This window comes from Burkholderia ubonensis, from assembly GCF_001718695.1.
Taxonomy (GTDB): Bacteria; Pseudomonadota; Gammaproteobacteria; order Burkholderiales; family Burkholderiaceae; genus Burkholderia; species Burkholderia ubonensis_B.
This window is the reverse complement of the sequence record NZ_CP013421.1, coordinates 621,572-1,082,944: the sequence shown is the minus strand read 5'-3', so window position 1 is coordinate 1,082,944 and position 461,373 is coordinate 621,572. Positions and strand designations below refer to the sequence as shown.

Sequence of the window (461,373 nt, the reverse complement as noted above, 5' to 3'; positions counted from 1 at the left end):
TGCTTCAGCGCGACGATGCCGCGCCCGCCCAACGCATCGCTGTCGTTCGGGTTGGCGTCGAGCACGGCGTCGAAACGCGCGCGCGCCGCGGCGAGGTCGCCACGATCGAGCGCCGCGAAGCCGTCGTCGATCGCGCGACCGCGCGCTTCGTTCGCCGCGCCGCGCCGATCGGGCTCGCGCGCCGCCAGATCGGGGCGCACCATGCTGTCGTAGCGCGCCTTGACCGGCGCATCGTCGGGCGCGACCTTCAGGTACGCGAGATAGCGCGCCTGGTCGGACGGCCGCGCCGCGAGCCACAGCAGCGCCTGACGCCAGCTTTGCAGCGCGTCCTTGCCGACCTTGCCGTCGCCGGCCAACTGTTCGAGCCGGTCGATGCCGTCGCGGCGCGTCGCGTCGCGATAGGTCAGATGTTGCGCATAGGCGAGCGCGTAGCGCGGATCGTCCGGGTTGTCGCGCGCGAGCCGTTCGAGGCCGCGCCGCGCATCGTTCCATCCGCTCGGCGTGGCCGCGAGCGCCTGGAAATACTCGCGCTGCAGCGCCGGCGACGACGGCACGCCCTGCAGCGCGCGCTGATACTGCCGCACGGCCTGTTCGCTCTGCCCGCTTTGCGCGAGGCGGCGCGCATCGCCCAGCTCGGCGTCCCGCGCACTCGATTCGCCCAGGCGGCTCGCGAGTTCGTCGATGCGCGCGAAGCCGGGCGCGGTGCGGCGCAGTTGCTCCAGATAGCGGCGCGCGCCGTCGAGATCGCGGCGATCGGCGAGCACCATCCCCATTCCGAACAGTGCGTCGGGCTGATTCGGATCGACGCCGAGCACCTTGTTCCACGCCTGCGCCGCGAGATCGCCGCGACCGTGCGCCTGCCAGTAGCGGCCCTGATCGACGAGCACTTTGAGCGCGTCGTTGGCGGCCTGCGCCGCATGCGGCAGCGCCAGCGCGCACACGAGGCTCGCGACACCGCCCGCGCGGGCGCCGAGCCCGCGTAACCGTCGGTCGCGCATGTCACTCCTTCAGCCGGCGCGCCGCACGCGCACGCAGCAAACGATAGAACAGCGCCGCCGCGATGAAGGCGCCCAGCACGCCGACCAGCGCGAGCAGCACCGGCCGCCCCGACATGACCCAGCGCACGTAGGTGAGCGGCGGCAGCACGCCGAGGTGATACGCGGTGTCGGTCGACGCGACCGTCACCGTGCGATCGCGAATCACCACCGTCGCGCCGCGGATCGACGCGAGCAGATCCTCGTCGAGCAGCGCCGGCCCGAGCACCGCGTCCGCATGGCCGGTCGCGCCGATCAGCGCGACCGCGCTGCGGGTCTTGCGCAACGGCGATTCGAAGCCGGCGATCACCGCGCTCGCGCCGTCCGCCACGATCGACAGGCCGGCCTGCACGCGCTCGGCGCCCGGCGAATCGGCCGCGACCGCGCGGCCGAACAGGCCGCCGAACACGCCGCCGTTGCGCTCGTCGTCGAACGGGATGCGCGCGGCCCAGCGGCTCAGCAGCGGCTGCGAGTCCGGCGCGCCGAGTATCAGCAGATCGCGCGACGCGAACGCGTCCACGCCGGCCGCGTCGGTCACCGCCACGCCGCTGACCGGATAGCCGGTCGACGCGCCCATCCGCCCCATCGCGAGCAGGTACAGGCCGTAGACGTCCGGCGACGGCTCGTTCGGCAGCACGACGGCCGTGTCCGACAGATCGGCCATGCGCGTGAACGGAAAGCCGCTGTTCGCGAACGCGGCCAGATCGGGCAGCGCGATGTAGTGCGGAAACGACGACACGTCGATCGTCGAGCCCGGGTCGATCGCGCCCGCGACGTTCTGCAGCAGCCGCCCGGTGCATTTGCCCTGATCCGGCATCTCGTAGAAGAAGTTCAGCGCCAGTTGCGCATGCGGCGTCACCAGCGGCGGCGGCACGTGCAGCGTCGCGCGCGCGGTGCCGTCGGCGACGAACGGCAGGTAGCGGCTCAGGCTCCAATTGGCCCAGTCGCGCGCCGGAATCGGCAGCGCCTTCACGAACGTATCGTCGACGCTCAGGTTGAGCGACGAGCGATCGGCGCGCAGCGTCGGCGTATAGCGATACCGCAGATCGATCGGCGCGCCGCGCGTGTTCCACGTAAACAGATCGGGCGCCATGCGCAGATCGAGCCGCACCGGGCCGGCCTGGTAGCCGGACACCGACAGCGCGCGTTCCGCCGCCAGTTCGCCGAAGCGGACCGGGCGAACCGACGACAGCCAGTTCGGCGCGTCATACGGCACGCGCGGCGCGGGCGGCTGCACACCGGTGACCGTGGCGCGCGTGCCCGCGAGCGGGCCGCGGCCGAATGCGAGCGCCAGCGCGGCCGCCTTCAGTTCGGCCGGCGTGCGTCCGAGCACCAGCAACAGCTGGCCGTGTGCGGGCGCGGGGCGGTCGGCGACCGCCAGCGTAGGCCCGTCGATGGCCGGCAGCGGGACGCCGTCCACCCGATCGTCGGTGGTCGCGAACACCACGACGTTGCCCGCTTCCGGCATGGCGCCGACACGCACCGGGAAGCGCGCGCCGCGATACGACGCGAGCGCGCCGAACCACGATGCGACGATGCCGGCCGCCTCCAGCATCTCGCGCGACGGCCGCGCGGCGAACGCGAACGGCAGCTCGAGCCGCCGCACGTCGCGCTGATCGAAGAACGGCGCGGGCAGCACGCCGAGCTCGGGCGGCTCGGGCAGCGTCGCATAGGTCAATTCCAGGCGGCTCGCGTTGCTCACCGTCGCCCACAGCGACGAACTGGCCGGATTCTCGCAGCCGTTCGTGTAATGGCCGATCAGCTGTACGTTCAGATGGTTGTACTCGGTGACGAAGCGCGGATCGATCGGCACGTCGCGTGCGACCGTCATCCCCGCCTGCGCGGTCGGCAGCGGCAGCGTCGCCGCCACTTCGCCGTTGACCAGCACCTTCAGCTGCGACAGATCCGGCAGCAATGCGGGCGAGTAGCTGTAGACGAGGTGCAGCGCCGCTGCCGTGACGACCTCGTCGCGCCGCACCGAAAACGCGACGCCGTTCTGGCCGTCCGTGCCGTGCAACTGCAACGGATCGCGCGCGCCGAGATCGGCGAACGTCAGCGCCTGACGCCGGCCGCCCGGCACCAGCGTGCCGGGCTCCGCCGTGGTCGGCAGCCGGCCGGCGCGGCGACGCTCGGCTTCGTCCTTCGGCACCGGCTCGGCGAGCAGCGGCGGCGGCGCGACGGCGGGGCCGGCCGGCACGGCCATCGACAGTGACGGCAAACGATCGGCCAGCCGCTCCGGCGGCTCGCCGGGCGACGCGGCACGATCGAACGCGCGCACCGCGCCGGGCTGCTGGGCCAGCGCAGCGGATGCCCAGAGGCCCGACGCGACGCCGCTCGCGAGCGCGCCGAACGCGAACGCGCACGTCCGCAGCTTGCGCGGCAAGTGCGTGTGCCAGCTGCCGGCCCGCGCGCGGCATGCCGCGGCCGCCCCAATCGAAACGCGCGCGTTTTCACCCGCGTCGTCGCGCGTGCCGCCGCGCCATCGCGACATCCCCGTCATGCTGTCTGCCCTCGTGTTATTTCTTCGTGATGGTGTCGGCGGCGTCGCCTTTGCCGCTGCGGCCGCCGTGGTGACCGCGGTCGCCGCGCAGGTCGCCGTACAGGCGCGCGATCACGCGCAGCAAGCCGCGTATGCCGACCGTCGCGAGATGCAGGAACGCATGCGGCGGCGAGTCCGGCCGGCGGCCGGCCGTCCAGTCGATCCATGCGTCCGCGCGCGCGAACGTCGAGCTGACCAGATCGAATTCCTGCTGCTGCGACAGGGTCTCGAAGCGGATGCCGAGCCGCCCCGGTCCCGCGTACTCGATCGTCCCCGGAAACGCGTACTCGTCGACGCCGCGAAACAGCGACACGGTCACCTGTTCGCCGTCGGGCACTCGGGCGTCCTCCGGCACCGCGACGCCGATGCCGCCTTCCGAGTAGTCGAGCGTTTCGCACGCCAGCGTGCGGCCGTTGCCGAACCGCAGCATCACCGGAATGCGCGCGGCGACGCGATGCGACTCGCGCACCTGCCGGCGCTCGTTCGCCGCGGCGACCGCGAGGCCGAGGATCAGCAGGTTGTAGGTCGTCCACGCGAGGTTGAACGCCGTCGTCTGCACCTCGCTGCCCACGCCGCGATTCAGCGCGATATGCAGCGCGCCCATCGCGAGGCCGAACGCGTTCAGGATCACCAGGCTCAGGTACGGCTTCGAGATCGCCCAGTCGAAATAGCCGCGGTCGATCCGGCCGCCCTTGGCCGTGACGTTGAACGTGCCCAGCCGCGGATTGACCAGCGCGAGCAGCGTCGGCAACGCGATGTACGACGCGAGCACGGCCTCGTAGACTTCCGCCCAGAACGAATGCCGGAACCGGCTCTGCATCCGCGAGTTCGTCAGCGTCGCGTGCACGACGTGCGGCAGCGCGTAGAGCGCGAGCATCGTCGCCGATGCGTGGATCACGTGCGCGCCGAAGAACAGGAACGACAGCGGCGCGGTGAGGAACACCAGCCGCGGGATGCCGTAGAAGAAATGCATCATCGCGTTGAGGTAGCACAGCCGCTGCCCCAGCGTGAGGCCGCGGCCGAACAGCGGATTGTCGATGCGGAAGATCTGCGTCATGCCGCGCGCCCAGCGGATGCGCTGGCCGATGTGGCCCGTCAGGCTTTCGGTCGCGAGACCGGCCGCCTGCGGGATCGCGAGATAGGCGGTCGTATAGCCGTGGCGATGCAGCTTCAGCGCCGTATGGGCGTCCTCGGTGACCGTCTCGGTCGCGATGCCGCCGATCTCCTCGACCATCGAGCGCCGCAGCAGCGCGCACGATCCGCAGAAGAACGTAGCGTTCCAGAGGTCGTTGCCGTCCTGCACCAGCCCGTAGAACAACTCGCCTTCGTTCGGCACCTTGCGGAAGATCCCGAGGTTGCGCTCGAACGGATCGGCCGAGAAGAAATGGTGGGGCGTCTGCAGCATCGACAGCTTCGGGTCGCGGATGAACCAGCCGAGGCACAGCTGCAGGAACGAGCGCGTCGGCACATGATCGCAATCGAAGATCGCGACGTACTCGCCGTGAGTCGACTTCAGCGCTTCGTTCAGGTTGCCGGCCTTCGCGTAACGGTTGTGATCGCGGATCGTCCAGTGCACGCCGACGGCTTCGCAGAAGTCCCTGAACTCCGGCCGGCGCCCGTCGTCGAGCACATGGATCGACAGCTTGTCGGCCGGATAGTCGATCGCGAGCGCCGCGTAGACCGTCGGTTTGACGACGCTGAGCGGCTCGTTGTACGTCGGGATGAACACGTCGACGCTCGGCCAGTCCGCACGCGACGCGGGCAGCGGCAACGGCTTGCGCCCCAGCGGCCATGCCGTCTGGAAGTAGCCGAGCAGCAGCACCGCGGCCGCATACACTTCGGCCGCGACGAGCAGCGCGCCCCAGGCGGCGTCGAGCGGGTGCGACCACACCAGCGTTTCGGTGAGTCGCCAGAACATGTACCGGCCGGTGGCCACGACCGACAGCGCGATCATCACGAGCGTCGCGTAGCGGCCGTTCACGCGCCGGATCGCGAGCGCACCGGCCAGGCAGCAGGTCGCGAACGCGAGCTGGCCGGCGTCGTCGAGCGGCACCGTACAGACGAAATACAGCGCCAGCGCCGCGCATGCGGCGAGCGGCGCCGTGACGAGCCAGCCGCTGCCCGGCAACCGGTCGAGCAGCCGGTCGAGCGCCGACCCGCGAGCGGCCTCGACAGCCGCGCTCATGCCACGCTCCGTGCATTCGCGCGCCGCCCGAGCGCGCGCTCGAGCCACTCGGCGCACGCGCTCAGATCGGCCGCGGCCTGCGAACGTGGGTCGTAGCGATTCACGGTCGTGCGGCACGCGAGCGATTCAGCGACGCCCTGGTCCGCGTGAATCACGCCGGCGAAGCGCGCCGCGCCGACGCTGTCGCGCAACGCGCGCAGCACGTCGCGGCCCAGCTCGCGCGACTGATCGACCTGATTGACCACGTAGCCGTCGCCGATGAAGTCGGTGCGCGTCGCCGAATAGGCGTCGAGCATGCGCCGCATCTGCGGGATCGACGCATACGACGCCGCGTCGGCGAGCAACACGGTCAGCACGAAATGCGCAGCCGTCAGTGCGGCGCGCATGTAGACCGACGAGCCGGGCGGCGTATCGACGATCACGATGTCGTCGTCGCCGAGCGCGAGCGCGGCGAGCCCGCGTGCGAGCCACGCCGGATCGCGATCGAGCATGCGCTCGAAGCGGCGCTGATCCGTTTCGCCGACCACGCCGAACGGCATCACCGCGATGCCGTCGACCACCGCGAGCGGCCACTGCCGCTCGCTCAGCGCCGCGCCGGCCAGCCCGTCGCTCATCTCGATCGGTACGCCGAAATGCAGCTTCAGCGCATTCTGCGGATCCAGATCCACCACGCACACGCGATGCCGGCGCGACGCCGCGAGCACGGCCGCGAGGTTCGCCGCCAGCGTCGTCTTGCCGACGCCGCCCTTTGCCGACGCGATCACGACGATCTTCATGAACGGCCCGTCCATACCGGCGGCGGCTTCGGCGCGTCGGCCGGCGCGTAACCGCGCAGCCGCTCGAACAGCGTCTGCAGCGGCTCGGACGAGCCGGGTGCGCGCGTGCGGTCCGCGGCCGGCGACTTGCCGACCAGTTTCTTCAGCGCGCCGGCGCTGCGATCGCGTGCGGCGGCGTCGGTTGCGGACGCTACGCGCGTGTCGGCCGTCACGGCGTCGACCTCGGGCTGCGTGTGCTCGGCAGCGATCGGCGCGGGCGTGCGAGGCGCGTCGTCCGCTTGCAATTCGACACCAGCGAGCAGCGGCCAGCGCGCGCGCGCGGCATCGGCATCCGCTTCCGCGCGCACCTCGTGATAGCGTCCGGCATCGCCGCCGAAACGCTTGAACAACGATTCGATATCCCGTGAGCTCGACATAAGCTGCCCTGTTGTCATGACGGAGAGTCCGGTCGCGCGAACCGTTCAGTGCGGCGCGCGAGCGATGCGCAACTCGATCCGTGCGTCGTCCTGCGGCACGACGTCCTGCGTCACACGCAGGCCGGCCGCGCCGACGCTGTCGAACCAGCCCTGATACGCGCCCTGCAGGAACGCCGCCGACCAGCCGAGATGGCCGGCGCCGAGCGCGCGCAACGGCGCCGCGTAATGAACGATGCGCAGAAATGCCTGCTCGTCGGACAGCTCGGCGTAGCCCCACTCCATTTCGCGCCAGCGCGCATTCAAGGCGTTCGTGAGATCGTCGGTCGACTCGCACGGGCCGAGCGGATGCGCGGCCGCGAAGCGCATGCCGACGCGCGCCATCAGTTGGCGGAGTTCGTCCTGATCGAGCTGATCGCTGAATTCGCCGGCAAGCGCCTCCAGGAACCCGCGCCATTGCGGCGACACCTGGCGCTCGAGAAGGTGCTCCAAGATTTCCTGCATGCGAGACGGCCCCGGTGAAATTGGATGATCGGTGTGCCCGCATCGTGCATGTCGTGTGCGGGCATCGTGCCAACGGCGTTTTGGAAATCGTAGCGAATCCCGCTTCGCGGATGGGCGCCAACATCTAGCCCGGAGGCGACAAACTGGCAGACGTAACGGACAACGGGCCGGCTGCGTCAGTGCGGCCGTTTCGTATGCTCGCCCGTCGCCGGGCGGCAAACACACTTCACGCGGCGCTGGGCGCGCCGCGCTGCATCGAGCGACTACGCGGGTGTCGTGTCAGGCCAGGCCCGGCGACGATTCATCGCGGAATTCGCAGAACAGCTCGCGCCGATCGGCGAGCACCTCGATCTGCTCCGGCGTCAATCCGGCGACGATCGATGCGACTTCGTCGGACATGCCCAGCTGCTGTTTCGCTACTTCGCGATCCGCATGCAGCAGGCGCTGCGCGAGCGTCAGGTATGAACGGTTGAATTCAGCGATTGCGTCGAAGACGTCGTCCTGTTCGGCCATGATCGTTCCTGTTATTGTCGGCCGGCCGTCGGATTCGGCAAGCCACGGGGCGCATATTCCCGACGCCCGGCGTTCTCGACCGGATACTGTATGTGACGCATACACCGCTGAACGGACAAAGCATAGATGTAATCCGCCAAATCGCGATGTTCTGCGACTGGCGCGATTGCCGCAATCGCCGCAATTACCGCCGGCGCGGAATGGGACCTACGGGGACGGAACCGGTGCGTCCGGCCTGGCCTGCGTCAGGCGCTCGACGAGCGCCTCGAGCTCCGCCGGCTTCAGCGCAATGATCAACGACGCAATCTCGTTCGAGATGCCGAGCTCGCGCGCAGCCACGTCGCAATCGATCTTCAGCATCTGCTGCATCAGTTCCAGGTAGGCCGGGTCCAGCGCTTCCAATGCGCGGCAAATGTCGCCTTGTTCCATCATCGCGCCCTCCCGATAACACGCCCGTGATGTCGATGGATCGGCATTCCGACGCGTCGGCAGATGCCGTTCCGGTGTGCGGATGCAAGCCGCGCTTCGACGCGGCTGCCGTCGAATGAATACCATTTCAAAATAGTTCGTTGTGCAATTCGTGATGTCGTGATCGGCCTGTCCGATTCGCCCAGGATTCAGTCGTCGTTTCAATCCGGAACGCCCCTAGGATTTGTGCAACTGCACACGCTCGACGCAATGCGATTGCGCGGTGTGCAACGTCGATTGTCTGGGCGCCCGGACGCCGCATCGGAAACCGGCGTGGTCCGCTCTTCACTCCGAAATCATGGAAATATCGCTATGTTGAAAGTGACGAAAGCCGTCTTTCCGGTCGCCGGCCTGGGCACGCGGTTCCTGCCCGCCACCAAGGCGAGCCCCAAGGAAATGTTGCCGGTCGTGGACAAGCCGTTGATCCAGTATGCCGTCGAAGAGGCGATCGAAGCGGGCATCACCGAGATGATCTTCGTGACCGGGCGCAGCAAGCGCGCGATCGAAGATCACTTCGACAAGTCGTACGAGATCGAGGCCGAACTCGAGGCACGCGGCAAGGAGAAGCTGCTGTCGCTCGTGCGCAGCATCAAGCCGAGCCATGTCGACTGCTTCTACGTTCGCCAGGCCGAAGCGCTCGGGCTCGGTCACGCCGTCCTGTGCGCGGAGAAGCTCGTCGGCGACAACCCGTTCGCCGTGATTCTCGCCGACGACCTGCTCGACGGCCCGACGCCGGTTCTGCGCCAGATGATCGACGTATTCGACCACTATCATGCGTCGGTCATCGGCGTCGAGGAGATCGCGCCGGCGGATTCGAAGTCCTATGGCGTGATCGACGGCAAGCGCTGGGAAGACGATCTCTTCAAGCTGTCGGGGATCGTCGAGAAGCCCGAACCGGCGCAGGCGCCGTCGAATTTCGGCGTCGTGGGCCGTTATGTGCTGAAGCCGAAGATCTTCAAGCATCTGCGCGGGCTCAAGCCGGGCGCGGGCGGTGAACTGCAGCTGACCGACGCGATCCAGTCGCTGCTCACCGATGAACAGGTGCTCGCGTACCGCTACGACGGCACGCGCTTCGACTGCGGCAGCAAGCTCGGCTACCTGAAGGCGACGGTCGAATTTGCGTTGCGGCATCCGGAGGTCGCGGCGGATTTCGAACGGTATCTGCTCGCGCGGATGTCAGAGCAGCTGGTCGTCTGACGCCGGTCGCGCGCCGCGGACCGCGGCGCATCGTGCGACCGATCTTTCACGCCACGTGCCGCGGACATTGCGGCGTCGCGCAGCGAGGACCGCACATGTGGACCGCCATCGGCAACCTCGGTGACGCTGCGCTGACGCTCCCGCTCGCCGCCGTGTGTTTCGCGTGGCTCACGCGCTCGTTGTACGGCTGGCGCATTGCGCTGTCGTGGGCCACGCTGCTCGCCGCGGCGATGTTGCTCGTCGGCGTCACGAAGATACTTCATGCGGGATGCGGCGTGCAGATTCGCGCGGTGCACTTCCGCGCGATCAGCGGGCATGCGCTGCTCGCTGCGGCCGTGTGGCCGATGGCATGCCTGCTGATGCTGCACGACGGCTGGAACACGCGTACATTGCGCGCGCTGTTGCCGGGGCTCGCGCTTGCCGCGACGATCGCCGTGGCGCGCGCACGCGACGACGCACATACCGCGTCCGAAGTGATGGCCGGCTGGATGCTCGGTGTGCTCGTCACCGTCGTGCTACTGAAACGATGGACGGATGCACCGATCCTGCCGCCCGTATTGCGGCCGCTCGCGGTGGTGTCGGTATGCGCCGTGGCGGCGCTTGCGTATGGACGGCATGCGGCGATTCAGGATGCGATCGACGTGTATGCGCCGGTGGTTTGTGCAAGGGGGATGTGAGCGGGGGACGTGCGCGGAGGTTGCCGGGCTCGACATGCGACCGGCGATGCGCGACGACGCTCGTGGTGCTGCACGGTCGCGGCCGACGATTGGCGGCACCGATCAACATTCTGTCGGACTCGCACGATTGGCATTACCGACAATGGGTTCATCACGCACTGCACCATTTTCTATTTTCGCTGGGAGCCGATGAAGATCCTCGTCTACGGCATCAACTATGCGCCCGAGCTGACCGGCATCGGCAAGTACACCGCCGAGATGGCGGAAACGCTCGTCGAGAAAGGCCACACCGTGCGTGTCGTGTGCGCGCCGCCCTACTATCCCGAGTGGCGCGTCGCCAGCGGTTACTCGGCGCTGCGCTACTCGACCGAAGAGCGCGGCGGCGTCGCGCTCTGGCGTGCGCCGCTGTGGGTGCCGTCGCGACCGAGCGGCATGCGCCGCATCGCGCACCTGGCGAGCTTCGCGCTGTCGAGCTTTCCGATCATGCTGCGGCAGGCGCTGTGGCGGCCCGACGTCGTCGTGTGCATCGCGCCGAGCCTGCTCAATGCACCGGCCGGCTGGCTCGTCGCGCGCCTCACCGGCGCGCATGCGTGGATTCACATCCAGGACTACGAGGTCGATGCCGCATTCAGCCTCGGGATGCTGAAGGGATCGCTGCTCAAGCGTGCGGTGCTTGTGCTCGAACGTACGCTGCTGAAGCGGTTCGACACCGTATCGACGATCTCGGGAAAGATGATCGAGCATGCGATGCGCAAGGGCATTCAGCCGCACAAGCTCGTCCATTTTGCGAACTGGGCCGACACGCATTCGATCTATCCGCTCAAGCGGCCGAGCGAATTACGGACCTCGCTGTACATCTCTCCCACCGCGACGATCGTGCTCTATTCGGGCAACATGGGTGCGAAGCAAGGGCTCGATATCCTGGCCGACGCGGCGCAACGACTCGTGATGCGAGACGACGTCGTGTTCGTGTTCTGCGGCAACGGGCCGGCGCGTGCGGAGCTTCTGATGCGCTGCGGCGGCCTGAGGAACTGCCGCTTTCTCGAGCTGCAACCGATCAGCCGGCTGAACGAGCTGCTGAATCTCGCCGACATCCATGTGCTGCCCCAGCGTGCCGACGCTGCCGATCTCGTGATGCCGTCGAAGCTGACCGGCATGTTCGCCAGCGGGCGGGCCGTGATCGCGATGGCGAGCCCCGGCACCGAGCTGCATGACGTTGTTGCGCCGCGCGGGATCGTGGTTCCGCCGGGCGATGCCGAAACGCTTGCGTCGTCGATCGACGCGCTCGCGGCGAATGCGGCCGAACGCGCCCGACTGGGGCAGGCCGGGCGCAAATTCGCCGAGGCCGTGCTTTCGCGCGACGCGGTGTTGAGCGCATTCGATGCCAAGTTGCACGCATTGCGTCCCGCGCCGTCCGACGCCGAAGTCCCCGGCGCACGGCATCCGGATTTCTGAAACTGCATTCGACTCTTCTCGATACCGCAACATGAAGATCACCATCATCGGTACCGGCTACGTAGGCCTCGTCACTGGCGCTTGCCTCGCCGAAATCGGCAACGACGTGTTTTGCGTCGACGTCGACCAACGCAAGATCGACATCCTGAACGGCGGCGGCGTACCGATTCACGAGCCGGGCCTGAAGGAGCTGATCGATCGCAATCGCGCCAGCGGCCGGCTGCAGTTCTCGACCGATATCGAAGCGAGCGTCGCGCACGGCGACATCCAGTTCATCGCCGTCGGTACGCCGCCCGACGAGGACGGTTCCGCCGATCTGCAATACGTGCTCGCCGCTGCGCGCAACATCGGGCGCTACATGACCGGCGCGAAGGTGGTGGTCGATAAGTCGACCGTGCCGGTAGGCACCGCGCTGCACGTGCGCGATGCGATCGCGACCGAGCTCACGCGGCGCGGCGTGCGCCATGAATTCTCGGTCGTGTCGAATCCGGAGTTTTTGAAGGAAGGTGCGGCCGTCGACGATTTCATGCGCCCGGACCGCATCGTGATCGGCACCGATTCCGATGAAGCTGGCGAGCGTGCGCGCGAACAGATGAAACGGCTGTATGCTCCGTTCAACCGCAATCATGAGCGGACGCGCTATATGGACGTGCGCTCGGCCGAGTTCACCAAGTATGCGGCGAACGCGATGCTCGCGACGCGCATCTCGTTCATGAACGAGCTGGCGAATCTGGCCGATCGCGTCGGCGCGGATATCGAGGCCGTGCGGCGCGGCATCGGTTCGGATCCGCGGATCGGTTACGACTTCCTGTATGCCGGGGTCGGCTACGGCGGATCGTGTTTTCCGAAGGACGTGCGTGCGCTGGTGCAGACCGCTGCCGAATACGGCCAGTCGCTGCGGATTCTGGAAGCTGTCGAAGCGGTCAACGATGCGCAGAAGAAGGTGTTGCTCGAGAAGATTTCGGAGCGATTCGGGGAAAATCTGTCGGGGCTCACGTTCGGGCTGTGGGGGCTGGCGTTCAAGCCCAATACCGACGACATGCGCGAAGCGCCGAGCCGCGATCTGATCGCCGGGCTGCTGAAGCGCGGTGCGAGCGTTCGCGCTTACGATCCGGTTGCGACGGAGGAAGCGCGGCGTGTGCTCGCTCTCGATCTTGGCGACGATCCTGGCGCACATGCAAGGCTTCGGTTCGTTGCGACGTCGGAAGAGGCTGCGGCCGGCGCCGACGCGCTGCTGATCGTCACCGAGTGGAAGGTGTTCAAGAGCCCGAATTTCGCGGCGCTGGTGGAACTGCTGAATGAGCCGGTGATCTTCGATGGGCGGAATCTTTATGAGCCGGAGGCGATGGGGGAGTTGGGGGTTGAGTATTACAGTATTGGGCGGCCGGATGTGGCGGGAGCGGAAACAGTTAGGACGCTGAGCGTAGCACGGGCATAAGCGTACAACTTCCGGATTCGGTCTATATCGAGACCTTAAGCCCGCAATTGAACCAGAACCGTTACGGAACTTACCAATAGGGCCTCGGATATAAATCAGGCACTGCGGGCATCGCGCAATGCACGTTTGCACCCCGCAATTCAGTGTTTGTAAATTTAATGAATAAGTCCCGCCATCGACCGGATCCAACCAAACAAATTCCCGTGGAGCATCGAATCATGAAGGTTAGCGTGGCAGTTTGCGGTCGCTTCCACTTTCACAATTACATTGAAAATCTAGACAGATCCGGAATTCTAGATACATTTTACTACTCCCATAAGATACGCAATTCCGCATTCTCGTTGGCGCACAGCCGTTCGATCAATATCTGGGCAAAAGAATATGCCGTCCGAGCTCATGCCAAAGTGTTGAAGGGACGGCTGAGCGATTTGCTCTACCCGTCATATCACGACCTTTGGCAACTTGGCGTGCGCCTAAACTGGCGACCGACTCAAGTACTACACGTCATGGCACACGGTACGTCACGACAAGTTGTCAAGGTCGCGAAACGCGAAGGCTCGACCGTAATCGGAGAGGTTGTCAATACCCATCCGATTTATCGTGACAGCATTCTAACCAAGGAGGAAGACAAGCGCGGGCTTCCACATGTCAACAGAATTAATCGACAACAAAAGAGATTGATGGACGAATTAGAAATGTACGATTACGTGCTGGCGCCATCAGCGATCGTACGAGAGTCCTTCATTCAGCAGGGAGTTTCGGAAAGCAAAATAAAAGTTATTCCATATGCCGCGAATGTGAAAAGATTTCACCCTCTAAATAGACATGACCAGTCAAAGGATCGCTTCGACATCTTGTGCGTTGGACAAATCAATTTGAGAAAGGGCCAACTTTACCTCCTGGAAGCCGTCAAGCAACTCAACGACAAGCGATTGCATGTCACGCTGATCGGTCAAATTGATCCACATATTGAATTTTTACTGGAGCCATATCGACATCTGTTCACGCACATTCCGCGTGTGGACAACACACAACTCAACACATACTACAATTCCGCTGATCTCTTCGTGCTGCCTTCCCTGGAGGAGGGTTTGGCGGTAGTGCTATGCGAAGCTTTGGCTACCGGACTTCCGATTGTCGCCACGCTAGAATCCGGGGCTGCGGAAATCATCGAACATAATCGTAGCGGCAAAATCATTCCGGCCGCTTCCGCCACCCAACTGGCCAATGCAATAGATGAGATGGTTAGCGCCCCCGGAAGGCTGAGGGAATTTTCTCACCAGGCACTCCTCGCCGCAACCAATACTCACAACTGGAATCAATACGTCGAAAAACTGGTCGGCGTCTACTCCGACTGTCTGGGATCGAATTAGCTAATCACGAGGCGTAGGGCTTCCGCCTCAAAATCGCGACACGTCAAATTTATGTATTATCGGCGAGTTCGTAGAGCGCTTGCGGCGCCGTGACGCCTTTTCATCAGCGTAGCGCTATGTCGGTGAATGTGAACGCGTGCTCGTGTGCTCGCGGGCAGACCGCTGAGACGCGTACAGACGATAGGATAGCCCTTGCACTTGACTCTTGAGACGTCGCAGTAGTACCAAAAACGAGTTACCGATCACTTGATTCATTCACCAAGGCGAGCGGTATATGCTGCTTCTGCTGATCGTACCATCGCCGCCACCCGGCGAACCAGAATGCGAAGCGCGATACGACAACGTGGCCGCACTATTGGTCCGCCCCAAGTTCTTTCCCTGACTGCTTTGCCCGGTGTAGCCAGCAATACTGGCGGCGGACTCCCGGGAGAGTAGCCGCTCAACCGGTGTTCGACTGTAACCTTCCGAGGGCGCAGCAGAGTGCTTTCCACCGAGCTCCTCGCCGAAATTCGCGTCATATCGCCCGTCGTAACTTTTCGGTGCACCGAGCAACGGACTAGTGGATGCCCCGGGGACGCTTATTGAGTTCCGTGCCTGGCCGTTGCTGGCCGAAGCTTTGCCATCAATGCTGCTAAAGCCGCCTGTCGCCCTACCATCAATTCCATGTGCGGTCCCGAAATGCGGAGATGTCAATGTTCCCACCGGCAGATTCCGATTTCCCCATTGTCGGCGCGTTCGTCCTTTATTCGATTCACTTTGGGCGTTAGCCGCAGTATCAGTCAATAAAAAAAACACAAGCGTCATGAAAATACATATCGCTTTCGTACGTGTGCGCATATCTTCCCCACCACTGCTATCGAATTGTCGACCCATTCTCAATAAATCAAATACCACAACCCAACCGACCACCAAGATAAATCAATATTTTTCACCTTAATGACGGCACCCCAACCAGACATCCCATAGAAAAATTCAATCACAAATCTACGCAAAAATAATCAATTTTCCTCACGCCAAAATAAATATCATCAGGTTAACAACTAACACTATACAACCACCGCCCTATACACAGCCATCATTCCTCGCTTTCCAGGCATCTCGATGAATATGTTAGTCACATAGGAAATTGAAATAAGGGTAATCAAATATAAAATCAAAATCGCAAAGAATCTAATATCAATCACGATACCCATCATCGATTCAAAAACAAGCAACAGAGGCATATGTAAAAGATACATTGAATAGGACAGCCTACCCAACATTTGCGGGATAGGCGAATTCAACAAATTAGAAATAATTCCCTTATCTCCGCTCAATAGACCGATCAACATTGCAAATGCAAGTGGAGCGACAAATGCCAGCACACCATACTGCGTTGACGTTGTGATCAAAAAGATTGAAGCCACAGCAATAGCAACCTCCGCATAGCCACTCATTCCCATCCAGGAAAATTCGCGCCACGGCTTAAAATGATATACCACAACACCTGCAAAAAAACCCGCCAAGCATCGAATCATTGCTCCTGATGAGGCCACATTATCAAGACATGCCTTTGCACCAACACCGCATCCATTTTTTACCAAATCTATATAAAATAGAAATGCATAACAAACGAGCGAAATAACCAACGAAATTAACGCACGGCGTTGATTATCCACCACAAGCCAAAACATGCCAAAGACTACGTACGCGTAAAACTCCGTACTGATACTCCAACTCGCGAAATTATATACATGAATATTTGGCAAACCGAGTCCGAAAATCATGGTGATCGTGGCCAATATTTCCGCCGCCGAGGGCAAAATCAACGCGCCAGCTGAATCAACCACATTGGCAACAATAAAATATGCAAGATAAGAAAATAGCAGGAGCGGCAATAACCGCGCGAGCCTCGAAAACATGTATTTAAAAAATTCCGCGAAACTCACTAGCCTATCGCCATAGCTAACACACATCACATAACCGCTCAATATAAAAAACAAATCAACCGATAGATACCCGGCTTTGATCAATGAAATACCGTGAAGTGCCTTGACGTGGTAAATCACAACCAAAAAGGCTGCGACTCCTCTGAGCCCCTCAAATGACTTAATCAGTGGTTTAGCCATTTTCCCGTCGCCATAATTTTCCATATATCGTCACCTTATAATTAAGGGCCACATGGAATTGATTATCTGGCCATCTATAGTAATCCGGCCCAATTTCGGCTTTACGCTCGAATCATCTGAAAAGTGGCTTCCAACCGCATTCTTCGCCACAAGGGATAACGTCCGCTTTCCGAGTGAAACTATTCTAATTTTACCAAGGCGCAACCCTGCCACCCCCCCTAGCGGAAAAAACTTTGCATCTGACCTACTCAAGCCAGATTGCCCAATCAGAAACGGGGAATGCGCGCCTCGATCCAAGAATTCAATATATCCATCGTCAATTGTCAATTCGGCGTCATGTACACGAACCGGAACTGTCGTCTGTCCCGTAATGGACAATTTCCTAATACGTACTTTCGTCGTTCCAGTGTTTCTTATTTTGTACTTGGAAGAAAGTCTTTCCGAAATAGACGAACTCGGGCCAGCGCCTGTGGCAGGAAAACCTATAGAAACCGCCGCTGAATATGCGTCCTCAGATGGTGTGTTCGTTGCGCAGTTTTTTGCTGCGAGATAATCTATTTCGGTATCCCCTCCAAATAACACACTTATCCCAGCTCGCTGAAAATCGCGTACCTCGATGTGTTTGAAGTGAACGTTAATCGACGTATCACCGACTAGCAATCCACCAAGCGAATTTGATGATCCGTTTCCTTCCAGAACAAGACTCCCCCAGTCGACATCGGAGGTTGATTCGATTGTCAGTGTGTTTTTTTTAATATCGTCCGAAATCACAGTAACACAGTCACTTGTTACTCCGTTTGACGTGCCCCATGACGCTGAGACACCGCGATCCAAGACGACTTTTTGCCACCCGCTGTCGATAGTTGCTGAGTGACAGATATATGCAGCCCCCTCTGTAGCCGTAAAGTGCAAGTTCTCCAACCGAATATTTTTTGGATAATCCTGTTGCCCATTACGGAATCGTATGACGAGATTCTCCGCATATTCAAAAATCTGACGCAAACGCTGATCGACCGTAATTGAATTTTTATCGATCGACCTGACAGTCAAAAATTGGTTTGGCGCGTCTTCGCGTGAGGGCGTACTGCTTACCGAGCGCCCATTTCGTGCCAAGCGGATAGTCTGACCGACAAGAACATCTGGGGCGTTTTTAAAGAAAATCTGATTTTCATTACAACTCACCCCTATCACCTCAGCAGTTTTCTCGCCATCGAATACCCCTGACAATATATTTATTGATGTCTGGTAGCCGAAAGGTGACGACTCACCACCCATCATATCGATAATCGAGCGACCTTTCGACGTTACGAGGACATTTGAAGGCAATATCCAAATTCTCGAAATACTAGTTGGATCAAGATGGTGACCCAAGATGTTTTCGTCTACGTCTGATCCGGTATATTTCCCAAGGATATATTTGGGGAGATTCAAACATATTACTCCGCCACCACGCTGATGAATGGCATTGGAGGCACGCTGAAATGCAGCTAACCAATCCCCCCTGTCTTTTTCCTCGTAGTAATCTTCAACAGCGACCACGCTCTTGAGTCCGACGTCAGCAGCACTCGACGGCCGCTCGTCGGCGTTCACCATGAATGGCGCCCCCACATATCCGGCGACAACAGCACCGATTTTAGCGACCGCTGCTCTTCGAGATGGACGCATGGCGTTATCAAACCATTTAGTTTCATTCCGGTTATTCGGCAAATCACGTTATATTCTAATTTTAACGGGATGAACAATCATCGCGATCAACATACCCAACCAAAAGGCTCGAGATATAACAACAGCTTGCCCTCCATCGAATAAGAGAGCCACAAACATAACCACTGCTATGCACATAGTTGGCATCATCCCTCTCTTGCGCCTAGACACATATATACCGCGAACCAACCATGCTAAGAATGGGGCAGTCAATAAAATTCCATAGTGAAAACACATGTAGAAAAACAAAGAATCTATGGTCGTCACCTCTACAACCGATTGCGAAAAATACGGATCAATGTCATTGAAAAATGAACGATACCCGAGTCCGTGAGGCAACGTTACCTTCCATGGATTCGTAAAAATAAACTTAAAATACGAAAATCGCGTCTCGTCAGAGCCTTGCATTCTCCCGTTTCCACTTACGGTGGCATCAAGAAAATTCTGAGTCTTTCCGACAGCCTGAATATAATGTGATTGGTCGCTAACAAAAAAATCTTCTACCTTTGAAACGAGACGCGGTGCGACTGGGATTGCTACAATTGCGCCCGCCGCAATAATTATCACGAGACGCAGTCGTGACCTATTCTCAAGCTGTGATGCCGTATAGGACAACAAATAAACGATTCCGCACGCGGCGGAAATCCAATATTGTCGATAAAAACTAACGGCTGCCAGAAATACAAGCAGCACGGTGGCCAATGCAGCAAGAGCCATCCGACGCGACTCACACGCGAGCACGATCGCCACCAGCATGCAAACGTATGGAGACGCGAATTTTGTTCCCAAGGAATCTCCAGTGACTTGAAAATACCAACTCAATGCACTTATTATTCCGGTAACTATCCCGAGCTGAATCAACGGCAACGAATCTCGTCGCCTAAAATCCCAGAAAATCAGAAAGCCGAGCAGGATACTAAGATTAGCCCTGTAATCGGCATATGAATATATTGCATTCCCCCCGATGAGAGACCCCAATATAAAAAGTGCAGTTATAGTTATAAATGCCGCGATTACTTCGTGTCTTTTATACCGGACAATCCTCACGACTGCGCGCGCGATGGGGTCGCGAGCAATGAGTCCCCATCCAATCGCCAAAAACAGCGCCGCTTCAAACAGGTAATTTCCGCCAACATCGAATACCTTTATCGAAAATGCAGAAAAAAGCACTAGACTATAAATCGTTGGCGAAATCCAGCTTATTACGTAGCGCACAATTCCTCGCGAAACATCAGATCGAGCAGACGCTCCTCCGATATATGTTACGTTGACAAGTTTAATTCGGCTCGATCCCGCGTTTATTTCGTTCATCGGAGTGATACCAGTGTCAGCTCAGTAACGTGGTTTTCGAAACCAATTACTTCGATATGCTCGCCGGTACGAGATAGCAGCGGCTACGAAGTGCACTTTACGGTTGTGACGATGTGCAAGCTAGAGGGGGCTAGGGATTGATCACCGTCGACGAGGGATCTAGGTGTGGGATCAGATGCCTACCATTAGAAGGCATGCCCCACCCCATCCGGTTTAGTGACGCTGCATATCTCGGCATGGTGTCCGATCATGGATGACGGCGTCCGCCTAAATCTTGGCCGGATCCGTCGCGCCCCTCGAGCATTTCACTGCATGAGATGCCGCAGTGCCTTGCGCTGGATTAATCCGACATGATTAACAACCCGACGACATTCTCAAACAACCCCATCCACTACCCACTCCGGCCGTGCCCCTTCCGCAAGCAACCAGCGATACACCGCAGCCATCCGTTCCGCGACGCTGCGCCAGATAAAGCGCTCCGCGACCATCACCCGTCCACGCTTCCCCATCTCACTTAGTTCGCACTCGTCCGCTGCGCCAAACTTCGCCAGAAACCGCTTGATATCCTCGACATCCGCTCTGATTCTAAACGCCGCCCCAGCGTCAAATCCCTCCGGCAGATTGCATGCGTCTGTCAATGCGCACGGTACACCGACCGACCATGCTTCCAGCGGAACCATCGGTAGACCCTCGCTGAACGACGGCAGAATCAACCCATGACAGGCACCATAGGTCTGCTGTTTCGCGCCGCCGAATTGCGGTCCGATGAATCGGACGCGGTAATCTGCTTCCCGCATCTCGACTACCTGGCGCAATTGATCGATATAAGCCTGGTCCCCCCAGCCGCCAACAATCAGCTCCAGGCGCGAGTCCAGCGTTCGGTCTTGCAGCATCGATTTCCATGCGAGCAAAAGATTGTCCAAACCCTTCTTTGGATGTAAACGGCCGAAATACAGCAACAGCCGTTTGCCATCAAGGTTATCGCTCCACCACGATGGCTGCGTTCGGACCTCCGTCTTAGGCATATGCACGCCATTCGGAATGATCGCGATCGGCTGTTCGAAGCCGGCTGCGCGAATGCCGCGTGCCTCCTCCAAGCTCAGCGCATGAAAGCAAGCAGCGTCCCGTAAGTGCGCGCGCTCGTAGCCGGTCAACGCAATCCATTTCTTGACCCTGGAGCGATTCAGGATCCAGCGATCCAGCATTCCATGCGGGGAGATTAGGTAAGGCTTGCCATATCTGCGCCGCCATGCGACGACATCTGCCGATGGGTGCATCCAGATACCGTGCGTATGCACGAGTTCCGCGCCGGAACTCAACAGGGCCTTGCGCATCGCGGGAGCGAAACCGATGGCTTTTGGGCCCAGAGGTTTCGAGGTGGTCAGAGGAATCGTGCCCCATTCCGCACGATCCTCCTGCGTGTGGCCGTCTTCCAGGCCGAAGACGTGTGGGGATATCCCCGCGCCCGGCAATTGCAGAACCAACCCTCTGACGGCATCGAACAAGCCGCCGGCATCGCGTGACACCGACGAGGTGACAACGGCAATGTTCGCAACGGACGTACGTTCGCCGAACGCCTCGACTGTAAGCCCCATACTCTTCAATTGGCACCTCTATATGAACAATTTTTATACGTCCGACCGCCAATTCGGAGTTCGAGTCGTCTATCTGGCGATCATTGCGGCACCCGGCGCCTTAACGGTCGACAGGGGGTTCCGACACAAACCATCCCTTCCTCGATATCGGAAAACACCGAGCTTCGCGCACCAACGACAGCGCCACGGCCGACGGTCACGCCCGGCGCGACAAATACATCCGAGGCTACCCACGCCTGTTCCTCGATTCGGATCGACCGGCCGCGAATTGCGAAGTCAACGCGAGCGGGATCGTGATCACCAGCACATAAATACGAACGCTGCGAGATAACCGCATGAGCACCGATCTCAATCGTGCCCAAACTGTATAGCACCGCATCGTCCCCGATCCAGCTGTGATCGCAAAGCGTCACTTTCCATGGATACGTCACCACGGCCGTCGGTCGGATCAGCACACCCTTCCCGACTCGCGCGCCAAATAGACGCAATAGAAATCGGCGCCAGCCATACATGAATTGCGGTGATGCCCGAAACAGGATCGCCTGGCAGAGCCACCAAAGTTGAACGATCACAATGCTGCGACCACGGAAGCCATGTGGTACAGCAAAGCGGCTCAGATCCTGATAGGCCAATCGATCGCCGAGGCCGCCGGAATCCTGTGTCTCGGTGTCATATGTCATGCTTTGATCACTCTAGCGACGATATCCGCCAGTCTCTGACCCACGCTCGGCGAGTTGAGCTGCTGATATTTGGCAAAAGCGCGTGTGGCCGTGTTGCGAACGACCTCCGGCGGTAACTTCCAGATCTCGATCAAAGCCGCTGCCAACGCATCCGCGCCGCCATCCTCAGCATAGAGAAATCCGGTCTCGAAAGGCTCCACATATTCCGGCTCGGGACCCATGTGCATCGGCAGCCGGTCGTGCACCAGAGGCGGCAGACTGAGGCCGAACATATGGACGACGCTCAAACCCGCAGCGCCGGGATAGCAGCCAATCCGGCACTTTCGGCTGATCGCGGCAATCTCACCATCATCGAAAATCCCGCCGTGCCAGACAACGTGAGCCCGCCCCGCATACCTGTCCTGCAAGCGAGCTCGTTGCTCGCCATCACCGACGACGTGCAGCACAATGCAATGCCCGCCGTGCACGAGCGCTTCGACGGCTTGGATCAGGATTTCTACGTTGCAGCCCTCACGCAATCTCCCGACGAACAACACGCCTTGCTCGGTGCCAGTTTTCTCCAATGGCGCAACCGTCCGTTCAACCATAAGCGAATTCCTCGCGACGGTAAGCTTCGAGGGCGGGCAACCAATGCGCTCGAGTGAGCGCTTCGATACCTCCGCGTAGCAGACGTACTGCGAGGAAAGTGCGACCGCCGCGCGATAACAAAGGGTACGCATCAGACCCGGTTTCTCGTAACGGTAAAGACCTTGCCCGTGAATCACCATCGGAACGCGAGTCACACGACCCACGATCAGCGCCAGCCACAACGAAACGTAAGTTACATCGCCGAAGATGAACACGGCTGCCGGCCGCTCGCGTACGATGCGCGGCACGACCTTTGTCTGGACTTTGACGCGCTTGTTGAGGAAAACATTCTTGATCGGCGTTTCGACGAATTCTTCGCATTCTGGGCGCTCGCGAGAAAAACCTCGCGACTCAACCCCTGATGAGTTCGCGAACACCTTCACGTTGAAGCGTTGCCGGAGAGCCGCGATAACCTCGATCCGATAGCGCGCAATCAACGGTTGCACGTAATAGACCGTATGCTTCAATGCAACCCCAGTCTCCCTGCCAGCGCCGTTACCGCTCGCATTCGATGTCTCGTGGTTCGTCACGGTCCCGTCCAAATGGTCAACTCGATTCACGAAACACAACTATCGACTTCGTCGAAGTGCCAGTTCTGAGATACAGCAATGGCATTGACGACGTTGCGTCCGAAAGCCTGCGGCGTATGTGCCATCGCGAACGCCCGCAACCGGTCAGATCCCCTCATTGCGGCCACGCTGTCGGCAAGGCATGACCAATTGAAGCGCACGTCGCTGGATCCGCTGACAAAATCACTCCATCGAATGCCGAGCCTGTATCGCTCCCGGTAGTGTTCAATTAGTCCGTAGCCTGCCGTCACGACGGGCACTCCAGCCTGCGCCGACTGAATCAACACACCGCTCATCCCGCTGAAGTTCTCATAGCACAACCACGCCACGTCCGCGCAGGCGAAGGCTTGCCCTTCCTCGAGATGCGTTACGAAACGATCGACAGAAACGAGCTGGTGTCTGCGCTCCGGCCGTCGTTCAAGATACTCGGCGATCATCCGCTTCGCTTCCGCATTCTGCGCGCCCATCATCAGTACACGGAAATGAGGCGGCAGATCCGGCGCGTCAAACAACCTCAACAACTTCGTGAGCCCTTTGCGAGGGCTGACCGAGCCATACAGCAAGATCACGAAGTCGCTCGGCGAAAGGCCGTGAACCAGCCGCGCCGCCGACCGCTCCGCCGGTTGCCGGATGAATGACACGTCGGGAACGTAGCGAACCTTACCGGAATGATGTTTCATCGCTCGGCCGACAAATTCGGCGAGCGGCTCGTCGATCGAGGTCAGAACGGCAAGATTTCGCGTCTTGAGCGCACGGGCGAAAAAGAACTTGTTAACCATATCCTGCTTGCCGTAAGTACCGATAATGCCGCACGCTGCATGATGAAACTTGGCGGCCAACAACATCCCGCCGAACGGTGTATCGCCAAATGGTGATCCGAGCCAGCCAATCACCTTATCGATGTTGTTGAAGAAAGGTACATATACGAAATCGATCTTCTCGTACCGGGACACGGTTCGATAGCCTGCCTGAAACGCTCGAATCCATCGGTACTGCAAGCGAAACAACTCGAACCGACTCGCCCCCCCTGGGGGCACGTCAGGCATCGTTGCAATCTTCAGCCGGTCACCGAACTCGGACAGCAGCGCTTTGTATGCGTCGTGACGCGTCGCTTCGGTGCTGGTCAACATAACAACCTTCCACCCGCGGGCGAGCGCCTCAGCCACGATCAGCCGAACGTACAACACCATGCGGTGGCCGGTCGCATCTGGTTCGACGATCATCAATGTCGCCATTCCGTTCCCCTACGCACGGTCTGTCCCGAAGTCATCGCGCATCAAGATCTGCTTGAAAAGATCGAAATACCGTTCGGCCACGCGCTTAACTGAAAATGCGCTGAGATCCCGCTCGAACCGTGGCTGATACTTAATGAATGATTCGATCGCCGCCGCGTAGCTCGCGCTATCCGACACTGGAATGCACCGTACTCCTTCAAACCGACTCAGCTTCGCAAACGCATCAATATCCGACGCCACGACCGGTACGCTGCTAGCTAGAGCCTCGATCATCGCGACGCTGTGCGCCTCGCGTAAGGACGGCATAAGATAGACGTCCGCCGCGGACAAAAGCGAAGGCACGTCCGACCGGCTGCCCAACCACAAGACATGGTGCTCAAGCTTCAGTTTTGCTATTTTTTCGACGACTTCCTGGCGATATTCATCGGTCTCCGTCAGGCCGGCGAACCAAAGCACGACATCGTGGCCGCCACTAACGAGCCGCTGGAGCGCCAGTACGCTGGAGACCTGTCCCTTCACTCGCGCAACGCGACCGACCTGCAACAGAACTATCTGCTTCTCACCGACCTTCAACGCATGACGCAGCCTGTGTCGCTCCGCCGGATTAAAACGGAAACGATCGATCTGAGTACCGTTCGGGATCGTCTCGATCCGACCCGCGCTACCGAACCGCATTCTGTAGTTATCGCGGGCGGTATCGGTCACGGTTACAACCGCCGCCGCCGCAAAACGCAACAGATACTCAGAAGCACGCAACGCGGGATTCGAATAGTCGTCGTTCGTCGCAGAGTGCAACACGCTCACTACCGGAATGGAAGCACCGGACAAACTCGCCACCGCCCGGGCGTACGCGGCCGGGATCACTGAATGCGCGACGATAATGTCCGGTTTGAATTCCCGGCATGCGCGTTTGATCAAGCGTATTCGGTCCAAACGCCCAGTCACATGTGGCGGACTCGTGTACCAGACACCCCGTTGCACAAGCGGATCGACGATTTTCTCGAAATCTGGATCGGATGGATTCAACGCGGCGATGCCCGTGACTGCGCCGCGCCCTGCGTGTGCGTCTGCCAAACTGCACGCGAGGATTTCCGCGCCGGAATACCGTGGCGTCAGAACAATATGAAGAATTCGCATGACCGAGTCTCCTCAAGCAGACAACGAAAAGCCAGCCCGCAATTTCTGCAGAGGCAAAACGATTGCGATAGCGCTCAAGAGTCCGATCGGTACGACGCGGTACGGAATCTCAGACAACAGATATCCGAGCAAAATGACCAGACCTGAAATTGGCGCTCCGATGAAAGCGAGCGGCCAAAGCTCCCGCAAGTCGCCACCCGCGTCGGCAAGCATTTCCCGAAGCATGATCAGGCAGCAGACAAAAACCGAAATGGCAGACGCAAGTGCAACGCCGATCGGGCCAAGCAAAGGTACTGCAATAGCAGATAGGCCGAGCAAGACGACAAGTTGTATCGACGTGGCAACCGTGACTCGACTCGGCCGCCCGGTTCCACGAAGATATGCATTGAGAAGACCAACAAGCACGCCCACCGCCATCAAATAGACAAAGACCCGGAAAAATGGCACCGCACCGCGCCACTGGCTGCCGAGAGACCAACGAATGATGTCTGGCGCCGTCACGCAAAGGAATGTTGCAAGCACCAGACCGATCGCGCCCAGATGGCTAAACAGGGCCAACGCATACCTTACCGCATGCTCTTTGTCTCTCCGGGCCAGCTCGGCAAAGTTCGGAAACAGGTACTGGTTAAGCGCAATGCCAAAGTCGGCCACGCCAAATTGGGCGAGGCGACTTGCCGTCTGGTATAGGCCGAGAGTCTGCACGCCAAAAGTCTTCACCGTTATGAGCCGATCAAGTTGATTGACGACCATCGTCAGCAAGCTGCTAGCCCAAACCCAACGGCCAAACCCCATAACCTCGCCAAGCGGTGCGGTGTCGAAATTCAGACGCGGCCGTGTGGAAAATACGACATGCGACGCGATAGCCTTCAGCAACTCTGCCAGCGGAAGCGCTGCAAGCACCCATACCACGTCGTGGTAGGCGAATGCCGCAACACATGACATCACGAAGTCAACGATGACGAATGTCGTCGTCAACAGGCCAACCGTGCGAAACCGCCTTTCGCGTTGAGCGATCGCAACCCGCATGCTTGCCATACACCGCGCAAACGGTACCAGCGCAACCAGTTGCAACAACGTCGTGCTCTCAGGAATACTTATCAGTCGCGCGATTGGCGCCGATGTCACGAACAAGACAACTGAAAGGATCGTGCCTCGTACAGCGTTTGCCGTCCACAATGCGTCCAGGCTTCGCTGATCCAACAACTCGCGTTGCTGGATCAGCGCATGGCTCAATCCCATTTCGGTGAGCGATTCCGCAATCGACAGAGCCATCAAGGCCGCGGCGATCAGCCCGATCGACTCTGGCCCCAACAAGCGTGCCAAAAGGAAGAACTTGAACGCCACCAGAAGGCGCGACACACCCTGTTGCGCGAACACCCAGGTCGCGCTGCTCTCGTCAAATCGCATCATCTTGGTTCGCAGTGTCTCCGCACTTAAACCCGTTCCGTCACGTGTGCTTCAGGACGCTCGAGGAAATCGCGGTAGGTCGAAGCCAGTCCCTCGTCGAGACCAATCTTCGCAGTCCATCCCAGATCGGCCAGCTTGCTGACGTCGAGCAGCTTCTGCGGCGTGCCGTCTGGCTTCGTCCCGTCGAATTCGATTCGGCCATCGAATCCCACCGCCCGCATAGCCGCGCGCGCCAATTCCTCGATCGTGACATCCGATCCGCATCCCACGTTGTACAGGCTCGCTTCGACGTCCCGCTCCAAAGCGAAGACTGTCGCGTCAGCCATGTCGTCGACGTGGAGGAACTCGCGGCGTGCGCGTCCGGTTCCCCACACCAGGAGGCTGTTCTTTCCTTCGAGATTCGCTTCGTGCGCCTTGCGTAGCAATGCTGGCAACACGTGACTATTTTTCAGGTCATAGTTGTCGTTCTGGCCGTAAAGGTTTGTCGGCATCAACGACACATACTTCGTCCCGTATTGCCGGTTGTACGACTCGCAAAGCTTGACCCCCGCGATCTTTGCAATTGCGTACGGCTCGTTGGTCTTTTCCAGCGGTCCGGTCAGCAAATACTCTTCCTTGATCGGCTGCGGACATTCACGCGGATAGATGCACGAAGACCCAAGGAATACCAAGCGCTGAATCCCGGCCCGATAAGCCGCGTGGATCACGTTGGCTTCGATCATCATGTTGACGTACAGAAAATCGGCGGGGTAAGTGTCGTTCGCCAGAATTCCGCCGACCTTGGCCGCTGCAAGCACCACGACATCGATCGCACCGTCGCGGAAGAACGTTTCCACCGCGGCCTGATCGGTCAAGTCGAGTTCCGAATGGCGACGCGTCACCACATTGCGATAACCTTTCGCCTCGAGGTTACGCACGATGGCCGAACCCACCATTCCCCGATGTCCGGCGACAAAAATTCGCGTGTCTTTGTCCATGGTGCTCACTCGTTGTATTCGAACGTCTTGAAACCGGCTAGGGTCACGAGCGCATCGCGCTTTGCAACCTGATAGTCCGCGCGCACCATTTCAGTGACCAATGACTCGAACGAAGTGGTTGGCTTCCAGCCGAGCTTCTCATGAGCTTTAGTGGGGTCGCCCAGCAGTGTCTCAACTTCAGTCGGGCGAAAATAGCGCGGGTCGACACGCACGATCACGGTGCCAGGCGCCACCTTCGCATCGGAGCCTTCCACCTTTTCGACGATACCGACCTCGCTAACCCCCTCTCCCTCGAATCGCACGGCGATACCGAGTTCAGTAGCCGCATGCTGGACAAACTCCCGTACGCTGTACTGCACGCCGGTCGCGATGACGAAGTCTTCAGGCTGCTCCTGTTGCAGCATCAACCACTGCATTTCGACGTAGTCGCGCGCATGGCCCCAGTCGCGCAATGCCGACATGTTTCCGAGGTAAAGGCAGTCCTGCAGGCCGGCTGCGATCCGCGCGATCGCGCGTGTAATCTTGCGCGTGACGAAGGTCTCACCACGTACCGGCGACTCGTGATTGAACAGAATGCCGTTGCACGCGTAGATGCCATACGCCTCGCGGTAATTGACGGTGATCCAGTACGCATACATCTTCGCGACCGCATACGGGCTGCGCGGGTAGAACGGCGTCGTCTCCTTCTGCGGAATCTCCTGCACGAGACCGTAAAGCTCCGACGTCGACGCCTGGTAAAAGCGCGTCTTTTTCTCTAGCCCGAGAATCCGGATCGCCTCCAGGATACGCAGCGCGCCGATGCCGTCCGCGTTCGCCGTGTATTCCGGCTCCTCGAACGACACGGCAACGTGACTCTGCGCCGCGAGGTTGTAAATCTCGTCAGGCTGCACACGCTGGATGATGCGCACGAGGCTCGTCGAATCGGTCAGGTCGCCGTGATGGAGCACGAAGCGCCGGTCCGACACGTGGGGATCTTGATAGAGATGATCGATCCGGTCGGTATTGAACAGCGAGGCGCGGCGCTTGATGCCATGCACCTCGTAACCCTTATTAAGCAGCAGCTCTGCGAGGTATGAGCCGTCCTGCCCCGTTACGCCGGTAATCAAAGCAACTTTACGATTCATGATTCGATGCTCCTAAATGGACGTGCCCTGTGTGTCGATTGCAAAAGCACATTCGCAATGTTGTTCACTCTGAAACGCTTTCGTATCCGTAGTAGCCGGAGTAATAGCTGCCGTAACCGAATCGATGCCGAGGTACGTCGGTCAGCAACGCCCCCTTCAGGGCTGCGCCGCCGCCGCGCAGGCGGTTCGCACATTCGATGAGTTCGGCTCGCGGGTGCTTTCCATGCCGGACGACGAGCAGCGTCGCCGCCGCATATCGGCCGATCACCGTCGAGTCGGTAACCGCAAGCACCGGCGGCGTGTCGATGATCACTAGGTCGTAGCGCCGCGATACTTCATCGAGAAGCTTCTTGAACTGGTCGCTCAGCAGTAGCTCTGCGGGATTCGGCGGCAGCGATCCCTTCGGAAGCAGGTCGACACCGGTGATGACGTCGCGCTGAATCGCCTCGTCGAGCTTGAATCCCGTGATGACGTCGGATAAGCCGGGTTGCTTGGACACGCCGAGATACGAATGAACGTTGCCGCGACGCATGTCCGCATCGATCAGCAGTACGCGCGTACCGCTGCTCGCGATAACGGCCGACAGGTTCACGGACACGAATGACTTCCCGACATCCGGCCGAGGTCCGGTAATCACGATCACGTTATTGGTGGAATCGAGCAGGCCAAACTGCAGCGCCGTTCTCAAGCTGCGAATGCCTTCGGTAGCGAGATCCTCGGTCTCGAGCGCTGCCAGCACATGCGGGCCTGGCAACCCTCGATCCATCGCCTGCTGCAGGTTGATCTGAGCCTGGCTATGAGGAATCGTGGCGTAGACCGGCAAATCGATCGCCTTCTCGATTTCGTCGCTGTGCTTCAGCCCGCCGAACAACGCGTGCTTCGCAAACGCCGTCACGGTACCGATCAGGAGCCCGAGCAACGCGGCCAGCACGATGATGAGCGGCCGTTTCGGCTTCACCGGCTCGTCGGCGGCCACTGCGAAGTCCACGACACGGACATTGCCGACCTGACCTGCCTTGACGATGCGCAGCTGCTGCGCGTTATCGAGCAGGCTGGTGTAAAGCTCCGTATTCACGCGCACGTCCCGCAACAGGCGCAATGCAGATTGCTCGGTATCCGGCAGCGTCAGCACGCGCTTGTTCAACTGCTCCTGCTGCGCATTGAGAGCCGCGATTTGCGCGGTCAGTGCCGCGACCGCCGGATGTTCGCCCGTGAAGCGTTGCGCCATCTCGACACGCTGCTGCTCGAGATCGACGAGCTTCGTCTTGCCTTCGACGATCTGCTGGAGCAGAAGACGGCTTTCCTCGGTCAGATCGACGGTGCCCTTCTGGTTGCGAAATGCGTTGTATCTGTCTTCTGACTGGTCCAGTTGCTTGCGCAACTGTGGCAATTGCTGGTCGAGGAACGCAAGCGTGTGTTCCGCCTCGGCCGATTTGCGGTCAATGTTCTGCTGGACGTACGTGGATGCGAGCGTATTGAGGATCGCCGCGGTCCGAACGCTGTCCGAGCCATCCAGAGATGCGCCGATTACACCAGATTGCTTCGTCTTTTCGGCAATGACGAGCGCGTCCTGCAGACCTTTGATGGTTGCCTGTGTCGACGCGCGGGTGAGAACGAATTCCGTGTTCGGCCGTCCGCGAAGACGCGCAACGACGAGTTCCACCCCGCCGTACTGGTCCGCCCCGCGTGCAAGCTGGCCGACGGTACCCTTCAGGACGACATCGCCTTCTGGATTGACGAGCTCGTAATGACTGTCGTCACGGGCAATGAGCTGGTACGTCGCGCCGTAGCGTTCTTTCGGCACATCGAACCGCGTGACTTCGATCTTCTCGCCGCCCCACGCGAAGCGTGTCATTCCGAACCGCGGCGGCGCCAATTTCTGGCTGCCCGCGATGCGTGCTGCCAAGGCTCCGATCACCGGAAAATAGCGCGGCTGCGCCGAGATATCGAGGTGCAATGCTTCGACCGTATGGCCGACCACGAGACGCGATCGAATCAGCTCGATCTCGGCGTCGGCGGTCTGCTTCGTATCGAAGATCGAGGCAAGCTCCCCCAACGCGTTCTGCGTAGAGTTGGCACTGTCCTCGACCTGAATCATCACGTCGGCCCGATAGGCCGGCTTCGCGACGAACGCGTATACCGTGCCGAGCAAAAGGATGAATGCGGCAATCGCGAAGATGAGTTTCCAGTTCTCTGCGACGACAGCGACATAGTCGGACAGGTGAATCTCATCACCGTCCTGCATGTCGATGATTCTCGATTTATTTACGGATTCCATAATCAATTCTTGATCCGATTCATTTTGTCGACCCAGCGCTTCATGCTCTGGTCGATTTGCGTCAGAGCCAGCTCGAATGCCGGTCGCCCGCGCCGATAGGGATCGATGACATCGATCTGTTCGAATTCGCCAAGCCGGAATACACGCCCTTTCGCGAACGGATAGCCGGCTTCGATTCTTTTGCGCTGGCTCTGCGTCATCGTGAGAATCAGGTCTGCCGATCGCATGTGTTCGAGATTCAGATCGACGGCAATGTGCTGCCCGAGGTCGATGCCGCGCTCGGCCATCAATTCGACGGCGAGTGGATCGGCACGCCGGCCCGCGAGCGCCGAACATCCCGCCGATCTGATCCGGGCCGCCGGCAATGCGCGCGCCAGCAACGCCTCCGCCATCGGGCTGCGGCAGATGTTGCCTTCACACACAACCAGGATGGTGTCGATCATTTGGTCAACACCGCGCCGGTCAGACCTGCGTTGATCGCGGGCAGCAACAGACTCAGTACGCGGCTGAAACGCACGAGCGCGTTGCCGTCCACATACACGACGTCCTTCGGCTGCAGCTCGAACTGGTTCGCTAGCACCATCGACACCGGCGAGTGAGCGTTCAGATGAAAAACCTGCGGCTTCGCTTCCGATGCACCGCGTATCACGTACAGCTGCGCGGCATCGGCACTCGCGCTATTCACGCTACCGGCCTGCGAGAGTGCATCGCTCAGCGTCAGGCGTCCGTTCCGCAACGGCAATGCCGTAATCGGCCTGTTGACTTCACCCATCACGAAGACGCCGTTATCCTCGCGAGAGACGATACGCAACAGATCCCCGTTCTTGAGCAGTATTTTGGACGGGTTGACGCTGTGGTCGAGCATCCGCGTGAGGTCGAGCCGGTATGACTTGCCGTTGCGCACGACGACCATCCGGCTTTGATCGGCCGTCGGGTTGAATCCGCCCGCTCGGTTGATCGCCTCGTTCAACGTCATCGGTACATCGTTGATGGAGACGACACCTGGTGTATGGACTTCTCCGTCGACGTAAACCTGCTTTGCACGGAACGAAGAAACGCGCACCGTGACCTGTGGTTTCACGAAAACCCGCTGCAGCGCGGCCTGGATGGCCCGTTGAGTTTGGTCGATGCGCATGCCGGCGACATGAACGCTTCCCGCATACGGCACTTGTACGTTGCCGTTGTCGTCAATGACGAAGCCTTGAGCGGGATCGGACGGCCGCGAGTTTGTCGACGTTTGCGAACCCTGTGCAACAGCAAGTTCGGGATGGTCCCAGACAGTGATCTGCAATACGTCGCCCACGCCGAGCGTGTACGGCTCCGGTTTGCCTAACAGGTCGTTGAGCTGCGATTCGCCGAGCCGCAGCGCTGCCTCACGCATCTCCCGAATCAACGCCATGTTGATATCAGTAATCGGAATCTGCAGGTTCTGCTGCGAAGTACTGTCATCGCCGCCTGTAACCGGCAATGTCGCTTGCGACGACATGCGCATGCCGGGCGCCACCGAGCATGCCGACAGTGCCGCGCTCATCGCCGCGCCGATCACGATTCGTGTGCCAAGACGGCGGATTTCCGTCGCCCTGGCCTCGCGCCGATCCAAAATACATCTCATCTCGTGTTCCCCGGTTTATGTTTAGAGATGCGACAAATCACGACTTCCACCACCGCTCAATAAGCATTCGCATTGACCAACCCCTTCGCCACCGTCGCCAACACGATCCGCATATCCAGCGCGAACGACCAGTTCCGCAGGTAATAAAGGTCGTACTCCACCCGCTTCTGCATCTTCTCGAGCCGATCGGTTTCCCCGCGATACCCGTTCACCTGTGCCCATCCGGTGATGCCGGGCTTGATCCGATAGCGATGGATGTAGCCGTCGACGACCTTCTGATACAGCCGGTCGTGCTCGATCGCGTGCGGCCGCGGCCCGACCACCGACATCTCGCCGCGCAGCACGTTGAGAAATTGCGGCAACTCGTCGAGACTAGTCTTTCTGAGGAAGCGCCCCACCCGCGTGATGCGCGAATCGGTCTTCGTCGCCTGCGTGACCACGCCGGCCTGCTCGACGTGCACGCGCATCGTCCTGAACTTGAGGATCTGGAACTCTCGTCCATCGGCCCCCTTGCGGTACTGCTTGAAGAACACCGGCCCGCGCGACGACAACTTCACCGCGATCGCGATCACGACCATCACCGGCAGCAGCCCGATCAATGCAACGGCTGCGAACAGGCGATCGAACAGTTCCTTCTTCCACATCGCGTGGCGCGGCATCGGCGATGCCACGAGATTGATCGCCGGCGCACCCATGAGGTCGACCATCTCGCCGTCGAACAGCGCGACGCTACGCACGTCGGGAATGAAACGAATGTTCACCAGGTCGTCGCCGAACGCATTGACGAACCGCAGGATCGTCGCCTCCTCCGACAAGGGCAGCACCAGCCAGATTTCCTGCACACCGGTCTCGCGCACGAACTTCGCGAACTCGTCGAGCTCCGTGAATACCGGCACTCGAGGCGAAACACCCGCGACGACCGGCTGCAGATCGAATACCGCAGCCGGGCGAAACCCGCTCGCCGGCGACTCCTCGATGTTGCGAATCACCTGCTGGCAATGCTGCGCATGCCCCACCACCGCAACACGACGCAGGTTGATGCCCGCGTGGCGGACGCTGCGCAGGAACAGATGCGTGCCGATGCGCGACGCGATCAACGCACTCCCGGTCATCGCGGTCCAGTAGACGAACCACAACCGCGAGATCACGTCCGATCGATGCAGCGAGAACATCAGCACGATGCCGCACGCCTGCACGGCGAACCACGCGAGCGAGATCTTTCCGCTCAGCCTGAGCATCGAGCGCCCACGCCACGATTCATACACGCCGAACGCCGGAAACAGCACGAGTGCAAAGGCGATCGAGAACGTCACCAGCGCGCTGTCGAAGTGCGATTCAGAAACCGTCTGATAGCGAAATTGCGACGCCAGCAACGAGCCGGCGACGATCACCGCGATATCGACGAGTCGAGCCATCATTCCTTGCAGACCGAACATTTCAATCTCCCGTCTGATGTCAACGAATACAGCCGAATCGGCGCATCACGCACGCCCATACGTGTCATCGAACCGCACGATGTCGTCTTCGCCGAGATACGATCCCGATTGCACTTCGATGAGCTCGAGCGGCAACTTGCCCGGGTTCTCGAGCCGATGCGTCACGCCCAGCGGAATGAAGGTGGACTGGTTCTCGCCGAGCATGAATTGCTCGTCGCCGCGCGTGACGAGCGCAGTCCCACTCACGACGATCCAATGTTCGGCGCGGTGATGGTGTAGCTGAAGCGACAGCCGGCCGCCGGGATGCACGACGATGCGCTTGACCTGGAAGCGTGCGCCGTGATCGATCGAGTCGTAGTAGCCCCACGGGCGCCGCACCTTGCGGTGCGCGTCGGCCTCCGGCGCCTGCTGCGCGCGAATGCGGCTCACGAGGCCCTTCACATCCTGCACACGCGAGCGATCCGCGACGAGCACGGCATCCGCCGTTTCGACGACTACCGCATTGGTCACGCCCACGCATGCGACGAGTCGCCCTTCCGAATGAACGAAGCTCGACGTCGCGCCCTCGAATACGACCTTGCCGCGACCGACGTTGCCGTCGGCGTCCTTGTCGAGCGCGTCCCAGACGCCATCCCACGAACCGAGGTCCGACCAGCCGGCTTCGAGCGGTACGACCACGCCCTCCGCCCCGACCGCCGTGGACGCCAGGCGCTCCATCACAGCATAGTCGATCGAATCCGCCGGCGACTGCAGGAAGGCTTGCTCATGCGGGCGGAAGAACGGGCCGTCGGTCTTGCCTTGCACGTACGCAGTGAGGCAGGCCGCGTGCATGTCCGGCTGCAGGGCACGCAACGTGTCGAGCCACACGCTCGCACGCACGACGAAGATCCCGCTGTTCCACCAGTACGCGCGCGACTCGACATACTGCGCGGCGAGTTCGGCAGCCGGTTTCTCGACGAATCGCTCGATGCGATGCGCGCCGCCGTCGAGCGCTTCGCCGAGCTTGATGTAGCCGAAACCGGTATCTGGACGCGTGGGCGGCACGCCCAGCGTCGCAATCGCACCGCGCCGTGCATGCTCGACCGCCAATGCGATCGCACGGTGAAACGCCGGAGTATCGGCAATGGCGTGATCGGCCGGCATCGCGACGACGATCGCGTCCTGGCCATCGGCATGCGCCACCGCGGCGGCAAGCGTCAGTGCAGGTGCCGTATCGCGCCGCGCGGGCTCGACGACGATGCTTGCGGCGAGCCCGCTCGCACGAAGCTGCTCCGCCGTGACGAAGCGGTGTTCATCGCCGCATACGACGATCGGCGCCGACACTTCGCTCTCGCCAGCTGTAAAGCCGGTCATGCGCTGAACCGTCGCCTGCAGCAGCGAGTCGGCACCCAGCACGCCGATCAGCTGTTTCGGATATTGCTCGCGCGACATGGGCCACAAGCGCGACCCCGATCCACCCGCGAGAATGACCGGCGCGACTCGAACCTTCGCCCGCACTGCGTCGCCGCGGTCGGGATCGACCGATCCCGTTTCGTCGCGTGCTGTCTCGGTGAATGCCGACATGATCTGCACTCCTATTCTCTCAGGGCAATGATTCGATTCGAAAATCCGAGAAGATGTGCGCCGTCCCGTCGCCGCGGCACATCCCGTGTTTGCTAAATCGGTCGCACGCCCCAGTTCGAGCGGGCCCGCAACCGGTATTGCGAAGGCGTCACATCCAGGTGCCGCCGGAATATCTTCGCCAGGCGATCACCGTTTCCCCACCCGCATTGCCGAGCGATCGTGCCGATCGGCATGTCGGTCTCCATCAGCAGCTGCACCGTGCGCTCCAGGCGCACCTGCAGCAGAAACTCGGACGGTGTCGTTCCGATCTCCTGCTTGAAATGCCGCAGGAAGTTCCGTTCGCTCATTGCCGCAACCCGCACCGCGTCGCTAACCGATATCGACCGATCGCAGTTCCTGCGCAACCAGTCCGCTGCCGCCCGTACCCGCTCGACGGGCACACCGTGGCGCGCGTCGTCATGCTCTGCCGCAACCAGCGCGTCGTTCAGCGCGAGCCGCGACGCGATCGCTCGCACCGCATCGCCGCCGAGATCGCGCTCGACCAGCGACAACGCTGCGCGAGCCGGCCCGTAACCGTCGTAATCGACGACGACTGCGTCGGCCCCGTGCGCACCGCTTCGCGCGGCGTCGATCAACATCCTGCCTTCGCTGATGGTCTCGACCATGCCGGCCTTCGGCACGACGACCCTCAGCCAATCGATCACCCGCGCGTCACGCGCAGCGCGCCGCGCACCTTCTCCACCTGCGACGAACACCGCGTCGAAGGTATCGGCCAACGCCGCATCGCAAGCAAACGTGCGTACGCTGACGGCCGACGACCACACGACGTTTCCACCTCGCGACGAATAGAACCGAACGTCATACAGCGGAAGCGAGGCCGCATGAGGCGCATAAATCTCATTGGCTGCCTCGAACACCTCGCATACCGCAGCCGCCGCGAGCAACGAGAATCCCTCGAATACGACAACGCCGATATCTCGACTCTTGCGCGACCGTCTCCCTCCAACATCTCCTTCCGCTTCATCTACCGAATGAGCGACATTCGTGTGCGTCATGGCGTACTCTCGAACATCCCTTCCAATCGACTTCGGTCCGGCTCGGTAATTTGACTCCGTTGCGATGCATCATACCGACGGCGCCGAGTGGCGTTTAAACGCTGGCCGATCAGAACAAACAGTCGTCGGATTAGCCTGCGGGAATTCCCTGATCGGCCAGAAATTGGCGTTTTCTGACTACCGTGTAGCAGCGAAATGAAGCACGTGTGCTGGAGAAAGATGCATGACGAGCGAGATGCGGGAATCGCCGCTTCCGAACGCGTCGAATCGAGTAGCACTGCGATGTGACGACAGCACGCGCCAACGCGCAATTCACGCACCGCTTCGCAGATTCCCCATCGATCCAGGCCATATGCGAATGCGATGCGGCTCACGGCGACGGGATGGTCCGATGCCTTCACATCGATGTGGCAAACGCATGCGATTCGACGGCAACATGCAATCGGTGTCACTCGTGCATGTGCCGCATCGATACGGCGTATTCGGCCACGCGTACGGCCGCGGCCGCAGTAGGCAGATTCCGCCAGGCAACCGAACACCGTGTTTGGTCTCGCGTGCCCGTGCTGTCGCATATGAGCGGCGTCGCGCGCACCGCTTACCGCTTCAACGAGCGTCTATGTGAGCGCTATGCCAGCGATGAGCGTCGCGACGCCGATCGGCAGCGCGAACATGGCCGAGAGCGCCATTCTCTTCAATACGCGAGCGCGCGCCACTTCACGCGAACCGCGGGCCCGCCGCGGCCGAAACTCGAGCAGCAGAATCGCACGTCCATGTCGGGCACCGGCCCACAGGCCGGATGTCGCGCTGAACACGAGGTAGACCAGAATCCACACGAAGCAGATTCTCGAGAAGATCAGGAGAGCGACGTTCATATCCGCAATGCCAAGTTATCGGTGAAGTCGCGCAGCTCAACCGATGCGCGATTCGCTGCTGCTAGCGTACATTGCGGTGCAACATGCCGCACATGACATTCTTCCCCTCGATTCCGCCATTGACGATCGCGTTTGACGTAGATGAAGGTTAGTGAGCGCGCCAGCCGTTTTTTGCGCGGTCGTGCGTGAATGCCGTGCTACGCGACGGACGCGTCGAGCGCAGCGCACGGTGCCGTCGGGTTCGGCAAGAGTGAGGTTCTGGAGATTGGCGCTTGCTGCATTGCCGCCTTCGATAGAGGCGGCACGCATCATCGCGTGGCGTCGGCGAGTCGAGCGGCGGCAAAGACATGCGCCGCACCTGCAGCTCGACCCGTGCTGAATAAAAAGACCTGCGCGCGCGACGCGCGCAGGTGAAGTTCCGAGGAGGTTCCGGGGTGAACGCGTCTCCTCGAAAGGCCAGACCAAAGACTAGCGCCGAAACGATCGTTCGGAATCGAGATGGCGGCTGCCGCCACGATCATGGCCGAATGCAATTGTGTCGATGCGCGCCGCACGCTCGACGCCAACGACATCGCGATAACACGCCGATTTGCGAGCGCCAATTGGCGGAATGCTTCGAGGTTTTGACCGACGAGCGCGATCATGCCGGGCAATGATGATGAACACCGTCGGCGACAACTCCGCGGCATTGTGGGTCTACGAAATCGGCACACCGATTCACAGACCGACGCAAACGCCATCGCGATCCGACGCCGGCACATTCCCACAAACTTCATGGAGCCTCTCCGCCATGTTGCCGCTCGATACCTTCTTGCGCATCGTCGACGCAACGCCGCTCGTTGCGATCGACCTGATCATCTCAAACGAGGACGGCGCATACCTGCTCGGCCATCGCACCAACCGTCCCGCTCAGGGATTCTGGTTCGTGCCTGGCGGACGCATTCACAAGAACGAACGCCTCGACGATGCATTTCGACGGATTGCGCGCGATGAACTCGGATGCAGCGATCTCGAGCGCGCCGACGCGGAACTGGTCGGCATCTACGATCATCTCTATGAAGACAACTTCGGCGGCGCACCGGACATCACGACACATTACGTCGTGATGGGATACAAGCTGCGCGGCAATCTGGACCTCGTGTCGCTTCCGAACGCGCAGCACACCGCGTACCGATGGGCGACTGCCGACGAAATTGCCGCCGACCGGTCGATCCATCCGAACACACAAGCCTACTTCGCGCCCGCGCCCTGAACACCGCCCCGGGCCACGCGTGCGGACATACACGAATCGGCCGGCAAGACGCCGGCCATCACACCCACTGCGAATGCGACGCTGCGTTTCAGCGGCGGAACGTGCCGTTGCGCCATTCGACGCCGTCCGCGGACGCGATCATGCGGTCCCGAGCGGCCGCGCGATACTCGGTCGGCGACATCGACAGATGCTGTCGGAACAGCTTCGCGAGACGGTCTCCGCTGCCGAGGCCAACACGGCGCGCGACCTTGTCGGCCGGCAAGTCGGTTTCGACCAGCATGCAGCAAGCCTTCTCGAGCCGCACTCGCAGCACGAACTCGGTGGGCGTCACGCCGATCTCGTTCTTGAAGCGCCGCAGAAAATTCCGCTCGCTCATCGCCGCCGCCTGAGCGGCATTGGCGATCGAGATGCGATTTGCGCTGTTCGCGCGCAGATGAAGCGCGGCAGCACGAATCAATTCGCTGGCGCGCGCCTCCTGCGCGCCGAACAACACGCTCGCGAACTTGCGGCTCGCGCCCGGCATCATGCAGGCTACGATTTCCTGCGCGATCTCGTAGCCGGCATCGCGCACGACGATCGACAACGCAGCGGCGAACATGCCCTCGTCGCCATCGCTGCTCTGCTCGGCTTCGCCCGGATTGCACACCGCCAACGACGCCTGCAGCGCGGGCGGCACGGTCTCGGGAGTCTTCTGGTTCAACCGGATCGCGCTCAGCATTTCGACGCCGGCGCCGTCCCCCTTGACCACGCGCGCACGCTGATGCGCATGATGCAGCCAGCCGATGAACGGCTCGTCGAGCCCGTTCACCCGCCCCTGCCCGCCCAGCACGAACATCGCTTGCACGCTGCTCGTATCGAGCGGTCGCGGCGCGTCGGTCCAGATCTGTACGCCCGACGACGAGCGCACGGCGCCGCCATGACTCGAGTGAAGCCGCAGTTCATAACGGTCCTCAAACGACGCATTGACACGCTCGAGCCGATTGGCGAGTTCGAATACTGCAGCCAGCCTGCCCATTTGCATAATGGAAAAACCGTCGAGCAACAGAATGATTACGCTGTCACGTCGACGACCGATAGTTTGACCCCGATCCCCGCTCACTCGCGACCCCGTTGTAATTACATTCGGCACTGTCAGCATCATCTCGGCCCTTTAACAATTTTTTGCATTTTCTGCAGCGCATCATATGCGGCAAATACGCCGCCGTTCCGTCAGTGTCCGATCTCGCCTCATTGTTGACGGAATCAATCAAGACGGCGATCCGTTACCAATTATTTGTTGGTAATCAAGAAAATCAATCACGCCGACCGCGGCGGAATTGGCCTCCCTTGATCCAGGTCATTGCCTTAATATTTTTGCAATGTATGGCGCCGCTGTATGGAATGCGTGCGTTGCGGGCGTTGTTCGTGTGCCGTTGCGGCTGCGGGGCCCAAATGGATATGGCGCGGCGGCGCCGATGGTATCGCGAGTTCACGTCATTGAAGCGGTGCTCGGCATTAGCAGCCGCAACGGATCTCACGAGCCATTCACCGGTGATCAAACGTATCTACCGGTGGTACATCGCAGGGCAATATGCCTGTCGATTTTAACGTTTGCGCAGAATGTGGAATCCCGCACAAGTGGTTCTAGAACACTTATTCGCCGGCCGTCGCATGTCGTCCTGGCAACGCTTTAATATCCAGTAACACGCCGTAATTAAAAGTGACAGCGGGAACTCGCTCTTTTTGCGGGTTGCCCGCCGTGACAAGCAGATCGTGTCCGACACGCAAGTGGGCACCGTCGCGCAGTGGTCCGGGGCCGCACACGCCCGCCGACTGCCTGCGGAATGTGTCAGGCGCGTGACAAGCAACGCGCCCTGCAACGCCACCGGACTCCGCCAGGCCCCAACGCCACCGCAGCTCGCGCCGTATGCGAACGAGACGGAACAATCCGTACCGGATCACCGATAGTTTGAACAACGGATGTTGCACGATTGCCAGCGCCACGCACATTCGATGTCGAGCGCCATACCTCACCGCGCGATTTCGGCAAATAGCCCGGATCGCTGTCGGATAAGACATGGGCCGTATCGCTCGGTGCATGCCTCGCCGAATCGGATCCGGATTCGCGCTACTCATGTCAATTCGCCAACGCGAGAGTTTCGCGATGTTGCCGAACGGTCGCTTTCTCGGCGCCTGTATTGCACACAATCACGCCGATCTTGCCTACGTGACTGCATAAATTTATTGGCACACCCGCGGGTGGCCGGAGTGCACCGTACGGCGAATCAGTTTCCATCACATGGTGACAATTCAGGCGCATAAAGAACGCGGCTTCAATCCGACAGGACACCATCAACATACTGCACGACGAGAAAGCATCGCACAACCGTTCCATAAGATTCAGCTCGAGTAGCAGTAGTAATCCCGCACAGTATTTCTGTTTATCAATCGATGCTAAAAATGGTTTGAAACTCTCGACACTCGGCGTCGGCGGTGAGCCTTGGACACCGCATGGAAAGCGAAAACGATCGATCTACCGTCACACACGAAACTAAGAATCCCATAATAATCCGCCAAATTTCACCGTCCGATCTAGACAAGACTTTGTCCGAATACACCTTATTAGATCCATTGCCTTCTCGAAAATAGATCAAATAAAACGGCGTCCAGTATCGTAATCCGCTCGATATCAATCAACAGCATCGCAAATCACCCTCGCCCCACATGTCCGGGACATACCGATCCCTGTTTCTTTTCCACGACACATCGCACCCCTGAATTTCCGCAAGAAAATATCTCGATGTACGCTGCACTGCACTATTCGAACGCAAATACGCACACAAAGCGGAGAGACCATGAAACAAGCAACTTTTCCGATCCTGACGATCGCGTCGTTGATGGTGGCCGGTGCAGCGCACGCGCAGACGAGCGTCACGCTGTACGGCACGATCGACACCTCGTTGACGTACGTGAATCACGCCGACGGCAGCAAGAATCTCTGGGCGCTCGGCAACAGCAGCGCGGGCAACCTGTCGGGTAGCCGCTGGGGTCTGAAGGGCTCGGAGGACCTCGGTGGCGGCCTCTCGGCGATCTTCCAGCTCGAGAACGGCTTCAATCCGAGCACCGGCGGTCTCGGCCAGGGCAGCCGCATGTTCGGCCGTCAGGCTTACGTCGGCGTCGCCAGCAATCAGTACGGTTCGCTCACGCTCGGCCGCCAGTACGATCCGTTGATCGATCTCGTCCAGCCGATCACCGCCGACAACTACTTCGGCAGCGCATTCGCGACCGCCGGTGACGTCGACAACTACGACAACAGCTTCCGCGTCGACAACGCGATCAAGTACACGTCGCCGGTGTTCGCCGGTCTCCAGTTCGCGGCGATGTATTCGCTGGGCGGCGTCGCGGGCAGCACCGGCTCGAAGCAGTCGTATTCGGCAGGCGTGTCGTACACCAACGGTCCGCTGAGTCTCGCCGGCGGATACTTCTACGCGGCGAACGCGAACCCGTCTGCGGGCACGCGCACGACATGGTCGAGCACGTCGGACGGCACGTTCGACGGCGCGATCAACACGGGTTATCAGAGCGCGCATTCGATCGGCATCGCGCGCGTGGCGGGCCAGTACATGTTCGGCGCATTCACGGTGGGGGCCGGCTACAGCAATTCGCAGTACCGACGCGACGGCGCCTCGGTGTTCACGAAGAACGAGCACTACAACACCGCGCAAGGATTCCTGAACTATCAGGCGTCGCCGGCGCTGCTGGTCGGCGTGGGCTACAGCTTCACGAAGTCGGGCGGCGACACCGCGGCGAACTATCACCAGGCATCGCTCGGCGCCGACTACAACCTATCGAAACGTACGGACGTCTACATGACGGCCGCGTATCAGCATGCCAGCGGCACGACCGCCGACGGAGCCGGCGGCTCGATGGCGGCAGAGGCTTCGATCGGGTCATACGGCTACAACGGCACGAAGTCCCAGACCATGGTCAATCTGGGACTCCGTCACCGGTTCTGATCGCCGTCGCGGGCAGCCGGCCGCGTCGGCGCCCGCAGTCTCACTGCGCGTGCAGCGATATCTCGACGCGCCGGTTGCGCGCGCGCCCTTCTTGCATATCGTTCGACGCGACCGGGTTCGCTGGCCCGTGCGCCGCGGCCGCGAACGCGTCGGCCTGCAGTCCATGCTCGCGCAAGTACGCCGCGACGGCGTCGGCGCGACGCTTCGACAGCGCCTGGTTGTGCGCGGCCGAGCCCGTCGAGTCGGTATAGCCGTCCACGTCCACGCGCGCGAACTGCATGTCGCGATGCTGGTTCAGCAACGCGTCGAGCGCGGCGCGTGCGGCCGGCGTCAGAACGGCCGAGTCGGTTGCGAAATAGGCGTCGCCGGTCAGCGTGACCTTCTCGGCCGGCGCCGGTGCAGTACGGCGTCGTCGAATCGACCACGCGCACGGGTTCGCTGCCGCACATGCGCGTCGGGACCTTCATGCAGGTCTTCTCGCTCGACAGGAAGCCGTGGCAATCGACACGGAACGTCTTGATGCCGTCCCGCGACTGCCGTTCATACGCGTTGAACGTAGGCCCCGACGCGTTTCACGTAAAGCTCCGTAAATGCGAGGGGCACGGCGCAGGCGGCGCGATGGCGCGGCCGCATGCGCGTGCGATGGTGTTCGGGGTGCGCAGCGGCATGTGCCGGCCGTATGTGCCGGCGCATGCCGCTGCGCCGCTTACTTCCACTGATACAGCATGCCCGCGCCGACCACGCGCTGGCTACCGGCAAAACCGCCGTTGACCGTCGCCTTCAGGTTCTCCGTGATGCGCGCCTGCACGCCGACTGCCATGGCTTTCCGGCCCTGGAACGTCGCCGTGCCGCCCCCCATCGCGAAGCTCGAATCGCGGTCCATGTGCGGAATCGACGCCATCCCGGCCGTCGCGGCGATCCCTCGCGCGGCATCGAATCGGTCTGCTGGATCGGCCGCTGCATCTGCGTGAGCTGGTTGTTCACCGTGTTCAGCGATTGCGTGAACTGGTTCGATACGGCATTCAGCTGATTCACATTCACCGCGTCGGTGCCTTGCCTACCGGCCGCGACGTTCACCACCTGCCGCGCCGAATCCGCCGAGCCGACCGCGACGACGTTCGAGCGGCCGCCGTCGTTGCTGCCCGCGCCGAGCGCCGTCGAGTCGTTGCCCGACGCCGTCGAACTGTTGCCGACCGCCGTGCTGTTCGAGCCCGACGCAACCGAGCCCGAGCAACCGGCCGACGAATTCGAAACGCTCGCCCCCGGGCGGCACGTTGCCGCCGGCCGGATTTGACGTGTAGGAGCGTGCGCGCTAGCGCTGTCGATCGCGATCAGCACGATCTTGTGCGGCGACGGCCGCAGCAGCAGTAGCCGCTGCACGATGTCGAAGAACAGGAGATCGGCGCGGCGCAGCACGCTGGACGCGCTCAGCGACACGCACACCAGCAGCACGAACGCGCCCATCACGATGCATTCGCGGATGAAGCCGGCGGGCAATTGTGCGTCGTCGCCGCGCATCAGAGGCGGCTCGTCATGCATGCGCGTGGCGCAGCGGCGGCTCACTCGCACTCGAGTCCGACCGGCGTCAGCCGGGCCGGCGACACCGGCTCGGCGGGCTGACGCAACGCCGCCGCGCCGCCGTGAGCGCCGTACGACGACACCGCTTCGAGGCGATAGCCGTGCGTATAGACGACACTGAGCCGTACGCCGTTTTCCGGGCAGCGCTCGAGCTTCTGCCGCAGCCGGTAGATGTGCGTATCGAGCGTGCGCGACTCCGGATCGAGCTCGCGGCCCCATGTGCTCATGCAGACCAGTTTGCGCGACAGCGGCTTGCCGACGTTGCTGAAGAACAGTTCGGCGAGGTCGAATTCCTTCGGCGTCGGCTTGATCGGCGCACCGCGCAGGGTGATCGCGCACTCGCGCGGGTCGAGCAGGTAGCCGCCTGCTGCGATCGCGCCGCAGCGGTCGGTAGCGCGCGCCGAGCGCATCACCAACGCGTTCACGCGGCTGGCGAGTTCGGCGACGCGAAACGGCTTCGCGATGTAGTCGTTCGCGCCCGCATCCATCGCGATGCACGATCTCGTCTTCCAGCGTCTTGCTCGTCACGAACAGCACGGCGGGCGAGGCGCCCAGCGTGCGGCGGATCCAGTACAGCACTTCGAAGCCGCTCATGCCCGGCAGCAGCTAGTCCAGGATCACGAGGTCGAACGGCTCGGCGCGCAGCAGCCGCTGCGCCTCCCGGCCGTCGGCCGCTTCGATCACCTCATGACCGAGCGGCTCCACTACCCGCGCCGCGCGCCTTCGCATGAACGGGATCATCTTCGACTATCAACACACGCATCAGCGGTCATCCTCGTCATCGGCGGACGAGCGACCTGGCCGTCGTCGCTTCGCCGCGGGCACGATATCGTATGGGATACGTATGGGATACGAACGAATCATGCGCGTACGGTGCAGAGCCAAACAGCGCGCGTCCGCGCCCACGATCATGGCGGTTCGCATTCGTCGCGCTACCTCGCGCGACCGGTAAGTACGGCGCGAATGGTCCAGCAGGCCCGACGCGGCGGTAGCGCGTGTAACGCGCGCGATTGCGCCCTACCGTGAGACATCAGATCGAGGATTGGAGGCGTGGACCGGCGCACGAGGTCGATCGACGCGAGCGCCGCACACGCAGCGCGCGCCGCGCCGGGCCTTTGCATACGCGGCCGCGAGCGCGTGACGGCGACGGTCGGCGCACGAGGACGCGCCAATTGAGGTAAGGCATGAGCATGCTTATGGGCGTTCCACGGAGCTCTCAGCATCGGGATGCTCATGGTTGCAGTGCCTTCATCGGGCTGCATGTGTTTCGGTGGTACCGGATGGAATCGGCCGCGTCGCGCAGCCGGTTTCGCGGCAAACGTTTGCGTCCGGAACACTCACGAGCAATTTTTTTCCGATCCGAACGATCCGCCGACGCTGTAGCCGTTGGCGAGCCAAAAGCCGGGCGGATTTTCGCATGAGGGTAATGGTTGTCATGTGACGACAGATGTTTGAGCGCAACAGCCATACATGCTCAGCCGGCGTGCTTCGCGGACGCCCTCGCGCCTCATTGGATCGCCGCAGCCGAAGGCGGCGATCATGCGATGGCACGCCGCCGGCCCGCGTCATCACACCGATGCGCGTGCAACGCCGGATTCCGCCGGACGACGCCATTAAGTCGCCGAACGAACGCATGCCGACCGGCGCCACGGGTTGGTTCGCGCCAGCGACGTCGCGACACCCACCGCTGAGCCGACGCACGCGCCGCGTGCTCGCGAACACCGACAGCCACGACCGGTTCGATCTGTCCCGCACATCGATCCGCCGAGTTCGCCATGTTCATTTCTTTTCATGCCGCGCGACTCACGAAACGTCGCGCGCGACCGCCGCCTGATGAACCGCGCGACCGGCGATCGACGCAAGTTCACTCACCCATTTTTCATTCCGGCATCCCACTATTTTCCGGTTTTTCCACAACATTCAGTGATTGACCGCATGACCACGACATCACATTTATAAACTGACTTTATTTAACTATTTCTGTCTTTCTGCTGTGTCAAACTCTCGTCCGGTTCCGCGTCCTTTCTTTCGTTTTCCGCGTCAGTGCGTTCGAAGGATAGGCGGCTCGCAACGGCCCTCGTGCCTACGGTCGTCGCAGCCTCGGAATCCTAGATTCTGGGAACATAAGTACGCGATGTCACATCGAGCGCCGAGCGCAACAAAGCGCCGCTTCGACCGTTGAATTTCGCGTGGAATACCAGTTGATTGGCCAAACCGGTTCCACTGCTTCGAGGCTAGTTTGCAGGCATTCCAGCCCGCAAACCTTTGCCCGAGCGGACGAAATGTTTTCCCGGCCGGACGATATTTACATTCATACAATCGCGCATCGCGACGGATGCCGAGTGTGAACGTTTTTTTACGCCCAATATATACGATGCCCGCTCACGGAGACGATAAAACGATGAATTCGATCTGCAATGCGTACGGAGTCCCGCACGACAAAATCCGCTTCAATCCATCGCTCGGGCCAATTCGATTTCCATTCGCCGGATTCGGAAATAACGACCGGCATTCAGCGGACGTAGCGGCACAGTTTTTGTTGATCCGTTCGCGATTGCTCCGCGCAGCGCCGCGCGTGCCGTGCGCTGTCAATCAAGTCCACACGGATTGCACGGAATCGTTACCGCGGCGCGCGCCGTCGACCTATAATTTTTCGCAATAATCGCGCACATAGATGCATCGAGCCAGCCCAGGCCAACCCTCTCCAACGCGCTCGCAACCATGCCATCCCGTTCGTCCAGTCCGGCGTCGCTCCGCGCCACGCCTGAGCTCGTCGGCGCACATATTCTCGTCGTCGACGACCGCCCGAACGACCTGCGGCTCCTGACCGAGATCCTGCGCTCCGCGCGGTGCCGGATCAGCGTCGCGTTCGACGGCCTGCAGGCGTATCACCGCGCCCAGGCGATCGTGCCCGACCTGATCCTGATGGACGTCCGGATGCCGCGCATGGATGGCTTCGCCGCGTGCCGGCTGCTGGCGTCGACGCCAGACACGCAGAACATCCCGGTCATCATCCTGACGGCCGCCGGCGATCTCGACGATCGCATCGCGGGCCTCGAGACGGGCGCGCTCGACTACATCGTGAAGCCGTTCGAGCCTGCCGAGGTGATCGCCCGAATCCGCAATCACCTGAAACGCGCGCGGCGCAGCCAGCCGTTCGCGCATCTGCCCGAGCTGCCCGATCACCCGGACACCGCGCTGGTGCGCGCGGCCAGCGACATCCTGCTGCGCGAACTGCGCAACCCGCCGACGCTGGACGAACTCGCACGGCAGGTCGGCACCCATGAAAAGCGGCTGACGCGCGCGTTCCGGGACACCCTCGGGCAGACCGTATTCGAATATCTGCGCGACACGCGGCTGCGCGCGGCGCAGCACTTCCTCGCCGCGACGTCGATGGGCATCGGCGACATCGCCGAGGAGATCGGCTTTTCGACGCCCGGCAACTTCGCGACGGCGTTCCGCGAACGCTTCGGCGTCACGCCGTCCGACTGGCGCCGCCAGCGCCCGACGGTCGATGCGCAGCCGCCGTCGCATGACCATGCGTAGGCGCGGCGCGTCGGCCGCGTATGCGTTCGGGCTGCTCGTGCGGCTCGTGCTGGCGCTGCTCGCCGCATACGCCGCGCCCGCGGCCGCGGCCGACGACAACCCCGCGCGGCTCGAGGCAGTGGCGTTGCTCGAGGATCCGGGCGCGGCGCTGTCGGCGAGCGAGGTCGCGAAGCGGGTGGCCGAGCGTCAACGTCGCGCTGCCGAGCCGGCGCGGCCGTCGTTCAACATCGAATTCTCGCGTTCCGCGTGGTGGGTCGGCGCAACGCTCGTGAACCGCGCGGCGACCCGCCAGCCGATGGTGCTGGCGATACGCGACGCGCGCGTCGATCGCGCCGACTTCTATGTCGAACACGGCGGCCAATGGACGCTCGCCGGCCGCTTCCCGGCCCGCGACGGCAGCCTGGGCGAACCGGTGTCGCGATATCCGGTGCTCGCCGCGACACTGGACGCCGGCGAACGGCTGCCGGTGCTGGTGCGCGTCACGTCGCGCAAGGAACTGAAGCTCGCGCCGAGCGCATTCACGCGCGACGCGTGGCATGCGTACGAGCTGCGCGCGGCGATGTGGGACTTCGGCTTTCTCGGCGGGCTGCTCGCGCTCATGTGGTGTGCGCTGCTGATCGGCTTCTTCTCGCGCAGCGGCACGTTCGCGGTGCTCGCGCTGCTGGCGCTCGGCACCGCGCTGTTCGAGGCGACCTACCGCGGCTACACCGCGCTGTACCTGTGGCCCGGTGCGTACGAATGGTCGGCGCGCGCGGAAATGGTGTCCGTGTATCTGTCGCTCGCATGCTTCATCGCGTTCATTCTGCTGATCGCCGATCGCGAAAAGACCGGCATGCCGATGCGCGCGGCGTACCTGGTGTTCCTCGCATTCGAATGCGTCGGGATGGCCGGCGCCGCGTGCGGCGATCTGCTGACGTTCACGTGGCTCAGCCTGCGGGTGAACGCGGCGCTCGCGGTGATGAACATCAGCCTCGCGCTGATCCTCGCGTTCCGCCGCACGCCGACCGCGCGCGTGATGCTGATCGCGATCTCGTTCGCTGGATTCAACATGCTGATCCGCGTGCTCGACGCGCGCGGCGCGATTCCCGGTTGGCTGCCGTGGCTCCGATCCGACATCTATCCGAACCCGGTGATCGCGATCGTCGGGCTTGCCACGCACCTGCTCGTGCTCGCCGCGTGGATCAACCACGTGGGCCGTCAGCGCACCGAAGCGCGCAAGCGCCTCGAGCACTGGCAGCTCACCGAACAGGACCGCCTGCGCGACGAGGTCGCGAAGCGCACGGTCGCCCTCAACGACGCGCTGCAGGAAGTCAAGACGCACATGCAGCAGAAGATCGAAACCCTCGGCTATGTGAGTCACGACCTTCGCGCGCCGCTGTCGACCATCCACGGCTACGCGAAGCTGCTGCTGCAAACCGCGACGCCCGGCCAGGCGCGCCTGATCCGCTCGATCGACCGCAGCATCCGCTACCAGCTCACGCTGATCGACGAATTGCTGCAGTACACGCGCGCCGAGCTGCAGCCGCTCGGCATTGCGCCGGACGCGACCGACCTGCCCGGCCTGCTCGACGACATCGGCGACTACGCGCTCGCGCTGTGTGCGCAGCAGAACAACCGCTTCGACTACCGGCCGCTGACGCCGTTGCCGCGCAAGCTGACGATCGACGGCATCCGGCTGCAGCAGGTGCTGCTCAACCTGCTGTCGAATGCGTCGAAGTTCACGCGCGACGGCACGGTCACGCTGTCGATCGGCGCGTACCGGCAAGCGGGCGCGTGGCGGCTGGTGTTCGAAGTCGCCGACACGGGCATCGGCATCGAGCTCGACCAGACGACCGACATCTTCCGCGCGTATCAGCAGGTGCAGGCCGTGAACGGCGGGACCGGCCTCGGCTTGTTCATCGCGCAGCGGATCGTCAGCGCGATGAACGGCGAGCTGGCCGTATCGAGCCAGCCGGGCGTGGGCACGTCGTTCACGTTTCAGATCGTCGCACCGGCGCTCGGGCATGCGTTGATCCCGGCGTCCGCGCTCGCGCGCACCGTGCAGCCAGCGGAACAGATCGACCTGCTCGCCGATGCGCGCGGGATGCGCTGTCCGCCCGACGATGCACTCGATGAACTGATCGTGCTGGCCGGCGAGGGCCGCCTCACCGATATCGAGGAATGGCTTGGACAGCATGCGCCCGCGCCGCGACATGCCGCGTTCGTGCATGCCGTGCGGGAGCGGCTCGACACGCTCGACCTGCAAGCGATCGAACGCCTGGCCGCAGCGCTGAAGCATACGGGCATCGTGGATGCACCGAGTGCGCCGTCGCTCGACGCGGAGCCGGATCTGGCCGGGCCGGCCTGATCGCGGTATGCGCGCAGGCCGTCGTCGGGCGGTGTGCGGTGCGAGGCCAGCGCGCCACGCATGCACCCCGCGCCGCCGCATGGCCCGCACCGCCCTCACGCTACAACCGCGGCATCGTCGACACCAGCGCCGCGTCGTCGCCCGGCGCAGCGGCCGCGGGCCGAGCGGTTTCCCGCGTCGCGCGCTTCGGATCGAGCCCCGTGCCGCCCGTGCGCCGCCGCGCCGCGTGCCGCTCGATGACCCGCTGCAGCACGCAGAACACGCACAGCAGCGCGCCGATCACGATCCGCGTCCACCACGAGCTCAGCGTGCCGTCGAACGTGATCAGCACCTGGATCGTGCCGAGGATGCCGACGCCGAACACCGAGCCGATCACGTAGCCCACGCCGCCGGTGAGCAGCGTGCCGCCGATCACGGTCGCGGCGATCGCGTCGAGCTCCATCCCCTGCGCCTGCAGCCCGTAGCCGGACAGCACGTACAGCGTGAACACCACGCCGCCGAGCGCGGAGCACAGCCCGCTCAGCGCATAGACGCCGATCTTCGTGCGCGCGACCGGCAGCCCCATCAGCAGCGCCGAGCGCTCGTTGCCGCCGATCGCATAGACGTTGCGGCCGAAACGCGTGAAATGCGCGACGTAGATCGCGACGGCCAATGTTGCGAGCGCAACCAGCGCGCCCGCGCTCAACGTGCCGCCGCCGACCGGCACGCTGATGCCCGCGATCGCATGAAACGCCGGCTCGTTGATCGTGATCGATTGCGTCGTGATCAGGAAGCACGCGCCGCGCGCGAGAAACATCCCGGCCAGCGTGACGATGAACGGCTGCAGCCGGAAGGTGTGGATCAGCGCGCCCATCGCCGCGCCGTACAACGCGCCGAACGCGAGCACGAGCGGCACGATGACCCACACGGGCCAGTGCAGCCGCTCGGCGCCGACCGCGCAGAAGATCGTCGTCAGCGCGACGACCGAGCCCACCGACAGGTCGATGCCGCCCGACACGATCACGAACGTCATCCCGATCGCGACGATCAGCAGGAACGCGTTGTCGACGAGCAGGCCGGTCAGTACCTGCATCGAGAAGAATCCCGTGTACATCACGGACCCGAAGCCGAACAGCGCGGCGAACAGCACGATCGTCACGACGATCGGCAGCGTGCGCGGATCGGCGAGCCGGCCAAGGAATCGGGTCATCGGGGCGTTGCTCCGTGGGTGGCGCGCGAACGCGCGAAAGGCAGCAGCCGCGACGCGTGGCGAACCACGAGCGCACGCGCCGCGTCGGACTGGATCAGCGTCACGACGATCACGACGACCGCCTTGACGACCAGCGTCGCCTCCGGCGGCACGCCGATCGAATAGGTCGTATAGGTGAGCGTCTGGATGATCAGCGCGCCGAGCACGGAGCCGGCGAGGCTGAAGCGGCCGCCGAGCAGCGACGTGCCGCCGAGCGTCACCGCGAGGATCGCGTCGAGTTCGAGCAGCAGCCCCGCGTTGTTGCCGTCGGCGCTGCGCACGTTCGAGCTCGCGAGGATGCCGGCGAGCGCCGACATCACGCCGGAGCACAGATACACGCCGAACACGACCGCGCCCGAGCGCAGCCCGACGAGCCGCGTCGCGACCGGGTTCACGCCGATCGCGCGAATGAACAGCCCGAGCGCCGTGCGGTTCACCAGCAGCGCGGTCGCGGCGATCGTCGCGAGCGCGATCCACACCGAACATGGCACGGTCGCGAGATAGCCGCCGCCGAGCGCGAGGTAGCCGGGCGCGCCGATCGGGATGATCTGGCCGCCCGTCAGCAGTTGCGCGACGCCGCGGCCGGCCACCATCAGGATCAGCGTCGCGATGATCGGCTGCATCCCGACGAACGCGACGAGCAGGCCGTTCCACGCGCCCGCCAGCAGCCCGACGCCGAGCGCGGCGGCCAGCGCCGCGCCGACCTGCGACGGATCGGCTTCGAGCACGATCGCCGCAGCCGCGCCGGCGATCGCGACGGTCGCGCCGACGGAAATGTCGATCCCGCGCGTCGCGATCACGAGCGTCATCCCGAGCGACACGATCACGAGCGGCGCCGCGCGGTTCAGGATGTCGACCGGCGCGCCGAACAGGTGGCCGTCGAGCAGCGCGATCGACAGGAATCCGGGACGATGCGCGACGTCGAGCGCGAACAGCAGCGCGAGCGTCAGCACCGGCCACGCAAGCGGATGACGAAACAGCGTGCGCACCCGCGTCATGACCGGCCTCCCGCGATCAGCCGGTAAACCTGCTCCTCGGACGCGTCGGCGCCGGTCAATTCCGCCACCTTGCGCCTGTCGCGCAGCACCGCGATCCGATGGCTCACGCGCACCACCTCGCCGATCTCCGACGAGATGAACAGGATCGCGAGCCCTTGCGCGCACAGTGCGAGCACGCGCTCCATGATGTCGAATTTCGCGGCGACGTCGATGCCGCGCGTCGGCTCGTCGAGGATCAGCAGCTTCGGGGCCGTCGCGAGCCAGCGCGCGAGCAGCACCTTCTGCTGGTTGCCGCCCGACAGCAGGCCGATCGGCTGCTCCGCGTCGCGCGCCTTGATGCCGAGCCGCGCGATATACGTGTCGGCGATCTCGCGCTGGCGCGCGCGCCCGATCAGCCTCCACCAGCCACGCCGCGCCTGCAGCGCGAGGACGATGTTCTCGCGGATCGACAGCGCGGCGACGATCCCCTCCTTCTTGCGGTCTTCCGGGCAGTACGCGATCCCGTGCCGGACCGCGTCGTGCGGCGAAGCCAGCCGCGTGCGCGCACCGTCGATCTCGATCGCGCCGGTATCCGTGCGCTCCGCGGCGAACGCGAGCCGCGCGGTTTCGGTGCGCCCCGAGCCGAGCAGCCCGGCGAGCCCGACGATCTCGCCGGGCCGCACGTCGAGATCGAGCGCGCTCATCATCCCGCGCCGGCCGACCCGCTGCATCGACAGGAACGGCGCGGCCGCGCCGGCGGCGGGAACGACGGCCGCCGCCCCCGCCTGCAGCGTGTCGGACATCCGTTCGCGGCCGGTCATCTTCGCGACCAGCGCGTCGACCGGCAGGTCGCGCGCCAGGTACTCGCCTTCGCGCTCGCCGTTGCGCATCACGGTGATCCGGTCGGACACCGCATAGGTCTGTTCAAGAAAGTGCGTGACGAACAGGATCGCGATGCCCGACGCCTTCAGCCGGCGCAGCACGTCGAACAGCCGCGCGACCTCGCCGTCGTCGAGGCTCGACGTCGGCTCGTCGAGAATCAGCACGCGCGCGTCGACGGACACCGCGCGTGCGATCGCGACCATCTGCTGCACGGCGATCGGATACGCGTCGAGCGAGCGCGTGACGTCGAGCGACAGGTCGAGTTCGGCGAGCGCCGCGCGCGAGCGCGCATGGATCGCTTTCCAGTCGATCGCGCCGCGCCGCATCGGCTGCCGGCCCGCGAAGATGTTCTCGGCGACCGACAGGTTCGCGCACAGGTTCACTTCCTGGTAGAGCGTCTGGATGCCGGCCGCCTCGGCTTCGCGCGGCGCGGCGAAACGCACGGGCCGGCCGCCGACGCGAATCTCGCCCGCGTCGTGCGCATGCACGCCGGTGAGCACGTTGATCAGCGTCGACTTGCCCGCGCCGTTCTGGCCCATCAGCGCGTGAATCTCGCCCGGAAACAGCCGGAAGCTCACACGCTGCAGCGCGCGAACGCCCGGAAACGCCTTGTCGATGCCGATCATCTCGACCACCGGCGGATGCGTCATGAACCCTCCCTCGAAGCGGTTGCCAATCAGTACTTGCGGGTCGGCAGCACCTGCGCCGCGACGTTCATCGGGAACACCGTCTCGTTCGTCACGATCCGCTTGGGCAGCGGCTTGCCGGCGACGACGTCCTTCACTGCGCTCATCAGTTGGGGGCCGAGCAGCGGACTGCATTCGACGTCGACGTTGATCTTGCCGGCGACCATCGCCTGGAAGCCGCCCTTCGTCGCATCGAACGACACGACGCTCACGTCCTTGCCGGGCTTGATCCCCGCTTCCTCCATCGCCTGGATCGCGCCGAGCGCCATGTCGTCGTTGTGCGCGTAGACGACGTTGATCTGCTTGCCGTAGGTCTTCGCGAACGCTTCCATCACCTGCTTGCCGCCGGCGAGCGTGAAGTCGCCGCTCTGCGACGCGATCACCTTGAATTTCGGATTGCTTTTGATCACTTCGAGCAGGCCCGCGCGGCGATCGTTGGCCGGCGCCGAGCCGACCGTGCCCTGCAGCTCGACGATGTTGACCGGGCCCGCGTCGTTCCTGTAGCGCTCTTCCAGCCAGTGCCCCGCGCGCCGCCCTTCCTCGAGGAAGTCCGAACCGATCATCGTCACGTACAGCGACGGGTCCTTCACGTCGACCGCGCGGTCGGTCAGGATCACCGGGATGTGCGCGGCCTTCGCTTCGGTCAGCACGGGCTCCCAGCCCGATTCGACGACCGGCGAGAACGCGATCACGTCGACCTTCTGCGCGATGAACGAGCGGATCGCGCGGATCTGGTTCTCCTGCTTCTGCTGCGCGTCCGAGAACTTCAGGTTGATGCTGGCGTCCTTCGCCGCGCCCTTCACCGACACGGTGTTCGCGGTGCGCCACGCGCTCTCCGCGCCGACCTGCGAGAACCCGAGCGTGATCGGCTTTTGCTGCGCGAACGCGCCCGGCGCGAGGACCGTCGCCGCGGCGACGACCGCTGCGGCCGCCAGCTTCCTGATGAATGTCATGGTCCGTCTCCGATGATGTCGTTGTATGCCGCGGCGCTGTTCTGTTTCTGCTTGGCGCGAGCGCGGTTCGGGGCCGAACCGGCCGGCGCGTGCGGCCGGCCCGGTATGCACGCCCCGGATCAGTCTAGGAGCAAGTCCGATAACCTTCCAATGAAATATTGGATTGAGGCGATATCGATATCGGCATACGTATAAACACTGATCCGCGGCGCGCGCCACCGCGAGCCGTGCCGCAGGCCGTGCAATCGGCCCTGGAGCGGCGCCGGCGACGGCGGCGCACGCAACTTGCTCCGGCGCTCGGGCTCGTTCAAGACAAGGAGAACCGCGATGCGTGCCGGACGCGAACCGGAATCGCAGCGCGCGGCCCCCGGCCGCCGCCTGCCGCGCTGCAGCATGACGAAGCGCCCGTCCCGCTCGAACGGCGGCGCGTGGGTGGACGCCGCGCTGCGCCACGTCGACGACCGGCATCCCGGCTATACGCGCCGGCGCGTGCGCAACGGCTTCGCGTATTACGGACAGGACGGCCAGCGCATCCGCGACCCCGACGAAATCGCGCGCATCAACGCGCTGGCGATTCCGCCCGCGTACACCGACGTGTGGATCTGCATGGACCGGCGCGGCCATCTGCAGGCCACGCGCCGCGACGCGCGCGGGCGCAAGCAGTACCGCTATCACCCGCTGTGGCGCGAGACGCGCGACGCGAACAAGTACGCGCGGATGGCCGCCTTCGCGGCTGCGCTGCCGCGGATCCGCGCGCGTGTCGCGCGCGACCTCGCGCTGCCGGGAATGCCGCGCGACAAGATAGTCGCGACCATCGTCCGCCTGCTCGACACCACGCTGGCGCGGATCGGCAACACCGAATACGCACGCGAGAACGCGTCGTTCGGGCTGACGACGCTGCGCAAGCGCCACGTGACGATCCGGCCCGGACAGGTGCGGCTGCGCTTCACCGGCAAGAGCGGCATCGAGCACGACGTGACGGTGGAGGACGCGCGCGTGGGCCGCATCGTGCGACGCTGCGCGGAGCTGCCGGGGCACGAGCTGTTCCAGTATGTGGACGACGACGGCGCGCGCCATTCGGTCGGCTCGTCCGACGTGAACGACTACCTGCGCGAAGCGGCGGGCGCGGAGTTCACCGCGAAGGACTACCGGACCTGGGCCGGCAGCGTGCAGGCGCTGGCGCTGCTCAGGCGCATCCCGCACGAGAGCGTCACGCAGGCGCGCAAGCAGATCGTCGAGACGGTGCGGGCCGTCGCCGGCATCCTGCGCAACACGCCGGCGGTGTGCCGGCGTTGCTACATCCATCCGGTGGTGCTCGACACGTTCGAGGCCGGCCTGCTCGACACGTTCGAGGTGACGCGCAAGCCGCGAGGGCTGCGCGCGGACGAAGCGGCGTTCGTCGCATTGCTCGAGCAGGCCGAGCGCCGCTCGGCCCGGCCGCAGAAAAAGTGACGCGGGAAGTGACGCGGGCCGTGCCGGCCCGCGGTCGGCGTTACAGCCCGAGCGAATTCGCCGTGCTGCGAAACACCAGCGGACGCTCGTCCTGCCGCTGCTCGCGGCGGGCGAACTGCACGGCCTGTTCGACCCGGCCGTGATGGGCCGATTTCGAGCACACCGGATCGGCCTCGGCCGGATCGCCCGTCAGCAGGTACGCCTGGCATCGGCAGCCGCCGTGATCGGCGTGACGCTCGTCGCAGGTGCGGCACGGCTCGCGCATCCAGCCGTCGCCGCGAAACGCGTTGAACGCGTCGCTGTCGTACCAGATCTCCTTCAACGACCGGTCGCGCACGTTCGGCAGCGCGAGCCCCGGCAGCGAGCGCGCGGCATGACACGGCAGCGCGGCGCCGTCCGGCGCGACGCCGAGGAACACCGAGCCCCAGCCGTTCATGCATGTCTTCGGGCGCTGCTCGAAATAGTCGGGCACGACGAACAGGATCCGGCAACGCTCGCCGATGCGCTCGCGATAGCGGTTGACCGTCTCCTCCGCGTCGCGCAGCTGCTCGGCGGTCGGCATCAGCTGGTCGCGGTTGAGCATCGCCCAGCCGTAGTACTGGGTGTTCGCCAGCTCCAGGTAATCGGCGCCGAGATCGAGCGCCATCTCGATGATCTGGCCCACGTGCGGCAGGTTGTAGCGATGCAGCACGCAGTTGAGCACCATCGGATAGCCATGCGCCTTGACGAGCCGCGCGACGCCGCGCTTCAGCTCGAACGTGCGCGTGCTGGTCAGGAAATCGTTCAGCTCGCGCGTCGAATCCTGCAGCGACAGCTGGATGTGGTCGAGCCCGGCGGACTTGAGCCGCTCGATGCGCGCCGCGTTCAAGCCGATGCCCGACGTGATCAGGTTCGTGTAGAAGCCGAGCCCGCGCGCATGCGCGACGAGCGTTTCGAGGTCGCCGCGCTGCAGCGGCTCGCCGCCCGAGAAGCCGATCTGCGCGGCGCCGAGCGCGCGCGCATCACTGATCACCGTGCGCCACGCATCGGTGTCGAGCTCCGGGCCGTGCGTCGCGAAGTCGACCGGGTTGTAGCAGAACGCGCAATGCAGCGGGCAGCGGTACGTGAGCTCCGCGAGCAGCCACAGCGGCGCGGACGGACGGGAAGGGTCGGGCGTCATGTCAGTCGAGCCAGCCGCGCAGCCGCGCATGATCGAGGAAGCGGTACACGTCGGCGGCGAGGTCGGACTGGCTGAACAGCTGCTCGAGTTCGCCGATGATGTCGTCCAGCTCGCGCGTGCCGTCGCAGCGCGCGAGGATCTCACCCGCGCTCGGGTTGAGCTTGACCATCCCTTCCGGATAGAGGAGCACGTAGGCATCCTGGGCCACCTCCCACTGCAGGCGGTACATGCCCCTCAGGCAGGGGCGCAGCGGCACGCCGCTGGCGGCATCGATGGCGTTCATAGGGGATAAGCCTTTTCGACCGCGTCGAGGATCGACCAGAGAATGTCCAGCTTGAATTGCAGGATGCCGAGCGCGCGCTGCTGCGCTTGCGGCGTCGTGAAATGCTGCAGCGTGACCGCGAGCCCGTGCTCGACGTCGCGCTGCGCGAGCGGCACGCGGCTGCGGAAGTAATGCAGCCCGTCCGGCTCGATCCACGGGTAATGCGACGGCCAGCCCGCGAGCCGGTCGAGATGGATCTGCGGCGCGAACATCTCCGTCAGCGACGAGCACACGGCTTCCTGCCACGGCGCGCGCCGCGCGAAATTCACGTACGCGTCGACCGCGAAGCGCACGCCGGGCAGCACGTGCTCGAGCGACCACAGCTCGGCGCGATCGAGTCCGCATGCCTCGCCGAACCGCACCCACGCCTCGATGCCGCCTTCGTTGTCGCCGTTGCCGTCGTGGTCGATCAGCCGCTGGAGCCACCGGCGCCGCGTGTCGCGGTCCGGGCAGTTCGACAGGATCGCCGCATCCTTGAGCGGGATGTTGATCTGGTAGTAGAAGCGGTTCGCGACCCAGCCGCGGATCTGCGCGGGCGAGCACGCGCCGCTGTTGAGCCGCCGGTTGAACGGATGGTGGATGTGATAGCGCGATTCGAGCGCGCGCAGCCGCGATTCGAATTCGGCCGCGGTCCAGGGCGTCGCGTGCAACGCCGTAGCGGGGATCGGTGCGTTCATCGTCATACCTGGAATTGCATGCCGTCGTGCGCGACGTCGATGCCATGCGCGCGCAGGCGCGCGTGCTCGGCGGAATGCGGGTCGAGAATCGGGTTCGTGTTGTTGATGTGCGTGAGCACCTTGCGCGTGCGCGCGGGCAGCGCGTCGAGCCAGTCGATCATGCCGGGCTGCCCGTGTTCCGCGCACTGCGCGAGATGCCCCATGTCGGCCGCGTGCTTGCTCGACAGGCCGAGATCGATCATCTCGGCGCCGGTCCAGAACGTGCCGTCCACCAGCACGAGGTCGGCATCGCGCATCGCCGCGCGCACGTCGTCGGTGACGGCCGCGAGCCCCGGCGCATAGAACGCCTGGCGGCCGGTGGCCGTGTCCTGAATCAGCAATGCGATGTTGTCGCCCGGCACGCTGGCTGCGCGATGCGGCGAATAAGGCGGCGCCTTGCTGTCGACCGGCAGCGCGGTGAAGCGAAGGCCGGGTGCGCCGGCGATCGCGAACGGCTCGCCGAGCGCGATCGTGTGCACGTCGACGCCGCAGTAATGGCCGAGCAGCGGCACGAGCGGCAACCCGGTCGACAGGTCGTCGAGCACCGGCGCGGTCGCGTAAAGCGGCAGCGGCGTCGAACGCTCGCGCAGCATCACGAGGCCCGTCACGTGGTCGATCTGGGCATCGCACAGCACGACGGCGGCAATGCCGCTGTCGCGGATCGCGCGCGCCGGCTGCAGGTCCGGATTCGCGCGCAACTGGGAAAGGAGGTCGGGCGACGCGTTGACGAGGACCCAGTCGATGCCGTCGTCGCTGACCGCGATCGACGACTGCGTGCGCGGCACCACGTCGCCGGCGCCGTTGCGCGCGCGGCGGCAGTTCGCGCAGTTGCAGTTCCATTGCGGCAGGCCGCCGCCGGCCCCCGAGCCGAGTATCTTGATCTTCATGGGCGTCTGCTCCCGAGGCTGCCCGCGCCGCGCAAGGCGACGCGGGCAGCGCATCGCGCGGCGATCAGCGGTTGGCGATGTACATCGTGATTTCGAAGCCGAAGCGCAGGTCGGTGTAAGACGGCGTCGTCCACTGCATGGTGTGTCTCCTTGTTCAGTTGATGAGTCGAAGAACCGCGCCAATCGAGCGGCCGGTTCCTCTTCAGCAAGGAGCGTGCCGGGGCGGCAGGCGCGCCGCGCGGCGGCGTGCGCGGGCGTGCGCAGGCGTGCGACAGCCGCCGCATCGTGATGACGCCGCCATTCTTACGATATGCCAACGACACTCTTTCGGAACCCGTCGGGCGACACGCTCGGGTGTGCCCGATGGGCGTTGCAGGTGTTCAATCGTTGAACACCGGTGTTGCAACCTGACACACCGGTGTGACACTCGCGGCGGCGTCAGCGCGTTTCGGGCTCCGTCGCGTCCTGGGCGGCGGCCGGCATCTTGCGGTAGATCGTGTTGCGCGACACGCCGAGCGCGCGCGCCGCCGCCGACACATTGCCGCCATGCCGCGCCAGAGCGGCGGCGATCGCGGACGCGGCGACGTCCTGCAGGCGCGCATCGCTGGCGGCTGCCGTCGCCGCCGCCGCGGCGGCCAGCGGCGCGGGCTCCGCCGCGAGTGACGCCACGTCGTGGCCGTTGGCGGCCGGTGTCGGCTCGCGCCGCACGTCGTCGAAGAAGTCGTCCGGCAGGTGCTCGCGCCGGATCTCGCCGTCGTCGTCGACCATCGCCGCCGCCGTGCGCAGCAGGTTGCCGAGCTGGCGGAAATTGCCGGGCCACGTGCAGCGCTCGAACAGCGCCATCACGTCCGGCGCGACGGTGAGCGGCGCTCGCCCGGCGCCCGCGATCGCTTCCCGCTGCAGCATCTTCTGCACGACGACCGCGAGATCCGTGCGGTCGCGCAGCGGCGGCAGGCGCACCACGAGGCCGTTCAGCCGGTAATAGAGATCCTCGCGGAAGCGGTTCTGCGCGATCATGTCGCGCAGGTCGCGGTGCGTCGCGCAGATGATCGCGATGTCGACGGCAATCGTCTTCGTCGAGCCGAGCGGATTGACGAGACGCTCCTGCAGCACGCGCAGCAGCCGCACCTGCAGCGGATACGGCATGTCGCCGATCTCGTCGAGGAACAGCGTGCCGCCGTTCGCCTGCAGCAGCTTGCCGACCGCGCCCTTGCGGCGCGCGCCGGTGAACGCGCCCTCCTCGTAGCCGAACAGCTCGGATTCGATCAGCGTCTCCGGAATCGATGCGCAGTTGACCGCGACGAACGGGCCGTCGCGCCGCGGCGAATCGTTGTGGATCGCCTGCGCGAGCAGTTCCTTGCCGGTGCCGGTCTCGCCGGTGATCAGGATCGGAATGTCCTTGCCGATCACCTTGCGCACCTTCGCGATCACCGACGCGACCTGCGGATCGCCGGTGTCGAGGTAGCCGAGCCGCGACAGGCCCGCCGGGCTTCCCGCCGCCGGCGCGGTGCACGCGCGCGCGGCCGGCGCGCCCGCGTCGTGAACGTCGGTCGGCCGGCTGCCCTCGGCCAGCGTCGCGCGCCGGAAGTGCACGCGCGCGCACACCACCGCGCCGTTGCCGAGATTCAGCATCAGGCGCTGGTCGGGGCTCGCGCGCATGCGGTCGATCAGCTGCGCGGGCGTGACGTCGAACAGCGACGACAGCGTGTGCGCGCGCAGCGCGGCGAGCGGCATCCCGAGCTGGAACTGCGCGCTGCGGTTCGCCGACAGGAAGCGGCCGTCGGCCGTGAACGCGACGATCCCCTCCATCAGCGTGCCGAGAAACTCGGGGCGGCCATGGAACGACACCTGCAGCGTCTCCTGAAACGTCGTCGTAAACAGATGATTCTCGATCATCTGCACCGACATCTTCGCGAGCGCCATCGTGTGCTGGTGATAGCTGCGGTGGTCGCCCGTCACGTCGAGCACGCCGATCGCGTCGCCGTACGGATCGAGGATCGGCACGCTCGAGCAGGTCAGGAAGCGGTTCGCGGCCAGGAAGTGCTGGTCGCCGTGGACGACCATCGGGCACAGCTCGGCGAGCGCCGTGCCGATCGCGTTGGTGCCCTGCCGGTTCTCCGCCCAGTTCGCGCCCGGGCGCAGCGCGACCTTTTCCGCGCGGCGCAGGAAGTCGTCGTCGCCGATCGAATGCAGGATCAGGCCTTCCGCGTCGGTCAGCACGATCATGCTCTGCGTGTTCACGATCTGCTCGTGCAGCGTCTCCATCACCGGCATCGCGTGCACGCACAGCACGCGGTTCTGCTCGCGCTTCAGCACGAGCGCCGCATTCGACAGCACGTCGTAGTCGGGGCGGGCCGACACCTGCAGGCCGAACGTCTCGGACCGCTCGTGGGCCTTCTGGATCGACGGCGTCGGCCAGCCGGGCACTTGCTGTGCCCGAGCGCCGGCCGTCGGATAAACGTCATCGCGCATTGTCTCCTCCGGGGATCCTTCCGGTCGATGCCGGACTCTTTGCCATCGATGCAAGCAAACATCGCGCCACAGGGCGGCCCGTTCATCGAGGTCGTGGCGTTGCGTCGGCGTCCGGCCGACATTGAAAGGAAAATGAAATCGGCATCGCGAGGCACGTCGTGCGATGCGTTTCCGGTACGGCCCAGTGATAGCGCGAAACCATGGCGCACCGCCACCCGGACGAATCCCTAGGGTCTGTTCACGCTAATAGCGGACTTGCGCTGGCCCCACGAACGAATTTTTCCAAATAGGGGAACGTGCCTTTGCGCCCGCACGGCGGCGTCGTTCGTCGTTGCAATAGCTACGGCTATTGCGCCTCCTCTCTTCTTGCCCTGCGGGCGCAAAGGCCCGTTCGCAAGCCCGCTATTAGCGTGAACAGACCCTAGGGAAATGCTGATTAATGGGCCAACTGCCGACGTTTCAGGTGAGACGACGTCGAACTTTCCGGATAACGAATCGAATCGGCGCTCATTTCGGTGCAGTTGGCTCGTAAACGAGCCTCCCTGCTCGCATTTTTCACGCGCATGACGGACTGCTCCCATGAGCCGAACGCAGCCGGTTTCGTACGATCACCAGGTTCGCCAGGGCGAACAGACTGAACAGCTGCGCCGTGTTCTTGGCCAGTCCCTTGTAGCGCACCTTGCGATAACGGAACAGGTTCTTGACGATATGAAACGGATGCTCGACCCGCGCGCGGATTTGCGCCTTGGTTCGCTCGACCGTGGTCTCCAGATCCTTCAGCGGGCCATCCTGCATCGCCTTGATCTTTCCGCGCTTGGCCGCCACACGCCATTTCACCAGCTTGCCGTTCATTTCGTCGCGTTTGTCCACGCCGATGTAGCCCGCGTCGCCGAACGCTTCCTCTTCATGCCCGTGCAGCAGGGCGTGAGCCTGCGAAACGTCCGACACGTTGGCCGCCGTGCCCACCACGCTGTGAACCAGCCCCGAATCGGCGTCGACCCCGAGATGGGCCTTCATCCCAAAGTGCCAGGCGTTTCCTTTCTTCGTCTGATGCATCTCCGGGTCGCGGCTCTTCTCGGCGTTCTTGGTCGACGACGGCGCTTCGATGATCGTCGCGTCGACCAAGGTACCTTCCTTCATCATCAGCCCGCGTTCGCACAGCGAGATACCGATCTCATCGAACAGCTTGCGCGTCAGGTCATGCTCGAGCAGCAGGCGCCGGAACTTCAGCAGCGTGGTCGCATCCGGCACATTCTCGACAGCCAGATCGATTCCCGCGAAGGCACGCATCGCGATGCTGTCGTACAGCGCGTCTTCCAGCCCTTCGTCCGACAGGCCGTACCACTGCTGCAGGAAATAGATTCGAAGCATCCGCTCCAGACCTATCGGCCGACGGCCGCGCTCACCCTTCGGATAGTACGGCTCGATCGCCGTCAGCAACCGCGGCCACGGCACGAGCTTCTCCATCTCGTCCAGGAAACGCTGACGCCGGGTCACGCGCTTCTTGCCCGCACTTTCCGCTTCCGCAAAGCTCATCTGCCGCTTCATCATCGAGGATCCGTTCCGTGAACTGCCTTCTACAACGTTCTCGGCTACGTCAGCGATGACCGCCGAGCTGGATAAATCAGTGTTTCCCTAGCTTGCGCGCGGGCGCGATTCTCGCTTCAGTGGACGCAAGCGCGCGGCGCGCCGTCGCCGCTTTTTCCCACTACCCCGACCGACATGACGCACACCTTCAAGCGCCTGCACCGCGACGCCTGCACGATCGCCTGGACCGAAGCCGGCAACCCGCTCGGCGAGCCGGTCGTCGTGCTGCACGGCGGGCCCGGCAGCGGCAGCCAGCCCGGCATCCTGCGCCTGTTCGACCTGACGCGCGTGCGCGTCGTGCTCGTCGACCAGCGCGGCGCCGGCGCGTCGTCGCCGCGCGGCGGCACGCGCCACAACAGCACGGCGCGGCTGATCGGCGATCTGGAAGCGATTCGCGAACGGCTCGGCATCGCGCGCTGGGGCGTCGTCGGCGGATCGTGGGGCGCGGCGCTCGCGCTCGCCTACTCAGGCCGGCATCCCGAGCGCGTGACCGGCGTCGTGCTGCGCGGCCTGTTCCTGACGTCGCCGCGCGAAGTGCGCGCGTTGTTCGTCGGCATGCGCGCGCACGCGCCGCGCGCGTGGCGACGCCTGATCGACGCGGCCGGCACCGCGCGCGCCGAGCGCCTGACGACCAGCTTCGCGCGACGGCTGCAGCCCGGCGCGAGCGCGGCGCGGCAACGCGCGGTCGCGCTCGCGTGGCGCGCATACGAGGACGCGATCCTGGCCGGGCGGCCGCCCCGCCGCACGCGCACGACGCAGCCGGCGCTCGAGCGCCTGATCGACAAGTACCGGGTCCAGGCGCATTACCTGCAGCACGGCTGCTGGCTCGGCGAACGCCGGCTGCTCGCACTCGCGCGACAGGCGGCCGACGCCGGCGTGCCGATTCACGCGGTGCACGGCACGCGCGACCGCGTGTGTCCGGTCGACAACGTCGCGCGCCTCGCGCGCGCGGTGCCGGCCGCGCTCGTCGAGCGCGTGCCGGCCGGCCACCTCACGCGCGACGCTGCGCTCGCGCGCGGCGTCGCCGCTGCGGTGCGCGCACTGCCGGCCGTCATGCCGGCCAATCGGCACACGGCAGCCGACGCGCCCGTTCAGTCCCACGCATAGCGCGCGCCGAGCCACGCGCCGCGCGGCGCGCCGGGCCCGACGAACTGCTCGTTGACCGGATTCAGCCCGTCGAACGAATGATTCGGGCCATTGAAGAAGTTGCGGCCGAGCGTGCCGAAGTTCGCATAGCGCTTGTCGAGCAGATTGGTGACCGACGCGAACAGTTGCAGATGCTTGGTCGCCTGCCACGTCGTGTCGAGATCGATGAGGAAATAGCCGGGAATCGTGCCGTTCGCGTCCTGGTTGTTCTCGTCGCCGCGCGCGAATACGCCGCCGCGATACGTGAGGTTGGTGCCGATGTTCCACTTCGGCGTCGCCGCGAAATCGAGCCGCAGCTTCACGGTGCTGGCCGGAATGCCCGGAATCCGGTCGCCGGAATGCACGACGATGTTGCCGCGCGCGTCGGCGCTCGAATTGCTCGCGCTGCTTTCGGTCCACGTCGAGCGGTAGCGCGCATCGACATAGCTGTAGCTCGCGCCGATCCCCACCGGCCCGAGCCGCGTGTGTCCGGCCAGCTCGACGCCTTGCCGCCGCGTGTTGCCGACGTTCTGGAAATAGCCGAGCGTGCTGGCGCCGCCGTTGCTGCTGATGAACTGGATATCGTCGGCGAGCGTGGTGCGGTAGACCGCCGCGCTCCACGTCGTCGCCTGGCCCGCGCGACCGCGCGCGCCGAACTCGAAGGTCTTCGCGATCACCGGCTTGAGCGCCGGATCGGCGAGAAAGTCGTTCGGCAGCGAACACGGCGCGGCCGGGTCCGCGCACGCGAGCTCGATCGCGGTCGGCGAGCGCATTCCCTCGTTGTAGGTCGCGTACGCGGTGAAGCCCGGCACCGGATTCCACGTGACGCCGACGGCCGGATTGAACCGCGAGAACGTATGACGCGCGGTGAGCAGCGGCTGCTGGCCGCTCACGTCCTCGATCGCGGCGCGCGACCAGTCGTAGCGGCCGGCCAGCGTCAACGCCCACTGCTGCGTGAGCGCGAGCGTGTTGTCGAAGTACACGCCGTAGTTCGCGTTGCGCGTCCGGGCGCGGGTCGTCTGCGTGAAGTCGCCGACGCCCACCGTCGCGCGCGTGTCCGTGAACGCCGCCTGCTGCGACGCCTGCTCGAAACCCGACGTCGCGAGATCGGCGGACGCGCCCATCACGAACTGCTCGTCCATGCCGGCGAGCTTGCCGAGCAGCGTCAGCTGCAGCGCCGCGCCGTAGCTGTCGGTCGTGATCGTCGAGCGGTCGTTGGTCCCTTGCACGGTGTCGACGGCGCCGCTGTCGTCGACGCTGCCGAAGTCGTCGTTCACATTGCTGCTGGTGTTCGTGTTGCGGTAGTGCCGGTAATGAACGCCGCCGCTCAACTGCACCTGATCGTTGAACGCATGATCGCCCGACAGCGTGACGTACGCGGCGCTGTTGCGATTCAGATCCGGATAGGTGTACGCCTGCGCGCGGTTGTCGAGAAACGAGCGCGGAATCGTCTGCGTGCCCTGCAGCGCGTTGTCGGCGCCGCCGGCCGAGATCGACAGCGTCGTGTCGGCATCCACGTAGCGCAGCTTGCCGAAGCCCTGCCGTACGCGGCTCGCGTTGTGATCGGCCCAACCGTTGTCGTTCGCGACGTTGCCCGTCACGTAGTAGTCGAGCGCGCTGCCGATGCGCCCGCCCTGCTCGAACTGCGCGGTCTTGCGCCCCCATGAGCCGCCGGACAGCTGCGCGGCGCCGCCGGGGCTGGTCCTGCCGTTCTTCGTCGTGATCGCGAGCGCGCCGCCGAGCGTGTTGAGCCCGTAGGTCGGGTTCGAGCCGGGAATCAGCTGCATCGTGTCGATCGCGGCCTGCGGAATCAGATCCCAGTTGACGACGTCGCCGAACGGTTCGTTCACGCGCACGCCGTCGACGAACACCGACAGCCCCTGCGGCGTGCCGACGACCGGTGACGCGGTGAAGCCGCGGTAGTTCACGTCCGCCTGGTACGGGTTGCCCTGCGCGTCGTTGATGTCGATGCTCGTCACGTTGCGCTCGAGGTAGTCGGTCAACACGCCGCGGTGCTGCCGGTCGACGTCGTCGCCACGTATCGTCTGGACGTTGGCCGGCACGCGCGACAGCGGCGTGCCGATGCCGAGCAGCGGCGTCGTGCCGACGACGACGATCGGCGCGAGCGTCTGCTCGGCGGCCGGATCCGACGGCGCGACCTGCGCGGCCGCGGGCGTCAGCCAGCCGCCGAGCATGCCGCCGACCCACAGCGTTGCGCCGGCGCGGCCGGCGGCCCGGCAGCGCTTCGCCAGTTCGGCTTCCTTCATTTACGGGTCTCCTCAGTCGTCTTGTCGTCGTGTTGTCGTGTATGGCGATACGGCAAGCGCAGGCGCCGTATCGGCGGCCGCGGTCGCGGTCTGGATCGCGTCATCGGCTGCGCGCACGCGGCGAACGCGATGCCATCCGCGTTCGGCCGATGCCCAACGCATGCGAGCGACACCGTCTCCGTCGAGCCCATTGAATCGTTCTGGAAACGGCATCCGGTTTCGCGCTGCATGAATCGCTTCGTGATCCAGATGGCAAGAAGCATGCCGAAATGCCGGTCGCCTTGCGGGTGGCCTTGTCAGCGCGAAGCCGACCCACTCACCCGCCGACGCATTGCGACACTCGGCCACGCGCGTGTTGCACTTCGTGTCACCGCCGCTGCACCTGTGTCACTTTGGATCAGCACGGCGCGAGATGCGCCGACATGCGCGGCGCGATGCCCGTCGGCGCCGGCACCGGAACTGCGCAATCGGTGAAAACCAGCGGCGCGCGACGGCTTCATCTCGTTGATCGATGCGAGCCGGCCCGCCTCGAACGCGAGCACGGCGCAGCGTGCATCGTTGTTCCGCCGCACGATGAATGCACTGTCATCTTTAGCAACACTACACGCACGGTTGTCCCCGAACGCAACAACCGTTGATCAACCGCAACCATCGGCACGCGACCGCACGGCGCGCGCGAATCGCCCGCCGCGCGTTGCGCGGCAATGCTCGCGCATCAATGGCATGCGATTTGCGTTACTGGCTGCGCACTGATCCCGGAACCCCACCCAGCCGGCCTGGCCGGATGTTGGCCGCGGTGCGACCACAATGACTCAGGAGACAACCATGAAGACACGCTCGGCTTCAGCGAGCCGACTGGCGGCGATCGGAATCGCGGCGGCGGCCGCCGTCGCGCTGCACCCCGGCCGCGTCGAAGCGGCTGCGGACTACCCGGCCGTGACCTACCAGCGGCTGACCGATGCGCAGGCCGATCCGGGCTGGCTGACCTACTACCGCACCTACAACGGCCGGTCGCACTCGCCGCTCACGCAGATCGACCCGTCGAATGCGAAGGATCTCAAGCAGGTGTGGGCCTACAAGTTCCCCGCCGACCTCAAGCAGGGCTTCGAAGCCACGCCGATCGTCAACGGCAATTACCTGTTCGTGACGACGCCGAAGGACAACGTCTACGCCTTCGATGCGAAGACGGGCAAGCAGCTATGGAAATACGAGCCGAAGCTCAGCCCGTCATCGTTCAAGACCGCATGCTGCGACGTCGTCAACCGCGGCGTCGCGCTGTACGGCAAGAACGTCTATGTCGCGATGCTGGGCGGCGAAGTCGCCGCACTCGACGCGCAAACCGGCAATCTCGTCTGGAAGAAGCGGCTGTTCGATCCGGGCCTCGGCTACTCGTTCTCGCTCGCGCCGCTCGCGCTCGACGGCGCGATCGTCGTCGGCACGTCCGGCGGCGAATACGGGATTCGCGGCTACATCATGGCCTTGAATCCGGACGACGGCTCGGAGGTCTGGAAACGCTACACGATCCCGGCTTCCGGCGAAAAAGGCGCGGAGACCTGGCCCGACGGCATGCAGTCTCACGGCGGCGGCGCCGCGTGGCTGACCGGCACCTACGACGCCGCGTCGCGCACGCTGTACTGGGGTGTCGGCAACCCCGGCCCGTGGCTCGCGGCGCTGCGCCCCGGCGACAACTTGTACTCCGACTCGCTGCTCGCGCTCGATGCGAAGAACGGCAACCTGAAGTGGCACTACCAGTACACGAACAACGACACGTGGGACTACGACGGCGTGAACGCGGCGGTCCTCGCGGACATCACGTACAAGGGCAAGGACTACGACGCGATCATCCACGCGGACCGCAACGGCTTCTTCCATGCGATCGACCGCACGACCGGCAAGCTGATCTATGCGACGCCGTTCGTGAAGGCGACGTCGGTCACCGGCTACACGGCCGACGGCAAGCCGATCCAGGACGAATCGAAGTTCCCGAAGGCCGGCACGACGATCGAAACCTGCCCGAGCTTCCTCGGCGGCAAGAACTGGTGGTCGATCTCGTACGACCAGGCGCGCAACATCGCGGTCGTGCCCGCGCTGCACGCGTGCATGAGCCTGACCGGCAAGTCGGTCAGCTACCAGGAAGGCCTGCCGTATCTCGGTGAAGGTTTCGAGATCAAGCCCGAGCCGGGCAGCCAGGGCTACGGCGAGCTGACGGCAATCGACGTGAACACGGGCAAGAAGCTGTGGAGCCACTGGACGAAGAAGCCGTGGAACGGCGGCGTCGCGACCACCGCGAGCGGCCTCGCGTTCAGCGGCTCGCTCGACGGCCGCCTGTACGCGTTCGACACGGCGACCGGCAAGGTGCTCTGGGAGAGCCCGCAGCTCGCGAGCGGCATCATTTCGCAACCCTCGGTATATGAGGTCGACGGCAAGGAATACGTCGCGGTGCTCGCCGGCTACGGCGGCGCGAACCCGATCTGGGGCGGCCCGATGGCCGACATCGCGAAGGACGTTCCGCGCGGCGGCACGCTCTACGTCTTCGCGCTGAACCGCGGCTGATCGGCGTCCGACCACCGCATGACGCCCGCGCCGACGGTGCGGGCGTCCTCCCCTTCGTTCCCATTACCCACCGAGCGTACGAACATGAACCTTCGACTTTCCCGCGTAGCCGTCGCCAGTGCGCTCGCGGCAGGCACGGCACTGACTCCCGCACTGTCCGCGGCCGCGCCTGCGGTGCGCGTCTGCTCGCTGCCGGGCACCCCCACCGCCGGGCTCGACAAAGCCGTTGCGCGCGAAGTGTTCCGCACCGCCGGCATCGCCGCGACGTTCGCCGCGCACGACGCCGCGGGCAGCGACGACGACGGCGTGTCCGCCCACGAGCTCGCCAAGATCCTCGAGCACGATTGCGACGTGATCGCCGGCTTCCCGCGCTCGGCGATCGCCGATGCGTCGGGGTCCAGAATGACGTTCTCGCAGGGCTATCTGCGCGCCGGCTACGTCAGCGTCACGCGCCGCGACGCAGCCAAGCCGGCCAACGAACGCGAAATCGTCGCGGCGACGTATGCAAGCCCCGCGCAGCTGATCGCCGCGCAGCAGACGAATGCCCGCTTCGATCTCGAGAACACGTCGGAGCAGACCGTCGACGCGGTCGCCCGCGGCCGCGCGAACCGCGCGATCGTCTGGTATCCGGCGGTCGTCGCCTATCAGGCAGCGCATCCGAAACAGGCGTTCAGCATCGGCGCGACCTCTTCTCCTTATGCGGAATGGCAGCTCACGTTCGCGTTCGCGCAACGTTCGGCCGAGCTGCAGCAGCGGATCGACGCCGCCCTCACGCAGATGAAGCAATCGGGCCGCCTCGCTGCGCTGACGCGCAAATGGGCGCTGCCCGGCAACGCGCTCGAAGCGCGCGCCACGCACGATTCGCGCGCGACGCCGCGCTTCCTCGACGGCGCGCTGGCCACGGGCGCATCGCGCGCCGGCGTGATCCGCGCCGGCGGGCGTGCGGCCGGCGGCGGCTTCATCCGCGTTTCGGACAGCACCGGCGAAGCCGCGCCGTCGTTCGACGCGGCCCAGGTCGAGCATGGCAAGGCGCTGTACGGCAGTGCGTGCGCGAAGTGTCACGGCGTCGATCTCGAGGGCAATACCGCCCCCGCGCTGAGCGGCCCGTCGTTCGCACCGCTCGCGCATTCGCATCTGACGATCGGCGGCGTGTTCGGCTACATGGCGACCAACATGCCGGCCGACCAGCCGGGCAAGATGAAGGACGACGAGTACGCCGACCTGATGGCGTTCCTGCTCGCGTCCAACGGCTATGACGCGTCGAAGGCCAAGCTGACCGCCGATATCGCCAACGCGTCGAAGGCGCCGCTCGTCGCCGGCCCGGGCGGACACAAGCAAGCCAGCCAGTAAGCGCGGCGCGCGGCCGCCACGGCACATGCCGGGCCGCGCGTCGGCAAGATTTCTTCTTCAACAGGAAACGACCGTGATGCACAACCCGAATCGCAGAACCTTCATCGTCCAGACCATCGGACTGTGCGCGGCGCTCGCCGCAACCCGCTCCGCGCTCGCCGCGCTGCCGCTCGTCGACGAAAACGACGCAACCGCGATGACGCTCGGCTACCGCGCGCGCGCGTCGAGCGTCGACGCCGCGAAGTTCCCGAAATACCAGAGCGGCCAGCGCTGCGCCAACTGCCGCTTCTACAAGAGCGAAAGCGCCGACGCCGGCACCTGCCCGATGTTCGCGGGCAAGGCGGTTGCCGCCGAAGGCTGGTGCAACGTCTATGCCAAGGGCGCGTGATGCGTTGCCGGCGCGCCCGGCGCCACGGCGCGCGCCGGTGCCGGTGCGCGCCGCCGGCCACGACGGCGACGCGCCGCCTCACGCGGCGTACCTGCACGCACTGATTTCGACGGGGCTCACACGCGGCTTCGTCACGCACGGCGACATCATCGACGCCTTGCCGGACGACGACGCCCATCAGGGCGGCGTCGACGCGACGGCTGCGATGCTGCGCGAGCTGGGCATCGCGGTGTCGGACGGCGCGCACGCCGCGGGCTGGACGCTCGACCGTTACTTCCAGCCCACGCCGAGCGCGCGTGCGTGGGCCGAAGGGGCCGGCGCGCTCGCCGCGGCCGAGCTGAGCGCACCGCGCACGACCGACCCCGTACGCCTCTACCTGCGCGAGATGGGCATGACGCCGCTGCTCACGCGCGACGAGGAGATCATCCACGCGCAACGGATCGAGCGCGGCCGCGCGGCGTCGGTCGCGGTGCTGTGCGGCGATCCGCAGGCACTCGATGCACTGGTCGCGATGCGCATCGAGATCGCCGAAGGCCGGACCGCCGCGTCCGCTTACGTGCTGTCCATCGCGGATATCTCGGACATGGCGCCCGCCGGCGGCGCCGCCAACAGCACGCATGCCGGCGATACGCCTGTCGACGCGGGCGCGAGCACGCGCGACGACGACGCTCCGTCCGACGATGGGCTCTGCCGTCAGGCCGTGCTCGCGCGACTGGCGCCGATCGACGCGCTCGCGGCCGCGATGCGCGCCGCACTGGAAACCGACGGCGCGCACGGTCTCGCCTACCGCGCCTGCGTGCGCGAAGCGGCCGCCCTGCTCGGCACGCTGCGCATGTCGATGCGCGCACTCGAGCGCATGAGCGAGCCGCTGCGCACGCACGCGCGCCGGCAGCGCACGCTGCACGGCCGGCTCGCACGCACGCTCGCCGACGCCGGCGTGCCGCACGGCGCGGCGGCCGCGTGCGTGCAGCGCGACGGCGATCATGCCGGCTGGCTCGCGGCGTGCATCGCCGCCCATCCCGAATGCGAGCCGGCGCTGACGCGCCGCGCGGCCGAACTGGTCGACGCGCGCGACGCGATCGCGCGGGCCGCCCGCACATCGCCGCTGCCGCCCGACACGATCGCGTTGCTCGATGCGCGGCTCGACACGATCGAGCGCGCGATGCAGCCGGCGCGGATGGGCCTCTTCGACGCGAACCTGCGGCTCGTCGTATCGATCGCGAAGCGCTACCCGGACCGCGGGCTGCCGTTCGCGGACCTGATCCAGGAAGGCAACATCGGGCTGTTGAAGGCGATCGACCGCTACGACCATCGGCGCGGCTTCCGCTTCTCGACCTACGCGACCTGGTGGATCAGGCAGGCGATCACGCACGCGCTCGCCGATCTCGGCCGCACGATCCGCGTGCCGACGCACACCGTCGACGCGATCAACAAACTGACACGGATCGCGCGCGAACATCGACAGCGTTCCGGCGCTGCCGCGACGCCGCACGAACTGGCCGTGCAAATGGGCGAGCCGCTCGACAAGGTGCGCGACCTGATGTCGATCGTGAAGGAACCGATGTCGGCCGACGCGCCCGTCTCGCCGGAAGGCGAGATGACCTTCGTCGACGTCGCGCCCGACGTATCGACGCCGTCGCCCGAAGACGCCGCCGGCGCCGCGCAGTTGCGCGACACGATCGCGGCGATGATCGGCCGCCTGCCGGCGCGCGAGGCGACGGTCCTGCGGCTGCGCTACGGGCTGCACGCGGACGAAGGCTGCTCGCTGCGCGACATCGGCCGACAGCTGAACCTGTCCGCCGAACGCGTGCGGCAGATCGAGGCGTCGGCGCTCGCGCGGCTGCGCGCGTCCGACGGGCTCGACGTGCTGCGCGCGTTCATCGCATAGCCCGCGCACGGACGGCGGCGCATGCGCCGCCGTCCGCCGCCATGTTGACACCTGCAACACCCGCTGCTGCATTTCGGCGCAACGGTCGCGCCGCTCACGATGCCGCGCGGCCATGCGCAGATCGTTTGCATCCCATATCGATTCCGGAACGCCGCGCGCGACGGGCATGCGTGCCGATTCGACCGGATCGCGGCGGCGCTTGGCATGCTAGTTGCGTTTTGCTATTCCAGCCACACCCAGACAAATTATGGAGAACACCTTGACCGCCCTCGTATCGATCCTTCAGGAAAGCCGAATCTTCGAACCGACGGCCGACACGCGCGCACGCGCGACCATTTCCGGCATGCCGGCCTACCGCGCGCTCGTCGCCGAGGCCGAGCAGGACTACGAGGGCTTCTGGGCGCGTCTCGCGCGCGAGAACCTGAGCTGGCACAAGCCGTTCACGAAGGTGCTCGACGAGTCCGAAGCGCCGTTCTACAAGTGGTTCGACGACGGCGAGCTCAACGCGTCGTACAACTGCCTCGACCGCCACGTCGCGGCCGGCAACGGCGAGCGCGTCGCGGTGATCTTCGAAGCCGACGACGGCGCCGTCACCCGCGTCACGTATGCCGACCTGCTCGCGCGCGTGTCGCGCTTCGCGAACGCGCTGAAGCAGCGCGGCATCGGCCGCGGCGATCGTGTCGTCATCTACATGCCGATGTCGGTCGAGGCGATCGTCGCGATGCAGGCCTGCGCGCGCATCGGCGCGACGCATTCGGTCGTGTTCGGCGGCTTCTCCGCGAAGTCGCTCAACGAACGGCTCGTCGACGTCGGCGCAAGCGCGCTCGTCACCGCCGACGAGCAGCTGCGCGGCGGCAAGACGCTGCCGCTCAAGAGCATCGCCGACGAGGCGCTCGCGATGGGCGGCTGCGACGCCGTGAAGAGCGTGATCGTCTATCGCCGCACCGGCGGCAAGATCGACTGGCATGCGGACCGCGACCTGTGGATGCACGAGCTGACGACCGCAGGCGTTGCCGATACGTGCGAGCCGGAATGGGTCGGCGCCGAGCATCCGCTGTTCATCCTGTATACGTCGGGCTCGACCGGCAAGCCCAAGGGCGTGCAGCACAGCACCGGCGGCTATCTGCTGTGGGCCGCGCTGACGATGAAGTGGGCGTTCGACTGGAAGCCCGCCGACGTGTTCTGGTGCACCGCCGACATCGGCTGGATCACCGGCCACACGTACATCACGTACGGCCCGCTCGCGTGCGGCGCGACGCAGGTCGTGTTCGAGGGCGTGCCGACCTATCCGGACGCCGGCCGCTTCTGGAAGATGATCGCGGATCACAAGGTCAGCGTGTTCTACACCGCGCCGACCGCGATCCGTTCGCTGATCAAGGCGGCCGAGGCCGACGACAAGGTCCATCCGAAGAGCTACGACCTGTCGAGCCTGCGCATCATCGGCACGGTCGGCGAGCCGATCAACCCGGAAGCGTGGATGTGGTATCACAAGCACGTCGGCCAGGCGCGCTGCCCGATCGTCGACACGTGGTGGCAGACCGAGACGGGCGGCCACATGATCTCGCCGCTGCCGGGCGCGACGCCCACCGTGCCGGGCTCGTGCACGCTGCCGCTGCCGGGCATCATGGCCGCCGTCGTCGACGAGACGGGGCAGGACGTGCCGAACGGGCAGGGCGGGATTCTGGTCGTCAAGCGCCCGTGGCCGTCGATGATCCGCACGATCTGGGGCGACCCGGAGCGTTTCAAGAAAAGCTACTACCCCGACGAGCTCGGCGGCCGGCTCTATCTCGCCGGCGACGGCACCGTGCGCGACAAGGGCACCGGCTACTTCACGATCATGGGCCGGATCGACGACGTGCTGAACGTGTCGGGCCACCGGCTCGGCACGATGGAGATCGAGTCGGCGCTGGTCGCGCACGAGCTCGTCGCGGAGGCGGCCGTGGTCGGGCGTCCGGACGAGACGACGGGCGAGGCGGTCGTCGCGTTCGTCGTGCTCAAGCGCGCGCGTCCGGAAGGCGAAGAGGCCGCGAAGCTCGCGAAGGAGCTGCGCGACTGGGTCGGCAAGCAGATCGGGCCGATCGCGAAGCCGAAGGACATCCGTTTCGGCGACAACCTGCCGAAGACGCGCTCCGGCAAGATCATGCGCCGCCTGCTGCGCTCGCTCGCGAAGGGCGAGACGATCACGCAGGACACGTCGACGCTCGAGAATCCGGCGATTCTGGAGCAGCTCGGCCTGTCGCTCTGAATGACGGGGCCGGCACCGGCCGGCCCCACCCGACCTCCGCGACGCACGCACGTTCCGGCGCCCATCCCGGCCGCGAACGCGCGACGCGCAGCCGCCACCCGGCCGCGCACCTGCGTCCCCGCGCCCCATCCCGCGTGCGCGGCCCGGGCGACGGACACCGCTGCGCGGCCGTCCGGCGCCTTTTCTGTTCGATGCATGGACGTACAACAACACTGGAGACACCCCGATGAAAAGCAGGATCGTGATCGGCTGCGCCGCGCTCGCAGGCGCGCTTGCCAGCCCCAGCGGCTTCGCCCAAAGCAGCGTGACGCTGTACGGCAACCTCGACGCCGCGTTGCTGTACACGAGCAAGACGCTCGATAGCGCCACCGGCGCAAACGCAGGCCATCAGTTCTCGATGGCCGATACCGGCATGACGCCGACGACGTTCGGGATGACCGGCACCGAGGATCTCGGCGGCGGCCTGAAGGCGAAGTTCCAGCTCGAAAGCGGCTTTGCCGTCACCAACGGCGCATTCGCGCATTCGAACGGCAACATCTTCGGTCGCCAGGCGTGGGTCGGACTCGACGGCGCGTTCGGCACGGTCAAGGCCGGCGTCCAGTATTCGCCGTTCCTGCTCGCGATCTTCGATTCGGACCCGCGCAGCTTCTCGCACTTCGGCAGCGGGCTCGTCAACTACGTCGACAACGTGCTGGTGACCGGCCTGTTCAACCCGAACGCCGTGTCGTACACGAGCCCGACGATCGCCGGCCTCACCGGCAGCGCGATGTTCGCGTTCGGCGGCAAGGCCGGCGACTTTCAGGCGGGACGCCAGTACTCCGCGAGCCTCAAGTACGAGCACGGCGGCTTCATGATCAACGCCGGCTTCTACAACGGCAACGACGGCACCAACCCGACGCCCACCGCCAGCACCGTGGCGTTCGTCGGCCGCACGATCGGCGCCGCGTACCGGTTCGGCCCCGTCACCGCGAAGGCGTCGTTCGCCAGCTACAAGGTCGCCGGGTCGTTCAGCAACAACGTGTACGGCGGCGGCCTCGACTACCAGGCGACGCCGACGGTCGACCTGAACGGTGGCGTGTGGTTCACGAGCGATCGCAACGACACGGCCAACCACTCGCTGCTCGCCGCCGTCGGCTCGACGTACAGCCTGTCGAAGGCGACCGCGTTGTATGCACAGGTCGCGATGGTCAACAACCACGGCGCGATGGACACCGGGCTCGGCATCACCAACGCGCTTTACGCGGTCAACGGCACGACCGTCGGCGCGAACGTCGGGATCCGGCACATGTTCTGATGCAGGCAACGGCGGCATCGGCAGCGCCGCCGTTCTGCATTGGCAGTCCGAATCATCTGACGTCGAAGTCGGCATGCGACCGAATGCACTGACTCCGGCGCGAACGTCGTCGCGCATCGAGGGTGCGATCCGCTCGCGCACGCGCTGCGTCCGCGCCGCATGCCCGCAAGAAGGCCCGGTATAGACCGCCCGCTTCCCGGTCCAACGCGTCGACCGACGCCGCCCGGTGTTGCGGCGCACATCGCGCGGCTGCGCGATGCGTGTCGTTTACGACCGATTTCCGGGCGCATCGCCGATAGTCCGCACGCTCCATTTCTCTACACTGGTGCACGCCAGCACACAGCCACCTGCCCCGTGTCGCGTGTCGCGCCGCGTCACGGCACCGTGGCGATCCCGAGACAACCGCCCTCGCCGCCGACGCTGCCGCGTCCGTCCCGCCGCGCTGCCGCCGGCCCGCTGCGAAGGCCCCTTCCAGGAGCGTTCATTGAGTTCACCGCACGCGCACTCCGCGAAAACCCGGTCTTCGCGCCAGGCCCTCAAGCTCGACGACATCACGATCGTGGACCGCGCCGTCCTGAAGCGCGCGGTCGGCGCGATGGCGTTCGGCAATGCGATGGAATGGTTCGACTTCGGCGTCTACAGCTACATCGCCGTCACGCTCGGCAAGGTGTTCTTCCCGTCGAGCAGCCCGTCCGCGCAGCTGCTCGCCACCTTCGGCACGTTCGCGGCCGCGTTCGTCGTGCGCCCGCTCGGCGGCATGGTGTTCGGCCCGCTCGGCGACCGCATCGGCCGCCAGCGCGTGCTCGCCGCCACCATGATCATGATGGCCGTCGGCACTTTCGCGATCGGCCTGATCCCCAGCTACGCGTCGATCGGCATCATGGCGCCCGTGCTCCTGCTCGTCGCCCGCCTCGTGCAGGGCTTCTCGACCGGCGGCGAATACGGCGGCGCCGCCACCTTCATCGCCGAGTTCTCGACCGACAAGCGCCGCGGCTTCATGGGCAGCTTCCTCGAGTTCGGCACGCTGATCGGCTATACGCTCGGCGCGGCCACCGTCGCGCTGCTGACGGCGACGCTGTCGCACGACGCGCTGCTGTCGTGGGGCTGGCGCGTGCCGTTCTTCATCGCGGGGCCGCTCGGCCTCGTCGGTCTGTACATCCGGATCAAGCTCGAGGAAACGCCCGCGTTCAAGAAGGAAGCGCTGGCGCGCGAAGCAGACGAACGCGCGCGCCCGAAGCAGTCGTTCGGCACGCTGCTCGTCGAACAGTGGCGGCCGCTGCTCCAGTGCGTCGGCCTCGTGCTGATCTTCAACGTGACCGACTACATGGCGCTGTCGTACCTGCCGAACTATCTGTCGGCCACGCTGCACTTCAACGAGACGCACGGGCTGTTCATGGTGCTGATCGTGATGCTGCTGATGATGCCGATGACGCTCTATGCCGGGCATCTGTCCGACCGCATCGGCCGCAAGCCGGTGATGATGTTCGGCTGCGTCGGCCTGCTCGTGCTGTCCGTGCCGGCGCTGATGCTGATCCGCACCGGCGGCATGCTGCAGGTGTTCGGCGGGATGCTGATCTACGGCACGCTGCTGTCGACCTTCACCGGCGTGATGCCGTCGGCGCTGCCCGCGCTGTTCCCGACGCGGATCCGCTACGGCGCGCTCGCGATCGGGTTCAACCTGTCGGTGTCGCTGTTCGGCGGCACGACGCCGCTCGTCACCGCATGGCTCGTCGATCGCACCGGCGACCTGATGATGCCGGCGTACTACCTGATGGGCGCGTCGTTCATTGGCATCGTGTCGGTGCTCGCGCTACGCGAGAGCGCGCGGCGGCCGCTGCCGGGCTCCACGCCGTGCGTGGGCAGCCGCGCCGAAGCGCAGGAGCTGATCCGCCGCGGCGCGGGCGAGATCCGCGGGCGCGAACGCAAGCTCACGCCGATCGGCGAACGCGCTTGATCATGTGACGCACGTGATGTGCCTGATGCGCGGCACATCCGTCGCGCAGTGCCAGCCGCAGCGGCGTCACGCAACGCCGCGTGCCGCTCAAGCCGCGGCGAGCTTCTGCTCGTCGAACCAGTCGAGCAGCGTGCGCGTGACGAAGGCGGGATTCTCGAGGTTCGAGATGTGGCCGGCGTCCGGCACCAGCACGTGGCGGCAGCCGATCACGCCTGCCATCTTCTCCGTCTCCGACGGCGGCCGCGCCATGTCGCCGGCGCCGCACATCAGCAGCGTGCGCGCGGCATCGAGGTCGGCGAGTGCGGCCAGCGTGTCCGGACGCCCGAAAATCAGCCGGCCGAGCGGGACGATCGACTCGCGCAGCCGGTCGGCAGGCAGGCCGGCGAGTGCGGCGCGAAATGCGCTCGCCACCGGGTCCGACAGATTCGCGTCCGGGCGGAAGAACAGCGGCACGATCGCATCGAGCAGCGGTGGCGCAATCTTGCCGGCGGCGGCGATCGCATCGAGCATCCCGAAGTAGCGCAGCCGCGTCGCGTCGGGCTCGGCTTCGAGCGACGCGTCCATCAATACGAGCGAGCGCACGCGCTGCGGTTCGCGCAACGCGAGCCGCGCGCCCCACATCCCGCCGACGCTCAGGCCGACCACCGCGCATTGCTCGATCTCGAGCGCGTCGAGCAACGCGCTCGCATGCGCGGCGAGATCGTCGAGCGTCTGCGTGCCGGCCGGCAGCGGACCCGATGCGCCATGCCCCCACAGGTCGGGCACGATCACGCGATACCGGCGCGACAGCGCGTCGATCTGCGGCGCCCACATCGCCGCGTCCCACAGATAGCTGTGTCCGAGCAGCACCGGGAAGCCGGTGCCGTGATCGTGGTAATGCAGCGTGCTGCCGTGGATGGTGCGGGTGAGCATCGGGCCTCCGGGTATGACGACGATGGGCAGCGGCGCGCAAGCGCGCGCTGATTCACTGGCGCGTTGCCAGCAACGCGGCGCCGCGCATGATCGCACAGCTCGGCGGGCGCTGCAGGCGACGTGTGTGGCGCGTCGCGGCGGCGGTGGCGCGCTCGCATGCGGCGCTGGATCCAAGGGTCGGGAATGCCGGCGTCGGGCCGCGTTCGGCCCGGCGCGCAGTCCGAACGATCACGCGGCTCGCATCGACCCGGGCACGCAGACCAGGCGCGTGTTCGCACCGGCCTGTTCGGCGAACGACGCATGCTGCAGCGTGGTCCGGCGTCGGTCACTTGCATGCACAACGCGAGGCACGCGCACGCCGCAAACCGGCCACGAAGGAAGAATCCGTTAACGTGATCGCGGCGCCGGACGATGTCGATCGTCCGGCGCCACGCGGGCCGATGCCGGTACTCAGAACACCGCGTGCCCGCTGATCAGGCTCGGCAGCCAGGTGGAGAAGAACGGCATGTACGTGACGATGTTGATCGCGCTGAAGATCGCGAGGTAATACGGCCACGCCATCTTGGTCGTCTCGCCGATCGACACGTTGCCGATCGCGCAGCCGACGAACTGCACCGAGCCGATCGGCGGATGCACGAGGCCGAGCGAGCAGTTCAGCAGCAGCATGATGCCGAACTGCACGGGCCCGACGCCGCAGGCCATCGCGATCGGCAGGAACAGCGGAGTCGTGATCAGGATGTGTGCGGCCATGTCGACGAAGGTGCCGAGGAATACCTGGATGACGTTGATGTACAGCAGCATCAGCCACGGCGCGGCGGTCGACTGCTTGAGCAGCCCTTCGATCGCATCCGGGATCTCCAGATACGACATCTGGAAGCGCAGCATGTTCGACACGGCGATCAGCAGCAGCACGACGCCCGTCGTGCGCGCCGCATGCGACAGCGCGCGCCGCAGCTTCTCGACGGTCAGCGTGCGATAGACGAGCGCGGTCAGCACGAGCGAGTACACGACCGCGATGGCCGCCGCTTCGGTCGCGGTGGCGATCCCCTTCGCGACGCACACGAGGATGATCGCGATCACCATCAGGCCGGGCACCGCGCCGACGAAGCTGCGCAGCACCGCATACCAGCCGGGGAACGCGGGCAGCGCGGACGAGCCGTCCTCGCGGCGCGGATAGCCGTGACGCACGGCCTGCCAGTACGCGGCGGCGAGCACGAAGCCCATCACCCACAGCACCGGCAGCAGCCCGGAAAACAGCAGGTCGCCGATCGACACGCCGCTCACCTGCTGGCCGTGCAGCATCCCGGTGATGCCCTGCGCGGCGAACGCGTAGATGATCATGTTGGTCGACGTCGGCATCAGCGCGCCGGCGAGCGACGCGTGGGTCGTCACGTTGACCGCGTACGCCGCGCTGTAGCCCTCGCGCTTCATCAACGGGATCACCACGCCGCCCATCGCCGACGTGTCGGCGGTCGGCGAGCCCGACACGCCGCCGAACAGCGTACAGGCGACGACGTTGGCCATCCCGAGGCCGCCGCGAAAATGGCCGACGGTCGCCTGCGCGAAGCGCAGGATCCGGTCGGCGATGCCGCCGTGCAGCATCAGTTCGCCGGAAAAGATGAAGAACGGCACCGCGAGGAACGAGAACGCGTTCATCCCCGAGATCATCGACTGCATCGCGGTGGCGATCGGCAGCCCTTCGACGAGGTAGGTCAGCACGCATGCGATGCCGAGCGCGAACGACACGGGCACGCCAAGCACGAGGAAAATCAGAAAACTGACGGACAGGATCGCGAGTTCCATGGCGTTAATGTCCCGACGAAGAACGACGGAGCGCGAGCAGGTGCTCGAGCGAGAAAAGGATGATGGTGATCGCTGCGGGAATCGTGATCAGATAGCGCACGCCTTCGGGCAACCCGATGATCGGAATGCGGTCGCCCATCGTCTCGGCCGCCATGCTGCCGCAGCCGGCGATGATCGCGATCGCGAACGCGATCAGGCACAGATGCTGGATCGCGATCACGACGGTGCGCCCCTTCGGCGGCAGGCGCTGCACGAGCGAATCGAGGCCGATGTGGCCGCCGTCGCGCACCTTCATCGCCGCGCCGAACATCGCGATGACGATCACCAGCAGCAACGCGATCGGCTCGACGAAATCGGGCGCGTTCTCGAACACGTAGCGCATCACGACCGCGTAGAACACCAGCACCGTGAGCGCCGCGAGACACAGCGACGCGATCACCGCGAGCGCGCGGAACAGCAGGTCGTTCGCGCAGTGCAGCAGCGGCGTCGCGCGCGCGCGGCACGGCGCCGCGCCGCCGCGCGCGTCGGGCGCGCCGACGGCCGCGGCGCCATTCGGTGAAGTGCGACGGGTCACTTGGTGGCCTCGATCTCGTCGACGATCTGCTTCATCTGCGGGGTCTTTTCATACTTGGCCCACAGCGGCTGCATCGCCTTCACGAACGCCGCACGATCGATCTGCGCGGCCGGCACGATCTTCGCGCCGCCCTTCGTCACCGTCTGCTGCGCAGACGCCTCGCGCGCGGTCCACAGCTTCTGGTAGTACGGCACCGAATCCGCCGCGGCCTTCTTGATCGCGGCCTGCTCCTGCGGCGACAGCGTGTCCCAGATCTTCTTCGAGAACACCAGCACTTCGGGCGTCATCGCGTGCTGCGTCTCCGAGTAGTCGGGCGCGACTTCGAAGTGCTTGGTTTCCTCGTACGACGGCAGATTGTTTTCCGCCGCATCGACGAGGCCCGTCTTCAGGCCCGTGTACACCTCGGCGAACGGCATCGGCGTGGGCGTGCCGCCCATTGCCTTGATCTCGTCGACCATCAGGTCCGACGGTTGCACGCGCACCTTCAGGCCCTTCATGTCGGCCGGCGAGCGCACCGGGCGCTTCGCGTAGATCGAGCGCGCGCCGCTCTCGTAGAACGTCAGCGCGATCATGCCCTTCGCCGCGAACGCGTCGAGGATCTTCTGGCCGGCGGGACCGTACATCGCCTTGCGGAAATGGTCGACGTCGCGGAACAAGAACGGGAACGACGGGATCAGCGACTCGGGCACGATCTCGTTGAACGAGGCGCCGTTCACGCGCGCCATGTCGATCGCGCCGATCCGCACCTGGTCGACCGTGTCCTTCTCCGAGCCGAGCGCGCTGTTGCCGAACACCTTGATCGAGTCCTTGCCGCCCGTGAGCTTCGACAGTTCGTCGCCCATGTACTTGACCGCCATGTTGGTCGGGAAGTTGTCGCCATGCACGTCCGCCGAGCGGAACACGCGCGCGTGCGCGGATACGGCGAAGCCTGCCATCAGCGCGACGGCCACGGCGGTACGGGAGCGGGTGAATCGGTGCTTCATCGTCAGTCTCCTTGCTGGTTGCTCGTTGTTCGGCGGCGCGCCGGGCGACCTCCGCCCGCTTTCGGTACACGGCCTGCGTTTAACTTAAGTCATACGTTGTATGACGTGTGGAAGCGAATGTACGTCGGTTAATCGTTTAACTCACTTGGTGCATACCCGTATAAGCGGAGTAGTCGCGGGATTTTGAGGGGATTGGGGGAAAACGTTTCTACGCCCGGCACCGGATTAGCGAAACGTTTTCCGAACGGGCAGCGGTATTGAAAGTCGGTACGGTGCTGAGCGGGATGCCGGGCAGTCGTCTTGGTTATTTCCTCGTTGTCTGATGACTGACTACTTGACGGCTTTACGTGCTCGATCTTGTCCGCACCGCGCCAGCCGAATGCGTTCGGCTACCAGTTGTAATGACGCCGCGACGCCGTATGCGTCGCGAGCCGGGGCGGATGCCTGCGCAAGCGTTGCCGATGGGCGTATCGGCGCAGCTCTCGGCGCGCGCGCCGGCCACCCGTGCCCTACTTCGTCACGGCGGGCACGCACGATGCGGCGCGGCGAGACGGCAAACACACGAGGAGGTATGCGATGCTGACGAGTCGACCGTCGGCGGGACAGCGTCAGGACGCGCCGTTGAGTCCGGGAGATGAAGGCCCGCCCGATACGCCCGGTGTCGGCGAAGATCTATGCGGCGTATGTCGCGGCACAGGGATGGTGGAAGGCCAGCCATGCACGGTATGCGGCGGCACCGGCAAGGTGTTGCAGGGAATCGGCGGCGGCTAGACGGTATCCCCCATACGCATCAGGCTGGCCGATGCGCTGCGGGAGCGCTGTGGGAGACGAGCGCGGCGCGTCCATGCCGCGTTCGCGGCCCCGCTGCGCGGACCGGCTGCGGCTGCTTCAGCGGCCTAGGCGTCGTTCGCGCAGGAACGCGTTCAGTTCGCCGCCCGCGTGCTCGATGTGGCGCTTCAGCAGCAACGCCGCAGCGCGCCCATCGCCCTTGCGGCACAGCGCGACCAGTTCCGCATGCTCGGACTCGGCCACGTCGCGCGCGGCCTCCGACAGCGACAGCTGAACGCGCGTGTAGCGATCGGTCTGCTGCAGCAGCGATGCGACGATCGCGGCCGTCTTCGGCTGCTCCGCGCGCGACAGCAGCAGTTGATGCAGCTCGGTGTTCAGTTCCCCCCAGCGACCGGACTGGCTCGCGTGCAGCACCGCGCTGTATTCGTCGAGGATCGCGTCGAGCCGCGCGAAGTCTTCCGCCGTGAGCTTCGGAATCGACTTTTTCAGCAGCACGGGCTCGAGCAGCGCGCGCAGTTCGAACAGCTCGGTGATGTCTTCGGGCGACAGCTCGGAGACGATCGCGCCCTTGTGCGGCAGGATTTTCACGAGCCCTTCGCTTTCCAGCTGCACGAGGGCTTCGCGCAGCGGGATGCGGCTGATCCCGAGCTCGGTGGCCAGCGCGTCCTGGCGAAGCTGGTAGCCGTCGACGTACTCGCCGGTCAGGATGCGACGGCGCAGTTCGTTCGCGGCGGCCTCGGCACGCGTGGCGTAGACGAGGGCGGGGCGTTTGTCGTTCATGTTGCGGTTCGGACCAGGGATGGCGGCAAGGCTTGCGCCGACGCGCCGGTGGATATTGCATATTTTCTACGATAGTAGCAGAGCGGCGGGGCGGCCAACGCGGCCGGCAGATCGGCTCGGCGAATCGCGCCGAATGCAGCTGGCGGCGGTCGCATGCCGACTGGCCGCGCGCTTACTCCATGCATCCCGGCGCGCGCGGTGAAGGTTCGCGCGGAGGCGATCCGGTACGCTCCGCGCGCCCTTCCCCGCTCATTCCAGCCCATTCCCCCGCCCATTTCCAGCACGTTCCCCTTCCCTTCCTCACGCCCTTTTTATTTTATATTGTATAAAATATCCGAACTCACTAGAATGCACTCGTCGATGGCTGACTCTCGGGCGAAACGGGAGGCACCGTTTCGGCACCGACGCGAACGAGAGGCGGCCGGCCACGGTCCGGATCGGGCGAAGCCCCACGATCCGGCGCGCACGCGTACCGCCCAGGTTGCCAGCAATGGCAGTTCACCTATCTGAATGTGAGGAAACGAGATGAGCGAGAACATTTTCACCGGCACCATTCCGGCCCTGATGACGCCGTGTACCGCCGAGCGTCAGCCGGATTTCGACGCGCTGGTGAAGAAGGGCAAGGAGCTGGTGGCGCTGGGCATGCGCGCGGTAGTGTACTGCGGCTCGATGGGCGACTGGCCGCTGCTCACCGAAGCGCAACGTCAGGAAGGCGTCGCGCGGCTGGTCGCAGCCGGCGTGCCGACCATCGTCGGCACGGGCGCGGTGAATTCGAAGGAAGCCGTCTCGCACGCCGCTCACGCGGCGAAGGTCGGCGCGCACGGGCTGATGGTGATTCCGCGCGTGCTGTCGCGCGGCGCATCGCCGGCCGCGCAGAAGGCGCACTTCTCCGCGATCCTGAAGGCCGCGCCGAACCTGCCTGCGGTGATCTACAACAGCCCGTACTACGGCTTCGCGACGCGCGCCGACCTGTTCTTCGAACTGCGCCGCGAGCATCCGAACCTGATCGGCTTCAAGGAATTCGGCGGCGCCGCAGACATGCGCTATGCGGCCGAAAACATCACGTCGCAAGACGCAAACGTCACGCTGATGGCCGGCGTCGACACGCAGGTGTTCCACGGCTTCGTCAATTGCGGTGCGGCCGGCGCGATCACCGGCATCGGCAATGCGCTGCCGCGCGAAGTGCTGCAGCTCGTCGACCTGTGCAAGAAGGCCGCGCAGGGCGACGCCGTGGCGCGCGGTCGCGCGAAGGAACTCGAAGCGGCGCTCGCCGTGCTGTCGTCGTTCGACGAAGGCTGCGACCTCGTGCTGTTCTACAAGCACCTGATGGTGCTGAACGGCGACACGGAATACACGCTGCACTTCAACGAAACCGATGCGCTGAGCGACGCGCAACGCAACTACGCTGAAGCGCAGTACACGCTGTTCCGCAACTGGTACGCGAACTGGTCGAAGACGATCGCGTAAGTCGGGCACCGCTGGTTCGGCGATCGAAGCAAGCCACGGCTCGTTCCGTGGCTTTTTCATTGGCGCGGGATGAAGCGCCGCCGCCCGTGTCAGCCGGTCGTGCGCTCGAGAAACGCCTGCATCGCCGCATTGAACCGGGCCGGGCGCTGCAGCGGCGCGAAATGGCTGACGCCCGGCAGGATCGTCAGCGTCGCGCCCGGAATCGTGCGCACGAGGTATGCCGCATGTTCGGCGCGGATGAACTCGTCGTGCTCACCCTGCACGATCGCGACCGGCACCGTGATCGCCGCAAGCTCGCACGCGCCGTAATTCGGTTGCGTGCGCATCATCTCGCTGACGGCGGCCACGAACGGCTCGAAGCCGTCCGGCGTCGCCGACAGGCGTGCGTAGTCCTTGCGGTGCCGCGCGAAGCAGCGATCGATCAACGGGCTCGGCACGAATTCCTTCGTCCCGCTCGGATCCATGTTGCACGCGAAGAAGAAGACGCCCGCCGCCCGCTGCGGCGTGCGCGCGGCCAGCACCAGCGCAACGCATGCGCCGTCGCTCCAGCCGACGAAGCGCGCGCGCTCGATGCGCAGCGCGTCGAGTACTGCGCGCACGTCGGATGCCATGCATTCGTACGAATAGGGGCGCGCGTCGCGCGTGCTGCGGCCGTGGCCGCGGCTGTCGATCAGGACCGCGCGATAGCCGGCCGCCAGCACGGCCGGCACCTGGCAGCCCCAGTTGCCGGCGTGGCCGAGGCCGCCATGCAGCAGCACGACGGGCGGCCCATCTCCGAACGACGCGTGCCAGATGCGCGCGCCGTCATGGTCGAGCCATCCTTCGGCGTCGGCCGCGGGCAGCGGCGGCCCGCCCTGCTCTTCGAAACGGACGAGATCGTCGTCGGTGAAGTGCGCGCTCATCGTGGTGCCGTCCTTGGGGAGAGACGAGCTTGCGATTCTAATGCGCGAAGCCGCGCGTCGGCGCGGCGCGCGACGCATTCAGGCCTGCGTCGACACCAGCGAGCCCGACGTCGATCCGGATGACTTCTGGATAGCCTGCGCGAGCTGCGCGATCGCCGTCGACAGCGCAGCGGAGATCGTGCTCGCTTGTGCGCCGAGCGACTGCTGCTCGGTGGCTGCGGCGGGATCGTTCTTCGCGCGCTGCGCGACGCTCGCCATTTGTTGCTGAATCTGCGCGAGCTGTTTCTGCAGGCGCTCGATCAGCTGTTTCAGTTGCTTGACCGCGGGATCCTCGGACGACGAAGACGACGACGACGCCGACGACGATGCGCTCGACGCCTGACCGCCATTGGCCGGCGCGGCGCCGGCAGCGGTCGCGCCGCCCGTCGGCGACGAGGTCCCGGCGGCCGTCGAATTGGCCGTCGGCGTGGAAGCCGCAAGCGGGGTTTGCGCGGCGGAAGAAGGCTCGATCTGCATTGTGTCGGTCCGTAGTGGGTCGGCGATTGCCGTCGATTGAACAGGCGAATACCTTGCAAGCGGATAACGGCATTCGTCGTACCAAACTTTAGCCGCGCGACGCAAAGGGGCCAGACAGACGCGCCGGGTACGCTGGTAAAATTCGAGTCCTGCCTTCCGCCGGACCGCCGCTCGATTGCGTCTCGCCGCGGCCGGCCCGCAACCGCGTATCGAAGCCCGCCGTATCGCGCGCAATCGACCGCGTCGGCCGGCGTCGCGCCCCGCGAGCGGCAGCAAGCGCTTCCACGGCACGGCGACGGTTACGCCCCCTTCATCACGTATCACGAGGAATTCACGATGGCCCGCATCGGCGCCTTCTGCCTGACGACTTGGCTCGCCGCCGCGATCCTGTATTTCGGCCAGCATTCGCTTGCGATGATCGCGCTCAGCGGCGTGGTCGTGTTCGGCGGATTCGATCTGCTGCGTCCGTAGCGGCGGCGGGAGGTCGGCGTGCGCCGAGATGCGCGTCGACCCGGCGTGACGCGCTGACCGACAGCTTCATCGCCGGACGACGCGCCGGCCCCAGCCCGTATCAGCCCGTCTCAGCCCGTCGAACGCGCGCCGCTCGAACCGGCTGCCGTGCCGCGCGGCCCGCGTGCGCGCGCAGGCGGGCGCATCGCCCGCCGCACGCTACCCCGTTCAACGCGGAAAGGTCCGCAGCGACGACGGGCCGCCCGTCAGCGCGATCCGCTCGCCCGTGTCGCGCAGCTTGCCGCCGTTGACCGCATACAGCGCCAGCTCCCGCTCGACGTTGAACTGCACGATCACGTGACGGCTGTCGGCCGTAAACACGACGCCTTGCGCGGCCTCGCCGCCGGCCGCTTCACCGGCCTTGACGGCCTGACCGTCGCGGATCGCGAACAGCAGCACCTTGCCGCGCTTGCGGCGGCCCGGATTGTCGGGCGTCAGGTTCGAGCCGTCCATCGTCTGCACCGCGATCCACTTGCCGTCCGGCGAGATCGCGACACCCTCCGGCAGCGACGGCACGCTCAGGTACTGGACCGTGCGGAACGGCGTGCGCGACACGTCGATCAGCGCAATCGTATCGGCGTCGCCCGCGAGCTTGCCGGCATAGCCCGGCAGGCCGGCGAGCCCGACGTTGCTGACCACCGCCCAGCGGCCGTCGCTCGACACGTCGATCGTATACGGCGCAACGCCGCTGCTCAGGCGCGTGCCGCTGTCGGTGACCTTGCCGTCGTCGACGTTCAGCACCGCGACGCCCTGCTCGTCGCGCAGCGCGACGAGCGCGTGCGCGCCGTCGTGCGTGAAGCTGACGCCGGCGAGCCGCTTCTTGCCGATCTTCAGGCTGCCGTCGAGCGTCACGCGCGCGCCGTCGATATGCAGCACCGACACGCCGCCGTCGACGTCCGTGACGAACGCGAGCCGGCCCGAGCGGTCGATCGCGATGCCCTGCGGATGCGCGCCGAGCTCGATGCGCGTGACGGCTGGCGGCGACGCCTTGAGATCCACGACCTGCAGGAACGTATCGAAGACGAGCCGCTTCCCGGCCTGGTCGTAGCGGGTCGGCGCGGCGACGAGCGCGACGCTCGCGTCGGGCGTGACCGCCACCGCCTGCGGCGGCCCCTGGATGCCGTTCTCGACATCGACCTGCAGCGCCACCTTCGGCGGGAACGCGCCGGCGTCGAGCAGCGTCAGCGTGTCGGTCGGCGGCGCCGCCAGATAGGTGTCGCGGCCCTCGACCCGCTGATACTTGCCGTCGTTGGCCGACACGATCCAGTCGGCCGCATGCGCGGCGACGGCGGTCGTGGCGAGCGTCAGCGCGGCGAGCAGGCGGGCGCGACGAAGGGGGAAGCGTTTCGAATGCATGGCGTTCGGTTCTCCGGTCGGTTGCGGACGCAAGGATGCGCGCGACCCAGCTGCTCGAGGGGCCGGTGCAATCGCATGATGCATGAAGGCGCGCGCCGCCGTGCACGCCGGTTGCTCACGCGCTGCGCGGCCCCGCGCCGTCCCACCGGTCGACGGCATCGAGCGGATACACGGGCCGCGCGAGCCGCTCGTAGCGGAACAGCGCGTAGTCCGACCCGGTCAGGCCGCGGCTGTCGCATTCGACGAGCGCGGCCGCGATCGGCACGAACACCGGCCGGCAATACATGCGCGACTTCAGCAGCAGAAAGCGTGCCCGGCGCGGATCGATGCCGACGCTCTCGAACACGCCGAGATCCCACGGCTCGTGCGTGCGCTCGGTCACCACCAGCGTCGCGACGCCGATATCGAGCACGGCGGCGCGGCCCATGTAGGCGCGCTGGCCCGTATAGGTCGGCCCGGTGATCACGTATTCGCCGTCGGTGATCGCGCGCACGACGCCGGTCGCGCGAAACGGCGTGCGCCGCGCGCCGCCATGCGACGGCATCCGGTTGCCGATCGGCAGCGTGACGGTCGCGCCGACGCCCGCATCGATCAGCGCGGCGACCGCGTCGGGGTCGCACAGCGGCCCGCTGACGATCCCGTCGAGCCCTTGCGCGAGCGCGGCCTCCAGCAGGTCCATCGTGTCGCACGGGCCGCCCGACATGCAGTTGTCGCCGTGATCGAGCATCAGCACCGGCCGGTCTGCGCCGCGCGCGAGCGCCGCGGCCTGCGCGACCGATTCGGCGAGCGGCGCGCTGCGATACACGAACGCGTCGCGCGCGTCCCAGATCTGCCGCGCAATGCGTTCGGCCACCGCGTCGGCCGCCGCGCGATCGCCGTCGCCGACCACGACGACGCTCACGCACGGCGCGGGGATGTCCGCGAGCGAGAAGCCCGCCAGCACCGACACCGCGAGCATCCCGTCCGCCTCGGCCGCGCGCGCGGCTTCGAGCGCGCGCCGCATCGCGCCTTCGGCGCTCGCGCTGCGCAGCGTCGACGTCAGCAGCGGCGGCTGCCGCCACGCGAGCACCGGCCGCGCACGGCCATGCAGTCGATCGAGCAGCAAACGCGCCGCGTGCTCGCCGGTTTCGTACATGTCGACGTGCGGATAGGTCTTGAAACTGACGATCACGTCCGCGTGGTCGATCATCTTCTGCGTGACGTTCGCGTGCAGGTCGAGCGCGACCGCGATCGGCGCGGCGGGCAGCACGGCGCGCACGCGCGCGAGCAGGTCGCCTTCGCCGTCCGCGCTCTGCTCGGCGACCATCGCGCCGTGCAGATCGAGCATCACCGCGTCGCAACCGGGCGCCGCGGCGACGATCGCGTCGCAGATCGCCGCATAAGCGTCGGCCGCGACCGGCCCGCTCGGGTTCGCCGCCGCCGACACCGGCGTGACGATCTGCGCGCCGGCGCGCTCGGCCGCGTCGATGAACGCGGCCATCGCCGTGCGCATCCCGCGGTTCGCGCGATACGCGTCGTCGCCCCAGTCGGGGCCGTTGCGGCCGAACGCGGCGAGCGGCGTCGGCACCGGCGAGAACGTATTCGTCTCGTGGTTCATCCGGGCGATCAGGATTTTCATCGCGCGTACCCCTCCGCGAGGCCGGCTGCGGCGAGCATCGCATGGAGCAGCACGTTGCAGCCGGCCTCGAGATCGGCAGGCGCCGCGTCCTCGATTTCGTTGTGGCTGATCCCGTCCTTGCACGGCACGAAGATCATCGCGGCGGGCGCGACACGCGCGAGATACACGGCATCGTGGCCGGCCCCGCTGATCACGTTCATCGACGACAGGCCCAGCGCATTCGCGCCCGCGCGCACCTGTTCGACGAGCGCCGCGTCGAACGGCTGAGGCGCGAAGTACACGACCTGCTCGACGTCGATCGGCATGCCGGCCGTCGCCGCGAGATCGGCACACGCCGCGCGCAGAGCCGCGTCCATCGCCGCGAGCGTCGCATCGTCGGCCGCGCGCAGATCGACCGTCAACGTCACGCGGCCCGGAATCACGTTGCGCGAATTCGGATGCACGTCGATCCAGCCGACCGTGCCGCGCCCGTGCGGCGGGTGGGCGAGCGCGATGCCGTTCACCGCGCGCACGAGATCGGCCGCCACCAGCAGCGCGTCGCGCCGCAGCGCCATCGGCGTCGGGCCGGCGTGCGCCTCCATCCCGTGCACGGTGACGTCGTACCAGCGCTGCCCGAGCGCGCCCTCCACCACGCCGATCGTCGTCGCATGCGCCTCGAGCACCGGCCCCTGTTCGATATGCGCTTCGAAGTACGCGCCGACCGGATGCGCATCGCGCACGTCCCCCGCATAGCCGGTCGCTGCGAGCGCATCGCGCACGGCGACGCCGTCGCGATCGCGTTGCGCGAGTGCATGCTCGAGCGTGAACGCACGCGCGAACACGCCGGACCCCATCATCACCGGCACGAAGCGCGAGCCTTCCTCGTTGGTCCACACCGCGACCTCGAGCGGCGCGCGCGTGCGCACGCCCGCGTCGTCGAGCGTGCGCAGCACTTCGAGGCCCGCGAGCACGCCGTAGTTGCCGTCGAACTTGCCGCCGGTCGGCTGCGTGTCGATATGGCTGCCCGTCATCACGGGCGGCAGGTCGTCGCACGCACCCGCGCGGCGCGCAAAGATGTTGCCGATCGCATCGATGCGGACCGTGCAGCCGATCTCCTTCGCCCATCCGACGAACAGGTTGCGCGCGTCTCGATCGCGCTCGGTGAGCGCGAGGCGGCACACGCCGCCGTTGGCGGTCGCGCCGATTTGCGCGAGCCGCATCAGGCTGTCCCATAGCCGCGCGCCGTCGACGCGCAGCCCGAGCGCGGCAACGCCCGGTGTCGAATCCTGAACTTGCATCGGTGGAATTCCTCGCAATGAACGGGCACGGCGCTTATGCGACGCCGACGCCCAGGTAACGATCCTTCACGTCGTGATCGGCGGTGAACGCCGCGTTGCTGCCTTCGTAGACAATCACGCCCTGTTCGATCACGAAGTGACGGTCGGCAAGCTGCGTGCACACTTCGAGGTTCTGTTCGACGAGCAGGATCGACACGCCGGCCGCCTTGATCAGCTTGAGCTGCGCGACGATCTCCTCGACGATCACCGGCGCGAGCCCTTCGACCGGTTCGTCGAGCATCAGCAGCCGCGGGTGATTCATCAGCGCGCGGCCGATCGCAAGCATTTGCTGCTCGCCGCCCGACAGCTGCGCACCGCCGTTGCGGCGGCGCTCCTTCAGCCGCGGGAAGATGCGATAGATGTCGTCGAGCTGCCACGGCGAATCGCGACGTGCGCCGAGCCGCAGGTTTTCCTCGACCGACAGCAGCCGGAAAATCCCGCGATGCTCCGGCACGAAACACACGCCGCGTGCGGCAATCCGGTGCGCGGGCTGACCGGACATCACCCGGCCCGCGAACGTCACCGTGCCGCCGCTCGGCACGACGACCCCCGCGATCGTCTTGAGCGTGGTCGATTTGCCCGCGCCGTTACGGCCGAGCAGCGTCACCGTTTCGCCGTCCCGCACGTTGAGCGAAACGCCCTGCAGTACGTGGCTCTTGCCGTAGCACGCGTGCACCGCCTTCACGTCAAGGATCATGCGCGGCCTCCAGTGATCATGTTGCCGAGATACGCGCTGCGCACGCGCGCGTCCCCGCGAATCGCCTCGGGCGTGCCTTCGACCAGCACGCGCCCCTGCTGCATCACCGTGATCGTGTCCGAGATGTCCATCACGATTCCCATGTTGTGTTCGATCAGCACGACCGTGTAATCGTCGCGCAGGCGGCGGATCAGCGTTTTCATGTCGTCGAGGTCGTCGATACCCATGCCGGACGTCGGCTCGTCGAGGAAGATCGCGCGCGGCCGCGCCGCGAGCGCCATCCCGACTTCGAGCCGGCGCTGCTGGCCGTGCGACAGCACGCCGGCCGCCGTGTCGGCGAACCGCTGCAGGCCGAGCCGATCGAGCACGTCGTCGACGACACCCTGATGTGCCCGCGCGCCAAGGGGCGGCGCCCACGGATTCAACGCGCGCCGCGACTCGACGCCTTGCGCGGCGACGCGAAGGTTCTCGCGCACGCTGAGGTTCGCAAACAGGCTCGTCACCTGGAACGAACGCGCGATACCGCGCCGCACACGCTTGTGATCGGGCTCGCGCGACACGTCGTGACCGTCGAACAGGATCGAGCCGGCGGTGATCGGCACGGTGCCGGTCAGCGTATGGAACAGCGTGGTCTTGCCTGCGCCGTTCGGGCCGATCACCGAATGAATGGTGCGCGGCATGATCCGCAGATCGACGCCGCCCAGCGCCGTGAACTTGCCGTAGCGCTTGACGACGCCGCGCGCTTCCAGAATCGCTTCGCTCATCGCTGCTCCCCGGCCGCGGCCTCGGTACGCCGGGCGCGCCGCAGCGATGCCGCGACGCGTTCGCCGACTCCCCACAAGCCGCGCTGCATGAACAGGCTCACGGCGATCAGCACGAGCCCGAGCAACAGCAGCCAGCGCGGCCATAGCGTCGACAGCCAGTCGGCGAACAGCACGTAAGCGGCCGCCCCGAGCACCGACGCGAACAGGTTGCCGGTGCCGCCGATCACCGTCATCACGAGGATCATCTCGCTCGTGTGATAGTCGATGTTCGACAGCGGCGCGATGCCCGTCATCAATGCATGCAGCGCGCCGGCGAGGCCGGTGACCGCGCCCGAGATCACGAACGCCACGAGCTTGAAGCGCCGCACGTCATAGCCGGCCGCCGCGGCGCGCGCCTCGTTGTCGCGGATCGCGAGCAGCGTGCGGCCGAACACCGAGCGCGACACGCGCAACAGCAGCCAGAACACCGCGACGAACACGACGGCGACGAAACCGTAATAGCGCCACGGCGAATCGAGCGGCACGAGCGGATGGCCGAATACCGACAACGCGGGGCGCGGAATGTCGAGCAGCCCGTTGTCGCCGCCCGTCACATCGGGCGTCGTATAGGCGACGAAGTAGAACAGCTGCCCGAACGCGAGCGTCAGCATCACGAAGTAGGTGCCGCGCTGCCGGATCGAGAACCAGCCGACCAATGCGGCCGCGGCGGCGCCGAGCGCGGCGGCCGCAACCAGCGCCGCAGTCACCGACTCGACGCCGTGCGTCAGCACCACGCCCGCCGCGTAGCTGCCGAGCCCGAAGAAGATGCCCTGGCCGAACGACAGCAGCCCCGTGTAGCCCAGCAACAGATTGCAGCCGAGCGCGGCGAGCGCGAACACCAGCACCTCGGTCGCGAGCGAGCCCGAGTCGAGCGCGAGCGGCAGCGCGCCGGCCACCGCCACCGCGAGCCAGCCTTCCGGTCGCTGCAGCGCGGCGCGCCACGGCGGCACACGCCGCGACGCCGCCGCATCCGACGGCAGCGATTTCGACGATTCGATCATGCAGCCCTCCCGAGCAAACCGTTCGGACGCAGCAGCAGCACGGCCGCCATCGCGACATAGATCATCAGGCGCGCGCCTTCGGGCCACAGCGTGCTCATCAGGCTCTGTACGATGCCGACGAGCAGCCCGCCCACCAGCGCGCCGAGAAAATTTCCCATCCCGCCGACAACGACCACGACGAACGCGACGCCGAGCGCCTCGATCCCCATGAACGGATCGACGCCGCGGATCGGCGCGGCCAGGACGCCCGCGAGTGCGGCCGTCGCCGCGCCGAGCGCGAACACGAGGCTGAACACGCGCGTCACGTTGATGCCGAGCAGCGACACCATTTCCGACGACTCGCTGCCCGCGCGCACCGTGCTGCCGAGCCGCGTGCCGTCGAGAACCCACCACAGCAGCGCGGCCAGCACTGCCGTGAAGCCGATCACGAACAGCCGGTATTTCGGATAGACGAACCCGCCCCAGATCACGACGCCGCTGAGCGCGTCGGGCGGCGGTACGTTGTCGCCAAGCGGGCCCCACGCGAGGATCGCGCACTCCTGCAGCACGAGCGCCAGGCCGACCGTCGCGAGGATGTGGAATTCGTGTTGCTGTGCATACACGTGACGCAGCACGAGCTTTTCGACGATCCATGCGAACGCGCCGACGACGAGCGGCACGACCGCGAGCGCGACCCAGAAATTCGCCGACCATTGCAGCGCCTGATAACACAGGTACGCACCGAGCAGATAAAACGCCCCGTGCGCGAAATTCACGAAGCGCAGCAGGCCGAACACGATCGACAGGCCGACCGCGAGCAGGAAGTACAGCATGCCTACGCCGATGCCGTTGACGATCTGCAGCAGATAGACGTTCATGGCTTCCGTATCGGTAAGGAGGAGGAACGGTGGTCGGCGCGCAGCCGCCGCGAACGCGGCCGGCGCGTCACGCGAGCTTGCAGCCGGTCTTGTCGACGGGCAGGAACGACTGCCCGGAGCTGACCACGTCCGCGTAGTCGTCCGCGTTCTTCATCCGGCTTTTCGGCTTGCCCTTCAGCAGGTAGTAGTTCTTCAATACCTGGTGGTCGCCCTTGCGGATTTCCTCCGGACCCGTGAGCCCGTCGTACTTCATCCCCTCCATCGCGGCGATGACCTTCTTCGGCTCCGCGGTGCCGGCCTTCACCATCGCGTCGAGCAGGATCTTCGAGCAGATGTACGAGCCCGCGAGGCTGTAGTTCGGATTGGCCTTGAACGCGGCGTTCGCGCGCTTCACGAGATCGCGGTTCAGCGGCGAATCGATGCCGTGCCAGTACTGCGCGCCGAAATACACGCCGTCGCAGATGTCGGGGCCGAGCGCCTCGAACTGCTCGAGCCCCGACGCCCATGCGAGCAGGATCGTGCAGTTGCGCTTCATCCCGAAGCTCACGGCCTGACGCAGCGTGTCCGATGACTGCGAGCCGAAGTTCAGGATCAGCAGCACGTCGGGCTGCGCGGCGGCGGCATTGGTCAGATAGCCGCTGAATTCCTTCTCGGCGAGCGAGTGATAGCTGTTGCCCACATGCTCGATGCCCTTTTCCTTGAAGATCGCCTTCGCGGCCGACAGCAGCCCGTCGCCGAACACGTATTGCGGCGTGATCGTGTACCAGCGCTTCGCTTTCGGCAGCATGCCGATCAGCGGGCGCACCGTCTGCTCGATCGCGCCGAAGGTCGGCACCGACCAGCGAAACGTCGCGTCGTTGCAGTCCTTGCCGGTGATCTCGTCGGCGCCGGCCGTCGTGATGAACACGCCGCCCGCCTTCTGCACTTCCTTGCCCATCGCCAGCGATTCGGACGACAGAATGCCGCCCGCGAAGAAGCGCACGCCCTTCTGCTGCGCGATCTCCTGCACGCGCCGCACGGCCGTCGCCGGCTTGCCCTCGGTGTCGAGCGCCGTGTATGCGAGCGGTGCGCCGAGCACCTTGCCGTATTGCCTGACGACGAGCTGCATGCCGAGATCGGCGTACTTGCCGTTCGCGGCGAACGGCCCGGACATCGGCACCGGGCAGGCGAGCTGGATGGGCGAACCCTGTGCGAACGCGGCGCGGGACGCCATGCTGCCGAGCGCACCCGGCACGGCCGACAGCGCGGCCAGTTTCAACAGTTCTCGGCGATTCAAGTTGACGCTCCTTGGTGAAGGGGACACACGCGATGCGACCGACTGCCAAACCGTGCCTGCGCGCTGCAGGATGCCCGCCGCCGGTTCATTCTGTTTATCATGATAAATAGAATGAACCGGATGCTAGAGTTGATCAAAATTGGTGTCAATCAGGCAAAATTCCGTACCTCGCGCCGGAACGGATCGTCGACGATGACGCGGCGCGCAGTCAGACAAAGGAGTCTTCAAGATGGTCATGGGCCGAGCCAGGGCGGGCGTCGCGGTCGCAATCAAGCAGCCGAAACGGGCCGATCTCGTCGCCGAGGAGATCAAGCGGCTGATCACGGAGAAGGATCTGAAGCCGGGCGATCGCCTGCCGCGCGAAGCCGAACTCCAGCAGCTCTACGCGGTGAGCAAGAGCACGATCCGCGAGGCGCTGAAGTCGCTGGAGGTGCAGGGGCTGATCAAGGTCACGACGGGGCCGTCGGGCGGCGGGATGGTCGTCGAGGTGCCGCTCGACCGCACGCTGCAGTTGCTGCAGAACTACCTGTTCTTCAAGGACGTGACGATCGACGACATTTATACGGTGCGCAAGCTGCTCGAACCCGAGCTCGCGGCCGGCGCCGTGCCGCACCTGACGGAGCGCGACTTCACGGCGCTCGAAGCGAACATCGCGTGCTGCGACGGCGCGTCGGGCGTGCACGATCGCGGCCACATGCTGCGCCAGCGGCAGGAGGACACGACGTTCCACGACATCCTCGCGGCCGCGAACCCGAACCCGTTCCTGCGCTTCAGTTGCGAGCTGATCAACGAGATGATCCGGCAGTTGATCGAGTTCCGGAACGACACACCGCTCACCGAGCACAAGCGCTTCGGCGAGGCGAACGTGTCGATCCACAAGGCGATCCTGCAGGCCGCGCGCGAGCGCGACGTCGAGCGCGTGCGTGCGCTGATGGTCGAGCACATGACCGACGCGCCGAAGCACGTGAAGCGGATGAAAGGCAAGCTGCGTGGGCGTCTGATCCTCGATTCCGAAATCCGTCGGCGGGCCGCGTCGCCCGTTGCGAGTGCGGACGCGGCCGGTTCCGACGACGACTGACCGCCACCCCTCACGCGTACCCCGTCGTGCCCTTCGTTTCCAGGTATTCGACGAGGCCGAACTCCGCATACTCGCGCCCGTTGCCCGAACGCTTGTAACCGCCGAACGGCGCGGCCGGGTTCCACGCCGGATAGTTGATGTGCACGTTGCCCACGCGCAGCCGCGCGGCGATGCGGCGCGCGCGCTCGAGGTCCTTCGTCTGCACGTACGCCGCGAGCCCGTAGACCGAATCGTTCGCGAGCGCGACCGCTTCGTCTTCGGTCCGGTAGGTCAGGATCGACAGCACCGGCCCGAAGATCTCCTCGCGTGCGATCGTCATGTCCGGCGTCACGTTCGAGAACACCGTCGGCTTCACGTAGAAGCCGTCGCCGAGCCCGTCGGGCCGCCCGAGCCCGCCGGCGACGAGCGTCGCGCCTTCGTCGATGCCGCGCTGGATCAGCTGCTGGATCCGGTCGAACTGCGTGCGGCTGACGACCGGCCCGATCTCCGTCTCAGGCGAGCGCGGATCGCCCACGACGGTGCGCGCGGCCTCCCGGCGCGCCGCCGCCTCGGCCGCGGCCAGCTGATCGACGTGCACGAACATCCGCGTCGGCGCGTTGCACGATTGCCCGCTGTTGCTGAAGCAGCTGCGCGCGCCGAGCGTCACGGCGGCGTCGATGTCCGCATCGGGCAGGATCAGGTTCGGACTCTTGCTGCCGAGTTCCTGGTGCACGCGCTTCACGGTATCGGCCGCGGCCTTCGCGACCTCGACGCCCGCACGCGTCGAGCCGGTGAACGACACCATGTCGACGTCCGGATGCCGCGACAGCGCATCGCCGACCTCGTGTCCGTAGCCGTGCACGAGGTTGAATACGCCGGGCGGCACGCCGGCTTCATCGAGGATCTCGGCGAACAGGATCGCGCTGAACGGCGCGATCTCGCTCGGCTTGAGCACCATCGTGCAGCCGGCCGCGAGCGCCGGCGCGACCTTGCACACGATCTGGTTGATCGGCCAGTTCCACGGCGTGATCAGCGCGCATACGCCGATCGGCTCGTACGACACGAGCAGCGAATCGACCTGCGTGCTGAACCGGAACGCGCGCAGCGCGCGAATCGTCTGCTCGAGGTGCGCGGTGCCGACCGCGGCCTGCGCCGCGCGCGCGAACGCGAGCGGCGCGCCCATCTCCTGGCTGATCGTGCGCGCGACTTCGTCGTAGCGCCGCTGATAGATGTCGAGCACGCGCTGCAGCAGCGCGACGCGCGCGTCGACGCTCCAGCGCGAGTAGGCATCGAACGCCTGCTTCGCCGCGCCGACCGCGCGGTCGACGTCGGCCGCACTGCCGATCGCGAGCCGTGCATACGGTCGCGCGGTCGCGGGATCGATCACGTCGATGGCGCGCGCGTCGGCCGGGTCGAGCCACTGCCCGGCGATATAGCTCTGTTCTGAGGTTCGCATCGAATGCTCCTGGGTCAGCAATAGCGGGCGCCGCCGTCAGCGCATCGCGCGCGCATAGGTGTCGGCGAGGATGTCGCGAATCTTCGCGACGAACCAGACTATCTCATCGCGCGACATCACGAGCGGCGGCGAGAACTGCACGATCGGCGTGCCTTCGTGGTCGACGCCCGCGCGGCACAGCAAGCCCGCTTCGAAGATCGCCGGCGCGAGCAGCGTCGACACGAACGCCTGCGCGCCGATGCCCGCGGCCCAGCGGCGCGCGGCCTTGTCGGTGACGAGCTCGAGCGAATAGTGGTAGCCGTCGCCGCGCACGTCGCCGACGCACGGCAGCTCGAGCAACCCGTCGAGCGTGCGGCGGAATACGGCCTGGTTGCCGCCGACGTTCTCGAGCACGCGTTCGCGCTCCATGATCGCGAGGTTCGCGAGCGCGGCCGTGCACGCGACCGGATGGCCGCCGTAGGTCGCACCGTGCAGGAACATCTGCTGCGGGCCGGCGAGCACCGTATCGACGACCGCGTCGCTCGCGATCACGCCGCCGAGCGGCACGTAGCCCGACGCGATCCCCTTCGCGAACGTGATCAGGTCCGGCTGCAGCCCGTAGCGCGTCGAGCCGAACCATTCGCCGAGACGGCCGAAGCCGCAGATCACTTCATCGGCGACGAGCAGCACGCCGTGCCGGTCGCACAGCGCGCGCAGCCCTTGCGCATAGCCGGCCGGCGGCGTCAGGCTGCCGCCCGCGTTCTGCAGCGGCTCGACGACGATCGCGGCGACGGTGTCCGGCCCTTCCTGCACGATCAGCGATTCGATCTCGTCGAGCAGATGGCGCGTGAACTGCGCTTCCGTCTCGCCGTCGGGCCGCCCGTAGCGCTTCGTGTTGCTCACGTGCCGCACGCCCGCCATCAGCGGCTCGAAATGCTTGCGGAAGTTGGTCATCCCGTTCAATGCGAGCGCGCCGAACGACGTGCCGTGATACGCGACGCGCCGCGCGATGAACTTGCGCCGCTGCGGCTCGCCGCGCGCCTGGTGATACTGGCGCACCAGCTTGATCGCCGACTCGTTCGACTCGGAGCCGCTCGAGGTGAAGAACACGCGGTTCAGGCCGTCCGGCGCGAGCGTCGCCAGCTTGTGCGCGAGCCGGATCGCCGGTTCGTGGCCGTAGCCCCAGTTGGTGGCGAACGGCAGCCGCCCCATCTGCTCGCGCATCGCGTCGCCGATTTCCGCGCCGTGGCTGTAGCCGAGCTGCACGCAATACAACCCGGCGAGCCCGTCGAAGTAGCGCTTGCCGTTGCGGTCGACGAGCCAGCAGCCTTCGCCGCGGTCGAACACCGTCAGCGCCTGGTCGCGATACGCATCGGCGTGCGTGAAGTGCATCAGCAGATGGCGCTTGCCGAGCGCCTGCAGGTCCGCTTCGAGACCGACGTCGATACCGTTCATGAGTCATTCCTCCTTCAGGGTTGCGAAACCGGCGGCGGCGAGCCGCGCGGCCGTTCAGTTCATCGACAGCGTCGGCGCCGGCCGCGTGAAGCCGCGCGTGAGCCATAGCAGCTGGCAGAGCCCGAGCGCGAGCCAGCCGAGGCCGACGTAGAAGGTCTGGCGCGACAGGCCCGACCACAGCCACACGTTCATCGCGAAGCCGAGCGCCGGCAGCACGCCGTACCCGATCCAGCCGGCGCCGCGGCGGTGTTCCGGGCGCGCCAGGTAGCTGCGCATCACGCACAGGTTCACGACCGCGAACGCGACGAGCGCGCCGAAGCTGATCATCGTCGACGCGAGATCGAGCGTGATGAACAGCGCCGACAGCGACACCGCGCCGACCGCGAGCGTCGCGCGCACCGGCGTATGCAGCCGCGCATGCAGTTGCCCGAACACGCGCTCGGGCAGCACGCGGTCGCGGCCCATCGCGAACAGCACGCGCGTCACGCTCGCCTGACCGGCCATCGCGCTCGCGAAGCAGCCGGCCACGTAGACCGCGACGAACAGCGCGGACAACGCGCCGCCGCCGATGCGCCGCATCAGTTCGAAGCTGGCCGAATCGAGATCCTTGAACGCATGCCAGTCGGGAAACACGACCTGCCCCGCATACGCGATCAGCATGAACAGCAGCCCGCTCGCGAGCGTGCATAGCAGGATCGCGAGCGGCACCGTGCGGCGCGGCTCGCGAGTTTCCTCCGACAGCGTCGATACCGCGTCGAAGCCGAGGAACGACAGGCACAGGATCGCGGAGCCGGCGAAGATCGCGTGCGCATCGCCATACGCCGGCAGCGCGAGCGCCGGCTCCAGCCCCGCGCCGGCCGCGACATGCGCCGCGGCCGCGACGAACACCGCGATGAACACGAGCTGGCTCGCGATCAGGATCAGGTTCACGCGGTTGACAAGCCGGATGCCGACGATGTTCAACCCCGTCACCAGCACGATGCTCGCGACGATCCACACGCTGGCCGGCACCGCGGGGAACAGCTGCTTCATGTAGATGCCGATCGCGAGGTAGCTGATCATCGGAATGAACAGGTAGTCCATCAGCAACGCCCAGCCGACCATGAAGCCCGCCGACGTGCCGAAGTTGTGGCTCGCGAACGTGTAGGCGGAACCGGCGCTCGGCATCAGCCGCACCATGTGGCCGTAGCTGCGCGCGGTCAGCAGCATCGCGACGAGCGTGACCGCATACGCGATCGTCAAATGTCCGTTGGTCTCGCGTGTGACGATTCCGTAAGTCGTGAATACCGTCATCGGCAGCATGTACGCGAGGCCGAAGATCACCAGCGCGAACAGGCCGAGCGCCGGGGCGCCGGGCCGGCCGGGCGGGCCCGCGTCGGTGTCGGTGTCGGCGTGCCCGTTCGCGTGCGCTCGCACGTCGTCCGTCACTGCGCTGCGCGCATGCTGCGCTGTCCCGGTGTCTTCCATGGTGTCCTCACTTGGCTGTCGTTCATGACCTCAACACACGTGTCGTCGGCAATGCGGCATCGCAGGCATTGCGCGATTCGGAAACGAGTGTGGTGCGCCAAAAACGCGACGACGAATGAGAAAAGCGGACGTATTCGGGGGATATTTCCGGACGTGCGGCAACGGCCCGTTGCGGGCCGCGCGGCGCTCTGGCGTTTCGCGGGCATTCCCGCTATCTTTTACGCGAATCCGTCGCCGCCCCCGCACCATGGACAGCCAGTCCCCTCGACATCGACGCCGCGCCGAACGCGGCCTGCGTTCGACCGCCAGCCAGGACGACATTCCCGCCACCGTGCACGCGATCGCGGTCACGCTCGACGAATGCCGCGTCCGGCATCTCGACATCGCCGCGGTGCTCGACGGCACGGGCCTCGGCGCGGCCGAAGTCGCGTCGCCGAACCTGCACGTGAATCGCGGCCAGGAGCAGCGTTGCTTCCGTAACCTGCTGCGCTGCAGTGGCCTGCCGTCGATCGGCCTCGCGATCGGCGCGCGGCTCCACGTGTCGACGCTCGGCCTCGCCGGCTACGCGATGCTGATCAGCGGCTCGGTGATGCAGGCATTCGGCTGCATGGGCCGGTTTCCGCTGTTCATGGGGCTGTATTTCGACGTGCGCGGGCACACGCATGCGGACGGGATGAGCGTGACGATCGAGCGGTACAACGGCGAACCCGACATCGAGGTGTTTCAGACCGACATGTGCCTGTCGAGCCTGCGGCTGATCGTGTCCGATCTGGTCGGCAAACCGGTATGGCCCGCGCAGCTGCATCTCGCGCGCCGCACGCCGCGCAACGCCGCGGACTACGCGCGCCACTTCCGCTGTCCGGTCGCGTTCGGCGCGGGCGAAAACCGCCTCGTGTTCACGAGCGTGGACGGCTCGGAAGCGCCGCGACTCGCGAACGAAGTCAGCTTCAATGCGCTGCATCAGCAGTGCGAAGCGCTCGAGCGGCAGTGGGCCGCATCGGTCGGCATGCGCTTCGCCGATCGCGCGAAGGCGTTGATGGCGCGCGACCTCACGCGCTTCAAGTCGATGACGTCGCTCGCGGATGCGCTGTACGTGACCGAGCGCACCTTGCGGCGTCGGCTCGACAAGGACGGCATCACGTTCCAGTCGCTGCTCGACGACGTGCGCCATCAGGAGGCGGTGCGGCTGCTCGACGAGCCGACGCTCAGCGTCGCGGCCATCGCGGAGCGGCTCGGCTACAGCGAACCGCGCAGCTTCCGGCATGCGTACCGGCGCTGGACCGGCAGCACGCCGCGCGCACGCGCGGATGCGGACGGCGACGCCTGACGCGCGGCGCGTGACCGCGTGCGGTTCAGTGCGCCGGTTCAGCGCATCATGCGACCGCGCGATGGCGCGTGCGTCATTCGAGTTCGACGCCGTTCAGTTCGGGGATCAGGAACAGCGTCGCCACCATGTCGAGCACATAGAGGCCGGCGAGCAGCGCGATGGCCGCCTGAAACGAGTAGCGCGCGGCGAGCGCGCCGACGACGAGCGGCCCGAGGCCGCCGATCGCGCGGCCCACGTTCCACAGCACGTTCTGCGCGGTCGCGCGGACTGCCGTCGGATACGCTTCGGACATCAGCGTGCCGTAGCCGCCGACCATGCCGTTCACGAACATGCCCATCAGCGCGCCGGCCCACAGCATCGTGGCCGGGTCCGTCAGCCGCGAATACGCGAACACCATCGCCACCGAGCCGACCTGGTACAGCAGGAACGTCGGCTTGCGGCCGATGCGGTCGGCCAGGTGTCCGAACACCCAAACGCCGGCCATCATCCCGAGCACGGTCGCCGCGGTCCACAGTCCGGATTTCGTCAGCGAGAAGCCGAGCTGCTTCGACAGGAAGGTCGGCATCCAGATCATGATCCCGTAGTAGCCGAAGTTCTGGACCGCGCACAGCACGACGATGCCGATGCTCGTGCGGGCCGTGCGCGCATCGGCGACGAGCATGCGGAACGCGTTGGTGCGCGGCTGCGTAGCACGCTGCACGAACGCTACGGGCTCGTGCAGCCGGTTGCGCAGCGCCCATGCGAGCAAGGCGGGCACCACGCCGATCGCGAACATGCCGCGCCAGCCGACCGTCTGCAGCAGCAGCGGCGTCAGCAGCGACGCCGCGAGCACGCCGCTCTGCCAGCCGAGCGCCACGTACGACGACACGCGAGCCCGCTTGCTGGCCGGCCACGCTTCGGCCGCGAGCGCCATGCCGATGCCGAATTCGCCGCCCAGGCCGATGCCGGCGATGGTCCGGTACGCGAGCAGATCCCAGAAGCCCTGCGCGAACGCGCACAGCCCGGTGAACACCGCAAACAGCAGGATCGTCCAGGTCAGCACGCGCACGCGGCCGTAGCGGTCGCTGAGCGCGCCGAAGATCACGCCGCCCGCGACCGCGCCGACGAGCGTCCACGTGACGAGCGCCCCCGCCTGTTGCGCGCCGAGCTGCAGCGACGCCGAAATCGCCGGCAGCATGAAGCCGAGGATCAGCAGGTCGAAACCGTCCATCGCATAGCCGATCGCGGCGCCCGCGAGCGCCTTCCACGCGTAACGCCCGGCCTGCTCGACGCGCGGCGACGCCGCGTCGCCGAGCGACGAAGGTTCAAGGTTGGCTGCCATGGTGTCCTGCCGCAAAGGTCCGGGCGACAGTCTGAGGCCGGTTCGCGCGCGCGACGGCGCGGTGACCGTGCGCGGACGGAAAGGGTCGCGGCTGCCGGCTCGCGAGAACGGAAACGGGCAACCGCGGGTAATGGAACTGAAAGACGGAACTGAAAGACGAAACTGAACGACGTCGATGCCGGCGGCGGCGCTGTCAGGCGGCACGCCGACGGCAAGGGATGAAGCATGCGAGCCGCGGCTCGCGTCGGCCGGACGGCGCCGGCGCGCGACCGGCGCCGCGCGGCGTCAGCCCTGATCGTCGCCGGGCCACCAGGTTTTGGCTTCGCGATCGACGAGCAGCGCGTCGAGGTCCTTGCCTTCGAGCCATTTCGGCCGCGGGCCGCGACCCGACCACGAGCGGCCGGTCGTCGGATCGTAGTACTTCGCAGGCGCCTTGCGTTTTCGCTGCACGATGTAGCCGAGCGCGCTCAGCACTTCCTGCTGCGTGATACCCAGCAACTGAACCTGCTCCCTGAATGCCGCGAGCGCGGCCTGCTTTTCTTTCTGCCTGGCTTCCGACAGCTTGATGTTCAGGTCCCGAAGTTGTGCTTCGAGGTCCTGCAGAGCCTGAGTCATGTATTCATCCTCTTTGGGCATGTTTTTATTCAAAGAACCTCCGATGGCCGAACCGGCCGTGAAGTTCCGCCGATCCGTATTGCGATATGTGGATCGCCAGACCGGAGCCGCAAGGTCTGCGATGTCCACCGGCGGCTATGCCATCGTCGAACGCTGCGGTCGCGGCACGCGACGCGCGGTACGCCGCGCTCGAACGCGCGACGAACGGTCGATGGCGACCTCCTCGCCACCGGTCGCCGCGCCTCGTACGGGCACGGCATGGCGCGAATGATAGCAGCGTGCATGCTCGGTGTTTGAGGACTTTTGCGCGGCGACGGCGCGGCGCGGTCCGGCGTCGAACGTCACGGCGTCGCGACATCGCGGGGCGCGACGCTCACGGCAGCGGCGGCGCGTCGGCCAATACGGCGCGCAAGCCGGCGTCGAACGGCGTCGCATGGTCGATGCCGAGCGCGCGCACACGCGACGCATCGAGGTGGCAATCGTATGGGCGCGGCGTGGCATCGGTCGGCGCATGGATCGGCGCGAGCGCCGCGCGGCGCCCCAACGCGGCCGCGAGCCGTTGGGCGATATCGTATTTCGTCATCGGCTCCTCGGCCGACCAATGACGGATGCCGGTGACCGGCGCGCCGGCCAGATGGCGCAGCGTCAGGTCGCGGATGACCTGCGCGACGTCCGGCGTGTACGTCGGATAGCGGATCGCCCACGCATCCATGCGCGCCGGCTCGGCGCCCGGCTGCGCGGCCGCGACGATCGCCGGCACGAGGCTCGTGACCGCCGACTCGCGCCAGTCGACGATCGGGCCGTACAGCAGCGGCAGCCGCAGCACACACGCGAGCGGCGACGCGGCGAGCAACGCCGCCTCGCCGTCGAGCTTCGTGCGGCCGTACACGTTCAGCGGATTCGGCGTGGCGTCTTCGCGGTACGGCGCGGCCCGGCCGTCGAACACGTAGTCGGTCGAGATGCCGAGCGTCCATGCGCCGTAGCGCGCGGCGAGCGCGCCGATGCGCGCCGGCGCGTCGACGTTGATCGCACGCGCGGCGGACGGGTCGCTTTCGCATACGTCCGGCCGACGCTCGGCCGCGCAGACGATCACGGCGGACGGCCGCCGCGCATCGAACAGCCGTTCGAGCGCGGGCTGGTCCAGAACGTCGAGACGGGCGGTGTGTTCCGGCGGCAACGCGACCCGCCGGGCGCCGGCGGTATCTGCGTTCCGGATCGTTGCGACCAGCGTCAGCGACGCTTCGCGCGACAGCGCGGCGGCAACCGCACGGCCGAGCAGGCCGGACGCGCCGATGAGAAGGATGGTCGGTTGCGACACGGTAGCCAACGATGAATGGAAACGAGGCCCACCAATCTATACGAGAACCTGCGTCGGATGGCGATTTCGCGCGCAACGCGCAACACGCGGCGGCGCACGACGAAAAAAGGCCCGGTGCGCGACTGCTCGCACGCACCGGGCCCGCCATGCGGCAGCGACTGCCGCGCCAGCTTACTTGCGGTCGAACGAATACCGCCCCGGACCGGTCAGCGCGAGCAGCAACAGGCCGCCCACGATGCTGACGTTCTTGTAGAAGTGGATCATCGCCATGTACTGATCCATCCCGTGCAGCGCCCAGTAGCGATGCCCGATGTACGCGGTGGCGACCGTATAGGCCGCGAACAGCAACGCGATCGGCCGCGTGTAGAAGCCGATTGCGATCAGCAGGCCGCCGACCAGCTCGACCGCGACCGCGATCACCGCCGACAGCTCGGGCGACGGCGCCCCGGTCGACGCCATGTAGGCGACGGTGCCCGAGAAGCCGGTCAGCTTCTGCCATCCGAACAGGATGAACAGCACCATCATCAGCACGCGGGCGGCGAGCAGCAGCCCATCCTTCTTCGATTCCAGCGACACGTAACGCATAACAATCACCTTGAATTGACGGTTCGACGCATCCGGCACCGACGGCCGCCGAAACGGCGAACGCATGGATCGGTACCGAACCCTCCTCGCGCGATCGGTGCGGGCGCCCCTGCCCGCTTCCGACGAATCCGTCCGGTGGCGCGATCTCGGCGCTGCGGAGCGGATCTCGCGAAGCACGGGTGCAGTTTACTGTCTCACCGGGAATCATCAATCCGTCAAAACAAGATTCGCCGTCACACTCCGGTGGACAATTGTCACGTGACAAACGCAGCGTGTCGGCCGCGTGGGCCGATTGCCGCATCGCTTACTGCGTCACTTACCAGGTCACATCACGTCGATCGGATAGCTGCTGTCGAGCTTGTCGTGCCACGCGCGCAGCGTTTTCGGCACGGTCTTTTTCCACGCCGGGACGTTCGTGTAGTAGCGCATCCGCACGTCGTTGTGGGCGTCGAACACGAGGAGCCCGATCCACAGATCGGTGCCGCGTCGCATTACGATCGCGGCGTTCGTCGTCGCGATGCCGCGCACCCAGTACGACGTCACTTTTGCATTCAGGCCGTCGAGGTCGCGCTCGTCGTCGCGGTTATTGATCATGTCGACGAGCGTCTGGTAATCCGCGCCGAGCAGCTTGTGCGCGATCGCGTCCTGCCGCGCGTCGTCCAGCACCTTCAACGTGACGAGATCCGCCGGCGGGCTCGCCTGCGCCTGTGACGCCGTCACGTAGTCGCCCGAATAGACGACGCCCGCGCCGGCACCGCAATCGGCGTCGCTGCCCTGCTGCGTCACGCGCACGCGCGATCCGTGACGGCTGAAGTCGAGCCGGCATCGGTCCTGCCGAAACGTGCCGGCGTCGCCGTGCAGCGCGAGATCGCCGGCCAGATCGCCGGTGTTCGCGCCGTTGTTGCCGCTCAATTCGAAGTGAAGATGCGGCGCCGTGCCGGTAATCGTCAGCACGCCGCCGAGGGACGGGTTGGCGCTGTCGCGATACCAGGTCTGCTGCCAGCGGTCGGGCGCGAGCGGCGCGCCGTTCAGGATCGCCAGGCGCTCGCGATAGCGATCGGCGATGCACGAGGCGTCGCCGCCGCAGCGATCGCGCTGCGCGAGCCATTTCAGTTGGGCGGCCTTCGGCGCGGCCGTATCGCCGCCTTTCGCGCGCGCCTTCTGCCATGCGGTCGCGAGTTGACCGTCCAGCGCGGACAGACGTGCGTCCGCGCAGATCGCGTGTTCGGTCGGCGAAGCGGCCTTCGCACAGTCGAAACCGGCCGCATGGGCGGCCATCGGCAGCGCTGTCAGCCATGCGGCCGCCGCGAGCACGTGCGGAATCGCGCGGCGCGACGCGCGGGCGGGAAGCGCTGCGCTCGCGCGCATGCCGGCGTGAGGATTCGATCGGTTCGGAAGGATCATGGCGTTGGATCGTCGCTGGAGCGCGGGACCGCTGAAACGCCGGCCCGCCGAGTTCGGGGAAAGGCGCGCGACACACGATGCGACGTGCGCAACGCGGGCCCCAGCGTAACGCGAACCGGCCGCGCCATCCAGCTGCGCTATGCAGCCGATACCGCGTGTCCGAGCCGCTCGGCGAGAAACGCGACGAAGGTACGCAGCGTGACGAACCCTTCCCGGTGCTGCGGGAACACCGCGTTCAGCGTGAGCGGCGCCGGCGCATACGCATCGAGCACCGGCACGAGCGCGCCGCTGTCGAGCGCCGCGCCGACGATGAAGTGCGGCAGCAGCGCGATGCCGAGCCCGGCGATGGCCGCGTCGCGCACGACTTCGCCATTGTTCGCGACGAGCGGCCCCTGCACGTCGAAGGTCCGCGCCGCGCCGTCGACCCGGAACTCCCAGCCGACCCGCCGTTCGCGCCCGTACAGCAGGCACGTATGGCCGGCCAGCTCCGCGGGCGACGCGGGCGTGCCCTGCCGCTCCAGATAGGCGGGGCTCGCGCACGCGATCATTTTCCATGCGCCCAGCGGACGCGCGATCAGCGTCGAATCCTCGAGCGGGCCGATGCGCAGCGCGACGTCGAAGCCTTCGCCGATCAGGTCGACGCGCCGGTCGGTCAGGTCGAGATTGAGCCGCACGGCCGGATGCGCGGCCAGGAACTCGGCGATCAGCGGCGACAGGTGCGTGATCCCGAACGACAGCGGCGCGCTGATCTTCAGCGAGCCGTGCAGCTCGGTGCTGCGCGCCACCATCGCCTGCTCGGCGTCGGCCACTTCGGCGAGGATCCGCTGCGCGCGTTCATAGAACTCGTGCCCCGATTCGGTCACGGCCAGGTTGCGCGTGTTGCGGTGAAGCAGGCGCACGCCGAGCGCCGCTTCGAGCGCCATCGTCCGCCGGCTGACGAACTGCTTCGACAGCATCAGCTGGTCGGCGGCCGCGGTGAAGCTGCCCGCATCGACCGTCGCCACAAAAATCCGGAGATCGCCCAGTTCCATATTGTCCACCTGAATGTGACAGTGATTATCTCCCATGCGATTTATTTGTCAATTCGATTGACTTAAGCTTCATCTCAACGATCGACCGAGCCCACTTCCGCGGTTCGGCGACTTTGAGGACAAGCAAAATGATTGAGATCCGAGCAGCAAACCAACGCGGCCGCGCCGAACATGGCTGGCTCAGCTCCCGTCACACGTTCTCGTTCGCGAATTACTACGATCCGCAGCAGGTCGGCTTCTCTGACCTGCTCGTGATCAACGACGACCGCGTGATGCCGGGCCACGGCTTCGGCACGCATCCGCACCGCGACATGGAGATCCTGTCGTACGTACTGGACGGTGCGCTCGAGCACAAGGACTCGATGGGCACGGGCTCGGTGATCGTGCCGGGCGACGTGCAGCTGATGAGCGCGGGCACGGGCGTGCGCCACAGCGAGTTCAACCACTCGCGCGAAGCGCAGGTGCACTTCCTGCAGATCTGGGTCGGGCCGTCGGAGAAAGGCGCGCAGCCGCGCTATCAGCAGACGAACCTGCCGGCCGAAGACAAGCGCGGCAGGCTGGTGCTGGTCGTGTCGCCGGACGGCGCCGCCGGCTCGCTGAAGATCCGGCAGGACACGCGGATCTACGCCGGCCTGTTCGACGGCGACGAACGCGCGACGCTCGCGCTGCCGCCTGACCGGTTTGCGTACGTGCACGTCGCACGCGGCAGCGTGACGGTCAACGGCGTGACGCTCGGCGAAGGCGACGGTGCGCGCGTGCGCGGCGAAGAAGCGCTGACGTTCGCGGACGGCAAGGACGCCGAGGTGCTTGTGTTCGACCTGCGTCCGGTCGAAGTGACGGCCGAATGGGCATGACGCCCGTTCGGAACATCCGGCCCCGCCGCGCGCGGGGCCTTTTCTAATCGGAGATTCGCAACATGGCCAAGGTACTCGTCCTTTACTACTCGTCCTACGGGCACGTCGAAACGATGGCGCAGCACGTCGCGGAAGGCGCGAAATCGGTGCCCGGCGTCGAGGTCACGCTCAAGCGCGTGCCGGAGACCATTCCCGTCGACCAGGCGAAGGCGATCGGCGTCAAGGTCGACCAGGCCGCGCCGGTAGCTACCGTCGACGAACTCGCGAACTACGATGCGATCATCTTCGGCACGCCGACCCGCTTCGGCAACATGGCCGGCCAGATGCGCACGTTCCTCGACCAGACGGGCGGCCTGTGGATGAAGGGCGCGCTGGTCGGCAAGATCGGCAGCGTGTTCGCGTCGACCGGCACGCAGCACGGCGGCCAGGAAACGACGATCACGTCGTTCCACACGACGCTGCTGCACCACGGGATGGTGATCGTCGGCGTGCCGTACGCCTGCAGCGGGCTCGTCGACATGAAGGAAATCACGGGCGGCACGCCGTACGGCGCCACGACGCTCGCCGGCGCGGACGGCAGCCGCCAGCCGAGCGCGAACGAACTGGACATCGCGCGCTATCAGGGCAAGCACGTCGCGCAATTGGCGGCGAAGCTCGCGGCCTAATGCTGGCGGGGGTGCGGCTGCGTGGCTGCATCGCTGCGTGGCTGCCCGCCTGTAGCACACCGTAGCTCGGAGCTCGGGGTTTGGGCTCGTCGCTTGGCGCTTGGCGCTTGGCGCTGGTAACTCGTAGCTCGTAGCTCGTAGCTCGTAGCTCGTAGCTCGAGTGTGTAGCTCGCAGCGCGTCACTTGCAGCCCGGAGTGCGTAGCTCTCACCGTATCGCTTGCAACCCGGAGGCCGGAGTGCGTAGCTCGCAGCGCGTCACCTGCAGCCCGGCGCCCAGAGGGTGCAACTCGCAGTGTGCCGCTTGCAGCCCGGAGTGCGGAGCTAGTAGCTCGCAGCTCACCGGTCATAGCCCCCGGCCCGCCGCGCGTACCGCGTCGCTCGGTAGCCCGTGCCGGTAGCGCCATAGCCCGTAGCCGCGCGCCTCCGTACGCGCCGCCCAAGCCGCATACGCAGCGCATACAATCGGGATAGGGGCGGCCAGTTGATCTGGCCGATCCCCTCCCACACCACCCGGCATGCGGGTCCGCACCGGGCGGTTCGAGCAGTTGAGGTTACGAGAGCCGAGGCACCCCAAGTCGGTCGAAGTAGGCAACAGGCATCGCTCGGTTCAGCAACAGGCGGCTGTTGTGCCACCAGCTCCGGCTGTTCGCGGCCACCTTGCGAGCGTCCGCCTCCGAGGCACCCAATGCCAACAATTCCCGATACATCGTCGTGCCACGGCGCCAGTGCTTGAGCTGCATCGCGCGCAACCTGTGCCGGATCCACTTGTCGAGTTCGCGGAACACCTTGGGCGTCTGCGCCAACTGGAAGTACGCCTTCCAACCCGGCATGTACGCCCTCAGACGCTCCGCTACCTCTGGCAAGTTTCTCCCGCCCGAGCGGCGGGTCAGTTCCCGGATGCGTTGCTTGAAGGTCTCCAGGGCCTTTCGGGCCACCGCACATTTGATCCGGCCGCCCGCGCCGCGCCACAGTCTGTAGCCCAGGAACTTGCGACCGGTCGCCGGTGCGACCGCCGTCTTCGCCTCGTTGACCTTCAGGTGGAGCCGATCGTAGAGCTTGCACAGTCCTTCCAGCACCCGTTCGCCCGACCGGCCACTGCGCACGTACACGTTGCAGTCGTCGGCATAGCGCACGAACTTGTGTCCGCGCCTCTCCAGTTCCCGGTCCACCTCGTCCAGCAGCACATTGGCCAGCAGCGGCGAGAGCGGCCCGCCTTGCGGCGTGCCCTCGTATCGCTCACTGACCACTCCGCCATCCATGATCCCGGCCACAAGGTAGAGACGAATCAGCCGCAGCACAGCCTTGTCGTCGATCCGCCTCGATAGCCGCTCCATCAGGATGTCGTGATTGACCCGATCGAAGAACTTCTCCAGATCCACATCGACCACCATCCGGTAGCCGTCCTGTACGTGTCGTTGTGCCATCAGCACCGCGTCGCGCGCTCGACGCCCCGGCCGGAAGCCGTAGCTGTGTTCGGAGAAGGTCGGATCAATGATGGGCTGCAGAACTTGCAGCAGGGCTTGCTGGATCAACCGATCCGCGACCGTTGGAATCCCCAGTTCACGCATCCCGCCATCCGGCTTCGGAATCTGGACTCGCCGCACCGGCCATGGCCGATAGCTGCCGTCCAGTAATGCTTCCCGAATCCCGGGCCAGTGCGTCTTGAGGTGTTCCGCCGTCTCGGCAATCGACTTCCCATCCACCCCGGCACCGCCACGATTGGCTTTGACGCGTTTCCACGCCATCACCAGATTCGCTCTCGCGAGCGCCTGCGATAGCAGACTGTCTCGCCCCAAGCCTCCAGTTTCGTATCGCGCCGTCCGTGCTTCATCACGCCTCGCTTCAGGCTCGGCTTCACCTCGCCATCCCGCGTTGCGCGCTACCTGCGTAGCCTTCTGATGCCCTGCACGTCCGAACGACACGTCCTTCGGCCCTCCTGCTCGTTCGGCCCTTTGCCCCCATACCAGCGGCTACTACGGCCTCTGCTGACTTCTCGCTCCGGCTCAGCACCGTCGCCCTTTCAGGCACAAGGCGAGATCTCCCCAGGTAAGAACGCACTCCTTCATCGCACAACCGCTGCATTTACGCCGCCTCGTCTTGATCACGAGAGCTTCGCGGTCTCTTGCCCGCTCGCCCTGCTCGGCAGTGCCTTCTATGCAGTTCTTGTCCATCGGCTCGCGATTTACGCTCCACGCTTCCTCCCCACACTCGGTCGCCCTCATGCAGTTGCGCTTCACTTCATTTGCCGTGATCAGCTTATGGCGGGACTTGCACCCGCAGGAGTGCGCCCATGCTGGGCGCACAAAACCAACGGCGCCGGTTTCACCGGCGCCGTCTCCTTACCTCGCTCCCCGCCCGTTACTGCCCCGATGCCGGCGCGGCCGGCACGCTCTTCGTCGCGGGCGCCTTCTCCACCGCGTTCTGCGGGTAATTGCTCTGATCGTTGGTCAGCCGGTAGCCGCTGCCCGTGCCGATCGCCTTCAGGTCCTTCGCGTGGCGCGCGCGCGCCGCCTTGCGGGCGGCCTTCTTCTGCGCCTTGTCGAGCTGCTTCTGGGTCGGCGCGGATGCCGAAGCCTGCAGCGGCGCCGACGCCGCATCCTGTGCATATGCGGCCGGCGCGGCGGTCAGCAACAGACCGAACGACGCCGTGATTGCCGCTGCCACCGAAACCACGCGAGACTTCGTCATGGCCGGAACTCCTTGTCGATTGTTGGTTGTGGGTCGAACGCCCGCGTGCGATGCCGGCGCCGATGCAACGTTAGCCGATCGCCGGAAAAATGTCCGTGCGAGTTTCTGAATTCTCCTGATAACGGCCGCGATACGTCGGCGGCCCGCACGTTGTCCATGCCGGCCCGAGGCGCTTGCCGCCGCGCCGCCGATTCGCACCGCGTCGATCACGACACGCCGCATCGCGGCCTGGCCGCCGTGCGCGCAAACCTCGCGAAAGCCGCAGCCGGCGAGCCGCCGCCGCCCAGCCTCAAATCCACCGCGACAACACCGGCAGCAGGATCGGCACGATGAACGCGGTGAGCACGCCGTTCAGCCCCATGCCGAGTCCCGCGAACGCGCCGGTTTCCTCGCCAATCTGAAACGCGCGCGCGGTGCCGATCCCGTGCGACGCGACGCCCAGCGCGAAGCCGCGCACGGCCGGCTCGTCGATGCGCAGCACGTTCAGGATCGCGCGCGCGCACACCGCACCGAAGATGCCGGTCGAAATCACCAGCACGGCGGTGAGCGACGGAATTCCGCCGATCTGCTGCGCGACGGCCATCGCGATCGGCGTGGTCGCGGATTTCGGCGCGAGCGACGCAATCGTCTGATGCGACGCGCCGAACAACGCCGCGACGCCCACCGCGGAGACGATCGCGGTCAACGAGCCGGCCAGCAGCCCGACGAGCAGCGGCAGCGCGGCGCGCCGCAGCTTCGACCACTGGCGATACAGCGGCAGCGCGAGCGCGACGGTCGCCGGGCCGAGCAGGAAATGGACGAACTGCGCGCCCTCGAAATACGTCGGATACGGCGTATGCGTGACGGTCAGCAGCCCGACGATCAGCGCGACGGCGATCAGCACCGGATTCGCGAGCGGGTTGAAGCGCGAGCGCGCATAGACGGCCTGCGCGATCAGGTAGGCGATCAGCGTGATGGTGAGGCCGAGCAGCGGCGTGGCGGCGAGATAGACCCAGATCGCGCCGAGTTTCGGGAAGGCCGTCATCGTGCCTCCCCCGCCGTGCCAGACGCGGGCCGCTGGCGCCGCAGCAACGCGCGCGTGACGAGCGCCGTGACGGCGATCGCGAGCGTCGTGCTCACCGCGAGCGCGACGACGACCGCGAGCGCATCGCCGCGCACGCGGGAAGCCGACACCATGATGCCGACGCCGGCCGGCACGAACAGCAGCGACAGATGGCGCAGCAGTTCGAACGCGGTCGGCTCGATCGCGTCGGCCACCTGCGGGCGCAGCATCACGAAGCCGAACAGCAGCAGCATGCCGATCACCGGGCCGGGCACCGGTATGCCGAACAGATAGGACACGCCTTCCCCGAGGCACTGGAAGGTCAACAAGACCGCGAACGCCTGCAGCATCAAACACTTCTCCCGAACGTGGCCGCGCCGGCGTGCCGCCGCGCGCGCGATGGGCCGGCCGCACCCGGCGCCGGCATGAACGATACGCGCGATCGTACCAACAATGAATGCGCCGCGCCCGCGCGCGGGGCCGTCACGCTGCCGGTTCGATCCGCTTCGCGATGCCGCGCCTCGCCGCACGCGTCCCGCCCACGCAAAAAAGCGGCGGGCCGAAGCCCGCCGCTGCGCCGATCGGCTTAGGCGTGTTCACGCCGGCGCGAATGCCGCTCGCCGCGTTACTTCAACCGCGCCGCGATTTCGTTGCCCATCGCCTTCATCGCGGCCTTCGTCGGCGCGTCGTTGGCGAGCGCGTTGAGCAGGCCGAAATCGTGGATCGTGCCGTCGTAACGCGTGGTCGTGGCGTCGACGCCCGCTGCGTCGAGCTTGCGGCCGTACGCTTCGCCTTCGTCACGCAGCACGTCGAACTGCGCGACCTGGATCAGCGCCGGCGGCAAGCCCTTCAGCTGCGCGACGCTCGCGCGCAGCGGCGACGCGTAGATCTCGTCGCGTTGCGCTTCGTTCTTCGTGTAGGCGTTCCAGAACCACTTCATCAACGGCCGCGTCAGGAAGTGTCCCTGCGCGTATGCGCCGTACGAGCCGGTGTTGAAGTCGTGATCGGTGACCGGCCACAACAGCCCCTGGAAACGGATCGCCGGGCCGCCCTTGTCCTTCGCCATCAGCGCGACGACCGCCGCCATGTTCCCGCCGACGCTGTTGCCGACCACCGCGAGACGGCTGCCATCGACGCCGATCTCCGCACCGTGCGCCGCGACCCATTTCGTCGCCGCATACGCCTGGTTGATCGCGACCGGGTAATGCGCTTCCGGCGACGGCGTGTAGTTGACGAACACCGCGACGGCGCCCGATTGCACGACGAGATCGCGCACGAGGCGCTCGTGGGTCGGGAAGTCGCCGAGAATCCAGCCGCCCCCGTGGAAGAACATGAACACCGGCGGCGTGCCGCTCACCTGTTGCGGCCGCACGATCGTGATCGGCACCGACAGCCCGTCCTGCTCGATCGTGCGGTTCGACACGTCGATGCCGGACAGATCGACCTTCACGCCGCTCTGCGCATCGACCAGCACCTGACGCGCCTTTTCGGGGCTGAGTGTTTCGAGGCCCGGCCCCTTCTGGCCGTTCAGCACGGCGAGGAACGCGCTCGTCGCGGTATCGGGGCGAACGGCTTGCGCGGATGCCGCGGTGGCGGCCGATGCGCCGGACCACGTGGCTGCGACGACGGCGGCGATCAACAGCGGCTTGACGATCTTCATGATGAAACTCCCTGGCTCAATCGGTATGCAACGGATGGACGGTGGACTGCGTGGTAGCGGAATCGGGTGCGATCAGACGAGCGTCAGCGTGACGTCGATGTTGCCGCGCGTCGCGTTCGAGTACGGGCAGACGATGTGCGCGCGATCGATCAACGTTTGTGCGGTTTCGCGGTCGAGGCCCGGCAGCGAGATCTTCAGTTCGACCTCGATGCCAAAGCCGTTCGGGATCGCGCCGATCCCGACGCTGCCCTCGATCGCGGCATCCGCGGGGATCGCGATCTTGTCGCGCGCCGCGACGAACTTCATCGCGCCGATGAAGCATGCGCTGTAGCCGGCCGCGAACAGCTGCTCGGGGTTCGCGCCCGCGCCGCCCGCACCGCCGAGCTCGCGCGGCGTGGTCAGCTTCAGGTCTAGGCCGCTTTCCGGCACGGTCGCACGGCCGTCGCGGCCGCCGGTGGCTTTTGCATGAGCGCGGTAGAGAACTTTTTCGATCGACATGACAGACTCCTTTTCAACGATGAGTGAGTGAACCAACTTGCAAACCGGGGCCGCGCGCCGGCGGTGTCGCCGCCGGCATTGCGTTTGTTTATCTACTCATAGATAGATAAACCAGCCCAAAAAGTGCGGATGTTTCATTCATCCGCTTCAAAAACTATCTACTACAAGATAGACAACCAGCCACAACAAAAAGCGGTGCAAACATGCCCGGCGCTCAAGCCCGGACCTTCCACACCGCCTCTACATCTTCGAGGCGCGCCCGCGTATGAAACAGCCGGCTGGCCAGCACGCTGCCCTGAAACGCCGCGAACAGCGTGCGCGCCGCCGATTCCGGCTTGCCGCTGAACTGCAGCGTGCCTTCGGCCGCGCCCTGGGTCAGCAGCTCGGCGAGCCACTTTTCGTTCGCCTTGAAGAACGCCTGCACCGCTTGCCGCACGTTGTCCGGCAACGATTCGATATCGGCCGCCAGCATGCCGCAGAGGCAGATCCGGTCGCCGTCGCCGAGCGTGCGCCCGAACAGCTTCGTGTACAGGCTCAGCTTCACGTCGGCCGGCAGCGCCGGATCGATCGTCTGGATCGCCGCGAGCACGTCGTCGCTGTAGGCCGCTACCGCTTCCAGCACGAGGTCGTCCTTCGACGGGAAGTAGTAGTGGATGCTCGACGTCTTCACGCCCACCAGATCCGACAGGTCTCGATAGCTGAAGCCGTTGTAACCACGCAGCATCATCAGCGTGATCGCATGATCGAGAATCTGTTCGCGGACGGTCGGCTTCGTTTCCATGGATCGAACTTTATCTACTCATAGATAGATAGTCAAGCACTTTTTCACGGGTGCGGCGGCGGTGCGGCGCTTCGCTTCCTTACGACCGGCCTGCAGCGTCGGCGAATCGGTGCGACACTCGCTGCCGGACGACGCGGTCGCAACGTATGACGCTCGATCGACGTCGGATCGCGTGGCCGAATCACCGGAGGAAAAAGATCGATGTTTTCGTGGTTCGAACGGCGCCTGCCGACCTTTCCTCTCGAGGACCCGGCCACCCCGCCCAAGGGGTTTTTCGCATTCGTCTGGGCGTGCACGCGCGGCGCGCGCGGCTGGGTGTTCCTGATCGCGCTGACGTCGGCCGCGCTGGCCGCGTACGAAGCGGCGCTCTTCGCGATGATGGGGCACGTGGTGGACTGGCTGTCGTCGGCGACGCCGGCCGACTTCGGCGGCCGCCACTTCGGCACGCTCGTCGGGTTCGCGGCGATCCTCGCGGCCAGCGCGCTGCTGATTGCGCTGCATACGCTCGTCAAGCACCAGGCACTGGCGATCAATTTCCCGATGCGGCTGCGCTGGCTCTTTCACCGGCTGATGCTCGACCAGAGCCTGTCGTTCTACGCGAACGAATTCGCGGGCCGCGTCACGACCAAGATCATGCAGACCGCGCTGGCGGTCCGCGATGCGCTGTTCATGACGGTGGACGTGCTCGTCGGCGTGGCCGCCTACCTGATCGGCATCCTGCTGCTGGCCGCCAGCTTCGAGTGGCGGCTGATGATTCCGTTCGCCGTCTGGGCGATCGGCTACGGCGCCGCGTGCTGGTACTTCGTGCCGCGCCTCGGCCAGGTCGGCAGCGAGCAGGCCGATGCGCGCGCGATGATGACGGGCCGCATCACCGATGCGTATTCCAACATCGCGACCGTCAAGCTGTTCGCGCACACGCGGCGCGAGGCCGACCACGCGCGACACGCGATGGAGGCGTTCAAGGCCACCGGCTATGCGCAGATGCGTCTCGTCAGCGCGTTCGAGGTCACCAATCACGTGATGACCACCGCGCTGCTGATCGGCTCGACCGGTCTCGCACTCCATCTGTGGGCGCAGGGCGAGGCGAGCGCGGGCGTGGTCGCGGCGGTGATCGCGATGGCGCTGCGGCTGTCCAGCTATTCGCACTGGGTGATGTGGGAGATGACCGAGCTGTTCGAGAACGTCGGCACGATCCAGGACGGCATCACGACGCTGACGAAGGTGCGCGCCGTCGTCGACCGGCCGGACGCGCGGCCGCTCGTCGTGCGGCGCGGCGAGATCGTGTTCGACACCGTGCGCTTCTCGCACGAGGACAACGGCAAGCCGGTGTTCGACGGCCTGACGCTCACGATCCGGCCGGGCGAGCGCATCGGCCTGATCGGCCGTTCGGGCGCGGGCAAGTCGACGCTCGTCAACCTGCTGCTGCGCTTCTACGACGTGGGCGGCGGCCGCATCCTCATCGACGGGCAGGACATCGCCCACGTGACGCAGGACAGCCTGCGCAGCGCGATCGGCATGGTCACGCAGGACACGTCGCTGCTGCACCGAACGATGCGGGAGAACATTCTCTACGGCCGCCCGGACGCGAGCGAAACAGACATGCGGAACGCGGCCGCGCGGGCCGAAGCGGCGGATTTCATCGAACGGCTGGGCGATCGCCACGGGCGCAAAGGCTACGACGTCGAGGTCGGCGAGCGCGGCGTGAAGCTGTCCGGCGGCCAGCGCCAGCGGATCGCCATCGCGCGCGTGATGCTCAAGGACGCGCCGATCCTCGTGCTCGACGAGGCGACCAGCGCGCTCGACTCCGAGGTCGAAGCCGCGATCCAGCACAGCCTCGGCAGCCTGATGGGCGGCAAGACCGTGATCGCGATCGCGCACCGCCTGTCCACCATCGCGGCAATGGACCGTCTGATCGTGCTCGACGAAGGCCGCATCGTCGAGGAGGGCACGCACCAGCAGCTGCTGCAGGCAGGCGGCATCTATGCGGCGCTGTGGGCGCATCAGAGCGGCGGGTTCCTGGGCGAAACGGCGGAAGCGCAACGCGAGACGCAGTAATGCGCAAGCGGCGCGGCGAGCGGCGGCGAGGCCGCGCCGCCGTGCGCCGTGCTATCGACGACGCAACGCGCAATAAACGCCCGCGGCGCTCGCGCCGAACACCAGATGCGCAACCAGCGTGATCGCGCCGCGCACCTGCGCGAACCACGGAAACACCGCGGTAAACGCGTACAGGTTGACGCCGTAGAGAACGAGCCCGAACACGGTGCCTGCGCACAGTGCGGCGCCGCGCGACAGATTGCGCACCAGCGCCGCGAGCATGGCTGCATACGCGAGCGACAGCGCGGCGTGTACCAGCGTCGCCACGCCCATGATCGTCGGATCGAAACCCGCGGACGATCGAAGCGCCGTGCGCCCCAACGCGATCGCCGCCGTCAGCCGCGCGTCGCGCAGCAGGTTGCGCAGGGCATCATCGCCGACAAGCGGCCAGAGCAGCAGTTCGATCACGGTCGAAGCAAGCGCCGCCGCGCATGCCGCGTACAGGATCGGGACGGGACGGAGCCGGTTCACGTGGGTCGCCTGCCATGTATGACGGCTTGCCGCGCGATCCGCGCCGCCGCCGTGCGTGTACATGCGCGTGCGCGGACTACAGAGGACGATCGCAATCGGTCCAGTACGCGAACGGATCGCGATGGCGCGGATAGTGCGAGTCGAGCCATTTCAGCAACGTCGCACGCGCGTTGTCGAGATCGGCCTTAGACGACGACGTCGTCAACTCGTGCAGCTCGACGGACTTTTCCCGGTCCATCACGTAGCAGTTCCAGTCGGGGCCGTCGAGATCCGGATCGTCGGACGCCTTCGACGCCTTGCGCCAGCCCACGCCCTTGCGCGCATCGATGTAGTAGCGCGGATGCACTTTCAGGTAAGACATCTCGCCGCCCTGCAGGCTGCTTTCCGCGCGCAGCACGTCGCGTTCGTCGACGATCTGCGTGACTTCGGGCAGCCGGCGCGCGCGCCAGCCGACCGGCAGCGTCGCCGTCGCGCGCACCGCGTCGTACGCGCCCCACGTGAGCCCCCACGCTTGCGCCATGCGCTGCATGAACGCATCCGCGCCCGGATAGCCGCGCAGCTGGATGCGCGTCGACAGCGTGACTTCGACGCGGCCGTCCGCGCCGGTGGCGTCGTCGGCTGCTTCGAACGGGTTGCCCGGGCGCGACGCGCTCGGGCGCGCGTCCGCGGGCGCCAAGCCCGAAAACAGCTGGTCCAGCGCAGCACGCGCCTTCGACGACTTGTCTGGTCTATTCATTACTCGTTCCCTTTACATTCGAGCGGCTCGAACCGCTCGATTTCCGTATTTTCGTCCATCTGTCGAATCCCGCGCTTTTTCCGCGGTCGCATTGTCGGCGATCGGCCGGCCGCGGTCGAGCGGCAACGACGCCGACGCACGCGCGGCTCGCCTATCCGAGCGCCGCGCGCATCCGCTCCATCAGCGCCAGCACCTCGGGACGCGCCTCGCCCTTCGCATGCACGAAGTAATCGCTGAGCGGCGAAGCGACCTCGTGCCGGCTGACGCGGACGAGGCCGCTACGCTCGAGATAGGCCGCGGCGAGCGGCGTGCGCGCCAGCGCCACGCCGAGCCCCGCTTCGGCCGCCGCGAGCACGAGGTTGTAATCCTCGAAGCGGCGGTCCTGCGCGCGCGGCTTGAACGCGATGCCGAGCGCGGCGAACCACGTGCGCCAGCCGGTGACGTCCGAATCGTGCAGCAGCGGCATCTCGAGCAGCGCCGCGTCGCCGCCGCGGCGGCGCAGCGTGGCGAGCTGCGCGGCGAGCCGCGGGTGCGCGACCGGATGCAGCTTCTCCGGCATGAACTCGCGCGTTTCCAGATGACGCCAGTTGCCGCGCCCGTAACGAATCGACAGATCCGCTTCGCCCGCTGCGATGTCGACGTTGCGCAACTCGATGCCGAGCTCGATGCGCAACGTGGGCGCCTCGCTCTCGAGCGCCTGCTGCCGCTCGAACAGCCAGAGCTGCGCGAAGGCGGGCACCACGCTCATCCTGACGAGCCGCGGCGCGCGCGGCAAGCGCCACTGATCGGCCGCGCCGTCGATGATCGCGAACGCCTGCTCGATCCGGCCGACGAAGCGCTGGCCGTCCGGCGTCATGCGCACGCCGCGCGCATGACGCTCGAACAACGTCATGCCGAGCCAGTTCTCGACGGCAGCCACGCGCCGGCTGATCGCGCCGTGCGTGACGCCGGACACCTCGGCCGCCGCCAGAAACGAGCCGTGACGCGCGACCGTGCAGACGGTCTCGAGGCTCGCGAGCGGCGGTCGCGAGCCCGGCTGCGGCAGCGCACCCGGCTGCGAGTGCGCCGGACGGTCGCCACGGCGGCGCGCCGAGCTGTGATCCATATTCATATCCGGATGTCGATCTGTGCGCTAGCTTAACATCTCGCGACACTGCACCATGGCCGCATGAACACGCTCTCCTCCTCTCCCCCCTCTTCGGCACGCGACGCGCGACAGCGGCTCGTCGCGGCCGGCGCGGTGGCGTTCACGATCGTCTCGTGGGCCAGCGCGTTCCCGTTCATCCGCATCGGCCTGCACGGGCTGACGCCGCTGCAGCTCGCCGCCGCGCGCTTCGCCACCGCGGCCGTGCTCGCGCTCGCATGGCTCGCGTGGCGGCGGCCGCCGAAGCCGAGCCGCGGCGACGCATTGCGCTTTCTCGCGTGCGGCCTGCTCGGCATCGCGCTCTACAACGCGCTGCTCAACACCGGCGAGCAAACCGTCTCGGCCGGCGCGGCCAGCTTCATCGTCAACACGCTGCCGATCTTCACGGCACTGCTTGCCGCGGTGTTTCTGCATGAACGCTTCAATCGCTGGGGATGGCTCGGCTCGCTGGTCAGCCTCGCCGGCATCGCGGTGATCGCGCATGGTCAGCCAGGCGGCCTCGTGCTCGGCTCCGGCAGCACGCTGATCCTCGGCGCGGCGCTGTGTTCGGCCAGCTATTTCGTGTTGCAGCGGCGGCTGATCCCCGTGTACGGCGCGCTGCCCTGCACCGCGTACACGCTGCTGGCCGGCGCGGTACTGCTTGCGCCATGGTTGCCCGGCGCGCTGGCGGCGCTCGGCGACGGTGCGTCGCACGAGACGGTGTCGGCCGTCCTCGTGCTCGGCATCTTCCCGGCGGCGCTCGGCTATGCGGCGTGGTCGTTCGCACTCGGCCATTTCGGCGCGGCGCGCGCGTCCAGCTTCCTGTATCTGACGCCGGCGGTCGCGACGGCGATGTCGATGATGCTCACCGGCGAACGGCCCGGCATCGGCACCGTGGGCGGCGGCCTGCTGGCGATCGTGGGTGTCGTCGTCGTCGCATTGCGCGGACGCGCGTAGCCGCGCGGCGACGTCGCACGCGGAGGCCGCGTCGAGTGAGCGGATCACCGCACGCTCCGGAGCCGGCTACGATTGCTGCAAAACCGACGAGCGACTCGGCAAGCAAGCGAAGCGCGCGTCGATTCGCCGGCGCCAGCGGGCTCGACCGTTAGTTGCATCGAATCGGAGGAGGCGTTGCCGCGCCGATGAATCGAAGTGTGCAGACGAATCGACCGAACAGTTGCTGACTGATTGCATCGCACTGTCCATGGCTTCGGAATCCGGCCCGTCGAATAATCAGGGCAATTGACGGCGCGACACGCGCACGCGCCGATCGCGCGACGGCCGTGCGGCCGCATCACATTTGCGCAAGCTCGGACAATTCGCCGAGACGGGCGCAAGCGCGTTCAGATATATTCAGACGAATTGCGTGTCGTCCGATGAAGTCGCATGCGCCGCGGCGGCACCACGGCGTACTCGACGATCGGCGACAGGCAAGCCGAACCCATCGCGGGTCGCGGAGACTCGCCCGGCTCGCCGGCCGCCTCACAAGGGCGTGCGCGATCGAACGGGCGGCAACAGCACTATCAATCAACGGAGATGGCAGATGGAACGAAGCACCGTCGGCATGCGCTGCAAACCCCTGGTCACCGTCGCACTGGCAGCCGCCGCATTCGCGGCCGCCTCGAGCGCGATGGCCGACCAGGTCGTGAAGATCGGCAGCGTCGAACCGCTGACGGGCGGCATTGCCCACCTCGGCAAGGACAACGAGAACGGCGCGCGTCTGGCCATCGAGGAAATCAACGCGAAGGGCCTGACGATCGGCGGGCAGAAGATCACGCTGCAGCTCGACGGCCAGGATGACGCGGCCGACCCGCGCCAGGCCACGCAGGTCGCGCAGAAGCTCGTCGACAACAAGGTCGCCGCGGTGATCGGCCACCTGAACTCGGGCACGTCGATCCCGGCGTCGAAGATCTACAGCGACGCGGGCATCCTGCAGATCTCGCCGTCGGCCACCAACCCGGCTTACACGCAGCAGGGCTTCAAGACCACCTATCGCGTCGTCGCGACCGACGCGCAGCAAGGCCCCGCGCTCGCGCGCTACGCGCACTCGAAGGGTGTCAAGAGCGTCGCGGTGGTCGACGATTCGACCGCCTACGGCCAGGGCCTCGCGAACGAGTTCGAGAAGAAGGCGAAGGCGCTCGGCCTGAAGGTCACGTCGCACGACGCGACGAACGACAAGGCGGTCGACTTCCGCGCGATCCTGACCAAGATCAAGGGCGAGAATCCGGACGCGATCATGTACGGCGGCATGGACGCGACGGGCGGCCCGTTCGCGAAGCAGGCGAAGCAGCTCGGCCTGCGCGCGAAGATCTTCTCGGGCGACGGCGTGTGCACCGAGCAGCTGTCCGACCTCGCGGGCGACGCGGCGTCGAACGTGGTCTGCTCGCAGGCCGGCGCGGCGCTCGAGAAGATGCCGGGCGGCGCGGCGTTCAGGGCGAAGTACGAGAAGCGCTTCGGCCAGGTCATCAAGTTCGATGCGCCGTTCGCGTATGACGCGGTGTACATCATCGTCGATGCGATGAAGCGCGCGAACTCGACCGATCCGGCGAAGATTCTCGCGGCGATGCCGGCGACGAAGTATGAAGGCGTGATCGGCACGACGACGTTCGACGCGAAGGGCGACCTGACGCACGGGATCATCTCGATCTACGGCTACAAGAGCGGCAAGAAGACCTTCCTCGACGAAGTGAAGATGTAATTCCCCGCGATGCCGGCGCGACGGGAACGCCACCCGTCGCGCCGGTGCCGCGCGGGCCGGTTCAGGCTTTGCGGAGATGAAGTGACATGTGTGCAATGGCGTATGCGGAATTTCAGCAGGAGTTGAAGAAGGCGCAGCTGACGGCGCGCGAATTCGCGCGGCTGATCCGGATGAACGAAAGCTCCATCACGAACTATTCGAGCAAGGGCACCGTCCCTTCGCACCTCGCGGTCATCGCGACCCTCATCGGCGCGCTCGCGGCGCACGAGATCGATTTCCGGCACGTGATCGGCAAGACGGCGATCGAGCCGAAGCGGCCGCGCGGCGGTGGGGTGTTTCCCGCTGCAGGCCGCGCCGAATCGGGGACGAAGAAACGCGACGCGTCGTGATCGGCCGGCCCGGACGGCGGCGTCGCGGCTAGCCGAGCGGTTTCGCAGTCGGGCACATCTGCTGCGGCTCCGCGTCACGCACGGCCGAGATGACCGCAGCATTCCGCGCCGCGAACGGCGCGCCGATGATTGGCATCGAAGCTCTACCGCAGTCAGCACATCGATACAGCAACGGCACGCAGCCGATCACGCCGCACGATCAGCCGTACCGGACAGCCTGCCGGCGCGCAGCGACGGTACGTCGGCAAAACCGCTGCGAATGAAGTTCGCCATTTCGTCGACCAGCGGCGTGGTTTCAGACGGCGGCAGATGCAAGGTCATCGCGAAGTCCGGCAACGAAGGCAATCCGTGTTCCGCTCGCAGCACCTGGAGATCGGCGGGCACCGTCGACGCGAGCCAGGCACTCACCGCGAGGTCCATCCGGACGGTCGCCTTCGTCGCCTCGATGTCGCCGCTCTCGAACACCGTCCGCCATGCGATCCCGTGGTGCGTCAACGCGTCGAACAATGCCGCGCGGAACACGCACGCGTCGCTGACGATCGACACCGGCAACGGCCGCTGGCGATGCGCGCCACCGTCCGCCGCGCCGGCCCATACGAGCGGCTCGCTGCGCAGGCACTCCCCTGTCGCCTCACGCGCCGGCTGCTCGATCACGGCGAGGTCGACGCGTCCATCGAGCAGCGCGACCGGCAGGTCGACCGACGCAAGATTGACGAGCACGATCTCGACATGCGGATAGCGGCGACCAAAGGCCTTGAAGATGCCGACGAGATACGTGGCGACCAGATCGGTCGGCGCGCCCACGCGCACCACGCCGCCCAACCCGGACGCGCTCATGTCGGCGCAGATGCGGTCGTTGAGCTGCACCAATTGCTCGGCCCGCTCGAGCAGGCGTTCGCCTGCGGCGGTCAGTTGCAGCCGCCCCTGCGAGCGGACGAACAGCCGCTGGCCAAAACACTCCTCGAGCCGCTTGATCTGCTGGCTGACCGCGCCCTGGGTCAGATGCAGCGCGCGTGCCGCGGCCGTCATGGTCGATCGACGCGAAACGGTGACGAAAGTGCGCAACAGGCTCGTATCGAGATTGCGGGGCATGAGGAAAGAGAGAGTATTAGCAACGCTAATGGACCGATTATAAACATTCGATATCCCGGCCCGCGAAAGGCTTTTAGAGTGGGGCTCACGTCGCCGATCGCGCTCCGAGCAAGCGGCTTCGAAATCCTTCCCGGCTCTTCATACGAGGGTATCCCGCCATGTCCGAGACGCTGTTCTCGCTGATCGTATTCGTCATCGTCGCCACCATCACGCCGGGTGGCGCGACCACGCTGGCGACCGCGTCGGGGACGCAGTTCGGGTTCCGCCGCAGCGTGCCGCTGCTCGGCGGAATCGCGCTCGGGCTCGCATCGCTCGCCGCCATTGCGGCGGCCGGTTTGGCCGGGCTGTTGCGTGCGGTGCCGGCGCTGCAACTGATCATGAAAGTGCTCGGCTCCGTGTACCTGATCTGGCTCGCATGGAAAATCGCATCGAGCGGCGCACCGAAGCAGTCGGCGAATACACCGAAAACGCCTACCGGCTTCATCGGCGGTGCGCTGCTCCTGTGGCTCAATCCGAAAGGATGGACGATGGCGCTGGGCGCGGCCGCATCGTTCGCGGCGCTGACGCCAGACCCGGTGCGCCTCGCCGCGATACTCGGCAGCGCATTCGGCCTCGCGGCGATCGTCTCGCTCGTGCTGTGGTGTACTGCCGGCGTGCTGCTCGGCCGCACGCTGCGGACCGATCGCCACTGGCGCATCGCCAACGCGGCATTGGGCGTGCTGCTCGCGTTGTCGATCGTTCCGATATGGATCGGCTGATCGCGCCGTGCTGTCGTAGCGCGCGCAAATGGCGACGCCGGAGATCGCTTCTATTCTCTCCATATCGGAGCGGACCATTGGCTACGAACCGCAGAACCGCCACCAAGACGCGAGCCATCGTCGACACGCCGCGAGCGTCGCCCGCCGTGCCCGCATCGATCCGCCCTCAACGCTCGTTGCGCACCTGATCGAGCAACGCCTGCAACGGATGCCGCAGTTGCTTCGACGACATGCGCTTCACCTGGCTGCGGCACGAGTACCCGGTCGCCAGCGCCTCGCCTCGTTCCGCGGAACCATCTACGTGCGCCGCCCACGATTGCGCATAGATCGCCTTCGACGTCGCGAGATTGCGCGCCTCGTGCCCATAGGTGCCCGACATCCCGCAGCAGCCGGCCGCCTCGACCGTCAGGCGCAGCCCGCGCCGCGCGAAGAGCTGCACCCATTGCTTGCCGCTGTCCGGTGCGTTGGTCCGCTCGGTGCAGTGCGGCAGCAGCCGAAACGCGGCGCCCGACGCGCGGCCCGTGCGGGCTTCCGGCAACGCATCGAGCAGCCACTCCTGCGGCAGCGCGACCGGCGGCACGTCGACGAGCCCGGTCACCTTCAGATATTCCTGCCGATACGTGAGCGTCATCGCCGGATCGAGGCCGACCAGCGCGACGCCCGAGCGCGCAAGCGCGGCCAGCTGCGTCGCGTTGCGGATCGCCGCCCGCTCGAACGCGCGCAGAAAGCCCTGCACGTGCAGCGCCTTGCCGTTCGGCGCGAGCGGCGCGAGCCATACCTGGAAGCCGATGCGCGCGGCCAGTTCGATCAGCGTCGCCAACTGCTCGGTGTCGAAGTAACGCGTGAACGTGTCCTGCACGATGACCACACTGCGCGCGCGCTGCGCGTCGGTCAGCGCGGCGAGCGCGTGCGGATCGGCCGGCCGCACGCACCATTGCCGCAGCGCGGCCGCGAGATCGAAGCGGCTCAGCAGCGGGCTGTCGACCATGCCGACCTGACGCTCGAGCAGCGTGCGCACCCACCCGGCCGCCATCATCCGGTTGTACAGCGCGGGCACGCGTGCGAGCCACGGCATCGTGAATTCGAGCGAGCCGATCAGATAGTCGCGCAGCGGCCGCTGATAGCGCTGGTGATACAGCTCGAGAAAGCGCGAGCGGAACTCGGGCACGTTGACCTTGACCGGGCACTGCCCCGCACACGACTTGCACGCGAGGCAGCCGGCCATCGCGTCGTACACCTCGTGCGAGAAGTCCGCTGCGCCGTTGCGCGCGGCGCGGCTGTTGCGCCAGCGCGCGACGATGCCCGTCGCCCACGGCTGCCGCACACGCGCCGCCGCGACGACGTCGACGCCCGCCTGCCCTTGCAGGCGCAACCATTCGCGCATCAGCGAGGCGCGCCCCTTCGGCGACTGCACGCGCTCGCGCGTCGCCTTCCACGACGGGCACATCGCGTCGTCCGGGTCGAAGTTGTAGCACGCACCGTTGCCGTTGCAGTGCATCGCGGTGCCGTAGCTGCGCCACACGCGCTCGTCGATCTGCCGGTCGTGGTCGCCGCGCGTCGGCACCTCGTCGATCTTCAGCAGCCGCAGCGTGCGCAGCGGCGGCGTCGCGATCTTGCCGGGGTTCAGCTGGTTGTGCGGATCGAACGCGGCCTTCAGTTGCTGCAGCGACGGATACAGCTCGCCGAAGAACGCCGGCGCGTATTCCGACCGCACGCCCTTGCCGTGCTCGCCCCATAAAAGGCCACCATGCCGCTGCGTGAGCGCGGCCACCGCATCCGACACCGGCCGCACCAGCGCCGCCTGCTTCGGGTCCTTCATGTCGAGCGCGGGGCGCACGTGCAGCACGCCGGCGTCGACGTGGCCGAACATCCCGTATTGCAGCCCGTGAGCGTCGAGCAGCGCGCGGAATTCGGCGATGTATTCGGCGAGGTTCTCCGGCGGCACCGCGGTGTCCTCGACGAACGGCTGCGGGCGCGCCTCGCCCTGCACGTTGCCGAGCAGCCCGACCGCGCGCTTGCGCATCGCGTACACGCGCTTGACCGCTTCAGCGCCGCTCGCGAGCGTATGGCCGAGCCGCGCGACGCTCGTATCGGTGCGCAGATGCTCGACGAACGCATGCACGCGCGCATCGACGTCATGGGCGTCGTCGCCGCTGAATTCGATCAGGTTGATGCCGAGCGTCGGACGCCCGTCGTCCCGCGGGAAATACTCGGCCACGCTGCTCCAGACGAAATCTTTCATCGCGAGCATCAGCACCTTCGAGTCGACCGTCTCGATCGACAGCGGCCGATGAGCGAGCAGCGCGCGCGCATCGCCCAGCGCGTCCATGAAGCTGCCATAGCGCACGTTGACCAGCACCGCATACTTCGGAATCGGCAGCACGTTCAGCTTCGCTTCGACGACGAAGCCGAGCGAGCCTTCGGCGCCGCACAGCACGCTGTTCAGATTGAAGCGGCCGTCGGCTTCGCGCAGGTGCGCGAGGTCGTAGCCGGTCAGGCAGCGATTGAGCTTGGGGAATTTCGCGTCGATCAGCGCCGCCTGTTCGTCGCGGATGCGGCGCGCGGTGCGATACACGTCGCCGACGCGGTCCTGCCGCGCGCAGCGGCGTTCGAGTTCGGCTTCGTCGACGGCGTCGCTGCGCAGCTGCTCGCCGCCGAGCAGCACGAAGTCGAGCGCGAGCACGTGGTCGCGCGTCTTGCCGTAGGTGCAGCTACCCTGCCCGCTTGCGTCGGTGTTGATCATCCCGCCGATCGTCGCGCGATTCGACGTCGACAGCTCCGGCGCGAAAAACAGCCCGTGCGGCTTCAGCGCGGCATTGAGCTGATCCTTGACGACGCCGGCCTGCACGCGCACCCAGCGCTCATCGGCGTTGATTTCGAGAATCCGGTTCAGGTTGCGCGACAGGTCGACGATCACGCCGTCGGTCAGCGACTGCCCGTTGGTGCCGGTGCCGCCGCCGCGCGCCGCCACCGCGACGCCGCGATGCTCGGGCTGCGCGAGCACGCGCGCGAGCAGCCGTACGTCGTCCGCATGCGCGGGGCTGACGACCGCCTGCGGCAGGCGCTGATAGATCGAGTTGTCGGTGGCCTGCACGGTGCGGTTCGCGTGGTCGGCGCGGATTTCGCCGGCGAAACCGGCAGCCTGCAGCGCGGCGAGGAAGTCGCGGTAACGGGCATCGAGCGGGCTGACGGGACGGGACAACGAAGCGATCGGCATGGAATGGCAGCGCAAAGTGATGGAAGCCGTTGCGCGGCCTCGTTTCAAACCATGAGTTTTGAGCAAGTTTCCACGCGCGCGGTAAATCCAGTATCTTGCGGAACTGCCCGACGAACAAACGAATTCTGCCCCGTCAACGCTTGCATAAAACTCATGAATTACCGCCGCCTGACCCCGTCGATGTCGCTGTTGCTGGTGTTCGAAGCCGCCGCACGGCACGAGAGCTACACGCGTGCCGCCGACGAGCTGTCGCTGAGCCAGAGCGCGATCAGCCGGCAGGTGCAGACGCTCGAGGCTCAGCTCGGCGTCGCGCTGTTCCGGCGCGAGGGCCGCTCGGTGAAGCTGACCGAGGTCGGGCGGCGCTACTTCGCCGAAGTGAGCGGCGCGCTCGGGCGCATCCGCGGCGCGACGCTGCAGGCGATGTCGCATCAGGCCGGCGCCGGCACGCTGCGGCTCGCGACGTTGCCGACCTTCGGTTCGAAATGGTTGCTGCCGCATCTGCACGGCTTCTACGCTGCGCATCCGGGCGTGACGGTGCATCTGCATTCGCGGATCGGCGCGATCGACTTTCACACCGACGACGTCGATGCGGCCATCACGGTCGGCACCGGCGATTGGCCGGGCCTGCACGCGCACCGGCTGTCCAACGAATTCCTGATCGCGATCGCCAGCCCGGCCGCCGCCGGGCGGCGCAACGCCAAGGCACGGGCGCCCGCCTCGGCGGCCGGTCAGACGCTGCTGGGCGTGACCAGCAATCAGCACGCGTGGGCCGAGTGGTTCGCGCATTTCGGCCTCGATCATCGCGACATGCGGGTCGGGCCGAGCTTCGAGCTGACGTCGCACCTGATCCAGGCCGTGCGGGCCGGCATCGGCATCGGCCTGGTGCCGAAGGTGCTGGTGGAAGACGAGCTGACCCGCCACGAACTCGTGCCGATCGGCGACGCGATCACGAGCCGGCGCAGCTACTATCTCGTCTATCCGCCGGAGAACGAAACGCTGCCGTCGCTGGCCGCGTTTCGCGAATGGCTGCTGAAAGCGTGCTGACCAATCATGACGACGACGACACGCTCACGCGGCGCGCGCCGGCGCGCCATTCGTTGAGGATCTGCCCGTCGAGGTAGTCGCACGGCGGGCGCGCCGGCTGCGCGCTGCGCGCGAGCCGCCATGCGGGCGTCGGCCTGCGCATGCGACCGATGCGTCGAGGCCCCCTGAGCGACGCCATTTTCGTTACATTCGTGCTACGAATGCTCCGATGCTACGTCACGCGGTGGGCGGCGCTTCATTGCCGCCGCCCACCGCGTACGATCAACCGTCCGCAGACCGCCCGGTTCGGCCGCCCTGCGCACCACCGTCAGGAACCCTCGCCAATGAAGAAGCTTGTCAACCGCCCGTCCGACGTCGTGCGCGAAATGCTGGAAGGCATCGCGCGGCAGTCACCGCATCTCGCGATCCTCGGCGACGAGCACGTGCTCGTCCGCAAGCCGCTTCCCGAACCGTCGCGGCGCGCGGTCGCGGTCCTTTCCGGCGGAGGCAGCGGCCACGAGCCCGCGCACGGCGGCTACGTCGGCGACGGGATGCTGAGCGCGGCCGTCTGCGGCGAGGTGTTCACATCGCCGTCCACCGACGCCGTGCTGGCCGCGATCCGCGCGACCGCCGGCCCGAACGGCGCGCTGCTCGTCGTCAAGAACTACACGGGCGACCGGCTCAATTTCGGGCTCGCCGCCGAGCTCGCACGCGCGGAGGGCATTCCGGTCGAGACGGTCATCGTCGCCGACGACGTATCGCTGCGCGAGCGCGTCGAGCGCGGGCAGCGGCGCGGGATCGCGGGCACCGTCCTGATCCACAAGCTCGCCGGCGCCGCCGCCGCACGCGGGCTGCCGCTCGCCCGCGTCGCCGCGATCGCGCGCGAGGCCGCGGCCGATCTCGGCACGATGGGCGTCGCGCTCGACGGCTGCACGATTCCGGGCGCCGACAAGTCGGGCTTCAGCCTCGCCGACCACGAAATCGAGCTCGGCCTCGGCATCCATGGCGAAAAAGGCGTCGAGCGCACTGCGCCGCTGCCGGCCGACGCGCTGGTCGACACGCTGCTGTCGAGCATCGTCGGCGATCTCGCCCTCGACGGCGGCGAACGGGTCGCACTGCTCGTCAACGGTCTCGGCGCCACGCCCGACATGGAGCTGGCGATCGTGCTGCGCGCCGCGTACGACAACCTGAGCCGGCGCGGCATCGCCGTCGAACGCGCATGGGCCGGCACGTTCCTGTCGGCGCTCGACATGCCCGGCTGCTCGATTTCCGTGCTGCGGCTGAACGACGAGCGTGCGGCGCTGCTCGACGCGCCGACGCAGGCGCGCGCGTGGCCGGGCGGCGGCGCAGTGAACCCGCATGTACGGATCGACGCGCCGGTCGCCAACGAGCCGCCGCCCCAGCCGCTCGATGCGGCCGCGAGCGCATGGGCCGCGCGCCTGCAGCCGGCGCTGCACGCAGTCGCGCGCACGCTGATCGACAACGAAGCGACGCTGACGGAACTCGACGCGGCGGCCGGCGACGGCGATCTCGGCGCGAGCATGCATCGGGCCGCGCAGGCGATTCTCGAGGTGCCGGACGCCGCGTACGGCACGCCGGCCGGCGCACTCGCGGCGCTGGGCGCCACGTTGCGTCGCGCGATCGCGGGCAGTTCGGGGCCGTTCTATGCGACCGCGCTGCTGCGTGCGTCGCGCCGCCTTGCCGACGCGTCGGACCCCATCGCGCCGTCCGCGCGCGACTGGGCGGCCGCGCTGCGCGGCGCAGCCGACGCGATCAGCGAACTCGGCGGTGCGCGCGCCGGCGACCGGACGATGCTCGATGCGCTCGTGCCGGCCGTCGACGCGTTCGACCGTGCGCTCGATCACGACCACGACGTCGCGAGCGCATGGGCGGCCGCCGTGCAGGCCGCCGAACACGGCGCGCGGCAAACGGCCGACATGCCGCCGCGCGCGGGACGGGCAAGCTATCTCGGCGCGCGCGCGCTCGGTACGCCGGATGGCGGCGCCGTGGCCGTCACGTACTGGCTGCGCGCGTTGCTGCCGCACGTGCGGTAGGCGGGCGTTTGCGGCCGTCGCGTGCGTGGTAAGGCTGGGCGCGGCGTGGCGCACTCGGTTCGGCATCGTTGTCGTCGGCCGGCGCGCTCGCGTGGTGCGTCGCTGGAATCGGCCGCCATGTCGCCCGGGTCGCGGGGGTGAAGCGGATGTGGCAAACGGGGGCCGCAGCAAGCGCGCGCGACGCGTGGTATGTCGTGCCGTGCTGTGCATTGTTGTGCCGCTTCGGGCCATGCCTTGCCATGCGGTGCCGCTCTGCGCCGCGGGGGGCCTCGCATCACCACCCCACCCCAGCTCCCCTCCCCGGGGAAAACCCCGATCCTCACATCGTCCTATGACATCCGGCGTCGCTAATTGGCGGGATTACTTTGATCCTCGTCGGCGCCCGTCCGGGCGCATGCTGATAGCGAGGATCCCTCATGCGATACGTGCCATCGATGACTTCCGTTTCCGCGGCCGCTTCCGTTGCGGACGACGCGGCTTCCCGCGGCGACGAGCCGCACTGTCTGCCGCGCGTCGCGATCGCGGCCGCGGCCCTCGGCAATGCGACCGAATGGTTCGACTACGGCATTTACGCGTACGGGCTCGCGTACATTTCGGCCGCGCTGTTTCCGGGCAGCACGGCCAGCGCGACGCTGTTCGCGCTCGGCACGTTCGCGATCTCGTTCCTGATCCGTCCGCTCGGCGGCCTGTTCTGGGGCCCGCTCGGCGACCGCCTCGGCCGCAAGCGCGTGCTCGCGCTGACCGTCCTGACGATGTCGGGCGCCACGCTGCTGGTCGGCGTGCTGCCGACCTACGCGAGCGCCGGCTGGCTCGCGCCGGCCGCCCTGATCGTGCTGCGCATGGTGCAGGGCTTCTCGACCGGCGGCGAATACGGCGGCGCGGCGACCTTCATCGCCGAATACGCGCCCGACGCGCGACGCGGCCTGTGCGGCAGCTTCCTCGAGTTCGCGACGCTCGCCGGGTTTTCGCTCGGCGCGCTACTGATGCTCGGCTTCGCGCTGCTGCTCGGCGACACCGCGATGCACGCCTGGGGCTGGCGCCTGCCGTTCCTCGTCGCGGCGCCGCTCGGGCTGATCGGCTTCTACCTGCGCTCGCGCCTCGAGGAAACGCCGGTGTTCCGCGAACTCGAAGAACAGGCGCAGCGGCGCGAGCAGAGCGCCGCGGCCGCCGCGCTGCCGCTCGGCCGGCTGCTGGTCCGCTATGCGAGGCCGCTGCTGCTGCTCGGCGGGCTCGTCGTCGCGCTGAACGTCGTCAACTACGTGCTGCTCGCGTACATGCCAACCTACATGCACAAGGAACTCGGCGTCAGCGAAAACCTGTCGCTGTTGATTCCGCTGCTCGGCATGCTCGCGATGATGGTGCTGCTGCCGTTCGCCGGCTGGCTGTCGGATCGCGTCGGCCGCAAGACGATGTGGTGGATCTCGCTCGTCGGGTTGTTCGTCGCGGCCGTGCCGATGTTCGCGCTGATGACGCACGGCGTGCTCGGCGCATTCGTCGGTTTCGCGGTGCTCGGCCTGCTGTACGTGCCGCAGCTCGCGACCATTTCCGCGATGTTCCCGGCGATGTTTCCGACCCACGTGCGCTATGCGGGCATGGCGATCGCGTACAACGTGTCGACGTCGCTGTTCGGCGGCACCGCGCCGATCGTCAACGACTGGCTGATCGGCAAGACCGGCAACACGATGATCCCCGCCTACTACATGATGGCCGCGTGCGCAGTCGGGCTCGTCGCGCTGTCGGCGGTGATCGAGACGCGCGGCTGCTCGCTGCGCGGCGACGCGGTGCCGGGGCAAGCGCGTTGACGCGCGACCGAGCACGCCGCGCCTCCCATAAACGGTAACCGTCGAATCGCCCGCCGCCCGGCACCGGACGGCGGGCGATCTGCGTTTCAGCTGTGGCGGAATCGGCGATGTCGTCGCCGCGCGCGCATGATCGCGCGGCCGTCCGTTTCGATCGCGCATGCGTGGCCGTCGACACCGGTTGCTTGGACAGGCTCCGAGGCGCCGGCGCTTTCGCGTGCGGCTCCGTAGGCGCCGCAACGGCCTCACGAACGGCGTGCCGCAACGGCCTCATGACCGACGACTCACCGAAGGCGCGCCACCCGCCTCATGCGCAGCGCTGCAGATCGACTCAGAACGTCGCCCAATCCGCGCCCGCGACTCGCGCCGGTGCGTTGCCGACCTTGCCGGTTTCGCGAACAGGGCGCTTCGCGCCGCGTGCCGGCGTGCGCGCAGCCGCCGCGACCGGCGCCGCCGCCGGCTGCGACCTCGACTCGACCTTGAATATCGCCACCGCCGCCTTCAGGCTGTCCGCCTGATCGGCCATCGACTGCGCCGCAGCCGTCGCCTGCTCGACCAAAGCGGCGTTCTGCTGCGTCACCTCGTCCATCTGCGTGACGGCGACGTTGACCTGCTCGATCCCCGTGCTTTGCTCGCTCGATGCGGACGCGATCTCGCCCATGATGTCGGTCACGCGTCTGACCGAGCGGACGATCTCGTCCATCGTCGTTCCGGCGTTCGACACCAGCGCCGAGCCGGCGGCGACGTGCGTCACCGATGTCTCGATCAGCTCCTTGATCTCCTTGGCCGCGACCGCGCTGCGTTGCGCCAGCGTGCGCACCTCGCCGGCGACCACCGCGAAGCCGCGCCCCTGCTCGCCCGCGCGCGCCGCTTCGACGGCCGCGTTGAGCGCCAGGATATTGGTCTGGAACGCGATCCCTTCGATGACGGAGATGATCTCGGCGACCTTCTGCGAGCTGGACGCGATGTCTTCCATCGTGCCGACCACCTGCTTCACGACGGTGCCGCCGGACGCGGCCGTCTGCGAGGCCGCGGCCGCCAGCGTGCTGCCCTGGCGCGCGTTCTCGGTGTTTTGCCGGACGGTCGACGTGAGCTGCTCCATGCTCGCCGCCGTTTCCTCCAGCGAGGCGGCCTGCTCCTCGGTGCGCTGCGACAGATCGACGTTGCCCTGCGCGACCTCCGCGGCGGCGAGCGAGATCGACTCCGCGGACACCTTGATGCCCTGCACGATCGTCGTGAGCCGCGCGCGCATCGCGTCGAGCGACGACATCAGGCTCGATGAATCGCCGTGCGCGACCGGCAGGTCGATCATCAGGTTGCCGTCGGCGATCTGCGCCGCCGCGTGTTGCGCGACGGACGGCTCGCCGCCGAGCTGACGCAGAATACTGCGCGCGATGACGATCGTCGTCGCGACGGCGACGAGCAGCGAACCGCCGACGATCGCCGCGACCAGCGCACGCACGCTCGCGTACGTCGCGGCCGCATCCTGCTTCGCCTGCTCGTTCATCTCGTCCTCGAAATTGGCGAGCTCCGTCGCCCGCGCCAGCCACACACGCTGCGGCGGCCTCGCGTTCTCCATCAGCTCCTTGGTGGCCGCCGCCGGGTCGTTGCTCAGGCCGAGCTGGGCCGCCTTGCGCAGCGCCGGCTGGGCCGCCGCCTCGTCCTGCTTGAGCGCGGCCACCAGCGTCCGCTCGCGCTCGGTGGTCGCCGGTTCGTCGGCGAACATGCGCGCGAGCTTCTGATACGCATCCGCGTAGATGTCGTCCTGCTTCTTGATGCGCTCGGCTTCCTGCGCCATCTCCTGCTGATCGGTGAGCAGCGCCAGATTCCGGACGGCGATCGCGCGATCCTGGATCGTCGCGCGAAGCCGGTTGGCGAGCTTCGCTTCGGTGTTGTTCACGCGCGCGATGGTGTCCAGCTGGCCGTGCAATTGCCACATGCCGTAAAACGCGGTCGCGGCTACGGTCACCAGCAGGATCGTCAGCAGCCCGAAACCCAGCATCAGGCGGCTGGATACTTTCATCTCTCTCATTTTGGCCCTCGGAGCAATGTCAGATTGTTGTTATTCGTTGTTTACGGCCGCGCACACGTTTGCTTAAGGAAAATTTCGGATAGCATGCGAATCGTGTGATGGGGTCGGTTGGCGAACACACGCGGACAGCGGCAGCCCGCTCCGGCTGAACCCAAAAGCAACGACGCCGTCGCACTCCCGTGCGACGGCGTCGTCTCGCGCGCAGCAGCCGCGCGTATCAGGGCCAGGGCCGCTGCGAACTCACGACACGGCGGCCAGATTGCGCTCCGCGACTTCGTCCACGGCTTCTTTCACGATACCGACGATCTCGTCGGCTTCCGCGCGCGTCATCACGAGCGGCGGCGCGAACCCGAGAATGTCGCCATGCGGCATCGCGCGTGCGATCACGCCGCGCCGCAGCGCGGCAGCCGACACCTGCGCGCCGATCTTCAGCGCCGGATCGAACGGCGTGCGCGCGTCGCGGTCGGCCATGAACTCGAGCGCGGCCAGCATCCCGACGCTGCGCACTTCGCCGACGAGCGGATGCGCACCGAACGCGTCACGCAGCTTCGCGCCGAAATACGCCCCAACCTCGGCGGCGTTGCCGACCAGATTCTCGCGCTCGAGAATCGCGAGGTTCGCCAGCGCGGCGGCCGCGCACACCGGGTGGCCCGAATACGTCCAGCCGTGCCCCATCGGCCCGTGCGCCTGCGAGCCGCGGGCGATCACGTCCCACACCTTGTCGCCGACGATCACGCCCGACAGCGGCGCATAGGCGCTGGTCAGTCCCTTCGCGACGGTGATCAGGTCCGGCTCGATGCCGAAATGCTGCGCGCCCATCTTCGAACCGAGGCGGCCGAACCCGCACACGACTTCATCGCTGATCAACAGGATGTCGTGCTGGCGCAGCACGGCCTGGATCGCGGGCCAGTAGCCGGCCGGCGGCGCGATGATGCCGCCGGTGCCCATCACCGGCTCCGCGATGAACGCGGCGATCGTGTCGGCGCCTTCACGCGCGATCAGCTTCTCGAGCTCGTCGACGCAGTACGCGACGAACTGCGCTTCGCTCATCCCCACCGGCGCGTTGCGATACCAGTGCGGACATACCGTGTGCTTCACGCGGTCGATCGGCAGATCGAAATGCTGATGGAAGCTCGGCAGCCCGGTGAGGCTGCCCGTCACGATCCCCGAGCCGTGATAGCCGCGCTCGCGCGAGATGATCTTCTTCTTGTTCGGGCGGCCGAGCACGTTGTTGTAGTACCAGACGAGCTTCACCTGCGTCTCGTTCGCGTCGGAGCCCGACATCCCGTAGTAGACCTTCTTCATCCCCACCGGCGCCCATTCGATGATGCGCGACGACAGCTCGATGATCGCGTCCGACGCGTGACCGACATACGTGTGGTAATACGCGAGCTGCTTCGCCTGCTCGTGCATCGCATCGGCCACTTCGGTGCGGCCGTAGCCGATGTTCACGCAGTAGAGCCCGGCGAAGGCGTCGATATAGCGCCGGCCCTCGTGGTCCTCGATGTGAATGCCGTGCGCGCCGCGCACGATCCTGCCCGGCAGCGCGCCGCTTTCGTGGTCGTACGCGTGCGTCGACGGATGCATGAAATGGGCGCGGTCCGCGCGCAGCAGTGCGTCGATCGATTGCTTCATGATGTGCTCCTTGAATTGGGTCGTATGGATGTCAGGCCGTCGCCGCGACGGGCAGGCCGAGATTGCCGAAGCAGAAGTACTTGGTTTCGGTGAACGGTTCGAAGCCCTCGACGCCGCCTTCGCGGCCGAGGCCCGACGCCTTCATCCCGCCGAACGGAATCGGCGCGCCGGTGAACTTCACGCCGTTGACCGACACCATCGCGAAGTCGAGCCGCCGCACGAGCCGGAAGATCGTGTCGATGCGCGTCGCGCATACGTAGGCGGCCAGCCCGTACTCGGTGTCGTTCGCGCGCGCGACGACTTCGTCGAGCGTGTCGAACGCGCACACGGCCGAGATCGGCGCGAAGTTTTCCTCGTCGTACACGCGCATGCCCGGCGCGGCGTCCGCGATCACCGTCGGCTCGTAGAACCAGCCGCCCAACGCATGCGGCCGGCCGCCCGCGACGATGCGCGCGCCGCGTGCGCGTGCGTCGTCGACGCGCGCGACGGTCGCGTCGAACGCCGCCTGATGCATCAGCGGCCCGACGTCGACGCCGGGCTCGAACGCGGGTCCTGTTTTCAACGCGCGCACGGCGCTCGCGTAGCGGCCGACGAACGCGTCGTACAGCGCACGCGCGACGAAGATCCGGTTCGCCGCGCAGCAATCCTGTCCGGACGTCTGGAACTTCGCGCCGACGGCGATCCGCACCGCGTCGTCGAGATCGGCATCGTCGGTCACGATGAACGGCGCATTGCCGCCCAGTTCGAGCGCGATCTTGCGAATGCCGGCTTTCGCCGCCGTCTCGGTGACGAGCCGGCCGACCCGCGTCGAGCCGGTGAAGCTCACCGCGCGCACGCGCGCATCGCCGACGAGCGCCTCCATCGCCATTTGCGGCTCGCCGAGCACGACGTTGAACACGCCGGCCGGGAAGCCGGCCTCGTCGGCGAGCTGCGCGAGCGCGAGCGCCGAGAACGGCGTCTCGTGCGCGGGCTTCACGATTACCGTGCAACCGACCGCGAGCGCGGCGGCCGCCTTGCGCGTGATCATCGCCGCGGGGAAATTCCACGGCGTGATCAACGCGGCGACGCCGACCGGCTCCATCACGGTGCCGAGGTGTGCGCCGTCGATATGTGTCGGGATGGTGCGGCCCGCGGCGCGTTTCGCCTCGTTCGCGAACCATTCGACGAAGCTCGCCGCGTAGCGGATCTCGCCGCGCGCTTCGGCGAGCGGCTTGCCCTGCTCGAGCGACAGCAGCGCGGCGAGATCGTCGAGATGCCGCAGGATCAGCGCGTGCCAGCGCAGCAGCGCCGCGCTGCGTGCGGCCTGCGGCGTCCAGCGCCACGTGCCGAACGCGCGCTGCGCGGCGTCGACCGCACCTACGATCTGCGCGCGCTCGAGCATCGGCACGTGACCGATCACCGACTGATCGGCGGGATTCACGACGGCGCGCGTCGCGGCACTGTCGCTGTGGATCCAGCGACCGTCGACATAGCACATCGACTTGAACAGGACCGGGTGTCCGGGCAGCATGCTGCGTCTCCTCGTTGGGTGGGTCACGAGCTTCATTCTGTCGTGCCGACGGATGCGAAATATTCGGTTTCGGCGCGCCGTTCTTGCGGTTTTTTCCGTATTGAGCTCGGTCCGCGCGAAGTTTCAATGCCAGTCCGGCGCGCCGCCCGCGTCGCACTTGACGACCTTCGTCACGATGTACGTGAAGTAGCGCTCGATGCCGAGGTCATCCATCAGCAATGCATCGATGAAGCGCTGGTAGTGATCGATGTCGCGTGCGACCACGTGCAGTACGTAGTCGACGCCGCCGCCGGTCGCATAGCACTGCGCGACTTCGGGCGCGGCGCTCACGCGCGCCTCGAAGCGCCGCATGTCGGGCGCGGTGTGACGCGACAGCGTCACCTCAACGACGATGCGGCTGCCCGAGAACGTGCCGACCCAGTCGACGTCCGCGCGATAGCCGCGTATCACGCCGCTTTCCTCGAGCTTGCGTACACGCTCCCATGCGGGCGAGATCGACAGGTTCACCGCTTCGGCGAGCCGCGATTTCGTGATGCGGCCGTCGCGTTCGAGAATGCGCAGGATCGCCAGGTCGTATCGGTCGAGCTTGATCACGTCGCGCGCGCTCCTACACGCCCACCGGGACGTTTCGCTCGACGATGTCGGCGACCACCGCGATCGTGTCGCCGGCCTGCACGAGCCCAGGGAAATGCCGGGCCGCGAGCAGCCCGCGCCGCCGCGCGACATATTCGACCGGCGCGACGCCCGTGCGGTCGATGTCGTGCACGCGCGCGAGCACGTCGCCCGCTTCGACCTCGCTGCCGAGATCGCGGCACATCTCGAGCAGCCCGCGATGCTCGCTAGTCGTGAAGCAGGAGCCGTCGGGCATGTCGAGCAGCGTGGTCGTGCGGGGGGCGGCGCGCACCGCCGCGCTTGCATCGTCGCGCTTCGCGAGCACGCCGGCATGTTCGAGAAAGCCGCGTACACCGCGCTCGGCGATCGCGACGCTCGCGGCCGTCGACGTGCCGCCGCCGCCCAGCTCGGTCGACACGAACACCTTGCCGGCCGCCTCAGCGGCCGTGTCGAACAGCCCGACGCTGTCGAGTTCGAGCATGCGCATCGAATACGGCGCGCCGAACGCGCGCATCGCGCGTTCGCAGCGGGCCTCCTGCTCGCGGTTCTCCAGCACGTGCATCGCCGCGAACGGCACGAAGTCGAGCGTGCGGCCGCCCGCGTGGATGTCGAGCACGTGGGTGGCGAGCGGCAACAGGTGACGCTGGAAGTAATCGGCGATCTTCTCGGTGACGGTGCCATCGGGCCGACCGGGGAAACTGCGATTCAGATTGCCCGCGTCGATCGGCGACGTGCGGCGGCCCGCGCGAAACGCCGGGTAGTTCATGAACGGCACGACGATCACGCGTCCGGTCACGTCGGCCGCCTTCAGCGAGCCGGCGAGCTTCGACAGCGCGACCGGTCCTTCGTATTCGTCGCCGTGATTGCCGCCGGTGAGCAGCACCGTCGGCCCGTCGCCGCGTTTCACGACGGCGATCGGAATCATGATCGCGCCCCACGCGGAATCGTCGCGCGAGTAAGGTAGTTTCAGAAAGCCATGCTGTACGCCGTCCGCATCGAAATCGACGGTCGGCGTGATCGGAGAGGCGCGCATCGCTCTACTCCTTCACGAACAGCTTGCGCGGCGTACGGCAGAACGTCTCGACGCCGGTGTCGGTGATCAGGATGCTTTCGGTGATCTCGAGCCCCCAGTCGTCGAGCCACAGTCCCGGCATGAAGTGGAACGTCATGCCGGGTTCGAGCACCGTGCGATCGCCGGGGCGCAGGCTCATCGTGCGCTCGCCCCAGTCCGGCGGATAGCTCGCGCCGATCGGATAGCCGCAGCGGCTGTCCTTCTCGATGCCCGCACGGCGCAGCACCGCGAAGAACGCGTTCGCGATGTCCTCGCACACGTTGCCGGGCTTCGCGGCGGCCAGGCCGGCCTCGATGCCTTCGATCACCGCGCGCTCGCCTTCGATGAAATGCGCGGGCGGCTTGCCGAGATAGACTGTGCGCGACAGCGGGCAGTGATAGCGGCGATAGCAGCCGGCGATCTCGAAGAACGTGCCGGCGCCGCGCGCGAACCTCGAGTCGTCCCAGGTCAGGTGCGGGGCCGCCGCGTCGGCGCCGGTCGGCAGCAGCGGCACGATGGCCGGATAGTCGCCGCCGTGGCCGTCGGCGCCGGCGATCCCGGTCGCGTAGATCTGCGCAACCAGGTCGCTCTTCTTCATGCCGGGCTCGATGGTGTCGACGATGTGCGCATGCACGCGTTCGACGATGCGTGCGGCGATGCGCATGTACTCGATCTCGCGCGGCGATTTCACCGCGCGCTGCCAGTTCACGAGCGCGGTCGCATCGACCCAGCGCGCGGTGGGCAGATGCTTCTGCAGTGACGCATGGGCCGCCGCGCTGAAGTAGTAGTTGTCGAGCTCGACGCCGATGCGCAGCGTGCTCCAGCCGCGCGCGGCGATCACCACGCTCGCCAGGTAGTCCATCGGGTGACGGTCCTGCGACTGCACGTAGTGGTCGGGGTAGCCGACGATGTTCTCGTGCGTCATGAACGCGGTGCGCTTCGCACCGTTCGCGTCCTGCGCGCGGCCGTACCAGACGGGCTCGCCTTCCATCGGCAGCAGCACGCACTGGTGCACGTAGAACGACCAGCCGTCATAGCCGGTGAGCCAGGCCATGTTGGTCGGATCGGTGACGATCAGCAGGTCGATGCCGGCCCGCTGCATCGCCGTGCGCGTCTTCGCGATGCGCGCCGCATATTCGCTGCGCTCGAACGCAAGCCGCGGCGCGGCTTCGTAGGTGTCGATGACTGCGGACATCTGTCTCCTCTCAAGTCGTGAGGTCGTTGTGGAAAATCGTGCCCGCCCGCGCCGCGCGCGCGCGTTGCAGCGCCAGTACGGCAATGGCGGTGTCCTGCGCGCCCGTTCCGGTCAGGTCGCAGATCGTGATGTCGTCGCGCTGCGTGCGGCCCTCGCGCCGCCCAGCGATCACCTCGCCGAGTTCGGGAAACACCGCATCGGCCGCGACCGCGCCCGCGGCGATCGCATGCGCGAGCTCGCCGGCGACGCGCGTCTGCTGCAGCCGGTCGCAGAAGTAGCGCGCCGCGCCGAACACCGACGGCGCAAGCTCGGTCTTGTAGTGCGCGTCGGAGCCCATCGCCGTCACGTGCAGCCCCGCATGGAGATCGGCGGCATGCACGAGCGGCTCGCGGCTGGGCGTCGTGGTGACCGCGATGTCCGCGTCGGCGAGCGCGGCATGCACCGAGCGCGCGACCGTCGCGTCGATCCCGTGCGCGGCGCGTGCGTCGTCCGCGAATCGCACCGCGCGCTCGGCATCGCGCGCCCAGACCGTCACGTGCGTGATGTCGCGCACGAGCATCAGCGCGTCGAGCTGCAGCCGCGCCTGCTCGCCCGCGCCGACGATGGCCGCGCGGCGCGCATCGGCGCGCGCGAGCCGCCGTGCGGCGACGGCGCCGGCCGCCGCGGTGCGCACGGCCGTCAGGTAGCCGTTGTCGAGCAACACGGCTTCGGTCAGGCCGGTGCGCGCGGACAGCACGAGCATCAACCCGTTCAGGCTCGGCAGCCCGAGCGACGGGTTGTCGAAGAAGCCGGGGCTGACCTTGATCGCGAAGCTGTCGAAGCGCGGCAGATAGGCGGTCTTCACGTCGACTTCGCCGTGGCGCTCGGGTAACGCCAGATTGAGGATCGGCGGCATCGCGACCGCTTCGGTCGCAAGCGACGCGAACGCGGCTTCGATCTGGTCGATCGCGGCGACGTCGAGCGGCACCAGCGTGCGCAGTTGCGCGCGATCGAGCAGCGTGACGGGAGGAATCATGTCAGTGCTCCGAGACGATACGGCGATGCACGCCCATGTCGATGTTCGCGCCGCTGACGACGACGACGATCGGGCCGTCGCAATCGCGACGCGCGATCCGCTCGTCGAGCAGCGCGGCGATGCCGACGGCGCCGGCGCCTTCGACGACCAGCCGCTCTTCGCGATATGCATGCGCGATGCCGCGCGCGATCGCCGGTTCGTCGAGCAGGACGATCTCGTCGATCAGCGCGCGCGTCATCTCGAACGTGTAGCGGTTGTGGAGGCCGATGCCGCCGCCGAGCGAATCGGCGAGCGTCGGCCGTTCGTCGACGTCGACCGGATGACCGGCCGCGATGCTCGCGTGCATCGCCGCGCCGCGCGCCATCGACACGCCGATCACCGCGAGCGACGGGCGGATCGCCTTCGCCGCGAACGCGACGCCGCTGAACAGTCCGCCGCCCGACAGCGGCACGACGAGCGTGCCCGCATCCGGCAACGCTTCGAGGATCTCGACGCCGATCGTCGCCTGCCCGGCGACGATGCGCGGGTCGTCGAACGGCGGCACGTACACGTAGCCTTCATCGCGCACGAGCTGCCGCGCGGCGGCTTGCGCGTCGTCCTGGCTGTCGCCGGCGATCACGATCCGCGCGCCGAGCGCGGCCACCGCGTCGACCTTGTTCGCCGGCACCAGCGACGACATGCACACTGTCACCTCGATACCGAACGCACGCGCCGCATGCGCGACCGCACGGCCATGATTGCCGGTCGACGCAGTGACGACGCGCGTCACGTGCTGCGCGGCCAGCTCGGCGAGCGCATTGGTCGCCCCGCGCAGCTTGAAGCTGCCGGTCGGCTGCAGCGTCTCGAGCTTCAGATGGACCGGCACGCCGAGCCGCGCCGACAGCGCGGCCGAGCCGACGAGCGGCGTGACGCACGCATGCCCGGCAATGCGTCGGCGTGCGCGATAGACGTCGGACAGCGACAGGAAGGACATGGAACGCACGCCTCATCGATATGGTGCGATCCAGTCTAATGTTCCAAATGGCGCTTTCGAATGTCCTGATACATTGTGCGGCGCGTATCGGGTATCAGGTATCAGGTATCAGGTGACGGGCGTCGGGAGCGGCCGTCGCTTCAGTGGAAGTCGTGCACGTGCGGATACTGTTCGAACACGCGCGCGATGGTCTCGAGCGCCGCGTTGCACGCGGCGTCGGTGGTCTCCGCGCCGATGCACACGCGCACCGCGTTCGGCCGCTCGGCGCCGCCGACCACGAACGGGTCGGGCGACGTCACCGCGATCTTGCGCGTGCGCAGCTCACGGACGAGCCGGTCGGCCTGCCAGTAGTCGGGCACGCGCAGCCACGCGGACAACGCGTTCGGATGCGCGCCGAGGATGTACGGGCCGAGCGCGGCCTTCACCATCTCCTGGCGCAGCGCGAGCCGTTGCCGCTGCAGTTCAACGAGCCGCCGGGCGGTGCCGTCGACGATCCAGCGGGTCGCGATCTCCGCGATCGGCGAGGTCGCCATCCAGCTGCTCACGCGCAACACGCTCTCCACGCGCAGCGCGAGCCGCCGCGGCATCGCGAGATAACCGGTGCGCAGCCCCGTCAGCACCGATTTCGTCATGCTGGTGCAGTAGAAGCCGAGCTCCGGTATGAGGCTCGCGATCGGCGTGGCCGTTCTCGCCGGCAACGGCCCGTACACGTCGTCCTCGATCACGTAGACGCCGTAGCGCGACGCGATGCGTGCGATCGACTTGCGGCGCGAGTCGGGCATTACCGACACCGTCGGATTGTTCAGCGTCGGCGTGCAGACCAGCGCGCTGATGCGTTCGCCGTCGCACATCTCCTCGAAATGCTCGGGGCGAATGCCGTGCTCGTCGATCTCGAGTCCTTTCAGCGTAAACCCGAGCACGTTCGCGGAGCCGATCACGCCGTGGTCGGTCAGGCTCTCGCACAGCACGGTGTCGCCGGGCCCGACGATCGAGGCGAGCGCGAGGAAGATGCCGTGCGCCGTCCCGTTGGTGATCAGCAGCGATTCGCGGTCGACCGCGAGGTTCAGCGACGCCAGCCACGCGGCGCCGGCCTCGCGATGCGCGTCGAGGCCGGCAATCGGGCGGAACGAGCGGATCCACGGCTGGTCGCCGGCATCGGCCAGCGCCGCGCAGACGGCGCGCCACGCGGCGTCGTGCTCGGGCGTATGGACGATCCGAGCAATCGAGAAGTCGACCAGCTCGCGTTCGGCCGTGTCGAGGATGTAGTTCGACATCGATTCGGTGACGCGCGCGGCGACGAAGCTGCCGCGGCCGACTTCGCAGCGGATCAGCCCTTGCCTTTCAAGTTCCTTGTAGGCGTTCGTGACCGTCTGCACGCTGACGCCGAGGCTTGCTGCGACGTCGCGCTGCGGCGCGAGCCGCGCGCCCGCGGCGAGCGCGCCGCTGTCGATGTCGGCGGCGATCGCCTTCACGAGCCGCTTGTATTTCGACTCGATGCCGCGCAGCGCGCCGATCGCTTCGTGCCAGCGCGCAGATACCTCGGTCCGTCCCATCTCGATGTCTCCGTCGTTGCCTGCGCATGGTCGCTCAGAAAGACACCCTCAAAATATTGTCCTAGTGCAATTGCGTGCGGTGTGATGCGGGTGTCGCGTGCCGCGCGTGACATCGCGCATGGTGCGTGCCCGGTGTCCTGCACCGCCATGGCGCACGTCGACACCAACGGTACGACCAATCGATCGGTCGGGCGATGCGGCACCGCACCACCCGCTTGTCACCGGCTCGTGAACCGCAGCTTCGTCGGTCGGCGCACCGCGGCTTTGGACAGCCGTTGCGCGGCCGATGCACAGAAGCTGCAAGACATCCGCATGACAAAAACGGTAGTTTGCTATCGAATTACTTTGCCCCTATCATCTCGTGCATGACGAATCTGCCCGATCTCCGCCTCGCCGTCAGCAGCCTGCTGGTGCTCAGCGCGCGCAAGTGGCGCCGCACCAGCGACGCGGTGCTGACCGCGTACAACGTGTCCGAGGCCTGCGCCACGCCGCTGCTGATCGCCGGGCGCCTGGGCGAAGGTGTGCGCCAGGGCACGCTGGCCGAACACGTCGGCATCGAGGGGCCGTCGCTCGTGCGGCTGCTCGACCAGCTGTGCGCGGCCGGTCTCGCGCGCCGCGACGAGGACCCGTACGATCGTCGCGCGAAAACGATCTCGCTGACGGCCGCCGGCCGCTCGGTCACCGCGAAGATGGAAGAAGACCTGCGCGTGCTGCGCGCGCAGGTGCTCAAGGGCGTGTCGCGCGCCGACCTCGAGGCGACGCTGCGCGTGCTGAATGCGTTCAACGCCGCCGACGTGCCGAACCCGGCACCGGGCGCGCCGCAATCCGCCAGTTCCGCGTCATGACCTATCCAAGCGTTCGCGACTGGCTGTTCTCGACCAAGACGTTCGCGGCGTCGATGCTGGCGCTTTATCTCGGCCTGTTCTTCCAGCTGCCGCGCCCGCACTGGGCGATGGCGAGCGTCTACATCGTGTCGAATCCGTTCGTCGGCGCGACGCGTTCCAAGGCGCTGTATCGCGCGCTCGGCACCGCGCTCGGCGCAGCCGCCGCGATCCTGTTCGTGCCGCCATTCGTCGAGACGCCGATCCTGTTCAGCATCATCGTCGCGACGTGGTGCGGCACGCTGCTCTACCTCGCGATCTCGGACCGCACCGCGCGCAGCTACGTGTTCATGCTGGCCGGTTACACGATGCCGCTCATCGCGCTGCCGACGGTGGCCGATCCGTCGACGATCTTCGACGTCGCGATCGCCCGCACCGAGGAGATCGTCCTCGGCATCGTGTGCGCGAGCGTGGTCGGCAGCACCGTGTTCCCGAACCGGCTCGCGCCGACGCTGATCGAACGCACCGATGCATGGTTCAAGGATGCCGCGTTCTACGGGCGCGAGACGTTGTCCGGGCATCTCGCGGGCAAGGCGCTGTCCGCGTGCCGCCAGCGCCTCGCCGCCACCATCACCGGCCTCGAGTTTCTGCTGAGCCAGCTGAGCTACGACCACGCGCATCCGCGCGTGCTCGAGCGCGCGCAGGCGCTCGCGGGCCGGATGCAGCTGTTCCTGCCGCTGATGTCGTCGCTGGCCGACCCGCTCGTCGCGCTGATGCGCGAACTGAAAGTGCGGCCGCCCGGGCTCGACGCGCTGCTCGCCGACGCCGCGAAGTGGTTCGATGCGCCGCTGCCGGCCGTGAAGGCCGACACCGGCGGCGAGATGGCGCACGATCCGGCCGCGGACGACCTGCGCGCGCGCATCGCGTCGCTGCAGCCGCCCGACAGCGCACTCGCGAGCTGGGACGGCGCGCTGCTGTCGAATGCGCTGTGGCGGCTGCGTCAGGTCATCGACATCTGGCAGGACTGCCGCTCGCTGCGCGCGCTGATCGCGAACGAGTCGGGCATCTGGCAGCCGCGTTTCAGGCACTGGCGGCTCGGCGGCACCGAGCGTTTCTTCGATCGCGGGATGATGCTGTTCTCGACGCTCACCGTGGCCGGCGCGATCGTGTTCGCGTGCTGGCTGTGGATCGCGTCGGGCTGGCACGACGGCGCCGGCGCGGTCACGCTGGCCGCCGTCGCATGCAGCTTCTTCGCCGCGCTCGACGAGCCCGCACCGCTCGTGTTCAAGTTCTTCCTCGCGACCGCCGCGAGCGTCGTGTTCGCGGGCCTGTACCTGTTCGCCGTGCTGCCGCACGTGCACGACTTCGCGATGCTCGTGCTGATGTTCGCCGGCCCGTTCATCCTGATCGGCACGCTGCTGCCGCGCCCGCAGTTCAACATGGTGACGATGCTCGTCGCCGTCAACACGGCGACCTTCATCAGCATCCAAAGCGCGTACGACGCCGACTTCTTCGTGTTCCTGAACAGCAACCTCGCCGGTGTCGCCGGGTTGCTGTTCGCGTATCTGTGGACGCGCGCGACGCGGCCGTTCGGCGCCGAACTCGCCGTGCGACGGCTGCTGCGCTCGGGCTGGGAGGACGTCGCGCGCTCCGCGTCGACGCAGCCGCTCGACGACCAGCGCAACCATGCGTCGCGGATGCTCGATCGCGTCACGCAATTGCTGCCGCGGCTCGGCGCGTCGGACGATCATCGTCATCCGTCGATCGAGAGCTTCCGCGACCTGCGCATCGCGCTGAACGCGCTCGACCTGCGCCGCGCGCGCCGCAGACTGTCGGGCGACGTGCCCGATGCGATCGACCGCGTGCTGGCCGGCGTCACCGATCACTACGCGCACTGCGCGGCCGCCAACGCACGGCAGCCGGCGCCGCCCGCGCTGCTCGCGTCGATCGACGATGCGCTGCGGCGCGTGGCGGGCCGCACCCGGCCGCACGCCGCGTCGGCCGGCGCGGCGGAGGCCGGCGCGACGCCTGCGGCACCGACGTCGCGCGCCGCGCACCGGCGCTTGCGCAATACGCTGCACGCGCTCGTCGGGCTGCGGCTGTCGCTGTACCCGGCCGCGGCCGCGCAGCCGCCGCAGGCCACGGCGGACGGAGCACGCGCATGATCCGGCTTTCCCACCCGTCCTTCCGAGCGCGACCATGATCGGCGAAATCGACATCTTCGGCGTATTCGTGCCGGCTCCCCTCGTGCTGATGCTGATCGCGTATCTGATCAACATCGTCGTGCGCGCGCTGCTCGAGCGCGTCGGCTTCTACCGCCTCGTCTGGCACCGTTCGATCTTCGATCTCGGCATCTACGTGTTCGTGCTTGCCGCCGTCGTGGTCGTGTCTCACCATCTCGTGGCTAGCTAATCGTGAAAAAAACCTGGTACTCGGCAGGACAGATCCTGCTCACGCTGATCGTCGTCGTCGTGGCCGCCCTCGTGTTGTGGCGCATCATCAATTACTACATGTTCTCGCCGTGGACCCGCGACGGGCACGTGCGCGCCGACGTGATCCAGGTCGCGCCGGACGTGGCCGGCCTCATCACGTCGGTGCAGGTCGCCGACAACCAGGAGGTCAAGCGCGGCCAGGTGCTGTTCGTGATCGATCAGGCGCGCTACACGCTCGCGCAACGCCTCGCCGAAGCGACCCTCGCGCAGCGCCGCGCGACGCTCGCCCAGGCGAAGCGCGAATATGCGCGCAACCTGCAACTCGGCAATCTGGTGGCGAGCGAACAGGTCGAGGAAAGCCGCACGCGCGTCGAGCAGGGCGAAGCCGCCGTCGCCGATGCGCAGGTGTCGCTCGACACCGCGAAACTGAATCTCCAGCGCACCACGATCGTGAGCCCGGTCGACGGCTATCTGAACGACCGCGCGCCGCGCACCGGCGAATACGTGGCGGCCGGCCGTGCGGTGCTGTCGGTCGTCGATCGAAACTCGTTCCGCGTGGACGGCTATTTCGAGGAAACCAAGCTGCGCGGCATCCATATCGGCGAGCCGGTCGACATCGTCGTGATGGGCGAACCGCATCCGCTGCGCGGCCACGTGCAGAGCATCGTCGCCGCGATCGAGGATCGCGACCGCACGCAGGGCGCGAACCTGCTGCCGAACGTGAACCCGGCATTCAGCTGGGTGCGGCTCGCGCAGCGCGTGCCGGTGCGCGTCGTGCTCGACGAGGTGCCGGACGATTTCCGGATGATCGCCGGCCGCACCGCGACCGTCGCGGTGCGCTCGCATGACGCGCGCCCTGACGACAAGACGCGGCCGGCATCGGCGCCCGCCGCGGCCAGCGCGACTGGAGCATCGCAATGAAGCGGCATGGGCTGCGCCTCGCGGCGGCGCTCGCGCCGCTCGCGCTCGCACTCGGCGCGTGCAAGTCGGTCGGCCCCGATTACACGCTGCCGCAGCACGCATACGTGAATGCGCCGCTCGCGAACCATGCGCTCGACGATGCGGACGGCGCGCTCGTCTCGCGCGATGCGGTGCCCGGCAACTGGTGGCAGCTGTACGACGATCCGGTGCTGAATGCGCTGGTGCAGAGCGCGCTGAAATCGAACACCGACCTGCGCGTCGCCGCAGCGAACCTCGCGCGCTCGCGCGCGGCGCTGGAGGTCGCCAACGAACAGGGCGGCTTCTCGGGCCACGCCGAAGCCGGCGTGCAACGCGCGCAGGAATCGGCCGAACAGTATCTGCTCGAGAACAAGCTGCCGGTCGTCAACGAAGGCGCGGTCGGCATCAACGTGTCGTACGAGCTCGATCTGTTCGGCAAGCTGCGGCGTGGCGTCGAGGCCGCGCACGCGGACAGCGACGCGGTGCAGGCGGCGGCCGACCTCGCGCGCATCACCGTCGTCGCGGATGTGGTGCGGGCGTACGTCGAGTCGTGCTCCGCCGGCGACGAACTCGCGATCGCGAAGCAGTCGCTCGCGCTGCAGCAGCAGCGTGTGAAGCTGTCGCAGCGGCTGCGCGACGCGGGACGCGGCAATCAGACCGACGTGACGCGCGGCGTCACGCAGGTACGCACGCTGTCGGCCGACATCCCGCGCTTCGAAGGCCGGCGCAAGATCGCTCAATACCAGCTCGCCGCCTTGCTCGCGCGAGCGCCCGCAGATCTGCCGAAGGCCGTCGCCGAATGCGAGCGGCTGCCGCAGCTGCGCCAACCGATCCCGATCGGCGACGGCGCCGCGCTGCTGCGCCGCCGTCCCGACGTTCGCGAAGCCGAGCGCCAGCTCGCGGCGGCCACGGCCCGCATCGGCGTGGCGACCGCCGCGTTGTATCCGTCGGTGAGCATCGGGTTATCCGCGGGTTCGGTCGGCGTCGCCGCCGATCTGTTCTCGTCGACCACCAACCGCTGGTCGTTCGGGCCGCTGATCAGCTGGGCGTTCCCGATCAACGGCCAGCGTGCGCGCGTGCACGAAGCCGAAGCGGCGACCGGCGGCGCGCTCGCGCACTTCGACGGCGTCGTGCTGAACGCGCTGCGCGAAACGCAGTCGAGCCTCGCGACCTATGCGGCCGACGTGCAGCGCACCGATGCGCTGCGCACGGCCTACGAATCGGCGCGAAGTTCCGCCGACGAAACGCACCGGCTCTATACGGCCGGGCGCGAGTCGTTCATTTCGGATCTGGATGCGACGCGCACGTTGACGAGCGTGCGCGCGCAGGTCGCGGCGGCTGAGGGGCAGGTTGCGGCGGATCAGGTCAGGTTGTTCCTCGCGCTCGGCGGGGGGTGGGAGGGCGATGGGGAGGTGGTGGCGGGCGTGGCGGCGGGTTCGGCACCAGCATCGGCGGCGGCTAAGTCGGCGGCATCGGCAATGGGTCGGTAAGTTTCCGTGTGGCGACAAAGCGCGACGAGCGTGTCGCGTCTACTACCGCCCCTCGGTCGCGGTTGCGTTCACGCGCAATCGCCGTTGCGGAGAAGACCGCGCCGACATCGCGCCGCACCCGCATTCCCGATAAACTCGTCTGCGGTTTTCGTCCTTCGCTCGCCGCGCGTCGCGCGGCTCACTTCCCGGAGAGTCCTCATGCGAACCAGCGCCCGTAACCAATTCCCCGGCCGGATCGACGTCGTCAAGGCCGGCGCAGTCAACGACGAAATCACGCTGCGCACGCAGGACGGGCTCGACATCGTCGCCGTCATCACGCACGGCAGCGTCGCGTCGCTGGGCCTCGCGGCGGGGACGAACGCCTTCGCGCTGGTCAAGGCGTCGTCGGTCGTCGTGATGGTCGACGTCGACAGCAGCAAGGTATCGGCCCGCAACTGCATCGCAGGCACGGTGTCGTCCGTCACGAAGGGCGCGGTCAATTCGGAAGTGGCGATCGCCGCGCCGGGCGGCGCGCAGATCGTCGCGATCGTGACCAACGACAGCGTCGAGCGTCTCGGGCTCGCCAGCGGCAAGGCCGCCACCGCGATCTTCAAGGCATCGAGCGTGATCGTCGGCGTCGCGTGATTGGCCGTTCACGCAGCTGAGCGCCGTAACGACCCGGAGCAGTTGGCGACACCCTTGGCGACACCCGTATGCGTTGGCTGCGCAAATCAGCTTGCGGGCATAGCAACAAGATCGATGTTTTGAAGACATCCGCCGCGACGTCGTCGGCGTGGCCGCCACGCGTTAGCGCCGGCATGGGCGAGCGCGCGGTAAGTGCCGCGCTCGCACCGAATAATCAGCATTGATACCGCAGGGGAACGAGGAACGACGCCCCATAAACGGTTACCTTGCCGTCCAGGCAGACGACGTCCTCGTCTTTGTCAGTGCCGATGACGGTGATGAATGTCCGGAAAATGCGCGTGACTGTGCGTGATCGGCAAGTGCACGTGCGGATGCGCATGCGGCTCGTCACCTTCGTACGGAAAGTCGTGCGTGTGCTGATGATGCGCGTCGTGACGATGCCGGTGCGTGTGCTCCAGCCGTTCGTGCGCATGCTCGTGATCGTGCCGTTCGCGCACATGCAGCCAGATGCCGAGCGCCATCAGCGCGGCGGCGATCCAGAACGCGACGGACGGCGGCTCCGGCCAGATCAGCAGCGACAGCGCGACGCCGAACAGCGGCGCAACCGAGAAATAGGCGCCCGTACGCGCCGTGCCGAGATCGCGCAGCGCGACGACGAACAGCACGAGACTGATGCCATATCCGCCGAGTCCGGTGAGCATCGCGGCGAGCGTAATCGGAACGGTCGGCAACGCGGCGCCCGTCGCGAGCGCGATGGCGATATTCACCGGGCCCGCGACGACGCCCTTCACGCATGCGATGACCATCGCGTCGTTCGCCGACACCTTGCGCGTGAGATTGTTGTCGATCGCCCAGCACAGGCAGGCGCCGACGATCAGCAGCGCGCCTGTCGGCACGCCCGCCGCACCCGGCTTCCACGACAGCAGCACGCCGCCGGCGACGATCGCCACCATGCCGAGGAACACCTGCAGGTCGACGTTCTCGCGAAATACCACCCACGCGATCACCGCAGTCAGCACGCCTTCCAGATTGAGCAATAGCGCGCTCGTGGCGGCCGGCGTACTCGCCAGGCCGAGCATCAGCAGCGCCGGCCCGGCGACGCCGCCCGCCGCGATCGCACCGGCCAGCCAGGGAAGCTCGGCACGTTGCAGCGGTGCGGCGCCATCCGTCGACGGACGGTGCCCGCGCAATGCGCGCAGGCCGATTACAACCCCGAGGCCGACACCGCTGCCGAGATAGAAAAGACCTGCGACCATGAACGGCGACATCGTACCGATCAGCGCCTTGGCGAGCGGCGTCGCAGCGCCGAACAAGATGGCGGCTGTGAGCGCGACGAGAATTGCGGAACGTCTCGGGTTCATGATGCGGATTGGCGTTGAGTGTCGCGAGTGGATATCGGTATTGTGCGCCGGGAGATCGGGCCAGCGGGCGGCGGGCGGTGCTTCAGCGAAATCGGTCTTGCGGTGCGTTTACATCGAGCGCCGGGCAGCGCGATTCGGTTGAGCTTTCGGCCGCGGGTGGTATTGCGTCGCGCGCATGATGCGTGCCGGCGCGGCGGTTCGGGCGAGACATTATGGCGGTTGCGGCGCGCGGCGACAATCGACGTAAGGCAATCGCGGCGCGGCGTGGTGATAGCGCATCGGGGCTCGCTGACGTGCTGGCCGATCGGGCGCGGCGAAGCCGATTCTGCGATATGGATTCGTGCGGAGCTACTCGGCCGGCTCTTCGTCGGAGATCTGTCGGCGTGAGTCGCGCCCAGGTGTAGCTATATCAGTAGCCCGAACTATTATTGTTTGCGGTGAATCTGTTCGTGAGGTCGCAACTTGCGATTGCGTATACGGCTTCGTATCGGATTTATATCCACTCGACGCGTTTGATGCGTTGCCTGCGTCGTCGCGTGTCTGCGTGTCTGCGTGTCTGCGTGTCTGCGTGTCTGCGTGTCTGCGTGTCTGCGTGTCTGCGTGTCTGCGTGTCTGCGTGTCTGCGTGTCTGCGTGTCTGCGTGTCTGCGCAGCGGCGCAGCGGCGCAGCGGCGCAGCGCGCGGAGCGGCGGACGGTCGGGATAGTTCGTCGATTGGGGTCGACAGCAAAGGGCGCGGCGACAAAGCGGACACCGATGACCCACGGGCCAAGCGCCGTCGACCGCCAGGCAGTTCGATGCCGGTGCGATGATGGAAATCAGGTGATGGCGGTGTGGGCAGTGCAGGTCGTACCGACGCGCTCTTGAGCGTTCGCCGGTCCGTCACACGATGCACTGCATACGCAGCGCGGACTGGATGTTGCCGCGCGCTCGCGCGGCAACACATCGGGCGTTACTCGTTCGCAGCCGTCTGCTGTTCGGCCTGCGATGCTGCGTCCGAAGGCGCATCCGTCGGTGCGTCTGCGGCCGCCGGCTGCGCTACTGCCGCGTCGACAGGCGCCTGCGCTTTCGGCTGCTGCGGTGCACCCTTCGCTGCCTGCGCCCCACCCTTGCCCGGCCGGCGCGATTTCAAGCGGCGCGCGCGCGCGGCATCGTCGTGCGTCACGCGACCGGCTTCGTTGCCTTGCAGATCGACACGCACCGCATCCTCGACCAGGCAGGACCAGTAACGGTTGCCGCGGCACCAGGTCGACATTGCGTCGCGCAGCTCGGCTTCGGTCAGCCCCACTGCCTGCGCCTGGCCGGCGAGATCCGCCCAGATGCCGACCTTCAGCGGTACCTTCGGCGCCGGATTTTTCGGGAACGCCAGCGGGAAGCGCTTCTGCAGTTTGCCGATCGCGACGACAACCGGATCGACCGGCGCCGACGGTTTCGCCGAAGCGGGCTTGGCGCCGGACGGCGCTTTGGCCGGGGCACCCGATTTGGCCCCGCGAGCCGGCCGGTTGCCCGACTTGGGCTTTGCACCGGCGTCCGGTTGCGTTGCCGGTTGCTTCGCATTCCGCTCCTGCTTGGCCTTCGCCGCGAGTTGATCCCGCAGAGCGGCAAGTTGTTCAAAACCCATAAATTCAATCCACCAGGAATATAAGGCGTGGTTCGTGCAGCCGCTCGCACATCGACATGCCGCATCGCATGCGGCTTGTTGCCGCCGATGCACGCGATTGCGGGGCCGCATCGCCATCGCCGCTGTTTCAGGCACCCGGCCACGATGCCGGAGAAGGCAGGAGTGGAAGTATACCGGTACGCGCGACGGTCGGTTCGCCGACGGGTTCATATTTGGCCGGAACCGCGGCCGCGGGGCGTCCGAATCGGCGTGCTGCGCATTATCGCTGCGTTTTCGTCGAATAACGACCGTACGTTACGTAGCGCCGCTTTACCCGCGTTTGGGGGTGCGGTGCGCAATGCGTGTAATGCGTGCGTTGTTCCGCCGCACGAAACTTGGACGCTGTCATTGGCGGCGTTGGCGTTCGCATGTCGCGTTACGGGTCATTCAACATATGGCTGTGCCATCCTTTGCATGCTGCATGTCGCGCGGTCGGTGCGTTCAGTGATTCGCGTCACACGCTGCCGTGTGGCCTTGGTTGCGTGTGCATCGATATGCAATCGCATGCCATGTGGGCGCTCGTACGATGGCGGCGACGGGAGGCGGCATCAGGTATCTCCGGTCGACGGCATGTGCCAACGACGATCGGCAGCATCTACATCGGATCCGGCAATGCAACGGAAACTGGCGGTGTGCGCCCTGTCCGCATTACATCGAGGCTGCGAATCCTTCCAATTGATAGCAACGGAGCCGCGTATTGGGAAGCGTCGTGTATGGGACTGCTTCGTATCAACGGGTTCGCATTGACATCATCGATCAAAACACGCCAAGCGCTAACCCGGCAGCAAGCGCTGCACCGGTCTCCGCGCAGCGCTCGAGATCCTCGCGGTCGATCATTTTCGGCGCCAGGATGCGCTCGGGCGTTTGCGCGTGGGTACAGACGATCAAGCCCGGCACCACACGCCTGAGACGCCAGCCGGTCGCGATGCGATCGATCTGGCGCAATGCGTTCTGCCCGTCGCTGCCGGCGCAGATCATCGTCGCGTACGGGCGCCCGTTCACGCGGTCGAGCGCCGCGTAATAGCAGCGATCGAAGAAATCCTTCATCAACCCTGACATCGCGGCGAGATTCTCCGGCGTCGCGAACAGATACGCATCGGCCGCCAGCACGTCGTCCGGGCCCGTCTCGTCCGCGCGCTGCAGCCTGACCGACACGCCGGCCTGTTCGCGCGCCGCACTCGCGGCCGCCTCGGCCATCTGCCGGGTGCCTCCGGTCATCGTGTGATAGACGATCAGCAGCGTTTTCATCTGTATTCGCTCTCTCTATTCGGTCGCGTCAGATTCAGCCGCGCTGATGGCGGGTAGCGGAGTGCGCGTGGGCCCGCATCTGCGCGTTGTCCAATTGCGGCGCGTGACTGCTGCATTGGATACCGGATTAGCCCCGCGCCGGCGCCAACGAATCCGCGTCGGCCGGACGGCCGTAGTACGTGAGAAACATGTCCGCGGCCGCTTGCGCGACCTTTTGCTGCTGCGGAACTTCGAGCGGCGGCTGTCCCATTGTCACCTGCGGCCAGAACGCGAACGCCTTCACGATGCCATGCAGTTGGTGGGCAGCAAATTCCGGATCGGGAGCGGACAGGCGACCGGCCGCGGCAGCCGCGCGAATCCATACCGTCACGTCCTCCTCGCGCTCGCCGAAACGCTCGACCATGTCGCGCGCGCGCTCCGGCGAATGAATGGCGGCGGCGATCGCAACGCGTGCCAGTGCGAGAAACGCTTCGTCGCTCAGCAGCCGCAGTTTGCGGTCAAGCAATACGAGCAACTGCTCCCGCAGCGGCACGTCTGCGCGATAAGCGGACACGCCGACGGTGCACGTCGCATCCCATAAGCGATGCAGGATCGCGGCAAACAGCGCGTCCTTGCTCGGAAAATGGTTGTAGACCGTGCGCTTCGAGACATCCGCGCGCGCCGCGATGCGGTCCATGCTGGTCGCGTCGTAGCCGGCCGCAAGAAATTCCTCGATCGCGGCATCAAGGATGGCCGCTCGCTTTCTTTCGGTCAGGCGCTCAGAGGGTGTGTTCGTATTCATGAAAGAAATTCTATACCGTTGAGTTTACTTTTCGCCCAACAGGTCTACACTGCTCGGTGTACTTTTATTGACGGGAAATCAAATATGGCGTCCCCGCTCGTTTTTCTTCATCGGGTCCTCGGTATCGCAGCCGCGAGGCGTGGCCGCGATTTGTCCGGCGGCTCGCCACAACACAATGGCGAGCGCTTCCGCAACACGACGGCAAGGCCCGCGGAGAGTTTTGGCAAGACGCTTCGCATCGCCTGGAACATGCTGTTCAACAAGCCGCGCAACACGGTGCCGACGGGCGTTTTACCAATCGATCCGCTTACTCGCGAGCAACTCGACGCAGCTCCGGATCGGAGCCTGTACCGGCTCGGTCATTCGACGCTGCTGCTCAAGCTGCGCGGCCAGTTCTGGCTGACCGATCCCGTGTTCGCCGAGCGTGCGTCCCCGTTCCGGCGCCTCGGCCCCAAGCGGTTCCATGCGCCGCCGATTGAACTCGGCGATCTACCGCCGTTGCGCGGCGTGATACTTTCCCACGATCACTATGATCACCTCGATCGCGATGCGGTGTGCGCGCTGGCGGACACCACGAGTGTCTTCGTTACGACGCTCGGCGTCGGCGATCGCCTGATCGAGTGGGGCATCGACGCGGCGAAGGTGCGCCAGCTCGACTGGTGGCAAAGCGCGGAGATCGACGGACTGGCGCTGACTGCGACGCCCGCGCAGCACTTCTCCGGTCGCAGCCTGTTCGACGGCAACAGCACGCTGTGGGCGTCGTGGGTCATCGTCGACGACGATCTGCGCGTGTTCTTCAGCGGCGACACCGGCTACTTCGACGGCTTCAGGACCATCGGCGAGCGCCTCGGGCCGTTCGACGTGACATTCGTCGAGACCGGAGCGTACGACCCGCAATGGCCATACGTGCATATGCAGCCGGAGGAGACAATCCAGGCCCATATCGATCTGCGAGGTCGTACGCTGATCCCAATTCATAACGGCACATTCGATCTCGCGATGCATTGCTGGCACGAACCGTTCGAACGTGTCACCGCGTTGTCGGTCGCCCACGGCATTCAATTGTCGACTCCAAGGATGGGCGAACGGGTGGATCTCAATGAGCCGCATCGCGGCGAACGGTGGTGGCGAGCGGTTCAGCAGACGTCGGCAGCGCCTTCCAAGAAGGCGTGGCGATGGCCATTGTGCGCAGCGCGATCGGTGAAGTAGACGCACGGGGTCGGGGCTGCGATGCGTCGATTTGTGTGGGCCCCGAGGCGTTAGCGCATCTCGCTTCTGAAGACCCATGCGAGAAAACAACCAATTGGCTTCGGCAAGGGTCCGCGGGGCTCAGCGACGCGATTGTCGATCACCCTGCCGGGAATCGTGTCGTCACGGGCCGTAGTGTCAGAGACATAGATTTGGATTCGGCAGCACCCACCTCTCGCCGATCCGAGGTGGCGCCTTTTCAACCACGAACTCTAGGTCCCGCCGTCACCGGTCGGACTAACAGTTGCGCGCCCGCACTGTGTTGTCACGTGACAACTAAGCAATACCTACCTCCGGAAACGGGCTCCGTCGCCCGATCGGAATGTATTGCAAACTACGTATTACGTTTCAAATGAAACGATTGTGGTCATATTGAAGGCACCCTGCAGAATTTCAGACCCGGTCGCGCACGCGCCCCTAATTCAAGCCGGCAATGGCGGATCTTTCCGTGAAACAACATGAAGAATGCCTAGCAAACCGTTGCGCGATAAGGGTTTCCGCTTGCGCCCATTTTTTGGAGAATTGTTTCACGGTCAGTGAGCCGGCGCGTCTAGTTGCCACATCGTCGCCGAGAATCTCCCATTAATGTGACGCGGCGAGAGGCGCTATCTGCCCCACTCCACACCTGGCTGGCGCGCGGCACGCGAGACCGCCCTGAACCCAACATCCGACAGCTTCGGCTGAGGACGTACGGCGCAATATTAGGGGCAGATCATCGCCCAGCTGTCATGGTATGCGGGGCTGTAGGTGGTTGGGCCCGTCGCCGAGCGTCACGCGCGGCCGATGTTTCTCGTGCCCCGCTCGCATATGAAGAACCGACGCGCGGTTGTCACTTAACAACCCAGTCGCCCCTCGGTCTTATCCCCGAAGCAATCAAAATCCGGCGCGCGCCGTAACGCGCTGTATTTCGGCTCCTTTGGTATCAACGCCAGCCACCGCTTGGGCGCAAGTCGTTGTCACGTGACAACCGCGTTCCGCATCCGGCCGCATTTGAGCGTCGCCCGTGGCTCTCAGCAAGCTTTAGAACCACAGCAAAGGCACGGCGCCAACGCGCTGTGCCAAAGACATCCGCGATGGTTGGTCGCCCACACCGTTGTCACGTGACAACCTTCATTAAGGGACCGGTGCTTGGGCGTCCTCGGCAGTTGAGCGTTCGCGCCATCCAACACGAAATACCGGCGCCCGAGAATCAATGAGTGCATAGAAAAGCGATTTGTCACTTCGGCAATCACAGCCCGATTTAAAATCATTCCGTCCGTGCCGCTCGAAGATCAGCTACGGTAGCTATCCAGCCGACTTGTCACGTGACAACTAAGGATGGCTCGCGCCGCGAAATAAGCCGTTTCTCTGGACTTTCCAAAAGTATTTGCATATATTGCGCAAAACTCCTTGGAGGAATTTAATGGCTTTCAAGATCGCCGTCAGCAATCAAAAGGGTGGTACTGGAAAGACGACCATCTCCGTCAACATCGCCGCCGCCTTCGAGGCGGGTGGAAACAAGGTTGCGCTCATCGACGCCGATCCCCAGGGCACATCCGTCAGATGGGTCACAAGCGGCGAGAACACACTCCCGATGACCGTTCTTTCACTCGCCCCGGCCGGTCGAGGAATCGGTGGAGAGATCAAGAAGCAGGACGCACACTTCGACGTGATTGTTGTCGACTGCCCCGGCAACCTCGAGGATCCGCGCATCGCATCGGTGCTCGAAGTCGCCGACTTCTGCCTCGTGCCGCTGTCGCCGTCGCCCGCGGATCTGTACAGCACTGTCGCCATGATTCGCATGATCGAATCCATGCGAGCGGTACGTAACCCTAGTCTTTCTTCCGCACTGATGCTCAATAGTGTCAATGGAAAAACTAAAATGCGTGAAGAAATTTTAAAAATTCTAAGGGCAGAAGAAATAGGGGAGCATCTGCTGGACAGCCAGATCGCCCAACGCGAGGTCTACCGACAGACCTTCGCGCTCGGCACCACCATCCACCATCACAATCGGTACCTGAAAGGCCTCAAGGAGGCCCGTGCGGAGATCGAGAAACTGGTCACCGAAATGGCCCAATACATCGCGTCGACGCGCGCTACCGGAACCGCTCATGGCTAAAGACACATCGAAAGAAAAGAAGGCAACGGGCAATCTCCATCTCGCAGCCGGTCTTCTGCGCGGCCTTGCGCAGGAAAACGCGGCACTGGAGACGCGGCTGCCCGAACCGTCCGTCGCGCCGCTGACCGCTGTCGCGGCGCCTGCGGTCAAAGCGGCCATGACGCTGCCCGCCAATGCTGAGGATCTTGGCGCGCCGCAAAAGGTTGCCGTGAAGGACTGCATTCCAAACCCGTTCAATCCGCGGGTGTTCTATTCGGAATCGAGCCTGCACGAGCTCGCGCTGACGTTGAAGCGGGAAGGGCAGATCGAGCCGATCAAGGTGACCCGGCTGCCGGAGTTCCCCGGCAAGCTGGTCGTGATCGACGGGCAGCGCCGGCTGCGCGCCACGAGCATCAACGGCGACGAAACCATCAACGCCACCTTCCGCTCGGATCACACGCCCGAGCAGCTCTACACGATCGCCTATCGCGCGAACCACGATCACGAGCGCCAGACGATCTTCGACGATGCAGTCGCATGGAAGCGCCTCCTCGACGAGAAGGTGTTCCCCGACCAGAACACGCTGGCGGAAAAGATCGGCAAGGACAAGGCGACCATCAGCAAGACGCTGTCGCTCAATGCCCTGTCGACCACGCTTCTCGAGCGGATGGCCGCCGCAAACGATGTGGTCGGCCTGCAGGCCGCCTATTTCCTGAAGCTGATCTTCGAGCGGCTGGGCGAACCGACCGCCGACCGTCTGCTCACCGCCGTCATGGAGCGCAAAAAGTCGGTGCGCGATCTGGAAAACTTCCTGCGTACGCAAGGCGACGGCAACAAGAAGACGGGACGCACGCGCTACAGCGTTCGTCACGATTTCGCACTCGAGTCGCGCGCGGTAGGCCAGTTGAAGACCTACCCCGACGGGCGACTCGACCTACAGCTGAAAGGAGTCGATACGTCGCACCAGGAAGCCCTGGCCGATCAGCTCAAAGCCGTGATCGACGCATACGTGGCCGAATTGGCCGTCGCGGCTCAGAAGTAAGCACTAAGAACCACGACCACGCATCTGCATCGCGACGCGTCGCCGGCTGAAGTCCGGCACGCGTCGTCTGGCAAGCAGCGAGGCTGCGCTCAATTCGTCGCGAGGCTGCTCTTCAGCAGAAACTCGAGCAGGTCGTCCGAAGTCGGTTCGCCCCAGGTATCCAGCGCCAGCCATCTGAAGAAGCTGGTTTGCGCAAGCTTGCTCGCCTTCTTCTTCGGTGACAACGTCAGATCCTTCGAACCGGTCACCGTCTCGTTGTAGCGCTCGATAAGCTTGGTCTGGTCATCGATTTCCAGCTCGCGGAAGTACGCGCCCGCCTCATCGATCTTGGCCGCGAGATACTTGTCGCGGATCTGCTCCTGCTTGCTCTGCGCCGTCTCTTTCGCCGGCGTCGCCGTCTCCGTCGCCTGGCCGTCCGACAACGTGTAGCCGTGCGTCAACGCCTTGCGGAAATACGCGCCGACATTATCGATCGGCGCCGCGTTCTTTTTCGTAGTCCGATTGAGCGTGTAGGCAATCGCGGCCTTGATGCGTTGCACGCCGTACTGGGAAATCAGCCGACGAGCCTCCGAGCGCGGGACGCCGAATTTGGCAACTTCCTCGACGAGCGCTTCGTTCTTGACGTCGCCGTCCTCCACGGTATCCGCGCTCTGCTTGCGCGTCACCTTGAACTGGACCGCCTCCACACTGCGTCCGGACTTGTGCTCGATCAGCTCGAGCGTGTGGTCCGATACTTCGTTGACCTCCTGAATGCACGGCACCAGGACCTTGCTCTTGAACAGCTTGTATTCCTTGTACGACTGCGACGCCTTGTCCTGCCCCAGGATGAGGTCGCGGAATTTCGGCAACGGGATCTTCGCGGTTATGCCGATTCCTTCGTAGCGCACCGTGTTTTCCCACAGCGCGAGCGAATGCGAGCGCCGGAACTCGCGCGCGATCCGCATATCGATGAGCGCATAGATCTCCGGATTGAGCAGTTCGCTGCGAATCTGGTCCGAGAAGCTGTACTTCAGCACCGATTGCTCGAGTTCCGCGCCGGCCAGCAGGCCCGACGCCTTCCAGACGGTCGAGCGGTCCCCGGCCAGATAGTCCCAGTTGACGACGGTGCTGATGAGCGAGTTCACCGTGTCCTTCACGTACTTCGTGTTGTTGCTGTTCAGTCCGCTTTCGTGCGAGAGCGCGGCAATCGAGATCGAAAAGCTCGTGCGGCCCGGCTCGAACGCTTCCTGCCGAAGCGCGTTCTTGATCAGCGAACTGAACATCTTGCGCTGCTGCAGACCGATCTTTCCCGACTTGGGTGCGATGTGAATCGCTTGAACCGCCTTGCGCAGCAAGTCGGGAGGCTCGGGCGTCTGGAACAGCGAGACCTGTTTGTCGGAGCCTTTGCTTGCGGGCTTTCGCGGCATCGTGGTGTCCGGATAAGGTGACCTTGTTGAGGGCGCAATTTATACCTTTTCGCGTAATCGAGCAACTGGCGATCCTCTAGTAACGCTTTCAGTATTTCTCACAATGCATTGTTTTATAAAGATAATCATCCTGTTTTGCCACGCTAAATCCGCCCCATATCCATATACCTTTCGCCGCAACGCATCCCAAAACCAGCTACCTATGCGCCAGATCAAGCGAATCCGGCACGGGTCTTGCCCAGTTCAAAGGTACCCGTTCATGGGAAACAGGCCTGCAGAAAGCTACCCGCGGACCCAAATCGTGGTGCCTTGCAGCACTGGTCCGTTACGTCCCATAAAACGCTACCTTTGCCGAACCCCATGGAAGGCTACCTATCAAGACCGGCCACCGTCGCGCTTTTCGAAGGCAGCGCAAATTCTGTGCGAAGATCGACCCATAAACGGCTACCTTCGAATGCCCCCATAGGAGGTTACCCATGGTGGCTATCGAGCCGGTGGGCGGGCACAGCCTTGTTTAAGATTCCAGGGAAATCGTCGGTGACACCAGTAGCACGCCCCATAACCGGCTACCTTAACGTCGCCCTATAAATGGCTACCTTAGAGAAAACGACCTTGCTCTCCCGTCTCAGCGGTCCCAGCAACTAGCTCCCATAACCGGCAACCAAAGAGCGTCCCCATAGACTGCTACCTGAGGGACCTCTGCGTAGAAATCCCATAACAGGCTACGCATGCCCCATATCCACAACCCAAACTTCCCACAGCACGGTACCCAATTCCCCAAATCCACAGACCTGAGACCCCAAACCCTTCTACCTTCCCTCCCATAAATGGGTACCGAACACCCACCAAACCCTTACGGAATAAGGCTGTGAGCCGGCTAAAAGTAGTTAAAGAAGTAAACGTTGCTTTCTAAAGATGTAAACACACGCGTGCCTGTGAGAAAAACCAACCCCCATAAACCGCTACCAATAGGCGCTCTCCGGCAAGGAACCGCATGAAATGTTCTCGCGTTGCCCGCGACAATGACCGGTTGCCGCCTCGTTCTACTGCGAGGCCACGCCTGACGCGGGTTTCCAAAGGGGTGAGTACACACTCACAGCGATGGAAACGTAGCAACTTATGGGACGGAATAGCGGCTTCACGGCCAAAGGTTCCCCCCTATGGGATCGTATAAGGGCTGACGATGCCGAGCGCTTTGCCGAGTATTGGGGGTGCCGAGCAGCTGAGCCTTCCCACGGCGCGCATCACTTTTGACGCGGCTGTGGAGGAAAATCGCCCGAATCGAGACTTGCGTAGTGGGTTGTGCGTCAGACGTGCCCCTTTCCTGAAAAAGTCGCCCGGAGTCATAGCCGCGCTGTCCCGCGTTTTCGGCACCCCTACCGGCCCACTATGGAAGCGCCTCCTGTGATGCTTGCCTCACGCAGCCTCACAACTTTCTACCTTTGGACTGGCCGGCACAGTGACGTTCGCCGGACCGCATGGCGGCGATCAACGGCACCATCGAGACCCGCCGCGCGTTACTGCAGAGCTCGACCGGGCGCGTCGTCCGTGCACCTTTTTCGGTACCGCAGCTGAACGGCGGTGGAATCGTGGAAGGCGGCATCTGTGGGATCCCCCAGACCATAATGGCTGTGAACAACGCGCCAGGTTGCGCTGACCCAGCACTGGGCCGCGGCTATTAAAAGCGCGACCACCGCCAGGACATGCGGGCGAGATGCCGATCGAACCTTCAAACTGTGCCGTCGACCTCGACGCCGCAGCGGCCCCGAGACGTGACGCATCCCGACGAAGCGCACAGACAGGTCACCGGATACCCTGGCGTTGGGTGACCAATCGTCCACCGCGTATGGGAGCGTCAGACGCCGCGCCGCGTACCCATCCCGGACGCACCGTGGTCGTTTATGGGGCAAATGAATGGATATAAAACGGAACGACACAGACTGACGGCGCGGCGGAGAGTCCGCTCCCACAGCCATCAACGTCAGTGACAAAGCGACACTCGAGCGGCCCCCCACATCTTGCTGTGCGTGTGACGCTATTCCCAAGGTGGCCATTAGCGAAGCACCAAAACGGAGCATCGGAACTTGAAGCGCATCGTATGGCGGAAACGCATCGGGCCGGCTACACGCTCGTCCCGACGTTGAAGCCTAAGATCGCCGACACACGCTGACGGCAACCACGATTGTGGCGTCTCCTCGACATCCCGACGAATGTCGCGACGATAGCGCCACCTTTTCCGCAACCCGGTTATGATGTTCGGGCCCTGTTCGAAATATGAAGACGACCAGGGGCAGGGGCGGTATCTCGATGTACTTCACTCCGTGACCAATCACAAAAGAGAGTTCAGTGATGCGAATCCAGATCAAAAAGCTCGCACTGGCTGCTTCGGCGGCTGCTTTCCTCCTCGGCTCGACCGCGCCGGTATTCGCGCAGACCGATGCCAGCGCACCGGCCGCATCCACCGCGTCGGATGCCAAGGCCGCGAAGCACGAGGCGCGCAAGGCTGCCCGGGCAAAACGCAAGGCCGAACGCAAGGCGGCACGCGCGAAAAACACAGCTGAGCTGAAGAAACTCGAAGACGCGGGATACAAGCCTTCAGCCAATGATCCGAATTATCCGCAGAACTTGCAGGACGCGCAGAAGAAAGCAGCCGAGGCGGCTGGCGCAAGCCAATAAGCGTGATCTGGCGACAAACCCTGCTCGAACCGGGGTTTGTCGCTCGCGCATGCACAAATGAATGCGCGTCATCCAGTCATCATATGCGTTCGTCTACAGCTGAATTGATTCGTTGTCCTTGGTGATTGAGGTGCAATGATCGTCAGGGTACGTTTCGGCCAACACCGCCATTCGCCTATTCCCAGACGGTTCACTTAGTCAGTGCATCTGACATGATCAGCTGCGCGTTTCCCACCGACTTCAGCCAACCCGTGAATGCGCGCACGGATTCATCCTTCGCACGCGCGGTCGACACGTAAGTGAAGTAGCGCCACGCCGGCAGCGCCGGCTCGCTGAATGGCTGCACCAAACGCCCTTCGGCGATATCGTCCGCGACGAGCGCGATCGGGCCCATCGCGACGCCGAGCCCGTCGAGCGCGCCCTGTAGCGTCAGGTAGAAGTGCTCGAGCGTGAGCGAATGCCGCGGAACCAGATCTGCATGGCCCGCCGCCGCGAGCCACTCGGGCCACATGCCCGGATAGGTCGCCGAATGCAGCAGCGTGAAGCCGGCAAGGTCCGCCGGTGTGCGCAGTTGGCGGCCGTCGAGCAGTTTCGGCGCGCACACCGGCAGCCGGACTTCGGAGAGGAATTCCTCGGCGACGTAACCGTCGATCGCCTGCGGGCCGCCTCGGACGATCAGATCGACCTTGTCCCGCAACTTCTCGATCGGCTCGTTCGACGTCGAAAGCCGCACCTCGATGTGCGGATGGGCGACCTGGAACGACGACAGCCTCGGCACCAGCCAGCGCAGCGAGAAGGTCGCCGGCGCGCTGACGCGTAGTACGCGCTGCTGCCCCGCGCCGAATTGCTGCGCAGTCGCGAGCGCGATCCGGTCCAACGCGGCGCCCACTTCAGCGAGATACGCGCGCCCCGCATCCGTGAGCTCGACGCGCCGATTGTGCCGGACGAATAGAGGCCGGCCGAGCCACGCCTCCAGCTGCTGGACATGCCGGCTGATCGCGCCATGCGTGACGCACAGCTCGTCGGCGGCCAGCGTGAAGCTGCCGAGTCGGGCGGCGGCTTCGAATGCGCGCAATGAATTCAACGGTGGGAGTCGCCGGGCCATTTATCCAGATCTGTGAGATTTCCTCACGCGAATTATTAGCTTTAATCGTTTGATCGCGCAAGCGGGACTACGCCACTATTGCGTTCAAGCGGCCGATGGCCGGCGTATATGTCTGGATTTATCACATGGAGGATCGGCCATGCCGAATGTCGTGGTGGTGGGCGCGCAGTGGGGCGACGAGGGCAAGGGGCGTCTGGTGGACTGGCTCGCGGGGCAGGCCGACATCGTCGCGCGGTACAACGGCGGCCACAACGCGGGACATACGTTGGTCGTCGACGGGGAGACCTACAAGCTTGCGCTGTTGCCGAGCGGGCTGGTACGCGGCAAGCCGGGCGTGATCGGCAACGGCGTCGCGCTCGACCCGCAAGCGCTGCTCGCCGAGATCGCGCGCATGGCGGAGCTCGGGGTCGCGGTGACGCCGGACAACCTGTCGATCGCCGAGAATGCCACGCTGGTCCTGCCGATTCACCGGGCCGTCGATTGTGCACAGGAGCAGTTGCGCCGCGAACCGATCGGCACGACGCTGCGCGGGATCGGCCCCGCCTATGAAGACAAGGTCGGCCGCCGCGCACTGCGCGTCGCCGATCTCGCGGAACCGGACCGGCTCGCCGACAAACTCGACGTACTGGTCGACCACCACAACGCGTGGTTTCGCGGTCTTGGGCTCGCGCCAAGCTCGCGCGACGCGATGCTGCCGATGCTCGTTGACCTCGCGCCCAAGGTGCTGCCGTTCGTGCGGCCGGTGTGGGCCGACCTCAACGACGCTCACGCGCGCGGCGAGCGCATCCTGTTCGAAGGCTCGCAAGCCGTGATGCTGGACATCGACTGGGGCACGTATCCGTTCGTGACCTCGTCGGGCACGGTCGCGTCGGCGGCGGCCGCCGGCACCGGTCTCGGCGCATCGAAGCTCGGCCATGTGCTGGGCGTGACCAAGGCCTATGCGACACGGGTCGGGGGCGGCCCGTTCCTCACCGAACTCGACAACGCGACCGGCGAGCGATTGCGCACCCGCGGGCGGGAATTCGGCGTCAATACCGGCCGGCCGCGCCGCTGCGGATGGCTCGACGCCGTCCAGCTGCGCCAGGCCGTCAAGGTGTCCGGCATCGATTCGCTGGCGCTGACCAAGCTCGACGTGCTGGACGGGTTCGAGTCGATCGCGCTGTGCGTCGGCTACGAACTCGACGGCGCCCGCATCGCTCACTTGCCCACGAGCCTCGATGCGCAGTTGCGCGTGCGGCCCATCTACGAGGAATTCGCCGGCTGGGACGGCACGGTGAAAGGCGTACGTGAGCGTGCGGCATTACCGCGTGCCGCGCAGGCTTTCATCGAGCGGGTCGAGGCGGTCGCGGGCGTGCCGGTTTCGCTGATCACGACCGGACCGGAGCGCGACGACACCATCGTGCTGAGCAATCCGTTCGACTTCGAACGCGCCTGAGTGCGACGCTGCACGGCGTACGTAAAGTGAGGGCCGCGCCGCGCCGCGCGCCCGCCTGCTTGCGCAGCCGGCACGGTTGGTCGTCGGCGTTGGCTGCCGCGCGCGAACCGCGTTCCCCGAGCGCGCCTGCTGCAAGCTGGACACGTCTGCACCGCTGCGGTACTGTTCCGCACGATTCGCGCCAGCCCGTGCCGTGCCGGAGAGGGCGCTGCTGCGACGCGATTTCAATCCCGGAGACAGGCCGATGGATACGTTACAGATGATGCGCATTTTTGTCCGCGTCGCGGAGGAAGGCAGCTTCACGAGCGCGGCCCAGCGCCTGGACATCACGACCGCCTACGCGTCGCGTTCGGTTGCGCAACTGGAAACGCATCTGCGCACGCGCCTCCTCAATCGCAGCACGCGCCGCATCGCGCTCACCGATGCGGGGCAGCGCTACCTGGATCGCTGCCAGCGGGTGCTCGCCTACATCGACGAGGCCGAGGCGGAAGCGGCGGACGCGCAGGCCAAGCCGTCGGGCCGGCTGCACGTGCACGCGACGACGAGCTTCGGCCAGGCGTACGTGGTGCCTGCAGTCGTGCGCTACCGCGAGCGCTATCCATCGGTGGCGGTCGAGCTGACGCTGTCGCAGCATGTGCCCGACATCATCGACGAAGGCTACGACGTGTCGCTGCAATTGAGCACGACGGAGCTGCCCGATTCCGGGCTCGTGTCGCAGCGGCTCGGCACCGTGCACAGCGTGCTGTGCGCGTCGCCCGCGTACCTGCGCGCACACGGTACGCCGCAGACGATCAAGGACCTCGAAGCGCATGCCTGCCTGCAGATCGTCACGCCGGTGTTTCCGCGCGACCGCTGGCATCTCGACGGCCCTGACGGCCGGGAGACCTTCGAGCTTCCGTTGCCCGATTTTCAGGTGAATGTTGCCGATGCGCTCGGCGCGGCGCTGCGCGCCGGTCTCGGCATCGGCTCGCTGCCGATGTCGACCGCGGTGCCGGCACTGCGCAGCGGCGCGCTGGTTCGCGTGCTGCCCGAATACCGGCTGCAGAAGCTGACGGTCTACACGCTGTATCCGTCGCGGCAGTACCTCGACGCGAAGATCCGGACGTTCGTCGAGTTCCTGCGGGAATGCGTGCCCGAGATGCTGGCTGCCGACGAGGCGGCGCTGCGCGGGACCTGCGTGTCGTGAGCGATATTCGGCGCTGACGTGGCGTGCTTGGTGCGCGACAGTTGCAACGGTCAGGAAGTGGCGTCGTTCGCGATGTGTTCTGCGAAGTTGATGCCCGCCATTAGAGCAGCCATCGTATAAGACGCTCTGCCGGCATCGACGCGTAGCGTCGAGCGTTGCGATTTCGGCCAGCGTACCGATGAGGTGGTGGTGGGTAATGCGAAACGGCGCGCCCGCGGTCCCGCATGCACTCCTGTAAACGGACAACGCCACGGAGTCGATCCGTGGCGTTTCGTTTTCAAGCGCAGCAGCAGCAACGCCGGTCAGCGGATCACTTGCTCCAGAGCGTGCGGCCGAGGAACGTGAGCGTCCGGTCCCATGCGATCTGCGACCATGCCGGATCGTATTGCGTACCGCCGATGCGGCCCGGACCGACCGCCGTCTCGTTTGCAAACGCATGGTGCGCGAGATAGCGATGGAATTCGATGCCGACGTTCGCGTCCGTCAGCTTCTTTTCCAGCGCGTCCACCTGATCGATCGTAAAGAACGCATCCTGCGTCGCCCAGTGGCCCATCACGGGCACCTTGATCTTCGATGCGTCGATGTAGTCGAGCGGGGGTAGGCCGTACCATGCGACGCCGGCCGCCACGTCGGCGTTCTGCAGCGCGAGCAGGGTCAGTGCGCCGCCCATGCAGAAGCCGGTGACGGCGATGCGCGCGGCGCGCGTCTTCAGGTACTGCACCGCGCCGGGAATGTCCTGCGACGCTGCGTCGCCGAAGTCGAGCGCGCTCATCAGGTGGTGCGCCTCCTCCGCCTCGACCGTCGATTTCCCGCGGTACAGGTCGGGAACGAGCGCGAAGTACCCGGCCCGGGCGAGCCGGTCGGCGACGCCGCGGATCTGGTCATTCAGGCCCCACCATTCCTGGATGACGACGACCGCGGGCGCGCCGTCGGTCTTTTCCGGCGTAGCCAGATAGCCCTGCAGTTCCTGGCCGTCCGGGCGGCGAAAGGTGATCATGGATCCGGATGCTTGAGACATGAAACCGCTCCTTTGCGAGAAATGCGATGAATGCGGCATCGGGCGGCCAGCGAGTGCAGAGTGTCCTGAGACTCGCGGTTCGGTTGCATTCGCTTCGGCCGGCACCGACCACGCGGCCATTCTATGCGCAAAAGGAGGCACGCTGCGTGACACGAAGACGGCCGGTCCGTGCGTCGCGTTGCATGCAAATAGGAGCCGCGGGAATGCAATACCCGCCCCGATGAACGGCGGCGGGGTGGCGCGCAGGCTCGACGCGTCGCGCTTATTCACCGAAGTAGATCGACTCGCGAGCGTCCTGCTTGATGGCAACGACCCGGCCGGCACGCACACCGGCACCGGCCTGAGCACCGTAACCCGTTGTGTCGTTGTTCGTCATACGGGCCTGGGCAGCTTGCAGCGCGTTCGGGTAGTGGGCGTCTGAGAGTTCGGGCTTGTATCCGGCCTGTTCGAGCTGGATCAGTTCAGCGCGGACTTGCTCGCGCGTCAGCTGGCCGGACGAATTCGACTGCGCGAGCGCGGCAGCGGATGCGGACAGCGCGGTAGCAGCGGCAACTGCGTAGATAAAGGACTTCATGGTGACCTCCGTTTTTCGTAGATTTCGCGCTTCGCTGGTTGTGTCGAGCGGTGTGATTGCATCGTAGCGAGCGAGATACCGGACGGAAATACGCGTTCCGGCGAATAATTGTTGCAACTGAGTAAACGGTCGGCGGGAGATGCCGCTTGTTAGGGGCGAAGTCGTTTGTACTAAATTGATGGCGATGCGGCATCGGACGGACGCCGGAAATTTTTTGTAGGAAAGCTAACTGTAGAGCGAAACTTGGTGGTCGTTACCTTGCGCCTTGCGGCTCACGTCCACCGTTGCACCTTCATGGATCTGCCAGATCGTTCGGATGCGCCATTGCGCCCAGCAGATCATTCACGTGAAGGCTCGATCAAGTCCGCTTCAGGCGTGTAGTCGCGGCGATCCCGTATATATCAATGCGCCGCGAGCATGCGAACACGCTGTCTTCGAGCGGGGACGTTTTCTGGACGCTTATGGGAAATCCGTCATCGGCCCGATGAGCATCTGTCTGCTCAAAGTGAAAATCGCCGGCCCTTCAACTTGGTTGCGTGAACGAATCCGACGACATGGTCGCAGTAAAGACCCAACCGACGGCCGGATTTCGACAGCGAATGACCGGCGAACCTTCGCTGCGCCCCGACCTGCGGACGTGCCAGCCCCGCACGCACCGACGTACCCATCGGAAAATTTGTCACGTGACAACCGTATGACGTTCCGCGTCACTTTATATACTGAACAATTCGACCGCCACTCCCCGGCCGGTTCCGGCCACAAATACAGCGACAGCGCCGGTAGTCAACGAACGGCACAACCTTCCCTCCCGGCTACATCCGCCCCCAGCCTCCGGCAAAACGCCTATAATGATTGGGCAAATTGCCGGAGCACACCCATGAGCACAATCGCGTTCCATCCATCGGGCATTGCCCACCCGCGCCAGGCCGAATTTACGATCCTGGAGCAGTTGCTCGCGATTCGCGTTCGCTCCGGAGCCGATCTCGCCGAGCTGGCGAGCGCGCGTGTCGACGTCGCGGTGATTGATCGACTCTCGGAGCGTGGATTGAAATCCGACGAACTCGCGTTCATCATCCCGCGTCGCACATTGAGTCATCGTCGCCAGGCGCATGAGCGCCTGTCTCCCGAAGAGTCCGACAAGGCGATCCGTCTCGCGCGGATCGTCGCGCAGGCGACCGCCACCTTCGGCGACCCGGACAAGGCGATGGCGTGGTTGCGCAGCGGGCTTCAGCGCTTCGGCGGCCGGACCTCGCTCGACATGGCAAGCACCGAGCACGGCGCGCGGCTCGTCGAAGAGGCGCTCACGCAGATCGACGAAGGGTACTTCGCTTGACGACGCTGTGGCGGATCAGCAATTACGCCGACCTGAAGGGCATCGGCGGATTGCGTGCGGGCGGCCGCTGGCATTTTGCGGGGCAGCCGGTCGTGTATCTCGCCGAGCATCCGGCGCTGGCGCTGCTCGAGACGCTCGTTCACTTCGAAATCGCCACCGTTGCGCAGTTGCCGAGCGGATACCAGCTTCTCCGCATCGAAGCGTCTGAATCGGTCGACGTTGCCGAGATTTCCGAAGGCGACGCGCCTGCAGATTGGCGTGAGAACGTCGACTGGACACGCAGCGCCGGCACCGAGTGGCTGCAGACGAAGCCGAGCGCGTTGCTGCGCGTGCCGAGCGCGGTCGTGCCGCATGCGCATAACTTCCTGCTCAATCCGCTGCATCCGGCCGCATCCGACGTGCGGATCGCGGAAGTCATGCAGTCGCCGTACGACAGGCGCATTCTGCATCTGGTCCAGACCACTCGACGCGACTAGCGTCCGCTGCGCACCGTCGTGCGTGTCGCTTCGATCACCGCTCGTGCGCGGCACGATCCGCCGCAGCGTCGGGCGCGAGGGTTCTGCCGATTCGCGTGACCGTTCTTGCGCTGCTCAGGCCGAGCAGCGCGCTGACATCGGCATGCGATCGGCCGTCGAGCAACTGGCGACGCGCATACGTATTGCGCAGTACGCGCGGCCCGAGATCGGTTGCGTGAAAGCCGATCGCTTTCAGCGCGTCGCGCACGACCATCAGCAGGAACATGTCGTTCATCGCAGCGCCGCTTCGCGGAGCAGGAAAGAGCAACGTGGAGACCGGCGCATCGACGGACATCGCGCACCACGCGCCGAGCGGCGCAACCGCAAACGGCGCGACCGGGATCGTACGCGCGGGCCTCGCATGCGTGCGCGGTACGCTGATCGACGGTGGCCGTGCGTCGAGATCGAGCGCATTGCGCGTCGCCGCACGAATTTCGGCCGACGTGATGCCGGTCCCGAGCAGCACTGCAACGATCGCGCGGTTCCGGCATGCGGTGGGCGTATCTCCAGGACGCGGCTGCACGTAGCGCTGCAGCGCCGTGTCGGCTTCGGTCGGCAGATAGCACGGTTCGGGTTCGCTGTCCGGCCATCCTGCGTTGTGCGTCGTCCGGCCGGCCGGATGGATGGTGCGTACACCGGTTTCGACGAGATGTCGGCACAGTCTGTCGATCAGCTTCGCGTAGCGCACGCGCGTCGACGTGCCGGGCGCGCAACTGCGCTCCAGTTCGCTCAAAAACGCCGCCACGTGATCGGCGCCGAACGTGGCGAGCGACACGCGATGCGCGACGAGATGGCGCAAGAACCGCTCGAACATCGCTGTGTGCTGCACGATCGATCGCGGCGCAAACGGACGACGGTCGGCTCCCCTGGCAGCCGTTTGCTGCCACGCGAGAAACGCACCGACGGGGTCGTGAGTCCAGCGATTCGTGTCCATGCCTGATTTATAGCCGTAATGCGGTGCTGCCCGCAATGTTGCCGTCGGCACGTGCGGCAGCTGCTTGCCGCGCCACTTCATACCCGTGGCGCTACACATATGTTTCGGATCACTACGTGAACGGAGAGGTTCGCTATCAGCCAACGGCATCACGTCGTAATCGCCCATGTCCCCGATTGCGGGCCGCTCGATCAGCGGCCCGCCGACATGATTGTCAAACACTGTGAGTCAATCGTCAGCATTTGCAACCGAAGTAACAGTCGCTGCAATTCGCCGGTTTTCGGCGTTGGCATCGCTACATTAGCTCCACCTGCCGCACGTCGCGGCGAGGCATGCGACAAGCCGCGACAGGCGGCCCGCAGCAACAACGTCTTTAGGGAGAATGACCATGAACAAGCTTCGTACGGTTCTGCTCGGCGCTGCGCTGACGGCAATCGCATCGGCTGCCTTCGCACAAACGGCTCAGACGGGCGCCGCGGGCTCCGCTGGCGTTGGCGCACAAGTTCAGACGCCGTTGCTCGGCGGCGGCGTGGGCGTGCAGGCGGGTGCCGGCGCGAACGCGGCGGGCTCGGGTGCGGGCGCGGGCAATCTCGTCGGCGGGGCGCTGCACGGCGTCGACAACACAGTCAGCGGCGTGGGCTCGGCCGCGGGCAACGCAGTCGGCGGCGCGACCCACGCTGTGGGATCGGCAGCCGGCTCGGCGAAGGACGCGGCAACGTCGGCCGCGCATTCGGCGAAGGCGCACGTGAAGCGCGTCGCAAGTTCCGCGAAGAGCCACGCGCAAGGTGCGGTCTCGACGGCCGGCGACGTCGCGGGCAACGCGAAGGCGAAGGCCGGCGAAGCGCTCGAAGGTGCGGCGAACCCGGTACAGGGCGGCGCATCGGTCGGATTGAAGGGCTCGGCGTCGGCGCAAGGCGGTGCGCTGTAAGCAGAACGCTTTGAGCGAACACGCGGCCCGCTTCGATTCGGGCCGCGATTGAGCAGAACCGCGAAGTCGATGGAAGCAGCCCGATCACCTATGTGACCGGGCTGCGTCATTTTGTGGAGATAGGCGCTGCCGTCAGCGCTCGCACGCGAATCTAGTCGTTCGAGTCGCTCCGCAAAAGATCCGGCTGACCATAGGCCGATCGGTTCGCCGCGGGCGGTCCGCGTCGGGATGCCGATCGCCGGCGCGCCATGCTTAAATAGCGAGGCAAGCTCGCCGCTGCGGGCAAAGCGGGTACAACGATCATCATCGTGACGCGTGACTCCGCCAGGCTTCCACACCGATCTCACCTTGCTGCATCGCGACGCACGTCGAACCCCGCGTGCGTCGCAAATGTGCGGGCAGCTTCGCCAGTCGACAGCGAAACATCGCACGACGCCATGATGCATCGCGTCTACCATGCTTCGACCAGCACGTTTGTCGAGCCGGAGCCACCACGCGCTTGCCGGCGTTCCGGGCCCCGCACATGCCGCGCGCCGGCTTTCGGGTACCATCCCGCCCGCAGGGCGACGCCCTCGCAGCGGTTGCGACGCGCATCGCCCCATCGACGGTGCGGGCTTCGTTCAGCGCGCAATCGCCGCGGCATCGCCCATCGTCATGAACCAGAGGATTCTTCGTGAAGTTCATCCATGCGGCAGACATTCACCTGGACAGCCCGCTGCACGGCCTGAGCGCCTATCCCGATGCGCCGGCCGCGCAACTGCGCAACGCGTCGCGCGACGCGCTGCGGCAGCTCGTGGATCGCGCGATCGAGGAGGAGGTGGCCTTTCTCGTCATTGCCGGCGATCTCTACGACGGCGACTGGAAGGATCACAACACCGGCATCTTCTTCGGCCAGCAGATGGGGCGTCTGCGCAAGGCGGGCATCCGTGCGTTCGTGCTGTGGGGCAACCACGACGCCGAGAGCGAGATGACGAAGAAGCTCACGCTGCCGGACAACGTCACGGTGTTCAGCCACCGCAAGCCGGAAGTCCATCGCCTGCACGAATTCAACGTGGCGCTGCACGGGCAGAGCTTCAAGGACAAGGCGGTCGTCGAGAATCTCGCGATCGGCTATCCGGAACCCGTGCCCGGCTGCTACAACATCGGCGTGCTGCATACGGCGCTCGAGGGCTACACGGCGCACGCGAGCTACGCGCCCTGCACGCTCGCGGAGCTGCACGCGAAAGGCTACGACTACTGGGCGCTCGGGCACGTCCACGAGTTCCAGCAATGGTCGGGGCCGTCGACGATCGTGTTTCCGGGGAACCTGCAGGGCCGGCACATCCGCGAGACGGGCCGGCGCGGCGCGGTGCTCGTCACGGTCGAGGGCGGCGAGACGCGCGTCGAGCGCCTGTATCTCGACGTGCTGCGCTGGGAGGCCGTCGCGGTCGATGCGGCCGATTGCGTCACGATCGCCGACCTCGCGCGGAAGATCGGCCAGTCGCTCGAAGCGCTGCTGACGGTCGACGGCCACGTGCCGCGCGCGGTGCGCGTGACGGTCACGGGCCGCACGCCCGCGCACGGGCTGTTCTTCGGGCGCGCGACGCAGCTGCGCGCGGAAGTGCTGAACCAGATCGGCATCATCGGCAACGAGCGGCTCTGGCTCGAGAAGGTCAAGGTCGCGACGTCCGCGATGGATCTGTCGCATGGCGAGACCGAGCAGCTCGAGGCGCTCGAGGACCTGAAGCAGATCCTCGCGGACGCCGCGCACGATCCGGAATTTCTCGCGCAGCTCGAACGCGACCTGAAGCCGTTCGTCGGCAAGGTGCGCAGCGAGGTGAAGGAAGAGGTGCCGCTGCTGTCGCTGGCGCGGTCCGGCGAGCTGACGGCACTGGTGCAGCAGGTCGGCCCCGCGTTGCTGGCGCGCCTGGCGCAGGGGGAGTGAACGATGCGCATCAAGCGACTCGACCTGATCAGGTACGGCAAATTCACCGACGCGGCGCTCGGCTTTCCGCGCGCGGACCACGATTTTCATGTGATCGTCGGGCCCAACGAGGCCGGCAAGTCGACGATCCGCACGGCCGTGTCGGAGCTGCTGTTCGGGATGAAGCTGCAGACGCCGCTCGATTTCCTCCACAGCACGCCGGAGCTGCGGATCGGCGGCGTGCTGGAGGGCAACGCAGGCACGCTCGCGTTTCACCGCGCACGCGGGCGCAGCTCGTTGCGCACGCCTGCCGACGACAAACTGCCCGACGATTACCTCGCGGCGATTCTCGACGGCGCGACGCGCGAATTCTTCGAGCAGATGTTCGGGCTCGATCACGGGCGGCTGGTCGAGGGCGGCAGGAGCATTCTCGACGCGTCCGACAAGCTCGGCCAGGTGCTGTTCGAATCGGCGGCGGGCGTCGGCAGTCTCGGGCCGGTGCGCGAGGAGCTGGAAGCGCGCTCGGGCGAGCTGTGGGCGCCGCGGCGCAGCGGCAGCGCGTTCGCGGTGGCCGAGATGTCCTTCAACGAAGCGGTGGGCGAACTGAAGGCGGTGCAGGTGCGCACGCGTGACTGGGTCGACCGCAAGGAGGCCCGCGAAGCCGTCGATCAGGAAATCGAACGGGCGCGCGCCGAGCAGCGCCGGCTCGAAACGCTGCGCTCGAAGCTCGAGCGCGTGCGGCGGCTCGCGCCGTATCTGAAGGAATTGACCTTCAAGGAAGCGGCGCTCGCGGAACTGGGCGCCGTCGTCGAGCTGCCGCCCAGCGCGTACGCGGACTTGCTGAAGGCGCAAGGCGATCTGGCTGCCGAGCAGAAGGTGCTCGAAGAGCGTCGCGCGGACCTGCTCGCGAAACGGCAAGCGCGCGACGCGATCGTTCCCGATGCCGACGCGCTCGCGCTCGCCGGCGACATCGAAGCGCTCGACCGCTTGCGCGGCGCCTGCATGAACCACGCGCAGGATCTGCTGCTGCTCGGCGCCGACGTCGAGCGGCATCTGTCCGCGGCAGCGGCCGCCGCGGCGCAGCTCGGCTGGCCCGCGGACGAAGCGGCGCTGCGCGCGGCGCTGCCGAAGGCGCTGTCGCTGAAGACGGTTACCAACCTGCTGCGTGAACACGGCGCACTGCATCAGGCGCTGATCGGCGCGCGCGAATCGCTCGACGAGCGCACGCGCGAACTCGCGCACGCGCAGGAACAACTGGCGCGCGTGTCCACCGTCGATGTGCCGCAGGCACTTCGCACCGCGCTTGCCGATGCGCAGGGTTTGCGCGGCAGCGCTCAGCGGGAACAGGCGCTCGAACGCGACATCGCAGCCGTCGAACGCACGCTCGCCGACGCGCTCGATGCGCTCGGCCAGTGGCGCCGGCCGGTCGATGCGCTGCGGGTGCTCGATGTGCCGTCGGCCGCGCGGCTCGGCGTGCTGCTGAACGAAGCCAGCGAGCGCGCGAGTGCGGCGGCAGCCGCGCGCGATGCACGCGACGGCGCGCGCGAAGAACTCGAACGCCTCGAACTGCAGGAGCGGCATTTCGCGGAGACGCACAAGGTCGTCACGACCGCGGACGTGCTGGCGGCGCGCGCGCGCCGCGACGGCGCGTGGGGCGACATCAAGCGCGGCACGGTCGGCCTCGACGCCGGCGCGCCGGCGGTCGACGATGCGATCCGGCTCGCGGACGAGCTCGTCGATTCCCGGCTCGGCACGACGCAGGCGGCGGCGACGCTGCAATCGCTGCGTCAGCAGGTCGAGTCGGCGCGCGCAGTGCTCGCGCGCCGGCAGGCGGCGATGGACGAGCGCGAGCGTGAGCTCGCCGCGCATCGCAGCGCGTGGGCGGAACTCGCGACGGCCGCCGGCGTGCCGGGCATGCCGCTCGCCGACATGAACGACTGGCTGGCGAAGCGCGATTCGGTTTTGGCCGCGCAGCTGGAGCTCGACCGGCAGCGCCGCGAGCTCGCGACGATCCGCGATGCGCGCACCGCGACCGAACACGCGTTGCGTGCGGCGCTGCGTGCCGTATCCCGCGCCGACGACGCCGACGGGTTGGCGGCGCTCGTCGCGATCGCCGAGACATACGTGCAGACGGCCGAAAAGACGCTCGCGCAGAAGGAGAGCCTCGAGGACCGCGTGCGCGAAGCGGACCGCGGCTGCGCGACCGCGCGCTCGCGGGCCGGCCAGGCCGAAACTGCGTATGACGCCTGGCACGCGCAATGGCTCGAGGCGCTTGCCGACGCACAGCTTTCCGCGAGCGCCGGCACGCTGGCCGCCGCGGAAGGTGCGCTCGGGCTCGCGACGACGGTGACGGTCGAGCTCGCTGCGGCCGACGCGCCGCGCAACCGGATGGCGGCGATCCGTGCAGAACTCGCTGCGCTCGAGGCCGGTGCGCGCCGGCTCGCGGGCGCGCTCGCGCCGTCATGGCTGGCGGGCGACGACTGGCTCGACGTCGCGCGCCGGTTGACCGTGCGGCTGGCGGCGGCACGGGAAACGGCACGCGCCGTCGATCGTGCCGACGAGGCGGTGACGCAGGCCGACGACAAGGTGGCAGATGCGGCCGCCGCGGTGGCCGGTGCGCAGGCGCGCGTTCAGCCGCTGCTGCAGCTGGCGGCGGTCGCAACGATCGATGCGGCGTTGCCGCTGGCCGAGCGCTCGGATCGGCAGCGCGCGCTTCGACAGGCCGTAGACGCCGCGAAGCAAGCGCTGGTGCGCGATGGCGACGGGTTGTCCCAGTCGGCGATCGAGGCGGAAGTCGAGGAGCAGGACCTCGCCGACGTGCCGGCGCTGCTCGAATCGGCGAAGCAGGCGCTGGGCGATGTCGGCAAGCGCCTGAACGAGCTTGCGCAGAAACAGGTGGTCGCGGAGCAGGCGTTCGGCGCGATCGACGGCCAGGCGAATGCGGCCGTCGCCGAGGCGAAGCGGCAGGAAGCGCTGGCCGCGATGGGCGACGCCGCCGAGCAGTATCTGGAGGCCGCGACGGCGAGCCGGCTGCTGAAGTGGGCGACGGATCGCTATCGCGACCAGAAGCAGGGGCCGATGCTCAAGCGCGCCGGGGAAATCTTCGCGGGGCTCACGCTGGGCGAGTTTGCGCGGCTGACGGTCGATACCGAGCGCACGCCGCCCGCGCTCCATGCGAAGCGGACGAAGGGCACGGCGGTCGAGGTGACCGGCATGAGCGAGGGGACGCGTGACCAGCTGTTCCTGGCGTTGCGGATCGCCGCGCTCGAACTGCAGCTGCGCAACCGGACCGCGCTGCCGTTCGTTGCGGACGACCTGTTCATCAACTTCGACGACGCGCGCGCGAAGGCGGGGCTCGAAGCGCTACGCGACCTGTCGACGCGCACGCAGGTGCTGTTCCTCACGCACCACGATCACTTGCTGCCGCTCGTGCGCGACGTGTTCGGCGTGCAGGTGAACGTGGTGGCGTTGCAGCGCGAGGCGGCCGGTGCGTGATGGCGAGCGGCGCGCTACCCGATAGGTGGGAATGGTCGTTGCGGACAGGTAGTATGTGCGGTTGCGAAATGCCGACGGCCGGCCCGCTCGTCGCGGGCCGGCCACACGAGGGAGCGACATGAACAAGCTGGTGGCAGCCATCGCTTTCGCGGCGGACAAGCATCGCAATCAGCGGCGCAAGGACGACGAAGCGTCGCCGTACATCAATCATCCGATCGCACTGGCCGACGTGCTGGCCAACGAGGCCGGCATCGAGGACGAGCGCGTGATCGTCGCGGCGGTGCTGCACGACACGGTCGAGGACACCGAGACGAACGAGCAGGAATTGCTGCGCCTGTTCGGCAAGGACATCGCGGATATCGTGATGGAAGTAACGGACGACAAGTCGCTGCCGAAGGACGAGCGCAAGCGGCTCCAGATCGAACACGCGGCGCACATCAGCCGTCGCGCGAAGCTGGTCAAGCTGGCCGACAAGATCTGCAACGTGCGCGATGTCGCGCGGCACCCGCCCGCGGACTGGCCGCTCGAACGCAGGCAGGCGTATTTCGACTGGGCCAAGGCCGTGGTCGATCGCATGCGTGGCGTGCATCCGGGGCTCGAGGCGATCTTCGACGCCGCGTATGACGCGCGGCCCGCCGAGTGATACGCGGCCATGCCGGCGGCCCGATTTCTATCCGTCGCGCGATCGCTGCCCGCGGTGGCGGGCGTCGATGTGGGCGGCAACAGGAAGCAATGCGATCTCGTGATTCTGCGCGGCGCGGCGATCGTCTACCACGCGGCGCGGATCGCACCCGAGGCGCTGCCTGCGCTGTGCATCGAGCATGACGTGGTGGCCGTCGGCGTCGACGCGCCGAGCATCTGGTGGACGGGAAGCGGTCGTCGGGCCGCCGAGCAGGCGCTCGCGCGCGAACGGATTTCATGCTTTCCGACGCCGTCGCGCGAGCAGGCCGTAGCGAGCGCGTCGGGCTTCTTCGACTGGATGTTCATCGGAGAGCGCGTTTACCGCGCGCTGGCGGATACCTATCCGTTGCTCACCGACGCGCGGTATGCGGGCGGGCGCGTGAGCTTCGAGACTTACCCGTATGCAGTTACGTGCGCGTTGCTCGGCAAGGCGATCGCCTCGGCGAAGCAGAAGCGCAACCAGCGCCGGCAATTACTGATGCAGCTTGGGGTCGACGTGACCGCACTTCGATCGGTCGACGCACGCGATGCGACGCTTTGCGCGTTGACCGCGCAATACGTGATCGATGGAAACGCGCATGCGTATGGGGATGCGGCGGGCGGCTATATCCGCGTGCCGGTGGTCGACCGGACGATCGTTCTCGATACGCTGTTGCGGGTGAGGCCCTGATCGCACGGCGCCAAGGTGAGCCTTTTCGGGAGCTGCACCGAGCGATCGCCGTTGACGGCGCGAACGGTGGCGAGCGGCCGCAAGCGCCATGTGCGCAGGCGAGTCGCCTGCCTGCCGGCCGCGGCGCTCATTCTTCGAGAATCGATTTCGGTATGTTGGACAGAGCGCAGGCGTCTGCCTGCTCGAAATACGTTTGCGCATCGTCGATCATCACGACCGCTACGTCGATCAGTTCGTCGAGGCGCTGCAGCAATGCATCGCGCCACTCCACGTCCTCGTCACGTTCGGGCGTCTTGTCCAGCTGTTCGACGATCGATTCCGCTGTTTGCAGGAAGGGGATCGCCTGCTGGTAGTTTTCGATCGAGACCATCGCAGCGTTGCGCGCACCGACGAGCCGTTCGCGATGCTCGTCCGCGAGCTCCGACTCGCCGCTGATTCGCGGCAGGACGTCAGAAATGCGTTGCAGGAGCGGCGGGACCTGTTCCTCCAGCATGGCGGCGCGCTGGTGTAGTGCTGCGTATTCGGCGCGGAGATCGGCTTCGTCGGATTGAGTGGAGCTGTCCATCGTTGGTCATTGTGCGTGGTGCGATCGCGGCATGATACTCGACGGCGAGCACGTCGTTGTTTGTGCTCCGGCCTGATGGCTGGCGTGAGTCAAATGCCGCGCGTGGTCGAATCGCGGCGTGGCCGCTGTTCGATATAGCGGCGCTGACTTTCCTCTTATCCGGCGGGTACCTCGTTCGTGCGGCGATATATATAGAGCGTGATGAGCACGACACCGGAAGCCGCTGTACGCGATAGCCCAGGAGGCTTTTTCAAAATATTTTCACAAAGGGGTTGCGTTGCGAGAGGCGGGTGCATAGAATCACGCCTCTTTCGCGCTACCGGAAACACGGTGCGGAAGAAGGGAAGCGGTGCGGTTGGGTGGCTGGAGTGGCCAGAACGCACACGAAGCTGAACCCCTCACCGTCACAACGAAGCAGTTCAAAAAGTTGTTGACGAGTGAAGAAAGACGGTTCATAATCTCGCTTCTCTGCTGCTGAAAACGCAGCGCTGCTGAGAAACGCGAAGTTCCTCGCAGAAATGCTCTTTAAAAATTAACAGCCGATAAGTGTGGGCGCTTGATGGAAGCGAGCTGATCTTCGGGTCAGAAAGCGAAAGTATCAAGAGTCTCACACTAAAGTAAGTCAGGTTTATGAAGAGATTCATATACCTGTCAGCTTTGAGTGAGCGACCGGTTCTTAACGGAACCGAAAACAGTAACAGGTTTAAACTGAAGAGTTTGATCCTGGCTCAGATTGAACGCTGGCGGCATGCCTTACACATGCAAGTCGAACGGCAGCACGGGTGCTTGCACCTGGTGGCGAGTGGCGAACGGGTGAGTAATACATCGGAACATGTCCTGTAGTGGGGGATAGCCCGGCGAAAGCCGGATTAATACCGCATACGATCTATGGATGAAAGCGGGGGACCTTCGGGCCTCGCGCTATAGGGTTGGCCGATGGCTGATTAGCTAGTTGGTGGGGTAAAGGCCTACCAAGGCGACGATCAGTAGCTGGTCTGAGAGGACGACCAGCCACACTGGGACTGAGACACGGCCCAGACTCCTACGGGAGGCAGCAGTGGGGAATTTTGGACAATGGGCGAAAGCCTGATCCAGCAATGCCGCGTGTGTGAAGAAGGCCTTCGGGTTGTAAAGCACTTTTGTCCGGAAAGAAATCCTTGGCTCTAATACAGTCGGGGGATGACGGTACCGGAAGAATAAGCACCGGCTAACTACGTGCCAGCAGCCGCGGTAATACGTAGGGTGCAAGCGTTAATCGGAATTACTGGGCGTAAAGCGTGCGCAGGCGGTTTGCTAAGACCGATGTGAAATCCCCGGGCTCAACCTGGGAACTGCATTGGTGACTGGCAGGCTAGAGTATGGCAGAGGGGGGTAGAATTCCACGTGTAGCAGTGAAATGCGTAGAGATGTGGAGGAATACCGATGGCGAAGGCAGCCCCCTGGGCCAATACTGACGCTCATGCACGAAAGCGTGGGGAGCAAACAGGATTAGATACCCTGGTAGTCCACGCCCTAAACGATGTCAACTAGTTGTTGGGGATTCATTTCCTTAGTAACGTAGCTAACGCGTGAAGTTGACCGCCTGGGGAGTACGGTCGCAAGATTAAAACTCAAAGGAATTGACGGGGACCCGCACAAGCGGTGGATGATGTGGATTAATTCGATGCAACGCGAAAAACCTTACCTACCCTTGACATGGTCGGAATCCTGAAGAGATTCGGGAGTGCTCGAAAGAGAACCGGCGCACAGGTGCTGCATGGCTGTCGTCAGCTCGTGTCGTGAGATGTTGGGTTAAGTCCCGCAACGAGCGCAACCCTTGTCCTTAGTTGCTACGCAAGAGCACTCTAAGGAGACTGCCGGTGACAAACCGGAGGAAGGTGGGGATGACGTCAAGTCCTCATGGCCCTTATGGGTAGGGCTTCACACGTCATACAATGGTCGGAACAGAGGGTCGCCAACCCGCGAGGGGGAGCTAATCCCAGAAAACCGATCGTAGTCCGGATTGCACTCTGCAACTCGAGTGCATGAAGCTGGAATCGCTAGTAATCGCGGATCAGCATGCCGCGGTGAATACGTTCCCGGGTCTTGTACACACCGCCCGTCACACCATGGGAGTGGGTTTTACCAGAAGTGGCTAGTCTAACCGCAAGGAGGACGGTCACCACGGTAGGATTCATGACTGGGGTGAAGTCGTAACAAGGTAGCCGTATCGGAAGGTGCGGCTGGATCACCTCCTTTCCAGAGCTATCTCGCGCAAGTTGAGCGCTCACGCTTATCGGCTGTAAATTAGGACAGACTCAGGGGTCTGTAGCTCAGTCGGTTAGAGCACCGTCTTGATAAGGCGGGGGTCGTTGGTTCGAATCCAACCAGACCCACCATTGTCTGGCGTGGAAACCTGGGGCGTCTCTGTATGGGGGCATAGCTCAGCTGGGAGAGCACCTGCTTTGCAAGCAGGGGGTCGTCGGTTCGATCCCGTCTGCCTCCACCAATCCTCAATGCCAAGAGTTTGCTGAAAAAAACAGCGAGCGCTTTGCATTGGCGATTGAGCCAGTCAGAGTGATGCAGGAAACTGTATCGGCTGTCGTTCTTTAACAATCTGGAAGAAGCAAGTAATTTGGATAGCGGAAGCGTCTCTGAGATGGACGTGGAAACTATCCGGGTTGTGATTGTATCGATGTATCTCAAGATGATTCGAACTTCATGTTCGGCTCAATTGGAATACGGCACAACGCGAGAACTCAACCTGTAGCGACTGTCGATGAGACAGACTCGTTATAGGGTCAAGCGAACAAGTGCATGTGGTGGATGCCTTGGCGATCACAGGCGATGAAGGACGCGGTAGCCTGCGAAAAGCTACGGGGAGCTGGCAAACAAGCTTTGATCCGTAGATGTCCGAATGGGGAAACCCACTCCGTATGGAGTATCCATGGCTGAATACATAGGCCATGCGAAGCGAACGCGGTGAACTGAAACATCTAAGTAACCGCAGGAAAAGAAATCAACCGAGATTCCCAAAGTAGTGGCGAGCGAAATGGGATGAGCCTTGCACTCTTTATTTGTATTGTTAGCCGAACGCTCTGGAAAGTGCGGCCATAGCAGGTGATAGCCCTGTAGGCGAAAACAGTATGAAAGAACTAGGTGTGCGACAAGTAGGGCGGGACACGTGAAATCCTGTCTGAAGATGGGGGGACCATCCTCCAAGGCTAAATACTCGTGATCGACCGATAGTGAACCAGTACCGTGAGGGAAAGGCGAAAAGAACCCCGGGAGGGGAGTGAAATAGATCCTGAAACCGCATGCATACAAACAGTCGGAGCCTCGTAAGGGGTGACGGCGTACCTTTTGTATAATGGGTCAGCGACTTACGTTCAGTAGCAAGCTTAACCGTATAGGGCAGGCGTAGCGAAAGCGAGTCCGAATAGGGCGTTCAGTTGCTGGGCGTAGACCCGAAACCAGGTGATCTATCCATGGCCAGGATGAAGGTGCGGTAACACGTACTGGAGGTCCGAACCCACTAACGTTGAAAAGTTAGGGGATGAGCTGTGGATAGGGGTGAAAGGCTAAACAAACCTGGAAATAGCTGGTTCTCTCCGAAAACTATTTAGGTAGTGCCTCGTGTCTCACCTTCGGGGGTAGAGCACTGTCATGGTTGGGGGGTCTATTGCAGATTACCCCGCCATAGCAAACTCCGAATACCGAAGAGTGCAATCACGGGAGACAGACATCGGGTGCTAACGTCCGGTGTCAAGAGGGAAACAACCCAGACCGCCAGCTAAGGTCCCCAAATATAGCTAAGTGGGAAACGAAGTGGGAAGGCTAAAACAGTCAGGAGGTTGGCTTAGAAGCAGCCACCCTTTAAAGAAAGCGTAATAGCTCACTGATCGAGTCGTCCTGCGCGGAAGATGTAACGGGGCTAAGCTATATACCGAAGCTGCGGATGCGAGCTTTGCTCGCATGGTAGGAGAGCGTTCCGTAAGCCTGCGAAGGTGCCTTGTAAAGGGTGCTGGAGGTATCGGAAGTGCGAATGCTGACATGAGTAGCGATAAAGGGGGTGAAAGGCCCCCTCGCCGTAAGCCCAAGGTTTCCTACGCAACGTTCATCGGCGTAGGGTGAGTCGGCCCCTAAGGCGAGGCAGAAATGCGTAGCTGATGGGAAGCAGGTCAATATTCCTGCACCATTGTTAGATGCGATGGGGGGACGGATCGCGGAAGGTTGTCCGGGTGTTGGAAGTCCCGGTCGCTGCATTGGAGAAGGCACTTAGGCAAATCCGGGTGCGTAATTCAAGGGTGTGGCGCGAGCTCCTTCGGGAGCGAAGCAATTGGAAGTGGTTCCAAGAAAAGCCTCTAAGCTTCAGTCTAACGATGACCGTACCGCAAACCGACACAGGTGGGCGAGATGAGTATTCTAAGGCGCTTGAGAGAACTCGGGAGAAGGAACTCGGCAAATTGGTACCGTAACTTCGGGATAAGGTACGCCCTTGTAGCTTGACTGGCCTGCGCCAGGAGGGTGAAGGGGTTGCAATAAACTGGTGGCTGCGACTGTTTAATAAAAACACAGCACTCTGCAAACACGAAAGTGGACGTATAGGGTGTGACGCCTGCCCGGTGCCGGAAGATTAAATGATGGGGTGCAAGCTCTTGATTGAAGTCCCGGTAAACGGCGGCCGTAACTATAACGGTCCTAAGGTAGCGAAATTCCTTGTCGGGTAAGTTCCGACCTGCACGAATGGCGTAACGATGGCCACACTGTCTCCTCCCGAGACTCAGCGAAGTTGAAGTGTTTGTGATGATGCAATCTACCCGCGGCTAGACGGAAAGACCCCATGAACCTTTACTGTAGCTTTGCATTGGACTTTGAACCGATCTGTGTAGGATAGGTGGGAGGCTATGAAACCGGAACGCTAGTTTCGGTGGAGCCGTCCTTGAAATACCACCCTGGTTTGTTTGAGGTTCTAACCTTGGCCCGTGATCCGGGTCGGGGACAGTGCATGGTAGGCAGTTTGACTGGGGCGGTCTCCTCCCAAAGCGTAACGGAGGAGTACGAAGGTACGCTAGGTACGGTCGGAAATCGTGCTGATAGTGCAATGGCATAAGCGTGCTTAACTGCGAGACCGACAAGTCGAGCAGGTGCGAAAGCAGGTCATAGTGATCCGGTGGTTCTGTATGGAAGGGCCATCGCTCAACGGATAAAAGGTACTCTGGGGATAACAGGCTGATACCGCCCAAGAGTTCATATCGACGGCGGTGTTTGGCACCTCGATGTCGGCTCATCTCATCCTGGGGCTGTAGCCGGTCCCAAGGGTATGGCTGTTCGCCATTTAAAGAGGTACGTGAGCTGGGTTTAAAACGTCGTGAGACAGTTTGGTCCCTATCTGCCGTGGGCGTTGGATATTTGAAGGGGGCTGCTCCTAGTACGAGAGGACCGGAGTGGACGAACCTCTGGTGTACCGGTTGTGACGCCAGTCGCATCGCCGGGTAGCTATGTTCGGAAGAGATAACCGCTGAAAGCATCTAAGCGGGAAACTCGCCTTAAGATGAGATATCCCTGGGGACTTGATCCCCTTGAAGGGTCGTTCGAGACCAGGACGTTGATAGGTCAGGTGTGTAAGCGCAGTAATGCGTTCAGCTAACTGATACTAATTGCCCGTAAGGCTTGATCCTATAACAAGTCTGTTTCGCGCTAAGAGAGCGCGTCGGACGGGTTGGATTCTCGTGTGTGATACACACAACCTCAATTACTGCTTCTTCCTAGATTGGTTCTGTTGGCCCAAGCCAGCAGGACAACCCTCTTTGCCTGATGACCATAGCGAGTCGGTCCCACCCCTTCCCATCCCGAACAGGACCGTGAAACGACTCTACGCCGATGATAGTGCGGATCCCCGTGTGAAAGTAGGTAATCGTCAGGCTCCCCCTAGCCAGAAACCCCCGCCCAACCGGCGGGGGTTTTTGCATTGGCGCGGCAGAAAGAGCACTCGGCCAGCTGCATCGGCTCGAGTCGGCGGGATCGAACGAACCCGGTCGGTTTGCGATAGCTCGGTGATGTGCCCAGGACCGACTCGCTAGAAGCCACGCTGCTCACCAGGTTCACGACGAGTCGGCCCATATCCCCTAATCGTTACGCTGCCGCGGAACTGCTCATCGCCGGAACGCGCGATGCATCAAGCTTGCGATATCTGCGATGCATGTCCGGCGGCCACGCGCCAACGATCTCCTACTGGGCGCCACAGCCGCGTGTAGGCGAACCTGCCGCTGAACGCCGTGCCGTCGAAATCACCGGCAAGCACGACCGTTGTCGCGGTGACGATCATCTCGCCGATTGCCTGTACCCGCATCTCCACGAGATCCAGCGTGTCCACGCGCAACAGCTTCGCGCGATGCGCGGCCAGGTCGTCGTGTTTCGAAATGATCTGCCCCGTCGGAATGGTGAAAATCAGGTCATCATCAAGCAGCGTGTCCAATGCGTCGACGTCGTTGCTCAGCATCGCCGCGCGGAGCGCGATTTCATACGGTTCAATGATTTCACGAGCTGAATTCATGTCCGGGCCTCGCATCAGCTTGAAAAGTTGGGGTTTGCTGCATCGTCCATAAGGCGCTACGGAAGCTCGGCTACGCGGCCAACGTCATTCGGCCTTTGAAAGCGTGTCATCATGGTCGGCCACACGGCGGTCGATGTGAGGTGCCGCCCCAAAAGAGAGACGCGACCGCGACATTGAATATGTCAGCTGCTTGCCGTGCTCACAGCACAGCATCGATCCGCCGCGCAGCATCACGCCACAAGAACCACCGGCGCCAATCAACAGTACACCGCCATTCCAGAATCGTTCCCAAATCCGCCGCCGGTCCCGCGCAGCGAGCGTTGACGCGCCAAACCACAATACACGCCCGCGCCGCAACCGTATCGGCTCAACCCCCTCCACGCTCCAACTGCACCGCATTGACATCGCGCCGGAAAGCCCCCGGACTCTTCCCCGTCCATTTGCGGAACGCGCGATGAAACGCGCTCGGCTCGGAGAAGCCGAGTTCGGCTGCGATCTCCGCGACACTGAGCTTATGTCCGCGCAGCAGCGCCTGTGCCAGCGCACTGCGCATCTCGTCCTTGATCGCCGCGAAGCTCTGCCCTTCGCTGCGCAAGCGCCGTCGCAGCGTCGCCGGCGGCATGTCGAGCCGCGCGGCCAGCGCGTCGAAGTTCGGCCACTCGGCGGCTGGTAACGCTTTCAGGTGCGCACGTGTCTTCGCGACCCAGCCGCTATCGTGCCGGTAACGGACCAGCAAGTTCCCCGGTGCGCCGCGCAGAAATGTCTTCAGCGATTGTGCGGAGCGGATCGTCGGCAACGACAGATACGCGGCATTGAACGCAAGCCTGCTGTCGGGGCGATCGAAATGCACCGGTACACCGAAGAATTGATGGTAGTCGCTGCGCTGGTCCGGGCTCGGGCACGCAAAATCGATGCGCCGCAACGGAATGCGCCGCCCGATCAGCCAGCACGCGAGCCCGAGCAGGATCAGCCAGAACGTGCGGTACGCGAACGCCGAATAGGGCGCGCCCGCTTGCGTGAGGACGATCTGCGCCTGACCGTCGGCAACGACGAGCTCGCCGCGCGGTTCGTCGAGCACCACCCGCAGAAACCGCAGCGCGCGCCGCAGCGCCTGCTCGAGCGTGGCCGCATGCAGGACCGCGTGACACAGCAGCGCGAAGCTGCCGCGCCGCATCGGTCGAGCCGCAAGCCCGAAGAATTCGTCGTCGATTGCGCTGGCGATAGCGAGCCACAGCCGTCCGTACTGCTGCGGCGTGACGGGTTCGCGCACTGCCGTCCGGAGTCCGGCTGCCCGCAGCACCGGCTCGGCCGGGATGCGTTGCCGGTGCAGGCATTCGAGCGCATCCTCGACGAAACCGGGCGAAATCATCTGCGGCGCCATACTCTTGATCTCCTCCGGACATGGCAAAAGCGATCACGATTCTAGATTCGCTTTGTCATTGATTGCAATGTGGCCGCTGTCTACCATCATCGACATAGCCGCGGTTCGCCGACGGTCATAACGAAACAGGAGACAAGCATGCGCAATGGAGCAACCGCCCGGGCGGCGCCGGCCTACGCCGACGCCGTTGCCGGCTTCCGTATCGAGACGGCCGCCGCGCAGCTGCACGGCGACCTCGAGCAGGGTCTGAACGCCTGCATCGAATGCTGCGACCGCCATGCCGCGGCGAACCCCGACGCCATCGCGCTCGACTGGATCGACGCCGGCGGCCGACACAGCAGCTATACGTTCGCGCAGATGCTCGCGCTGTCGGCGCGCGTCGCGAACCTGCTGGTCGAACAGGGCGTGCAGCCCGGCGACGTCGTGGCCGGCCTGCTGCCGCGCACGCCCGAACTGGTCGCGACGATCCTCGGCGTGTGGCGCGCGGGCGCGGTCTACCAGCCGCTGTTCACGGCGTTCGGGCCGAAGGCGATCGAGCACCGGCTGCGCATGAGCGACGCGAAGCTGGTCGTGACCAACGTCGCGAACCGCGGCAAGCTCGATGAGTTGGCGGATTGCCCGCGAATCGCGACCGTGCGCGAACCGGGCGAGGCGCTCCCGGCCGGCGACATCGATTTCCTCGCCGCGCTCGATGCGCAGCCCGATGCATTCGAGCCCGTGCCGCGCACCGGCACGGACCTGTTCCTGATGATGTCGACGTCGGGCACGACCGGGCTGCCGAAGGGCGTGCCGGTGCCGCTGCACGCGTTGCTCGCGTTCGGCGCGTACATGCGCGACGCGGTGGACCTGCGCGCGGACGACCGATTCTGGAACATCGCGGACCCGGGCTGGGCCTACGGGCTCTATTACGCGATCACCGGGCCGCTGCTGCTCGGCCATGCGACGACGCTGGTCGAAGGCGGCTTCTCCGTCGACGCCACCTATGACGTGATCGAGCGGCTGGGCATCACCAGCCTCGCCGGCTCGCCGACCGCGTACCGGCTGCTGATGGCGGCCGGCCCCGAAGCTGCAACGCGCGTGAAGGGCAAGCTGCGCGTCGTGAGCAGCGCGGGCGAACCGCTGAATCCGGAAGTCATCCGCTGGTTCGACGCCGAGCTTGCCGCGCCGATTCGCGATCACTACGGGCAGACCGAGCTCGGCATGGTGGTGAACAACCATCACGGCCTCGCGCACCCGGTGCATCCCGGCTCGGCCGGCGTCGCGATGCCCGGCTACCGGGTCGCGGTGCTCGACGACGCGGGCCGCGAACTCGGGCCGAACCAGCCCGGCGTGCTCGCGGTCGACATCGCGCGCTCGCCGCTGCTGTGGTTCACCGGCTACTGGCGCCAGCAGACGCCGGCCATCGCCGGCGGCTATTACCGCACCGGCGACAACGTGGAGCTGGAGCCGGACGGCAGCATCAGCTTCATCGGCCGCGCGGACGACGTGATCACGTCCGCCGGCTACCGGATCGGGCCGTTCGACGTCGAAAGCGCGCTGATCGAGCATCCGGCCGTGATGGAGGCGGCCGTGATCGGCGTGCCCGATCCGGAGCGCACCGAGATCGTCAAGGCGTACGTCGTGCTGTCGGATGGCCACGCGGGCTCGCCGGCACTGGCCGACGAACTGAGCCTGCACGTGAAGAAGCGCCTGTCGGCGCATGCGTATCCGCGCGCGGTCGAATTCGTCGACGCGTTGCCGAAGACGCCGAGCGGCAAGATCCAGCGCTTCGTGCTGCGCAAGATGGAAGCCGAAAAGGCGGCTTGACCGCCGCATATCTCACCCTGAATCGGACGACGAATGAACATCAAGGACCGTGTTTTCATGATTACGGGCGCCGGCTCCGGCCTCGGCGCGGCCGTGGCGCGCATGGTCGTCGAGCACGGCGGCAAGGCCGTGCTGCTCGACGTCAATGACGAGGCCGGCGCGCGCCTCGCACGCGAGCTCGGCGCGGCCGCGCGCTTCGTGAAGACCGACGTGACCAGCGAAGCCGACGGGCAGGCCGCGCTTGCCGCCACGCTCGACGCGTTCGGCCGGATCGACGGGCTCGTCAACTGCGCGGGCGTCGCGCCTGGCGAGAAGGTCGTCGGGCGCGACGGGCCGCACCGGCTCGCGAGCTTCGCGCGCGCGGTCTCGATCAACCTGGTCGGGACCTTCAACATGATCCGGCTGGCGGCCGACGCGATGTCGAAGCAGGACGCCGACGCGAACGGCGAGCGCGGCGTGATCGTCAACACCGCGTCGATCGCCGCGTTCGACGGGCAGATCGGGCAGGCGGCCTATGCGGCGTCGAAGGGCGGCGTGGTCGGCATGACGCTGCCGGTCGCGCGCGAGCTCGCGCGCTTCGGCATCCGCGTCGTGACGATCGCGCCGGGCATCTTCGCGACGCCGATGATGACCGGGATGCCGCAGGTCGTGCAGGACTCGCTGGGCCGGAGCGTGCCGTTTCCGTCGCGTCTCGGCCGCCCGGAGGAGTTCGCCGCGCTGGTGCGGCACATCGCCGGGAACACGATGCTGAACGGCGAAGTCATTCGACTCGACGGCGCGTTGCGGATGGCGCCGCGCTGACACTGTACTGGAGGAACTCGATCATGACGACGCAGGACCCGATCGTAATCGTCGGCACGGCACGCACCCCGATGGGCGGTTTCCAGGGCGACCTGGCCGCCGCGACGGCGAGCGAGCTGGGCGCGGTGGCGATTCGCGCGGCGCTCGAACGCGCCGGCGTGCCGGCCGGCCAGGTGGACGAGATCGTCTTCGGCTGCGTGCTGCCCGCAGGGCAGGGACAGGCGCCGGCCCGGCAGGCGGCGCTGAAGGCGGGGCTGCCGCTCGCGGCGGGCGCGACCACGGTCAACAAGATGTGCGGCTCCGGGATGAAGGCCGCGATGTTCGCGCACGACCTGCTCGTCGCCGGCTCGGCCGACGTGCTCGTCGCGGGCGGCATGGAAAGCATGACCAACGCGCCGTACCTGCTGCCGAAGGCGCGCGGCGGGATGCGCATGGGCCACGGGCAGGTGCTCGACCACATGTTCCTCGACGGCCTCGAGGACGCGTACGACAAGGGCCGCCTGATGGGCACGTTCGCCGACGAATGCGCGGCCGAGTACGCGTTTTCGCGCGACGCGCAGGACGCGTTCGCGATCGCGTCGCTCACGCGCGCGCAACGCGCGATCGCGGAAGGACGCTTCACGTCGGAGATCGCGCCGGTGACCGTGAAGGCCGGCAAGACGGAAGCCGTCGTGTCGATCGACGAGCAGCCGGGCAAGGCGAAGCTCGACAAGATCCCGACGCTCAAGCCGGCGTTCCGCGAAGGCGGCACGGTGACGGCCGCGAATTCGTCGTCGATCTCGGACGGCGCCGCGGCGCTGGTGCTGATGCGCCGGTCGGAAGCGGAAAAGCGCGGCCTGACGCCGAAGGCGGTGATCGTCGGCCATTCGACTTATGCCGACAAGCCCGCACTGTTCCCGACGGCGCCGGTCGGCGCGCTGCGCAAGCTGTCGGAGAAGACCGGCTGGGCGCTGCGGGACGTCGACCTGTTCGAGATCAACGAAGCGTTCGCGGTGGTCGCGATGGCCGCGATGCGCGATCTCGACCTGCCGCACGACAAAGTCAACGTGCACGGCGGCGCGTGCGCGCTCGGCCACCCGATCGGCGCGTCCGGCGCGCGCGTGATGGTCACGCTGCTCGCGGCGCTCGAGACGCATGGGCTGCGGCGCGGCGTGGCGTCGCTCTGCATCGGCGGCGGCGAGGCGACGGCGATCGCGATCGAACGCATCGCATAATCGAGGCGCATGCCGCGACGCAAAGCGGGCGACGGGTTTCGCACCCGTCGCCCGCTTTGCTTTACGCGGGACGCTGCACGCGCGACCCCGCTAAGCGTTCGGCGACACCGCGCCGCACGCGCGAATCACGAGCTGTACGACTTGCTCGGTCTTCTCCGCGAACGCCTTCTGCGTGAGCGCGCGCTTGCCGCTCAGCGCGCGGATCTGCGCATCGAAGTCCGCGTAATGCTGGGTCGTCGCCCAGATCAGATACATCAGCGCCTGCGCGTCGATCGGTGCGAGCAGCCCGCGCGCGTTCCAGTCGTCGATCACCTTCACGCGCGTATCGAACCACGGCTTGACGCGCTGCGCCAGGATGTCCTGCATGTGCTCCGCGCCGTGGATGATCTCGTTCGCCCACACCTTCGAGCCTAGCGGCCGCCGGCGCGACAGCTCCATCTTCGCTCGCACGTAGCCGCCGATCGCTTCGACCGGGTCGTCGCTGTTCTCGAACGTGTTGGCTGCCCGATGCCAGTCCTCGAACAGGTCTTCGAGCACCCGGCGGTACAGCGCCAGCTTCGTCGGGAAGTAGTAATGCAGGTTGGCCTTCGGCAGGCCCGCGCGTTCGGCGATCATCGCCGTGCTCGCGCCCTCGAGCCCGCGCTCCGCGAACACGGCTTCGGCGCACGCAAGCAGATGCGCTTCATTCGACTCCCGGATATGTGCCTTGCGCCGCCGCAAAGGCGTGGGCGTTGCTTCGCTTTCCATCGCTTCGGTTACGGCTTCGTCACGTTTCATCGTTGGCCTCGCGCGGCGCGGATGCCGCGTTGCGCTTCATTCTAGCCGCTCGTCCGCGGGCTGACACGCCCCCGTATCGCGTTGCACACCATGCGATGCTGCGACGCGGTGGCACGCTTCTCGCTACAAGTCTTCACGCAAGAAAGACATTGATTTGCCAATGGGATTCGCCTAAAACCTGTCCAATCGGACAGGATTGGCCGAGCGGCGGAGGACCCCGCCGAATCGCCCGGTCACTCGCCGGCAGTGAACCGGAAACGTGCACCTTGTGCGTGCGGCCATGCCCCGAAACAGGCCGCGCATGCACCGGCAGCGACTGAACCGACAGCATGACTGATCAGAGGAGCGACGCGAATGAACGCGGTATCCGAAGCAGCGAAGCGGGCGGCACTCGACCCGTCGATCAAGATCGACGGCAAGCGTTTGTGGGACAGCCTGATGCAGATGGCGAAGATCGGCGCAACGCCGAAAGGCGGCGTCTGCCGTCTCGCCCTCACCGATCTGGACAAGGCTGGTCGCGACCTGATCGTCGGCTGGGCGAAAGCCGCCGGCTGCACGGTAACGGTCGACCAGATGGGAAACGTGTTCATGCGCCGCGAGGGCCGCGTGCCGGACGCGCCGCCCGTCGTTACCGGGTCGCATGCGGATTCGCAGCCGACAGGCGGCCGGTTCGACGGCATCTACGGCGTGCTGGGCGGGCTCGAAGTGATTCGCAGTCTTAATGACTACGGGATCGAGACCGAGCATCCGGTCGAAGTCGTGATCTGGACCAACGAGGAAGGCTCGCGCTTCGCGCCCGCGATGGTTGCGTCGGGCGTGTTCGCCGGCGTGTTCTCGCTCGACTACGGCCTGTCGCGCAAGGACGTCGACGGCAAGACGATCGGCGACGAGCTCGCGCGCATCGGTTATGCGGGCGACGTGCCGTGCGGCGGGCGTCCGCTGCACGCGGCGTTCGAGCTGCATATCGAACAGGGGCCGATTCTCGAAGCCGAGCAGAAGACGATCGGCGTCGTCACCGACGCGCAGGGGCAGCGCTGGTACGAAATCACGCTGACGGGACAGGAGGCACATGCCGGCCCGACGCCGATGCCGCGTCGCCGCGATGCGCTGCTGGGCGCGTCGCGCGTCGTCGATCTCGTCAACCGGATCGGGCTCGATCACGCGCCGTTCGCGTGCGCGACGGTCGGCATGATGCAGGTCTTTCCGAATTCGCGGAACGTGATCCCGGGGCGTGTGTTCTTCACAGTCGACTTCCGGCATCCGGACGACGCCGTGCTCGCGCAGATGGACGCCGCGCTGCGCGACGGCGTCGCACGCATCGCTGGCGGCATCGGTCTCGGCACGCAGCTCGAACAGATCTTCTATTACAAGCCTGTTGCATTCGATGCCGACTGCGTTGGGGCCGTGCGCGCCGCGGCCGATCGCTTCGGCTATTCGCATCGCGACATCGTGTCGGGCGCGGGCCACGACGCGTGCTATCTCGCACAGGTCGCGCCGACGTCGATGGTGTTCGTGCCATGCGTCGACGGCATCAGCCACAACGAGATCGAGGACGCGACGCCCGAATGGATCGAGGCAGGCGCGAACGTGCTGCTGCACGCGATGCTGTCGCGCGCGTGCGAACCCGCTTCATGATGACGCAGCCCTAGCCGGCATTCCCGTTATCGACTGACCGCATCGCCCATAAAACCGCCGTCCCGGTTCCGCATTCGCGCAGCCGGCAGGCACGGCTATGTCCTCACCTTGACGAAGGAACGTGTATGGCCACCCAGCAAACCGGCGATATCGCCGCGCACCGCCTGTCGTCCACGCAACTCTCGTGCGAATTCGCCGACATCGCGCCGCTGCTCGATCCGACCGCCGCGGCCGCGGCGGCAAGCCGCTGTCACTACTGCTACGACGCGCCGTGCGTGCACGCATGCCCGACGCAGATCGACATCCCCGGCTTCATCCGCAAGATCGGCAACGGCAACCTGAAAGGCGCGGCGACGGACATCCTGTCCGCGAACCCGCTCGGCGGGATGTGCGCGCGCGTGTGCCCGACCGAGATCCTGTGCGAAGGCGCATGCGTGCGCAATCACCAGGACGCACAGCCCGTCGCGATCGGCGCGCTGCAGCGGCACGCGACCGACTGGGCGATGGCAACAGGCGCCGTATCGTTCCGTCGCGCGCCCGACACGGGGCGTCACGTCGCGGTGGTCGGCGCGGGGCCGGCGGGGCTTGCGTGCGCGCATCGGCTCGCGCTCGCGGGGCATCGCGTCACGCTGTTCGACGCGCACGCGAAGGCGGGCGGGCTCAACGAATACGGCATCGCGGCCTACAAGACCGTCGACGATTTCGCGCAGCGCGAGGTCGACTGGCTGTTGTCGGTGGGCGGCATCGAGCTGAAGACGGGCGTCGCGCTCGGACGCGACGTGACGCTCGACGCGCTGCGCCAGCAGCATGATGCGGTGTTTCTCGCGATCGGCCTCGGTGGCGTGCGCGCGCTGGCGCTCGACGGCGAGGACCTTGCCGGCGTGATGAATGCAGTCGATTTCATCGAGCAGGTGCGGCAGGCTGATGCGCTCGAGAACGTGCCGGTCGGACGCCGCGTGGTCGTGATCGGCGGCGGCAATACGGCGGTCGATGCGGCGGTGCAGAGCCGCAAGCTCGGCGCGGCGCGCGTCACGATGGTCTATCGCCGCGGCGTGGAAGCGATGAGCGCGACCTGGGCGGAACGCGAGTTCGCGCAGAAGAGCGGCGTCACGCTCGTTACGCACGCGAAACCGGTGCGCATCGCCGGCGAGGGCGGCCACGTGGCGCGCGTCGAATTCGAGTCGGCGTCGGGCGAATGCTTCACGATCGACGCGGACATGGTGCTGAAGGCGATCGGCCAGACGTTGGTGCCGGCCGGGATCGACGCCGCGCTGCTGACCGCGGACGGCACGCGCATCGCCGTGGATGCGCACGGCCGCACCGTGTTGCCGGATGTCTGGGCGGGCGGCGATTGCGCGGCCACGGGCGGCCTCGACCTGACGGTCCAGGCCGTGCAGGACGGCAAGCGCGCGGCGGCGTCGATCGACGCGGCCCTCGTGCGGCGCGACGCCAAGGCGGCGTGAGCGCGGCCTGCGCGAGCGCATCGGGCGCACCGCAGGCATCGCTGGCGTCGTACCCCACCACGCGGATCACGATCAACGTCCCTCATTCACGGAGCCGAACATGGCCGACCTTCGCTGCACCATCGCGGGCATCACTTCGCCGAATCCCTTCTGGCTCGCGTCCGCGCCGCCGACCGACAAAGCCTACAACGTGAACCGCGCGTTCGAAGCGGGCTGGGGCGGCGTCGTCTGGAAGACGCTCGGGCTCGATCCGCACGTCGTCAACGTCAGCTCGCGCTACGGCGCGGTGCAGTGGAACGGCCAGCGCATCGCGGGGCTGAACAACATCGAGTTGATCACCGACCGTCCGCTCGACGTGAACCTGCGCGAGATCACGCAGGTGAAGCGCGACTGGCCGGACCGCGCGCTGATCGTGTCGCTGATGGTGCCGTGCAACGAACGCGACTGGAAATGGATCCTGCCACTCGTCGAGGATACGGGCGCCGACGCGGTCGAACTCAACTTCGGCTGCCCGCACGGAATGAGCGAGCGCGGGATGGGCGCGGCCGTCGGGCAGGTGCCGGAGTACGTCGAAATGGTCACGCGCTGGGTCAAGGAAGGCACGAAGCTGCCGTGCCTCGTGAAGCTGACGCCGAACATCAGCGACATCCGGATGGGCTCGCGCGCCGCATACAAGGGCGGTGCGGACGGCGTGTCGCTGATCAACACGATCAATTCGATCGTCGCGGTGGATCTCGACCAGATGGCGCCGATTCCGACGGTCGACGGCAAGGGTACGCACGGCGGCTACTGCGGGCCGGCCGTCAAGCCGATCGCACTGAACATGGTCGCCGAAATCGCGCGCGATCCGCAAACGCCGAACCTGCCGATCTCCGGCATCGGCGGCATTTCGACGTGGCGCGACGCGGCCGAGTTCATCGTGCTCGGCGCGGGCAGCGTGCAGGTGTGCACGGCCGCGATGCATTACGGCTTCCGGATCGTGTCGGATCTCGTGGACGGCCTGTCGAACTGGATGGACGAGAAAGGCTACGCGACGCTCGACGACGTGCGCGGGCGCGCGGTGCCGAACGTCACCGACTGGCAATACCTGAACCTGAACTACGACATCAAGGCGCGCATCGACCAGGACCGCTGCATCCAGTGCGGGCTGTGCCATATCGCGTGCGAGGACACGTCGCACCAGGCGATCACGGCGCGAGAAGGACGGCGTGCGCCACTTCGAGGTGATCGACGCGGAATGCGTCGGGTGCAATTTATGCATGCATGTGTGCCCGGTCGAGCAGTGCATCACGATGGCGCGCGTCGATGCGGGCGGCTATGCGAACTGGACCACGCATCCGAACAATCCGGCGCGCGTCGACGCAGGCGCGAGCGCGGCTCAGCCCGCGAAACACGCGAAAGCTGCCTGACCGGCGTGCGGCGCCCGGTACCGGTCCGGGCGCCGTTTCCGATCCTTCCGGCCCGGCGTCGCGCGCCACGCGGCGCGGGCGTGGATGATTCCGTGGAGCGTTTTCGATGAAGCTGACAGCGAACCCCGCCGATCCCGACGGCGCAGCCGCGCACGGCGGCAGTCTCTACAACGACGATCTCGCGCCGACGACGGCCGCGCAGCGCACGTGGAAGTGGTATCACTTCGCGGCGCTGTGGGTCGGGATGGTGATGAACATCGCGTCGTACATGCTCGCGGCCGGCCTGACCGAGGAGGGCATGTCGCCGTGGCAGGCGGTGCTGACCGTGCTGCTCGGCAACCTGATCGTGCTCGTGCCGATGCTGCTGATCGGTCACGCGGGCGCGAAGCACGGCATCCCGTACGCGGTGCTCGTGCGCTCGTCGTTCGGCACGCAGGGCGCGAAACTGCCGGCGCTGCTACGCGCGATCGTTGCGTGCGGCTGGTACGGCATCCAGACCTGGCTCGGCGGCAGCGCGATCTATACGCTGCTGAACATCCTGACCGGCAATGCGTTGCACGGCGCCGCGCTGCCGGTGCTCGGCATTTCCGTCGGGCAGCTCGCGTGCTTCCTGGTGTTCTGGGCGCTGCAGCTCTACTTCATCCTGCACGGCACCGATTCGATCCGCTGGCTCGAAAGCTGGTCGGCGCCGATCAAGGTCGTGATGTGCGTTGCGCTCGTCTGGTGGGCGACGTCGAAGGCGGGCGGGTTCGGCTCGATGCTGTCGGCGCCGTCGCAGTTCGCGGCCGGCGGCAGGAAGGCAGGGCTGTTCTGGGCGACGTTCTGGCCGGGCCTGACCGCGATGGTCGGCTTCTGGGCGACGCTCGCGCTCAACATCCCGGACTTCACGCGCTTCGCGCATTCGCAGCGCGACCAGGTGATCGGGCAGTCGATCGGGCTGCCGGTGCCGATGGCGCTGCTGTCGGTCGTGTCGGTGGTCGTGACGTCGGCGACCGTCGTGATCTACGGCAAGGCGATCTGGGATCCGATCGACCTGACGAGCCGGATGACGGGCATCGGCGTCGGCATCGCGCTCGTGATCCTCACGCTCGACACGATGTGCTGCAACCTCGCCGCGAATCTCGTCGGTCCTGCCTACGACTTCTCCAGCCTGTGGCCGAAGCGGATTTCATATCGCACGGGCGGCCTGATCACCGCGACGATCGCGATCGTGATGATGCCGTGGAAGATCCTCGCGACGACCGACGGCTACATCTTCACGTGGCTGGTCGGCTATTCGGCGCTGCTCGGGCCGGTCGCGGGCATCCTGATGGTCGACTACTTCCTGATTCGCGGCACGCAGCTCGATACGCGCGCGCTGTTCGACGAGAACGGCCGCTTCAGCTACGCGCGCGGCTGGAACCCCGCGGCGCTCGCCGCGCTGGCGGTCGGCGTGCTGCCGAACCTGCCGGGGTTCCTGCATACGGCGTTTCCCGCGTCGTTTCCGAACGTGCCGGCGTTGTTCAACGCGCTCTATACCTATGCCTGGTTCGTCGGCCTCGTGCTGGCGTCGGCCGTGTATGGAACGTGGATGAAATGGCGCGCCGGGCAAAGCGCGCAGGTGGCGAGCGCCTGAACGGCACAGACATTGTCAGTCAACGAGGAGGCAGCAACATGGCAACCCTGATTCGCGGCGGCACCGTCGTCGATGCGGACCGCACGTATCGCGCGGACATCCTGTGCGCCGATCCGCAGGACGGCGGCACGATCCTGCAGATCGCGCAGCGGATCGACGCGCCGGCCGGCGCGACGATCGTCGACGCGCACGACCAGTACGTGATGCCGGGCGGCATCGATCCGCATACGCACATGGAGCTGCCGTTCATGGGCACGACGGCGAGCGACGATTTCTTCACCGGCACCGCCGCGGGGCTCGCGGGCGGGACGACGAGCATCATCGATTTCGTGATCCCGAGCCCGAAGCAGCCACTGATGGACGCGTTTCGAGAATGGCGAGGCTGGGCGGAGAAGGCGGCGGCCGACTACGGCTTTCACGTCGCGGTGACGTGGTGGGACGAGACCGTGCACCGCGACATGGGCACGCTCGTGCACGATCACGGCGTGTCGAGCTTCAAGCACTTCATGGCGTACAAGAATGCGATCATGGCCGACGACGAGATTCTCGTGAACAGCTTTTCGCGTTCGCTCGAACTCGGCGCGCTGCCGACCGTGCATGCGGAAAACGGCGAGCTCGTGTTCCGCCTGCAGCAGGCGCTGCTCGCGCGCGGGATGACCGGGCCGGAAGCGCATCCGCTGTCGCGTCCGCCGGAAGTGGAGGGCGAGGCCGCGAACCGCGCGATCCGCATCGCGCAGGTGCTCGGCGTGCCGGTGTATATCGTCCACGTGTCGGCGAAGGACGCAGTGGACGCGATCGCGCGCGCGCGCATCGACGGCCTGCGGGTGTTCGGCGAAGTGCTGCCGGGCCATCTCGTGATCGACGAAGCCGTCTATCGCGATCCTGACTGGACGCGCGCGGCGGCCCACGTGATGAGCCCGCCGTTCCGCTCGGCCGAGCATCGCGAGGCGCTGTGGCGCGGGCTGCAGTCCGGCCAGCTGCATACGACGGCGACCGATCACTGCGTGTTCTGCGCGTCGCAGAAGGCGATGGGCCGAGACGACTTCACGAAGATCCCGAACGGCTGCGGCGGCGTCGAGGACCGGATGTCGGTGCTTTGGCATCACGGCGTCAATCGCGGGCGCATCACGCCGAACGAATTCGTGCGGATCACGTCGACGAACGCCGCGCAGATCTTCAACCTGTACCCGCGCAAGGGAGCGGTGCAGGTGGGGGCGGACGCCGATCTGGTCGTGTGGGACCCAGCGGCGACGAAGACGATCTCGGCCAACACGCATCATCAGAAGGTCGACTTCAATGTGTTCGAAGGGATGACGGTGCAGGGCGTCGCGACGCATACGCTGACGCGCGGCGCGCTGGCGTGGGCGGACGGCGAGCTGCGCGCGGTGCGCGGCGCCGGACGCTATCTGAAGCGGCCGCCCGCGGCCTCGTATTACGAGGCCGCACGCATCGCCAACCGGCTGCGCGAACCGCATCCGGTCGAGCGTAGCCGGTAAGCACGCGGGAGGCCGAGGGCGAACCTCGGCGGCGACGCTCAGCGAGCGTCGCTCGCGCCCGCGTCGCGGATCGGGATCACCGTGCGGCCGCCGCAATGGCGCAGCAGGTCGCGCAATTCGTTGATGACCGGAAACACCTCGTGGTTCCAGTCGGCGCCCTGCGCGTCGTGCGCCTGCTGCTCGAGCTCGACGATCCAGCGGTCCTCCTTGAAGATGCGTTCGGTGAACCACACGAGCAGCGGCCACGCGAGGTCCAGCGCGAACGGGATGCCGGGCTTGCGGATCGACAGCAGGCCGAACGTGCGGTTGGTGCGCTGCGCCGCGTCGAGCGGCACGTAGACGATCCACAGGTCCATCACCAGCGTGCCTTCGCTCGAGCGGATGCGCAGCGTCTGGTACGGATAGCCGGTGCGGACCGTCATTACGCTCTTGTCGGCCTGGTCGGCGGGCTTCTTGCTCGCGCCGAACACGAGCGCCTCGCCGACGGGCTGCTTGCCCTCCATCCGCGCGAACGTGTAGTCGACCTCGACCCAGTCGTCGCCGCGGCGGCGGCCCACGGAACGCGCGCGCATCTGCCCCATCTGCCGGCGATGCAGGAACTGGTGGTTCATGTCCATCAGGTTCTCGTGCATGAACGAGTAGTGGCACTTGACCTCGCGGCCGAAGCGGCGCGTCTTGTACGCGCTGTCCTCCGCCGACGGCAGCTCGGGCAGCGGCCGCTCGCCGGCCAGCGCGGCATCGCCGGGAAACACGAAGATCAGGCCGTGCACCTCGCGGCACGGATACGCGCGCACGCCGTTCGGCAGGCGCTCGCGGCCGAGGTAGGGCACGTCGATGCAGCGCCCGGTGCAGTCGTAGGTCCAGCCGTGATAGCAGCAGCGGATCGATTCGCCGGTCACGACGCCCGCGTGCAGCGGCACCTGCCGGTGCGCGCAGCGGTCCTCGAGCGCGAACACCGCGCCGGACGCGGTGCGCACCAGCACGATCGGATCGCCGGCAAAGCGCACGCCGAGCGTGCCGCCGCGCTTGACCTCGCGCGACCAGGCGAGCGGATACCAGTGATCGGGGTGAATCGGCACGCGCCGCAGGTCGCGCACGACCGCTTCGGTGGCCGGTTGTTCGAGGGTGCTGCTGTCAGACAAAGGCACTGCGCGCATGCGTGACGCCTCCTGGCTGGCTGTTGCATTTCGGGCGCCGCAGGTTGCGGCGGCGATCTGTAACGGAGAAGTCTACGCGAAGTTGGCGCGCGAAGCTGAACCGATGCGGGTTTGTCCGGCCGGCGCGCCAGGCGTTTCGTTGATGCAGCGCAATCCGGGCCGCGCGGTGCGCGCGGCGTGGCGGGCGGCGTGTCAGCGTCGCGCGTCGTGCCACAGGACCGCATCGGCGCGATACAGCGCGGGGAAGCGCTGCTTCAGCGCGGCGACTTTCGGCAGGTCGTTGATCGCGATGTACGGCGCGTCCGGATGCAGCTCCAGATAGTTCTGGTGATAGGTCTCGGCCGGGTAGAAGCCGTTGAACGGCTCGACGCGCGTGACGATCGGCGCGGGGAACACGTGCGCGTTGCCGAGCTGCGCGATGTACGCGTTCGCGACCGCGCGCTGCTGCGCGTTGGTCGGGAAGATCGCCGACCGGTACTGCGTGCCGTCGTCGGGGCCCTGGCGGTTGAGCTCGGTCGGATCGTGCACGACCGAGAAGAAGATCTGCAGCAGCCGGCCGTAGGTGATCTGGGCAGGGTCGTAGACGATGCTGACCGATTCCGCGTGGCCCGTCAGCCCGGTGCCGACGAGCGTGTAGTGCGCGGTCGCCGCCATGCCGCCCGCGTAGCCGGCCGTGACCTGCTTCACGCCCTTCACGTGCTCGAACACGCCCTGCACGCCCCAGAAGCAGCCGCCGGCGAGGACGGCCGTCTCGTTGTGCGACGCAGCGGGCGCTTCGTCGAGCGTCGGCGCCGGTGCGTTGTGGATCGGCTCAGCAGAGCGCACGACGCGCTGATAGCCGAAGACGGCGGCGGCCGCCAGCGCGAGCGCAGCGAGGCGGCGCAGCAGCGCCGCGCGCCGCGGTGCCACGGAAATACGCGTGGATGTCGGGATCATCGATTGCTCCTTCGAGATGCTGTGTGGAATGACGAGAACGGCGCGCGCGTTGCGCTCGCAACGGCGGCGGCGCGAATGCGACGCTCAACCGAACGTGAATGCATACGCATCGACGCCGGGATCGAGAAACTCGATCGAGAACGTGCGGTCCGCGATCGGGCCGGCCTGGCGGACGAGCTGATACAGCCGCTGTCCGGTCACGGTGCCGTAGCCGCGCGCGTCCACGTCCGCGCCGTGCGCGTCGCCGGGCGCCGCGCCGTCGAGCGTGACCCGGAAGCGCACCGGCCGGCCGTTCGCGTCGGGCCCGAGCACGAGGTGCAGGTCGCGCGCATGAAAGCGGTAGACGATCCGGCCGGCCGGCGCCGCGAGCGCCGCGTCCTCCGCGCCGACCTTCCACGTGCCGGCGAGGCCCCAGTCGTTCAGGCCGGGCCGGGCCGGCGCGTCGTAGCGATGCGCGGCGTCGCGCACCACGCCGCCCGGCGACGCGAAATCCGCCGCGCGCGCATAGCCGACGTAGGTTTCGGGCGACCGGATGTCCGCGTTGTCGGCGGCGGCCTGCGCGCCTTGCGCGGGTGCGCCGGCAAGCCCGACCGGCACCTTCAGCGCGTCAGGACGGCCCGCTTCGGCGAGCAGCGCCTGGATCGCCCGCTCCGATTCCGCATAGTCGCCTTCGCCGAAGTGATGGCGGCGGATCCGGCCCTGCGCGTCGACGAAGTAGTGCGCCGGCCAGTATTCGTTACCGAACGCGCGCCAGATCGCATAGTTGTTGTCGATCGCGACCGGATAGCCGATGCCGAGATCGTGGACGGCCTTCCGGACGTTGCCGATGTCGCGCTCGAACGCGAATTCCGGCGCGTGCACGCCGATCACGACGAGCCCGTACGGTGCGTACTTGCGCGCCCACGCGTTGATGTACGGAAGCGTGCGCAGGCAGTTGATGCACGAATAGGTCCAGAAGTCGACGAGCACGACCTTGCCGCGCAGGCCGGCGGTGGTGAGCGGCGGCGAGTTCAGCCACTGCACCGCGCCGTCGAGCGGCGGCAGCGTGCCTTCGACCGGCAGCGCGGCCGGTGCGGCGGCGCGCATCGCCTGCACGGCCGGTTGCGGCGACGCGTCGGCGGCCCGCATCATCGCGCCGTCCGGCTGCGCGGGCGCGTCCGCGGCGGTCATGGCTGCGATGGTCGTCGTGCCGCCCGTCGCGGCCATCGCCGGTTGTGCCGCCGACCCGCGTGCGGTGAGGCGGTCGACGAGTTTCGTTTCGAGGCCGGCCGTGGTGACCGTCGACAGCCGCGCCAGCGCGCCCGTATCGAGGCCGAGCGCGATCGCGCCGACCCCGGCCAGCAGCGCGGCGCCGATCCCGCGCTTGATCCATTCGCCCGCGCCGAGCGAGCGCTTCATCGCGGCGAACACCCTGCCGCCGATCACGAGCGCGACGCCGAGCGACGTCGATGCGCCGGCCGCGTACGCGACGAGCAGCAGCGTCGTGCCGACGTTCGCGCCGTGCAGCGCGGCGCCGGTCAGCACGAGCCCGAGGATCGGCCCGGCGCACGGGGCCCACAGCAGGCCGGTCGCGATGCCGAGCAGGAGCGACGAGCCGGGGCCGGCCGGGCGGCCGTCGCGCTGCGCGAGACCGGTGAGCCGGTTGCCGGCGGCGACGAGCGGGCGGGTCAGGTGTTCCGCGAGCCGCGGCATCAGCAGCGTCAGCCCGAACACCGCGAGCAGCGCGAGGGCGGCCCAGCGGCCGGCCTGGTTGGCCTGCGCGGCCCAGCCGCCGCCGACGGCGGCCAGCGTCGCGACGACGGCGAACGTGAGCGCCATGCCGGCGAGGAGCGGCAGGCCGGTGCGCGTGAACGGCTGGTCGGCGCGCGCGAACACGAACGGCAGCACGGGCAGGATGCACGGGCTCAGGATCGTGAGCACGCCGCCGAGATAGGCGAGGACGATGAGCAGCATGAGGCAGTCTCCGTGAGGTTTCGGGGCGGGATCAGGCCGGGGCCGGGTGGAACGCGAGCGCGAGGCCGTTCATGCAGTAGCGCAGCCCGGTCGGCTTCGGCCCGTCGTCGAACACGTGGCCGAGGTGGCCGCCGCAGCGGCGGCACAGCACTTCGGTGCGGATCATCCCGAACGACAGGTCGGTCTTCGTGATGACCGCGTGATCGAGCGGCGCCCAGAAGCTCGGCCAGCCGGTATGGCTGTCGAATTTCGTCGTCGACGAGAACAGCGGGAGCTGGCAGCCCGCGCACGCGAACGTGCCGCGCCGGTGCTCGTCGTTCAGCGGGCTACTGTACGGCCGCTCGGTGCCGGCTTCGCGCAGCACCGTGTATTGGGCCGGCGTGAGGCGGCGGCGCCATTCGGCTTCGCTGCGGGTAACGTCGAACGACGCGGTGGCGCCGCGTGCGCCGGGCGGCGCGGCGAATGCGCGGCCGACCAGCATGCGGCGGCCTGCCGACGACAGCGCGGCGAGCGCCGCGAGACCGGTGGCGCCGGCGAACAGCAGATGTCTGCGGGTGGGCATGATGGGCTCCTGGAAGGCAGGTCCTGGAAACATGCGCACAGCGTAGGCAGCGGCCGGTGTCGAAGTCCTCACGGAAAGTTAAAAGATTTGTGATCATTTGCCGGGTGTTCCGGTCAGGTCCGGTGAAATCCATCAAAGCCCCGTCTGACAAGGGTTTGCAGGGTATTCGTGGTCCGTCCACTTCCGCGGAAATCCCGCGCGAGCCGCAACTTTTTAGTGTTCGTGGTGTCGGGTAGGCTCTGCATTGGGATGCACGAGCCGACCGATGACGAAATCAATGGAGGGCGATCATGGGTGCACTGACGGTCAGGCAAATCGAAGCCGCAAGGGCGACCGGAAAGCGGTATTTCCTGTCGGATGGGCGGGGACTGTTCCTGCGTGTCGGCCCGGTCGGCGGAAAGACCTGGTTTGTTCGCGTCAGCATCAATGGTAAGTAGCTCGACAAGCCGCTCGGCAAGGCGTGGGCACGCTCGACGACAGATGCGCAGTTGTCCCTCGAGGATGCACGCGCAGCAGCGGCGACGATTCGTTCGCAAGCGCGCGACGGCATGGACTATCTCGAAGCGAAGAAGCGTGAACGCCAGGCGAAGGTTGCAAAAGCGGCGATGGCGGACCTCACGTTCGGCGACTTATTCGATGCGTGGTTCGCGACGATCAACAAGAAGCGCGGCAGGAAAGGCCGGAAGGATGGCGGTAAGTCGCTTCGAAGTGCGATGGAAAAACATATGCTGCCGTCTCTCCGTACACACAGGGTCTCAGGCGTGTTTGCGTCGAACGTGCTGCCGCTGCTTACCGCGATTTCCGACGTGGGACATAACCGGCAAGCGGTCGAGATGTTGATAACGATCCAGCAAATGATTCGGTGGGGCGAACGAAGCCAGCCGTGGAAGCGCTTGCTGATCGATTGCGATGTGCTCGCGCTTGCAAAAGAGGATGTCGTTTCAGCTGATTACGACCCGGTGCGTGGCAATGAGCGTAACCGGACGCTTACGGACGACGAAATCCGACTACTCGGTGAACTGATTCCAGCCGCGCGGCTTCCACGTTCCATTGAGTCAGCAGTATGGGTGATGCTTGCGTGCGGAACACGCGTCGGCGAAACGCTCCCGACGCGCTGGACTGATCTCGACTTCAAAGCACGGACGTGGACGATTCCAAAGGAACGCACGAAGTCGAACGCGGCGATCACGATTCATCTGTCCGATTTCGTTCTTGCACAGTTTGCAGCGCAGCAGGTCGTGCGCGCCGGCATGCCTGAAGGCGACGCACGCCGCGAATATGTGTTTCCGTCGGAGAAGGGCAAACTGCCGCACGTCAGTATTAGTACGGCGTGCGGGGCTATCCATGACCGGCAACGCCCGAAGGATGCACCGACCGAAGGCCGCACAAGGGCAACCGATGCGCTCACGGTCCCGGGTGGCCAATGGAAATGTCACGACCTGCGCCGGACGTGCGCAACGATGATGCAGTCGCTCGGCATCGCAGAAAGCATCGTGCATCGATGCCTGAACCACGCGCGCAATGATCCGCTTGATCGAATCTATCTGCGGTTCGACTATGATGCGCGACGCATGGCGGCGATGGGGTGACCGTTTGTCGGTATTGCTGGGCATGAGTACAGAAAACGTACGCTTTCTGTTCGCGCCGTAATCGGGGAGCGTTTCTCCGCAGAGGGAAGAAGGAATATGTAACCCTGATAATCCGAGTTATCACGGTTAAAGGTGCCTGAGAATCGACGGGGATGCGGTGCTTCATTCCTGTTCCCTCGAGACATTCCATCGGTGTGGGGCGCCTATAGGGGCAAGTGCGGTGGCCGCCGGGTACCGATGGTCGTGCCCGTGGTCCGCAGTGGTAAGTGCGCGGGTTGCCACGAGCGGAAGAGGGCAGGTTCTGGCGGATACTGGCTGCATCGGCCGCCCTGCGGTTTGCTTGTGGACTGTTGGATGCGGTAGGGTGCGACTTTGACTTTATGATCCGGACAAGTCCATGAACAAACAGGAACTCATCGACGCGGTCGCCGCGGGCGCGGGTGTCAGTAAAAGCGACGCGAGCAAAACTGTTCAGGCGGTGCTGGATGCGATCACGGACGCGGTGAGCCGCGACGAAGCGGTGCAGCTCATCGGCTTCGGGGCATTTTCGCGGGGACAGCGCTCAGCGCGTACCGGTCGCAATCCGACGACGGGCGAGGAGATCGCCATTGCCGCAGCAAATACTGTGAAGTTCGCCGCCGGTAAGGCGTTTAAGGACGCAGTGAACGGATCGTGACATCGTGCGAGTTGCGCCTGGCGCCTATGCGGGGCCGCCTCCGTGAGAACGCCAGTGTCGTCGCGTTCGTGCGGGTGCACGAGTCTGACTTGATTTGCCGGTCTACCGAATTGTGCAGACAGTGTCTGTACAATCTACGTCCGGCTCCAAGTTCGCGACAAACGTGGAGCGCGCCTCAATCCAGCAATGGCGACTCGTCCGCTGTTCGCGAGCTCGTATACGCGGAACGGAGCTTCGCTGACGAGTAACGTCAGCGATACCCGCTGGACCACTCGTTCTGTTGTTTGGGCCGTTGATTAATGCGAAAACACTGTCCCGTGCGTCGCGCGATGACGAAGAGCAATTGCTCCCACTTCCCGCCGACCAAGTCCGCCGCTTGTCGCTCAAGCACCATCTCGCGTTTGCAGCGCTATGTGGCGGATGCGGCGACGTTGAGTCGATCGCCGCGCTGTCCAATATGCTCCACCTGCGTGCGGGCTGCAATGCCGAACTATATCGCTGCGCAGATTCCGCCCTCGCTCAATGCGTTGCGCGGGTAGAGTGCGGGGGCGAGTGGGCCTTAACGGACGCTGAGCGGGCTGCATTCGAACCGTTGCGTCATGGCCATGACGAGCAACTTACTGCAGTGCCTGTCCATCGCTTCCTTGAAGCGCTGGAGCAGGGACAGCATGCAGGCCTTCGCCCTGCCGATCGAGTCGGACTGGTACCCAAGCGTTGTCTGCCTGCGATGGCGAATGCGCCGAGCGCCTGGTACGCACGGATGAACCTGCAGGCTGGCGCCGCAACCCGTGGTGCGTGCGTGGACGCCGAATTCGACAGTTTCTACGTAGAAACTTTAGGGAGCGGCTTAGAAGTGGGTAGTTGTGTAGTGAAAGCACACCACTGTGCTCTTCGCCGAACTGGCTGATTCCATGGCGAGGTCCGACGGAATGAAGGGGAACATATTAGGGGCTATGTTACCCTTCATTTCGTGGTATCGAGATGCACCCAGCATGGTCCCGCTGGAATCTCTCGCGGCCTGCCACTGCGGGTTCGCGTCCACTAACGCACAGCTGGGTCGTATGAGGCCCGCGAGTGTGTGGGTCGACCTGACCCCGGGGTCGGCCTGAAAATGTGCATCGCGTTTGGCGCAACCCCTCCGTGGCGGCGATAATTCAGCACTCAGGTTTTTTTCTGCGACCACATGTCGACGCTCCGCCCAAACCAGCTCGTCATCAAAGCCGGGGCATTGCCGCCTTCCCTGATGGTTCGTCATTTCAAACCGGACGAGTGGGAGGAATTCATCGAGCGCAGTGCGTTGCAGTGCGAGGTCAATGGCCGCAAGTATCATCAGGTCAAGCGCTTCGGCGGACCAGGCGACGCAGGCCGGGACGTCGAGGCGCGACTTACGGGCGCACTGACGGTAGATCAGTGGGACCTTTTTCAGGCTAAGCACTACAAGGCCCCACTTACCCCTGGCGAGTTCTTCCCGGAACTTGCCAAATTCTTTCTTCATCTCGCGGCAGGTACCTATCCGCCGCCGCGCCGGTACTTTGTGTGTTCGCCTCAGAATGCCGGTCCCGACCTGCACGATCTGATAGCCAGCCCGGCGAAGCTCAAGCAGCGGTTTCTGACCGACTGGGCGGCCGGCAAGACAGGCATGAAAAATCTGGTGAGCGGCCTGACCTCTGAGGTTCGGGCGGTGATCGACGCATTCGATTTCGCGCGGATCGAGGAATGTCTGCTGCGGGACCTGCTCGCGTGGCACGCGATCGATCATGTCACCCACTGCAGGATCTTTCATATCGAGGCCGAACGCGGGGACGACCCTACGATGCCGGTGTTGCCGACCGAGGACGAACTGATCTATGTCGAGGAGCTTGTTGCGGTGTACTCGGAACAGGGCAGTGCTGCTCGCACGGTAGAAGAGGTTATGCGGACAGCGTATGCCGATCATTTCACCGACTGCCGCATGGAGTTTTATTGTGCAGAAGGCCTGAAGCGGTTCAGTCGAGACCTGTTTGAACACGACGAGTTCGCGAAGTTGCTTGACATGGTGCTGAAGGGCGTGCGCACCGCCGTATCTAGTCCGCGGCATAGCGTCGGTCTGGACCGGCTGGACGCGGCGGTGAGTCGCGCCTCGTCCCTCACGCTGACGGATAGTGCATTGCACGGACGGTTGCGCGGCGGAGATATTGCCGGCACCTGCCATCATTTGGTGAACGAAAAGAAACTGAGGTGGATCAAATGACGCGTGCAGACGTGACGCGTGTATTCAACTCGCCGTTTGAGCTTGGCTTTCGCATGGTCTATCTGCTCAGCGCCTTACGCCCGGCGGGCGTGGATCTGCAGAAACTCATCCTGCTCGACTATGCCGTGGTGTATTCGGGGGACCTGGGTGGACCGGAAAGCCTGCATACCCCGGTTCCCTACCGCGGCAGCGAATTGTTGAGCCGTCGCACGCTCATCGAACAGGGGTTGCATCTGATGAGCACTCGCGGGCTCGTCACTGCGCGGATGGACGAAGAAGGGATCACATATGTCGCCGGCCCAACGGCCCTCTCACTCGTAGGCTCCGTCACGGCACCGTATTTCATGCGCCTTCACCAACGTTGCGAATGGGCGGCCAGGCGCTTTGGCCAAACCGGTACGGATGCGCTGACCCGGGAATTCACCGAGCAGGGCCATCGTTGGGGCGCGGAGCTTGAAGGATTCACACTTGAACGGAGCGGGCAGTGGCGATTCGATTGATAAGGCTGGCGGCATCAGGACCTGACCGGCCGGCCGCCGAGATTAAGTTTGCGCCTCTGCACTGCCTTATTCGCGGTCCGAGTGATACCGGTAAGTCATACATCCGCGACTGCCTGTGGTACCTGCTCGGAGGTGAAAAGACACCAAAGAAGGTACCCGAAGACGATGGCTACGAGTTGCTGGAACTCGAGTTCTCGTACGGAGCGGACACCTACATCGTGCGGCGCGCGCTGCGCGGCGGAGGGGCCCATATCTTCCGTAGCGTGCGTGCGATTGAAGGGGCGAGCGATGCTTCCGCAGACGATCGATCAGCAGGAGACAAGCAGGCACTGTTGGATGCTCCTGAAGGCATGACGCCTGTCGAGGTTGACCTGTCGCAACTCGTTGTTGAATTGTCGGGGGCAGCGGGAAAGCAGATCTTGAGATCGAAAAGCAAACGGGGACCTGTCACGGGTTCGGACATTCGGCACTGGTTCATGCTCTCCCAGCCGACGGTGATCAGTGAAGACCCGACAAGCGGAGCCAGCCACAGCGAGCGCCCGCAGCGCATGGCCGCGTTCCACCTTTTTCTGACTGGAGATGACGATTCGGCTGTTGCGCTCGCCAAGTCCCAGGCAGAAAAGGACCGTCTTTTCGGGCAGCTTACCTCCGCGCAAAATGCGCTCAGTCGGGTTATGACAGGCATCGACCTCGACGCCACGCGTGTCGATGTCGAGGGCGCTATCGAACGGGTGGACGAGACGCTGTCGGAGCTCAGCCGGCAATACGACGCGCGCGCCGCGCAGTTGCGTGGCGTTCGCGGCCAGATCGTCGAATCAACTGATGCATTACGCAAGCATGCCACGCGAGTAAACCATTCCCAGGCGATGCTTGATCGGTTCGAGCTGCTTGATCAGAAGTATGTGAGCGACCTCGAACGCCTCGGCGCGCTCGACGAGGGCGTTGCCCACTTTGCTGCGCTTGACGCTGTGCCTTGTCCGCTTTGCTCCACGCCGATCGAGCTTCATGTCGCACCCGCCGATCTTGGGAAGCGGGCACCGGGCAGCTACCGGAAGGCGGTCGCAGCCGAGTCTCAGAAAATCGCCGGACTTCGCGGGGGTTTGCTGCATTCGATCGCGATCGAGCAACGGCGTCTCGCGGATGCAACCGAGCAGGCAAACCTGATCAGGGGGCGGCTTCGCGAGCTTGAGAAGGAAGAGGCAAGACGGATTAGCGGCACGCGCGTAGAATTCCAGGCCGATCCGAAGGAGCTCGCCGTGCGCCGCAGTGAGCTGGCCGCGCAGTTGGGTGCCTTCGATGAAAAGGAGCGACTTGAAGCCGAAATCGAGCGATTGAAGAAACTGCGCGTTTCCCGGGCGGCCCCGATCACTCGAGAGGCCGGCGAGCCGGCAAAGGCCGTAGCCGGCGTCGTAAAGTCGATGCTCGTCGACTGGGGGTTCGATGACGTTCACCAAGTGACGCTGGATACAGGGGAGTGCGACCTCGTCATCAATGATCGCCCTCGACTGAGCTATGGTGCTGGCAAGCGAGGCATTTTCCTTACTGCGTTGACCATCGGCCTGATGGCGTATGCGTTGGAGCAAGGAAATCCTCATTTAGGCCTGGTCGTGATCGATTCGCCGCTGAAAGCGTACGCCGATCCGGACTCCGGAGAGGATCGGTCGCTGGCTACCCAAACACTGACCGACAAATTTTACGCGTGGCTGTCGACCTGGAATGGACCGGGGCAAATTATTGTCGCCGAGAATGAGAAGATCCAGGCCACCACGGCTGGCGTGCTCCAGCCCGTGGAGTTTACCCGGCGCAATGACTCGGGAAGGGCGGGATTCTATTTGAAAAGCGTCACGCCAATGCTGGTGGTGGATGATAGTGAGTCGGCGTAGGGAATGGATATTGACAAAAATCTTCCGATTCCGATCGGAAAACCTTGTCAGCTAGAAGCACTTTTAAAGGGGTGCGGATCATTAATTAAGGGTCGAATCAAGCTAACTGTTCTCCCCCGCGGGTGGTCGGTGTAAGTACCGGGCTTGTGCGGCGGGCGCCTAAACAGTAGAAAACCGGGTGAAAACGGGGATCATGTTGGTGCCTCGGCGGCACTATAGATCCTCCTCGGGAGCGGCGCGGGCAGGGGCAGCGGAGGGCGCCAGGGAGCGCTGGCAACGCGACGACCGGCGTACGTTTTTGACACGTGGCTTCCACGCTAGGGAAACTTGCGCTAGAATCAACGTGTGCTTGATTCGAGTGCCACTGCTGACAGCTTTCAGAGCACCGAATTGTAGGGCGGGTGTAGACGGCGGTTATGTCTCACCTCAAGCAGGAGCGGATTGGCCCTCACCAGACGTCCGCTGACGTACAGGCAATTCCTAGGTTCTTGCCGTGCGTGATTTTCGAATACTGGCTACCAATCCTTAGGCATCTTGGATAGCTCAAAAGCCCCTTCTACGAAGGGGCTTTTTCATATGCGCGGCCACTATGCTTCCGGACAACCTTAAAGACGCTATTCTGAGCCACGTCGGTGGCCGAACCGAGATCCTCGGAAGCCAACTCGGCTATTTCATTCGCCGAACTGCGCCCGATTGGAATCTGAAAGCCGACTACGGTTCTCTGCGAGAGTTCGTGGAGTCTGAGCTGAGTGATGTTTTGATCCACGTCGGGAAGCAAGGCGGAGATGACATCTACCGGATGCATCGCGCTGACGAACCAGGCTTGGCTCGCCTTACAGGCGACGACCGGACGCTTTGGTCCCTGTTCAACAACCCACAGCGAGAGGGGCGGATCTTTGTCCGGCCCGATGGCCTGTGGGTTGTGCGAAACGGAAGTGCAGCACCTGATGATGGGCGAGAGTTGGCGCGCATAGCAGAAGAAGAATACAGGACGTTGCTTGTCTCCTTGGCAGAGCAGATCCCAATGGACCTGCGAGATCGCTTTAGCGAGATTCTATCTTCGAGTGACAAGACACCGTGGTCGGAAGTCTTGAACTTACTTCGGAAATCCGGAAACAGTCGCGTTGGCAAGGAGCTTGAGCAGAAGCGGATTGAGTACGTGTTTAGTGAGTTCAAGAGGCGTCTCGGCGTACTAGGATTGACGCCGCAGCAAATTGACGACCATGAGGTGACCCTCAATGCTTCGAATGGCCGGGGTCACCTTTCTGACAGAAACACTAGGACTCACCTGCAGTCAGTTCTGAGCGTTGATAGTCGGCATCCTACCGACGAGAAGTTGCTGCGCGAGATTGCAAAGAAGGCGATTGATGAGATGTCTGCAGAGCAAATTCGGCAGCTCAATCTGCCTTTGGGCCATGTTTGGGACGCATTTCTCGCGAGCCGGTAACAATGCGGTTCATTTTTGTCGGTTCGCCGGCGGACACGGCAGCGGTCGAACAGCGTCTTGACGCGATCGTTGGAAGTGACTGGCGGCTGCGGGGGGATCTGCATATCGTCACGCTTGATGACTGCCGCAACCCCCTTGCGGTTCGTGCGCGACTCAAGGATGTGCTGCGCCCTGCAAAAGAAAGTCATGTGTACCTTTTGCGCCCAGAAATTTCGTTCGAGCAGGCGGGTTTGCCTCAGCCAATGATTGTGGCGCGACCGGGAAAGCTTAGTGTGTTCTTGAAGAACGAACTGCGCCCGATATTGAGGCGGATTGGTGCCGACTGGTTCAATCGAATGGAACTGCTGCTCGAAGACTGGGACTTCCCAGAAGCGGGTGAAGTTGAGCACGAGGGCTGGGCTGGGAAGCGGCTAGACGCTTGGCTTAGGCAATTCGACCGAGTGGCGAAACGTAATGCGCGATGGGTCGGTGAGGGCCTCGTACGATCCTTCGAATTAATTGCCCGTGAACGGCTGGTGAGGTTGTTTCAGGGTGATCATTCGGATAGCATAATTTGCGTTATGCGCTACGAAAACGGGAAGAGTGCTGATGCGCTGAGTGGCCTCATTAAAAAGGCAGTGCTTAAAAATGCCGGCACGGTCGAGAATTTCAACGAGGTCGTTAGGCGGGAGGCTCCCGTTGGCGGCAAGATAGTGGTATATGAAGACGGTTTGTTTTCGGGAACCGAATGGGTTGGGATCTTCAAGAGTTTTCTCGGTTGCGCTGATCCCGGTAGCGAGAAATTTACAAGCCTGAAGGATCCGGATTCGTTAAAGAGAATGCAGATCGAGTTGCGCTTCGCGATCGCGACCAATGTCGGTGTTGCCGTATTACGTAGTGAACTCGATGCGCTCGGTCTCACAAACGTGGTCCTGAAATGTCTCGAAGAGGAAATCGATGTCCTCAGTGAGGAGGGGCGTCGGCGGTTGGCCGAGAAAACTCTCCTTACAGGAGGTGGCTTGCGCCGCGCTGACATCCAGCCGAGAGTCTTCCAGACGGAGGTTTGGGGCGTCCGTGCTAATGAAGCAATGGCAATGTGCGAGGTAATTGGGCGGGCACTGTGGTCCAGCTATTGGACCCGCAAGGAAAAAGTTATAACCGAGGACAAACTGAGCCAAGTAGCTCTCGGTGCGAGCAATATGGGTTTCGCGATGACGTTTGCACATTCGTTGCCGAAAGTGTCGCTCCCAGTTTTTTGGTGTGCGGGGGAGGTAACTGTCACTGGGCATCAAATCCAATGGATGCCGCTATTTCCCAACGCTGCCTAAGTTGCAATCTGCAATTGCTATCGACCATCCGGTTTGAATTTTTCTGATATCCGGGGCTGGATGGACACCTATAGTCCGCAGGCGTACCTCTCATTAGCGGCATGGCGTTTTATCGACACTGGTCAAACCGACTCGCGGTTCTCAACGTACGGCAATCGGCCCGTTCCCGCCGGTGTCCGGGATACAGTCGACGGCCACCGGTGTGGTGCTCGAGGTGCGGTTACTCAGCGATCTGCATCGTCCAACATGTTCGGCGTGATTGACGAATTCAGCTGCTCGAGTTCGTCAACCGACAGTAGGCGGGTCTCGGGAAGGTATCCCAACAGGAAGCACCCGATGGTCCGTCTGATTCGATCCACCACAGCGGGCCGGATCGCTTCTTCCAACGCGATGTTGCCGATGTCGCCGTAGTCGAAGACGCCGGCTCGCCATACGCCTTGAATCAAGCGGAAGCTAAGCACATTCCGATGAACGCGTGAGCTGGTTGCTGTACTGCGGCCGTTGTTGACCCGATGAAAATAGAAGGAGTCGATCCGAAATGGCTCCTTTTGATTCTCAAAAAACTCCGGGATCTCGAACACAATCCGCGCCAGGTCCGTACCGTGGAGGTTGGGACCGCCCGCGACCGAAACGCGAACATCACCGGCGTGCTCCGGGAAATGCGCTTGGCGAGCCTCCCGCCATCTGAACACGCAATCGATCTGCAGCGAGTCAAGATCCAGCTGTTCGTATGATGCCGCGACTTGTTGAATGTGCGTGCGGACGCCCTCGCTAACGCTGAGGCCGGCGGAGGCAATCAGGTCGGCATAGGTTTGAAAGGGCCGTCCGGGCACGCGTGCACTGACCAGTTTTCCACTTTTTGAGCTTTCAGCCATGAAAGTTAACCTCAGATGATCGAGACTTCGGTATGTATGACTTGCTTGATTGTCATCATATCGCAGATTGACGCAAAACAAAAACTGACGTAGTTTACCGAGCGTCGGACGAGGGCGAGTGAAGGTAGTGGCAGATCTGAGCGTCCGACTCTGACCAACCGGGTCGCGGAGAAACCAATGACGAACGACAAGCGGCAGCGCAATGCCGAAGCAGTGAACGACGCGCTTCGAATCGCCGGCGAGGAGCTGGGCATCGACCCTTTTGACGAGGACCAATTCGACGATCTCGTCGTTGATCGGGCCACTTTTTATCTGAACGACTGGAAAGTGCCCGTGCCGCGAGGCTGGCGAAACGCGAGTCGCTAATGGCCGCGCGATCTCGTTAACCCGGCTGCGGCCGGGTTTTTTGTGGCCAACGCCGGCTTGCCGGTGGATGCGGTGCAATAAATGCTCCATCCGATAACTCGGCTTATCAGACGGGACCCTTTGGGCTGTCAGAACGGTCCCCCTTATCCCCTATACTTGTCCCGACCCTGCCGGGCAAGGCCCAGCAGGATGTCGGCGCCGATCGGGACGTCGCGCGTCGCGCCCAGCGCCGACCGCGGTCCGCGTCGTGCACGACGGAATCCGTACTGGATGCTACGCCCGCCAGTCGGCGGTGCGCCGCACGGCGCGGCGATCCCGCGCCTCACCGGCCGCCGGACTTCGACAACGCTTATTCACTGCCAGGAAACCGCCATGGACCCACGGATTCGCGACTTGATCGAAGGTAAGGCGATCGGCGCGATTGCGCTCGATACCTCGATCTTTGACGGGCAGCAGGGGCGCCTCGAGGACGGCCTGCTGCGGAGGGTCGAGCAGTTCCGGTTCACTCAGAACGTTGAGGTCCTGATGCCGGACGTCGTGCAGCGCGAGCTGATCGCGCACCTCGCGCGTGACGCAGTGGAGGCCCGCGCCGCGTTGCTGCGCGCGACCCGGGCGGCCGGACTGGCGGGACTGCTGCCGCATGATGCCCGCACTCAGTTAGAGAGGAGCGTCGCGCAAGCGCTCAACCCAGGCGATGCCGCCACCGCCCGGGTCATGCGCTGGCTCGAGCGGACCGAGGCGACGGTGCTTGACGTGGCCGCCCACGTGGACTTGCGTGCGCTGTTCGACCGGTACTTCGCCGCGCAGCCACCGTTTGCCGAGGCAGGTGAGAAAAAGCATGAGTTTCCCGACGCCGCGGCCTTGCTCGCCCTGGAAAGCTGGGCCACCGAGCGGTCGACCGGGATTCTCGTGGTATCGAGCGACAATGACTGGCAACGCTTCTGTGCGGGATCGACGCGGCTTTTCTGGACGGAGGACCTTGGCGACGCACTGGGAGCGTTCCAAGACGAGACCGCGCGATTTGCCGCGCGACGCCTGGTGGAGCTATCGACGGCGGGCGGGCCGTTGGACCTCGCGACGGCTTTGCTCCAGGCGCTCCATGCGTCGGCTGGTGTTGCCGTTCGCAGTTTCTGCTAACAAGTGACCACAGATACCGCTAATGGGTAAACTCGTGGTAGCGCCGTCAGCAAAGGCTGAGAGCGATGTTCCTTTCGTGTCCGCACGCGTTGCCGGAATGCAACAAAGGGGGGATGTATGTGCGAAGATTTTGCTAATGCACCTTCAAGAGCTTGCAATGTCGGAGGTGGCTCACGGGCGGCGCAATGATGAAAGTCGCTCGTGACGAGAGCATGGCGTGCACGTAACCGATGTTCAACAACTTGGGTGCATGCGCAACAATATACCTCTCGTCAAAAGGACGGAGGTGCGACTTTAATGCCTGTTTTCCGGGGTGGGGGAGGCTGTCGACATTGAGCCGTGGTGCACGCCCATGTCGCGCTTCAACTCCATCGTTTGGAATTCAGCGCACGTCGACGAAATACCTCGCCAGCGACCTGCCGCTGCTCACTTCCTCAGCTTGACGTTCGCCGCCCCCGCATTAGCGGAATCATTGGACACGATTAGCGCTCGAACGGACACCATTAGCAGAATCTACGAACTTCAACAGCAGCAATGGTGAATCGGCACGCCTTGGAGAAAACTTGAGTCGTGCCGATGTGGGGCCATGTGAATCGCGCGATCTATGCGACGCGCGTCGGGAGCGAATGCAACAGACGTGGCCGTGACGGCGCGACCGCGTCGACGGTTTCGCTGTCGATGACGGCCGGCGCGTCAATGTCGGCCATCGACAGCACGCGGCGACGCAGCTGCGACGCACGGGCCTCAGAACAGTGCGTATAGCGAAGAATGTCGGCCGCCGTTATCCGGACGTGGGCGGCGGCGATCGCGCTAGCGAGCCGGAGCGCGTCCGCGTCGATCGCGGGTTGTTCCGTCAAGCGATCTACCGTCGCCTCGAGCGTGGCGAACGAGTCCTGCGCCGCGGCGGCGTCTATCCCATCCTCGACGTGAAGGTGAGAAGCATGACCTTCGATGGCCGCCCGGTCGCGACAGAAGGCAACAAGATGGCGTCCGGCGCCTCGCTGATCGCGTCGCAAGGGTCTGCACATGTCGAGCAGGTTTCGGCGCCGCTGGCGGCATTGGCGGCGGAATGTCCAGTGACCTCCCAGGCAATGTCGTCGCCGTTGAAAACATAACATTCGTGTTGTCAAGGCGCGCCAGTGCAGTCAAGGATGCGGTTAGACTCAACCATTAACGTCCTTTTTCGTCCACGGTCAAATTGTTTTTGACCGACGTAACGCCAGGAACACTCTCGGCAACTTTCCCAGCGAGATCTATCTGCGCTTGGTCCGGAGCCATTCCTACTAGCGTAATCTTGCCGCTACGAGCGACGGCATGAACATCCGTGGACTCCAAGCCCTTTTGTTTGTACAACGTCTTCTGAACTCGTTTCGCCAAATCCTTATTTGCTGCTCTAATAGCCGAACGAGAGGGAGCTGTTGCTGAAGGTGCCGCGGTCGTCTCTTGTGCATGAACAACGGGCACGATCGCAGCAATGGCGCTGATGGCGATCGCTGCAGCAACGTAGGTCTTCAAGGATTTCATCTCTAGTCCTTCGGGTGGGTGGAAAAACTGGGTGGGAGAAACTCGAAATGATCGCTTGTCGATCAAAGTGCGGCGGGAAATGAGCCCTAACTTTGACGAGCAGTGGTCACGATGTGTGGCAATCAAATTATCAACTTTTCCTCGTCGGATGCGCACATTCAGGCACGTCGACACCTGTCAGGAATTTCGCCTGCTGAGGCCGGATAAGGGTAAGCGTTCCATGAACAACGCTGCTCAAGTATTCGTTGCAACTACAACAAACCGATCACAGTTTGAGAACATTTTGCCCCCATACCTTGGCTCGCAGACTTCTAATCCTGGCGGGAACTGCCCTCGCCCTACATCAAGAACTTGAATCGCATTTCTCACATGCGCTAATTCCTTCTCGACCGTGTAGTACCAGTTCATGGCCTCCCTGCGTGAATGCAGGGATGATTGTGCACGTCGCTTACGCGATACGATTGATTTGACGCAAAGAGATCGACGCAGATCGCTCCTGCGGGAGCGAACTCGGATGCAGATTGTGGACCGGCCCTCCTTTCGTGGATACCTTCGCGCCATAATTTTTGGTAGCCGAGGAGGTCAGTATGAGCGGGGCAAGAATTTCAGAATACACGCAACTCCGTCATCGAGTATCGTCATGCTATTGTCCAACCACTCTGTGGAGCGCGTTCAGCCATGCGATCGTCCAACAAATCAGACATCAATAGGCTTCGAACCAACCTGCGGGACGAGATGGACGGAGCCGCGCTATATGAAGCGCTTGCCGCTGCGGAACCAGACCCATCGCGCCGCGACGTATTTATGCAATTGGCCGAGGCCGAACATGAACACGCGGAAATATGGCACGCCAAGCTACAGCAACGGGGTGTCGATGTAGCGACCACGAGGCCGACATTCAAAACCAGAGCATTGCGTATGCTTATACGCAGCTTCGGTCCGCGTTTTGTACTGCCGGCGCTCGCCGCCGCAGAGTTCGCCGACCGCGACAAATATGCCACGCAGACCGATGCGGGGGCACTCTCCGCTGACGAATCCACACACGCGGCGGTCGTAGCCGCCGTCGCGCGGAGCAACCCTTCGGGTGGCGTGAAAGGCTCCGATATCGCGCGCGCGGAGTCGTGGCATCGTGGTTGGTCAGGTAACGATTTGCGAGCGGCGGTCCTCGGTGCCAACGACGGTCTCGTGTCGAATTTTTGCCTCGTCATGGGCGTTGCTGGAGCCGGCGCCTCCAACAAGACAATCCTTCTGACGGGACTGGCTGGGCTCATTGCTGGCGCATCTTCAATGGCACTTGGAGAATGGTTATCGGTCACGAACGCGCGCGAGCTCGCGCAAACCCAGATCGCGCGGGAAAGCGAAGAACTCCAGCGGACGCCAAAAGCGGAATTGCGGGAACTCGCGCTTATCTATCAGGCTAAGGGTCTCGACAAAGATGATGCGCATCGATTGGCTGAGGAAATGATGCGCAATCGTGACAAGGCGCTCGATACCCTCACGCGGGAAGAGCTGGGCCTCGACCCGGAGGACCTGGGCGGAAATCCTTGGCGTGCCGCTGGCACGTCGTTCGGTTTGTTTGCACTCGGAGCGATATTTCCTGCAGTACCGTTTTTCTGGTCCCACGGATTGGTCGGCATCGGAATCAGTGTTTCATTCAGCGTGCTTTGCTTGACCGTGATCGGTGTAGTGACCTCGCTGTTCAATGGCCGTTCCCCGTGGTTTTCTGTAATCCGCCAGATTGTGATTGGTTGCGTTGCCGCCGCCTTCACGTATGGTGCTGGCGCGCTGCTCGGTGTGTCGATGTCGTGACTCCCTACAGCCCACAGGAGCGGTGCGCGCTTCGATCCTACGATCGAAAAGTTGTGGTATTTTTCCCTAACATCGACAGGAGCGCAGAGCATGGGATATGTCTGTCAAAAGCGTGACGCTTGGGCGAAAATCGTCGCGAACCTTGACAGACAGAACGACGTGGACTGTTTTACGTCGGTAGGTCCGGTAGTAGACAAGGACCTTGGTGGGACCGACCGATTCAACACGGGTGGATCAGTCACGTACGATGTAGTGCGAGTGGTAAAGATTGTTGACCGACCGTCTCAGGGAACACTGTTAGTTTCGTGGAGCGACGCTCGAAGATGTGTCTACCTCGAGCAGATCTGGAAATTACGGGTAGCGAATAAACGTGGGCGATGTGTTCTCAGTGGCCGAGAAATCCAGATCGGCTCGACCGTATTCATGCCATTTTGCCGCCCGCGGCCACTTAATGCTGGTGCGATGATAATCGAGGAAGCAGCACCGAAATTTTTCCACGCTAGCAAAGCGTAGCCTACCGCCAGAGCCTCCAAATCTGGATCGGCTCGCAGCGCTGAAGTCTGCGAACGATTTTCTCGTCAGTCGACTGTATGCTCCGGCAGCCTCAGTGACGCTAGTCTAATTCAGACACATAAAGTGGTTCGATGCGACGCGCAATTCGGACAGGACCGTTTTTGACTTAAGCCAAGTACGCCGGTGGTGGACACGCGGCGTTTGGTACAACCATTAGGTGCCGTTCGCCAACGAGCGTCCATGGCCGCCCCAGCGTCCGCTTCACGTATGGAAGTGACCGTACCCACGCTTGAGCTTGGTCTCAATTGCACATGGACGCTGAACATCCTGACAGCTCCGTCCGGTCCATCCGCGAGCGCGAGCGCCCATCGCGGGCCTGCTCGAGCGCGGCAACCCCCACGATCATCGTACCGTGGGCGGCGAGATGAAGTCCACCGATGCTGGCCGCAGGCAGATCGCTGGTGTGTAACCGGCACGCTTTGAGCCGCGCCCGGATGGTGTCGAGATCCGCGACGCTCGCGCGGCGCATCATGCAGTCAGGCGCGCTCATACCAGCCGTTTGATGCATTCACGATTTTCACGACCACCAGTATCATCGGCACCTCGATCAGCACACCAACCAACGTGGCCAGCGCAGCGTCAGATTTGAAACTGAACAGGCTGATGGCCGCCGCGACCGCCAGTTCGAAGAAATTGGAGGCGCTGATCAATGAGGAGGGGCATGCGACGTTGTGTTTCTCTCCGGCTAGGCGCGCGGCATGGCGACCAACGAAACACATGCCTATCCCGTTGGTGACATAAACCGACCTCGCAGACGGGCCGTCTGGGTAATCCCCCCGAAAGACCGGTGTGATCAGAAGTAGAATTTTCTCGTTGAGGGTGTTCTACAGCGCGAAAAAATCGAGATTCACGGACAGCCAGATCATGGACGCGCTCAAGCGCGTGGAGTCGGGGCTGTCGGTGCCGGACCTGTGCCGGGAACTGGGCATCAGCACGGCAACGTTCTACAAATGGCGCTCGAAGTACGGTGGCATGGACGTCTCTTTGATCGCGCGGATGAAGGAGTTGGAGGCCGAGAATGCCCGGCTGCGCAAGATGTACGTCGAGGAGAAGATCAAGGCCGAGATCGTGGCGGAGGCGCTCGCAAAAAAAGACTGAGGCCATCTCGCCGGTGTGAGATCGCCATGCATGCCGTGTCCAGCCGGGGCATATCGATCCGGCTGGCATGTGAGGCATTTGGGATCAGCCAGGCCTGTTATCGGTACGTCGGTCGGCGCAGCGCCGAGAACGACGAGATTGCGAACTGGCTGCTGCGCCTGACGGACAACCATCGGAACTGGGGCTTCGGGCTGTGCTCCTGTACCGGCGAAACGTGAAGGGCTTCGGCTGGAATCACAAGCGCGTGTACCGGATCTATCGCGAACTGGAACTGAACCTGCGGATCAAGCCGCGCAAGCGACTGGTCAGGCAGGTACCGGAGCCGCTGGCGGTGCCGCGTGCCGTCAACCAGGTCTGGTCGATGGACTTCATGCACGACCAGACCTGGCCGACGGACGCAGCATCCGGCTGTTCAACGTGATCGACGACTTCAACCGCGAGGCACTCGGCATCGAGATCGACTTCTCGTTGCCATCGGAACGCGTGATCCGGGCGCGGCGGCAGATCATCGGTTGGCGCGGCAGACCCAAGGCGATTCGGTGCGATAACGGGCCCGAGTACCTGAGCGCGGCGATCATCGAGCGGGCCCGACAGTACGACATCAGGCTCGACTACATTCAGCCGGGCAAGCCGCAGCAGAACGCGTATGTCGAACGATTCAACCGGCCCGTGCGGTACGAATGGCTGTCACAGTACCACTGGGAAGACTTGGACCATGTGCAGCGCTTCGCGACCGATTGGACGTGGACTTACAATCATGACCGCCAGAACATGGCCTTGGGCGGATTTACGCCAAAGCAGCGGCTGGCCATGGCCGCTTAGTTTCTACTTCTGAACCCCGTGGAAAACGGGGGGATTACCCGGGGGCCGGCCCCGCGAAGACGGACACGCGACAGGGCCAAATTGAGATTCAGCTTTCTGCTCATGCTCAAGCCTCACCACAACTGAGAGCCCGTCGACGTTCTGACGCAGTTCCAGCAGGGCTGCAGAGTCGTGCGATGATGTTCGAGCACGACAACGGGCCGCATCTGGACAGGGCCTTGAAACGCTGCTCGCCACGTGGGTTTCGCTAGCAAGCAAATTCTCCAACCCAAGTGTGACTCTGCGCCCGGTCATACAGTGGAATGTGCAGTTCGTTAAATAGGCGGCGACCGGTGAATGGGCTAGTGAACAAGTCGATCGACGAAGTGGTGCATGTCGAATTCCTTCTTAGGCGCTATTTAGTTTAGCAAACCGATAGCTCGCCACCTGCTTCAATGCAAACCGGCTATCATGTTCGCGATGCCACTAGAGGAGGGAAACATGGCCACATACAAAGAGTTGAAAGCCCAAATGGAGGCGCTGGCTGAAAAAGCGGAAGCTGCCCGCGTAGCCGAGTTCCAAGCCGTCATCGACGACATCCGCAGCAAGGTCGCAGAATACGGCATTACCGAGAAGGACATCTTTGGCACACGCCGCGGTCGGTCTGCAAAGCAGGCGAATGTGCCAGTCGAAGCAAAGTATCGCGATCCGAAGACCGGCGCGACCTGGTCAGGTCGTGGACGTGCGCCGGCGTGGATCAGGGACGTCAAGAATCGCAACCGCTTCCTGATTCAGCAGTGACCCTGCAAAGCGTACCGCGCCTAAGGTGGAGTGGACCACCCCATTAACTCCGGATACTCGCCGCGCACCCGATTATCCACACATCGTCCGGACGATATTGCGCCGCCGCCTTCGCATCAATTGACATTTGCCGTGTGGTGACCGCAGGGCGTCAGTCGGGCAAACGTGAGCATCGGCGCGGTCCCTTCTGTTTTCGTGCTATCGGGTGAGAGCACCGCTGGCAATCGGAATATGGGAAAGGATGAACACCGTCTGTGGGGCGGTGAGCCTACAGCGGAGCGCTGGCCACGGTTCCGTCGCTGCCGAGATTCCGGTATACCCGGACGCTTCGCGCTGGGTAGATACGGGCCCTGACGCCGCAGCTCTTTGATCAAGCCAAGTTCGCTTCCACCCTGGGATCGCCGTAGTGGTGGCGTATGGCGAGATCGGGAACAGCGCGAGGCCTTATGGTCCAATGCTTTGGTTCGAAGACGCCCAATCCTGACAGAAACCACCCTCGAAATTTTCGTCAAGGATTTGATTCACCTTGCGCAGGTGGGTCAATTGTTTCTCACTCGTGTGCTATGAGTTCATCCCTTTTCAGGGCTGGTGCAGTGTGGATGGTGCACGACGCTCACGTGACGCGAATGATTGGCCGAAAGATCGACTCCGCGAGGTCATCGAGAGTTTCGAACCGAAAGGCTGGCTAAAAACCGACGCGCTCAGTCTGGATCGACAATTTGATGCTCGAGTGCGTACCGAATCAATGCTGCTTCAGTGCGGAGTTCAAGTTTTTTAAGTAGGCGTGCTTTATATGTACTGACCGTCTTTGCGTTGATGCCGAGACGGCTAGCAATTTCCGATATACCGTCGCCGCATGCTAGTCCTTCGAGTACGGCCTTCTCTCGGGCAGTCAGGCGCGCGTGCAACTGCGCATCGGGAGGAATATCAATCGTACGGACCATGCGCTCTGCGACTTGTGCGCTCATGTACCTATGCCCGGCGAGCACCGAGTGCACCGCTCTGACCAATTCGCCCGCCGTGCTGTCTTTGGTGAGGAAGCCGGATGCCCCAGCACTAAACACGGACTTTGCATAAGTCGGCTCGGCCGTGCTGCATAGTGCAAGAACTCGCATCATTGGGGTGTAGGATACGACTTGGCTGATCAATTCGATGGAGCGCGCACCTATACTAATGAGGTCGACGATCGCAATGTCGAATGTTTCATCTTGGACTGTCGCAATCAGTGCGTCGCCATCAGACAACTCGCGAGCGACTTGGTACTCCCCGGTTTCTTGAAGGATATACCGAATGCCGTCACGCGTAATCGCATGACGTTCCGCGAGAAGTACCTTCTTCATGCTCAACCCTCGTTGCGTTTTTTCGGACGTGAGCTGCAACCCGACACGTCAGCTATATTCACCGTGTAATCGTGGAATACGACGTCTTATGGCCTCGGTTTGATATAGAGAACTCGCATATCCAACATGCCATCGTATAAAACATGCCGAGATTTAACTGTAGGTGCTTAGTTTGATAAATGTCAACATAATTGGCTGTTCCGTTGGTCAATTTCTAGCGCAGGTGCTCCGTTTTCCCACGGTGCGATACGCGCTTCAGGATCCCATCCGTAGTCATCTGACTGCCACGAAGCTCGAACGCCGGATGTTGCCGGGATGGGGTACTGCTGACGCGACAGCGGGTGCTTCAGTGAGGAACAGTCAGTTCAATGCCGCCTCGGGTGCCGACGCAATCGCTTCCCCTGCGATGCAGACGCGATTTCTACCCCGGGATTTGGCTTCGTACACCGCCAGGTCCGCCACGCGAATCAGCGCGTCTCCGTCGTGGACGGCAGGATGGGCAGACGACGAGACACCAATGCTGGCCGTGACGTAGCCGAAGCCACTTTTCACATGGGCGACATGCATGTCATGGATCGCCTGGCGAATCTTCTCCGCGACCGCAGCGGCGCCCTCGACGTCGGTCTCCGGGAGAATCACGACAAACTCCTCGCCGCCGTAACGTGCCACATGATCGGACGGGCGGGAAACGCATGCGGATATGCAATGAGCGACAGCCTTCAACGCCTGATCGCCGGATTGGTGGCCGTAATGATCGTTGTAGGACTTGAATCGGTCGATGTCGATAAAGAGCAGTGACAGATGCCTTCCCGTGCGCAGTGTGTTCGCCCATTCCTGACTCAACATTTCGTCGAACGCCCCGCGGTTCTCGAGCCCGGTCAGCGCATCTCGACGTGCCAGTCGCTGTAGGTCGCATTCGGCGCGCTGGCGTCGGCGAAGCTCGCGAGCCAGCAACAGTGCGCCCGCCCAGATGACGACAGAGAACAGCGCCATGAATCCGGTAAGCCATTCGGCGCGGGTGCGCCAGCCGGCGAATACGACCTCCCAGGCGGGGCCTACTGCAATGACGAAAGGCAATCCGGGGAGGCGCCTGTAGACATACAGTCGATGCACGCCGTCGATGCGCGAGATTCCGGAGACAGCGTCGGACGAGCGGCGCAACAGGCCGGAAAGAACTGCGGAACCCTGAAGATTCTTTCCGACGACGTCACGGTTATATGGAAGGCGCGTGATCAGCGTGCCATTGGTTGTCATGACGAAGATGGTCTCGTCACGTCCTACCGAGAGTCCGTCAAACAAATGATTGAAATAATCGATGCTCAATCGCCCGACGACGACACCAGTCAACGATCCGTTCGGTCCGTTAATACGGCGGCTCAGTGCGATGACTTTCTCATGCGGAGGAAATTCGGACGGATACGGCAAGCTGATATACAAGCCGGAATCGATTTTTTCCTTGTGGATCCGAAAAAGCGGCAATTCGGACCAGTCCACTCTATTCGCCGGGGCGCTGCTGGAATTCACCAGAAGTTTCCCATTGGTATCCAGCACTGAAATCGGGCCAAGGTATTTTGCCGTGGCGGCTCGGTCGAAGAGCACCGGGTTTCGAAGATCGACGGGCAACGACATGACGCGCGGATTTGTGGCGCCCTGTGCCGCGGCGCTCAGCGACAGCTCGTAAAGCTCGATGCTTCGCAGAATGTCGCGCTCAAGCGCGGTCCCCAGTTGGCGTGCGTGTCTCACTTCGCTGTCGTAGGCGTCTTCGCGAGCCGCGAGCAGCATCGCGGCAAAGAACACGCATGTGCACAGCCACAGCAGCCCCGCGCAACCGATAACCCCAATGGGCGTCAGAACCATGGACGCCGCCGCCCGTAAGCTGCGGGTTGCGAACTTCAAATTTCGGGACATCGATTTCTTTTTGATCTGCCAGGCGGAGTGGAAACGGGCGCATATTTCAGAGCCCGCGCCGCATCATAGCAAAAGCTGCACCAAGATTGATTCGAGTCAAATGTATGGTCGAATATTAATTGACGCGCGTGATTGGGTGATGTAACCAGACTCGTTGTTTCTGTGCCGCGCAGGACGGGCCTTTGACCGTGCCGCAGACGTCGTGTCGCTGGTGATCGATCGCGCGGTGGCGGTGGCTTTTGCGGGCAGAGCGGGATTCCTTCTGTTTCTAGCAAAGGTGCATTGTCGCGGTCGGCATAGTGAGCTTCGTTAATCAAATTAATATCCGCTTACACGAGGCATTCGCGAAGCGGGCGCAAATGATGATGACGGCAAGCGTGAGCCACGCAGTATGAATATCGCGCCGCCGCTCGAAGCGGGCTCGCAGCTTGGATCAGCTCGCCCGGCCCGCTCGCATAGCGATGCGTCCGCAGCAGCGCAAGTCAGCCGAAATACTCCCTCATGTTGCGAAAAATCTCCCCGTTGGCAAACGCATAAATTACAGTTAACTTGCAATTTGCCGACATAGTAGTCGCGCGGAAGAAGAGCATGACGTCCATGGCTGTCGGCATCTGATGCGATGGGGACGGGAATCGGGCCGATGTGGAGGATGGAGGGACGCCGGCGCGCGATACGCCCAAAGAAACCGTAAGGGCGGCGCTTCGGCGGTCGTCTTATGCAGTTGACGGAAGCGGCGACGATCGCCTCCTTTCGTCTGCGCGAGTAAGTCGCTCGAGGAGCACGGACGGCTTGTGCCTGGATGCCCGGCAACTGGCGGCGGTCCAAAATATTTCGTACATGTGGTGCGTGCCGTAACGCTTCGAACCGGCCATCGGCTCGGTTACGTTGTAGGAACCGCGCAGCGCATCTAGCGACAGCAACAAGAGACAAAAAAACGGGGAATCAGGGAATGATGGAGGCTTGGCAACGGGTACTCAATCAGGGCGCATCGACGTTCGTCGCACGCCAGCCTATCGTCGACCGGGACGGCCGGACCGTCGCCTACGAACTGCTGTTCAGGAACGGCCACACGGCCACCGCCGATGTCGTCGACGGCTTCGGCAGCACCGCACATGTCGTCGAGCGTACCGTGGGTGCGTTGGGCCTCGATACGGTGCTCGCGGGCCTCGACGGATACCTGAATTGCACGTCGCATTTCCTGCACTCCGATGTGCCGCAGATCTTGACCGGTCCGCGATTCGTGCTCGAAGTCCTCGAATCGTGTGAACTCGACGAGTCGCTGAAAAAGCGCTGCAATGCATTGCGCGCAGCCGGCTTTCGCGTGGCGCTCGACGATGTCGCGAAGCTCACGCCCGACATCGTCGCGTTTCTGCCGGCAGTCGACATCGTCAAGCTCGAGTGGCCGGCATTCGACGCGCCGAGCGCGCGCGCGATGGTGGGCGATTTGAAACGCGCCGGCAAGATCGTGGTTGCCGAGAAGATCGATAGCCACGAACAGTGGCATGCTGCAATTGGCAGCGGCTGCGACATGGTTCAGGGCTTTTACTTCAGCAGACCACAGGTGATGGAAGCACGCCGTCTGGTACCTGATCTGGGACAGTTGTTGAATCTGCTCAACCTGCTGATCGAAGACGCTGACGATCATCGCGTCATTCACGCGCTATCCGACATGCCCGTGCTGGTGGCGCAGGTTCTGCGCCTCGCCAACTGCTCCGGCAACGTGAACCCGAAGCGCACGGCCATCGCTTCGCTGCATCACGCACTCGCTGCGATCGGCACTACACGGCTATTCCAGTGGTGCAGCCTGCTGCTCTACAACCATCCCGATCCGGAGACGGTCTGTCGAGATCCGCTGATCGCGCTAGCCAGACAACGTGCTTCCTTCATGCTGGACGTCGCGCTCTTCGAGTCCCCGAACGAGACGGCCTTCGCACAGACCGCGTACCTGACCGGCATGCTTTCGCTATTGCATGTCGTCTACGGCCGGCAACAGGATGAGTTCGCAGAGGAACTGCCGCTCGAGCTCGGTATGAAAGCGGCCCTTACCGGGCGGTCCGGCAAGCTCGGAGAGCTGCTCGGCGCTGCCGAGATATTCGAGCGCGGACGGAATTCCACATCGGAGGGGCAAGGACAGAGATAGCCGATGGCGCTTCCTTTGCCTGGCACGTCTGCGAAGGCCGAATGCGTCTCGCGGACCCCTCGCCGGCCGAAGGAAGTCGCCAAGCGACCCGGAATACCGGGCGCAACTGCAGTGATTTCGATGGCGATCGGATGCGTCGATTTTGCGCTCGATCGCCGGTCGGCTTGATGAGACTAAGTCGTTATATGGAACGTCAAATGGAGAATGGCTTATGAAGTACTTAGTTAACCTGCGCATTGGAACTCGCCTCAGAGTGGGTTTTGGCATTACGTTGCTGCTGCTGATGGTGACGGGCGGACTCGCCATGTTGCAGGCATCGCGAATTTATGAGGGCACCCGCGAGATCGCCGACAACTGGCTCGTCAGCGTTCAGACATTGGGTGAAATCAGGGCGCTCGCCAACGGCGTCCGGCGGGCTACCCTCCGGTCCGTGCTGGAAAGTGAGGCTTCGGCGAAGAATAGCCAGCGTAGTCAGCACGATGCCGCGCTGGCATCCATGAAAGCTGCGATGGCCAGCTATGAGAAGCGCGTGTCTTCGCCTGAGGAGCGGCAACGTTTCGACAATCTGAGTAGGGCCTGGGACGCATTCCTGGCATCCGACGCTAAACTTCTGACGCTGTCGGAAGCGGGCGATGCCGGATTGGCTGCGGCCAGATCGCTCGCAACGGGTGAGGCTGCAACGTTGTTCGCGCAGGCGCTAGATCTGATCGAGCAAGAAGTAAAGTTGAATCGCGCGGGCGCTGGCGTCGCGACGGCCGAAGCGGCAACCAACTATCACTCGACGCTCCTGTTGACCGGTGTGTTGTGCGGCACGGCGCTGCTGCTGTCGGTCGCTGTCGCATGGTTGATTACCCGTTCCATCGTCACACCGCTCGGTCGCGCAGTCGGCATCGCGGAGACGGTCGCGCGCGGCGATCTGACGTCCAATATCGAAGTATCCGGTCGCGACGAGACGAGTCAGCTTCTGCTCGCGATGAGGAATATGAATGCGCGGCTGCTGGACGTGGTGAGTCGCGTGCGCTCGAGCAGCGAAAGCATCGCGTCGGGCTCGGCGCAGATTGCTGCCGGCAACACCGATCTCAGCCAGCGTACCGAGGAGCAGGCGGCCTCGCTCGAGGAAACTGCGGCCAGCATGGAGCAGTTGACGGCGACGGTCAAACAGAACACGGAAAACGCGCGGCAGGGGAACACGCTTGCCGGCAATGCTTCTGAGGTCGCGGTCCGAGGCGGGCAGGTGGTGGCGAAGGTCGTCGACACGATGCACGACATTTCCGACAGCTCGGCAAAGGTCGCTGAAATTATCGCCGTCATCGAGGGCATCGCCTTCCAGACGAACATCCTCGCACTGAACGCGGCCGTTGAGGCAGCCCGGGCCGGCGAGCAAGGTCGCGGCTTCGCCGTGGTGGCGAGCGAAGTGCGCGCGCTTGCGCAGCGAAGCGCTTCGGCGGCCAAGGAGATCAAGGAGCTGATCAGTCAGTCGGTGGCCAAAGTGGAGGCCGGCACGTCTCTCGTCGACAACGCCGGCGCCACGATGAACGAGGTCGTCGTCGCGGTAAAGCGCGTCACCGACCTCATGGGCGAAATTGCGTCGGCGTCGGTCGAGCAGCATACCGGCATCGAGCAGGTCAACCAGGCGGTCATGCAGATGGACGAGGTCACGCAACAGAACGCCGCGCTCGTGGAGGAGGCATCCGCTGCGGCGCAGTCGATGGCATCACAGTCGAACGCGTTGCGCGAACTGGTTTCGATCTTCCGCCTGCCGGACGGGATGGCGGTCGCGGCCAGCCCAACGGAGCGCGCGGCAGAGGTCCAGCCGCGCCCGAAGCCGGCTGTGCGAAAGACGGTTCAACGCAAAACCGAGGCCGCAGTCGTTGCCAATGAAAGCGCTGCGAGCTGGCAGTCATTCTAGTTTGTGACGCGTCGAGATCTTTGATGGACGGTTGGGGGGCGCATGCGCCTGCCAATCGTGGTTTCCGTTGAACCGGTCGATGTGAACCAATCCCTGATGCATCGAGAAATAAATCGGCTTGCTTCGGCATGGGATTAATGGCAGATTGGCTTCGACGGTTTGAAAAGATAGAACGGCCGGAGTCTTAACTACATTCACGCACCGTTTAGGGAAACACTGATTAATAGGCGATCGCGCGAGGTGGTCGGCGATGTGGGCGGGGAATGGCCGGATACCGAAGCGAAGCGCCGCCCATTCGGAGCAGTTTGCCCCGAGGATGCGCCTTATTTCTCGCATTTCTCACACGCATGACGGACTTCTCCCATGAAGCGAGCGCAGCCGGTTTCGCGCGATCACCAGATTCGCCAAGGCGAACAGACTGAACAGCTGCGCCGTGTTCTTGAGCAGCCCCTTGTAGCGCACCTTGCGATGACCAAACAGGTTCTTGACGACATGAAACGGATGCTCGACCCGCGCGCGGATTTGCGCCTTGGTTCGCTCGAGCGCGATCATCAGATCCTTCTGCGCACCGTCCTGCATCGCCTTGAGCTTTCCTCGCTTGGCCGCCACACGCCACTTCACCGACTTGCTTTTCATCTCATCGCGCTTGTCTACGCCGATGTAGCCCGCATCGCCGAACGCTTCTTGCTCGTGACCGTGCAACAGCGCGTGTGCTTGCGAAACATCCGACACGTTGGCGGACGTGCCGACCACGCTGTGAACCAGCCCCGAATCGGCATCGACGCCGATGTGCGCCTTCATGCCGAAGTGCCACTCGTTGCCTTTCTTCGTTTGATGCATGTCCGGATCGCGACGCTTCTCGGCGTTCTTGGTCGACGGCGGCGCTTCGATGATCGTCGCATCGACCAGCGTGCCTTCCTTCATCATCAGCCCGCGTTCGCACAGCGAGATGCCAATCTCGTCGAACAGCTTGCGCGTCAGGTCATGCTCGAGAAGCAAGCGCCGGAACTTCAGCAGCGTGGTCGCATCCGGCACGTTCTCGACGGCCAGATCAATCCCGGCAAACGCCCGCATCGCAATGCTGTCGTACAGCGCATCCTCTAGCCCTTCGTCCGACAGGCTGTACCACTGCTGCAGGAAGTAGATTCGAAGCATCCGCTCCAGACCGATCGGCGGGCGGCCGCGCGTGCCTTTCGGGTAGTACGGCTCGATTGCCGTCAGCAATCGCGACCACGGCACGAGCTTCTCCATCTCGTCCAAGAAACGCTGGCGCCGGGTCACGCGCTTCTTACCCGCACTTTCCGCTTCCGCAAAGCTCATTTGCCGTTTCATCGTCGTGGGCCCGTTCCGTGAACTATCTTCTACAACGTCCTTGGCTGCGTCAGCGATGACCACCGAGCCGGATAAATCAGTGTTTCCTTGGGTGACCCGCCAGTTCGGATTTTTTCAAGAAACGAAATGCAATACAGCGAAGAACGCGGCATTATTTCATCAACGTATGTGGTAATTTATACGCGTTGCGAAGTTCCGGTATCAAGCCGAATGTTTTTCCCGTTGACGCCATGAAAAACTCCCTTCTCATCCACTTGATTTCGGCCGTCGTACTGAGCGCCGGAGTTTTCCCGACGTCAGGGTTCGCGAGCACGATTGATGAGCAGTTTGCCTGCAAATCCAATGCGCACACGTTTATCGCCAATCTCATCAATAGTCATTTGATCGACCCCACCCCGATTCGCGTCGAGGCGAACTCAGTCAATGCGTTTCGCCCCACGCACGGGACGAATCTAACTGTATATGGCCTACGCGTTCGCGCAGTATTCGGATACCAACCTGGCGACCCGACCTTCAGACACGGGAATGGTAAGACTTCTTCGAGTCCCATCTATGGCGCGGTGGTGTTCGGTTCGAGCGAGTCTGTCGAAGCACAATTACGGCAAGCAGGCAGCACGGCAGTCGTTCAGCAAGTCATACCAATGATGCTTTCGGCCATTGTCTGCGAGACCTGACGCACGGATACCCGGCTTTTCCGTGCGCAGACCGGAGTGAGCTTTGCCGAGTGGCGCCAGCAGGTCTGCCTGCTCACAGCCATCGAGCGTTTGAGTGGAGGGCACCCTGTGACCCAGGTCGCATTGGACGTTGGCTACCCAAGTCATAGGGAAACACTGATTTCTCCGCCTCGGTGGTCATCGCTGACGCAGCCGAGGACGTTGTAGAACAAAGTTCACGGAACGAGTCCACGACGATGAAACGGCAAATGATCTTTGCGGAAGCGGAAAGTGCGGGCAAGAAGCGCGTGACGCGGCCGGCCACACCATTCTGCTGCTCGATGCGGCCGAGGCCTATCACCGCGAGTGATGCGCACGCAGGGCGACATGCCGGAGCCGTTTCGTCAGTTGCTGCCCCGCTTGCGGGATCCGGACTACACCCGAATCCTGATTGTCACGCTGCCGGAAGCCACCCCGGTTCACGAAGCGGAACGCCTGAGCGCCGACCGTGCGCGCGCAGGTATTGCGCCGTACGCGTGGGTCATCAACCAGTCGCTGCTGGCCGGTGGCACGGCCGATCCACTGCTATGTCAGCGCGGTACGTACGAGGTGCCGTTCGTGCGCCGAGTAGCGGACAACCTGGCGCCGCGAACCGCGCTGATCCCGTGGCTCGCCGAGGCCCCGGTCGGGGCAGCCGACCTGGAACGGGTAATCACGTAGCATCCCGAAGGAGCAACGCGATGAAAGCGCTTCCGATTCTGTGGCAACGACTCGTCACCAGCGGCAAGACCTGCCCGCGTTGCGCCGGCACCGGCGACGAAGTGAACTGGGCAACCCGACAACTCCGCGAGATCCTGGCGCCGGTCGGCATCGAACCCGTCCTGGAAACGCGTGAGATCGACGAAGCGGCCTTCAAGACCAACCCTGCGGAGTCCAATCGTATCTGGATCGCCGGAAAGCCGATGGAAGCATGGCTGAACGGCACAGTCGGCAGTAGCCGTTGCTGCGCAGTCTGCGGCGATGCGGAATGCCGCACTGTGGAGGTCGAAGGCGCGAGCTACGAGGTGATCCCGGAAGCGCTGCTAGTGAAGGGCGGGGCTGATTGCGGCATTGATGCTCAATGCCCACGGTAGCACGCAGGATCCGAGCTAGAAAATAGGAAGGAAACACATGCGAATGTACGTTGACGTCGTGGTGATCGGTGGCGGTCAAGCCGGACTCGCCACCGCATACTTCCTGCGCCGCGCGGGGATCGACTACGTCGTGCTAGATGACCAGAGCGCACCCGGCGGCGCTTGGCGACATACGTGGGAGTCCCTGCACCTGTTCTCGCCAGCGGAATGGAGTTCACTTCCGGGCTGGCAGATGCCGATCTCGCATAGCACGTACCCGTCGCGCAACCACGTCGTCGACTATCTGGCGAATTACGAGCGTCGTTACCACCTCCCGGTTCAGCGCCCCGTTCATGTCGAAGCCGTTTCTCGCACCAGCGAGGGTTTGCTTGTCACCACGGATCGCGGTGAGTGGCTGGCCCAAGCAGTCGTGAGCGCGACCGGCACCTGGAGCGCCCCCTATATCCCGGACTATCCCGGACGCGAAATGTTTCGCGGTCGCCAGATTCATTCGGCGCAGTATCGCAATCCGGACGATTTAAGCGGACTTGCCGTGCTGGTCGTCGGCGGCGGCAACTCCGGTGCGCAAATCCTGGCGGAGGTATCGACGGTGTGCAGCGCCACATGGGTGACATTGCACGAGCCGGTGTTTCTGCCCGATGATGTCGACGGCCGGATCCTGTTCGAACGCGCGACCGCCAAATGGAAAGCACTCCGTGACGGTCAGGCGACGGGGGTTCCGGTGGGCGGCTTGGGCGATGTCGTCATGGTGCCACCGGTACGAGACGCACGTACGCGAGGCGTGCTGCACACTGTGCGGCCGTTCTCGCACTTCGATGCAGACGGAGTCGTATGGGCAGATGGTTCACGCTCCCACGTCGACGCCGTGATCTGGTGCACTGGTTTCCGTCCCTCGCTTGGCCATCTCGATGCACTGCAGATCCGCGACGCTGATGGGCTGGTGAGGACGGATGGAACGCGCGCCAAAGACGAGCCGCGCTTGTGGCTGGTCGGCTATGGCGAATGGTGCGGTGCTGCTTCGGCCACGCTCATTGGTGTGATGCGCAGTGCACGTGACACGGCTCGAGAAATTGCGGAATACCTGCGTTCGACTCACGAGCAAGACGCCTCAGCACCTCGCCCCGTGTCAGGAGGAGGCGTCCGTTGACCGCAGGTGTACTGGCAACAACGCGTTCAGGGACGCGAAATACTCGTCCATAAACGCTTGATCGACGCCACGACAAACCAGTTCTGCAACGTGCGCGTCAACGGCCTCGCTGGAGTTGCCCCTGTAACTGAGGACACACGGACACCGTTAGGTTGATGACACCGCATTACGCCTGAACTCGCGAGGCGAGCGGTATTTCAGGGCTTTGTGCGGGTGGCGCTCATTGTAGTGTTCGAACGCGATAGCCAGACGCGAGAGCGCCGTTGGTGCGTCGGGCTTGTCCATATAGGCGACGTAATTGTGCTTCATGGTCTTCACGAACGATTCCGCCATGCCATTGCTCTGCGGCGAACGGACCGGTGTGGTCAGCGGCTCAAGACCCAGTTCGCGAGCGAAGCTGCGCGTGCGGTGGTCGATGTAGGCCGAGCCGTTGTCCGTCAGCCATTCGATGGACTGCGCGGCCTGCGTGGTGCCGAAGCGCTGTTCGACGGCGGCCAGCATCACGTCGCGCACCACATCACCGCTATGCCCGCCGGTCGTTGCTGCCCAGCTAATCGCCTCGCGGTCGCAGCAGTCCAGCGCAAACGTCACGCGCAGCGGCGTACCATCGTCGCACCGGAACTCGAAGCCATCGGAGCACCAGCGGGTGTTGCTGCGGTCCACGGCAACGCGACCGTCATGCCGCCGCTTGTCTTGCCGCACGCCGGGGCGGCGCAGTAGCAACTGATGCTCCCGCATGACCCGATACACGCGCTTGACGTTGATGCACGGCGCACCGCTCTGCTCCCGACTGCGGCGCAGCAGCGCCCAGACACGGCGGTAGCCGTAGGTGGGAAGGTGCGCCACATGGGCCTGAATCTCCTCGACCAGCCCGGCATCGTTGGTCACGCGGGCACGGCGACCATCGCGCCAGTCGGACGAGCGAACTCGCTTCACCGCCACGGCAGAGCGCGCCACGCCGAGAACTTCGCAGACCGTCTTCATCGGTCGTCCCCCGGCAGCAAGGGCGAGCGCGCAATCAGGTTTTATGAACGGCCCCATTCCACGGCTTCTTTCAGGATTTCGACCTCCAGCGTCTTCTTCCCGAGTAGCCGTTGCAGTTCCTTGATGGCGGCGGCCAGCTCAGATGCCGGCACAACGGTTTCGCCTGCCTTCACCGCCGCCAGACTGCCTTCCTGGTATTGCTTGCGCCAGCCGAACACTTGGTTGGCGTTGACGCCGTGCCGACGTGCAACGGCCGACACCGACGCTCCCGGCTCCAATGTTTCCTGCACGATGGCGATTTTTTCTTGCGCCGTGCGCCGACGACGGCGCTCCGGCTCGGTCAGAATTTCGATGCTTTCCACGTAATGACTAGGCTTACTGATAGGCACAAGACTATCCCTTATTTTAAGAGAGTCCTCGTGTCCTCTGATACGTGGGGCCGCTCCACACGCCATCGCGGCGCTGTGTGGCGGACGGGGCAACGTACGCCCACTGTAATAACATTGTGTTGACTGCTGCGAACGCACGGTGTAACATTGTTATTACTTTAGGGGTATGTCATGAAGACGACGATTCGCAGAATGGGTAACTCGCAGGGCGTGCTGATTCCGAAGCCCGTCCTTGCGCAACTCGGGCTGGAGAGCGAAGTGGAAATGGAGGTCGAGAACGACGCGATTGTTCTGCGCCGCCCGAAGCACAAAGCCCGTGAGGGGTGGGCGGAAGCAAGCAAGGCTCTGGCCGAGAGCGGCGACGATGCGCTGGTTATGGGCGAGTTTTCGAACGCCGATGACGCGGAGCTTGCATGGTGATGCGCGGGGAAGTCTGGTTGGTCGCACTCGATCCGACGCTTGGTAGCGAGATTCAAAAGACGCGCCCCTGTGTGGTCGTTTCACCTCCCGAAATGCACGACCACTTGCGCACTGTCATCGTCGCGCCGATGACTTCCAAGGGGCGTCCAGTGCCGTTTCGGATTCCGGTTACGTTCAAGCGCAAACATGGTTTGATCCTTCTGGATCAGATTCGCGCAGTGGACAAGGTGCGCTTGGTTAAGAAAGAGGGTGCAGTTGCCGATAAAACGTTGTTGGATACCCTGCGGACCTTGCAGGAAGTCTTTGCGGAATAAAAGAGGCATATATGACCGACAAGAGTAGCAATATGGATTACCACGTAGCGGTATCACATCCGCTACATTGGGAAGCCATTGCAGGCGGGTCGCCGATCGAAAATTCGAAGCTCGTGCCGATTTCCGAGTTGGCCGGTTACCAACTCGATCTAGTCCTGGCTCAAATCTTGGCGGTGTCGGGACGATTGAAGTCCATCGTTGTGCATCTTGGGCCGGGATACGCTGTGGCGAAAATCGAAGTAACAGAGGCTCACTCGGGAGCGCAGCCTAAGCTTTGGAGGCCGAGCGTCGATAGCGATGACAGATTGCCATTTCGACAAGAGCTTTCGGCGTGGGACGATGCCGATCCAGTCGGGAGCCTTCGAACCTACGTGCGATCAAACGTTGGTGAATTAGCTCGTGCGCGGCATTGGATAGAGCCGACTAGACAGCAAGGGTAAGTGTCGGCCCGGCCGACACCAAGGAAAATCGGAAAACATCGTGACGAAAACGCTCGCGCTCGATGCGCGGGCAATACGGGAAAACAGGTGAATAAAAAGCAGCAGGCCGAGTTGATAGCGACCCATCGAGCGCTGATCCAGATTCGCTTGCTGGCAGCTGCGATGATGAGATCAAATGTCGCCGACGAGCAAGTAGAACGCATTTATGCAATTGCGGATGCTTTTCACGAAGTGCCCGACGCGATCGCACGAGGAACGGACTTGGATCCTTCTTTGTTTGTTCGGTGTGCGACGGACGCGGGCATTGTCGTTCCGCCTGATTACCCCGCGTAACGAGATAGGAAAACGCTGGCGTCCGCAGGGGCTCGGCAACAATGAAATGACATCGATTAATGTAGCAAGGTCCGTAAGACGGCCGGCGATCGTTACAGGCGTGGCATACCTGTTCCTGACCTCCGTGATGACTATGTTTCGCGCGTACGACGCGGAGGCTTACATCGGCAAGTTCCCGCTCTATCCGGGCAGCGCGTCTACCGTCGCAACTCAATGGGCGTGGAACTGCATTCAGATCCCGCTGACCGCGGTTATTGCCGTTGGACTGTTTCGTGGATGGCGCTGGGTGAGATGGTTTGCGCTCACAGTGTTTGCAGTTACGTGCGCAATCTCAGCTCCGCTGCGGGACGTGTTGGCAGTACCAGCGTATGTGTTCGTGGTGGCTTTGAATCTTGCAGTCTACGTGCTGCTCTTCTTCGCACCAAGCGCGACGGTCTATTTTTCACGCTCGACCCAGCCCGAGCGGGCCTTCACGTTGCGGGGGGGGCGGTTAGCTCGACCTTGCTAATTTTCGCAACCTTTACGGCCCACAGCATCGGCTATGCAACCTTGTGGAAAAAAGTGGACGCCTGGGCCACGTGGGGCAGCTCTGCCGTCTTTCTGTTACCGGCACTAGTGTTGAGTGCGCTTGCCCGTTGGGACCTGCGGCGTTCCGCCCGTGAAATCTCTGCGGCATTGCTGGCCGTGACTGTCACCCTGGCAAGTCTGCAGGTCACCGCCTTTTTCACGGTACATGCCTGGAGTCCCGCTGTGATGCGCCCGCTTGGCTGGCCTAACGGTCTTCTGCTGACCGTCCTTCTAGGTATCACCGGACTTACGCTCGCGGCATGGGCCGTACGCCCGCGAAAGATCGCCGGCCCGTGATCGGGGCCGGTCTGTCTACGAAATGGGAAACGGAGGACGCGATGGTGTTCGACATGATGAAGTGCGAACTGCGCGAGCTGGTCGATCTTGTTCGGCGAACGACCGAATGGGAGACGTCGGTCGCGTGCGGGAAGGTGAATCTCGCGGAAGTTTCAATTGACGCCCGTTCGACACACCATGCGCGGTTGGAGCGGATTGTAGAACTGCGCGGCAAGTACGACCTGTAACGGAAAACGGTAACGACGCGGTTTCGAAACACAATAGGCGCCAAAGCGCCCCGACCGGCTGGACGCCGAAAGAGAGATAAGAAAATGGCTGTTGATACCCTCAAGCAACAAGGTGAATTCTTGGTCGAAGCATCCAAGCAGGCCATGGCTGCATTGGTTTCGGGATATGCGGCCAATGGCCGAACGATTAAAAAAGACGAAGTTGCGGACGAAGCATACGCACTCGCCGCAGCTTTGTACGAGAAATTGAAGCGTCAAGGTTGGGTCGGTCGGTAATCTGTTCGTTCTCCGCATTGCGCTGCCGCTCATAGCGGTAGCACGTTTGGCTTATGCCAAATGCCTCGCATGCAAGCCGGATCGACACACCCCGGCTCGCTACTGCTTCTCTGGCCATCTCGCGGCGGGTAGATGGCCTCAGTCTTTTTTTGCTAGCGCCTCCGCGACGATCGTCGCGGCAGTTGCAGGAGCGGATGCAGTCGATGCTGTTCGAGCGCAGTGCGCTGTCGCGGCAACCCGACGAAGTGATTCGGCGCGAAGTGGCGCACCTCCGCGACGCGCAGCAGATGACGCCTGACCTCGTGCTGAAAGATCCGTACATCCTCGATTTTCTTGGCCTCGACGATCGCTATCTCGAGCGCGATCTCGAGGAGTTAAATGAACCGTGATCTTTCGATGTCGCCCCGACATCGGACGCCACCCCATCGGCTCCCCGCGATCAAATTCAAAATTTGTCTAGTCATCCTGCCAATTCGACCGTGAAAACCGCACCAATTCCGTGCCCCGATTCACCACGATGAAGTACGCTACGCGCCTGAATTTAGGGGATTTCCCGCGTTTCCCAGTTTTTTTTTGATCGCCGCTTGTCTCTCCATTTTTCTTCTTGCATGCTTGTATAGACAAATTCCTGAGGCGCTTGCTGCACCGAGGGGATTGCGAACCTCAAGGCAAGGAGAAACCCCGTGAACGGCAAGCGCATCAACTGGGCAGTCAGGACGATCGGCATCATCGCGGCTGCGGCGGCGACACTCGCCGCACCGGCCCAGGCGAAGGAATGGAAGACGGTGACAGTCGCGCTCGAAGGCGGCTACGCGCCCTGGAATCTGACGTTGCCCGGCGGCAAGCTGGGCGGCTTCGAACCGGAATTGCTCGCGAACGTCTGCGAGCGGATCAAGCTGCAATGCAACATGGTCGCCCAGGACTGGGACGGGATGATTCCCGGGCTCCAGGCCGGCAAGTTCGACGTCCTGATGGATGCGATCTCGATCACGCCCGAGCGCGAGAAGATCCTCGCGTTCTCGCGGCCGTACGCGGCGACGCCCGCGACGTTCGCGGTCACCGACACCAAGATCATCCCGAAGGCCCGACGCCGCCGCGCCGGCCGTCAAGCTGACCGGCGATCCGAAGACCGACAAGCCGACCGTCGACACGCTGCGCAAGCAGTTGAAGGGCAAGACGATCGGCATCCAGTCGGGCACCGTCTATACGAAGTTCATCAACGACAGCTTCAAGGACGTCGCGACGATCCGCGTCTACAAGACGTCGCCCGAGCGTGACCTCGATCTGGTCGCGGGCCGCATCGACGCGTCGTTCGACGACGTCACGTACTACGCGGCGAACGTGGGGAAGAAGGAAACCGCGTCGATCGTGCTCGCCGGCCCGAAGCTCGGCGGCCCGATCTGGGGGCCCGGCGAAGGCCTCGCTTTCCGCAAGCAGGACGCCGACCTGAAGGCGAAGTTCGACGGCGCGATCGGCGCGGCGCTCGCGGACGGCACCGTGAAAAAGCTCGCCGACAAATGGTTCAAGACCGACGTCACGCCGTAAGCAGCCGCATCTTCGCCGGCGCCGCGCGGATTTTGCGGCGCCGGCGCGCTCATCGACGCTCGATTCATCGCCTGCCGGGAGACACGCATGGCGCTCATTGAAATGCTGGGATTCGGAACCGAAGGCTGGGGCGGCGTGCTGCTGCTCGCCGCCTTGATGACGGTCGCGTTGACGCTCGCCGCGCTCGCGGTCGGCGCCGTGCTCGGCGCGCTCGTCGCCGCGGCCAAGCTGTCGCGGCACCGCGGCGCGCGCCTGCTCGGCGACCTGTATACGACCGTCTTTCGCGGCGTGCCGGAACTGCTCGTCATCTATCTGCTTTATTTCGGCGGCTCGACGCTCGTCACGACGGTCGGCCAATGGTTCGGCGCCGAGGGCTTCGTCGGCGTGCCGCCGTTCGTGATCGGCGCGCTCGCGGTCGGCCTGATCTCCGGCGCCTATCAGGCCGAGGTCTATCGCGCGGCCGTGCTTGCCGTGTCGAAGGGCGAACTCGAGGCCGCCCGGTCGATCGGCATGCCGACCCGCACCGTCCTGCGCCGCATCCTGATTCCGCAGGTGCTGCGGTTCGCGCTGCCGGGCATCGGCAACGTGTGGCAACTGAGCCTCAAGGACTCGGCGCTGATCTCCGTCACCGGGCTCGCCGAATTGCTGCGCACGAGCCAGATCGCGGCCAATTCGACGCACCAGTACTTCGTGTTCTTCGTCGCGGGCGGTGCGCTGTATCTGCTGATGACGGGCATTTCGAACCAGGTGTTCAATCGCGCGGAAGCCTACGTCGGACGCTCGTTCCGGCGCAATTTCGCACGCAACTGACGCACGGAGCATGAACATGGATTTCGAATTCCTCGTCGACACGCTGCGCCAGCTGCTCGCCGCGGTGCCGACCACGCTCGGCCTGTTTTTCGCGTCGCTCGTGCTGGGCGGCATGCTGTCGCTCGTCATCGTCGCGATGCGCGTGTCGCCCCACTGGCTGCCGAATCGCTTCGCGCGCGGCTACATCCTGGTGTTTCGCGGCTCCCCGCTGCTGATCCAGCTGTTCCTCGTGTATTACGGGCTCGGCCAGTTCGGCGTGATTCGCGAGAGCTTCATGTGGCCGCTGCTGCGCGAACCGTACGTGTGCGCGGTCCTGTCGCTCGCGCTGTGCACCGCCGGCTATACGGCCGAGATCGTGCGCGGCGGACTGATGGCCGTTCCGGTCGGGCAGATCGAAGCCGGCTATTCGATCGGCCTGTCCGGCTTCGCATTGCTGCGGCGCGTGATCGGTCCGATCGCATTGCGCCAATGCCTGCCCGCGTACTCGACCGAGGCCGTGCTGCTCGTCAAGTCGACCGCGCTCGCGAGCCTCGTGACGGTCTGGGAAGTGACGGGCGTCGCGCAGCAGATCATCCAGCAGACCTATCGGACGACCGAGGTGTTCGTGTGCGCGGCCGTCATCTATCTGGGTCTGAACTTCATCGTCGTGCGCGTGCTCGGCGCGCTCGAATGGCGCTTGTCCGGCCACCTGCGTGCGCCCAGGCCGATCGCCGCGCGGGCGGCGAATGCGCACGAAACCCACCGCATTGCGTCCTGATCGCATTCCTTCTTCCAGGAGATTTCGATGAACCCCGCCTCTCCCGTCGCCCTGTCGGTCAGGAACATCCACAAGTCGTTCGGCGATCACTACGTGCTGAAAGGCATTTCGCTCGATGCGCACGAAGGCGACGTGATTTCGATCCTCGGCGCCAGCGGCTCCGGCAAGAGCACGTTCCTGCGCTGCCTGAACCTGCTCGAAACGCCCGACGAGGGCTCCGTCGCGCTCGCCGGCGAGGAACTGAAGATGAAGCGTGCGCGCGACGGCAAGCTGCATCCGGGCGACCGCCGGCAGGTCGACCGGATCCGTTCGCAACTCGGCATGGTGTTTCAGAACTTCAATCTGTGGTCGCACATGACCGTGCTCGACAACCTGATCGAAGGGCCGCTGCGCGTGCAGAAGCGCAGCCGCGCGGAAGCCGCCGACGAGGCGGAGGCGCTGCTCGCGCGCGTCGGGCTCGCCGACAAGCGCAATCACTATCCGGCGCACCTGTCGGGCGGCCAGCAGCAGCGCGTCGCGATTGCGCGCGCGCTCGCGATGCATCCGAAAGTGATGCTGTTCGACGAGCCGACGTCGGCCCTCGATCCGGAGCTCGTCGGCGAGGTGCTGCGCGTGATGCGCTCGCTCGCGGAGGAAGGCCGCACCATGCTCGTCGTCACGCACGAAATGGGCTTCGCGCGCCATGTGTCGAACCGCGTGATGTTTCTGCATCAAGGCGAAGTCGATTCCGACGGGCCGCCCGCCGCGCTGTTCGGCGGCGAGTGTTCCGCGCGCTTCCGGCAATTCGTGTCGAGCCACCACGATCGCACCACGAACTGAGGCCTTCATGACCGTCATCCGTTCGCACGCGCCGCTCGACTGGCGGCAGATCGCGGCAGTCGCGGCCGGCGCACCGCTCGTGATCGCCGACGATGCGTTCGCGCGGATCGCGGCGGCGCGCGCGCTCGTCGACGAGATCGTGGCGCGCGGGATCCGCGCATACGGTGTCAATACCGGCGTCGGCGCACTCTGCAACGTGATCGTGTCGCCCGCCGAGCAAAGCACGCTGTCGCACAACATCCTGATGAGCCACGCGGTCGGCGTCGGCGCGCCGCTCGGCGCGCCCGAAACGCGCGCGATCATCGCCGCGGCGATCAACAACTACGCGCACGGCCACTCCGGCGTGCGGGTCGACGTCGTCGAGCAGCTCGCTGCGCTGCTCGCTGCCGATTGCCTGCCCGAAGTGCCGTCGCACGGCTCGGTCGGTTATCTGACGCACATGGCGCACGTCGCGCTCGTCTGCGTCGGAAAGGGCCATGCGCGCCATCGCGGCGAGCGAGTCTCCGGCGATGCGGCATTGAAACGCATCGGCCGTGCGCCGCTCGCGCTCGGCGCGAAGGAAGGACTGAGCCTCGTCAACGGCACGCCGTGCGTCACCGGGCTCGCGGCGCTCGCGCTGGCGCGCGCGGAGCGGCTGCTCGACTGGGCCGATTGCGTGGCCGCGATGAGCTTCGAGAATCTCGGCGGGCAGCTCGCCGCGTTCGACGCGGCGTCGCTCGCGCTGCGGGTGTCGCCCGGCATCGAGCGGGTCGGCGCGCGCCTTCGAACGGCGCTCGCCGACAGCGAAATGCTCGCCGCGGCAGCCGGCCGGCATACGCAGGACCCGCTCAGCCTGCGCACGATTCCGCACGTGCACGGCGCGGCGCGCGACGTCTTCGCGACGACCGCGGACATCGTCGATCGCGAGCTCGCGTCGGTCACCGACAATCCGGTCGTGGCCGGCACGCGCGACGCCCCCCGCGTCCATTCCCAGGCCCACGCGGTCGGCGCCGGCATCGCGCTCGCGATGGACAGCCTCGCGGCCGCCATGGCGCAAGTCGCGGCGATCGCCGAGCGGCGGCTCGACCGTCTCGTCAATCCGCTCGTGAGCGGGCTGCCGGCATTTCTCGCGATGCCGGGCGGCACCTGTTCCGGCTTCATGATCGCGCAATATACGGCCGTCGCGCTCGTCGCGCAGAACCAGCGGCTCGCCGCGCCCGCGAGCCTGGACGGCGGCATTACGTCGGGCTTGCAGGAAGATCATCTGTGCCATGCGACACCCGCCGCGCTGAAGGCGCTCGACATCATCGAGAACGCGACGCGCATACTCGCGGTCGAACTGCTGGCCGCCGCCCAGGCATACGACCTGCAGGCGGGCAACACCGGCCGTGCGGCGTCGACCGATGCGCTGTGGCGCCATGTGCGCGAGCGGGTGCGGGCGTATCGCGACGATCGGCCGCTGGCCGACGACATCGCGATCGCGGCCGCGATCGTCGCGGGGCCGCCGTTGCCCGTGCGCTAGCGGCGACGCGCAGCGGCATTCAACTTTCATTCGGTCGAGGGCGCATGAACGAAACGGAACGACACGCATCGGCACGCCGAGCGGCTGCGACGCGCGACGACGTGCCGGCACGCGCGCTGCCCGCGTATCAACAGATCAAGCGCTATGTCGTCAAGCGCATCGCCGACGGCGACTGGAAACCGGGCAGCGCGATTCCCACCGAGGCCGAGCTCGTGAAGGAGTTCGGGGTCGCGCGGATGACCGTGTCGCGCGCGCTTCGTGAATTGACGACGGAACGCGTGCTGACGCGAATCCAGGGCGCGGGCACGTTCGTCGAGCAGCGCCACCACGAATCGACGGTGCTGGAAATTCGCAACATCGCGGACGAGATCGCGGAGCGCGGCCATCGGCACAGCGCGCGCGTGCTGCTGATCGAGCGCAGCGTCGAGCCGGAAGCGATCGACGCGCTGGGGCTGCGCTCGGGGCCGGTGTTCCATTCGCGCATCGTGCATTACGAGGAAGACGAGCCGATCCAGTTCGAAGATCGCTACGTGAACCCGGCCTTGTTTCCCGAATATCTCGGGCAGGACTTCACCGTTGAAACGCCGAACCACTACATGGTGCGGCTTGCGCCGATCCAGCGCGCCGAATTCCGGATTTACGCGCAGAAGCCGAACGCGCAGGTGCGTCGCCATCTCGTCATGGAAATCGGCGAACCGTGCCTGCTGTTGAAGCGCCGCACCTGGGTCGGCGAACGGGTCGCGACGTCCGTCCGGCTGTGGCATCCGGCGTCGCGGTTTCACCTCGCCGGGACGATGTAGCGATCGGCTTGCCGCGCGCGCGGCGTGGCGGCCTCGTCACTTCGCCACGCGCACATCGAACCGGAGCGGCGGCGTGCCGGTCCGGTTCGCGTCGCGCGCAGCGCGCGACGGTCAGTGCGCGTCGACCAAGCGCGGATCGATATACGTGTCGACGTCCTGCGCCTGCTTGTACACCGCGTTGCGCACGTTGAACGCGTTGGCGTTACGCGTCGAGCCGTAGATCGAATCGAGCCCGTCGCCCTTGCGGAACGCGCGCTTCGCGGCCGCCTCGTCGAGCAGGTGCGTGCCCTTCAGCAGCGGCAGATACTGCTCCGGCTTGAGGCCGACACGCGCCGACATGATCCTGACCGCGTCGGCCTGCGTCTTCGGATCGTTGATGTAGGCGACGCAGCGATACCAGACCTTGACGACCTTCGCCCAGTCGGCGCGACGCGCGGCGAGGCTCGCCGGCGCGACCGTGATCGCATCGTAGATCAGCCCCGGCGCATCGGCCGACGTGAAGATCGCCCGCGCGCCCGGTGCGCGCTTCAACGCCTCGCCGGCGTTCGGCTGCCATGCGGCCACCGCGGCGATGTCGGACGACGAACCGAGCACCTGCGGCAGTTCGTTGGTCTTCGCGTTCACGAGCGTGACGTCGCCGTCCTTGAGCCCGTGCTTCTGCAGCGCGGTTTCGAGCAGAAGATGATCGACGAGGCCCAGCTCGACGCCGACCTTCTTGCCTTTCAGCGCCTCGACGGTGCGCACCGGCGGCTTCGCGACGATCATGTCGTTGCCGGCCGAATAGTCGGTCAGCAGGACCATCACGTTCTTCGCGCCGGACGCGCCGGTCACGAGCGCGTCGCCGTTGGTCGCGGCGACCGCGTCGAGCTTGCCCGCGGAGAACGCATCGAGCGACGCCGAATAATCGAACCATTCGAAATCGACGTCGACGCCGGCTTCCTTGAACCAGCCCTTGTCGAGCGCGACCTGGAAGGCGACCCAGCCCGGCCAGTCGCTGTAGCCGATCTTCAGCGGCGCGGCCGCGTGCGCGGCGGGCGCGGCCCACAGCGCGGCGGCCGCGGCGGCGGCCCCCAAGGCATGACGGATGAGACGGAAGGACGGCAGGCGGCGCAACGCCGAGGCGGGACGGGTCATCGTTGTTCTCCAGGAGACCGGGATCGGGATCGTCGATACGGATCGTGTGCGAGCACACGGTCCGGCTGCGTGACCGGTTCCTGCGGATGCGGAACGGACGGGCGGCCACGGAGAGGCGCGACGGCCGTTGCCATCGCCAATCTCCCGGGCTTTTGTCCCGCCGTGTAGCGCGCGGGCGTCCGTTTTCGTGATCGGACGCCCGCGCGCCGGGCTGCTCTCGGACCAGACGTTCGATGAACCGGAACCCTAGCGACCCTAAGATGCGACACCGCCGCACCTCTCGGCGTCATGTCGAGCGAGAAGCGTGCCAATCGATGCCAATCGATGCCGATCGGTGTCGGTCGCGCGCGGTCGCACGCGGCCGTGCGACTCAACGGCGTCGCACGCTGCGCTGAAGTTCGATGAAGCGCGCGGCGAACAGCGCGCTCAGGGCGCGCCGGAGCAGGTCGAGCTTGTTCATGAAGGAGCGGATGGCGAGTGGCGTCGCTGCGATTTTCAGCAATGCCCATGCCATTGGGCATCGCGCGGCCCGCGCACGTGAAGCGCAGGCGGGGCGCACTGAGCCGGTGCGCCGGCGCGTGCGCATGGTGCGCCGCACGCCCGCCGCGAGGGCAAGCGTCTGCCGGGCTGCTCGAGCATGCCGCCACGTCGTCGCGCCGTCGCAGGCTGCGGTGCGGGCGCCGGGCGGTCCTCATGCATCGGCTGGCACGCAACTCGCTTCATCGACCCCCGAGAGGTGCGAAGCAATTTGCATCATCTTCAGGATCGCTAGGGTTCCGGTCGTGTGGCGCAGGCGCGCCGCGCGATGTCTGGTCCGAGAGCAATCCGGTCTTGCCTTCGCCTCGACGAGAGGAAACGGCGAGGCTCCACGGAGGGATAAAAGCCCGGGAGGTCGCGATGTCGTTCGGTCGCCCTCTCACGCCCTTTGTCCAACCGACCCCGGAGCCGTCATGTCGCCGAGCCCCCAAGCCGTTCTCGCCCCGCCGCCACACATCGCGTGGGAAGCCTTGATTCCCGCCGGAACCCACTGGTCCGGCATCCTGCGCCGCGGCCTCGCGCTGCGCATCGTCGATATCGAAGGCGGCGCGAACCTGTCCGCCGTCTTTCATCGCCAGGAAGATCTGCTCGAACGCTACAACATGGCCGATACGCTGAAGGCGCAGCACACCGCGCATCTGACGCGCGGTCATGCGCTGTACACGGACATGGGACGCGTGATCGCGTCGATCACGGCCGACACGCTGGGCTGGCACGACCCGCTCGGCGGCGTCGGCGACGCGCGGATCTTTGCGAGCAAGTACGGCACGACGTCGTATCAGGCCGCGCGCAACGCGATGGTCCGCAACGGCCGCGACAGCCTCGTGCTCGAGCTCGCGAAATACGGCTTGTCGGCGCGCGACCTCGCGGCGAACGTCAACTTCTTCAGCAGGCTCGACACCGGCGACGACGGCGCGCTCGATTTCGTCGTCGGACATTCGCCGGCCGGCAGCACGCTCGACCTGCGCTTCGAGATGAACACGCTCGCGGCGTTCTCGACCGCGCCGCATCCGCTCGACCCGCGCGCCGACTATGCGCCGAAGCCCGTGAAGCTGATCGCCTACCGCGCGTATCCGGCCGACGGCGCGGCACCCGACGACGACCCGTGCCGGTGCGCCTGCGCGGAAAACACGCGCGGCTTCGCCAACACCGACCGTCTGTTCGCCTAAGGAGCGCCGCCATGCCGATCATCGAAAGCCGTCTCGACCCGCGCGACGCGATCCACGACACCACGCTGCCCGCGGGCGAACCGTGGCTGCACGACCTGAAGCGCGGCCAGATCTTCCGGATCCTCGACCTCGAAGGCAACCAGGCCGTCGACACGCTGTTCTACCGCACCGACGACACCGACGAACGCTATAGCGCGCAGGACACGATCCGCGCGCAGCGCAACCTGTACCTGAGCGCCGGCAGCGTGCTGCTGTCGAGCCGCGGCAACCCGATGGCGACGATCGTCGCCGACACCTGCGGGCGTCACGACACGCTCGGCGGCGCGTGCGCGGCTGAGAGCAACAGCGTGCGCTACGCGCTCGACAAGCGCTACATGCACAACTGCCGCGACAGCTTCCTCAACGCGATCACGCACTGCGCGTGCGGTGCCGGCGCAGGGCTCTCGAAGCGCGACCTCGTCGGCAACGTCAACTTCTTCATGAACGTGCCGGTCACGCCGAGCGGCGGGCTCACGTTCGAGGACGGCATCTCGGCGCCCGGCAAGTACGTCGAGATGCGCGCGGAGATGGACGTCACGGTGCTGATCTCGAACTGCCCGCAGCTGAACAATCCGTGCAACGGCTACAACCCGACGCCGGTGCGCCTGCTCGTCTGGGAGGCCCGATGAACGGCCTGCACGCTCACGATCGTTCGCCGCGCGGCCGCCTCCGCCACGCCGCCCGGATAGTTGCGCGCGCAGCGATGCGCGGCGCATGCCGCGCTACGCCCATCGGCGCCGCCGCGCGGGAGGCAGCATGAGATTCGCCAAAGTCCTCGTCGCGAACCGCGGCGAAATCGCGTGCCGCGTGATCCGGACGCTGAAGCGCCTCGGCATCGCGTCCGTCGCGATCTACTCCGATGCCGATCGCGACGCGCGCCACGTGGCGCTCGCCGACGAAGCGGTACGCGTCGGCCCCGCGCCGGCCGCCGACAGCTATCTGAACGTCGCGGCGATCCTCGCGGCCGCGCACGCAACCGGCGCGCAGGCCGTGCATCCCGGCTACGGCTTCCTGTCCGAGCATGCGGGCTTCGCCGATGCATGCGAGGCGGCCGGCCTGCGTTTCATCGGCCCGCGCGGCGAGCACATGCGCGCGTTCGGCCTCAAGCACACCGCGCGCGAGCTTGCCGCCGCGCACGGCGTCGCGCTGCTGCCCGGCACCGGGCTGCTCGGCGACGTCGCGGCGGCGCTTGCCGCAGCCGATGCGATCGGCTATCCGGTGATGCTCAAGAGCACGGCCGGCGGCGGCGGCATCGGCATGTCGCTGTGCCGCGATGCGGCGCAGCTCGACGCGGCGTTCGACTCCGTCGTGAGGCTCGGCAATGCGAACTTCGCGCATGCGGGCGTCTATCTGGAGAAGTTCGTCGAGCATGCGCGGCACCTCGAAGTGCAGATTTTCGGCGACGGCCGCGGCGGCGCGATCGCGCTCGGCGAGCGCGATTGCTCGGTGCAGCGGCGCAACCAGAAGGTGATCGAGGAAACGCCCGCGCCCGACTTGACCGCCGCCGAACGCGACGCGCTGCACGCGAGCGCGGTGCGGCTCGCGCGCGCGGTCGGCTACGCGTCGGCCGGCACGGTCGAGTTCGTGTTCGACGCGAGCGCGCGGCACTTCTATTTTCTCGAGGTCAACACGCGCTTGCAGGTCGAGCATTGCGTGACCGAAGCGGTGACGGGCATCGATCTCGTCGAATGGATGATCCTGCAGGCCGAAGGCGATCTGCCGCCGCTCGACGCGCTCGCCGTCGCGCCGCGCGGCGCGAGCATCCAGGTGCGGCTCTACGCGGAGGACCCGAACAAGCAGTTCCAGCCGAGCGCGGGGCTGCTCACGCACGTCGCGTTTCCCGACGACGTGCGCGTCGACGGCTGGATCGAGGCGGGCACGGAGATCAGCGCGCATTACGATCCGCTGCTCGCGAAATTGATCGTGCGCGGCGACACGCGCCGCGATGCGCTGGCCACGCTGCAGGCCGCGCTGGCGCGCACCGAGCTGTACGGGATCGAGACCAACCTCGATTACCTGCGCGCCATCGCCGGCTCGGACACGTTCGCGCGCGGCGCGCCGACCACCGCGTTCCTGTCGCGCTTCGCGTTCGCGCCGCATACGATCGACGTGCTCGACGGCGGCGTGCAGACCACCGTGCAGCAGGCGCCGGGGCGCGTCGGCTACTGGAGCGTCGGCGTGCCGCCGTCGGGGCCGATGGACGACCGCGCGTTCGACCTCGCGAACGCGCTGCTCGGCAACCCGCGCGACGCGGCCGGGCTCGAATTCACGATGGTCGGCGCGACGCTGCGCTTCAACACGGCGACGCTGTTCGTGCTCGGCGGCGCGCCGCTCGCGGCGACCCTCGACGGCGAGCCTGCGCCGTTCTGGCAGGTGTTGCGCGCGCGGCCGGGCGCGGTGCTGAAGCTCGGCGGCGTGACCGGCGCGGGCGTGCGCGCATGCCTCGCGGTGAAAGGCGGGTTGCAGGTGCCCGACTATCTCGGCAGCAAGGCGACCTTCACGCTCGGCCAATTCGGCGGCCACGCGGGGCGCGCGCTGCGCCGCGGCGACGTGCTGCACCTGCACGCCGTCGCCGCGCGCGGCGACGCCGGTGCGACGCTGCCCGCGGCCGAGATTCCCGCGCTCACGCATGCGTGGACGCTCGGCGTGCTCGACGGTCCGCACGGTGCGCCGGACTTCTTCACGCCGGACGACATCGCGATGCTCTACGGCACGCAATGGACGGTTCACTACAACTCTAGCCGCACGGGCGTGCGGCTGATCGGCCCGAAGCCGCAATGGGCGCGGGCCGACGGCGGCGAGGCCGGCCTGCATCCGTCGAACATCCACGACAACGCATACGCGATCGGCGCCGTCGATTTCACCGGCGACATGCCGGTGATCCTCGGCCCGGACGGGCCGAGCCTCGGCGGCTTCGTGTGTCCGGTCACGGTCGTGCGCGACGAGCTGTGGAAGCTCGGCCAGCTGCGGCCGGGCGATACCGTGCAGTTCGTGCGCGTGGCGGCGGACGTGGTGTCGGCGTTGCCGGGTGGGGCGGCCGACGGCGCTATAGCCTCGAATACCGCCGAAACAGATGCGGCCGCGAGTAGTGCGACGCAAACCTTCGTCACGGCCCTGGCCGCCGCGCTCGCGCCCGCCGCGCCGGCCGTCATAACCGGCTCGACCGCCGAGCCCAGCGAGCCCGGCGACTGCATACTGGCGCGCGACGCATCGGCCGGCGGCGGCATCGGCGTCGTCTACCGGCGCTCCGGCGATCGCAACGTGCTCGTCGAATACGGGCCGCTCGTGCTCGACCTGAACCTGCGTTTTCGCGTGCATGCGCTGATGTGCTGGCTCGACGCGCATCGTCTGCCCGGCATGCTCGACCTGACGCCGGGCATCCGTTCGCTGCAGGTGCAGTTCGACCCGCGCACGCTGCCGCTCGATGCGCTGCTCGTGCATCTGCAGGCCGCCGAGCGCGAACTGCCCGACGTAACCGACATGCGCGTGCCGAACCGCATCGTGCATCTGCCGCTGTCGTGGGACGATCCGTCGACCCGCGTCGCGATCGAGCGCTACATGCAATCGGTGCGGCCCGATGCGCCGTGGTGCCCGAGCAACATCGAGTTCATCCGCCGCATCAACGGCCTCGCCCACATCGACGACGTGAAGCGCATCGTGTTCGACGCGCGCTATCTGGTGATGGGGCTCGGCGACGTCTATCTCGGCGCGCCCGTCGCGACGCCGATCGATCCGCGGCACCGGCTCGTGACCACCAAATACAACCCCGCCCGCACGTGGACGCCCGAGAATGCGGTCGGCATCGGCGGCGCGTACCTGTGCGTGTACGGGATGGAAGGGCCGGGCGGCTACCAGTTCGTCGGCCGCACGGTGCAGATGTGGAACCGCCATCGGACCACGCGCGAATTCGAGGCCGGCAAGCCGTGGCTGCTGCGCTTCTTCGACGAGATTCGCTTCTACGAAGTGAGCGAAGCGGAGCTGAGTGCGCTGCGCGCGGATTTCATCGCGGGCCGCGCGGCGCTGAAGATCGAGGAATCGGTATTCGACCTGCGCGCATACAACGGCTTCCTGCGCGACGAGGCCGATTCGATCGCCGCGTTCAAGGCCTCGCAGCAGGCCGCGTTCGACGCGGAGCGTGAGCGCTGGCGCGCGGCCGGGCATGCGGAATACGTCGGCGACGCCGAGCCGGGCGACGCGCAAGCGGCGCGCGTCGCGGGCGCGCTCGACGCTACGCAGCGCGCGATTGCGGCGGACGTGTCGGGCAGCGTCTGGAAGGTGCTGGTCGAAGCCGGCGAGCGCGTGACCGAAGGTCAGGTCGTCGCGATCGTCGAGTCGATGAAGATGGAGGTGGCGGTGACGGCAACGGAAAGCGGCACGATCGAGACGATCGATTGCGCGCCGGGCGCGGCGGTGGTGGCCGGGCAGCGGCTGATGGTGATGAAGGCGGGCGCCGCCGGGGAGGTCGCATGAGCACGACGCAACGTTCGATTCTGCCGGGGCTGCATTCGATCGCCGAGCTGCGCGCGCGCTACGCGTCGGGCGAACTGACGCCGCATGCGCTCGTCGAGGCGATCGCCGCGCATTTCGACGCGGGCGATCCGCACCATGCGTGGATCAGGCCGCTCACGCTCGCGGAGATGAGCGAGTATGCGCATGCGCTCGCCGCGCGCGAGCCCGCATCGTTGCCGCTTTACGGCGTGCCGTTCGCGATCAAGGACAACATCGACCTCGCCGGCATCCCGACCACGGCCGGCTGTCCGGCCTATGCGTATACGCCCGAACGCAGCGCGCCGGTCGTCGCGCGGCTGATCGCGGCCGGCGCGATTCCGATCGGCAAGACCAATCTCGACCAGTTCGCGACGGGGTTGTCGGGGCAGCGCTCGCCTTACGGCGCGTGCCGCAATGCGCTCGACCCGCGCTACGCGTCGGGCGGCTCGAGCTCCGGCTCGGCGGTGGCCGTCGCGCTCGGCGTCGCAACGTTCTCGCTCGGCACCGACACGGCCGGCTCGGGCCGCGTGCCGGCCGCGTTCCACGGGCTCGTCGGGCTCAAGCCGACGCGCGGCGTGTTGAGCACGCTCGGTGTCGTGCCGGCCTGCCGCTCGCTCGATTGCGTATCGGTGTTCGCCCGTTCGCCGGCCGATGCGCGCGCGGTGTTCGACGTCGCGCAGGGCGTCGCCGAGCGCGATCCGTATGGGCGCGCATGGCAGCCGCTGCTCGACGCCCATGGCGTGCGCGCGCGGCCGGCGCCGCCGCTCGGGCAACTGCGCTTCGGCGTGCCGCGCGCCGATCAGCTCGAGTTCTACGGCGACGCGTCGTATCGCGCCGCATGGGACGCAGCGCTCGCACGATTGCGCGCGACCGACGCGCGAGTCGTCGAGATCGACTTCGGCCCGTTTCTGTCCGCCGCGCGGCTGCTGTACGGCGGCCCGTGGGTGGCCGAACGCGTCGCCGCGATCGGCGCGTTTGCCGCGCGACAGCCCGATGCGCTGCATCCGGTGATCCGCGAAATCCTCGGCGGCGCCTCGCGCTTCAGCGCGGCCGATGCGTTCGCGGCGTTCGACCAGCTCGCGACGCTGCGCGTCGACGCGGCTGCCGCGTGGGAAGGGCTCGACGCGATCGCGATGCCGACCTCGCCGACGACCGCGACCGTCGACGCGCTCGAAGCCGATCCGATCGCGATCAACTCGCGCTTCGGCTACTACACGAACTTCGTGAACCTGCTCGATCTGTCGGCGATCGCGGTGCCTGCCGGCACCTGCGAAACCGGGCCGCATGCGGGCCTGCCGTTCGGGATCACGTTCGTCGGCCGCGCGCACGACGACGCGCGCCTGCTCGATCTCGCGCAGGCGTGGGGCGACGGCGTCGGTCACGCCGACGGTGCGGTCGCTGCGGCGTCGGCGGCCGCGTCGATGGCCGCGTCGATGGCCGCAAATCGCGCCTGCGCCGGCTTCGTGCGCGTGGCCGTCGTCGGTGCGCATCTGCGCGGCGAACCGTTGAACGGCGAGCTCACGCAGCGCGGCGCGCGCTTCGTCGCCGAGACCACGACCGCGCCCGCCTATCGCCTGTACGCGCTGTCCGCCGCGACCAGCGGCGGCGTCGCGAAACCGGGCCTCGTGCGCGTGCCGGCCGGCGGCGCGCCGATCGCGGTGGAGGTCTGGGAGATGCCGGTCGACGCGTACGGCAGCTTCGTCGCCGGCATCGCGGCGCCGCTCGGCATCGGCACGCTGACGCTCGCGGACGGCGCGACGGTGCAGGGCTTCGTCTGCGAAAGCGCGGCGCTCGACGATGCGCAGGACATCACGCGCTTCGGCGGCTGGCGCGCGTATCGCGCGCAGGCCGCGAGCCGCGCGCTGCAATGAACGTCCGGTCGCGCGGGGCTGCGGCCTGCGCGCGACCGGCACCCAAACGATACGGAGATTTCCATGTCAACGACCCGCAATACGACCGGATGGCTCGCCGTGCGCCGCGAACTGACGACGCGCGGCAAGTGGACGCTCGGCATCGCTTCCTTCCTGCTGCCGTTCGCCGTCTGGTGCCTGGTCAGCTACGTGCCGTTCATTTGGCATCCGCAAATGCGCATCACGAATCCCGGCAGCGTCGACTATTTCCAGACCGGCATGCAGATCGACCGCGACGTGTTCGACGACGAGCTCGCGCATGCGCGCGCCACGCACGCGGCCGTGCCGGAGGGCGTGCGCGCGAATCCGGTGTACCTGCCGGCGCCGCATCAGGTGCTGCGCGCGTTCTATACCGCGTTCACGACGCCGCCCGCGTCGCGCGACGGCGTGTGGCTGCACGAGAGCCTGTGGCACAGCATCCGGATCATCTTCTGGGGCTTCGTGATCTCGTCGGCGATCGGCGTGCCGCTCGGCATCGTGTGCGGCACGTTCAGCGCGCTCGCGCGGCTGCAGGAGCCGTTCCTCGAATTCTTCCGCTACCTGCCGGCCCCGGCGTTCGGCGCGCTGATGGTCGCGATCCTCGGCATCTACGACGCGCCGAAGATCGCCATCATCGTGATCGGTACGCTGTTCCAGCAGGTGCTGATCGTCGCGAACACCACGCGCAAGCTCGAATACGGGCTGTTCGAGGCCGCGATGACGCTCGGCACCAACAAGCTGAAGCTGCTCACGCACGTCGTGATTCCGGGCGTGCTGCCCGACCTGTATCGCGACCAGCGCATCCTGCTCGGCTGGGCATGGACCTATCTGATCGTCGCGGAGCTCGTCGGCACCAGCTCGGGCATCACCTGGTACATCAGCCAGCAGGCGCGCTACCAGCATTTCGACAACGTCTACGCGGCGATCCTGATGATCGGGATCATCGGCGTCGGCACCGATCTCGCGCTCGGCGCGCTCGGCCGCCGGCTGTTTCCGTGGGACCGCACGCTCAAAGCGTGACGCCCGCTCGCGCATACCCATCGACCGATCGTTGCAGAGGCCATCATGCAGAACCCGCAAGCCGTTCCCGATTACCTGATTCAATCCGACGCGGTGCGCGAGCGCTTCGCGCGGCTCAAGGCCCGCGACGTGATCCTCGACGTGCGGCACGTCGGCAAGCGTTTCGCGACGCCGCAGGGCGAGTGCGTCGCGCTCGACGACATCAGCTTCCGCACGCACCGGCGCGAGTTCGTCTGCGTGATCGGCCCGTCGGGCTGCGGCAAGTCGACGTTGATCCGCATCCTGGCCGGGCTCGACACGCAGACGAGCGGTGAGGTGCTGCTCGACGGCAAGCCGGTGCAGGGGCCGGGCGCCGATCGCGGGATGGTGTTTCAGGGCTACACGCTGTTTCCGTGGCTCACCGTGAAGAAGAACGTGATGTTCGGCCTGCGGATGAACGGCAGCAGCAGCGGCGAGGCCGAGCGCGAGGCGCTGCAGTGGCTCGATCTGGTCGGGCTCACGCGCTTCGCCGACGTGTATCCGCACCAGCTGTCGGGCGGGATGAAGCAGCGCGTCGCGATCGCGCGCTCGCTCGCGAACCGCCCGCGCATCCTGCTGATGGACGAGCCGTTCGGCGCGCTCGACGCGCAGACGCGCGCGAAGATGCAGGCGCATCTGCTCGACATCTGGCGCAACATCGACGTGACGATTCTGTTCATCACGCACGATCTCGACGAGGCGATCCTGCTGGCCGACCGGATTCTCGTGCTGAAGGCGAATCCGGGCTCGGTGCACGAGTTGATCGAGGTGCCGGTGCCGCGGCCGCGCGACGGCTCGCAGGTCAATACGCCGGAGTTCGTCGCGACGAAGGCGCGGCTCGACGCGCTGATCCATCCGAAGGAAGCCGCACCGGCGGACGACGACGGCGTCAGGCCGCACATGATTCGGATGACCGACGTGGCGGATAACGTCGAGTAGCGGTTCGATTCGTGGCAGGTGCGTGGCGTCGGCTTGCGGGCGTGGTTTGTACACGCGGCGGGGACGATCACGCTTTCGCGATGAACGCGGGCGGGTTCGGATAGCAACGCGTCGCCGCGTCGGAATGGCCGGGTCGTCCGCAAGGCGATGGCCATGCGTGTTGCGGTGCTCGACGGTCAGCCGGTGCACCGTCGCGCACGTCGGCGCGACGCGTGCTATCGCGACGATCGCGACGCCGACGGAGGCACGCTGACAGGCGGAACGCGAGCCGCCCACCGGGCGGCGCGTTCGAGTTGCGCCCGCGCCGAACGCGGCCGCGAGACGGTCGCCGATCGACAAGCCGCGCCCGCCCCAATACAACGAGCGGCACGGGCACCGCAGGCGTACCGCGCGCATTGAACCAAGACCGCGAACGGCGAACACCGATGCGACGGGTCGATGACTTCGCCTCAGAGATTGCGAGTCGTCCACCGTCGCGCGTGCGGCCGGCGCAAGCGACGGCGTCGGCCGCACGCCGTAGCCGTTGCCGTCAACAAGCCGAACGTTCGGCGTAACGCGTTGACCCGCCCGGCGAGTGCCAAGTGCTCGGCGCCGCTCACATTGCCCTTCCCGCGCACGCTGATGCGAGTGCGGGCTTCCCTCTCTCCATCGTTCGATCGGTCGCGATTCGTCTTCACCCCTGGCGCGGCCCACGTGTCCGTCCATCAATGAGCCTCCTCAGCGCGCGCGAACACGCCGGCAAGCGGCGCCGGGTCGAACGCGACGCCGTTTCCATGAATACCGAAATACGGGAATTCGCGATGTCTCGCAGCCTGACGGGCGGCGGCGGGACAGCAACCTGAACGACAGGAATTCGCAATTTCACCGGGTAAACGTGAATCCGTTCAGCCGCCGTTGTCAATAGCGATAGTTTGACAAATCCCGTATTTCGGGATTAAAGTGAATTCCACTTCGTCACCTACCCAGAGCCGCCGAATGGAAATCCCACACCTGGACACCGATGCCCGAACCCGCGATGGCGCGAGCATCGTGCTCGAAACGGCGCGCGAGCGCGGCGTCGACGTCTGTTTCGCGAATCCCGGCACGACGGAAATGCCGTTCGTCGTCGCGCTCGATCGCGTGGCGGGCGTGCGTCCGATCCTGGGGCTGTTCGAGGGCGTCTGCACGGGCGCCGCGGACGGTTACGGCCGGATGGCCGGCAAGCCCGCGATGACGCTGCTGCACCTCGGGCCGGGCCACGCGAACGGCATCGCCAACCTTCACAACGCCCGCCGTGCCCGCACGCCGATCCTGAACATCGTCGGCGATCACGCGCGCGCGCATCTGAAATACGACGCGCCGCTCACCTCCGACATCGAATCGCTCGCGCGGCCGGTGTCGGTCTGGTATCGCAGCGTCGCGCATGCCGACGATCTGGCGCGCGACACCGCCGCCGCGATCGCGGCAGCGACCGCGGCGGCCTCGGGCGTCGCGACGCTGGTGCTGCCGGTCGATCTGCAGTCGGCGGCCGTGAACGAAACCGCGTCGCAGCCGCGTGCGCAGGCCGCACCGGCCCCTGCCGCACCCGCATTCGACGCGGCCCGGCTCGCACGGGTCGCGGACCTGTTGCGCACCGGCGTGCCCGCGGTGCTGCTGCTGGGCGCCCGAGCGCTGTCCGCGCGCGGCCAGAAGGCGGCAGCGCGGATTGCGGCGGCCACCGGCGCGGCTTGTTTCGGCGAAACCTTTCCCGCCCGCGCGGAGCGCGGCGGCGGCCTGCCGGACATCGACCGGCTGCCGTACTTTCCCGAGCCGGCGCGCGCGGCCCTCGCCGGGCGCAAGGTCGTGCTCGCCGGCGCGCTCGCGCCCGTCACGTACTTCGCATACGAAGGCATCCCGGGCGAGCTCGCGCCGCCCGAGGACCTCGTCACGCTGGCCGATCCGGGCGAGGCGGCCGACGCGGCGCTGGAAGCGCTCGCCGAAGCCGTCGGCGCGACGGCCGACGTCGACGGTGTGCGCGTCGCACGCTGGAACGTCGAAGCCGGGCCGCTGACGCCGCAGACGGCCGGGCGCGTGCTGGCCGACGCGCTGCCGGACGACGCGATCGTGTCGATCGAAGGCGGCACCTGCGGGTATCCGTTCGTGACGGCGTCGGCGCGCGCGCGCCGGCACACGATCCTCACGAACACCGGCGGGGCGATCGGCCAGGGGCTGCCGGTCGCGCTCGGCGCCGCCGTCGCATGCCCGGCGCGCCGCGTGTTCGCGCTGCAATCCGACGGCAGCGCGCAGTACACGATCCAGGCGCTGTGGACGATGGCGCGCGAGCGTCTGCCGATCGTGATGCTGATCGCATCGAACCGGCGCTACGCGATCCTGCAGACGGAACTCGCGCGCAACGGCCAGCCGGCCGACACGCCGCACGCGAGCCGGCTGACGCTGCTGGACGATCCGCCGATCGACTGGCTCGCGCTGTCGGCCGGCTACGGCGTGCCGGCCGAGCGCGTGAGCACGACGCAGGCGCTGTCGCGCGCGCTGGACGACGCGCTCGCGCACACCGACGGGCCGCGCCTCATCGAGATGTGCCTCGCCTAAGCGGGCGCTTGCCCGCTCCATCAATCCCGACTCTCATCATTTCTCGCCATGGATCTGCAACTCAACGGAAAGGCCGCGTTCATCACCGGCGGCAGCATGGGCATCGGCAAGGCCGTTGCGCTGGAGCTGGCCCGCGAAGGCGTCAACGTCACGATCGCGGCGCGGCGCATGGAACACCTGGAGGCCGCCGCCGCCGAGCTTCGCACGGCGCTCGAACCGCTCGGCAGCGCCGCGGGCGCGATCCTGCCGGTCACGCTCGACACGACCGACATGCGCTCCATCGAAGCGGCGATGGCGGCCAGCGTCGAACGCTTCGGACGCCTCGACGTCCTGCTCAACGGCGCCGCGCATCCGGGCGGCCTGGTGCGCGCGGAGCTGGAGCATGCGGACCCGCAAGGCCTGCTGCAGGACATCGACATCAAGGTGATCGGCTACCTGCGCTGCGCGAAGGCGGCCGCGCCGTACATGCGCCGCAACGGCTTCGGCCGGATCGTGAACGTCGGCGGCCTGACGGGCCGCGGCAGCAAGCAGCTGTCCGGCATGCGCAACGTGGCGATCGTGCATCTGACCAAGACGCTGTCCGATCAGCTCGGGCCGTTCGGCATCACGGTGAACACGATTCATCCGGGCGTGGTCGAGACGCCGCACATCCACGAACTCTACGAGAAGGAAGCGCACAAGCAGGGGCTGACGGCCGCCGAGGTCGAGGCCAACTACGTCAAGGCGACGCCGATCCGGCGCGTGCTGCAGCCCGAGGAGATGGGCTGGATCGTCGCGTTTCTCGCGTCGCCGAAAGCCGGCTCGATCACCGGCGAGTCGATCGGCTGCGACGGCGGGCTCACCCGCGGCATCTTCCTCTGATTTCCCCGACTTCCCCGACTTCCCGACACAAGGAGCTTCCCATGACCGCAACCGTACTGGTCGCCACGGCCGGACAAGGCATCCTGCGCTCGAACGACGACGGCAAGACCTGGCATCGCCTCGGCCTGACCGAGCCGATCGAGTTCGACGGCATCGTGCGCGCGCTCGCCGTGGACCCGGCCACGCCGTCGCGCGTGTATGCCGGCGCCGATGCGGGACTGTGCATCAGCGACGACGGCGGCGCGCACTGGTATCGCCCCGCGAACGCGCTGAACGGGCAGACCGTCTGGTCCATCGCGATCGATCCGGCGAACCCGGCGGTGCTCTACGCGGGCACCGGCGCGCCGTCGCGGGCCGCGCTTTACAAGTCGACCGACGCCGGCATGAGCTGGACGCCGACGGCGCCCGTATTCCCCGAGTTCTGCTCCGGCGTCAACCGGCCGCGCCTGCTGACGATCTGCGTCGACCCGAGCGACAGCCGCAACGTGTGGTACGGCGTCGAGGAAGGCGGTGCATGGCGCAGCCGCGACGGCGGCGCGACCTGGGCGCGGGTGGACGGCCCCGGCACCGCGATCCGCAACAGCGACATTCACGCGATCGCCGTGTTGCCCGCGACGGCCGATACCGCGAAGACCACGCTGCTGCTGACGGTGAATGCCGTGTACGTGAGCGATGACGACGGACGGACGTGGGACGGCGAGCTGTCGCGCGAGCGTTTCGACGGGCTGTACTACACCCGCACGGTCGTGCCGCTGGCGACGCCCGGCGGCGCACTGCTGATGGCGATCGGCGACGGCACGCCGGGCACGCAAAGCCGCATCTACCGCTCGACCGACCGCGGCCGCGCCTGGCGCGAGACGGACCTGCAGACGCCGCCGAACTCGACGTTCTGGGCGTTCGGCGTCCACGGCGCGCGCCCGGAGCTCGTCTATGCGGGCACCAAGTACGGCCACCTGTTCCGCTCGCGCGACGGCGGCCGGAACTGGACCAAGGAATGGCGCGATTTCAGCGAGATCACGGCGGTCGCATGGACGCCGTTCGAAGCGCCGCTCGTGGCCCATGCGCAATCCACGCACTGACCGGAGCCCGCGATGACGTCATCCGACTTCCGGCAGCAGGCCGAACGCGCGAACGCGAGCGGCCGGCCGATGCCGACGCCGCACATCCAGCGCACCCACCTGTCGCTGTTCGTGCGCGATCCGGTGCGCTCGAGCACGTGGTACGCCGACGTGCTCGGCATGAAGGAAACCGCGCGCGGCGATCAGTGGGTGTTCATGTCGTTCGGGCAGAAGCATCACGACATCGCGCTGATCCGCGCGGCGTCCGATGCGGAGCTCGGCACGATCGGCCTGCAGCACTACGGCCTCGAAATCGCGGGCGGGCTGACCGAGCTGCGCCGCCTGTACGGCATGCTGATCCGCCGCCACGTGCCGATCGTCAAGATCACCGATCACAAGGTGGGCATCGGCGTGTACTTCAACGATCCGGACGGCAACCGCCTCGAGTTCTTCTGCGAGACCGTCACCGACGACGAGGAAGGCAAGCGCGTGCTCAACCGCTACCACGCGCCGAGCGATCCGACGCAGCTCGAACCGCTGTTCGACTAGCGTCGCCGCCGTTGCCGTTCCGAACCACCGCACCTCCACACCATTGACCAGGGAATCCCGATGAGCAAGACCGCCAATTTCGAAGGCTTTCATATCCGCAAGTGGTACACGCAGATCGAGGATTCGCTCGCGAACGAGACCGGCCAGCTGGCCGACGGCGAACCGCTGCGCAAGATCGTGATCGCGGCGGCCGTCCACAATCCGTACGCCGGGCGTTTCAGCGAGAACCTCGACGACCTCGTGCGTCCGTCGCCCGCGCTCGGCCGCGAGTTCGCGCGACGCATCGAAGCGCTCGCGGCGGGGCGCGCGATCGAGAGCTACGGCAAGGCGTGTCTCGTCGGCTCGGCGGGCGAGTACGAGCACGGCAACGCGTTCCTCACGTCGATCTTCGCCGAACCGATCCGCGCGGCGATTGGCGGCGGCAAGGCGTGGGTGCCGTCGAGCGGCAAGCGCGGCCCGATCAACACGGTGATCGACGTGCCGCTCGCGCACAAGGACGCGCTGTACGTGCGCTCGCACTACGACACCGTCACCTGCCTGTTCCCCGATGCGCCGAACGACGACGAAGTGCTGGTGATCTTCGCGTTCGCGACGCGCGGCCGCCTGCATGCGCGGCTCGGCGGGCTGAAGGCGAGCGAGATCGTCGGCCGCGACGGTCTGGTCTGAATGCTGGCGCGGCGCGGAGGGCGAACGATGAACCGGGCATCCGGAACCGATGGATGGATCGTCAGCGACGGCTTGCGGCTGCACTACGTCAGCTGGGGGCGCGACGATGCGCCGGCCGTGGTGATGCTGCATGGCCTGCGCAGCTACGCGCAGACGTGGGCCGACGCGGCGCATGCGCTGACCGACCGCTACCGCGTCGTCGCGCTCGATCAGCGCGGGCGCGGCGCGAGCGACTGGGATCCGCGGCGCGAATACTACGCGGCGGCCTATGTGCGCGATCTCGACGCGCTGGTACGGGCGCTCGGCCTGCGGCGCTTCGTGCTCGTGGGCCATTCGATGGGCGGCGCCAACGCGTTCGTCTATGCGGGCCGCGATCCGGAGCGGCTCGCCGGCCTCGTGATCGAAGACATGGGCCCCGGTGCGTCCGTCGGCTCGCAAGGATCGGCGCGCATCAAGCGCGAGCTGCTGGAAACGCCCGACGGGTTCGCGACGTGGGCCGACGCGCGCGCGTTCTGGTGCCGCCAGCGGCCGAACCTGCCGGAGGCGGCGCTCGATTCCCGCGTCGCGCATTCGCTGCGGGAGGACGCGCCCGGACGCATCGTCTGGCGGCACGACGCCGCGGGAATCGCGGCCGCGCGGCTCGCCGCGACGCCCGAGCAACTGGTCGACCTGTGGCCGCTGATACGGAGCCTGCGGGTGCCGACGCTGCTGCTGCGCGGCGGCGATTCGGACTTTCTATCCGCGCAGGTCGCGGCCGACATGAGCGCGGCCAACGCCGTGATCGAGCGGGTCGATATCGCGGGCGCGACGCACTACGTGCATGACGATCGGCCCGCGGCGTTCAACGGCGCATTGCGCGAATGGCTCGACCGTCTCGACGATCCGGCATGGCGCGCGGGGGAGCGGGGCGCATGAAAGCGGACAACCGGAACCGGACCTCGGTCGCGATCGTCGGCGCGGGGCCGAACGGCGCGGCGCTGGCGAACCTGCTCGGCCTGTATGGCGTCGATACGGTCGTGGTCGAGCGGGCGCCGCAGATCGTCGACTTCCCGCGCGCGGTCGGCATCGACGACGAAGCGCTGCGGCTGTTCCAGACCGCCGGCGTGGCCGACGAGCTGAGTCGCGACATCATCCAGAACGTGCCGTTGCGGATGTTCAATGCGCGCGGCGAATGCTTCGCCGACGTGCGTCCGTCGGTCCGCGAGTTCGGCTGGTGGCGACGCAACATCTTCATGCAGCACCTGGCCGAGCGCACGTTGCGCGACGCGCTGGCGCGCTATCCGCACGTGTCGCTGCGCACCGGCGAGGAAGTCGTCGGGCTGGAGCAGGACGACGCGCACGTGACGCTGCGGGTGCAGGGCGCCGACGGGCAGCACTACGCGCTCGACGCCGATTACGTGGTGGCGGCCGACGGCGGGCGCAGTCCGCTGCGCGAGATGCTCGGCATCCCGCTCGCCGGCACGACGCATCCGATGAAGTGGGTCGTGGTCGACGTGAAGAACGCCGGCCTCGACCAGCCCTGCACCGCGCTGAACTGCGACCCGCGCCGCCCGAACGTGTGCATCTATCTGCCGTTCAACTACCGGCGCTGGGAGTTTCTCGTGTTTCCGCACGAGGACGAACAGGCGATCGTGCAACCGGAGTCGATACGCGCACTGATCGCACCGTACGTCGAAGACGTCGAGCGGCTGGAGATCGTCCGGGCGCGCACCTACACGCATCACTCGCGCGTGGCGGAGCGCTTCGTCGCGGGCCGCATAGCGCTCGTCGGCGATGCCGCGCACCTGAGCCCGCCGTGGATCGGGCAAGGGCTGAATGCGGGCCTGCGCGACGTGGGCAACCTCGCGTGGAAGCTGGCCGGGATCGTCCACGGTAGGTTGAACCCCGGCGTGCTCGCGACCTACGAATCGGAGCGCCGCGCCCATGCGAAGGCGATGATCGACCTCGCGGACACGTTCGGCGCGATGCTGATGCCGACCAGCCGTCCGGTCGCATTCCTGCGCGATCGGCTGCTCGCGGCCGCGCGGTTTGCGCCGGGCCTGAAGGACTACGTGCTGCAAATGCGTTTCAAGCCGATGCCGAGCTATACGCGCGGGGTCGTGGTGACGGGCGCATCGGATGCGTCGGGCGCGATCGGCCGGATGATCGTCCAGCCCGACGTCGAAACGGCCGACGGTGTGCGCCGCAAGCTCGACGACGTGCTCGGCCCGTGGTTTTCGATCATCGGCTGGCAATGCGATCCGCAAGCGAGCCTGAGCGACGACGATCGCGCGTTCTGGACCGCGCTGGGCGCGAAGTTCGTGCAGATCGTCCGGTCGCGCAGCGGCACGTGCCGCGAGCAGCGCATCGCGAGCGCGCACGGCAGCGAGTGCGTCGAAGACGTCGACAACGCGATGGCCGACTGGTTCGACCGGCATGCGGGGCCGCTGGTCGTCGTCCGTCCGGACCGGTACGTCGCCGCGCAGACCGACGCGGTCGGCATCGCCGGCGTGACGGCCGCGTTCCGCGCATTCGCGCCGCAGCAGCAAGCGGAGGCCGCGCATGTTTGTTGAGCAACGCATCTATACGCTGGTGCCCGGCGGCGTCGCCGAGTATCTGCGGCTCTATGCGGAGTGCGGTCGCGCGCCGCAGGAGCAGGCGCTCGGCACGATGGTCGGCTGTGTCACGACCGAAGTCGGGCCGCTGAACCAGCTCGTGTATCTGTGGGCCTTCGATTCGCTCGACGAGCGCGCACGGCGTCGCGCGGCGCTGATGGCCGATCCGGCGTTCGGCGTGTTCCGCGGCAAGGTGCGGCATCTGCTGGTCCGGCAGGAGAACCGGATTCTCCGGCAGGAAATCGGCGGTTTGCTGGCCCGGCCGCAACCGGCGGCGTGACCTGCCGGTCGTCGTGCCGGCGGCGGTCACGCGCCGCGCCGGCGCCTTTCATGCAATTCCACGTGAGGCACCCGCGTTGATTCCGTTTACTCCGCTGACTTCCCGGATGAGCTCCGGCGTCCGACACGACTACGCGCCGCTTCGGCTGTACATCGACGGCAGGTTCCACGATGCCGACGGCCGGCGCACGCAACCGGTCGTCGATCCCGGGACCGCACGCGTGCTCGGCGAGCTGCCGCATGCGACGGCGCACGACATCGACGCCGCGGTGCAGGCCGCGCATCGCGCATTCGTCACGTGGCGGCACGAGTCGCCGCTCGTGCGTTCCGACATCCTGCGTCGCGCCGCCGCGCTCGCGCGCGAGCGCGCCGAGACCATCGGCCGGCACATCACGATGGACCAGGGCAAGCCGCTTCGCGAGGCGATCGCCGAGGTCGTGTCGGCGGCCGAGCAGCTCGAATGGCATGCGGAGGAGGGACGCCGCACCTACGGGCGGGTCGTGCCGGCCCGTTCCCCGGACGTCATGCAGACGGTGCTGCGCGAGCCGATCGGCGTATGCGCGGCGTTCTCGCCGTGGAATTTCCCGTTCAGCCAGGCGATGCACAAGATCGCGGCCGCGCTGGCGTCGGGATGCACGCTGGTGCTGAAAGGGCCGGAGGAATCGCCGAGCGCGATCGTCGCGCTCGCGCAGCTGTTTCACGATGCCGGCTTGCCGCCCGGCTGCCTGAACATCGTCTGGGGCGTGCCGGGCGACGTATCGAAGCAGCTGATCGAAGCGCCGCTGGTGCGCAAGATTTCGTTCACCGGATCGGTGCCCGTCGGCAAGCAACTGGCGGCGCTCGCCGCGTCGCTGATGAAGCGCATGACGATGGAGCTGGGCGGTCATGCGCCGGTGCTCGTCTGCGCGGACGCCGACGTCGAGCGCGCCGCGGCGATGCTGGCCGCGTACAAGTTTCGCAACGCCGGGCAGGTGTGCGTATCGCCGACGCGGTTCTTCGTGCAGCGCGCGGCGTTCGACCGGTTCGTCTGCGCCTATCTCGACGCGGTGGGCACGATCCGCGTCGGCTACGGGCTGGACGCGGGCGTGACGATGGGGCCGCTCGCGCATGCGCGGCGCGTGGACGAGATCGACGCCTTCGTGGCCGATGCAACGGCCAAAGGCGCGCAGATCGCCACGGGCGGCATGCGCCTGCCGGGGCCCGGCCACTATTTCGCGCCGACGGTCGTGCTCGGCCCGGCGCGCGATACGCGGCTGATGAACGACGAGCCGTTTGGCCCGATCGTGGGCATCGTGCCGTTCGACGATCTCGACGATGCGCTCGCCGAAGCCAACCGCCTGCCGTTCGGACTCGCGTCGTACGCGTTCACGACGTCGGCGCGCAACGCGCACCGGATCAGCCGCGCGCTCGAGGCCGGCATGGTCAACATCAATCACTTCGGCATGGGGCCGGCGGAAATCCCGTTCGGCGGCGTGAAGGACAGCGGCTTCGGCAGCGAAGGCGGCACGGAAGCGTTCGACGGCTATCTCGTCACGAAATTCGTCACGCAGATGAATTGACCGACGGGCGCCTGCCGCCGATCGTGCGCGGCGCGTGTTCAGGTGGCTGCGCCGATCCGCGCGGTGGCGTCGATCAGCAGTTTGCCGAGCACCTGCTCGTCGAACAGCGCGAAGTGCTCGGCGCGGAACACGAGCGACAGGCTGCTGTTGATTTCGCCGCTGCTGGCCGTGCGGATCGGTGCGGCGATACCGACGAAACCCGCGTCGAGTTCGCCGCGCGAAATCCAGTAGCCGGACTCGACGATCTGCTGGCAGTGGCGCCAGAACGCGGTCCAGTCGGTCGCGAATTCGCCGAGCTCCGCGTTGTGTCGTTCGTGCAGGCGCTTCAGGCGCGCGCGCGACATCGCGGCGACGATCACCTTCGACGAGGCGCCGACGAACAGCGGCATGATGCGGCCGCGCCCGAAGCCCAGCTGCAGGTTTTCGGCGCCGGACTCGTGCATCACGTTGATGATCTGCTCGTCGAACAGCGTCGACACGAGCGCGTCGCCGCCGGTGACCTGGACCAGATGCTGAATCACCGGTTTCGCCGCATTCAGCGTCGGGTCCGACTGCCGCATGTTGTAGTCGAGATGGATGATGCGCGGCCCGAGCGTATAGCGGCCATTGCTGCCGACGAGCAGGCCGACGGACGCCAGTTCCTTCACGTAGCGGTAGCACGTGGTGCGAGAGAAGCCCATGTGTTCGGCGATCTCCTCGGCCGTCATCGACGTCGCGGACGACGAGAAGACGTCAAGGATGGACAGCATTTTGGTCAGGCTCGACATGACGTGATCCGGGTTCAGACGGGTTGCGGCAACCGAACGAGCGGCGCGACGGCGTTGCAGCGCAAGCGGGCCGGCGCACGCTGCCGCTGCGCCGGCGACAGGGCCGTAGTCTAACTGAAGTCGGTCGCGCGGCGCCCGACCGCAGGGCGCGCAGCACCGACCAGCAACGACGGATTTCGATAGGCATCCATACATGAAGAGGAGAGTGAAGATGAAGACGTGGATCCGCGTGCTGGCAATCTACGGATGCGGCAGCGCCGTGCCGGCGTTCGCGCAATCGAGCGTGACGCTCTATGGTTCGCTGGACACCGGCGTCACCTATACGAGCAATGTGGCGTCGGCGCCGCGCGGCGGCCGCCAGCTCGCGTTGCAGGCCGGCGTGGCGCGCAACGACGTGTGGGGGCTGACGGGCCGGGAGGATCTCGGCGGCGCGAGCTTTGCGGTCTTCCGGCTCGAAAGCCAGTTCCAGACCTCCGACGGCACGCTCACCGTGCCGGGCGCCGCGTTCAGTTCGCAAGCGTACGTCGGGCTCGGCGGGGACTGGGGAACCGTGACGCTCGGCCGCCAGTTCGATTTCGTCGGCGATCTGATGCCGGCCTTCGCGATCGGCGCGAATACGCCGGCCGGCCTGCTTGCATGGGGCTTGCCGGCGAATGCGTCGGCCGGCGGCGCGCTCGACAACCGCGTCTGGGGCGTGCAGGTGAACAACGCGGTGAAGTACGTGAGTCCGACCTTCGGCGGCGTGTCGTTCGGCGGCATGTGGGGGTTCGGCAACGTACCGGGCACGGTCGCGCGCAGCAGCGTGCAGAGCGCGATGGTGTCGTACACGCATGGTGCGTTCAGCGCCGCGCTGGTGTATTTCGGCCAGCACGACGTGACCTCCGGCGGCAATCTCCGCAACTTCTCGGGCGGCGCCGGCTACGACGTCGGCCGGCTGCGTGTGTTCGGCATGGTGTCGGACGTGCGGATCAGCGCGGCCGCACCGCTGCGGGCCACGACCTACGATGCCGGGCTGACCTATGCAGTGACGCCGTCGCTGCAACTTGGCGGCGGCTTCCAGTTCCAGCAACGCGGCGGCGATACGGGCTCGGCCAACCAGCTCACGCTGACGGCCGACTATTCGCTGTCGAAACGGACCGGCCTGTATGCGGTATTCGCGCGCGGGCACGACAGCGCGTACGGCGCACAGGTCGAGGCCGCGCTCGGCGGCGCGGCGTCGGGGTCGACCCAGAGCGCGGTCCGCGTGGGCCTGCGCCACCAGTTCTGACGGTGCGGCGCGCGACGGCCGGCACGCGCAACGCGCGGCCGCCGTCGCGCCGCGCGCATGTCAGAAGCGATGCATCATCCCGATGCGCAACGCGAGCTGGTTGCGGCCCGACGACTGTCCGGCGGTGCCGAGCACGTGCGCATGGTCGAAGTCGGTGCCGGTGTTGCCGGTCGCATGCTGGTACGCACCCTGGATGTACGTGGAGGTCCGCTTGCTGAGGTCGTAGTCGAGCATCATCGACAGCTGGTGCCAGCTCGGCGAGGCGTCGCCCGCCGCCGTCGCGACGCGCGCGTGCGTATAGGTGTAGGCGGCGCCGAACCACACGTCGGGCAGCAGGAAATACTGGCCGTTGACCTCGAAATTGTCGAACTTCCACGCGTTCTGCGAGCCCGTCGCAGGCTGGTTCGTGAAGTAGACGTTCGCCTCGGGGCTGTAGACGTCGACGTGCGAATAGGCGGCGGACAGCGTCAGCTTGTCATTGAACTTGTACGACGTGCCGACGTCGATGTTCTGCTGCGAACGGCCGCTGAAAACCGTATCGTCGCTCGACAACGCGCCGGCCGCCGTCGCGCCGCCGTTGTTGGCCTTCAGATACGCGACGGCGGCGGAGAACGCACCGGCCTGGTACTGCATCGCGGCGCTGTAGACGCGGTTGCGGGCGAAGCCGCCCGCCTGATTCGAGAGCCCGTAGAGCACTTCGCCCTTGAAGCCGCCGTACGCCGGCGACACGTACTTGACGCTGTTCTGGATGCGGTAGTCCCAGTCGGCGTTGTCGTTGTCGTACGGGTGGGCGCCGAAGTCGCCGAGCCAGTTGCCGGCGGCCGCGAACGGGCTCCACATGTCGAGCGTGGGGTCGTACTGACGGCCCAGCGTGAGTGTGCCGAAGCGATCGGAATCGAGCCCGACGTAGGCCTGCCGGCCGAACATCCGTGACGCGACGCCGAGCGCGCCGGTGCTCGCGTTGAAACCGTTCTCGAGCTGGAAGATCGCTCGCAGGCCGCCGCCGAGATCTTCCGTCCCCTTCAGCCCCCAGTTGCTGCCGACGGTGTCGCCGCTGACCATCTGGTAGGCGCGGCTTCCGGCCGCGTTGCTCGTGAAATTGATGCCTTGGTCAATCGATCCGTAAAGCGTCACGCTGCTCTGCGCGTGAGCGCCCAGGTTGAACCCCATCGCGCAGGCCGCCGTGACGGCCGCTACGGCCGCAATCCTCTTTTTCATTGTCGATCTCCGGGTGACGCAGGAATGGCAGCCCGCGTCGCGACGGGCACGCACGCGCCTCCCGCCGGATCAAGACCCGCCATCGGTTAGTAAGACGAAAGACGTGACGTGGAACGAGCCGGGCCGCGACGAGCGGCCCGGTGGTGAAGCGTCGGGTGGTGCGCGCAGGCGCGCGGCGACGGCGTTACAGCATGCGTCGCAACACGTCGTTCTCGCGGTTCGGATCGAAGAAGCGGTGCTTCAGCGCGGCGAGCACGTGCAGCACGACGAGCGCGAGCAGCGTGTAGGCGAGCGTCCTGTGCAGCCACTGGAACGCGACGAACCAGTGGTCGTTCTTCGCCAGCAGCTCGGGCACGCGCAGACCGAAGAACGGCACGCCGTCGCTCTGCGTATAGGTGCTCGACATCGAATAGCCCATCAACGGCACGACGACGGCCAGCGCGTACAGCAGGTAATGGGCGAGCTTGGCGAGCTTGCGGTCGAGTTTCGGCAGGCTCGCCGGCAGCGGCGGCAACGTCTGCGTCGAGCGGATCGCCAGTTGGGTCAGGACCACCAGCAGCGTGAGCACGCCGAATTCCTTGTGGGTCGGGTAGTACCAGTCGAATTTGGCGGGCAGGTTGTCGTCGAGCCGGACCATCGTCCAGCCGGTCCACAGCTGCGCACCGATCAGGATCGCCCTGAGCCAGTGAAGAAGCCGAAGCGTGAGCGGATACTTGTGCGCCGGGATTGCAATAGCCTGGTCGTTCATCTGGATGGTCTCTCGTGTAGGCACAACTGCGAAGGGCGGGATGTCGAACGCCTGCTTCGACATCCCGCGCCGTATGGGACAACCCGCGCCGGGCCGATGCCCCGACCGCCGCGCGGCGCACGCGCCGTCGAGACGACGCGCGTGCGGCCGATGCGCCGCGTCGTCAGGCGATCGCTCGCGCGTCCGCGCAGCATTCCTGCAGCGCGTCGCGCAGCGCATGCGCGATGAGGTCGGTCTCCTTCGGCTGCAGCGTCAACGGCGGCGACATCACGATCTTGTTGGCGATCGCCCGGACCAGCACGCCGCGCTTGCGTGCGGCATCCGCCACGCGCGCCGCGAACCCCTTGCCGGGATCGAGCGGCGTGCGGCTCGCCTTGTCGGTCACGAGGTCGAGCGCGAGCATCAGCCCCTTGCCGCGCACCTCGCCGACCGTTTCGAAGTCGCGCGTCAACGGCAGCAACTGCTCGAGCAGGCGTTGGCCCATGCGCGCCGCGTTGCCCGGAAGATCCTCGGCTTCGACGATGTCGAGTACGGCGAGCGACGCGGCGCAGGCGAGCGGATGGCCGCTGTACGTATAGCCGTGCATGACGACGTGCGAGAAGCCCGCGCCGTGCTCGATCGCTTGCGCGATCCGGCCGTTGTACAGCGTCGCGCCGAGCGGCACGTAGCCGGACGAGATGCCCTTCGCGAGACACATGATGTCCGGGCGCACGCCCCAGCCGCGGCTGCCGAACAGGCTGCCGCTGCGGCCGAAGCCGGTCACCACTTCGTCGGCGATCAGCAGGATGCCGTGCCGGTCGCATACGTTCCGCACGCGCGCCCAGTAGCTGGCCGGCGGGACGATCAGGCCGCCGGCGCCCTGCACCGGCTCCGCGACGAACGCCGCGATGGTCTGCTGGCCATGAAAGGCGATCGTGTCCTCCAGTTGCCGGATGCAGTGTTCGACCAGCTGGTCCGGATCATCGCAGTTCCACGGATTGCGATACAGCCACGGGGTATCCAGCAGCACGCAGCCGGGCAGCAACGGACCGTGATTGTAGTGGTAGACGCCGTTGCCGCCGATCGACGTGCCGCCCATGTGCACGCCGTGATAGCCGTTGCGCAGCGACAGGAACTTCGTGCGCGACGGCTCGCCCGCGGCGACCCAGTACTGGCGTGCGATCTTCAGCGCGGTCTCGATCGCGTCGGAGCCGCCGCTGCCGAACATGACGCGCTGCATGTCCTCCTGCTCGAACATCGCGCACAGGCGGTCGGCCAGATCGTAGACGCGCGGGTGGGCCACGCCGTCGAAGGTCTGATAGTAGGACAGCTCGTCGAGCTGGCGCACGATCGCGTCCTTCACTTCCTTGCGGTTGTGGCCGACGTTGACGTTCCACAGGCCCGCGACGCCGTCGAGCATGCGGTGGCCTTCGACGTCGTACACGTAGTTGCCGTCGCCGCGGGCGATGATGACCGTCGGGGTCGTATGCCCGGCCGCGGCCGAGCTCATCGGGTGCCAGAATCGCTTTTGTCGCTTTTGGTAGTCCATGAGGTATCTCTCTTCAAGTGCGTGAACACGGTGCGGCGCGGCGTGCGCCGCGACATCACAGCGCGGCCGTGACGATCTTTTCCTCGAGGTACGAATCGAGCGCGGCCTTCGACAGGTCACGCCCGATTCCGCTTTGCCGGGTGCCGCCCCACGGCAGGCGCGCATCGATCGGGCTCCATGCGTTGATGGCGACCGCACCGACGTCGAGCCGTTCGGCGACGCGGTGCGCGGTGCCGACATCCTGCGTCCAGACCGAGGCGGACAGGCCGAACGGCGTGTCGTTGGCGATCCGGATCGCATCGTCCTCGGTCTCGAACGGCATCACCATGCCGACCGGGCCGAACACTTCTTCGCGCGCGATGCGCATGCCCGGATGCACGCCGCCGAGTATCGTCGGGCGCATGAAGCAGCCGCGCGGCGGCACCTGTTCGTCGCCGGCGAGCATGACCGCGCCTTCGGCCAGCGCGGCCGCGACGTGCGCCCGCACGCGTGCGAGATGCCGCGGGTTGATGAGCGCGCCCATCTGCACGCCGGCCTCGGTCGGCGGCCCGACGCGGATGGTGCGTGCCGCGTCGGCGAGCCGCGCTTCGAGTGCGTCCGCGATCGACCGGTGCGCGAGCACGCGCGAGCCGGCCGCACACGTCTGCCCCTGGTTCGCGAACATGCCGGCCACCAGCGACGGGATCGCGCGGTCGAGATCGGCATCCGCGAAGACGATCTGCGCGGCCTTGCCGCCGAGCTCGAGCGTGACGCGCTTGAAGGTGCGCGCCGCATCGCAGGCGATCGTGCGGCCGACTTCGGTACTGCCGGTGAAACTGATCTTGCTGACGAGCGGATGCGCGACGAGCGCAGCGCCGACCTCGGCGCCCATGCCGTGCACGATGTTGACGACGCCGGCCGGCAGGCCGGCTTCGCACGCGAGCTTGCCGAGCCGCGCCACGGCGAGCGGCGCATCCTCGGACGGCTTGATCACCACCGGGCAGCCGGCCGCGAGTGCGGGCACGAGCTTCCACACGGCGATCATCAGCGGCGCGTTCCACGGCACGATCTGGCCGGCGACGCCGACCGGCGCGCGCCGCGTGTAACTGAGCGTCGGGCGGCCCATGAAGCCGTCGGTCGGGATCGTCCGGCCCTCGAGCTTGTCGGCCCATCCGGCGAAATAGCGCAGCGTGTCGATGGTCATCGGCAGGTCCATCATGCGCATCTCGGCCGGTGGCCGCCCTTGTTCGACGGCGAGCAGGCTCTCCAGCGCTTCGCTTTCGCGCTCGACGAGGTCCGCCAGCCGATACAGCCAGCGGGCGCGGGCCGCGCCGCCGGCGCGGGCCCATGCGTCGTCGTGCAATGCGTCGTGGGCGGCGCGCACGGCGCGATCGACGTCGTCGGCGCTCGAGGCGGGAACGGTGCAGATGCGGTCTCCGGTCGCGGGCGCCAGCTTGTCGAAGGTGCGGCCGGTGGAGGCATCGCAATGCCGGCCGCCGATCAGGTTCTGGATTTTCATCATGGTGTCCGTGTGTCACAGGTACGAAGCGTCGGGCCGATCGGGCGGGGCGATGACGGCTGCCACGGCCGCGGTCCAACGTCGGATTCACTGTATGTCGATGAAACGGCGCGCGTTGTCCGCTATCGGCAATCGCTGCCGCGCGTATCGGTCAGGGAATACCCGTGCCGACGGCGGCGCGACGCGTCTATGCATAGACGCGCCCGCGGCGGGATTGCGATGGGAATGCGGTGGGATTGCGGCGCGGCGGCAGCGCTGCGCGCGCCGGGCCGCGCTTACTGGGCGGCGCGCCCGAGTTCGCGGTACAGGTCGGGATCGCTGCGCTTCAATCGCAATGCGGCGCGAATGCCGAGCGCGCCGATGGCGAGCAGGAAATACGGAAACATCGCGACGAACGCGGAGTCCGATCCGCTCAGCACCGACAGGTTGCGCACCACCAGCACGAGACATGCGCCGAGCGCGACCACGCTGACGAGCGGCGCGATCAGGCGGTGCACGATCGAGGCGTCCCGATGGTCGCGCGCGAAGAAGGCGATCACCGACGTCGCCACGAGGATCTGCACGGCGATGATGCCGATCGTCGCGAGCGCGCTCATCCACGAGAACACGATGGCGAACGGGTCGAGCCGGAACGCGGCCGAGCCGACGATCGCCGCGAGCGCGATCACCGTCTGCACCTTGCCCGCGACGTCGGGGCAGCGATGCACGGGGCACGTATGGCCGAGCTTGCGCCACAGCACGCGTTCCCGCCCCATCGCGTAGAAATAGCGCGTGATCGTGTTGTGGAACGACAGGATGGCCGCGAACAGGCTCGTGACGAGCAGCACGTTCATCGCATCGGTGGCGATGTTGCCGAGCAGCCGGCTGCTGACGGCGAACCACAGATTGGCCGGATCGCGGGCCGCTTGCGCGGCGATGTGGCCTTCGCCCCACGCCTCGACGATCGCCCATGACGACAGCGCGTAGAACACCATGATGAGGATCACGGCCAGGTACGTCGCGCGCGGGATCGTGCGCTTCGGGTCGCGCGCTTCCTCGGAGAAGATGGCCGTGGCCTCGAAGCCCATGTACGAGCCGAGGACGAACACGAGCGCGGTGCCGAGGCCCGGCACGAACACCGCCGCGGGCATGAACGGCCTCGCGCTGAAGCCGCCGGCAGTCGCGCCGTGCGCGACGATCGCGACGTCGAGCAGCATCACGATCGCGATCTCGCCGAGCATCAGCAGGCCGAGCAGCCGTCCGCTGAACTCGATGTGTCGCGCGCCGCAGAGATGCACGGCGGCGACGCAGGCCAGCGCGAACGCCCACCACGGCACGTCGACGCCGTAATGCTGCTGGACGGCGTTGTTGAGAAAGAAGCCGAACATGCTGTAGATCGCGATCTGCACCGCGTTGTACGCGACGATCGCGACGAATGCGCCGCCCACGCCGACGGGCCGCCCGAGCCCGTTCGCGATGTACGCATAGAAGGCGCCCGCGTTGGAGATATGCCGGCTCATCGCCGCGTATCCGATGCTGAAGATCAGGTACATCACGCCGGCCAGCACGAAGACGCCGGGCACGCCGGGGCCGTTGCCGAGCGAGAACGCCGCCGGTGTCGCGCCGACCATCGCGGTGAGCGGCGCGGCCGCGGCGACGACGAAGAAGACGATGTGTGAGAGTCCGACCGCGTTCCTGCTGAGCCCCGCGTCGGACCGGGATGACGATTCGTTCATGAGTAGTCCCGCTGGCCGGATCGTCCGTCAGGAAGCGACCACGGCATGCCTGATCAATGTCCGTGCGCCGCGGGACCATCCTGACGATCCGGCAACGGGAGCTGCCGTGCGGCGACGACACAGGTGTGTGCTTCGACGGCCGCCCGGTCACGCATCTGGTGCATGCGTGCGAACGGGCCGACGCCAGAATTTAGGGTGCCGAAATCCGGGACGTTGTCCGCTATCGGCAATCCGCGCGCGCCGTGCGGCAGGGAATTACCCGGATACGGCGCGCGGCGGCGCGACGGTTCAGCTCAGGCGCGGCGTGTGCGACGGCAGCTCGTGGAAATGTTGCTGGTAGTACGCGGAGAATCGCCCGAAATGACAAAAGCCGAATTGCGCCGCCGCGTCGCCGATCCGCATCGTCTCGGGTGTCGTCATCAGGAAGCGGCGCACCGCGTTGAGCCGGATCGAGCGCAGGTAGGCGGTCGGCGTGGTGCCGACGACGTTCTGAAAGCTGTATTGCAGCGTGCGGCGGCTGATTCGGAGGTGATGGCAGAGATCGATCACCGTCGGCACGTCGTCGCATTCCAGTGCGATTTCCTGGCTGCGCCGCACGATGTAGCTTTGCGTCGACGCCGACGGCAGCGCGCCCGCATCCGCTTCGTCCGACTGTACGAGGTCGAGCAGGATGCCGACCACGTTATGGGCGAGCACGCGTTCGTCGAACGCGTCGCGGGCCGTGAGCGAACCGTGGTCGAGCGCCTGGCAGAGCACGCGCTCGAGGCCGTCCAGCGCCGTGCGGTAGCGCACCGGCGAGATCGGCAGCACCGGTTGCCGGAGGACGCGCGCGGGCAGGTTCGCCAGTTCGTCGAGCGCGTGATCGGCCGTGAGCGTGCGATCGATCGTGAAGGCGAGCACTTCGGTGTCGCACGGAAGATGCGCGACGAACTCTTCGCCGCCGCGCAGCGTGAGCAGGCTCGGACGCGCGACGGTGCGCCCCTGCACGATCGGTGCGGCCGTGTTCGCGATCGGCAGCGCGAAGCAGAGGCGGCCGCGCGGCGCGAGGCCGTGCTGCATGACACGCTGGTTGATCCGTTCGCGGAACACGTGAAAGCGCTGGCCGGCGACCTGGCGCAGCGTCGTCGTGGCGATGCCCGGACTGATCTGGTCGTAGTGCTGCGACCAGTTCACGATGGCCTGCGAATGGAGGAAGACGTCCGAGAAGCAGCGGGATTCGGCATGCAGGTTCATGGTGTCGCTGAGGCGCCCCATCTCAAATTCAATGCCGGCCGAAGCCGGCTCATGCTGCCCGTCGCGGGTCACGGGAATCGCGCAATGCGCGGCCCGCCGCGGCGTTGCGCTGAAGGCGGCCGGTCACAGGACCGGTCGTGCAGACGATCATATCCAGAAAAAAACCGCGGGGTGACGCGGTCTGCGGGGACCGTAATGAAGTGAAGCGACCGCTGGAAACGGGACCGACCGCGGGTGCTGGCTGCCGTAATCGTCCACGTCGTGTCGGTGAATCCCATTATAGGGGATTCAATTTAATGTCGAGAGCGGGTTTACGCATGTTGTCGCCGGGTAGTGCTGGCGCCGCCGCGACGGGCGAGAGCGCGGATCGAAGACAGGGCGGAAGGCGTCGCCTTCGAGTGGGGGTAGACGCGCGCGGACGGCAAATCGCGCCGTTCTCCGCGCCGACCGCCTCGGGGCCCCACCCGTTACCGGGCGCCGGGCAGAGCGCCGCCGGCCCGAATCTCGCGTCGCCCGTGCTCCGCCGCCGCGCGCGGGCCGTAGGCGGCGTGAAGCAAGCTGCTCGTCTCGCCGGCTTGGTTGATGACTGAAGCCAGATTCCCGATTCCGGGACATGGATGAATGAGGTGCGGATTGAATCTCATGTAAACCACCTATTAGTACCAAATTACGGGATTCATATAATCCGTTCATGCGGCCTGGCATCGGTGCCCGTTCGCTCGACGCGTTTCGGCATGCCGGGGCGCGGCTTCATCGGGGCAGCCGTCCGGACGCCAGGACGACGGCCTCGCCCCCTGCCATGCGGCGGCGAGCGGCTGCCGCGAGCCACGTTCATCTTCCTGGAGCCGCCGATGTCCGAGTCATCCTCTGCGTTCCTGTATCGCCGGGTCGCGCTGCGCGTGCTTCCGTTTCTGTTCGTCTGCTACGTGGTCAACTTCATCGACCGCGTGAACATCGGCTTCGCCAAGCTGCAGTTCCTGCAGGACCTCGGCCTGAGCGAGGCCGCGTTCGGTGCCGCGACGGCCATCTTTTTCATCAGCTACGCGGCGTTCGAGGTACCGAGCAATCTGGTGCTGGCGCGGATCGGCGCGAGCCGGACGCTGATGCGCATCATGGTGCTGTGGGGGCTGTGCACGATCGCGCAGATGTTCGCGACGGGCAGCGTGTCGCTGTACGTCGTGCGCTTTCTGCTCGGCGCGGCCGAGGCCGGCTTCTTTCCGGGCCTCATCCTGTATCTGTCGTACTGGTTTCCGGATGCCGTGCGCGCGCGCGTGAACAGCGTGCTGCTGCTCGCCGTGCCAGTGGCCGGAATGATCGGCGGGCCGTTGTCCGGCTGGATCATGGCGCACCTGCAGGACGCGCTCGGGTTGCGCGGCTGGCAGTGGCTGTTTCTGATCGAAGGTCTGCCGGCCATCGCGCTGGGCCTGATCGCGCCGCTGATGCTGAGCGACCGGCCGGAACAGGCGGCGTGGCTGTCGGCCGCGGACCGGCACGCGCTGTCGCGCGACCTGCAGGCCGAGCGGGCCGCTGCCGTCGTCGGGCACGACGGGGCCGGCGTGCTCGACGTTCTCCGCAACGGGCGCGTGCTCGGGCTCGCGGCGATCTATTTCTGCGTATACGTCGGGATGGGCGCGGTGACGTTCTGGTCGCCGTCGGTGTTGAAGGCGTCCGGGGTGGCGACCGTGTCCGGCGTCGGCTGGCTGTCCGGGCTGATTTCGGTCTTCACGATGATCGGCAACGTCGCGATCGCGTGGAGTTCGGACCGGCACGGCGAGCGGCGCTGGCATACGGTCGCGTGCATGCTCGTCACCGCGTGCAGCCTGCTGCTCCTGCGGTTCGCGGCCGGGCACGTCTGGATGACCGTGACGCTGCTGGCCGTCGCGCAGCTGTGCGCGTTCACCGTGCCGATCGTGTTCTGGACGATTCCGGCGGCGCAGCTCACCGGCCGCGCCGCGGCGGCGGGCATCGCGGCGATCAGCATGCTCGGCTCGCTCGGCGGCGCGTTCAGTTCGTGGCTCGTCGGCGTGCTGTTCACGCGCACCGGCGCGCCGTATGCGGGGCTGGCGGTGGTTGCGATGCTGCTGATGCTCGGCGCGCTGCTGGTGACGAACCTGGTGCCGCGCACACTGCGGTCGCCGCGCGTGAGCGGCGAGCGCGCAGCGTAGCCGCGGCATGACGCTGCGCGGCAGGCAGCCTCACTTGCCGAGCAGGCCGCGCGCCGCGAGGTTCGCATACAGCGCGCGCACGCCGAAGCTCCATGGCGCGATCTCCGTGCACAGCCGCACGGTGTTCACGAGCGCGCCGAGCGCGGGCGTCGCGATCGTCACGCGGTCGCCGAGGTGGTGCGTAAAGCCGGCGCCCGGCGCGTCGCGATCCTGGATCGGCGAGAACATCGTGCCGAGGAACAGCATGAAGCCGTCCGGGTACTGGTGATGCGCGCCGCAGGTCTGGGCGACGAGATCGGTCGGGTCGCGGCTGATCTCGCGCATGTGGCTGATGCCGTCGAGCACGAAACCGTCATCGGCGCCTTCGACGCGCAGCGACACGCTGGCCTGCCGCACGCCGTCGAGCGTGAAGCCGTCGGCGAACAGCCGCACGAACGGGCCGATCGCGCACGAGCCGTTGTTGTCCTTGCATTTGCCGAGCAGCAGCGCCGAGCGGCCTTCGATGTCGCGCAGGTTGACGTCGTTGCCGAGCGTCGCGCCGACCGGCCGGCCGTCGCTGGCGACGGCCAGCACGATCTCCGGTTCCGGGTTGTTCCATACCGATGCCGGCAGCAAGCCGACGTCCGCGCCGAAACCCACCGCCGACATCGGCTGCGCCTTGGAGAACACCTCGGCGTCGGGGCCGATGCCGACCTCCATGTATTGCGACCACGCGCCGCGCCGCTCGAGTTCCGCCTTCAGGCGCAGCGCGGCGTCCGAGCCGGGCACGATTTTCGACAGATCGGTGCCGAGCGTCGCGGTGATCGCTTCGCGCACCTCGCGCGCTCGCGCGGGATCGCCGCCGGCCTGTTCCTCGATCACGCGCTCGATCAGGCTGACGGCGAACGTGACGCCGCAGGCCTTGATGGCCTGCACGTCGCACGGCGCGAGCAGCTGCGCCGCACCGGACGCGCCGGGCGTGCCGTCGAGCGCGGCCTGCAGCAGCGGCTCGACGCGGCCGAGCGATTCGCCCGGCGCGCTGCGCGCGAGGTCGACGGCGTCGGCGCGGTCGAACAGGTCCGCGGTGGTCGGCACGGTGCGCGTGATGTCGATCAGTTCGCCGCCGCGCACGGCGACGACGCTCGGGCCCGCGTGGGCGCCGTCGTGCCGCCATACGCGGCCGATCAGCAGCGCCTGCGCGAGATCGTGCGGCAGGCAGTCGGAGACGGAAAGAGTACGCATGATGAGCTCGGCTGGAGTCGTGGGACGTTGGATCAATGCGAATGGCGCGGATTGCCGTGCCGTTCGATCACCTTCAGATACAGCGTGGCCGGCTCGAGGCAGCCGCCGGTGGACAGCTGGCCCACGAAGCGGCGATACAGCTCCTGCCACGGCGTTTGCGCCGGCGGCGCGGCGAACGTCGCGGTTTCGCGGCGCCGCGCGAGTTCCGCTTCGTCGACGAGCACGTCGACGGTCCGGCGGTTCAGGTCGACGCGGATGCGGTCGTCGGTGCGCAGCAGCGCGAGGCCGCCGCCCACCGCCGCTTCCGGCGACATGTTCAGGATCGACGGGCTGGCCGACGTGCCGCTCTGGCGTCCGTCGCCCATGCACGGCAGCGACGTCACGCCGCGCTTCACCAGCGCTGCGGGCGGCGCCATGTTGACGACCTCCGCGCTGCCCGGGTAGCCGACCGTGCCGCAGCCGCGGATCACCAGGATGCAGCGCTCGTCGATGTTCAGTTGCGGATCGTCGATGCGCGCGCGGTAGTCCTCGGGGCCATCGAACACGATCGCGCGTGCGTCGAAGGTGTTCTCGGCACCCGGCTCGGCGAGGTAGGTCTGACGGAACGCGTCGCCCACCACCGACATCTTCATGATCGCGCTGTCGAAGAAGTTGCCCGACAGCACGATGAAGCCCGCGCCGTGCTTGAGCGGCGCATCGGGCGTGCGGATCACGTCGCGATCGGCGGGCGGCGCGGCATCGGCGATCGCGCCGATCGGCCGGCCGGACACCGTCATGCAATCGCGCCGCAGCAGGCCGGCCGCATCGAGCTGGCGCAGCACCGCGGGCACGCCGCCGGCGCGATGGAAGCTCTCGCCGAGATATTCGCCGGCCGGCATGCAGTTGACGAGCAGCGGCACGGCTTCGCCGAAGCGCTGCCAGTCGTCGAGGCTCAGCTCGACGCCCATGTGGCGCGCGATCGCGATCAGGTGCGGCGGGCAGTTGGTCGACGCACCGAGCGCGGACGCGACGACGATCGCGTTCTCGAACGCGGCGCGCGTCATGATCTGCGACGGACGCACGTCGTCGCGCACCAGCTCGACCGCGCGCTTGCCGGTCGCGTAGGCCATCTGGCCGCGCTCGCGGTAGGCGGCCGGAATGCTCGCGCAGCCCGGCAGCGACATGCCGAGCGCCTCGGCGAGGCTGTTCATCGACAGCGCGGTGCCCATCGTGTTGCAGTGCCCGATCGACGGCGACGCCGCGGTGGTCAGCGCCATGAATCCTTCGTAGTCGATCTCGCCTGCCGCGAGCAGGTTGCGCGCGTGCCAGATCACCGTGCCCGAGCCGACGCGCTTGCCGTCGTGCCAGCCGTCGAGCATCGGCCCGCCCGACAGTACGATGGCCGGCATGTCGACGGTGGCCGCGGCCATCAGGCAGGCGGGGGTGGTCTTGTCGCAGCCGGTGGTCAGCACCACGCCGTCCAGCGGAAAGCCGTGCAGCACTTCCACCAGCCCCAGGTAAGCGAGGTTGCGGTCGAGCGCGGCGGTGGGGCGGCGGCTCTGCTCGGCGAGCGGGTGCACCGGGAACTCCATCGGAATGCCGCCCGCGTCGCGAATGCCGGCGCGCACGCGCTCGGCCAGTTCGAGATGGTGGCGGTTGCACGGTGCGAGGTCGCTGCCGGTCTGCGCGATGCCGATGATCGGGCGACCCGACTGCAGCTCGTCGCGCGTCAACCCGTAGTTCATGAAGCGCTCGACATAGAGCGCCGTCATGTCCGCATGCGCGGGATCGTCGAACCACTCCTGGCTGCGCAGGCGGCGTGGGGTGTTTGCCATGGCGAGGCTGTCTCCGAATAGGACTGTCGTGCGGGACAGTCGTGCGTTGTGCGTGCCGGATAGTTACCGGTAACATCGAGCGGATGTTAGCACGGTGGTTTTGCGTTGCGGAAGGGAATTTGCGCGGAAGGCGGCGGGGCGATCGTGGCAGGGCGTCGCGCGTTCGCGCGTGGCGGAGCGGGCCGGCGGCGCGCTCGTGTCGACCGACGGCGGCCGGGCGGCGGGCTGCCGGCGCGCCGCGGCGGTCAGCGCGTCACGCGCTTTCGCGCGCGACGATCGTGTAGTCGATCCGGATGCTGCGCGATTCGAGCGGCTCGCCGCCGTCGCGCGCGTGCAGCGCGGCCAGCAGCGCCTCGCCCGTGTGCAGGCCGATGCCGTACGCATCGACCGACACCGTCGTGATGGTCGGATGGCAGCAGGTCGCCACTTCGAAGTTGCCGAAACCGGCCACGGCGATGTCGGCCGGCACGGCCAGCCCGCGCCGGTGACACTCCATGATCGCGCCGAACGCCGACATGTCGCTCACGCACATCACCGCATCGGTGTCCGGCCATTTGTCCAGCAGCGCGGCCATCGCGGGGCCGCCGTGGCTCATCGTGATCGGCGAATCGCCGAGCCGCACGACGCGCGGTTCGCCCAGTGCGAGCGCCTTGATTTCGGCCTGATAGCCCTTGAGCCGGTCCAGGCCGCGGCGGTCCAGTTCGCTCGCGCCGCCGAGAAAGCCGATGCGCCGATAGCCACGCTCGGCCAGATGCCGCACCATCGCGCGCGCCGCGCGCACGTTCGAGAACCCGACCGCGGTGTCGATCGGGCGCGTGGGCAGATCCCACATCTCGACCACCGGAATGGCCGAGCGCGCCAGCAGCTTGCGCGTCGCGTCGGTGTGCTGCGCGCCGGTCAGCGCGACGCAGCGCGGCTGGTGGCGCAGCATCGAGCGCACCAGCCGTTCTTCGCGTTCGAGGTCGTAGTCGGTATCGCCGAGCAGCAGTTGCAGCCCGTGCGGTTCGAGCGCATCGGTGAGGCCGCGCACGGTGTCCGAGAAGTTGGAGCTCGACAGCGACGGCACCAGCACCGCGACGAATTCCGAACGGCCCGACGATAGCGCGCCGGCCGCGGCATCGGCGACGTAGCCGAGCTGGTCGATGGCGCGGCACACCCGTTCACGCGTATCGGCGGCCACGCTGTGGCCGGCGAGCACGCGCGACACGGTCATCTTCGATACGCCGGCCAGGCGCGCTACGTCGGACATGCGGGGCGGCCCGGCGGGCCGGACGGCGGTGGGACTGGGCATCGGAATTGCGAGCGGAAGAAGCATGTGAAGGCTACATCATACCGGTGCCGGATCGCGTGCCGAGCGGCGCCCGCGCGCCCGTTGCCGCCGCGCGCGTACTAGGGAAACCACTCGGCGGCCGGCGCTTGAACTGGCCGGTCCCGGCGTGCTACGTTGCTGGGCGTTACCGGTATCAGAGCGCCGGTGGCATCCGTCGCCCCGTCGGCGGATTTTTTTGCCGCAGGATGTTATCGGTAACATCGCCGGCCCGGCGAGCGTGCCGATGCGAAGAAGACCTACACAATCAGGAGACGAACGGATGCCAACCATCACACAGACCGCGGCTGCGCCGGCCGCGGCCGACTTGTCCGAAGACGCCGTCTATCGCAGGGTGATGCGGCGCATCCTGCCCTTGCTGCTGCTGTGCTACGTCGTCGCGTATCTGGACCGCGTCAACGTGGGCTTCGCGAAGCTGCAGATGCTCGACGACCTGAGCCTGAGCGACGGCGTCTATGCGCTCGGCGCCAGCATCTTCTTCTGGGGCTATTTCCTGTTCGAGATGCCCAGCAACCTGCTGCTGCATCGCTACGGTGCGCGCTTCTGGATCGCGCGGATCATGATCACGTGGGGCATCGTGTCGTCGTCGATGGCGTTCATCGTGCCGCTCGCGCAGTTCTTCCACGTGCAGACGTCGACGATGTTCTACGCGCTGCGCTTCCTGCTCGGCCTGTGCGAAGCCGGCTTTTTCCCGGGCGTCATCCTGTACATGAACTACTGGTTCCCGGCGCGTCGCCAGAGCGTCGCGATGTCGGGCTTCCTGGTCGCGATTCCGCTGAGCCTGACGCTCGGCAGCGTGGTGTCCGGCTGGCTGATGGAGCAGACGCACGGGCTGTCGGGTATGAGCGGCTGGCAGTGGATGCTGCTGCTCGAGGGCCTGCCGTCGATCGTGGTCGCGTTCGTCGTGCTGGCATTCCTCGGCGACGGTCCGCAGTCGGCGAAATGGCTGTCCGCCGACGAGAAGGCGCTGCTCGCGCGCAACCTCGAACGCGAGGCCGCGCACAAGTCGCACCGTGTCGGCGTCGCGCTGCGCAGCCCGCGCGTGTGGCTGCTGACCTTCATCCTGCTCACGTTCAACACCGGCTTCTACGGGCTGGCGTTCTGGCTGCCGTCGATCATCCGCGCGTCCGGCGTGCGCAGCCCGCTGCATATCGGGCTGCTCACCGCGATTCCGTATCTGACGGCCATTTTCGCGATGCTGTGGAACGCATCGCACTCGCGCAAGACCGGCGAGCGCCGGCTGCATGCGGCGATTCCCGCGTTGATCGGCGGCGTCGGCCTGATCGCGAGCGCCGCGTGCGCGCAGAACGTGGCGCTGTCGATCGTGTTCCTGACCATCGCGACCTGCGCGATCCTCGCGCTGATGCCGATCTACTGGACGTTCCCCGGCCAGATCCTGTCGGGCACGGCGGCGGCCGCCGGCATCGCGCTGATCAATTCGGTGGGCAACCTGTCCGGCTTCACGGGCTCGATGATCACCGGCATCGCAAAGGAAATGACCGGCAACATCAACAACGGCACCTATGCGCTCGGTGCGTGCCTGCTGATCAGCTGCGTGCTGATCCTGTCGATTCCGCGCAGCATCCTGGTGCCGCCGGCCGAGCGGTAGCACGGCGTGGTCGCATGCGGCGCGGCGGGCGACCTGCCGTATTCCCGGCGCGCCGCCGCCCGACCACCCTCACGCAGGCGAAGCGGCGCGTTCGGCGGCGCCTCCGCTGCGATACAGCGCAAGCGTCGCGCACAGCCCGCAGCACGCGGCGAAACTGAGCCAGTAGCCGGGCGCCGCCTTGTCGCCGGTCAGCTCGATCAGATAGGTCGACACCGCGGGCGTGAAGCCGCCGAACACCGCGGTGGCGAGGCTGAACGCCAGCGAGAAGCCGGCCACCCGAACGTTGGCGGGCATGATTTCGGTGAGTGCGGCGACCATCGCGCCGTTGTACATGCCGAAGAAGAACGACAGCCATAACAGCACGGCCAGCATGCGGCCGAAGCTCGGTGCGCCGGCGAGCCACGCGAGCGCCGGGTACGACGTCGCGATCGCCAGGACCGTCACGGCGACGAGAATCGGCTTGCGGCCGATGCGGTCCGACAGCGCGCCGCCGACCGGCAGCCACACGAAATTCGACAGGCCGACGCACAACGTGACGATCAGGCTGTCGGCGGTGGAGAGCTTGAGAACCGCCTTGCCGAACGTCGGCGTGTAGACCGTGATCAGGTAGAACGTGGTCGTGGTCATTGCGACGAGCAGCATGCCGGCGAACACGGTCCGCCAGTTCTTCAGCATCGTCGCGAAGACTTCGCGCGCCCGCGGCCGGTGGGTGCGCGCGGTGAACTCTGCGGTTTCCTGCAGCGAGCGGCGCAGCAGGAAGATCGCCGGCACGATCGCGCAACCGATGAAGAACGGAATGCGCCAGCCCCATGCGCCGATCTCCTGGCTCGTCAGCAGATGATTGAGCAGATAGCCGATGGCCGCCGCGACGACGATCGCGACCTGCTGGCTCGCGGACTGCCAGCTCGTGTAGAAGCCCTTGTGGCCCGGCGTCGCCATTTCCGCCAGATAGACGGACACGCCGCCCAGTTCCGCGCCCGCGGAGAAGCCCTGCAGCAGCCGCCCGAGCAGCACCAGCACGGGCGCGGCGACGCCGATCGTCGCATAGCCCGGCACGCATGCGATGAGCACCGTCCCGCTCGCCATGATCGACAGCGTGACGATCAGGCCTTTGCGCCGTCCCACTTCGTCGATGTAGGCGCCGAGCACGATCGCGCCGAGCGGACGCATCAGGAAGCCGGCGCCGAATACGGCGAACGTCAGCAGCAGCGACGCGAATTCGCTCGCCGTCGGAAAGAAGACCCGCGAGATCGTGGTCGCGTAGAAGCCGAACAGGAAGAAGTCGAATTGCTCGAGAAAATTGCCGCTGGTCACGCGCAGGACCGCGCCGAGCTTCGACGGGCGGGCGGCGGCGCGAACCGGCGCGTCTGACGGTAAGCGATGCATGAGTTGTCTCCTATGGTGTGGTGGGCGGATCTGGCGCGATGCCGATCCGCCTCGCATGGCCCGGATCAGTCCGGGCTCGGTTGCAGGCGAGCGGCCTGCCGCTTCTCGATCGACGCCTTGAGCAGTGCGGCGCAGCGAAAGACGCCGTGCGCGAATTTTCCGTACGGCAACGTGACGAACAGCGCCATCACGATGCCGAGGTGGACGGCAAGCAGGCACGCCATCGCGCCGCTGTCACGCCACGCGAGCAGCGCCAGCCCCGAAGTGCTCACGAGCATCAGCAGCGCGATGAAGCCGCGATCCATCGGGCGCTGCTTCGGATCGGTCCGCGCCGGGTCGCGCCGCAGGTTGAGCCAGAGCAGGCCGGCCGGGCCGATCAGCAGGCCGATTCCGCCCGCCGTCCCGAGCAGCACGGGGACGCTCGCGAACGCATACGGCGCATGCAGGTTCAGCGCGTAGTGATAGAAGGTGGCCGTCACGGTGGCCGCGAAGCACAGCATGAAGCCGTAGAACGTGAAGTGATGGAAGCGGCGTCGCGCAAGCGTGAACGCATCGTCCGCCTCGTTGCAGCCGTCGCCGTGGCCGCCGCCGAGATAGGTCAGCGCGAGCGCGTGCTGCGCCGCTTCCGCCACGGCCGGGACGCTCGCCGTGCCGGCCGACACGTCGCGCCAGAACCGTTTCACGCCGTTGCCGAGCGCGAGCATCGCGAGGCCGAACACGCCGCCGAACATCGCCGCCAGCAGGTTGTGCGGAAACACCGCATAGAAGTTGCCGTGCGCCGCGCCGCTCAGCAGCGACCCGTTCAGCGCGGCGCCGAGTATCAGGAACAGCGCGAGCCCGACGGCGAGCGCGAGCGCGATGGTGAGTCCGTTGCGCTGATAGAGCTTGCCCATCGGCGCCGGCCACGCGTACTCGACGTAGGTATCGAAGCGGACCTGCGCCATCGCCTTCGGCACGTTGACGGCGAACGCGTGCGGCGGCGCGTACTGGCATGCGTGATAGCACGCGCCGCAGTTGTGGCACAGGTTCGCGAGGTAGTTGACGTCCGCCTTGGCGAACGCCATCCGGCGCGTCATGGCGGGGAAGACCGCGCAGAATCCCTCGCAATAGCGGCACGCATTGCAGATGCTCATCTGCCGCGCGACTTCGGCCTCGTTGTCGGTGACGGGCTGCAGGCGAATGACCGGCCGGCCGGCGGCGTGCGCGGCGGGTTCGGCGCGCTCGGTGCGAGCGACGCGCGCGGCCGGCGGCGCGTCGTGGATGCGTTCTTCAAGATTCTGCACGTTGAACTCCAGTCGATTGCGCGGCCTTCGCCGCCTGAGTGCCGGCGATACGTCCGAACGCGGTGCCGATCGACATGCCGACGCCGGCCGTATAGCCCTTGCCGAGCACGTTGCCGGCCATCATTTCGCCCGCGACGAACAGGTTGTCGCTCGGTTGCCCGCCGAAATGGACTTGTGCGCGCTCGTTGACCTTGAGCCCCAGGTACGTGAACGTGATGCCCGGTCGCAGCGCGTAGCCGAAGAACGGCGGGGTGTCGAGCGGGCGCGCCCAGTGGGTTTTCGCCGGCGTGAGCCCTTCGGTGCGGCAGTCGTCGAGCGTCGTGTGGTCGAAGGTGCCGCCGCGGCAGGCCGCGTTGTAGGCGTTCAGCGTGGCGACGAACGCGTGCTCGGGCAGCTTCAGGCCGCGCGCGAGTTCCGGCAGCGAATCGGCCCGGACGCCGGGAAACACCGGCGGCATGAAGCGTCCGAGCGCCTTTGCGTCGATGATCGAGTAGGCGATCTGGCCCGGCTGCCGCGCGACGAGCCGGCCCCAGATCGCATAGCGCTTCGGCCAGAAGTCTTCCCCTTCGTCATAGAAGCGCTCTGCGTCGCGGTTGACGACGACGCCCAGCGACACGCAGTCGATGCGCGTGCAGATGCCGCCGTCGTACAGCGGCGCGCGGGCGTCGATCGCGACGCAATGCGATTGTGACGGATCGCCGATCGCGTCCGCGCCGGCGTCGATCATGTAGCGCAGCAGCACGCCCTGATTGAAGCGCGTGCCGCGGATCAGGAAGTTGTCGGCGGGCCACTCGCCGCGCTCGTCTTGTCCCCACGCTTCGCGCAACCATGCGCGATTGGATTCGAAGCCGCCTGCCGCGAGCACGCAGCTGCGTGCCTCGAAGCGTTGCGCGCCGCTGCGCGCGGCCACGAAGCGCGTGCCGTCGAGCTCGATCGCGTCGACCGGCGTGTCGTAGCGGATCTGCACGCCGAGCGCTTCGGCGCTGCGGTAATAGGCGTTCACGAGCGCCTTGCCGCCGCCCATGAAGAAGGCGTTGGTGCGCGCGACGTGCAGCGCGCCGGACAGCGGCGGCTGAAAGCGCACGCCATGCGCCTGCATCCACGGACGACAGGTCGACGACGCGCGGATCACGAGCCGCGCCAGCGCCTCGTCGGTGATGCCGCCGGTCACCTTCAGCAGGTCCTGCCAGTATTCCTCTTCGGGATAGGCGCCGATCAGCACGTCCTGCGGCGCGTCGTGCATGCAACGCAGATTGCGGGTGTGCTGCGAGTTGCCGCCGCGCCATTCGCGCGGGGCCGATTCGAGCAGCAGCACCGAAGCGCCTGCTTCGCGCGCCATCAGCGCGGCGCAGAGCGCGGCATTGCCGCCGCCGATCACGAGTACGTCGACCATCTGAGTTGTCTCCTTTGAGACGCGACTCTACGGATCGACGCGACACGCCGCCATCACGCGGACGGCAACACGTCTTCAGTTTTCGTGAAGGGAAGGGCTACGTGCGCAGCGTGGCGCCCGGCCAGCGGCCGGCCGCGACGATTTCGCGCGCCACGTCGGCGAGTACGACGCGCGCGGCCAGCCCGGCCGGCGACAGCTCGTCGTCGGACACGCTCGCGATCAGGTTGGGCCGCGTCGCATGTGCGTCGGCAATCGGAACGCTCGCGAGCGCCGCATTCTCGAGCCGCGCGAGCGCCGCGCCCGGCTGGATGGTCGCGCCGAGGCCGCCGCGCACCGCGTCCATCAGCATCGCGAGGCCGTCGACTTCGGCGGTGATGTGCGGCGTAAAGCCGGTGCGCGCGAACGCGGCATCGAGCAGCGCGCGCAAGCCATGCGGGCCGCTGGGCAGGATCAGCGGCAGCGCGCCGAGCTGCGCGAGACCCACGGGCGACCCTTCGGGCATGCCGGGCTGGCCGGCGCAGCCGATCACGAACAGATGCTCGTCGAGCAGCGGCATGACGCTCCAGCGCTGCGCGGGCTCCTCGCGGAACAGCACGGCCAGGTCGATCTGCCGCGCGCTCAGCATCGCGCCGAGGTAGCCGGACAGGCTCTCGACCATGCGCAGCCGCACCTCGGGATAGCGCTGCCGCATCGCCTTCATGAACGCGAGGCCGAGCACGCCCGTGGTGCTCGGCGCGAGCCCCACGCTGACGTGCCCGGACAGGCGCGCCTGACGGGCGGCGAGCGCCGCATCGTCGATGTGGCGCAACGCGAGCTGCGCCTGTCGCCAGAAGGCGAGCCCCGCGTCGGTCGGCACGACGCCCGTGGAGGTTCGCTGCAGCAGGCGCGTGGACAACTCGCTCTCGAGCCGGCTGATCTGCTGGCTCAGCGCCGACGTCACGACGCCGAGCTCCAGCGCCGCCTTGCCCATGCTGCCGTGCTCGACCACGCAGACGAAATAGCGCAGTTGCCTGAGTTCCATCGATGCCTCGAATTGATGCGACGGCGACATTGTCGCAGCCGACGCGCGATGCGTCGCGGGAATCGCTTTCCGATCGCCACCGGATCGCTACCGGATCGCCGGTGCGCATGAACGTCGCGACTCGAATCCCGCAGCGGAGCGGTTCTCTTTTTGTCGTTATTCGCATGCGCTCAAGCGCGCATCGATTCATGGATGAACCGCGCCGCGCTATTGCGATATTCGATTATTCATGGATGAAACGGGCGAATGATTTGCTCGCGCAGAAAATCGCCCGCCGCGTGTGATCTCGCAATCCGTAACGTATCTGCGTTACGGCGTGTCGTTACGTAACGGCCGAGAACGCGGCATTCGCGCAAACGTTACACTGGCCTGTTTCGATTTATTCAGATTATTGGCCCGCACACCTAGGTCATTGGTTTATCGATGGTTTTCCGCGCTGCAGCATCAGAATGCGCAGCGGTGGCACGGAACCTGCATTAAATGCCCCGTGCCGCAGTAGTTAATACCATAACGTTAGACCAACCATGAATTACACAAGCATTCCGATCACCGGCCGCGCCGTGGGGGCAAGGCGGCCGGGGCTGGGCCTTCAATCGACGGAGCAGGTCCGCTCGCGCGTCCGTTGCGGATTGCTGCGGCACGGCATGTCCGTCGCCCCATTTCGTGTTACCGAGCCGTTTTCCGCGCCTGCACATAACGGTGCGATGCGCGCTTTCGAGCAGGCTGCAGTGCGTTCAACGTCCGCATGGCCCTCGCGAATCGTGGCGTGGGTCCGCTAGTCGCGAATTCGATTTCATAAGGGCATTCGAATTAATTGATTGGTTCGCGCGAATGAATCGCATTCGCGGCGAATGTGCGATGCATCGGGATACCGAGGGCTTAACGCGTCCGGCATTTCCGTGCATGCGAAAACAGCTTGCATTGAGGAGCGCAAAAATGGGCGAACTCGCTTCCATCGGTAATGCGCGCATTGCCGATTCGGATCTGCACGAACCCGGCCGCGGCGGCGCCGCCGCCGCGGTCGTGCCGGTGATCCTGGCCGGCGGCGCGGGCACGCGGCTGTGGCCGATGTCGCGCGAGCAGCATCCGAAGCAGCTGACGCAGCTCGTCGGCGACGAATCGTTGCTGGAATCGACGCTGCGTCGCGTGCGCGGTCTGTCCGCGACCTTCGAGCTGGCCGCTGCGCAGGTGGTGTGCGGCGACGCGCATCGGCACATCACGGTGCGCCAGCTCGCGGCGAGCGAGCTGCGCGCGCAGGTGATCGTCGAGCCGGCGCGGCGCGACACGGCACCCGCCATGACGCTCGCGGCCGAACTTGCGCGCGTGCGGCACGGCGATGCGGTGCTGGCGGTGATGCCGGCCGATCACGCGATCGCCGATACGGCCGCGTTCGAGCGCGCGATGGAGACGGCGTTGCGCTACGCGCAGCTCGGTTGCCTCGCGACGCTCGGCGTGCGGCCGACGCATGCCGATTCGGGCTTCGGCTATCTGCGCACCGGCATGCCGGTGGCGCTGGACGGCGCCGCGGGCGCGTTCGCGCTCGATGCGTTCGTCGAGAAGCCCGCGCCGGAAATCGCCGCGCATTACGTCGCGTCCGGGTCGCACTGGTGGAACAGCGGGATCTACGTCGTGCGCGCCAGCGTGTGGCTGCGTGCGATCGCCGCGCTTGCGCCGGAGATTCATCACGCGTGCGTCGCCGCGATCCGCGACGGCGCCGCCGCGGCGGACTGCTTCCATCCGGCCGCGCAGCCGTTCGCCGCGTGTCCGTCGAACTCGATCGACTACGCGGTGATGGAGCGGCTCTCGTCGCTCGCCGAACCGCCGGCGGCCGTCGCGGTGCCGCTCGAAGCCGGCTGGTCGGACCTCGGTTCGTGGGATGGCGTCTGGGACGCGCTCGACAAGGACGCGAACGGCAACGCCGGACGCGGGCGCGTGATGTTCGAGGACGCAGCCGCGTGCTACGCGCATTCCGAGGGCCGGCTCGTCGCGTGCGTCGGCGTCAGCAACGTGGCGGTGGTCGAGACGCCCGATGCGGTGCTGGTGGTGAACCGCGAGCAGGTTCAGGGCGTCAAGTCGCTGGTGGCACGGATCAAGGCCGAACGCGGCGCGGAAGCCGACACGCATCGGCTGGTGCGGCGTCCGTGGGGCTGTTACGACTCGGTCGATCGCGGCGAGCGCTTTCAGGTGAAGCGGATCGTCGTCGATCCGGGCGCGCGTCTGTCGTTGCAGATGCATCACCATCGCGCCGAACACTGGACCGTCGTGAAAGGCACCGCGGCCGTCACGCGCGGCGACGAGCAGTTCCTGCTCGGCGAGAACGAATCGATGTACATCCCGATGGGCGTGCGCCACCGGCTCGAAAACCCGGGGCGGCTGCCGCTGGAAATCATCGAAGTGCAGACCGGCAGCTATCTGGGCGAAGACGACATCGTTCGCTTCGACGACGCCTACGGACGCGTGTGACCGCGATTGCGGCGCGCTCGTGCGCCGCGTGGAGAAAGCCCATGTTTGGAGTTCAGTCGATGGTGGCGCGCGTGCTCGACGCGGTGGTCGTGGTGGCCGCGGCGGCCGTCGCGTCGCATGTGCGCTTCGCCGATGACCCGCTCGGCCGATCCGACGCGATGGTCGTGCCGTTCGTCGTGATGCTGACGCTCGCCGTGTTTCCAGCCTTGCAGGTGTATCAGTCGTGGCGCGGGCGCTCGTGGATCGCGATGATCAGCCGCATCAGCGCCGCGTGGATCGCGGTGCAGGCCTGCAACCTGGTGCTGCTGTTCGCGCTGCATCGGGCCGATCAGGTGTCGCGCCTGTGGTTCGCGTACTGGACCGGCATCGCCGGATGTGGATTCATCGCGATGCGCATGCTCGCGTATGCGATGCTCGCGCGCGTCAGGCATGCGGGCCTGAACCTGCGCAAGGTGGCGATCGTCGGCAGCGGCGCCTATGCGGTGCGCGTGATCGAGACGCTCGCGCTGTCGCCCGCGAGCGGCTTTCGCCCGGTGCTGTTCCACGATCCGGCCGGCGCGTCCAACGGCGTGCTTCCGGCGATCACCGACTTCGCCGCGTTCGCCGCGGCCGTGCGCGCCGAAGCGGCCACCGAAATCTGGCTCGCCGTGCCGATCTGCGAGGAGCGCACGATCCGGCGCGTGTTGAAGGCGTTCGGCGACGACCTCGTCAACATCCGCTTCATGCCGGACATGCGCAGCATTGCGTGGCTCGGCGGCACGATGATGGATCTGGTCGGGATGCCCGCGATCAATCTGGTCGCGTCGCCGATGTCGCATCGCGCGCTGCTGCAGAAGGCGCTGTTCGACCGCGTGTTCGCGGCGGCGGCGCTCGTCGCGCTCGCGCCGCTGCTCGGCGCGATCGCCGTCGCGGTGAAGCTGTCGTCGCCGGGCCCGGTGCTGTTTACGCAGTATCGGAAAGGCGCGGACGGCCGCGTCTTCCGCATCTACAAGTTCCGCACCATGCGCGTACACGCCGACCCGGCCGGCGTCGTGCGTCAGGCCACGCGCGGCGATGCGCGCATCACGCGGGTCGGCGCATTCCTGCGCCGCACGAGCCTCGACGAACTGCCGCAGTTCTTCAACGTGCTGCGCGGCGACATGTCGGTCGTCGGGCCGCGGCCGCATGCGATCGAGCACGACGATCTGTACCGGCCGCTCGTCGACGGCTACATCCATCGCTACCGGATCAAGCCCGGTATCACCGGCTGGGCGCAGGTCAACGGCTATCGCGGCGAAACCGACCAACTCGACAAGATGGTCGGGCGCGTCCAGCACGACCTCTATTACCTGCGCAACTGGTCCTTCGGGCTCGACATGCGAATCGTCGCGGCCACGGTGCTGAAGGGCTTCGTGCATCCGAACGCGTACTGAGGCTGCCCATGATCGAACGCATTCTGATCGTTTGCGACGGCAACGCGTGCCGCAGCCCGATGGCGAGCGCGATGCTCGCGCGGGCGCTGCCGTTCATCCAGGTGCGCAGCGCGGGACTGATCGCGCTGGCCGGGCGGCCCGCCGCGCAGGCCGCGATCGACGCGATGCGCGCGCGTGGCTTCGACCTCACGCCGCATATCGCGCAGCCCGTGCATCTGGGCCACGTGCGCGCCTCGCAGCTGATTCTCGCGATGACGCTCGTCCAGTGCCGCGAAATCGAACGCCGCTATCCGTTTGCGCGCGGCCGCGTGTTCCAGCTCGACCACGCGACCAAGCGCGATATCGAGGATCCGGTCGGCAAGTCGGCGGACGTGTTCGACGCCGTGGCCGCCCATATCGAGCGCGCGGTCGCGCAGTGGATCGCACGCATTCCGGCCGCCGCCGCACATGGAGGCGCGTGATGCGACGGCGCGCGCTGCGGTTCGCGATGCTCGCGTGCGCGATCGGCGCAGCGGCGCCGCACGGCGGTGCGTGTGCGGCCGCTGCGCTGACGGTGTCCGCGCGTGGGCTCGCCGGCCTCGCGAACGTCGCGCGCGGATGGCGCGCGTGGCGCGCGTGCAAAGCCGGCGGCCGCGTCCGGCGTTGCCGTGCCGGCAGCCGGCGATTACGCGCTGCTGCCGATCGAGCGGCGCATGCGTGCGTTCTCGCTCGACGCGCCCGACCTGCCGGGCGTGCCGCGCGCCGGCCACGCGCGCCGCGTCGCGGTTCCGACTCGCGGCGCGCAGGACGGTGCGCGCGACGACTGGCCCGGCCTCGCGCCACCGTGGGCTCGCTCGCCATGGTGACCGACCGCAACGCATGCGAGCGGCGCGCACGGACGCTCGCCGTCGCGCAACGAAACGAGAGCCGCCGTGCGCCTGCTGCCGCGACGGACGCAACGACAGCCCGACATACGAGGCCGCAATGAATCGAGCATCAGACGTTGTATCGACCGCAGGCCGTTGGGGCCGCCGAGGCCGACCGGGCCGTTGGGGCCGCGCGCTGGCGCCGCTCGCGCTGTCCGTTGTCGTGGCCGGCTGCGCGGTCGCACCGGGCATGCGGATGAACGACGCGCCGGCCCTTCAGCTGAGCAGTGCGCGCAACGGCGAGCCGGCGCGGGCGCTCGACGTGCCGATCCGCGAGATCGACGTCGACCTGCTGCAGCGGATGCGCGACGGCGACGGCGGCGACGCCGGCGACCGGTCGGCGAACGTCGATGCGCTGCTGGCCGAGCGTGGGAAGGGCGGTTACCGCATCGGCGCGGGCGACGTGCTGCAGATCACGGTGTGGGACCACCCGGAGCTGTCCGCGGCGGCGCCGACCACCCAGACGTCGTCGACGCAACGGCCGAGCGACCCGGTCGGTGGCTTCGTCGTCGACGAGAACGGCAGCGTGCAGTTTCCGTATGTCGGCACGGTCGCGGTTACAGGCAGGACGACGACCGAGGTGCGCGATGCGTTCCGCGTCGCGCTCGCGAAAACGTTCCGCGATCCGCAGGTCACCGTGCGCGTCACGTCGTACCGGAGCCAGCAGGTCTACGTCGAAGGCGAGGTGCGCAATCCCGGCAACCAGCCGATCAACGACGTGCCGATGACGCTCATCGAGGCGCTCGATCGTGCGGGCGGCCTGCAGCCCACTGCCGACCGCAGCCGGATCGAGCTGCTGCGCGGCGACGCGCGCTACGTGCTCGACCTGTCGCGGCTCGTCGCGCGGCGGATCGACCCGGCGCGCATCCTGCTGCGCAATCGCGACGTGCTGCGCGTGCAGTCGCGCGAGGACAGCGGCGCATACGTGATGGGCGAGGTCACGAAGCCGACGCTCGCGCTACCGCTGCGCGACGGGTCGCTCACGCTCGGCGACGCGTTGCAGCAGGCCGGCAGCTTCAACAGCGGCACGGCCGACACCGCGCAGGTGTACGTGATCCGCGCGCGCGGCTCGCGTACGCCGGACGTGTTCCATCTCGACGCGAAGTCGCCGGTCGCGATGGTCCTCGCGAACGACTTCAGGCTCGCGCCGAAGGACGTCGTCTATGTCGACGGCAACGGCCTCGTGCGCTTCAGCCGCGTGCTGTCGCTGCTGCTGCCCGCGATCAATGCCGGCATGACCGGCGCGCTTGTCGCGAAATGAGCGCCCGCCGCGTCGCAGCGACCGCGCTGTAACCCGATAGACACTGGATTCGCCATGAACGACCTCTCCGAAGCACGGCTCTACGACGCGGCGTTGTACGACGATGCGCCGCTCTCGTCCTACGTCGACATCGTGCTGGCGCGCTGGCGCCTCGTGCTCGGCATCGCGGCCGGCGTGTTCCTGCTGGGCCTGCTGTACGCGGTGTTCGCGACGCCGGTGTATCGGGTCGACGCGACGATCCAGGTCAACGAATCGACCGCCGCCGGCAACTCGCCGCTGCACGACATCGCGGCGCTGCTCGACAACGGCAGCACGACCGCCGCCGAACTCGAGCTCGTGCGTGCGCGCATGGTGATCGACGCGGTCGTCACCAAGCAGCATCTGAACCTCGTTGCCGAGCCGCGCTATGTCCCGCTGATCGGCCGCTGGGTCGCGCGCCGCTATCGCGGCGAAGGCATCGCGCCGCCGCTGTGGGGCCTGTCGCGCTTCGCGTGGGGCGGCGAGCGGTTCGACGTCGCGACGTTCGAGACGGCCGGCGCGACGAGCCACGACGGCGTCGATGCGCTGGACGGGCTGTGGTTCACCGTGACCGCGCTGGACGGCGGCCGCTACATGCTGCGGGACGACGACGACGCCATCGTGCTGAGCGGCGCGGTCGGCGCACCGGCGCATGGCGAGTACCAGGGCAAGCCGCTGACGCTGCTGGTCGCGGCGCTCGACGCGCGCCCCGGCACGACGTTCCGGCTCAAGCGCATCCCGCAGATCGAGGCCGTCGCGCAACTGCAGGACGATCTGAGCGTCGAGGAAAAGGCGAAGCAGTCGGGGATCCTGTCGGTCACGCTCGAGGGCGACGACAAGGTGCGCATCAGGGAGATCCTGAAGGCGGTGGTGGACGGCTACGTCGCGCAGAACCGCGACTACCGGAGCAAGGAGGCGGCCGCCACGCTCGAGTCGCTGAAGATCAGCATGCCGGCGGTCGAGCAGACGCTGAAGGACGCCGAGGAGCGCTACGCGAAGTTCCGCGCGCGCACGCGCACGGTCGATCTCGACGAGCAGGGCAAGCTGCTGCTCGGCCAGGAAGTCGACATCGACACGCGCATGCTCGAACTCAAGCAAAGGCGCGTCGACCTGATCGCGCGCTTCGCCGACGGTCATCCGGCCGTGCAGGCGCTCGATGCGAACCTCGCCGAACTCGCGGGCAAGGCGGCGGAACTGCGCACGCGCGAAGCGAGGCTGCCCGATACGGAGCGCGAGGGCCTCGCGGTGCTGCGCGACGTGCGCGTGAACACCGAGCTGTACACCAACCTGCTCAACACCGCGCAGCAGCTGAACATCGCGAAGCAGAGCGAGATCGGCAACGTCCGCGCGGTCGACCAGCCGGTGCTGCCGGTGAAGCCGGTCAAGCCCAAGCGCCTGCTCGTGATCGCGCTGTCGCTGTGCGTCGGCATCGCGCTCGGCGTGGCCGCGCCGTTCGCGCAGCGCGCCGTGTGGGGCCGCGTCGAACACTCGGAGCATCTGGAGCAGGCGCTCGGCGTGCCGGTCTATGCGGTGGTGCCGCACAGCCGCGCGCAGCGGCGCCTCGTGCGCAGCCAACAGCGCGCGGCGCAGGGCCCGCACGTGCTCGCCTCCGAGATCCCGGAGGACGTCACCGTCGACGCAATCCGCAGCCTGCGCACGACGCTGCAGTTCACGCTGTCCGAGACGGGCCACCACGTGATCATGGTCACGAGCCCGCAGCCGAACGCCGGCAAGTCGTTCCTGTGCGCGAACCTCGCGTCGCTGTTCGCGTCGGGCGGCAAGCGCGTGCTGCTGATCGACGCGGACATTCGCCGCGGTCAGGCGCATCGGCACTTCGGCCTGCCGGCCGCGCCGGGGCTGCCCGACGTGATCGCGAGCGGCGCGCTCGAGCGCGGCGTGCAGCGCACGTCGATCGCCGGCGTCGACGTGCTGCCGCGCGGCGCGGTCGCGCGCACGTCCGAGCTGTTCAACGACGGCCGCTTCAAGACGGTGCTCGACGCCGCGTCGCGGCGCTACGACATCGTCATCGTCGACACCGCGCCGATCCTCGCGCTGCACGACGCGGCGACCATCGGCCGTCACGGCGCGACGACGCTGCTGTGCGTGCGGCACGGCCGCAGTTCGATGCCGGAGATCCGCGAGGCGGAGCGACGCCTGCGCAACGCGGGCATCGCGATCAGCGGCGTGGTGCTGAACGACGTGCCGCGCCGGCAGGCCGTCTACGGCACGTACGGCGAACGGAATTACGCATATGAAACCGAGCACTGAGCCGGCGCTGCGCGAGTTCGCGCCTGCGCCCGTGCCCGCTCATGCGCACGCGTCGCCCGGCGGCGAGCGGCTCGGTGCGCGCACCGTGCGCGGCCTCGCGTGGGCGCTGGTGCAGGCCTGGGGCGGCAAGCTCGTCACGCTCGTCACGTATCTGCTGGTCGCGCGCTGGCTCGGTCCGGCCGACGTCGGCCTTGCCGCGGCGGTCACGTTGTCGCTGTCGCTGGTGCTGATGATCGCCGAAGGCGGCCTCGGCGATGCGGTGGTCCAGCGCGCCGCGCTCGCCGACGACGATCTCGAATGGCCGTTCGCGTTCTCGATCGGCATGGCCGTCGTGCTCGCGGCCGTGCTGTTCGCGCTCGCCGCGCGCGTCGAAGCATGGCTCGGCGTGCCGGGGCTCGCGCCGTATCTGCGGGTGGCCGCCGCGTTCGTGCCGATCGGCTCGGCCGGCTCGTTTCAGGAGGCGCTGTACAAGCGGCGGCTCGATTTCCGGACGCTCGCGATGCGCCAGCTCGTGTCGGTGAGCGTCGCGGGCGCGGTGGCCGTTGCGCTCGCGGTGGCCGGCGCCGGCGCGTGGAGCCTGATCGCGCAGGCGGCGACCTTCATGACGGTCTCCGCGGCGTGGCTGTGGCGCCGGCCGGTATGGCGTCCGCGCGGCCGCCGCAACGTGTCGACGTTCGCGCCGCTCGCGCGCTTCGGCGCGCATGTCGTCGCCGCGCGGCTGATCGACTGGTGGGCGACGCGCACCGTCGACCTGATCGTCGTCGCGCTGTACGGCGCGGCCGGCCTCGGCATCTATGCGATCGGCGCGCGGCTCTATCAGACGGCGCTCGAGCTGCTGTGCCGCGCGGCGACCGACGTCGCGCTCGCCGTGCTGTCGCGCGTCGCACACGACGCCGAGCGGATGGCGGCCACCTACGTCGACGTCACGGGCCTCGCGGCGATGACGGCGGCGCCGCTGTTCGTGCTGATGGCCGTGTTGAGCCACGACATCACGATCGTGCTGTTCGGTGCGCGCTGGGCCGCCAGCGCCGCGGTCATGACGCCGCTGATGGCGCTCGGAGCGGTGCAGACCGTGCAGTTCGTCAACGGCGCGTTCCTCGCGGCGCGCGGCCGCCCGCACGTGACGATGTGGCTGACGCTCGTCAAGCTCGCGCTGGTGCTCGCGACGATGGTGGCCGTGCCGTCGCAGCGCGTCGCGCAGCTCGCATGGCTGTACGTCGGCGCGGTGCTGTGCATCACGCCGCTCAGTTTCGGCGCGGTCGTCGTCGAGCTGGCAGTGGACCGCGCGCGGCTGCTGGGCCGGCTCGTGCCGCCGTATCTGATCGCCCTCGGCTGCGCGGCGATCGTGCGGCAGGCGGGCGCGCATCTCGGCGGCGTGCCGGTCCTGGTCCGGTTGCCGCTGCTGATCGTCTGCTTCGCGAGCGCGTACGTCGGCGCGACGTGGATGCTGCGCCGCGACACCGCGCGCCGCACCGTGTCGATGCTGATCGCACTGCGCGCGGCGAGGAGCGCGACATGAGCGCCGTCGTTGGTCCGTTGTCGCATTCCGCCGCGCCGACGCCCGCGCGGCGCGCGCGCTTCGACGTCGCCGACGCCGTCCTGCTGGCGCTGCTGCTGCTGAATTCGATCCAGTTCCTGAAGATCGGCGGCGCGCAGCTCGGACAGCTGTTCGCGGTGCTGGTGCTGCCGGTGCTGCTGGTGCGTCGGCGCATCCACGTCGGCGCATGGGAAGTGTGGGCGTTCGCGCTGTTCGCGGGCGCCGCGCTGTCGACCACCTTCCTGTCCGGCTATCCGCGCTTCAAGGCCGCCGAGCAGATCGTGAAATTCATCTTCGTGATGCCGGCGTTCTATCTGATCGGCCGCTACTACGGCGCGCGCGCGTGCCGGCGGCCGCTGCCATTCGGCTATGTCGCGATCGCGGCATTCGTCGCGATCCAGTACGCGCTGCAGTACTTCGACGTGCCCGTGCTGTATGAGAAAGTCGATTTCATGCAGAACGCCGTTCACGGGTCGTTCAAGGAGCGCAACTGGTTCGCGGCGTTCTTCTTCCTGAGCGCGTACGCGTGCTTCCTGCAGTCGCCGCGCCGCGTGTCCGACGTCGCGAAGTTCGTCGCGCTCGCGCTGGTCGTGACGCTGCTGAGCGAATCGAAGACGGTGCTGATCGCGTGCGCGCTCGTGATCCTGCTGCAGGTGCGCGGCCATCTGTTCGCGAAGGTGCTGACGATGGCCGCCGGCGCGGCGTTCTATCTGTACATGTTCACGCGCGAGCTGACCGGCGACCAGCTGCAGGTGCGGCTGCAGCAGGAGCGCGGCCTTGCGTTCGTCGAGTCGGTCAAGCTCGTCGGCCGCGACTGGATCGGCCACGGCTTCGGCTTCGTCGAGCATTACTTCTCGCATTCGGCGGTCGCCGTGCGCGGGCTCGGCGAGGGCACGAGCGCGGTGTTTTGCGCGCCGCTGGACCTGCTGCTGGTCGCCGGTCCGATCGGGCTGCTCGCGTGGGCCGTGTTCTTCGGCGGCCTCGGCCAGGGGCGGCGCGCGATGCTGCTGCTCGCGCCGATCGCTGCCTGGTCGCTGATCAATCCGATGCACCAGAGCGAAACGTCGTTCCTGTTCCTCGGCTATCTCGCGTCGTTCGCCCGCGCGCCGCGCGCGGTCCGCCGGACGGTGCGCGCCGCACCGCCCGCCGCGCGGCTCCGATCCCCGTTCCCTTCCGTGCCCATCCGATGAAATTCTCCCTGATCATGGCGACGCTCGGCCGCAGCGACGAGATCGAACGCATGCTCGATTCGCTGCTGCAGCAGGCCTACGCCGACCTCGAAGTCATCGTCGTCGACCAGAACCCGGACGCGCGCGTCGCACGCATCGTCGAGCGGTATCGCGAGCGGCTGTGCATCGTCCATCTGCGTTCGGAGAAGGGCAAGTCGCGGGCGACCAACGTCGGGCTGCAGGCGGTGACGGGCGACGTGGTCGCGTTCCCCGACGACGACTGCTGGTATCGGCCCGGCACGCTCCACGCGGTCGCCGCGCTGCTGTCCGCCGACCGCATGCTCGACGGCGTGACCGGCATGAGCATCGATGCCGCGGGGCGGCCGTCGCAGGGACGGTGGGCCACCGCGGCGCAGCCCGTGAACCGCTTCAACGTGTGGGTCTGCGCGACGTCCTACACGATCTTCCTGCGCCGCTCGGCGGTGAGCGCGGCAGGGCAGTTCGACGTCGAGCTGGGCGTCGGTGCGACGAGCCGCTGGGGCGCGGGCGAGGAAGTGGATTTTCTCGTCCGTGCGTTGCGCGCCGGGTGCCGGATCGGCTACGACCCGCAGTTGCGCGTACATCATCCCGAGCCGCTCGCCGTGCTCGACGAGCACGCGTATGCGCGCGGCCGACGCTACAACCGCGGCTTCGGCCACGTGCTGCGCATCAATCGCTATCCGCTCGCTTACGTGCTGTACATGATCGCGCGGCCCGTCGCCGGTTGCGCGCTGGCGTTCGCGCGCCGCAATCCGCAGCGCGCGAAGTACTACTGGATCGCGGCGTCGCATCGGCTGCTCGGCTGGATGGATTGAGCGATGAGCACGCCCTTCTCCATTGCGACGACGGCGGCGGCCGATGCGGTTGCCGCGTGCGCGGATTGCGGCGATCACGCCGATCACGCCGCCCGCGTACCCGTTACCGTCTATACGGATACGCGCTGGCCGGCCGCCACCGGCATCCACAACGTGATGGCCGCTTACGCGGCGCGCGCGCCGTCCAACATCCGCATCGCCCCGTTGCCGGTCGGCGGCGGCGTCGCGCATCCGCTGTCGCCGCTCGCGCTGAGCCGCGCGCTGCGCAAGCTGCCGGCGCGCAATGCAGTGTTCTGGAATCCCGGCTTCGTACCGGCCGCGTGGCCGGGCCTGCCGTCGGTCGTCGTCGTGCACGATCTCACGCATCGCCACTTCTATACGCGTGCGCATCGGCTGTACTACGACACCGTGCTGCGTCCGCTGTACCGCCGCTGCTCGGCCATCGTCTGCGTGTCGGCGTTCACGCGCGACGAATTCCTCGCGTGGTCGGGCATGCCGCCCGAGCGCGTGCACGTGATCCACAACGGCGCCGACGACGCGTACACGCACAATCGCGACACGCTCGGCCATCCGTTTCCGTACGTGCTGTATCCGGGCAACCGGCGCAACTACAAGAACCTGCACCGGCTGATCGAGGCGTTCGGCGCGAGCGGGCTGGTCGCGCTCGGCGTGCGGCTGATGCTGACCGGCGCACCCGATCCGGCGCTGCTCGAGCACGCGGCGCGGCATCGCTGCGCCGACGCCCTCACGTTCGCCGGCGTCGTGCCGAACGACGCGATGCCGAAGCTGTATCGCGGTGCGTTGTTCGTCGCGTTCGTGTCGCGGTACGAGGGCTTCGGGCTGCCGATCCTCGAGGCGATGGCGTCGGACGTACCGGTGCTGACGTCGCGCGTGTCGGCGATGCCCGAGGTGGCCGGCAGCGCGGCGATGCTCGTCGATCCGGCGTCGGTCGCCGACATCGCGGCCGCGATGCGGCGGCTCGGCACCGATGCCGGCTGCCGCGAGGCGCTCGTCGCACGCGGCCGCGCGCAGCTTCGCCGCTTCAACTGGGACGACTCGGCGTGCCGCTTCTGGAAACTGATCGAGCAGGTCGGCGCGTCGGGATGACGCGTGCGGCAACGCACAGAGCCGGACCACCGGCCAGCACATTCAACCAACGCGCGGGGTATCACGATGGAAACCGAAGGAAGAATCAGCGTCATCGTCGTCAACTACGGCACGCCCGACATGACGCTGCGATGCGTGGCGTCCTTGATCGCGTTGCGCGTCGCGCATGCCGGCGACATCGTCGTCGTCGAGAACGCGTCGCCGGACGACTCGTACGCGCGCTTGCGCGGCGAACTGCCGGGCGGCGTCCGGCTGCTGCGCGCGGCGTGTAATCGCGGCTTCGGCTCCGGCGTGAACTTCGGGATGGCCGCGTGCCGGCGCGACTACGTGCTGGTCGTGAACCCCGACACGCGCTTCGACGAGAACGGGCTCGCGAAGGTGCTCGACCTGTTCGACGCGTGCCCGCAGGCCGGCCTCGTCGGGCTCGACCTGCAGTATCCCGACGGCCGCCGCCAGTATTCGGCGCGCCGCTTCTACAGCTGGCTCGACATCCTCGCGCGGCGCACCGCGCTGGGCCGCTCCGACCGCTTTCGTGCGCGCGTCGACCGGCATCTGATGATCGACGCGTGGGCGTGCGGCAATCCGTTCGATGCCGAGTGGGTGATGGGAACGGGCTTCGTGGTGCGCCGCGAACTGTTCGAATCGCTCGGCGGGATGGACGAAGCGTATTTCCTCTACATGGAGGACGTCGACCTCTGCGCGCGAACCTGGCTCGCCGGCTATCGCGTGCTCGGGATGCCGGGCGTCACGCTCGTGCACGAGCATCAGCGGCAATCGGCCGCGAGCCCCGTATCGCGCGCCGGACGGCATCATCTGCGCAGCCTGTGGCGGTTCTATCGCAAGTTCCACGTGCCGCTCGCGTTGCCGCCCGGCGTGTCGCGGATCGCGCGGCAATGACGCGCCTGCCGTTCGCCGCGATCGCGGCGTGCATCGCGCTGGCCGCGCTATGCGGCAGCGTCGCGTCGGGCAGCGCCCACGCGCAGCGCGCGCCCGCGTCGCACGTCCGGCTCGCGCAGCACGGCGTCGCGCGCTACGTCGTGCGCGCCGGCGCGGCGGATGCCGTCACGCGTCATGCGGCGGACGAGATCGCCGATTACCTGTCGCGAATCAGCGGCGCGTCGTTCGCCGTGTCGAACGATGCGCCGGGCCGCACGCCGGCCATCGTCGTCGGCGGCGAGCATGCGGCGCGCCGCTGCGGCGACGCGGCGCTCGGCAGCGACGGCTTCGTGATCTGCCGCAGCGGCAGCGATCTCGTGATCGCCGGCGACACCGTGCGCGGCACGCTGTTCGGCGCGTACTGGTGGCTCGACCGCAGACTGGGCGTGAAATGGCTCGCGCCCGATGCGACCGAAGTGCCGCGGCAGCCCGAGCTGCAGGTCGAGACCACGCCCGTGCTGCAGATCCCGCGCTTCGCGTATCGCGAGGTGCTGAGCGCCGAGGGCGAGGACAAGGCGTTCCGTGCGCACAATCTGCTGAACGGCGAATCGCACGGGCCGTCGTATCGCCCGTCGCCACCCGGTATCGACATCTGGGATCACAGCTGGCTCGCGCGCGACGGCGAGGCCGATTTCTGGACGCTGGTGCCGCGCGACCGTCATGCGTCGGCTCACCCGTCGTGGTATGCCGGCGGGCAACTCGCGATGATGTCGGACGAGGTCCGCGCGACGATGGCCGCGGAGATCGTCAAGCGCCTGAAGCGTCGCGCCGACCCGACGCGCATCTGGTTCGGCATCCACGCGATGGACTGGGGCTGGGACCCCGACGACGCGAGCCGTGCGTTTGCGCACGCGCATGGCGATGCGCCGTCGGCGGCGTTCGTCGACCTGGTGCGCGACGTGTCGGAGCGCGTGCGCGCCGAGGTGCCCGGCGCGCGCTTCGCGATGCCGGCCTATCACTGGGGCTTCGCGCCGCCCGACGGCATGCTCGTCCCGGACCACGTGCGCGTGTACCCGATGACGATCCAGGTCGACTACAGCGCCGCACTGAACGACGCGCGCAACGCGCGGCTGCGCGACGGGCTCGTGCGATGGAACGAGATCGCGCAGCACGTGACCGTGTGGGACCACGTCGTGGACTTCGGCGGCTATCTGCAGCCGACGCCGAATCTTTATCCGATCGGCCGCAGCATCGCGTGGCTCGCGACGTTGCAGCACGTCGACGGCTACTTCGCGGAGGGCGACTGGCAGTCGCGCGGCGGCGAGTTCGCGAGCCTGCGCGTGTGGCTGATCGCGCGGCTGCTGTGGACGCCGACGGCCGACGCGCGCGCGCTCGTGCGCGAATACTGCGACGCGTATTACGGCGCGGCCGGCCCCGCCATCGTGCGCTACATCGACCGCATGCACGCCGCGCTGCGCGCGAGCGGCGACGTGCTCGCCGAGCAGACGCCGCTCGGCATGTCGATGTACACGTACGAGTTCGTGCGCGACTCGGAACGCGATTTCGACGCGGCCGCCCGCGTGGTCGACGGCGATGCGCTGCACGGCGCGCGCGTGCGGGCCGCGCGCATGCCCGTCGATTTTGTGATCCTCGCACTGCGCGATCGTTATGCGGCGCGCGCGGCGCAGGACGGCTGGGATCTCGCACTCGGCGCGCGGCGCGCGCGCCTCGACGCGGCGATTCAGGCGGCCGGCCTGCGCCAGTACCGGCAAAGCGGCGATCTCGCCGCACTCGATGCATTGCTCGACATCGACCGCCATCCGGTCGTCGCGCCGTCGATCGCGGCCGGCGTCGCCGCCGCCGACTGGCGGGCGATCGAGGTGTCGCGCGTGAATCTGTACGACAGCGCGCGGCTGGTGGCCGACGCCGCTGCGCCCGAGGGTGCGGCGATCGCGATTCGTGGCGATTCGGGCGTCTGGGCGGTCCAGCTGAAGCTCGACACGCTGCCGCGCGACGGGCGCTGGGATCTCTACGCGTCGGTGCGGCTGCCGGAACGCGGGGCGTCGGCGGCTGCCGTGCGCGTCGGCGCGTATCCGCCGATGACGCTGTACACCGACACGCCGGCCGGCATGCTCGACGACGCGCAGTTCCGCTGGCTGCCCGTCCTCGGCGGCCCGTTCGTTCACGACGTCGATCACGAACGCGGCATCTACGTTCATGGCGTCGGCTTCGCGCGCGGGCAGTCCGTGCGGGTCGGCGCGTTCGTCGCCATTCGTCATCGTGCGCCCGACGGCGCGCAGCCGCCGGCGCCACCCAAAGGAAGTGCTTCATGAAAGTCGCGATCGTTTCACCCGTTCCGCTGTTTCCGGTCAACGCCGGCAACCGCAGCCGCATCCTCAATCTGGCGCGCGCGGTGCGGTCGCTCGGCTGCGACGTGCACTTCGTCTACCTGGAGTCGCGGCAGACCGGCGGCATGGACCTCGACGCGCATCGCGACGAATTCGGCGCCGACCACGTGCAGGTACTGCATCGCACGGGCGTCGCGCTCGCGTGCTATCGGCTCAAGCGCGTCGCATGGCTCGTGCGTCGGCTGGCGGCGCAGGCGGTCGGCAGCCGTCACGCGTACTACACGGGGCTCGACGAACTGTTCAGCGACAGCTTCTCGTCGCAGCTGCGCGCGTTGCAGCGCCGTCATGCATTCGACGCCGTGTTCGTCGAATACGTGTTTTATTCGCGTGCGCTCGACGCGTTCCCCGACACGGTCGTGAAAGTGCTCGACACGCACGACATCTTCGCGGACCGGCACGTGCCGTTTATCGGTCGCGCGGGCGCGAAGCGCTACATGTTTTCGATTCCGCCGGAGCGCGAATGCGAAGGCTTGCGTCGCGCGCACGTCGCGCTGGCGATCCAAGCCGACGAAGGCGACGCGCTGGCCGCGCGCCTGGGCAGCGATGGCGCGCCGTCGGTCGCGGTACTGAGCCACTTGCTGGCGTTCCCGCCGCAGGTGGACTGCGCGCCGCATGCCGACGCGACCTTCGTCGGCAGCGACAACCAGCCGAATCGCGACGCCATGCAGTATTTCGTCGACGAGATCCTGCCGCACGTTGTCGCGCGGCTGCCGGCGTTTCGCGTGCATCTGGCCGGCACGATCGCCGCGGCCGTGCCCGACGGCGCGCACGTCGTCAAGCGCGGCCCGGTCGCCGAGCTCGGCGATGCGTTCGCGTGCGCGCCGATCTCGATCAACCCGATGCTGCTCGGCACCGGCATCAACATCAAGCTGCTCGAAAGCATGGCGCTCGGCGTGCCGACCGTCAGCACGCAAACGGGCGCGCGCGGCCTCGGCGAGCACGCGGCGGGCGGCGTCACGATCGTGCCCGATGCGGACCCGCGCGCTTTCGCCGATGCGCTCGTCCGTCTCGCGACGGATCGCGCTCATCGCGTCGCACAGGGCGCGGCGGCGCGCGATGCCGCGCGCGCATGGCACGACGCGCAGTTGCGCGTGCTGCGCGAAACGCTCGCACATCGCGCGTGCGCGCGTGCGCTTGCACCTTCCACCATCCAGAGGAAACCGGACATGTCGAAACTGGCGGATCTGAAGCAGCGGCTGCGCGTGTGGCTGTACGTGAAGCGATTGACCGCGCAATGGCGCCGCGAGGCCGCACGCTGCGTCGCGCGCGACGATGCGGCGGCCGGCGCGCATCTGCTGATACTGCCGTGCGATCCGTGGACGCTGGTCGGCTCGAAAGGCGACGAGGCGATGCTGAGCGCGGTGGTCGAACGGTTGCGGGCAGCCAACCGCGCGTTGCGGGTCTCGGTCGTCACGGCCACGCCGCAGGCCGCGCAGGCCGCGACGCGGATGGGCTTTCGCGCGGTCGACGCATGGCGCGAGCCGTGGCGGCTCACCGACACGGTCGAACGGCTCGCGGCGCTGCGCCCGAGCGCGCTGGTCATCATCGGCGCCGACGTGATGGACGGCTACTACTCGCCGATGACGTCGCTGCGTCTGCTCGCGACGGCCGATCTGCTGGTTCGGCGCGGCGTGCGCGGCACGATTCTCGGCTTCAGCTTCAACGCCCGGCCGTACCGGCCGTTGCGGCACGCGTTCGATTGCCTCGACGCGCGGCTGCTGGTCAACGTTCGTGACGACGTGTCGCTCGACCGATTCAGGCGTTTCAGCTCGGCGCCCGCGACGCTCGTCGCGGATTCGGCGTTCATGCTGGAGCCGGATCACGCTTCGGACAGCGTGCGGGACACCGCCGCATGGATCGACGCACGGCGCGCGGTCGGCGATGTCGTGATCGCGTTCAATCTGCATCCGATGCTGATCCGTGGCGCCAGCGACGCCGACATCGCCGCGCTGGTCGCGGCGGCGCAGCACGCGCTTCGCGCGATCGCGGCGCAACGAGGGCTCGGCGTCGTGCTGCTGTCGCACGACTATCGCGGCCGCGACGGCGACGACACGTGCCTCGAGCCGCTGCATCGCGCGTTGGCCGCGGCGTTGGGCGAGCGGCTTTGCTATCCGCGCGCGCGCATGTCGGCGGCCCAGCTGAAGGCGATCGCGGGGCAGGTAGACGGCGTGGTGACGGGCCGCATGCATCTGGCGATCGCGAGCCTCGGGATGGGCGTGCCGGTCGCGGCGCTCACCTATCAGGACAAGTTCCAGGGGCTGTTCCGCCATTTCGGCTTGTCCGACGCCTTCCTGCTGAAGCCCGCCGATGCGATGCGCGCGACGCGTCTCGCGGCGGTGCTGGAGCGGTTCGTGGCGGCGCTGCCGCAACTGCGCGAGCAGGTGCGTGCCGCGCTGCCGCGCGTGAAGGACGCGTCGCTGCGCAATCTGCGCGGCATGATCGGCGAGGTCGACGAGATCGACGCGATCGAGCCGTCGTGCGCGGCGGCCTTGCCCGTTGGTCTCCATTCCAAGCCGCGCACGAGCACCGGCGCGCTCGCCCCTCAACCTGTCGAGTTTTCCCGGAACGCATGACATGACGCATCCGACCATACGCGAGCTGCAGCGGCAGCTCGGTCAATTGAACCTGATCGTCGAAGAAGCGCGGCAAAAGGAGAAGCAGGCGCGGCTGAACGAAATTGCGGCGCACGTGCGTGAGTTCGGCATCACCGAAATCGAACTACTGCGTGCGGCCGGTTTCGTCAAGGCGGGGAAGCAGAAGGCGCCGGCGAAATACTACGATCCCGACACCGGCCGCGCGTGGTCGGGCAAGGGCGCGCGCCCCGGCTGGCTGGCCGGCAAGAATCTCGACGACTACCTGATCAGGACGACCCCACAGCCGTGGTGGCCGGAAACGCCTTGAGCGCGCTCCCGCTGCCGATGTCCGGGTATCGCGCGGCCGCGCGCCGTGCGAATCGAACGACCACCTTAAAGGGTAATGGCTGACATGCGCAATCCAGAGACGGACCCGAGCGATTCGGGCAATCCGGTGCGCCGGAAGAAGGTGAACTATCGCGCGCCGGCGCTCGAGAAGGGGCTCGATATCCTCGAATTGCTGATCGATCGGCAGTACGGCATGGCGCAGGCGGACATCTGCCGCGCGCTCAAGCGCAGCCGCAGCGAGCTGTACCGGATGATGCAGGTGCTCGAGGAGCGCGGCTACATCTACCGGATCGATCGCCACGACCGCTATGCGCTGACGATGAAGCTGTATTTTCTCGGCCAGCATCACGCGCCGACGCGCTCGCTCGGCGCCCTCGTCACGCCGGCAATGCAGGAGTTCACGCTGCAGACCGTGCAGTCGTGCTACCTGACGGTGTTCGACGGCGACACTATGATCGTCATTGCCGCCGCCGACGCCGAGACGGAGTGGAACATCGCGGTTCGCGTCGGCACGCGCGTGCCGTTGCAGGGCAGCGCGGCCGGCGAGATGTACGGGGCGCTGCAGGGTGATGATGCGCGGTCCCGCTTGCTGCGGGCGGGCGCGCGAGCAGTCGGCTTGCCGGGCGCGTCGGGCCACGATGAGGCGGCGGCATCGCGTTGGGCGGACGGATGCATCCGCCGCCCGAACGCGCGCATTGCGGGCGTCACGGATATCGCGACGCCGATCGTCGACAAGACCGGTGCGGCCATCGCGATCCTCGCATGTCCGTACTTGACGCATCCTGACGATGCCGGCGCCATGCCGGTCGAGCAGGTGGGCGTCGCACTGTACGAGACGGCGCGGCGGATTGCCGCGACGGTCGACCAGCGGTTCATGCAATCGGCGGTCGAGACGCCCGCGCGGCGCGCGACGTGCGCATGATGCCGGCGTGACATGCAGTGCGCCGGCGGTCGCGCGCGATCGCCGGCTTCCCGTCGTGGGCGACACGATCGTCGGCAAGCGGCCGCTCGCCACGACGGCCCGCATAAATCAGAGTTCTACGATATCTACACGCGTTCGCCGTCGATAGCATGCGGGTGTGGTGCTTCATTGGTTCGACAGAAATCGGGCGATGCGGAGATTGACGTTTCGCATAGAGGACCAAGCTGTTCATCGAATGCTCCCGATACGTCGATGGCTGAAGTCTCGCACATCTCCCGTCCGGTATTCTAGGAATCAGTATTTGACGATATGAATGATGAAATGAATATATATCAAGGGTTTATACGATTTTTTCGGCCAATTTTTTGGTAAATGAGCAGCACTGATCCGTATCAACGTGGCGACCGGCGAGGGGGCGGCGCCTCCCGACGATCAAGAACATCTTGCGAAAGGTATCATTTGCGCTACAATCGGGTATCAACTGATACCTGTTGGGGAGTCGCCATGTCACTTGTTACCCCTGAAGCCGTGGCTGCGGTCATGGAACTGCGGCCGCTCCCGCATACGCTGGCGGAGCTCGAGGCCCGTGTGCGCGACGGCCTGCCGAAGGCCGCGCTGAAGGCCGGCGTTGAGCACGCGACCGACGGCGCCGATGCGCGCCGCGCGCTGCTGGCACGCATCATCCCCGAGGCAACCTACAAGCGTCGGCGCGACCGGCTCACGCAGGACGAATCCGAGAAGACGGAGCGTCTGGCCCGGATCGTCGCGACGACCACCTACGTCTGGAACGACGAAGAGGACGCGCGGGAATTCCTGTCGACGCCGCACCCTGAACTTGAAGGGCGTGCGCCGCTGGACGTCGCGCTCACCGAGCTCGGCGCGCGTCGCGTCGAGGAAGTGCTGTGGAAGCTCTTCTACGGGCTTCCGGCATGAAGTTGTACCGCATCGCCGACACGCGGCACACGATCTGGAGCGGCAACGGCGCGATGCTGATCGGCGGACGCTTCAACAGCCCGGGCCGTCCGGTCATTTACGCGGCGCTGACGTTCGCGGGCGCCATGCTCGAGGTGCTCGTCCACGCGCGTATCGGCAGGGTGCCGAAAACACACGGATGGGTCGAAGCAAGTGTTCCCGACGACGTCAGCATCGAACGCCATACGGCCGAAACGTTGCCGGACGGATGGGACGCGGCGGCACTTCAGGCAGCACGTCAGTTTGGCGACGCATGGATGACCGAGATGCGTACCGCGCTCCTGATTGTCCCGTCGGTCGTGGTCCGTGCAGAGTTCAACGCGCTGGTGAATCCCGCGCACCCGGATGCAACGCGAATCGTTGTGACTGATCCGCAGCCCGTGGTGTGGGACGAACGCCTCTTTGTGATGCCACCGGCCGGGCAGTCTTAGATTCACGATGGCAGTCTGCTAACCTTACCTCGACGCCTTTCTCCTGGAGACAGGAACGACTACGACGTTGCCGCTGGTTTCATTCGCACTCCAACCCAGTTTGCCGCCCGAGTGGGTTCCTAAGCCGCTCGCGCAATTCGTGGCGAATTGCGTGCCGGGATTAACGAAGCGGCAGTTGCTGGCTCGCACCGCACGGCTCGGTTGGAAGCCGAGTTGGGAGCCGATCCCGAAGCTGAAGCGAGACGACATCGAGGCGTACGGCTTCGGGCTCACGATTGACGGGGTAGGCGTACCGCTCATTGCACGCATGCGCATAGCTGCGAGAGATGTGATGCCGATCAAGGTGCCGGAGCGGGATCCGCGGCAGATGAGTCTTTTCTAAGAGGCCAGTTCAAAAAGACTGCTCGATGCGCCTGAAGATGTTCCAACAGACAAGCGAGCAACCGAGTTTCAGGAATGCTTCGTGAATGTCAGGCCGCCGCTCGAAGCGAGTGCGTAGGCGACGAAAACTGTGGAGCCAGGAGTGAGTGCGTTCGACCACCCAACGATACTTGCCGAGTCCGCTGCCGTGTCGGGTCCGGCGCTTCGCGATCACTGGCTGGATACCGCGATTGCGCAGGGCTCGCCGATGCCGCTCGGAGTCGTATCTGCGATTGGCGTAGACCACGCGAGGCCGTTGAATCGGGTGGCCGCGCAGGCCGCGAATCGATGGAATCGCGTCGATCAGCGGCAGCAACTGCGTAACATCGTTGACGTTGGCGCCAGTCAGGATCGCGGCGAGAGGTGTGCGGTTGGCGTCGGTGACGATGTGGTGCTTGGAGCCGGGTCGCGCACGATCAGTGGGGTTCGGGCCAGTTTTTGGCCCGCCCCAACAGCCCGTACCGATGATGAATCGACGGCGGCACGTGAAAAATCGATCTGGCCGGCCGCCTGCAGTTTGGCGAGCAATAGTTCGTGGAGGCGATTCCACACACCGGCTTCGTGCCAGTCGCGAAGTCGGCGCCAACAGGTTGCCCCCGAACCGAAGCCGAGCTGGGTTGGCAGATGGTTCCATCGAATGCCGGTCTTGAGCACGAACAGGATGCCGTTCAATGTCGCCCGATTCGGAACCGGAAACTGTCCTGGATTCTTCGTTCGCCGCGGTTTCGGCGGCGGGAGTAATGGCTCGATGAGTATCCACAATTCGTCATCAACGATCGGCGCTTGCATCCCTCATGATCCTGTTGCTCAGATGCTTGAGGTTAACAGGTCGCCGGTGAAGTTAACAGCGCCTCGAGAGTCTTTTTGAACTGGCCTCTTAGCGGAATACTTGATTGGTCGACCGCGGCTGGATCGATTGAGCGGCGCGTGACCGTGCGCATGAATCGTTGCGCCTAGAAATGACGACAGGGTCGTGGGCGATGCCCGGCGTCGCGGGCGCGGCCAGCGAGTTCATCAACGACGGGTCCACGTCAATCGACGGGTTGGTGCTGAAGTCGGTTCATGTCCACATAACGACGCATATTCGGTTCAAATCTCCGTGCTTGTTCGATTGTAATAGCCACCGCCACCGCCACCGCCAACCAGCAAGCGGTTACCGGTTACCGCCACGCCCCAGGTACATACCTTGCTGCCCTACACCCCAATGACGGCAGGCGCGCATGCAGCGTTGCCCGCCGTGTATTTTCGCGCCGCACGGGTAGAGCTCGGCACGCGCACCCGCCGCGGTTCCGCGGCGCTGTTGCAACCTAATCGAACGGGAGAACGCATGACGACGATCATCACGCGCGACCGCCTGCCCGCGTCGTGCAGGTTTTGCCACCGGGCGTGTCATTGCGCGCATCGCGCGCCCACCGGCGCTGCCGTCGCATGACCACGATCGGTTGCCCTACGTGCGGGACGCTCGACCATATCCCGCCGATCGACGCACACGCGCTGGCGCGCTGCAGACGTTGCCACGCGACGCTCGAACGCCGCCGCGGCCGCAGCGTGGAGGCCGCGCTCGCCTGTACGACGGCGACCTTCGTGCTGTTGTTTCCCGCCAACCTCGCACCGCTGATGACGGTCACGATGCTGGGCGCGTCGCATTCCTCGGTGCTCGCGTCGGGCATCGTGTCGATGTGGAACGACGGCTGGGTGATCCTGGCCGTGTTGCTCGGGATGTTCGGCATCGTGCTGCCGTTCGCGCGCTTCGGCGGCCTGATGCTGGTGCTGGCCGCGATTGGCTTCGGCTGGCGGTTCTCCGGTATCGGCGCGGTGTTCCGTTGGTCGCTCGCACTCGACGCTTGGGCAATGCCGGACGTGTACCTCGTCGGCTGCATCATCGGCTACGTGCGCGTCACGCACAGTGTCACCGGCTCGATCGGCGCAGGCGGCTATTGCCTGATCGCGGTCGGCCTGATGTCGATGCTCACGCGCGCGTCGCTCGACCGGCGCACCGTGTGGCGGGCCATCGAAGCCGATCGGCGTCCGTCGCGCGGCGAGGCCGTGCTGTCGTGTGCCGGTTGCGACATGGTGCAGCCATACGCGTGCGCCGGGCGGTCGTGTTCGCGTTGCGGGCTGACGCTGCGCGCGCGCCGGGTCGCGGCGCTTTCGCGCGCGAGCGCGCTCTCGCTGGCGGCGCTCGTGCTGACCGTGCCGGCCAACCTGTTGCCGATGACAACGTCGATCCAGCTCGGACGCGTGCACACGCACCGCATCGTCGACGGCGTCATGCAGCTCTTTCACGTCGGCCTATGGCCGTTCGGCATCTTGACGTTCATCACGAGCATCGTGATCCCGGTCGCGAAGATCGTCGGCATGGGCTGGTTCGTCGCGTCCGTGCTGCGGCGATCGCGCCGGCATTTGCGCTTGAAGGTGCGCCTCTACCGCTGGATCGATGAACTCGGCCGGTGGTCGAACGTCGACGTCTTCACGATCGCGGCGTTCGTTCCGTTGATCCGCTTCGACGGCGTCGCGTCCGCGCAGCCGGCTACCGGCGCCACCGCATTCGCGCTCGTGGTGTTCCTGACCATGCTCGCGTCGCGCGCCTTCGATCCGCGCCTGATGTGGGACCGCCCCGACCGGAGGACTCGATGAACCCGCCGCGCATCCGTCGCTCGCGCGCCGAGGTGCGGCACAGTCGTTGGCCGGGATTGATCTGGGCGGTACCCGTCGCCACGCTGGCCGTGGTCGGATGGCTCGGGATACGGGCGCTCGCGCAGGGCGGGGAAAGCGTCACCGTGATGTTTTCCGACGCGCACGGAATGAAAGTCGACGATACCGACGTGACGCTGCGCGGCGTGAAGGTCGGCAAGGTCGCGGGCATCGCGTTGTCGCCCGACGGCCGGCATGTGGAGGTCGAGTTGAAGATCGATCGCGCGCAGCAGAAGTATCTGCTCAGCGGCACGCGCTTTTTCCTGCGCGGTGCGCAGCCGGACATGAGCGACCCGACCTCGCTGCGCGCGCTCGTCGTCGGGCCGGAAATCGTGATGGAGCCGGGCGCCGGCGCCCCGGCGCGGCACTTCGACGGCACCGAGCGCCGCCCGGCGCTCGCGCCCGAGCATGGGCCGGTGGTGCCGTACTTGATTCGGTTCGCCGGTGCGGCCGGCGAGCTGAAGGACGGCGCGCCGGTGAAACTGCGCGGCTTCCAGGTCGGCACGGTCACGCGCGTGCGGCTGAGTTACGACGCCGCCACCGGGCAGCTCGGCACGCCGGTGCAGATCGCGCTCGAACCGTCGGCGCTCGGCATCACCGGCGTGCATCCGCCGGCCGACGGCAACTGGCGGCCCATCGTCGACGGCATGCTCGAACGGCTCGTCGCCCGCGGGCTGCGCGCGCGGCTGGTGCAGGATCCGCCGCTCGTCGGCCCGCGCATGGTCAGCCTCGATTTCGTCGCCGGCGCTTCGGCGGCCGCGTTTTCCGGTGGCGCCGGCCCGGCGGAGATTCCGAGCGTCGCGTCGGCCGACTTCGGTGCGATCGCCGCGCGCGCCAACGCGATCGCCGGCAAGCTCGACGCGCTGCCGATCAAGGAGACCGGCGACGACGTGCGCGCGATCGCGGCGCGGCTCAATGCGCTGACCGCATCGCCGCAGATCCGCGACAGCCTCGCGCATCTCGACCGATCGGTCGCGCAGATCGACCGCACGCTGCAGCAGGTGTCGCCGCAGATCGGTCCGCTCGTCGCGCAGCTGCGCGACGCCGCGAACAGCGCCGACCAGGCCGCAGCCGCAGCCAGCCGGACGCTCGGCGACGACGCCACCACGCAGACCGGCGTGCCCGCAGTGTTGCGCGAACTCGCCGATACCGCCCGTTCGGTGCGTGCGCTGGCCGACTATCTCGACCGACATCCCGAAGCGCTCGTGCGCGGCAGAGCGAAGGAGAAGCCATGATCCGTCGATCGAAGCGACGGGCCGGCGACGCAGCGGCGCCGGCCCCGATGAAATGGGCGGTCGTTGCGCTGGCCGCCGTGCTCGCCGGATGCGGGCACAGCCCGCCGACGCGCTATGTGGCGTTGAGTGCGACGCCGGCTACATCGATCCGCGCGGACGAGCCCATCGAGCCGGTACAACTGACTGCCGTGCACGTGCCGGCGGAGCTCGACCGGCCCGAGGTCGTCGTGCAGCGCTCGGCGAACCGTGTCTGGATCGACGAAGGCGCGCGCTGGGCCGGGCCGCTCGACCGGATGATGCGGCGCACGCTCGCGCAGGACCTGCTGACGCGCCTGCCGCCGGGAGCCGTCGTCCTGCCGGATGCGCCGCGGCCGCCCGACACGCGCACGCTCGTCGTCACGGTGCTGGACGTGCATGCGGACGACGGCGGCACGTTGACGTTGGAGGCCGCATGGACGGTGTTGGCGGGCCGGCCCGAGCGCGTGAGCGCGAGCCGCGAGACGACCTTGACCGCATCGTTGACGCAGCACGGCGCGGCCGCGCAGGCCGCCGCGCTGAGCGCGATTCTGGGGCGCCTCGCGGACCAGATCGCGGCCGGGCTGCCGCCACGCTGAGCGGACGCGAGCCGGCCTGCACGGTGGCCCGACCATTGGTGGACGGGCCGACACCGATCGAACGATCACATCCGCACCGGTGCCGCTCGCCACGCAGCGACGATCGGCTTGCGGCGGCCGGTCAGCAGGGGACGCACGCGGCAAATTCAGTGCGCGTCGATCGAAAGCGTTCCCCGTCTTGATCGTTACTGGCGTTTGAGACTTTGCGGATCGACCTTTGTGATCCGCAGCGCGTGACAGAGGCGGTATCGAAGTGCGGCGCCGCCAGCCAGCACATTCCGCCGGCGACACGGGCCTCACGATCGAACGCAGTCGGATCGACTGCGTTCGACCGCCGCGCCTGCACACCGACGCGCCATTACGCCACGGCCGGGAAATCGAGCGTCGTATCGTTGACGCGATTGACCAGGTTCGTGAACGTGATCGACGCGATCGCCAGGCTGATCTCGATCAGCTGGCGCTCCGTGTAACCGGCGGCGCGCACGGCGTCGACGGCCGCCTCGGGCACCGTGCCGCGCGTGCCGACCAGCGTACGCACATAGGTCACCAGCGCGTCGCGCTTGGCGTCGCCGGTGGCCGCGCCGACGCGCACCTGCTTCATGGCGTCGCTCGACAGTCCGGCCAGCTTGCCCATCAGCGTATGCGCGGCGACACAATAGTCACAGCCCACGTGTTCGCTGACCGCCAGCTTGATGACTTCGATGTCGGCCTTGCCGAGCGTGCCGGCAGCCACGACCGCGTCGAACGCGAGCGCCGCGCCGAGGGCTTCGGGGCTGTGCGTGCCGATGGTGGCGTACGCATTGGGCACCTTGCCGACGGCCTTCTTGATCTTCGCGAACACTTCCGCTGCCGCGCCGGTGGCTTCTTCAGGGCGAATGGTGGTGAGACGGGACATGATCGACTCCTTCGTTCAGTTGAGTGGTTGAACTGCTTAGCCATGTCGTATGGCATGGGAGTCAGTGTAGGGATGCAGGCCGAGTTTTTTAATGCCATACTTGTGCAAATTCATGCTCAAACGTCTCATATGGACATGCTGGACCGATTGCTGTCGATGATGCCGGTCACCGGCCGGCTGGACGTACGGTGCCATTTCGGTTCGCCGTGGCGCATCGACCATCCCGAGTCGAACGAGCGGGAGCTTCCGTATCACATCCTGTTGCGCGGCGAGGCTGTCGTCGAAGGCGAGACGGGCGGCGCGGACGAACCGACGCTCCGAATGAAGGCCGGCGACATCGTGGTGTTCCCGTCCGGCAGTGCGCACCGGCTGCACGACGGCAGCGGCGACGCGCCGCGCGCGGTGCAAGAGCGGCACCGCAACGGCCTGACCATTACGACGAACGGCGGCGCCGACGCGAGCATCGACGTGCTGTGCGGGCGCTTCGTGCTGCCGGCCGTCCCGCAGCAGTTGCTGCGCGACCATCTGCCTCGGCGTCTGATCGTGAGCAGCGTCGCCGCCGGCGATGGACAGACGCGCGACGCCGCGTTTGCCGCCACGCGGCTTGCGCGGGTCATCGAATTGATGCGTGAGGAAGCGCTGGAGCAACGTGCCGGCAGCGCGGCGGTGGTCGATCATCTGTCCGGCGCGCTGTTCGCGTTGACGCTGCGCAGTGCGTCCGAGTCCGGTCACGCGCCGCGTGGGCTGCTCGCGCTGGCGCAACGCCATCGGCTGCAGCCGGCGCTCACCGCGATGTTCGACGAGCCGGAAAAGCCCTGGACGCTGGCGCAGCTGGCGGAGCGCTGCCACATGTCGCGCGCGACGTTCGCACGCCACTTCGACGAGGCGATCAGCCGCTCGGCGACCGATGTGCTGACGGAAATCCGCATGGCGCTTGCCGGGCGCAAGCTGGCGCAAACGACGATGTCCGTCGCGGAGATCGGCGAGACGGTCGGATATCGGTCGGAGGCTGCGTTCCAACGCGTGTTCAAACGGCAGGTGGGGATGACGCCGGCGAAGTGGCGCATGCAAGCGACGAGAATCGCGGCGCCGGAAGCGCGGTCGTCCTGACGGACGGTGCAACCATCCATCCATAACGTGGGCGAACGCGCTGGAAGCATCGAGTCAGGCGACTGCTCGCAACGCTTGGAGGTCCTCCTTGATTCGATCGCGCGAACCTGCGGCATCGCAGTCGAGCGCGCGCGGCCAGTCGAAGTCGATGACGGCGGCCCCGCTCCGATCCGGCTCGGCAACAAGACCATCAAGCAGATTCGCAAACTGCGTCACGTCCTGGCGATCGATACCGTACTGAATTACGACGAAGTCCTGGTAAAGCTCAGTGCCATCAGTGAAGCGCGCAATTGTATGGTCCATTCGGCAGGGCGAGTACCAGGCGCATTGACGTGATGAACCGCCGCCAAACGCATCCGGCCACGACCGGACGATACTTATCGACTGCTTACGAGCATGCCGCTCAACGTCGGCACCTCAGTCGACGTCGTAGTTGAGATCGTGCCACCGCTGCGACGTGCCGCCTCCTGAACCCAGCTGACCGCGTGGAAAGCGCATGACGGCGATTGCATGGAGGGCGCGCTCGTCGCCGACCGGGTCGCCACAACTTCGGCGGACCTTCAGGTCGCGCACCCGACCTTCGTCGTCGAGCCAGACGCGCACCAAGACCCTTCGGCGGCCGTTGCCGGTTTGCGGTGTTGCACGCGATAGCATGCGGTCAAGAAGCGACATGTAATTCCTCTGCATTGATAGGGCCGGCCGGACTTGAGCCGGCGGCCAGTCGACCGAGAGTCGACTGATCCAACGGGCCGTGGTACGGGCTTGAACGACGCGATCGGTGCGGGATTTTCCGATCTCGATGTATAGCTGAACAGCGTACACGTACGATCGGCACTCCCGGGAGGTATTTGGCGTCGGGAATCAAAACCGGTTGCGATTTTCCGCGCTCGTTTGTGGGTACGAACAAGACGCATCGACGATGCCGCTTCGGCAGAGTGTTGACATCGGGTTCCTCAGTAACCGCGACGCGTATCGCTCGTGTTCGACGTAATCGCGCCATGCGCTGCCGCCTGTCCGGCGCCTGGACGAAAGGAAGAACGACTTGCCGGCCCAGGCCCGCCCCAGAGTTAAACTATTTGTGATCACTTGCCGCCGCAGAATTTTGCACAATGGCGGCATCGCGGCCGCACGATGTGTCGGCCGCCGCCGCTCGGCCGCTCCGCCACAGCCCGCGGCCACTACCGCGCTCGCGCGCCCGACACCCTTACCGACGCACTGCCTCGTTCGCCATGGATCACGCCAAACGCATCCTGATCGTCGAGGACGACGCCGACATCGCCGACGTGCTGAGCCTGCACCTGCGCGACGAGCGCTACGAGGTCGTGCACAGCGCGGACGGCGCCGAGGGTCTGCGGCTGCTCGAGCAGGGCAACTGGGACGCGCTGATCCTCGACCTGATGCTGCCGGGTGTCGACGGCCTCGAGATCTGCCGGCGCGCGCGCGGGATGCAGCGCTACACGCCGATCATCATCACGAGCGCGCGCTCGAGCGAGGTGCACCGGATCCTCGGCCTCGAGCTCGGCGCCGACGACTATCTCGCGAAGCCGTTCTCGGTGCTCGAACTGGTCGCGCGGGTCAAGGCGCTGCTGCGCCGCGTCGACGCGCTCGCGCGGGATTCGCGCGTCGACGCGGGCACGCTCGACGTCGCGGGGCTGTCGGTCGACCCGATCGCGCGCGAGGCGAGCGTCGACGGCGTGCGCATCGACCTGACCCCGCGCGAGTTCGACCTGCTGTATTTCTTCGCGCGGCATCCCGGCAAGGTGTTCTCGCGGATGGACCTGCTGAACGCGGTGTGGGGCTACCAGCACGAAGGCTACGAGCACACGGTCAACACCCACATCAACCGACTGCGCGCGAAGATCGAGGCGGACCCGGCCGAGCCCGTGCGGATCCTCACCGTATGGGGACGCGGCTACAAGCTGGCCGCGCCGGGCCAGCGGGACGGGCCATGAAGCTGACGCTCACCCAGCGGCTGTCGCTCGTGTTCTCGGTGCTGCTGCTCGCGTGCTCGGGCGCGTCGGCGTGGCTGCAGATCCGCGCGAACGACATGCGCGAGATGGAAGTCGTGCAGGGCCTGTCGCGCGATCTCGCCGCGCACATCGCGAACATCACGCCGCTGACGGACGCGAACGGCCTGCGCCCGGACGCCGTGCGCACGCTGTTCGGCCAGCTGATGGGCGTGAACCCGAGCGTCGAGGTTTACCTGCTCGACGACGCGGGGCGGATCAAGGGCGACGATGCGCCGCCCGGGCACGTGAAGCGCGGCCGCGTCGATCTCGCGCCGGTGCAGCGCTTTCTCGCGGGCGAGCCGCTGCCGATCCTCGGCGACGATCCGCGCAGCCCGAGCGCGCGCAAGATCTTCAGCGCCGCGCCGCTGCGCCGCGCAGGGCAGGCGCCGGCGGGCTACATCTACGTGGTGCTGCTCGGCGAGGCGCACGACAGGCTCGCGGCGCGGTTCGACGCCGGCAACGTGCTGCGCACGACGCTGTGGTCGATGGCGCTCGTCGCGCTGTTCGGGCTGCTGGCGGGCCTGACCGCGTTCAGCTTCATCACGCGCCCGCTGCGCCGGCTGACCGACGCGATGCGCCGCTTCGACGCGGACGGCGAGCCCGACACGCAGCCGGCCGTGCCGCGCTCGTCGCCCGGGCGGCGCGGCGATGACATCGCGCTGCTCGAATCGACGTACGCGCAGATGGCCGACCGGATCGGCGAGCAATGGCGCGCGCTGACGCGGCAGGACCAGCAGCGGCGCGAGCTGATCACGAACATCTCGCACGACCTGCGCACGCCGCTCACGTCGCTGCACGGCTACCTGGAGACGCTGTCGCTGAAGACCGACTCGCTCGGCGACGCCGAGCGCCGGCGCTACCTGTCGATCGCGCTCGCGCAGAGCGCGAAGGTCGGCCGGCTCGCGCAGGCGCTGTTCGAGCTCGCGCGGCTCGAATCGGGCGGCGTGCAGCCCGAGCGCGAACCGTTCTCGCTCGTCGATCTCGTGCAGGACGTGTTCCAGAAATTCGAGCTGGCCGCGAAGGCGCGCGACGTCGCGCTCCATGCGCGGATTCCGCTGCGCGTGCCGAACGTGTCGGCGGATCTCGGGATGATCGAGCGCGTGCTGACCAACCTGCTCGACAACGCGTTGCGGCACACGCCGCAGCACGGCGCAATCGAAGTCGCGCTGACGCCGCGCGACGACCGCGTGGTGGTGACCGTGTCGGACACCGGCGCAGGGATCCCGCTGGCGCGCCGCGCAGGATTGTTCCAGCGACCGCAGCGGCCCGCCAGCGGCGGCATGGCGACGAACGGCGGGCTCGGGCTGTTGATCGTCCACCGGATGCTGCTGCTGCACGGCAGCGCGATCCGGCTGGTCGACCGGGCCGGGCGTGGGGCGGTGTTCGAGTTCGCGCTCACGATCGCGCAGCCGGCGCCCGGCGATCCGCAATGACCGTGCATGCGCGGCCCGCACGGGCGCGGCGCACGAGTCATGTCCCGCGCGTCACGTGCCGCGCTTGCGCCGTACTTCGGTCGGCGTCTTGCCGGTCCAGCGCTTGAACGCGTGGCGGAACCCCACCGCGTCGCTGAAGCCGAGCGTCGCCGCGATGTCCTCGGTGCTGAGCGTGGTCGTGCTCAGGTAATCGATCGCCAGTGCCTTGCGCACGCTCGTCAGCAGTTCGCTGTATGACGTGCCTTCGGCCTCGAGCTTGCGGCGCAGCGTGCGCGCGGTGATGCACAGCGTCTGTGCGATCGCGTCGAGGTCCGGGAACTGCCCCGGCATGCGCGTGAGTTCCTGGTAGACGCGGCGCGTGACGCCCGACTGGGTGCGCAGTTCGTCGAGCAGCCGCGCGCAGTGCGACGACACCTGCGCGGCGGTGATCGGGTTCGCGAGCTGCGGCGCGCGCGTGAGCCACGCGGCCGGGTAGCTGAGCCGGTTGCGCGGCTGATCGAACGCGAGCGGGCATTCGAGCGCGTCGGACAGCATGGCCGCGTGCGGCGGCTCCGGCTGCGTGAACTGCGCACGCGCCGGCACGCACCACGCGCCCATCACGTCCTTGATGATCGTCACGTGCAGCGCGAACTGCATGTCGATCAGGAAGCGGTACAGCGGCAGATCGGGGCCGGCCAGCGCGGCTTCGTGCGGGTCGGGAAACAGCCACGACGCCGTGTCGTCCTGCACGACCCAGCGGATCTCGAGCATGCGGTTCGCGAGCTGGTGGTATTTGACGGCCGAGTCGAATGCGTGGGCCATCGATTCCGAGCAGAGCATCGCGTAGCCGTACATCCCGTAGCTCGACGCGTGCAGCCGGTGCCCGACCCGCACGCCGAGATCCGGGTTGCCGTATCCGCGGATCGCGTTGCTCGCGGCCGTCAGGAACTGCTGCGACGACGTGAGCGTGAACGGATCGGCGACGGCCTCCGGCGACAGGCCCGTGCCGGCGAGCACCGCCGACGAATCGAGGCCGAGCTCGCGCGCGACGTCGACGAGCACGGCGAGCTTCGCCGGCGAAAAGCGCTTGTCGCGCAACGCATGGGCGGGCAGGGTCTCGGGCAGCGCCGCCGCGCGGGCGGCCGTCGGGGTGAGGTGCGCGGTGCGCGGCATGGCTGGGTGTACGTCCGATTCGATACCGATTCCGGGTACGCGATTCTGCCCCCGAACGCGCGGCCGCGCCATAGGGTTCACCCTGATCCGGCGCCTGCGTGCGCATTGTGTCGCTGCCCGGGCAGGCGGGTTTGCGGTTTACGGACTGGCGTGCCGGTGTGTCCGTTTCGATCATCTTTACGGCCGCGCGAATCATTTTCAAAGCGGGCCGCGCGCGCGATATTCGTCGGTCAGGCGACGGCCCGCGTGCATCCGATGCGCGGGCCGCCGTGCGAACGGCGCCGCGTGGCGCCGTCCCCCGAGGAGCAGGACATGACGAAGAGACACTGGACCGCGTCATATGGCGCGATCCCCGCCGAGATCGACGCCGATCGCCATCCCTCGATGAATGCGCTGCTGGACGACGCGATGCGCCGGTTCGCCGGCAAGCCGGCGTTCCACGCGTCGGGCCAGACGCTGACCTATGCGGACGTCGACCGCCTGTCGACCGCGCTGGCCGCCTATCTGCAGCAGGTCGTCGGGGTCCGCAAGGGCGATCGCGTGGCCGTGATGCTGCCCAACGTGCTCGCGTTTCCGGTCGTCTTCATCGCCGTCGCGAAGATCGGCGCCGTCCAGGTCAACGTCAATCCGCTCTATACCGCGCGCGAGCTCGAGCACCAGCTCAACGACGCGGGCGTCGAAGTGGCGGTCGTGTGCGGCGGGTCGATGGCCACGTTTGCCGACGTGGTCGGCAAGACGCGCGTGCGCACCGTGCTCACCGTGGGCCGCGGCGATCTCGGCGTCGTCGATGCGCCGGCCGGCGCGTGCGCGGCGCTGCCGCCCGGCTCGCTCGCGCTCGCCGACGCGTTCGCGGCCGGCGCGGCGCTGCAACGCGCGCCGGTTGCGCTCGGCGGCGACGACCTGCTGCTGCTCCAGTACACGGGCGGCACCACCGGGCTGTCGAAGGGCGCCGCGCTGTCGCACCGCAACCTGCTCGCGAACATCGCGCAGTTCGGCGTGTTCGTGTTCGATGCGCAGCGGCCGGGCGAGGAAGTCGTCGTCACCGCGATCCCGCTGTATCACATCTTCGCGCTGACGGTGAATTTCCTGTCCTATTTCGCGATCGGTGCGGAGAACTGGCTTGTCGCCAATCCGCGGGACCTCGACGCGTTCATCGACGTGCTGAAGGCCGCGCGGCCGACGGTGTTCGTCGGCGTGAACACGCTGTACGCGGGGCTCGCGAACCACCCGCGACTGAAGGAGATCGACTGGTCGCGCCTCACGCTGTCGGCGGGCGGCGGCACGGCGGTGATCGACGTGATCTCGGCGCGCTGGAAGGCCGTGACGGGCTGCTTCATCCGCGAAGGCTACGGGCTGTCGGAAACCTCGCCGGTGGTCACGTTCAATCCGCCGTCCATCGACGCGTTCACGGGCACCACGGGCCTGCCGCTGCCGTCCACCGACGTGAAGCTGCTCGACGACAACGACCGAGAGGCCGGCATCGGCGCGCCCGGCGAAGTCTGCGTGAAGGGGCCGCAGGTGATGCGCGGCTACTGGCAGCAGCCGGAAGCGAACGCGCGGGCGTTCACCGCGGACGGCTACTTCCGCACCGGCGACATCGGCGTGTTCGACGACCAGGGCTTCCTGAAGATCGTCGACCGCAAGAAGGACATGGTGATCGTGTCGGGCTTCAACGTCTACCCGAATGAGGTGGAAGCGGTGGCGACCGCGTTCCCGGGCGTGGCCGAATGCGCGTGCATCGGCGTGCCGGACGAGCGCACCGGCGAGGCGCCGAAGCTGTTCGTGGTGCTCGCGCCCGACGCGACCGTCGGCGAGGCCGAGATCGTCGCGCATTGCCGCGCGAACCTCGCGGCGTACAAGGTGCCGAAGGTGATCCGTTTCGTCGAGCGGCTGCCGAAATCGACCGTCGGCAAGATCCTGCGGCGGGAACTCAGCCACGCGCAGTGATGGTGCGCATGCGCCGCGCGGTCGTCCCGAAAGCCCCGAAACACCGGAAAGCCCCGCAAGCCCGCCATGGGCCGCTCAAGTACAATGCGAGCGGTTCGACCGACGGGGACGCGATGACCGGTACAGATTCACCTCCCGCCCAGCCTGGGCGTGCGCTGCCGTCGCCGAGCGCGACGGTGCCGATTTCCCTCGTCAACGGTTTCCTCGCGAGTGCGGGCCTGCCGCCCGACGTGATCCAGCGCTACCTGCGCGGGGCCGGCATCCCGAGCGAGCTGCAGGGCGAACCGAATGCGCGCGTGACCGAGGAGCAGTTCTCGACGCTGTACCGGACGCTTGCGATCGACCTCGACGACGAAATGCCCGGCATCTTCTCGCGCCCGCTGCGCGGCGGCACGCTGAAATACCTGTGCCTCAGCCTGCTCGATGCCCGCAACCTCGAAACGGCGCTGCATCGCTTCGGTCAGTTCTTCCACATCCTGCTCGACGATTTCTACGTCGAATCGAAGCGCGATGGCCTGATCGGCCAGGTCGTGATCCGGCCGAATCCGGCCCTCGGCCCGCTTGGCCCGCTCGGCCAGGAGCTGATGCTCAAGCTCGTGCACGGCGTGTGTTCCTGGCTGATCGGCCAGAAGATTCCGCTGCTGCAGGTCGAGTTCGCGTGTCCGCGGCCGCGCCATGCGGTCGACCATCTCTACTTCTTTTCGGGGCCGGTGCAGTTCGACTGCAGCCGCACGCTGATGCGCTTCAGCGCCGGCTACCTCGACGTGCCGATCCGGCAAAGCAAGCGCAACCTGCGGAAATTCCTCGCCCGCGCGCCCGGCGACTGGATCTTCGAATCGTTCAGCGAGCAGCTCGTCTGCCATCGCGTGCGGCAGTATCTGTCGGGCCGGCTGCCCGACCTGTCGACGATCGAGGAAGCCGCCGCGAGCCTGCACTGCTCGGTGCGCACGCTGAGCCGCCACCTGCTGGCCGAAGGCACGACGTTCCAGGTGCTGAAGGACGAACTGCGGCGCGACATCGCGATCCAGCGGCTCACCGACACCCACGACACGATCGCGGCGATCGGCGCCGATCTCGGCTTCGACGATCCGAGCGCGTTTCATCGCGCGTTCCGGCACTGGACGGGCAGCACGCCCGGCACGTATCGGCGGCGCACGTAGCGCTTTCCCATAACCGGCATCCTTGCCGCGCTCCCATGGACGGCATCCCAGCCGGGCCGCTATCTTGCCGGCCCCGTACCGATGGCGCACATGCGCGTCGGCCCGTCGCGCATCGCTGCGGGACGGGCCGACGGTCATCGCATTCGTGCGCGGCGCAAGCCGGCGTGCCGCCGGCCGCGCGCGCCGCCGCGATCAGGCTTTCAACGCGCCGAAGATTTCGTTGAGCATCGACTTCGCGTCGCCGAACAACATGCGGTTGTTGTCCTTGTAGAACAGCGGATTGTCGACGCCGGCATAGCCGGACGCCATGCTGCGCTTCATCACGATTGACGTCTTCGCCTTCCACACCTCGAGCACCGGCATGCCCGCGATCGGGCTCGTCGGGTCGTCCTGCGCGGCCGGGTTCACCACGTCGTTCGCGCCGAGCACCAGCACCACGTCGACCTGGCCGAACTCGCCGTTGATGTCCTCCATCTCGTGCACGATCTCGTACGGCACCTCCGCTTCCGCGAGCAGCACGTTCATGTGCCCCGGCATCCGCCCGGCGACCGGGTGGATCGCGAAGCGCACGTCGACGCCCTTCTCGCGCAGCAGCTTGGTCAGCTCGAACACCGTGTGCTGCGCCTGCGCCACCGCCATCCCATAGCCGGGTACGATGATCACGCGCTTCGCTTCGCGCAGCAGCTCGGCCGTCTCCGTCGCGCTCACCGCGACGGCTTCGCCGGCCGGTTGCGCGGCGCCGCCGGCGGCCGCCGGTGCGCCCGCGGCGCTGCCGAAGCCGCCCGCGATCACGCTGATGAAATTGCGGTTCATCGCGTGGCACATGATGTACGACAGGATCGCGCCCGACGAGCCGACCAGCGCGCCGATCACGATCAGCAGGTCGTTGCCGAGCATGAAGCCGGTCGCGGCCGCGGCCCATCCCGAGTAGCTGTTGAGCATCGACACGACCACCGGCATGTCCGCGCCGCCGATCGCCATCACCATGTGCACGCCGAACAGCAGCGCGATCACCGTCATCACGACGAGCGGCAGCATGCCGTCCTGGATGGTTTCCGCATGCAGGAACGCGCGGCCGTAATAGATCACCACCAGCAGCGCGGCGAGGTTCAGCCAGTGCCGTGCCGGCAGCAGCAGCGGCTTGCCGCCGATCTTGCCCGACAGCTTGCCGAACGCGACGATCGAGCCCGCGAAGGTGATCGCGCCGATCAGGATGCCGACGTAGATCTCCACCTCGTGGATCGCCTTCTCGGCGCCGACGAACTGCAGCGACGTGTCGACGTAGCTCGCGAAGCCGACCAGGCATGCGGCGAGGCCGACCAGGCTGTGCATCAGCGCGACCAGCTCCGGCATCTGCGTCATCTGCACTTTCTTCGCGGCATAGAGGCCGACCGCGCCGCCGACGACAAGCGCGGCGATCACGTACGGAATGCCCGCTGCCGACACGCGCGGCCCGGCGACGGTGGCCAGCACCGCGATCAGCATGCCGATCATCCCGAGCAGGTTGCCGCGGCGCGCGGTTTCAGGGTTGGCGAGCCCGCCGAGGCTCAGGATGAACAGGATCGCGGCGCCGATATAGGAGACGGTGGTCAGATTGGAAGTCATGGTTGTCGTCCCCTTATTTGCGGAACATCGCGAGCATGCGGCGCGTGACCGCGAAGCCGCCGAACATGTTGACGGCGGTGAGCGTCAGCGCGCCGACCGCGAGGCCGAGGATCAGCCCCGACGGACGATCGCCGGCATTGGCCAGCTCGGCCGTCGGCGGCGCGACCTGCACGAGCGCGCCGATCGCGATGATCGACGAGATCGCGTTGGTCACGCTCATCAGCGGCGTGTGCAGCGACGGCGTGACGTTCCAGATCACCATGTAGCCGACGAAGCACGCGAGCACGAACACCGTGAAGTGCGACAGGAAGCTGGCCGGCGCGAACTGGCCGACCAGCAGGAACGCGAGCGCGCCGACCGCGAACACGATCGCGAGCGCCTTGGCCGACATCGGCTCGCTGCTGTGGCCGTGGCTCTTGGACTTCGCCGGCGCGGCCGCGGCGGGTGCGCCGGCCGCGGGCTTGGGCGCGACGGCCGGCTGCTTGAGCGGCGGTGCCGGCCAGGTGACGGTGCCTTCCTTGATGACGGTCAGGCCGCGGATCGCGTCGTCGTCGAAGTCGACGTCGATCGTGCCGTCCTTGCCCTTGCACAGCTCCTCGAGCACGCGCAGCAGGTTGGTCGCATACAGCGTGGACGACTGCCGCGACAGGCGCGACGCGAGATCGGTATAGCCGACGATCGTCACGCCGTGGCGCACGACCGCCTCGCCGGGCACCGTCAGCTCGCAGTTGCCGCCCTGTTCGGCGGCCATGTCGACGATCACGCTGCCGGGCTTCATCGACTGCACCATCTCGGCGGTGATCAGCTTCGGCGCCGGCTTGCCGGGGATCAGCGCGGTCGTGATGATGATGTCGGCGTCTTTCGCCTGCTGCGCATACATCGCGCGCTGCGCCTGCTGGAAGCCTTCGCTCATCACCTTCGCGTAGCCGCCGCCGCCCGAGCCTTCCTCTTCGTAGTTGACCTTGACGAATTCGCCGCCCAGCGACTTCACCTGATCGGCCACTTCGGCGCGCGTGTCGTTCGCACGCACGATCGCGCCGAGGCTCGCGGCCGTGCCGATCGCGGCGAGGCCGGCCACGCCCGCGCCGGCGATGAAGACCTTCGCCGGCGGGATCTTGCCGGCCGCCGTGACCTGCCCGTTCAGGAAGCGGCCGAACGCATGCGCGGCCTCGATCACCGCGCGGTAGCCGCTGATGCCGGCCATCGACGTCAGCGCGTCCATCTTCTGCGCGCGCGACAGCGTGCGCGGCAGCGAATCGATCGCGAGCACGGTCGCGCGCTTCGCCGCGAGCTGCTGCATCAGGTCGGGGTTCTGCGCCGGCCACACGAAACCGATCAGCATGCCGCCTTCGCGCATCAGCGCGACTTCGTCGGCGCTCGGCGGGCGCACCTTGAACACGATGTCGCTGCCGGACCACAGCTCGGCTGCCGTGGCGGCGATGCTCGCGCCGGCCGCGCGATAGGCGTCGTCGTCGAAGTTCGCGCCGGCACCGGCGCCGCTTTGGACGGCCACCGCAAACCCCAGCTTGATCAGTTTCTCGACCACCTCGGGCACGGTCGCAACGCGCCGTTCGCCGGTGGCTGTCTCCAGAGGAATCCCAATCTGTAGTGTCATGGTATGAAAGATGGGTGATGGCCGTCGCGAAGCGCTCGGGCCGGTGCGTCAAGTTACCAGAATCATGCCTGTGTTTCGTGGACCGGTTGCGAGATTGCATCACAGGATGAACGGTCGTTCGCGGTGCGGCGCCGACGCGGTCCGGGCGCCGCGCGCCTGCGTCGGACAAGGGCAGCACGCGGTCGCATCGCGGCTGTCTTTTGCCGCGCCGCTGTGTTTCGTCGACGCGCGCGTCTCGGCGCGGCATCCGGATCGGCGGCCGACGCGGCCAGTCTGCCGCGCATCGTGCAGCGCGGCACCGGCATGCGAAATGCGCAGCGCGCGCAGGCCCTAGGGTTTTCCCATAGAAGGCGTCCATCGCGATGACCGGCGCGCCGCCCCGGCCGCCCGATCGGCGTGCCGTGGCCGCGTCGGCCCCGTGGAAATCCGCGTCGGCACACGCTGCGCAAGGGCCGGGTTCGGGTGTCGGCATGCGCGCATCGTGTGGCCGATTTTGTCAGTAGGTGGGCCGGATATGACAATGGGAAACGGCCGCGTCGGCATTACGATGGGCCACGACGTCGCCTGGTGCTGGCCGGTTTTGCCGCAGCCGCGCGGGCCGCGCGCTTCATTCACTGCCTGATTTGGAACAACGACCATGAGCTATACCGCCCCCGTCAAGGACATGCTGTTCGTGCTGAAGGAACTGGCCGGCATCGACGCCGTCGCGCAGCTGCCGGGTTTCGAGGATGCGGGCTTCGACACCGCGCAGGCCGTGCTCGACGAATCCGCGAAGTTCTGCGGCGAAGTGCTGGCGCCGCTGAACGTCGACGGCGACCGCGACCCGAGCAGCTGGAAGGACGGCGCCGTGAGCGCGACGCCAGGCTTCAAGGACGCGTTCCGCCAGTTCGTCGAAGGCGGCTGGCAGGGGCTGCAGCATCCGGCCGAGTATGACGGCCAGGGGCTGCCTAAGCTGATCGCGACGCCGTGCATCGAGATGCTGAACGCGGCGAACCTGTCGTTCGCGCTGTGTCCGCTCCTGACCGACGGCGCGATCGAGGCGCTCCTGACGGCGGGCACCGACGAGCAGAAGCAGCGCTACGTGCCGAAGCTGATCTCGGGCGAATGGACCGGCACGATGAACCTGACCGAGCCGCAGGCCGGCTCCGACCTCGCGCTGGTGCGCTCGCGCGCCGAGCCGCAGGGCGACGGGTCGTACAAGGTGTTCGGCACCAAGATCTTCATCACGTGGGGCGAGCACGACATGGCCGAGAACATCGTCCACCTCGTGCTGGCGCGCACGCCGAACGCGCCGGAAGGCGTGAAGGGGATTTCGCTGTTCATCGTGCCGAAGTTCCTGGTCAACGACGACGGCAGCCTCGGCGCGCGCAACGACGTGCACTGCGTGTCGATCGAGCACAAGCTCGGCATCAAGGCGAGCCCGACCGCGGTGCTGCAGTACGGCGATCACGGCGGCGCGATCGGCTACTTGGTCGGCGAGGAGAATCGCGGCCTCGAATACATGTTCATCATGATGAACGCGGCGCGCTTCGGCGTCGGGATGCAGGGCATCGGCGTGGCCGATCGCGCGTACCAGAAGGCGGCGGCGTTCGCGAAGGAGCGCGTGCAGAGCCGGCCGGTGGACGGCTCGGCGAAGCAGTCGGTGGCGATCATCCACCATCCGGACGTGCGCCGGATGCTCGGCATGATGCGCGCGCTGACCGAAGGCGCGCGGGCGCTGGCCTATGTGGCGGCCGCGCACAGCGACATGGCGCATCGTCATCCGGACGAGGCGACGCGGGCGCGCCATCAGGCGATCTACGAGTATCTTGCGCCGGTCGTGAAGGGCTGGAGCACGGAGATGGTGAACGACGTCGCGAGCCTGGGCGTGCAGGTGCACGGCGGGATGGGCTTCATCGAGGAGACGGGCGCGGCGCAGTACTACCGCGACGCGCGAATCCTGGCGATCTACGAAGGGACGACGGCGATCCAGGCGAACGACCTGGTGGGCCGCAAGACGGTGCGCGACGGCGGCGCGGTGGCGAAGGCGCTGCTCGGCGAGATCGACGCAACCGTCGATGCGCTCGCCAAGTTCGACGGCGCGGCGGCGGCGTCGATGAAGGCGCAGCTGGAGAAGGGCGCGCGCTCGCTGTCGGCGGTGGTCGATTACGTGGTGGCGAACACGAAGCAGGACCCGAACGCGGTGTTCGCGGGCAGCGTGCCGTACCTGAAGCTGGCGGGCGTGGTGCTGTGCGGGTGGCAGATGGCGCGCGCGCTGGTGGCGGCGCATGCGAACCGCGCGAACGATCCGGCGTTCTATGACGCGAAGATCGCGATCGCGCAGTTCTATGCGGAACACATTCTCGTGCAGGCGGGCGGGCTCGAAGCGTCGATCGTCGGCGCGAGGGGCGGCGAGGGCGTGCTCGCGTTGACGGAAGACCAGTTCTGACCGCCACGGTCGGAGCGCAGGAGGAGACAGTATTTTGACCACCCAGGACTTGCTCGCGCAATACGGCCCGCGCGAATCGATGGAATACGACGTCGTGATCGTCGGCGGCGGCCCTGCCGGGCTGTCCGCGGCGATCCGGCTCAAGCAGCTCGCCGCTGAAAAAGGCGCCGAGATCGGCGTGTGCGTGCTCGAGAAGGGCTCGGAAATCGGCGCGCACATCCTGTCGGGCGCGGTGATGGACCCGCGCGCGATCAGCGAGCTGTTCCCCGACTGGAAGGAACGGGGCGCGCCGCTCACCGTCGAGGTGACCGAGGACCGCTTCCTGTTCCTGTCCGAGAAGAGCGCGATGCAGACGCCGAACTGGGCGCTGCCGGACAACTTCAAGAACCACGGCAACTACGTGATTTCGCTCGGCAACGTCACGCGCTGGCTGGGCCAGCAGGCCGAGGCGCTGGGCGTCGAGATCTTCCCGGGCTTTCCGGCCGCCGAGATCCTGTACAACGACGACGGCTCCGTGAAGGGCGTCGCCACCGGCAACATGGGCATCGGCAAGGACGGCGAGCCGACCGAGAACTTCCAGCTCGGCATGGAGCTGCACGCGAAGTACACGCTGTTCGCCGAAGGCTGCCGCGGCCACCTCGGCCGCCAGCTGATCTCGAAGTTCAAGCTGGACGCGAACGCCGATCCGCAGGCGTACGGGATCGGCATCAAGGAGCTGTGGGAAATCGATCCGGCCAAGCACAAGCCGGGCCTCGTGATCCACACCGCCGGCTGGCCGCTGAAGGCCGACACCTACGGCGGCTCGTTCCTGTACCACATGGACAACAACCAGGTCGTGGTCGGCTTCGTGGTCGGCCTCGGCTATACGAACCCGTACCTGTCGCCGTTCGAGGAATTCCAGCGCTACAAGACGCATCCGTCGATCCGCGCGTTCCTCGAAGGCGGCAAGCGCGTGTCGTACGGCGCGCGCGCGATCACCGCGGGCGGGCTGCTGTCGCTGCCGAAGACGGTGTTCCCGGGCGGCGCGCTGATCGGCGACGACGCGGGCTTCCTGAACGCGTCGCGGATCAAGGGCAGCCACGCGGCGATCAAGACCGGGATGCTGGCGGCCGACGCTGCGTTCGATGCGGTGCAGGCCGGCCGTCAGGCGGACGAACTGAATGCATACCCAGACGCCTTCAAGCAGTCGTGGCTGTACACCGAGCTGTACCGCGCACGCAACTTCAAGCAGTGGATGGCGAAGGGGCTGTACCTGGGCACGCTGATGGTCGGCCTCGAGCAGAAGGTGATGGGCGGCAACGTGCCGTGGACGCTGCATCACAAGCACGCGGACCACGAGATGCTGAAGCCGGCGTCGCAGTGCGAGCCGATCGAGTATCCGAAGCCGGACGGCAAGCTGACGTTCGACCGGCTGTCGTCGGTGTTCATCTCGAACACGAACCACGAGGAGAACCAGCCGGCGCACCTGACGCTGAAGGATGCGAACGTGCCGGTGAACGTGAACCTGCGCACGTACGCGGGGCCGGAAAGCCGGTTCTGCCCGGCGGCGGTGTACGAGTTCGTGAAGAACGACGACGGCAGCGATCGCCTCGTGATCAACGCGCAGAACTGCGTGCACTGCAAGACCTGCGACATCAAGGACCCGACGCAGAACATCGTGTGGGTCACGCCGGAAGGCGGCGGCGGGCCGAACTACCCGAACATGTAATGCGTGACCGCGCATGCGTGCGCGACCGAACTGGAGAGAGATGATGAGCCAAGCAGCAAAGGAAGTGGTGGTGGTGAGCGGCGTTCGCACCGCGATCGGCGATTTCGGCGGCAGCCTGAAGGACTTCGCGCCGACGGAACTCGGCGCGAAGGTCGTGCGCGAAGTGCTGGCGCGCGCGAACGTGCCCGGCGACGCGGTCGGCCACGTGGTGTTCGGCCACGTCGTGAACACCGAGCCGAAGGACATGTATCTGGCGCGGGTTGCGGCGATCGACGGCGGCGTTGCGCAGCACACGCCCGCGCTGACCGTGAACCGGCTGTGCGGCTCGGGCCTGCAGGCGATCGTGTCGGCTGCGCAGACGATCCTGCTCGGCGATGCCGACGTCGCGATCGCCGGCGGCGCGGAAAACATGAGCCGCGCGCCGTACACCGTGCCGGCCGCGCGGTTCGGGCAGCGGATGGGCGATGCGAAGCTCGTCGACATGATGCTCGGCGCGCTGCACGACCCGTTCCAGACGATCCACATGGGCGTGACGGCGGAGAACGTCGCGCGCAAGTACGGCATCTCGCGCGACGAGCAGGATGCGCTCGCGCTCGAATCGCACCGTCGCGCGGCGCGCGCAATCGCGGAAGGACGCTTCAAGGACCAGATCCTGCCGATCGCGATTCGCACGCGCAAGGGCGAAGTGCAGTTCGATACCGACGAGCACGTGCGCAACGACGCGAGCGCCGACGATTTCACGAAGCTCAAGCCGGTGTTCCAGAAGGAGAACGGCACGGTGACGGCCGGCAACGCGTCGGGCATCAACGACGCGGCCGCCGCGGTGCTGATGATGAGCGCGGATGCGGCGCGCGCGCAGGGCGTGAAGCCGCTCGCGCGGCTCGTGGCGTATGCGCATGCGGGCGTCGATCCGGCGTACATGGGCATCGGCCCGGTGCCGGCGACGCAGAAGGTGCTCGAGCGCGCGGGGCTGACGGTCGCCGATCTCGACGTGATCGAGGCGAACGAGGCGTTCGCCGCGCAGGCGTGCGCGGTGACGAAGGAGCTGGGGCTCGATCCGGCGAAGGTGAACCCGAACGGCTCGGGCATCTCGCTCGGTCACCCGATCGGCGCGACCGGCGCGTTGATCACCGTGAAGGCGCTGTATGAACTGAAGCGCATCGGCGGCCGTTACGCGCTCGTGACGATGTGTATCGGCGGCGGGCAGGGCATTGCCGCGATCTTCGAGAACCTTCAATAATCGAGCGCTCAGCACCCGACCACAGGAATCGTCATGGCCATCGAAACCGTAGGCGTCATCGGCGCCGGCACCATGGGCAACGGCATCGCGCAAACCGCGGCCGTTGCGGGACTCAACGTCGTGATGATCGACGTCAACGACGCGGCGCTCGCGAAGGGCGTCGCCACGCTGAAGGGCAGCCTCGAGCGGCTCGTGTCGAAGGACAAGCTCGACGCTGCGACGCGCGACGCCGCGCTCGCGCGCATCGAGACGTCGACCGACTACCAGCGGCTGGCCGCGGCCGACATCGTGATCGAGGCGGCCACCGAGAACGTCGAGCTGAAGGCGCGCATCCTGAAGCAGATCGAAGCGGTGGTGCGCGCGGACGCCATCGTCGCGACCAACACGTCGTCGATCTCGATCACCGCGCTCGCCGCGCCGCTGGCCGACCCGTCGCGCTTCGTCGGCATGCACTTCTTCAATCCGGTGCCGCTGATGCCGCTCGTCGAGATCATCCGCGGGCTGCAGACGAGCGACGCGACCGCGGCCGCGGTGCGCGCGCTGACGGAGCGCTTCGACAAGTCGCCGATCGGCGTGCGCAATTCGCCCGGGTTCGTCGTCAACCGCATCCTGGTGCCGATGATCAACGAGGCATTCTTCGTGCTCGCCGAAGGGATCGCGTCGGCCGAGGAGATCGACCAGGGGATGAAGCTGGGCGCGAACCATCCGATCGGGCCGCTTGCGCTCGCGGATCTGGTTGGGCTCGACGTGTGCCTCGCGGTGATGGACGTGTTCCTGAAGGACTTCGGGGATCCGAAGTATCGTGCGTGCCCGCTGCTGCGCGAGATGGTGACGGCAGGGCGCCTCGGGCGGAAGACGGGGCGCGGGGTGTACGACTACAGCAAGTAAGCGCTGCGCTAAGGTTGATCGATGCGGCCGCCTTCGGGCGGCCGTTTTCGTTTGCGGCGGTGGTCGCGCGCGATCGTCGCGCGCCCGGCAGGCATGCGGATTGCGCGGCGCGATGGACACAACCGTTTCGGAGGTCGTCCATGAACCCGCTCTCGACACGGCGGCCGGTGCTCGCGATCTGTGCATGCGCAACGTTTGCTCTCGGCTCGAACGCTGCGTCGACGGCATCGGCCGCAGCGGCCGCGCCCGACGTGTCCGTCAGCCGTGCGCATTACGGCACCACCGCGGCCGGCCAGCCGGTCAGCCAGTACACGCTCGCGAACGCGCACGGCGTGACGCTGAAGATCATCACGTACGGCGGCATCGTGACGGCGCTCGACGTGCCGGACCGCAACGGCAAGCCCGCCGATATCGTGCTCGGCTTCGATTCGCTGCGCGACTACGAGGCGCACAACGGCAACATCCATTTCGGTGCGTTGATCGGCCGCTATGCGAACCGCATCGCACGCGGGCGCTTCGTGCTCGACGGCAAGACCTGGACGCTGCCGGTCAACGATCCGCCGAATACGCTGCATGGCGGCCCCAATAGTTTCGACGCGAAGGTGTGGACGGTGACGGGCACGCGCAGCGACGCCGACGGTTCGAGCGTGACGCTGCGTTACGTGAGCCCCGATGGCGAAAACGGCTTTCCCGGCACGCTGACCACCGACGTGACCTACACGCTGACGCGCGACGACCTGATCCGCATCGACTATCGCGCGACGACGAACCGGGACACGGTCGTCAACCTGACCAACCACAGCTATTTCAATCTCGCGGGGCACGACGGCGGCAGTGTCGAACGGCAACTGATCGAGATCGCCGCGGCGCGCTTCACGCCGACCGATGCGACGTCGATTCCGACCGGCGCGCTGGCGAGCGTGGCCGGCACGCCGATGGACCTGCGCCAGCTGACGCCGATCGGCGCGCGTCTGCGCGATCGTGATCCGCAGCTCGCCATTGCGCACGGGTACGACCAGAACTGGGTGCTCGACCACGGCGGCCAGCCCGCGCCGGCGTTCGCCGCGCGTGCGTACGATCCGGCATCGGGACGGTTTCTGGAGGTCTACACGACGCAGCCGGGGCTGCAGTTCTATACGTCCAACGGGTTGAACGGCAGCGTCGCCGGCAAGGGCGGCACGCTTTACCGGCAGACCGACGCGTTCGCGCTGGAGGCCGAGCATTTTCCCGATTCGCCGAACCGGCCGGCGTTCCCGACGACCGTGCTCAAACCCGGCGAGACGCTGCATGAGGTGACGGTGTGGAGGGTGGGGGCGCGGTGAAGGGGCGGCGATCGGGCAGCTGCGTCGCATGCGTTGCTCAATGCGACGCCACGAACACCGCACCGTCGAACGGCTCGGGCAGCGCGAAGCTCGCGCGCATGCGCTTCGCTTCCTGCGCGGGCGTCAGTCCGAACAGCCGTTTGAACTCGCGGCTGAACTGCGACGGGCTCGTATAACCGACCGCATAGGCCGCCGCTTCCGCCGTCAGGTCCTGACGCACCATCAGCAGACGCGCCTGATGCAGCCGCGTCGATTTCAGGTACTGCATCGGCGACGCATGTGTGATCGCCTTGAAGTGGCTGTGAAAGCTCGGCACGCTCATGCCGGCCTTGGCCGCAAGCCGCCGCACGTCGAGCGCGCGCGCATAGTCGGCGTGAATTACATGCAGCGATCGGCCGATGCGGCCGAACTGTCCGCGCATCGCCAGCGCGCTTCTCAGCGCGCCGCCCTGCGCGCCGGTCAGCACGCGGAAGTACAGCTCGCGCAGCAGCGCCGGCCCGAGCACCGCCGCTTCGAGCGGCCGGTGCATCGCGTCGACGAAACGCAGCACGCTCGCGTGCATCGCTTCGTCCATCGGCGTCGACATCATGCTCCTGGGCGCCTCTACGGGCGCCGCGCCGCCTTCGCGATCGATCTGCGCCGCCAGCTCGGCGGCTATCGTCAAATCGACGTGCAGGTACAGCGCGAGCAGCGGGCGCTCTACGGTGGCGTCGGTTTCCATGCTGAACGGCACGGGCACCGACACGGCCAGGTAATGGTCCTCGTCGTACAGATAGCATTCGCCGCCGAAGTAGCCGCGCTTGCGGCCCTGGCACACGATCACGATGCCAGGATCGTACAGCACCGGCGTACGCGACAGCGCACGGTCCGAGCGCAGGATGCGCACGCTCGGCAGCGCGGTCGCGTTGTAGCCTTCGTGCGGCGCCAGCGCGCGCAGCAGCGCGATCAGCCGCGCGCGGCGCTGCGCCGGCGGCGACGACGGCGATGGCAGTGACGTGATGATGGCGCTCATAGCTTTAGGCAAGAATCTCAGCGGAATCGGCATTATTCGTCGCAGGCCCTCAGACTAGCATGCATGCCGTGATCGACTTTCTGGAGAACTTCACATGGCATCAGGCACCATCATGCTCATCACCGGCGTGAGCAGCGGCTTCGGCCGGGCGTTGGCGCAGCAGGCGTTGGCGGCGGGGTACACGGTGGTCGGCACCGTGAGAAGCGACGATGCGCGGCGCGCGTTCGAAGCGCTGTCCCCGCAGGCGGCCATCGGCCGCGTGCTCGACGTGACCGACTTCGAGCGCATCGACCGCGTGGTCGCGGAGCTCGAGGCGAGCGTCGGGCCCGTCGACGTGCTGGTCAACAATGCCGGCTACGGACACGAAGGCATCGTGGAGGAGTCGCCGCTGGCGGAGCTGCGCCGGCAATTCGACGTGAATGTGTTCGGCGCCGTCGCGATGATGAAGGCCGTCGTGCCGTTCATGCGCACCCGCCGGCGCGGCCGCATCCTGAACATCACGTCGATGGGCGGGCACATCACGATGCCGGGCATCGCCTACTACTGCGGCAGCAAGTTCGCGCTCGAAGGCATCTCCGAAGCGCTCGGCAAGGAACTCGCGCCGTTCGGCGTCGCGGTGACGGCCGTCGCACCGGGCTCGTTCCGCACCGACTGGGCCGGCCGTTCGATGACGCGGACGCCGCGCTCGATCGCCGATTACGACGCGCTGTTCGATCCGGTCCGGCAGGCGCGCGAACGCAACAGCGGCCGGCAATTGGGCGATCCCGTGAAGGCCGCGCAGGCGATGCTCGCCGTCATCGAAGCCGATGCTCCGCCGGCCCATCTGCTGCTCGGCAGCGACGCGCTGCGCCTCGTGCGCGCCAAATGGGCGGCGTTGCAGGACGACATCCGCGCATGGGAGCCGCTGACCGTGTCGACCGACGGCTGATGCGCGGGCACGCCGCCGCGCGAGCGTCGCGAATTCACACGGTTAGTTGCGCAAAAGAGTGTGCGCTGGCGCGCTGTCGGGCGCCGCTGCGTGCGCTCATGTATTTGGCTTCATGACGCGGTCGCAGTTTTCCGCTACAACGAAGAGGTGCCGAATCGAGCGGCGCGGCATGTGCCGCCGCGCCGCAACTCGATCCCGCCATCCGCCAGGATGGCCCGCCGGCATGCGACGTCCACCTACCCCAAAGGAGCCTGCAGCCATGCCGTACATCACTACGAAGGACCACGTCGACATCTTCTACAAGGACTGGGGCGCGAGGGACGCCCAGCCGATCATGTTCCACCACGGCTGGCCGCTGTCTTCCGACGACTGGGATGCGCAGATGCTGTTCTTCGTGCAACGCGGCTTTCGCGTGATCGCGCACGACCGCCGTGGCCACGGCCGCTCGACGCAGGTGTCGGACGGCCACGACATGGATCACTACGCGGCCGATGCGTTCGCGGTGGTCGAAGCGCTCGACCTGCGCAACGCGGTGCATGTCGGCCATTCCACCGGCGGCGGCGAAGTCGCGCGCTATGTGGCGCGGCACGGCGAGCCGGCCGGCCGCGTCGCGAAGGCGGTGCTGGTCAGCGCGGTGCCGCCGCTGATGCTCAAGACCGACGCGAATCCGGCGGGGCTGCCGCTCGAGGTCTTCGACGGCTTCCGCAAGGCGCTCGCCGACAACCGCGCGCAGTTCTACCTCGACGTGCCGTCCGGCCCGTTCTACGGCTTCAACCGGCCCGGGGCGACGGTGCATCAGGGCGTCATCCGGAACTGGTGGCGGCAGGGCATGATGGGCAGTGCGAAGGCCCATTACGACGGGATCAAGGCGTTCTCCGAAACCGACCAGACGGAAGACCTGCGGTCGATCTCGGTGCCGACGCTGGTGCTGCATGGCGAGGACGACCAGATCGTGCCGATCGCGGATGCCGCACTGAAGTCGATCAAGCTGCTGAAGAACGGCACGCTGAAAACCTATCCCGGCTATTCGCACGGGATGCTGACGGTCAACGCGGACGTCCTCAACGCCGACCTGCTGGCGTTCGTCCAGGCGTAATCAGCTAGCGGCGGCGCGGCACTGCCCACGCGGGCGGCGCCACCGCCGCATAGCCGCGCGTTAGCCGTTGCGCAGGAATACGACGTACCCGCGAAACCACGGATTCGCCGCGAGGTAGGGCGGCGCATCCCACTCGCCGCCTTCGATCACGCCGATGCGGAACGGCAGCTGCAGCCGGGCGACGCGGGGGAGATAGGCGGCGTAGGTCGGGATCGTGCTGCGCCCCTGATAGGTCTGCACGACCACTTCGTCGACGATTCCCCTGAGCTGGTTGACCTGGTCGGTATCGATGCGGCTGCTCCAGTCGAGGAGCCCCGTGATGCTCAACCGGCAATCGGCGGGCAGGGTCTCGCGCAGGGTCCGCAGAAACGCAAGGTAGTCCTGAAGATGGCGCGTGCGCGCATCGAAATCGATCTGGATGCCCGCGATCGTGCGGCCCGACGCACGCCAGCGCGCGAGCTGGGCCAGCATGATCTGCGTGACCCGCGGCGTCCAGCGCAGCGTATGCGCACGATAGACGAGCCAGATGCGCGCATGCGGTGCGGGCGGCAGCGCGACGCCCTGAGCGATGAAGCGCACTTGCGCATCGTCCTGGGGCGACGCCTCGATCTGGCCTTGCAGCACGTAGACGGTGCGCGCGCCACTCACCACCGGCTGCGGCTTCACGCCCGCCCATAGCCAGAACGCATCGTAGTCGCGCGCATCGACGGTGCCGCCCAGCGCCGCGCGGGCCGCCAGCAGCAGCGCGACGCACGCGAGCCGCCTCATGCGGCGCTCACCAGTAGTAGCGCAGCTTGCGCGCCCAAGGCGTGCCCGCATAGCTGGTCTTCAGCGTATTGAACCAGCGCTTGCGGGTGGTCTTCGGAACGTCCTTGCCGCCGCAATCGTTGGAGCCCGACGGCGCATAGCATTTGATCGCCCGATAGAGCGCGTAGGCCCGGTCGTTGGGGTTCGCCTGCGCATCGTCCATCACCGCCACGTAGCTCGGCATCCGTTCGTACCGCTTGCCCTTGAACAGTGACGGCGCACTCCCGAGCGTCGGCGGCACGCGCGTGGCGGCGGCCGGCGCGCTGCGCAGCCACGCCGGGGTCGCATAGCTTTCGATGCCGGCTGCGGGCGGATGAAGGCGCACGAAGTCCGCAAGGCAGTTGAGCGCTGGTGCGTCGGCGGGGTTTTGTTGCAGCGCCGCCGCGACGTCGCGCGCGGACGGGCATACGTAGCCGTCCGCATTGCGCGCGCCGGACGCGACGAACGGCTTCAGCGGCTCGGCCGGCGCACCGGACACCAGCGCGACGTCCGCGACGAAGTCGGCGTAGTGCCCGCGCGTGAACTCCTTGTACAGCAGCGTATAAAGCGCGATGTCGCGCAGTGCAGCGCTGGTCGCTGGGTTCTGCGCCTGCGTGCGCAGCAGCGCCGCCCCGGCCGTACGCTGCAACAGCACGGCGCGGATCGCCGCATTCTGCACCGGCGAATCGGCGGCGAATGCGTCGTCGACGAGGCCAGCCTGCTCGAGGTTGATCGCGAGCGCGAGCTCCAGCGCTTCGCGCTGGAAGGGGAGTTTCGCGAGCGGGATCAGATCGCGCCAGAGCTGCCGCGCCTTGTCGGTCTGGCCGCTGTCCTCCAGCGCGAAGGCGCGCAGCGTCTGCTGGCTCAGGCCGAAGTAGTCGAGCGACGCGCCGGGCGTCTGCGGCAGCAGTGCGAGCGCGGCATCGGGCTTGTGCCCGATCTGCAGATACCAGGTCGCGACCAGATAGTCGTGCAGCGCCGGCGCGGCGGCGAAGCGCGGCTTCTGCGCGCGCAGCTCGTCCAGCGTCAGCGGCTTGTCGCGGCTCGCGTCGCCGCTGTTCGACGTGCGCATGCGCATCAGGTCGACGGTCGCCAGCATGGCGGGCGATTGGACCTGGCGCGCGTCGAATCCCGATGCGAACAGCAGCTTGTTGTCGAGTTCATTCGCCAGTTGCATGAGCGGCACGTTCGACGCCGTGGGCGACCAGCGCGCGAGCGCGTGACCGTACAGGTCGGCCTGTTGCGTGACGTTGCCGCCGAGCCACGCGATGCGCCGCAACAGCCCGGTCGCGGACACCGCGTAGTCGCCCTGCGGATAGATCTTCAGGTAGGTGCGAAACACGGTGTCGGCGGCGTCGAGCGAGACCTTCGTCACGCGTTCGCGTGACGGCGTGGGGCTGTCGTTGTCGAAGGCATTGGCCTGCGCGGCGTTCAGCTGCGCGCGTCCGGCCATATAGAGCCCGGTTTCCTTCAGCCACGGGTTGGCGCTGCGCGATGCGCCGGCGAATGCCTTGGTCGCGGCGAGGAAGTCGAAGCGGTAGAACGCGTTCGCGCCGTCGAGGTAGGTCGCGAAGTCGCGGGCGAGCGCCGATTTGACCGGCGGTCGCGTCCAGGAAGCGGTCGCGCCGCCCGCGGCGCAGGTCTTCTGCGCGATGTCGGCGCGGGCGGCGCGCAGGCGCGCGGCTTCGTCAGCGGGAAGGCCGGCCGCTCCGCTCAGGGCGTCGTTGAACGCTTGCGCGCCCGACTCCATGCTGCGGCAGATGCTGCCTTCGCCATCGGCGTAGCGGTTCGACGATGGATCGGCGTCCTGTCCGTCGCCGGTCTTGTCGGGCGACTTCTGGCCGATATCGATCCAGCCGGAAAAATCCATCGGGAACGGCACGACGATCTGGTTGATCCGCTCCTTCGCCGGGATGGTCTTCGGGTCCGGGAAGAGCTGCGCGACCTTGCCGCTGTCGACCATCAGCAGCATCGCGTTGATGCGCGTGTCGTTGCCGGGGCTCAGCATCGGCACGTTGCCGCACGAGTAGGCGCCCTGCCGCAGCGTGAGCTGCACGTCGCAGGTGTCGTCGGAGCTGGCATGGGCGGCGGGAACGCAAAGCAGGCTCGCCGTCAGCGAGGCGATCAGGTTTCGGTGCAGCGTCAGGGTGATTGGCATTTTTCTTGTGCTTGGATGGGGGCGCGACGGCCGGTTCTCTCAGGAGGATTTCGCCTCGGCGCGTATCGTACATCACGTGTGGCGGGGAGTTGGGGACTTCGCGGGGCGCTGGTGCCTGCGGTGAGAACGATGCCGATGCCGATGCCGAAAGTGACGGCGATGTCGGGCTCGGCCGGACACCGCGCGTCGCGACGGTCCGAACCGTGTACCCGCTGCCGGCCGCGCATTGGATGGCGCGGCTGGCAGCGCGAATGGCGTCGACCGTCGAATGGTCGATGAAGCTCTTGAGCGTTGTAGACGAAGCGCAGACGGACGGCGCAATCGCGCGTGGGCTGGGACGACCGCGCCGCGCTGGAGCCGCACAGGCTCGTTGAGCCTGCCGACCGCTTATGCGGCGCGCATCAACGCGCGACGCGATGCGTCGAGTAACGCGTCACGCATCGTTCACGGCGTTGTCGGCCTGGTCGCCGTCGATCGCGGCCAGCAGATCGTCGACGCCGACCATCAGCGCGCGCACCTGCCGTAGCGATTCGTACTGGTGCAGCACCGGCCGCCACGACGGTTGCGTCAGCAACGCTTCCCAGACGGCCTGCAGGATGGCCGTGTCGGCGTCCCCGTGCTGCGCCAGCGCGCTCGCATACGCGAGGCTCGCCGGCGTCGACAGCAGCTGCATCCGGCTGGCCGCGCCGAGCAGCCGCGGCGTCGGGTCGGCCGACGCATCGCAGCAGTACAGCACCTCGCGCTGCAATGCCGCATCGTCGATCGTCAGCGCGTGCAGCGACGCGCCGTGCACGCGTATCGAGCCTTCACGCGTGTCGAACGCGTAGACGGTATGCGGATCGGCTTGCGCGAGCAGGCTCAGCCCGCGCAGCAGGCGCGGCAGATCGGACGTGGCCGCATCCGCGGATGCCTTCGCCTCGACGAGGAACCGCATGTTCCACGCGGTCGACGGATCGCCGCCGCGCGCGCGCTCGAGCAGGACCGCGTCCCATTCGGTTTTCGCGCGGTCGTGCCGGCCGGGTATCGACGACGGCACGCGCATGGAGGTGACCACGCGGTACGTGCGCTGCGCGTCGATCGCGTCGAGCTGGTCGGCCAGCGTCCCGAGGGCCAGCGCGGCCAGCGCTTCGACCGCCGCGCCGCGCCGTTGCGACGTCGCGCCTTGCGCGACGGCCAGCGCGCTGCCTTCGGGCGGCCCCTGGCGTTCCCACAGTGCGCGGTACTGCCGAACCGCCGGGTCGACCGACAGCGCGGCGAGGCGCTGCAGACGTGCGAGCGCCGGGTTGTCGTGGAGTTTCGCGAGGTCCCGCTGGAATGCCGGGTCGGCTGCCGTTTCCGGCTGCGCAAGCAGGTGTCGCAGTTCGGCGTAGAGCGTGTCCCACGACGCGCCGGCCGCGGCCGCATGCAGCCGCGCGAGCGGCGCGCGCTGCCACGCATGCGCGTGCCGCTCGAGCCGCGCCGGATGCGCGATCGTGTTGACGGCCGAGCGCAGCGTGCGCCGATCCGGTTCGGCGTGGGCGGCGAGCGACGCGTATTCGCGCACGACCGGCGCGCGATGCCGCAACACGGCGGCCTGGAACGCGGGATCGCCGCCGCGCGCGTCCATCGCGGCGCGGATGATCCGCGCGAGCGCGTCGACGAAACGCTGCTGCAACGCGGCGCCGGGCGCTCGGCCGTCGGCGAGCTCGCGGCGCGCTTCGTCGATCACGGTCGCGACGACGACGGCCGGATTCGTCGCGTCGTCGAGCGACGACGCAGGCACGAGCGGCGGCAATCGGTAACGGCGATCGACGGTGCGCAGGACTTCGTCGAGCAGGGCGGGTAACGGTGCGGGCGGCATGGCGAAGGACCGGTGGAGGCGGTGCGTGCGCGATGTGCAACGGTATCACGTGGCGCCGGCACGCTGCGCGAGGGGTGATTGCGGTGTAGCCCGGTGGCGAAGGCGCGCCGGGACGTTGGGCTCGGCATGGCGCGGCGTGGGCAGCGGCTGCCTCAGGCTCAACCGACGCTTCAACCTCGACCGAGGCGCGCGACCTGCCCGAACTTCGCGACGGCTCGCGCGTCATGCCGTCCGCGTCACCGAGGCGGTTGCGACGCTGCCGCGCGCGGAAGTCGCGCCGCTGCGTTGCCCTGAATCCGGGGCAACAGCGGCTGCGGGCGCCTCGGCCTCAGCGTCAACCGACGCCTCAACCGCCGCGCGCGACCTGCTACGACTCGGCCGTCAAGCCGTCAGCGTGACCGTCAGGCTGCCCAGCTCGCCGAAGCGCACGGTCAGCACATCGCCGAGCGGCACGTCGATCGCGCCGGCATACGAACCCGTCGTCACGATCTGGCCGGCCCGAACGGATTCGCCGCGCGCGGCGAGGAAATTGACGAGCCACAGCAGCGGCCTGAGCGGATGTCCGTCCGGGTGCCGGCCGTCGATCGTGCGGTTCAGCGCGCCTTCGAACGACAGCGCGAGCGTCTCCAGCGGTGCGTTCAGTCCGTCTTGCACGACGGGGCCGACACACAGCCCCTGGTTGAACTGGCCGTCGGCGAGGAGTTCGAACTTCGACGCGCGGGCCGGCTCCGCGTAGCGGCAGCCGAGCACTTCGAGCGCGACACGCACCTCGCGGATCGCGCCGCGCACGTCGTCTTCGTCGTAGGGCCGCTCGCGCGGCGGCAGATCGCGGTCGATCACGAACGCGATCTCCGGTTCGATGCGCACGATCGGGCCGCCCACGACGCGGTACGGCCCATCGGCTTCGCGGATCGTCGACGCGAAGATCGGCGCGACCACGACGCGCCCCGGCGGCGGCAATGCGCATTTCCATCCGCCGATGGTTTCGCCGAGCAGGTCGGCGACGCGATGCTGGATCGCCAGCGCGGTGTCGACGTCCTGCGGGCGGCAGGCATCGGGCAGCAGCGGGCCGGGCACGCCGGCATGGCGGGCGGCGACGAGATGCTGGGCGGCGCCGTCCACGCGTTCGGTAGTCGTTGTCATGTCGGTTGAGTGAGGTGAAAGTGGGCCGGCAAAACGGGGCCGGACGCAGATCGAAGGTCTGATGATAGCGCCTTCGGCGCGATGCACCGAGCGTGGCGCGCGGCGCTTGGCCGCACAACGGGATTTTCGCGGAGCTTGATCGTCGTCAAGCCCGCAGTCGCACGCGCGCTGATGATGGTGACACGGCCGCGCGACGTTGCGCGGCAACTCACCCCAGCGAGGAACGCATGTACAAGAAGATCATGGTTGCCGTGGACGGCAGCACGTCGTCGAAACAGGCGCTTGCGGAGGCATTGAAGATGGCGAAGGTGGGCGGCGGGAACGTCAGCATCGTCTACGTGGTCGACAAGTCGGTGCTGTTTACGTATGCGGGGCGCTTCGATCCGAATGCGCTCATCGAGGAAATCCGCACCGAGGGCACCCGCGTGCTGCGCGAAGCCGAACAGACGGTCGCGGCGGCCGGTGCGCAGGGCGAAGGCGAGCTCGTCGAGACGGAAAGCATCGGCGAGGACATCGCGGAACGCCTGCAGCGCTACGTCGACGAGCATCGCATCGATCTGGCCGTGATCGGCACGCACGGGCGGCGCGGGATCCGGCGCATGGTCATCGGCAGCGTCGCGGAGCGCTTCCTGCGCGGCTCGACATGCCCCGTCCTGCTGATGCGCAGCGACGACGCCGACGTGTCGGCGGCCGCCGCAGCATAACGGCGCGGGGGTCGCGATGATACGTCGCCAGTCCCGCATCGTGGTTGCAGCGATCGCCGTGTTCGTATCGCTGGCCGGCATGATGGCCGTCGTGACCGGGCTGCTGTTCGACGAGACGGTCGCGCTGCGCGGCGGCGCGGCCGCGCTGATCGTCGGCGTGGCGTGCTTCGTCGTGATGCTGAACCCGGGGCCGAAGGGCGAAAGCTGACGCGCCGCGCTTCGCGCGCGTCCTGCCGCAGCATCGTTGGCGGCGGCCTCCGCTGCGCCGCCCCGCGGAGACTTTCCGCCTGCCTCATCCGGCGCGTTCGCGCCGTGCGACCCGACCGGTGTGTCCGCCGCGTCGGGTTTTGTCTATTCCGTCTGCATATTCCGCTCGAGCGCTGCGCGCTCGCCGCGACGTGCCGCACATCGCGGCGCTACGGTGCGATCCGCACTGCGTCGTCGTCGCTTCTCCTGTATGCCCGCCTTTTCTGCCCGGCTGATGCGGCGGTCCGCGCGGCCTGCACGGTACCTTCGTCACCGCATGGCGCGGCAAGGCCACGCACGGTCGGGTTCAAGCACGCTTTTCATAGGCCAAGGCGGAATTGAACGCGCAGCCTAAATCCGTCGCACTCCTTGCACTGCGGCGCGTCGATCACTCTCCGACGACGAGCGCCAGTCCACACCACGCAATCCAATCCCTTCAACTTCGTATTTCGCTCCGGCAACCGTTCGGGAGTGCGGGCTGACGCTTGTGGCCGTGGCCGGCCGGCTGAGACGACGAGCGGCGGTAGATAGCGCAGGCCCCGACACTCAGCGGCCGGTTGCAGCGGACAACACAGGTAGCAACGAGCGACGGCGGGTGGCGGTGGACAGCGCTGGCAGCGACGAGCGGCGGCGGACAGCGCCGGCCCCCGGCGAGCAGCGCGGGGGCGACGGATGGCGAGCAGCGTCGGTGGCACCGGGCAGCGCTGGCCGCGACGAGCAACGGCGAGTGGCGGCGGAGAGAGCAGGCCGTAACGAGCAGCGTCGGGCGGCGGCCGACAGCGCGGGCAGCCACGAGCAGCGTCGGCAGGCGGCGGTCAGCGCGGGAGCCACGAGCAGCGTCGGCAGGCGGCGGTCACCGCGACCAGCGGCAAGCAGCCGAGCCGCACCACCCCCATCAGCAGTCAGTACTCCTCCGCCAACCCTCAGCACTCCTCCCCCACCGATCTTCCCCCATTTCCACCGTTGCACGCCGGCGAACGATCCCTCTGATTTGTATCAAGCCGTGATATGTCCTTCTACCAGACAATCTGCCCGACCCGGACAAAACGCGTCGATCAGATGCATCTTTTACGGCCGGCATTCCACCCCTTTCAACAATCTGAGTCTGCCAAAAGACCGGAAAAACGAGATCCCCATGAGCCATTTCCTGGATAGATTGCGTTATTTCTCCACCGCCCGGCCAGGCTTTTCCAACGGGCACGGCGCCGTCACGGACGAGGACCGAAAATGGGAAGACGGCTATCGCAGCCGCTGGCAGCACGACAAGATCGTCCGCTCGACGCACGGCGTCAACTGCACCGGCTCCTGCTCGTGGAAGGTCTATGTGAAGAACGGCCTCATCACGTGGGAAACGCAGCAGACCGACTACCCGCGCACCCGCCCGGACCTGCCGAACCACGAGCCGCGCGGCTGCCCGCGCGGTGCTTCGTATTCCTGGTATCTGTATAGCGCCAACCGCCTCAAGCATCCGATGGTGCGCAGCGCGCTGGTGAAGCTGTGGCGCGAGCGCCGCCGCACGCTGGCGCCCGTCGACGCATGGCGCTCGATCGTCGAGGACGACGCGTCCCGGCGCGCGTACCAGAGCCGGCGCGGCCTCGGCGGCTTCGTGCGCGCGAGCTGGGACGAAGTCAACGAGATCGTTGCGGCCGCAAACGTCTACACGGTCGAGCGGCACGGCCCCGATCGCGTGGTCGGCTTCTCGCCGATTCCCGCGATGTCGATGGTCTCCTACGCGGCGGGCGCGCGCTACCTGAGCCTGATCGGCGGCACCTGCCTGTCGTTCTACGACTGGTACTGCGACCTGCCGCCGGCGAGCCCGCAGGTGTGGGGCGAGCAGACCGACGTGCCGGAATCCGCCGACTGGTACAACGCCGGCTACCTGATGGTCTGGGGCTCGAACGTGCCGCAGACGCGCACGCCCGACGCGCACTTCCTCGTCGAGGCGCGCTATCGCGGCACCAAGGTCGTGTCGGTGTTTCCCGATTACGCGGAAGGCGCGAAGTTCGGCGACCTGTGGCTGCACCCGAAGCAAGGCACCGACGCGGCGCTCGCGATGGCGATGGGCCACGTGATCCTCAAGGAATATCACCTGGCGGGCAACAGCGACTACTTCATCGACTACTGCAAGCGCTTCACGGACATGCCGGCGCTCGTTCGGCTCGTGCCGCACGGCGACGGCTACGTGCCCGAGCGCCTCGTGCGCGCGTCCGACTTCGACGATTCGCTCGACGAGGCCGCGCATCCGGACTGGAAAACCGTGATGATCGACGACGCCAACGGCGAATTCGTCGTGCCGGTCGGCTCGGTCGGGTTCCGCTGGGGCCAGCAGGCCGACGCCGACAAGGGCAAATGGAACCTGCGCGGCGAGACGTCGAAGGGCGCGGCGCTGGCGCCGCGGCTGTCGTGCACGGCGGCGCATGACGACGTCGTCGACGTGCTGTTCCCGTACTTCGGCAACCAGCCTCACGCTCATTTCAACTCGACGCACCACGGCTCCGAACTGTCGCGCCGGATCGGCGTGCGGCGCGTCGCGACGCGCAACGGCGAGATGCTGGTCGCGACCGTCTACGACCTGTTCGTCGCGAACTACGGCCTCGACCAGGGATTGGGCGGCCGCGACGTGGCCGCGAGCTTCGACGACGACGTGCCCTGCACGCCCGCGTGGCAGGAAGCGATCACCGGCGTGAAGCGCGCGGACGTGATCTCGGTCGCACGCCAGTTCGCGGAGAACGCGCACAAGACGCAGGGCAAGTCGATGGTGATCATCGGCGCGGGGATCAACCACTGGTTCCATATGGACATGTCGTACCGCGCGATCATCAACCTGCTGATGATGTGCGGCTGCATCGGCCAGAGCGGCGGCGGCTGGGCCCATTACGTCGGCCAGGAGAAGCTGCGTCCGCAAACAGGCTGGACCGCGCTCGCGTTCGCGCTCGACTGGACCCGGCCGCCGCGGCACATGAACGCGACGTCGTTCTTCTACGCGCACACCGACCAGTGGCGCTACGACACGATGGACCCGAGCACGCTGCTGTCGCCGCTCGCCGACAAGACGCAGTTCCACGGCTCGCCGATCGACTACAACGTGCGCGCGGAGCGCATGGGCTGGCTGCCGTCCGCGCCGCAGTTGGCGGTGAATCCGCTCAAGGTCGGCGCGAGTCTCGGCGATGCCGCGCCCGCGGGCGCCGAGCTCGCGCGGCAGTTGCGGAACGGCACGCTGCAAATGGCGTGCGAAGACCCGGACGCGCCCGAGAACTTCCCGCGCAACATGTTCGTATGGCGCTCGAACATCCTCGGCAGCTCCGGCAAGGGGCACGAGTATTTCCTCAAGTACCTGCTCGGCACGACCAACGGCGTGCAGGGCGAGGATCTCGGCGCGACGGGCGGCGCGCGGCCGGAGGAAGTGAAGTGGCGCGCCGACGCGCCGCGCGGCAAGCTCGACCTGCTCGTCACGCTCGACTTCCGGATGTCGACCACCTGCATGTATTCCGACGTCGTGCTGCCGACGGCGACGTGGTACGAGAAGGACGACCTGAACACGTCGGACATGCATCCGTTCATCCATCCGCTGTCGGCGGCGGTCGATCCAGCGTGGGAATCGAAGAGCGACTGGGAGATCTTCAAGGGCATCGCGAAGCGCTTCTCGGAGCTGTGCGACGGCCACCTCGGCGTCGAGCGCGACGTCGTGCTCGCGCCGATCGCGCACGATACGCCGGGCGAACTCGCGCAGCCGTTCGACGTGCAGGACTGGAAGCGCGGCGAATGCGAGCCGGTGCCGGGCCGCACGATGCCGGCCGTGATCGCGGTCGAGCGCGACTACCCGAACACCTACGCGCGCTTCACGTCGATCGGCCCGCTGCTCGACACGCTCGGCAACGGCGGCAAGGGCATCGGCTGGGACACCAGGGACGAAGTGAAGCTGCTCGGCGAGCTGAACTACAAGGTCGCCGACGGCGCCGCACGCGGGCGCCCGCGCATCGACAGCGCGATCGACGCCGCCGAGATGATCCTCACGTTCGCGCCCGAAACCAACGGCCATGTCGCGGTGAAGGCGTGGCAAGCGCTGTCGAAGATCACCGGCCGCGACCACGCGCATCTCGCGGCAGGCCGCGAGCACGACAAGATCCGCTTCCGCGATGTGCAGGCGCAGCCGCGCAAGATCATCTCGTCGCCGACGTGGAGCGGGATCGAATCCGAGCACGTGTCGTACAACGCCGGCTATGTGAACGTGCACGAGCTGATCCCGTGGCGCACGCTGACGGGCCGCCAGCAGCTGTATCAGGACCATGCGTGGATGCGCGCGTTCGGCGAGTCGCTGTGCGTGTACAAGCCGCCGGTCGACACGGGCAGCTATGCGCACATGGTCGGCACGCGCTCGAACGGCAACCCCGAGCGCGTGCTGAACTTCCTGACGCCGCACCAGAAATGGGGCATCCACTCGACCTACTCCGACAACCTGCGGATGCTGATGCTGTCGCGCGGCGGCCCGATCGTGTGGATGTCGGAGGACGACGCGAAGGCGATCGGCGCGGTCGACAACGACTGGATCGAGTGCTTCAACTCGAACGGCGCGTTGTGCGCGCGGGCGGTCGTGAGCCAGCGGATCCCGTCGGGGATGGTGATGATGTATCACGCGCAGGAGAAGATCGTGAACGTGCCCGGCGCGGAAACGAGCGGCAAGCGCGGCGGCATCCACAACTCGGTCACGCGCACCGTGACCAAGCCGACGCACATGATCGGCGGCTATGCGCAGCAGTCGTATGGCTTCAACTACTACGGCACGGTCGGCAGCAATCGCGACGAGTTCGTGATCGTGCGCAAGATGAATCGCGTCGACTGGCTCGACGCCCCGCTCACCGAAGGAGAAGCGCAATGAAGATCCGCGCGCAAGTCGCGATGGTCCTGAACCTCGACAAGTGCATCGGCTGCCACACCTGCTCGGTGACCTGCAAGAACGTCTGGACGTCGCGCGAAGGCGTCGAATATGCGTGGTTCAACAACGTCGAAACCAAGCCCGGCATCGGCTATCCGAAGGACTGGGAGAACCAGGACCGCTGGCGCGGCGGCTGGCAGCGCCGCGCCGACGGCCGGATCGAGCCGCGTCAGGGCGGCAAGTGGCGGCTGCTCGCGCAGATCTTCGCGAACCCGCATCTGCCCGCGATCGACGAATACTACGAGCCGTTCACCTACGACTACGCGCATCTGCAGGAGGCCGGCCACGCGCGCGCGATGCCGGTGGCACGACCGCGCTCGCTGATCAGCGGCCAGCGCCTCGAGAAGATCGAGTGGGGGCCGAACTGGGAGGAGATTCTCGGCGGCGAGTTCGAGAAGCGCGCGAAGGACTACAACTTCGAGGCGGTCCAGAAGGAGATCTACGGGCAGTTCGAGAACACGTTCATGATGTACCTGCCGCGCCTGTGCGAGCACTGCCTGAATCCCGCGTGCGTCGCGTCGTGCCCGTCCGGCTCGGTGTACAAGCGCGACGACGACGGCATCGTCCTCGTCGACCAGGACAAGTGCCGCGGCTGGCGAATGTGCGTGTCCGGCTGCCCGTACAAGAAGATCTACTTCAACTGGCAGTCGGGCAAGGCGGAGAAATGCGTGTTCTGCTTTCCGCGCATCGAGGCCGGGCAGCCGACCGTCTGCTCCGAAACCTGCGTCGGCCGGATCCGCTATCTCGGCGTGATGCTGTACGACGCGGACCGGATCAGCGAGGCCGCCAGCGCCGAGAGCGAGCAGGACCTGTACGAGGCGCAACTGTCGCTGTTCCTCGATCCGAACGACCCGACGGTGATCGCGCAGGCCGAGCGCGACGGCGTGCCGGCCGCGTGGCTCGACGCCGCGCGCCGTTCGCCGGCCTACAAGATGGCGATCGACTGGAAGATCGCGTTTCCACTGCATCCCGAATACCGGACGCTGCCGATGGTCTGGTACGTGCCGCCGCTGTCGCCCATCAATGCTGCCGCGAACAGCGGCGAGCTCGGGATGAACGGCTACCTGCCCGACGTCGAATCGCTGCGCATCCCGATGCGCTATCTGGCGAACCTGCTGACGGCCGGCGACGAAGCGCCCGTGAAGCTCGCGCTCGAACGGCTGCTGGCGATGCGCGCGTTCATGCGCGCGCGCCACGTCGACGGCGTCGACGCGCGCGGCGTGCTCGACCAGGTCGGGCTGTCGCTCGCGCAGGTCGAGGAGATGTACCGCTATCTCGCGATCGCGAACTACGAGGACCGCTTCGTGATCCCGACCACGCATCGCGAGTACGCAGAGAACGCGTACGACCTGCGCGCCTCGTGCGGCTTCTCGTTCGGCAACGGCTGTTCGGACGGCCGCTCCGAGGGGAGCCTGTTCAGTCCGAAGAAAGGCGCGAAAACCATTCCGATCAACGAGGTATCGCGATGAGCGGCGCACCCGATCCGACCTATGCGGCGTTCGCGGCGCTGCTCGACTATCCCGACGACACGCTCGTCGACGTGCTCGATTCGATCGACGGCCACCTGCGCGAGCGGGCGCAGCTGCCGAAGCGCGCGCGCACCGGCCTCGAGCGGTTTTTCGCGTACGTGCGTGCGCGCGACCTGCTCACGCTGCAGGAGAACTACGTCGCGCTGTTCGACCGCGGCCGCGCGACGTCGCTGCACCTGTTCGAGCACGTGCACGGTGAATCGCGCGACCGCGGGCAGGCGATGGTCGACCTTCTGCAGATGTACGAGCGCCACGGGCTGACGCTGAACCCCGGCGAGCTGCCCGATTATCTGCCCGTGTTCCTCGAATACCTGTCGCGCCTGCCCGCGCCCGACGCACGCACGCTGCTCGCCGAGACCGGCGACATCCTCACCGCGCTTGCCGGCCAGCTCGCGCGGCGCGGCAGCCATTACAGCTTCGTTGTCGGCGCGCTGCTGCCGCTCGCCGGCCTGGCGCCGGTCGAGCCGCCGGCCGCCGCGGACGACGACGTGGCGGCCGTGAAGCCCGGTGCGGACGACTACCGCGCGCTCGACGCGTCGTATGCGGATGAAGCCGTGCGCTTCGTCGGCGCGGCGACGCCGGCCGAGCAGACGATCCAGTTCCACGACAAGCGGCCCGCCCGCAGCGCGTGAGCGCGCGGGCCCACACTTGGGGAAACACATGAACGCTTACTTGCATCAGTTCCTGTTCGGGATCTACCCGTACATCTGTCTCGCCGTGCTGCTGGTGGGCAGCCTGATCCGCTTCGACCGCGAGCAGTACACGTGGAAAAGCGATTCGTCCCAGCTGCTGCGGCACGGCATGCTGCGGCTCGGCAGCAACCTGTTCCATTGGGGCGTGCTCGTCGTCGTGCTCGGGCACTTCGGCGGGTTTCTCGCGCCGCACTGGCTGGTGTCGCCGTTCATGTCGGCGTCCGGGCATCAGCTCGTCGCGATGGTGGCGGGCGGCGCGGCCGGCGTCGCGGGGATCGTCGGGCTGACGATCCTGATCTGGCGGCGCCTCGGCGACGCGCGCATCCGCGGCAACAGCCGCACGTCCGACATCGTGATCGTGCTGATGCTGTGGGTGCAGCTCGCGCTCGGGCTCGGCACCGTCGTGCTTTCGACGCGTCACATGGACGGCGCGATGTTCGAGCAGCTGACCGACTACGTGAAGGGCGTCGTCACGTTCCGCCCGAACGTCGCGAGCCTGCTCGTCGGCGTGCCGCTCACGTACCGGCTTCACATCCTGCTCGGCTTCACGATCTTCCTCGTGTCGCCGTTCACGCGGATGGTTCACATCTGGAGCGGGATCGCTTCGGTTGCGTACCTGATCCGCCCATACCAGCTCGTGCGCAAGCGCTGAGGAGACCCGCATGAACGACGTTCTCTGCGAAGCCGCGACCGCGCCGCTCGCCATCAACGGCGTCGCCTTCGACGCCGCCGCCATCGCGGCCGAAGCCGAACATCACGGCGATGCGCGCGATCCGCTCGATGCGGCGCGCCATGCGCTGGCCGTGCGCGAACTGCTGCGGCAGCGCGCGGTCGCGCTCGCGCTGATCGATGCGAGCGCACCGCTCGACGACGCGGCCGTCGACGCGCTGCTCGAGCGCGAGCTCACGCACGTGCCGCAGCCGGATCGCGCCGACTGCGAGCGCTATTACAGCCGGCATGCGGCGCGCTTCCGCCGCGGCGACATCGTGTACGCGAGCCACGTGCTGTTCGCGGTGACGGAGCGCGTGCCGCTCGCACCGCTGCGCGAGCGCGCGCAGGCCGCGCTCGCCGACGTGCTGGCCGCGCCCGATACGTTCGAAGCGGTCGCGCGCGCGTCGTCGAACTGCCCGTCGGCGCAGGTCGGCGGCAACCTCGGGCAACTGCTGCGCGGCGACACCGTGCCGGAGTTCGAGGCCGCGCTGTTCGACGGCGACGCACTCGGCGTGCTGCCGAAGCTCGTCAATACGCGCTTCGGCTTTCACATCGTGCGCATCGAGCGGCGCGTGCCGGGCGCCGCGGTGCCGTTCGACGAAGCCGCCGGCCAGATCGCCGAGTACCTCGCGCAATGCGTGCGTCAGCGCGCGATGCGGCAGTACGTGGCCGTACTCGCGGGCGCCGCGCGCATCGAAGGCGTCGCCTTCGACGGCGCGAGCGGTCCGCTCGTTCAATGAAACGGAGGTCGGCATATGGCCGTTCACCAAGCTAATGCCGGTCTGCCCGCCCAGGCGCAGACCGTTCCGCTGCGCGCGTGGTCGGTGTTGGCCGCCAGTACGCTCGCGTTCATGGTGTGTTTCGTCGTATGGATGATGTTCGGCGTGCTCGGCGTGCAACTGCGCGCGGACCTCGGCCTGAACAGCACCGAGTTCGGGCTGCTCACGTCCACGCCGGTGCTGACCGGCGCGCTGATGCGTCTGCCGCTCGGCACCTGGACCGACCGCTTCGGCGGGCGCATCGTGATGACGGTGCTGCTCGTCGTGTGTGCGGTGCCCGTGTATGTGGTCAGCTATGCGACGCAGCTCTGGCAGTTTCTCGTGATCGGGCTGTTTCTCGGCTGCGTCGGCGCGTCGTTCTCGGTCGGCACGCCGTACGTCGCGCGCTTCTTCCCGCCGCAGCGGCGCGGTCTGGCGATGGGCGTGTTCGGCGCCGGCACCAGCGGCGCGGCGGTCAACCTGTTCGTCACGCCGCTGCTGCTCAATGCGTATGGCTGGCGCGTCGTGCCGCGCATCTATGCGCTCGCTCTGCTCGTCACCGCCGCGATCTTCTGGCTCGCGTCGGCGCCCGATCCGGGCGCGGGCAAGCGCGGCGGCTCGTTGCTCGATTCGTTCAAGGTGCTGCGCGATCCGCGCGTGTGGCGGCTGTGCCAGTACTACTCGATCGCGTTCGGCGGCTTCACCGCGCTGTCGCTGTGGATCCCGCAATACCTGAAGAACGAATACGGGATGTCGCTCGTGATGGCGTCCGCGTTCGCGGCCGGCTTCTCGCTGCCCGGCGGCGTGCTGCGCGCGATCGGCGGCTGGCTGTCGGACCGCTACGGCGCGCATGCGGTCACCTGGTGGGGGCTGTGGGTCGCGTGGATCAGCCTGTTCCTGCTGTCGTATCCGGCGACCGACTTCGTGATCCACACGATCGACGGCACCGCGGCGCTGAAGCTGTCGATGCCGGTGGCCGGCTTCGTCGCGCTGACCTTCGTGCTCGGTGCGGTGTTCGCGTTCGGCATGGCGTCGACCTTCAAGTACGTCGCCGACGATTTCCCGGACAACATGGGCGTCGTCACCGGCATCGTCGGGCTCGCCGGCGGCCTCGCGGGCTTCCTGCTGCCGATCCTGTTCGGCATGCTGCTCGACTTCGCGCGCGTGCGCACGACCTGCTTCATGTTGCTGTACGGGATCGTGTGGGTGTCGCTGATCCTCATTTATCTGACCGAGGTGCGGCGCACGCCCGTCACGGGCTGAGCGCCTTCGCCCGACGCGCGTGCGCGACGCCCGATACCGCGGCGGCGCGCACGCGCGCACGCCGCTGCCGTTCGGCGTTTGCCGCCGCACGCAGTTCTGTCAAACTGGCGCCGACGACCACGCGCGGCGCCAGCGCTCCTTGCTTCGATTCCGCGGCTGATGAACGCAGGCGATCGCCGCTTCTCCGACGAACCGCCCGCGCCGCTTGCATGCGATGCGCGCATCCCGGACGGGACGGGAGGGAACGACACCGCGCCGCCGACGGTCAGAACCGGTGTCCGATAACGGAGGAAGCGGATGGCATCGCATCAGGGAACCGTCGATTTCATCGTCGAGCAGAGCGCATTGGCCGGCACGGTGTCGGCGCGGAAGATGTTCGGCGAATACGGCATCTATTGCGATGGAAAGATGGTGGCGCTCGTCTGCGACGACCGGCTGTTCGTCAAGCCGACGCCCGACGGCAAGGCCTTTCTCGGCGCATGCGAGCAGGCGCCGCCGTATCCGTCGGCGAAGCCGCATCTCGTGGTTGCGGGCGAGCGGTGGGACGAGCGCGAGTGGCTGTCCCGGCTGATCCGGATCACGGCTGCGCAGTTGCCGATGCCGGTGAAGCGCGGTCGATAGCCGTCGATAGCGGGCGGCATATTCCATCAAACAGGCGCGGCGACATCGCGCCATCCGCTGGAGCAAATCAATGGAGACATCCGAACATCCGCAGGCGCGCCGACGCGTGCGCCGTGCGTGGGCCGCATGCATCGCGATGCTGTGCGTGGGCTGGAGCGCGCTGTCGTTCGGCGCGGACGGCGCGGCCGCGCTGCTCGACCGTTATCACAGCTTGGGCGAGCAGTTGAAGCACAACGCATTCCATCGCCCGCTGTACCTCGAATCGTCGGAGGCGTCCTCATCGCTGAAGGGTGACATCTACGCCGTCGTCGACTATCCGTTCGCCTTGGTCAACGGCAGGCTCAACGACCCCGCGCGGGGGCCGGCCAACTGGTGCGACGTCCTGATCCTGCACCTGAACACGAAGTACTGTCATGCATCGGCCGGCAGCGGCGGGCCGGTGCTCGACGTGAACCTCGGGCGCAAGATCGAACAGAAGCTGTCGGACACCTATCGCGTGCAGTTCCGCTATCGCGTGGCGGCAGCGACGCCCGACTACTTTCAGGTCGACCTGAGCGCCGACAGCGGGCCGATGAGCACGAAGGATTACCGCATCGCACTGGAAGCGATCCCGGTCGGCGACACGCGCACGTTCCTGCACCTGACGTACGCGTACGGCTTCGGCACGATGGGCCGCATGGCGATGAAGGCCTATCTGGGGACCATCGGGCGCGACAAGGTCGGGTTCACGCCGGCGAGCGGTGCGTCGGCGGGCGAGCCGCAGTATGTCGGCGGCGTGCGCGGGCTGCTGGAGCGCAACACGATGCGCTATTACCTCGCGATCGACGCGTACCTCGGGACGCTCGACAAGCCGCTCGACCAGCGTCTTGCCCGCTGGTTCGACGCGACCGAGCAGTATCCGCAGCAGCTGCACGAAGTCGACCGTGCGGCGTATCTGCAGATGAAGGCGAAGGAAATCCAGCGGCAGCAGGCGGCGCGGTGACGCGTGCTGTTGCCTGAGGCCGCCGCCGGCTGCTCGGCGGCGGTCGGTTCGACGCGCGGCCGACCGTGCGAATGCTGTGCCACCGCGCCCGTTCGACGCGGAACAGCGTGTAGGGCGGCTTGATCAGGTCGCCGCGCTCGTCGAACGCGATTTTCCTGGTCACACCGGCGACCCACTCCGCGTGCGCGTAGCCCGGTCCGCCGGATCGGCAACGCGCGCATCCAGTCAACATTGCCGCTGAACCGTCATGACGGTCATCCGTCGCTCACTGCGGGTAACGGGCGAACTGCCTCGCGACATCGCACGGTTCATCACCCGATCCGAGCGCAAGTGCGTACGTGCGAGCCGATTCCGAGAGACGGTAGCGCGCCGTGACGCCGACGAAGCTCACATCGAGGATCGACTTTTCGACCAGTTGCGCGATGCAGTCGAGCGCGGTCGGGCGGTCGACGTCGTCGTCGCAAACGACGGAGTACACGGAATCGAGCGTGAACGCATGGTCGAACCGTGCGATGCGAAGAACGACGGCCTGTTCGTTGTGCGTGAGCCGCTGGAAACTCCAGTCAAATGCGGCGCGCAAGGTTCGGTGTCGCGGTTGCGCCGTGCGATAACCCCCTGCGAGCAGCAGAAAGCGTTCTTCGAGACGCTGGCGCACCCCTTCGAGGCCCAGCACGGACGCACGCTCGGCGGCGAGTTCGATCGCGAGAGGCAGCCCGTCGAGGCGGCGACAGATTTCGGCGACGAGCCTGAGCTGATGCTCGTCGACTCGCACGCCGCATCGGCTTGCGCGCTCCAGGAACAGCCCGACGGCAGGCGACTGCATCAGCCCGTCGCGGCACGACTCGTCTGCCGGCAGCGCGAGCGGTTCGACGCGGAACACGGTCTCGGGCGCGATGCGAAGGCGCTCGCGGCTCGTGAGCAGCACGCGCAAGCCAGGCCATTGGCCGATCAGCCGTTCCACGACGTCCGCCACCTCGTCGACGATGTGCTCCGCATTGTCCAGTACGAGCAGGGTGCCGGCCGGCGGCGAGGGCGCCGGCTCGATCTGCGCGACGGCCGCGAGCGATCCCGCTTCCTCGAGGTCGATGAAGACGACGTCCGACGCGCCGGTAGCGATCGTGCGGTGCGCATGTTCGATGGCGAGGCAGGTCTTGCCGACGCCGCCCGGCCCCGTCAGCGTGACCACGCGGCTGCGCGCGAACTGGCCCTCGATTTCGTCGAGCGCCGCGGCGCGCCCGAGCAGCGTTCTTCTGCCCGGCAATCGATGCCGCGGCGCGGTCATTGCATCCGCATTGCGGAAGTGCGGCGCATGCCGCTCGGTCGGTACGTCGCGTGCCGGCTCGGCTGGCGGGTCGTCGAATACCTTGAGTCGATAGCCGCGCCCCGGTATGGTGTCGATCAGTTGACGATGGTCGCCGAGCGCTTTACGGACCGCGCTCAGATGCACGTGGATGTTGTTTTCTTCGACGAACACACCGGGCCATACGGTGTCCATCAGTTCGTCCTTGGACACGATGCGTCCGGCCGCCAGCACGATCACCGATAGAATGTCGAACGCGCGCGAGCCGAGCGGCACTTCGCGTCCCGCCTTGTACAGCGCACGCATGCCGAGGTTCAGTTCGAATTCCCCCAGCGCGATGACGGAATGCTCGGGGGTGCTTCGATACTGCGGCCTGGCCGGCTGTTCCATCACCGTGTTCATAAGCATCGTCCGACAAAGTGTGAATGGGTTGCACGTGCCGGCGGGGCTCGGTGCGCGTGAGTTTCGCACCGTCATCTTATGGAGCGGCGGCTTGTCGGAGCGTTGCGATACCGTTAACGTTTGTTAATGTGCGCGGCCGGATGCCGCCGAGCCGCGCTGGCAAACGGCGGCAGGCACGCCACGCGCGCCCTGATTAAAAAAATTTAATACGGGGCGGTCGCTTCATCTGTCCCGACGAGGCGATAATGAAAGGTCAGCGCGACGGTGCACTATTTCGCCCGACCTGCACACGTCGGCGGCCTTTCTGTCAGGTCGCACACGGCGCGTGACCGACGGGCCGCCAATCCAGAAATGAAAATCCTCTTGGTCGAAGACAATCAGCAGGTGGCGGGCTTTCTGAAGAAAGGCCTGCTCGAAACCGGCCACGTCGTCGATTGGGCCGACAACGGCCGCGACGGCATGGCGCTCGCGATCGGGGAATCCTACGACGCGATCGTGCTCGACCGCATGCTGCCCGGCGGTATCGACGGGCTCAAGATCGTCGCGGCGCTGCGCGCGGCGGGCAGCAAGGTACCCGTGCTGATCCTCAGCGCACTCGACGAAGTCGACGAACGGATTCGCGGGCTGAAGGCGGGCGGCGACGATTACGTCGTCAAGCCGTTTTCGTTCGGCGAAGTCGTCGCGCGGCTCGAAGCGCTCGCGCGGCGTTCGCAGGACAACGGCTTCGACACGGCGTTGAAGCTCGCCGATCTCAGCATCGATTTGCTGTCGCGCAAGGTGACGCGCGCCGGTAAGCCGATCGTCCTCAAGCCGCGCGAGTTCAAGCTGCTCGAATATCTGATGCGCCACGCGGAGCAGGTCGTCACCCGCACGATGCTGCTCGAAAACATCTGGGAATACCATTTCGATCCGCAAACGAACGTCATCGACGTGCACGTGAGCAAGCTGCGCCAGAAGATCGACACGGGCTTCGACCGCTCGCTGCTGCGGACCATCCGCAACGCGGGCTACATGCTCACTGCCGCCGACTGACCCAGAGCGTCTCGCGAGATGGGAACCATGATGCTGACGGGCTACGACGTAACGACATTGAGCGACGATGGTCAGTTCGTGCTGTCGCGCCTGACGAGCCCGGGGGCGTCGGATAGCTGGCTGACGGTCACGCTGTCGGCATCGCAGCCGCAGCCGGAAAGCCATGAGCGTCTGGAGCACGCGTATCAGTTGCGCGGCATGCTCGACGGCGCGCATGTCACGCGGCCTCACGCGCTGCTGCGCGACGAGCGCAGCGCGACGCTCGTGCTCGAGGATCCGGGCGGCAGATCGCTTCGCATGGCGCAAGCGGGGCCGTTGCCGATAGGCCGGTTCCTTACCCTTGCCGTCAACCTCGCGTCGGCGCTGCGCTCCCTGCACAGCCGCGGCCTCACGCACAACGACATCCGGCCGGGCAACATTCTGATCGACGACGCGACCCACGCCATCGCGCTCACGGGCCTCGGCCTCGTCTCCCGTGCGCCGCGCGAGCGTCCGCGCGACGGCCCGCCCGCGATCGCCGTCGAAGCGCTCCCGTATCTGTCGCCCGAACGCACCGGGCTGATGAACCGCTGGTCCGACTCGCGTGCCGATCTGTACTCGCTCGGCGTCGTGTTGTACGAAATGATGACGGGGAAGCTGCCGTATCGGGCCGCTTCGGCGGCCGAGTGGCTGCATTGCCATACGGCGCAAGTGCCCATTCCGGTGGCCGAATGCATCGGCGGCGTGCCCGCGCAACTGAGCGCGATCGTTGCACGCCTGCTGTCGAAGGACGCGGCGCAGCGCTATCAGACCGCAGCAGGGCTCGAACACGATCTGCGGCGCTGTCTCGACGCATGGCGCACATCGGGCGACGTCGAGGCGTTCGCGCCGGGCGCCGCCGATGCGCCCGATCAGCTGCAACGGCCGTTTCGTCTCTATGGACGCCAGAAGCAGCAGCACAAGCTCGAAGCCGCGCTGGAGCGCGTCGTGCAAAGCGGCGAGCCTGGCGTGGCGTTGGTGTCGGGTTATTCGGGCATCGGCAAATCGACGCTCGTGAGCGGGTTGCGCATGACGCCTGCCGCGTCGCGCGGATGGTTCGCGTCGGGCAAGTTCGAACGCTACAAGCGCGACATTCCTTACGCCACGCTCGCGCAGGCGTTCCGGACGCTGATCCGCGAGCTGATCGACGACGGCATGCGCACGCACGCGGACCTGCGCCAGCGCCTGCACGATGCGCTCGGCGCGAACGGCCAGCTGATCGTCGAGCTGATTCCCGAGCTGGAGGCGCTCGTCGGGCCACAGCCGCCCGTGCCCGAACTCGCGCCGCAGGAAGCACGCATGCGCTTTCTCGCCGTGTTTACGCGTTTCATCGCGGCGTTCCCGTGCGACGGCCAGCCGCTCGTGCTGTTTCTCGACGACCTGCAATGGAGCGACGCGGGCACGTTCAGCGTGCTCGAACAGCTGTGCGGGCCGGGCGCGCGCAACGTGTTCGTGGTCGGCGCGTATCGCGACAACGAAGTGGGCGTCGCGCATCCGCTCAGACGCACAGTCGATCTCATCCGGCAGACGGGCACGCGCGTCGACGAAATCATGCTGACGCCGCTGCAGCCTGACGACGTGGCGCATCTGATCGGCGACGCCCTCACGACCACGCGGCCCGAACTGGAGGGCCTGAGCCGTCTCGTGTTCGAACGCACGGGCGGCAATCCGTTCTACGTCGTGCAGTTTCTGCAATTTCTCGCCGACGAGCGCTTCCTCGCGTTCGATCGCGACTGCCGCATCTGGACGTGGGACAACGAAAGGCTGCGCGAAGCGCGTTTCGCGGACACCATCGTCGATCTGATGGTCGGCAAGATCGAACGGTTGCCGCGCGGCACGCAGGCGTTGCTCGAACAGTTCGCGTGTCTGGGCGGCCGCGCGACGTCGCCGCTGCTCGCGCGCATCAGCGGCCTGGACGAGGCGCAGGTGGCCACGACCCTCGCCGACGGCGTCGAGGCCGGCCTGCTGTACCGCAGCCGCGAAGGCTATGCGTTCGTGCACGACCGCGTGCACGAGGCAGCGTATGAACTGATCCCGCCGCAGCTGCGTGCGCAGGCCCATCTGCGGATCGGCCGGATTCTCGCCGCGCAGCCGGCTGCGGACGAAGCGCGCAGCATCTTCGAGATCGTCAACCAGTACAACCGCGTCATTCCTCTACTCGACGATCCCGCCGAACGCGCGCGCGTGGTGGACTTCAATCTCGAGGCGGGGCAGCGCGCACGCGCGTCGGCGGCGTACGGCTCGGCGCTCGCGTACCTGTCGACGGGCAGCGAACTGCTCGGCGAAGCAGGCTGGGACGCGGACTATGCCCGCAAATTCCAGCTGGAATGCCAGCTCGCCGAATGCGAGTTTCTGACGGGGGCCATGGACAGCAGCGAGCGGCGGCTGGCGATGCTCGACACGCGCGCACACACGCTGGCCGACCGCGCGGCCGTTACGTTTCTGCGCGTCACGCTGTACACGGCGCTCGATCGGATGAACCTCGCGGTGCAGACGTGCCTCGACTATCTGCGGCACGTCGGCATCGACTGGAATCCGCATCCGGGCCGCGCCGCGGCGCGCGCAGAATACGACACGCTGTTGCAGGGCATCGGCGGCGCGCCGATCGACACGCTCGTCGATCTGCCCTTGCTCGACGATGCCGGACTCGCCGCGACGATGAACGTGCTGACGGCCGTGTTGCCGCCCGCGTTCTTCAGCGATGAAAACCTCGTGTGCCTCGTGCTGTGCCGGATGGCGAACCTGAGCCTGCTGTACGGCAACAGCGATGCGTCGTCGCTCGGCTATGCGTATCTCGGCATGGTCGCGGGTCCGCTGTTCGACGACTACGACGCGGGCTACCGCTTCGGCCAGCTCGGCCTCGCGCTCGTGGACAAGCGCGGGCTGGACCGTTTCAAGGCGCGTGTCTACATGTGCTTCGCGTATCACGTGACGCCGTGGACGCGGCCGATCCGCACCGGTTTGCCCTTGCTGCGCCGCGCGTTCGAAGTCGCGAGCGAAGGCGGCGACCTGACCTACATCGGCTTCAGCAGCTGCTGCACGGTCACGACGCTGATCGCCGCGGGCGAGCCGCTCGCGGAAGTCGAGCAGGAAGCGCAGCGTCGTCTGCAGATCGTTCAGGCCGCGAAGTTCGGCCTCATCGTCGACATCATCACCGCGCAGCTCGCGCTGATTCATTCGTTGCGCGGCAACCTCGACGCGCATGACGCGCTTCCCGATCGCTTCGACGATGCCGCATTCGAGCAGCGCCTCGACGGCGATCCGAGTCTCGCGATCGCGGCGTGCTGGTACTGGATCCGCAAGCTGCAGGCGCGCTATCTGGCCGGCGATATCGACGGCGCGATGCATGCGGACAGTAAGGCGTCGCCGTTGCTGTGGACATCGTCGGGTCATTTCGAAATCGCCGAGTATCAGTTCTTTGCGGGGCTCGCGCGCGCAAGCTGGCACGACGGCGCGCCGGAAACCGCCCGGGCCGGGAATCTGGACAAGCTCGCCGCGCATCAGCGGCAGCTGGCGCTGTGGGCCGAGCACTGCCCGAGCAACTTCAGCAGCCGCGCGGCATTGATGAGCGGCGAAATCGCGCGCATCGCGGGCCGCGAGTTCGAAGCGATGAACCGCTACGAAGACGCGATCCGGCTCGCGCGCAAGCATGATTTCCCGCACGACGAAGCGCTCGCGCAGGAGATTGCCGCGAAGTTCTATCTGGCGCGCGGCTTTACGACGACGGCCGCCGCGTATGTCCGCAACGCGCGCCGCGCGTGGTTGCGCTGGGGCGCGATCGCGCGCGTGAAGTCGCTCGACCGGCGTTATGCCGAGCTGCTGCGCGAGCTCGTCGAGCAGGCGCCGGCGCCCGGCGTCGTCGCCGAACAACTCGACGTCGATACCGTGGTGAAGGCGTCGCAGGCGATCTCCGGCGAACTGGTTCCCGAGCGTCTGATGCGCACGCTGATGACGATCATGCTCGAACACGCGGGCGCGCGGCGCGCGCTGCTCGTGCTGCCGCGCGCCGACGCGTTGTGGATCGAAGCGACCGCGGTGGCGGGGCGCGAAGGACCGGAAGTGCACTTCGACAGCAGACCGGTGAATGCGCAGGATCTGTCGAGCGCCGTGCTGCTCGAAAGCATTCGCACGCAGCGCGCGTTGCTGATCGACGATGCGATCTGCGACCAGACCTGGTCGTCCGACGAGCATTTCGCCGCGCAGCATTCGCGTTCGGTGCTGTCGCTGCCGCTCGTCAAGCAGTCGAAGCTGATCGGCGTGCTGTATCTGGAGAACGAACTCGCGCCGGGCGTGTTCACGCCCGCGCGTCTCGCCGTGCTCAGGCTGCTTGCGTCACAGGCGGCCGTGTCGCTCGAAAATGCGTCGCTCGAAGAGAAGCATGCGTTGCTCGCCGAGAAAGACGCGCTGCTGCATGAAGTGCATCATCGCGTGAAGAACAATCTGCAATTGATCAGCAGCCTGCTGAATCTTCAGGCGGAGCGCGTGACGGACAAGGCGGTGGCCGAACTGTTCGCCGACAGCCGCAACCGCGTACGCTCGATGGCGATGGTGCACGAGAACCTCTATCGCGCGGGCAACTTCGCGCGCATCGCGATGACGGCGCACGTGAAGACCTTATGCGGTCATCTGGCGCGCGTCTACGACATGGGGCGGCTGGGCGTCGACCTGCAGATCGACGTCGACGACATTCAGCTCGACATGAACCGCGCCGTGTCGTGCGGTCTCGTCATCAACGAACTGGTGTCGAATGCGCTCAAGCATGCGTTCCCGGATCAGCGCGGCGGCGTGCTCAAGGTCGAACTCAAGGCGATCGACGACCGGCGCTGCGCGTTGATCGTCGCCGACGACGGCGTCGGCCTCGCGCCCGGCTTTTCGTTCGAACGCGATGAAACGCTCGGCTTGCGCCTCGTTCACGACCTCGTGCTGCAATTGCGCGGCCGCATCGATATCGCGCAGCAGCACGGCACCACTTTCACCATTCAATTCAATGCAGCAGAACGTTGACGGCCACACGACATGACCAGCGCGCAAATCTTGATCGTCGAGGATGACCGCATCGTCGCGCGCGACATCGCGCAACAGATGAGCCGCGCGGGCTATGTCGTGGTCGGCAGCACGGGCAGCGGCGAAGACGCGCTCGCGCTGGTCGAAACGCTGGCCGCAGACAGCAAGCCGGATCTGGTGCTGATGGACGTGCGGCTCGAGGGCGAACTGGACGGCATCGACACCGCGCGGCGTATCCGCGAAGCGCGCGACATTCCCGTCGTATTTCTCACCGCCTATGCGGACGAAGAGACGATCCGCCGCGCGACGGCAGCGGAACCGTACGGCTACGTGCTCAAGCCCTTCGACGACATGCAGTTGCGTACCGTCGTCGAAATGGCGCTTTACAAGCACGGCGCCGAGCGGCGTTTGCGCGAGAGCGAGCAGCGCTATGCGATCACGCTGTCGAGTATCGGCGACGGCGTGCTGTCGACCGATGTGGACGGCTTCGTCACCTTCGTCAATCTCGCCGGCGAAGCGCTGACGGGGTGGTCGCGCAGCGAAGCGACGGGACGGCGGCTGAGCGAGGTCTTCAGTCTGCACGACGAGAACACCCACGCGCCGATCGAGGATCCGATGGCCGCCGTGCTGCAAACCGGGAGCGACGGCGGGCTGCCCGCGCGCACCATTCTGCGCGCGCGCGGCGGCAGCGACCTGCCGGTCGAATGCACGGGCACGCCGATGACGGACGAACGCGGCGTACGGCAGGGCATCGTGATCGTGTTTCGCGACGTGACGCAAAAGCGCCGCGCGCAGGAGGCGGAGATTCTTCGCGAGACCAATGCGCGACTCGAAATGGCGATGTACGGCTCGAATGTCGGCGTGTGGGAAATCGACATGCCCGAAGGCGATCACAAGCGCGGCTTCGCTCGCTATTCGAACATCTACGAGTGGCTAGGCTTCGACACGCCGCAGGCGCGCCTCGATTACGAAGCGTATATGAGCGTGCTGCATCCCGATCATCGCGACAGCACGGATCGCGCGGTCGCGTCGTTCCTCGAAAGCGGCGATGGCCTGTTCGAGCTGGAGAACCGGCTGCGGCATCGCGACGGCAGCGACCGCTGGGTGCTGGTGCGCGGCACCGCGCGCCGCGACGCGACGGGCAAGCCGGTGCGCTTCGTCGGCAGTCTGGTCGACATCACGGAACTGAAGATGACCGAGCAGGCGCTGCGCGCGAGCGAGGAGCGCTTTCGCGGCACCTTCGAAAACGCCGCGGTCGGCGTCGCGCATTGCGATCTCGATGGGCGCTTTCTGCGTGTGAATCAACGGTCGGGCGAGATCGTCGGCTGGCCGCGCGACGCGTTGCAGCAGCGACGGCTGCACGAGCTGATTCATGCCGATTTCAGCGTGGCGAGCACCGAGCGGTTCCGCCTGCTGACGGAAGGCAGGCTCAAGCATTATTCGGAGGAAGTGCCGCTCGTCAGGTTCGACGGGGAGCGCGTGTGGGTCACGCTGTCGGTTGCGCTTCAGCACGACGCGTCCGGGCAGACGGCGCACGTCATCGTCATCATTCAGGACATCTCCGAGCGCAAGGCGCTGGAAGAAACGGTGCGCGTCGCGAAGGATGCGGCGGAAGCGGCCAGCCGCGCGAAGGACCAGTTCCTCGCCAACATCAGCCATGAGCTGCGCACGCCGCTCAACGGCATTCTCGGCTATGCGCAGATACTCCAGCGTGACGCGCGGCTCGACACGCGCCAGCTGGCGAGCGTCGGCGTGATCGAGCAGAGCGGGCAGCATCTGCTGACGCTGATCAACGATATTCTCGACTTCGCGCGTCTGGGCGCCGGCAAGCTGGAACTGCAGGTCGGCGAAGTGTCGCTGCGCGGGTTTCTCGAGACGATCGCGGAAATCGTCGCCGTGCGCGCGCAGCAAAAGCGCCTCGTGCTGAACTATGTGGCCGCGCCCGATCTGCCCGCCGTGGTCCGTGTCGATGAGCGCCGGCTTCGCCAGGTGCTGCTCAATCTGCTCGCGAATGCCGTCCAGTTCACCGACCACGGCGAGGTCACGCTGTCGGTCAGCCGGGGCGCGGCCGGGCGCCTGCGCTTCGAGGTGCGCGATACCGGTATCGGCGTGAGCGCCGACCGGCTGGAAGCGATCTTTCAGCCGTTCGAACAGGCGGGCGATCACACGCGGCGCGGCGGCGGCGCGGGCCTGGGTCTCGCGATCAGCCGGCAACTCGTGCGCATGATGGGCGGCGAGATCGAAGTCACGAGTTCGGCCGGCGAGGGCAGCGTGTTCGGTTTTGAACTGGATGCGCCCGCGTCGGCGGCGGGGCCGTGCGAGCGCATACCGCGTCTCCAGGCGGACCGCCTCGACGGCGCGCGCCGCGTCATTCTGGTGGTCGACGATGTCCCCGCGAACCGCGCGCTTCTGGCGGAAGTGCTGGGGCAGGCGGGCTTTCGGGTGATCGAAAGCAGCGATGGGCGCGATGCGCTCGACAAGGCTGCAGCGTGCGCGCCCGACCTGATCGTTCTCGACACGGTGATGCCCTTGATGGGCGGCATAGAGACGCTGCACCATCTGCGCCGCTCGCACACACTGGGCGCGACGCCCGTGATCGTCGTATCCGCCGACGCCTCCGAACAGAACGCACGCGCGAACATCGACGCGGGCGCAAACGTGTTTCTGGAAAAGCCGCTCAATCTCGACCGCCTGTTGGGCTCGATCGCGATGCTGCTCGGCCTGGCGACCCAACAGGGCGCCGGCCCGGCCTGCGAAGCTGACCGGCCGATGATCATTCCGCCGCGCGAGGACATGGCGGCGCTGCACCGCTATGCGCTGCTCGGCTCGATGCGCGACATCAGCCGGCACGCCGATCGTCTTGCGAGTTCGCATGAAAAGTATGAACCGTTCGCCGCGCGTTTGCGGCACCTTGCCATGACCTACGAATCGCAGGCCCTGCTTTCGTTGATCGAACATCATCTGAACAGCGAAGGGAGTTGACGATGCGAGAGCACAACATGGACGCGCCCGTCGTGCTCGTGGTCGACGACACGGCAGCGAATCTCGGGCTCGTCGTCGATACGCTGGAAGCCGAAGGGATGCGCGTGGCCGTCGCGCGCGACGGCCACGAAGCGCTGCGCCGCGCCGAACTGGTCAAGCCTGACCTGATCCTGCTCGACGTGATGATGCCTGGCCTCGACGGCTTCCAGACCTGTCGCGCGCTCAAGGACAATCCGGTCACACGGGATATCCCCGTGATCTTCATGACGTCGCTGACGCAGACCGAGGACAAGATCACGGGCTTCCGCGTCGGCGCGATGGACTTCGTGACCAAGCCGCTGCAAATGGAAGAAGTGGCCGTGCGCGTGCAGACGCATCTGCAGCTGCATGCATTGCAACGCTTGCAGCAGGAACAGAACGCGAGGCTCGAAGAAGAGGTGAGGACGCGCATCCAGGCGCAGGACGCGTTGATCGAAGTGCTGAACGGTGTTCGCAATGTGTCGAACGCGATTGCGCACGATCTGCGCACGCCGCTCACCGAACTGCGTTCGAGACTCGAGGTGCTGCTGCTCGGGTTGCGCAAGAAGGGCGACGAAGACACGCTGGGCCAGCTCGAAGTCGCGATGACCGACGTGGACCGCGTGATCGGCATTTTCAATGCGCTGCTGCGTCTCGCCGAGATCGATGCGGGCGTGCGGCGCTCGGGTTTCGTCAAAAGCGACGTCGTGACCATCCTGTCGGATGCCGTCGAGTTCTATCAGCCGGTCGCGGAGTTGCGCGGCATTTCGCTGACGCTGTTGCTGTGCTCGGAAACCGAGGTGCTGGCCGAGGTCGACCCGTTGCTGCTCGCGCAAGCGATCGGCAATCTGATCGACAACGCGCTGAAGTATGCGCAGGACAACGGCGAGGTCGAGGTGTCGCTGTGTGAGCGCGACGATCGGATCGAGGTCACGGTGTCGGATGACGGGCCCGGTATTCCGTTTGCCGAACGGTCCAAGGTGACGGAGCGCTTCTATCGCGGCGACCGAAGCCGGGGAACGCCGGGCGTCGGGCTCGGGCTTGCGCTCGTCAAAGCGGTGGCGACGCTGCACCATGGTTTTCTGGAGTTCGCCGACAACGAGCCGGGCCTTGCAGCCACCATGACGATACTCCGGTTCAGCTGAACGGCTGCGGCTCGCGGCATATCAGAATCACACGAAGCGTCGGCAGTCGTTGCGACTGCCTTCTCCATTGCGTCGCCTGAATGCGGCGACGGTCTTGAAGTCCGGCGCATGCCGGCCAGTCAAACCCCATCAGTTCAAGATCGCGCTGGCACGGTCGCGCCAGGCGACGGCTCGGCTGCACGCGATCGAGGCAGCCGCGACGTCGATCTGGAGCAGCACGGTCGGGTGATAGGGCGGCCGGCGCTCGCAGGCGTTGCCCCTTCGAATCCCAGGGAAGCCGGCTCCGGTTCTTCGACGAACGGGCTCGCTCCGGAAGCAATGCTAAGGTCGCCTGCCCAAATTCGCCGGTTGCACCGGACATTGTCGGACGCCTCCGGTGTATTGCACGCCAGACCAGCCGAGCGACTCATGGTTAGGACTCGCACGCTAGTGATTTGCGCGCGCACCCAGGAATGACGTGGCCCGCCGGATGAATCAGGTTCTCCAGAACCCTGACGCAAACGATTGGGACGATAGAGGCGCTCAAGGATGGTTGCGAAGCACCCGTTAAAGCAACAAGCAGCGGGGAACTCGATGACGGCCGAGCATCCCGGCAGAGGCTTCGAAACTGAATCGATGGGGGTATGAAACATGAGTTCCAAACGAATGACTGTCCGTACGAAGCTCACGGCGACCTTCAGCCTGCTGGCGGCGCTGGTGCTGGTGGTATCGGGTCTCGCGCTGAACGCGTTGAACGAGGCGAACAATCGTTTTTCCGGATTCGTCAGTGGAATCAACGGTCGCGCCCAGATGGCTGCGTCCGTCCGTACCGCCGTCGACGATCGCGCGATGGCCGTACGCAACCTCGTCCTGGTCACCGCGCCTGCGGACGTCGAGATCGAAAAAAATGCCGTCAGCGACGCCGAGCGGAGAGTCGAAGCCAACCTGACGAAATTCAAGGCGATGGTGGCCAGCGCGCCCGACATGAGCGAGCGGGAGCGCAGCCTGGCGGCTGAAATTCCACGCATCGAATCGCTTTATCGCCCGGTGGCGCTGGAGATCGACAGGCTTGCCGTGAGCAATCAGCGCGACGCGGCCATCGCCGAAATCGACACCAAATGCCGGCCGCTGCTTTCTACCCTGATCAAGGCCTCCAACGACTATGCGGCCTTTGCCAATGAACGTGCGGCCGAGATGGTCAGGCAGTCCGAGGATCAATTCTCGAACCAGCGCATGCTTTTGATCGGTATCTGTCTGGCGGCGGTCGCGATGGCGATGATGGCCGGCGTCCTGATTACGCGGGGCCTGCTGCGTGCGCTCGGCGCCGAGCCGGCCGCGCTGGGCGAAGTGACGCAGCGAGTGGCCGCCGGCGATCTCAGTGTGGTGGTGGGGGCGAAGGACGCGCCTGCGGGGAGCGTGCTTGCCGCAATGGGGGCGATGCAGGCCAGCCTCGTGAGGCTGATCGGGCAGGTGCGGACCTCGGCAGACAATATCGCCACCGGGTCGAGCCAGATTGCTTCGGGCAACCAGGATCTGTCGTCGCGCACCGAGCAGCAGGCGTCGTCGCTGCAGGAGACTGCGTCGAGCATGGAGGAACTCACGTCCACGGTGAAGCAGAACGCGGAGAATGCGCAGCAGGCGAGCGCGCTGGCTGCCAACGCATCGGAAGTTGCACAGAAAGGCAGCACCGTGGTCGGACAGGTCGTGGAAACGATGACCGACATTAGCCAGAGCTCGACGAAAGTCGCGGATATCACCGGGATCATCGAAGGCATTGCGTTCCAGACCAACATCCTGGCGCTCAACGCCGCGGTGGAAGCGGCGCGCGCCGGTGAGCAGGGCCGTGGCTTCGCGGTGGTCGCGAGCGAAGTCAGAAGTCTCGCCCAGCGCTCGTCGAGCGCGGCAAAGGAGATCAAGGACCTGATCAATGCCTCGGTCCAGAAGATTCAGGACGGTTCGGCGCTCGCCGGTGAAGCCGGCAAAACGATGGCCGAAGTCACGCAGGCGGTGGCTCGTGTGACCGACATCATGGGCGAGATCGCAGCGGCTTCGGGCGAGCAGAGCCGGGGGATCGAACAGGTCAACCAGGCGATCACGCAGATGGACGAGGTCACGCAGCAGAACGCGGCGCTGGTGGAAGAAGCGGCGGCGGCTTCGACTTCGCTGGAAGATCAGGGCCGTCAGCTGAGCGAAGCGGTGGCCTTCTTCCGCGTCGAGGGCACACGCGCGAGCCAGCCGGTTCCGGCTGCGCCGAAGCCGGCACGGCGTCCGGCTCCCCGCGCCGCGGCAGGCAAGGCCACGGCGCCCGTGGCGCGACCGTCCGAGCCGGCAGTCGCTGCCGCTGGCGCGACTGAAGACTGGCACACGTTCTGAGCAGACCGTCACCGATCGACAACTGGAGAAAGATTCATGAACGCAGTACTTGAAGATCCGCACACGAAGGGCACGCGCGGACAGGCCGCCGTGCGAGACACGCAGGAGTTCGTGACGTTCCGGCTGGGTGCCGAGGAATACGGCATCGACATCCAGCGAGTGCAGGAGATCCGCTCCTACGAAACCCCGACGCACATCGCCAACGCACCGGCGTTCGTCAAGGGCGTGATCAACCTGCGCGACGTGATCGTGCCCATCGTCGATCTGCGGCTGAAGTTCGCGCTGGAATCCGCCGAGTACAACGACGCGACGGTCGTCATCGTCCTGAACGTCGCGCGACGGACGGTGGGCATCGTCGTGGACGCGGTGAGCGACGTTCTGGCGCTGGCGCCGGCCGATCGCCGGCCTGCGCCCGAATTCGGGGTGATGGGCGACGCCGGGTTCATCACCGATCTCGGCTCGGTCTCGGACGAGGACGGTGACCGGATGTTGATCCTGCTCGACATTGAACGGCTCATCGAGACTGTCGACGTCGGCCGGCTCGCCTGACGCGGGCTGGGTCCATCGCTTCATTTTTCGACCGGATGGTCTGACGCGCGCCCCGGCGCATCGCGCGCCGCCCGCAACAAAAAAAATGGCGCCGCAGGCATCGAGACCGCGGCGCCATCGGATCTCGCTGCGGCAGGTGCAACCCGCCGCAGCTCGACAGCACGCTTAGATCTGCACGGTGTCGGCCACTTCCTTGAAGTCTTCGATCTGGTCGAAGTTCATGTACTTGTAGATCTTGTCGCCGTTGGCGTTGATCACGCCGATGTCGGCCATGTACTCGTCCTTGGTCGGGATCTTGCCCAGGCGCGAGCAGATCGCCGCCAGTTCCGCCGAGCCGAGGTACACGTTCGTGTTCTTGCCGAGACGGTTCGGGAAGTTGCGGGTCGACGTCGACATGACCGTCGCGCCTTCGCGCACCTGTGCCTGGTTGCCCATGCACAGCGAGCAGCCCGGCATTTCGGTGCGCGCACCGGCCGTGCCGAACACGCCGTAGTGGCCTTCCTCGGTCAGCTGCTTCTGGTCCATCTTGGTCGGCGGCGCGACCCACAGCTTGACCGGGATGTCGCGCTTGCCTTCCAGCAGCTTCGACGCGGCACGGAAGTGGCCGATGTTGGTCATGCACGAACCGATGAACACTTCGTCGATCTTGGCGCCGGCCACGTCGGACAGCGTCTTCACGTCGTCCGGATCGTTCGGGCAGGCCACGATCGGCTCGTGGATGTCGGCCAGGTCGATCTCGATGACGGCCGCGTATTCGGCGTCGGCATCCGGCGACAGCAGTTGCGGGTCGGCCAGCCACTGCTCCATCGCCGTGATGCGGCGCTGCAGGCTGCGCGGGTCCTGGTAGCCCTGCGCGATCATCCACTTCAGCAGCGTGACGTTGCTGTTGAGGTATTCGATGATCGGTTCCTTGTTCAGGTGGACCGTGCAACCGGCGGCCGAGCGCTCGGCGGACGCATCCGACAACTCGAACGCCTGCTCGACCTTCAGGTCCGGCAGGCCTTCGATTTCGAGAATGCGGCCCGAGAAGATGTTCTTCTTGCCCTGCTTCGCGACCGTCAGCAGGCCTTGCTTGATCGCGTACAGCGGAATCGCGTTGACGAGGTCGCGCAGGGTCACGCCCGGCTGCATCTTGCCCTTGAAGCGGACCAGCACCGATTCCGGCATGTCCAGCGGCATCGTGCCGGTGGCGGCCGCGAACGCGACCAGGCCCGAACCCGCCGGGAAGCTGATGCCGATCGGGAAGCGCGTGTGCGAGTCGCCGCCGGTGCCGACGGTGTCGGGCAGCAGCATGCGGTTCAGCCACGAGTGGATCACGCCGTCGCCCGGACGCAGCGCGATGCCGCCACGGGTGCTGATGAAGTTCGGCAGCGTCTGGTGCGTCTTCACGTCCACCGGCTTCGGATAAGCGGCGGTGTGGCAGAACGACTGCATCACGAGGTCGGCCGAGAAGCCGAGGCACGCGAGGTCCTTCAGTTCGTCGCGGGTCATCGGGCCCGTGGTGTCCTGCGAGCCGACCGAAGTCATCTTCGGTTCGCAGTACGTGCCCGGGCGGATGCCCTGGCCTTCCGGCAGACCACACGCGCGGCCGACCATCTTCTGCGCCAGCGAGAAGCCCTTGCCGCTGTCGGCCGGCTGATGCGGCAGGCGGAACAGCGTCGACGGAGCCAGGCCCAGCGCTTCACGCGCCTTCGCGGTCAGCCCGCGGCCGATGATCAGCGGAATGCGGCCGCCGGCGCGCACTTCGTCGAACAGCACGTCGGACTTCACCTGGAATTCGGCGATGACCTTGCCGTCCTTCAGCGCCTTGCCTTCGTACGGGCGCAGTTCGACCACGTCGCCCATTTCCATCTGCGACACGTCGAGCTCGATCGGCAGCGCGCCGGCGTCTTCCATCGTGTTGTAGAAGATCGGGGCGATCTTGCCGCCCAGGCACACGCCGCCGAAGCGCTTGTTCGGCACGAACGGGATGTCTTCGCCGGTGAACCACAGCACCGAGTTGGTGGCCGACTTGCGCGAGGAGCCGGTGCCGACCACGTCGCCCACGTACGCGACCAGGTGGCCCTTTTCCTTCAGCGACTCGATGAACTTGACCGGGCCGCGCTTGCCGTCCTCTTCCGGGGTGATGCCGGGACGTGCATTCTTCAGCATCGCCAGCGCGTGCATCGGGATGTCCGGGCGGGTGGTGGCGTCCGGCGCCGGCGACAGGTCGTCGGTGTTGGTTTCGCCCGTCACCTTGAAGACGGTGATCGTCAGGCTTTGCGGCACTTCCGGACGGCTCGTGAACCATTCGGCGTCGGCCCAGCTTTGCAGCACGGCCTTCGCGTGCGCGTTGCCCTTGTCGGCCAGTTCCTTCACGTCGTGGAACTGGTCGAACATCAGCAGGGTTTTCTTCAGCGCGTCGGCGGCTACGGCGCCCACTTCGGCATCGGACAGCAGCTCGATCAGCGGCTGGATGTTGTAGCCGCCCAGCATCGTGCCGAGCAGCTCGGTGGCGCGAGCGCGCGAGATCAGCGGGCAGGCGGTCTCGCCCTTGGCCACGGCAGCCAGGAAGCCGGCCTTCACGCGGGCAGCTTCATCGACGCCGGCCGGCACGCGGTGGGTGATCAGGTCGAGCAGGGTCTGCTCAACGCCTGCGGGCGGATTCGCCAGCAGCTCCACCAGTTCGGCGGTCTGCTGGGCCGTCAGCGGCAGGGGAGGAATACCGAGCGCGGCGCGGGCGGCCACGTGAGCACGAAAGTTTTCAAGCATGGGGGACCTGCTGATGTTGAGTTTCAGGGGAAGGCCTTTCCAGGTACGCCGGGGCTGCTATTCCGGATACTGCGTCAATGCTTGGACGCAATTGTAGTCGCAATGTGGTCAAGCGTCAAATGTCTTATGTCTTATATAAGAGTTGGTTGCCGCGGCAGCGGTTGGCGCGTCGCGTCTTCGCCGCGATGCGGCAACGCATCGGTGCGCACGAAGGCGGCGGCCGGCGCGGGCCGGGCGCCCGGCGAGCCGGCCGTGCGTGCGGATGAGCGGACGAATCTGGTGGAAAAGCGTCGCCGCCGCTGCCAAAATGACGCCCCCGTGGCGCCCCGTGGCGCCCCGTGGCGCCCCGTGGCGCCACGGGGCGAACGGCCGCGCCGGGCCGCCGCGCGTGCCGGCGGCCGGGCGCCCGGCCGGTGTCGGACCGGCGTCCGGACCGGCGTCCGGATCGCCGCGGGCCTACCTGAAAGGTGATCGTTGTGAAGTTGTCGTTTGAGGTCATGGAGGCGCTCGATGCCATCGACCGCACGGGCACGTTCGCGGAAGCGGCCGTGCTGCTCCACCGCGTGCCGTCCGCCTTGACTTATCTGGTGCAGAAGACCGAGAGCGAGCTTGGCGTCACGCTGTTCGATCGCAGCGGGCGGCGCGCGCAGCTGACCGACGCGGGCCGTCTGCTGGTCGACGACGGCCGCCGCCTGCTGCGCGCCGGGCGCGAGCTGGAGGACCGCGTCCGCGGCGTCCATGCGGGATGGGAGGCGGAGCTGCGCCTGTGCGTCGACGAAATCCTGCCGCTTGCGTCGTTGTGGCCCCACGTGCGCGCGTTCTACGCGCTGCAGATGACGACGCGGCTGCGTTTCTCGACCGAAGTGCTCGGCGGCGTGTGGGACGCGCTCGTGTCCGGGCGTGCCGATATCGCAATCGGCGCGGCCGGGGAGCCGCCGCACGCGCCGAACCTCGCCGCAAGACCGATCGGCGTGTTGCGCCACGTGTTCGTCGTCGCGCCGCAGCATCCGCTCGCCGCGCTCGACGCACCGCTCGACAGCGGCGTCATTTCGGGCCATCGCGGCGTGGTGATCAGCGACACGTCGCGCGACCTCGAACCGAAGTCGGTGGCCGTCCACGACGGGCAGCCGGTCATCGTCGTGCCGACGCTGGCCGCCAAGCTCGAGCTGCTGTGCGAAGGCCTCGCGGTCGGCATGCTGCCGGCGCCCGTCGCCGAGGAGCCGATTCGTCAGGGCAAGCTCGTCGAGCGGCGGCTGACGGGCGTGCGCGAGCATACGAACTGCTATCTCGGCTGGCGGGAGGACAAGGCCGGGCGCGCATTGAGCTGGTGGCTCGAGCAACTCGACGAGGCCGACCTGGTCGCGGCGCTGTTCGGCGCGCGCAGCGCGGCCGCGTGACGCGGGGCCGACCCACGACGACCGTGCGCGGCGGCAGCGGCGCCGAAGGCGACCGCTGCCGGAAGTGCGCCCGTCACGCGGCAGCGCTACATTTCGCCGCGCCGCCCTGTAAATGTCGCCGCGGCACTCAACTCTTGTCCGAACCTGCCGTTAACCCGGGATGGCCGCTCTCGATGGGGCCGTACGCCGGCGTATGGATGTGCCGAACGATGGAATGGCCAACGCGCCGCGCAAAAGTGTCGCGCTCGTCGCGACGGCGACCGGTCGGCCGGTCGCCTTCAAGGCCGTTGAGCAGGCAACCGTTCGGCGCAAATGCAATCACATCTTGCCTGCCGTTGCAGGCGAGCCCGCAGGGTGCCCGATCGAAGTGCGCCGGCGAGGACTTTTCGTGTTGATTAGAGAATGTACCCGAACAGCTACGATGTTCCGATTGGACGCCTCGTCGCGCGTCAGATCCTGTCCTGCGACCCTGCCACGCCGGTGCGAGAGGTCGCCCGACGCATCTTCGCCGAGCGTTGCAGTTCGATCGTCGTGATGGAGGAGCGCGAGGCCGTCGGCATCTGGACCGAGCAGGACGCGCTGGCGGCCGGGGACAGCCCGCAGGCGCTCGACCGGCCGGTCGGCGAGGTGATGAGCAGCCCGGTGCTGACGCTGGAGGCCAGTACGCCGCTCGGCGAAGCGGCGGTGAAATTCAAGCAGTCGGGCGTGCGTCACTTCGTCGTCGTCAGGGACGGCGTTGCGATCGGCGTGTTGACCCAGACCGACGTCGTGGTGAACCAGGGGGCCGAGTTCTTCCTGCGCCTGAAGCCGATCGAATCGATCCGCGTCCATTCGCCCGTCATGGTGCCCGAGCATGTCGCGCTGCATGATGTCGTCGCGCGGATGCGCGCGGAGAAGCTCGACGCCGTCCTCGTCGTCTACGACGACGGCGAGCACGGCATCCTGACCGAGCGCGACATCGTCCGGCTGCTGGCTCAGAGCGGCGTGCGAGGTGCGGTGGGCGCATGCGCGAGCAGGCCGCTGCAGATGCTGGCCACGAAGCAGAGCCTGTATGCGGCGCAGCGCTTCATGACCGAGCACAACATGCGGCACGTCGGCATCTGCGACGAGGAAGGGCGGCTCACCGGCCTGCTCGGCTTCGCCGACGTGCTGCTGGGCATCGAGCACGAATACGTCAACGAGCTTCGCAGCGCGTTGCGCGAGCGCGACGAGGCGCTCGGCCTCGCGCGCTTCAACCTGCGCATGGCCGACCGGGTCTTCGAGTCGGCGCTCGAAGGCATCATGGTGACCGACCGGCACGCCAGGATCGAGCGCGTGAACCAGGCGTTCACGCGCCTGACCGGGTACACGGAGGACGAAGTGGTCGGGCGTGATCCGAGCCTGCTGAGTTCCGGCCGCCAGACGCCGGATTTCTACCGGAAGCTCTGGCATTCGCTCACGACCGACGGCCACTGGCAGGGCGAAATCTGGAACCGCCGGAAATCCGGCGAGCTGTTCCTCGAGTACCTGACGATCACCAGCATTCGCGACAACGACGGCCAGATTTCGAATTACGCGGCGATCTTCTCCGACATCACCCAGCGGCGTCAGGCGGAGGAGCGGCTGGGCTACCTCGCCACGCACGACGTGCTCACCGGCCTCGCGAACCGGACGCTTTTCGAGGAGCGGCTGGCGCATGCGATCGTTCAGGCGAAGCGGCGCAGCCGCAAGGTCGCGGTGATGTATGTCGATCTCGATCGCTTCAAGCTCGTCAACGACACGCTCGGCCACAACGCCGGCGACGAAGTGCTGAAGGTGGTGGCCGGCCGGATCGTCGCGGGCGTGCGCGCGAGCGACACGGTGGCGCGCATGGGCGGGGACGAATTTGCGCTCGTGCTCGAGGAGTTCGACGATGTCCGCGACGTCGGGCGGATTGCGCGCAAGCTGCTGGATGAAGTGGGGCAGGCGATCGACATCGGCGGCCGCGAGATCTTCGTGACGCCGAGCATCGGCATCAGCATCTATCCCGACGACGGCACCGAGGCGGAGCAGTTGATGCTGCTCGCGGATCAGGCGATGTACGGCGCGAAGAGCCGGGGCAGGAACGTCTTCCAGTTCTTCGAGAGCAAGATGACGTCGTCGGCGATGGAGCAGCTCGAAACGCTCGGCGAACTGCACCGCGCGCTCGAGCAGAACGAATTCCGCCTGTTTTACCAACCGCAATACGATCTGTCGAGCGGCAGGATCGTCGGCGTCGAGGCGCTGCTGCGCTGGCTGCATCCGCACAAGGGGCTCGTGCCGCCGGGCGAGTTCATCGGGCTCGCGGAACGATCCGCGCTGATCGTGCCGATCGGCAAGTGGGTGCTGCGCGAAGCATGCCGGCAGGCGCGCAGGTGGCTCGACGAAGGCTTCGAATTCGGCCGCATCGCGGTGAACGTGTCGGCGCGGCAGTGCTTCGCCGACAGCTTCCTCGCCGACCTGACGACCATACTCAGCGAGACCGCGCTGCCGCCCGAATACCTGCAGCTCGAATTGCTCGAAAGCATGGCGATGAACACGCGCGAGGAAATCGGCATTCTGCTGCGGGAGCTGGCGACCCGGGGGATCAGCCTCGCGATCGACGATTTCGGCACCGGCTATTCGTCGCTCGTGTATCTGAAGGACCTGCCGGTCGATACGCTGAAGATCGACCGGTCGTTTCTCGCCGACTGCGGCACGGACAGCCCGGACGACGCGATCGTGCGCGCGATCGTCGCGATGGGGCGCGCGCTCGGCCTCGACGTCGTCATGGAGGGCGTCGAGACGGAGAAGCAGCTCGCGTTTCTGCAGGAGATCGGCTGCCACCAGGTGCAAGGGTTCCTGCTCGCACGGCCGCAGCCGGCCGAGCAACTGGCGCGAAGCGTGTCGCGCCGCGGCGCGGAGCTGCTCGTCGACTAAGGCTTCGCGCGCGGCGGCAGGCGACCTTGTGAGCCGTCCGGGCGCCGTGCGGCGCCCGTGGCTCACGAGCGCCCAAGCGCCGGCTCAATCGAAGTACGTGAGCCCCATCGCGCGCTTCACCTGCGCGAGCGTGGTGCTTGCGACGCCGCGTGCATGCATCGTGCCGCGCTTCAAAATCGCCATCACCTCTGCCTTGTCGGCTTCGAATTCGCGACGGCGTGCGCGAATCGGTTCAATCAGCGACTGGAGCCGCTCGTTCAGCACGCGCTTGACCACGCTGTCGCCCAGTCCGCCTTGGCGATAGCGGGATTTGAGCTCGTCCACCTTCTGCGTGTCCGGCTCGAACGCATCGAGAAACGCGAACACGACGTTGCCTTCCACCTGGCCCGGGTCGCTGACGCGCGAGTGGTTCGGGTCCGTGTACATGCTGTTGACCGCCTTCGTGATTTCGTCCGACGTGGCGCCCAGCGCGATCGCGTTCCCGAGGGACTTGCTCATCTTGGCTTTGCCGTCGATGCCGGGCAAGCGCGTGACCGGCGACAGCAACGCTTCGCATTCGACCAGCACCGGCCGGTCGACGGTGTTGTTGAAGCGGCGCACCAGCTCGTTGGTTTGCTCGATCATCGGCAGCTGGTCGTCGCCCACCGGCACGTGCGTTGCCTTGAACGCCGTGATATCGGCCGCCTGACTGACCGGATAGGTCAGGAAGCCCGCCGGGATGTCGCGCTCGAACCCGCGCAGGCGGATTTCCTCCTTGATCGTGGGGTTGCGCTCGAGGCGCGCGACCGTCACGAGGTTGAGCAGGTACTGGGACAGCTCGGCCAGTTCCGGCACCTGCGACTGGATGACGATGGTCGACTTCGCTGGGTCGATGCCCACCGCAAGATAGTCGAGCGCGACTTCGATCACGTTTTCCGTGACGCGCTGGCGGCGCCCCATGTTGTCGGTGAGTGCCTGCGTGTCGGCGAGCAGCAGGAATTGCGTCGCGTCGTGCTGCATCTGCACGCGGGCGCGCAGCGAGCCGATGTAGTGGCCGAGGTGAAGCGGGCCGGTGGTGCGGTCGCCGGTCAGGATGATCGGTCGGGCAGGGTGCGTCATGACGAGTGGGCTCCGGGTTATCGCCGCCTTCAACCATGACGCAGCCGCAGAAACGACGATGCCGCCAAGACTGGCGGCATCACGTTTGCGATATGCGTGGGGAAACGGGCCGCCGGAATCAGGCGTGCCACCAACGATGCAGGTTCGGCGAGGCAGGTCGGGTTTCCATCGCGCAAGTATAGCGCAGCGCGCCGGCCGCGGCCGTTCGCGCTCCGTCGCCCCAAGCTTTTTGCTCGTCAACAACCACAAAAATGATCGTTTCGCACGCGTCGGCGTGTCAGCAGAATGTCTCCGTTCCCGGTCGCGCGACGACACGCGCAGCGCAGCGGGCCGCACTTCAAGGAGACAGCCGTGGCAGTGGAAACAACTTCGATCGATACGCTGGTGGTCGGCGCCGGACAGGCCGGCGTCGCGATGAGCGAGCATCTGGGCAAGCTGGGCTTGCCGCATCTCGTGCTCGAGCGCGACCGCATCGCCGAGCGCTGGCGCACCGCGCGCTGGGATTCGCTGGTCGCGAACGGCCCCGCATGGCACGACCGCTTCCCCGGCCTGGAATTCGCGGGCCTCGATCCCGATGCGTTCGCAACCAAAGATCAGGTCGCCGATTACTTCGACGCCTATGCGCGCAAGATCGACGCGCCGATTCGCACCGGCGTCGACGTGAAGAACGTCGTGCGTAACGCCGGCAAGCCGGGCTTCGTCGTCGAGACGTCCGACGGCACGATCGAGGCGACGCGCGTGGTGGTCGCGACGGGGCCGTTCCAGCGCCCGGTCATTCCGCCGATCGCACCCGACGATGCACGCATCCACCAGATCCATTCCGCGCACTATCGCAATCCGGCGCAGTTGCCGGACGGCGCCGTGCTGGTGGTCGGCGCGGGCTCGTCGGGCGTGCAGATCGCCGACGAGCTGCAGCGCGCCGGCCGGCAGGTGTATCTGTCGGTCGGCCCGCACGATCGTCCGCCGCGCGCGTATCGCGGCCGCGACTTCTGCTGGTGGCTCGGCGTGCTCGGTGAATGGGACAAGGAAGCGGCGACGCCCGGCCGCGAACACGTGACGATCGCCGTGAGCGGCGCGCGCGGCGGCCACACGGTCGATTTTCGTGCGCTCGCGAATCGGGGCGTGACGCTGGTCGGGCTGACGAAATCGTTCGACGGCGGCGTCGCGGCGTTCGAGCCCGATCTCGCGATCAATCTCGCGCGCGGCGACGACAATTATCTGTCGCTGCTCGACGCGGCCGATGCGTATGCGGCCCGCAACGGGCTCGAGCTGCCCGCCGAGCCGCAGGCGCGTCGCATCCTGCCCGATCCGGCATGCGTGACGAACCCGCTCCTGTCGCTCGACCTCGCCGGCGCGGGCGTGACGTCGATCGTATGGGCGACCGGCTACGCGACGGACTACGGCTGGCTGAACGTCGATGCGTTCGACGCGAACGGCAAGCCGCAGCATCAGCGCGGCGTGTCGAAGGAGCCGGGCATCTATTTCGTCGGGCTGCCGTGGCTGTCGCGACGCGGCTCCAGCTTCATCTGGGGCGTGTGGCACGACGCGAAGCACATCGCCGACCACATCGCCACGCAGCGCAAGTACGTCGACTATCACGACGCAGCGCAACGGCGCGGCCACGCGAGCGCCCGGCAGGACGACGCGCGCCTCGCACCGGCCGCTGCGCGCCCGGTCGTCGACGCGATCGACTGAACCGCGGCGCGCCGCGAGCGCGCCTCCATCCGCACGTCGCCGCGCCGCCGCAGGCGCGGCGCGCGAACCCACCGACATTCGAAGGACCGCGATGAGCCAGCCCACCCACACCCGTATCCGCATGTTCAACACGAAGGATACCTACCCGAACCAGACGCTCGACAACGACCTGTGCCAGGCCGTCAGGGCCGGCAATACCGTCTACGTGCGCGGCCAGGTCGGCACCGATTTCGACGGCAACCTCGTCGGCCTCGGCGATCCGCGCGCGCAGGCCGAGCAGGCGATGCGCAACGTGAAGCAGCTGCTCGAGGAAGCCGGCAGCGACCTCACGCACATCGTCAAGACGACCACCTATCTTATCGACCCGCGTTATCGCGAGCCGGTGTATCGGGAAGTCGGCAAGTGGCTGAAGGGCGTCTATCCGATCTCGACGGGGCTCGTCGTGTCGGCGCTCGGTCAGCCGCAGTGGCTGATGGAGATCGACGTGATCGCCGTGATTCCCGACAACTGGCAGCCGGCGCAGCCGCAGGCTCGGGAGGCGCAATGACGTTCTCCATCGTCGGCCGCTGCGCCGAAACGGGCCAGCTCGGGATCGCGATCAGCTCGTCGAGCATCGCGGTGGGCGCGCGCTGCCCATGGGTGCGGGCGGGTGTCGGCGCAGTGGCGACGCAGAACGTCACGCTGCCCGCGCTCGGCCCGCAGACCCTCGATCTGATCGAGCATCAGCAACTGGCGCCGGCCGCCGCGCTCGATCGCGCGCTGAACGCGAACGGCTGGAGCCAGTATCGACAGGTGACGGCGATCGATGCGCAGGGCCGCACCGCGTGCTTCACCGGCAGCGAGGCGCTCGGCACGCATCACGCGGTGCAAGGCGAGCAATGCGTGGCGGCCGGCAACCTGCTGACCGCGCCGGCCGTGATCGACGCGATGGCGCGTGCGTTCGAACAGGCGCCGGGGCTGTTGGCCGAGCGCCTGCTCGCCGCGCTGCATGCGGCGGTCGCGGCGGGCGGCGAGGCCGGCCCGGTGCATTCGGCGGCGTTGACGGTGGCCGGCGACGTGACCTGGCCGATCGTCGACCTGCGCGTCGACTGGGCCGATGCCGATCCGATCGGGCAGCTCGATGCGCTGTGGCGCGCGTATCGCCCGCAGATGCAGGATTACCAGACGCGCGCGCTGAACCCGACCGCCGCACCGAGCTACGGAGTGCCCGGCGATGAGTGACACGTCGAGCCGTATGCTGCTGGCGCGGCTGGTCGGCTTCGCGACGGTCAGCCGCGATTCGAATCTCGCGATGATCGACTTCATCCGCGACTATCTCGACGGCTACGGCGTGACGAGCGAGCTGTTCTACAACGCGGAAGGCACCAAGGCGAGCCTGTACGCGACGATCGGGCCGCGCGATCGCAGCGGCATCGCGCTTTCCGGGCATACGGACGTGGTGCCGGTGGACGGGCAGGCCTGGACGGTCGAGCCGTTCCGGCTGACCGAGCGCGACGGCCGCCTGTACGGGCGCGGCACGGCCGACATGAAAGGCTTCATCGCGTCGATGCTCGCGGCCGTGCCGGCGTTGGTCGCTCGGCCGCTGCATACACCGGTGCATCTGCTGCTGTCGTACGACGAGGAGATCGGTTGCGTCGGCGTTCGGCCGATGCTCGAAGCGCTCGCCGGGCGCGAGCATCGCCCGCGCGTGTGCGTGATCGGCGAGCCGACCGGGCTGCAGCCGGTGCTTGGCCACAAGGGCAAGCTCGCGATGCGGTGTCACGTGAAGGGCGCGGCGTGCCACTCCGCGTATGCGCCGCTCGGCGTCAACGCGATCGACTACGCGGCGAAGCTGATCGCCCGGCTCGGCGAAATCGGTGCGGCGCTCGCGCGGCCCGAGCATCGCGACGAGCGCTTCGATCCGCCGTTCTCGACCGTGCAGACCGGCTTGATCAGCGGCGGCCGCGCGCTGAACATCGTGCCGGCCGAATGCGAATTTGATTTCGAGGTGCGGGCGCTGCCGAGCTTCGACGCGCACGACGTGCCGAGCCAGTTGCAGCAGTACGCGCAAGGCGAGCTGTTGCCCAGGATGCGCGCGGTGCAGCCCGACACCGATATCCGTCTGCAAGCGCTCGGCGCCTATCCGGGGCTTGCCACGGCGCCGGACAGCGACGCGGCGCGGCTGATCGCGATGCTCAGCGGTTCCGACGCATTCGGCACGGTCGCGTTCGGCACCGAGGGCGGATTGTTCGGCGCGGCCGGCATGCCAACCGTCGTGTGCGGGCCGGGCAGCATGGACCAGGGGCACAAGCCCGACGAGTTCGTCACGCTCGAACAGCTGCACGGATGCGACGCGATGTTGGGGCGTCTCGTCTCGCACGTCGCTGCGTCCGCGTGATCGTCGCGGCGGCCGCACGTTTCTACCGGCCCGTCTGCTCGACGATCTGCGCAAGCCGCTGGCGGCAGAAGTCGACGAACGACTGCGCCTGCTTGGTGAGCTGCCCGCGCTTGAGCCGCGCGCTCACGAGCCCCGACGGGCTCACCGTTTCGCTGAGATCGACCGTCACCACGCGCCGGCCGTCGTAGGTGTATTCGGAATGCGGGCGCGTGACGAGCAATGAGAAACCGAAGCCCTGTCCGACCATCCCGCGCACCATCTCGATCGACGGCGATGCGAACACGATGTTCGGCGTGAGCCCGAGCTCGCGGAACAGGCTGACGAAATAGGTGCGGCTCGGCAGCACGTCGAGCAGGATCATCGGCTCGACGCTCAGCTCGCGCAGCGACACGTGCGTCTGTTCCGCGAACCGGTGGTTCTCCGGCAGCAGCACGTACGGCTGCTGCGCGGGCATCAGCGGCTCGGTCTCGATCGTCCCGTCGAGGTCGTGGTCGTACAGGAACGCGAGGTCGAACGTGCCGGCGGTGAGCCCCTGTACGAGCTCGTGCTGCTCGCCGTCGCGCAGCCGGATGTTCACGCCCGGATAGCGCTCGCGAAAGCCGGCGATCAGCTGCGGCAGATAGAGCGGCGCGACCGTCTCGAAGCAGCCGATATCGATCTGGCCGGTCACGACGTCGTTGTCGGCCAGCGCGTTCTGTTCGAACTCGTGCGCGATGCGCAGCAGCTCCTGCGCCTTGCGGTAGAAACGCGTGCCGCCCGGCGTCAGCGACACGCCCTGCGCGTGATGGCGGATGAACAGCTTCACGCCGAAACTTTCCTCGAGCCCCTTGATCGCGCTGGAGATCGACGGCTGCGCGATGAACAGCTGGCGCGACGCCTCGGCGACGCTGCCGGACTCCACCGTCGTCACGAAATATTTCAGTTGCCGCAAAGTGTAGTGAGCCACGAGCACCTCTGATACGCGCCGCGGCGGCGCGTGCCGCCGCGCAGCGCATGCTGTCCGCTGGATGCGTAGCACCTTACCCGAACCCGCGCGGCGCCGAAATTTCCCCTGCAGAGCTTTTTCGTATGTCTCGGAAATATTTTTAGTATTTTCGTGTCGCGACGCGCGTGGCGCACCATCGTCTCCAATCCGGATCGCGACAAATGCGCGCACGTGCTGCGCCTCGCCGCGCATCCGGACCTGATTGCCGGCACGCACGCTCGCGCGCCGGCCGACACGGCAGGCGCGCGTTACTGCGCACGACAGGAGACTTGACCATGACGACCGCGGATCGCAACGCGTCATCGATGATAGAGAAGCACACGATCGGCTACGTGCCGCCCGCGGAACGCCACGGCAACGTGCGCGACCTGTTCACGCTCTGGTTCGGCGGCAACATCGCGCCGCTGCCGATCGTGACCGGCGCGCTCGGCGTGCAGCTGTTTCATTTGAACCTGATGTGGGCGATCGTCGCGATCGTCGTCGGGCAGGCGGTGGGCGGCGTGCTGATGGCGCTGCATTCGGCGCAAGGCCCGCAGATGGGCATTCCGCAGATGATCCAGAGCCGCGCGCAGTTCGGCTCGTGGGGCGCGCTGCTGGTCACGGTGATCGCGGCGGTGATGTACGTCGGCTTCTTCGCATCGAACATCGTGCTGGCCGGCAAGTCGGTGCACGGCATCGCATCGTCGGTGCCGGTGCCCGTCGGGATCGTGATCGGCGCGGTGGGCTCGGGGCTGATCGGGATCGTCGGCTACCGGTTCATCCACATCCTCAACCGGATCGGCACGTGGGTGCTCGGCATCGGCATCCTGGTCGGCTTCTGGATGATCCTGTCGCACGTGAGCACCGCCGATTTCTTCACGCGCGGCGGCTTCGACTTCGCGGGCTGGCTCGCGACGGTCTCGCTGTCGGCGCTGTGGCAGATCGCGTTCGCGCCGTACGTGTCGGACTATTCGCGGTATCTGCCGGAAGACGTCGGCGTCGCGTCGACGTTCTGGGCCACCTATCTCGGCTGCACGATCGGCTCGACGCTTGCGTTCATCTTCGGCGCGGTCGCGGCGCTCGCGGTGCCGGCCGGCGTCGACACGATGGACGCCGTCAAGCAGGCGACCGGCCCGCTCGGCCCGCTGATGCTGGTGCTGTTCCTGTTGAGCGTGATCAGCCACAACGCGCTGAACCTGTACGGCGCGGTGCTCGCGGTCATCACGTCGGTGCAGACCTTCGCGTACCGCTGGATTCCGACCGCGAAGGCGCGCGCCGTGCTGTCGGTCGTGATCTTCGTCGGCTGCTGCTACGCGGCGATCGGCGCGTCGACGAACTTCGTCGGCAATCTCGTCGATCTGGTGCTCGCGCTGCTCGTGGTGCTGGTGCCGTGGACGGCGATCAACCTGATCGACTTCTACGTGATTCACAAGGGCAAGTACGACATCGACGCGATCTTCACCGCGGACGGCGGCGTGTACGGCCGCTTCAATCCGCAGGCGCTGCTCGCGTATGCGATCGGGATCGTCGTGCAGATTCCGTTCATGAATACGCCGATGTACGCGGGTCCGATTCCCGCGCATATGGGCGGCGCGGATCTGTCGTGGCTGGTTGGCCTCTTGCTGACCTCGCCGCTGTACTACTGGCTCGCGACGCGCGACAGCGCGTACCGGCGCCGGCAGACGGGCGCGCAGTTGCCGTCGTCGTCGGCGCGGTGACGCGGTGAGTGCAGAGAGGGTCGGGCGAAGCGGCGGTCGCCGTGGTGGCGGGCGATGAGGCATGGCCGGTGCGAACCGGCCATGCCGTGCGCTTCGTCGCGGGTGGTTGCCGTGCGATCGGATCGCATGGCTGCCCGCCGTCGTCGCCGGGCCACCCCGGCGAGGCGCCCGATGCGTGCGACGCCGAGTAAGGCCGTCGCGCGCAGAGCCGACGTCAGACGGCGGCGCTGCCCTGCGGCGTGACGGCCACCGATGCTTCGCTCGTCAGCATCAGGAACGTGAACGTTTCGCGCAAGTACAGATGCACGACTTCGTCGTTGTGGCTGCGATAGCCGATCGACACGTCTTCGCCGAGATGCAGCGCAAAGTCGCCGCCGCGCATCGACAGCACGCAGCCGCCGCTGAGCGCGGGCGCCCACACGATCTCGCCGCTGACGATCCGCTTGATGTGATCGAGGACCGGATAGCCGTGCTCGCGCGCCTCGGCGAGCGCCGTGTACGCGTCCGCGCCGAGCAGCACGGAATAGGGGCCGTCGACGCCCGCGAGCCGCAGCGCCTCGACTGCGTCGCCGATCGCGCCCGGGTATGTGCCGACGTCGCTCGGCAGCGCGATCTTGCGGTTCGACGTCGCCTCGCGGATGCCGACGATGCCCGCGGCCGGATAGCCGTCGAAGATCGCGCTGTCCTCGACGAATGCGAGGCACTGCGCGGCGTCCTTCGCCGGCTGCCAGTCGGCGTCGCGCGCGCCGCGCTCGACGGCGTCGATCGCATCGCGCCGCAGTTCGAACGGCACGGTGAATTCGACGAGCGCCTTGACCTCGCGCAGCTTCGCGCCGACGCGCTCGCGCGGTGCGGCGATGGTGTGCAGGTGGCCCGTGCCGACGCCCGACAGCTCGACGCCGCCCGGCTCCTCGACGTCGACGACGCGCCGGCCGGCGACCGAGCGCTTGAAGGTGCGGGCCACCTCCTCTTCGATTTGCGCCCAGGCGGCTGCGGAGATGGGGGCGAGTTCGCGGTGCAGGTTATTCATGCGGGTGGGTTCCTTTGAGCGATCCGATTTTCAGCGAGCCGTCGGAAGCCGGCTCGGTCGACGGGGAGGCGGCCGGCTGAACGGCATCGGCGGCCGGTGCGGCGCGCGTTGCGAGTGCGTCGAGCAGGTCCGCCGACGGCACGAAGAACAGCGACCCCGTCACCGCGCGGCTGTAATCGAGCAGCCGGTCATAGTTGCCGGGCGGCCGGCCGACGAACATGTTCTCGAGCATCTGTTCGATCGGGGCGGGCGAGCGCGCATAGCCGATGAAGTAGGTGCCGAACTCGCCCGCGCCGGGACGGCCGAACGGCATGTTGTCGCGCAGGATCTTCACCTCCTCGCCGTTCTCGACCAGCGTCGTCAGCGAACTGTGCGACGACGACGGCTTGAGCGCGGCGTCGAGCTCGATGTCCGACAGCTTGGTGCGGCCGATGATGCGCTCCTGCGTTTCGACCGGAAGCGCATTCCATCCGGCCATGTCGTGCAGGTACTTCTGCACGATCACGTAGCTGCCGCCGGCGAATTCCGGGTCCTCGTCGCCGATCACGGTGAAGTCGACCGCTTCGCGCCCGTCCGGGTTTTCGGTGCCGTCGACGAAGCCGATCATCGCGCGCTGGTCGAAATTGCGGAAGCCGTGCACTTCGTCGACGAACTGCACCGCGTCGCCGAGGCGCCCGACCAGCTGGGTCGCGAGTTCGAAGCACAGATCCATCGCGTCGGCCCGGACGTGCAGCAGGATGTCGCCGGGCGTCGATACGGCGACGCGCTGCCCCGCGCCGAATTCGCGAAACCGATGCAGCGACGCGGGCCGCGGCGCGCCGAACAGCGCATCCCAGGCATCGGCCCCGAAGCCGCACACGCACGACAGGTTGCCGGACGGCACGCGCTTGCCGACCGAGCGGACGAGGGCGGCGATGTCGCCGCACCACGCGCGGATCGTGTCCGCGTGGCCGGCGCCGGGGTTCACGGTTGCCACGACGAAGATCGCGCTGCGCGTGATCGGACTGTGGACGGCCTGCGGGAGCGGGGAGCCGGTCTGCATCGCGGGCTGGCGGTCAATCATGTCGGGACGCGCGGGCCGCGCAGATCGCGGCACACGCAGACGAACGGTTGGACTGAGTCATGCGACGGTTCTCTTTGGGCTGTGTGACATGCGAATGAAGGACGTCGTGCGCGCATGGGCGGCGGGTGCTGTGCATTCGCCCGGCTTCGTTGCGCGCGCTGCGTAACAGCGTCGAGCCTGCAATCTAGCAGTTTCGACGGATCTTTGGAACATGAGGGGGGGAATGCGGAGGCCGCCGGGAGCCGTTGCCGCGATCGGCGGTGCGCTTCGGCCGGGCAGCTTCGGCGGGCGGGGCGTCCGATGGTTTCAGTCCCTTGCTGGTATGCCGAACCCGTGCGGCATTTAACGTCGGGCCGACCAATACGGCATGAAGCACGCCGGTCGGTGGCGTTGCATACCGGCCGAGCCGCGCGTCGTTAGGGCCGTATAGAGAATGACACGAGTGATTTATGTACAACGGCAATTGGACGCATCGCATCCAATGAACTCGCATGGACGAACGACATGAACGGAGAGCGCTGATGCCGATGAAGGCGATGCACGACAACAGCAAGGGAATCGGCGACTTGCGGGCGTTGAGCTACTCGCGCCCGGACACGGGTATCGCGGCGCGGCCTGAGGGCGGGCGTAGCCGGCGTCGCAAGATCGTCGCGTTGATCACGGCGGTGCTGCCGATCGCCGTGGCACAATACGTCATGCTGAATATCATAGACGCGACGCGGCCGGCTCACGTCGCGCCGCGAAAATGAATGCACGCGCAACTATCAAGATACCGGCTCGATAACGGAGAATCCCACGATGAAGCGTCTGCTGATGCTCTGGAAAACTGCGCGACACGATCTGCGCGTGTTGTACGGTGCGCTCGCTCACCCGGATCGTCCGGTGTGGCTGATTCCGGCGCTTGCGGTTGTCGCGCTGTACGCATTCGAGCCGTTCAACTTCGCGATGCCCGTGCTGGGTTTCGTCGACGACGGCGTGCTGGTGCCGTTGGCGCTCCACATGCTCGTCCTCGGGCTGCCTGTGTCGATGCGTCGCACGTTGGCACGGCCCCATCCTGAAGATGCTTGACAGTTGCGCGCGACACCGCGCAGTACACTGATTTTCAAGTCGATCCCGTAAGCAAGGCGACGATCGACCCGGAAGCCCTTGAATGTCACGCGTGGATTTCAAGGGCTTCGCTACGTGTGGCCTGCGTCGCAGCGAAGTGCCGACGTGCTGCCACCGTTCCAACGGAAATCGCAAGAACTAGCAAGGGGCGTGACACGAAGAACGACATCGGGTGTGGGTTCTTTCTGCCTGCATCGACGCGTAAGGAACTGCAGGAGGCGAAGCGTCAGGGCGGCATGCTCCTCGACGATGTCATCAAGCGCTTGCGTGTCGAGTATCCCGAGGCGTTCCATACGGAAAAGACGTTGCCCGAACGTCGCTTCGCGCTCAAGCCCGTCACCGACGAAACGCCTCATAGCGTGGAACGCCGGTATCCGCGTCACGACCACGACACGGCCTGAACCGCCGCGCCCGTCGGATGGCAGGCGGCGCCCGTTATCACCACGGTGCCGCCGATGGACCGCTGAATCGGTGCTTCGCGATCGACGTTTCACCTGCATCACTCCACTGCGTTGCCCCCCGCGCGCAACAGGCGCGTGCTTTGCTCGAACAGTGCGACGGTCCCCGGACCGTTCCCACTTTCGACAAGGAGGGCCTGACATGAAAGCAGTGGTATTTCACGGCATCGGCGATATCCGCATCGATACGGTGCCCGACCCGCAACTCGCGCAGCCGACCGACGCGGTCGTGCGGCTGACGGCCAGCGCGATCTGCGGCACCGACCTGCACATGGTGCGCGGCACGCTCGGCGGCATGAAGCCGGGCACGATTCTGGGCCATGAGGGCGTCGGCATCGTCGAGGCGGTCGGACGCGACGTGCGCAATCTGAAACGCGGCGACCGCGTGCTGATCCCGTCGACCATCGCGTGCGGCAGCTGCGCGTATTGCCGCGCCGGCTACACCGCGCAATGCGACGTCGCGAATCCGGGCGGCCCGCGCGCGGGCACCGCGTTCTTTGGCGGTCCGGCCGACACCGGCGCATTCGACGGACTGCAGGCGGAATACGCGCGCACGCCGCTTGCGAATGCGAGCCTGATCCGCTTGCCCGATTCGATCGACGACGACCGCGCGATCCTGATGTCCGACATCTTCCCGACCGGCTACTTCGGCGCCCAGCTCGCGGAGATCAAGCCGGGCGATACGGTGGCGGTGTTCGGTGCGGGGCCGGTCGGCCAGTTCGCGATCGCGAGCGCGAAGCTGATGGGCGCGGGCCGCGTGTTCGCGATCGACCGCATCGCGTCGCGGCTCGACATGGCGTGCGCACAGGGCGCGGAGACGATCGACTTCGCCGAGGAGGATCCGGTCGACGCGGTGCTGCGGCTTACCGGCGGGATCGGCGTGGACCGCGCGATCGATGCGGTCGGCGTCGACGCGATGCGCGCCACGCATGGGCCCGCGGCGGCCGATGCGGACGCGGCGCGCGCCTTCGACACGGAAGTCGACGCGGTGGCACCGCGCCGCAAGCCGGACGGCCGCAACTGGGTGCCGGGCGACGGGCCGTCGCAGGTGCTGCAATGGGCCGTGCGCGCGGTCGCGAAAGCCGGCACGGTGTCGGTGATCGGCGTGTATCCGGCGCAGGCCCGCGTGTTTCCGATCGGCGAGGCGATGAACCGCAACCTGACGATCAAGATGGGCAACTGCAATCACCGGACCATCACGCCGCATCTGATCGAGCTGGTGCGCAGCGGCGCGTTCGACCCGGCCGCAGTGCTCACGTGCCGCGAGCCGCTGACCAACGCGATCGACGCGTATCGCGCGTTCGACGTGCGCGAGCCCGGCTGGATGAAAGTGAAGCTGACGCCCTGACCGATGCAACCATCACGAGGAGTACTGCGATGAACGAAACGAACGCTTCCTATGACAACTGCATCGCCGCGTGCGACGCATGCGCGCGCATGCGACACGTGTGCGGCCGGATGCCTCGCCGAATCCGACACGAACCCGTTGGCCCGCTGCATCGCGCTCGACATCGAATGCGCGCAGTTGTGCCGCGTCGCGTCGGGCGCGATGGCACGGCGCAGCACGCTCGCGCCGCAAGTGTGCGCGTTGTGCGCGCAGGCGTGCGATGCGTGCGCGGCCGAATGCGGCCGCCATGCGCACGAGCACTGCCGGCGCTGCGCGCAGGCCTGCGAAGCCTGCGCGGCGATGTGCCGGGCGATGGCGGCGTGAGGGTTCAGCGGTTCGCGTGAGCGTTGCGGGCGACGCGCTCCAGCAGCGCGTCGAGCACCGCCATCTCGACGGGCTTCACGAGGTGATCGTCGAAGCCCTCGCTCGCGGTGCGCGCACGATCGGTCGGCCGCGCATGGCCGGACAGCGCGACGCAGGTCGTGCCGGCCAGCGTATCCATCGCGCGCAGTTCGCGCAGCAGCGTGAAGCCGTCGACGTCGGGCATCGACAGGTCGACGAGCATCAGCTGCGGCGCGAACTCGCGCGCGAGCGCGAGCGCGTCGTCGGCGTTGTACGCGACGCGCGGCGCGTGGCCTTTCACTTCGAGCAGCACGGCGAGCGTATCGGCGGAGTCGCGGTTGTCGTCGACGACGACGATGCGCAGCAGCTCGGCAGCGGGCGGCGCGATGCTGCGCGCGCCTGACGCTTCGAGCGCGGTTGCTTGGTCGGCGGGCTCGGCCGGCAGCCGCACGACGAACGTCGCGCCCTGGCCGGGGCCGGCGCTTTCCGCGGAAATGGCGCCGCCGTGCAGTTCGACGAACGACCGGCAGATCGCGAGGCCGAGGCCGAAGCCGTCCGATGCGAGCGTGCCGGTGGCGTTGCCTTGGTCGAACAGGTCGAAGATCGACTCGAGCGCGCCGGGCGCGATGCCGATGCCGCGGTCGCTGACGCGAATCACGGCTGCGCCGTCCTCCATGCGCGCGCCGATGTCGATCTGGCTGCCGTATGGCGAGAACTTCGACGCGTTGTCGAGCAGGTTGTGCAGCACCTGCACGAGCCGCGCCGCATCGCCGCGCACGACGAGCGGCGCGTCGGGTACGTCGACGCGCAGGTGCTGCTCGCGCGCCGCCAGTTTCGGCTGGACGCTCTCCACGCCACGGCACACGAGATCGCGGATCGTCACCGGCGCCGTGTCGAGCTCGAGCTTGCCGGCGGTGATGCGGCCGACGTCGAGCAGATCGTCGACGAGCCGCGTCAGCTGCCCGACCTGGCGATGCACGGCGTCGCGGCACTGCGCGAGCGCGGGCGCCGGCTCGGGCAGGCTCTGCAGCACGCCGACCGAATGGCGCAGCGGCGCGAGATGGTTGCGCAGCTCGTGCGCGAGCATCGCGATGAACACGCTGAGCCGATGCGTCGACGCTTCGAGTTCCGCGAGCCGCTTGCGCTCGGTCATGTCGCGCGTGATCTTGATGAAGCCGACCAGCTGGCCGCCCGGCCCGCGCACCGCGGTGATGGTCACGCTGGCCCAGAACCGCGAACCGTCCTTGCGCACGCGCCAGCCTTCGTCCTCGAAGCCGCCGTGCGCGACCGCTTCCTGCAGCCCGAACGCGGGCCGGCCGGCCGCGATCGCTTCGGGCGGATAGAAGCGCGAAAAATGATGGCCGAGGATCTCGGCCGGCAGATAGCCCTTGATGCGCTCGGCGCCCCGATTCCACGTGGCGACGTTGCCTTGCGGGTCGAGCATGAATACGGCGTAGTCGGTGATCGCGCCGACGACCGTCTCGAACCGGAATTCGGCGAAGCGGTGCAGGAGATCGCGTGCATCGGCGGGGCCGAGTGGCGGATGCGGGTCGGAAATGGCGTCGTCTTGTGTCATCGGAACGGCTAATGAAAGGGCTCGCGCGAGCGGCGGCCGGCCGACGCCGGGTGCGCCGCTGCGGCAATTGTTGGAATCGAATGGACCCGGTCGAAACCATAAGGGTACTCAATTCCCCTGATGAATGGGTGCGCATCACGCGTGCCCCCTGCGAGCGGCCGGCCCGGCATGCCGATTGCGCAGCGCTGCCACCTGCCCGCTGCGGCCCGTACGGCGGCCTTCGGCGGCGCTTCACCGTTACGAGAGGGCATCGACATGAACAGCACACTGGACCCCGACAATGAGCCGATCGGCCCCGACGAGGACAACGAGCGACGCGGCCGCGATGGACGGGCGCTCGGGCCGAGCGACTCGTCGGACAGCGGCAGCGATACGGTCGGCGCGCGGCGTCACGCATTCGACGTCGATTCGCCGCTCGACCAGCACGCGCTCGAACGCGGCGACGCGGCGCTCGACAGCGACACGGACCGTGCGGGTACCGGCGAGCGCGCGTCCGCGGACGGCGACGCGGGGCTCGACGAAGATGCGGACATCGAACCGGATCACACCGAGCGGCTGAGCGAACCGGGCAATACCGACGATCCGGATGCCGGGTCGGTCTAGCGGGCGGCTTGCGATCGGTGCATGCGAAAAAACTGCAATCGCGTTGCAAATAGTGCGGCCTGGGTAGGGGCTTTCGATGACGGGCGGCCGGTGGGGTAGGTGGCGGTGGTCGGGTACGGCTTGGTGCAGGGACGCGTGGGCCGGCGGTATCTGAATGGCGTGCCTCCGGCGTTTTTGTAGGGACCGCTGGCGCGAGCGCCGGGGGCGCGGGCATCCGAGCACGCTGGGAACCGGAAGAACCGCAAGAACCGCAAGAACGCCGAGAACGCCGAGAACGCCGAGAACGCCGAGAACGCCGAGAACGCCGAGAACGCCGAACACGCCGACAACCGCCAGAACCACGTCGATCCCGTCACCGCAAGGGCCCTCGCTGGCCGCAGCCGCAACCAATGCGGCACGCAGCTTGCAACCCTTGCATCGACGCGCGCCGCGATGCGGCATCGGGCCGTGCGTGCAACGGGCGCGAACCAGGAGAGACACCATGCAACGACGATATCCCGGAGGGCAGGGCGGCCGTAGTCGCTCGTCCGACTGGCAGGAGCGCGACGAACGCGCGTACCGGGGCGTGGGGCGCGGTATCACCGACGAGCCGTCGCCGTGGCCGGAAGAAGCGTACGAATCGGCATACCACCGGTTCAGGAGCGAGGACGTCGGCCCGGAGGACTGGGGCAGCGAATGGAGCGAGCGCGCCGCGCGTTCGCCGGCCGAAGAACGCAGCGCCGGCTGGCGCGATGCGCCTGCCGGCGCGCGCGAGCCGGGCCGCGGCTACGGCGAACGTCGTCGCGACCCGCAACGCGCGGGCGGCGAGCGCGGCGGAGAACCGCAATGGCGTACCGGGGGCTACCGCGGCGAACGTGGCTACGACCCGCCCGACGCACGCGACCGGCCCGGCGACCGGCCCGGCGAAGCGCCGGACCTGTCGCGTTTCGGCGGCGGCGCGATGCGCGCACGCACCGGCCCGAAGGGCTACACGCGTTCCGACGAGCGCATTCGCGAGGACGTATGCGAGCGGCTGGCGCGCGCGCTCGAGATCGACGTGAGCGACGTCAGCGTGGAGGTCCGCGACGGCTGCGTCGTGCTTGAGGGCACGGTGCCGACGCGCTGGATGAAGCACGACATCGAGGATCTCTCCGACGACTGCATGGGCGTGCGCGACGTCGAGAACCGCGTGCGCGTGCGTCGCGACGGCGAACACGACACGGTCAAGGTGCTGCGTCCGTCGCAACGCACGGTCACGCCGACCCGGCCGAACCCGAACACCCGCGAGCCCGAGCCGGAGTCCGGGTCCGCCCGCCGCGATGAAAACGGCGCCGACCGCGAGCCGCGCCATTGACGGGCGATGCGCGCGACCGATAGACCAAGGACACCGACATCGTACGCATGACCAACGGGAACAACGGGACCGACGACCTGCTTCGGGGCACGGGCGACGATCGTGACACGCGCGGCGCCGGCGCGCGCGAAGCCGGCCGCGACCGCCGCGGGCGCGGCCTGCGCATGCGCATCGCACTGGAGCTGTGGCGCGCGATCTGGCAGTACCGCGCGCGTGTGCTCGCCGCGGTCGCGCTGCTCGTGCTCGCGAAGGCGGCGGCCATCTCGGTGCCGCTGCTGCTCAAGGAGATCATCGACGGCTTCGGCGGCGCCGCGCGCCAGCCGATGGCCCTGCCGGTGTGGCTGCTGTTCGCGTACGCGGTGGTGCGCTTCGCCGCGAACGCCCTGAACGAAGTGCGCGACATGACGTTCGTGCAGGTCACGCAGCACACCGTCGCGTCGTTCACGACCCGCACCTTCGGCCACCTGCATCGGCTCGGCGCGCGCTTTCATGCGCAGCGCGAAACCGGCGCGGTGGTGCGCGACCTCGAGAAGGGCACGGCCGGGATCGGCTATCTGCTCGGCGTCGCAGTGTTCACCGTCGTGCCGACCGCGATCGAGATCGGCTCGGTGCTGGTGATCGTGATCAGCAAGTACGGCGGCGGCTTCACCGCGATCATCCTCGTCACGTTCGCGGTCTACGCGGCGTACACGATCGCGCTGACGCGGCGGCGGATGCGTTATCAGCGCCGCGTGAACGCGCTGGAGGCCGAATCGAATTCCCGCGTGGTCGACAGCTTGCTGAACGTCGATACGGTGAAGTACTTCGCGCGCGAGGACGTCGAGCGCAGCCGCCTCGAGCGCGTGCTCGACGCGTGGCGCGACGCCGGCGTCGACAACCAGTACGCGCTGTCGACGCTGCATATCGGCCAGAGCGCCTGCATCGGCGCCGGCATCGCGGCGGTGATGCTGCTCGCCGGCCAGCACGTCGCGCGCGGCACGATGACGGTCGGCGATCTCGTGCTGATCAACGCGTACATCATCCAGATCAGCCTGCCGCTGAACGCGCTCGGCTTCGTGTTCCGCGAGGCGAACGACGCATTGACCAACATCGAGCGGCTGTTCGGGCTGCTCGACGCGCGCGGCAAGCCGGGCGAGGACGGCGACGCACCGGGCGCGCAGCCGCTCGTGGTGCGCGGCGGCGCGATCGAGTTCGAGCACGTCGACTTCGGCTACGAGCCGAGCCGGCAGATCCTGTGGGACGTGTCGTTCCGGATTGAGCCCGGCCAGTCGGTCGCGGTGGTCGGCGGCAGCGGCTCGGGAAAGTCGACGCTCGCGCGGCTGCTGTTCCGCCTCTACCAGCCCGACGCCGGGATCATCCGCATCGACGGCCAGGATCTGCGCCTCGTCACCGAGCGCAGCCTGCGCGACGCGCTCGGCATCGTGCCGCAGGACACCATCCTGTTCAACGACACGCTCGCGTACAACATCGGCTACGGCAAGCGCGACGCGACCCGCGCGGAAATCATCGCGGCCGCGCGCAGCGCGCAGCTCGACGCGTTCATCGAGCGGCTGCCCGACGCGTATGACACGCGCGTCGGCGAGCGCGGCGTGCGCTTGTCGGGCGGCGAGCGGCAGCGCGTCGCGATCGCGCGCGCGCTGCTGAAGGCGCCGCCGATCGTCGTGTTCGACGAGGCGACGTCGGCGCTCGACACGCGCTCGGAGCGCGCGATCCAGCAGGAGCTGATGCGCGTCGCGCAGCACCGCACGAGCCTCATCATCGCGCACCGGCTGTCGACGGTCGTCGATGCCGACCGGATTCTCGTGATGGAGCACGGCCGCCTCGTGGAGCAGGGCACGCACGACGAGCTGCTCGCGAGCGGCGGCGTCTATGCGCAGATGTGGGCGTTGCAGGCGAAGCAGCGCGAGCTCGAGCGCACCGAAGCGAAGTTCGCGCGGCTGCCGGTGCGCATCAATCCGCTGGTTGCCCAGGTGCTCGATTCGCTCGCCGACGCGGCCGCGCAGCGCGCGGTGCCGGTGTTTCGCCAGCTGGCGGACGAGGATCTCGTCGTCAAGGCCGATGCGGCCGCGCTGCGGCGTTTCGTCTGGGAAATGTGCCGCGCCGGCATCGACGCGAGCGGCGGCGGCCAGCTCGAGGTGCACACCGCGCGTCACGACCCGGACGCGCGCATCACGATCACGTGCGCGGGCGTCGATGCGCCGGAGCTGTCGCTGGTCGATCTCGACCCGCTGCAGACCGCGATCGAGGAGGCGGGCGGCTACGTCGTGCGCGAACGCGACGACAACGGCCTGACGCTGCACCTGGCGCTGCCGATGAGCGCGGTCGCGCCGGCCTTGGCCGACGCGCAGCCCGCGGGCGCGAAGCCGCTCGACGGGCTGCGCATCGCATGCGTCGACGATCACGACGAGGCGCGCGAGGCGCTCACCGCGCTGCTGCAGACGGCCGGCGCCGACGTGCACGCGTTCGCGTCCGGGCAGGCGCTGCTCGACGATCTGTGGCGCACGCGGCGCGCGGAGTGGCCGGCGCTGCTCGTCTGCGACATCGACCTCGGCGACGACGAAGACGACGGCTACGCGGTGATGAGCCGTGTGCGCCAGCTCGACGCCGAGCGCCCGCGCGACGGACGCGCACCGCTCGAAGCGCTCGCGCTGTCCGGCCACGCGCGCGAGCGCGACCGCACGCGCGCGGTGGAAGCGGGATTCCATGCTTACCTGACCAAGCCCGCGGCAGCGGCCGACCTGATCGCGACGCTGCGCGCGCTCGCAACTTCCACTGGAGAGATACATGCCGAACCTTCTGAACCCGACGATTCCCGAAACGCCGACGCAGCAGCGCGGCGGTAGCGCGTTCGCCGACCGTCAGGCCGCGGTCGCGGCCGTCGAGCTGTTGCTGCCGACCTTGTCGGCGGCGTTGCAGAGCGACTTCGTCGGCGACAGCGGCTGTCTGCACATCGTCATCATGGACCCGGCGATCGGCCCGCATGACGCGGCGTTCGAAGACGCGATCCTGTATGAGTTCTCGCTGCCCGATCCGAAGGACTGGGATGCCGACTACCGCGCATACGCCCGCGCGAAGGCGCGGCTGTCGTGGGAAACCGGCCGCGACGGCCACGTCGTGCAGGCGCTCGAGCCGTACCGGCTGCGCGCGGGCGACACGAACCTGTGGGGCGCGGTCGTGCAGCACGGCATCGTGGTGGGCGTGTCGGGCGCGCAGCCCTGGTTCGACGAAGCCTTCGCCGGCTGCATCGCGCACTGCCTGCGCGCGGTCGCGAAGCATCGCGCGCAGGCCACGCCGGACGCGCTCGCGATCTGAGCGCGCGCTTGCGGGCCGGTTTTTACAGCCGGTTATAAAAAAGCCAGCGGGCGCGCGCGCCAGCGCGATGCGGCGCGGGCGCCCCGGCAGTGGCACGCTTCTCGCTGTACTCCCCCGCATCGACACTTGTTCCGACAAGTGTCACGGCCTCGATCCTCAGGATTTCTTCGAACCGCTTGCAGGAGGTATATGTGAACGCGACTCACGATTTAGCCCGACCGCCGCTCGCCGGCCGCACCGCACTCGTCACCGGCGGTGGCCGTGGCCTCGGCGAGGCCATTTGCGAAGAACTTGCGCAGTACGGCGCGCACGTGATCGTTGCCGATCTCGACGGCGACCGCGCCGCAGCCGTCGCCCAGCGCCTCGCGCGGCACGGCGGACAGGCGATCGGACGGCCGCTCGACGTGCGCGACGAAGCGTCGGTGCTGCAGGTCGTGCACGACGCGCGCGAGGCGCTCGGCGATCTCGACGTGATCGTCAACAACGCGGCGATCGACGTGACCGCGCCGATCGACGACGTCAGCGTCGACGCCTGGCAGCAGGTGATGATGACCAACCTGTTCGGCCCGTATCTGATGTGCCACGCGGCCGTGCCGATCATGAAGGCGCGTGGCAGCGGGCACATCGTCAACATCGCGTCGACCGCCTCGAAGCGCGCGTGGCCGAACGCCTCCGCGTACCACGCGACCAAGTGGGGCTTGCTCGGGCTGTCGCATGCGCTGCATGCGGAGTTGCGGCCCGCGGGCGTCAGCGTCTCGGCGATCGTCGCCGGCGGGATGCGCACGCCGTTCCTGCTCGACCGCTTCCCCGACATCGACGAGGACACGCTGCAGCCGCCCGAGCACGTCGCGGCCGCCGTGCGCTTCGTGCTGACGCAGCCGCCGGGCACCGTCGTGCCCGAGCTGATGGTGCTGCCGATGAAGGAGACGTCATGGCCCTGACGCGCGAGCGCCGGCTGCCCGGCGCCGTATTGCTCGACAAGGACGGCACGCTGCTCGAGAACGTGCCGTACAACGTCGATCCCGCGCGCATGCGGCTCGCGCCCGGCGCCGCGCGCGCGCTGCGCACGCTTGGCGCGACCGGCATGCCGATCGCGGTCGTCTCGAACCAGCCGGGCGTCGCGCTCGGCTACTTCCCCGAATCGAAGCTTGGCGCGGTCCGTCAGCGTCTCGCCGAACTGTTCGAAGAGAACGGCGCGGCGCTGGCGGATTTTTTTTACTGCCCGCATCACCCGGCGGGCAGCGTGCCGCGCTACACCTGCGACTGCATCTGCCGCAAGCCGCGCCCCGGGATGGTCCGGCGCGCGCTCGCGACGCTCGGCGCACTCGCCGAGTCGAGCTGGATGATCGGCGACATCCTCGACGACGTCGAGGCCGGTCGCACCGCGCGCTGCGGCACGATTCTGGTCGACTGCGGCAACGAGACCGAATGGCGGCTCGACGCCGCACGCACGCCGCACCACGTGGTCGACCGGCTCGATCTCGCGGCCGACATCGTCGTGCGCGAGGTCGCGCGGCGTCACGGCACGTGGGTGCGGCGATGAGCACCGCCTGGGATCGTGCGCGCCGGATCCTGTGCGTGCGCCTCGACAGCCTCGGCGACGTGCTGATGACGACGCCCGCGCTGCGCGCGCTGAAGGACGGCGGCCGCGGCCGCCAGCTCACGCTGCTGACGTCGCGCAGCGGCGCGGCGCTCGCCGGCCACCTGCCGATGGTCGACGACGTGTGGACGTACGACGCGCCGTGGGTCAAGCATCCGGAAGCGCGCGGCGATCCGGTGGCCGATCTCGACATGGTCGACCGCCTGCTGGCCGGGCGCTTCGATGCGGCTGTGATCTTCACCGTCTACAGCCAGAGCCCGCTGCCGGCCGCGATGATGTGCTGGCTCGCGGGCATTCCGCTGCGGCTCGCGCATTGCCGCGAGAATCCGTACGAGCTATTGACCGACCGCGTGCCCGAGACCGAGCCGGAATCGCACGTGCGCCACGAGGTCGCGCGCCAGCTCGCGCTGGTGCGCTCGATCGGCGCGACGACCTCGGACTGGCGCATGGCGTTCGAGCCCGGCGACGCCGCGCGCCGCGCGCTGCACGCGCGGCTGCGCGCGGCGCTGCAACGGCTCGGCGGGCCGCGCGACCCGGCGCGCGCGCGCTGGCTGGTCGTGCATCCGGGCGCGAGCGCCGCGTCGCGGCGCTGGCCGGCCGAGCGCTTCGGCGAGGCGGCCGCGCGGCTCGCGCCGCTGTTCGACGGCATCGCGGTGACCGGCAGCGCGAGCGAGCGCGCGCTGGTCGAAGCCGTGTGCGAGCGCGCCGGGCCGCGCGCGGTGCCGCTCGCCGGCGCGCTGCCGCTCGGCGAGCTCGGCGCGCTGATCGAAACGGCCGACCTGCTGCTGTCGAACAACAGCGGCCCCGTGCATCTCGCGGCCGCGCTCGGCACGCCGGTCGTCGACCTGTACGCGCTGACCAACCCGCAGCACACGCCGTGGCGCGTGCCGCACCGCGTGCTGAACGTCGATGTGCCGTGCCGCAACTGTTATCGCAGCGTGTGCGATCAACCGGGGCATCCGTGCCTGCTCGGCGTGAGCGTCGATGACGTCGTCGCGGCGACGCACGCGCTGCTGCGCGGCAGCGAGCGTCATGCGCTGCGTGCGGCCGCGCGCGCCGCCGCACACGGCGCCGCGCCGGTCGCGGTGAACGCCTCGAACGTGATCCCCTTCGCGCACGCCATCACCAGGAGCTGACGCATGCCCGAACCCATTTATACGCTGGGTATCAACGCCGCCTTTCACGACAGCGCCGCGTGCCTCGTGCGCGACGGCATCGTGATCGCGGCCGCCGAAGACGAGCGATTCACGCACGTGAAGCACGCGAAGCGGCCGGTGCCGTTCTCGACGTGGGAGCTGCCGTTTCACGCGATCGACTAATGTCTCGCGGAAGCCGGCATCGCGCTCGCGGACGTCGATCACGTCGCCTATTCGTACGACCCGTGGCTCGAGCTCGATCGTCACGGGGCCGAGCCCGAACTGACGCTGCCGCTGCAGCCGTCCGCCCATGCGCCGCGCGCCGACGGCGCGTCGCCGTGGCATCCGCTGTTCCTGTCGTCGATCGTGAACGCGCCGCGCCAGCTCGCGGGCGGCGCGCCGCACCATCTGCAGCGGCGCTTTCGCGGCGTCAGGCACCACGGGCCGTTCCGCTGGCACTTCATCGAGCACCATCTCGCGCACGAGGCGAGCGCGTTTCTCGCGGCGCCGTACGACCACTGCGCGGTGATGACGATGGACGGGCGCGGCGAGCGCGCGACCACGAGCTACGGCCTGTTCGACGGCAAGTCGTACCGGCGCCTCGGCCAGGTGAACCTGCCGCATTCGCTCGGGCTGCTGTACGAGCGCGTCACGCACTACCTCGGCTTCCTGCATTCGTCCGACGAGTACAAGGTGATGGCGCTCGCGTCGTACGGCAAGCCCGTGTATGCCGACGAGATGCGCAAGCTGGTGCGCTACGCGGGCGACGGACGCTACGAGATCGTCGAAGGCGACCTCGCCGCGCTGTTCGGCCCGCCGCGCGAACGCGGCGGCCCGATCGAGCCGCATCATTGCGACATCGCGCATGCGTTGCAGCTGGTGCTGGAGGAAGCGACGCTGCAGGCGGTCGAATGGCTCGCCGCGCAGACCGGCGAGAAGCAGCTCGCGATGGCCGGCGGCGTCGCGCTGAACTGCGTGATGAACGCGAAGATCCGCGACCGCGGCCCGTTCGACGACGTGTGGGTGCAGCCGGCCGCCGGCGATGCGGGCACCGCGCTCGGCGCCGCGCTGTGGACCGACTTCCGGATCCGCGGCGCGCGCGGCGACTGGCGCATGGACCACGCGTATCTCGGGCCGTCGTACAGCGACGAGGCAATCGAAGCGTTCCTCACCGAAGCGCAGCTGCCGTACCGGCGGCTCGACGACGTCGCCGGACAGACGGCTGCGTTGCTCGCGGCGAACCGCGTGATCGGCTGGTTCCAGGGCCGCATGGAGTTCGGCCCGCGCGCCCTCGGCGCCCGCTCGATCCTCGCATCGCCGACCGATCCGGACATGCAGCACAAGCTGAACCGGATCAAGGATCGCGAGGATTTCCGGCCGGTCGCGCCGGTCGTGCTCGAAAGCCATGCGCACGAGTGGTTTCGGGGCGGCCGCCGCACGCCGCTGCGCGCGCCGTTCATGCTGTTCGTCTACGACGTCGCGCCCGGCGCAGAAGCGACGATTCCGGCCGTGCGCCACATCGACGGCACGGCGCGCGTGCAGACCGTCGACGAAAGCCAGCATCCGCTGCTGCATGCGCTGCTGTCGGAGTTCAACGCGCTGACCGGCGTGCCGGTGCTCGTCAACACGTCGTTCAACACGCGCGGCGAGCCGATCGTCTGCTCGCCGCGCGACGCGATCGAATGCTTCTGGACCTCGCCGCTCGACGCGCTCGTGATCGGTTCGTTCCTGCTGGAGAAGCCGCGACATGAACATGCGTGACACGCAACAGGCACCGGTCGTGTCGGTCGTCGTGCCGACCTATCGTCGGCCCGATCTGCTCGAACGCTGCCTCGACGCGCTGTGCGCGCAGGCGTTCGACCCGACGGCCTACGAGATCGTCGTGGTCGACGACGATCCGGCCGGCAGCGCGCGCGCAGTCGTCGATGCGTGCCGCGCGCGCGTGAGCGACGTGCCCGTGATCCGCTACATGAGCGCGCCGGACACGCAGGGGCCGGCCGGCGCGCGCAACGTCGGCTGGCGCAGCGCGCGCGGCGGGCTGATCGCGTTCACCGACGACGACACGATTCCCGACCCCGCGTGGCTGCGTCATGGTTCGGCAGCCCTGCTGGCCGAGCCGTCGGCGTCGGCGGCGGCGGGGCGCATCGACGTGCCGCTGCGCCCGCGGCCGACCGATTACGAACGCGATGCGGCCGGCCTCGCGCATGCGGAATTCGCGACCGCCAACTGCTTCGTGCGGCGCGCGGCGCTGGAGCGCGTCGGCGGCTTCGACGAACGCTTCACGCGCGCGTGGCGCGAGGACGCCGACCTGATGTTCGCGTTGCGCGAGCACGCGGGGCCGATCGTCGAGGCGGAGGCCGCGCGGATCGTCCACCCCGTGCGCCCGGTGCGCTGGGGCACCAGCATCGGCCAGCAGTCGAAGGTGTATTTCGACGCGCTGCTGTACAAGAAGCATCGCGTGACTTACCGGCGGCACATCCGGCCGACGCCGCCGTGGAATTACTACGCGGCCGTGCTGTTCGCGCTCGGCGCGCTCGGCTGCTTCGCCCTCGGCTGGCGCGCGGCCGGCATTGCCTGCGCGCTCGTGTGGGCCGCGATCACGGCCGCGTTTTGCATCAAGCGGCTGCGCGGCACGCAGCTCACGCCGTCGCACGTGGCCGAGATGATCGTCACGTCGATCGCGATTCCGCCCGTGTCGCTGTACTGGCGGCTGCGCGGCGCGCTTCATTTCCGGGTGTTCTTCCTATGACGCACGATTCGGCTTCATCGTCCGGTCCGACGCGCATCGCGGTGTTTCGCGCGCTGCAGCTCGGCGACATGCTGTGCGCGGTGCCCGCGCTGCGAGCGTTGCGGCGCGGCGAGCCTGACGCGCGCATCACGTTGATCGGCCTGCCGTGGGCGCGCGAATTCGCGTCGCGCTTCTCCGACTACATCGACAATTTCATCGCGTTCCCCGGTGCGCCGGGGCTCGCCGAACAGCCGGCCGCCGATGCGGCCGCACGCGAGGCGTTCGTTGCCGAATGCCGCGCGCGCGGGTTCGATCTCGCGCTCCAGCTTCACGGCAGCGGCGAGCACGCGAACGCGGTCGTCGCCTCGCTCGGCGCGGCGCGCACCGCGGGCTTCGTGCCGGCCGACGGCGGCACGACCGCGCTCGACTGCTCCATCGTATGGCGCGACGACGAACCCGAAGTCACGCGCTACCTGTCGCTGATGCGCAAGCTCGGCTATCGCGACTGGGGCGACTACCTCGAGTTTCCGCTCGGCGGCCTCGACTATGCGCTGTGGCACGTGCTGCGCGACGAGCATGCGCTCGAGCCGGGCCGCTACGTGGTCGTTCATCCGGGCGCCCGGATGCCGTCGCGGCGCTGGCCGGTCGAACGCTTCGCGCGCACCGCGCGGCAGCTCGCCGACGACGGCTGGCAAATCGTGCTGACCGGCACGCGCGCGGAGCTCGCGCTGGCCAACGCGTTTGCGGAGCAGCTCGCGCGGCCGTGCGTGAACCTGTGCGGCGGCACGCCGCTCGGCGCACTCGCGGCGCTGATCGGCCGCGCGCGGCTGCTCGTCTGCAACGACACCGGCGTGTCCTACATCGCGGCGGCGCTCGGCACGCCGAGCATCGTGATCGCCTGCGGCAGCGACGTCGCCCGCCGGGCGCCGCTCGACACCGAACGTCATCGCGTGCTCGCCAGCTACCCGGCCTGCCGGCCGTGCATGTTCGACACGTGCCCGTACGGGCACGAATGCGCGATCGCGATCGGCGTCGACGACGTGATTCACCAGGCGGGCACGCTGCTCGCCCAGGAGAGACGTCATGTCACGTAAACGGTTGCGCGTGCTTACCTGGCACGTGCACGGAAACTATCTGTATTACCTGTCGCAGACGCCGCACGATTTCTATCTCGTGACGCGGCCGCAGCATCCGCCCGGCTATGCCGGGCGCGTCGGACACCTGCCGTGGGGCGACAACGTGTTCGAAGTGCCGGCCGAATGCGTGCGCGACACCGAGTTCGACTGCGTGCTGTATCAGCATCACAGCCACTACGCGCAGGATCGGCTCACGCTGTTGAGCGACGCGCAGCGCGCGCTGCCGACGCTGTTCATCGAACACGATCCGCCGCGCGAGCATCCGACCGACACGCTGCATCCGGTGCAGGACCCGAACGTCCAGCTCGTGCACGTGACGCCGTTCAACGCGCTGATGTGGGACAACGGCGTCACGCCGACGCGCGTGATCGAGCACGGCGTGCTGGTGCCCGACGACGTCGCGTATCGCGGCACGCTGCCCAAGGGCGTGACGGTCGTGAACAACCTCGCGCGGCGCGGCCGGCGGCTCGGCGCGGACCTGTTCGAGGAAGTGCGTCGCAACGTGCCGCTCGATCTGGTCGGCATGGGCTCGGCCGAGCTGGGGGGGATCGGCGAGGTGCCGAACCCGGCGCTGCCGCAGTTCCTGTCGCACTACCGGTTCTTCTTCAATCCGATCCGTTACACGAGCCTCGGGCTCGCGGTGATCGAGGCGATGATGATCGGGCTGCCGATCGTTGCACTGGCAACGACCGAGATGGCGCAGCTCGTGAAGACCGGCAGCAACGGCGTGGCCGACACGCGTCCGGCCGTGCTGATCGACGCGATGCGCATGCTGATCCGCGACGCGGACCTCGCGCGCGAGTGGGGCGCGGCCGCGAGGCGCGACGCGCGCGAACGCTTCGGGATCGAGCGGTTCGCGCGCGACTGGGACAGCGCGTTGCGCGACGTCGCGGCGTAGCGGTCGCGGCTACTGGCTTGCCGCGGTCGGCGGCGCCGTAGCGGCCGATGCGGCCGACCCGGTCGACGTGGCGGCGCCGCTCGTCGCGGCGCCGGGCGCGCCACCGCTCACCGCATTGCGCTCGTGCTCGGGCAACAGCGCGAGCCGGTTGTAGAGCGTCTTGAGGCTGATGCCGAGCGCCTTCGCGGTGAGCGGCTTGTTGCCGCCGAAATGCGTGAGCGACGCGACGATGAAGCGCTGCTGCGCATGCGCGAGCGTCGCGCCGAGCGGCAGCGTGATCGCGCTGTCGTGCACTTCGTCGCACGCGGGCGCGCGACGCGGCGGATGAATGTCGATCTGCTCGTCGGCGAGGATGAACGCACGCTCGACCGTATTGCGCAGCTCGCGCACGTTGCCCGGCCACGAATAGCTGCGCAGCGCCTTCATCGCCTGCATCGACAGGCGCTTGCGCGTGCGATGCCGCGCATTCAGCCGGTCGATGATCTGCACCGCGATGTCGCCGACGTCGTCCTCGCGCTCGCGCAGCGCGGGCACGCCCAGCGCGAACACCGCGATGCGATAGAACAGGTCCTCGCGCAGCCGGCTGCTGCGCACGGCATCGACCGGATCGTGGTGGGTCGCCGCGACGACGCGCACGTCGAGCGGAATTGCATCGATGCCGCCGACGCGCGTGATCGTGTTGGTTTCAAGCGTGCGCAGCAATTTGACTTGCAATTCCGCCGGCATTTCGGCGATCTCGTCGAGAAACAGCGTGCCGCCGCGCGCGGCTTCGAAAAAGCCGACATGCTGCGAGGCTGCGCCCGTGAAGCTGCCTTTCTCATGTCCGAACAATTGCGACTCGGCGATATCGGGGGGAATCGCGCTGCAATTGACCGGCACGAACGGCGCGCGCCGGCGCGCGCTCAAATCGTGCACGAGCCGCGCGGCAATCTCCTTGCCGACGCCGCTTTCGCCGACGATCAGCACGCTGGCGCGCGTGGCCGCGACGCGCGAGATTTTATGCAGCAAATCCTGGATTGTTCGCGAGCGGCCGAACAGTCGCGTGCCGTCATCGTCGGATTTCGACATAAGTGTTATCGCTTTGGGAAGTTTTGACCGAAACCGTCGAGGCATGCAGAAAAAGTGACACGGTATACGTCGCTTTTATGTATCAAGGATACCGGTTATGGCCCTCCCAATAGATTGAATATTGCAATGCGAGTTTCGCGAATAGATAGATTTATTCGATGATCGCCGATTGCGCGACACGCTTCTTCTATACTGCTAAGCACTCGTTTGTCATGGCGGACAAACTCCCATTTATTCGCGTGCAATGCGGGTCGTATCGCCGAGTGCCCGGCGTCGTACTCCCAGCGCACGCTCGCTGCGGTTCCGGTCGAACTTCATACCGGCCGCCCCACCAGGAGCTTCGATGCCTTATGTGCTGATCGTCGAAGACGACGCCGACACGCGCGCGATGCTCGCGGCGCTGGCGCACGCGCAGCACCTGACGTGCGATGCGGCAGCCACGCTCGAGGAAGCGCGCGCGCTGATGTCCGCGCACACGCCGGACCTCGTGCTGTGCGATCTCGTGCTGCCCGACGGCAACGGCATGAAACTGTTCGACGAATTGCCGAAAGAATCGCACTGCGAAATGGTGCTGACGACCGGCCACGCGAGTCTCGAGACCGCGATCGACGCGCTGCGGCGCGGCGCGACCGACTATCTGGTGAAGCCGATCAACATGCAGCGCCTGCACAGCATCTTCGCGCGCGTACCGCGCACCGGCGTGCTGCATGCCGAGATCGACGAGCTGCGTTCGGAATTGAAGCGGCTCGGCCGGTTCGGGCGGATGATCGGCAGTTCGCCGCCGATGCAGGCGATGTACGACGCGATCGGCCGCGTCGCCGGCACCGAGGCGTCCGTGTTGCTGACGGGCGAATCCGGCACCGGCAAGGAGCTCGTCGCGCAGACGATCCACGACCTGAGCCTGCGGCGGCGCGACCCGTTCCTCGCAATCAATTGCGGCGCGATCGCCGCGAATCTCGTCGAGAGCGAGATGTTCGGCCACGACCGCGGCAGCTTCACCGGCGCCGATCGCCAGCACAAGGGGTTCTTCGAGCGGGCCGACAACGGCACGCTGTTCCTCGACGAGATCACCGAAATGCCGGTCGAGTCGCAGGTCAAGCTGCTGCGCGTGCTGGAAACGGGCCGGCTGACGCGGCTCGGCTCCACGCACGAAATCGACGTCGACGTGCGCATCATCGCGGCCACCAACCGCGATCCGGAAGAGGCGATGGCGCTCGGCAAGCTGCGCGCGGATCTCTATCACCGGATCAACGTGTTTCCGATCGCGCTGCCGCCGCTGCGCGAGCGCGGCGACGACATCCCGATGCTCGCGGAAGCGTTCCTGCGAGAGCTGGACAAGGAGAGCGGCCGCAACGTGCGCTTCGCGCCGGCCGCGCTCGCCGCGCTGAGGGACTATGACTGGCCCGGCAACGTGCGCGAGCTGCGCAACTTCGTGCAGCGCGCGAGCATCTTCAACGACGGCGACGTGATCGACACGCTGCCGCCGCCGATCATGGAGGAAGCATCGGTCGCCGGCGAACCTCGCGACGACCGCGTCACGGTGCCGTTCGGCACGACGCTCGAGGAAGTCGACAGGCGCGTCATTCTCGGCACGCTCGCGCAGTGCGGCGGCGTGAAGGCGCAGGCCGCCGAGGTGCTCGACATCAGCCTGAAGACGATCTACAACCGGCTCGCGCAACTCGAAGGCGAGGTGGAGAAGCCGGACTCCTGATGCAACCGCCGGCGCACTCATGCGCGTGCGCGCTGCCGCGCGGCGTCGTCGAGGCGGCGTCGCATGCGTTCGACGTGCGGCGGGATCGCGCGCCGTTCGCGCAGGATCCACGGCAGGCCGGCAAGCGCGGGCAGGATCCCGCACTCGCGGCGCAGCCGCGGCAGCATGCGCACGGTGTGCGCGAACGCGGCGCCGGCCGGCCATCTGAGCCATGCGGTCCACACGTCGTTGCGGGTCGATACGCTGCGCCGCGCGCGCGCGTCGCGCTGCGTCGAAGGGTAATGATGAACCGTCAACTGCGGCGCATAGACGAGCCATGCGCCTGCGCGATACAGGTCGAGCGCGAGCAGCGCTTCCTCGCCGCCGAGAAAGTAGCGCGGGTGATAGCCGCCCGCGCGCAGATACGCATCGCGCCGGAACGCCGTCGCGCCGGCCAGCAACCCGAGGATCGGCCGCCCAGGCAGCGCGACGCTCGCGTCGAGCGGGCTGTCGGCCATCAGCGCGCAGGTCGGGTCCTCGCGTTCTTCCGCGCCCACCAGCACGCGCGCGGTGACGGCCGCGACGTGCGGATACGCGTCGAGCAGGTTTGCTGCCTCGGCGATCGAGCCAGGCGCCCACCACGTATCGTCGTCGCAGAACGCGACGTGGCGCGTGCGCGCGACGGCCACGCCGAGGTTGCGCCCGGACGCGCCCACGTTGCCGGGCGCATGCACGAGCGTCACGTGCGCGAAGCGCTCGCGCACGAGCGCCGCGGTCGCGTCGTCCGAACCGTTGTCGACCACGACGATCGCCGGACGGTCGCGCAGCGCGGTGAGGCGCGCCAGCGTGCGCGCGAGTTCGTCCGCGCGCCGGTAGGTGAGCACCACCGCGGTCACGCGCGGCTCGCGCGGCGCGAGCGCTGCGCGTGCGGGCGTTATCCGGACGTGCTGTCGCATTCGAGTTGCCAGTATGTTTCCGGTTCACGGAGGTCGGCGCGCATATGAGGCTCGAACAGCGCAATCTGGCTCTGGTATGCGTCGACCGCAGCGGCCTTCGCTGCCGCGCCGTCGCTGCGGTCGCCGGCCGGCGCGGCGACCGGGCGCGCGAACCAGCCGCGCTCGCGCCATTCGGACACGCGCTTCGACATCAGCCCGTCGATGCGCCGATACGGCGCGTCCTCGTAGAAGCGCCATGCACGCGACGTGTCGCCCGCCGCATGCAGGTCGTGCAGCACCGACAGCGCGGCCTGCTGCACCTGCAGATGATCGCGATGGAACAAGCCGGCCGGCGCGAGCACGCCGTAGCCCGGATGGGCGTCGAGCGTGTCGGTCAGCCGTGCGGCGATCTCGTCGGTCGCGGCCGGCGCGCCGTACTGATCGTCGAAGAAATCCAGCCACACCGGCCGCGCGTCGAGCAGCGCGAGCGCGCGGCGGTCCTCGTCGCGCCGCGCGCGCACCGCTTCGTCCGCGCTGCGAAACCCCGCGCGCCGATCCCACGGCGGCGCGGCCGTATCGCGTGCGGGGATGCCGGCGAACACGGTCACGACGACCGAGCCGGGCGCCTGCGCGATCGCCTGCCCGCAACTGAAGACGGCGTCGTCCAGGTGCGGCGAGATGACGAGCCAACGTGTCGGAGCGGTCATGTACTCGGAACCTCCGTGATGATGGATATGAACGGCCGGGCGGGCGACGCCCGCCGGCGAGCATGCGCCAGCATCACGCGTGCCCGTTCGTATTCCCGCGCGCCGTGGCGGCCGGCCGCACGGCAGGAGCGACCCCGATGATCGATATTGCAAGGACGCAGGCCGGAAATTACGCGACGGCCGTGATGCTGGTTGCGATCGCTACGGTGCTGCAGGCGCTCGCGATCCGGTACGGCGGCGTCAACCTGCCATTGCTGCTGTACTACCCGATGCTGGCCGGCGCCGCGTGGGCGACCTCGTTCGTGTTCGGCATCGTATCGACCGCGGCGAGCGGGCTGCTGGTGTGGACGCTGTTCCTGTCCGATGCCGGCGCGTATACCGGGACGCAGCCGGAGCGGCTGGTCCGGCTCGGCACCTTCATGCTGGTCGGCGTGCTGGTGTGCGCGGTCGCGGCGATGCTGCGCGATACGCGGCTCACCAACGACCGAGCACGCCGCCGCGAAGCCGCGGCGCGCGAGCGGCTCGAGGCGATCCTCGACGCGCTCCCGCACGGCGTGATCGCGGCCGACACGCAAGGCCGCGTGACCTACCTCAATGCGGCAGCGGCCGAGCTGACCGGCTGCTCCTCGGACGCCGCGCTGCAAGAACCCGTGCGCGACGTCGTGCGGTTGTTCGATCGCGACGAGCGGCTCGTGCCGACCACCGCGCTCGACCGCGCGCTGGCAGGCGTCTCCGCGCAATCCGATCAACACTGGCTGCAGCGTCGAGGCGACAGCGCGCCGGTGCCGATCGCCGAGATCGCGCGTCCGCTCGTCGATGCGCACGGCAACATCGACGGCGCCGTGCTGGTGCTGCGCGATGCGCTCGCGCAGCGTGCAGCCGCCGAAACGTCGCGGCTGCAACTGGCGGTGGTCGATGCGTCGCCTGACGCGATCGTCGGGATCGACGCGCAGGGCCGCATCGTCAGCTGGAATCCCGCCGCGCAGCGGATGTTCGGCTACGACGAAGCCCACGCGCACGGACGCGCGCTCGACACGCTGGTCGCGCAGCGCTGGCTGCGGCGCTACCCGCTCACCGTATCGTTCGAGACGCTGCGCGAGCCGATCGGCCCGCTCGAAGTGCTGTGCGTGCGCCGCGACGGCCGGCGCTTTCGCGCGTCGGTGTCCGCGTGCCCCGTGCGCGGCGATGCGCGCAACTGCGTCGCGCTGTCGCTGACGCTGCGCGCGTCGGACGAGCAGCGGCGGCGCGACCGGCGCACCCAGCGTTCGCTGCGCGGCGCGCGTGACGCGCGGCAGCAGGCCGACACGTCGAACCGGCTCAAGGACGAATTGCTCGCGACCGTGTCGCACGAGCTGCGCACGCCGCTCAACGTGATCTACGGCTGGGTCGAGGTGCTGCGCCATTCCGGCGACCAGGCGCTGCAGCAGCAGGCGATCGACGCGATCGATCGCAGCGCGCGGTCGCTGACGCGGATGGTCGGCGACATTCTCGACGCGTCGTCGCTGGCGACCGGCAAGCTGCGCATCGATGCGATGCCGGTCGACGTCGTGCGGCTGTTCGCCGACGCGACGAGCGCGTTCCAGACCGCCGCGTCGGCGGCCGGCATCGCACTCGAGTTCGATTGCACGGCGAGCGCGTGCGTGGTGTCGGGCGACGGCGAGCGGCTGCGGCAGATGCTGTCGAACCTGCTGTCGAATGCGCTGAAGTTCACGCCCGCCGGCGGCGCCGTGACCGTCACGCTGACGCATGACGCCGCGCACGCCGTGCTCGCGGTCGGCGACACCGGGCAGGGCATCGCGAGCGAGTTCATCCCGTACGTGTTCGACATGTTCCGGCGCGCGGACGATTCGCCGGCGTCGTCGCGCCGCGGCCTCGGCCTCGGGCTGTCGATCGTCCGCCACATCGCCGAGCTGCACGGCGGCGAGGTCCGCGTCGACAGCGCGGGCCGCAACCGCGGCGCGACCTTCACCGTCACGCTGCCGGCCGGCTGGCAGCCGATCGGCGCGATGGCGTGGGGCGTGACGCAGGTTCTGCGCGATGCGCCGACGCTCGACGCGCAGCGCGTGCTGCTCGTCGACGACGACGCGACGACCCGCGTGAGCCTGGCCGCCGCGCTGAGGACGCTCGGCGCCGTCGTCGCGATCGCCGTGTCAGGCCGCGCCGCGCTCGACGCCGTCGCGACGCTGCAGCCGACCGTCGTGCTGTCCGATCTCGCGATGCCGGACGGCGACGGCTACTGGCTGCTCGACGCGCTGCGCCGGCGTGGCGCGGGCGGCGTCGATACGTCCCGTCCGCGCGTGCTCGCGGTGACCGCGCATGCGGGACTCGGCGACGAGCGCCGCGTGCTCGCCGCCGGCTTCGACGGCTATCTGCGCAAGCCGGTCGACGTGCGCGACCTCGCCCACGCGATCGCACGCGTCACGCAGCAAGATGGCTGACGCGTGCCCGCCGCGGCATCGCTGCGCACCGCTCACGCCGGGGTGGCCGGCCGGTTCTGCGTACTGATCTGCGCGAGCAGGTGCGACGCGATCTGCGTGCTGCGCACCAGCTCGCCCGGCGCGTGATGCGCGGCCTGCCGGTGGATGAAGTAGCGCGCCGTGTGCGCGAGCCCGGTGGCGAGCGGCGTCGTCGCGCGCCAGCCGAGGCGCCGCCGCGCGGCTTCAAGATCGGGCCGGCGCTGCAGCGGATCGTCGGTCGGCAGCGGGCAGAACTCGATGTCCACGTCCGTGCCGACGACGCGCACCACTTCGCGCGCGATGTCGAGCATCGCGATCTCGTCGTCGCTGCCGAGGTTCACCGGTTCGCACGCATCGCCCGGCTCGTCCATCAACCGCACCAGCGCGTCGATCAGATCGTCGACGTAGCAGAACGAGCGCGTCTGGCTGCCGTCGCCGTACAGCGTGATCGGCTCGCCGCGCAAGGCCTGCATGATGAAGTTCGACACGACGCGGCCGTCGTCGGCGCGCATGCGCGGGCCGTAGGTGTTGAAGATCCGCACCACGCGGATGTCGACGCCGTGCTGCCGGTGGTAGTCGAAGAACAGCGTTTCCGCGCAGCGCTTGCCTTCGTCGTAGCACGCGCGCACGCCGATCGGGTTCACGCGCCCGCAGTAGCGCTCGTCCTGCGGATGCACGTCGGGGTCGCCGTACACCTCGCTCGTCGACGCCTGCAGGATGCGCGCCTTCACGCGCTTCGCGAGGCCGAGCAGATTGATCGCGCCATGCACGCTGGTCTTGGTGGTCTGCACCGGGTCGCGCTGATAGTGCACCGGCGACGCCGGGCACGCGAGGTTGTAGATCTCGTCGACTTCCACGTACAGCGGAAACGTCACGTCGTGACGCATCAGCTCGAAATTCGGCGCATCGAGCAGGTGCGCGATATTGTCCTTCGCGCCCGTGTAGAAGTTGTCCACGCACATCACGTCGTGGCCGGCGTTCACGAGGCGCTCGCACAGGTGCGAGCCGAGGAAGCCCGCGCCGCCGGTAACGAGTACGCGTTTGCGATCGTAGCCCTTCATCATGCATTCTCCTTGCGGTGCGCGAGTACGCCCGGCGTGGGCGAAACCGGCGTGCGGCGGGTCGCGGCGGTGCCGGCGCGCTGCGGATACGCGACGTCGCGGTAGACGTCGACGAGGCGGTCGGCCACGCCGCGCCACGTGTAGAAGCGATGCGCGCGCAGGTAGCCGGCGCGGCCCAGCGCCGCGCACAGATCCGGTTGCGCGCGCAACTGCACGAGCCGCGCGGCGAGCGCGGCCGGGTCGCGCGGCGGCACCAGATAGCCCGTGACGCCGTCGTCCACCGTCGTGCTGATGCCGCCGACGTCGCTGCCGATCACCGCCGCCGCGCACGCCATTGCCTCGACCGGCGTAATGCCGAATGGCTCGTACCACGGCGTCGTCACGAACACGTCGGCCGCGCTGTAGCACAGGTGCAGCGCCTCGCGCTCGCGCCGGCCGACGAAGGTCACGCGATCGGCGATACCGTTGTCGTGCGCGAGCGCCATGAGTCGCGCGAGTTCCGGGTCGCGCGCCGGGTCGGGCGTGGCCTGGCTGCCGCCGACGATGTAGAGATGGGTCGGCCGCTGCGGATCGCGCGGCATCCGCGCGAGCGCGTCGATCACGTTGTCGATGCCCTTGCGCGGCACCAGACGCCCGAGCTGCAACACGACGAACGCATCCTGCTGCCAGCCGAGCTGCGCACGCGCGTCGGCGCGCGGCACCGGTCGAAACTCCTGCGCATCGAACCCGCACGGCACGATCTCGATGCGCGCCGCGTCCGCGCGGTAGTGCGTGGTCAGGTCGAGCGCATCCTGCGGGCATTCGGCGATCAGGCGGTCGGAGCGGCGCGCGAGCGTGTCCTCGATCTTGAAGCGCGCGTCGGGAAAGCCGTCGGCCGCGCCCTGATGCAGCCGGCGCACGCGGCCGAGCGCGTGGAAGGTCGTGACGAGCGGAATGCCGAGGCGCTTCTTCACGCGCAGGCCGGCTTCGCCCGACATGAAGAAGTTCGCGTGCATCACGTCGACGGGGTCGGGCTCGCGCCGCATGCGCGCGATCATGTAATCGGCGAACGCCCCCATGTACGGCAGCAGCCGCTCCTTCGGCACATCGGTCGGCGGACCGGCCGGCACGTGGATCACGCGCATGCGCGGGCCGATCTGCACGACCTCCGGCAGGTGCGCATTGTCGCAACGCGTGTAGACGTCGACGTCGAGGCCGCGTTCGGCCAGCTGCTTCGCGACGTTGGCGACGTAGATGTTCTGGCCGCCCGCATCGACGCCGCCGATGACGCCCAGCGGCGACGCATGTTCACTGATCAACGCGATTCTTTGCATGGTGATGCTCCCGAGGTCGGGGCCGCGCCGGTGGGCCCCGTTGCATCCCTGTCCGGCAATCGGCATGCCCGCCGCTTTGCGGGGGAAGCGGCCCGCATCGGCGCCGAAAAAATTACAACGGCTTGGATGAAAGGGCGTCTGATCGGCGCGCCGCACGCGCGAGCCGCGCCGTGCGCGCGGCACGCGACTTGCGACATCGGCATACCAGCCGGCACGGCCGGCGCTCACGAAAGGAGGTCACGATGAAGGTATTTCTGCTGCAAGCCAGCGCGCCGCGAGCGCGCCGTCGTGCGGGCACGCGTATCGGCATGGCGATCGCCGTCGCCGCTGCCGCCGCCTGCACCGTCGTCGCGCCGAGCGCGTTCGCCGCCGGCGACGACGCCGCTTCGTCGTCCGCATCGTCGTCCGCATCGTCGTCCCATTCGAGCACCGGGACGAAGATTCGCGACGCGGCGATCACGACCAAGGCGAAGGCCGAACTGGTCGGCACGAGCGGCCTGTCGTCCGGCGACATTCACGTGAAGACGCGGCGCGGCAACGTCGTGCTGACGGGCAGCGTGCCGGACTTGCAGCAGCGCGGGCAGGCGGCCGACGTCGTCAGGAAGATCGACGGCGTGCGCGACGTGCGCAACCAGTTGACCATCCGCCCGAAGTGATCGGCGCGACGTAACAGGAGGTGTTATGAAGTGCACGCTCAAACCCGTCGGCGAGCAGACGATCGTGATCACGGGCGCGACGAGCGGCATCGGCCTCGTCACCGCGCGCAAGGCGGCACGCCGCGGCGCCAAGCTCGTGCTGTTCGCGCGCAACGGCGACGCGCTTAATACGCTGTGCGACGAGATCCGCCAGCACGGCGGCCTTGCGGTGCCGGTCGCGGGCGACGTCGCGAATCTCGAGGATCTGCAGCGCGCCGCCGCGCAGGCCGTCGACACCTACGGCGGCTTCGACACGTGGATCAACAACGCCGGCGTCTCGATCTTCGGCACCGCGGCCGCGGTGCCGCTCGAGGATCAGCGGCGGCTGTTCGACACGAACTACTGGGGCGTCGTGCACGGCTCGCTCGTCGCGTCGGACCATTTCCGGCGCAAGGGCGATTTTCACGGCGGCGCGATCATCAACCTCGGCAGCGAGGCGTCCGACGCGCCGCTGCCGCTGCAGAGCGCGTATGTCGCGTCGAAGCACGCGGTGAAGGGCTTCACCGATTCGCTGCGGCTCGAGCTCGAGTCGGACCGCTTGCCGGTATCCGTCACGCTGATCAAGCCGGCCGCGATGGACACGATGTTCGTGATGCACGCGAAAAACTACATGAACGTCGAGGCGAAGCTGCCGCCGCCGATCTACGACCCCGAGCTGGTCGCCGACGCGATCCTGTTCGCGGCCGCGCATCCGCGCCGCACGCTGTTCGTCGGCGGCGCCGCGAAGCTGGCCTCGGCGGGCGCGTATCACGCGCCGCGCCTGTTCGATCGCCTCGCGGCCACGTTGTTCTCGCGCGGCCAGCGCACCGTGCGCGCGGCACGCCCGCGCGACGACAACGCGCTGTACGAGTCGCGCCACGCGCTGCACGAGCGCGAAGGAATGGAAGGTCCGGTGCTGCGCGGCTGCGCATACAACGCCGTGGTGCAGCGTCCGAAGGTCGCGGGCGCCGTCGCGTTGGGCGCGGCCGCGCTGATGGTCGTGGCGCTCGCGCGGGCGCGGCGCACGACCGCGTAATCGATCTGGAGTGCGTTTTTCTTTCGAAGGAGGTTTCCATGACATCGCGACAACACACCGGCCACGAATACAGCCACTCGCGCGCGCACGAAGGCGAGCGCACGCAGCAGGACCACGACAAGGGCGGCCATCAGACCGGCCACGGCAAGGCGCCGAGCCCGGTCGACGTGCAGAAGGCGCTGAAGGGCATGGACTACCCGGCGAGCAAGGCCGACGTCGTCCAGTGCGCGGAGCGCTCGCATGCGGACCAGCACGTGCTGGAGATGCTGCGGCAGATTCCCGATCGCGAGTACACCACGCCGGCATCGGTGTCGAAGGAACTCGGGCGGCTGATGTGAGCGCCGCCGTCGGCCGTGCGCGCCGGCGCGCGCACGGCGCGTTACCGTCACGAGGAGCACGAGCATGGCGATGATCGTCGCAGGCCGCTTCACGACGTTCGATGAAGCGGAAGGTGGGGCGCGCCACCTCTACGAGCGCGCGTTCGGACCGGACGACGTGTCCATCTTCTTTCTGAACCCGGGCGGACAGCACGCGCGCTATCCGATCGGCGGCGACGTGTATGCCGATACGGCCGCGAAGCCCGGCGGCCGCGGCGCGATGGTCGGCGCACTGCGCGGCATGCTGATCGGCGTGATCGTCGGCCTGATCGCTTACGCGATCGGCCTGCGCTACTGGTTCGTGCCGGTCGCCGGCGCGTTGGCCGGCGCGTATCTCGGCGCCTTCGGCGGCGCGCTCGGACGGATGCGCGGCGAGCAGGCCGAGGGCAAGGGCACGCTCGAGCAGACCGAGAGCGGCGTGATCCTCGCCGCGCGCGTGACGGCCGCCACCGCGGCGGCGGCCGAAGACGTGCTGCGCGCGACCGGCGCGCAGGCGATCGAGCGCGTCGAAGGCGAATGGCAGGACGGCGAGTGGCGCGACTTCGACCCGGTGCGCCGGCCCGACGGCACGACGCAGGACGCCGCGCACTGACCATGCCGTTTCTGCACGCGCTTGCAATGCAGGGACGCACCGCGCGCGCACGGCCGCGAGCGGCCGTGCGGCACGAGCGGCGGCCTGCGGCATGCGGCATGCGGCTTGCGCCGTGCTCCCGACCCACGATCAAGGAGGCATACATGACCCAGGCACACACCCCGCCGCCCCAGAATCAGACGCAGCAGCCGGGCAGCGAGCGGGACATGCAGCCGAAGCCGCGCGACGAGGCGGCCGATTACGTCGGCAGCGGCAAGCTGGCCGGCAAGGTCGCGCTCGTCACCGGCGGCGACAGCGGGATCGGCCGCGCGGTGGCGATCGGTTTCGCGAAGGAAGGCGCGGACGTCGCGATCGTCTATCTGAACGAGTCGGACGACGCCGCGCACACGAAGCGGCTCATCGAACAGGCCGGCCGGCGTTGCGAGGCGATCGCGTGCGACATCGGCGACCGGCAACAGGCGCGCGACGCGGTCGCGCGCACCGTCGAGCGGCTCGGCCGGCTCGACGTGCTGGTGAACAACGCGGGCGAGCAGCATCCGCAGCCCGGCATCGAGGACGTGACCGAGGAGCAGCTCGAGCGTACTTTCCGCACCAACGTGTACGGGATGATCTTCTGCACGCAGGCGGCGCTGCAGCACATGAAGGGCGGCGGCCGCATCGTCAACACGGCGTCCGTCACCGCGTACCACGGCAGCCCGAAACTGCCCGACTACTCGGCGACCAAGGGCGCGATCGTCGCGTTCACGCGCTCGCTGTCGATCGAGCTGGCCGAGCGCGACATCCGCGTGAATGCCGTGGCGCCGGGGCCGATCTGGACGCCGCTGATCCCGTCGACCTTCAGCGCCGAGCAGGTGTCGAAGTTCGGCTCGAACGTGCCGCTCAAGCGGCCGGGCCAGCCCGACGAGCTGATCGACTGCTACGTCCTGCTCGCATCTGAAGGCGCGAGCTACATGACGGGACAGACCTTGCATCCGAACGGCGGCTCGATCGTCGGTGGCTGACCGGTTCCCCACACAAGGAGAAAGCGCATGAAACGACACAACTGGACGACCGCGGCGCTCGCTGCGGGCGCGCTCGCGGTAGCGGGGCTCGCGCACGCACAGATGCCGAGCGAGCCGCCCGCCTCGAATTCGCACGTGCCGGGCGGCGTGATCAATCCGTCGTCGGGCGCCGGAGCCGGCGACGCGGGCATGGCGAAGGCGCCGCAGGGCGCCGATGCGGAATTCGTCGACAAGGCCGCGATCGGCGGCAAGGCGGAAGTGCAGGCGAGCCAGCTGGCGCTGAAGCAGTCGAAGTCGGCCGACGTGCGCGCGTTCGCGAAGCGGATGGTGGCCGACCACAGCAAGGCGAACGCGCAGCTGAACCAGATCGCCGCGCGCAAGGGCATCAAGCCGCAGGTCGAGCAGGTGACCGACCCGGACGTGGAGGCGCTGCGCGGCAAGCAAGGCAAGGACTTCGACTCCGCTTATGTCGCGGCGGCCGGCCCGGAAGCGCACCGCAAGACGATCGCGCTGTTCGAAACGGAGGCCCGCGACGGCAAGGACGCGCAGCTGCGCGCGTTCGCGCAGGCCACGCTGCCGAAGCTCAAGCATCACCTGAGCATGGCGGAAGCGCTGCAGCGCAAGGTGGGCGCGCAGTAACGCGCGTCCGGTTCAACCCCGGGCCGCGTGTGCGGCCCGCATTTTTCGGAGAAGCAGTCATGGCCCAACGGCAATCGAAGCACGAAGGCATCCTCGAACTGCTCTGTCAGGCATACGAGACCGAGCTTGGCGGCGCGCAGATCTACGAGGCCGCGCTCCAGTGCGCAACCGACCCGGACCTGCACAAGGAATGGGAGAAATATCATCGCGAGACCCTGCATCACCAGGAAGTGCTGCGCAAGGTGTTCGAAACGCTCGGCCTCGATCCGGACGCGCAGTCGCCCGGCCGTGCCGCTGTCGCGGCCACCGGCAAGTCGCTGGTGCAGGTGATCCAGCAGGCGAAGAAGCAGGCCGATCCGGCCGTCGCGCAGGTCGTCGCGGCCGAGTGCGTGGTGCTCGCCGAGACGAAGGACCATCTGAACTGGGAGCTGATCGGCTATGCGGCCGACCAGTTGCGCGACAGCGACGCAGCGCGTGCGCTGAAGGCCGCGCACGACGAAGTCGAAGCCGACGAGGATCATCACCTCTATCACACCCGCGGCTGGGCGCGCGAGATGTGGATCGAGTCGATGGGCTTCAAGGCCGTGCTGCCGCCGCCGGAGGAAGTGAAGAAGGTCGAGTCGGCGGCCGATGCGGCGCGCGCCGAGCGCTCGCGCGGGAAGATGATGTAAGCGGGTCCGCTCGCGATCGGGCCGTGCCGCTCGCGCGGCCGGCCCGAGGCGACCGTGACCGAGAAGCGCATGAATCCGCAGGCAAGAACCGCGGCCACTTCCCGAGCGACGTGGCCGCCAGCAGCAAACCAAATGGGCCGATCAGGGGCGGTAGAGTCTGCTCGCGAGCCTCGGTGACGCCCGCGCTGTAGCCCGCTGCAATGGCGGGTTTGATTCCGGCTGGTTAAAACTCCCGTTTTTCAAGAAGACGTCCCCGCTCGTCAGGCGCGGCGCGCAGGCATTCGCGGCGGCTGGGCCTGTGAAGGCCGGAATGCTCGTAAAATCGAGCATACGAGCCATAAGGATCGATTTATCGAGCATGAAGGTCAATCAAGAGATGGCTGCCAGCCCGGCCGTGCTTGCCGAGACAAAGCACCACTGGGGCAACTGCTCTCCCGTCTCCGTATAGCGAGAGGGGTTCATCAGAGCGAGGCAGCCACGCGAGCCGGTCTGTCGCGCAATACCGCCTACCGCATCGAAAAGGGCGACCCCGGCGTGGCGATCGGTCAGATGGTTCGGTATCTGGAAGCGTTTGCTCCCGGCCTGCGCCTGCATGACTTGCTCTCCGAGACGGATCCGGCGCTCAAGTCGCTCGATGCTCGCACCCGTCGACAACGAGTTAGCGTTCTGTCGGAGAAGGAACTCAAGGAGCTGGACTTCTAATGGCAGCAACGATCGAGAAGTTCGCGAGATCGCTGCGAACGCTTCATCGGTGAGCCGGAGGGCATCGCAGGCCCGGCCGTCAACCGTTGTTGTATCCGCCGTCGCAGTCAGCCTCCATCGATTACCGCCATCCGCCGCCCCCAGTTGCAAACAGCAACGGCCCCGCCGCTCACGCCAGCATGTCCACCACCATCACCACCACCGACGCCGCCATCAGCGCGACGGCAAGCCACCCCAGCACCCTCGACGCGACGCCGCTGCCCGGCTGGCCGGCCGCCCCGCGCCGCTGGGCGAGCAGCATCACGAGCACCAGCATCGGCACCGCGGCGATGCCGTTGAGCACCGCGCTCCAGTACAGCGCCTTGATCGGATTGACCGGGCCGAAGCAGATCGCGATGCCGACCAGCACGCACAGCGCCAGCACGCCGTAGAACGCCGGCGCGCGATGCACCGGCTCGTTGAGGCCCTCGCGGAACTGCCATGCCTCCGCGCAGCCGTAAGCCGCGCTGCCGGCGAATGCCGGAATCGCCAGCAGCCCGCAACCGACGATGCCGAACGCGAACACGACGAACGCCGCTTCGCCCGCGATCGGCCGCAGCGCTTCGGCGGCCTGCGCCGTCGACCCGATGTCGTGCCGGCCGTGCGTGAAGAACACCGCCGCCCCAATCACCATGATGCAGAACGACACCGCGTTCGTGACGATCATCCCGGTCCACGTGTCGAACGTGATGCGCCGCTCGGTGTCGCGACGGGTCGCGGGCGCGTTGACGGTGTCGCCATCGCCGTTGCGCCGCTCGGCCTGGGTTTCCTCCACTTCGAGCGCGGCCTGCCACACGAACAGATACGGGCTGAGCGTCGTGCCGAGCACCGCGACCGCGGTGGTCGCGTAGTCGTGCGTGAACGCGATGTGCGGCAGCACCAGCGTATGCAGCAGATTGCGCCAGTCGACGTGCACGAAGCCGAGTTCGAGCACGTACGCGAGCAGGCCGAGCGTCATCCATTTGAGCCAGCGCGCATAGCGCTCGTACGACATCAGCACCTGCAGCGCGAGCGACGCGATCCCGTACAAGGCCGCGTACCAGTAGCTGCGCCCGCCGGCGACGAGCGCGGTCGCGTCGCCCATCGCGGCGAGATCGGCGCCGACGTTCACGACGTTGACGATCACGACCATCACGATCAGCGTTTTCGCGAGACGGTCGGAGAAGTGCTCGCGGATGCCGGCCACCAGCCCCTTGCGGTTGGTGCGCCCGACGAACGCGGCCGCGAGCTGCACGACGACCATCATCGGCAGCGTGACGACGATCATCCACAGCATGTTGAACCCGAACTGGCTGCCGGCCTGCGCGTACACCGCCACGTTGCTCGGATCGGCGTCGGACGCGCCCGCGAGCAGGCCGGGGCCGAGCCGCCGATACCAGGGCTTCGCGGCCGGCGCGGGCGCGGACGCGGATGTCGAGGTGGGCGCGGCGTGCGTTGCGTCGTCGTCGCGCAGGTCGCTCATTCGGCGTCTCCGCGCGTGCCGTGCGCCGTGCCGGCGTCGCGCGCGAGTCGCGCTGCGGTGCGCAGCGCGTCGACCAGCGTCCGGTACGCGCGCTCGCGCGAATCGGCGCCGCGCGTGCGCAGCACGTAGGACGGGTGATACGTCGCGACGACGAGGCGGCCGTCCGGCGAGCGCAACGGCTGGCGCGCGCGTTCGAGCGTCGCGTCGTTGTCCTGCAGCACCGCGCGCAGCGCCGTCGCGCCGAGCGCGACGATCACGCGCGGCGCGAGCGTCTCGAGTTCGCGCTCGAGCCAGTAGCGGCACGCGGCGACCTCCCGCTGCGCCGGCGTCTTGTGCAGCCGGCGCTTGCCGCGCGGCTCCCACTTGAAGTGCTTGACCGCGTTGGTCACGTACACGCGGGCGCGATCGATCCCGGCCTCGTCGAGCGCACGGTCGAGCATGCGGCCCGCCGCGCCGACGAACGGCACGCCGGTCCGGTCTTCCTGATCGCCCGGTTGCTCGCCGACCAGCATGATGCGCGCGTCGGCGGGGCCGGCGCCCGGCACCGGCTGCGTCGCGTGTTCCCACAGCCCGCAGCGGCGGCACGCGTCGAGCGTGGCCGGCGCGTCGTCATCGGCGTCGCCGCCGTGCGTGTCGGCCGGGTCGGGCTGCGGCCGCTGCGATGGCTTGGCGTGCTGCGCGGCGTGCGTCGGATGTCGGGACGTGCGTTCCGTCATGCGGCGCCTCCCACGCAGCCCGACGCGTCGGCGTGCGCCGCGCGGCATGCGTCGCGCCCTGCGGGCGGCTTGCTGGGTTGGCGGCTCGGCAGTGCGCACATCGAGGGGCTCCGTATCGACGATATCGAGTCGATGCAGCAACCGGCATGCCGGGCACTTTCAATATGGGCGCGCAGTTTGCGCGGGGGCCGTATCCGCTGAATGGAGACACCCGATGCATACCCCCCGCGTCAACGATCCGGCGGCCGACGACGTGCTGCTGTGGCGCTCGCCCGGCAGCGTGCCGGCGCGACCGCGACGCGTGCTGGTGGCCGACGACTATCGCGATGCGGCGGACGCGCTGCGCCTGCTGCTCGAGGCCCGCGGCTTCGCGTGCCGGGTCGTCGACGATCCGTTCGCGGTCTGCGACGTCGCGCGCGACTGGCAGCCGTTCGCGGTCGTGCTCGACATCGCGATGCCGGGGCTCAACGGCCTGCAGATCGCGCAACGGCTGCGCGACGATCCGCGCACGGCCGACATGCTGCTCGTCGCGTGCAGCGCGTTCGCGTCGACGCGCGACCGCGAGCGCGCGAAGGAGGCGGGTTTCGACGCGCATTGCGCGAAGCCGCTGACGCCGCACCGGCTGCTCGCCTACCTGGAATCGGCGAGCAGCGGGCGGCGCTGACGCGCGCGGCGCGGGACGTTACACGACGCTTGTAAAACGGTGCCGGGCGGCGCGGCGGCGGGCTCGCGCGCATGATCGATTGGGTGATCGTTCGCGCGGACGCACCGCCGCGCTCGCGCGCCGGTATCTTCCCGGCTGGGTCTGCCCGGGCGAATCATGCACAATACCGGGCATTCGAGAACCGGAGACCAGGGCCGTGGGAATCAATTTCGATTTGACCGACTTGCAGGCGTTTCGCGCGGTGGTGGAGCTGGGGAGCTTCCGTAAGGCTGCCGAATCGATCAGCATTTCGCAGCCGGCATTGAGCCGGCGCATCGAGAAGCTCGAGGAGGCGCTGGGCGTGCGGCTGTTCGAGCGCACGACGCGCAGCGTCACGCTGACGACGGTCGGGCGCGTGTTCGCGCCGAGCGCCGAGCAGGTGCTCGACGATCTCGACGCCGCGCTGCTCGGCATCCGCGACGTGTCGTCGAGCCGGCTCGGGCACGTGACGATCGCGTGCGTGCCGTCGGTCGCGTATTACTTCCTGCCGAACACGATCGCGCGTTTCCGCACCCGCTATCCGAAGATCCGCATCAAGCTGATCGACGCGAGCGCGAACGACGTGCTCGACGCGGTGATGAGCGGCGAGGCTGACTTCGGCGTCGGCTTCATGGGCAGCCAGGAGGCGGACGTCGAATTCACGACGCTGCTCGAGGAGCGCTTCGTCGCCGCGTGCCGGCGCGACCATCCGCTCGCCGCGAAGAAGCGCGTGACGTGGCGCGAGCTGTACGAATACGACTACGTGTCCGTCGACAAGACCTCCGGCAACCGGCTGCTGCTCGACCAGGCGCTGGCGGGCGTCGCGCCGCGCGCGCCGAGCGTCTGCGAGACGCGTCACGTGACGACGATGCTCGGGCTCGTCGAGGCGGGCCTCGGCGTCGCGGCGGTGCCGTCGATGGCGATGCCGCTGCCGACGCATCCGATCCTGACGAGCGTGCCGCTCGTCGAGCCGGTCGTCACGCGGCGCGTCGGCATCGTGCGGCGGCGCGGCCGCACGCTGACGCCGGCCGCGCAGGAATTCCTCCAGCACGTGCTCGAGGACCGCAAGCCGGCCGCGGGCCCCAAGCGCGCGGCGGGGAAGCGCGCATGACGCTGCTGCGGCCGCTCAGGCTGCTGTACGTGCAGGTGCTGGTCGGGATGGCGCTCGGCGTCGCGGTCGGGCACCTGTTTCCGCAGGCGGGCGTCGCGCTCAAGCCGCTCGGCGATGCGTTCGTCGCGCTCGTGCGGATGATGGTCGCGCCGATCGTGTTCTGCACGATCGTGACCGGCATCAATGCGCTCGGCGACGGCGCGCGCATCGGCCGCACGATCGTCAGGGCGCTCGCGCTGTTCTACGCGCTCACCGCGGCCGCGCTCGCCGTGGGGCTCGCGATCGCCTATGCCGCGCGGCCGGGCGACGGCCTGCATGTCGCGGCACGCCATCTCGATGCGTCGGCGCTCGCGTCCTTCACGGCACGCGCGCCGGCTGCGGGCGTCGCGTCGTTCCTGCTGCAGATCATCCCCGACACGCTCGTCGGCGCGTTCGCCGCCGGCGAGGTGCTGCCGGTGCTGCTGGTCGGCCTGCTGTTCGGCTTCGCGCTCGCCGCGACCGAAGGGCGCGACGGCATCGTGCATGCGTTCGTCGAGGGCATCGCGCGCGTGCTGTTCCGCGTGCTCGCGCTCGTGATGCGGCTCGCGCCGCTCGGCGCGTTCGGCGCGATCGCGTTCGCGGTCGGGCGCTTCGGCATCGATTCGCTCGGCTCGCTCGGCAAGCTGATCGTCGCGATGTATCTCGCGTGCGCGCTGTTCGTGATGCTCGTGCTCGCGCCGCTCGCGCGCCTGCACGGCTTCTCGCTGTGGCGGCTGCTGCGCTATCTGCGCGAGGAGCTGCTGATCGTGCTCGCGACGTCGTCGACGGAGCCGGTGCTGCCGCGCCTGCTCGTCAAGCTCGAAGCGCTCGGCTGCGACAAGGGCGTGGTCGGGCTCGTGCTGCCCGCCGGGTATTCGTTCAATCTCGACGGCACCGCGATCTACCTGACGCTCGCCGCGCTGTTCATCGCGCAGGCGTGCGACGTGCCGCTGTCCGCCGCGCAGGTCGCGACGCTGCTCGCGGTGATGCTGATCACGTCGAAGGGCGCGGCGGGCGTGTCGGGCAGCGGGCTCGTCGCGCTGATCGCGACGCTGACGGTGGTGCCCGACCTGCCGGTCGCGGGCGTCGCGCTGCTGGTCGGCATCGACCGCTTCATGTCGGAGGCGCGCGCGCTGACGAGCGTGATCAGCAATGCATGCGCGGTGATCTTGGTGGCGTCGTGGGAAGGCGCATGCGACCGTGCGCGCCTCGTGCGGGTGCTGAGCGGCGCCGGGACGGCCGGCGCGGACGAGGCCGAAGCCGGTGCGTAGTGCACCTGGTGCGCGTAGTGCGGCGGGAAGGCGGGGAAGGCGGGGGGAGAGCGGCGGGAAGCGCGGCGTCGTGTCCGCGCCCGCCGCACGTGCTCAATGCGCGGACACCGAATCCAGCCCGGTCGACTTCACTTGCGGCTGTACGTCGGGCGACGCGAGATAGTCGAGCAGCGCCTTCGCTTCGGCCGGATGTTGCGCGCCGACCGGAATGCCGCCCGCGAAGCGCGTGACCGACTGCACCGCTTCGGGCACCTTGCCGACGTACGTGACGCCCGGCACCGGCAGCAGTTCGCTGACCTGCTGGAAGCCGATCTCGTAGTCGCCGTTCGCGACGACCGACGCGACCGGGATCTTCGGCACCATCGACGCCTTCGGGCGAACCTGCGCATCGATGCCGAGCTTCCTGAACATTTCCTTTTCGATGTAGACGCCGCTCGCGCTGTCCGAGTAAGCGACCGACTTCGCGCGCAGCAGCGCGTCCTTCAGCCCGTCGACGGTGCCGATGTCCGGTTTCGGCGCGCCCGCGCGCACGACCATGCCGATTCGCGAATCGGCGAGCTCGACGCGCGACGCGGGCATCACCTTGCCTTCCTGGATCAGCTTGTCGAGCGCGTAGCCGACCATGATCACCGCGTCGGCCTGCTCGCCGTGCGCGAGGCGGTTCGGAATCGCCTCCTTCGACTGGCCCATCGACGGGCCGCGGATCGTGTCGAGCGTGTCGCCGGTCGCGGCGGTGAAGCCGGGGCCGAGCTGCTGGTAGGCGGCGGTGAAGCCGCCGGAAATCATCACGCGCAGTTCGGCGGCGCGGGCCTGGAGCGCGGTGGCGGCGAGCGCGGCGGCGGCGAGCCAGATTGCCGCGCGGCGGGTGAGTGGTCGATGGTTCATCGTGAGGGGTCCGGAAGTCGGGAAAAAGCGCGGCGCGTCGGCGCCGCGCGTGAATGAGCAGCCGCGGCCGGTCACGCGGCGCGCAGCGCGTCGCGGCGGCGGCTGTACAGCAGCACCGTCGCGCCGAACGCGCACGCGGCGGCGAAGCTCATCCAGAAGCCGGGCGCGGCCTTGTCGCCGGTCGAGTGGATCAGCGCGGTCGAGATCGCGGGCGTGAAGCCGCCGAACACCGCGGTCGCGAGGCTGTACGCGAGCGAGAAGCCGGCGACGCGCACGTCGGCGGGCATCACCTCGGTCAGCGCGGCGACCATCGCGCCGTTGTAGAGGCCGTACATGAACGACAGCCACAGCAGCACCAGCAGCATGTTGACGAAGCTCGGCGCGTGCGCGAGCAGCGACAGCGCGGGGTACGCGGTCAGCACGTTCAGCGCGGTCATCGCGAGCAGCACCGGCCGGCGGCCGAAGCGGTCGGACAGCGTGCCGCCGATCGGCAGCCAGATGAAGTTCGACACGGCGACGCACAGCGTCACGAGCAGGCTGTCCGCGGTGCTCAGGTGCAGCACGGTCTTGCCGAAGGTCGGCGCGTAGACGGTGATCAGGTAGAAGCTCGTCGTCGTCATCGCGACGAGCAGCATGCCGCCGAGCACGACGGCCCAGTTGCGCGCGAGCGTCGCGAACACTTCCTTCATGCTCGGGCGATGCCGGCGCGCGGTGAACTCCTGCGTTTCCTGCAGATTGCGGCGCAGCATGAAGATCGCCGGCACGATCAGGCAGCCGACGAGGAACGGCACGCGCCAGCCCCACGCGGTGATCTGCGCGGCGCTCAGCCACTGGTTCAGCGCGAAGCCGAGCGCAGCCGCGACGACGATCGACACCTGCTGGCTGGCCGACTGCCAGCTCGTGTAGAAGCCCTTGCGGCCGGGCGTCGCCATCTCCGCGAGATAGACGGACACGCCGCCCAGCTCCGCGCCTGCCGAGAAGCCCTGCAGCAGGCGGCCGGCGAGCACCGGCACCGGCGCGAGCAGGCCGATCGACGCGTAGCCGGGCACGAACGCGATCAGGATCGTGCCGCTCGCCATGATCGACAGCGTGACGATCAGCCCCTTGCGGCGGCCGACCTCGTCGATGTACGCGCCGAGCACGATCGCGCCGAGCGGGCGCATCAGGAAGCCCGCGCCGAACACCGCGAAGGTCATCATCAGCGATGCGAATTCGCTGCTCGACGGGAAGAACACCGACGCGATCTGCGTCGCATAGAAACCGAACAGGAAGAAGTCGAACTGCTCGAGGAAGTTGCCGGCGGTGACGCGGAATACCGCGGCGGCCTTCGAGCGTCCGGTCGAAGGGCTGGACGAGGGATGCATCAGGGTGTCTCCAGGAAAGCGGGAAAGGCGCGGGGCGCGATCGATTGTTGTTTCGCCAATGTTCGCCCGGAGACGGCAAAACGAGAAGTGCGATTTTTGCAGCGATTGATGTTGTTTCGTTATCAATCGGCGCGCGGGCCGAGGACGACACCAGGACGAAAAAAAGCCCCGCATTCTGCGGGGCAGGTCGGCTCAACTGCTGCCGAATCCGGATGACGCGTCAGTTTCAGTGATGGCCGCGGGTGCGCGGGTCGGTCAGATCCTCGGTCGGGTCGGTCAGCCCGAGTTCGTCGCTGGCGCTCCAGTACGGCGTGCTGCCGTAGTACTCGTGCAGCGGCTCGGCCCATTGCGGGTCCGCGATGACCGGCCAGTGATCCTTGTCGAATCCCGGCGCGTTGCGAATCCGCTCGGACGACGCCGACAACAGGAAGCACTTGCGCTCGGTGTCGAGCGTGAGCGCGTTCCACGGAATCGCGAGCAGCTTGTCGCCGATGCCGAGCAGGCCGCCGCTCGACAGCACCGCGTAGGCGACGCGGCCCGAGTCCACGTCGAGCATGATCTCCTTGATCCGGCCGACGTCGTCGCCGTCGGTCGTGACGACCTTGTCGCCTTCCAGCGTGCCGGCGGCCATCACGTCCGGGCCGGGGCCGGCTGCGGTCGCCGCGCCCTTGCCGATGATGCGGGCTTGTCCTTGGTCGGTAGTCTGCATGGTTGTCCTCCTGGCTGTGTAGGCGCGACCGTGCCCGGGATGGGCCCTGCGGGTCGCGCGGGTGGTCGGGCGGGGCGCACGCGCCCCGTCACGTCTGCTTCGGTTGCGACACGCCTTCCAGCGTGTTGGCTACTTCGTCGCGCGCCGGGCTGGCCGTGCGCGTTGCGATGTCGCCGAGCGACAGCATGCCGACGAGCCGCCGGTCGTGATCGACGACCGGGATGCGGTGCAATTGCGCGTCGGCCATGTAGCGCTGGATCTCGTCCAGCGAGTCGTCGTCGAAGCACCATTCGATCGGCCCCGACGCGACCTCGCGCACCCGCGTTTCGGGCGGCTTGCCCGCGGAGACCGCGCGCACCGCGAGATCGCGGTCCGTCAGCATGCCGACCAGGCGGTTGTGGTCGCACACCGGCAGCGCGCCGATGTCGTAACGCGCCATCAGTTGCGCGGCGTGGCGGATGGTGTCGGTCGGCGCAACGCGCACGACGTCCTTCGACATGATTTCGTTGACGCGATGCATTGAGGTCCTCCTCGCGAGTTGGGGGCCGGGCCGTGCGCTGCCGCAAGCGGCGTGCCGCGGCCAGGGTCATTCGTCGCGGCGCTTGGCCGGGTCCTGCCAGGGGCCGTCGTCATGCGTGCCCGGGGGCGTATCGGGGTCGATGCGCGTGACGCCGCCGGTCGCGGGCGGGTCGCTCGCCGGGAACGTGTCCTCGAGCTGCTTGTCGATGTGGCGCTCCGAGTGGCCCGTCCTGGTCTGATCCTGGTCCTTCAGCGGCGGCTGCGGGTCGGGATGCCGCTCCTGTTCCGGCGTATCGATGCCGGCTCGGGTCGAATCGCTCATGGCGTGGCTCCGTATCGTTGGCGTTGACGTGCCGATGGCGCAACCGGCGTGCCTGCAACGCGCGGCGGCACACGATTTGCCGTCTGCGTGGCGGAGGACCACGCGCGGCGCCACGCGCCGCACGCACACACGCACATGCAATCCACACGCAATCGAGCGGGAGGCACGATGACCATTCCAAAACGACGACCCGGAGTGCGCTACGAAGTGAACGTATGCGGCGGCGGCTTCGATTCGGTGAAGAGCCACTTCAGCGCATGGAAACGGGAGCCGCTGATCTACCGGCCCGAGCGGCGGATGTTCGAGGGCAAGGCCGACGTGCGGCCGCTCGACGAGACCTTCGGTTCGACCGAACCGGCGCGGTTCGCGCTGCAGACCGCGTGCGAGCCGGCCGACGCGTATGCGCTCGCCGCGCGGGTGCGCGACGACGGCCGCGAGCTGTGGCTCGTGATGGCGGCGTACGAGAGCTAGCGCGATGCCGTTGAAAGAATTGCAGCGCGCGGTGTAGGGAAGACATGGAATGCGACCGCGCCGCGGTGCGCGGCGGCGGGCGGCCCGTCGGGCCGCGCCTGTCGCGGCGGCATAGCGCTTGCGGGCTGTTGTGGGCCTTAGCGGGCCTGATGGTCGCGCGGTCGCGCGACATCGCGCGCCGCCATGTGGAGATCGGCGCCGCTTGCGCCGACACGACGCGATGAACGACTGCCTATGAACCCGATCCTTATCCGAAAGCTGCATCGCCCCGAGCCGCCGCTGCCGGACGTCGAGCCGGAGCCCGAGCCGCCCGCGCCGACCGAGGTGCCGCCCGGCGTGCCGGAACCGTACCAGGATCCCGAGGGCGATCCGCCCGCGCACCCGCCGCCGGAGCGCGAGCCGCCGACCCGCGAGCCGCCGATCCGGGCGCGGTGGGCGGTGAAATTCACAACGTTGATGGAGGTCTCACATGAATATCCGCGTGAAACCCGGCATGTTGCGCGACGTTGCCGAGACGCTCGGCCGTCATTTCGACGCACGCGAGATGCCGTTTCATGTCGAGGAGCGGCCGGCCGGCGCGCTGCATATCGGCTTTCGCGTCGACGGCCATCCGGCCTCGCTGACGGTCACGTTCGACGCCGACGCGTTCGCCGCGCTGGAACACGCCGGCGTCGAGCGGCAGCGCGGCGCGCTCACGCGCGTCGCCGCCGAATTCGACACGATGATGGCGCGCCGCGCGCCCACCGCGTATGCGGGCGATTTCCACTTCAACGGGCTCTGAGCCGGACCGTTCAGGCCGGCTCGGTGCCTGCGACTTGTCACGGAGGATTCGATGAAACCGATCCAGACGATACGCGTGGGCGCCGTTGCGTTTGCCGCCGCGTGCGCGCTGGGCGCATGCATGCAACCGCGGCCGACCACGACGATGCCGGACGCGAACACGCGCTACGACACGCGGCCGTCGCCGCACAACACGCTGCCGGCCGGTGCGGCGGGTGGCGAGCCGGCCGACGTGCCGCCGCCCGGACCGAACGGCGCAGAGGGCGATGCGCCGCTGCCGGGCACGCCGCCGCCGATGCAGTACTGAGGCGAGCGGTTGGTGCTGCGGGGTGGGAGCGTGCGGGACGTAGGAGGCACGCGCGCCGCATGAGACGCACGACGCATGAGGCGCACGACGCACGACGCACGCGCGGCACCTGCCACCCGGCACCCGGTACATGCCACCCGGCACCCGGCACCCGGCAGCCGGCAGCCGGCACCCGGCAGCCGGCACACGGCACACGGCACACGGCACACGGCACACGGCACACGGCACACGGCACACGGCACACGGCACATCGCGCGTGGAGGGCGCACGGAGGGGGCCGGACCCGCAGGCCGCGCACGACACGCGAGAAGCGCAAGAAGCGCAAGAAGCGCAAGAAGCGCAAGAAGCGCAAGAAGCGCAAGAAGCGCAAGAAGCGCAAGAAGCGCAAGAAGCGCAAGAAGCGCAGCGCACGCAGTCGCCTCTGTAGCCCTCGGCGCGCGCCCGCCGCGCTCGGCGCCCCCGTCGCCGCCCCCGTCGCCGCGACCAAAATCCTCGCGCCTCCCGCCCCCGCAACCGCCGTGCCGCGCGCCCCGACGACGCGCCCCCGAACTTCCCGCCGCTTGTAAAAAAGCGGTCTCACGCGCCGCCCGCGCCAGGGTACGAACCCTTGAGAGCCGCGCCGGACGGCGCTTTGCCGTACTGGCACGGAAGCTGCATCGATCCCCCGCATACGAATTCCACACACCGTCAGGAGGACATCGATGTCCGTCACGCTTGCGCTTCAGATGCGGCAGCATCTCGCACTCACGCCGAGGCTCCAGCAGTCGCTGCGCCTGTTGCAGATGTCTTCGCTGGAGTTCCAGCAGGAGTTGCGGCAGGCGCTCGACCGCAATCCGTTTCTCGAAGATGGCCAGAGCGACGACGAGGCGCCGGCCGATCCACCCGAACATACTGCCGAGGCAGCCCCGCAGGACACCGCGGCCGAGCGCGACGACGTGCGCGCGCCGGACGGCGACGTGTCGTACACGGCGGCCCCGACGATGCGCGGCACGGGCCGCCAGGGCGAGGATGGCGGCGATCTGTCGCCGGGCGAATGGATGGCCGCCGAGCCGTCGCTGCATGCGTACCTGCACGACGCGCTGCGGCTCTATCCGCTGAACCGGCGCGATCGCGCGGCGGCGCGCCTGATCATCGACGCGCTCGACGACGACGGCTACCTGCGCCAGGGGCTGCCGGATCTCGTGCTCGCGGCCGACGCGGCGCTGCTGCTGAACGAACGGGATCTCGCGGTCGCGCTGCGGCTCGTGCAGGCGCTCGACCGGCCCGGCATCGCCGCGCGCACGCTGGCCGAATGCCTGCTGCTGCAGCTCGATGCGCTGCCGGCCGGCACGCCGGCGCTCGCGCAGGCGAAGGCCATTGCCCGCGACCATCTCGAACGCCTCGCGCATCGCGAGACGGCCGAGCTGCAGCGGCGGCTCGGCTGCGACGCGCCGACGCTGCACGCCGCGTGCGCGCTCGTGCGCGGGCTCGATCCGCGTCCCGGCGATCACTACGGCAGCACGCGCGGCGACTACGTCGTGCCGGACGTGATCGTGCGCGAGGTGCGCGGCGAATGGATCGTGACGATCAATCCGGCCGTGCTGCCGCGCGCGCGGCTGCACCAGCGGTATGCGGAACTGTTCGCGCGCGCGAGCGGCGAGCGCGATTCGCCGCTCGGCCAGCAGCTGCAGGAGGCGCGCTGGCTGATCCGCAATGCGCAGAAGCGCTTCGACACGATCCGGCGCGTCGGCGCCTGCATCGTCGCGCGCCAGCGGGATTTCTTCCGCTACGGCGAAATCGCGCTGAAGCCGCTCGTGCTGCGCGACATCGCGGACGAGCTCGACCTGCACGAATCGACGGTGTCGCGCGCGACCGGCAACAAGTACATGGCGACCCCGTACGGCACGTTCGAGTTCAAGCACTTCTTCCCGCGGCGGCTCGAGGCGGCCGGCAACGGCGCGTGCTCGGCCGCCGCGGCGAAGGTGCTGATCCGCGACATGATCGCCGCGGAGCAGCACGCGGAACCGCTGTCGGACGTCGCGCTCGCGCAGCGCCTCGCCGGCCGCGGCATCCTGCTCGCGCGCCGCACCGTGACCAAATACCGGCAGGCGATGAAGATTCCGCCCGCCGGGCTGCGGCGGCGCGACGCCGCATGACGATACCGTTCGAACTGCGCGCGGCCCGCGAGCCGCGGCCACCGCGCGCGTCACCGAAAGGAGGCAAGCGATGCCAGCCAAATCCCAGGCACAGCAGCGCGCCGCGGGGGCCGCCCTGTCGGCCAAGCGCGGCGACACGAAAATGAAGGACCTGAAGCCGCCGTCGAAGTCGATGGCCAAATCGATGAGCGAGAAGGAGCTCGAGAAAATGGCCTCGACGCCGACCCACGGCAAACCCAAGCACAAGCACGATTCTTGATCGCGGCGAGCGCGCCGCCGGTCACCGTCAACCAGGAGGAATTCATGCTTCGATACGCCATCATCTTCTTCGTCATCGCGATCATCGCCGCCGTGTTCGGCTTCGGCGGCATTGCGGCCGGTGCGGCCGAGATCGCGAAGATCCTGTTCTACATCTTCGTCGTGATCTTCCTGGTCACGCTGCTGCTGGGCGTCGTGCGTAGATGACGGACGCGCCCGACCGTTCGCAGCGCATCGCCGAACTCGAACATGCGCTCGCGAACGGGTTTCCGTCGCAGTCGACCCTCGTCGTCCACGCGGACGACGCGTCGGGCCGGCTGACGATCCAGGTGTCGTGGGTGCGCGTGCCGGCCGACGAGCGCGCACGCCAGTGGCGCTGCGTGGTCGACCTCAGCTTCGCGCCCGACGTGCTCGCGCGTTACGCGTCGCTCGGCACGGCCGACCGGCTGCGCGTGCGCACGCACGTGTGCGACCTCGCTCGCCGCGCGGTGGACGAGGAGAAGCCGCGCGTCGAGGATGCCGAGATCGAATGCCGCGTCGCGGTGGACGTGACGCGCGCCGAACTCGACGACGCATTGCGCGCGCCCTGACGCCGCACCCGTGGTCCGCCGCGCCATCGCGCGCGGCCGCGCCGGCTCGCGCCGCCCCGGCGCGGGCCGTTTTCCGTAGCCGCGACACGCGCCGCGCCGTCGCGTGCACGTCGCCGCTCCTGACCGAATCGATACGAGGATGCCTGCATGACGAACTCCGCTCCATCCGGCAGCCAGCCTTCCGCCGCACCGCAATCCGACAGCGCGAAGGCGCGTCAGCTCGACGAGCACCGTAAGCACCCTGACGGCGAGGCGTTGCGCACCAACCAGGGCGTGCGCATCGCCGACAACCAGAACACGTTGCGCGCCGGCGCGCGCGGCCCGTCGCTGCTCGAAGACTTCATCATGCGCGAGAAGATCACGCACTTCGATCACGAGCGGATCCCCGAGCGTGTCGTGCATGCGCGCGGGTCGGCCGCGCACGGCGTGTTTCGCGTCTACGAGTCGATGGCCGACTACACGAAGGCGGCGTTCCTGCAGGACCCGGCGGCCGAGACGCCGGTCTACGTGCGCTTCTCGACCGTGCAGGGCCCGCGCGGCTCGGCAGACACCGTGCGCGACGTGCGCGGCTTCGCGGTGAAGTTCTATACCGAGGAAGGCAACTACGATCTGGTCGGCAACAACATGCCGGTGTTCTTCATCCAGGACGCGATCAAGTTCCCGGACTTCGTGCACGCGGTGAAGCCGGAGGCGCCGAACGAGATGCCGACCGGCGCGTCCGCGCATGACACGTTCTGGGATTTCGTGTCGCTCGTGCCCGAGACCACGCACATGGTGCTGTGGCTGATGTCCGACCGCGCGCTACCGGCGAGCTATCGCGCGATGGACGGCTTCGGCGTGCACACGTTCCGGTTCGTCAACGCGGCCGGCGCCGAGCATTTCGTGAAATTCCACTGGCGGCCGGTGAGCGGCGCGTATTCGCTGTTGTGGGACGAGGCGCAGCGCATCGCCGGCCACGACCCGGACTTCAACCGCCGCGATCTGTGGATGGCGATCGAGCGCGGCGACTATCCGGAATTCGAACTGGGCGTGCAGCTGATCGACCCGGCCGACGCGCGCAAATTCGACTTCGACCTGCTCGACCCGACCAAGCTGGTGCCCGAGGAGCTCGTGCCGGTGAAGCCGATCGGCCGCATGACGCTGAACCGCAACCCGGACAACTTCTTCGCCGAAACCGAACAGGTCGCGTTTCATCCCGGCCATGTGGTGCCGGGCATCGACTTCACCAACGACCCGCTGCTGCAGGGGCGGCTGTTCTCGTACACCGACACGCAGCTGAGCCGGCTCGGCGGTCCGAATTTTCACGAGCTGCCGATCAACCGGCCGCTGTGCCCGTTCGCGAACAATCAGCGCGACGCGATGCACCGGCAGACCATTGCGGTCGGTCAGGCGTCGTACGAGCCGAATTCGCTGAACGGCGGCTGGCCGCGCGAGACGCCGCCGGCGCCTGCCGGCGGCGGCTTCGAGACGGTGCCCGAGCCGCTCGAAGGCACCAAGGTGCGCGTGCGCAGCGAATCGTTCGCCGACCATTTCTCGCAGGCCGCGCTGTTCTACCAGAGCATGACCGACATCGAGCAGCGGCACATCCGCGATGCGTATTGCTTCGAGCTCGGCAAGGTGACGAAGCCGGAGATTCGCGCGCGTGTCGTGAACGAGATCATCGCGCGATTCGACGCGGGGCTTGCCGCGGAAGTGGCCGAGCGGCTCGGCTTGCCCGCGCCGCAGACGGCGACGACGCCGGCCGTCGCGCGCCTCGCGCCGTCGTTGAGCCTCGTCGGCCGCGCGAAGCCGACGATCCGCTCGCGCAAGATCGCGCTGGTCGCGACGCCGGGCGTGAGTCAGGCGCTGGTCGACCAGGTGCGCAGCACGCTGGCGGCGGCGGGCGCGGTGCCGACCGTCGTCGCGCCGACGCTCGCGCCGATCGGCAGCATCGTGCCGCAGGCGACGCTCGCGGGGATGCCGTCGGTGATGTTCGACGCGGTGTTCGTCTGCGGCGGCGACGGCCGCGAACTCGCGCACAACGCCGAGGCGTGCCACTTCGTGCGCGAGGCGTTCAAGCACCTGAAGCCGATCGCGGCGGTCGGCTCGGGCCGTCAGCTGTTGAGCGCCGCGCATTTGCCGGACCCGGCCGAAGGCGTGTGCGTCGGCCACGTGGCCGATCTCGACGCGGTGCTCGGCGCGTTTTCCGGCGAGCTTGGCCGGCACCGCGTCTGGGCGCGCGAGCAGCAGGCGGCCGAGCTGCCGGCGTAGCGCCGCACCGCGCGCCCGGCTCGCGCAGACGGGCGCGCCTGCGGCAAGGAGGAACAGGGATGCCACCGCGGATGATATGGAAAGGCGCGATCAGCTTCGGGCTGGTGCACGTGCCCGTGCAACTGTTCCCGGCGACGCGCACCGTCAAGCCGTCGTTCCGGATGCTCGACAGGCGCTCGATGGACCCGGTCGGCTACCGGCAGATCAACAAGCGCACCGGCAAGGAGGTCACGCGCGACGACATCGTGCGCGGCTACGAGTACGAGAAGGAGCGCTACGTGGTGCTGACCGACGACGAGATCCGCTCAGCGAATCCGGAATCGACGCAGACCGTCGATATCCTGACCTTCGTCGACGAGGACGCCGTGTCGTTCCTCTATCTCGACACGCCGTACTACCTCGTGCCGGACCGCAAGGGCGAAAAGGTCTACGCGTTGCTGCGCGATGCGCTGAAGGACAGCGGCAAGATCGGCATCGCGCTGGTCGTGATGCGCGATCGCCAGCATCTGGGCGCGCTGATTCCGGTCGGCCCGCTGCTCGCGCTCGATACGCTGCGCTGGCAGGACGAGCTGCGTCCGCTCGACGAGCTGTCGGTGCCGGCCGACGACGCCAAGCGCGCCGGCGTGACCGCACGCGAGTTCGAGATGGCGAAGAAGCTGATCGACGACATGTCGGGCAAGTGGACGCCCGACGAGTATCACGACACGTTTCGCGACGACATCCTCGAGATGGTGGAGCGCAAGGTGCGCGCGGGCAAGATCGAGGAGATCGAGGAGCGTCCGGCCGAGACCGGCCGCACGGCGACCAACGTCGTCGATCTGACCGAGCTGCTCAAGCGCAGCTTGCGCGGCGGCGGTGGCGGCGGCGGCCGCGCCGCGAGCGCGCGCGATGCGGAGGACGACGGCGAAGCGGATGGGGCGGACGCCGCGCCGCGCGGCGGCGCCCGGCGCAAGCCCGCCGCGAAATCGGCGTCGAAGGGCGCGGCCGCGAAGTCAGCCGAGAAGTCAGCCGAGAAGTCAGCCGAGAAGCCCGCGGCGAAGCGGCCGGCCGCGAAGCGCGCGTCGGCGGCCGAGCATGCGACGAAGAAGACCGCCGCGCGTCGCAAGCACGCGGCCTGACGGTGCGCGATCCAGTTCACGCGAGGTGACGCGATGGCAGGCAAGCTCGATCCGTATCGCCGCAAACGCCATTTCGACGCGACGCCCGAACCCGCCGGCGCGGGCGCGCGGCGGCGCGCGAAGCCGCAGCCGCAGCCCGATGGGCGTGCGGCCCCGCGCCGGCCGTTGCGCTTCGTGATCCAGGAACATCATGCGCGGCGGCTGCACTACGACTTCCGGCTCGAACTCGACGGCACGCTGAAGTCATGGGCGGTGCCGAAGGGGCCGAGCTTCGATCCGTCGGTGAAGCGTCTGGCCGTGCACGTCGAGGATCATCCGGTCGAATACGCGTCGTTCGAAGGGCAGATTCCGGCCGGCCACTACGGCGCCGGGTCGGTCGTCGTGTGGGACGAAGGCACGTGGACGCCCGACGGCGGCGTCGCGGGCGCGCGCAGCGGCTATCGCGCGGGCAAGCTGACGTTCCGGCTCGATGGCGAGAAGCTGCACGGCGGCTGGGCGCTGGTGCGCAGCGGGCGGCAGGAGGGACGCCAGGAGCAGTGGCTGCTGATCAAGGAGCGCGACGAAGCGGCGCGCAGCGCCGATGAATTCGACGTGGTCGGCGAGCGGCCGGGCAGCGTGCACGACGGTGAGGGCGGGGCGTCGTCGGCGACAGGCGGCGCGGGCGCGGACTCGCACGATGCGACGGCGCGCGCGGGGGGCGGCGGCAAGCGCGCCACGCAGACCGGCAAGCGCGCCGCGCGAAGCGGCGAGCGCGCGGCACGAGCCGCCGAGCGCGCCGATGACCGCGATCGCGCCACCGCCCGCGCGCACGTTCGCGATGGCGACCGCGCCGCGGCCCGCGACGGTGCTGCCGCAAGCGACCCCGGCGCCGCCCGCGTCCGAGCTCGCACCGGCGCCGGCGACGCCGACCGCACCCCTCGCCGTACGCGTACTCCCGACCGCGCATCCGCCGGCGACCGCGATCCCTCCACCGTCGAAGGCGCGGTGCGCGCGCCGCTGCCCGAGCGCATCGCGCCGCAACTGGCGACGCTGGTCGACGCGCCGCCCGCCGACGCAGACTGGCGCTACGAGCTGAAATTCGACGGCTACCGGATCCTCGCGCGCATCGCCGGCAAGGGCGCGCGTCGCCACGTGAAGCTGATGACGCGCGAAGGCCGCGACTGGACCGCGAAGCTGCGCGCGCAGCGCGATGCGCTCGCGGCGCTGCCCGTCGACGACGCGTGGCTCGACGGCGAGGCCGTCGTGCTCGGCGCGAACGGCCTGCCCGACTTCCAGGCGTTGCAGAACGCGTTCGGCGCCGGGCAGTCGGACGACGTCACGCTGTTCGTCTTCGACCTGCCGTATCTCGACGGTTACGACCTGCGCGATGCGCCGCTGGCCGCGCGCCGCGCGCTGCTCGAGCCGCTCGTCGCCGACAGCGACCCGACCCGGCTGCGCTTTTCCCCCGATCTCGGCGACGACGTCGCATCGCTGATCGCGAGCGCCTGCGACACCGGCCTCGAAGGGCTGATCGGCAAGCGGGCGGAATCGCGCTATCGCGGCGGACGGTCGGCGGCCTGGATCAAGCTCAAATGCCGGCGCCGGCAGGAATTCGTGATCGGCGGCTACACCGAGCCGTCGGGCAGCCGCCACGGCTTCGGCGCGCTGCTGCTCGGCGTGCACGACGCGCCGCCGGCCGGCAAGCGCTCGCGCGCGGCCGCGCCGCTGCGCTACGTCGGCCGCGTCGGCACCGGCTTCGACGCGCGCGCGCTCGACCGGCTCGCCGCGCTGCTGCGCCGGCACGAGCGCGACACGACGCCGTTCGAGCCGGCGCCGCGCGAACGCACGCGCACGCGCGCGCACTGGGTTGAGCCGACGCTCGTCGCCGAATGCGAATTCGCGGAATGGACCGGCGACGGCATCGTGCGGCAGGCCGCGTTCATCGCGTTGCGCGACGACAAGCCGGCGACGCAGATCGTCCGAGAAATGCCGAAGCATATGGAAACGGAGGGAGCGATGGAGCGACAGCAGAGCACGCCCGACGCGGGCCATGAACGCAAGCGCGCGTCGCGCGCCGCCGACGATACGGGCAAGCGCAAGCCAAACGCGCGCGCGAGCGCGTCCGCGCGCAACGCACGTGAGGACGGCGACGCGGAGCTGTCCGGCCGCGTGCGCATCACGCATCCCGAGCGCGTGCTGGACCCGACGAGCGGCACGCGCAAGATCGATCTCGCACGCTACTGGCAATGGGTGGCGCCGTGGCTGCTGCCCGACCTGAAAGGGCGGCCCGTGTCGCTCGTGCGCGCACCGGGCGACATCACCGGCGAGCTGTTCTTCCAGAAGCACGCCGAGCGCCGCGAGATTCCGTTCGTCACGCAGCACCCCGGGCTCGATCCCGGGCATGGGGCGCTGCTGTCGCTCGACAGCGTCGATGCGCTGCTCGGCGCGGCCCAGATGGGCACGATCGAATTGCATACGTGGAACGCGCATGCATCGAACATCGAGCGGCCCGATCGCATCGTGTTCGACCTCGATCCCGATCCGGCGCTGCCGTGGAGCGCGATGATCGAGGCCGCGCAGCTGGTGCGCGGGCTGCTCGACGAGCTCGGCCTGCGCTCGTTCTGCAAGACGAGCGGCGGCAAGGGGCTGCACGTCGTCGTGCCGATCACGCGGCACATGGGCTGGGACGACGTGAAGGCGTTCTCGCGCGCGCTCGCGCAGCACGTCGCGGGCGCGCTGCCCGAGCGCTTCACCGCGACGATGGGGCCGCGGCACCGGCGCGGCAAGATCTTCATCGACTACCTGCGCAACGGTCGCGGCGCGAGCACGATCGCCGCCTACTCGGTGCGCGCACGGCCGGGGCTGGGCGTATCGGTGCCGCTGCACTGGGACGAGGTGCCCGACACGACGGGCGGCGCGCAGTGGACCATCGACACGCTGCACGAGCGCCTCGAGCGCTTGAAGCGCGACCCGTGGGAAGGCTACGACGACACGCGCCAGCGCATTACCGCGCAGATGCGCGCGCGGCTCGACGGGGCGTGACGCGTTCAGCGGCGACGCTGCTGCAGCCGGTAATACCAGTCCATCAGCGGCGTCGCGGACACCCCGTGCGCGATCACCGATGCGGCGATGACCGCGAGCACCGGCGCCGTGAGCGGTCGCACCGCGTCGGCGGGCCCGTGCTCGAGCACGAACGCGAGGTAGTAGAACGAGCCGATGCCGCGGATGCCGAACCATGCCGTCAGCCGCCGCTGCGCGCGCGTGGCGTGTGAGCCGGCGAGCGTGAGCGACACCGCGAGCGGGCGCACGGCGAAAAACAGCAGCGCCGCGAGCGCGGCCGCGCCCCACGTGACGAGCGGCGCCGTCAGCGTGCCGAGCACGCCGCCGACCATCGTCATCACGACCGCTTCCGCGATGCGTTCGAGCTCGATCGTGAAGCCCAGCACCGATTCGGCCATATACGCATGCGCTTTTTCCGGATGCTGCTCGGTGGCGACGACGTCCGCCGCGTCGATCTTGCCGATCACGTCGTGCGGCGCGCGGTCGCCGCTCGCCTGGTGCTCGACGCGCCGCATCGCGACGCCCGCGGCGAACGTCGCGATGAAGCCGAATGCATGCGCGAGCTGCGCTGCGCCGAACGACAGCACGATCAGCGCGAGCGCGAAAAATCCTTCGAGGCCGAGCGCTTGCGCGTGTTGCGTGCGCAGCCAGCCGATCGTCTTCGTCGTCGCCCAGCCGAGTGCGCCGCCGATCGCGGCTGCGCCCGCGATGCCCCACAGCGCGGCCAGCAGGAACGTTCCCGACAGCGCCGGCTGCCCGTGCGGCATCTCGGCCGCGCCGCACAGCGCGAGCCCCGCGAGCGCGAACGGCAGCGCGATGCCGTCGTTCAGGCCGCCTTCGCCGGACAGCGCGAAGCGCACGAGGTCGCGATCGCCCGGGTCGCGCACCTGCACGTCGTGCGCGAGCACCGGGTCGGTGGGCGCGAGGATCGCCGCAAGCAGCACCGCGGGCCCCCAGGCGAGCCCCAGCGTGACCACCGCGCAGCCGGCCAGGAGCGGCACGGTGACGATCATCGCCAGCAGCCCGAGCCGGCACGGCATGCGCCAGAGCGGGTCGAACAGCGGCACGCGCAGCCGCAGCCCGATCGCGAACAGCGACACGAGCAGCGCGACTTCGACGACGCTGCGCAGCAACGGCGCGTCGCGTTCGAGGTCGAGGTGCAGCAGCCCCGCGCCGGCCGGGCCCAGCAACACCCCGAGCAGCAGGTAGATCATCGCCGTGCTGCACGGCAGATGGCGCAGCGCCGAGGTGGCGACGCCCATGCTCATCAGCACCGCGCCGACGATCAGGTACCACAGGGTTTCATGCATGCGAAAACGAGTAGTGGGAGAGGGAAAAGGCGTACGGTCACGGCTTGCGGCCGAAGGCCTGGCGCAGCTTGCGCTTCGCGCGCTCGAGCGTCGCCCGTCGCGATTTCGGCAGATTGCGGCCGGCGCGGTTGACGTAGAAGTTCAGCATCGACATGGCCGACTGGAACGGCGTCCCCTTGCGCCGCCGGCTGCGCTCGGCCGAGCGCTTCAGCGACGCCGCGACGGCCTCCGGATCGTCGGATTTGAAGATGTCCGGCTCGATGTCGAGGGCGTCACTTTTTTGCATCACGTCGGCAGACCAGCGGTTGCGGTGCTGCGGACCGTTGCTGCGCGCACGGCCGGGGCGGCGCGACGCGCGTTTGCCGTGCGGCGGTGAAGCGGAAGGCATGGCGGCGACTCCGTAAGGGATCGGATGAACGGACGCGGGGCCGCAAGTGGCGTGCCGGCCGACGACGACGGCACGGGCCTTGCTGATTCGTCTGCGCATGAACGTTCCACGACAGCGGTTCCATTGAGGGAGAACGCACCATGAAGTCAGCATCCGAATCGAAATCTGCCGCGCGCCGTCTGGTCGCGTGCGCAGCCGTCGCGCTCGTCGCCGCCGCGCCGGCCGCGTGGGCGCAGAACTCGCAGCGCGCGGACCACGGCACCGGCGCGCCGATTCTGTCGCCGCCCGATACGTCGGCGCAGGACGGCGGCAGCGGCATGTCGAACGGCAACACGGCCGCGCCGCCGCCTGCGACGCGCATGAACGACGCACGCGGCAAACGTTCGCACGCGCGGCCGCATGTACGGACCAAGCCGGGCGGCCCGAGCGCGGCCGGTAATGGTGGTAGCGGTGGCAGCGGTGGTAGCGGTGGTAGCGGTGGTAGCGGTGGTAGCGGTGGTAGCGGAGGAAGCGGCGGTATGGGCAACGGCGCCGGCGCAAACGGCGGCGGCAGCGCCGGCACGGGCGCCGGGGCCGGCGCGACGGGCGGCGGCAGTGCGGGGATGGGCGGCGTGGGCGCGGGTCAGGCCGGCACCGGAGCCGGTGCAGGCGCCGGCCGCTCGTCGGGCGCGACCGGCTCGGGCGGCGGCGGTGCGGGCGGCACGGGGAGCGCGGGCTCCAGCGGGTATTGACGCGCTCATTTGACGACCACGGTGTCGCGTCGGCGCAGCCGGCGCGGCGCGATGGCGGGGCCGGCCGCGCAGCCGGCGCGCCGCCGCCACGCAGGAGGACATCATGCACTCGAATCATTGGAGCTCGTTCGACCCCAACGACCTCGACGCGGACGACATCGATACCGACGATCTCGACACGACGGTGCATCTCGACGTTGAAACCGGCAGGATCATGTTCCATGCGGCCTGGGCGTCGGCGCCCAATGCGTCGCCGATTGCCGCCCGGCACTCGGTCATGCTCGCGCTCGACTGCGACACGATGGAGCGCTACGCGAACCTCGACGAAGCTGCGCGCTTGCGCGTTCACGCGATGCTGCACGACAGCGTGCAGGCGACGCTCGAGACGTTGCCCGACACCGGCGACGAGATGACGCTGACGGTCGAGCTCACCGACGCGATGCTCGACGTGGCGCGCCATTTGCAGTAACCCGGTAACGCGATACTCGCGACACGTGCGACACGTGCGACACGCGCGACACCTGGCCGGCCTCGCATGTCGATGCGTCGCCGGCCGGCCGTAGCGCGCGTTACACCGCGTTGCAATGTTTGCAGAGCACGCGCAGCGGCACCGCGATCAGCGTCGCTTGGGCGAGCGACCGGCATGACGATTGCTGCGCAAGCTGCACGGCACGATGGGTGCCGCAACGCGGTAACACGACAGGGAGCGATCCATGAGCAACAAGCTGGACCAATGCAAGGTGGCGATCCTCGCCGTCGATGGCTTCGAGGAAGCCGAACTGGTCGAACCGCTGCGCGCGCTGAAGGCCGAAGGCGCGCAGGTCGACGTGATCTCGCAGCAAGCCGGCGAGATCCAGGGCTTCCGGCACGTCGACAAGGGCGAGCGCGTGAAGGTCGATCGCACGTTCGACGACGTGCGCGAAGGCGATTACGACGCGGTGGTGCTGCCGGGCGGCGTCGTGAACGGCGACGCGATCCGCATGCTGCCGGCCGCGCGCGAATTCGTGACCGCGGCCGTCGGCGGCGGCAAGCCGATCGCGGCGATCTGCCACGGCGGCTGGCTGCTGGTCTCGTCCGGGCTCGTCAACGGCCGCACGATGACGAGCTGGCCGAGCCTGCAGGACGACATCCGCAACGCGGGCGGCAAGTGGGTCGATCAGGAAGTCGTGCGTGACGGCAATCTGATCACGAGCCGCAAGCCCGACGACCTGCCCGCGTTCAACGGCGCGCTGGTGCAGTGCCTCGCCGCGCGGGGAGCCTGAGCGATGGCTTCCTCCGAGCGCCGCGTGACGCTGACCGATGCGCCGCCTGAATTCGACGGCGCGGCGCTGCATTTGCGCTTCGTGATCGACGTCGACGGCAAGCCGCAGACGGCAGCGATCAGCGTGGAAGCGCTGGAAGACCATTTCGGCGCACGCTCCGCGCTGGAAGCCGACTTGCGCGACGCGTTCGAGCGTGGCCGCGCGCGGATCCAGGCGGCCTGCGCCGAGCTGCTGGCGAACGGCGAAGGCGTCGTCGAGCTGCACAGCGGCTATTTCCGCGTGCGCGAGACGGTCGTGGGCGAGGCCGCGCGCGCGGGCCTCGAGCGCGCGCGTCGGTCGTGAGCCACGCGCTGCACCGCGCGGCGACGGCCGGCGTGGCGGTGAAACCGTCGGCCGTTGTCCCGCGGCATTACATGGCGTTGAAAACTTTGCACCGGGGCGCGCGCCGCCCGTAGCGACAGACCACGCCGCACGCGCGCTGTGCGCCGTTCTCGCGCATCATCGCGGTTGGCACGATCCCTGCATGTCCCTGTAGCTGCGGCGCGCGCCTGCGCGCCCGCGCCGACGCCATGAGGCACGCGCCGCACCGTATGAAGCCGTCCACGGGGGAAATCAAACATGCTGACCGCACACGAATTCGCTGCACTGTTCCTGGTGCATCGCGCACCGGAACAGATCGAGCTCGACCGCGACGACGTCGTCGCGTTGATGGAACGGGAACTGATCGAGTTGCAGCCCGACGGGTCGGGCGCACACCGTCCTGCCTTGACCGCCGGCGGCTTGACGATGGTCCGGAGCGTGCAGCGGCACGACGACCGGCGGGTCGACGGCTTCGAGCTGTAACCCGCGCGCCGCGCGCCGCCGGCCCGCGCCTCAACGCGCGATCGCCACGGAATCGTTGACCTTCACGACCGGCGGTTCGCCGTCGAACGGCGGCGCGTGCACGAAGCGGTCGATCACGCCCGGCTCGAACACCAGGCAGCAGGTCGAGCCGCCGAACTGGAAATATCCGATCTCCTCGCCCTTGTCGACGCGCTGCCCCGGCACCACCTCGATCACGCACGACGACACGTCGCCCATCCCGATGAACACCGCTGCAATGGTGCCGATTCCCGGATCGTCGCTGTCGATCGCGACGATCGCGCGCGCGGCCACGGCCGTCATATAGCCCTGCGAGTCGTTGAGCCCGGCCGGATCGGGGCCTTCCGCTTCGGCGACGGAGTAATACGCGCCTTCCACGCGGTACGCGTGCGTGACGGTGCCGCGCACCGGCGCATGCCAGCGGTGATAGTTGTACGCGGCCAGATAGGCCTGATAGATCTCGCCGCCGACGAAGCGCTCGGCCAGCGGCTGCCACGCCGGCGTGAAGATGTCGCGCAACGAATACGGTTGCCCCTTGATCCAGAACGTGTCGCGAATCTTCACGTTCGACGCGGTGTGGTACGGCGTGGATTCGCAGGGGCTGACGATCACGTGCGAATCGCCGGGCGCCGCGACCGGCCGCATCCCGGCGCGAAAACGCCGCGTAAAGAAGTCGTTCCACGAATCGAAGCCCCAGTGCGGCTGATCTTCGCGGTACTCGAACTGCGACAGACCGAGGCGCTTGTGCGCGGCCTCGCAGAACCAGCCGTTCGGCGCGGACGTGTCGAGATGCGCGCGCGAATGTGGGCCGCCGAGGAAGTCGCACCACACGTTCAGCACCTGCTTTAACTGCGCGTTGACCGCCGCGTCGCGAAACACCGCATGGCCCGACGGCATGCACATCGGCCAGTCGAGGAACGCGTTCACCGGACACACGATCAGGCTCGTTTCGCTGAATGGCGGCGCGTACGTCATCAGATGGTCGAGCACCGTCATCAGCTCGCCGATCGACGCGTAGCCGAGCCGGCGGCCCGCGGCGCGCGCCTCGTCGATCGCGCGCGTGAGGCCCATGCGCAGCACCGCGTTATCGTCGAACAATTGCGCGAGCGCCTGCACGGCCGGCGTACGCAGCCGTTCGCCGGCCTGCGCGCGCGCGTCGCTCGCGAGCTTTTCGCGGTACGCCGCCATCTGCGCTTCCTCTCCGGCCATCCAGGCGCCGAGCCGGCGTCGCGTCGAGGGTGGCGTGCTGCGGTTTGTCGGCATGGTTACCTCCGTAACGAGTTGCGATGGGTTGCGATAAGGCGCTCATAGCAAGCCGCTTGCCCGGCCATCGGCACCGGAATTGCTGCTCCAGGGAGCAGCGTTTCCTTCACCGACCCAAGGAGGGCACCCATGACTGCAGCTTCCGACATGCAACGGACCGACGATCGAACCGCGAGCGGCGAACACTTTCCCGGCGGGCAACGCACGGTGGCACCGACCCGCACGCGAGCGCGGCTGCGGGCGGCGACGTCGCGCGACGCGGCGCAGCGCAACGAGCGCCCGGACGGCCAAGGGCCAGTCGCCACGAGCGGCGGTCACGAGACTGGCGAGCCGCTGTGGGAGGACGATCGCCCCGCGATGCCGCCGGAGGAATGGTCGTAACGGGCGCGGGCCGTGGCGCAGCGGGCGGCGGACCGCGGCCATGGGCGCAGCCCGGCCAGCGGGCATTTTCGAGTGACGCAGCGCTGATTCGGCAATAACCCGCCTGTCGCGGCCGAAAATTTCACTGAAGTTTTTGCGCCGCGCACCGATATATCAGGTCGGAGACAAAATTCCTGCCATGACGGGACGGGCCCCATATTCGAACAGCCGGGACTGAGAGCCGGTTGCGTGTAGTGCTGCGCTTCTTGCCGTCTTATTGCCCTTCGATGAAGTTCGTCCTGTTATCTCGTGCTCCCGCTGCGGTCCGGCGTTGGTGGCAACGTCACGTCGTCGACGGCGCCCGTCTTCCCGTCACGCTCGGGCTCGCCTTCGTGGGGCTCGCGATGTTCGCGTCGGGTCTCGGCTACATCACGATCAGCCACAACCGGCTGAACGCGCAGCGCGTGCATGCGCTGCACGCGCGCAACGACATCGACGCGCTGCAGGCGCTCTATCTGCGCGCCAACGCCGACTTCCTGCAGGGCTTCGGCAGCACGCGCGCGGCGTCGTTCGCGTGGCCGGTCGAACGCGTCGGTGCGGCCGTGGCCGGCTTCCGGCGCCTCGAGCAGAGCTATGCCGGCGAGCGCGGCGGCATCGAGACCATCCACGCGCTGCGTCAGGAAACCGCGCGATGGGCGTGGCTGCTCGCCGAAATCACGGTCAACGCGCAGGTCGCAGGCGGTCGCGCGTCGGTCGACAGCGCCGGCTTGCTGGAGGCCAACCGCCTGCTCGCGCAGATCATCGGCCAGCTCACGGCGCTGCGCGAAGGGCAAACCCGGATCCTGCGCGCGATGTCCGACCGCGCGAGCCGCAACGAGGCGATCGAGGGCAGCGTGCTGGCGCTGTCGTCGCTGCTCACCTGTGCGCTGCTCAGCTACGCGTTCGTCGCGCGCTACCGCGCGCGGCTCGAACGGCAGCGCGGGCGTCTGGTCGCCGCCGAGAACGAGCGGCGCTTTCGCCAGTATTTCGAGCACCATCCGCTGCCGATGCTGATTTTCGACGTCGAGACGCTCGCCATCATGGCCGCGAACGTCGCCGCGGCAGCCCAGTATGGCTATCCGGTGGGCGAGCTGTGCCGGCGCGACATGGCGTCGCTGTACGCGCAGGCCGACATGCCGGCGTTCCTGCGCGATCTGCAGCATCTGCGCACGTCCGGTACGGGCAGCGGCTCGGCCGGCATTTGCCGGCACCGGCGCAGCGATGGCCGCGCGATGTACGTCGATCTGTCGTATCACTTCCTGACGTACACGAAGCGCGATGCCTGCTTCATCACCGCGATCGACGTGACCGAGCGCAAGAACGCCGAGCTGGCGCTGCGGCTGCGCAGCCGCGCGCTCGATGCGATCGGCAACGGCGTGCTGATCACGCGCGTCGAAGCCGGCGAGGAGATCGTCGAATATGCGAATCCCGCGTTCGAGACCATCACCGGCTACACCAGCGCGCAGGTCGTCGGCCGCGACCACGCGGGCCTCGCGCGTGCCGGGCAGCAGGGGCTGCTGTTCGAGCAGATGGCCCAGGCGCTGGCCGCCGGCAGCGCCGGCGCGCGGCTGCTGCGCAGCCGCCGGGCCGACGGCTCGGCGTTCTGGGGGCAGCTGTACGTCGCGCCGGTGCGCGACGATCTGACGTATCACATCTGCGTGATCAGCGACCTGACCGAGCTGATCGATTCGCGCGATCAGCTGGTGAGGCAGGCGCGACGCGATGCGCTGACCGGTTTGCCGAACCGCGCGACGCTGCGCGAGCTGATTGAGCAGGCGGTGGCGGAGCGGCGCGCGTTCGCGCTGCTGTTCATGGACGTGGACCGGCTCAAGGACATCAACGACAGCCTCGGCCACGGCGCGGGCGACCGACTGCTGCGCGAGGTCGCGCAACGGCTGTCCGGTTGCGTCGGCGAGGACGGCACGGTGACGCGCTACGGCGGCGACGAGTTCGTCGCGATGCTCGGCCGCCCGGACGACGGCGACCGGCTGGCCGCCCTGCTGCGGCGCATCGCCCGTGCGTTGGAGCGTCCGGTGCAGATCGGCGACGCCCAGTCGCGCGTGCAGCTGAGCATCGGCGTCGCGTGCTACCCGGCAGACGGGCTCGACGCGGAGACGCTTCTGAAGCACGCCGATCTGGCGATGTATCAGGCGAAGGCGCGCGGCCGCAATACCGTCGAGCTGTTCAAGCCGTCGTTCGCGGAAGCGGCGGAGCGGCGTATTGCGCTGTCGCACCGCTTGCGCGCCGCGCTGGAGCACGATGGCTTCGAGCTTGCGTATCAGCCCCAGATCGACGTGCGCACGAGCCGCGTGAGCGGCGTGGAGGCGCTGTTGCGCTGGCACGACGCGGAGATGGGCACCGTGAGCCCGGCCATCTTCATCCCGCTTGCCGAAGACATCGGGCTGATCGGCCAGCTGGGCGAGTGGGTGCTGCGCAGCGTATGCGGACAGGCGAAGCGCTGGGCGGACACGTTGCCGGCGTTGCGCGTGTCGGTGAACGTGTCGCCGCGGCAGCTGGCGAGCGGCGACTTCTGCAGCGTGGTGCGGCGCGTGCTGGATGCGTCCGGGCTGCCGGCTCATCAGCTCGAGCTCGAGATCACCGAGGGCGCGCTGGTCGCGCCCGGGGCGCTGCCCGCGCTGCGCGCGCTGAACGAAATCGGCGTGCTGATCGCGATCGACGATTTCGGCACCGGCTATTCGAGCCTGTCGTACCTGCGCACCTTCCACGCCGACCGCTTGAAGATCGACATGTCGTTCGTGCGCGGCATCGGCACCCACTGCGCCGACGAGGCGATCATCCGCGCCATCCTCGCGCTCGCCCGCAGCCTGCATTTCGAAGTGGTGGCCGAAGGCGTCGAACGTCCGGACCAGCTGTCGTTCCTGGTCGCCGAGGGCTGCCCGATCGTGCAGGGCTATCACTTTTGTCGCGCGGTGCCGGCGGCCGAGATTCCGGCGTACGTGCGGAGCTTCTCGATGGCGTCGACTGCGTGACAGTGAGGCCGCGCGGTGCGTGCACATCGCGCGGCCGTCGCGTTATCGGCCGGCGATGTCGATGCGACGAACCTCGCCGAGCACGAACAGATAGGACGCGACGCCAAGCGCGGCGACCGCCGCCACGTAGACGAGCGCGAGATTGAACCCGCCCGTCGACTTGACGATGAAGCCGACCACGATCGTCGCGAGCGTGACGCCCACGTTCGCGACGAAGTACAGCATGCCACCCAGCACATCCACCATGCCGTTTGGCGCGATGTCGGAAAGCGGCGCGCTCGTGGCGATAGACGCCATTGCTTGACCGAAGAACGCGATCGACCAGCCCGCGACCGCGATCCCTTACACGATGCGCGGGCCGACCCGGTCGAGTAGCGCGCCGGCGAGCGACAGCTACGCGGTATAGGCTCAGCCGAACAACGAAAATACGATGCCCATCTCCGCGGTGCTCAGCCCCAGTTCCTTGTGAATCGCAGTACCGGCGAGCGCGAGGTTCGCACGGTCGAGGTAATGCACGCATGTCACAAGCGTGGCGAGACTGAGCGTTAGCCATCGCGATCTTGTCCGTTGACCGGTTTACCGACGTGCGATTGCCTGGGTGTTCACGGGTTGTCTCCGAGTGGTTTCGATTGTTGAGCCGCATTCCGTCGCGGCCCGAGGGTGTCGTGCGTGCAGCGGCACCGTGCTTAAGGCGGTATCGGCGTGTCAGTAATGGTGGATATGCATGCCGCCGTCGATTTCAATCACCGTACTCGACGACGACACGAAGATCACGCTGCGGGTGCCTTCCGCCGATCAAGGCTTCCTGCACATTCCGGTGACTTCCGTAAGTGCACAATAGATCGATGATTTTAAAGAATTTTGTGGTTGACGGCGCGCTTACGGGGCGCGCTTACGACTTCTGCGACGGCTCCCCACAATCTCCCCATGAAACATGGGGGGCGAGCTGGGCCTTGTGGGTAGGAAAGGAGGGCAATACGACGGAGCGACAATTGTATCGACTCTGCGCGCTCATGGGTATTTCGCTTCAAGCTTGACGGTCGCGTGCGCGAAATGGGTTTTGGACGCTGTCGCGAGTCTCACGTGGGAAAGCACGGAAACTGGCCATCGGATATCGCACGATGGTCGGTAACCAGATCAATCCGGTCCTCGCCCGGTGCGAAGCGCAGCGTCGGCGACAGCTTGATATCTCGGTCGAGCCGAATGTGACCGTCCGTGAGGCGGCTGGGGCATCCATCCGCGCACGTGAACCGGAATGGCGAAACCGCAAGCATGTCCGGCAACGGGGCAATACGGGCAATACACTGGGGACCTGCGCCTATCCCGTTATCGGCGATGTGTGCGTGCGCGACATGGACACCGCGATGATCGTGCGTATTCTCCAGCCGATCTGGACCAAGAGGCAGAGACAGCACGCCGGGTGCGCGGTCGCATCAAGGCGATCCTCGGCGGGGAAGCCGTGATGGGGAAGCGCACCGGCGGCAACCCTGCTCGGTACGTCGACCATCTCCAACTGTTGTTGCCGCGCTCGAAGAAACGCTCGCAGACGAAACAGCATCCTGCGCTGCCTTCGAAGACCTGCCGACGTTCGTCCGTGAATTGGAACTCCGTCCCGGGCGCTCGATCGCACGGAGAGCGATCGGCGCGCTTCGCGTGCCGCTTTGTGAGCGAGCCGTCTAAGTCATGCATGCTGCGCGACCCACGGTCAAATATGGGTTTCTTTTCCCCGGTTGCGCGGAAGGGCGCCCACTGTCGAACATGGCAATGATGGCCCTATTGACACGCATTCGTATTCACGGGTCGCCGAATGCGCCGACTATCCGGACGCTTGGGCAGAGGAAGTCTTGGCGTGCATCATTACTTCTCAGACGATAGCGGCTTATCGGCGTCGCGATCAACTCAAACGACGGCGACTCATGATGGAAGACTCGGCCCTATTGTTCACGTGGGCACACGCTGAAGCGTCAATGGAGCCGATCATGCCGCAAACAGTTGTTGCCTAAATGGACACTGCTTCTGTTCTGGAAACGGTGCGGTGGCCCGGGCGGGTTCGCACTTGGCCGGTACCGCGAGTGCGGGGCAGTGCCGTCGGTATGTCGTTTGATCGTGATGCACTACGGTCCGGATTTATCGACACCTTGCTGTATCGCTGCTATGTGTGAAATAAAGTCGCCACGGAGACGAACAGCATGGAGTCCAAAGGACCGCGGGAATTATTCAACCGCAGTCCGCTAAGAGGGATCTGAATCAGTTGGGCCGACACTGCTTGATACAGATTCAACTAGGCCTGAAGCATGGAGCTGCGGGTTCGTAGGGTGTCCGTCGGGCGATCGATCGCGACGCTGCTGCGATCATTCGGCGATCAAGAAACGATCGCGTCTCTTGCCCTTGATCCATGACGGTTCACGGCCACGCCCGCTCCACGTCTTGCCCGTTTTGGGATCCTGATACTTCGGCGTTGCGGGTTGGCTGCCATTCGCGATACGTACGCGCTTACGGCCGAAGATCTGGTCTGGCATGAGTCCGTACTCCTGAACCCGCGCGCGAACCTCGTCAAGCACGGTCGCTAGTTCGGCCTGCAGAGCTTTTTCTGCTTGCACGAGCAGTGCTTCAGCCTTGGCTTTCAATTCTTGATAGGTGGCCATTCTTCACTCCACGTGGTTAAACGAAACAGTAGTATTGAAACGGTTGCTTCGAGGAGTTCAATTCGGCGCGTTGCGTCGAGTCTGCGACATGCTATTGTCGGCTGCACAGTCGAAACGATTGGACGATTTTCTCATCGTTTGGACCGAGAGTCGATCATTTTTCGCTTCCGAGTCCGCGGACCTGGTGGAGCAATCGAAGCCGTCCATTGAGTGATTTCCGTTGGGTACGCAAATTGCCAAAGATCATCGACGGCTCGTTGGGCGGCCGCCGGCCCGGCGTCGATGCGGGGTCAACCGTTGTAATTCGCCAGAGCGGGTGGGGGGCTGTCTTCATCGGATTGCATTGAAGGCACAATGAGGATACCTATTTTGCATTAACCGGTCGTGCACAAAGCGTGGAGCGTCAGACAGGCCGCGTTATTTTCTGGGTTCATATGTGCGGGATATGCGCCATTGATGGACCTACTCTGCCTCAATGTTGTAATTCGGCGTTTCGTCTGCCCAGATAGCTCAAATTTGGCAGACGCGATGCTTGCTGGTTGGCGTCCCCCCAATGTTTACAGTTGACACTGCAGCGCGAAGGAACGAAAAAGACGCATCGATTTGCGCCGGCGCGATGGGTCCGGTCAGTTCGGTGCATCAGCGGTCCCATTTCTCGCGGTGTGTGGAGTACATATCGCCACGGTGGAGGCGAGGCCTGCTATGGAGCAACGCGATAATGTTTGGCGATCAAGCGATACAGACGCAGGCTTGGTACCAGCCTGCGACTGCGAGGCGTTGCAGATCCGCTTGCGGCACGCCGAAACACAGATTCGTCGTCTCACAAGATGCGTGCAACTGAAAGACGAGAAGCTCCGAGAGCTTGGCAAGGTCCTGGCGAACTCGGCGACCGCGCACTATTGCGTCGAAGAGCGATTGCAGCGTGAACTCGACGCGCTACGTATTGATATGCCGGCCGAGGTGTTAAGCGAGCGCCACGGTCCGATTCATGGCGCGTCAAGGGGAGGTGGTGTGATCGTTCGGTTACCGTACCTAACCACGATCCTGTCAGTGTTATTTGATGCGATGCATGTGTTCTGGGGCGACTGCGATGACGGCCGCCTGCCAAAATCCTCGACTGTCGCCCATGCAATTGACGAACGTCTCGGACTGCGCGCACAGGCAAGCGGCGAAGGTTCGCGCACCGGTCAGGCCTACGCGTCCGCCATCCGGCCGGATTGGGTAAAGGACGCGGATAACCGGCATCACCGCCCGCGACCCACATCCTGATGGTGGTCTTGGACGTCTTGCGCACCAAGTCGGGCGAAGCGCGACGGCTCCCGACCGGTACGGGATCTATTGCATCTCTGCCGTGCTATGGGGGGCGCGTGGCACGCTCCTCAGCGAGCCAGGAACGTTCGAAGTGAGGGACCGATACCACGTGATTGATGATCGGAGACTGTCGAGGTCAGTTCCAAGGTTGGCGAACGCGACGGCCGTGAGAGCAATGGAACAGGCCACGAACGGAGAGGTAGCGGTCTGCGGATGAGATCCCTCATACTGAAGATCGAGGCCAAAGCGGCGATACAGTCGTGCGATTGCCTGGGTGGCCACGCCAATGATGCGGGTCGCCCCGAGCAACGCCGCGACGGCCATAACGTAGGGAAACAGTTGCATGCCCGAACCGGCGAACCGCGATAGCTCCCATACGGTCGGTGACGAGGGAAAATCGAGTTCCGACGAACGAGGCAGTAGTTCTCGGAGCAGATATGGGGCGGTAGTTGGCATCAGTCGTGCGCAACCACATACCGGTCCGTTGGAAGTGCGTTCAACAACCTGAATGGTGTTTTCGCCATCGAAGTGATCCCATTCCATGGTTTCATTTTCCTTAACATCGGGTAGGGACCAGCCGAGGCGGCGCACGAACACGTCGTACCGGAACGCACCGAGTTCATCACGAAGTTCGAGCGGCAAGTCGCACAACCTACTCGCGATAATGAGTGGCATTTGCGTTCTCCATCGTTTATTGATGGGCGCCACCGTATCAAGTCGAAACAACAAAATGAACTAGTCAGGTAGGGAGGGGCGGGAATGAATATTTGCGGTGCATTGTCGGTGGGAGGTTAAGGATCTCTGGGTGGTCCGAAATTATTCAGTATGTGGGATTCAAGAGGTGTCGAGACATGATTAACTCATGCCGGTGGCTGGCTTGCACAAGGATGGCTTCGACTGAAAATAAGAGCGCTAATCAAGTAGGCCGTAATTGGAGGCAATCACAGCCGCCGCTATCCTGCTATTTACGTTCAGAACCCTCATTGCTTCAGTAATATGATATTCGACCGTATGGCGAGATATCTTGAGAATCATGCAGATATCCGACGATGTCTTCCCTTGCGCAACCCATGAAAGACATTGGCGTTGACGCGGGGAAAGCTGAATGAATTCATTCGGATGAGGAGGGGCGAGTCGATCCAGCTCCAAACGAAATAGATTGCTGATTACGCTCGCGAGCTGCCGCTTCGTCCCTGTATTGATACGGGATGACGGACCCGACAGGTTGATGAGCAAAATACTGCCTCCAATCTCACGAATTGGAATGCTAAGCCCATTTTTGAGTCCGGCGTCGCATGCTTCTGCAAGCACATGTCGCTCATTTTGGCTCAAATCGGTAATATCTGCCCAGCGATAAGGTCCGGATGACGTAAAAGCCGCTCGATGTACCGGATCGACGGCGCCATAGTTGTGCTGTAGGTAGTGCTGAACCCAGTTATTGGGATAATGCGTACAAATTGCCTCCATTGAGATGCTGGGTCTTGAGCGGTAGCACGTCAGGGCGATCCGCGTGACGGCGTAACATGGAAATCCCAATGGAAGTACCGCATCTCCAAGTGAGTCTGAAAGCGAAGAAATATCCTTTGCATCGGTAAAGAGCGACAGGATTTTCACCATTCGAGTCGCTAATGTGGCATTCCATGGTGATGGCTTGAGCACTTGTCTGCTCGTTCGATCCCGAAATCGCGTTCTCATGACTTTTGCCTCGCTTGGTGCCTAGTGGTATTCAGGAGAAATGCTGGGGCACGGCGCCAGCGATGTGGCAGCGACTCGGACGAACATTGCGGGCGTAGCTAGCGTGGAGTCTAATAGTTTGAACCGGAACGTCACTTGTTATATTGTAATAATATAATACTTGATTGTGTTTTTAAGTGTAACTGCTGGAATGGGAGCGAGATTGCCGCGTATTTAGTGATCGTGTCCCTGCGCCAGCGGTGAAATTGCCTCGATTCAACC

The 461,373-nt window shown here is 66.6% G+C and carries 378 protein-coding genes, 2 tRNA genes, 3 rRNA genes, 14 pseudogenes and 2 riboswitches (1 of these 399 running past the window's edge); of the genes and pseudogenes, 225 read left to right on the top strand and 172 right to left on the bottom strand.

Translation table 11 applies throughout. The features are described from left to right. From WJ35_RS19475 to WJ35_RS19440, 8 genes are all read right to left on the bottom strand, one after another. Window positions 1–998: the 5' end (the start) of a cellulose biosynthesis protein BcsC gene (locus WJ35_RS19475; RefSeq protein ID WP_011880555.1), read on the bottom strand. It extends 3,451 nt beyond the left edge of the window; the window shows 998 of its 4,449 coding nt (coding positions 1–998); the start codon lies at window positions 996–998; its stop codon lies off the left edge, out of view. Between the two features lies 1 nt (window position 999). Continuing rightward, a complete protein-coding gene (gene bcsB, locus WJ35_RS19470; protein ID WP_080484385.1) occupies window positions 1,000–3,534 on the bottom strand; it encodes a cellulose biosynthesis cyclic di-GMP-binding regulatory protein BcsB in 2,535 nt (844 codons plus the stop codon). A 16-nt stretch (window positions 3,535–3,550) separates the two neighbouring features. After that, window positions 3,551–5,758, bottom strand: coding sequence for a UDP-forming cellulose synthase catalytic subunit (gene bcsA / locus WJ35_RS19465; protein ID WP_069239729.1), 2,208 nt, complete (start codon window positions 5,756–5,758; stop codon window positions 3,551–3,553). Next, window positions 5,755–6,534 carry a cellulose biosynthesis protein BcsQ gene (bcsQ, locus tag WJ35_RS19460; protein ID WP_011880558.1) on the bottom strand — a complete coding sequence of 260 codons (780 nt, stop codon included), beginning with the start codon at window positions 6,532–6,534 and terminating at the stop codon, window positions 5,755–5,757. The genes bcsA and bcsQ overlap by 4 nt, the downstream gene beginning before the upstream one ends. Further along, window positions 6,531–6,923 carry a BcsR/BcsP family cellulose biosynthesis protein gene (gene bcsR / locus WJ35_RS19455; protein WP_155121945.1) on the bottom strand — a complete coding sequence of 131 codons (393 nt, stop codon included), beginning with the start codon at window positions 6,921–6,923 and terminating at the stop codon, window positions 6,531–6,533. The genes bcsQ and bcsR overlap by 4 nt, the downstream gene beginning before the upstream one ends. A gap of 72 nt (window positions 6,924–6,995) precedes the next feature. Next, complete coding sequence (gene bcsD, locus WJ35_RS19450; protein WP_011880560.1) at window positions 6,996–7,451, bottom strand: cellulose biosynthesis protein BcsD; 456 nt, start codon at window positions 7,449–7,451, stop codon at window positions 6,996–6,998. A 279-nt stretch (window positions 7,452–7,730) separates the two neighbouring features. After that, window positions 7,731–7,964, bottom strand: coding sequence for a flagellar transcriptional regulator FlhD (locus WJ35_RS19445; protein WP_011880561.1), 234 nt, complete (start codon window positions 7,962–7,964; stop codon window positions 7,731–7,733). Window positions 7,965–8,171: 207 nt separating this feature from the next. Then, complete coding sequence (locus WJ35_RS19440; RefSeq protein WP_014726206.1) at window positions 8,172–8,396, bottom strand: flagellar transcriptional regulator FlhD; 225 nt, start codon at window positions 8,394–8,396, stop codon at window positions 8,172–8,174. 348 nt (window positions 8,397–8,744) lie between these two features. Here WJ35_RS19440 and galU point away from each other — a divergent pair, with 348 nt between their 5' ends. From galU to WJ35_RS30555, 5 genes are all read left to right on the top strand, one after another. Continuing rightward, window positions 8,745–9,629 (top strand): UTP--glucose-1-phosphate uridylyltransferase GalU, encoded by an 885-nt coding sequence (gene galU / locus WJ35_RS19435; RefSeq protein WP_011880563.1) that lies wholly within the window; start codon window positions 8,745–8,747, stop codon window positions 9,627–9,629. A 95-nt stretch (window positions 9,630–9,724) separates the two neighbouring features. Further along, window positions 9,725–10,306, top strand: coding sequence for a phosphatase PAP2 family protein (locus tag WJ35_RS19430; protein WP_059461000.1), 582 nt, complete (start codon window positions 9,725–9,727; stop codon window positions 10,304–10,306). Window positions 10,307–10,495: 189 nt separating this feature from the next. Continuing rightward, the gene (locus WJ35_RS19425; RefSeq protein WP_069239728.1) at window positions 10,496–11,761 is read left to right on the top strand and encodes a glycosyltransferase WbuB; all 1,266 of its coding nucleotides are present in this window, start codon (window positions 10,496–10,498) and stop codon (window positions 11,759–11,761) included. A 31-nt stretch (window positions 11,762–11,792) separates the two neighbouring features. Continuing rightward, window positions 11,793–13,199, top strand: coding sequence for a UDP-glucose dehydrogenase family protein (locus tag WJ35_RS19420; RefSeq protein ID WP_069239727.1), 1,407 nt, complete (start codon window positions 11,793–11,795; stop codon window positions 13,197–13,199). A 218-nt stretch (window positions 13,200–13,417) separates the two neighbouring features. Further along, window positions 13,418–14,572, top strand: coding sequence for a glycosyltransferase family 4 protein (locus WJ35_RS30555; RefSeq protein ID WP_196222101.1), 1,155 nt, complete (start codon window positions 13,418–13,420; stop codon window positions 14,570–14,572). Window positions 14,573–15,618: 1,046 nt separating this feature from the next. On the opposite strand, the gene WJ35_RS30550 is transcribed toward WJ35_RS30555, so the two are convergent. The 19 genes from WJ35_RS30550 to WJ35_RS31425 form a co-directional block, all read right to left on the bottom strand. Next, entirely contained in the window at window positions 15,619–16,704 is a 1,086-nt protein-coding gene (locus WJ35_RS30550) for an acyltransferase family protein (RefSeq protein WP_080484383.1), read from the bottom strand. 6 nt (window positions 16,705–16,710) lie between these two features. Further along, complete coding sequence (locus WJ35_RS31435) at window positions 16,711–18,345, bottom strand: hypothetical protein (protein WP_155121944.1); 1,635 nt, start codon at window positions 18,343–18,345, stop codon at window positions 16,711–16,713. A 48-nt stretch (window positions 18,346–18,393) separates the two neighbouring features. Continuing rightward, window positions 18,394–19,695 carry a hypothetical protein gene (locus WJ35_RS31430; protein WP_155121943.1) on the bottom strand — a complete coding sequence of 434 codons (1,302 nt, stop codon included), beginning with the start codon at window positions 19,693–19,695 and terminating at the stop codon, window positions 18,394–18,396. Between the two features lie 374 nt (window positions 19,696–20,069). Next, window positions 20,070–21,290 (bottom strand): glycosyltransferase, encoded by a 1,221-nt coding sequence (locus tag WJ35_RS19410; protein WP_069239725.1) that lies wholly within the window; start codon window positions 21,288–21,290, stop codon window positions 20,070–20,072. A gap of 80 nt (window positions 21,291–21,370) precedes the next feature. Next, entirely contained in the window at window positions 21,371–21,970 is a 600-nt protein-coding gene (locus tag WJ35_RS30545) for a putative colanic acid biosynthesis acetyltransferase (protein WP_080484382.1), read from the bottom strand. After that, window positions 21,967–23,127, bottom strand: a complete 1,161-nt coding sequence (locus tag WJ35_RS19405) for a glycosyltransferase (protein WP_155121942.1) — start codon at window positions 23,125–23,127, stop codon at window positions 21,967–21,969. The genes WJ35_RS30545 and WJ35_RS19405 overlap by 4 nt, the downstream gene beginning before the upstream one ends. 26 nt (window positions 23,128–23,153) lie before the next feature. After that, the gene (locus WJ35_RS19400; protein WP_230459696.1) at window positions 23,154–24,389 is read right to left on the bottom strand and encodes a hypothetical protein; all 1,236 of its coding nucleotides are present in this window, start codon (window positions 24,387–24,389) and stop codon (window positions 23,154–23,156) included. A 21-nt stretch (window positions 24,390–24,410) separates the two neighbouring features. After that, window positions 24,411–25,538, bottom strand: coding sequence for a glycosyltransferase family 4 protein (locus tag WJ35_RS19395; protein WP_080484381.1), 1,128 nt, complete (start codon window positions 25,536–25,538; stop codon window positions 24,411–24,413). 12 nt (window positions 25,539–25,550) lie between these two features. After that, a complete protein-coding gene (locus WJ35_RS19390) occupies window positions 25,551–26,948 on the bottom strand; it encodes an oligosaccharide flippase family protein (protein WP_224019646.1) in 1,398 nt (465 codons plus the stop codon). Window positions 26,949–26,971: 23 nt separating this feature from the next. Beyond that, window positions 26,972–27,922 (bottom strand): GDP-L-fucose synthase family protein, encoded by a 951-nt coding sequence (locus tag WJ35_RS19385; RefSeq protein ID WP_069239818.1) that lies wholly within the window; start codon window positions 27,920–27,922, stop codon window positions 26,972–26,974. A 5-nt stretch (window positions 27,923–27,927) separates the two neighbouring features. Then, window positions 27,928–29,046, bottom strand: a complete 1,119-nt coding sequence (gmd, locus tag WJ35_RS19380; protein ID WP_069239721.1) for a GDP-mannose 4,6-dehydratase — start codon at window positions 29,044–29,046, stop codon at window positions 27,928–27,930. Window positions 29,047–29,110: 64 nt separating this feature from the next. Further along, a complete protein-coding gene (locus WJ35_RS19375; protein ID WP_069239720.1) occupies window positions 29,111–31,324 on the bottom strand; it encodes a polysaccharide biosynthesis tyrosine autokinase in 2,214 nt (737 codons plus the stop codon). Window positions 31,325–31,326: 2 nt separating this feature from the next. Then, the gene (locus WJ35_RS19370) at window positions 31,327–31,767 is read right to left on the bottom strand and encodes a low molecular weight protein-tyrosine-phosphatase (protein WP_069239719.1); all 441 of its coding nucleotides are present in this window, start codon (window positions 31,765–31,767) and stop codon (window positions 31,327–31,329) included. Further along, window positions 31,764–32,936, bottom strand: a complete 1,173-nt coding sequence (locus tag WJ35_RS19365) for a polysaccharide biosynthesis/export family protein (RefSeq protein WP_080484380.1) — start codon at window positions 32,934–32,936, stop codon at window positions 31,764–31,766. The genes WJ35_RS19370 and WJ35_RS19365 overlap by 4 nt, the downstream gene beginning before the upstream one ends. Window positions 32,937–32,992: 56 nt before the next feature. Then, window positions 32,993–34,372 carry an undecaprenyl-phosphate glucose phosphotransferase gene (locus tag WJ35_RS19360; RefSeq protein ID WP_069239718.1) on the bottom strand — a complete coding sequence of 460 codons (1,380 nt, stop codon included), beginning with the start codon at window positions 34,370–34,372 and terminating at the stop codon, window positions 32,993–32,995. 45 nt (window positions 34,373–34,417) lie between these two features. After that, window positions 34,418–35,935, bottom strand: a complete 1,518-nt coding sequence (locus WJ35_RS19355) for a mannose-1-phosphate guanylyltransferase/mannose-6-phosphate isomerase (protein WP_080484396.1) — start codon at window positions 35,933–35,935, stop codon at window positions 34,418–34,420. Window positions 35,936–36,027: 92 nt separating this feature from the next. Beyond that, entirely contained in the window at window positions 36,028–36,990 is a 963-nt protein-coding gene (locus tag WJ35_RS19350) for a GlxA family transcriptional regulator (protein ID WP_069239717.1), read from the bottom strand. A gap of 614 nt (window positions 36,991–37,604) precedes the next feature. After that, window positions 37,605–37,862 (bottom strand): hypothetical protein, encoded by a 258-nt coding sequence (locus tag WJ35_RS19345; protein ID WP_069239716.1) that lies wholly within the window; start codon window positions 37,860–37,862, stop codon window positions 37,605–37,607. A 308-nt stretch (window positions 37,863–38,170) separates the two neighbouring features. Continuing rightward, window positions 38,171–38,506, bottom strand: a complete 336-nt coding sequence (locus WJ35_RS31425; protein WP_124260117.1) for a hypothetical protein — start codon at window positions 38,504–38,506, stop codon at window positions 38,171–38,173. Between the two features lie 146 nt (window positions 38,507–38,652). Here WJ35_RS31425 and WJ35_RS19340 point away from each other — a divergent pair, with 146 nt between their 5' ends. Then, window positions 38,653–39,114 carry a GDP-mannose mannosyl hydrolase gene (locus WJ35_RS19340; protein ID WP_059668296.1) on the top strand — a complete coding sequence of 154 codons (462 nt, stop codon included), beginning with the start codon at window positions 38,653–38,655 and terminating at the stop codon, window positions 39,112–39,114. An 88-nt stretch (window positions 39,115–39,202) separates the two neighbouring features. Here the strand turns inward: WJ35_RS19340 and WJ35_RS19335 are convergent, their stop codons facing one another. Next, entirely contained in the window at window positions 39,203–40,255 is a 1,053-nt protein-coding gene (locus WJ35_RS19335; protein ID WP_069239715.1) for a GlxA family transcriptional regulator, read from the bottom strand. 1,693 nt (window positions 40,256–41,948) lie between these two features. Here WJ35_RS19335 and WJ35_RS19330 point away from each other — a divergent pair. Beyond that, on the top strand, window positions 41,949–43,109 hold the full coding sequence (locus WJ35_RS19330) for a porin (RefSeq protein WP_069239714.1): 1,161 nt from the start codon (window positions 41,949–41,951) through the stop codon (window positions 43,107–43,109). Between the two features lie 40 nt (window positions 43,110–43,149). Here WJ35_RS19330 and WJ35_RS19325 read toward each other — a convergent pair. The 4 genes and pseudogenes from WJ35_RS19325 to WJ35_RS32545 all read right to left on the bottom strand — a co-directional run. Beyond that, window positions 43,150–43,681: pseudogene (locus WJ35_RS19325) on the bottom strand (OmpA family protein); the annotation flags it as partial. 134 nt (window positions 43,682–43,815) lie between these two features. Then, window positions 43,816–44,409, bottom strand: a pseudogene (locus WJ35_RS19320) (YadA family autotransporter adhesin); the annotation flags it as partial. A 259-nt stretch (window positions 44,410–44,668) separates the two neighbouring features. After that, complete coding sequence (locus WJ35_RS32290; RefSeq protein ID WP_230459695.1) at window positions 44,669–45,175, bottom strand: response regulator transcription factor; 507 nt, start codon at window positions 45,173–45,175, stop codon at window positions 44,669–44,671. A gap of 118 nt (window positions 45,176–45,293) precedes the next feature. Continuing rightward, window positions 45,294–45,428 carry a hypothetical protein gene (locus WJ35_RS32545; RefSeq protein WP_257785825.1) on the bottom strand — a complete coding sequence of 45 codons (135 nt, stop codon included), beginning with the start codon at window positions 45,426–45,428 and terminating at the stop codon, window positions 45,294–45,296. Window positions 45,429–47,408: 1,980 nt separating this feature from the next. On the opposite strand from WJ35_RS32545, the gene WJ35_RS19310 reads away from it, so the two are divergent. Together WJ35_RS19310 and WJ35_RS19305 are read left to right on the top strand one after the other, a co-directional pair. Next, on the top strand, window positions 47,409–48,233 hold the full coding sequence (locus WJ35_RS19310; protein ID WP_069239713.1) for a response regulator: 825 nt from the start codon (window positions 47,409–47,411) through the stop codon (window positions 48,231–48,233). Next, window positions 48,226–50,580, top strand: a complete 2,355-nt coding sequence (locus WJ35_RS19305; RefSeq protein ID WP_069239712.1) for a sensor histidine kinase — start codon at window positions 48,226–48,228, stop codon at window positions 50,578–50,580. The genes WJ35_RS19310 and WJ35_RS19305 overlap by 8 nt, the downstream gene beginning before the upstream one ends. A 100-nt stretch (window positions 50,581–50,680) precedes the next feature. Here WJ35_RS19305 and yjfF read toward each other — a convergent pair whose 3' ends face one another. From yjfF to WJ35_RS19285, 4 genes are read right to left on the bottom strand one after another with little or no spacing between them, the layout of a single operon-like run. Beyond that, window positions 50,681–51,769: a galactofuranose ABC transporter, permease protein YjfF gene (yjfF, locus tag WJ35_RS19300; RefSeq protein WP_069239711.1), complete on the bottom strand. Its 1,089-nt coding sequence runs from the start codon at window positions 51,767–51,769 to the stop codon at window positions 50,681–50,683. Next, window positions 51,766–52,806: an ABC transporter permease gene (locus WJ35_RS19295; RefSeq protein WP_060232541.1), complete on the bottom strand. Its 1,041-nt coding sequence runs from the start codon at window positions 52,804–52,806 to the stop codon at window positions 51,766–51,768. The genes yjfF and WJ35_RS19295 overlap by 4 nt, the downstream gene beginning before the upstream one ends. Then, window positions 52,803–54,317 carry a sugar ABC transporter ATP-binding protein gene (locus tag WJ35_RS19290; RefSeq protein WP_060232544.1) on the bottom strand — a complete coding sequence of 505 codons (1,515 nt, stop codon included), beginning with the start codon at window positions 54,315–54,317 and terminating at the stop codon, window positions 52,803–52,805. The genes WJ35_RS19295 and WJ35_RS19290 overlap by 4 nt, the downstream gene beginning before the upstream one ends. A 26-nt stretch (window positions 54,318–54,343) precedes the next feature. After that, window positions 54,344–55,306 (bottom strand): ABC transporter substrate-binding protein, encoded by a 963-nt coding sequence (locus WJ35_RS19285; protein WP_060232547.1) that lies wholly within the window; start codon window positions 55,304–55,306, stop codon window positions 54,344–54,346. 393 nt (window positions 55,307–55,699) lie between these two features. Here WJ35_RS19285 and WJ35_RS19280 point away from each other — a divergent pair, with 393 nt between their 5' ends. Further along, entirely contained in the window at window positions 55,700–56,758 is a 1,059-nt protein-coding gene (locus WJ35_RS19280) for a DNA topoisomerase IB (RefSeq protein WP_069239815.1), read from the top strand. A gap of 40 nt (window positions 56,759–56,798) precedes the next feature. Here the strand turns inward: WJ35_RS19280 and pqqE are convergent, their stop codons facing one another. From pqqE to WJ35_RS19250, 7 genes are all read right to left on the bottom strand, one after another. Next, complete coding sequence (pqqE, locus tag WJ35_RS19275; protein ID WP_069239710.1) at window positions 56,799–57,917, bottom strand: pyrroloquinoline quinone biosynthesis protein PqqE; 1,119 nt, start codon at window positions 57,915–57,917, stop codon at window positions 56,799–56,801. 1 nt (window position 57,918) lies between these two features. Next, entirely contained in the window at window positions 57,919–58,200 is a 282-nt protein-coding gene (gene pqqD / locus WJ35_RS19270) for a pyrroloquinoline quinone biosynthesis peptide chaperone PqqD (RefSeq protein WP_010093544.1), read from the bottom strand. After that, window positions 58,197–58,916: a pyrroloquinoline-quinone synthase PqqC gene (pqqC, locus tag WJ35_RS19265; protein ID WP_060234901.1), complete on the bottom strand. Its 720-nt coding sequence runs from the start codon at window positions 58,914–58,916 to the stop codon at window positions 58,197–58,199. Before pqqC ends, pqqD begins: the two co-directional genes overlap by 4 nt. Window positions 58,917–58,918: 2 nt before the next feature. Beyond that, a complete protein-coding gene (pqqB, locus tag WJ35_RS19260) occupies window positions 58,919–59,842 on the bottom strand; it encodes a pyrroloquinoline quinone biosynthesis protein PqqB (protein ID WP_069239709.1) in 924 nt (307 codons plus the stop codon). Between the two features lie 64 nt (window positions 59,843–59,906). Next, window positions 59,907–59,981: a pyrroloquinoline quinone precursor peptide PqqA gene (gene pqqA / locus WJ35_RS30540; protein ID WP_006485436.1), complete on the bottom strand. Its 75-nt coding sequence runs from the start codon at window positions 59,979–59,981 to the stop codon at window positions 59,907–59,909. A 299-nt stretch (window positions 59,982–60,280) separates the two neighbouring features. Beyond that, window positions 60,281–62,314 carry a sigma-54-dependent Fis family transcriptional regulator gene (locus WJ35_RS19255; RefSeq protein ID WP_069239708.1) on the bottom strand — a complete coding sequence of 678 codons (2,034 nt, stop codon included), beginning with the start codon at window positions 62,312–62,314 and terminating at the stop codon, window positions 60,281–60,283. 555 nt (window positions 62,315–62,869) lie between these two features. Next, a complete protein-coding gene (locus tag WJ35_RS19250) occupies window positions 62,870–63,862 on the bottom strand; it encodes an IS5 family transposase (protein WP_060044281.1) in 993 nt (330 codons plus the stop codon). A 174-nt stretch (window positions 63,863–64,036) separates the two neighbouring features. Between WJ35_RS19250 and WJ35_RS19245 the strand changes: the two genes are divergently transcribed. Next, window positions 64,037–65,008 carry an alpha/beta fold hydrolase gene (locus WJ35_RS19245; RefSeq protein WP_069239707.1) on the top strand — a complete coding sequence of 324 codons (972 nt, stop codon included), beginning with the start codon at window positions 64,037–64,039 and terminating at the stop codon, window positions 65,006–65,008. Here WJ35_RS19245 and WJ35_RS19240 read toward each other — a convergent pair. Then, on the bottom strand, window positions 64,993–67,293 hold the full coding sequence (locus WJ35_RS19240) for a TonB-dependent receptor (protein WP_059668290.1): 2,301 nt from the start codon (window positions 67,291–67,293) through the stop codon (window positions 64,993–64,995). The two genes, WJ35_RS19245 and WJ35_RS19240, sit on opposite strands and share 16 nt — an antisense overlap. 825 nt (window positions 67,294–68,118) lie before the next feature. Here WJ35_RS19240 and WJ35_RS19235 point away from each other — a divergent pair. The 7 genes from WJ35_RS19235 (at window position 68,119) to proP (ending at window position 78,965) form a co-directional block, all read left to right on the top strand. Further along, window positions 68,119–69,846, top strand: coding sequence for a methanol/ethanol family PQQ-dependent dehydrogenase (locus WJ35_RS19235; RefSeq protein WP_069239706.1), 1,728 nt, complete (start codon window positions 68,119–68,121; stop codon window positions 69,844–69,846). An 84-nt stretch (window positions 69,847–69,930) separates the two neighbouring features. Continuing rightward, a complete protein-coding gene (locus WJ35_RS19230; protein WP_069239705.1) occupies window positions 69,931–71,196 on the top strand; it encodes a c-type cytochrome in 1,266 nt (421 codons plus the stop codon). Between the two features lie 76 nt (window positions 71,197–71,272). Next, window positions 71,273–71,584 carry a high-potential iron-sulfur protein gene (locus WJ35_RS19225; protein WP_069239704.1) on the top strand — a complete coding sequence of 104 codons (312 nt, stop codon included), beginning with the start codon at window positions 71,273–71,275 and terminating at the stop codon, window positions 71,582–71,584. Then, on the top strand, window positions 71,568–73,472 hold the full coding sequence (locus tag WJ35_RS19220) for a sigma-70 family RNA polymerase sigma factor (protein ID WP_059668288.1): 1,905 nt from the start codon (window positions 71,568–71,570) through the stop codon (window positions 73,470–73,472). The genes WJ35_RS19225 and WJ35_RS19220 overlap by 17 nt, the downstream gene beginning before the upstream one ends. 247 nt (window positions 73,473–73,719) lie before the next feature. Then, window positions 73,720–75,717: an acetate--CoA ligase gene (gene acs / locus WJ35_RS19215; RefSeq protein ID WP_196222100.1), complete on the top strand. Its 1,998-nt coding sequence runs from the start codon at window positions 73,720–73,722 to the stop codon at window positions 75,715–75,717. Between the two features lie 226 nt (window positions 75,718–75,943). Further along, window positions 75,944–77,011 carry a porin gene (locus tag WJ35_RS19210; protein ID WP_014726251.1) on the top strand — a complete coding sequence of 356 codons (1,068 nt, stop codon included), beginning with the start codon at window positions 75,944–75,946 and terminating at the stop codon, window positions 77,009–77,011. Window positions 77,012–77,495: 484 nt separating this feature from the next. Further along, the gene (proP, locus tag WJ35_RS19205) at window positions 77,496–78,965 is read left to right on the top strand and encodes a glycine betaine/L-proline transporter ProP (protein WP_059668497.1); all 1,470 of its coding nucleotides are present in this window, start codon (window positions 77,496–77,498) and stop codon (window positions 78,963–78,965) included. A gap of 87 nt (window positions 78,966–79,052) precedes the next feature. Here the strand turns inward: proP and WJ35_RS19200 are convergent, their stop codons facing one another. The 4 genes from WJ35_RS19200 to WJ35_RS19185 all read right to left on the bottom strand — a co-directional run bounded on the left by WJ35_RS19200 (window position 79,053) and on the right by WJ35_RS19185 (window position 83,237). Beyond that, entirely contained in the window at window positions 79,053–79,877 is an 825-nt protein-coding gene (locus WJ35_RS19200; protein WP_059668498.1) for an alpha/beta fold hydrolase, read from the bottom strand. Window positions 79,878–80,327: 450 nt separating this feature from the next. Continuing rightward, window positions 80,328–81,680: a TRAP transporter large permease gene (locus WJ35_RS19195; protein WP_011880621.1), complete on the bottom strand. Its 1,353-nt coding sequence runs from the start codon at window positions 81,678–81,680 to the stop codon at window positions 80,328–80,330. A gap of 4 nt (window positions 81,681–81,684) precedes the next feature. After that, the gene (locus tag WJ35_RS19190) at window positions 81,685–82,254 is read right to left on the bottom strand and encodes a TRAP transporter small permease (RefSeq protein ID WP_059668499.1); all 570 of its coding nucleotides are present in this window, start codon (window positions 82,252–82,254) and stop codon (window positions 81,685–81,687) included. Next, window positions 82,251–83,237 carry a TRAP transporter substrate-binding protein gene (locus WJ35_RS19185; RefSeq protein ID WP_011880623.1) on the bottom strand — a complete coding sequence of 329 codons (987 nt, stop codon included), beginning with the start codon at window positions 83,235–83,237 and terminating at the stop codon, window positions 82,251–82,253. The genes WJ35_RS19190 and WJ35_RS19185 overlap by 4 nt, the downstream gene beginning before the upstream one ends. Before the next feature lie 576 nt (window positions 83,238–83,813). On the opposite strand from WJ35_RS19185, the gene WJ35_RS32285 reads away from it, so the two are divergent. Further along, window positions 83,814–84,008 carry a hypothetical protein gene (locus WJ35_RS32285; RefSeq protein WP_080484395.1) on the top strand — a complete coding sequence of 65 codons (195 nt, stop codon included), beginning with the start codon at window positions 83,814–83,816 and terminating at the stop codon, window positions 84,006–84,008. A 117-nt stretch (window positions 84,009–84,125) separates the two neighbouring features. On the opposite strand, the gene WJ35_RS19180 is transcribed toward WJ35_RS32285, so the two are convergent. Then, entirely contained in the window at window positions 84,126–84,806 is a 681-nt protein-coding gene (locus WJ35_RS19180) for a GntR family transcriptional regulator (protein ID WP_059668500.1), read from the bottom strand. 525 nt (window positions 84,807–85,331) lie between these two features. Between WJ35_RS19180 and WJ35_RS19175 the strand changes: the two genes are divergently transcribed. Beyond that, window positions 85,332–86,273, top strand: a complete 942-nt coding sequence (locus WJ35_RS19175) for a dihydrodipicolinate synthase family protein (protein WP_059623406.1) — start codon at window positions 85,332–85,334, stop codon at window positions 86,271–86,273. 89 nt (window positions 86,274–86,362) lie between these two features. Here the strand turns inward: WJ35_RS19175 and WJ35_RS19170 are convergent, their stop codons facing one another. Together WJ35_RS19170 and WJ35_RS19165 are read right to left on the bottom strand one after the other, a co-directional pair. Next, on the bottom strand, window positions 86,363–87,175 hold the full coding sequence (locus WJ35_RS19170; protein ID WP_069239703.1) for an alpha/beta fold hydrolase: 813 nt from the start codon (window positions 87,173–87,175) through the stop codon (window positions 86,363–86,365). Between the two features lie 78 nt (window positions 87,176–87,253). Beyond that, window positions 87,254–87,691 carry a hypothetical protein gene (locus WJ35_RS19165; protein WP_059668502.1) on the bottom strand — a complete coding sequence of 146 codons (438 nt, stop codon included), beginning with the start codon at window positions 87,689–87,691 and terminating at the stop codon, window positions 87,254–87,256. Between the two features lie 336 nt (window positions 87,692–88,027). Between WJ35_RS19165 and WJ35_RS32540 the strand changes: the two genes are divergently transcribed. Next, window positions 88,028–88,162 (top strand): hypothetical protein, encoded by a 135-nt coding sequence (locus WJ35_RS32540; protein ID WP_011880630.1) that lies wholly within the window; start codon window positions 88,028–88,030, stop codon window positions 88,160–88,162. A gap of 207 nt (window positions 88,163–88,369) precedes the next feature. On the opposite strand, the gene WJ35_RS19160 is transcribed toward WJ35_RS32540, so the two are convergent. From WJ35_RS19160 to WJ35_RS19125, 8 genes are all read right to left on the bottom strand, one after another. Beyond that, window positions 88,370–89,557, bottom strand: a complete 1,188-nt coding sequence (locus WJ35_RS19160; protein ID WP_069239702.1) for a YncE family protein — start codon at window positions 89,555–89,557, stop codon at window positions 88,370–88,372. Window positions 89,558–89,672: 115 nt separating this feature from the next. Next, the gene (locus WJ35_RS19155; RefSeq protein WP_059668504.1) at window positions 89,673–91,175 is read right to left on the bottom strand and encodes a M81 family metallopeptidase; all 1,503 of its coding nucleotides are present in this window, start codon (window positions 91,173–91,175) and stop codon (window positions 89,673–89,675) included. Beyond that, the gene (locus WJ35_RS19150) at window positions 91,172–92,452 is read right to left on the bottom strand and encodes a Zn-dependent hydrolase (protein WP_011880633.1); all 1,281 of its coding nucleotides are present in this window, start codon (window positions 92,450–92,452) and stop codon (window positions 91,172–91,174) included. The genes WJ35_RS19155 and WJ35_RS19150 overlap by 4 nt, the downstream gene beginning before the upstream one ends. A gap of 34 nt (window positions 92,453–92,486) precedes the next feature. Then, entirely contained in the window at window positions 92,487–93,188 is a 702-nt protein-coding gene (locus WJ35_RS19145; RefSeq protein WP_011880634.1) for an ABC transporter ATP-binding protein, read from the bottom strand. Further along, window positions 93,185–93,952 (bottom strand): ABC transporter ATP-binding protein, encoded by a 768-nt coding sequence (locus WJ35_RS19140; protein WP_011880635.1) that lies wholly within the window; start codon window positions 93,950–93,952, stop codon window positions 93,185–93,187. Before WJ35_RS19140 ends, WJ35_RS19145 begins: the two co-directional genes overlap by 4 nt. After that, window positions 93,949–94,992: a branched-chain amino acid ABC transporter permease gene (locus WJ35_RS19135; protein ID WP_011880636.1), complete on the bottom strand. Its 1,044-nt coding sequence runs from the start codon at window positions 94,990–94,992 to the stop codon at window positions 93,949–93,951. Before WJ35_RS19135 ends, WJ35_RS19140 begins: the two co-directional genes overlap by 4 nt. Further along, entirely contained in the window at window positions 94,989–95,849 is an 861-nt protein-coding gene (locus WJ35_RS19130) for a branched-chain amino acid ABC transporter permease (RefSeq protein ID WP_011880637.1), read from the bottom strand. Before WJ35_RS19130 ends, WJ35_RS19135 begins: the two co-directional genes overlap by 4 nt. Window positions 95,850–95,916: 67 nt before the next feature. Next, window positions 95,917–97,125, bottom strand: coding sequence for an ABC transporter substrate-binding protein (locus tag WJ35_RS19125; protein ID WP_011880638.1), 1,209 nt, complete (start codon window positions 97,123–97,125; stop codon window positions 95,917–95,919). Window positions 97,126–97,354: 229 nt separating this feature from the next. Between WJ35_RS19125 and WJ35_RS19120 the strand changes: the two genes are divergently transcribed. Continuing rightward, on the top strand, window positions 97,355–98,203 hold the full coding sequence (locus WJ35_RS19120) for a FadR/GntR family transcriptional regulator (RefSeq protein ID WP_011880639.1): 849 nt from the start codon (window positions 97,355–97,357) through the stop codon (window positions 98,201–98,203). Between the two features lie 10 nt (window positions 98,204–98,213). On the opposite strand, the gene WJ35_RS19115 is transcribed toward WJ35_RS19120, so the two are convergent. Genes WJ35_RS19115 through WJ35_RS19105 form a run of 3 tightly spaced genes read right to left on the bottom strand, consistent with a single transcriptional unit; the run spans window position 98,214 to window position 102,539 of the window. Beyond that, window positions 98,214–99,638, bottom strand: a complete 1,425-nt coding sequence (locus WJ35_RS19115) for an aldehyde dehydrogenase family protein (RefSeq protein ID WP_011880640.1) — start codon at window positions 99,636–99,638, stop codon at window positions 98,214–98,216. Between the two features lie 36 nt (window positions 99,639–99,674). Beyond that, a complete protein-coding gene (locus tag WJ35_RS19110) occupies window positions 99,675–101,072 on the bottom strand; it encodes an aspartate aminotransferase family protein (RefSeq protein WP_011880641.1) in 1,398 nt (465 codons plus the stop codon). A 54-nt stretch (window positions 101,073–101,126) separates the two neighbouring features. Beyond that, complete coding sequence (locus tag WJ35_RS19105) at window positions 101,127–102,539, bottom strand: APC family permease (RefSeq protein ID WP_059623394.1); 1,413 nt, start codon at window positions 102,537–102,539, stop codon at window positions 101,127–101,129. 247 nt (window positions 102,540–102,786) lie between these two features. Between WJ35_RS19105 and WJ35_RS19100 the strand changes: the two genes are divergently transcribed. Further along, window positions 102,787–103,866, top strand: coding sequence for an AraC family transcriptional regulator (locus tag WJ35_RS19100; RefSeq protein ID WP_043292716.1), 1,080 nt, complete (start codon window positions 102,787–102,789; stop codon window positions 103,864–103,866). A gap of 73 nt (window positions 103,867–103,939) precedes the next feature. Here the strand turns inward: WJ35_RS19100 and WJ35_RS19095 are convergent, their stop codons facing one another. The 6 genes from WJ35_RS19095 to WJ35_RS19070 all read right to left on the bottom strand — a co-directional run bounded on the left by WJ35_RS19095 (window position 103,940) and on the right by WJ35_RS19070 (window position 110,140). Further along, complete coding sequence (locus tag WJ35_RS19095) at window positions 103,940–105,187, bottom strand: MFS transporter (RefSeq protein WP_069239701.1); 1,248 nt, start codon at window positions 105,185–105,187, stop codon at window positions 103,940–103,942. A 285-nt stretch (window positions 105,188–105,472) separates the two neighbouring features. Next, window positions 105,473–105,802, bottom strand: coding sequence for an H-NS family nucleoid-associated regulatory protein (locus WJ35_RS19090; RefSeq protein ID WP_011880644.1), 330 nt, complete (start codon window positions 105,800–105,802; stop codon window positions 105,473–105,475). A 373-nt stretch (window positions 105,803–106,175) separates the two neighbouring features. After that, entirely contained in the window at window positions 106,176–107,120 is a 945-nt protein-coding gene (locus WJ35_RS19085; RefSeq protein ID WP_043292717.1) for a dTDP-4-dehydrorhamnose reductase family protein, read from the bottom strand. Window positions 107,121–107,291: 171 nt separating this feature from the next. Further along, on the bottom strand, window positions 107,292–107,705 hold the full coding sequence (locus WJ35_RS19080; protein WP_069239813.1) for a DoxX family protein: 414 nt from the start codon (window positions 107,703–107,705) through the stop codon (window positions 107,292–107,294). A 324-nt stretch (window positions 107,706–108,029) separates the two neighbouring features. Further along, on the bottom strand, window positions 108,030–109,073 hold the full coding sequence (locus tag WJ35_RS19075; protein ID WP_131754627.1) for a lysozyme inhibitor LprI family protein: 1,044 nt from the start codon (window positions 109,071–109,073) through the stop codon (window positions 108,030–108,032). A gap of 173 nt (window positions 109,074–109,246) precedes the next feature. Further along, on the bottom strand, window positions 109,247–110,140 hold the full coding sequence (locus tag WJ35_RS19070; protein ID WP_069239700.1) for a LysR family transcriptional regulator: 894 nt from the start codon (window positions 110,138–110,140) through the stop codon (window positions 109,247–109,249). Window positions 110,141–110,268: 128 nt separating this feature from the next. On the opposite strand from WJ35_RS19070, the gene WJ35_RS19065 reads away from it, so the two are divergent. Beyond that, complete coding sequence (locus WJ35_RS19065) at window positions 110,269–110,994, top strand: pirin family protein (RefSeq protein ID WP_059491146.1); 726 nt, start codon at window positions 110,269–110,271, stop codon at window positions 110,992–110,994. A 62-nt stretch (window positions 110,995–111,056) separates the two neighbouring features. Then, window positions 111,057–111,659 carry an NAD(P)H:quinone oxidoreductase gene (gene wrbA / locus WJ35_RS19060; RefSeq protein ID WP_011880650.1) on the top strand — a complete coding sequence of 201 codons (603 nt, stop codon included), beginning with the start codon at window positions 111,057–111,059 and terminating at the stop codon, window positions 111,657–111,659. Between the two features lie 552 nt (window positions 111,660–112,211). On the opposite strand, the gene ltrA is transcribed toward wrbA, so the two are convergent. From ltrA to WJ35_RS19025, 7 genes are all read right to left on the bottom strand, one after another. Continuing rightward, window positions 112,212–113,582, bottom strand: a complete 1,371-nt coding sequence (ltrA, locus tag WJ35_RS19055; protein WP_059623392.1) for a group II intron reverse transcriptase/maturase — start codon at window positions 113,580–113,582, stop codon at window positions 112,212–112,214. 436 nt (window positions 113,583–114,018) lie between these two features. Beyond that, window positions 114,019–114,348, bottom strand: coding sequence for a hypothetical protein (locus WJ35_RS19050; protein WP_011880653.1), 330 nt, complete (start codon window positions 114,346–114,348; stop codon window positions 114,019–114,021). A 289-nt stretch (window positions 114,349–114,637) separates the two neighbouring features. Next, window positions 114,638–115,372, bottom strand: a complete 735-nt coding sequence (locus WJ35_RS19045) for an LrgB family protein (RefSeq protein ID WP_011880654.1) — start codon at window positions 115,370–115,372, stop codon at window positions 114,638–114,640. Next, window positions 115,369–115,740, bottom strand: coding sequence for a CidA/LrgA family protein (locus tag WJ35_RS19040; protein WP_011880655.1), 372 nt, complete (start codon window positions 115,738–115,740; stop codon window positions 115,369–115,371). Before WJ35_RS19040 ends, WJ35_RS19045 begins: the two co-directional genes overlap by 4 nt. A gap of 275 nt (window positions 115,741–116,015) precedes the next feature. Further along, the gene (locus tag WJ35_RS19035; protein WP_011880656.1) at window positions 116,016–117,050 is read right to left on the bottom strand and encodes an alpha/beta hydrolase; all 1,035 of its coding nucleotides are present in this window, start codon (window positions 117,048–117,050) and stop codon (window positions 116,016–116,018) included. A 72-nt stretch (window positions 117,051–117,122) separates the two neighbouring features. After that, window positions 117,123–117,548, bottom strand: a complete 426-nt coding sequence (locus tag WJ35_RS19030) for an organic hydroperoxide resistance protein (protein WP_011880657.1) — start codon at window positions 117,546–117,548, stop codon at window positions 117,123–117,125. 214 nt (window positions 117,549–117,762) lie between these two features. Then, window positions 117,763–118,329 (bottom strand): TetR/AcrR family transcriptional regulator, encoded by a 567-nt coding sequence (locus WJ35_RS19025; RefSeq protein WP_069239699.1) that lies wholly within the window; start codon window positions 118,327–118,329, stop codon window positions 117,763–117,765. Window positions 118,330–118,530: 201 nt separating this feature from the next. Here WJ35_RS19025 and WJ35_RS19020 point away from each other — a divergent pair, with 201 nt between their 5' ends. Further along, window positions 118,531–120,384, top strand: coding sequence for an ABC transporter ATP-binding protein (locus WJ35_RS19020; RefSeq protein ID WP_069239698.1), 1,854 nt, complete (start codon window positions 118,531–118,533; stop codon window positions 120,382–120,384). Window positions 120,385–120,435: 51 nt separating this feature from the next. On the opposite strand, the gene WJ35_RS19015 is transcribed toward WJ35_RS19020, so the two are convergent. The 3 genes from WJ35_RS19015 to WJ35_RS19005 all read right to left on the bottom strand — a co-directional run bounded on the left by WJ35_RS19015 (window position 120,436) and on the right by WJ35_RS19005 (window position 122,741). Beyond that, window positions 120,436–120,894, bottom strand: a complete 459-nt coding sequence (locus WJ35_RS19015) for a hypothetical protein (protein ID WP_043292830.1) — start codon at window positions 120,892–120,894, stop codon at window positions 120,436–120,438. A gap of 76 nt (window positions 120,895–120,970) precedes the next feature. Further along, window positions 120,971–121,630: a hypothetical protein gene (locus WJ35_RS19010; protein WP_011880661.1), complete on the bottom strand. Its 660-nt coding sequence runs from the start codon at window positions 121,628–121,630 to the stop codon at window positions 120,971–120,973. A 151-nt stretch (window positions 121,631–121,781) separates the two neighbouring features. Next, a complete protein-coding gene (locus WJ35_RS19005; RefSeq protein ID WP_069239697.1) occupies window positions 121,782–122,741 on the bottom strand; it encodes a LysR substrate-binding domain-containing protein in 960 nt (319 codons plus the stop codon). Between the two features lie 57 nt (window positions 122,742–122,798). On the opposite strand from WJ35_RS19005, the gene WJ35_RS19000 reads away from it, so the two are divergent. The 3 genes from WJ35_RS19000 to WJ35_RS18990 all read left to right on the top strand — a co-directional run bounded on the left by WJ35_RS19000 (window position 122,799) and on the right by WJ35_RS18990 (window position 125,840). After that, entirely contained in the window at window positions 122,799–123,710 is a 912-nt protein-coding gene (locus WJ35_RS19000; RefSeq protein ID WP_034194413.1) for a DMT family transporter, read from the top strand. A 586-nt stretch (window positions 123,711–124,296) separates the two neighbouring features. Next, complete coding sequence (locus tag WJ35_RS18995; protein ID WP_069239696.1) at window positions 124,297–125,451, top strand: branched-chain amino acid ABC transporter substrate-binding protein; 1,155 nt, start codon at window positions 124,297–124,299, stop codon at window positions 125,449–125,451. 86 nt (window positions 125,452–125,537) lie between these two features. Then, on the top strand, window positions 125,538–125,840 hold the full coding sequence (locus WJ35_RS18990) for a hypothetical protein (protein WP_011880663.1): 303 nt from the start codon (window positions 125,538–125,540) through the stop codon (window positions 125,838–125,840). Window positions 125,841–126,026: 186 nt separating this feature from the next. Here the strand turns inward: WJ35_RS18990 and WJ35_RS18985 are convergent, their stop codons facing one another. Next, window positions 126,027–126,869, bottom strand: a complete 843-nt coding sequence (locus WJ35_RS18985; RefSeq protein WP_043292833.1) for a LysR substrate-binding domain-containing protein — start codon at window positions 126,867–126,869, stop codon at window positions 126,027–126,029. Between the two features lie 221 nt (window positions 126,870–127,090). Between WJ35_RS18985 and WJ35_RS18980 the strand changes: the two genes are divergently transcribed. Beyond that, window positions 127,091–127,690, top strand: coding sequence for a LysE family translocator (locus WJ35_RS18980; RefSeq protein WP_011880665.1), 600 nt, complete (start codon window positions 127,091–127,093; stop codon window positions 127,688–127,690). A 166-nt stretch (window positions 127,691–127,856) separates the two neighbouring features. Here WJ35_RS18980 and WJ35_RS18975 read toward each other — a convergent pair whose 3' ends face one another. After that, on the bottom strand, window positions 127,857–130,907 hold the full coding sequence (locus WJ35_RS18975; protein ID WP_069239695.1) for an FAD-binding and (Fe-S)-binding domain-containing protein: 3,051 nt from the start codon (window positions 130,905–130,907) through the stop codon (window positions 127,857–127,859). A gap of 153 nt (window positions 130,908–131,060) precedes the next feature. Between WJ35_RS18975 and WJ35_RS18970 the strand changes: the two genes are divergently transcribed. After that, the gene (locus WJ35_RS18970; protein WP_011880667.1) at window positions 131,061–131,951 is read left to right on the top strand and encodes a LysR substrate-binding domain-containing protein; all 891 of its coding nucleotides are present in this window, start codon (window positions 131,061–131,063) and stop codon (window positions 131,949–131,951) included. A 4-nt stretch (window positions 131,952–131,955) separates the two neighbouring features. On the opposite strand, the gene WJ35_RS31415 is transcribed toward WJ35_RS18970, so the two are convergent. Continuing rightward, complete coding sequence (locus WJ35_RS31415) at window positions 131,956–132,093, bottom strand: hypothetical protein (RefSeq protein WP_155121941.1); 138 nt, start codon at window positions 132,091–132,093, stop codon at window positions 131,956–131,958. 181 nt (window positions 132,094–132,274) lie between these two features. Between WJ35_RS31415 and WJ35_RS18965 the strand changes: the two genes are divergently transcribed. Together WJ35_RS18965 and WJ35_RS18960 are read left to right on the top strand one after the other, a co-directional pair. Beyond that, on the top strand, window positions 132,275–133,984 hold the full coding sequence (locus WJ35_RS18965) for a dihydroxyacetone kinase family protein (protein WP_069239694.1): 1,710 nt from the start codon (window positions 132,275–132,277) through the stop codon (window positions 133,982–133,984). A 416-nt stretch (window positions 133,985–134,400) separates the two neighbouring features. After that, complete coding sequence (locus WJ35_RS18960) at window positions 134,401–135,786, top strand: MFS transporter (protein WP_034194409.1); 1,386 nt, start codon at window positions 134,401–134,403, stop codon at window positions 135,784–135,786. Window positions 135,787–136,114: 328 nt separating this feature from the next. Here WJ35_RS18960 and WJ35_RS18955 read toward each other — a convergent pair whose 3' ends face one another. The 9 genes from WJ35_RS18955 to WJ35_RS18915 form a co-directional block, all read right to left on the bottom strand. After that, entirely contained in the window at window positions 136,115–137,815 is a 1,701-nt protein-coding gene (locus WJ35_RS18955) for a methyl-accepting chemotaxis protein (RefSeq protein WP_011879616.1), read from the bottom strand. A gap of 240 nt (window positions 137,816–138,055) precedes the next feature. After that, window positions 138,056–139,450 (bottom strand): aspartate aminotransferase family protein, encoded by a 1,395-nt coding sequence (locus WJ35_RS18950; protein ID WP_059475836.1) that lies wholly within the window; start codon window positions 139,448–139,450, stop codon window positions 138,056–138,058. A 31-nt stretch (window positions 139,451–139,481) separates the two neighbouring features. Beyond that, a complete protein-coding gene (locus WJ35_RS18945; RefSeq protein WP_059475837.1) occupies window positions 139,482–140,960 on the bottom strand; it encodes an NAD-dependent succinate-semialdehyde dehydrogenase in 1,479 nt (492 codons plus the stop codon). Window positions 140,961–141,083: 123 nt separating this feature from the next. After that, complete coding sequence (locus WJ35_RS18940; RefSeq protein ID WP_011879619.1) at window positions 141,084–141,554, bottom strand: Lrp/AsnC family transcriptional regulator; 471 nt, start codon at window positions 141,552–141,554, stop codon at window positions 141,084–141,086. A gap of 13 nt (window positions 141,555–141,567) precedes the next feature. Beyond that, the gene (gene doeB / locus WJ35_RS18935) at window positions 141,568–142,605 is read right to left on the bottom strand and encodes a N(2)-acetyl-L-2,4-diaminobutanoate deacetylase DoeB (RefSeq protein ID WP_011879620.1); all 1,038 of its coding nucleotides are present in this window, start codon (window positions 142,603–142,605) and stop codon (window positions 141,568–141,570) included. A gap of 4 nt (window positions 142,606–142,609) precedes the next feature. Further along, complete coding sequence (doeA, locus tag WJ35_RS18930) at window positions 142,610–143,818, bottom strand: ectoine hydrolase DoeA (RefSeq protein WP_011879621.1); 1,209 nt, start codon at window positions 143,816–143,818, stop codon at window positions 142,610–142,612. A 10-nt stretch (window positions 143,819–143,828) separates the two neighbouring features. Continuing rightward, a complete protein-coding gene (locus WJ35_RS18925; protein WP_011879622.1) occupies window positions 143,829–144,833 on the bottom strand; it encodes a cyclodeaminase in 1,005 nt (334 codons plus the stop codon). Between the two features lies 1 nt (window position 144,834). Further along, window positions 144,835–145,806, bottom strand: coding sequence for a hydroxyectoine utilization dehydratase EutB (gene eutB, locus WJ35_RS18920; RefSeq protein WP_046428416.1), 972 nt, complete (start codon window positions 145,804–145,806; stop codon window positions 144,835–144,837). A 140-nt stretch (window positions 145,807–145,946) separates the two neighbouring features. Continuing rightward, on the bottom strand, window positions 145,947–147,359 hold the full coding sequence (locus tag WJ35_RS18915; RefSeq protein WP_059497745.1) for a PLP-dependent aminotransferase family protein: 1,413 nt from the start codon (window positions 147,357–147,359) through the stop codon (window positions 145,947–145,949). 365 nt (window positions 147,360–147,724) lie between these two features. Between WJ35_RS18915 and WJ35_RS18910 the strand changes: the two genes are divergently transcribed. The 6 genes from WJ35_RS18910 (at window position 147,725) to WJ35_RS18885 (ending at window position 153,665) form a co-directional block, all read left to right on the top strand. Continuing rightward, window positions 147,725–148,204 (top strand): MarR family winged helix-turn-helix transcriptional regulator, encoded by a 480-nt coding sequence (locus WJ35_RS18910; protein WP_011879625.1) that lies wholly within the window; start codon window positions 147,725–147,727, stop codon window positions 148,202–148,204. After that, a complete protein-coding gene (locus tag WJ35_RS18905; RefSeq protein WP_069239693.1) occupies window positions 148,201–150,345 on the top strand; it encodes an FUSC family protein in 2,145 nt (714 codons plus the stop codon). The genes WJ35_RS18910 and WJ35_RS18905 overlap by 4 nt, the downstream gene beginning before the upstream one ends. 34 nt (window positions 150,346–150,379) lie before the next feature. Further along, window positions 150,380–150,592, top strand: coding sequence for a DUF1656 domain-containing protein (locus tag WJ35_RS18900; protein WP_011879627.1), 213 nt, complete (start codon window positions 150,380–150,382; stop codon window positions 150,590–150,592). 2 nt (window positions 150,593–150,594) lie between these two features. After that, on the top strand, window positions 150,595–151,533 hold the full coding sequence (locus tag WJ35_RS18895; protein ID WP_069239692.1) for an HlyD family secretion protein: 939 nt from the start codon (window positions 150,595–150,597) through the stop codon (window positions 151,531–151,533). Beyond that, window positions 151,530–153,041 carry an efflux transporter outer membrane subunit gene (locus tag WJ35_RS18890; protein ID WP_011879629.1) on the top strand — a complete coding sequence of 504 codons (1,512 nt, stop codon included), beginning with the start codon at window positions 151,530–151,532 and terminating at the stop codon, window positions 153,039–153,041. The genes WJ35_RS18895 and WJ35_RS18890 overlap by 4 nt, the downstream gene beginning before the upstream one ends. A 198-nt stretch (window positions 153,042–153,239) precedes the next feature. Continuing rightward, on the top strand, window positions 153,240–153,665 hold the full coding sequence (locus WJ35_RS18885) for a TOBE domain-containing protein (RefSeq protein ID WP_069239691.1): 426 nt from the start codon (window positions 153,240–153,242) through the stop codon (window positions 153,663–153,665). A 299-nt stretch (window positions 153,666–153,964) separates the two neighbouring features. On the opposite strand, the gene WJ35_RS18880 is transcribed toward WJ35_RS18885, so the two are convergent. From WJ35_RS18880 to WJ35_RS18865, 4 genes are all read right to left on the bottom strand, one after another. Continuing rightward, complete coding sequence (locus WJ35_RS18880; RefSeq protein WP_069239690.1) at window positions 153,965–155,026, bottom strand: DMT family transporter; 1,062 nt, start codon at window positions 155,024–155,026, stop codon at window positions 153,965–153,967. Window positions 155,027–155,976: 950 nt separating this feature from the next. After that, window positions 155,977–156,645 carry a ProQ/FINO family protein gene (locus tag WJ35_RS18875; protein WP_069239689.1) on the bottom strand — a complete coding sequence of 223 codons (669 nt, stop codon included), beginning with the start codon at window positions 156,643–156,645 and terminating at the stop codon, window positions 155,977–155,979. Between the two features lie 795 nt (window positions 156,646–157,440). Next, complete coding sequence (locus WJ35_RS18870; RefSeq protein WP_069239688.1) at window positions 157,441–157,932, bottom strand: NAD(P)H-dependent oxidoreductase; 492 nt, start codon at window positions 157,930–157,932, stop codon at window positions 157,441–157,443. A gap of 127 nt (window positions 157,933–158,059) precedes the next feature. Further along, window positions 158,060–158,713 carry a TetR/AcrR family transcriptional regulator gene (locus tag WJ35_RS18865; RefSeq protein ID WP_069239687.1) on the bottom strand — a complete coding sequence of 218 codons (654 nt, stop codon included), beginning with the start codon at window positions 158,711–158,713 and terminating at the stop codon, window positions 158,060–158,062. A gap of 84 nt (window positions 158,714–158,797) precedes the next feature. Between WJ35_RS18865 and WJ35_RS18860 the strand changes: the two genes are divergently transcribed. The 3 genes from WJ35_RS18860 (at window position 158,798) to WJ35_RS18850 (ending at window position 163,080) form a co-directional block, all read left to right on the top strand. Then, on the top strand, window positions 158,798–159,922 hold the full coding sequence (locus WJ35_RS18860) for an MBL fold metallo-hydrolase (protein ID WP_069239686.1): 1,125 nt from the start codon (window positions 158,798–158,800) through the stop codon (window positions 159,920–159,922). Between the two features lie 1,441 nt (window positions 159,923–161,363). Then, a complete protein-coding gene (locus WJ35_RS18855) occupies window positions 161,364–162,059 on the top strand; it encodes a ParA family protein (RefSeq protein ID WP_060237695.1) in 696 nt (231 codons plus the stop codon). Beyond that, a complete protein-coding gene (locus tag WJ35_RS18850; protein ID WP_069239685.1) occupies window positions 162,052–163,080 on the top strand; it encodes a ParB/RepB/Spo0J family partition protein in 1,029 nt (342 codons plus the stop codon). Before WJ35_RS18855 ends, WJ35_RS18850 begins: the two co-directional genes overlap by 8 nt. 89 nt (window positions 163,081–163,169) lie before the next feature. On the opposite strand, the gene WJ35_RS18845 is transcribed toward WJ35_RS18850, so the two are convergent. Next, the gene (locus tag WJ35_RS18845; protein ID WP_069239684.1) at window positions 163,170–164,486 is read right to left on the bottom strand and encodes a replication initiation protein; all 1,317 of its coding nucleotides are present in this window, start codon (window positions 164,484–164,486) and stop codon (window positions 163,170–163,172) included. A 2,349-nt stretch (window positions 164,487–166,835) separates the two neighbouring features. Between WJ35_RS18845 and WJ35_RS18840 the strand changes: the two genes are divergently transcribed. Continuing rightward, a complete protein-coding gene (locus WJ35_RS18840) occupies window positions 166,836–167,162 on the top strand; it encodes a hypothetical protein (RefSeq protein ID WP_069239683.1) in 327 nt (108 codons plus the stop codon). A gap of 190 nt (window positions 167,163–167,352) precedes the next feature. Here WJ35_RS18840 and gcvA read toward each other — a convergent pair whose 3' ends face one another. After that, window positions 167,353–168,267 (bottom strand): transcriptional regulator GcvA, encoded by a 915-nt coding sequence (gene gcvA, locus WJ35_RS18835; RefSeq protein WP_069239682.1) that lies wholly within the window; start codon window positions 168,265–168,267, stop codon window positions 167,353–167,355. A 139-nt stretch (window positions 168,268–168,406) separates the two neighbouring features. On the opposite strand from gcvA, the gene WJ35_RS18830 reads away from it, so the two are divergent. Both WJ35_RS18830 and WJ35_RS18825 read left to right on the top strand, forming a co-directional pair. Continuing rightward, window positions 168,407–169,702 carry an adenylosuccinate synthase gene (locus tag WJ35_RS18830; RefSeq protein ID WP_069239681.1) on the top strand — a complete coding sequence of 432 codons (1,296 nt, stop codon included), beginning with the start codon at window positions 168,407–168,409 and terminating at the stop codon, window positions 169,700–169,702. Window positions 169,703–169,946: 244 nt separating this feature from the next. After that, window positions 169,947–170,888: a LysR family transcriptional regulator gene (locus tag WJ35_RS18825; RefSeq protein ID WP_069239680.1), complete on the top strand. Its 942-nt coding sequence runs from the start codon at window positions 169,947–169,949 to the stop codon at window positions 170,886–170,888. A 310-nt stretch (window positions 170,889–171,198) separates the two neighbouring features. Here WJ35_RS18825 and WJ35_RS18820 read toward each other — a convergent pair whose 3' ends face one another. Both WJ35_RS18820 and WJ35_RS18815 read right to left on the bottom strand, forming a co-directional pair. Further along, complete coding sequence (locus tag WJ35_RS18820; RefSeq protein ID WP_069239679.1) at window positions 171,199–171,906, bottom strand: dienelactone hydrolase family protein; 708 nt, start codon at window positions 171,904–171,906, stop codon at window positions 171,199–171,201. Between the two features lie 262 nt (window positions 171,907–172,168). Then, a complete protein-coding gene (locus WJ35_RS18815; RefSeq protein WP_011879649.1) occupies window positions 172,169–172,480 on the bottom strand; it encodes a DUF4148 domain-containing protein in 312 nt (103 codons plus the stop codon). Between the two features lie 877 nt (window positions 172,481–173,357). Here WJ35_RS18815 and parS point away from each other — a divergent pair. Both parS and WJ35_RS18805 read left to right on the top strand, forming a co-directional pair. After that, complete coding sequence (parS, locus tag WJ35_RS18810) at window positions 173,358–173,813, top strand: antitoxin Xre/MbcA/ParS toxin-binding domain-containing protein (protein ID WP_069239678.1); 456 nt, start codon at window positions 173,358–173,360, stop codon at window positions 173,811–173,813. Continuing rightward, on the top strand, window positions 173,810–174,289 hold the full coding sequence (locus WJ35_RS18805) for an RES family NAD+ phosphorylase (protein WP_069239677.1): 480 nt from the start codon (window positions 173,810–173,812) through the stop codon (window positions 174,287–174,289). The genes parS and WJ35_RS18805 overlap by 4 nt, the downstream gene beginning before the upstream one ends. A gap of 34 nt (window positions 174,290–174,323) precedes the next feature. Here WJ35_RS18805 and WJ35_RS18800 read toward each other — a convergent pair whose 3' ends face one another. After that, window positions 174,324–175,262 (bottom strand): tyrosine-type recombinase/integrase, encoded by a 939-nt coding sequence (locus WJ35_RS18800; RefSeq protein ID WP_011879652.1) that lies wholly within the window; start codon window positions 175,260–175,262, stop codon window positions 174,324–174,326. Window positions 175,263–175,650: 388 nt separating this feature from the next. Here WJ35_RS18800 and WJ35_RS18795 point away from each other — a divergent pair, with 388 nt between their 5' ends. The 5 genes from WJ35_RS18795 (at window position 175,651) to WJ35_RS18775 (ending at window position 182,939) form a co-directional block, all read left to right on the top strand. Next, window positions 175,651–176,190 (top strand): hypothetical protein, encoded by a 540-nt coding sequence (locus tag WJ35_RS18795; RefSeq protein WP_069239812.1) that lies wholly within the window; start codon window positions 175,651–175,653, stop codon window positions 176,188–176,190. A 673-nt stretch (window positions 176,191–176,863) separates the two neighbouring features. Then, window positions 176,864–178,114, top strand: coding sequence for a metallophosphoesterase family protein (locus WJ35_RS18790; RefSeq protein ID WP_060237677.1), 1,251 nt, complete (start codon window positions 176,864–176,866; stop codon window positions 178,112–178,114). Window positions 178,115–178,117: 3 nt separating this feature from the next. Continuing rightward, on the top strand, window positions 178,118–181,588 hold the full coding sequence (locus WJ35_RS18785; protein WP_069239676.1) for an ATP-binding protein: 3,471 nt from the start codon (window positions 178,118–178,120) through the stop codon (window positions 181,586–181,588). Window positions 181,589–181,706: 118 nt separating this feature from the next. Then, window positions 181,707–182,231: an HD domain-containing protein gene (locus WJ35_RS18780; protein ID WP_069239675.1), complete on the top strand. Its 525-nt coding sequence runs from the start codon at window positions 181,707–181,709 to the stop codon at window positions 182,229–182,231. A gap of 9 nt (window positions 182,232–182,240) precedes the next feature. After that, window positions 182,241–182,939, top strand: a complete 699-nt coding sequence (locus WJ35_RS18775) for a DUF429 domain-containing protein (protein WP_069239674.1) — start codon at window positions 182,241–182,243, stop codon at window positions 182,937–182,939. Between the two features lie 127 nt (window positions 182,940–183,066). Here the strand turns inward: WJ35_RS18775 and WJ35_RS18770 are convergent, their stop codons facing one another. Then, window positions 183,067–183,504, bottom strand: a complete 438-nt coding sequence (locus WJ35_RS18770) for an ATPase (protein ID WP_069239673.1) — start codon at window positions 183,502–183,504, stop codon at window positions 183,067–183,069. A gap of 705 nt (window positions 183,505–184,209) precedes the next feature. Here WJ35_RS18770 and WJ35_RS18765 point away from each other — a divergent pair. From WJ35_RS18765 to rrf, 5 genes are all read left to right on the top strand, one after another. Further along, window positions 184,210–185,742, top strand: a 16S ribosomal RNA gene (locus WJ35_RS18765). A gap of 63 nt (window positions 185,743–185,805) precedes the next feature. Further along, window positions 185,806–185,882, top strand: a tRNA-Ile gene (locus WJ35_RS18760). 34 nt (window positions 185,883–185,916) lie between these two features. Further along, a tRNA-Ala gene (locus WJ35_RS18755) sits at window positions 185,917–185,992 on the top strand. Window positions 185,993–186,282: 290 nt separating this feature from the next. Then, window positions 186,283–189,164: ribosomal RNA gene (locus WJ35_RS18750) — 23S ribosomal RNA — on the top strand. Window positions 189,165–189,296: 132 nt separating this feature from the next. After that, window positions 189,297–189,409 (top strand): 5S ribosomal RNA (gene rrf, locus WJ35_RS18745). The 16S, 23S and 5S rRNA genes sit together here with 2 tRNA genes alongside, the layout of an rRNA operon. A 252-nt stretch (window positions 189,410–189,661) precedes the next feature. Here the strand turns inward: rrf and WJ35_RS18740 are convergent. Both WJ35_RS18740 and WJ35_RS18735 read right to left on the bottom strand, forming a co-directional pair. Continuing rightward, window positions 189,662–190,039, bottom strand: a complete 378-nt coding sequence (locus tag WJ35_RS18740; RefSeq protein WP_059568600.1) for a nuclear transport factor 2 family protein — start codon at window positions 190,037–190,039, stop codon at window positions 189,662–189,664. Window positions 190,040–190,406: 367 nt separating this feature from the next. Next, a complete protein-coding gene (locus WJ35_RS18735; protein ID WP_069239672.1) occupies window positions 190,407–191,420 on the bottom strand; it encodes an AraC family transcriptional regulator in 1,014 nt (337 codons plus the stop codon). 138 nt (window positions 191,421–191,558) lie between these two features. Here WJ35_RS18735 and WJ35_RS18730 point away from each other — a divergent pair, with 138 nt between their 5' ends. From WJ35_RS18730 to WJ35_RS18720, 3 genes are read left to right on the top strand one after another with little or no spacing between them, the layout of a single operon-like run. Further along, window positions 191,559–193,226 carry an acyl-CoA synthetase gene (locus WJ35_RS18730; protein WP_069239671.1) on the top strand — a complete coding sequence of 556 codons (1,668 nt, stop codon included), beginning with the start codon at window positions 191,559–191,561 and terminating at the stop codon, window positions 193,224–193,226. Between the two features lie 33 nt (window positions 193,227–193,259). Beyond that, window positions 193,260–194,027 carry a 3-hydroxyacyl-CoA dehydrogenase gene (locus WJ35_RS18725; RefSeq protein WP_069239670.1) on the top strand — a complete coding sequence of 256 codons (768 nt, stop codon included), beginning with the start codon at window positions 193,260–193,262 and terminating at the stop codon, window positions 194,025–194,027. Between the two features lie 23 nt (window positions 194,028–194,050). Next, window positions 194,051–195,241: an acetyl-CoA C-acetyltransferase gene (locus WJ35_RS18720; protein ID WP_069239669.1), complete on the top strand. Its 1,191-nt coding sequence runs from the start codon at window positions 194,051–194,053 to the stop codon at window positions 195,239–195,241. 90 nt (window positions 195,242–195,331) lie between these two features. Here the strand turns inward: WJ35_RS18720 and WJ35_RS18715 are convergent, their stop codons facing one another. Next, on the bottom strand, window positions 195,332–196,018 hold the full coding sequence (locus tag WJ35_RS18715; RefSeq protein WP_069239668.1) for a TetR/AcrR family transcriptional regulator: 687 nt from the start codon (window positions 196,016–196,018) through the stop codon (window positions 195,332–195,334). A gap of 354 nt (window positions 196,019–196,372) precedes the next feature. On the opposite strand from WJ35_RS18715, the gene WJ35_RS18710 reads away from it, so the two are divergent. The 5 genes and pseudogenes from WJ35_RS18710 (at window position 196,373) to hydA (ending at window position 203,636) form a co-directional block, all read left to right on the top strand. After that, on the top strand, window positions 196,373–197,653 hold the full coding sequence (locus tag WJ35_RS18710) for a Zn-dependent hydrolase (RefSeq protein ID WP_060232580.1): 1,281 nt from the start codon (window positions 196,373–196,375) through the stop codon (window positions 197,651–197,653). Between the two features lie 125 nt (window positions 197,654–197,778). Beyond that, window positions 197,779–199,116 (top strand): NAD(P)-dependent oxidoreductase, encoded by a 1,338-nt coding sequence (locus WJ35_RS18705; RefSeq protein ID WP_069239667.1) that lies wholly within the window; start codon window positions 197,779–197,781, stop codon window positions 199,114–199,116. Between the two features lie 100 nt (window positions 199,117–199,216). Beyond that, window positions 199,217–200,525 (top strand): annotated as a pseudogene (preA, locus tag WJ35_RS18700) (NAD-dependent dihydropyrimidine dehydrogenase subunit PreA). Window positions 200,526–200,631: 106 nt separating this feature from the next. Then, window positions 200,632–202,140 (top strand): NCS1 family nucleobase:cation symporter-1, encoded by a 1,509-nt coding sequence (locus WJ35_RS18695; RefSeq protein WP_060232571.1) that lies wholly within the window; start codon window positions 200,632–200,634, stop codon window positions 202,138–202,140. Between the two features lie 38 nt (window positions 202,141–202,178). After that, window positions 202,179–203,636: a dihydropyrimidinase gene (hydA, locus tag WJ35_RS18690; RefSeq protein WP_069239666.1), complete on the top strand. Its 1,458-nt coding sequence runs from the start codon at window positions 202,179–202,181 to the stop codon at window positions 203,634–203,636. A 38-nt stretch (window positions 203,637–203,674) separates the two neighbouring features. Here the strand turns inward: hydA and WJ35_RS18685 are convergent, their stop codons facing one another. From WJ35_RS18685 to msrB, 4 genes are all read right to left on the bottom strand, one after another. Continuing rightward, window positions 203,675–204,793 (bottom strand): aromatic ring-hydroxylating oxygenase subunit alpha, encoded by a 1,119-nt coding sequence (locus WJ35_RS18685; protein WP_069239665.1) that lies wholly within the window; start codon window positions 204,791–204,793, stop codon window positions 203,675–203,677. A gap of 192 nt (window positions 204,794–204,985) precedes the next feature. Next, window positions 204,986–205,729: a peptide-methionine (S)-S-oxide reductase MsrA gene (gene msrA / locus WJ35_RS18680; RefSeq protein ID WP_069239664.1), complete on the bottom strand. Its 744-nt coding sequence runs from the start codon at window positions 205,727–205,729 to the stop codon at window positions 204,986–204,988. Between the two features lie 84 nt (window positions 205,730–205,813). Next, complete coding sequence (locus WJ35_RS18675) at window positions 205,814–207,682, bottom strand: cytochrome c biogenesis protein DipZ (protein ID WP_069239663.1); 1,869 nt, start codon at window positions 207,680–207,682, stop codon at window positions 205,814–205,816. Between the two features lie 31 nt (window positions 207,683–207,713). Next, window positions 207,714–208,244, bottom strand: coding sequence for a peptide-methionine (R)-S-oxide reductase MsrB (msrB, locus tag WJ35_RS18670; protein WP_069239662.1), 531 nt, complete (start codon window positions 208,242–208,244; stop codon window positions 207,714–207,716). Between the two features lie 290 nt (window positions 208,245–208,534). Here msrB and WJ35_RS31405 point away from each other — a divergent pair, with 290 nt between their 5' ends. From WJ35_RS31405 to WJ35_RS18635, 8 genes are all read left to right on the top strand, one after another. Then, on the top strand, window positions 208,535–208,681 hold the full coding sequence (locus WJ35_RS31405) for an Arm DNA-binding domain-containing protein (protein ID WP_124260287.1): 147 nt from the start codon (window positions 208,535–208,537) through the stop codon (window positions 208,679–208,681). A 51-nt stretch (window positions 208,682–208,732) separates the two neighbouring features. Continuing rightward, window positions 208,733–209,833 carry a tyrosine-type recombinase/integrase gene (locus tag WJ35_RS18665; RefSeq protein WP_131754453.1) on the top strand — a complete coding sequence of 367 codons (1,101 nt, stop codon included), beginning with the start codon at window positions 208,733–208,735 and terminating at the stop codon, window positions 209,831–209,833. A 397-nt stretch (window positions 209,834–210,230) separates the two neighbouring features. Then, the gene (locus tag WJ35_RS18660) at window positions 210,231–210,509 is read left to right on the top strand and encodes an HU family DNA-binding protein (protein ID WP_011879678.1); all 279 of its coding nucleotides are present in this window, start codon (window positions 210,231–210,233) and stop codon (window positions 210,507–210,509) included. A 1,183-nt stretch (window positions 210,510–211,692) separates the two neighbouring features. Beyond that, the gene (locus WJ35_RS18655; protein ID WP_069239661.1) at window positions 211,693–212,739 is read left to right on the top strand and encodes an ABC-three component system protein; all 1,047 of its coding nucleotides are present in this window, start codon (window positions 211,693–211,695) and stop codon (window positions 212,737–212,739) included. Continuing rightward, window positions 212,736–213,239, top strand: coding sequence for an ABC-three component system middle component 2 (locus WJ35_RS18650; protein ID WP_069239660.1), 504 nt, complete (start codon window positions 212,736–212,738; stop codon window positions 213,237–213,239). The genes WJ35_RS18655 and WJ35_RS18650 overlap by 4 nt, the downstream gene beginning before the upstream one ends. Further along, on the top strand, window positions 213,224–215,122 hold the full coding sequence (locus WJ35_RS18645; protein WP_069239659.1) for a hypothetical protein: 1,899 nt from the start codon (window positions 213,224–213,226) through the stop codon (window positions 215,120–215,122). The genes WJ35_RS18650 and WJ35_RS18645 overlap by 16 nt, the downstream gene beginning before the upstream one ends. 589 nt (window positions 215,123–215,711) lie before the next feature. Then, a complete protein-coding gene (locus tag WJ35_RS18640; RefSeq protein ID WP_069239658.1) occupies window positions 215,712–216,569 on the top strand; it encodes a hypothetical protein in 858 nt (285 codons plus the stop codon). Between the two features lie 2 nt (window positions 216,570–216,571). Further along, window positions 216,572–217,876 carry a hypothetical protein gene (locus WJ35_RS18635; RefSeq protein ID WP_069239657.1) on the top strand — a complete coding sequence of 435 codons (1,305 nt, stop codon included), beginning with the start codon at window positions 216,572–216,574 and terminating at the stop codon, window positions 217,874–217,876. A gap of 224 nt (window positions 217,877–218,100) precedes the next feature. Here the strand turns inward: WJ35_RS18635 and WJ35_RS18630 are convergent, their stop codons facing one another. Further along, complete coding sequence (locus WJ35_RS18630) at window positions 218,101–218,751, bottom strand: hypothetical protein (protein ID WP_069246643.1); 651 nt, start codon at window positions 218,749–218,751, stop codon at window positions 218,101–218,103. 177 nt (window positions 218,752–218,928) lie between these two features. On the opposite strand from WJ35_RS18630, the gene WJ35_RS18625 reads away from it, so the two are divergent. From WJ35_RS18625 to WJ35_RS32765, 3 genes are all read left to right on the top strand, one after another. Continuing rightward, window positions 218,929–219,117: a hypothetical protein gene (locus WJ35_RS18625; RefSeq protein WP_069239655.1), complete on the top strand. Its 189-nt coding sequence runs from the start codon at window positions 218,929–218,931 to the stop codon at window positions 219,115–219,117. A gap of 372 nt (window positions 219,118–219,489) precedes the next feature. Continuing rightward, window positions 219,490–220,254, top strand: coding sequence for a PIN domain-containing protein (locus WJ35_RS18620; RefSeq protein WP_069239654.1), 765 nt, complete (start codon window positions 219,490–219,492; stop codon window positions 220,252–220,254). Between the two features lie 791 nt (window positions 220,255–221,045). Then, window positions 221,046–221,369, top strand: a complete 324-nt coding sequence (locus WJ35_RS32765; protein WP_080484378.1) for a hypothetical protein — start codon at window positions 221,046–221,048, stop codon at window positions 221,367–221,369. Window positions 221,370–221,424: 55 nt separating this feature from the next. On the opposite strand, the gene WJ35_RS30505 is transcribed toward WJ35_RS32765, so the two are convergent. Then, the gene (locus WJ35_RS30505) at window positions 221,425–221,778 is read right to left on the bottom strand and encodes a BON domain-containing protein (RefSeq protein ID WP_080484377.1); all 354 of its coding nucleotides are present in this window, start codon (window positions 221,776–221,778) and stop codon (window positions 221,425–221,427) included. Window positions 221,779–222,513: 735 nt separating this feature from the next. Between WJ35_RS30505 and WJ35_RS18610 the strand changes: the two genes are divergently transcribed. Both WJ35_RS18610 and WJ35_RS30500 read left to right on the top strand, forming a co-directional pair. Then, on the top strand, window positions 222,514–223,587 hold the full coding sequence (locus WJ35_RS18610; RefSeq protein ID WP_011879690.1) for a VIT1/CCC1 transporter family protein: 1,074 nt from the start codon (window positions 222,514–222,516) through the stop codon (window positions 223,585–223,587). Between the two features lie 90 nt (window positions 223,588–223,677). After that, complete coding sequence (locus WJ35_RS30500; RefSeq protein WP_080484376.1) at window positions 223,678–224,100, top strand: DUF3331 domain-containing protein; 423 nt, start codon at window positions 223,678–223,680, stop codon at window positions 224,098–224,100. Between the two features lie 301 nt (window positions 224,101–224,401). Here the strand turns inward: WJ35_RS30500 and WJ35_RS18605 are convergent, their stop codons facing one another. Together WJ35_RS18605 and WJ35_RS30495 are read right to left on the bottom strand one after the other, a co-directional pair. Further along, window positions 224,402–224,650 (bottom strand): hypothetical protein, encoded by a 249-nt coding sequence (locus tag WJ35_RS18605; RefSeq protein ID WP_069239652.1) that lies wholly within the window; start codon window positions 224,648–224,650, stop codon window positions 224,402–224,404. Beyond that, window positions 224,637–224,852, bottom strand: a pseudogene (locus WJ35_RS30495) (arsenic resistance protein); the annotation flags it as partial. The gene WJ35_RS18605 and the pseudogene WJ35_RS30495, both read right to left, overlap by 14 nt. A 172-nt stretch (window positions 224,853–225,024) precedes the next feature. On the opposite strand from WJ35_RS30495, the pseudogene WJ35_RS18595 reads away from it, so the two are divergent. Both WJ35_RS18595 and WJ35_RS18590 read left to right on the top strand, forming a co-directional pair. Further along, window positions 225,025–226,080: pseudogene (locus tag WJ35_RS18595) on the top strand (IS3 family transposase). 480 nt (window positions 226,081–226,560) lie between these two features. Further along, entirely contained in the window at window positions 226,561–226,860 is a 300-nt protein-coding gene (locus WJ35_RS18590; protein WP_059461795.1) for an H-NS family nucleoid-associated regulatory protein, read from the top strand. 701 nt (window positions 226,861–227,561) lie between these two features. Here WJ35_RS18590 and WJ35_RS18585 read toward each other — a convergent pair. Together WJ35_RS18585 and WJ35_RS18580 are read right to left on the bottom strand one after the other, a co-directional pair. Then, window positions 227,562–228,200 carry a response regulator transcription factor gene (locus WJ35_RS18585; protein WP_011879700.1) on the bottom strand — a complete coding sequence of 213 codons (639 nt, stop codon included), beginning with the start codon at window positions 228,198–228,200 and terminating at the stop codon, window positions 227,562–227,564. Window positions 228,201–228,560: 360 nt separating this feature from the next. Next, window positions 228,561–230,057 carry a diguanylate cyclase gene (locus WJ35_RS18580; protein ID WP_230459694.1) on the bottom strand — a complete coding sequence of 499 codons (1,497 nt, stop codon included), beginning with the start codon at window positions 230,055–230,057 and terminating at the stop codon, window positions 228,561–228,563. 1,000 nt (window positions 230,058–231,057) lie between these two features. Here WJ35_RS18580 and WJ35_RS18575 point away from each other — a divergent pair. Both WJ35_RS18575 and WJ35_RS18570 read left to right on the top strand, forming a co-directional pair. Further along, a complete protein-coding gene (locus tag WJ35_RS18575) occupies window positions 231,058–232,248 on the top strand; it encodes an EAL and HDOD domain-containing protein (protein ID WP_069239650.1) in 1,191 nt (396 codons plus the stop codon). Between the two features lie 211 nt (window positions 232,249–232,459). After that, window positions 232,460–234,157 (top strand): methyl-accepting chemotaxis protein, encoded by a 1,698-nt coding sequence (locus WJ35_RS18570; protein WP_069239649.1) that lies wholly within the window; start codon window positions 232,460–232,462, stop codon window positions 234,155–234,157. A 339-nt stretch (window positions 234,158–234,496) separates the two neighbouring features. Here WJ35_RS18570 and WJ35_RS18565 read toward each other — a convergent pair whose 3' ends face one another. Further along, window positions 234,497–235,489, bottom strand: coding sequence for an IS5 family transposase (locus tag WJ35_RS18565; RefSeq protein WP_060232752.1), 993 nt, complete (start codon window positions 235,487–235,489; stop codon window positions 234,497–234,499). A 230-nt stretch (window positions 235,490–235,719) separates the two neighbouring features. Between WJ35_RS18565 and WJ35_RS30480 the strand changes: the two genes are divergently transcribed. The 5 genes and pseudogenes from WJ35_RS30480 (at window position 235,720) to WJ35_RS18550 (ending at window position 238,422) form a co-directional block, all read left to right on the top strand. Continuing rightward, window positions 235,720–236,163: a hypothetical protein gene (locus WJ35_RS30480; protein WP_043292565.1), complete on the top strand. Its 444-nt coding sequence runs from the start codon at window positions 235,720–235,722 to the stop codon at window positions 236,161–236,163. Continuing rightward, window positions 236,164–236,307, top strand: a pseudogene (locus WJ35_RS32275) (helix-turn-helix domain-containing protein); the annotation flags it as partial. A 222-nt stretch (window positions 236,308–236,529) separates the two neighbouring features. After that, window positions 236,530–236,862 (top strand): ArsA-related P-loop ATPase, encoded by a 333-nt coding sequence (locus tag WJ35_RS18560; RefSeq protein ID WP_230459693.1) that lies wholly within the window; start codon window positions 236,530–236,532, stop codon window positions 236,860–236,862. A gap of 20 nt (window positions 236,863–236,882) precedes the next feature. Then, window positions 236,883–237,275 carry a DUF2703 domain-containing protein gene (locus WJ35_RS18555; protein ID WP_011879707.1) on the top strand — a complete coding sequence of 131 codons (393 nt, stop codon included), beginning with the start codon at window positions 236,883–236,885 and terminating at the stop codon, window positions 237,273–237,275. A 37-nt stretch (window positions 237,276–237,312) separates the two neighbouring features. After that, window positions 237,313–238,422 carry an ArsO family NAD(P)H-dependent flavin-containing monooxygenase gene (locus WJ35_RS18550; RefSeq protein ID WP_011879708.1) on the top strand — a complete coding sequence of 370 codons (1,110 nt, stop codon included), beginning with the start codon at window positions 237,313–237,315 and terminating at the stop codon, window positions 238,420–238,422. 147 nt (window positions 238,423–238,569) lie between these two features. Here the strand turns inward: WJ35_RS18550 and WJ35_RS18545 are convergent. Beyond that, a protein-coding gene (locus tag WJ35_RS18545; RefSeq protein ID WP_155744937.1) for an IS3 family transposase occupies window positions 238,570–239,759 on the bottom strand; the annotation gives its coding sequence in 2 pieces (ribosomal slippage) (window positions 238,570–239,450 and window positions 239,450–239,759; 1,191 coding nt in all). 207 nt (window positions 239,760–239,966) lie between these two features. Between WJ35_RS18545 and WJ35_RS18535 the strand changes: the two genes are divergently transcribed. From WJ35_RS18535 to WJ35_RS31390, 6 genes are all read left to right on the top strand, one after another. Then, window positions 239,967–240,215, top strand: a complete 249-nt coding sequence (locus tag WJ35_RS18535) for an AbrB/MazE/SpoVT family DNA-binding domain-containing protein (protein ID WP_045579168.1) — start codon at window positions 239,967–239,969, stop codon at window positions 240,213–240,215. Then, on the top strand, window positions 240,209–240,529 hold the full coding sequence (locus tag WJ35_RS18530) for a type II toxin-antitoxin system PemK/MazF family toxin (RefSeq protein WP_011879712.1): 321 nt from the start codon (window positions 240,209–240,211) through the stop codon (window positions 240,527–240,529). Before WJ35_RS18535 ends, WJ35_RS18530 begins: the two co-directional genes overlap by 7 nt. A 527-nt stretch (window positions 240,530–241,056) precedes the next feature. Continuing rightward, window positions 241,057–241,302: a hypothetical protein gene (locus WJ35_RS31395; protein WP_131754457.1), complete on the top strand. Its 246-nt coding sequence runs from the start codon at window positions 241,057–241,059 to the stop codon at window positions 241,300–241,302. Beyond that, window positions 241,274–241,810: a hypothetical protein gene (locus tag WJ35_RS18525; protein WP_155121940.1), complete on the top strand. Its 537-nt coding sequence runs from the start codon at window positions 241,274–241,276 to the stop codon at window positions 241,808–241,810. Before WJ35_RS31395 ends, WJ35_RS18525 begins: the two co-directional genes overlap by 29 nt. Before the next feature lie 397 nt (window positions 241,811–242,207). Further along, the gene (locus tag WJ35_RS18520; protein WP_043292729.1) at window positions 242,208–242,393 is read left to right on the top strand and encodes a hypothetical protein; all 186 of its coding nucleotides are present in this window, start codon (window positions 242,208–242,210) and stop codon (window positions 242,391–242,393) included. 84 nt (window positions 242,394–242,477) lie between these two features. Then, window positions 242,478–242,669, top strand: a complete 192-nt coding sequence (locus WJ35_RS31390) for a hypothetical protein (RefSeq protein ID WP_124259719.1) — start codon at window positions 242,478–242,480, stop codon at window positions 242,667–242,669. Here WJ35_RS31390 and WJ35_RS32270 read toward each other — a convergent pair. Beyond that, a pseudogene (locus WJ35_RS32270) lies at window positions 242,662–242,820 on the bottom strand (IS3 family transposase); the annotation flags it as partial. The gene WJ35_RS31390 and the pseudogene WJ35_RS32270 overlap by 8 nt on opposite strands. Window positions 242,821–242,833: 13 nt before the next feature. On the opposite strand from WJ35_RS32270, the pseudogene WJ35_RS18515 reads away from it, so the two are divergent. The 7 genes and pseudogenes from WJ35_RS18515 to hutC form a co-directional block, all read left to right on the top strand. Next, window positions 242,834–243,043 (top strand): annotated as a pseudogene (locus WJ35_RS18515) (DUF1016 domain-containing protein); the annotation flags it as partial. Window positions 243,044–243,352: 309 nt separating this feature from the next. Continuing rightward, window positions 243,353–244,214: pseudogene (locus tag WJ35_RS18510) on the top strand (transporter substrate-binding domain-containing protein). Between the two features lie 87 nt (window positions 244,215–244,301). Next, window positions 244,302–245,024, top strand: coding sequence for an ABC transporter permease (locus WJ35_RS18505; protein WP_060233992.1), 723 nt, complete (start codon window positions 244,302–244,304; stop codon window positions 245,022–245,024). Between the two features lie 10 nt (window positions 245,025–245,034). Then, on the top strand, window positions 245,035–245,781 hold the full coding sequence (locus tag WJ35_RS18500; protein WP_059993814.1) for an ABC transporter permease: 747 nt from the start codon (window positions 245,035–245,037) through the stop codon (window positions 245,779–245,781). Between the two features lie 27 nt (window positions 245,782–245,808). Continuing rightward, window positions 245,809–246,600 carry an ABC transporter ATP-binding protein gene (locus WJ35_RS18495; RefSeq protein WP_069239647.1) on the top strand — a complete coding sequence of 264 codons (792 nt, stop codon included), beginning with the start codon at window positions 245,809–245,811 and terminating at the stop codon, window positions 246,598–246,600. Window positions 246,601–246,607: 7 nt separating this feature from the next. Then, entirely contained in the window at window positions 246,608–248,101 is a 1,494-nt protein-coding gene (locus tag WJ35_RS18490) for an aromatic amino acid ammonia-lyase (protein WP_069239646.1), read from the top strand. Between the two features lie 44 nt (window positions 248,102–248,145). Continuing rightward, window positions 248,146–248,901 (top strand): histidine utilization repressor, encoded by a 756-nt coding sequence (gene hutC / locus WJ35_RS18485; RefSeq protein WP_069239645.1) that lies wholly within the window; start codon window positions 248,146–248,148, stop codon window positions 248,899–248,901. A 111-nt stretch (window positions 248,902–249,012) separates the two neighbouring features. On the opposite strand, the gene WJ35_RS18480 is transcribed toward hutC, so the two are convergent. Both WJ35_RS18480 and WJ35_RS32535 read right to left on the bottom strand, forming a co-directional pair. Next, window positions 249,013–250,035: an ABC transporter substrate-binding protein gene (locus tag WJ35_RS18480; RefSeq protein ID WP_014725535.1), complete on the bottom strand. Its 1,023-nt coding sequence runs from the start codon at window positions 250,033–250,035 to the stop codon at window positions 249,013–249,015. Between the two features lie 139 nt (window positions 250,036–250,174). Further along, window positions 250,175–250,296: riboswitch (guanidine-I (ykkC/yxkD leader) on the bottom strand. A 109-nt stretch (window positions 250,297–250,405) separates the two neighbouring features. Next, on the bottom strand, window positions 250,406–250,537 hold the full coding sequence (locus WJ35_RS32535) for a hypothetical protein (RefSeq protein ID WP_257785824.1): 132 nt from the start codon (window positions 250,535–250,537) through the stop codon (window positions 250,406–250,408). A 255-nt stretch (window positions 250,538–250,792) separates the two neighbouring features. Then, a riboswitch (guanidine-I (ykkC/yxkD leader) is annotated at window positions 250,793–250,928 on the top strand. A 57-nt stretch (window positions 250,929–250,985) separates the two neighbouring features. Here WJ35_RS32535 and WJ35_RS18475 point away from each other — a divergent pair. The 16 genes from WJ35_RS18475 (at window position 250,986) to WJ35_RS18405 (ending at window position 270,268) form a co-directional block, all read left to right on the top strand. Further along, on the top strand, window positions 250,986–251,741 hold the full coding sequence (locus tag WJ35_RS18475; RefSeq protein ID WP_011879724.1) for an urea amidolyase associated protein UAAP1: 756 nt from the start codon (window positions 250,986–250,988) through the stop codon (window positions 251,739–251,741). 11 nt (window positions 251,742–251,752) lie between these two features. Continuing rightward, complete coding sequence (locus WJ35_RS18470) at window positions 251,753–252,409, top strand: urea amidolyase associated protein UAAP2 (RefSeq protein ID WP_011879725.1); 657 nt, start codon at window positions 251,753–251,755, stop codon at window positions 252,407–252,409. Between the two features lie 127 nt (window positions 252,410–252,536). Continuing rightward, window positions 252,537–256,250, top strand: a complete 3,714-nt coding sequence (uca, locus tag WJ35_RS18465) for an urea carboxylase (protein ID WP_069239811.1) — start codon at window positions 252,537–252,539, stop codon at window positions 256,248–256,250. Next, on the top strand, window positions 256,247–258,139 hold the full coding sequence (gene atzF, locus WJ35_RS18460) for an allophanate hydrolase (protein ID WP_069239644.1): 1,893 nt from the start codon (window positions 256,247–256,249) through the stop codon (window positions 258,137–258,139). The genes uca and atzF overlap by 4 nt, the downstream gene beginning before the upstream one ends. A gap of 63 nt (window positions 258,140–258,202) precedes the next feature. After that, on the top strand, window positions 258,203–259,177 hold the full coding sequence (locus tag WJ35_RS18455) for an ABC transporter permease (RefSeq protein WP_011879728.1): 975 nt from the start codon (window positions 258,203–258,205) through the stop codon (window positions 259,175–259,177). A 45-nt stretch (window positions 259,178–259,222) separates the two neighbouring features. Beyond that, a complete protein-coding gene (locus WJ35_RS18450) occupies window positions 259,223–260,134 on the top strand; it encodes an ABC transporter ATP-binding protein (RefSeq protein WP_034194343.1) in 912 nt (303 codons plus the stop codon). A 707-nt stretch (window positions 260,135–260,841) separates the two neighbouring features. After that, window positions 260,842–260,976, top strand: coding sequence for a hypothetical protein (locus tag WJ35_RS32530; protein WP_257785823.1), 135 nt, complete (start codon window positions 260,842–260,844; stop codon window positions 260,974–260,976). Between the two features lie 133 nt (window positions 260,977–261,109). Next, complete coding sequence (locus tag WJ35_RS18445; RefSeq protein ID WP_045579536.1) at window positions 261,110–262,702, top strand: acetolactate synthase large subunit; 1,593 nt, start codon at window positions 261,110–261,112, stop codon at window positions 262,700–262,702. A 48-nt stretch (window positions 262,703–262,750) separates the two neighbouring features. Then, on the top strand, window positions 262,751–263,563 hold the full coding sequence (locus tag WJ35_RS18440; RefSeq protein WP_011879732.1) for an SDR family NAD(P)-dependent oxidoreductase: 813 nt from the start codon (window positions 262,751–262,753) through the stop codon (window positions 263,561–263,563). Window positions 263,564–263,604: 41 nt separating this feature from the next. Beyond that, window positions 263,605–264,642, top strand: a complete 1,038-nt coding sequence (locus tag WJ35_RS18435; protein WP_069239643.1) for a sialidase family protein — start codon at window positions 263,605–263,607, stop codon at window positions 264,640–264,642. Window positions 264,643–264,654: 12 nt separating this feature from the next. After that, window positions 264,655–265,170, top strand: coding sequence for a VOC family protein (locus WJ35_RS18430; protein ID WP_014725545.1), 516 nt, complete (start codon window positions 264,655–264,657; stop codon window positions 265,168–265,170). A gap of 60 nt (window positions 265,171–265,230) precedes the next feature. Continuing rightward, window positions 265,231–265,836 (top strand): amino acid synthesis family protein, encoded by a 606-nt coding sequence (locus WJ35_RS18425; RefSeq protein WP_069239642.1) that lies wholly within the window; start codon window positions 265,231–265,233, stop codon window positions 265,834–265,836. 27 nt (window positions 265,837–265,863) lie between these two features. Continuing rightward, the gene (locus WJ35_RS18420) at window positions 265,864–266,751 is read left to right on the top strand and encodes an alpha/beta fold hydrolase (protein ID WP_069239810.1); all 888 of its coding nucleotides are present in this window, start codon (window positions 265,864–265,866) and stop codon (window positions 266,749–266,751) included. Continuing rightward, window positions 266,748–268,388 (top strand): bifunctional 3-(3-hydroxy-phenyl)propionate/3-hydroxycinnamic acid hydroxylase, encoded by a 1,641-nt coding sequence (locus tag WJ35_RS18415; RefSeq protein WP_069239809.1) that lies wholly within the window; start codon window positions 266,748–266,750, stop codon window positions 268,386–268,388. Before WJ35_RS18420 ends, WJ35_RS18415 begins: the two co-directional genes overlap by 4 nt. Beyond that, window positions 268,378–268,710, top strand: a complete 333-nt coding sequence (locus tag WJ35_RS18410; protein ID WP_069239641.1) for an NIPSNAP family protein — start codon at window positions 268,378–268,380, stop codon at window positions 268,708–268,710. The genes WJ35_RS18415 and WJ35_RS18410 overlap by 11 nt, the downstream gene beginning before the upstream one ends. 106 nt (window positions 268,711–268,816) lie before the next feature. Further along, window positions 268,817–270,268 carry an NAD-dependent succinate-semialdehyde dehydrogenase gene (locus WJ35_RS18405; RefSeq protein ID WP_069239640.1) on the top strand — a complete coding sequence of 484 codons (1,452 nt, stop codon included), beginning with the start codon at window positions 268,817–268,819 and terminating at the stop codon, window positions 270,266–270,268. Between the two features lie 38 nt (window positions 270,269–270,306). Here WJ35_RS18405 and WJ35_RS18400 read toward each other — a convergent pair whose 3' ends face one another. Then, window positions 270,307–271,035 carry an IclR family transcriptional regulator gene (locus tag WJ35_RS18400; RefSeq protein WP_041494338.1) on the bottom strand — a complete coding sequence of 243 codons (729 nt, stop codon included), beginning with the start codon at window positions 271,033–271,035 and terminating at the stop codon, window positions 270,307–270,309. A 211-nt stretch (window positions 271,036–271,246) separates the two neighbouring features. Between WJ35_RS18400 and WJ35_RS18395 the strand changes: the two genes are divergently transcribed. After that, on the top strand, window positions 271,247–272,302 hold the full coding sequence (locus WJ35_RS18395) for a porin (protein ID WP_011879741.1): 1,056 nt from the start codon (window positions 271,247–271,249) through the stop codon (window positions 272,300–272,302). Window positions 272,303–272,362: 60 nt separating this feature from the next. On the opposite strand, the gene WJ35_RS18390 is transcribed toward WJ35_RS18395, so the two are convergent. From WJ35_RS18390 to WJ35_RS18365, 6 genes are all read right to left on the bottom strand, one after another. Next, window positions 272,363–273,520, bottom strand: coding sequence for a porin (locus WJ35_RS18390; protein WP_059548350.1), 1,158 nt, complete (start codon window positions 273,518–273,520; stop codon window positions 272,363–272,365). A gap of 184 nt (window positions 273,521–273,704) precedes the next feature. Continuing rightward, the gene (locus WJ35_RS18385) at window positions 273,705–274,268 is read right to left on the bottom strand and encodes a cytochrome b (RefSeq protein WP_011879743.1); all 564 of its coding nucleotides are present in this window, start codon (window positions 274,266–274,268) and stop codon (window positions 273,705–273,707) included. Window positions 274,269–274,431: 163 nt separating this feature from the next. Next, on the bottom strand, window positions 274,432–275,796 hold the full coding sequence (locus WJ35_RS18380) for an aspartate aminotransferase family protein (protein ID WP_069239639.1): 1,365 nt from the start codon (window positions 275,794–275,796) through the stop codon (window positions 274,432–274,434). Between the two features lie 55 nt (window positions 275,797–275,851). Further along, on the bottom strand, window positions 275,852–277,297 hold the full coding sequence (locus WJ35_RS18375; protein WP_069239638.1) for an aldehyde dehydrogenase family protein: 1,446 nt from the start codon (window positions 277,295–277,297) through the stop codon (window positions 275,852–275,854). A 272-nt stretch (window positions 277,298–277,569) separates the two neighbouring features. Beyond that, the gene (locus tag WJ35_RS18370) at window positions 277,570–279,009 is read right to left on the bottom strand and encodes an APC family permease (protein WP_011879746.1); all 1,440 of its coding nucleotides are present in this window, start codon (window positions 279,007–279,009) and stop codon (window positions 277,570–277,572) included. 288 nt (window positions 279,010–279,297) lie between these two features. After that, the gene (locus WJ35_RS18365; protein WP_014725556.1) at window positions 279,298–280,263 is read right to left on the bottom strand and encodes a helix-turn-helix domain-containing protein; all 966 of its coding nucleotides are present in this window, start codon (window positions 280,261–280,263) and stop codon (window positions 279,298–279,300) included. Window positions 280,264–281,093: 830 nt separating this feature from the next. Here WJ35_RS18365 and WJ35_RS18360 point away from each other — a divergent pair. Beyond that, window positions 281,094–282,407 (top strand): MFS transporter, encoded by a 1,314-nt coding sequence (locus WJ35_RS18360; RefSeq protein WP_043292570.1) that lies wholly within the window; start codon window positions 281,094–281,096, stop codon window positions 282,405–282,407. A gap of 30 nt (window positions 282,408–282,437) precedes the next feature. Here the strand turns inward: WJ35_RS18360 and WJ35_RS18355 are convergent, their stop codons facing one another. The 3 genes from WJ35_RS18355 to WJ35_RS18345 all read right to left on the bottom strand — a co-directional run bounded on the left by WJ35_RS18355 (window position 282,438) and on the right by WJ35_RS18345 (window position 286,733). Beyond that, entirely contained in the window at window positions 282,438–283,628 is a 1,191-nt protein-coding gene (locus WJ35_RS18355) for a fumarylacetoacetate hydrolase family protein (RefSeq protein WP_034194351.1), read from the bottom strand. A gap of 32 nt (window positions 283,629–283,660) precedes the next feature. Continuing rightward, complete coding sequence (locus WJ35_RS18350; RefSeq protein WP_011879750.1) at window positions 283,661–285,442, bottom strand: IlvD/Edd family dehydratase; 1,782 nt, start codon at window positions 285,440–285,442, stop codon at window positions 283,661–283,663. A 253-nt stretch (window positions 285,443–285,695) separates the two neighbouring features. Next, window positions 285,696–286,733 carry a LacI family DNA-binding transcriptional regulator gene (locus tag WJ35_RS18345; RefSeq protein ID WP_043292734.1) on the bottom strand — a complete coding sequence of 346 codons (1,038 nt, stop codon included), beginning with the start codon at window positions 286,731–286,733 and terminating at the stop codon, window positions 285,696–285,698. Between the two features lie 298 nt (window positions 286,734–287,031). On the opposite strand from WJ35_RS18345, the gene WJ35_RS18340 reads away from it, so the two are divergent. Continuing rightward, window positions 287,032–288,378 carry an MFS transporter gene (locus WJ35_RS18340; protein ID WP_011879752.1) on the top strand — a complete coding sequence of 449 codons (1,347 nt, stop codon included), beginning with the start codon at window positions 287,032–287,034 and terminating at the stop codon, window positions 288,376–288,378. 69 nt (window positions 288,379–288,447) lie between these two features. Here WJ35_RS18340 and WJ35_RS18335 read toward each other — a convergent pair whose 3' ends face one another. The 4 genes from WJ35_RS18335 to WJ35_RS18320 all read right to left on the bottom strand — a co-directional run bounded on the left by WJ35_RS18335 (window position 288,448) and on the right by WJ35_RS18320 (window position 293,461). Then, on the bottom strand, window positions 288,448–289,764 hold the full coding sequence (locus WJ35_RS18335; RefSeq protein ID WP_011879753.1) for an MFS transporter: 1,317 nt from the start codon (window positions 289,762–289,764) through the stop codon (window positions 288,448–288,450). Window positions 289,765–289,829: 65 nt separating this feature from the next. After that, window positions 289,830–291,047, bottom strand: coding sequence for a tricarballylate utilization 4Fe-4S protein TcuB (gene tcuB / locus WJ35_RS18330; protein WP_046423201.1), 1,218 nt, complete (start codon window positions 291,045–291,047; stop codon window positions 289,830–289,832). Further along, window positions 291,034–292,440: an FAD-dependent tricarballylate dehydrogenase TcuA gene (gene tcuA / locus WJ35_RS18325; RefSeq protein WP_011879755.1), complete on the bottom strand. Its 1,407-nt coding sequence runs from the start codon at window positions 292,438–292,440 to the stop codon at window positions 291,034–291,036. Before tcuA ends, tcuB begins: the two co-directional genes overlap by 14 nt. Before the next feature lie 97 nt (window positions 292,441–292,537). Further along, on the bottom strand, window positions 292,538–293,461 hold the full coding sequence (locus WJ35_RS18320) for a LysR substrate-binding domain-containing protein (RefSeq protein ID WP_011879756.1): 924 nt from the start codon (window positions 293,459–293,461) through the stop codon (window positions 292,538–292,540). Window positions 293,462–293,463: 2 nt separating this feature from the next. Between WJ35_RS18320 and WJ35_RS31385 the strand changes: the two genes are divergently transcribed. The 19 genes from WJ35_RS31385 (at window position 293,464) to WJ35_RS32260 (ending at window position 315,367) form a co-directional block, all read left to right on the top strand. Beyond that, window positions 293,464–293,745, top strand: a complete 282-nt coding sequence (locus WJ35_RS31385; protein ID WP_124259724.1) for a hypothetical protein — start codon at window positions 293,464–293,466, stop codon at window positions 293,743–293,745. 652 nt (window positions 293,746–294,397) lie between these two features. Continuing rightward, window positions 294,398–295,924, top strand: a complete 1,527-nt coding sequence (locus tag WJ35_RS18315; protein ID WP_069239637.1) for a mannose-1-phosphate guanylyltransferase/mannose-6-phosphate isomerase — start codon at window positions 294,398–294,400, stop codon at window positions 295,922–295,924. Window positions 295,925–295,965: 41 nt separating this feature from the next. Next, the gene (locus tag WJ35_RS18310) at window positions 295,966–297,336 is read left to right on the top strand and encodes an undecaprenyl-phosphate glucose phosphotransferase (RefSeq protein WP_034194356.1); all 1,371 of its coding nucleotides are present in this window, start codon (window positions 295,966–295,968) and stop codon (window positions 297,334–297,336) included. A gap of 8 nt (window positions 297,337–297,344) precedes the next feature. Continuing rightward, window positions 297,345–297,797 (top strand): protein-tyrosine-phosphatase, encoded by a 453-nt coding sequence (locus WJ35_RS18305; RefSeq protein WP_011879759.1) that lies wholly within the window; start codon window positions 297,345–297,347, stop codon window positions 297,795–297,797. Window positions 297,798–297,983: 186 nt separating this feature from the next. Continuing rightward, complete coding sequence (locus WJ35_RS32265) at window positions 297,984–298,181, top strand: hypothetical protein (RefSeq protein WP_227893099.1); 198 nt, start codon at window positions 297,984–297,986, stop codon at window positions 298,179–298,181. 118 nt (window positions 298,182–298,299) lie between these two features. Then, window positions 298,300–299,502, top strand: a complete 1,203-nt coding sequence (locus WJ35_RS18295) for a polysaccharide biosynthesis/export family protein (RefSeq protein ID WP_046423199.1) — start codon at window positions 298,300–298,302, stop codon at window positions 299,500–299,502. Window positions 299,503–299,556: 54 nt separating this feature from the next. Continuing rightward, a complete protein-coding gene (locus tag WJ35_RS18290) occupies window positions 299,557–301,788 on the top strand; it encodes a polysaccharide biosynthesis tyrosine autokinase (protein WP_011879762.1) in 2,232 nt (743 codons plus the stop codon). Continuing rightward, window positions 301,772–303,307 (top strand): oligosaccharide flippase family protein, encoded by a 1,536-nt coding sequence (locus tag WJ35_RS18285; protein WP_052747030.1) that lies wholly within the window; start codon window positions 301,772–301,774, stop codon window positions 303,305–303,307. The genes WJ35_RS18290 and WJ35_RS18285 overlap by 17 nt, the downstream gene beginning before the upstream one ends. Then, window positions 303,304–304,515, top strand: coding sequence for a hypothetical protein (locus tag WJ35_RS18280; protein ID WP_011879764.1), 1,212 nt, complete (start codon window positions 303,304–303,306; stop codon window positions 304,513–304,515). The genes WJ35_RS18285 and WJ35_RS18280 overlap by 4 nt, the downstream gene beginning before the upstream one ends. Then, window positions 304,512–305,348, top strand: a complete 837-nt coding sequence (locus WJ35_RS18275; protein WP_011879765.1) for a glycosyltransferase — start codon at window positions 304,512–304,514, stop codon at window positions 305,346–305,348. The genes WJ35_RS18280 and WJ35_RS18275 overlap by 4 nt, the downstream gene beginning before the upstream one ends. A gap of 3 nt (window positions 305,349–305,351) precedes the next feature. Next, the gene (locus WJ35_RS18270; RefSeq protein WP_059474233.1) at window positions 305,352–306,455 is read left to right on the top strand and encodes a glycosyltransferase family 4 protein; all 1,104 of its coding nucleotides are present in this window, start codon (window positions 305,352–305,354) and stop codon (window positions 306,453–306,455) included. Window positions 306,456–306,521: 66 nt separating this feature from the next. Then, window positions 306,522–307,352, top strand: coding sequence for a glycosyltransferase family 2 protein (locus WJ35_RS18265; RefSeq protein WP_011879767.1), 831 nt, complete (start codon window positions 306,522–306,524; stop codon window positions 307,350–307,352). After that, window positions 307,349–309,664 (top strand): DUF4838 domain-containing protein, encoded by a 2,316-nt coding sequence (locus tag WJ35_RS18260; protein ID WP_045579542.1) that lies wholly within the window; start codon window positions 307,349–307,351, stop codon window positions 309,662–309,664. Before WJ35_RS18265 ends, WJ35_RS18260 begins: the two co-directional genes overlap by 4 nt. Beyond that, on the top strand, window positions 309,661–312,312 hold the full coding sequence (locus tag WJ35_RS18255) for a polysaccharide pyruvyl transferase family protein (protein WP_045579543.1): 2,652 nt from the start codon (window positions 309,661–309,663) through the stop codon (window positions 312,310–312,312). The genes WJ35_RS18260 and WJ35_RS18255 overlap by 4 nt, the downstream gene beginning before the upstream one ends. Window position 312,313: 1 nt before the next feature. Beyond that, window positions 312,314–312,640 carry an H-NS family nucleoid-associated regulatory protein gene (locus WJ35_RS18250; protein WP_011879770.1) on the top strand — a complete coding sequence of 109 codons (327 nt, stop codon included), beginning with the start codon at window positions 312,314–312,316 and terminating at the stop codon, window positions 312,638–312,640. 84 nt (window positions 312,641–312,724) lie between these two features. Further along, window positions 312,725–313,582, top strand: a complete 858-nt coding sequence (locus WJ35_RS18245; protein WP_011879771.1) for an IclR family transcriptional regulator — start codon at window positions 312,725–312,727, stop codon at window positions 313,580–313,582. Window positions 313,583–314,086: 504 nt separating this feature from the next. Continuing rightward, complete coding sequence (locus WJ35_RS18240) at window positions 314,087–314,515, top strand: antitoxin Xre/MbcA/ParS toxin-binding domain-containing protein (RefSeq protein ID WP_069239636.1); 429 nt, start codon at window positions 314,087–314,089, stop codon at window positions 314,513–314,515. Continuing rightward, window positions 314,512–314,985, top strand: a complete 474-nt coding sequence (locus tag WJ35_RS18235) for an RES family NAD+ phosphorylase (RefSeq protein WP_069239635.1) — start codon at window positions 314,512–314,514, stop codon at window positions 314,983–314,985. Before WJ35_RS18240 ends, WJ35_RS18235 begins: the two co-directional genes overlap by 4 nt. Before the next feature lie 175 nt (window positions 314,986–315,160). Continuing rightward, window positions 315,161–315,367: a hypothetical protein gene (locus tag WJ35_RS32260; protein ID WP_230459691.1), complete on the top strand. Its 207-nt coding sequence runs from the start codon at window positions 315,161–315,163 to the stop codon at window positions 315,365–315,367. Between the two features lie 9 nt (window positions 315,368–315,376). Here WJ35_RS32260 and WJ35_RS30465 read toward each other — a convergent pair. Continuing rightward, a protein-coding gene (locus WJ35_RS30465; RefSeq protein WP_106919368.1) for an IS5-like element ISBvi5 family transposase occupies window positions 315,377–316,194 on the bottom strand; the annotation gives its coding sequence in 2 pieces (ribosomal slippage) (window positions 315,377–315,846 and window positions 315,846–316,194; 819 coding nt in all). A gap of 639 nt (window positions 316,195–316,833) precedes the next feature. On the opposite strand from WJ35_RS30465, the gene WJ35_RS18225 reads away from it, so the two are divergent. Genes WJ35_RS18225 through WJ35_RS18215 form a run of 3 tightly spaced genes read left to right on the top strand, consistent with a single transcriptional unit; the run spans window position 316,834 to window position 319,948 of the window. Further along, a complete protein-coding gene (locus WJ35_RS18225; protein WP_011879775.1) occupies window positions 316,834–318,042 on the top strand; it encodes a paraquat-inducible protein A in 1,209 nt (402 codons plus the stop codon). Continuing rightward, on the top strand, window positions 318,039–319,334 hold the full coding sequence (locus WJ35_RS18220; RefSeq protein WP_011879776.1) for an MlaD family protein: 1,296 nt from the start codon (window positions 318,039–318,041) through the stop codon (window positions 319,332–319,334). The genes WJ35_RS18225 and WJ35_RS18220 overlap by 4 nt, the downstream gene beginning before the upstream one ends. Beyond that, complete coding sequence (locus WJ35_RS18215; RefSeq protein WP_011879777.1) at window positions 319,331–319,948, top strand: PqiC family protein; 618 nt, start codon at window positions 319,331–319,333, stop codon at window positions 319,946–319,948. The genes WJ35_RS18220 and WJ35_RS18215 overlap by 4 nt, the downstream gene beginning before the upstream one ends. Before the next feature lie 358 nt (window positions 319,949–320,306). On the opposite strand, the gene WJ35_RS18210 is transcribed toward WJ35_RS18215, so the two are convergent. Continuing rightward, a complete protein-coding gene (locus WJ35_RS18210; RefSeq protein ID WP_011879778.1) occupies window positions 320,307–320,843 on the bottom strand; it encodes a carboxymuconolactone decarboxylase family protein in 537 nt (178 codons plus the stop codon). Window positions 320,844–320,915: 72 nt separating this feature from the next. On the opposite strand from WJ35_RS18210, the gene WJ35_RS18205 reads away from it, so the two are divergent. Beyond that, on the top strand, window positions 320,916–321,953 hold the full coding sequence (locus WJ35_RS18205) for an AraC family transcriptional regulator (RefSeq protein ID WP_011879779.1): 1,038 nt from the start codon (window positions 320,916–320,918) through the stop codon (window positions 321,951–321,953). Window positions 321,954–322,007: 54 nt separating this feature from the next. Here the strand turns inward: WJ35_RS18205 and WJ35_RS18200 are convergent, their stop codons facing one another. Continuing rightward, the gene (locus WJ35_RS18200; RefSeq protein ID WP_043292574.1) at window positions 322,008–322,256 is read right to left on the bottom strand and encodes a hypothetical protein; all 249 of its coding nucleotides are present in this window, start codon (window positions 322,254–322,256) and stop codon (window positions 322,008–322,010) included. Between the two features lie 114 nt (window positions 322,257–322,370). After that, complete coding sequence (locus tag WJ35_RS18195; RefSeq protein ID WP_043292576.1) at window positions 322,371–322,625, bottom strand: energy transducer TonB family protein; 255 nt, start codon at window positions 322,623–322,625, stop codon at window positions 322,371–322,373. 557 nt (window positions 322,626–323,182) lie between these two features. Here WJ35_RS18195 and WJ35_RS18190 point away from each other — a divergent pair. Then, window positions 323,183–323,905, top strand: coding sequence for a response regulator transcription factor (locus WJ35_RS18190; protein WP_069239633.1), 723 nt, complete (start codon window positions 323,183–323,185; stop codon window positions 323,903–323,905). Next, a complete protein-coding gene (locus WJ35_RS18185; RefSeq protein WP_069239632.1) occupies window positions 323,902–325,395 on the top strand; it encodes a HAMP domain-containing sensor histidine kinase in 1,494 nt (497 codons plus the stop codon). The genes WJ35_RS18190 and WJ35_RS18185 overlap by 4 nt, the downstream gene beginning before the upstream one ends. 51 nt (window positions 325,396–325,446) lie before the next feature. Here WJ35_RS18185 and WJ35_RS18180 read toward each other — a convergent pair whose 3' ends face one another. Further along, on the bottom strand, window positions 325,447–326,547 hold the full coding sequence (locus WJ35_RS18180) for an AraC family transcriptional regulator (protein WP_069239631.1): 1,101 nt from the start codon (window positions 326,545–326,547) through the stop codon (window positions 325,447–325,449). Window positions 326,548–326,859: 312 nt separating this feature from the next. Here WJ35_RS18180 and WJ35_RS18175 point away from each other — a divergent pair, with 312 nt between their 5' ends. Both WJ35_RS18175 and WJ35_RS18170 read left to right on the top strand, forming a co-directional pair. Next, window positions 326,860–328,494 carry an AMP-binding protein gene (locus WJ35_RS18175; RefSeq protein ID WP_069239807.1) on the top strand — a complete coding sequence of 545 codons (1,635 nt, stop codon included), beginning with the start codon at window positions 326,860–326,862 and terminating at the stop codon, window positions 328,492–328,494. An 8-nt stretch (window positions 328,495–328,502) separates the two neighbouring features. Further along, entirely contained in the window at window positions 328,503–329,654 is a 1,152-nt protein-coding gene (locus WJ35_RS18170) for an AraC family transcriptional regulator (protein WP_069239808.1), read from the top strand. 192 nt (window positions 329,655–329,846) lie between these two features. Here WJ35_RS18170 and WJ35_RS18165 read toward each other — a convergent pair whose 3' ends face one another. Both WJ35_RS18165 and WJ35_RS18160 read right to left on the bottom strand, forming a co-directional pair. Then, window positions 329,847–331,259 (bottom strand): NAD(P)(+) transhydrogenase (Re/Si-specific) subunit beta, encoded by a 1,413-nt coding sequence (locus WJ35_RS18165; RefSeq protein WP_069239630.1) that lies wholly within the window; start codon window positions 331,257–331,259, stop codon window positions 329,847–329,849. Between the two features lie 13 nt (window positions 331,260–331,272). Further along, the gene (locus WJ35_RS18160) at window positions 331,273–332,874 is read right to left on the bottom strand and encodes a Re/Si-specific NAD(P)(+) transhydrogenase subunit alpha (RefSeq protein WP_011879789.1); all 1,602 of its coding nucleotides are present in this window, start codon (window positions 332,872–332,874) and stop codon (window positions 331,273–331,275) included. 637 nt (window positions 332,875–333,511) lie between these two features. Here WJ35_RS18160 and WJ35_RS18150 point away from each other — a divergent pair. The 5 genes from WJ35_RS18150 (at window position 333,512) to WJ35_RS18130 (ending at window position 340,460) form a co-directional block, all read left to right on the top strand. Next, window positions 333,512–335,302 carry an acyl-CoA dehydrogenase gene (locus WJ35_RS18150; protein WP_069239629.1) on the top strand — a complete coding sequence of 597 codons (1,791 nt, stop codon included), beginning with the start codon at window positions 333,512–333,514 and terminating at the stop codon, window positions 335,300–335,302. 79 nt (window positions 335,303–335,381) lie between these two features. After that, window positions 335,382–337,010 carry an electron transfer flavoprotein-ubiquinone oxidoreductase gene (locus WJ35_RS18145; RefSeq protein WP_420480906.1) on the top strand — a complete coding sequence of 543 codons (1,629 nt, stop codon included), beginning with the start codon at window positions 335,382–335,384 and terminating at the stop codon, window positions 337,008–337,010. A 43-nt stretch (window positions 337,011–337,053) separates the two neighbouring features. Next, the gene (gene bktB, locus WJ35_RS18140) at window positions 337,054–338,250 is read left to right on the top strand and encodes a beta-ketothiolase BktB (protein ID WP_069239806.1); all 1,197 of its coding nucleotides are present in this window, start codon (window positions 337,054–337,056) and stop codon (window positions 338,248–338,250) included. A 33-nt stretch (window positions 338,251–338,283) separates the two neighbouring features. Then, a complete protein-coding gene (locus tag WJ35_RS18135) occupies window positions 338,284–339,138 on the top strand; it encodes a 3-hydroxybutyryl-CoA dehydrogenase (protein ID WP_069239627.1) in 855 nt (284 codons plus the stop codon). Window positions 339,139–339,278: 140 nt separating this feature from the next. Next, window positions 339,279–340,460, top strand: a complete 1,182-nt coding sequence (locus tag WJ35_RS18130; protein ID WP_011879794.1) for an aldose epimerase family protein — start codon at window positions 339,279–339,281, stop codon at window positions 340,458–340,460. A gap of 37 nt (window positions 340,461–340,497) precedes the next feature. Here the strand turns inward: WJ35_RS18130 and WJ35_RS18125 are convergent, their stop codons facing one another. Further along, complete coding sequence (locus tag WJ35_RS18125; protein WP_043292581.1) at window positions 340,498–341,472, bottom strand: AraC family transcriptional regulator; 975 nt, start codon at window positions 341,470–341,472, stop codon at window positions 340,498–340,500. Window positions 341,473–341,566: 94 nt separating this feature from the next. Between WJ35_RS18125 and WJ35_RS18120 the strand changes: the two genes are divergently transcribed. Together WJ35_RS18120 and WJ35_RS18115 are read left to right on the top strand one after the other, a co-directional pair. Continuing rightward, complete coding sequence (locus tag WJ35_RS18120; RefSeq protein WP_011879796.1) at window positions 341,567–342,400, top strand: oxidoreductase; 834 nt, start codon at window positions 341,567–341,569, stop codon at window positions 342,398–342,400. A 259-nt stretch (window positions 342,401–342,659) separates the two neighbouring features. Beyond that, entirely contained in the window at window positions 342,660–343,496 is an 837-nt protein-coding gene (locus tag WJ35_RS18115; protein ID WP_069239626.1) for an alpha/beta fold hydrolase, read from the top strand. A 60-nt stretch (window positions 343,497–343,556) separates the two neighbouring features. On the opposite strand, the gene WJ35_RS18110 is transcribed toward WJ35_RS18115, so the two are convergent. The 4 genes from WJ35_RS18110 to WJ35_RS18095 all read right to left on the bottom strand — a co-directional run bounded on the left by WJ35_RS18110 (window position 343,557) and on the right by WJ35_RS18095 (window position 349,423). After that, a complete protein-coding gene (locus tag WJ35_RS18110; protein WP_069239625.1) occupies window positions 343,557–344,264 on the bottom strand; it encodes a DUF3142 domain-containing protein in 708 nt (235 codons plus the stop codon). A 7-nt stretch (window positions 344,265–344,271) separates the two neighbouring features. Continuing rightward, entirely contained in the window at window positions 344,272–346,440 is a 2,169-nt protein-coding gene (locus WJ35_RS18105; protein WP_069239624.1) for a hypothetical protein, read from the bottom strand. Window positions 346,441–346,873: 433 nt separating this feature from the next. Continuing rightward, window positions 346,874–348,280, bottom strand: coding sequence for a 3-deoxy-D-arabino-heptulosonate 7-phosphate synthase (locus tag WJ35_RS18100; protein WP_069239623.1), 1,407 nt, complete (start codon window positions 348,278–348,280; stop codon window positions 346,874–346,876). Window positions 348,281–348,661: 381 nt separating this feature from the next. After that, window positions 348,662–349,423: a 2-keto-4-pentenoate hydratase gene (locus tag WJ35_RS18095; protein ID WP_069239622.1), complete on the bottom strand. Its 762-nt coding sequence runs from the start codon at window positions 349,421–349,423 to the stop codon at window positions 348,662–348,664. A 227-nt stretch (window positions 349,424–349,650) separates the two neighbouring features. Here WJ35_RS18095 and WJ35_RS18090 point away from each other — a divergent pair, with 227 nt between their 5' ends. The 10 genes from WJ35_RS18090 (at window position 349,651) to WJ35_RS18045 (ending at window position 361,862) form a co-directional block, all read left to right on the top strand. After that, window positions 349,651–350,127: a universal stress protein gene (locus WJ35_RS18090; RefSeq protein WP_069239621.1), complete on the top strand. Its 477-nt coding sequence runs from the start codon at window positions 349,651–349,653 to the stop codon at window positions 350,125–350,127. Between the two features lie 16 nt (window positions 350,128–350,143). Further along, on the top strand, window positions 350,144–350,335 hold the full coding sequence (locus tag WJ35_RS18085; RefSeq protein ID WP_011879803.1) for a DUF2964 family protein: 192 nt from the start codon (window positions 350,144–350,146) through the stop codon (window positions 350,333–350,335). Window positions 350,336–351,508: 1,173 nt separating this feature from the next. Beyond that, entirely contained in the window at window positions 351,509–355,249 is a 3,741-nt protein-coding gene (locus tag WJ35_RS18080; RefSeq protein ID WP_069239620.1) for a nitrate reductase subunit alpha, read from the top strand. After that, on the top strand, window positions 355,246–356,775 hold the full coding sequence (gene narH / locus WJ35_RS18075; protein ID WP_069239619.1) for a nitrate reductase subunit beta: 1,530 nt from the start codon (window positions 355,246–355,248) through the stop codon (window positions 356,773–356,775). The genes WJ35_RS18080 and narH overlap by 4 nt, the downstream gene beginning before the upstream one ends. Next, window positions 356,772–357,467: a nitrate reductase molybdenum cofactor assembly chaperone gene (gene narJ / locus WJ35_RS18070; protein WP_011879806.1), complete on the top strand. Its 696-nt coding sequence runs from the start codon at window positions 356,772–356,774 to the stop codon at window positions 357,465–357,467. The genes narH and narJ overlap by 4 nt, the downstream gene beginning before the upstream one ends. A 28-nt stretch (window positions 357,468–357,495) precedes the next feature. Then, on the top strand, window positions 357,496–358,179 hold the full coding sequence (gene narI / locus WJ35_RS18065; protein WP_011879807.1) for a respiratory nitrate reductase subunit gamma: 684 nt from the start codon (window positions 357,496–357,498) through the stop codon (window positions 358,177–358,179). Window positions 358,180–358,189: 10 nt separating this feature from the next. Beyond that, window positions 358,190–358,978, top strand: coding sequence for a peptidylprolyl isomerase (locus WJ35_RS18060; RefSeq protein ID WP_011879808.1), 789 nt, complete (start codon window positions 358,190–358,192; stop codon window positions 358,976–358,978). A 15-nt stretch (window positions 358,979–358,993) separates the two neighbouring features. Then, complete coding sequence (locus WJ35_RS18055) at window positions 358,994–360,259, top strand: MFS transporter (protein ID WP_069239618.1); 1,266 nt, start codon at window positions 358,994–358,996, stop codon at window positions 360,257–360,259. Window positions 360,260–360,556: 297 nt separating this feature from the next. Beyond that, window positions 360,557–360,880 carry a TfoX/Sxy family protein gene (locus WJ35_RS18050; RefSeq protein WP_069239617.1) on the top strand — a complete coding sequence of 108 codons (324 nt, stop codon included), beginning with the start codon at window positions 360,557–360,559 and terminating at the stop codon, window positions 360,878–360,880. 70 nt (window positions 360,881–360,950) lie between these two features. Beyond that, entirely contained in the window at window positions 360,951–361,862 is a 912-nt protein-coding gene (locus tag WJ35_RS18045; RefSeq protein ID WP_069239616.1) for a hypothetical protein, read from the top strand. Between the two features lie 58 nt (window positions 361,863–361,920). On the opposite strand, the pseudogene WJ35_RS32255 reads toward WJ35_RS18045, so the two are convergent. Continuing rightward, window positions 361,921–362,034: pseudogene (locus WJ35_RS32255) on the bottom strand (branched-chain amino acid ABC transporter substrate-binding protein); the annotation flags it as partial. 93 nt (window positions 362,035–362,127) lie between these two features. Then, complete coding sequence (locus WJ35_RS18040) at window positions 362,128–363,564, bottom strand: ATP-binding protein (RefSeq protein WP_224383403.1); 1,437 nt, start codon at window positions 363,562–363,564, stop codon at window positions 362,128–362,130. A gap of 351 nt (window positions 363,565–363,915) precedes the next feature. Here WJ35_RS18040 and WJ35_RS18035 point away from each other — a divergent pair, with 351 nt between their 5' ends. Genes WJ35_RS18035 through WJ35_RS18020 form a run of 4 tightly spaced genes read left to right on the top strand, consistent with a single transcriptional unit; the run spans window position 363,916 to window position 373,763 of the window. Next, window positions 363,916–364,596, top strand: a complete 681-nt coding sequence (locus tag WJ35_RS18035) for a response regulator transcription factor (protein ID WP_011879813.1) — start codon at window positions 363,916–363,918, stop codon at window positions 364,594–364,596. Between the two features lie 18 nt (window positions 364,597–364,614). Next, window positions 364,615–369,618, top strand: coding sequence for an AAA family ATPase (locus WJ35_RS18030; protein WP_230459690.1), 5,004 nt, complete (start codon window positions 364,615–364,617; stop codon window positions 369,616–369,618). Window positions 369,619–369,630: 12 nt separating this feature from the next. Further along, complete coding sequence (locus WJ35_RS18025) at window positions 369,631–372,600, top strand: PAS domain S-box protein (protein ID WP_011879815.1); 2,970 nt, start codon at window positions 369,631–369,633, stop codon at window positions 372,598–372,600. 2 nt (window positions 372,601–372,602) lie between these two features. Next, window positions 372,603–373,763 carry a hybrid sensor histidine kinase/response regulator gene (locus WJ35_RS18020; protein WP_045579547.1) on the top strand — a complete coding sequence of 387 codons (1,161 nt, stop codon included), beginning with the start codon at window positions 372,603–372,605 and terminating at the stop codon, window positions 373,761–373,763. A 30-nt stretch (window positions 373,764–373,793) separates the two neighbouring features. On the opposite strand, the pseudogene WJ35_RS32250 reads toward WJ35_RS18020, so the two are convergent. Then, window positions 373,794–374,062, bottom strand: a pseudogene (locus tag WJ35_RS32250) (transposase); the annotation flags it as partial. 331 nt (window positions 374,063–374,393) lie between these two features. On the opposite strand from WJ35_RS32250, the gene WJ35_RS18015 reads away from it, so the two are divergent. Then, window positions 374,394–376,115 carry a methyl-accepting chemotaxis protein gene (locus WJ35_RS18015; RefSeq protein ID WP_043292587.1) on the top strand — a complete coding sequence of 574 codons (1,722 nt, stop codon included), beginning with the start codon at window positions 374,394–374,396 and terminating at the stop codon, window positions 376,113–376,115. 36 nt (window positions 376,116–376,151) lie between these two features. Then, window positions 376,152–376,664 carry a chemotaxis protein CheW gene (locus tag WJ35_RS18010; protein ID WP_011879818.1) on the top strand — a complete coding sequence of 171 codons (513 nt, stop codon included), beginning with the start codon at window positions 376,152–376,154 and terminating at the stop codon, window positions 376,662–376,664. Window positions 376,665–376,829: 165 nt separating this feature from the next. On the opposite strand, the gene acnB is transcribed toward WJ35_RS18010, so the two are convergent. Beyond that, on the bottom strand, window positions 376,830–379,415 hold the full coding sequence (acnB, locus tag WJ35_RS18005; RefSeq protein ID WP_060235607.1) for a bifunctional aconitate hydratase 2/2-methylisocitrate dehydratase: 2,586 nt from the start codon (window positions 379,413–379,415) through the stop codon (window positions 376,830–376,832). A gap of 476 nt (window positions 379,416–379,891) precedes the next feature. On the opposite strand from acnB, the gene WJ35_RS18000 reads away from it, so the two are divergent. Further along, window positions 379,892–380,812 carry a LysR family transcriptional regulator gene (locus WJ35_RS18000; RefSeq protein WP_011879820.1) on the top strand — a complete coding sequence of 307 codons (921 nt, stop codon included), beginning with the start codon at window positions 379,892–379,894 and terminating at the stop codon, window positions 380,810–380,812. A 402-nt stretch (window positions 380,813–381,214) separates the two neighbouring features. Next, a complete protein-coding gene (locus tag WJ35_RS17995; RefSeq protein WP_069239615.1) occupies window positions 381,215–383,728 on the top strand; it encodes an EAL domain-containing protein in 2,514 nt (837 codons plus the stop codon). An 84-nt stretch (window positions 383,729–383,812) separates the two neighbouring features. On the opposite strand, the gene trpS is transcribed toward WJ35_RS17995, so the two are convergent. Further along, window positions 383,813–384,826: a tryptophan--tRNA ligase gene (gene trpS, locus WJ35_RS17990; protein ID WP_069239614.1), complete on the bottom strand. Its 1,014-nt coding sequence runs from the start codon at window positions 384,824–384,826 to the stop codon at window positions 383,813–383,815. A gap of 351 nt (window positions 384,827–385,177) precedes the next feature. Between trpS and WJ35_RS17985 the strand changes: the two genes are divergently transcribed. From WJ35_RS17985 to argE, 4 genes are all read left to right on the top strand, one after another. Beyond that, a complete protein-coding gene (locus tag WJ35_RS17985; RefSeq protein WP_059567939.1) occupies window positions 385,178–386,521 on the top strand; it encodes a flavin-containing monooxygenase in 1,344 nt (447 codons plus the stop codon). Window positions 386,522–386,612: 91 nt separating this feature from the next. After that, window positions 386,613–387,068 (top strand): RidA family protein, encoded by a 456-nt coding sequence (locus tag WJ35_RS17980; protein WP_011879824.1) that lies wholly within the window; start codon window positions 386,613–386,615, stop codon window positions 387,066–387,068. Further along, window positions 387,065–387,742 (top strand): DUF1028 domain-containing protein, encoded by a 678-nt coding sequence (locus WJ35_RS17975; RefSeq protein WP_011879825.1) that lies wholly within the window; start codon window positions 387,065–387,067, stop codon window positions 387,740–387,742. The genes WJ35_RS17980 and WJ35_RS17975 overlap by 4 nt, the downstream gene beginning before the upstream one ends. Next, entirely contained in the window at window positions 387,735–388,898 is a 1,164-nt protein-coding gene (argE, locus tag WJ35_RS17970) for an acetylornithine deacetylase (RefSeq protein ID WP_011879826.1), read from the top strand. The genes WJ35_RS17975 and argE overlap by 8 nt, the downstream gene beginning before the upstream one ends. A 22-nt stretch (window positions 388,899–388,920) precedes the next feature. Here argE and WJ35_RS17965 read toward each other — a convergent pair whose 3' ends face one another. Then, a complete protein-coding gene (locus WJ35_RS17965; protein ID WP_043292739.1) occupies window positions 388,921–389,844 on the bottom strand; it encodes a LysR substrate-binding domain-containing protein in 924 nt (307 codons plus the stop codon). A 314-nt stretch (window positions 389,845–390,158) separates the two neighbouring features. Here WJ35_RS17965 and WJ35_RS17960 point away from each other — a divergent pair, with 314 nt between their 5' ends. Beyond that, complete coding sequence (locus WJ35_RS17960) at window positions 390,159–391,580, top strand: purine-cytosine permease family protein (RefSeq protein ID WP_011879828.1); 1,422 nt, start codon at window positions 390,159–390,161, stop codon at window positions 391,578–391,580. A gap of 214 nt (window positions 391,581–391,794) precedes the next feature. On the opposite strand, the gene WJ35_RS17950 is transcribed toward WJ35_RS17960, so the two are convergent. Both WJ35_RS17950 and WJ35_RS17945 read right to left on the bottom strand, forming a co-directional pair. Next, window positions 391,795–392,610, bottom strand: coding sequence for a family 1 encapsulin nanocompartment shell protein (locus tag WJ35_RS17950; protein WP_069239612.1), 816 nt, complete (start codon window positions 392,608–392,610; stop codon window positions 391,795–391,797). Further along, window positions 392,603–393,673 carry a Dyp-type peroxidase gene (locus WJ35_RS17945; protein WP_069239611.1) on the bottom strand — a complete coding sequence of 357 codons (1,071 nt, stop codon included), beginning with the start codon at window positions 393,671–393,673 and terminating at the stop codon, window positions 392,603–392,605. The genes WJ35_RS17950 and WJ35_RS17945 overlap by 8 nt, the downstream gene beginning before the upstream one ends. A 491-nt stretch (window positions 393,674–394,164) precedes the next feature. Between WJ35_RS17945 and WJ35_RS17940 the strand changes: the two genes are divergently transcribed. The 5 genes and pseudogenes from WJ35_RS17940 to WJ35_RS17920 all read left to right on the top strand — a co-directional run bounded on the left by WJ35_RS17940 (window position 394,165) and on the right by WJ35_RS17920 (window position 396,949). Further along, complete coding sequence (locus WJ35_RS17940) at window positions 394,165–394,422, top strand: hypothetical protein (RefSeq protein ID WP_043292589.1); 258 nt, start codon at window positions 394,165–394,167, stop codon at window positions 394,420–394,422. A 49-nt stretch (window positions 394,423–394,471) separates the two neighbouring features. Continuing rightward, complete coding sequence (locus WJ35_RS17935; RefSeq protein WP_011879832.1) at window positions 394,472–394,741, top strand: hypothetical protein; 270 nt, start codon at window positions 394,472–394,474, stop codon at window positions 394,739–394,741. Further along, complete coding sequence (locus WJ35_RS32245) at window positions 394,738–395,181, top strand: hypothetical protein (RefSeq protein ID WP_224383405.1); 444 nt, start codon at window positions 394,738–394,740, stop codon at window positions 395,179–395,181. Before WJ35_RS17935 ends, WJ35_RS32245 begins: the two co-directional genes overlap by 4 nt. A 199-nt stretch (window positions 395,182–395,380) precedes the next feature. Then, entirely contained in the window at window positions 395,381–396,586 is a 1,206-nt protein-coding gene (locus tag WJ35_RS17925) for a zinc-dependent alcohol dehydrogenase (RefSeq protein ID WP_011879834.1), read from the top strand. Between the two features lie 29 nt (window positions 396,587–396,615). Next, window positions 396,616–396,949 (top strand): annotated as a pseudogene (locus WJ35_RS17920) (four-helix bundle copper-binding protein). A gap of 4 nt (window positions 396,950–396,953) precedes the next feature. Here the strand turns inward: WJ35_RS17920 and WJ35_RS17915 are convergent. Next, complete coding sequence (locus WJ35_RS17915) at window positions 396,954–398,543, bottom strand: ATP-binding protein (RefSeq protein ID WP_045579556.1); 1,590 nt, start codon at window positions 398,541–398,543, stop codon at window positions 396,954–396,956. Between the two features lie 255 nt (window positions 398,544–398,798). Between WJ35_RS17915 and WJ35_RS17910 the strand changes: the two genes are divergently transcribed. The 11 genes and pseudogenes from WJ35_RS17910 (at window position 398,799) to WJ35_RS17860 (ending at window position 411,289) form a co-directional block, all read left to right on the top strand. Then, a complete protein-coding gene (locus tag WJ35_RS17910; RefSeq protein ID WP_011879837.1) occupies window positions 398,799–399,146 on the top strand; it encodes a hypothetical protein in 348 nt (115 codons plus the stop codon). A gap of 481 nt (window positions 399,147–399,627) precedes the next feature. Beyond that, window positions 399,628–400,479: a BON domain-containing protein gene (locus WJ35_RS17905; RefSeq protein ID WP_069239610.1), complete on the top strand. Its 852-nt coding sequence runs from the start codon at window positions 399,628–399,630 to the stop codon at window positions 400,477–400,479. Window positions 400,480–400,643: 164 nt separating this feature from the next. Continuing rightward, window positions 400,644–403,322, top strand: a complete 2,679-nt coding sequence (locus tag WJ35_RS17900; RefSeq protein WP_045579929.1) for an ABC transporter transmembrane domain-containing protein — start codon at window positions 400,644–400,646, stop codon at window positions 403,320–403,322. After that, window positions 403,264–403,791 carry a hypothetical protein gene (locus tag WJ35_RS17895; RefSeq protein WP_069239609.1) on the top strand — a complete coding sequence of 176 codons (528 nt, stop codon included), beginning with the start codon at window positions 403,264–403,266 and terminating at the stop codon, window positions 403,789–403,791. Before WJ35_RS17900 ends, WJ35_RS17895 begins: the two co-directional genes overlap by 59 nt. Window positions 403,792–403,982: 191 nt before the next feature. Then, window positions 403,983–404,732: an SDR family oxidoreductase gene (locus WJ35_RS17890; RefSeq protein WP_059567928.1), complete on the top strand. Its 750-nt coding sequence runs from the start codon at window positions 403,983–403,985 to the stop codon at window positions 404,730–404,732. Beyond that, window positions 404,723–405,334, top strand: a complete 612-nt coding sequence (locus tag WJ35_RS17885) for a D-glycero-alpha-D-manno-heptose-1,7-bisphosphate 7-phosphatase (RefSeq protein WP_011879842.1) — start codon at window positions 404,723–404,725, stop codon at window positions 405,332–405,334. The genes WJ35_RS17890 and WJ35_RS17885 overlap by 10 nt, the downstream gene beginning before the upstream one ends. Beyond that, the gene (locus WJ35_RS17880) at window positions 405,331–406,527 is read left to right on the top strand and encodes a glycosyltransferase family 9 protein (protein ID WP_011879843.1); all 1,197 of its coding nucleotides are present in this window, start codon (window positions 405,331–405,333) and stop codon (window positions 406,525–406,527) included. The genes WJ35_RS17885 and WJ35_RS17880 overlap by 4 nt, the downstream gene beginning before the upstream one ends. A 3-nt stretch (window positions 406,528–406,530) precedes the next feature. Continuing rightward, window positions 406,531–408,288, top strand: a pseudogene (locus WJ35_RS17875) (carbamoyltransferase). Beyond that, window positions 408,275–409,276: a glycosyltransferase family 2 protein gene (locus WJ35_RS17870; protein WP_069239608.1), complete on the top strand. Its 1,002-nt coding sequence runs from the start codon at window positions 408,275–408,277 to the stop codon at window positions 409,274–409,276. The pseudogene WJ35_RS17875 and the gene WJ35_RS17870 overlap by 14 nt, the downstream one beginning before the upstream one ends. Then, window positions 409,273–410,349 (top strand): glycosyltransferase family 9 protein, encoded by a 1,077-nt coding sequence (locus WJ35_RS17865; RefSeq protein WP_069239607.1) that lies wholly within the window; start codon window positions 409,273–409,275, stop codon window positions 410,347–410,349. The genes WJ35_RS17870 and WJ35_RS17865 overlap by 4 nt, the downstream gene beginning before the upstream one ends. After that, a complete protein-coding gene (locus WJ35_RS17860; RefSeq protein ID WP_011879847.1) occupies window positions 410,339–411,289 on the top strand; it encodes a glycosyltransferase in 951 nt (316 codons plus the stop codon). Before WJ35_RS17865 ends, WJ35_RS17860 begins: the two co-directional genes overlap by 11 nt. A 9-nt stretch (window positions 411,290–411,298) precedes the next feature. On the opposite strand, the gene WJ35_RS17855 is transcribed toward WJ35_RS17860, so the two are convergent. After that, a complete protein-coding gene (locus WJ35_RS17855; RefSeq protein WP_069239606.1) occupies window positions 411,299–412,357 on the bottom strand; it encodes a sigma-54 interaction domain-containing protein in 1,059 nt (352 codons plus the stop codon). Between the two features lie 343 nt (window positions 412,358–412,700). Here WJ35_RS17855 and WJ35_RS17850 point away from each other — a divergent pair, with 343 nt between their 5' ends. Next, window positions 412,701–414,068, top strand: coding sequence for a sigma-54-dependent transcriptional regulator (locus WJ35_RS17850; RefSeq protein WP_069239605.1), 1,368 nt, complete (start codon window positions 412,701–412,703; stop codon window positions 414,066–414,068). A 17-nt stretch (window positions 414,069–414,085) separates the two neighbouring features. Here WJ35_RS17850 and WJ35_RS17845 read toward each other — a convergent pair whose 3' ends face one another. After that, window positions 414,086–415,003: a glycosyltransferase family 2 protein gene (locus WJ35_RS17845; RefSeq protein ID WP_043292592.1), complete on the bottom strand. Its 918-nt coding sequence runs from the start codon at window positions 415,001–415,003 to the stop codon at window positions 414,086–414,088. Next, on the bottom strand, window positions 414,982–415,689 hold the full coding sequence (locus tag WJ35_RS17840) for a PIG-L deacetylase family protein (protein ID WP_011879851.1): 708 nt from the start codon (window positions 415,687–415,689) through the stop codon (window positions 414,982–414,984). Before WJ35_RS17840 ends, WJ35_RS17845 begins: the two co-directional genes overlap by 22 nt. A 137-nt stretch (window positions 415,690–415,826) precedes the next feature. Between WJ35_RS17840 and WJ35_RS17835 the strand changes: the two genes are divergently transcribed. Continuing rightward, window positions 415,827–418,127 carry an ATP-binding protein gene (locus WJ35_RS17835; protein WP_069239805.1) on the top strand — a complete coding sequence of 767 codons (2,301 nt, stop codon included), beginning with the start codon at window positions 415,827–415,829 and terminating at the stop codon, window positions 418,125–418,127. A gap of 32 nt (window positions 418,128–418,159) precedes the next feature. Here WJ35_RS17835 and WJ35_RS17830 read toward each other — a convergent pair whose 3' ends face one another. Then, complete coding sequence (locus WJ35_RS17830; protein WP_069239804.1) at window positions 418,160–419,206, bottom strand: UDP-glucuronic acid decarboxylase family protein; 1,047 nt, start codon at window positions 419,204–419,206, stop codon at window positions 418,160–418,162. After that, complete coding sequence (locus WJ35_RS17825; RefSeq protein ID WP_045579559.1) at window positions 419,206–420,519, bottom strand: glycosyltransferase family 4 protein; 1,314 nt, start codon at window positions 420,517–420,519, stop codon at window positions 419,206–419,208. Before WJ35_RS17825 ends, WJ35_RS17830 begins: the two co-directional genes overlap by 1 nt. Window positions 420,520–420,761: 242 nt before the next feature. Between WJ35_RS17825 and WJ35_RS17820 the strand changes: the two genes are divergently transcribed. From WJ35_RS17820 to WJ35_RS32660, 8 genes are all read left to right on the top strand, one after another. Further along, window positions 420,762–421,175, top strand: a complete 414-nt coding sequence (locus tag WJ35_RS17820; RefSeq protein WP_069239604.1) for a BON domain-containing protein — start codon at window positions 420,762–420,764, stop codon at window positions 421,173–421,175. A gap of 25 nt (window positions 421,176–421,200) precedes the next feature. Continuing rightward, window positions 421,201–422,229, top strand: a complete 1,029-nt coding sequence (locus WJ35_RS17815; RefSeq protein ID WP_011879856.1) for an SDR family oxidoreductase — start codon at window positions 421,201–421,203, stop codon at window positions 422,227–422,229. Window positions 422,230–422,267: 38 nt separating this feature from the next. Continuing rightward, on the top strand, window positions 422,268–422,567 hold the full coding sequence (locus tag WJ35_RS17810) for a DUF2795 domain-containing protein (protein ID WP_045579560.1): 300 nt from the start codon (window positions 422,268–422,270) through the stop codon (window positions 422,565–422,567). A 64-nt stretch (window positions 422,568–422,631) separates the two neighbouring features. Then, window positions 422,632–423,198 carry a membrane protein gene (locus WJ35_RS17805; protein WP_011879858.1) on the top strand — a complete coding sequence of 189 codons (567 nt, stop codon included), beginning with the start codon at window positions 422,632–422,634 and terminating at the stop codon, window positions 423,196–423,198. Window positions 423,199–423,341: 143 nt separating this feature from the next. Further along, window positions 423,342–424,199: an SDR family oxidoreductase gene (locus WJ35_RS17800; protein WP_043292593.1), complete on the top strand. Its 858-nt coding sequence runs from the start codon at window positions 423,342–423,344 to the stop codon at window positions 424,197–424,199. Window positions 424,200–424,226: 27 nt separating this feature from the next. Then, the gene (locus WJ35_RS17795; RefSeq protein ID WP_045579561.1) at window positions 424,227–424,838 is read left to right on the top strand and encodes a DUF4142 domain-containing protein; all 612 of its coding nucleotides are present in this window, start codon (window positions 424,227–424,229) and stop codon (window positions 424,836–424,838) included. Window positions 424,839–424,897: 59 nt separating this feature from the next. After that, on the top strand, window positions 424,898–425,509 hold the full coding sequence (locus WJ35_RS17790; RefSeq protein WP_011879861.1) for a DUF892 family protein: 612 nt from the start codon (window positions 424,898–424,900) through the stop codon (window positions 425,507–425,509). Between the two features lie 219 nt (window positions 425,510–425,728). Continuing rightward, window positions 425,729–426,211 carry a helix-turn-helix transcriptional regulator gene (locus tag WJ35_RS32660; RefSeq protein ID WP_319000691.1) on the top strand — a complete coding sequence of 161 codons (483 nt, stop codon included), beginning with the start codon at window positions 425,729–425,731 and terminating at the stop codon, window positions 426,209–426,211. 169 nt (window positions 426,212–426,380) lie between these two features. On the opposite strand, the gene WJ35_RS17780 is transcribed toward WJ35_RS32660, so the two are convergent. Both WJ35_RS17780 and WJ35_RS17775 read right to left on the bottom strand, forming a co-directional pair. Continuing rightward, window positions 426,381–427,712, bottom strand: coding sequence for an Nramp family divalent metal transporter (locus WJ35_RS17780; protein WP_011879863.1), 1,332 nt, complete (start codon window positions 427,710–427,712; stop codon window positions 426,381–426,383). Further along, window positions 427,709–428,428, bottom strand: a complete 720-nt coding sequence (locus WJ35_RS17775; protein WP_045579563.1) for a UdgX family uracil-DNA binding protein — start codon at window positions 428,426–428,428, stop codon at window positions 427,709–427,711. Before WJ35_RS17775 ends, WJ35_RS17780 begins: the two co-directional genes overlap by 4 nt. Window positions 428,429–428,642: 214 nt before the next feature. Between WJ35_RS17775 and WJ35_RS17770 the strand changes: the two genes are divergently transcribed. The 3 genes from WJ35_RS17770 (at window position 428,643) to dctA (ending at window position 431,510) form a co-directional block, all read left to right on the top strand. Then, entirely contained in the window at window positions 428,643–429,092 is a 450-nt protein-coding gene (locus tag WJ35_RS17770; RefSeq protein ID WP_069239603.1) for a response regulator, read from the top strand. Window positions 429,093–429,288: 196 nt separating this feature from the next. Beyond that, the gene (locus WJ35_RS17765; RefSeq protein WP_069239602.1) at window positions 429,289–430,221 is read left to right on the top strand and encodes a LysR family transcriptional regulator; all 933 of its coding nucleotides are present in this window, start codon (window positions 429,289–429,291) and stop codon (window positions 430,219–430,221) included. Further along, complete coding sequence (gene dctA / locus WJ35_RS17760) at window positions 430,218–431,510, top strand: C4-dicarboxylate transporter DctA (protein ID WP_069239601.1); 1,293 nt, start codon at window positions 430,218–430,220, stop codon at window positions 431,508–431,510. Before WJ35_RS17765 ends, dctA begins: the two co-directional genes overlap by 4 nt. Before the next feature lie 93 nt (window positions 431,511–431,603). Here the strand turns inward: dctA and WJ35_RS17755 are convergent, their stop codons facing one another. The 5 genes from WJ35_RS17755 to WJ35_RS17735 form a co-directional block, all read right to left on the bottom strand. Next, complete coding sequence (locus WJ35_RS17755) at window positions 431,604–432,395, bottom strand: substrate-binding domain-containing protein (RefSeq protein WP_069239600.1); 792 nt, start codon at window positions 432,393–432,395, stop codon at window positions 431,604–431,606. 71 nt (window positions 432,396–432,466) lie between these two features. After that, a complete protein-coding gene (locus WJ35_RS17750) occupies window positions 432,467–433,759 on the bottom strand; it encodes an MFS transporter (RefSeq protein WP_069239599.1) in 1,293 nt (430 codons plus the stop codon). 226 nt (window positions 433,760–433,985) lie between these two features. Next, window positions 433,986–434,468, bottom strand: a complete 483-nt coding sequence (locus tag WJ35_RS17745; protein WP_069239598.1) for a PRC-barrel domain-containing protein — start codon at window positions 434,466–434,468, stop codon at window positions 433,986–433,988. Window positions 434,469–434,556: 88 nt separating this feature from the next. Continuing rightward, window positions 434,557–434,988, bottom strand: coding sequence for a CBS domain-containing protein (locus WJ35_RS17740; protein WP_069239597.1), 432 nt, complete (start codon window positions 434,986–434,988; stop codon window positions 434,557–434,559). Between the two features lie 66 nt (window positions 434,989–435,054). Further along, the gene (locus tag WJ35_RS17735) at window positions 435,055–435,309 is read right to left on the bottom strand and encodes a hypothetical protein (protein WP_011879872.1); all 255 of its coding nucleotides are present in this window, start codon (window positions 435,307–435,309) and stop codon (window positions 435,055–435,057) included. Window positions 435,310–435,477: 168 nt separating this feature from the next. Here WJ35_RS17735 and WJ35_RS17730 point away from each other — a divergent pair, with 168 nt between their 5' ends. The 11 genes and pseudogenes from WJ35_RS17730 (at window position 435,478) to ligD (ending at window position 446,239) form a co-directional block, all read left to right on the top strand. Further along, window positions 435,478–435,780: a hypothetical protein gene (locus WJ35_RS17730; protein WP_011879873.1), complete on the top strand. Its 303-nt coding sequence runs from the start codon at window positions 435,478–435,480 to the stop codon at window positions 435,778–435,780. Window positions 435,781–436,014: 234 nt separating this feature from the next. Further along, a pseudogene (locus tag WJ35_RS32240) lies at window positions 436,015–436,209 on the top strand (hypothetical protein); the annotation flags it as partial. A gap of 40 nt (window positions 436,210–436,249) precedes the next feature. Beyond that, window positions 436,250–436,561: a hypothetical protein gene (locus tag WJ35_RS17720; protein WP_045579564.1), complete on the top strand. Its 312-nt coding sequence runs from the start codon at window positions 436,250–436,252 to the stop codon at window positions 436,559–436,561. Between the two features lie 51 nt (window positions 436,562–436,612). Then, window positions 436,613–436,867, top strand: a complete 255-nt coding sequence (locus WJ35_RS17715) for a hypothetical protein (RefSeq protein WP_045579565.1) — start codon at window positions 436,613–436,615, stop codon at window positions 436,865–436,867. Between the two features lie 701 nt (window positions 436,868–437,568). After that, complete coding sequence (locus tag WJ35_RS17710) at window positions 437,569–439,002, top strand: RNA polymerase factor sigma-54 (protein ID WP_069239596.1); 1,434 nt, start codon at window positions 437,569–437,571, stop codon at window positions 439,000–439,002. Window positions 439,003–439,072: 70 nt separating this feature from the next. Further along, the gene (locus WJ35_RS17705) at window positions 439,073–439,261 is read left to right on the top strand and encodes a DUF3008 family protein (RefSeq protein ID WP_011879877.1); all 189 of its coding nucleotides are present in this window, start codon (window positions 439,073–439,075) and stop codon (window positions 439,259–439,261) included. A 44-nt stretch (window positions 439,262–439,305) separates the two neighbouring features. Continuing rightward, window positions 439,306–439,467, top strand: coding sequence for a DUF1328 family protein (locus tag WJ35_RS17700; protein ID WP_006498332.1), 162 nt, complete (start codon window positions 439,306–439,308; stop codon window positions 439,465–439,467). Continuing rightward, window positions 439,464–439,850 carry a DUF3022 domain-containing protein gene (locus tag WJ35_RS17695; RefSeq protein ID WP_011879878.1) on the top strand — a complete coding sequence of 129 codons (387 nt, stop codon included), beginning with the start codon at window positions 439,464–439,466 and terminating at the stop codon, window positions 439,848–439,850. The genes WJ35_RS17700 and WJ35_RS17695 overlap by 4 nt, the downstream gene beginning before the upstream one ends. A gap of 147 nt (window positions 439,851–439,997) precedes the next feature. Next, entirely contained in the window at window positions 439,998–442,100 is a 2,103-nt protein-coding gene (gene katE, locus WJ35_RS17690; protein WP_045579566.1) for a catalase HPII, read from the top strand. A gap of 59 nt (window positions 442,101–442,159) precedes the next feature. Continuing rightward, the gene (locus tag WJ35_RS17685) at window positions 442,160–443,218 is read left to right on the top strand and encodes a Ku protein (RefSeq protein ID WP_059669000.1); all 1,059 of its coding nucleotides are present in this window, start codon (window positions 442,160–442,162) and stop codon (window positions 443,216–443,218) included. 33 nt (window positions 443,219–443,251) lie between these two features. Then, complete coding sequence (gene ligD, locus WJ35_RS17680) at window positions 443,252–446,239, top strand: DNA ligase D (protein ID WP_045579568.1); 2,988 nt, start codon at window positions 443,252–443,254, stop codon at window positions 446,237–446,239. A 5-nt stretch (window positions 446,240–446,244) separates the two neighbouring features. On the opposite strand, the gene WJ35_RS17675 is transcribed toward ligD, so the two are convergent. After that, the gene (locus WJ35_RS17675; RefSeq protein WP_069239595.1) at window positions 446,245–447,567 is read right to left on the bottom strand and encodes a cation:proton antiporter; all 1,323 of its coding nucleotides are present in this window, start codon (window positions 447,565–447,567) and stop codon (window positions 446,245–446,247) included. 37 nt (window positions 447,568–447,604) lie between these two features. Then, complete coding sequence (locus tag WJ35_RS17670; RefSeq protein ID WP_069239594.1) at window positions 447,605–447,955, bottom strand: DUF3175 domain-containing protein; 351 nt, start codon at window positions 447,953–447,955, stop codon at window positions 447,605–447,607. 140 nt (window positions 447,956–448,095) lie between these two features. On the opposite strand from WJ35_RS17670, the gene WJ35_RS17665 reads away from it, so the two are divergent. The 5 genes from WJ35_RS17665 to WJ35_RS17640 all read left to right on the top strand — a co-directional run bounded on the left by WJ35_RS17665 (window position 448,096) and on the right by WJ35_RS17640 (window position 450,791). Beyond that, complete coding sequence (locus tag WJ35_RS17665) at window positions 448,096–448,686, top strand: hypothetical protein (RefSeq protein WP_059567920.1); 591 nt, start codon at window positions 448,096–448,098, stop codon at window positions 448,684–448,686. Between the two features lie 103 nt (window positions 448,687–448,789). Continuing rightward, the gene (locus WJ35_RS17660; protein WP_011879884.1) at window positions 448,790–449,155 is read left to right on the top strand and encodes a DUF3022 domain-containing protein; all 366 of its coding nucleotides are present in this window, start codon (window positions 448,790–448,792) and stop codon (window positions 449,153–449,155) included. A 244-nt stretch (window positions 449,156–449,399) separates the two neighbouring features. Beyond that, on the top strand, window positions 449,400–449,948 hold the full coding sequence (locus WJ35_RS17655; RefSeq protein WP_014725703.1) for a type 1 glutamine amidotransferase domain-containing protein: 549 nt from the start codon (window positions 449,400–449,402) through the stop codon (window positions 449,946–449,948). A 3-nt stretch (window positions 449,949–449,951) separates the two neighbouring features. After that, complete coding sequence (locus WJ35_RS17650) at window positions 449,952–450,290, top strand: DUF1488 domain-containing protein (protein ID WP_045579569.1); 339 nt, start codon at window positions 449,952–449,954, stop codon at window positions 450,288–450,290. A gap of 276 nt (window positions 450,291–450,566) precedes the next feature. Then, window positions 450,567–450,791 carry a hypothetical protein gene (locus tag WJ35_RS17640; RefSeq protein WP_045579571.1) on the top strand — a complete coding sequence of 75 codons (225 nt, stop codon included), beginning with the start codon at window positions 450,567–450,569 and terminating at the stop codon, window positions 450,789–450,791. Window positions 450,792–450,821: 30 nt separating this feature from the next. Here the strand turns inward: WJ35_RS17640 and WJ35_RS17635 are convergent, their stop codons facing one another. Then, window positions 450,822–452,072, bottom strand: coding sequence for a phosphatidylserine decarboxylase family protein (locus WJ35_RS17635; RefSeq protein WP_045579572.1), 1,251 nt, complete (start codon window positions 452,070–452,072; stop codon window positions 450,822–450,824). 129 nt (window positions 452,073–452,201) lie between these two features. On the opposite strand from WJ35_RS17635, the gene WJ35_RS17630 reads away from it, so the two are divergent. Beyond that, window positions 452,202–452,453, top strand: a complete 252-nt coding sequence (locus WJ35_RS17630) for a hypothetical protein (protein WP_011879889.1) — start codon at window positions 452,202–452,204, stop codon at window positions 452,451–452,453. Between the two features lie 266 nt (window positions 452,454–452,719). After that, a complete protein-coding gene (locus WJ35_RS17625; RefSeq protein ID WP_011879890.1) occupies window positions 452,720–455,461 on the top strand; it encodes a putative bifunctional diguanylate cyclase/phosphodiesterase in 2,742 nt (913 codons plus the stop codon). 42 nt (window positions 455,462–455,503) lie between these two features. On the opposite strand, the gene WJ35_RS17620 is transcribed toward WJ35_RS17625, so the two are convergent. Further along, complete coding sequence (locus tag WJ35_RS17620) at window positions 455,504–455,758, bottom strand: hypothetical protein (protein ID WP_043292600.1); 255 nt, start codon at window positions 455,756–455,758, stop codon at window positions 455,504–455,506. Window positions 455,759–456,582: 824 nt separating this feature from the next. Between WJ35_RS17620 and WJ35_RS32235 the strand changes: the two genes are divergently transcribed. Beyond that, window positions 456,583–456,924, top strand: coding sequence for a hypothetical protein (locus tag WJ35_RS32235; RefSeq protein ID WP_124259990.1), 342 nt, complete (start codon window positions 456,583–456,585; stop codon window positions 456,922–456,924). 888 nt (window positions 456,925–457,812) lie between these two features. Here the strand turns inward: WJ35_RS32235 and WJ35_RS17610 are convergent. Beyond that, window positions 457,813–458,106 carry an H-NS family nucleoid-associated regulatory protein gene (locus WJ35_RS17610; RefSeq protein ID WP_069239593.1) on the bottom strand — a complete coding sequence of 98 codons (294 nt, stop codon included), beginning with the start codon at window positions 458,104–458,106 and terminating at the stop codon, window positions 457,813–457,815. Window positions 458,107–458,937: 831 nt separating this feature from the next. On the opposite strand from WJ35_RS17610, the gene WJ35_RS30435 reads away from it, so the two are divergent. Beyond that, a complete protein-coding gene (locus WJ35_RS30435) occupies window positions 458,938–459,375 on the top strand; it encodes a hypothetical protein (RefSeq protein WP_306792265.1) in 438 nt (145 codons plus the stop codon). Between the two features lie 66 nt (window positions 459,376–459,441). Here the strand turns inward: WJ35_RS30435 and WJ35_RS17605 are convergent, their stop codons facing one another. Beyond that, entirely contained in the window at window positions 459,442–460,092 is a 651-nt protein-coding gene (locus WJ35_RS17605) for an acyl-homoserine-lactone synthase (protein ID WP_045579574.1), read from the bottom strand. A gap of 237 nt (window positions 460,093–460,329) precedes the next feature. Continuing rightward, window positions 460,330–461,076: an autoinducer binding domain-containing protein gene (locus WJ35_RS30430; RefSeq protein WP_224383407.1), complete on the bottom strand. Its 747-nt coding sequence runs from the start codon at window positions 461,074–461,076 to the stop codon at window positions 460,330–460,332. Window positions 461,077–461,373 lie beyond the last annotated feature (297 nt).

Excerpts from the sequence above, each read along its gene's own strand:
- bcsB (WP_080484385.1), bottom strand. The coding sequence starts at position 3,534 with ATGACGGGGATGTCGCGATGGCGCGGCGGCACGCGCGACGACGCGGGT.
- bcsA (WP_069239729.1), bottom strand. The coding sequence starts at position 5,758 with ATGAGCGCGGCTGTCGAGGCCGCTCGCGGGTCGGCGCTCGACCGGCTG.
- bcsQ (WP_011880558.1), bottom strand. The coding sequence starts at position 6,534 with ATGAAGATCGTCGTGATCGCGTCGGCAAAGGGCGGCGTCGGCAAGACG.
- bcsD (WP_011880560.1), bottom strand. The coding sequence starts at position 7,451 with ATGCAGGAAATCTTGGAGCACCTTCTCGAGCGCCAGGTGTCGCCGCAA.
- WJ35_RS19445 (WP_011880561.1), bottom strand. The coding sequence starts at position 7,964 with ATGGCCGAACAGGACGACGTCTTCGACGCAATCGCTGAATTCAACCGT.
- WJ35_RS19440 (WP_014726206.1), bottom strand. The coding sequence starts at position 8,396 with ATGATGGAACAAGGCGACATTTGCCGCGCATTGGAAGCGCTGGACCCG.
- galU (WP_011880563.1), top strand. The coding sequence starts at position 8,745 with ATGTTGAAAGTGACGAAAGCCGTCTTTCCGGTCGCCGGCCTGGGCACG.
- WJ35_RS19430 (WP_059461000.1), top strand. The coding sequence starts at position 9,725 with ATGTGGACCGCCATCGGCAACCTCGGTGACGCTGCGCTGACGCTCCCG.
- WJ35_RS19425 (WP_069239728.1), top strand. The coding sequence starts at position 10,496 with ATGAAGATCCTCGTCTACGGCATCAACTATGCGCCCGAGCTGACCGGC.
- WJ35_RS19420 (WP_069239727.1), top strand. The coding sequence starts at position 11,793 with ATGAAGATCACCATCATCGGTACCGGCTACGTAGGCCTCGTCACTGGC.
- WJ35_RS30555 (WP_196222101.1), top strand. The coding sequence starts at position 13,418 with ATGAAGGTTAGCGTGGCAGTTTGCGGTCGCTTCCACTTTCACAATTAC.
- WJ35_RS30550 (WP_080484383.1), bottom strand. The coding sequence starts at position 16,704 with ATGGAAAATTATGGCGACGGGAAAATGGCTAAACCACTGATTAAGTCA.
- WJ35_RS31435 (WP_155121944.1), bottom strand. The coding sequence starts at position 18,345 with ATGCGTCCATCTCGAAGAGCAGCGGTCGCTAAAATCGGTGCTGTTGTC.
- WJ35_RS31430 (WP_155121943.1), bottom strand. The coding sequence starts at position 19,695 with ATGAACGAAATAAACGCGGGATCGAGCCGAATTAAACTTGTCAACGTA.
- WJ35_RS19410 (WP_069239725.1), bottom strand. The coding sequence starts at position 21,290 with ATGGGGCTTACAGTCGAGGCGTTCGGCGAACGTACGTCCGTTGCGAAC.
- WJ35_RS30545 (WP_080484382.1), bottom strand. The coding sequence starts at position 21,970 with ATGACATATGACACCGAGACACAGGATTCCGGCGGCCTCGGCGATCGA.
- WJ35_RS19400 (WP_230459696.1), bottom strand. The coding sequence starts at position 24,389 with ATGATCGTCGAACCAGATGCGACCGGCCACCGCATGGTGTTGTACGTT.
- WJ35_RS19395 (WP_080484381.1), bottom strand. The coding sequence starts at position 25,538 with ATGCGAATTCTTCATATTGTTCTGACGCCACGGTATTCCGGCGCGGAA.
- WJ35_RS19390 (WP_224019646.1), bottom strand. The coding sequence starts at position 26,948 with ATGATGCGATTTGACGAGAGCAGCGCGACCTGGGTGTTCGCGCAACAG.
- WJ35_RS19385 (WP_069239818.1), bottom strand. The coding sequence starts at position 27,922 with ATGGACAAAGACACGCGAATTTTTGTCGCCGGACATCGGGGAATGGTG.
- gmd (WP_069239721.1), bottom strand. The coding sequence starts at position 29,046 with ATGAATCGTAAAGTTGCTTTGATTACCGGCGTAACGGGGCAGGACGGC.
- WJ35_RS19375 (WP_069239720.1), bottom strand. The coding sequence starts at position 31,324 with ATGGAATCCGTAAATAAATCGAGAATCATCGACATGCAGGACGGTGAT.
- WJ35_RS19370 (WP_069239719.1), bottom strand. The coding sequence starts at position 31,767 with ATGATCGACACCATCCTGGTTGTGTGTGAAGGCAACATCTGCCGCAGC.
- WJ35_RS19365 (WP_080484380.1), bottom strand. The coding sequence starts at position 32,936 with ATGAGATGTATTTTGGATCGGCGCGAGGCCAGGGCGACGGAAATCCGC.
- WJ35_RS19360 (WP_069239718.1), bottom strand. The coding sequence starts at position 34,372 with ATGTTCGGTCTGCAAGGAATGATGGCTCGACTCGTCGATATCGCGGTG.
- WJ35_RS19355 (WP_080484396.1), bottom strand. The coding sequence starts at position 35,935 with ATGTCGGCATTCACCGAGACAGCACGCGACGAAACGGGATCGGTCGAT.
- WJ35_RS19350 (WP_069239717.1), bottom strand. The coding sequence starts at position 36,990 with ATGACGCACACGAATGTCGCTCATTCGGTAGATGAAGCGGAAGGAGAT.
- WJ35_RS19345 (WP_069239716.1), bottom strand. The coding sequence starts at position 37,862 with ATGAACGTCGCTCTCCTGATCTTCTCGAGAATCTGCTTCGTGTGGATT.
- WJ35_RS31425 (WP_124260117.1), bottom strand. The coding sequence starts at position 38,506 with ATGATCGCGCTCGTCGGTCAAAACCTCGAAGCATTCCGCCAATTGGCG.
- WJ35_RS19340 (WP_059668296.1), top strand. The coding sequence starts at position 38,653 with ATGTTGCCGCTCGATACCTTCTTGCGCATCGTCGACGCAACGCCGCTC.
- WJ35_RS19335 (WP_069239715.1), bottom strand. The coding sequence starts at position 40,255 with ATGATGCTGACAGTGCCGAATGTAATTACAACGGGGTCGCGAGTGAGC.
- WJ35_RS19330 (WP_069239714.1), top strand. The coding sequence starts at position 41,949 with ATGAAACAAGCAACTTTTCCGATCCTGACGATCGCGTCGTTGATGGTG.
- WJ35_RS32290 (WP_230459695.1), bottom strand. The coding sequence starts at position 45,175 with ATGGATGCGGGCGCGAACGACTACATCGCGAAGCCGTTTCGCGTCGCC.
- WJ35_RS32545 (WP_257785825.1), bottom strand. The coding sequence starts at position 45,428 with ATGATCCCGTTCATGCGAAGGCGCGCGGCGCGGGTAGTGGAGCCGCTC.
- WJ35_RS19310 (WP_069239713.1), top strand. The coding sequence starts at position 47,409 with ATGCCATCCCGTTCGTCCAGTCCGGCGTCGCTCCGCGCCACGCCTGAG.
- WJ35_RS19305 (WP_069239712.1), top strand. The coding sequence starts at position 48,226 with ATGCGTAGGCGCGGCGCGTCGGCCGCGTATGCGTTCGGGCTGCTCGTG.
- yjfF (WP_069239711.1), bottom strand. The coding sequence starts at position 51,769 with ATGACCCGATTCCTTGGCCGGCTCGCCGATCCGCGCACGCTGCCGATC.
- WJ35_RS19295 (WP_060232541.1), bottom strand. The coding sequence starts at position 52,806 with ATGACGCGGGTGCGCACGCTGTTTCGTCATCCGCTTGCGTGGCCGGTG.
- WJ35_RS19290 (WP_060232544.1), bottom strand. The coding sequence starts at position 54,317 with ATGACGCATCCGCCGGTGGTCGAGATGATCGGCATCGACAAGGCGTTT.
- WJ35_RS19285 (WP_060232547.1), bottom strand. The coding sequence starts at position 55,306 with ATGACATTCATCAGGAAGCTGGCGGCCGCAGCGGTCGTCGCCGCGGCG.
- WJ35_RS19280 (WP_069239815.1), top strand. The coding sequence starts at position 55,700 with ATGACGAAGCGCCCGTCCCGCTCGAACGGCGGCGCGTGGGTGGACGCC.
- pqqE (WP_069239710.1), bottom strand. The coding sequence starts at position 57,917 with ATGACGCCCGACCCTTCCCGTCCGTCCGCGCCGCTGTGGCTGCTCGCG.
- pqqD (WP_010093544.1), bottom strand. The coding sequence starts at position 58,200 with ATGAACGCCATCGATGCCGCCAGCGGCGTGCCGCTGCGCCCCTGCCTG.
- pqqC (WP_060234901.1), bottom strand. The coding sequence starts at position 58,916 with ATGAACGCACCGATCCCCGCTACGGCGTTGCACGCGACGCCCTGGACC.
- pqqB (WP_069239709.1), bottom strand. The coding sequence starts at position 59,842 with ATGAAGATCAAGATACTCGGCTCGGGGGCCGGCGGCGGCCTGCCGCAA.
- WJ35_RS19255 (WP_069239708.1), bottom strand. The coding sequence starts at position 62,314 with ATGCGCGATGACGTTTATCCGACGGCCGGCGCTCGGGCACAGCAAGTG.
- WJ35_RS19250 (WP_060044281.1), bottom strand. The coding sequence starts at position 63,862 with ATGAAGCGGCAGATGAGCTTTGCGGAAGCGGAAAGTGCGGGCAAGAAG.
- WJ35_RS19245 (WP_069239707.1), top strand. The coding sequence starts at position 64,037 with ATGACGCACACCTTCAAGCGCCTGCACCGCGACGCCTGCACGATCGCC.
- WJ35_RS19240 (WP_059668290.1), bottom strand. The coding sequence starts at position 67,293 with ATGAAGGAAGCCGAACTGGCGAAGCGCTGCCGGGCCGCCGGCCGCGCC.
- WJ35_RS19235 (WP_069239706.1), top strand. The coding sequence starts at position 68,119 with ATGAAGACACGCTCGGCTTCAGCGAGCCGACTGGCGGCGATCGGAATC.
- WJ35_RS19230 (WP_069239705.1), top strand. The coding sequence starts at position 69,931 with ATGAACCTTCGACTTTCCCGCGTAGCCGTCGCCAGTGCGCTCGCGGCA.
- WJ35_RS19225 (WP_069239704.1), top strand. The coding sequence starts at position 71,273 with ATGCACAACCCGAATCGCAGAACCTTCATCGTCCAGACCATCGGACTG.
- WJ35_RS19220 (WP_059668288.1), top strand. The coding sequence starts at position 71,568 with ATGCCAAGGGCGCGTGATGCGTTGCCGGCGCGCCCGGCGCCACGGCGC.
- acs (WP_196222100.1), top strand. The coding sequence starts at position 73,720 with ATGGAGAACACCTTGACCGCCCTCGTATCGATCCTTCAGGAAAGCCGA.
- WJ35_RS19210 (WP_014726251.1), top strand. The coding sequence starts at position 75,944 with ATGAAAAGCAGGATCGTGATCGGCTGCGCCGCGCTCGCAGGCGCGCTT.
- WJ35_RS19200 (WP_059668498.1), bottom strand. The coding sequence starts at position 79,877 with ATGCTCACCCGCACCATCCACGGCAGCACGCTGCATTACCACGATCAC.
- WJ35_RS19195 (WP_011880621.1), bottom strand. The coding sequence starts at position 81,680 with ATGGAACTCGCGATCCTGTCCGTCAGTTTTCTGATTTTCCTCGTGCTT.
- WJ35_RS19185 (WP_011880623.1), bottom strand. The coding sequence starts at position 83,237 with ATGAAGCACCGATTCACCCGCTCCCGTACCGCCGTGGCCGTCGCGCTG.
- WJ35_RS32285 (WP_080484395.1), top strand. The coding sequence starts at position 83,814 with ATGCTGACGAGTCGACCGTCGGCGGGACAGCGTCAGGACGCGCCGTTG.
- WJ35_RS19180 (WP_059668500.1), bottom strand. The coding sequence starts at position 84,806 with ATGAACGACAAACGCCCCGCCCTCGTCTACGCCACGCGTGCCGAGGCC.
- WJ35_RS19175 (WP_059623406.1), top strand. The coding sequence starts at position 85,332 with ATGAGCGAGAACATTTTCACCGGCACCATTCCGGCCCTGATGACGCCG.
- WJ35_RS19170 (WP_069239703.1), bottom strand. The coding sequence starts at position 87,175 with ATGAGCGCGCACTTCACCGACGACGATCTCGTCCGTTTCGAAGAGCAG.
- WJ35_RS19165 (WP_059668502.1), bottom strand. The coding sequence starts at position 87,691 with ATGCAGATCGAGCCTTCTTCCGCCGCGCAAACCCCGCTTGCGGCTTCC.
- WJ35_RS32540 (WP_011880630.1), top strand. The coding sequence starts at position 88,028 with ATGGCCCGCATCGGCGCCTTCTGCCTGACGACTTGGCTCGCCGCCGCG.
- WJ35_RS19160 (WP_069239702.1), bottom strand. The coding sequence starts at position 89,557 with ATGCATTCGAAACGCTTCCCCCTTCGTCGCGCCCGCCTGCTCGCCGCG.
- WJ35_RS19155 (WP_059668504.1), bottom strand. The coding sequence starts at position 91,175 with ATGAAAATCCTGATCGCCCGGATGAACCACGAGACGAATACGTTCTCG.
- WJ35_RS19150 (WP_011880633.1), bottom strand. The coding sequence starts at position 92,452 with ATGCAAGTTCAGGATTCGACACCGGGCGTTGCCGCGCTCGGGCTGCGC.
- WJ35_RS19145 (WP_011880634.1), bottom strand. The coding sequence starts at position 93,188 with ATGATCCTTGACGTGAAGGCGGTGCACGCGTGCTACGGCAAGAGCCAC.
- WJ35_RS19140 (WP_011880635.1), bottom strand. The coding sequence starts at position 93,952 with ATGAGCGAAGCGATTCTGGAAGCGCGCGGCGTCGTCAAGCGCTACGGC.
- WJ35_RS19135 (WP_011880636.1), bottom strand. The coding sequence starts at position 94,992 with ATGATCGAATCGTCGAAATCGCTGCCGTCGGATGCGGCGGCGTCGCGG.
- WJ35_RS19130 (WP_011880637.1), bottom strand. The coding sequence starts at position 95,849 with ATGAACGTCTATCTGCTGCAGATCGTCAACGGCATCGGCGTAGGCATG.
- WJ35_RS19120 (WP_011880639.1), top strand. The coding sequence starts at position 97,355 with ATGGTCATGGGCCGAGCCAGGGCGGGCGTCGCGGTCGCAATCAAGCAG.
- WJ35_RS19115 (WP_011880640.1), bottom strand. The coding sequence starts at position 99,638 with ATGCGAACCTCAGAACAGAGCTATATCGCCGGGCAGTGGCTCGACCCG.
- WJ35_RS19110 (WP_011880641.1), bottom strand. The coding sequence starts at position 101,072 with ATGAACGGTATCGACGTCGGTCTCGAAGCGGACCTGCAGGCGCTCGGC.
- WJ35_RS19105 (WP_059623394.1), bottom strand. The coding sequence starts at position 102,539 with ATGGAAGACACCGGGACAGCGCAGCATGCGCGCAGCGCAGTGACGGAC.
- WJ35_RS19100 (WP_043292716.1), top strand. The coding sequence starts at position 102,787 with ATGGACAGCCAGTCCCCTCGACATCGACGCCGCGCCGAACGCGGCCTG.
- WJ35_RS19095 (WP_069239701.1), bottom strand. The coding sequence starts at position 105,187 with ATGGCAGCCAACCTTGAACCTTCGTCGCTCGGCGACGCGGCGTCGCCG.
- WJ35_RS19090 (WP_011880644.1), bottom strand. The coding sequence starts at position 105,802 with ATGACTCAGGCTCTGCAGGACCTCGAAGCACAACTTCGGGACCTGAAC.
- WJ35_RS19080 (WP_069239813.1), bottom strand. The coding sequence starts at position 107,705 with ATGCGTTACGTGTCGCTGGAATCGAAGAAGGATGGGCTGCTGCTCGCC.
- WJ35_RS19075 (WP_131754627.1), bottom strand. The coding sequence starts at position 109,073 with ATGCGCGCGAGCGCAGCGCTTCCCGCCCGCGCGTCGCGCCGCGCGATT.
- WJ35_RS19070 (WP_069239700.1), bottom strand. The coding sequence starts at position 110,140 with ATGGAACTGGGCGATCTCCGGATTTTTGTGGCGACGGTCGATGCGGGC.
- WJ35_RS19065 (WP_059491146.1), top strand. The coding sequence starts at position 110,269 with ATGATTGAGATCCGAGCAGCAAACCAACGCGGCCGCGCCGAACATGGC.
- wrbA (WP_011880650.1), top strand. The coding sequence starts at position 111,057 with ATGGCCAAGGTACTCGTCCTTTACTACTCGTCCTACGGGCACGTCGAA.
- WJ35_RS19050 (WP_011880653.1), bottom strand. The coding sequence starts at position 114,348 with ATGACGAAGTCTCGCGTGGTTTCGGTGGCAGCGGCAATCACGGCGTCG.
- WJ35_RS19045 (WP_011880654.1), bottom strand. The coding sequence starts at position 115,372 with ATGACGGCCTTCCCGAAACTCGGCGCGATCTGGGTCTATCTCGCCGCC.
- WJ35_RS19040 (WP_011880655.1), bottom strand. The coding sequence starts at position 115,740 with ATGCTGCAGGCGTTCGCGGTCTTGTTGACCTTCCAGTGCCTCGGGGAA.
- WJ35_RS19035 (WP_011880656.1), bottom strand. The coding sequence starts at position 117,050 with ATGAAGATCGTCAAGCCGCTGTTGATCGCCGCCGTCGTCGCAGCCACG.
- WJ35_RS19030 (WP_011880657.1), bottom strand. The coding sequence starts at position 117,548 with ATGTCGATCGAAAAAGTTCTCTACCGCGCTCATGCAAAAGCCACCGGC.
- WJ35_RS19025 (WP_069239699.1), bottom strand. The coding sequence starts at position 118,329 with ATGGAAACGAAGCCGACCGTCCGCGAACAGATTCTCGATCATGCGATC.
- WJ35_RS19020 (WP_069239698.1), top strand. The coding sequence starts at position 118,531 with ATGTTTTCGTGGTTCGAACGGCGCCTGCCGACCTTTCCTCTCGAGGAC.
- WJ35_RS19010 (WP_011880661.1), bottom strand. The coding sequence starts at position 121,630 with ATGAATAGACCAGACAAGTCGTCGAAGGCGCGTGCTGCGCTGGACCAG.
- WJ35_RS19005 (WP_069239697.1), bottom strand. The coding sequence starts at position 122,741 with ATGAATATGGATCACAGCTCGGCGCGCCGCCGTGGCGACCGTCCGGCG.
- WJ35_RS19000 (WP_034194413.1), top strand. The coding sequence starts at position 122,799 with ATGAACACGCTCTCCTCCTCTCCCCCCTCTTCGGCACGCGACGCGCGA.
- WJ35_RS18995 (WP_069239696.1), top strand. The coding sequence starts at position 124,297 with ATGGAACGAAGCACCGTCGGCATGCGCTGCAAACCCCTGGTCACCGTC.
- WJ35_RS18990 (WP_011880663.1), top strand. The coding sequence starts at position 125,538 with ATGTGTGCAATGGCGTATGCGGAATTTCAGCAGGAGTTGAAGAAGGCG.
- WJ35_RS18985 (WP_043292833.1), bottom strand. The coding sequence starts at position 126,869 with ATGACGGCCGCGGCACGCGCGCTGCATCTGACCCAGGGCGCGGTCAGC.
- WJ35_RS18980 (WP_011880665.1), top strand. The coding sequence starts at position 127,091 with ATGTCCGAGACGCTGTTCTCGCTGATCGTATTCGTCATCGTCGCCACC.
- WJ35_RS18975 (WP_069239695.1), bottom strand. The coding sequence starts at position 130,907 with ATGCCGATCGCTTCGTTGTCCCGTCCCGTCAGCCCGCTCGATGCCCGT.
- WJ35_RS18970 (WP_011880667.1), top strand. The coding sequence starts at position 131,061 with ATGAATTACCGCCGCCTGACCCCGTCGATGTCGCTGTTGCTGGTGTTC.
- WJ35_RS31415 (WP_155121941.1), bottom strand. The coding sequence starts at position 132,093 with ATGCGCAGGCCGACGCCCGCATGGCGGCTCGCGCGCAGCGCGCAGCCG.
- WJ35_RS18965 (WP_069239694.1), top strand. The coding sequence starts at position 132,275 with ATGAAGAAGCTTGTCAACCGCCCGTCCGACGTCGTGCGCGAAATGCTG.
- WJ35_RS18960 (WP_034194409.1), top strand. The coding sequence starts at position 134,401 with ATGCGATACGTGCCATCGATGACTTCCGTTTCCGCGGCCGCTTCCGTT.
- WJ35_RS18955 (WP_011879616.1), bottom strand. The coding sequence starts at position 137,815 with ATGAGAGAGATGAAAGTATCCAGCCGCCTGATGCTGGGTTTCGGGCTG.
- WJ35_RS18950 (WP_059475836.1), bottom strand. The coding sequence starts at position 139,450 with ATGAAGCAATCGATCGACGCACTGCTGCGCGCGGACCGCGCCCATTTC.
- WJ35_RS18945 (WP_059475837.1), bottom strand. The coding sequence starts at position 140,960 with ATGCTGCCCGGACACCCGGTCCTGTTCAAGTCGATGTGCTATGTCGAC.
- doeB (WP_011879620.1), bottom strand. The coding sequence starts at position 142,605 with ATGCGCGCCTCTCCGATCACGCCGACCGTCGATTTCGATGCGGACGGC.
- doeA (WP_011879621.1), bottom strand. The coding sequence starts at position 143,818 with ATGTCCGCAGTCATCGACACCTACGAAGCCGCGCCGCGGCTTGCGTTC.
- WJ35_RS18925 (WP_011879622.1), bottom strand. The coding sequence starts at position 144,833 with ATGATTCCTCCCGTCACGCTGCTCGATCGCGCGCAACTGCGCACGCTG.
- eutB (WP_046428416.1), bottom strand. The coding sequence starts at position 145,806 with ATGTCCTTCCTGTCGCTGTCCGACGTCTATCGCGCACGCCGACGCATT.
- WJ35_RS18915 (WP_059497745.1), bottom strand. The coding sequence starts at position 147,359 with ATGGGACGGACCGAGGTATCTGCGCGCTGGCACGAAGCGATCGGCGCG.
- WJ35_RS18910 (WP_011879625.1), top strand. The coding sequence starts at position 147,725 with ATGACGAATCTGCCCGATCTCCGCCTCGCCGTCAGCAGCCTGCTGGTG.
- WJ35_RS18905 (WP_069239693.1), top strand. The coding sequence starts at position 148,201 with ATGACCTATCCAAGCGTTCGCGACTGGCTGTTCTCGACCAAGACGTTC.
- WJ35_RS18900 (WP_011879627.1), top strand. The coding sequence starts at position 150,380 with ATGATCGGCGAAATCGACATCTTCGGCGTATTCGTGCCGGCTCCCCTC.
- WJ35_RS18890 (WP_011879629.1), top strand. The coding sequence starts at position 151,530 with ATGAAGCGGCATGGGCTGCGCCTCGCGGCGGCGCTCGCGCCGCTCGCG.
- WJ35_RS18885 (WP_069239691.1), top strand. The coding sequence starts at position 153,240 with ATGCGAACCAGCGCCCGTAACCAATTCCCCGGCCGGATCGACGTCGTC.
- WJ35_RS18880 (WP_069239690.1), bottom strand. The coding sequence starts at position 155,026 with ATGAACCCGAGACGTTCCGCAATTCTCGTCGCGCTCACAGCCGCCATC.
- WJ35_RS18875 (WP_069239689.1), bottom strand. The coding sequence starts at position 156,645 with ATGGGTTTTGAACAACTTGCCGCTCTGCGGGATCAACTCGCGGCGAAG.
- WJ35_RS18870 (WP_069239688.1), bottom strand. The coding sequence starts at position 157,932 with ATGAAAACGCTGCTGATCGTCTATCACACGATGACCGGAGGCACCCGG.
- WJ35_RS18865 (WP_069239687.1), bottom strand. The coding sequence starts at position 158,713 with ATGAATACGAACACACCCTCTGAGCGCCTGACCGAAAGAAAGCGAGCG.
- WJ35_RS18860 (WP_069239686.1), top strand. The coding sequence starts at position 158,798 with ATGGCGTCCCCGCTCGTTTTTCTTCATCGGGTCCTCGGTATCGCAGCC.
- WJ35_RS18855 (WP_060237695.1), top strand. The coding sequence starts at position 161,364 with ATGGCTTTCAAGATCGCCGTCAGCAATCAAAAGGGTGGTACTGGAAAG.
- WJ35_RS18850 (WP_069239685.1), top strand. The coding sequence starts at position 162,052 with ATGGCTAAAGACACATCGAAAGAAAAGAAGGCAACGGGCAATCTCCAT.
- WJ35_RS18845 (WP_069239684.1), bottom strand. The coding sequence starts at position 164,486 with ATGCCGCGAAAGCCCGCAAGCAAAGGCTCCGACAAACAGGTCTCGCTG.
- WJ35_RS18840 (WP_069239683.1), top strand. The coding sequence starts at position 166,836 with ATGCGAATCCAGATCAAAAAGCTCGCACTGGCTGCTTCGGCGGCTGCT.
- gcvA (WP_069239682.1), bottom strand. The coding sequence starts at position 168,267 with ATGGCCCGGCGACTCCCACCGTTGAATTCATTGCGCGCATTCGAAGCC.
- WJ35_RS18830 (WP_069239681.1), top strand. The coding sequence starts at position 168,407 with ATGCCGAATGTCGTGGTGGTGGGCGCGCAGTGGGGCGACGAGGGCAAG.
- WJ35_RS18825 (WP_069239680.1), top strand. The coding sequence starts at position 169,947 with ATGGATACGTTACAGATGATGCGCATTTTTGTCCGCGTCGCGGAGGAA.
- WJ35_RS18820 (WP_069239679.1), bottom strand. The coding sequence starts at position 171,906 with ATGTCTCAAGCATCCGGATCCATGATCACCTTTCGCCGCCCGGACGGC.
- WJ35_RS18815 (WP_011879649.1), bottom strand. The coding sequence starts at position 172,480 with ATGAAGTCCTTTATCTACGCAGTTGCCGCTGCTACCGCGCTGTCCGCA.
- parS (WP_069239678.1), top strand. The coding sequence starts at position 173,358 with ATGAGCACAATCGCGTTCCATCCATCGGGCATTGCCCACCCGCGCCAG.
- WJ35_RS18800 (WP_011879652.1), bottom strand. The coding sequence starts at position 175,262 with ATGGACACGAATCGCTGGACTCACGACCCCGTCGGTGCGTTTCTCGCG.
- WJ35_RS18795 (WP_069239812.1), top strand. The coding sequence starts at position 175,651 with ATGAACAAGCTTCGTACGGTTCTGCTCGGCGCTGCGCTGACGGCAATC.
- WJ35_RS18785 (WP_069239676.1), top strand. The coding sequence starts at position 178,118 with ATGCGCATCAAGCGACTCGACCTGATCAGGTACGGCAAATTCACCGAC.
- WJ35_RS18780 (WP_069239675.1), top strand. The coding sequence starts at position 181,707 with ATGAACAAGCTGGTGGCAGCCATCGCTTTCGCGGCGGACAAGCATCGC.
- WJ35_RS18775 (WP_069239674.1), top strand. The coding sequence starts at position 182,241 with ATGCCGGCGGCCCGATTTCTATCCGTCGCGCGATCGCTGCCCGCGGTG.
- WJ35_RS18770 (WP_069239673.1), bottom strand. The coding sequence starts at position 183,504 with ATGGACAGCTCCACTCAATCCGACGAAGCCGATCTCCGCGCCGAATAC.
- WJ35_RS18740 (WP_059568600.1), bottom strand. The coding sequence starts at position 190,039 with ATGAATTCAGCTCGTGAAATCATTGAACCGTATGAAATCGCGCTCCGC.
- WJ35_RS18735 (WP_069239672.1), bottom strand. The coding sequence starts at position 191,420 with ATGGCGCCGCAGATGATTTCGCCCGGTTTCGTCGAGGATGCGCTCGAA.
- WJ35_RS18730 (WP_069239671.1), top strand. The coding sequence starts at position 191,559 with ATGCGCAATGGAGCAACCGCCCGGGCGGCGCCGGCCTACGCCGACGCC.
- WJ35_RS18725 (WP_069239670.1), top strand. The coding sequence starts at position 193,260 with ATGAACATCAAGGACCGTGTTTTCATGATTACGGGCGCCGGCTCCGGC.
- WJ35_RS18720 (WP_069239669.1), top strand. The coding sequence starts at position 194,051 with ATGACGACGCAGGACCCGATCGTAATCGTCGGCACGGCACGCACCCCG.
- WJ35_RS18715 (WP_069239668.1), bottom strand. The coding sequence starts at position 196,018 with ATGAAACGTGACGAAGCCGTAACCGAAGCGATGGAAAGCGAAGCAACG.
- WJ35_RS18710 (WP_060232580.1), top strand. The coding sequence starts at position 196,373 with ATGAACGCGGTATCCGAAGCAGCGAAGCGGGCGGCACTCGACCCGTCG.
- WJ35_RS18705 (WP_069239667.1), top strand. The coding sequence starts at position 197,779 with ATGGCCACCCAGCAAACCGGCGATATCGCCGCGCACCGCCTGTCGTCC.
- WJ35_RS18695 (WP_060232571.1), top strand. The coding sequence starts at position 200,632 with ATGAAGCTGACAGCGAACCCCGCCGATCCCGACGGCGCAGCCGCGCAC.
- hydA (WP_069239666.1), top strand. The coding sequence starts at position 202,179 with ATGGCAACCCTGATTCGCGGCGGCACCGTCGTCGATGCGGACCGCACG.
- WJ35_RS18685 (WP_069239665.1), bottom strand. The coding sequence starts at position 204,793 with ATGCGCGCAGTGCCTTTGTCTGACAGCAGCACCCTCGAACAACCGGCC.
- msrA (WP_069239664.1), bottom strand. The coding sequence starts at position 205,729 with ATGATCCCGACATCCACGCGTATTTCCGTGGCACCGCGGCGCGCGGCG.
- WJ35_RS18675 (WP_069239663.1), bottom strand. The coding sequence starts at position 207,682 with ATGCTGCTCATCGTCCTCGCCTATCTCGGCGGCGTGCTCACGATCCTG.
- msrB (WP_069239662.1), bottom strand. The coding sequence starts at position 208,244 with ATGCCCACCCGCAGACATCTGCTGTTCGCCGGCGCCACCGGTCTCGCG.
- WJ35_RS31405 (WP_124260287.1), top strand. The coding sequence starts at position 208,535 with ATGGGTGCACTGACGGTCAGGCAAATCGAAGCCGCAAGGGCGACCGGA.
- WJ35_RS18660 (WP_011879678.1), top strand. The coding sequence starts at position 210,231 with ATGAACAAACAGGAACTCATCGACGCGGTCGCCGCGGGCGCGGGTGTC.
- WJ35_RS18655 (WP_069239661.1), top strand. The coding sequence starts at position 211,693 with ATGTCGACGCTCCGCCCAAACCAGCTCGTCATCAAAGCCGGGGCATTG.
- WJ35_RS18650 (WP_069239660.1), top strand. The coding sequence starts at position 212,736 with ATGACGCGTGCAGACGTGACGCGTGTATTCAACTCGCCGTTTGAGCTT.
- WJ35_RS18640 (WP_069239658.1), top strand. The coding sequence starts at position 215,712 with ATGCTTCCGGACAACCTTAAAGACGCTATTCTGAGCCACGTCGGTGGC.
- WJ35_RS18635 (WP_069239657.1), top strand. The coding sequence starts at position 216,572 with ATGCGGTTCATTTTTGTCGGTTCGCCGGCGGACACGGCAGCGGTCGAA.
- WJ35_RS18630 (WP_069246643.1), bottom strand. The coding sequence starts at position 218,751 with ATGGCTGAAAGCTCAAAAAGTGGAAAACTGGTCAGTGCACGCGTGCCC.
- WJ35_RS18625 (WP_069239655.1), top strand. The coding sequence starts at position 218,929 with ATGACGAACGACAAGCGGCAGCGCAATGCCGAAGCAGTGAACGACGCG.
- WJ35_RS18620 (WP_069239654.1), top strand. The coding sequence starts at position 219,490 with ATGGACCCACGGATTCGCGACTTGATCGAAGGTAAGGCGATCGGCGCG.
- WJ35_RS30505 (WP_080484377.1), bottom strand. The coding sequence starts at position 221,778 with ATGAAATCCTTGAAGACCTACGTTGCTGCAGCGATCGCCATCAGCGCC.
- WJ35_RS18610 (WP_011879690.1), top strand. The coding sequence starts at position 222,514 with ATGGACGGAGCCGCGCTATATGAAGCGCTTGCCGCTGCGGAACCAGAC.
- WJ35_RS30500 (WP_080484376.1), top strand. The coding sequence starts at position 223,678 with ATGGGATATGTCTGTCAAAAGCGTGACGCTTGGGCGAAAATCGTCGCG.
- WJ35_RS18605 (WP_069239652.1), bottom strand. The coding sequence starts at position 224,650 with ATGAGCGCGCCTGACTGCATGATGCGCCGCGCGAGCGTCGCGGATCTC.
- WJ35_RS18590 (WP_059461795.1), top strand. The coding sequence starts at position 226,561 with ATGGCCACATACAAAGAGTTGAAAGCCCAAATGGAGGCGCTGGCTGAA.
- WJ35_RS18585 (WP_011879700.1), bottom strand. The coding sequence starts at position 228,200 with ATGAAGAAGGTACTTCTCGCGGAACGTCATGCGATTACGCGTGACGGC.
- WJ35_RS18580 (WP_230459694.1), bottom strand. The coding sequence starts at position 230,057 with ATGGTTCTGACGCCCATTGGGGTTATCGGTTGCGCGGGGCTGCTGTGG.
- WJ35_RS18575 (WP_069239650.1), top strand. The coding sequence starts at position 231,058 with ATGATGGAGGCTTGGCAACGGGTACTCAATCAGGGCGCATCGACGTTC.
- WJ35_RS18570 (WP_069239649.1), top strand. The coding sequence starts at position 232,460 with ATGAAGTACTTAGTTAACCTGCGCATTGGAACTCGCCTCAGAGTGGGT.
- WJ35_RS18565 (WP_060232752.1), bottom strand. The coding sequence starts at position 235,489 with ATGAAACGGCAAATGAGCTTTGCGGAAGCGGAAAGTGCGGGTAAGAAG.
- WJ35_RS30480 (WP_043292565.1), top strand. The coding sequence starts at position 235,720 with ATGAAAAACTCCCTTCTCATCCACTTGATTTCGGCCGTCGTACTGAGC.
- WJ35_RS18560 (WP_230459693.1), top strand. The coding sequence starts at position 236,530 with ATGCCGGAGCCGTTTCGTCAGTTGCTGCCCCGCTTGCGGGATCCGGAC.
- WJ35_RS18555 (WP_011879707.1), top strand. The coding sequence starts at position 236,883 with ATGAAAGCGCTTCCGATTCTGTGGCAACGACTCGTCACCAGCGGCAAG.
- WJ35_RS18550 (WP_011879708.1), top strand. The coding sequence starts at position 237,313 with ATGCGAATGTACGTTGACGTCGTGGTGATCGGTGGCGGTCAAGCCGGA.
- WJ35_RS18535 (WP_045579168.1), top strand. The coding sequence starts at position 239,967 with ATGAAGACGACGATTCGCAGAATGGGTAACTCGCAGGGCGTGCTGATT.
- WJ35_RS18530 (WP_011879712.1), top strand. The coding sequence starts at position 240,209 with ATGGTGATGCGCGGGGAAGTCTGGTTGGTCGCACTCGATCCGACGCTT.
- WJ35_RS18520 (WP_043292729.1), top strand. The coding sequence starts at position 242,208 with ATGGTGTTCGACATGATGAAGTGCGAACTGCGCGAGCTGGTCGATCTT.
- WJ35_RS31390 (WP_124259719.1), top strand. The coding sequence starts at position 242,478 with ATGGCTGTTGATACCCTCAAGCAACAAGGTGAATTCTTGGTCGAAGCA.
- WJ35_RS18505 (WP_060233992.1), top strand. The coding sequence starts at position 244,302 with ATGGCGCTCATTGAAATGCTGGGATTCGGAACCGAAGGCTGGGGCGGC.
- WJ35_RS18500 (WP_059993814.1), top strand. The coding sequence starts at position 245,035 with ATGAACATGGATTTCGAATTCCTCGTCGACACGCTGCGCCAGCTGCTC.
- WJ35_RS18495 (WP_069239647.1), top strand. The coding sequence starts at position 245,809 with ATGAACCCCGCCTCTCCCGTCGCCCTGTCGGTCAGGAACATCCACAAG.
- WJ35_RS18490 (WP_069239646.1), top strand. The coding sequence starts at position 246,608 with ATGACCGTCATCCGTTCGCACGCGCCGCTCGACTGGCGGCAGATCGCG.
- hutC (WP_069239645.1), top strand. The coding sequence starts at position 248,146 with ATGAACGAAACGGAACGACACGCATCGGCACGCCGAGCGGCTGCGACG.
- WJ35_RS18480 (WP_014725535.1), bottom strand. The coding sequence starts at position 250,035 with ATGACCCGTCCCGCCTCGGCGTTGCGCCGCCTGCCGTCCTTCCGTCTC.
- WJ35_RS18475 (WP_011879724.1), top strand. The coding sequence starts at position 250,986 with ATGTCGCCGAGCCCCCAAGCCGTTCTCGCCCCGCCGCCACACATCGCG.
- WJ35_RS18470 (WP_011879725.1), top strand. The coding sequence starts at position 251,753 with ATGCCGATCATCGAAAGCCGTCTCGACCCGCGCGACGCGATCCACGAC.
- uca (WP_069239811.1), top strand. The coding sequence starts at position 252,537 with ATGAGATTCGCCAAAGTCCTCGTCGCGAACCGCGGCGAAATCGCGTGC.
- atzF (WP_069239644.1), top strand. The coding sequence starts at position 256,247 with ATGAGCACGACGCAACGTTCGATTCTGCCGGGGCTGCATTCGATCGCC.
- WJ35_RS18455 (WP_011879728.1), top strand. The coding sequence starts at position 258,203 with ATGTCAACGACCCGCAATACGACCGGATGGCTCGCCGTGCGCCGCGAA.
- WJ35_RS18450 (WP_034194343.1), top strand. The coding sequence starts at position 259,223 with ATGCAGAACCCGCAAGCCGTTCCCGATTACCTGATTCAATCCGACGCG.
- WJ35_RS32530 (WP_257785823.1), top strand. The coding sequence starts at position 260,842 with ATGAGCCTCCTCAGCGCGCGCGAACACGCCGGCAAGCGGCGCCGGGTC.
- WJ35_RS18445 (WP_045579536.1), top strand. The coding sequence starts at position 261,110 with ATGGAAATCCCACACCTGGACACCGATGCCCGAACCCGCGATGGCGCG.
- WJ35_RS18440 (WP_011879732.1), top strand. The coding sequence starts at position 262,751 with ATGGATCTGCAACTCAACGGAAAGGCCGCGTTCATCACCGGCGGCAGC.
- WJ35_RS18435 (WP_069239643.1), top strand. The coding sequence starts at position 263,605 with ATGACCGCAACCGTACTGGTCGCCACGGCCGGACAAGGCATCCTGCGC.
- WJ35_RS18430 (WP_014725545.1), top strand. The coding sequence starts at position 264,655 with ATGACGTCATCCGACTTCCGGCAGCAGGCCGAACGCGCGAACGCGAGC.
- WJ35_RS18425 (WP_069239642.1), top strand. The coding sequence starts at position 265,231 with ATGAGCAAGACCGCCAATTTCGAAGGCTTTCATATCCGCAAGTGGTAC.
- WJ35_RS18420 (WP_069239810.1), top strand. The coding sequence starts at position 265,864 with ATGAACCGGGCATCCGGAACCGATGGATGGATCGTCAGCGACGGCTTG.
- WJ35_RS18415 (WP_069239809.1), top strand. The coding sequence starts at position 266,748 with ATGAAAGCGGACAACCGGAACCGGACCTCGGTCGCGATCGTCGGCGCG.
- WJ35_RS18410 (WP_069239641.1), top strand. The coding sequence starts at position 268,378 with ATGTTTGTTGAGCAACGCATCTATACGCTGGTGCCCGGCGGCGTCGCC.
- WJ35_RS18405 (WP_069239640.1), top strand. The coding sequence starts at position 268,817 with ATGAGCTCCGGCGTCCGACACGACTACGCGCCGCTTCGGCTGTACATC.
- WJ35_RS18400 (WP_041494338.1), bottom strand. The coding sequence starts at position 271,035 with ATGTCGAGCCTGACCAAAATGCTGTCCATCCTTGACGTCTTCTCGTCG.
- WJ35_RS18395 (WP_011879741.1), top strand. The coding sequence starts at position 271,247 with ATGAAGACGTGGATCCGCGTGCTGGCAATCTACGGATGCGGCAGCGCC.
- WJ35_RS18390 (WP_059548350.1), bottom strand. The coding sequence starts at position 273,520 with ATGAAAAAGAGGATTGCGGCCGTAGCGGCCGTCACGGCGGCCTGCGCG.
- WJ35_RS18385 (WP_011879743.1), bottom strand. The coding sequence starts at position 274,268 with ATGAACGACCAGGCTATTGCAATCCCGGCGCACAAGTATCCGCTCACG.
- WJ35_RS18380 (WP_069239639.1), bottom strand. The coding sequence starts at position 275,796 with ATGGACTACCAAAAGCGACAAAAGCGATTCTGGCACCCGATGAGCTCG.
- WJ35_RS18375 (WP_069239638.1), bottom strand. The coding sequence starts at position 277,297 with ATGATGAAAATCCAGAACCTGATCGGCGGCCGGCATTGCGATGCCTCC.
- WJ35_RS18370 (WP_011879746.1), bottom strand. The coding sequence starts at position 279,009 with ATGAACGAATCGTCATCCCGGTCCGACGCGGGGCTCAGCAGGAACGCG.
- WJ35_RS18365 (WP_014725556.1), bottom strand. The coding sequence starts at position 280,263 with ATGGGGCGCCTCAGCGACACCATGAACCTGCATGCCGAATCCCGCTGC.
- WJ35_RS18360 (WP_043292570.1), top strand. The coding sequence starts at position 281,094 with ATGTCCGAGTCATCCTCTGCGTTCCTGTATCGCCGGGTCGCGCTGCGC.
- WJ35_RS18355 (WP_034194351.1), bottom strand. The coding sequence starts at position 283,628 with ATGCGTACTCTTTCCGTCTCCGACTGCCTGCCGCACGATCTCGCGCAG.
- WJ35_RS18350 (WP_011879750.1), bottom strand. The coding sequence starts at position 285,442 with ATGGCAAACACCCCACGCCGCCTGCGCAGCCAGGAGTGGTTCGACGAT.
- WJ35_RS18345 (WP_043292734.1), bottom strand. The coding sequence starts at position 286,733 with ATGCCCAGTCCCACCGCCGTCCGGCCCGCCGGGCCGCCCCGCATGTCC.
- WJ35_RS18340 (WP_011879752.1), top strand. The coding sequence starts at position 287,032 with ATGCCAACCATCACACAGACCGCGGCTGCGCCGGCCGCGGCCGACTTG.
- WJ35_RS18335 (WP_011879753.1), bottom strand. The coding sequence starts at position 289,764 with ATGCATCGCTTACCGTCAGACGCGCCGGTTCGCGCCGCCGCCCGCCCG.
- tcuA (WP_011879755.1), bottom strand. The coding sequence starts at position 292,440 with ATGGTCGACGTACTCGTGATCGGCGGCGGCAATGCCGCGCTCTGCGCC.
- WJ35_RS18320 (WP_011879756.1), bottom strand. The coding sequence starts at position 293,461 with ATGGAACTCAGGCAACTGCGCTATTTCGTCTGCGTGGTCGAGCACGGC.
- WJ35_RS31385 (WP_124259724.1), top strand. The coding sequence starts at position 293,464 with ATGCCTCGAATTGATGCGACGGCGACATTGTCGCAGCCGACGCGCGAT.
- WJ35_RS18315 (WP_069239637.1), top strand. The coding sequence starts at position 294,398 with ATGGGCGAACTCGCTTCCATCGGTAATGCGCGCATTGCCGATTCGGAT.
- WJ35_RS18310 (WP_034194356.1), top strand. The coding sequence starts at position 295,966 with ATGTTTGGAGTTCAGTCGATGGTGGCGCGCGTGCTCGACGCGGTGGTC.
- WJ35_RS18305 (WP_011879759.1), top strand. The coding sequence starts at position 297,345 with ATGATCGAACGCATTCTGATCGTTTGCGACGGCAACGCGTGCCGCAGC.
- WJ35_RS18295 (WP_046423199.1), top strand. The coding sequence starts at position 298,300 with ATGAATCGAGCATCAGACGTTGTATCGACCGCAGGCCGTTGGGGCCGC.
- WJ35_RS18290 (WP_011879762.1), top strand. The coding sequence starts at position 299,557 with ATGAACGACCTCTCCGAAGCACGGCTCTACGACGCGGCGTTGTACGAC.
- WJ35_RS18285 (WP_052747030.1), top strand. The coding sequence starts at position 301,772 with ATGAAACCGAGCACTGAGCCGGCGCTGCGCGAGTTCGCGCCTGCGCCC.
- WJ35_RS18280 (WP_011879764.1), top strand. The coding sequence starts at position 303,304 with ATGAGCGCCGTCGTTGGTCCGTTGTCGCATTCCGCCGCGCCGACGCCC.
- WJ35_RS18275 (WP_011879765.1), top strand. The coding sequence starts at position 304,512 with ATGAAATTCTCCCTGATCATGGCGACGCTCGGCCGCAGCGACGAGATC.
- WJ35_RS18270 (WP_059474233.1), top strand. The coding sequence starts at position 305,352 with ATGAGCACGCCCTTCTCCATTGCGACGACGGCGGCGGCCGATGCGGTT.
- WJ35_RS18265 (WP_011879767.1), top strand. The coding sequence starts at position 306,522 with ATGGAAACCGAAGGAAGAATCAGCGTCATCGTCGTCAACTACGGCACG.
- WJ35_RS18260 (WP_045579542.1), top strand. The coding sequence starts at position 307,349 with ATGACGCGCCTGCCGTTCGCCGCGATCGCGGCGTGCATCGCGCTGGCC.
- WJ35_RS18255 (WP_045579543.1), top strand. The coding sequence starts at position 309,661 with ATGAAAGTCGCGATCGTTTCACCCGTTCCGCTGTTTCCGGTCAACGCC.
- WJ35_RS18250 (WP_011879770.1), top strand. The coding sequence starts at position 312,314 with ATGACGCATCCGACCATACGCGAGCTGCAGCGGCAGCTCGGTCAATTG.
- WJ35_RS18245 (WP_011879771.1), top strand. The coding sequence starts at position 312,725 with ATGCGCAATCCAGAGACGGACCCGAGCGATTCGGGCAATCCGGTGCGC.
- WJ35_RS18240 (WP_069239636.1), top strand. The coding sequence starts at position 314,087 with ATGTCACTTGTTACCCCTGAAGCCGTGGCTGCGGTCATGGAACTGCGG.
- WJ35_RS18235 (WP_069239635.1), top strand. The coding sequence starts at position 314,512 with ATGAAGTTGTACCGCATCGCCGACACGCGGCACACGATCTGGAGCGGC.
- WJ35_RS18225 (WP_011879775.1), top strand. The coding sequence starts at position 316,834 with ATGACCACGATCGGTTGCCCTACGTGCGGGACGCTCGACCATATCCCG.
- WJ35_RS18220 (WP_011879776.1), top strand. The coding sequence starts at position 318,039 with ATGAACCCGCCGCGCATCCGTCGCTCGCGCGCCGAGGTGCGGCACAGT.
- WJ35_RS18215 (WP_011879777.1), top strand. The coding sequence starts at position 319,331 with ATGATCCGTCGATCGAAGCGACGGGCCGGCGACGCAGCGGCGCCGGCC.
- WJ35_RS18210 (WP_011879778.1), bottom strand. The coding sequence starts at position 320,843 with ATGTCCCGTCTCACCACCATTCGCCCTGAAGAAGCCACCGGCGCGGCA.
- WJ35_RS18205 (WP_011879779.1), top strand. The coding sequence starts at position 320,916 with ATGCAGGCCGAGTTTTTTAATGCCATACTTGTGCAAATTCATGCTCAA.
- WJ35_RS18200 (WP_043292574.1), bottom strand. The coding sequence starts at position 322,256 with ATGGACCATACAATTGCGCGCTTCACTGATGGCACTGAGCTTTACCAG.
- WJ35_RS18195 (WP_043292576.1), bottom strand. The coding sequence starts at position 322,625 with ATGTCGCTTCTTGACCGCATGCTATCGCGTGCAACACCGCAAACCGGC.
- WJ35_RS18190 (WP_069239633.1), top strand. The coding sequence starts at position 323,183 with ATGGATCACGCCAAACGCATCCTGATCGTCGAGGACGACGCCGACATC.
- WJ35_RS18185 (WP_069239632.1), top strand. The coding sequence starts at position 323,902 with ATGAAGCTGACGCTCACCCAGCGGCTGTCGCTCGTGTTCTCGGTGCTG.
- WJ35_RS18180 (WP_069239631.1), bottom strand. The coding sequence starts at position 326,547 with ATGCCGCGCACCGCGCACCTCACCCCGACGGCCGCCCGCGCGGCGGCG.
- WJ35_RS18175 (WP_069239807.1), top strand. The coding sequence starts at position 326,860 with ATGACGAAGAGACACTGGACCGCGTCATATGGCGCGATCCCCGCCGAG.
- WJ35_RS18170 (WP_069239808.1), top strand. The coding sequence starts at position 328,503 with ATGCGCCGCGCGGTCGTCCCGAAAGCCCCGAAACACCGGAAAGCCCCG.
- WJ35_RS18165 (WP_069239630.1), bottom strand. The coding sequence starts at position 331,259 with ATGACTTCCAATCTGACCACCGTCTCCTATATCGGCGCCGCGATCCTG.
- WJ35_RS18160 (WP_011879789.1), bottom strand. The coding sequence starts at position 332,874 with ATGACACTACAGATTGGGATTCCTCTGGAGACAGCCACCGGCGAACGG.
- WJ35_RS18150 (WP_069239629.1), top strand. The coding sequence starts at position 333,512 with ATGAGCTATACCGCCCCCGTCAAGGACATGCTGTTCGTGCTGAAGGAA.
- WJ35_RS18145 (WP_420480906.1), top strand. The coding sequence starts at position 335,382 with ATGGAATACGACGTCGTGATCGTCGGCGGCGGCCCTGCCGGGCTGTCC.
- bktB (WP_069239806.1), top strand. The coding sequence starts at position 337,054 with ATGAGCCAAGCAGCAAAGGAAGTGGTGGTGGTGAGCGGCGTTCGCACC.
- WJ35_RS18135 (WP_069239627.1), top strand. The coding sequence starts at position 338,284 with ATGGCCATCGAAACCGTAGGCGTCATCGGCGCCGGCACCATGGGCAAC.
- WJ35_RS18130 (WP_011879794.1), top strand. The coding sequence starts at position 339,279 with ATGAACCCGCTCTCGACACGGCGGCCGGTGCTCGCGATCTGTGCATGC.
- WJ35_RS18125 (WP_043292581.1), bottom strand. The coding sequence starts at position 341,472 with ATGAGCGCCATCATCACGTCACTGCCATCGCCGTCGTCGCCGCCGGCG.
- WJ35_RS18120 (WP_011879796.1), top strand. The coding sequence starts at position 341,567 with ATGGCATCAGGCACCATCATGCTCATCACCGGCGTGAGCAGCGGCTTC.
- WJ35_RS18115 (WP_069239626.1), top strand. The coding sequence starts at position 342,660 with ATGCCGTACATCACTACGAAGGACCACGTCGACATCTTCTACAAGGAC.
- WJ35_RS18110 (WP_069239625.1), bottom strand. The coding sequence starts at position 344,264 with ATGAGGCGGCTCGCGTGCGTCGCGCTGCTGCTGGCGGCCCGCGCGGCG.
- WJ35_RS18105 (WP_069239624.1), bottom strand. The coding sequence starts at position 346,440 with ATGCCAATCACCCTGACGCTGCACCGAAACCTGATCGCCTCGCTGACG.
- WJ35_RS18100 (WP_069239623.1), bottom strand. The coding sequence starts at position 348,280 with ATGCCGCCCGCACCGTTACCCGCCCTGCTCGACGAAGTCCTGCGCACC.
- WJ35_RS18095 (WP_069239622.1), bottom strand. The coding sequence starts at position 349,423 with ATGACAACGACTACCGAACGCGTGGACGGCGCCGCCCAGCATCTCGTC.
- WJ35_RS18090 (WP_069239621.1), top strand. The coding sequence starts at position 349,651 with ATGTACAAGAAGATCATGGTTGCCGTGGACGGCAGCACGTCGTCGAAA.
- WJ35_RS18085 (WP_011879803.1), top strand. The coding sequence starts at position 350,144 with ATGATACGTCGCCAGTCCCGCATCGTGGTTGCAGCGATCGCCGTGTTC.
- WJ35_RS18080 (WP_069239620.1), top strand. The coding sequence starts at position 351,509 with ATGAGCCATTTCCTGGATAGATTGCGTTATTTCTCCACCGCCCGGCCA.
- narH (WP_069239619.1), top strand. The coding sequence starts at position 355,246 with ATGAAGATCCGCGCGCAAGTCGCGATGGTCCTGAACCTCGACAAGTGC.
- narJ (WP_011879806.1), top strand. The coding sequence starts at position 356,772 with ATGAGCGGCGCACCCGATCCGACCTATGCGGCGTTCGCGGCGCTGCTC.
- narI (WP_011879807.1), top strand. The coding sequence starts at position 357,496 with ATGAACGCTTACTTGCATCAGTTCCTGTTCGGGATCTACCCGTACATC.
- WJ35_RS18060 (WP_011879808.1), top strand. The coding sequence starts at position 358,190 with ATGAACGACGTTCTCTGCGAAGCCGCGACCGCGCCGCTCGCCATCAAC.
- WJ35_RS18055 (WP_069239618.1), top strand. The coding sequence starts at position 358,994 with ATGGCCGTTCACCAAGCTAATGCCGGTCTGCCCGCCCAGGCGCAGACC.
- WJ35_RS18050 (WP_069239617.1), top strand. The coding sequence starts at position 360,557 with ATGGCATCGCATCAGGGAACCGTCGATTTCATCGTCGAGCAGAGCGCA.
- WJ35_RS18045 (WP_069239616.1), top strand. The coding sequence starts at position 360,951 with ATGGAGACATCCGAACATCCGCAGGCGCGCCGACGCGTGCGCCGTGCG.
- WJ35_RS18040 (WP_224383403.1), bottom strand. The coding sequence starts at position 363,564 with ATGAACACGGTGATGGAACAGCCGGCCAGGCCGCAGTATCGAAGCACC.
- WJ35_RS18035 (WP_011879813.1), top strand. The coding sequence starts at position 363,916 with ATGAAAATCCTCTTGGTCGAAGACAATCAGCAGGTGGCGGGCTTTCTG.
- WJ35_RS18030 (WP_230459690.1), top strand. The coding sequence starts at position 364,615 with ATGGGAACCATGATGCTGACGGGCTACGACGTAACGACATTGAGCGAC.
- WJ35_RS18025 (WP_011879815.1), top strand. The coding sequence starts at position 369,631 with ATGACCAGCGCGCAAATCTTGATCGTCGAGGATGACCGCATCGTCGCG.
- WJ35_RS18020 (WP_045579547.1), top strand. The coding sequence starts at position 372,603 with ATGCGAGAGCACAACATGGACGCGCCCGTCGTGCTCGTGGTCGACGAC.
- WJ35_RS18015 (WP_043292587.1), top strand. The coding sequence starts at position 374,394 with ATGAGTTCCAAACGAATGACTGTCCGTACGAAGCTCACGGCGACCTTC.
- WJ35_RS18010 (WP_011879818.1), top strand. The coding sequence starts at position 376,152 with ATGAACGCAGTACTTGAAGATCCGCACACGAAGGGCACGCGCGGACAG.
- acnB (WP_060235607.1), bottom strand. The coding sequence starts at position 379,415 with ATGCTTGAAAACTTTCGTGCTCACGTGGCCGCCCGCGCCGCGCTCGGT.
- WJ35_RS17995 (WP_069239615.1), top strand. The coding sequence starts at position 381,215 with ATGTACCCGAACAGCTACGATGTTCCGATTGGACGCCTCGTCGCGCGT.
- trpS (WP_069239614.1), bottom strand. The coding sequence starts at position 384,826 with ATGACGCACCCTGCCCGACCGATCATCCTGACCGGCGACCGCACCACC.
- WJ35_RS17980 (WP_011879824.1), top strand. The coding sequence starts at position 386,613 with ATGAGCCAGCCCACCCACACCCGTATCCGCATGTTCAACACGAAGGAT.
- WJ35_RS17975 (WP_011879825.1), top strand. The coding sequence starts at position 387,065 with ATGACGTTCTCCATCGTCGGCCGCTGCGCCGAAACGGGCCAGCTCGGG.
- argE (WP_011879826.1), top strand. The coding sequence starts at position 387,735 with ATGAGTGACACGTCGAGCCGTATGCTGCTGGCGCGGCTGGTCGGCTTC.
- WJ35_RS17960 (WP_011879828.1), top strand. The coding sequence starts at position 390,159 with ATGACGACCGCGGATCGCAACGCGTCATCGATGATAGAGAAGCACACG.
- WJ35_RS17950 (WP_069239612.1), bottom strand. The coding sequence starts at position 392,610 with ATGAATAACCTGCACCGCGAACTCGCCCCCATCTCCGCAGCCGCCTGG.
- WJ35_RS17945 (WP_069239611.1), bottom strand. The coding sequence starts at position 393,673 with ATGATTGACCGCCAGCCCGCGATGCAGACCGGCTCCCCGCTCCCGCAG.
- WJ35_RS17940 (WP_043292589.1), top strand. The coding sequence starts at position 394,165 with ATGGACGAACGACATGAACGGAGAGCGCTGATGCCGATGAAGGCGATG.
- WJ35_RS17935 (WP_011879832.1), top strand. The coding sequence starts at position 394,472 with ATGAAGCGTCTGCTGATGCTCTGGAAAACTGCGCGACACGATCTGCGC.
- WJ35_RS17925 (WP_011879834.1), top strand. The coding sequence starts at position 395,381 with ATGAAAGCAGTGGTATTTCACGGCATCGGCGATATCCGCATCGATACG.
- WJ35_RS17915 (WP_045579556.1), bottom strand. The coding sequence starts at position 398,543 with ATGACACAAGACGACGCCATTTCCGACCCGCATCCGCCACTCGGCCCC.
- WJ35_RS17910 (WP_011879837.1), top strand. The coding sequence starts at position 398,799 with ATGAACAGCACACTGGACCCCGACAATGAGCCGATCGGCCCCGACGAG.
- WJ35_RS17905 (WP_069239610.1), top strand. The coding sequence starts at position 399,628 with ATGCAACGACGATATCCCGGAGGGCAGGGCGGCCGTAGTCGCTCGTCC.
- WJ35_RS17900 (WP_045579929.1), top strand. The coding sequence starts at position 400,644 with ATGCGCATCGCACTGGAGCTGTGGCGCGCGATCTGGCAGTACCGCGCG.
- WJ35_RS17895 (WP_069239609.1), top strand. The coding sequence starts at position 403,264 with ATGCCGAACCTTCTGAACCCGACGATTCCCGAAACGCCGACGCAGCAG.
- WJ35_RS17885 (WP_011879842.1), top strand. The coding sequence starts at position 404,723 with ATGGCCCTGACGCGCGAGCGCCGGCTGCCCGGCGCCGTATTGCTCGAC.
- WJ35_RS17880 (WP_011879843.1), top strand. The coding sequence starts at position 405,331 with ATGAGCACCGCCTGGGATCGTGCGCGCCGGATCCTGTGCGTGCGCCTC.
- WJ35_RS17870 (WP_069239608.1), top strand. The coding sequence starts at position 408,275 with ATGAACATGCGTGACACGCAACAGGCACCGGTCGTGTCGGTCGTCGTG.
- WJ35_RS17865 (WP_069239607.1), top strand. The coding sequence starts at position 409,273 with ATGACGCACGATTCGGCTTCATCGTCCGGTCCGACGCGCATCGCGGTG.
- WJ35_RS17860 (WP_011879847.1), top strand. The coding sequence starts at position 410,339 with ATGTCACGTAAACGGTTGCGCGTGCTTACCTGGCACGTGCACGGAAAC.
- WJ35_RS17855 (WP_069239606.1), bottom strand. The coding sequence starts at position 412,357 with ATGTCGAAATCCGACGATGACGGCACGCGACTGTTCGGCCGCTCGCGA.
- WJ35_RS17850 (WP_069239605.1), top strand. The coding sequence starts at position 412,701 with ATGCCTTATGTGCTGATCGTCGAAGACGACGCCGACACGCGCGCGATG.
- WJ35_RS17845 (WP_043292592.1), bottom strand. The coding sequence starts at position 415,003 with ATGCGACAGCACGTCCGGATAACGCCCGCACGCGCAGCGCTCGCGCCG.
- WJ35_RS17840 (WP_011879851.1), bottom strand. The coding sequence starts at position 415,689 with ATGACCGCTCCGACACGTTGGCTCGTCATCTCGCCGCACCTGGACGAC.
- WJ35_RS17835 (WP_069239805.1), top strand. The coding sequence starts at position 415,827 with ATGATCGATATTGCAAGGACGCAGGCCGGAAATTACGCGACGGCCGTG.
- WJ35_RS17830 (WP_069239804.1), bottom strand. The coding sequence starts at position 419,206 with ATGAAGGGCTACGATCGCAAACGCGTACTCGTTACCGGCGGCGCGGGC.
- WJ35_RS17825 (WP_045579559.1), bottom strand. The coding sequence starts at position 420,519 with ATGCAAAGAATCGCGTTGATCAGTGAACATGCGTCGCCGCTGGGCGTC.
- WJ35_RS17820 (WP_069239604.1), top strand. The coding sequence starts at position 420,762 with ATGAAGGTATTTCTGCTGCAAGCCAGCGCGCCGCGAGCGCGCCGTCGT.
- WJ35_RS17815 (WP_011879856.1), top strand. The coding sequence starts at position 421,201 with ATGAAGTGCACGCTCAAACCCGTCGGCGAGCAGACGATCGTGATCACG.
- WJ35_RS17810 (WP_045579560.1), top strand. The coding sequence starts at position 422,268 with ATGACATCGCGACAACACACCGGCCACGAATACAGCCACTCGCGCGCG.
- WJ35_RS17805 (WP_011879858.1), top strand. The coding sequence starts at position 422,632 with ATGGCGATGATCGTCGCAGGCCGCTTCACGACGTTCGATGAAGCGGAA.
- WJ35_RS17800 (WP_043292593.1), top strand. The coding sequence starts at position 423,342 with ATGACCCAGGCACACACCCCGCCGCCCCAGAATCAGACGCAGCAGCCG.
- WJ35_RS17795 (WP_045579561.1), top strand. The coding sequence starts at position 424,227 with ATGAAACGACACAACTGGACGACCGCGGCGCTCGCTGCGGGCGCGCTC.
- WJ35_RS17790 (WP_011879861.1), top strand. The coding sequence starts at position 424,898 with ATGGCCCAACGGCAATCGAAGCACGAAGGCATCCTCGAACTGCTCTGT.
- WJ35_RS17780 (WP_011879863.1), bottom strand. The coding sequence starts at position 427,712 with ATGAGCGACCTGCGCGACGACGACGCAACGCACGCCGCGCCCACCTCG.
- WJ35_RS17775 (WP_045579563.1), bottom strand. The coding sequence starts at position 428,428 with ATGACGGAACGCACGTCCCGACATCCGACGCACGCCGCGCAGCACGCC.
- WJ35_RS17770 (WP_069239603.1), top strand. The coding sequence starts at position 428,643 with ATGCATACCCCCCGCGTCAACGATCCGGCGGCCGACGACGTGCTGCTG.
- dctA (WP_069239601.1), top strand. The coding sequence starts at position 430,218 with ATGACGCTGCTGCGGCCGCTCAGGCTGCTGTACGTGCAGGTGCTGGTC.
- WJ35_RS17755 (WP_069239600.1), bottom strand. The coding sequence starts at position 432,395 with ATGAACCATCGACCACTCACCCGCCGCGCGGCAATCTGGCTCGCCGCC.
- WJ35_RS17750 (WP_069239599.1), bottom strand. The coding sequence starts at position 433,759 with ATGCATCCCTCGTCCAGCCCTTCGACCGGACGCTCGAAGGCCGCCGCG.
- WJ35_RS17745 (WP_069239598.1), bottom strand. The coding sequence starts at position 434,468 with ATGCAGACTACCGACCAAGGACAAGCCCGCATCATCGGCAAGGGCGCG.
- WJ35_RS17740 (WP_069239597.1), bottom strand. The coding sequence starts at position 434,988 with ATGCATCGCGTCAACGAAATCATGTCGAAGGACGTCGTGCGCGTTGCG.
- WJ35_RS17735 (WP_011879872.1), bottom strand. The coding sequence starts at position 435,309 with ATGAGCGATTCGACCCGAGCCGGCATCGATACGCCGGAACAGGAGCGG.
- WJ35_RS17730 (WP_011879873.1), top strand. The coding sequence starts at position 435,478 with ATGACCATTCCAAAACGACGACCCGGAGTGCGCTACGAAGTGAACGTA.
- WJ35_RS17720 (WP_045579564.1), top strand. The coding sequence starts at position 436,250 with ATGAATATCCGCGTGAAACCCGGCATGTTGCGCGACGTTGCCGAGACG.
- WJ35_RS17715 (WP_045579565.1), top strand. The coding sequence starts at position 436,613 with ATGAAACCGATCCAGACGATACGCGTGGGCGCCGTTGCGTTTGCCGCC.
- WJ35_RS17710 (WP_069239596.1), top strand. The coding sequence starts at position 437,569 with ATGTCCGTCACGCTTGCGCTTCAGATGCGGCAGCATCTCGCACTCACG.
- WJ35_RS17705 (WP_011879877.1), top strand. The coding sequence starts at position 439,073 with ATGCCAGCCAAATCCCAGGCACAGCAGCGCGCCGCGGGGGCCGCCCTG.
- WJ35_RS17700 (WP_006498332.1), top strand. The coding sequence starts at position 439,306 with ATGCTTCGATACGCCATCATCTTCTTCGTCATCGCGATCATCGCCGCC.
- WJ35_RS17695 (WP_011879878.1), top strand. The coding sequence starts at position 439,464 with ATGACGGACGCGCCCGACCGTTCGCAGCGCATCGCCGAACTCGAACAT.
- katE (WP_045579566.1), top strand. The coding sequence starts at position 439,998 with ATGACGAACTCCGCTCCATCCGGCAGCCAGCCTTCCGCCGCACCGCAA.
- WJ35_RS17685 (WP_059669000.1), top strand. The coding sequence starts at position 442,160 with ATGCCACCGCGGATGATATGGAAAGGCGCGATCAGCTTCGGGCTGGTG.
- ligD (WP_045579568.1), top strand. The coding sequence starts at position 443,252 with ATGGCAGGCAAGCTCGATCCGTATCGCCGCAAACGCCATTTCGACGCG.
- WJ35_RS17675 (WP_069239595.1), bottom strand. The coding sequence starts at position 447,567 with ATGCATGAAACCCTGTGGTACCTGATCGTCGGCGCGGTGCTGATGAGC.
- WJ35_RS17670 (WP_069239594.1), bottom strand. The coding sequence starts at position 447,955 with ATGCCTTCCGCTTCACCGCCGCACGGCAAACGCGCGTCGCGCCGCCCC.
- WJ35_RS17665 (WP_059567920.1), top strand. The coding sequence starts at position 448,096 with ATGAAGTCAGCATCCGAATCGAAATCTGCCGCGCGCCGTCTGGTCGCG.
- WJ35_RS17660 (WP_011879884.1), top strand. The coding sequence starts at position 448,790 with ATGCACTCGAATCATTGGAGCTCGTTCGACCCCAACGACCTCGACGCG.
- WJ35_RS17655 (WP_014725703.1), top strand. The coding sequence starts at position 449,400 with ATGAGCAACAAGCTGGACCAATGCAAGGTGGCGATCCTCGCCGTCGAT.
- WJ35_RS17650 (WP_045579569.1), top strand. The coding sequence starts at position 449,952 with ATGGCTTCCTCCGAGCGCCGCGTGACGCTGACCGATGCGCCGCCTGAA.
- WJ35_RS17640 (WP_045579571.1), top strand. The coding sequence starts at position 450,567 with ATGCTGACCGCACACGAATTCGCTGCACTGTTCCTGGTGCATCGCGCA.
- WJ35_RS17635 (WP_045579572.1), bottom strand. The coding sequence starts at position 452,072 with ATGCCGACAAACCGCAGCACGCCACCCTCGACGCGACGCCGGCTCGGC.
- WJ35_RS17630 (WP_011879889.1), top strand. The coding sequence starts at position 452,202 with ATGACTGCAGCTTCCGACATGCAACGGACCGACGATCGAACCGCGAGC.
- WJ35_RS17625 (WP_011879890.1), top strand. The coding sequence starts at position 452,720 with ATGAAGTTCGTCCTGTTATCTCGTGCTCCCGCTGCGGTCCGGCGTTGG.
- WJ35_RS17620 (WP_043292600.1), bottom strand. The coding sequence starts at position 455,758 with ATGGCGTCTATCGCCACGAGCGCGCCGCTTTCCGACATCGCGCCAAAC.
- WJ35_RS32235 (WP_124259990.1), top strand. The coding sequence starts at position 456,583 with ATGGTCGGTAACCAGATCAATCCGGTCCTCGCCCGGTGCGAAGCGCAG.
- WJ35_RS17610 (WP_069239593.1), bottom strand. The coding sequence starts at position 458,106 with ATGGCCACCTATCAAGAATTGAAAGCCAAGGCTGAAGCACTGCTCGTG.
- WJ35_RS17605 (WP_045579574.1), bottom strand. The coding sequence starts at position 460,092 with ATGCCACTCATTATCGCGAGTAGGTTGTGCGACTTGCCGCTCGAACTT.